We start from the raw sequence: 461,373 nt of genomic DNA on the forward strand, positions 1-461,373 counted from the left end.
CCCAAAAGCCAGCGGGCAGCTCCCACTCTCTACGCCATCCTCCGCGAACTCCAGTACCTGATCGCGACCTGGCGCGGGATCTGCCCCCAATGCCACCAACTCGTACCAACCTAACAAAGCACTACTAGGGTGGGTCTCATGCGAATCGGGGTGATCGCCTCGGTCGCGCATCGCACGCCGCCGCGGGCATACGGGCCGTGGGAACAAGTGGCCTCCACATTGGCCGAAGGGCTGGTCGCCCGCGGGCACGAGGTGACCCTCTTCGCCACCGCCGATTCCATCACCGCAGCGCGGCTGCACGCCGAGAGTCCCACGGGTTACGAAGAGGACCGATCGCTCGACGCCAAGGTCTACGAGTGCCTGCACATCTCGGCGGCCTTCGAGCGCGCGGCGCAGTTCGACGTCCTGTCCAACCAGTTCGACTTCCTGCCACTGACCTACAGCCGCCTGGTGGACGTCCCGATGGTCACCACCGTCCACGGCTTCTCCTCACCCGCCATCGTCCCGGTGTACCGGGCGTATGCCGATGTGGCGCACTACGTCTCCATCAGTGATGCGGACCGGCACCCGGATCTTCCCTACCGGGCCACGATCCATCACGGGATCGACCTGGCCCAGTTCACCTTCCGCCCCGACCCGGGCGAGTACCTGCTCTTCATGGGGCGGATGCACCCTGACAAGGGCGCGCACCTGGCCATCGAGGTGGCCCGGCGCGTCGGTCTGCCCCTCGTCATGGCCGGGATCATTCAGGACGAGGCCTATTTCACCGAGCTGGTCCGGCCGCACATCGACCAGGCGAACGTCACCTACCTCGGCCCGGTGGGGCCCGCAGAACGCGACCGGCTGCTGGGCGGGGCGCTGGCCCTGCTGCACCTGATCGGCTTCGCCGAGCCGTTCGGCCTGTCGGTGGTGGAGGCTCTGGCCACCGGGACGCCGGTGATCGCTCATCCGCTGGGCTCGATGCCCGAGCTGATCCGGCCCGGCCGGACCGGTTATCTGGTTGAGACTTTGGAGAGCGCGGTCGCGGCGGTGGCCTCGGTGGCGGCCCTCGATCGTCGTACCTGCCGGGACGACGTCGAGGAGCGCTTCACCGACGCGCGGATGGTTCGCGCCTACGAAGACGTGTTCGCTGCCGTGACCGCAGACATCGCGTCAAGCAGCTCCTCCACGTAGGCCCAGGCCACCCCGATGCGGGCGTCCCCGATGCCGTAGGGCAGCCAGAGCCGCCCCTCGTGCACCACACCGCCGCACGAGTACACGACGTTGGGCACGTAGCCTTCTCGCTCGTCGGGGGCGGCCCGAAGGAACGGCTCGTCCAGCCGGGCCAGCACCCGGCGCGGGTCGTCCAGATCCAGCAGCAGGGCCCCGATCGCGTACACCCGCATCGGCCCCACACCGTGGGTCAGCACCAGCCAGCCCCGGTCGGTCTCGATCGGCGAACCGCAGTTGCCCACCTGCAGGACCTCCCAGGGCAACTGCGGCACCTGCAGGGGAACCGGTTCGTCCCAGAGGAAACCGTCGGCCGAGCGCGCGAGACTGGTGCTCTCGCCGTCCGAGCGGCACAGGGCCAGGTACTCGCCGCCGACGCGCCGCGGGAACAGGGCCATGCCCTTGTTCCGGGCCGCCGGGCCGGCCAGGCGGTGGGCGTGGAAGGTGCGCAGATCGGGGCTGGTGAGCAGCCGGGGCGCGATGCGGTGCCCGTCGTAGGCGGTGTACGTGGCCCGGTACTCGAGGCTGCCGTCGTCCTCGGTGAACTGCACGAAGCGGGCGTCCTCGAGCCCGTTGCTCTCCTCTTCGGTGGCCGGGAAGAGCACCCGCTGACTGAGCTCGACATCCTCGGGAAAGCTCACCTGGTAGGCGGAAGTCACGAGGTGACGCACCTGTTCCAGGGTGGCCTGGCCACCGGTGTGCCCCAGCAGGTTCTGGTGCACCCCCGCAACCGCGGCCTCCAGGCCGGCCTCGGTGAAGTGTTCCGGCAGGGCCGCCAGCAGGCTGTGGGCCAGCCCGTCGACCGCGCCACGGTCGGCCAGTACGGCCCGTAGATGATCGCGGCGCCAGCGGGCGGAGGAGTTGACCCCGACGACGGCGGGCAGCCGGCGCGGCTCGAAGACCCACTTCTCGCCCGGCCCGGCCACCGCGCTACAGAAACCGATCGAGGACAGGTGGCCCTCACCGATCGAGCGCAGGCTGATCGCCAGGCGCACCTGGCCGGCTTCCAGCCCGCTCTGGTCGGGGTGCGCGACTGCGCTGGGATTGCAGATCGCCGCCCCCTCCAGGGCGTACTCGTTGGTGAAGGTGGCCCCCATCAGCAGAGTCCGGTCCGGTGTCATCGGGACTTGCCGCGGCACGGGTGGATGGACCATCGAGGCGTGCGCGCGCAGCAGGTCCGGATAGCCCCGGTGGCGGCTGGAGAAGTCCTTCAGGAGCTGGGCCGCGAGCCGTTGTACTTCCGGCTCGGGCAGGTCCAGGACGCGTTCGGCCACTGCGGCGCGGCGCGATCGCCCAGGCGTCAGTTCCTCCCCCGGCACGAACAACCGCGCGATCACCCGCTCGGGCTGGGGCAGCACCGAGGCACCGGTGTCATGGGCCAAGCTCACGAGAACACCCCCAGGCGCTGGGCCTGCTGGGCGGTGGAGAGAGCGGCCAGGGTGGACTCCGCTCCCTGATTGAGGTTTCGGCCCGCCCTGAGCAGGCCGTCGAATCCGGCGCCGGTCTCGGCGTCGAACATCGGCGTCCGGGAGTCGTTGTCGCCCAGGAACCAGGCCCAGGCCGTCCGGACACCCCGTCGCCAGCGTTCGTCACCGCTCAGGTCGTAGGCCCGGGCACAGGCATCGGCCAGGCTCGAGACCTCGATCGGCTGCTGGTCGAACCCCGGCTCCGCAGCGGCCCGGTCCCGGCCACCGACAGGGGTCACCGAGAAGTGCCGGTCGCGGGTCTCGATGCGGACCAGGAAGTCCAGCAGTCGGAATCCGTGATCCAGGGCGGCCCGGTCCTGCAACACCGTCCCGGCCACGATCATCGCTTCGGGAACGGCCGCGTTGGCGTATCTCAGCCGCCGCTCCGGCCAGGGCCAGAACGGGTCCACCATGGCCGCGGAGGGCACCCCGACCGTGCGCACGACATCCCTCAGCAGTTCCCGGGCGTCCTCGTTACCTGGATCCGCTGCGGCCACCTCGGTCGCGCCCAGGGCGGCGAAGACCCCAGGACGCAGATGATGGGGGCTGACTCGGGCCCGGGAGGCCACGGTGAAGCCGTCCATCGCCTGCCGGCGCAGTTCCAGGGTGGGCCCGCGGGTGGCGGCCACGCCCAGACCCCACACGGCCCGGCCCCACCAGTCACCGGCGACGGGTGCGTCGGCCCAGCTGCCGTCTGCGCGCATCCGGTTGTGGAAGCTCCCGTCGGGCTGCAGCGCGGCCAGGGTGAAGTCCAGGTACGTCTGGGCCAGTTCCTGGAGGCTGCGGTCGGGATCGGGCTCACGGCACACCACGACCAGGGCCCTGGACACGTCGTCCAGGCAGTAGCCGTGCTCAGGACGCGGCTGCTGATGATCGGCGTGCTCGAACAGCCCTGGGCCGGTGCTCAGCCGCCGCAGGTGCTCGAACCTCGGCCCGGGCGCGGTACGTGTACTCGTGGGGATCACACGTTCACCCGGTCCTTGATCAGGCGCTCGGCCAGGTTCAGGTAGCGCTGGGCCACCGCCGGCCAGAGCGTCCGGGGCGCCGCGACGACCGCGGCCCGGCTCATTCCCTCGGCGATGTCCCGGTGGGTCAGCAGGGTGCGCAGGGCCACGGCCAGGGCGGCCGGGTCACGATGGGGCACCAGCAGGCCGGCACCGGTGCTCAGAAGTTCCTGGGCGTGCGGGAAACGGGTGGCCACCACCGGCTTGGATGCGGCCACCGCCTCGCTGAGCACGCCCGAGGTCACCTGCTCGGTGGAGTCGTAGGGCAGCAGGACGATGTCTGCCTGGGCCACCAGATCGTTGAGCTCGTCGCTGGTCAGGTAGCGGCTGTCGAAGATCACCGACTCGTCCAGACCCAGCTCGTGGGCTCGGGCCTGAAGCCCGTGGCGGTAGCTCTCGCCCGCATGGGCCAGAACCTTCGGGTGAGTCTGGCCGGCCACGACGTAACGCGGTGCCGGGCTCAGGTCCTGCAGCAGGGCCATCGCCTCCACGCCCCACTCGATCCCCTTGCCCGGCCCGATCAGGCCCCAGGTGAGGATCGTCGGGCGGTTCGCGGCGCCCGGGCTGACCGGGGCCGACGGCAGGGACGTGATCGGGGCACCGTGCGGGATCACGCTCACCTTGGCCATGTCCACGGCGTAGCCACCGGCCAGGCGGTCGCGTGCGGTCATGGTCATCGTGACCACCGCACCGGCCAGGCCCGCAACCATCTCCAGCACCGCGCGCTGACCAGGGGTGGGCTCGCTCAGCACGGTGTGCAGGACGACGATCGAGGGCACCGTCAGGGCGGCCAGCAGCGGCAGGATCTCATCGCCGTCGGCGCCGCCGTAGATGCCGTACTCGTGCTGGATGATCGCCACGTCCCCCTGGTTCAGCAGGGCGGCCGCACGCAGACCGCCGCCGGCCTCCCCCGCGACGAGGCTGCCCACCACCTCCTCGGAGGCCGCCGGCGCCGGGCGGTCGACGGCCTGGATCACACGGCCCGGGCCGCCACCGGCCGTCTCCAGTTCGCGGTACAGCGCTGCGGTGAAGGTGGCCAGGCCACAGCGGGTGGGCGGGTACGAACTCACGTAGCCGAATCGGGTCGTCATGGCTCGGGGGCCTTTCGGTCGAGCGGCACCCCCAGCAGGCTCGAGACCTGCGGGCGGTCGCTCCGACACCCCACCTGCGCAAGGAATCGGCTCTTTCGAGCATCGGCGGAATACCGGTCGGTTCAGCGACCTGGAAGCCGAGAGACACCATGACTGTACCTGCATGGCAAAGCCCGCCGGTTCTCGCCGCCGTACCAGGCCTCGATCCGACGGCGCCGACGCTCGCCCCGGAGACCAGCGACGATCTCGGGGGGGCGCGGTCCGGTCAGAAGCGGTTCAGTTCCAGAGCACCTGTGGCCCTCCCGGCGCTGGAGACCTTCTTGCCGAACATCTGGCAGATCCCGGTGATCTGGGCTTCCGCAAGGGCCGCACTGAATTTGAGACGGCGTGGGTCTCGTTGGTCGGTGGCGTACGGACGGGTGTTGGTCTCGCCGGCGAACGTGCGCCGGCCGTCAGCACTGGCGTACGTGGCGCTGATGCTGCCGAAGGTGGCACCGTCATGGCCCCAGATCGTGCCGCAGGACGTCTTCGTCCGGACAATCCCCAGGCCGTAACCGCTGGGGGCACCGAAGTAGTGCGTGGCATCGACCGTGGTGCGCATCTGCCGCATTTGCAATGCAGGCAGCACCTTTCCGGCCAGCAGGCCGGAATAGAAGGTGCTGAGGTCCTGGGCGGTGGAGACCACGGCTCCGGCCGCCCCGGCCCAGCTGAGCGGCCACCCGGTGGTATCGGTGTACTGCACGGGTTTGGCGCCTACATCGGCCAGGTAGGTGTGCGCGTAACCGCGGCCGGTGCGGTTGGGGAAGGGGTCGGCCAGGTAGGTGTCGTGCAGGCGCAATGGCCGGGCGATGCGCAGTTCCAGCAGGGTGGCCAGCGACTTCCCGGTGACCTCTTCCAGCATCTTCCCGATGATCACGTAGTTGGTGTTGGAGTAGGCCCAGCCGGCGCCGGGGGCGAAGACCGGCGGATGCGAGAAGGCCGCATGGAGAAGGCGTTCCGGGCTCACCGGCGTTTCCGGTGCGGCCAGCAGTTGCCCGGTCAGCGGCCCGTCGTCGGTGTAGTTGAACAGCCCGGAGGTCTGCTGCAGCAACATGCGCACGGTGATGTTCGCGCCGTTGGGTATCCGGTCCGGCAAGTACCGCTCGATCGGGGCATCCAAGGCCACCTTGCGCTCAGACACGAGTTGGAGGGTCAGGACGGCCATGAAGGTCTTGGTCTGGCTGCCGGCCTCGTACTGGTCCTGGTTGCGGAGCTTGCGCTTGGTCGCACGGTCGGCCAGCCCTGCGGTGGCGGTGCGAACGGTGCGCCCGTCGTTCACCCGGGCCAGGTGGCCGACGGGCCCGGTTCTGACCACGGCCTGGGCGGTTCGCTGCAGATCGCTCAGCTCGGCCGCATCAGCCGGGCCGGCCAGAGCACCGATGAAGAGAGTCACCGCCAGCGCATGGAGCAGCATCGGGTCGGGTCTCCCTCGTGGCCGGGCGTAGGCGTCCGGTGCATCTTGCCGAACGCCGTACGCCGACCTGGAGCTCCCACGCCGAACAGGGGCGGCTCAGACCACCGTGACGGGGTGCTTGACCACAGCATCGAAGAGGTAGCCGAAGGAATTGAACTCCGCCACCTCCGGCTGGGTGTTGCCGTGTTCGTCGACCGCCCGTGCCCGCACCTCGTAGGAACCCGCCGAAGGCCGCCACGGGATGCTCCAGCGCGACCAGCCGTCCCGAGCGGAGGGGCCGTGCGGGATTGCGCGGCGCCAGCTGGCTCCGTCGGTGCTGACCTCGACGTGCCGGATCCGGCCACCGCCCGACCACGAGCGTCCGGTCAGCACCTGAGGGCCGGCGGGGACACTGGCGGGGAAGGGCAGCTCGAAGGCGCTCCTCACGACCTGCCGGGTCAGCGGGCCGCTGCCCTCGGGCGGGTAGTCCGGCCCGAAGCGCCGGTAGTAGTTGGTGGACCAGGGAGAGCTCAGGGGCTCGTTGGACACCTCGATGCCCACTTGATCGACGCAATGCCGATCCACGACGGCACCACGACCCGCACCGGGAATCCGTGGTCGGGTGGCACACGAGGGCATGCAACGACTCTGTTCCCGAATAAGGCCTTCATATTCTGTACGAAGTTGGTCTAAATAGTGCTGACTCGCGGCCCGCTCAGGCTGGCCAACCCGCACGGACCGGCCCGACGTCGCAAGGGATCGTGTTGTCAGGTCGGATCAGCAAGCCAGTGACTAGGGCGAGGCCGTGACACCCAACCGCAACTGGCCGTAGGCGCCTCTGTTGAAGACCGTCAGTGAGAGAAGGGTCCCGACCGGCGGGAAGTCATCCAGCCCCCCAGGCGTGCTCATCCCCAGGGCCGGGACGTTGACGTGCCCGAAATCGCCGACGTCGAGCAAATAGACGCCGACTCCGAACTGGTGGGCGCAGACGACGCCTCGTGTCACGGAATGCTCCGGCACCGAGGACAGGGGCGGGCGGGGCGGCTGATTGTGCATGCATCGCGCATCGGGCACCTGGATCTCCTCACTCGTGCAGCAGTCGCCTCGAGCGTGCTTCGTTCAACCGGAGAAGGCCGATCCCAGGAGCCGGGCACGAAGGGCTTCAGACTCAGCGACCACGGCCAGGTGCTCGCGAGCCGGCCGACGCAGCCCTCCCACGACCTCCGCCCAGACCTGGTCCGGCAGGGACAGGACCTGCTCGCTATCCAGACAAGCGATCAGTGCACTGAATTCGCGCTCCGCGTCGAGAAACGCACACAGGCCCAGCGCGGCTCCCACCTGCCGCTCGGTTCTCAGGAGGGGCAGACGCCGGAGAATCGCAGTCCGTTGTGCCCCGGTGGTGCGACGGCTCCCCAGGTCGTTGTGCAGGGAACGCAGCGTCTCCTCGACGAGTCCCGCTGCCGGTTGAAGATCGTTGATGTCTTTCGCCAGTCCGGTCAGCGCCCTGGACGTGTTCTCCGCACGCACCAGGAACAGCAGGACGTCCACCCGGCCCTGCTCGACCGCGGCCGCACGTATCCGGGCGAGCACGTTCTCGGCCAGATCTTTCAGGGCTGTCCCGGCGCCGGAACGCCGCGTCAGACGTTGGACGACGTCGGTCTCGGGCCAGGGCAGCACGCCCACTGCAGCCAACGCCACCCGCGTCAGATCCGTCACCTGAGGGTCCTCCAGCGCCCGATCACGCAGAAGATCGCGTTGCTGAGGTGTGACTCCGACGGCGGCCCGTTCCAGGACCTGCGGCCACCGGCCTCCCCTGAAGAAGGCGTCCGGATCGACCGGGACCGGCGAGTCCGACCACGCGAACTGCTCGGCCCCACCCTCCGGGTCGTAGACGATGTGCGGATCCTGACGCAGCCCCGGTTCCGCCCTCTTGACGGCCTTGTTGGCATCGCTCTTGGACACGTTGAGCTCGATCAGGCGCGCGACGATCGTCTGGGTGGTCATGACGACTGCCTCCTCCCGGAGAAGCTGTCGCACGACGTCGTCGGCGGACTTCGTCAACTGCCGGCCGACCGCCGCCCCGTCGGCGAAGACCTGGGCCGCAAGGCTGCCATCGGGCGCCCACCTCACCCCGGACGGACGCCGCGGCACCTCGACCGGCTGCTCCCCCGTCCACGTGACCACGTATCCAGCGCCTTGTGGCTGAGCCCGTCCGATCTCTTCGATCCCGTTGCGCCGACGAACCCATACCTCAGAAGCTGCCACACCCACACAGTAGCCCTCGGCCTGGTCCGTATCTGACACCGTGGGCACCTGGTCGGCAAAGGACAAAGCGCAGCAAACTTTTGGCCGGAGAACTGCGCGTGCGCACTCAGGAACGGGCGACGTCTGAGCTGTTCTCAACATCCTCGGCCGCGGTCCTGGCCCAGGACGCCAGCAGGTCCAGCCGATCGGCAGACGCCGAGCCGGGCTCGGCGGTGTAGACCAGCATGACCAGGCCGGGCTCGTCGGTCAGGGCCAGTTCCTGGAACGCCAGTGTGACCTCACCGACGACCGGGTGATTGAACCGCTTCGTCCCCGCACCGTGGGTACGCACGTCATGAGCCCCCCATAAACGTCGGAAAAGCTCGCTTCGCGTGGACAATTCGCCCACCAGGTCCTGGATCGACCGGTCATGGGGGTCGCGCCCGGCCTCTGCGCGGATGATCGCGACGCACATGTCGGCGAACAGTTCCCAGTCGGGGTAGAAGTCACGTGAGGCCGGGTCGAGGAATTGAAAGCGGGCCAGGTTCACCGGCCGGCCACCATCACCGATCGCCGGCGCGTAGAACGCCCGCCCGAGCGCGTTCATCGCCACGACGTCCTGGTGGGCGTTGCGCACGATGGCCGGGCCTCCGGTGATCGCCTCGAGCATCCACTGCATGGCCGGCCGCGAATCGACGGGTTTGTTCGGGCGGCGGCGGGGCCGTCGGGCGGCGGGGATGCCGTCGGCGGCCCGGGCCAGGTCGAGCAGGTGCGCGTGCTCCGTCCTGTCGAGCTTCAGGGCCTGGGACAGGGCATCCAGCACAGATGCGGACGCACCAGCGATGTCGCCGCGCTCGATCCGCGAGTAGTACTCGACGCTGATCCCGGCCAGGACGGCGACCTCGGCGCGGCGCAGCCCGGCCACGCGCCGGTTCACCCCGGTGGGAAGACCTGCATCCTTCGGGGTGAGCTTGGCGCGGCGCGACATCAGGAAGTCACGCACCTCCGACCGGTTGTCCATACGCTCGAGGCTAGGCCCACCAGCAGCCGCGTGGGGTTCCCTGCCAGTACGTCCTTCGACAGTGACTCCCACCGGACTGCCGAGAAGTGTTGTCTGTAACCGCGGACGCCGTTGTCGGCACTCCCCTGTCCAAACCGTGCAAATCCGCTCCTTTGCCCACCCAGCAAGCCTCTTTGGAGAACCATGCTGAACGTCAACGCCATCGCCGCGCCCTCCGCGACCGGCGACCTGGTCCGCACCACGATCCAGCGCCGCGACGTCGGCCCGAAGGACGTGCTGATCCAGATCCGCTACGCCGGGATCTGTCACTCCGACATCCACACCGTCCGGGGCGAATGGGGTCCGATCGCCTACCCGCAGGTCGTCGGGCACGAAATCGTCGGCGTCGTCACCGAAGTCGGCACCGACGTCTCCAAGCACGCTGTCGGGGACCGGGTCGGCGTCGGCTGCATGGTCAACTCCTGCCGCGAGTGCGAGAACTGCAAGGCCGGCATGGAGAACTACTGCCTCAAGGGCAACACCCAGACCTACACCTCCCTCGACCGCGACGGCACCATCACCCAGGGCGGGTACAGCACCCACGTCGTGGTGGACGAGGACTTCGTCCTCAAGGTCCCCGAGGCCATCCCCTACGAGGCGGCCGCTCCCCTGCTGTGCGCCGGGATCACCACCTACTCGCCGCTGGCCCACTGGAACGCCGGCCCCGGCAAGAAGGTCGCCGTCGTGGGCATGGGTGGCCTCGGCCACCTGGCCGTGAAGATCGCCGTGGCCAAGGGCGCTGAGGTGACGGTGCTTTCGCGTGGATTGTCCAAGAAGGAGGACGGCCTGCGCCACGGAGCCAAGGACTACCGCTCCACCAGCGAGGAGGCCACCTTCACCGACCTGGCCAACACGTTCGACCTGATCATCAACACGGTCAGCGCCCCGGTCGACCTGAACGCCTACCTGCGCCTGCTGCGCCTGGACGGCACCCTGGTCAGCGTCGGCGCCCCGCCCGAGCCGCTCCCGGTGGGCGTGTTCACGCTGTTCGGCAATCGCCGCTCGTTCGCCGGCTCCAGCATCGGCAGCATCGCCGAGACCCAGGAGATGCTCGACTTCTGCGCAGCGAACGGGATCGCCCCGGAGATCGAGGTCGTCGACGCCTCCCAGGTCAACGACGCCTACAAGCGCGTCCTTTCCTCGGACGTGCGCTACCGGTTCGTCATCGACATCGACACCCTGCGCTGATCCGGCCCCGACGGGCCTCGACGACTTCCTCGACGTGCTGCACCGACCACTCGGTAAGGGCCTTGAGCGGACCCCGGCGGGTCTGGCCGAGCGGCGTCAGCTCGTACTCCACCCGGATCGGGGCCTTCGGGTACACCGTGCGCACCAGCAGCCCGTCGCGCTCGAGGGTGCGCAGCGTCTGGGTGGACATCTTCTCGCTGATCCCCTCGAGCTCCTGCCGCAACTGCCGCCGAGCAGTACACGAACTCCGGCGACCTGCGGCGCCTGATCGGAGGGCCCACCGCGACCCCGGCCGAGACGATCGCCGTCGCACTCCGCTGATCAGGGTCAGGACTCACCGGTCCGCAACCTGGACTCATCCGCAACCTGGACTCAGCCGCAACCTGGACTCAGCCGGTCGTCCTGCCCTCGAGCATCAGGCGCGTCTCGGTCACCCGGAACCCGGCCCGGTCGAACGCAGCGGCCATCGGAACATTAATGACGTCGGTGGTGGCGGTAACGCGCTCGGCTCCGGCGTCCGCGTGGAGGCGGATGACCGGTTCCCCGTCCGGTGCAGTGGCGACGCGCCACCAGGCCCGCTCGCCGGGGCAGTTGAGGTAGAAGTTGTAGTCGTCGCGGGCCTGGGCTGCCGGGTCCATCACCACCAGCGCCCTGCGGGTGGTGACATCGAGTGTGCCAACCGCAGCCTGTTCGAAGAGAGCGAGGAACTCCTGCTCGTCGCCAGCACGAAAGCGCAGACGCTGCGAGGAAGTTGGGTGCTGGTCGCCGGGGATCCACTCATACTGAAGCCGTTCCGTCTGCTCGCTCAGACCGGCGAGGGCCGCAGCTGCGACGCGCCAGGACACCGCGTCGACGGAGGCCGGGTCGCGGCGCCAGTGCGTGGGCAGGGTGAGCTGGTACTCAGGGGGATGTCTCACAGCGGTAAAGCCGGCGTGAGCCTGCTGCAGGAGGTGCCCAGCGACGGCGGCACGGTCGTCGACACGCTCCAGCAGGTGCAGGCAGTCCAGCGCCAACGGGGTGACGCTGTCGGACCGGCCCCACCACAGGGCGCGGCCGACCACGACGCCCTCGTCGTCCAGGACCAGCCAACTCCACGGCAGGCGCATCTGCCCGGCCGCCAGTTCCTCACGGAGCCGGTCCGGGCCGATGCCGCCGATCACCGGGTCGACCGGAAAGGCGAGCAGAGTCTCGAGATCGCGCGCGGTGGCGGGGCGAAAGTGCAAGAGACCCTGCTTAGCCGTCGGTGGCCAGAAGCAGCAAGCGAGTATCGATCACGCTGAGCGGGGACCTGACGGAACGCTCCGCACGAGAAAGGCGCCCTTGGCCCGGGAAGGGTCCACCACTCGTCCGTTCTGGACGATCTCGACCTGCCCGGCGGCCACCAGCCGCCGGGCAGCAGCCCGGGCCGCCTCCCGGTACTGCTGCTCGTCCCCGAGCCCGAGCGAGCGCAGCGCCTCGCTCGGGTCCACGCCCGCTCCTCGGGCCCGGTGACGTACGAGTTCCAGGATGCTCCCCTCGAGTCTCCGCCCCACGTCGCCGACCCTGGTGCGACGGCATGCCTGCGAGCAGTAGCGGATCTCGTCCCAGTTCGCGGCCCACTTCTTGCGCCACGCGATGGTGCGCCCGCACGACGCGCAGACCTTGGTGGGGGAAGAACCCATGGCAGACCTTTCGCTCAGGCCGCGCCCTGCTCCAGCGTGGGGTAGTCGGTGTATCCGTGGGCGCCACCAACATAGAAGGTGCTCGGGTCGGGGGCGTTCTCGGTGGCGCCCTCGTGCCAGCGGGCCACCAGGTCCGGGTTGGCGATCACGGCGCGGCCGACTGCGACGGCGTCGGCGTGGCCGTTGCGGACCAGGTCGATGGCCTCGGAGCGGGTGGTGTTGACCGAGAAGCCCGAGTTCAGGATGACCGGCGCCTGGACGGTCTTGCGGAACTGCTGCACCAGCGTCCCGGACGGCTCGACGTGCAGGATGTCCACGAACGCCAGGCCCAGCGGCGCCAGCCCTTCGGCCAGCGCGGTGTAGGTAGCAGCCAGATCCTCCTGGTCGTCCTCCACCACGCCCTGGATGTTGTGCTCGGGCGAGATGCGCAGGCCCGTGCGCTCGGCCCCGATGGCCTCGGCGACCGCAGTCAGGATCTCGATCGCCAGGCGGGCCCGGTTGGCCGGGGAGCCCCCGTACTCGTCCGTGCGCTGGTTGGAGGCCTTGCCCAGGAACTGGTGCACGAGGTAGCCGTTGGCCGCGTGGATCTCCACGCCGTCCAGGCCCGCCTCGACAGCATTGCGCGCAGCCGTCACGAAACCCTCGATTATGGACGGGATCTCGCCTCCAGTCAGCGCTTCGGGCACCGGCAGGGCGGCCTTGCCGCCGTCTGCCGTCCGGATCTCGCCGGGAGCAGCCAGGGCGCTGGGGGCAACCGTGCGCCCGGTGCCGGTGATCGAGGGGTGCGAGATGCGGCCTCCGTGCATGATCTGCGCGACGATCCGGCCGCCGGCCTCGTGCACCGCGTCGGCGACCCGGCGCCAGCCGGCGATCTGCTCGGGGGTCTGCAGGCCGGGCTGCCCCATCCAGGTGCGCCCCTCGATGATCGGCCAGGTTCCCTCGGTGACGATCAGGCCGAGGGACGCGCGCTGACGGTAGTACTCGACGTGCAGGTCGGTGGGCACCCCGTCGGGCTCGGTGCGGGTACGCGTCAGGGGCGCCATGACCAGGCGGTTCGACAACTGCAGGGCGCCCAGGGTGAGAGGGGTGAACAGCTTCTCGGGGCGGGGCTGGGGCGTCACGTGGGTTCCTCGATCTTGCTTCCGGGCACGCCGGTGGTGGCATGCGGTCAACGACTGGGACGCTAGCCCGAGTTGGTACTGAGTACCAGTCGGGGACGCAGTAGACTCCATCACGTGACTGATGTGCCGCAAAGGCCCCAGATCCGACCCGGTCCCGGCTCACTGCGCGAGCGGACCCGGCAGGCGATGCGCGCCGAAGTGAGCGGCATCGCGACCCGGCTGTTCGCCGAGCAGGGCTGCACCAACACCACGGTGGAGCAGATCGCCGCCGAAGCGGGGCTGTCCCGCACCACGTTCTTCCGCTACTTCGGCACCAAGGAAGACGTGGTCCTGATCTGGATCGAGGAGCTGGGCCCCGAGCTGGCCGAGGCCCTCGCCGCGCGACCCGGCACCGAATCCCCCTGGCAGGCCCTGCGCCGCACGTTCGACATCCTCCTGGAGCTCAACGGCGCCACGCTGGAGCAGGCCATGGAGTTCGAGCGGATGCTCGAGGCGAATCCCACGATGCGCGCGCGACGGCGGGAGAAGCAGCACCGCTGGGAAGAACTCCTGCGCCCCCTGATCGCCGCTCGGCTGCCCCAGGACGGGCCGGCCGAGCAGGACCCCCGCCCCCGCGCCCTGGCGGCCTCGGCGGTCGAGTGCTGGAACGCAGCCCTGGACACCTGGCGCGTCTGCGGCGGGGCGGTGCCCCGGGAAGTGCTGCTCGACCGGGCCATGGACGCGGTCGGCCAGTAACCCCTCAGCCGACGGGCAGGCCGACCTGGTCGTCTTCGAGCCTGCGGCGCAGGACGGAGACGGCAGCGGCCACCACGGCCAACTGCTCGGCGTCGAGGTCCAGCAGCTGAGCGAGCCGCTCCTCGACCGTGCCGCGGGCCGTCTCCAGGACGTCGCGCCCGGCCTCGGTCAGCTCCAGCAGCGAGGAACGCCGGTCGGCGGGGTTGGGCACCCTCTGCACCCAGCCCAGGTTCTGCAGCCGGTCGATGCCCTTGCTGGTGGCCCCGATCCCGATGGCGAAGCTGACGGCGAGGTCCCCGACCCGCGAGCCGGGATGCTCGTTCAGGTGGCTGAGGAACTCGAACTGGCCCATCGAGATGCCGTGCCGGGCGCGGACCTCCTCGGCCAGGGCGTTGTAGAGCCGGGTCTCCAGGCGCACCAGATCGTCGAAGAAGCCCCAACTAGATGCCATGGCATGTACATTACTCGAGGCAAGTAGATGCCTGGGCATATAGTTCCTGGGCATGTTTCTCGAGGGAGTTCACGATGAGCGAGCAGCAACGCCGGGCCGCGGACAGCGAACTGCGACGGCCGGCACCCTCTGCACCCGCTGAGCCGGCCTCGATCCAGGAACAGCGGGCCGGATTCGCGGCCCTGATGGCGAACCTCGGGCAGGTACCGAAGGGCTGGCGGCGCGGAACCGGCACGCTCGGCGGCCGACCGGTGGTGACGGTCGAGACGGAGGGCGAGGCGCGGCCCGGCACGATCCTGTACTTCCACGGTGGGTCGTGGAGCCTGGGCTCACCCGAGACCGCGATCGCCCTGACCGCGAATCTGGTTGTGCGCAGCGGGGTCCGGGCAATCTCGGTGGACTACCGACTGGCCCCCGAACACCCGTTCCCGGCCGCCGTCGAGGACGGGGTCGCCGCCTATCGGGAACTGCTGAGCCAGGGCACCGATCCGGCATCGGTGGTGTTCGCCGGAGACTCGGCCGGCGGCGGCCTCTCGGTCACCACCTGCCTGGCCGCCCGAGCAGCGGGCCTACCTGTACCGGCCGGGATCGTCGCCTTCTCACCCGGCCTGGACGCCACCCGCACCGGCGCCAGCATGGACAGCAAGGCCGGGATCGACCCCATCTTCACCCGCGAGGGCCTGGCCCCGGCCCTGGATCTGTACCAGGGCGACGCGGACGCGGCGCACGAACTGCTCAGCCCCGCCGTTCACGCCGACCTGACCGGACTTCCGCCCCTGCTGCTGCAGGTCGGCACCAACGAGGTGCTGCTGGACGACTCGACCCGGCTGGCCGAACGGGCCCGGCAGTTCGAGGTGGACGTGATCCTCGACGTGGTGGCCGGGGTGCCGCACGTGTTCCAGATCTTCGCGGGCCGGCTGGACGAGGCCGACGACGCCCTGGACCGTGCGGCCCTCTTCGTCACCCAGCGTCTGCGCCGGAGGTGACCTCGGCGCTCGCGTCGGGATGGAACCGCCACCGCCCTTCGGAGACCACGTCCGTGGTGCCGTCGACGACCCGGACGGCCGACTCGTCGTCGATGAAGTAGATGGGGAAGTCCGCCTGCCCGGCGATGCGATCGGCCCAGGCGTCGTCGCGTTCCGGGAAGTCGGGCGAGTACAGGTGCGGCTTGAGGTACCAGTCGAAGAGCCCGAAGGGTGACTCCACGGTGGTCGCACCGAGAAGGTGCAGATCGGCGCTGTCGCCGATGACGCGGGCCGAGTGCTCGGTGAGGTTACGGCTGAAGATCATCGACCCGGCGCTGAGCCCCACGTAGACGCGGCTCTCCAGGGCCTCCAGGAAGCCGTCGGCCAGATCGTTGCCGGTGATGCTGCGGGCCAGGTGGTAGTGGTTGCCACCGCTGCCGTAGACGACGTCGGCGTGCCGCAGTCGCTCGAGCACCACCTGCGGAGGCAGGCCGTTCAGGTCCAGGACGTCGAACTCGCGCCAGCCCAGGCCGTGCAGGCGGTTCATGTCCTCCAGGAGCCAGCCGTGGTCTCCCGGCTGGGCGACCGAGGCCGTGGGGATGTACACCACGTTGGCGGCCGCGAACGGCCTGCCCAGCATGTCCCGCAGCGCACCGAGCATTGAGCCGTTGCGCAGACCGCCCGACGTCAGCAGAAGATTCACCGCCCGAGCCAACCACAGCCGCCGAGAGGCCACAAAGCACTGCCCGGCAAGACCGCAGGACGAGGAGGAGAGCTTCCGCGCCTTCATGCAGAAGGAGTGGGACTCGCTGACCCGCACGGCCTATCTGCTGACCGGTGACCGGGACCACTCCGAAGATCTGGTCCAGACCGCGCTGGAGAAGACCCACCGCAGGTGACGCTCGGTCTCGGCGATGGACTCGCCCAAGGCCTACGTGCACCGCACGATGATCAACACGGTCACCTCGTGGCGGCGCAAGCGCAGCTTCGGCGAGGTGCCCCAGGAGCCCACCGACACCACCTACCAGCCGGGTGGATTCGAGCAGGTCGAACAGCACCACCAGTTGTTCGCCGGGCTGCAGGCGCTTCCGCCGCAGATGCGGGCGGTGCTGGTGCTGCGCTACTTCGAGGACCTCCCGGATCCCGAGATCGCCCGGATCCTGGGGTGTTCCGTGGGCAGCGTGAAGAGCCAGGGGTTTCTGGCCTTCGCCTACCGGGCGACAGATCAGGGCGAGATCGCGGACTACCAGGTGCTGATGCCGGCCGAGGGTGCCGCCGCCCGGCCCATCGCCTACCGCCTGTACGCCAAGAACGGCCGGGGCAAGACGAACAACGTCAACGTCGTTGCGCCACCCCAGCACCGAACGCCTCGAACTCACCGTGCAGGGCGAACAGCCGCAGTTGCTGGAACTGGACAGTTCCAGGAGTGCGCAGACCACCGTCGATCCCGGCGACCAGGCCACGGTGACGGCCTACGACAGTGCCGGCGACGAGATCGGTTCCACTCCCCTGCTCCCGTTCCGGGAGGCGGGCCCGCTCGGCGAGGCCAAGGGAACGCGTCTGGTGCCGTAAGCCCGGGGGGAACCGGAGGGGACGAGGGGGTGGGGGTGGCGTGCATGCGCCGCCCCCACCCACACGAGTTCTCGACGCATGTGTGCTCAGCCCGTACGCGCCCTCGCTGGACCGCACTGACCACGGTGCCCACCGGCGTCCATTGTTCGAGAGGATTGCCGATGCGCAGCGAGGCGACAGGAGACAATCGCCTGACACTTGAGCACACCAGGGAGCACCGAATGGCACGAACGACCGGGTCGGCGGCCCGTGGACGACAGAACAGCACCGGCTCACCGGAGTCCGAGGCGCCTCCGTCGACGCGTCCCGGCCCTGGAGCACGCGGCCAGCGGATGAGCGAGATGATCGACAGCGAGTACCGCGTGCTCGGCGCTCAGTTGCGCGCCGGCCGGCTGCCGGAGGCCGTGAGGACGTCGCGGCGACTCACCGAACTGGTGGAGTCGCTGCGCAACATCCAGCCCCCGGCCGGAGATCGGGGCAAGGCGGCACCCGCGGCACCCAAGGTTGCGCGGCCCCGCAAGGAGGGCCCGCGCAAGTAGGACGGCCTTCGGCCCTGGGTGCGCGTCGGCAAGCACACCCAGGGCCTGCACCTACGGCACCAGCCGCGTTCCCCGGGTCTCACCGATCATGGTTTCCCGGCCCTCGAACGGCAGCACCGGCGAGCGGCTCAACTCCGACCCGTCCGCGCGATGCGCCACCACCGAGGCCTCCTGGTCGGGCTCCACCGTCGCCTCCCCCTTCCCGGTCTCGTCCAGGACGACGTCGACCGGCGCCTGCCCAGTGATCTCCAACGACACGGACGCCGCCTTCTCCGGAGCGATCACGGTCACCCGGTCGGTCTCGATGTCCCCGTGCTCCTCGCCCCGCATACGCCAGGCGATCGGCCGGTCCTCGACACCGGCTGCCGGCATGAGCATCTCCAGATCCGCGCTGAAGGACTCGGTGGTTCCGTGGAAGGCGAAGGCCACCACGCCGTGGCCGGGTTCCTGAACGGTGAACAGCGCCGCCGGGGAACCGTTCACGACGCCGGTCCAGCGCAGGTCGATCAGCAGTCCCTCGAGCGGGACCCCGGCCCGCCACAGGGCCGAATCGACGAAGGTGTGCAGCAGTTCGTAGTCGAAGTCGTTGTCGCCCCGAACCTTCTTCACCAACGACTCCAGGATCTCGCCGGTAGGGTCGGGGCCGTTGAACGAGCCGCCGAAGCCGACCTCGTCGACGTTCCCCTCGTACTCGACGACCCCCAGGGGCTCCAGAGAATAGGTCGGCTCCAGGACTGCTTCGGCAACTCCCGTGTTCCCGATCCCGCCCATCGGCTCGTCCATCTTCAGCCGCCCCTCAGCGGTGAACTCGAAGCCCGGCCGAATCGCCGCCCGGCTGCCTGCCGGCCCCACCACGACGAAGACGTTCGTCCCGTCCGGGGCCATGCCCAGGTTCGCGGTCACTCTCTCGCCGGCATCACCGTAGGACGACCAGTCCATCGCCTCCGGCGCCGCCCCCGCCGGGCCCTGGTACCAGACCAGCTGCGGCTGAGCCAGGACCCCCATCTGCAGGGGCACGTAGGCCAGCACCATCCGGAAGGCGCCGACATCGCTGGCGTAGAGGAACCTGATCTTGTCCCGACGCACCTTCCAGTATCCGGATCCCTCTTCGTCCGGGAGGTCGGGGATCGCTGCCCGCATCCCGTCGAGCCAGGCCGTGTCGCCGGCCAGCGAGCCCCGCAGCGGACTGTTGATCAGTTCGTCGTTCATCGACGCGACAGCCAGACCCGGCGCCCAGCCAGGCATTGGTACCAGCCCGGACTGCAGCCCGATCGCCCCGGCCAGGACGAGGCTCGCTGCGGCGATGCGCGTGCGCTTCACGCGGCGGTGGCGCACCTCGCGGCGGGCGAAGGAGGGCCACGGGTCGTCCGCGACGGGAACTCGCTGGACGTCCTCGGCGAGCCCCTCGCGGAGCATGGATTCGATGTTCATCATCAGCTCCTCTGGAAGGCCGCAGCAAGCCCCGGATCGGTGATCTCGAATTGCTCCCGAAGCCGCTGAATGCCCCGGGAAGCCTGACTTTTGACAGTCCCGGTCGAGCAGCCCAGGGTCTGGGCGATCTCGAGGTCGGGAAGGTCCTCGAAGTAGCGCAGCACCAGCACCGCCCGCATCTTGGGCGGAAGCCTGCGCAGGGCCTTGACCAGCTGGTGCCGCTGGTCGATCTGGTCGAAGTCGTCGCCCGGGGACGCGGTGTCCTGCGGCTCGTGCGGGATCTCGCCGTAACTGCGCCGCCGGCGCCAGGAGATGGCTGTGTTGACCATGACCCGCCGCGTGTAGGCGCCGGGATTCTCGAGCGTGCCCCACTGCCGGTGGATCTTCTCCAGCGCCGTCTGCGCCAGATCCTCGGCGTGATTCCGGTCGCCGGTCAGCAGATAGGCCGTGTGGACCAGATGTCTCCATTCCTGCCGCACGAAGGCCCGGAAGGCCTCCTCACCCTGAGCGCGCATGCTTCCCCCCAACTGCTACGCGATTCCTCATCATGCCCAAACTGACGCGATGAGGACACGAACGGTTGAGAGCAGTTGGACCGGCTGCGCGAATTACACTGGCTCCCGTCACACACTGCACCGAGCCTGCGAGGGAGCAGGCCAGCGCCACCTCCCTCGCGGGCTCCATCCCTGAGGAGCAGAAATGGCGCCACAGCAAGGAAGCACACCGAAGCCGTTCCGCCTGAGGAAGGCTCTGGGAGTGGCCGTAGCCGCCCTGGTGGCGGCGCTGTCGATCGGCCTGCTGATGACCGGGCCGGCCCAGGCCGCCCCTCCCCCACCGATCGCCGACCCCAGCGTCATCCGGGTCGGCGGCACGTACTACTCGGTCGAGTCGGCCGGCGGGCACCTCTACACCCGCTCGGCTTCCAGCCCAGCCGCCCTGGCCGGCAGCGAGCGGGTGCGGATCTGGGCCAACAACGGCCTGCAGGAGGTCTGGGCCCCCGAACTGGTCCGGATCGGCGGCCGTTACTACGTGTACTTCGCGGCCGGCGCCGGCGCGGCCCACCGCATGTACGTGATCAGCTCGAACTCGCCCACCAGCGGCTACGGTCAACCCACGAGAATGAGCCTGCCCGATGACAAGTGGGCGATCGACGGCACCGCGTTCACGTTCGAGAACCAGCTGTGGTTCGTCTGGTCCGGATGGGCGGGCGACACCAACGTCGAGCAGAACCTCTACATCGCCAGGATGTCCAGCCCCACCACCACGACCGGCGCCCGCTCGGTCGTCTCGCAGCCGCGGGAGAGCTGGGAGCGCGTGGTCGGCAACCCCTACATCAACGAGGGGCCCGAGGCGATCAAGGACCCGAACGGCCAGCTGCACATCGTGTACTCGGCCAACGGTTCCTGGAGCGACCAGTACTGCCTGGCCGACCTACGGCTGAAGAAGGGCGGGAACCCGGCGTACGTCTGGGACTGGTACAAGTCCAACGGCTGCCTGTTCGGCTCCAACCCGGCCACCCTGACGAGGGGCTGGGACCCGACCCTGCACGTGAACGGTCCCGGCCACCACACCTTCGTGCTGCTGGACGGGGACATCAACACCAGCCCACCGGCCGGCCCCCGGTTCCCGTTGATGTTCCACGCCGTACCCAAGGGCACCGGGTACACCTGGGACAACCGGCGCTGGTTCACCGGCAGTTTCACCTGGTGGGGCGATGTCACGTACACCCGCTCCAACGTTCCGGGTGAAACCTCCGACCGTGGTTGGAGTCTGAAGTTCTTCGAATAGAAGACGTCGTGGGGTTCTGTTGGGCTGTTCGGCTCAGCAGAGCCCCACGAGGGACGACTGTCTCGTGAAAGTGAGATGGGTGACGCCACTTGGCGCCGAGACCGCCTCCACGCTGTAGTCGCCCTCCATGCCTTCCAAGCCGTCCCACAGACGGACGCCCCGGCCCAGCACGATCGGCACCTGCACCAGATGAATGTGGTCCACCAGCCCGGCGGCGATGAAGTCCCGGGCCATCGTGGCACCGCCGCCGATGCGTACGTCCCGCCCGCCGGCCGCCTCACGCGCCAGGTCCAGGGCTTTGACGGGCGAGACGTCGAGGAAGTGAAAGGTTGTCCCACCAGCCATTTCGATCGAAGTGCGGGGCCGGTGGGTGAGCACGAACGTAGGCGTGTGGAACGGCGGGTTCTCACCCCACCAGCCCTTCCACTCCGGATCGTCCTGCCAGCCCGGAGGGCCGAACTTGTTCGAGCCCATGATCTCGGCCCCGATGCCGGGCTCGTGCTGCTGCGCAAAAGCATCGTCCAGCCCGGCGGTTCCGCCTGAAAGCCCCATGATCGGGGCTCCGAAACGAGTAGCGATCATCCACTCGTGCAACCGGTGCCCGGCGTGGCCCATCGGCGCCTCGGCGCTCTGGCCCTCACCACAGGCGAAACCGTCCAGCGAGATGGACAAGTTGTGAATCCGTGTCCGCGTCACTTACTGAGCCTCACAATCGTCCTCAAGAAATTCGGTTGGCCTTCTTCAGCAATAGATCTCGTTCGCGTTCGTTCTTGCACAGCCCGGCCGCAAGCTCGAACTCGCGGCCCGCCTCCACCGTGCGTCCGAGGCGGAACAGCAACTCGCCCCGGACACTCGGCAGCAGGTGAGAGCCGGCCAACCGCCCATCCACCGCGAGATCGTCCACAATGGCCAGCGCATTCTGCGGGCCATCAGCCATGGAAACCGCCACCGCGCGGTTCAGTTCGACAACCGGGGAGGGCGCGATCCGGCCCAGCGCCTCATAAAGCACCACGATGCTCCCCCAGTCGGTGCCTTCCACCGATGGAGCGGCCGCATGGCAGGAAGCGATCGCTGCCTGCAGACCGTACGCCCCCAGACCTCGACCGATCGAAGCGGCCTGCGAAAGAGCGCCTTTCCCGCGTGCGACCGCCGCGCGGTCCCACCGGCGCCGGTCCTGGTCCTCCAGCAGGATCACGGCGCCGTCGGGGCCGACCCGGGCCGGGAACCGGGCCGCGGTCAGCTCCATCAGCGCCAGCAGGCCGAACACCTCTGGCTCGTCGGGCAGCAACTGGGCCAGTACCCGCACCAGCCGCCGGGCCTCGTCGGCCAGGTCGGTGCGCAGCAGGTCCCGGCCCGAGGTGGCCGTCGATCCTTCGGTGAAGATCAGGTAGAGCACATTGAGGACGTTTGCGAGCCTGGCCTTTCGTTCGTCTGCCGGTGGTACCTCGAAGGGCACGCGCGCGGCCGCGAGCGTCTTCTTGGCCCGGGTGATCCGGGCCTGGACGGTGGGCACCGGCACCAGGAAGGCACGGGCGATCTCCTCGCTGGTCAGGCCGCCCACCACACGCAGGGTCAGGCTCACCCGGGCTTCTGCGGACAGCACCGGGTGACAGGCGATGAAGAGCAGGGCGAGGACGTCGTCGTCGATCGCATCCGGATCCCACAGGACGTCCGTGCTTTGTTCTTCCAGCCCCTGGGCCAGAACGGCGTACCGCTCATCCAGCCCCGAGCGCCGCCGGAACGCATCGACAGCCCGGCGGCGGCCGACCGTGTACAGCCACCCCGCCGGGTTCGGCGGTACCCCGTCTTTCGGCCACCCCTGCAGCGCCTCGGCCAGTGCTTCCTGGGCGACGTCCTCGGCCAGCGCGAAGTCGTTGGTGTAGCGAGCCAGCGCGCCCACTATGCGCGCCGACTCGATCCGCCACACCGCCTCGACCGTGCGCCGGGCGTCCTGCTCCCCGTGGGCGCTCAGAGCTGGCCGTTCTGCTGACGCCAGGCCTTCTCCCGGTAGACGTACTCGTTCTCGGCCGGGAACTCGTCGATGCTGGGGATCCGGCGGACCTCCGTCTTGGCTCCCGGACCGGCCGGCATGCGCCGGGCCCACTCCACCGCTTCCTCCAGCGTGGGTACGTCGATCAGGTAGAAGCCACCGAACAGCTCCTTGGTTTCTCCGTAGGGCCCGTCGGTGACCAGGGGCGGGGTGCTGGAGTAGTCCACGACCACGCTCACCTCAGGGTCGAGCCCCTCGGCGGCGAGCAGGACCCCGGCCTTCATCAACTCGTCGTTGTAGCGGCCCATCGTCTCCAGGATCTCGTCGAAGGAGACGTTCTCCATCGCCTTGTGCGCCTCGTCCGAGGCCCGCATGATCAGCATGTACTTCGCCATGTCGCTGTCTCCCTGTTCGTGAGGTCCGACCGGTCCGCCGGGGCGCTGCTCGGCCCCGCTCACCAGTGATTCGAACGGGAGCGCGACGGATCGACATCGTCGCAAGAATTCCTTGGCGGCGGGACGGAACGGCGATGCAGGGGCCGGACCGCCCGCACCGGGGTTGCCAGGTCCGGCCTAACGCCAGCCCAGTTCGGGGGCCAGTTCCCGGACCACGGTTCCCAGCAGGTGGGCGTTGTAGTCGACGCCGAGCTGGTTGGGGATGGTCAGGAGCAGGGTGTCGGCCGCCGCGATCGCCTCGTCGTCGGCCAGCTCCTTGATCAGCTGCTCCGGCTCCCCCGCGTAGGTCTTGCCGAAGCGTGCCTTGCCGCCGTCGATCATGCCCACCTGGTCCTCGCCGCCGCGGGCCGAGCCGAAGTAGGCACGGTCCAGGTCGTTGACGATCGGGAAGATGCTGCGGCTGACCGAGACGCGCGGCTCGCGCTCGTGGCCGGCCGCCTTCCAGGCGTCGCGGAAGCGCTGGATCTGCTCGGCCTGCAGCTGGTGGAACGGTACGCCGGTGTCCTCGGTGAGCAGCGTCGAGCTCATCAGGTTCATGCCCTGCTGGGCCGTCCACTCGGCCGTGGCCCGGCTGCCCGCACCCCACCAGATCCGCTCGGACAGGCCGGGCGAGTGCGGCTCGATCCGGAGCAGTCCGGGCGGGTTGGGGAACATCGGCCGGGGGTTGGGCTTGGCGAAGCCCTTGCCCTTGATCACCTCACGGAAGCGCTGGGTGTGCTCGCGGGCCAGCTTGGAGCCGTCCGGGTCGCCCTCGGGCTCGTACCCGAAGTAGCGGTAGCCGTCGATGACCTGCTCGGGTGATCCCCGGCTGATGCCCAGCTGCAGGCGCCCACCGGAGATCAGGTCGGCCGCGCCCGCGTCCTCGGCCATGTACAGCGGGTTCTCGTAGCGCATGTCGATGACGCCGGTCCCCAGCTCGATCCGGCTCGTCCTGGCCCCGGCCGCGGCCAGCAGCGGGAACGGCGAACCGAGCTGGCTGGCGAAGTGGTGCACGCGGAAGTAGGCGCCGTCCGCCCCGGCCTCTTCGGCCGCGACGGCGAGCTCGATCGACTGAAGAAGGGTGTCGGCAGCAGTGCGGGCCTGCGAGTACCGGGTGTCCGACCAGTGGCCGAAGGACAGGAATCCGATCTTCTTCATGACCCCAGTAACACCTGCGCGCGCCAAAACTTCCCACCCCGGACCGGCACCTCGTCGACCGAGGTGCCGGTCGCTAGGCTCCCGGGCATGACCACCTCTGCGGCCGAGATCATCACTGCCCTGCGCAGTGAGCACGACGCCCTCGCGAGCGTCGTCGCCACACTTTCACCCGAGCAGCTCACCACTCCCTCCGGGGCCTCCGAGTGGACCGTCGCCGACGTCCTGTCCCATCTGGGCAGTGGCGCGGAGATCACGCTGGCCAGTCTGCGCGCGGGGCTGGGTGAGGCCGAGGCGCCCGGCGCGGACTTCAACCAGGGCGTCTGGGACCGCTGGAACGCGCTGAGCCCGCAGGACCAGGCCGCCGGCTGGGCGCATTCCGACGAGGCCCTGGTCGCCGCCCTCGAGGCCGTTCCGCAGGAGCGGCACGAGGAGATCAAGGTGGACATGGGCTTCCTGCCCGAACCCCTGCCGCTCGCGACGTTCGCGGCCATGCGGCTGAGCGAGGTGGTTCCGCACACCTGGGACGTGCGCGCCGGCCTCGACGCGGGCGCGACGCTGCCCGACGGTTCCGCCGAGCTCCTGGCCCAGCACCTCAGCACCGACCTGGCCTTCCTGCTCGGGTTCATCGGAAAGCCCACGGCAACTGCGGAACCCGCTGTCATCGAGGTCGCGAAGACCTCGTACCACATCGTCCTCGACGAGAAGGCCCAGTTCACCACCGAGGCCCCGGCCGCGACGGCGAAGTTCACCGGGTCGCTCGAGGCGGCGCTGCGTCTGCTCTACGGTCGGCTGACCCCGGCCCACACCCCGAACGGCACCTCGGTCGACGGGAACATCACCCTGAACGAACTGCGGGCCGTCTTCCCCGGCTTCTGACGGAAAGGTCTGCCCCGCACCGGGGCAGACCTTTCACACATCAGTTGGTGATGGTGTTGCTGCCCGTTCCGCCGGAGATGGTGTCGGTCCCCGGCCCTCCGGAGATGGTGTCGTTCCCGGAGTTCCCGAAGATCGTGTCGTCACCGCTGTTGCCGTAGATCTCGTCGTGCTCACGGCCGCCGTACAGGAAGTCGTTGCCCTGGTCGCCGTAGATGAGGTCGTCGCCGTCGTTGCCGTAGATCACGTCGTCGTCGGCCCCGCCGTGCAGGCTGTCGCCACCGACGCCACCCTGGATCTCGTCCTCGCCGTCGCCGCCGCTGGCCATGGCCCGCCCGGCGACCAGGGTGATGAGGTCGTTGCCCTCGTCGCCGTGACCTTCCCCGCCACCTCCGATGTTGAGGGTGTCGGTGCCTTCGTTCCCGGAAACGACGGCATCGCGGAGGGGAGAACCGGTGTACGTGTCGTTGCCGGCGTCCAGAGAGATCGCGTTGAAGTAAGTCGTGGTGCGGTTGGTGAATTCCACCGTGTCGTTGCCCGCCCCGAAGGAGATCTGACCGCTCGGCCAGTCCGAAGTGGTGCCGCCCACCACGTTCTCGATCTCGCAGACGACCTTTGTGAGGTCGGCGCTGTCGGGGTGCGCGCAGTTGGTCCCCGCCTTGATGTCCACCACGTCGTCGACCTCGTAGGTGTACACGCTGCGGTCTTCCGACAGCGACAGCACCACCTCGGCCTGGTTGCGCAGGTCGCCGCCCTCGTAGGTGAACAGGTTCAGCCGTCCGTCCCGTCCGGAGAGCTCTGCCGTGGCCGTGTCCCCGGCCGCGTGGGCGGGCGTGGCGAACAGACCGGCAGCGGCCAGGGAAGTGCTCCCGGCCAGGATGAACAGGCGGTTGCGGCGCAGGGTCATGCAGATACCTCCGACTTGGTACTCGTCATGTGTCGGTAACACCGTGCCAGGAAAGTACCCGGAAAACTGCCAAAAGCCCCGAAAGTGACACGTACGACATCGGCGTCGCTCTTGGGAAGCACCGACGTCATCGAATTGGGGGCCACTCACCGAGCGCGGGGGATGCGTTGCCGGACAGAAATTTTGGACGCCTGTACTGGGCACACACGGTCAGCTCACTGGGTACGGCGCTGGGTTCCGGGGCGCTCCCGCTGATCGCCGTCACGGTGCTCGGCGTGGCTGCCTGGCAGGTTTCCGCGCTGGCGGCCCTGTCCGGGATCGCCGGCGCAGTCCTCGCGTTGCCGTTGGGCCACGTGATCGAGTACCGCCGCAAGCGACCGGTCATGGTGGCCGCGGACCTGTTCCGCTTCCTGGTCATCGCGACTGTGCCGGTCGCGATCTGGGCCCAGTGGCTGACGTTCGCCCAGCTGTGCCTGGTCGCGGTGCTCACCAGCGCGGCCACGATCGCGTTCGGCGCCGCTGGTGGCGCGCATCTGAAGGCTCTCGTCGCTCCCGGGCAGCTGCACATCGCCAACAGCAGGTTCGAGTCGGCTTCCTGGACCACTACGACCGTCGGTTCCTCGGCCGGTGGCTTCCTGATCAGTACCCTCGGCTCCGGGACGACTCTGGCGCTGGACGCCCTGTCCTACCTGGTCTCGGCCTGCTGCATCCTTCGCATACGTCGACCGGAACCAGTTCCGCCGCCCAGCCCTTCGCGCATGAGCGGCCGGGATCTGGTCGCTGGGTGGGCGTATGTGCGGAGCCGGCCCGATCTTCGCGCCCTGCTGGCCAATGCGCTGCTGTTCGGGGCCGGGATCATGGCGGCCGCCCCTCTGACCGCCGTGCTCATGCTGCAGGACCTGGGGCTTTCGGCCTGGCAGTACGGTCTGGCGCTCGGTCTCCCCTGCCTGGGCGGCATTCTCGGTTCGGCGCTGACTCCCCGCCTGGTCGCACGCTTCGGATTCGGAAGTCTCTTGCTGGGCGCCGGAGCCCTGCGGACGGTGTGGCTGCTGCCCTTGCCCTTCGTCCCACCGGGGACAGCCGGCCTGGTTCTGCTGATCGGCGCCGACTTCGGCCTGCTGGTGTGCGCAGGCGTGTTCAACCCCCTGTTCGCGACATACCGTGCCCAGGCAGTTGACGACCAGTATCTGGCCCGGGTGATCACGGCCTGGGCCATCAGCTCCCGCATCGCCCAGCCCACGGCCATCGCCGCCGGTGGGGTGCTGGCCGCGCTCGTCGGCCTGCGTCCCACGCTGCTGGTGGCCGCCGTGGTCACCCTGCTCAGCGCGGTCGTCCTGCCCTGGCGATCGGCGAGCACGTGAACGGCGTGAGCCAGTAACCGTTCGGAGGCCCCGGAACCGACGATCGTGACCGGGTCCGCCGACCCGGCCACGATCGTCCTCAGATCAGTCCCGGTCGCCACACCCGAGCGCCGTGGTGGACTCCGAGACCCCTTCCCGGGCCGCGACGCTGTTGGCCGCCTGGGTCACCTGGAGGGCGATGTCCGGTGCCTGGTCGTCGATCTCCTGCAGCAGTGCCCACTCCCGGTTGCCGTCGAGTGCCCGGTCGACGCCGGCCATGGTCTTCTCGTCGTCCTGGGCCCGGGCCTGCTCGTAGCGGTCCAGCCAGGCGCAGCTCACCGTGACCAGGACGTTGCTGCCGAACTGGTGGCGGTCCTGGGTGAGGCCGGACGTGAGCGATGCGAGGTCGAACCCGGGGGGAAGGGTGATGTCGGCGAGCATTTCCCGGGCCGTGGCCGCGGAACGGTCGGCGTTCACGAAGCGGTCGCCCAGGGCGGCCTCCCACTGGTCGGGGGGCAGCACCTGAAGTTGGCTCAGCACCGAGAGGAAGTCCTTGCGTTCCCGGATGCCGTGAACCTTCACGGTGACGAGCATGTCGCCGGCCGGGATGAACGCCTCCTGGTTGAGCGCGTCCTCCAGCACGGTCGCCTCCTGCCCGAACACGGTCAGCGGCTGTGCCGGACGCATCTCGCTCGTGCGTGCGGCCAGCACCTGGTCCCGGACCCTGATCGGCACCCACGAGATAGTGGTCGTCCGATCGCCCTGGACGAAAGTCTGGCTGCCGTCGGTCACCGCACCCTGGTAGAGCGAGGTCGGTTGCCACTGGGGGTCTTTCAGGAAGAGATGAGGATTGCCGTCGACCTCGAGCCTCTCCTGCGGCAGAGGGGCGGCCGGGGCGGCCGGGTCCTGCTTCTGGAAGAGCAGGATCGGCACGGCGGCCGCCACGGCCACGACGGCGGCCGCGGCCACCAGCCACCGGGTGCGGTGAGTCGGGTTACGGCGCAGCGGTATCGGCGTGACGTCGGTCTCGAGGGTTTCCTCGGCGGGGCTGGACATGATCTCCTCAAGGAGTCGTTGCCCGGCGTCGTGGAACCGCGAGGGCGACGACACGGGCCGGGCCCGGCGCATCAGGTCCTCGACCTGGCGATCGTTCATGCCTTGGGGTCCCTTCTGGACGCGAGCGTTCGGTGGACACCCGTTACGTGTCCGGGGCCGGCCCGATCGTTCTTCTCCGCAGCGACATTCACCGCAGACAGGTCGGTCCGGCCGCGCATCCGGGCCCGGGCCCGGAACAGTCGCGAGCGCACCACCCGGGCCGGAAGATCCAGCAGCGCACCGATCTCGCGCGGGGTGAGCTGGTCCCACACGGTCAGCTCCAGCACCTCGCGATCGGTGTCGTCGAGCGCGGCCAGCGCGCTGTCCACCGCCATCACCTCGACCAGGTCCGCGGCCGGGTCGCCGGGCTCGTCGCGCAGCTCCAGCCGCAGCCGGGCGCCGAGCTGCACCCGGCGCTGCTCGCCCCGGGTGTGGTTGGCCAGGACCAGCCGAGCCACCCCGAAGAGCCAGAGCCGGGCCTGCGGGCCCGGCGGCAGCTCCTCACGCCGGCGCCAGGCCACCAGGAACGTCTCGGCGACCAGGTCGGCGGCGTCGTCCGGCCCCCCGACCCGGCGCTGCGCGTAGTTCAGGATCGCCGGGAAGTTGGCCGTGTACAGGCGCCGGAACGCGTCGTCGGCTGCAGGGTCCCTCACGCCGTACTCATGTCCGGCCCGGGCCCGAACGTTCGCGACGGGCCGGCCGGGAGCGCCGAACACAGCCGAGTTGTCCGCGAAGTACCAGATCCCGGTGGTGTCCCCCGGGTCGTGACCGGCGGTCCTGAGCAGTTCATGGCTCAACCCTGCCCTGATCGAGCCGATGCACTCATCAGCGAGGGACGGGCGGGGAGATGAGATCGCGGCGGACGCTGTTCCGGAGGGTGAGCACCGGCGTCCTTCTGTCATGCCTGCTGCTCACCGGCGCAGCCGCGTGCGAGAAGGACGACACGGTCACGTCCGGGGCCACGGCCGACTCCCGGACGTACTCGCTGTGGGATCCGTACACCCAGTTCACCAGCAGCTCCGAGTGGCCCCGCCTGGTGCAGCGGTGCGGGAAAGAGTCCGGGGTGAAGATCCGCCGCACCGGGTTCGAGACCACCCAGCTCACCGACAAGGCGCTCCTGGCGGCCCAGCAGGGCCACCCGCCGGACGTGCTGGTGGTGGACAACCCGGACGTCTCCAGCCTGGCCGAGGCCGGTGCCCTGGTCGACGCCGACGAGTTCGGGATGTCCACCACCGGCATGTCGGCCAACCTGCTCAGGGCCGGCCGGTACCAGGGCAAGATGTACGGGATCCCGGTCGGGGCCAACACCCTGGCCCTCTACTACAACAAGGCGATCCTGGAGGAGGCCGGCGTCGATCCGGCGTCGGTGCGCGACTGGGAGAGCCTGAACACGGCCCTGAAGAAGGTCGCCCGGACCGGGCGGATGGGGATCACCTTCTCCGCGACCAGCACCGAGGAGGGGACCTTCCAGTTCCTGCCCTGGTTCTGGGGAGCGGGCGCCGAACTGGGTCGGCTGGACTCCCCCGCGGCGGTGCGGGCGCTGTCGCTGTGGTCCTCCTGGCTGACCAAGGGCTACGCCCCGGTCGCGGTGATCAACAACTCGCAGTCCACCGCCTGGGAGGACTTCCTGACCGGGGACTACGCCTTCGTCGAGAACGGCACCTGGCAGATGGAGAACGCGCGCGCCTCCGGCCTGAGCTGGGGCGTGATCGTGCTGCCGGGCGAGCGGGGCGGCATCGCCCCCTCGCCGATCGGCGGTGAGTTCATCACCGCCCCCCGCCAGGGGGACCCCGGCCGCTACGAGGTCAGCCGCTCGATCATCTCCTGCCTGACTCAGGGGAAGAACGCCCTGGCCGCCGACACCGCGCTCACCTACATCGCGGCCCACCCCGAGGTGCAGGACCAGCAGGTGGCCGCGCGTCCCTGGCTCGAGCCCTGGGTGAAGGCGGTGCGCTCGGCGCAGGGCCGCACCCAGGAGGACCTGGTCGGTTCCCGGTACCGGGAGGTCTCGGCGGCCCTCTGGACGGCGATGCAGGCCGTGCTGACCGAGGGCCGGGGTCCGGTGACGGCGCTGGCCGCGGCCCAGGCGCGGCTCCAGTGACGAGCACCGGTCCCGAGAACGGGACCTCCGGCCCGCCGCTGTGGCTGTACCTGGCGGCGCTGCTGTGCGTCTCGGCCCTGTGCGTGGCGCCCTTCGCCGCCATCACCGTGGCCTCGGCCACCGATCGGGCCGCCACCGCCCGGCGGATGCAGGAGGCGGTGCGCTCGGTGGTGGCCCTGGAGGCGACCAACGACGCCCTGAACTCCGAGTTGATGCCCTCGGTGCTGCTCGGCCTGTTCCGGACCGGAGTGCTCAGACCTGACTCCAGCCCGCGCTCGGGGGCGACCTTCGCCTCGCTGAGCCGGATCGCGACGAGCATGAAGCGGCAGGTCCGGGACGCCACGAACGACACCCTGGAACCGCTGCGGGCCAGCCAGCCCGACCTGGTCGAGCACACCGCCGCCACCCTGAGGGGGCTGCGGGCCCGGGTCGACGCCAGTTCGATGACCGCGACCGACCTGCAGGAGGTCTACCGCGCCTACGGTGCCCTGGCCGAGCGGCTCAACGACGCGCAGAGCCGGGCCGCCGCCACCGCCGTGGAACGCGGCGTCGACCTGGCCAGTATCCGCACGGTGCAGAACATCACCGACATCGCGGCGGCCAACCTGGCCGCCAGCCGGGAACTTCCGGCCTACCTGATGAGCGCGGTCGACCCCGAACACCTGATCGACCTGCCCAAGCTCGGGCCGACCTGGTCGCAGATGTCCCGGGCGCTGGGCACCCTGACCGAGCCGGAACTGGCCCGGGCCTGGCGCACGCTGACCGAGACCGGCACCCTGGAGACGCTCGACGTCGCGCTCACCCGGCTGCCGAGCACCGCCAGCACCAACCGGGGTGACATCAACCGGCTGCTGGCGCTGGAGGCCACCCGGGCCGGGGCCCTGTCCAGCCTGCTGTACGAGGCGCTCCTGGTCGCCGACCGCTCGGCGGTGGCCTACCAGGACCGCACGAACGAACAGATGTACCGCGCCCTGGTGGTGGTCGCCCTGCTGGTCCTGACCGCCCTGGCCGCCGTGATGTGGGTGAGCCGGGCCATCGCCCGGCCCCTGGGGCGGCTGTCCGCGCAGGCCCGCGACATCAGCCGCGGGCACCTGGTCGAAGTGGGCGTGGGCGGCCCCCGGGAGGTGCAGGCGGCCTCCCAGGCCCTGCAGTCGATGGTGCACAACCTGCGCCGGATCGAGGGCCAGTCGGCTGCGGTCGCCTCCGGGGACCTGGTCAACCCGCTGCTGCAGGAACCCCTGCCCGGCCCCCTCGGCGAGGTGGTGCACTCGTCGGTGGCGCGCATCGTCACCGCGGTGCGCGAGCGGGAGGAGCTGCAGGCCGAACTCACCCACGCGGCCACCCACGACGCCCTGACCGGCCTGGCCAACCGGCCCCGGCTGCTCGAGGCCACCCGGGCCGCGCTGGCCCGGCGCCCGGTGGGCGGCACCGCGAACGGCACCGGACCAGCCCTGCTGTTCGTCGACCTGGACGGGTTCAAGGCGGTGAACGACACCCACGGCCACGCCGCCGGCGACCAGCTGCTGACCGCGGTGGCCCAGCGCCTGGACAGCTGCGCCCGGGCCGAGGACCTGACCGCCCGGCTCGGTGGGGACGAGTTCGTCGTGCTGATCGAGAAGGTCACCGACGCCGCGGACGCGGTGGCGATCGCGGAGCGGCTGATCGAGGAGGTGAGCCGGCCGGTCACCCTGGTGCAGAACGAGCGGCAGATCCAGGTCCGGGTCGGCGCCAGCGTGGGGGTCGCGCTGGCGGTGGACCCGCTGATCTCGGCCGAGACCCTGTTCTCCGAGGCCGACGCCGCCGTCTACGAGGCGAAGGCCCGGGGACGCGGCTGCTGTCAGCTCTTCGACGAGGTGCTGCAGGTACGCCTGCGCCGGCGCCAGGAGCTGCAGGCGGCGCTGAACCAGGCCGTCACCTCGGGGCAGTTCGAGCTGGACTACGTGCCGGTGGTGGACCTGGCCTCGATGGCGCTGCGGGGGTGGGACGCCCGGGTGTGGTGGGCCCGGCCCGGTCACGACAAGCTGTCGGCGGCCCAGTTCCGGCCGGTGGCCGAGGAGACCCGCAGGCAGGGCGACATCGACCGCTGGGCCCTGTCCGAGGCGGTGCGCCAGATGCAGGTGTGGGACCAGGCCGGTGAGAGTCCCAGCCACATCATCGCGGTCTCCGTCTCGCTGGCCCGGCTGCTGGAACCGGGCCTGGCGCAGAGCATCATCGAGACCCTCGAAGCCGGCGGCCTCTCCCCCCGGCGCCTGGTGCTGCACGTTCCCGAAGCGGTGCTGACCAGTACCTCGGCCCTGCACGACACCCTCGGTGCGCTGCGCCGCACCGGCGTGCTGATCGTGGTCGACGAGTTCGGCCGCGACCAGGTGCCGGTCGGTCTGCTGGACGGGGCGCCGATCGACGGGCTGCGGCTGTACGAGGACCTGGTCCGCTCACCCCACCGGGCTGCCCTGCTGCAGGCCGTGCTGGACGTCGCCCGTGCGGCCGGTCTGGCGGTCTCCGCGCAGAACGTGAACGACGAGCACACCCTGCGGCGCCTTCAGGAGGCCGGCTGCGACCTGGTCCAGGGAGCCCTGATGGGCCCCCTGAGGACCCCGTCGGCGACGAGCCCGTCGCAGTCCCTGGTCCGGTAGCCTCACAACTTCACCGCCGCGTTGCCGCCGTCGGCGAAGAGCGCCGATCCGGCCACGAAGCTCGACATCGGGCCGGCCAGGAACAGGGCGGCCTGGGCGATCTCCTCCGGCCGGGCGAGACGCTTCACGGCGTGCAGGCCGGCCGCCCAGTCCTGCTGGTCCTGGTCTCCGGCCAGGTCGGTGACGGTTCCTCCGGGCAGCAGCGCGTTCGCCCGGACGCCCAGCGCCGCGTAGTCCGCGGTGATGCCCTTGACCAGACCCATGAGTCCTGCCTTGGCGGCGCCGTAGGCCGCCATACCGGGCAGGCCGACGCTGGTCCCGACGAAGCTGGACGTGAAAACCACCGATCCGCCACCACGTTCGAGCATGGCGGGGATCTGGCTGCGGGCCCCCAGGAAGGCCGACGTCAGATTGGTCTGCACAATCGCGTGCCACTGCTCGACGGGGAGCTCGGCCAGCGGCGCGAGGGTGCCCGTGATGCCGGCATTGTTGACGGCGACGTCGAGGCCGCCGAAGTCGTTCTGGGCGGTCTTCACTGCCGCATCGTGGGTTTCCGGGTGACCGACGTCCCCGGCGACGAACGATGCGCGGCCGCCGTCGCGCCGGATCTCGTCGGCGAGCTCGGCGAGCCGGTCCTCGCGGCGGGCCACCAGCACGACGGCGGCGCCGTGGGCGGCGAACAGCTTCGCGGTCGCTCTGCCGATACCGGCCGATGCACCGGCTACGACGGCGACCTTGTGCGCGAGGGTGTGCACGATCTGACTCCTGGTGGTCGTGGGCTGTTGTGCTGCCCACCGTAGGAAGAGCGGTCCGCCACCGGCACTCCGCTTGCGGCCAGGGAATCCGGACCTGCCACTGCATCCACCGTCGCCTACCCCGAGGTAGAGGCCGAGAGTGGGCCGGTGGAGACGGAGCCGGAACCCCGCCTGTTCGACCAGGCCAGCCAAAACGTTGTGGGGCCAGTGCTTCCCGAGCTGAGAGACGCCTGGTGGGAGACCGGGACCCGGCGCCGGGCGGAGACCGCCGTGAGCGGGATCCTGGCCGAGTTGCCGCACCTGGCCAAGTACGCGGTGGTGACCAGCTGGAGGGCCGACCGGCCCCGGACGCTCGTGGTCGCCCTGGCCACCCTCGCCGCCGGGACGCTGTCCACCTTCGGGCTGCTGTCCACCCAGCGCGTGCTGGTGGAACTGTTCGGAGCCGGACCGACTTCCGGCCGGGTGCTGGCCGCCCTGCCGGCCATCGCCGTCCTTGCCGGTGTGGCCCTGTTGCGGGGAACCCTGGCCATCAGCATCGGCTACGCCGAGAGCGGACTGGCTCCCCGCGTGAAACATGCTGCCGAGCGGCGTTTCTTCGAGACCACCACCGGGGTGCGCCTGGAGGCGTTCGACGCCGACACCTTCGCCGACGACATGGAGCGGGCCAAGCTGGTCGGTAACTCCATGTCCGAACTGGTGGACGCGACCGCCAGCGCCCTGGCCGGACTGGTCAATCTCGTGGCCGTCGCGGTTGCCCTGCTCATCATCAATCCGGTGCTGCTGCTGGCGCTGCTGGTCGCCTCCGTCCCCCGGGGCTACGCCGCACTGAGGTCCGGTCACCTCCGGTATGCCAGCTACGTGGCCGGTTCGGTTCGCCGGCGGCGCATGTACACGCTGGAGCGACAGATGGCCGACCGTCAGTCCGCCCCCGAACTGCGCTCGTACGGCCTGCGCGACTTCCTGCTGAACCAGCACGACATGGTCATGCGCGCCCAGGCCGCCGTGGAACTTCGCCTGGCCCGGCGGGTGGCCACCACCACCGCCCTCGGCTCCGCCGTCAGCGGCGTGGGCCTGGCCCTGGTCTGGGTCCTTCTGGGGTGGCTGCTGGCCGGCGGCCGACTTCCCCTGTCGGCCGCCGTGACCTGCGTCGTGGCCGTACAGGCGGCGCAGCTGGCCTTGTCGAACCTGACTTTTCAGCTCGACCACATGTACACCAGTGGTCAGTACGTGCGGGAGTACCTGACATTTCTGGAGCGCGCCGGCGAGCACCTGCTTCCCCCTTCCGAGAAGGCCGTTCCGGGCCCGCTGGGAACGCTTGAGCTGAAAAGCGTGCATCTGCAGTACCCCGGCCGCTCCGCTCCGGCGGTGAGGGAGGTTTCCTTCACCATCACGGCCGGGCAGACGATCGCCCTGGTCGGGGAGAACGGCTCGGGCAAGTCCACACTGGCCGCCATGATCGCCGGGCTGCGCGAGCCCTCGAACGGTGAGCTGCTGTGGAACGGGCAGAGTTACCGTGCCTGGGACCGCGACGCCCTGGCCGCCCGGGTCTGCGTCGTGCTGCAGGAACACCACAAGTGGCCCTATTCGGCCGCGGCCAACATCGCGATGGGTGCGATCACCACGGTGCCCGAGCAGGCGCAGATCGAGCGAGCAGCGCAGCGGGCTCTGGCCCACGAGATGATTCTCGACCTGCCGCACGGTTATCTGACCCTGCTCGACCGCACCTTCAAGGACGGGCAGGACCTCTCGGGCGGTCAGTGGCAGCGCATCACCGCCGCGCGCGGCTTCTACCGTGATGCCGACCTGCTCATCATGGACGAGCCCTCCTCCGCCCTCGACCCCCGCGCCGAAGACGCCCTCTTCCAGGACCTTCGGGCCCGGCAGGGCGAACGCACCACGATCCTGATCACCCACCGCCTGGCCAACGTCGTGCACGCGGACGTCATCCACGTCATGCACGAAGGGGCCGTGGTGGAGACCGGCACCCACGCTGAACTCCTGCGCCGGAAGGGGCGTTACGCCGAACTGTTCACCCTTCAGGCGGCTGGTTACACAGGCCCGGGCCGGGTGTAGGCCAGGGCCCGAAAATACACCCGATCAGGTCGGGATCGGCCGCGAGGGTCCGGCGGCCTCAAGTACGGGCCGGACGTTCTCGATACACCGGTGAGCAGCCGGAGGCCGACTCGACCTTCGCAGGCCGCGCACGTTCCGACGCGGGTCGCGGCCTCGCAGACGTCAGGCAGCCCGCGAGAGGCGAACAGAAACCGTGAGCACACTTTCTCAGGACGAACCCGACACCGATCTGCCTCTGCCCGCCGAGGCCGAGAAGCAACGCGAGAAGCACTTCTGGGAGCGGGCGGTCGTGGTGGCCCTGCTGGGGCTGGGCGTCCTGGTCGCGCTCGGCTCGGCCCTGCTCAGCATCTCGCACGCGCCCACGCCGCACGAGGTGCCGCTGGCCTACGTCGGTCCCGCGGAGACCGCGGCCGCGCTCTCCCAGCAGGCCGGTGAGGCCCTGGACATCCGCACGTACGACAGTCGCGACGCCGCGGTCACCGGTATCGGGCGCATGGAGGTGTACGGGGCGCTCGTCGTCGGCCCGGACGGGGTCGAACTGCTCAAGTCCACCGCCTCGGCGCCACAGGTCGCCAGTACCCTGACCACCCTGGTGTCCCAGCAGTCGACGGCCGGCACCCCGACGATCACCGAGATCACGCCCCTGCCCGCGGGCGACTCGGGCGGCGGGAGCCTGGCGGTCATGATCCAGGTCACCGTCCTGGTGGGCACGATCGGCTCGGTGGGCCTGGGCCGGCTGGTGCCGCGCTACCGGGCCAACTGGACCCGCGGCGAACTGCCGGTGCTCTTCCTGGCGCTCTACGCGCTGTGCGTCGGCGCCTCGATGGCCGGGCTGTCGCACGCCTTCGGGGCCGGGGACCACGTGCACTACTGGAAGCTGGCCCTGAGCCTGGCCCTGGTCAACCTGGCCGTGACCGCGTCGGTCAGCGGGCTGGTCTGCCTGATCGGCAGCGCCGGTGCAGCCGTGGGCGGCATCCTGTACTTCCTTCTGGGACTACCGATCAGCGGCGCGGCGACCGCCCTGCCGCTGTTGCCGGCCTTCTGGCGTGATTTCGGGCAGGCCCTGCCGCCCGGTGCGGCCGCCACCTTGCTACGCCGGGTCCTCTACTTCCCGGATGCGCCCATCGGTGGGCCGTTGCTCGTGCTCGGCCTCTACGCGGGCATCGGCGTGCTGGTGGTCGGCGTGGTCAACCTCCTCGCGGGAGCCCATCACCGCAACAGCCTGGCCGATCTGCCCTGAGCAGGCGGCCCTGACCGGTCAGCAGTCACCGGCGCACAGTCCGAGCAGTGCCTCGGCCGTTTCTCCCGCGCGCACCGGGAAGGAGATCGCAGATCCGCCCGTGATGACGGTGATCACCTCGATGTGACGGTACTTTTCGTGAGGCTGGACATGCACGTCGGTGATCCGGTGACGAGGCAGGAACGTGCAGGCCACGGAGTGCGCATCGGCCTTGCCCCGACCTGTGCGGTCCCGGCGGTGCAGCAGGGCGATCTCCCGCTCGTCGGCGAGAACGATCGATGCGTGCAGCACCGAGGGCCGCAGGCGATGAACGATCCTTCTCGCCCAGCCACCGACGGGCACGGTCCGCTGCTGCTGGGCGGCGGTGACCAGCCGCATCTGCGGTGCACTGCGCAGCACCTTCTGGCAGGCCCCCACCAGGTTCAGGTCCCGGCCGCCGAGATCGACCGGCGCGAGAGAACCGGCCCTGCCGGGCGGATGGGCCGCAGCCGGCAGGTACATCCGGCGCAGGAGCCGCACCAGTCTCTGCATCGGGAGCGGGTCGGTGGCGTTGTAGCCGATGGTCGTCGAGCCGCCGTAGGTGTGGATCTCGAGCTGCCCGTCGAGCAGGTTGACGCTGTCGGACAGGGCGGTGATCTGCTGGGACGGGATACGGACCCGGGTGTAGGTGTCGCCGCCGAGAGCTTCCTGGCGCTGTAGCACCGTGAGACCGTCGTGCTCCACCGCAAGCAGGAAGTCGTACAGGTTCATGTCCGGAGTGGCGTTGCGGCGCTCGATGTCCCGCGGGACTTTCAGCACCAGGCGGTACTCGGCCGGATCGATCCCGGCCTGCCCGTACAGCCGCGGCAGCTCCTCACAGGTCCGGACCACGTCCGTCCAGGGACCGAAGGCGTCGTACTCGCCGGAGCGTCGCATCCGGCCATTGTCACCCGGCGCCCAGCCGTCCGGCCAGGTGATGCCATACCGCTGCCCACACCTGGTCAGGGCTTGGTGAGCGATCGGAACTCCGTGGGCGTCATACCGGTGCGCTGACGGAAGAAGGCGCTGAAGGCAGTCGGATACGCGAAACCCACGCGTTCGCCGACGGTGGCCGGCGGCAGGGCGCTGTGAACCAGCAGACGCTTGGCCTCCAGCAGCACCCGGTCGTCGATGTACCGCTTGGCTCCGCAGCCGAGGGCCGCCCGGGTGGCGCGGGTGAGCGTGCGGGAGCTGTAGCCGAGCCGGGCCGCGTAGTCCTCCACGCGGTGGGTCCGGGCGAAGTCCTCCTCGACGGCCTGGCGGAACCGGTGGAACGGCTCGCCGCTGCCCGGACTCGTCCGTTGCCGCGGGTCGATCAGGTGCACGAGCCGGATGAGGATCACCGAGAGCAGGTCCCGCAACGTCTCGACGTACGCCTCCAGCCCCAGGCCGGACAGATCGGCGTGCTCCTCCAGCAGGGCGTCCAGGACCCGCAGCAGAGCGGTCTGGCGTACGGCGTCCGGGGTGATCAGGCGGTTCAGGGTGTGCTCGGCGTCCCGGATCAGGTCGTTGGTCGCGGACCGGGGGAAGCCGGCCGGGAAGACCAGCACCGTCGCGTCGCCGGCCCCGGGCCCGTCCGGAAAGTGCAGCACCTGCCCGGGCCACACCCACAGCCAGTCCCCAGCTTCCAGCTCGTACGAGGTGAAGTCGACGGAGCACGCCAGTCGCCCGCTGCGCAGCGCGACGATCAGGTGGAAGGCCGGGCGCACCGGCACGGTCAGCGGCAGTTCGTGCTCGGTGGCCCGGGCTGCGAGCCCGGGCAGATCGAGCACGTCCAGGCCCGGCGGCCGGCCCGCCATCGGGTGGTAGGACGCCGTCGGGACGCCGGTCTCCCGGCGCCCGGCCGCGAGCTGTCCGTTTTTCTTCATGGTGTGCCCGAGTGTACGACGACCGTCCGGCCCGCCCGTCCTACTTTGGGGTGAGCGACCGCGCCGAGCGCTGTTCTCGAACCAGGAAGGCCGACGATGACCATCGAGTTCGCCACCCGCTACCGCGAGCGTTCCCAGATTCCGCCGGAGCCGGGCAGGCCGTACTTCATCGAGAAGGACATGGGCGACCGGGCGCACCTTTTCACCGACATGTTCACGATCTACGCCGGTGGCGAGCAGACCGAGAACACGTTCAACTTCTTCACCTGTGAGGGCCCGAAGGGCGACACCATTCCCGCGCACTCGCACCCGGACACGTACGAGGTCTTCTACATCACCGACGGTGCTGTGCGTCTCTTCGTCGAGGACCGGGAGGGTGAGCAGTACGAGAAGCTGCTCACGGCGGGAGACTTCGGCTTCGTTCCGAAGAACTGCCCGCACGCCTACCGCATCGAGCGCCACCACAGCCGGATCGTGGGCGTGGCCGCCGGGCCGGGCGGCACGTTCGAGCGGTTCTTCGAGAACCTGGGTGCCCCCACCGACGAACAGGGCCTGCCCCGAACGCCTTACATCCCCGACCGGCAGAAGTTCGTCACCGTGCCCCAGGAGCACGACGTGATCTTCCTGCCGGACCACCAGTGGCGCACCGGAAGCTGAGAGCTGGCGTCGCGCAACCCAACACGCACTGACTCACGAAGGACGCCACCGTGGCCAACAGCGTCTCCAAGCCTTTTCCCCGGCATCTCCTGGCCCCGCCCGACCCGGCCGAACTGCCCCTTCCACCTCCGGCTCGACCTGCGGAGGGAGTACGGCTGCTGCGCGGGGCCGTCTACGGGGTACTGGACGCCAGTCGTCCTCTGGTTGTTGACCTTTGGTTGCCTGAAGACGTCGGTGGGCCAGTTCCGCTGGTCGTCTTCGTCCACGGGGGTGGCTGGCGTACGGGCACGCGGGATGCCGTTGGCCCGCGCTTCCAGAACTGGCGGCCGGGCCCTTTCGCCCGGCTGGCTCAGGCCGGGTTCGCCGTGGCCTCCCCCGACTACCGCCTCAGCGGCGAGGCCACCCACCCCGCCCAGGCGGAAGACCTGGCCGCCTGCCTGGACTGGCTGCACACCCGCGCCGCCGACCTGAACATCGACACGACCAGAACGGTGCTGTGGGGTGAGTCGGCCGGCGGGCACCTCGCCGCCCTCACCGCGCTGACCCAGCACCGCCGGCGCGGAAGTGCCACCGTGACCGGCTGCGTCACCTGGTACGCGCCGACCGATCTGGCCGGGCTCGCCGAAGACCATCCCGGGGGCGCCTTCGACCCCCGCAACCCGAGCACTCGGGAGTCGTTGCTGCTCGGCGGCGCCGTGGCCGACCGGCCCAAGCAGGCGCGGGACGCCAGCCCGGTCACCCACGTCGGCCCGGACGCGCCGCCGTTCCTCATCCTGCACGGCACCGACGACGTCCTGGTGCCCGCCCAGCAGTCCGTGCGTCTGGCCGAGGCGTTGCGGGCCGCCGGACATGACCCCGAACTGCGCCTTCTGCCCGGCGGAAACCATCTGTGGGTCGGTCTTTCCGACGAGGACGTGGAGAACTGCTACGCCCTCACCGCGGACTTCGCCCGCCGGTGCACGAGCGCCTGAACCCGCGCGAGTACCGCCTCAGAGCACGTAGGAGGCGATCATCTGGCTGATCTGGCGGATGTCGGAACCGCCCCGGAACTCGAACCGCACCTTGCCCACGGCGCTGAACCACAGCTCGAGCTCGGCGTCCAGATCGAAGGTCCCGGCGGTCTCGATCGAGAAGACCTGCACCTTGGAGTAGGGCAGGCTGGTGAAGTCCTTCTTCTTGCCGGTCATGCCCTGCACGTCGACTGCGATGATCCGCTTGTTGGTGAAGACCACCAGGTCACGCACGGACTTGAAGGCGTACACCAGCTCCTCGCCGTGGATCAGCAGCGGTTCGACGGGCCGCGCGTCCCGGGTCGAGGCCGCAGTGAGCTTGAACGTGGAGTCGGTCGCGAAATCGATCACCCAGGCAGTCTAGGCAATCCGGCCAAAGAGGGCAGCTTGCCGAACCGGTCAGGATTCGAGAAGCCTCCACCCACCGCGCGGCCGTAGCGTTCCGGCCAGACACCACGACGACGAGTCAGCGCGAGAGGACGTCCAGCATGCCGGCGAAGAAGACCACCACGCAGACGAGCGGACCGGCAGACGGGTTCAGTCCCGAGGAACGCGCGGCCATGAAGGCCCGGGCCGCCGAACTGCGGGCCGAGGGCAAGAAGGGCACCAAGAAGGCCGACGGGCTCCAGCAGGTGCTCGACGCCATCGCGGCCATGACACCGGCCGACCGTGAGCTGGCCGAGCGGGTCCACGTGGTGGTCACCGGGACCGCCCCCGACCTGCAGCCCAAGACCTGGTACGGCATGCCGGCCTACGCCGACGCGGCGGGCAAGGTGGTGGTGTTCTTCCAGGAGGCCGGCAAGTTCAAGGCCCGGTATTCCACGCTCGGCTTCCAGGACGCGGCGAACCTCGACGAGGCCGGGATGTGGCCGACCGCCTTCGCCCTGGTGGAGTGGAACCCGGACGTGGAGGCCAGGGTGCGCGCCCTCGTCAAGGCGGCCGTCTCCTGACCGTGCGCCTTCAGATCTGTTCGAACAGTTGACGTTTGCGGGTCTCGAACTCGGTGTCACCGATCTCGCCGGCCTGGTGCCGGGCCCGCAGTTCAGCCAGTTCGGTCAGCGGGTCGGCCGAGGGCACAGCCTCGGCCGGGGGCCGCATCGTGTTCTCGGCGAAGGTGACGGCCTGGTTGCCCAGGACCTGATCCACCTCCATCTCGCTGGAACGGGTCAGGAGCGCCAGGGTGCTGAGCCCGCGGTGTTCCTGACCCGAGGCGCCCAGGACGTCGGCGCGGTCGATGATCAGCGCGCTCTGCGGCGCGGCCCCCTCGGCCACGAACAGGATCCGCCGGGTGGTCAGGGCCAGCACCCCGGCCACCTTGCCGTGGCGTCCCTCCATGACCTGCTGGACGACCTCCTCCGGCGTCAGCAGCGTGGCCAGGGCGGCCACCTCGGCCTCGCACGGGCGCCCGAAGGCGGCCCGGTCGGCCGCCTCGACCAGGTCGTCGCGCACGTGGGCGGCGCGAAGCCGTTCACCCGCGGTCGGCCGGCGCAGCCAGGAGAAGAGTCCGCCATCCATGCCCGCATTGTCGCAGGCCGGAGTGCCCGGGCAGGGCGCCGGGCCGGGCCCGGCGCCCTACCGGGGATCAGCGAGCCGGTTTCACCTTGACGTAGTCGCTGCCCGAGGTGGAGGCGGCGGTGGCCTCGGTGGCGGGGTGGTGGGCCCGCCAGTCCCCCGAACGCTTGGCGACCACGCTGGTGTCCACCTTCCCGCCGGTGGCCGTGACCGTCTCCACGGTGCGGTACTTCTTCTCCCCGACGGCCCGGAACTGGATCTGCACGGTGGCGTCGACACCTTCCCAGGTGCCGGTGTTCCAGTCCGCGGTCTCCAGGTCGGCCGTCAGGTTGATCTTCTTGCCCTTGCGGACCGGTTCGGGAGAGGCGTCGAGGCTGTCACCGAAGCGGGTCTGCCGCAGCAGGGTGATGGTCTCGGACAGCTCGAAATGGCCACCCCCGTCGTCGTCCTTGGCGTTGTGGTCGGCGTCGACGAAGGCACCGGCGTAGATCGGGTTCGGGCCGGTGAGGTCGTTGCCGGGCACGAAGTCGTAGCCCCGGTACGTGCCCCCGATCGGGTTGATCACGCCGGAACCCCCGTGGGTGCAGTCGAAATTGGTCGGGCCCTGCAGCATGTCGTAGTTGCAGGCCGCGAACCAGAACGCGTGTGCGCTGGTGCCGATACCGGCACCCCGGACGGCGAACTTGACGTCCTGGTCGTCGCAGGTGGTCCGGACCCCGAACTGCACCCGCTCGGCGCTGGTGCCGATGACCACCCGGTCGGGCAGGATGTCGGTGATGCTGCAGGACTCGACGTTCTTGGCCGCCTGAGCCGGCCCGGCGAGCAGGAGTGAGGTGGAGGCCAGGGCCGTGGTGGCCAGCCCGACCATGACGGTGCGCTTGATCATCGGGGATCTCCCGTCGACTACGTTGGTGACAGCGAACACTGAAAGACCAGCTCGAGAGCCGGTTCCTACGCTTGCGGACCTGCTGCTGAACAGGGCCCGGCCCAAGCCACGAAGAGGCATGACACGTCCCCCCTGGACGATGGCGTCTCCCCCGAGACCTCACCCAAGGTAAGCCGTGTCGGCCACCTTTTGGGCGGTTTTGCGCAAGAGTGCAGCAACCTTCTCACAGCCTCACGTAGGCCGATCCACCCCTGCACGGTGCACGCCTGCCCCGTCATTCGTTCCGTTCACCAGGCTCACCCCGGGCCACCCCTGGACATCCCGTCAGCGACGTGAAAGGAAGCCAGGCATGGATGACAACCAGTGGCTGAAGACGGTCCGGGACCTGGCCGAGGGCTTCGCCCAGAACGCGGCCCGGCACGACGCCGAGGCCACCCTGCCGGTGGAGAACCTCCAGGCCCTGAACGCCTGCGGCCTGGACACCGCGCTGTTGCCGGCCCCCTACGGCCAGGGCGTCTCCTACCGGACCGTCGGGCAGATCCTCACCGTCCTGGCCGAGGCCTGCCCGTCCACCGCCACGGTCTGGCTCATGCACGTCGGGGCCGCCCAGGCGCTGGTCGGGATGTCCGCCCCCGGGCAGGCCGCCCACTACGCCGCCGAACTGGCTGCCGGAAAACGTTTCGCCAACGCCCTGTCCGAGCCCAGCAGCGGCAACATGTTCCTGATGCCGCAGCAGAGCGCCTCCCCCACCGAGGGCGGCTGGACGCTCAAGGGCGCCAAGCGGTTCGTCTCCGGCTGCGAGATCGCCGACTACTTCCTGGTCAACGCCCTGATCGACGGTGTCCCGGGCTTCTTCGGGCTCAGCAAGGACGAGACGATCTCGTTCGTGCCGATCTGGGACACGATGGGGATGCGGGGCACCCGTAGCCAGCTGATCTCGTTCGAGGACACCCTGCTGCCGGCCGAACGGCGCTGCGGCATGCCCGATCCCACGGTGGCCAGCTTCATCGCGGTGGGCCTGCCGTTCCTTTCCGTCGGCATCGCGCAGGCGGCTCTGCAGGCTCTCGCCGAGCACGCGCGCTCCCGCTTCCTGCCGGGCGCCGGCACCACCCTTTCGAACATGCAGTGGCTCAAGTTCGACACCGCGGCCCTGTACGTGAAACTGCGCGGCGCAACGCTGCTGGCGGGTGAGGCCATGAGCCTGGCCGATGCCGGTGATCCCCGGGCGACCCTGGTCGGCATGGAGGCCAAGCTGGCCGCCAACGAGATCGCCAAGGAGATGGCCGCCCTGGGGGTGAAGGCCGGTGGAGGGTCGGGCTACCTGAACACCTCGCCGATCCAGCGGCACTTCCGCGACGCTCAGGCGGGCGCGCTCATGGCGTACTCGGTGGAGGTCTGCTCCGACGAGATCGGCGGGCAGGTCCTCAACCCCAGCAGCTGAGAGCTGCGGCGACACACCGTCCCGAGAACCCGGTGGGCCCCTGCCCCACCGGGTTCTCGCTTTTTTCTTGAGGACGCCGGTGGGCACCTCACCAGGTCGGGGCACCTGCGCTCGACACCAGTAGACCAGTCGTCTAGTGTTCTTTCCGGCGGCCTGCCAGGCCGTCCGGAAGCAGCCGACCCCCGGAACCAGCGAGGCGCATCACCATGAAGGTCCTGATCGTCCTGACCTCTCACGACCAGCTCGGCGACACCGGCCGCAAGACCGGTTTCTGGCTGGAGGAGCTGGCCGCGCCGTACTACCGGCTGAAGGCGGCCGGCGCCGAACTGACGCTCGCCTCCCCCAAGGGCGGCCGGCCCCCGCTCGACCCCAAGAGCAACGAGCCCAGCTCACAGACCGACCAGACCCGTCAGTTCGAGGCGGACCCCGAGGCCATGGCCGCTCTCGCCTCCACCGCGGTGCTGTCCACCGTCGACGCGACCGACTTCGACGCCGTCTTCTACCCCGGCGGCCACGGACCCCTGTGGGACCTGGCCGAGGACCGGGACTCGATCGACCTGATCCAGACGTTCGTCCGCTCCGGCAAGCCGGCCGCGCTGGTCTGCCACGCCCCCGGCGTTCTGCGGCACGTGGTGAACGAGGACGGCACGCCCCTGGTGGCCGGCCGGAAGGTCACCGGCTTCACCAACACCGAGGAGGAGGGTGTCGGCCTCACCGACGTCGTTCCCTTCCTGGTCGAGGACATGCTCGTCGAACAGGGCGGCGTCTACTCCAAGGGTGAGGACTGGGCGTCCTACGTGCTGCAGGACGGCCTGCTGATCACCGGGCAGAACCCCGGCTCCTCCGCCGCGGCCGCCGACCTCCTGGTCGAGGCGCTGCGCGGGCAGTGAGCCGGAGACGACCGGTCTAATGAGGGGATATCCTGCCCTCATGCCCCCCAGAAGCGCCGGCCCGGACACCCGCGTGGCCCTGCTCGACTCGGCCGAGAAGATCTTCTCCCGCAAGGGCTACGCGGGTGTCGGGATCAACGAGGTGCTCTCCAGCATCGGCGTGCCGAAAGGCTCCTTCTACCACTACTTCGCCTCGAAGGACGCGTTCGGCGAAGCCGTGATCACCTTCTACTTCGAGCACTACCTGCTCGAGATGGACCAGATCATGGGTGACAGCGGCCGCACCTGGGCCGATCGCCTGATGGCCTACTGGCAGAACTGGCGCGAGACCCAGAGCCTGGACGAGTGCCAGGGCCGCTGTCTGGCCGTGAAGCTGGGGGCCGAGGTGGCCGACATGTCCGAGCCCATGCGCCTGGCCCTGAAGACCGGGACCACCGGGGTGATCGACCGGCTGGCCCGGGCTCTCGAGGGCGGGGCCGAGGACGGGTCGCTGACCCTGGACGGCGAGGCCCACGCGATGGCCCAGTCCCTCTACGAACTGTGGCTCGGGGCCAGCGTCATGGCCAAGGTCAACCGCAGCCTGCAGCCGATGGACAACGCCGCCACGGTGACCCGCCGGCTCCTGGGGATCTGAACGTCCCGGTCAGATCGACGGGTCGAGGACGCCCTTGGTCAGGACCGGGGCACCGGCCAGGTGGGGCCCCAGGGCCGTGGGGGCGCCGGGCCCGGCGCGGAACTCCCGGTAGGCCTCGTCGGCCTCCATCGACTCCCAGTGCTCGACGACCACCAGGTGCGCAGGGTCGGCCTGGTCGACCATCACCTCCACGCTCCGGCAGCCGGCGAAAGTCCTGGTCTCCTGCAGGACCTCGTGCAGCACGGGCAGGCCCTCGGAGAGGGTCTCGGGCCTGAGCCGGAACTCGAGCACCGCGATCACGCTCATGACTGGTCGCCTTCCCTCGTGCGTTCGCCACCTGTGCCACAGACGTTAACCCCTGCCGGGCGGGGCTGCGCGACCGGGCCTGATCGGGCCCGACGGGCACCGCCCCGCCGGGCAGGGTTGAATCCAGCCATGAAACCCGTGACCCCGCATCCGATCGGCCCCGGACAGGAGTCGGTCTGGGACTACCCTCGCCCACCGGCCCTGGTCCGCAGCACGAAGCGAGTGCTCGTCCGGGTCGGCGGCACGCTGATCGCCGACACCGACCGGGCCTGGCGGGTGCTGGAGACCTCGCACCCGCCGACCTGGTACGTGCCTGCCGACAGCATCACTCCCGGGGTGCTGCGACGTTCGGAGAAAGCATCCACGCTGTGCGAGTGGAAGGGCGCAGCCACCTACTGGGACGTGGTCACACCGGCCGGGGTGTTGCCGGCCGCGATGTGGTCGTACGAGACCCCGACCGCTCGCTTCGCCGACCTCGCCGGTGCGCTGACCGGATATCCGGCCCAGCTGGAGTGCACGGTCGACGGTGAGCGGGTGCGCCCGCAGGAGGGCGGCTTCTACGGCGGCTGGATCACCGACGACGTGGTCGGCCCGTTCAAGGGTGGTCCGGGTACCTGGGGCTGGTGACCCGGCGGAAAATGGCTTTTTCGGCGGCGAGGACGTGTACACCCGGCACCTGGCCCAGGTGTTCCGCGACCACTTCGGTGACCACGTGCGTCCGTACGCGGCCCTGAACAAGACCGGCGCCAACGTCCTCGCCCTTCAGGCCGCCACCGACCGCTGGGGCGCGGTGATCTGTGCCGAATCCGCCCACGTGCACGGGGACGAGGGCGGGGCACCGGAGAAGGTGGCCGGGATCAAGCTGCTGCCGGTGCCCACCGGCGACGGCAAGCTGCGGGTGGACGACCTGCTCCGGCAGGCCTGGGGCTTCGACGACCCGCACCGGGCCCGGCCCCAGGTGGTCACCCTGGCCCAGGCCACCGAGACGGGCGCCGTGTACACGCCCGAGGAGATCGCAGCGATCACCGAGTTCGCCCACGGGCAGGGGATGCGGGTGCACCTGGACGGCGCCCGGCTGGCCAATGCCGCTGCCCACCTGGGCGTTCCGCTGCGGGCGCTGACCAGTGACGTCGGGGGGGACGTGGTCAGCTTCGGCGGCACCAAGAACGGTGGCTGCGCAACGCCACCCACGCCAACGCCATGGCGACACTCCTCGCCGAAGGGCTGAAAGACCTGCCGGACGTGCGGATCAGCTATCCGGTGCAGGCCAATGCCGTGTTCGTGGAACTGCCCGCCGCCGCGGTGCGGCGCCTTCACGAGCAGTTCCACTTCTACGACTGGGACATCGGGCGGGGTCAGGTGCGCTGGATGACGTCTTTCGACACCACCGCCGAGGACGTGATCCGGCTGATCGAGGCGACGCGGACGGCCGTGGCCTGATCGCCGGTCACCGAGGGACGCGCCCGTGGCCTCGAGCGGGGACGGGAGCCGAGAACGGTACTATGAGCCATGGTCTCAGGGAGGCGGTCGACTGCAACAGCCGCAAGCGACAGCCCCGCCGAGACGCTGCGGGAGCGCCGGCGCCGTCAAACCACCCACGAGATCGGGACAGTCGCCCTGCGGCTGTTCGGCGAGCAGGGCTTCGCCCGGACCACGGTGGACGACATCGCCTGCACCGCAGGCATTTCCCGGGCCACCTTCTTCCGCTACTTCAGGTCGAAGGAGGAGGCCGCCCTGCACGACCTGGTCGATCTGGTCGGTGAGATGGACCGGCGCGGCCGGACGTCGTCACCGGTCGAGCCGACCCTGCCGGCCCTGGTCGAGCTCACCGCCGACCTGCTCGGCCGGGTGACGCCACCGCAGCGGGCGCGGTACGTGAGCCTGCGCAGGCTCATTCAGCGCGAGCAGGCGTTGCGGCAGGCCGCCGACGCGCACACTCACGCCCTGGCCGGGCGCATCCGTTCGCGACTGGTCGCAACGGCCGGCGCGGTCGACGGTTTCGAGGCACGAGTGGTGGCCGAGACCGCGGTCGCTCTGCTGCAGGCCACCCTGGACGAGTGGGTGGAGACGCCGGATGCGGATCTGGCGGTGATGTACCGGCAAGCCGTGGAGAAGCTGCGCCGGTGCACCACGCACACGTCAGAAAAACCTACGAGCTAAGCATTTTTGGATGATCGGGCCCCCGGCCGACGTGGTACGCCGACCGGGGGCCGACCTCGGCTCACATGTACGGTCGCGCGTTCCCGTTGGCGGCGCGCCGGATCTGCGGGGAAAGGTGCTCGCCGACCCGGTCGACCAGCACCGTCATCTCGTAGCCGACCAGACCGATGTCGGCGGTCGGCGCGGCCAGGACCCCCAGCCACGACCCGTCCGAGACGGCCATCAGCAGCAGGAAACCGCCCTGCATCTCGACCACCGTCTGGATCACCGAGCCGGCCGCGAAGAGCGAGGAAGCGCCGTTGGTGAGGCTGCCCAGACCGGACGCGACCGCGGACAACTGGTCGGCGCGGTCGCGGGGCAGCCCGGCGGAGGCGGCCAGCAGAAGACCGTCGGCCGAGACCACGGCCGCGTGCGCCACGCCCGGAACCTGCTGTGCGAAACCGTCGACCAGCCAGGTGACGTCGGTGCCGGTGCCCGTGCTCACAGGTCGCCTCCTTGCCTCGAGGAGGAGCCGCTACCGGCCCCGCCGTCGTTGTCGGTGATGAAAAGACTTGTCCCGGCCGGATGGAAGGCCGATGCCGAGTGCGACCTGCGCAGCGTCTTGCGGGCGCTGGTCAGGGCCCGCTGGTAGCTGCCCAGCCGGGCCCGCACGATCACCGCGTCGGTACCGCGGTCCTGCTCGTCGGGCAGCCGGGGCCACTGCACCTTCGCACGCCGCCCCCTGCCCCTCAGGCCTGAGGTCGCCGGCCCACGGTGCTCCTCGGGCGCTGCCGGACCGAGCTTGTACAGATAACCGCGCAGGTCGATCATGCGCCGGTCACGGCTTCCGGCGACCGCGACGGTGCGGGCGGCCCGTGCTCGTCGACGAAGGTGCGGCGTCTGTCATGGCCCATCCTGTTCAGCCTGAGTCACAACATGCGACTAAGTCTCAGGAGAGTACTACGGGCCCATCACCGGCGTCACACGTTCGGGTAAAGATCGCTCAGGGCTGATCCTCGCCCGGCGCCGCCAGACAGTGCAAGGTCATGCAAGTGGCGCAAGGTAGTGCCAGGTCTACCCCGGCAGTCGTACTGGTGCGCTGTCGAGGGCGCTGCCAAGCCCCCTAGCTTGGGCGCATGACCGACGCAGCACTCCGGTGGACGACCGGGTGGCAGTTCCCGGCCCCGGCCCGGCCGTGGCGAGGATCTGCCTACGCCGCCACGACAGCGGTGACCTCCAGCGTGCTCTGGCTGCTCCTGGCGGTCCCGCTGACCCCGGTGATCTCGGCCGTCGTGGTGCTCAGCACCCGGCCGACGGGGGCCTACCTGATCGTGTCGGCCGGACTGCTCCTGATCGGACTCGGCCTGCTGGCCTCGCTCGGGCCCCGGCTCGCGCTCACCGTCGCTCGCGCCGAACAGTGGCGGCTGCGCCTGCTCGACGGAGCCCCGCTCCCGCACCGGGGGCACAGCACCCACCTCTGGCGAGCGGTCGCCCATCTGGTGCTGGTGGGTTTCCTGGCTCCCATCTGGCTGGGGGCGCTGGCCGTCCTCGCCCTGATCGTCGTGACGACGCCGCTGTCGGTCGAGCACTGGATCTCCGACGTCGGCTCGCTGACCGGTGTGCTGGTGCGCACCACCGGCGGCCTGCTCCTGATCCCGGTCCTGCTCTACCTGACCCCGTTGTTCGGCTCCGGGCACGCCGCACTGACGCGCAAGCTGCTGGAGCCCGAGCCGTCCGAGGACCTGGTCGAGGTGGCCCGGTCACGGGCCCGTCTCGCGCACGCGTTCGACGCCGAGCGCCAGCGCATCGAACGCGATCTGCACGACATCGCCCAGCAGCGCCTGGTCGCCCTGACCATGCAGATCGGCCTGGCCCGCCTCGACCTGCCCGAGTCCTCACCGGCCGCGGCGGCCATGAGCGCCGCCCACGAGCAGGCCAGGACGCTGATGACCGAGCTCCGGGACCTGATCCGCGGCATCAGTCCCCGAACTCTGCGCGAACTCGGGCTCCTGGCCGCGGTGGAGGAACTCGCCGCCGCCAGTTCCCTGGACGTGCACGTCCACGTCACACCCGGCCGTTACTGCGCCGAGGTGGAGACGGCGGCCTTCGCGGCGATCTCCGAGGCCCTGGCCAACGCCACGAAACACACCGACAGCACGCAGATCTCGATCACCGCCCGGCCAGAGGCCGGCCAGTTGCTGATCGAGGTCCGCGACAGCGGCCAGGGCGGCGCCGATCCCACCCGCGGATCCGGGATCACCGGGCTGGCCGACCGGGCCGCCGCGGCCGGAGGGCGACTGCTCATGTCGAGCCCGGCCGGCGGCCCCACCGTTGTACGGGTGGAGCTGCCGTGCGCGTCGTGATCGCCGAGGACTCGGTCCTCCTGAGGGAGGGACTGACCGCCATGCTCGGCCGCTTCCGGATCGAGGTCGTCGCCGCGGTCGGGGACGCCCCGGCCCTGCTGAGCGCCGTCCCCGTCCACCGGCCCGACCTGGTGATCACCGACGTCCGCATGCCACCGGACTTCACCGACGAGGGTCTGCGGGCCGCCGTCGCCCTGCGCACGGCCCAGCCCGACCTGCCCGTCGTCGCCCTCAGCCAGTACGTCCAGCACAGCTACGCCGGGGACCTGCTCGCCTCCGGCTCCGGCCGCTCCATCGGCTACCTGCTCAAGGACCGCATCGGCGACGTGGCCGAGTTCGCCGACCAGCTACGCCGGGTGACCGACGGCGGCACCGTCGTCGACCCCGAGGTGGTCCGCCAGCTGATGCAACGCCGCCGCGATCCCCTGGCCCACCTCACGCCCCGCGAACGCGAGGTCCTCTCCCTGATGGCGCAGGGGCACTCGAACGCGGCCACCGCCCGGCTCCTTTCCCTGACCGAGGCCGGTGTGGCCAAGCACGTCGGCAACGTCCTGACCAAGCTCGACCTGCCGGTCAGCGACGACACCAACCGGCGCGTCCTGGCCGTACTCGCGTACCTGCGCAGCCGAACCGACTAGGAGCTCCTCCCCGTGATCACCATCGCCGCCCGGCGTTCCGACGCCGGGCTCCTCGCCATGGCCGGATTCCTGGCCATCGCATACTTTCTTGCCCCCGCGCTCCTGGGCCCAAGCCGTGTCGAAGACTTCCCAGACGCGTTCATCCTCTACTGGACCAGCGGCGGACCCGACTTCCCACCCGAGCTCCAGCCCATCGTCGACCATCAGTTCCGCTACCACCTGCTGCGCCTGACGATCACCCTTCTCCTGCTCGGGGTGCTCCTGGCGCTGGCCGCCCGGCTCCCCCGCCGCCGCCTGCCGCTCGGGGCACTCGCCCTCGTGGCAGCAGTGCTGCTGATCGCCAACGTCCAGGGCGCCGCGTCCCCCTTCGGCACCCTGCTGCCCAACCTTGCCTCCGACCCCCGAATGCCCGCAGTACTGGACGAGATCCGGGAACAGCTCACGAACGGCCCGGCATCTCCGGCCCTCGATGTGATGCTCGGCGAGTACACCCGCTGGCACGTCCTCAAAGCCCTTCTGATCGGGCTACTTTCGATCGTGCTCATCGGCCTTTCCGTGACCGCGTGGCCCCGGCGCCGCTGGGCGAGCCTGCTCACGGCCGCCGTGGCCGTTGCTGCGCTCGTGGTCGTCGCAGCCAACGTGAGCACCGTGGCCAGCCCCGACGCACCATTTCTGATGCTGATCGACGGCGGCTGAGCCGTGGGAGAACCGGGGCGGGAGCCTGTACACCCAATTGACCTGAAGGTACCTTTTGCGCGACGGGCTCGCAGGGGTGTCCGGGGGGAGTGAAGGGTCATCCGATGCGAGCTTCTGAGCGCTACCCGGTCCGGCCAGGCAGAGCGGCTGACCTGCCCGAGCTCGCCCGGCTCCAGGCAGAGGTGCAACTGCAGCCCCTGACCGGCGGAGAGCCGCACCCCGGCATCAGCGCCTGGGTCGAGGACCTCATGGCCGGGCACCCCTCGGTCGCCCCGGACGACTTCCTGGTGGCCGAGGATCCGGCAACGGGCCGCCCGGTGGCCAGTCTGGTCATGCTCCGCCAAGAATGGAGCCTGACCGGAGTCCGGCTGCCCGTGGTCCAGGTCGAACTGGTCGGCGTTGCACCGGATCACCGCGGGAACCAGCTGACCGAAAAGCTTTTCCACGTTCTGCATCAGCGCTGCGTGGCGGAAAACATCCCGGTCCAGATGATCGAGGGCGTGCCCTACTTCTACCGGCGACTCGGGTACGACTACGCACTGGCTCATGGCGGAGCTCCGATGCTGCCCGCGCCCAGCGAACCCGCCCACAGCCAACTGCCGGTCCGCCCGGCCGTCCCGACCGATGCGGCAGCCCTGGCCGCCATCGACCGGGAAACGGCAGCCGGCCAGACCCTGACCTGCCCCAGGGACGAGGAGACGTGGCGCTATGAGATCAGCGGGCGGCAGCAGAAGGACATTGCTCGCCGCTGTATCGCCGTCCTGGTTCAGGGCGACGACGTTCGCGGCTATCTCGCCCACAGCGCCCGTCTCTCACCCACCGGAGAGCTCACCACCGTCGCGGCCGCCTGCCGGCAACCGATCGACTGGCCGCAGGCAGCCCCCGCCCTGCATGAGTACCTGGTCCACGTCGGCCGCTCGTACGCGCAGGCCGCTGGGCGCTCGTTCACCGGGGTGCGCCCACTCCTGCATCCCAACCATCCGCTGATCCGGTTCGGTCCCCCGGGAGTGCCCAGGCGGGCCAACGGCTGGTACGTGCGCGCCGCGGATCAGGTCGACCTGCTCAGCCGGCTGCAACCAGTGCTGCGCTCGCGCCTGCAGGCCGCCGGTCTGCGTTGGCCGGAGCCGACTCTCGTCATCGACACCTACCATCGCGCAGCCCAGCTGGAGTTCGACGGCGGCGAGCTGACGGCCATCAGCGAAAGGCCCGGCGTGATCAGCCCCAGCACCGACCCGGGTACCCACGCCGCCCTTCCGCCGGCTGCCCTGCTGCACCTCGTCCTGGGCCATCGCACACTGGCCGAGATCCTCCACGCCTGGCCCGACTGCACGGTGAGGGACCGCATCAGCGAGCGCTTCCTGGCCGCCCTCTTTCCCCGGGTGCCCGTCCACGTCTGGCCCCTCGGCTGACGCCACGCACAGCTGGGGCGTGCTTTCCGCCGTAGCGAGGTCAACAATGCCCGCCTACCCTCGAGACATGCCAGGACGTGCCGAGCGGGACACCTTCGCCGACACCCTGCGCAATTTGCCGCGGGCCGCCGACACCTCCGACGGCGAAGAGATCGTCCCGTGCGATCCGGACGGCCGCCCCCTGCCGGAGCCCCGGAGAATGCCGATCAATCAGGCCCGCCCCTGGATCAAGCGGGAGCACGTGCCCCTCGGCGTCTGGCCCTGTGGCTTGCCGATCACGTGGGTGCCGGCGGCCGACCGGGCGGCCCTCGCCACCCGGCTGCGCCGAGCTGAGGGCAAGGACTGCAACGTCGCCGGCGACGCCCTGCTGTTCTCCCTGCCGCAGGACGGGCACGCGGTGGTCATCGACGAGAGCTGGCGGGCCTGACCGATTGACCGACCGATTCGGTGACGGTCGGCGCACTCGAAACTGGATGTCGGGCGTCGAGCCGGTGCTCGGCGCTGTCCGGTCCGATCTGACGGGCCGGGGTCAGTGATCGTTGGTAATCCGGAAGGACCCCCATGACCGCGTCGGTGATCGAGAAACCCGACTTCACCGCGCTGCGTGCGATGTACGTCAACTGCACCCTCAAGCGCTCCCCCGAACCCAGCCACACCCAGGGGGTGATCGACCGCAGCGCCGCCATCATGGAGGCCAACGGGGTGGTCGTGGAGCAGGTCCGCGCGGTCGACCACGAGATCGCCACCGGCGTACGCCCGGACATGACCGACCACGGGGCGGCCATCGACGAGTGGCCGGCGCTGCTGGAGCGGGTTCTGGCGGCCGACATCCTGGTGATCGGTGGGCCGGTCTGGCTGGGTGACAACAGCTCGGTGACCCGGCGGGTGATCGAGCGGCTCTACGGGTACTCCGGTGTTCTGAACGAACAAGGCCAGTACGCCTATTACGGACGGGTCGGTGGTTGCCTTCTCACCGGCAACGAGGACGGGCTGAAGCACTGCGCGATGAGCATCCTGTTCAGTCTGCAGCACATCGGGTTCAGCGTGCCGCCGCAGTCCGACGCGGGGTGGCTGGGTGAGGTCGGGCCCGGGCCCTCCTACCTGGACGAGGGTTCCGGCGGTCCGGACAACGACTTCACCAACCGCAACGTCTCTTTCATGACGTACAACCTGATGCACCTGGCCTCGTTGCTGCGGCGGGCCGGTGGGTTCCCGGCCTACGGGAACCAGCGCACCGCCTGGGACGCCGGTACGCACCCGGACCACGCCAATCCTGAGTACCGTTGACCAGAACGAGACCCGCAGACGTCCTCAAATACTCTGCCGCAAGCCCTCTGAGGAGACAGAACCGATGACCGGCCCGACGTCGACGAGCTGGCCGAGCCTCCGGGTCTCGGACTGGACCGACACCCGTGACACCCTGCACATGTGGACGCAGATCGTGGGCAAGATCCGGATGGCCCACACTCCCCTGCTGAATCACTGGTGGCAGGTGACCCTGTACGTCAGTCCACGCGGGCTGACCACGTCCAGCATCCCTCACCGCACGGGCGCTTTCGAGATCGAGTTCGACTTCGTCGACCACCAGCTTCGGGTGCGCAGCAGCAACGGCGGTGTGCAGACCCTGGCCCTACGGCCGATGGCCGTCGCCGAGTTCTACGCCCAGGTTCTCGGCCTGCTGGCCGGACTCGGCATCGAGGCGCCGATCCGGCCGCACCCCAACGAGGTGGACCCGGCGATCCCGTTCGCCGAGGACCACGTGCACAACTCCTACGACGGCGAGGCCGCCACCCTGTTCTGGCGCCAGCTCCTGCAGGCCAACCGGGTGATGGGCGAGTTCCGGTCGCACTTCGTGGGCAAGGTCAGCCCCGTGCACTTCTTCTGGGGCGGAATGGATCTGGCCTGCACCCGCTTCTCCGGGCGCTCGGCCCCGCCGCACCCGGGCGGGGTGCCCAACTGCGGCGACTGGGTGATGGTCGAGGGCTACTCACGCGAGCTGTCCAGCTGCGGATTCTGGCCCGGTGGCGGCGAGGAGGGCGCCTTCTACTCCTACGCCTACCCGGCCCCAGAGGGCTTTGCCGAGCAGCCGGCCGGGCCCGAGGGAGCTTTCTACAGCAACGACTTCCAGCAGTTCCTGTTCCCCTACGAGGCCGCCCGGGCCGCCCCGGACCCCGATCGCGCGGTCGCCGAGTTCCTGCGGACCACCTACGAGGCCGCGGCCGACCTCGCGAAGTGGGACCGGGCCGCGCTGGAGGACAACCCGTTCCGCTGGAAGTGAGCTGGTTCAGTCGCCGGCCGGGCCCAGCCGCAGGCCGTCCTCGAAGTTGATCCGGGCCAGCTCGCCCCGGGAGGTGATCCCCAGCTTGGGGTAGACGCTGGCCAGGTGGTGGCCGACCGTGCGGGGGCTGATCGGCAACTGGGCAGCGATCTCGCGGTTGGTCAGGCCGTCGGCGGCCAGGCGGGCCACCCGCAGTTCCTGAGCCGTCAGGCCGGCCGCCGAATCGGGGGCCCGCCGGGCGGCCGGGCCATCGGCCAGGTCCAGTTCACGCAGGGCCCGGACCCGCAGCGGCTGGGCGCCCAACCGCTCGAATATCTCCGCAGCGCCGCCCAGTTCGAGCCGGGCGTCGGCGCGGCGCCGCGCACGCCGCAGCCATTCGCCGTACAGCAGACGGGTGCGGCCGTACTCGAACGGGCTGCCTCCCAGGCCTTCTTCCAGGGCGGCCCGGAACAGTTCCTCGGCCTGCGGGCCGCCGTCCATGATGGCGCGCGAACGGTGATGGCCGGCCCGGGCCCAGGTGGCGCCCGAGCGCTGCGCCCACTCGGCCAGCAGGACGAGGTTGGCCTCGGCAATATGAGTGCTGCCGGTCTGTACGGCTGCCTCGATCGTGTCCACCGAGGCGGTCACCGCCGTGCTGGGATGCGCGGCCTCGTGGCCGGGCTTGGCCAGGCACTCCAGATCGACCAGCGCATCCTGAGCCCGTCCCGCGAACAGCGCCGCTCGCCCGCGGTGCCAGTAGGCCGCCGCGCTGAGGGCTCGTACCCCACGTTCCAGAGACACCCTCAGGATGTGATCGATGTGCTCGGCGGCGGCGCGTTCCTGGCCTCTGGGCGCGGCCAAGGCGGCCAGGGTGCCGTGGAACTGGGTGGCCACGTGATCGGCTCCGACCTCCTGGGCCAGCGGCAGCCCTTCGGACGCGGCGGCCTGCGCGGCGTCCCATCGGCCCGCCGCCGTGTCCAGGATCGCGGTCTGGGACAGCACCATCGCCAATCCGGCCAGCTCGTGCCGGCGCCGCAACTGCTCGGCCTGCACCCGCAGCACGTCCAGCAGGTCGCCCTCGACGCCCCAGGCCTGCACCAGCGGCACCGGGGGCAGCAGTTCCCAGGCCGCCCCGCTGAGCCGGGTCACGGTCTCGCCGGAGAAGTCCAGCCGGACCGGGCTCTCCCGACCGTCGGGGTCGTAGCAGGCCCACCAGTTGCGCAGCACCGGCAGCAGCGCCGCCAGGGCGGGCTCGTCGTCCAGGGGCAGGCCCCGCACCTGCTCCAGCGCCTCCTGCTGCAGGTCGGGACGTCCGGCCGACCAGGCCGCCCGCACCGCCACCGTGCCCAACTGCACGGCGCGGGTCGTCTCGGCCACCTCGCTCATGTCACCGACCAGGTAGCGGTGGGCCCGCTCCGGCCGACCGCTCGCGAACTCGAGAATGCCGCGTAGGCCGCCACTCGTCCGCACCACCGCGATCTCACCGCTGAGACCCTCGGCCTCTTCCAGCAACTCCCGGGCCAGCTCGGCGTCACCGCCCTGCCAGGCCGCGCGGGCGGCCGCAGCCAGCCGGCGGCCGGCCGCGTCCGGCTGGGGCGAGAGCTGCGCGGCCCGGCGCAGCGTGCGCGCCGCGATCGGCCCTGCGCTGAGGCGCAGGCACTGCTCGGCCGTCTGCTCCAGCAGCTTGGCCACGTCCTCGTCCGGCCCGTCCGCCGCGGTGGCCAGGTGCCAGGCCCGTTCCGCCTCGGCCTCCACCGGCAGAGCGGCGGCCAGCGCCCGGTGGGCGGCCTGCCTCTGCAGGAACGGCGTCGCCTCGTACACGGCCGCCCGGACCAGGGGGTGACGGAACTCCAGCCGGGTACCCGAGGCCCGGACCAGGCCTGAGCGCAGGACTTCGTCCCAGGCGGCCGGCCCCACGTGCCACTCGGCCCCGGCCCGGTGCACGAGGTCGCGATCCCCCCGGTCCTCGGCCGCGGCCAGCAGCAGCAGGGCCCGGGCCGGCGGTGTCATGGCCGCGGCCCGGCCGGTGAACGCCCGCTTCAGCCGCGGGCCGAGCGGCGGGTCGGCCGGCCTGCCCAGCGGGGTCAGGGCCTCGGATTCCGGCTTGATGGTGGGCAGTTCGTGCAGCGCCAGCGGATTGCCTCCCGCCGCCGCAACCGTGCGTTCCACAAGTTCCCGGTCGGCCCCGGGGATGACGTCGGCCACCAGTTCGCGGGCGTCGTCCTCGGCCAGACCCGCCACGTGCATCGCCGGCAGCCCTTCCCAGGGGCCGCCCGCCGGGTCCTGGTGTCCCGTGACCAGGAGCGCAACCGGTTCACCGGCCACCCTCCGGGCCACGAAGCCCAGGCAGTGCGCGCTGGCCTCATCGATCCACTGGGCGTCGTCGATCACCACGAGCACGGGCCGTACCTGGGCCAGCCGGCTGATCAGCGAAAGCACGGCGGCCCCGACCCGGAAGAGCTCGGTCTCGTCCCGGCCCAGCCCCAGCGCACCGCGCAACGCCGCCGCCTGCGCCGCGGGCAGGAGGTCCAGCTGGTCGGTCACCGGCCACAGCAGCTGGTGCACAGCCGCGAAGGCCAGCCCCGCCTCCATCTGGGTGCCCCGGCAGCGCAACACCACGGCCCCGGAGGCGGCTTCGGCCGCGTACTCCAGCAGGGCGGTCTTGCCGATGCCGGGTTCGCCCCACAGAACGAGCGCGGAGCCCGCACCATCGGCCGCCCGGTTCAGCAGTTCGTCCAGGGCCGCCGTCTCGGCCTGCCGTCCGAACAGCTTCATGGTGCCCCTCCCAGGTCGTGCTGCACCGCGATGGTGCGGCTCGGCCGTTCGAGGCTATAACGACCCGCACCGGGCCGGAGGTGACCGATTGACCAGCCGATCCGGGCGGAGGGCCGGCGGGCACTTCACCTGGGCTCAGGACACCGAGCTGCTGCGCAGGTAGGGCCAGCTCTTAGGGCCGACCTTGCCGTCTTCGGTCAGGTCGGCGTCGGGGTAGGCCGCGTTCTGGGAATTGGTGCCGGAGACACCGTCGATCGTGCCGGATCGTGCGAGCGGTACTTCAGCAGGCACTGGGCCTCGATACCGGCGGCAGACGACCGGGTCCAGGACGGCTGGAAGAGCGTTGCAGGCGTGGGCCGGGCTCGCCGGACCAACCAGAAGAGCACCACCGATCAGTGCGAAAGCTATTGCAGCGAAGCCAAATTACTTACGTAGACGCCTACCGGCTCCTTCGGTTCCGCAGCGTTTCGGGCCGCCGTGAGGGCGACCGGGCTCACCCTGGAACGGGACAGATCGGTGACAAAAACTCGTTTTTCGATCCAAAGCCAAAGCCCCCCGTTCGTCCGTGAATTGGACCTTTGCGGCTCGGGGGACCTCGCCTGCAGAAGGCCGGATCTGCGCGGTCACGCGCCCCCTTATCCATCCCGTAACAGTCCCGGCGAGCGAGCCCGCCCACCCCTCACCGATTTCCGAAAATTGTTCGAAGCCGAAAACTTTCAGGTCCGGACAGGTTGTCCGTTCGGCGCACTCGCGCGCCCCGCAGATTGACACTCGGGGTCCCGGTCACCGATGTTGAGAGCGATCTCCTCTGCCCTCTGCCATCCCTGACCGGAGGACACCACCATGGAAACGCCCCACAGTCCTGCCCACCCCCACCCTGCTGCCCAGCGGTGCCCGACCAGGCCACCGACCGGTAGATGAGGCAGTCCGCCTGACGTCCTTCCGGATGTCGTCACCCCTGTACCCAGGGCCTTTTCCCAGTTCCTGACGCCCTGTCATTCGTCACGCCCATTTTGAGGAGTCAAGGATGTCTCCCGTCCCACGTGCGCACCTCCGCCGCAGTCGCCGGTACCCGGCGCTCCTGATCGGCTCTGTCCTGGCCTTGATGGCCGGTTTCCTGACGTTCACGGTGCAGCCGGCCCGCGCCGCCGACACCCTGCTCTCGCAGGGCCGCCCGGCCACCGCCTCCTCCAGCGAGAACGCCGGGGCCCTGGGGGCCGGCCTGGCGGTCGACGGCGACACCGGCACCCGCTGGTCCAGTGCCTGGTCGGACCCGCAGTGGCTGCAGGTCGACCTGGGCAGCACCCAGACGATCAGCCAGATCCGGCTGAACTGGGAGGCCGCCTACGCCTCGGCGTTCACCATCCAGACCTCGGCCAACGGCACGAGCTGGACGAACATCACGCCCACCACCGCGGGCAAGGCCGGCCTGCAGACGATCGACGTGAGCGGCAGCGGCCGCTACGTGCGCCTGCACGGAACCGCCCGGGCCACCGGATACGGCTACTCGCTCTTCGAGTTCCAGGTCTACGGCGGCACCACGCCGACCGACCCGACGCTGCCGACCTCCGACACGCCCGACTTCGGCCCCAACGTCAAGGTCTTCGACCCGTCGACCCCGACGGCCACGATCCAGTCCGCCTTCGACTCGGCCTTCAACGCCCAGCTGGTCAGCCCCACCGCACAGTTCGGGCCGCAGCGGCACGCCTTCCTGTTCAAACCCGGTACTTACGGACGGGTCTGGGCCAACCTGGGTTTCTACACGGCGGTTGCCGGCCTGGGCCAGAACCCGGACGACGTCACCATCAACGGCGCGGTCAACGTGGACTCCGGCTGGAACTACGGTGACACGGCCAACGCCACCCAGAACTTCTGGCGCAGTGTCGAGAACATCTCCATCGCCCCCGAGGGCGGCACCAACCGCTGGGCCGTCTCGCAGGCCGCCCCGATGCGCCGCGTGCACATCAAGGGCAACCTGACCCTCGCCCCGTCGAACCAGGACAACGGGCAGGGCTACTCCAGCGGCGGTTACCTGGCCGACAGCAAGGTCGACGGCAAGGTCTCCTCCGGCTCGCAGCAGCAGTGGTACACCCGCGACAGCTCGATCGGCAGCTGGGAGGGCGGCGTCTGGAACATGGTCTACTCCGGCGTGCAGGGAGCACCGCCGAACGCCTTCCCCAACCCGCCGCACACCACCCTGGCCACCACCCCCGTCACCCGTGAGAAGCCCTACCTGTACGTGGACAGCGCCGGCAAGTACCGGGTCTTCGTGCCCTCGCTCAAGCGCAACTCCGCCGGCGCCACCTGGCCCAACACCGCCGGAAGCTCCATCCCCATGCGGGAGTTCTACGTGGCCAAGCCCAGTGACAGTGCCGCCCGGATCAACTCGGCCCTGGCCCAGGGCCTGAACCTGTTCTTCACCCCCGGCACCTACACCCTCAACGAGACCATCAAGGTCACCCGGGCCAACACCGTCGTGACGGGCATCGGCTTCCCCACCCTGATCCCCTCCGGCGGGGTCACCGCGCTCAGCGTCGCCGACGTCGACGGGGTCAAGGTCAGCGGCCTGACCTTCGACGCCGGCACCACCAACAGCCCGAACCTGATGACGGTCGGCAGCGCCGGTGCGCACACCGACCACGCCGCCAACCCGGTCAGCATCCAGGACGTCTTCTTCCGCATCGGCAGCAGCGTCCAGGGCAAGGCCACCACCACCCTGACCGTGCACAGCGACGACACGATCATCGACCACATCTGGGCCTGGCGGGCCGACCACGGCGGCGCCCCCACCGGCTGGAACGTCAACACCGGCGACACCGGCCTGATCGTCAACGGTGACGACGTGCTGGCCACCGGCCTGTTCGTCGAGCACTACCAGAAGTACGAGGTGATCTGGAACGGCAACCGCGGCAGGACCATCTTCTTCCAGAACGAGAAGCCCTACGACGTACCGAACCAGGCCGCCTGGATGAACGGCTCCCAGAACGGCTACGCCGCCTACAAGGTCGCCGACAACGTCACCGAACACGAGGTGTGGGGCGGCGGCTCGTACGCCTACTTCAACGTCAACCCGGCGGTGAAACTGGACCACAGCTTCGAGGTCCCCAACCGCGCCGGGGTGAAGCTGCGCAGCATCCTCACCGTCTCGCTGGGAGACGTGGGAACGATCAGCAACGTGGTCAACAACACCGGCGGAGCAGTGCCCAACCCGGCCGGGAACACGGTGCCGCGCAACGTGGTGTCCTACCCGTGAGGTAGCCACTCGTCGAGGGTCAGCCCCGCAAGGGCTGCGGAACCCGGCCCGACCAGGCCGGGTTTCGCGGTCCGGGACCTGGCGTCCCCGGAACCAGAGAGGTCCACGACGACAACAGCGCCACCGACCGGATCGACATCGAGTCCCTTCCGGCACCGAAGCGGGAAGCCGTCCAGAACTTCACCCTCGCGGTCGCCGCCGACCGGTGAACGCCTGACATGATCCCGGCCCGCCCCGCAGGGGCGGGCCGGGATCTCACCCAAGGCGATGGGGCCCGAAGTCCACCAGGACTCGTACTGGGGACGCCCGTCCTCTGGTCGGGTTCGACGGCACCTGGGTGGCTGGTGGCCACCGCACCGGTGGGAACGTGCCGTGATCATCGCCGCACCGGGCGCTGGACCCACCGTTCGCCGCTGCGAGGTGGGATATTCGCGTATGGCGATCCCGAGGCAGTCGCAGACCACCACCGTCCGCCACCCGTCGCTGGAGGACGTCGACCCGTTCATCGGGACGGCGGCCACCGACCTGCCCACCCCCGGTGGTCTGGCCGCGACCTGGTGGTTCCCCAAACCCCAGGTCGGCAACACGCACCCGGGCGCCACCTCACCGCTGGGCATGGTGTCGGCCTGCGCCTACTCCGGGGCCTACCCGACCGGTTACGGACGCTACGGCAAGAACACCCAGGGCGTGCCCGAGACCATCTTCGGCCGGCTGCAGGCCAGTGGCTTCACGCACTTCCAGCAGAGCGGCACCGGGATGATCCGTAAGTACTACAACTACGTCCGGGTCACCCCGATGATCCAGCCGCTGGACGACCTGGGCAGCTCGTGGGAGCTGAGCGACGAGGTCGCCCACCCCGGCTACTACGCGGCCACCCTCGACACCGGCATCCGCTGCGAGATCACGGTCGGCGAGAAGGTGGCCGTGCACCGTTACACCTTCCCCGAGAGCCGCAGCGCCCGGGCGGTGGTGGACCTGTCCTGCGGTGGGCTGGAGATCGAGCGCAGCCGGACGGTCCCGCTGCGCGCCCAGGTCGAGATCACCGGCCCGGGCCGGGCCCAGGGCACGGTGGTGGTGGAGGGGGTGCCGCTGTCGTTCTACCTCGAGGTGGACAGCCCGGGCTGGCGGCAGATGCTCTGGCACGACCGGCGTCTGATCGACGGCGGCACCCGGCTGGACTTCGACAGCATCCGGCAGAGCACGCTGCGCGCCTTCGGTCTGGTGTTCCTGGGCAAGGCCCGGGCCGGGCAGGAGGTGGAGCTGCGGATCGGCTTCTCGCTGCGCGGCCCGGAGCAGGCCCGGGCCAACCTGGAACGCGAGTGCGACCCCCGCCGCTCGTCCTTCGACCAGGTACGCGAGGGCACCGCCGCCCGCTGGGCCGCCTACCTGGGCAAGGTGCAGGTCGAGGGGGGCACGCCGGCGCGGCGCACCGTGTTCAGCACCGCGCTCTACCACTCGCTGATCAAACCCTGCATCGCCGACGACGAGAGCCCGTTCTGGCCCTACGGCGGGCCGTTCGCCTTCGACGTGTGCACCATGTGGGACATCTACAAGACCCAGCTGCCGCTGCTGGAGGCGATCGCCCCGCAGCGGGCGGTGGACCTGATGGAGTCGCTGATCCGGGTGTGCGAGGAGGAGGGCAACTTCCCCATCGGCTACCGGATGGCCCGCGGCGCCGACCGTTTCTCCCGTCAGGGCTCGGCGCTGGCGCACACCGCGCTGGCCGACATCCACGCCCTCGGGATCGGCGACCTGGACTGGGCCTGGGCCCTGGTGCACATGGACGACGACCTCCGCCGGCAGTACGGCGAGGAGTTCTTCGACCGGGGCGTGGTGCACCCGATCACCCACACCCTGGACCTGGCCTTCGCCCACCACTGCACCGCCCGGATCGCCCGGGCGCTGGCCGACGACCACCTCGGCCGTAGTCTGGCCGAGCCGAGTAACAACTGGGTTAACGCTTTTGAACCGGGCACCGGGCTGCTGCAGGACTCCACGTTCTACGAGGGCGGCAAGTGGAACTACTCGTTCCGCCTGATGCACGACATGGCCGCCCGGATCGGCCTGGCCGGTGGCGACGCCGCCTTCGTCGGCCTGCTCGACGCCTTCTTCGGCCGCGGCGCCGCCCCGGTGCGCCAGCCCGGCCTGTCCCCCTCCGTCGACGAGATGATCGCCGGCTACGCGCTGAACCGGTTCGAGGGCCTGAACAACGAACCCGACATGGAGGCCCCCTGGGCCTACTACTGGGCGGGCCGCCCCGACCGCACCGCGGACGTCGTCCACTCGGCTCTGACCTGGCAGTTCGGCACCGGGCCGGGTGGGCTGCCGGGCAACGACGACTCCGGCGGGCTGAGCTCCTGGTACGTGTGGGCCTCGCTCGGGCTGTTCCCGGTCGCCGGGCAGGACCTGTTCCTGATCCACCCGCCCGCGTTCGCCCAGGGTGCGGTGCAGTTCAGCCAGGGCGAGCTGAGCATCGAGTGCAGCGGGCACGTGGAGCACCCGATCAGCAGCGACGGTATCGACGGCGAGCCCCCGGTGCAGTACGTTCAGTCCGCCACCCTCGACGGGAAAACCCTGGACAGTCCCCACGTCCCGGCTCACGTCCTGCACCGGGGCGGGCGTCTGCACCTCCGGCTCGGTCCGGAACCCTCTGCCTGGGGCGGGACGATCCGCCCTCCTTCGCTGTCCGACCGGTCCTGAAACGAATTGGGTACCCGATGAGTCTTCCCCGCCGCCGCCTGGTCATCATCGTCCGGGCCGACCCGGTGATCTGTGGTCACTCCGGTGAGGCGCGCAACCTCGCCGAGGTCGCCCTGACCCGCGGTTTCGACGACGTGCGCCTGCTCACCTGGCCGATGCCGGCGCTGGAGGCGGCCGGCCTGCCGCTGAAACCCCTGGACGGGCTGCTGCCCTACAGCCCCGGCATCACGGTCGAGCGCCCGGAGCCGGTCGGCGACTACCGGGTGCCCGACGGCCGCTACCTGGCCGGGCTGACCGGGCGGCTGGTCGAGCTGCTGAGCGAGCCGGTGCCCACCGTCTGCCTGTCGATGTACCTGGTGCCGCACATGAACGTGGTGATCGACGCGGTCACCGCCGCCCGCGCCGCCGGGCTGCGGCCGCAGGTGCGCACCATGGCCAAGGCGGTCGGCTCGGACGTGACCAACGTCATCCGCAACACCCTGCGGGACAACCACTTCGGCGCCGCCATCGCCCTGTTCACCACCTTCCTGGCCAACGACGAGCTGATCGCGGTCTCGGAGTACACCCGCGACGAGATCGTGGCCTGCGCCGAGGAGGTGGACCGGGTCGTCGGCACCTCCTTCGCCGGGCCGTGCCGCAGCCGGGTGGTGATCGGCTATCCCCCGATCGACACCTCGGCCTACCTCGACCCGGCCCCCGAGGCGGTCGAGGCCGCCCTGGCCCGCCGCGGCCTGGAGCGCGACGGCTACGTCCTGTTCCTGTCCCGGGTGGCCCGCGCCAAGGGCGTCTACGACCTGGTCACCGCCTTCGGCCAGGCCCGCTGCCGGGAGCAGGTGAAGCTGGTGATCGCCGGCACCGGGCCCGCTCTGGAGCACATCCAGGCAATGGCCCTGGAGGACGAGCGGATCGTCTTCCTGACCGACGTGGACGACGAGGAGAAGCCGCTGCTGATGAACGGCTGCGCGGCCTACACCCTGCCCACCAAGCCCGAGCCCGACTTCGTCGAGACCTTCGGCATCGCTCTGGTGGAGAAGATGCTCTCCGGCGGCGGGCCGGTGATCACCACCCTGACCGGAGGCACCGGCGAGGCGGTCGGCGACACCGCGATCGTGGTCGAGGCCGGCTCGGTCACCGCCCTGGCCGAGGCGATGGACCACGCCGTGCTCGAACTGAGCACCGACGAGCGGCGCCGGATGGCCCAGCGGGCCCGCGAGTACGCCCTGGCCTTCGACCGGGAGCCGGTGTTCGACGCCCACTTCGGCCCGCAGGACAGCCCGGTGGCCCAGATGCAGAACGCCCAGTGAACCGGGCCCGGGTGGCGCTTGCCGAAGCGCCACCCGGGCCGGATCGCTACCGCAGGGCGCTGGTCAGCCCGGCCACGTCCGAGTACGTGCCGGAGGGGGCCTTCTTGCCGAACATCGCACACACAGCGGTGGTCTGGGCCTCCCCGTAGGCCTGGGCGTAGGTGACCAGGGCCGGGTCGTTCTCGTCGGCGACCGCGATCAGCGCGGTGTTGACGTCACCGGAGACCGAGCGTTTGCCGTCGGCGCTGACCAGGGTGGTGGTGCCGTGCCCGAGGGTGCCGCCGTCGTGGCCCCAGGCCGTGCCGCAGGCCGTGTCCGTCGCGAAGAGCCCCAGCCCGTAACGGAAGGCGCCCTCCTCGTCGACGTCGACGGTCTTCTTCATCTCGGCCAGCTGGGCGGCCGGCAGCACCTTCCCGGACAGCAGGGCGCTGTAGAAGGTGCTCAGGTCGCGCGAGGTCGAGACCACCGCACCGGCGGCGCCGGCCCAGCTGAGCGTGTACCCGGAGGTGTCGGTGTAGCTGAACTTGCTGTCGGCGATCTCGGCCGCGTAGCCGTGGGCGAAGCCCGGGCCGGTGTCCTTGACGAACGGGTCGGCCAGGTAGGTGTCGCGCAGCTTCAGCGGCTTGGCGATGCGTTCCTGGACGAGGTGTTTCACCGGGTGCCCGGTGACCTTGCGCAGCAGCTCGCCGAGCACGATGTAGTTGGTGTTGGAGTAGTACCAGCCCTGGCCCGGCTGGAAGTAGGGCTTGTGGGTGAAGGCGCCCTTCAGGATCTCCTGCGGGGTGACCACGCGGGTCGGATCGGTCAGGGCGCCGGAGATGAAGTCCTCGTCCTCGGTGTAGTTGAACAGGCCGCTGGTGTGCTGCAGCAGCATCCGCACGGTGATGTTCTTCCCGTCGGGCACCACCCCGGGCAGGTACTGCTCCACCGGCGCGTCGAGTTTCACCTTGCCCTGGGCCACCAGCTGCAGGGTCAGGACGGAGACGAAGGTCTTGGTCTGGCTGCCCGCCTCGTACTGGTCCTTGTTCCGGATGCGCCGCTGGGTGTTCAGGTCGGCCAGGCCCGCGGTGGCGGTGCGCACCTGCTGCCCGTCGTTCACCCGGACCAGGTAGCCGACCGCCCCGGCCTCGACCATCGCGTCGGCGGTGCGCTGCAGATCGTTCTTGGGCCGGTCAGCGCCTGCGGCCTGTGCGGTCGTGCCGGCCAGAGCTGTGGTGGCCAGCACCGCCGCGACGCCGAACGCCGTGGCTGCGCTGCGGCTGAGATGCCGAGTACTCGTCATGGTCCCCCCTCGTTGTTACGCCTTTGTGACCCCTCGTCTGTTTCAGACGAACCGCAACGCCGATCAGTGCCCGGAGCACCTACAACCGGTGCAGGCGCAACTGCAGCATCAGGGCGAACCGCTGTTCGGCGTCAGCCAGGTCGATCTCACCGACCTCACCGGCCCGCCGCAGCCGGTACCGAAAGGTGTTCGCATGCACGTACATCGCCCCGGCGGCCGCGTTGACGTCACCGAAGGCGTCCAGCCAGGCCCGCAACGTCCCGACCAGGTCGCTGCCGTGCGCCCGGTCGTAGTCGATCAGCCGGGCCAGCGCACCGCCGGGCTCCTCGCCGCGCGCGGCCACCTGATCCCGCAGCTCCAGCAGCAGGGCCTCGGCCCGGACGTCGTCCAGGTGGGCCACCCGGCGTCCGCGCGGGCTCTCCCGCAACACCCGCAGAATGCGGTCGGTGCCCGAACGGGCCCGGACCAGGCCGGTCACGTCGTGAGCCACCGGACCGATCGCGACCACCGGCCGCAGGCGCTCCCCCACCCGGTCCAGGAAGTCCCGCGCGATCCGGCCGCCGGGCTCGAGCGCCGATCCTGGCGGCGAAGGCACCAACCCGTAGACCACACCACTGATCAGGGCCGCGGCCGAACCCGGGTGCAGCGCGCCCAGGTGCATCGCGAACGCATCGGCCAGGCGTTGCTGCTCCTGGGCCGAGACACTGGCACTCACAGCCGGGTTCGTCATCGCCACGCCGAACACCATCAGTGAGCCCCCGGACAACCCGAGCCGGTCCAGCGCCTCCCCCGCCCCGGCACCTCCGGCCAGGGCGGTGCTCAGCAGGTCGGCCCGCACCCGGCGCTGCACATCGGCCCCGGCCCGCACCCGCAGCAGGTGCAGGGCGACCAGTTTCGCGGCCTCGCCGAAGGCCTCGGCCCGGGCCTCGCTGAGCCGGTGCGGCGTGGCCGCCCAGATCGAGCCCAGCACCTCGTCGCCGGCCCGCACCGCGATCGCCACCCGGGGCACCGGCACGGAGTCGCCGAACTGCACCGTGTCCACGTAGACCGGCCGGTCCGAGCGGTAGAGCTCGCGGAAGACGCCGCGCTCGCTCAGCACGGCCACCACGTCGTCGGGGACATGGCGTCCGAGGATGGTCTCCACCCGGGAGGCGTCGGCCTCGTTCTGCCGGCCGGAGAAGGCCAGGACGCGGGAGCGGCGGTCCTCGATCGTGATCGGGGCGTCCATCAGGGCCGCGACGGCGTTGGCGACCGCGAACAGGTCACCGGCGGGCAGGCCTCCGAGCGAGTCCGGTTCCACCGGGCCGACGTCGCCCTCGGCCAGCAGTGACCGCAGCAGCGCGGCCAGGTGCGCCCAGGGCACGCCCCGGCTGAGCCCCAGCAGGCACACCCCGGCCTGGTCGGCGGCGGCCCGGACCGACGCCGGGGCCGGGACCGGCGCCCGCACCACCAGGGCGAGCGCCTGGTCCCGGCCCAGCCGTTCCAGCAGGCCGATCACCTCCTGCGCGGTCTGCAACCCCACCCCCAGCACCACCGCGTGCGGAGGCAGCGGCGGCTCGTCGACCGGGTCGTGGATCACGACGGCGCTGATCTCTTCCGGCCGCTGCGCCTGCCCGTGCACCACGTCGAGCAAGGTCACGCCCAGGTCTTCCAGCACCCGGCCCAGACTTGGGCGGTACCGGTCCGGGGTGGCGGGCATCAGGCCAGGCTAGCGACCCATTCGGTGCTGGTGGTGACCTCGGCCAGCCGGTCGGGCAGGGGCAGCAGCCCCAGTCCCGGCCCCTGCGGCACCGGCAGATGGCCGTCCTGCAGCACGAACGGCTCGGTGATGTCGGCGGCGTAGTAGCGGCCGGAGGACGAGGTGTCTCCGGGCAGGGTGAATCCGGGCAGGGCGGCCAGGGCCACGTTGGCGGCGCGGCCGATCCCGGTCTCCAGCATTCCGCCGCACCAGACCGGCACACCGGCCGCCACGCACACGTCGTGGATGCGGCGGGCCTCCAGGTATCCCCCGACCCGGCCGGGCTTGATGTTGACGATCTGGCAGGCGCCCAGCCGGATCGCGGCGGCCGCCGAGTGCGCCGAGACGATCGACTCGTCCAGGCAGACCGGTGTGCGGATGCGCTGCTGCAGGTCGGCGTGCCCGAGCACGTCCTCCTCCGGCAGCGGCTGCTCGATCAGCAGCAGATCGAAGGGGTCCAGCTCCGCCAGCCGGCGCCAGTCCGCCAGCCGGTACGCGGCGTTCGCGTCCACCTGCAGCAGCACGTCGTCACCGAACCGCTCACGCACCGCCCGCACCGGCGCCGTGTCCCACCCCGGCTCGATCTTCAGCTTGATCCGGACGTAGCCCTCGTCCAGATATCCCTGCACCGCATCCAGCAGCGCCGGCACCGAATCCATGATCCCGACCGAGACGCCGCACGGCACCCGATCCCGCACCGCCCCCAGCTCCCGTGCGAAAGACCGCCCCTCAGCTCGCAGCTCGGCATCCAGAACGGCCGCCTCCAGCGCCGCGATCGCCATCCGGTGGCCGTAGAAGCGCGAAAGCACCTCGGCCACCTGATGTGCCCCGGCCAGCTCGACCCCCGCCAGCGCCGGGATCAGGAAGCGGCGCAGAACATCAGCCGCTCCTTCGACGTACTCCGAGGAGTACACCGGCTCCGACAGGGCCACGCACTCGCTCCAGCCCTCGCCCACGTCCGTGACCGCCCGCAGCAGCAGGATGTCCCGGCTGGTCTGGGTCCCGAACGAGGTCCGGAACGGCGACACCAGTGGCATCTCGACCCGGCGCAGTTCGACTCCGGTCAGCTTCACGCATTGTTCCCTTCCAGCCGGGCGCTCTCCCGCGCCACCACGTACCCGCCGTCCTTGTCGAACCCTGTCACCCGCGCGCCCTGAGAAAGCAGCTCCTGCAGTGTCTCCCGCACTCGTACCCGCCATTCGCGGGCCAGGGCGGGGTTGTTCAACCGCAAATTAGTGACGTTTGTGGGCACCGCAACCAGACTCAGCTCACCATTCGTGCGTCCCGGTTCGGGTCGCCCGGCACCGTCCCGCCCGAGCGCCACCACCGCCCCCGCGGTGCTCACCGCCACCGGGGCACCGGCAGCCGCCTGCACCGCCCGGGGCCCGCGCAGACGCCAGTGCACCAGGAGCCGGTCGGAGTCCTCGTCGCCGTTGATCTGGTCTTTCATCGGGCCGTAGAAGTCGGGCAGGTACTCGACCGCCGCAGCCCCCAGCTTGGCCAGGTTGAAGTAGGCGTTCCGGCCGATCAGCGGGTCGAACGTCCAGGAGATCGCCCCCACGCCACGCTCCAGCACCCAGGCCCGCTGATCCTGCTTCAGAGCGAAACCCACGTTGCGTCCCACGGATCCGGAACTCACCCCGGCGACGTGACTGTGCAGGGCGTCTTCGGCCGGGGCATGGAAGAAGCCGACGCACGCGCCGACCAGTTCGCCGTCGCGGTAGGCCCCGCTGACGTAGCTACCCGCCTTGCTCAGCGCCCGGAGCAACTCCACCGAGACCGGGGGCCGACTGTCGCCCCAGATGGAGTTGAACAAGGTGACGACGCCGGCCATCTCCGGCAGGCTGCGCACCTCACGCACACTCACTCCGGCGGCCCGTGCGGCGGTCTCGGCCGCCTGCCGGGCCAGGACCAGATCCGGGTCGACCCCGGTCCCCACTGTCATCGCGTTGCGGCTCCTCGGTAAGGCGTTCCTCGTCCCTCACCACGCTGCCACGGGCGGCGCTCGAGCCATTCGTCTGTTCGAACCAAAAGACCGGCCTTCGCCTGTACTGACGAACAACCACTTGAGCGATCGCTCAAATCCCACTACGGTCCTTGTTGAGCGATCGCTCAAACTCGAGGAGGTCAGGATGGGCGCCGACCGGCAACCAGCAACGGTCAGGGCGCCGGACGAACAGCACGCGTGCTACCGGCCGAGCGGGCAGCTGAGCGAAGTGCGCTGGATGCACCTGAGCGTCGCCGCTCTGGGAGCCGGGCTGCTGGGCGGCGTGCTGACCGCCCTGCTGACCGTCGCGGCGTCGAGTTCGACGGAGTGGTTCCCGGCCAGCTGGGTCACCGGGGTGCTGGTTCCGCTGGGGGTGCTGGCCTGGGTCGCTCGTCGGCTCAACCGGGCGGGAAAGACCCCGACGCAGAAGACCCCCGCCTACCTCCCCGCGGGTGCGATGGCGGTGGCTTTCGGCGCGGCAGCCCTCACTGCTCTGCTGGAGAGCCAGAGGGAAGTGGACTGGGCCGACCTCGACCTGGCGTCGATGGTGCCGACGGGCACTTTCGCCGGTGTTACGGGTGGAACGGTCGGCCTGGTGACATCGGTTCTTGCCGCGGCAATCTCAGTGAGTCTGCTGATGGAACAGCGCGGGCGGATCAGCCTGGCCGGTGCTCACATGCTGGTGGCCTGGGTGGCCGGCCTGCTCACGTTCGCAGCCGCAGGCTGGATCGCCTTCGTCTTCGGGCAGCCCCTGGTCGTGTTCCCGGCCGTGGCCATGGCGGTCACCACAGCCCTGCGGGCCGCCCGGCACAGCCTGAGCTGACGGGGATCTGGTACCACAGTGAAGGTGACCCCCACCCAGTCCCCCGAACCGGCGAAGGCGAGCCCGTCGTCCTCAATCAGTGAAAGCCGGCCCCGCACCCCCGGCAAGAAGAGCCCCCGCAAGACCGAGACCGTCGACCGGCTGATCGAGGCGGCGTTCACCACCCTGCGCACGCACGGGATCGCCGGCACCTCGGCGCGCACGGTCGCGGCCACCGCGCAGACGAACCAGGGCCTGATCTTCTACCACTTCGGCAGCATGGAAGGCCTTCTGGCCGAGGCCTGCCGTCGTTCCACCGAGCGCCGGGTCATGCTCTACCGCGATCGTTTCGCCGAGGTCTCCTCGCTCCGGCAGCTTCTGTCGGTGGGCCGGGAGATCCACGCCTCCGAGCAGGCCAAGGGGAATGTGGCGGTGCTGGCCCAGTTGCTCGCCGCTGGGCAGACGGATCCGGTGCTGGGCGAGGTCACGGCGCAGGCGCTGAACCAGTGGGTCGCACAGATCGAGACGGTGCTGGAAAGGTTGCTGAGCGAGTCACCTTTGGGCGAAATGGTCGACGCAGCGGGCCTGAGTCGCGCGGTAGCCGCGTCTTTCGTCGGGCTGGAGTTGTTCGAAGGGGTCGCTCCGGCCGAAGGTGCCCTGGCGATCGACGCCCTGGACCAGCTGGGGGCGCTGGTCGAGGTGGTGGAAGGACTGGGTCCGGTGGGGCGTCAGGCCATGCGGATGCAGGTGAAGCGCTCGCAACGGCGTTCGTCCTGAACCCCGCCGCCCGTGCTCATCCCGGCCCGGGCCGGTCCAGCAGCACCACGGCCGGGCCCGGGGCCTCGTTGACCACCTCGGTCAGCCGGGCCTCGTCGGCCGAGCCGGGCGCCGCGGTCAGCATCAGGGCGGCCAGGTCGTCACCGGGGATGGCGAGCAGGTTCCCGACCAGCGTGACCGGGTCGCCCTCGGGGTGGATGAACGCGGCGCTGCTCTCGTAGGCCAGGACCGGCCGCGGTTCCCGCCACAGGGTGTCGAACAGCCGGCTGCGGGTGCGGATGTCGTCGACCAGCTCGGCCAGCAGGGCGTCGTTGGGGTAGCGCAGGAAGGCGCTCTTCAGCTGCGCCGCCAGGATCGACTCGTGGTCGGTCGCGTCCGTGTCGGACTGCTTGAAGCCGTCGACCGGAAGGCAGAACGAGCGCCAGGCCACGTTCCAGTCCCAGCGGCCCCCGGGCAGGTCCCAGTGATCCAGGGCCAGGAAGGCGCTGTTGACGGCGATCAGGTTCATCGCCGCGTCGGACACGAACATCGGTGTGTCCGAGAACCGCTCCAGCAGCCGCGTCGCCCCCGGGCCCAGCTCGGACGGCACCTGCCCGTCCGCGGCGGCGTACCCGGCCAGGGCGCACAACCGCTCGTAGTCCGCCCGCCCGGCCCGCAGCGCCCGGGCGATCGCGTTGACCACACCGGCCGAGGGGTGACTGCGCCCCTGCTCGAGGCGGCGCACATAGTCCGCCGACATCCCGGCCAGTTCCCCGAGCTCCTCGCGCCGCAACCCGCGCACCCGCCGGTTGCCGCCTTGCAGCCCGACGGTCTCGGGAGCCGTGCTCTCCCGCAGGTGACGCACTGCCGCGCCGAACTCGTAGCGTTCCACGCCGCCCAGTCTGCCCCCGCATCCGCTCCGATGGTGAGCCCCGCAGGCGTTCCGCCGGATAAGTCACAGAACCGCGGTACGAGCAACCCGCCGCCAGGGTGGGCCGGTCCGGCCCAGGATGAACGCCCCGGAACCTGCGACGTTGGGTGGAGCCACCCCGGCAGCACCTTCCACGAGAGCAGGTTCAGTGATGAAAGCCGTACGTTTTCACCAGTTCGGCGGTCCCGAGGTCCTGAGGTACGAGGACGTCGAGCAGCCCGTTCCCGGGCCGGGCGAGGTACGGATCAAGGTGGCCGCCACCTCGTTCAACGGTGTCGACGCCAACATCCGGGCCGGCTACATGCAGGGCCCGATCCCGGTGCAACTGCCGCACACTCCCGGCATCGACGTCTCCGGCACCGTCGAGGCGCTGGGCCCGGACGTCAGCGCCTTCGCCCTCGGTGACCAGGTCGTCGCGTTCCTGCCCATGACAGCCGCCGGGGCCGCCGCCGAATACGTGATCGCCCCGGCCGACGTCCTGACCGGGGTGCCGAAGAACGTCCCCCTCACCGACCTGGCGGCCCTGCCCACGGTCGGCCTGACCGCCTGGCAGGCACTGTTCGACCACGGCAGACTGACTGCCGGGCAACGGGTTCTGATCAACGGCGCCGACGGGGCGGTCGGCGGGTACGCGGTGCAGCTGGCCAAGGAGTTCCGTGCGCAGGTGATCGCGACGGCCAGTCCGCTCACGGCAGTTCGGGTCAAGGCCGCCGGCGCCGACGAGATCGTCGACTACACCCTCACCGACGTGGTGACGGCCGTGACCGAGCCCGTGGACCTCGTCCTCAATCTGGCCCCGGTCACCCCCGAACAGCTGGCCGCCCTGGTACCGCTGATCCGCGACGGCGGCACGCTGGTCAGCACCACCGTCTGGATGCCCGCCCCCTCCGACCACGAACGCGGCGTGCGCGGCATCGACCTGTTCGTGCGCAGCGACACCGACCAGCTCGCCGACCTGGTCGCCCGGGTCAGCACCGGCGAACTCGTCGTCGATGTCGCCCAGCGCATCGCCCTGGCCGAGCTTCCCGCCCTGCACGCGCAGGCCGCTACCGCGCCGCTGCCGGGCAAGGTCGTCGTCCTCGCCCCTTCCGCCTGATCCTTCATCCGCGCGAAGCAGCCGGACTGTCTGCGTGGGCCGGCGTGACCCGTCTGAGCAGGACCGAGATCCCGCCCACCCCAACGCAGACGGCGGTCAGCCCGATCAGGTAGCCGACACCGAGTCCCGCGCCGAGGGCGAACCCGGCCAGGGAGGGCGCCAGGACCGGGCCGATCTGGTTGGAGAGGGTGAAGACCGCGTTGTAGCGCCCGCGCAGCCGTTCCGGTGCCAGATCGTTGATCAGGGCCGGAAGGGTGGGTGAGAGGGTGGCCTCGCCGAGAGCGAAGACGCCCAGCGAGGCCACCATCAGCGCATCCCGGGCCGGTCCGCCCAGGTCCAGCAGCGCCGGGGATGCCAGCACCAGCCAGGAGGCGGCGAAGAACAGGGCCGCCACCGCCGCCACCTGCAGCCGGGAACGGCCCCGGGCGAAGCGGATGGCCGGTAGCTGGGCCAGCAGCAGCACGGCGATGTTGAGGGCGAAGGCCAGGCCGACGACCCGGCCGGAGCCTTCGCCCGGGCCGGTCACCCAGGCGCTGAAGCCGGAGTTGGTCTGGGAGATCGCGAACACCATGAGCAGGCTGTTCACCAGGAGAGCCCCGAGCAGCGCCCGGTCCCGCAGCACCGGCCCGTAGCCGACCCGGCCCTTCGCCTCGGCGACGGGGGTTGCGGGCTCGTTCCCCAAGCGACCGGCCAGGAAGAGCATGGTCAGGGCGAACAGCAGGTAAGACGCGGCGTCGGCCAGCAGGATGGCCACATAAGGCCCGGCCTCCTGCCCGACGGTGACGAACCCGGTGATCAGCGCGCCGAGACCGAACGCCACATTGGCGCTGGTGTAGCGCAGGGCCAGCACCGAGCCACGCTCACCGGCCGGAGCGAGCTGAACCAGGAACGTGACGAAACCGCTCCACATCAGCCCGCTGCCGACCCCGTGCACGGCCGAGGCCGCGTAAGCCATCGGCAGCGCCGTGGCCAGGGCGAACAGGCCGATACCGAGACCGCCGACCACGAGCCCGGCCACGAACACCGCCAGCGGTCCGAACCGGTCGATCAATGGGCCGGTGAGCGGTGTCGTGGCCAGGCCGACCACCCCGATGGCGGCCAGCACCAGCCCGGCCTGCGGCAGGCCGATCCCCCGCACGGTGTGCAGGTAGACGATGAGGAACGGCATCGTCAGGCCGCTGCCCAGGCAGGACAGCATGTTGATGCCCAGCAGCAGCCAGGTGCGGCGGCCGATCGCGGGCAGCCAGGTAGAACGCGTGCTTTCAGCCGTCGGGTTCATCCGCTCCCCACCGAATCGCCTACGGGTTGGCCGCGATCACCCGATCCAGCCACTCGACCAGCAGACTGCGTTCGGCCGCGCTCAGCACCTCCAGCTGCGGCGCCGCTGCCCGCAGCGTGACGGCGACCCAGGCGTCGTCCTTCAATTCGGTTGTCTCAGTGAGGATCTGCGCGAGCACCGACTCGAGCATCGCGTCGGCGAGGCCGGGGTCGCGATCGGCGGGAGGCGTGGTGAGCAGGGCGGTGACGGTACCCACCCCCGCGGCGTGGATCAGCTCGGCGGCCCGCTCCTCGCTCACCCTCAGCCGGCCGGTCTCGGCCAGGCGGCGCACCCGCGCCCGCAGCACCTCCCGGCCCGCCTTCAGCGCCGGAGACTGCGCGGCCCGGGCCGGATCGCTCATCAGGTGGAACAGTGCCGGATTGGACAGCCCGAACCCGATCTGCCCGGCCCAGCCGTCGCGCAGGTCTTCCAGCGGGTCGACGTCACCGCTCGAGGCCGCGGCGACCACGGCCGCCTTGGCGCTGACGTGCGTGGCCATCGTGCGCTCGGCCACCGCCTCGAGCAGGCCGTCCTTGTCGCCGAAGAGCCGGTAGATCGCCGGGGCCTGCACCCCTGCGGCCTCGGCGACCGCGCGGGTGGTCACCGCGGCCGGGCCCCGTTCCTGGAGCAACCGGGCGGCCGTCTCGACGATCCGGGTACGGGTGTCGGTGCGGCGACTGCTCGTCTCGGTCACGTTCCAACGATAACGCAGTCTTGTTATCGCAGTGATTCCATGGTTAACATCAAAACGCTTCCACCGTTACCAAGGAGAGTTTCTGATGATCGTCGTGACCGGAGCGACGGGTGCCCTCAACGGCGTCACCGTCGAGCACCTGCTCCACCGCATCCCCGCCGGCCAGATCGCCGTGGTCGCCCGCGACGTGGCCAAGGCGCAGCGCTTCGCCGACCTCGGCATCCAGGTGCGCCACGGCGACTACGCCGATGCGGCCGGCCTGCCCGCCGCGTTCGAGGGGGCCGACCAGCTGCTGCTGGTCTCCGCGAGCGACCCGGCCGCCGACGCGGTCGCCCTGCACCGCACCGCCATCGAGGCCGCGGTCAAGGTCGGCGTCGGCCGCGTTCTGTACACCAGCCACCAGGGCGCAGCGCCGGACACCCCGTTCGGGCCCGGCCGCGACCACCACGCCACCGAACAACTGCTCGCCGAGTCCGGCCTGCCCTGGACCTCTCTGCGCAACGGCTTCTACGCCCACAGCCTTCACTGGCTCGCCGGCCCGTGGCGTGAGACCGGGCGCATCACCGTCCCTGCAGACGGCCCGGTCTCCTGGACGGCACGCGAGGACGCGGGCGAGGCCGCAGCCGTGATCATGACCGCCGACCAGGCGTTCGAGGGCCCGGTGACGCTCACCGCCGAGTCCGCCCCCACCTTCGCCGAGGTCGCGGTCATCGCCTCCGAACTCACCGGCCGGGACGTCCAGGTCGAGGTCGTCGACCCCGACCAGTGGGTCGCGGCCCAGGTCGCCGCCGGGCAGCCGGAGTTCGTCGCCCGCTTCCTCCGGGGCATGTTCCAGGCCGCCGACCAGGGCTTCTTCGCCGGCACCGACCCGCTCCTGGGCACCCTGCTGGGCCGCGCCCCACGCACGGTCCGCTCGATCCTCGACGCCGGCTGATCAGACCGGCGGTGGCCTGATCAGGCCGGCGGCGGTGGCCCGGGTTGGCAGTGCGGGCACCACCACGTGCGACGGCGCTCCGGATCGCCACTGACCTCGGCAACCACCTGGATCCGGGTGCGGCAGCGCAGACACGGCTGCCCCGCCCGCCCGGCCACCCAGTGCTGCTGGCCGGGGCGGGTGTTGCCGGTGGTCACCTGAGCGGCGCCCGGGGTGTTCACCGAGAAGCGCAACAAACGCACGGCCAGCGTCACCAGCGCGGGAATGTCCACCTCACGCACGGGTGTCCAGGGTGAATGACCCCGCAGGAAACACAACTCGTTCACCCACAGATTGCCCAGGCCCGCCATCCGCGTCTGGTCCAGCAAGGTCGCCGCCAATGGACGCTCGTGGTCGCCGACGAGGCGACGCACCGCCTCGTCGGCGTCCCAGTCGGCCCGCAACGGATCCGGGCCCAGGTGACCCACGACGTCCTTCTCCCGATCCGTCGGGATCAATTCCACCACCGGCAGTTTCAGCCCCACGGCACTGAGGCCGTTCTGGAAGTCCAGCAGGACCCGGATGTCCGGCGCGAGCCTGCGCGGCAGCTGCTTCCCCGGGTTCAGGACCGTCCACGACCCGTCCATCCGCAGGTGCGTGTGCAGCGTGATGCCCGGCTGATCCGGCACCGTGAACCGGGTCAGCAGGTGCTTGCCGTGGGTGTCGGTCTTCACCAGCGTGGCCCCGGACAGGTCCGCCGTCGCGTGCTGCGGCACCCGCAGGTCCGAGCGCCGCACCACCTGGCCGCGCAGGCGGGCGTTCAGACGGCGGGCGAGCAGATACACGGTGTCGCCTTCGGGCACCGGCCCATCCTGCCCCCGACCACCGGGTTCGGCCTGCTCAGGCAGCCGGTCCAGGGAGCCCGCCGATACGCTCGGCCACCCGCTGACGCAGCAGCAGGTATTCCGGCCCGCGTCGGGGCAACGGTCCGGCGGGCCGGGTGACCACTCGCGCGGCGGAGACGACCTGCCCCTCCCGGAACTGTTCGCGCGTCAGATCGATCTCCGCACCGGAGGCCAACCGGTTCCACCAGGATGCTTCCGCGCGCGTTTCCCGACCCTACCCATCGACCAGGAGCCGTTGCCGCAGAAGCCGAACCGTCTCGTCCTTCAGTTCGACCTTGTCTTTCAGATAGCCGGCCACGGAACCGTAGGTGGCCTCGAGGTCGGCGAACACCAGTTCCATGATGATCGCCGGAGCACGGCCGTAGGAGGGCCAGGACAGGGTGCGCCCCGGATTGGCCGTTCGCCAGTCGGCGGCCAGCCGGTCCGTGGCCAGCTCGGTCAGGGCGAAGTCGGCCAGCACGTCCGGCCGGGGCACGTCCAGAAGGGTGAGCACCAGGGCGGCGACGAGACCGGTCCGGTCCTTGCCCGAGGTGCAGTGGAAGACCAGGGGCCCGGGATCCTCGGCCAGGTGCTCGATCACCTGGCGGATCTCCTGTGCACCGTCTTCGGCCACCTCCGCGAACCGGTCGGCGAGGTAACGCCAGGGGTCCAGGTCCGGATCGATGGTGGCCTGATCGTAGGGCCGGTGCTCGATGCTCAGATTGACGTAGGTGAAGCGCTCCGCCTCGGGAACGCGTCCCTTGGTCTCGATCTCCCACGGATAGCGCAGGTCGATCACCGTCCGGATACCCAGCTGCAGGAACGTTTCCCAGTCCGGCCCCTGGAGTTTGCCCAGCGAGTCGGCCCGGTAGACGGTTCCGGTGACGACCTGACGGTTGTCGACGGTGCGGTACCCGCCCAGATCCCGGAAGTTGTGCAGGCGCTCGAGGGTGACATGACGGTCCATGCAGCTGATCATCAGACGACGCGTACGGCCTCGGCAAGGTTCGGGCAGGCCGTAGGGTCGGGCTGTGTCCCGAGACCGGTTCCTGCGCATCCACAGCCCCGAGTTCCGGGCCATGTCCGAGCGGGTGCTGCGGGTCACCGCACTCACCTCGCGCCTGAACGTCCTGCCCTTCGACGACGAGGCCGGCCGCGCCGAGCTGCTCGAGCAGATCCTGGGCCGGCCCCTGCCCGCCCGGGTCACGATCTACCCGCCCTTCTTCACCGACCACGGGCTCAACCTCGACCTGGCCGAGCGGGTGTTCATCAACCAGAACTGCACGTTCCTCGACTACGCCGGCATCCGCCTGGCCGAACGCGTCATGGTCGGGCCCAAGGTCACCTTCATCACGGGCGGGCACCCGGTCGACCCCACGGAACGCCGGGAATGGCTCACCGGCGCCCCGATCGACGTGGCGGAGAACGTCTGGATCGGGGCGGGGGCCACCATCCTGCCCGGCGTCAGCATCGGCGCCGACGCCGTGATCGCCGCCGGAGCGGTCGTGGCCGAGGACGTGCCCCCAGCCACCCTGGTCGCCGGGCCCAAGGCCACGCAACGCAGGCAGTGGTGAGGGCACCGGCCTCGCTGCCTCTTACGGGTTGATGATGCCGTCCCGGTGCATCCCGGTCGCCTTCAGGTAGTCGGGTTCCTTCTCGTAGGGCCCACCGGAAGAGGGCTGCGGCCGGGTCTCCCCCAGCACCGAACCGTCCGCCCCCAAGGCCTTGGCCACGGCCTGGTCGTCAGCCTTCCCGAGAGGCACGTCCACCTGCGCCAGCCGGTCATCCACCTCGACCGTGACACCGGAAACCGTGACCTGATCGGTGTTCTCGGGCACGACGAGAAGGTAGCGCCGCACGTCCTCGTGGTCGACGTACATTCCGGCCATGACCCGCCCGGTGGCCACATCGGCAGCGGACACGTCGCCGCCCTGCCACACCCGGTAGGCCTTCGACGTCACCTCCTGCTCGGCCAGGGCCACCACGTGGGCGCCCTCCGGCGTGCGCAGCAGCAGAGCGGCCATCTGGCCGTCGCGGCCGACCGGGGCAGTGGCGGCGTAGACCGGAACCTCGTCGACGGTCGGCGCGAGGCCGGCCTTGGTCAGGCTCCCGCTGAGCTGGTCCAGGTCCTCGACCTTGGTGCCAGGCGCGCTCACGTCGGCCAGGTTCTTGTACCCGGGCTGAAGAGTGAAGGGAGAGCGGGTGTCGATGATGTGGCCGTCTTTCCTGATCGACACCTCGGACAAGAAGTACTCGCCCTCGCTGATCGGCCCGGCCCAGATGCCCGGGGCGATCTGCGGCAGCGCCCGGTCGGTCGTCGTGCTCGAAGGCCCCGGCCCGGTGCCGGTGAACTTACGGCCGGTGGTGATCCGGACCTCGTCCGCCAGCGGAGCACTGACCACGGCCACAGCGTTGTTCAGCCCTTCCTTCAGGTAGGCCTTCCCCGGGCCTCCGTCGATGGCCGACTGCAGCACCGGAACGCTCTCCGGGGTGATCAGCCCGGGTTCAGGCTCCAGATCGGTCACGGTGGAGAACATTTCGTCGCCACCGGCTCCGGGCGGGCCGAGGTAGAACTCGCGGGACCATTCCTTCTGCCCGTCGACCTCACGGCTGATCAGGACAATTCCGTACCGCCCGTTCTCTCCGGCGTCGCCGGCCGCCACCACCCGCACGTTCTCGACGTCGATCGGCGGCAGGTCTGTGGTGTTCTGCGAGGCCCGGACCCTCTCCCTGAACTCCGCCAGCCACGCCTCGTCGCCCGCCAGCGAACCGACCGTCTCGGCCGGGTACCCGGCCTCCTCGGGGGTTTCGAAACCCTTGGTCGCCACCGGCGAGGGCGTAGCCTCCGGCGCGGGCGTCGAAGCCGCCGGCACACTCTGGCCGGTAGCGGACGGCCCGCCTCCGGTCAGCGCCTCTACTCCCACCACCGTCACAGCCACCGCCGCAGCCAGTGCCACCCCACCGAACTGGGTGGTGCGCACCCGGCGCTTACGCTGGATGGCCGTCCGAACTCCTGGAAAGGGCCGGCTCTCCCGGGTCTGGATCGTGGCCAGCCGCTGCAGGCCGTCGGCCAGCTCGACGGGCAGGCTGTCCTCGTGCTTCATCGCTTCACCCCTTCTACCGACGTATCGAGCATGGCGGCGCGCAATTTGGCGACACCGCGGCTGGAAGCGCTCTTCACCGTGCCGGGTGAGCAGCCCAGCAGGTGGGCGGTCTCGCCCTCCGAGCGGTCTTCCAGGTAACGCAGCACCACCGCCGCCCGCATCAGCGGCGGGAGCGAGCGCAGGGCGTTCATCAGCCGGTGGTCGAAGTCGCCCAGCTGCTCGGACCGGAACTCGACCACCGGCACCGGAGCGGCGTCCAGCGGTACCTCGCGGATGCGCCGCCGTACCCGCCACGAGAGCGCCGCGTTGATCACGGCTTTTCGCACGTAGGGCTCCGGGTTGTCCTGCTCGATCCGGCCCCAGCGGCGGTGGACCCGGGCCAGGGCCTCCTGCACGCAGTCCTCGGCGATGCCGCGGTCCACGGTGATCAGGTAGGCGCTCTGTACCAGCGCCGGCCATCGCGCGGTGACGAACCGCACGAAGGCGGCCTCGTCGTCATCCATGAACGGGTTTCCTTCCCCATCTGCCTGTGTGGCCTGTCAGGAAGTAAGACCCAGGAGCGAACGGACGTGGTTGCTCGAGTCACGAACAGATCGTTTGAGGACGCCGGTGCTCACCGCTCCTGGGCCGGTGTCACCGGCGCACGAGGAGACTCCACAGAACCAGGACCGCTCCCGGTCAGCACCACGAGGCCGAGCATCACCAGCGCCGACGCGACGGCCAGGGCCATCCCGCTGTAGTAGCTGTACCGGGCCTGGCCGCGACGGATCGCCTTCTCCAGGGCAGGAAAGGGCCGGCTCCCGGCAGTGGCACCGGCGGCGAGCCGGCGCAGCCCGGGAACCATCCGTCCCGACGGGTCCAGCTCGTCGTGCCCCACGGGGGTTCCTCCCAGCAACCGCGCCTCAGCACTTCCACCAGTGATACGTCCTCGGGGCCTTGAGGGGTTGCCTCTACTTCAGCCCTTTGGCGATGGCCTTGGTCAGCGAGGCCTTGGCCGTGTCCCCGGAGAAGTCCCAGTAGAAGGCCCCGCCCAGCTTCTGGTTCTTGGCGTATTTCATCTTCCCGGCAATGGTTTTCGGGGTGTCGTAGCTCCACCAGTTGCGGCCGCACTTGGCGTAGGCGGTGCCGCCCACCACGCCGGTGGGCGGGCAGGTCTTCGCCAGCACGTTGTAGCTCTCGATGCCGGCCTCGAAGGTGCCCTTGGCCGGGCCGGTGGCCGCGCCGCCGGGTTTCTTCTGGGTGACTCCGGTCCAGCCCCGGCCGTAGAAGGGCACGCCCAGCAACAGCTTTCTCGAGGGCACGCCCTGGGCCCTCAGGTTGGCGATCACGGTCTTGGAGTCGTAGCCGCCGACGGTGGCACTGGGGTAGTCGCCCAGCGGTGAGTGCGGCGCCGTCGGGCCCTTGGGCTCCCAGGTGCCGTGGTAGTCGTACGTCATCGGCATGATCCAGTTCAGGTACTTCGCGCCGAGGGCGTAGTTCGCCTTCGACAGCGTGCCGCCGGGCTGCCCGTCGCCGGTGATCGCCGAGGTCACCAGGTCGGTGCCGAAGGCCTTGCGCACCGCCTTCAGCAGGACCGGGTAGGCGTTGTAGCCGCTCGCGTCGCAGGTGACGTTGCAGGCGTTGGGGTACTCCCAGTCGATGTCGATGCCGTCGAAGACGTCGGCCCAGCGCTGGTCCTCGACCAGGGCCCGGCACGAGCGGGCGAAGGCGGTGGGGTCGAGCGCGGCCTGGGTGAAGCCGGCCGAGCCGGAGCCGCCGCCGAACGACCAGAGCACCTTCAGCTTCGGGTGCTTCTTCTTCAGCTGGCGCAGCTGGTTGAAGTTGCCCGCGACCTTCTGCAAGGCCTGGTCGGCGCGGCCGCTGACCGACTGGGCGGCAGTGAATCTCTTCTGGTAGTCGGCGTATTCGTCGCTGAGCCCGCACCGGCCGTTCTCCACCGAGCCGAACGCGTAGACGATGTGCGTGAGCTTGGCCGCCGCACCACTGGTGTGCAGCTGTTTCACCTGCCCGACGGCGCCGCGGTAGGTGGCCCAGTTCGTGTAGTAGCCCACGACCTTCGGCTTCTTCGTGGCCGCCACCGTCAGGTCGGCCGAGGGGGTCACCGCACTCGCACCGAACGGGTTGAGCAAGGCGATCACCGCCGCCAGCACGACCGCCGCGGCCACTCCCCCGACGACGAACCCAGAACGCTTCACCGAAGATCCCCTCCCACCGGACAACCCCGAACGACGCTAGCAGCCGCGAGCGCGGAATCTTCGCCTGTGGGCAGGGTTTAGGGATGATTTGAGGGGTTCTGCAGCCTGGCCGGGGCTGACCTAGGGGCGCAGCAGTTCCAGGTAGGCCAGCAGGTGGCTCTCCATGTCGATGTCGGGGTTGTACAGCCACTGCGTCTGCAGGCCGACCACCGAGGCGGTGAGCAACCGCGCCAGGACCGGGACGTCCAGCCCCTCGCGCAGGCGCCCGGCGGCCTGCTCGCGCTGCAGGGCCTGGGCGACCTCGGCGACGAACGCCTCCAGGTGGTCACCGATGAACGCGTGGGCGGGGTGGTCCGGTGCCACCGCCTCGGCCGTGAGGGTGGTGTCGAGCTGGATGATCGCCCGGTTCGCGGCATTGCGGCGCATCATCAGCGCCACGATCTCGGCCACCGTGGCCCGCTCGGTCAGCCGCTCGCGCTCGGCCCGGTCCTGCTCGGCCCGCCGTTCCAGCACCTCGGCGAACAGCGCCTCCTTCGAGGCGAAGTGGTGGCCCAGCGTCTGGTGGTTGGTGCCGGCCCGCTCGGCGATGGTGCGCAGCGACGTCCGCTCGTAGCCCTGCTCGGCGAAGATCTCGGTGGCCGCGTCGATGATCTCGCCGCGGCGCCGCTCACCGTTCGCGTACCGGGCCCGCGACCGGGCGGGGGTCTTCACGTGTTCGTCCATGCGTCCTTCACCTCGTCGAACCGGACAAGTTTCTCACGGGAAATTCCCACCTCCCGAATGTTTGCCACGGTGGTAAATCAGACCTACAGTTCTGCAACTACCAGCTGGAACACCCGACTCACCGTCTTCCCAGCAACCGCAGCAAAGGTGCTCGCCATGACAACGACGTCCCCCCTCGGACCGTCGGACGCCCTCCGGGCGCCCGCAGCCGGCCCGAAGCTTCACCTCGCTCCACCCCGCGGATTCGTGCTCTTTCTGTTCCTGGCCGTGATCGGCAGCGGCTGCGCGCAGATGTCCTCCGCCCTGCTGACCCTCTCGCTCAAGGCCACCCGCATCGACGAGGCCGGCGCGGCCGGTGTCATCTCCCTGGCCACCGGCGTCGCCGGGGTGTTCACCGTGGTCGCCCTGCCCCTGGTGGGGCGCCTCAGCGACCTGTCCCGCTCCCGCTACGGGCGCCGTCGCCCCTGGCTGCTCGTGGGCGCCGCCTCCTACGTGGTGGGCTCCCTGGTCATGCTGGCCGCCGCCAATGCGTGGATGCTGACCGCCGGCAATCTCTTCCTCACCCTGGGCGCCGTCTGCACCCAGGTGGTCGCCACCGCCCTGATCGCCGACCAGCTGCCGCCCGACCGGCGCGGCCCGGCCGCCGCCCTGGTCAGCCTGGGCACCCCGCTCGGCGCCCTGATCGGCACCGGCATCGGCCAGGTCTTCAACACCTCGCTCACCGCCCAGATGCTGATCCCCGCCGTCTTCGCCCTGTTCGCCATCGGCACCCTGGCCGTCGTCCTGCGTGACCCGCAGTTCCTGCAGGAACGCCCCCAGCTGAACCTGCGCGAGTTCCTCGGCACCTTCTGGGTCGACCCGGTCCGGCACCCCGGGTTCGCCCTGGTCTTCACCAGCCGCATGCTGGTCTTCTCCGGCGTCGCCGCGATCAACGCCTACCAGGTCATCTACCTGCTCTCCGAGCTGCACGTCGACCCGGCCCGGATCAGCGGCGCCGTCCTGCTCACCGTGGTGATCAACGCCGGCCTGACCATCCTGGTGGCCCCCGCCCTCGGCCGCGTCTCCGACCGCCTCGGCGTGCGCAAGCCCTTCATCCTGGTCGCCGCCGTCGTCCTGGGCATCGGCCTCTACCTCGCCAGCCTGGCCGACAGCCTGCCCACCTACCTGATGGCCTGCGCCGTGGTCGCTCTCGGGCAGGGCGTCTACTTCAGCGTCGAGCTCGCCCTGGCCACCCAGCTGCTGCCCGACCCGGACAACCCGGCCAAGGACCTGGCGATCATCAAACTGGCCGACAACCTGCCGGTCTCGATCGTCGCCGCGGTGGCCCCGGCCCTGCTCACCGTCGGTGCCGCCGACGGCGCCCAGAACTACGCGGCCGTCTTCATCACCGGCGGCATCTCCGCGGTCCTGGGTGGCCTGGTCATCCTGTTCATCCGCGCGGCCCGCTGAAACCGGCCTCCCCAAGCAAGGAATCCCACCATGACCGCAGTCTTCATCTCTCCCCTCGACGACTTCGGCGGCGCCCCCCTGCTGCGCCGGACGTTCACCCTCGACGAGGCGCGCACCGTCACCGCGGCGATCCTGCGGGTCAGCGCGCTCGGGGTGGTCGAGCCGTACCTGAACGGCTCCCGGGCCGGTGACCACCTGCTCACCCCCGGATGGTCGAGCTACGAGTGGCGGCTGCGGTACGACGAGCTCGACGTGACGTCCCTGGTCCGGCCCGGCCGCAACGCCCTCGGCCTGGCCCTCGGAAACGGCTGGTACCGGGGACGTCTGGGCTGGAAGGGCACCTCGGCCGTGTACGGCTCGCAGCTGGCCGGCTACGCGGCCCTGGAGATCGAGTACGAGAACGGCGAACGGACGTCGGTGGTCACCACCGACGACGGCACCTGGCGGGCCGCCCCCAGCGGCACCACCGCCAACGACCTCTACGACGGCCAGTCCATCGACGCCCGCGCCGTCCCGGCCGGCTGGTCCTCGCCGGCTTTCGACGACTCGTCCTGGCACTCGTCCTTCACCGAGATCCCGCTCCGTGAAGGTCAGGCACTCGAGCCGTACATCGCCCCACCCGTACGGGCCCAGCTCGAACGTAAGGCCGAGAAGATCTGGACCAGCCCGTCCGGCGCGACCCTGGTCGACTTCGGGCAGAACCTCGTCGGCTGGATCCGGCTCACCGCACGGGGCCGGGCCGGCCAGGTGATCACTCTGCGCCACTCCGAGGTCCTGGAGAACGACGAACTCGGTGTGCGCCCCCTGCGCACCGCAAAAGCCACCGACCGGTTCACCCTTTCCGGCGGTGACGACGTCTTCGAGCCCACCCTGACCTTCCACGGCTTCCGCTATGCCGAGGTGTCCGGCTTCACCGGCACCCACGGCGACCTCGCGCAGGCCCTCACCGCCGTCGTCATCAGTTCCGACCTGCCCCGCACGGGCCACTTCGCCTGCTCCGAACCCGATCTCAACCGGCTGCACGAGAACGTGGTCTGGGGCATGCGCGGCAACTTCGTCGACGTGCCCACCGACTGCCCGCAGCGCGACGAGCGCCTGGGCTGGACCGGCGACCTGTCCGCATTCGCCCCCACCGCAACCTTTCTCGCCGACAGCGAGACCTTCCTGCGCGACTGGCTCCGAGACCTCGCCCTCGAACAGGCACACGGGGACTACGGCGTTCCCACCGTCGCCCCCGACCCGCTCAAGTACATCCCGATGCCCGATCTGCCCAAGCTCGACGTCACGGCGATCTGGAGCGATGCCGCGGTCTGGGTGCCCTGGGCGGTCTACGAGGCCTACGGCGACGCGACCGTGCTGCGCGAGGCCTGGCCCTCCATGCTGCAGCACACCGAAAAGGTCGAGGGACGCCTGTCCGAGGCCGATGTGTGGGACACCGACATGCAGTTCGGCGACTGGCTCGACCCCGACGCGCCACCCGAACAGCCGTGGGCGGCCAAGGCCGAATCCGGTGTGGTGGCCACCGCCTGCTTCTTCCGCACCGCATCGCTGATGGCGCAGGCCGCCGAGGTTCTCGAACTTGAGGGCGAGGCGGCCCGCTTCCGGGCGCTGGCGGACCGGGTGCGTGCGGGCTTCCAGACCGAGTACGTCAGTGGCGAGCGCATTCACAGCGACGCCACCACCGTCTACACCCTGGCCATCGTCTTCGGGCTTTTGGACGCCGACCAGCACGTCTGGGCGGGCCGGCGGCTTGCGGAGCTGGTTGCCGAGAGCGGACATCACATCTCCACCGGGTTCGCCGGCACGCCGTTCATCCTGCACGCCCTCAGCGAGACCGGGCACATCGACACGGCCGCGAAACTGCTGCTGCAGAGGGAGTGCCCGTCGTGGCTGTACCCGGTGACCATGGGTGCCACGACGATCTGGGAACGCTGGGACTCGATGCTGCCCGACGGCTCGATCAACCCCGGCGAGATGACCAGCTTCAACCACTACGCCCTGGGCGCCGTGGCCGACTGGCTGCACCGCTCGGTCGCCGGAATCGCCCCGCTGGAACCCGGGTACGCGAAGGTCTTGGTGCAGCCGGAGCTCACCATGCCGCTGGAATGGGCCGAGGGGTCGCTGGAATCGCGACACGGCCTGATCCGGGTCCGCTGGGACCGCACCAGCGACTCGGTGAAACTGCGCCTCAGCGTCCCGGTTCCCGCGGTCGTCCGGCTCCCCGATGAGACCGAGACCGAACTGGCGCCGGGCGAGCACGAACTCACCTGGCTCGCCCCGCAACGAGTGTCTGACTGACGAGGAGTACCACCATGAGCACCGCTTTCCCGCCCGGCTTCCTCTGGGGCGTGGCCACCGCCGGCCACCAGAACGAGGGCGACAACCGCCACAGCGACATCTGGTTCCTGGAACAGGTCGAGCCCACCGTGTTCCGCGAGCCCTCCGGCCAGGCCTGCCGCTCGTACGACCTCTGGCCCACCGACCTCGACCTGGCCCAGGACATGGGCCTGAACGCGTTCCGCTTCTCGGTGGAGTGGGCCCGGATCGAGCCGCAGCCGGGGGTGATCAGCCAGGAGGCCCTGGCCCACTACGAGGCGGTCGTCGACGGCTGCCTGGAGCGCGGCCTGGCCCCGGTGGTGACGTTCTCACACTTCGCCGCCCCGCACTGGTTCTCGGCCAACGGCTCCTGGACCGCCCCCGACGCCGCCCAGCGCTTCGCCGACTTCTGCGCCCTGGTCACCCGGCGCTTCGGCGACCGCATCGCGGTCGCCGTGACCCTGAACGAGCCGAACCTGGTGCCGCTGCTGCAGTGGGAGGGCCTGCCCCAGCCGGTGAAGGACCTTCAGGCTGCCACCCTGCGCGCCGCCTCCGAGAAGGCGGGCGTGACCCGGTACCTCGCCGGGAACGTGATGACCGACGACGACTTCCCGGACATGCGCGACGGCCTGACCCGGGCCCACCTCGCCGCCCGCGACGCGGTCAAGGCCGTGCGCCCCGACCTGCCGGTGGGCCTGTCCATCGCAATCATCGACGACGTGGCCCGGCCCGGCGGTGAAGAGATCGTCGCCCGCAAACGCGCCGACGTCTACGACCACTGGCTCGAACTGGCGCGCGGCGACGACTTCATCGGTGTGCAGAACTACGAGCGCGTCGAGTACGACGCCGACGGCCGCGTCGCCCTGCCCGAGGGCACCACCCTGAACGAGATGGGCAGCGCCATCCGCCCCGAGTCCCTCGGCGGGGCCGTACGTTACGCCCACCAGGTGGCCGGCGTGCCGGTGCTGGTGACCGAACACGGCATGGGCACCCAGAACGACTCCGAACGCGCCGCCTTCATCGAGCCCGCCCTGGCCGGCCTGCAGAAGGCCGTCGCCGACGGTGTCCCGGTCCTCGGCTACTGCCACTGGACCCTGCTCGACAACTTCGAGTGGATCTTCGGCTACGGCATGAAGTTCGGCCTGCACGAGGTCGACCGCGAGACCTTCGAGCGCACCCCCAAGCCCAGCGCCAAGGCCTACGCCGCAGTGGTCGCGGCAGCGCGGTAAGCGTAGACCGGTAGACGACGGCCGGGACATTCTTGGCCCGGGACTTCCGGGGCCCGAGGACGTGGTGAACGCCTGGCGGCCGTGACCGGCGCAGGGGCCGTCCCGGCCGGTGACCTCACCGGCCGGGACGGCGGACGGTTACTGGGAGACGACTTCCTCGGGCAGTTCCGGCATCTCGGCCGGGGTACGGATCGAGTCGCGTCCGCGGCGGGCCGCGAGCTTGGCCGTGCTGTGCTCCAGCGACCTGGTCAGCTTGCCGAGGGCGCCGCGGAAGGCGTCGCCCACGTTGCCGGCCGAGTCGGTCACGACCAGCGACTTCACGCCGGCCAGGCGGGCGTCGAGGCTGCACTTGATGTCGTCGTTGCCGGGCTTGTCGCCGTTCTCGTCGCTCAGGTGGACATCGACCCGGACGAGCTGGTCGGCGTAGCGGGTGAGCGCCGACTCGAGCTCATCCTCGATCCAGTCCGTCTCGGTCTTGACGTGCTTGTCGGTCTGGACCTGAATCTGCACGAGCTAACCTCCATCGCGTTCTGATGTTGCCCGGCAGGCTTGCACATCCGCCCGGCCCTCGCCTCTTCACATTCGCGGCCGCGGTGCCATGCTGATGTCGTGGACGATCTCGGTGTCACCGTGAGCGCAGGCTCCTACCGCAGCACCGACCCGGAGGCGGTGCACTTCCCGCACCGCTGGAGCGACGAGGGGGTGGCGGTGCAGGCAGCGTTCACCGGCGCCCACCTGCTTCATCTGTCGGCTGCGGGCTGTGTCCTGAACGACGTGTACCGCGAGGCGCAGCGGCTGGGCGTCGCGGTCGCCGGGGTGCGGGTCTCGGCGACCGGCGACTTCGACACCGATACCTGGGTCTCACGGGGCATCACGTACAGCGTCGAAGTCGACAGTCCCGCCGGCGCGGACGATGTGGCCGGTGTTCTGGAGGCAGTTGATCAGGTGGCGGAGATCCCCCGCGCCATCCGGGCCGGGGCCACGGTGCGGCGAGTGCCCGCCGCCGGTCAGGAGTAGCTCGAAGTCAGTGGCTGCTGGCGGCGAGCTTGATGCCGAAGCCCGCGATGACGGTTCCGGTGACGCGGTCCATCACCCGCCGGGCCGCGGGGCGCTGCAGCACGTTGCGCAGGCGGCGGGCGACGAGCACCAGAATCGTCGACCAGACCACGCCCAGTGCGATGTGCACGCAGGCCAGCAGCACACCGAAGGTCAGGGGTGAGGCCCCGGCGGGGATGAACTGCGGCAGCAACGCCACGTAGAACGCGCCCATCTTGGGGTTGAGCAGGTTGGTCACCGTGCCCTGACGCCAGCCCGACCGGAAACCGCCGCCCTCCCCCGTCGCCGGCCCCGACTCGTCCATCGTTGGTTCCCCGGCGGCCGGACGTCGGGTGCTCCAGAGCATGCTCAGGCCCATCCAGAGCAGGTAGGCCGCGCCCGCCCAGCGCAGTACCTCGTAAGCCAGCGCCGAGGCCGTCAGCACCGCGGTGATGCCCAGGGAGGTCAGAATGCCCCAGGTCAGCGTGCCGGTCTGGATGCCTGCGACCACGCCCCAGGCGCGTCGCGAGTGCCCGATGGCCGCGGTCCGCACGATCAGGGCGGTGTCCAGGCCGGGGGTCAGGGTGAGCAGGCCCACCACGAGCGCGAAAGACCACAAAGCGTTCAGCGTCGTCACGGACCCTGACCGTAGCGCAGCGACCCGCCCGGACGTTCGGCGTACCCCGGCCGGAGCGTTCGTTCAGAAGTGCCGCGTTCCCCCTCGCACGCGCAGACCCCCGTGCCAGCATCCGCTCGTCCTGGCTGACAAAAGTCAGCATCTACTTGGGGGAAGAAGAAGGATGACGCTTTCACGGCCGGCCATGACCCGCCTGAAGACCACCACGCGCACCGTTTTCGCGGCGGCGGCCACCATCGCCCTGGTCACCGCTCCGGCCACGGCGTTCGCCGCCGACCCGGCCAAGCCCCGCCCGCCCAAGATCAAGGTGCTCGACACCTCGGTCAAGGCACCGTTCCAGATCACCTACGGCCGCAAGACGCTCCTGGTCTCCGACGGCGCCGCGTCGACCGTGTCGAAGCTGTCCAGCAAGAAGCTGTACGAGCTGTTCAAGACGCCGGAGGGCCTCAGCGCGCTGGCGATGAACTCCCGCGGCGACGTCGCCTACGGCATCCAGCAGGGCGATGCCGAGAACGGCGGCCCGACCACCCGCGCCGAACTGGTGATCAAGGGCAAGAAGCAGACGCACACCGCGGACCTGCTGGCCTACGACAAGACCAGCAACCCCGACCAGGCCGTCTCGTACGGCATCGACAACCCCACGCCGTGCCAGGAGGCAGCGTTCGCAGCCTGGGGCGGCGCCAAGTACAACGGCGGCGTCGACTCCCACCCCTACGCCGTGGCCGCGCTGGACAAGACCTCGTGGGTGGTGGCCGACGCCGGCGGCAACGACCTGCTCAAGGTGGACGAGAAGGGCAAGGTCAGCACCCTGGCCGTGCTGCCGCGCCAGGCGAGCACGATCACCCAGGAAGGGGCCGACGCGCTGGGCCTGCCCGCCTGCGTGGTCGGCGCGGTCTACCACTTCGAGTCGGTGCCCACCGACGTCGAGGTGACCAAGACCGGCCTGCTGGTCAGCCTCCTGCCCGGCGGCCCGGAAGACCCGAGCCTGGGCGCCCGCGGCTCAGTCGTCCACGTGGACTGGCAGGGCAAGGTCACCACGGTCGCGGGTGGTTTCCTGGGCGCCACCAACCTCGCGGTCGACCCCAAGGGCAGCATCTACGTGGCCGAGATGTTCGCCGGACGCATCTCCAAGGTGGAGAACGGCAAGGTCTCCAAGTACGTCGACCTGCCCAACGCCCTGTCGCTGCAGTTCGCCCACGGCAACCTCTACGCCGGGACGCTCGCCTCGCCGAGCGGGCCGGGGAGCATCGTCTCGATCAGGTAGCGCGGCCCGTGGTGGGGCGGTCGCAACGACGCCCCACCACGCCGACCGGCTCCTCACCGCAACGGCAGCACGTAGTCGAAGGCTCGCGACTCCACGTGGAAGCCGAGGCTGGTGTACAGGTTCTCCGGCCGGGACGGGTTGCCGAGAGCCACTGCGAGCCCGGCCACCTCGAAACCGGCTCGGGCGCAGGCACTCAGGAAGTGGCTCAGGAGGGCACCCGCAACGCCACGCTGACGGTACTCGCGGCGGGTCCCGACCCGGGCGATCCAGACCTCACGGCGCTCGCCGGGCCACTCCTCGGCGTGCAGGTACCCGACCGGCCTATCGCCGTGGCTGATCGTGAAGGACAGGTCCGGCCGCAGCTGCGGCTTGGCCAGCATCTGCTCCTGCCAGTCGGCGGCCGACCAGTGGTGAGCGCCCGGCACGTCGGCGAACACCTCGTTGTGCAGGGCCAGCATCACCTGCGGCTGATGGGCAGGATCCAGCGGCGCGATCGAGAACCCTTCCGGCGGCGGCATCGAGGGCAGGCCGCGCAGGGTGTGCTCCATCGTGATGGCTCCGCCGTCGGCCGCGAAGCCCCGGGCCAGGACCGCGTCTGTCCACATCCGGTCCGCCGGATCGGCCGAGACCCGGATCCGGGTGGCGCCACCGGCTGTGCGCCGGGCCTGCTCGAGCATCGCCGTCATCAGCAGCGAACCGGTCGCCCGCCCGGGGTGATCCGGATGGACGCCGCCCGCACCGAGCAGTTCCGATCGCCGGCCGGGCCGGAGCCGGAAGTAGCCCACCAACGTGCCGCTCTCGCTGAACGTCCCCATCAGCTGGGTTCCGCTGCAGTCCACCGAGCCGTGGAACGCGTCGAGACTGGCCTGGGGAGAGAACGGGGCGCTGTGTGCGTGGGCGTCATGGATGGCTTGGGCCAGCTGCTGCCAGGCCGCACAGTCGGCCTGGGTCAGACTTCTGAGCATGCTGTGCTTCAGAGCTGACGAGACGCGGCGGCGCTGAGCGAAAGCACCTGCTGCACAGCCGCCTCCACGTCGTCGGCACTGGCCGCCTCGTGCAGGGCGACGACCGGGACGCTCAGCTCCCGGATCACCCGCCAGCTCACCTCCGGGTGCAGGCTGCCGCACAGGATGATCGATCCTGCCCCGGCCTCCCGCATCGACGCCGCCCGCTCCCCGAGCAGCCCGGCGGCCCCGTCCCAGTCGACGGTGACCTGGAGGTACTCGAGCTCGTGATCGTCCACCCAGTCGAGCAGGAGGCGGGTTCCCCGCGCATCGTCCCGCTGCCGCAGCACCTCCTTGGCCAGACGGTAGTAGCGCGCCGTCTCGGACCAGTTGGTCCCGCCGAGCAATCCGATCGTTCTCACTGCGGATCGTCCTTCTCTCGTCCTGGCCGCCGCGTCCTTCACCGCGGCTGCGGTGGAACCAGTAACGGGCCGGACGGGACGAGCGAGAAAGACCTTGACCGAACTCTGACGGCGCGCATCCCCTTCCTGACAAGAATCTGACGCCGACCCGAACCGAACTGGGGACGCGGGTGGGCACCGATCGCGCATCGGTGCCCACCCGCGTCCTCAGGTCGGCTTCCCGGGCCTTCCCGGCCCGGCCTCGTGATCCGGGATCAGGTGGTGCCGCTCATCGCGGCCACCTGGGCGTTGAGCTGCTGTTCGAGGCGGACCTGGTCGGTGATGTCGTAGGCGTACTTGATCACCCGCACCGGGTGGCCGGACAGGTCGAGGATTGGGTTGTAGCTGGACTGGATCCACACGTCCCGGCCCCCCTTGCCGACCCGGTGGAAGCGGCCGGAGCGGAACTCGCCGCTGCGCAGCCGGGCCCAGAACTCCAGGTACTCGTCGGAGGTGGCGTAGTCGCCGGTGCAGAACATCCGGTGGTGCTGGCCGACGATCTCGGTCAGCGAGTAGCCCATGGTGCGCAGGAAGTTCTCGTTCGCGGTGAGGATCCGCCCGTCGAGGCTGAACTCGACCACCGCCTGCGAGCGGTCGATCGCCGCGACCCGGCTCTCGAAGTCGGCGTTGCGCAGCTTCTCGGCGGTGACGTCGTGGGCGAACTTGACCACCTTGACCGGCCTGCCGTCGGCGTCGAGGATCGGGTTGTAGGTGGCCCGGATCCACACCTCGCGGCCGTCCTTGGCGATCCGGCGGTACTCGGCGGAGTGGAAGTCGCCGCGGGCCAGCTTGTCCCAGAACGCCGCGTACTCGGGGGTGCCGGTCTCGTTGGGGGCCACGAACAGCCGGTGGTGCTGGCCCCGGACCTCCTCCAGGGTGTAGCCCATCAGCTCGAGGAAGGCGTCGTTGGCGTCCAGAACGACACCCTCGAGGTCGAACTCGATCACCGCCTGGGAGCGCCGGATCGCGGTGATCTTGCCCTCGAAGTCGGCGTTGCGGGCCTTGGCCAGGGTGATGTCGCTGGCGAACTTGACCACCTTCCAGGGCTTGCCGTTCAGCCCGAAGATCGGGTTGTAGGTGGCCTGGAGCCAGACGTCGCGGTTGTCCTTGCCGTAGCGGTGGAACTCGCCGGAGACGAACTCGCCCTCGGCGAGACTGCGCCAGAAGTCGGCGTACTCGTGCGACTGCGCGGTCTCGGGCGCGACGAACATCCGGTGGTGCCGGCCGACGACGTCGTCGCGGGTGTAGCCGACGGCGTTCAGGAAGTTGTCGTTGACGTCGAGAATGTGCCCGTCCAGGTCGAACTCGATCACCGCCTGCGAGCGGTTGATCGCTGCTACCTTGCCCTCGAACTCGGCGTTGGCCAGCTTGGCGGCGGTCACGTCGACCGCGAACTTGACCACCTTCCAGGGCTTTCCGTCGATGCCCAGGATCGGGTTGTAGACGGCCTGCAGCCAGACCTCACGGCCGTCCTTGCCCAGCCGGTGGAACTCGCCGGAGACGAACTCGCCGGCCCCCAGGTGCCGCCAGAACTCCTGGTAGGCAGCGGACTTGGCATCCTCCGGGGTGACGAACATGCGGTGGTGCTGGCCCACGACCTCGGAGCGGGAGTAGCCGACCAGGGCCAGGAAGTTGTCGTTGGCGTCGAGGATGTGACCTTCCAGGTCGAACTCGATCACCGCCTGGGAACGGTTGATCGCCTGGATCTTGCCCTGCGCGTCGGCGGTGGCCCGCTTGCCGGGGGTGACGTCGAGCGCGTACTCGACCACCTTCACCACCTGGTCGGTGGCGTTGCGCACGGGCAGGAAGGTGGAGCGGATCCAGAGATCCTGGTGCACGTCCTGCCAGACCAGCCGGAACTCCCCGGTCGGGTTGCTGCCGGTGCGCAGCTGCTCCCACAGGCCGGTGTACTCGGCCGACGCGGCGACGTCGGACGACACGAACGCCCGGTGCTCCTGGCCGACGATGCCGTCCGCAGCGTGGCCCACCAGGTCGGCGAACTGCCGGTTGGCCCGCAGCAGCTTGCCGTCGGGGCTGTACTCGGCCGTGGCCGAGCCGCGTTCGTAGGCCTCGACCAGGCTGGTGAGCTCGGCCAGCCGCTCGAGCTGGTCCTGGGTGAGGGCCGTCTGATCCGACAAAAGGATTCCTCCCGCTCGCAGCACAGCTGCCCGACGTAGCAGGAGCGTCGTCGGCGGCGGGCGCCGGGGGCCTGAGCACCCCGGACGGCCCTCACCCGATCAGCTCAGCGCGGCGGCCGGGCCCGGCGTGGGCCCGGCCGGGGCGACCTCTCAGCCGGCCCTGCGCAGCGAGACGGTCGGGAAGTCGACCGGCACGTCCAGGGCGATGTTCACGTAGTTGGTGAACAGGTTCAGCGCGACCTGGGCGATGGTCTCGACGATCTGCTCGTCGTCCCAGCCGTGCTCCCGCAGCTTCCCGACGTCGGCGGCCGAGACCTGGCCGCGCTCGTTCACCAGCTTCAGGGCGAAGTCGAGCAGGGCCGCGACCTTCGGGTCCTCGGACCGGCCGTCCTGCGCGGCGCTGAGCGCGTCCTTGCTCAGGCCGGCCTTGCGCCCGAGCGCGGTGTGGGCGGCCAGGCAGTACTCGCAGGCGTTGCGGTTGGCCACCGCCACGGCGATCTGCTCACCGAGGGCGGGCCCGAGCGTGCCCCCGCCGAAGGCGCCGAACGCGCCCCACAGGCTCTGCAGGGCGGCCGGGGAGTTGGCCACCGCCTTGAACATCGCCGGCACGGTTCCGAACGCGGCGTTGATCTGGTCCAGCTGCTCCTTGACCGGGCCGGTGGCGGACTCGCGGTCGACGAGCGGGACGTTGGCCATGACAGGCTCCTTGTTCTTGTTCCTCGTCCCACCTGATCGGTGGGCCGTGAGACAAGACTGCAGCCAGCGGCCGGACGATACGTGCCAGAAAGTCTTCACTTCTTAGCCGATCGTCCTAGACTGGCCCGGTGAGCGACTTCGACCGCATCTCGCCGCTGCTGCAGATGTTCCGGGTCAGCACCAGCCTGTTCCACACCGGGCCCCTGTGCGGCGTGACCACCTTCGCCGCCCAGCCCGGCCGCGGGTTCCTGCACGTGCTGCGCCAGGGCGAGATGGCGGTGACCCACCAGGAGCCCGGAGGTGGGCTGCAGCGCCTGGAGATCGACCGCCCCACCCTGCTGTTCTACCCACGCCCACTGGAGCACGCCTTCCACAACGCCCCCACCGAAGACTCGGACTTCGCCTGCGCCGCCCTCGACTTCGACGGCGGGCCGACCCACCCGATCGTGCGCGCCCTGCCCCCGGTGATCGTGCTCCCGCTCGCCGACGTCGCCGGGCTCGACCCGGCCCTGCAGCTGCTCTTCGACGAGGTCGACCAGGTGCGCTGCGGCCGCCGCCTGGTCGCCGACCGCCTCTTCGAGGTGGTCCTCATCCAGCTCCTGCGCTGGATCCTCGACCACGTGAACGAACTCGGCCTGCCCTCCGGCCTGTTCACCGGGCTGGCCGACCCCCGCCTGGCCCCGTTGCTCCTGGCCCTGCACGAATCCCCTTCGCAGAACTGGGATCTGGAGACCATGGCCCGGGAGGCCAAGATGTCCCGCAGCGCGTTCGCCGCGCACTTCAAGAAGCAGATCGGCCTGGCCCCCGGCGAGTACCTCACCCAGTGGCGCCTCACACTGGCCCAGCAGCAGTTGCGCGCCGGCGCCCCGGTGGCCTCCGTGGCCGCACACCTCGGTTACGCCAACGCCTCGTCCTTCTCCCGGGTCTTCACCCAGCACCTGGGCAGCTCCCCTCGTGCCTGGGTGGGTTCCGGTGGCGCTACGCATGAACAAACTGCTCTCTGACGACACTTTGTTCATGCGCAGAGCCGGGACGTGATCGGGGGATCATGAACGGATGGCGGAGGAACTGGACGAGAGCCTGGTGCGGTCGGCGCAGGCCGGCGACATGGCCGCGTTCGCGGTGCTGGTCGAGCGGCACCGGGCCGCTCTGCGGGCCACCGCGATCGCCCTGCTCGGATACACCGACGACGCCGAGGACGCGGTGCAGGACGCTCTGCTCACCGCCCTGCAACGGTTACCCGAGCTACGCGAGCCCAGCGCCGTCGTCCCCTGGTTGAAAGCTGTGGTGCGCAACAACTGCCGCCAGCAACTGCGTGCACGCAAGGCGGTGCCGGTGGCCGACCCCGGACTGCTGCTGCCGCCGGTGACTTCGCCTGGCGAAGAGAGGCTTGAGCAGGCCGCCACCGCAGACTGGATCCGCCGCGGCCTGGACGGGCTGTCGGCGCCGATCCGCGAGGTCATGATGCTGCGCTACTTCAGCGGGGTCACGCAGTACCGGCAGATCGCGGCGTTGTGCGGCATCTCCCCCGACACGGTGGCGAGCCGGCTCCGGGACGGGCGGAGGGCCCTGGCCCAGCAGCTCCGGCAGACCGCGGAGGCCTCGTTCGACGAGGCCGGGGCCCGGGCCGAGGCCTGGCACCGGGAGTCGGCCCAGATCGTCGGGTCGATGCTCGACGGCAGCTTCGGCACGGTCGTCGAGGACTGGTACCACCCGCACGCCCTGGTCGATGTCATGGGCCTCATTCACGGCGACCGTTCGCTGCTGCTGGACATGCTGGACTGGACGTTCAGTGCAGACGTCGGGGTGCGGCTGCATCACACGATGTCCAGCAAGGACGTGCTGCTGTGGGAGGCGGACTTCGTCAATCCGCCGTCGGACCCGGAGCACTGCCCGCCCACCATGGTTGCGCTGTTCAGCCTGGAACAGGGCCGGGTGGCGCGGATGGGTATCTCCTACGGCACGCACCATCCGGGCTGAGACCCGGATCACAGCAGATTCGGCGCAGTTTCCGGCGACCTGCGGCATCCAGTCCCGTCCGCCCGAGAAGACGAGCGCATTGGAGACTGAACCATGTCCGAGCAGCAGCCGCCGCTGATCGAGGCCCTGGGGGCCCGCGGCGTGATCCGCGAGTGGGCGAAGGGCGCGCAGACGCTGGCCATCCTGGAAGCCGTGCACCGGCTGGGCTGGCTGGACACGCTGCGTGAACCCACCCCGCTCCCCGACCTGACCACACCGTCCTGGGCGCCCGAGCGCACCCAAGGCGTGACAGACGTCCTCAAGCAGGTCGGTGTGGTGACCGAGACCGCGGGCGCCTACCAACTGACGCCCGCGTTCGCCGCCTTGGTCAACGGGGCCTCGGGGGTAGATCTGGAGAGTGTGCTGGCCTCGGTGCGCCTCGACCTGGCCGCCCTGGAGAAGCTGGACGGCACGGTCCCTGACCTGACCGGCACCGAGGCGTTGATCGTGGCCAAAGATTCGGGGGTTGTGGCCGATCCGGTGACGCAGATGCTCTACCGGTCTGTGTACGCGGCAATTCCCGAGGTCGAGGCCGAATTGGCCGGTGGCGGGCCGATGCTCGATCTGGGCTGCGGTATCGGCGGAGCGCTGCTGACCACGGCGCAGCTGTATCCGCACCTGAAGCTCCTCGGCGTGGACATCGTGCCCGAGGTTGTGGCCGAGGCCGAGCGCCGCCGCGACGAACTGGGCCTGACCGAGCAGGTGCAGTTGCGGTGCGCTGATGCCCAGACGCTCGACGAGCGGGCCGTTTTCAAGGTGGCCTACTGGGCGCAGGCGTTCTTCCCCGACAACAGCCGGCCCGGCACGCTGAGCGCGCTGCGCCGGGCGCTGACCGCCGACGGGCTGCTGGTGTTGCAGGAGCAGCCCGCCGGCCCGACCGATGTGGTGCAGCAGGGGCTGCGCGGGATCGCGGCGGGGCGTACGGCCGAAGAACTGGCGGCGGAGGCCCGGGCGGCCGGGTTCGTGCTGGTGCGTCAGGTGACCACCAACCTCGGCAATCTCGCGGTGATGCGCAACCAGCAGCAGTAGTTCGGGCGGGCCGCGACGGTATCTGGTCGTCGCGGCCCTTTCGCTCCCCTTTCGACTGGCCTTCCGCAGGCTTTCGGGGGCGCATGCTGAGGTTTACGTCATGCCGGATTCTCGCCCTCAGGCCCGGGCCTGCGCCCGATGACCTTCCTCTCCCCGTGGTTCCTCCTGCTCCTGGTCCCCCTGGCCGGGTTCTTGGTCGCCGCGCTCTTCGTCAGCCGCCGGCGCCAGCACTTCGCCGCCCGCTTCGCCTCCCCGGACATGCTGCAACGACTCGTTCCCGAACGACCGGGCTGGCGCCGCTCGCTGACCGGCGGCCTGGGCCTGGTGTCGCTGGTACTGCTCGTGACCGCGGCGGCCCGGCCGGAGGCGGACGTGCGGGTGCAGCGCGAGCAGGCCACCGTCATGATCGCGATCGACGTGTCCGGCTCCATGCGCGCCACCGACGTGGAGCCCAACCGGCTCGAGGCGGCCAAGGCGGCGGGCATCCAGTTCGTGGACCAGCTTCCGGACGAGTACCGCATCGGCCTGGTCTCTTTCGAGGGCTTCGCCACGGTGCTGGCTTCTCCGACGACCGATCACGCGGCCGTCCGCCGCGCCCTCACCGGCCTCTCGCTCGGGACCTCCACCGCCATCGGCGAAGGACTCTTCACCTCACTCGAGCAGGTGCGCGACCTGCAGACCCGGCTCACGCCCACCGATCCTGCCCAGACGGAGGAGATCCCGGCGCGGATCGTCCTGCTCTCCGACGGAACCAGTATCAATGGACGTCCTCCCGAGGCTGCCGCCGCAGCGGCGGCGAAGGCCGGGGTCCCGGTGTCGACGATCGCCTACGGCACCCCCGAAGGCGTGATCGACGAGGGCACCGAGCGCGAGCGGCGCGTACCGGCCGACGCCGAAACCCTGGCCCGGGTGGCGGATCTGACCGGCGGAACGGCCTACCAGGCCGAGAGCGTGGAACAGCTGCGGCAGGTGTACGACGACATCGGTTCGTCGATCGCCTGGACCACCGAAGCCCGCGAACTGGCCCCCTATTTCGCTGCCGGCGCGTTCCTGTTCGCCCTGGTGGCCGCCGCCTTCTCGCTGCGGTGGTTCGCCCGGCTGATCTGACCGGCTACAGCTCGGCGGCGGTTCCGGTCACCCGGACTCGTCCGTCGTCGGGGATCTCGACGCTGATCAGTGAGGGGCGGCCGGCTTCGGCGCCCTGCCGGACCTCGATCGTGGCCGGGGTGGGCAGGTGGCCGCCGGCGCGCAGGTAGTAGCCCAGGCTGGCGGCGGCCGAGCCGGTGGCCGGGTCCTCGCGGATGCCGCCGCGCGGGAAGGGGTTGCGTGAGTGGAACTTGTCCTCGGCGAGGCGGTGGACCACCGGCACGGTGCCGTCCCAGCCGTTCTGGTTCTGCAGATTGAGGACGGCCTGGTCGTCGTGGTCGAGTCGGTCCAGTACGCCGGTGCGCACGAAGAGCAGGGGGTGCGGGTTGCCGCCCTGTACGAAGGCCGGCGGGAGTTCGGGGTCCAGGTCAGCGGGGGTCAGTCGCAGCGCAGCCAGTAGCGGGGTGAGCTGGTCGTCGTTCAGGGGGTGAACGGCGCTGTCGACCGCGGTGAGGGTGGCGGTCTCGGGAGTGACGGCGACGGGTACGTCTCCGCGCAGGGCGGTGGTCAAGGTGACCGTCGGGGCGGATCCGCGGCGGGCCAGGGCCACGCCGGAGGCGATGGTGGCGTGGCCGCAGAAGGCGATCTCGGCGCGGGGCGTGAAGTAACGCACGTGCGCCGCGTCGGCACTGATCCGGGACAGGAACGCGGTCTCGCTGAACCCCAGATCGGCCGCGATCTGCGCCATCTGCGTCTCGGTGAGGTCGTCCGCACCGGTCACCACCCCGGCCGGGTTGCCCGAGAGCGGATCCGTCCCGGGGGTGGTGAAGGCGCGGAACCTGAGGATCTCCATGGTCGGCGACCGTAGCCCGGCGCAAGATCGTTCTCGCGGGCCAATCGGGCAGTACTGGCCTGGAGGTGAGCTGCTGTAATGAGCGGCGTGACGATCAGACTGCGCGCGCTGGAACCGGACGACCTCGACTTCGTGCACACGCTCAACAACGACTCGAAGATCATGACGTACTGGTTCGAGGAGCCCTACGAGTCGCTGCAGGAACTGCGGGAGATCTACGCCCAGCACATCCACGACAACCGCGAGCGGCGCTTCGTCATCGAGGCCCCCGAGGGCGTGCGGGCCGGGATCGTCGAACTGGTGGAGATCGACTACATCCACCGCACCGCCGAGTTCCAGATCATCGTGGCGCCGGGCTTCCAGGGCCGGGGCTACGCCCGCGAGGCCACCACGCGGGCCCTCGACTACGCCTTCGCCGTGCTCAACCTGCACAAGGTCTACCTGATCGTCAGTGTGGAGAACCCCAAGGCGATCCACATCTACCAGCAGGCCGGCTTCGTCACCGAGGGCGAGCTGCGCGAGGAGTACTTCGCCGACGGCCGCTACCGCAACGCCCTGCGGATGGGGATCCTGCAGCACGAGCACCTGGGCAGGACCGACCGCGAGAGCTGACGCCCGCAGCTCGCCAGGAGCCGGTGCGAGCGCCGCTCAGCCAACGACCTCACGGGGACAGATCCAGCACCCGGACGGGGCGACCGGCCCACTCTTCCGGCCGGGTGGTGGCAACCACCGCCCCTTCCGGTAACTCCGGGGAAGGCCGGGCAGCGTGAAGCGTGTGCGAGGCCGCCCACTCCTGCGAGTCCGCCACCGGCAGTGCAGCAGCCAGATCCAGAGGAAGGACCTCGAGGTTCGGCAAGGCCGCGATGTGCGCTCCGGTACCGGGACGCGTTCGCTCAGCCTCGACCAGGGCACAGGCAGCCACGTAGATCCGGGCGATCGGAGCCTCCTCGTCCGGATCTGCATCGTCCTGGCCCCGGGCGGGCATCGGATGCGCCTGAGCGATGAGCGCAGAAGCGAGTGCGTTGCCTCGGCCCGCGGCCACGAGCGCGGAGTCGTCGAAGATGATGTGTAGCATCTGCACCCAGTGCCCTGATGCCGGGCTCACCGCTGCACGGACGGCAGCGCACGCAGCCGGCGGTTGAGCTCCGCGCGGGCGTCGGCAGCGCTCTGCGCAGACGGGTCGTAGCCGTTCCACTCCTGGAGAACCGCCCGAGCCCGCTCGGCGCGCTCGGCCAGCTCCGCAGGGGTTGCGACTTCTGCGGCCAGGCGGGACAAGTAGGCCCTCAACGAGAGGCCCTGAGCCGCAGCGACTGCGGCCAGACGGTCTCTCGCCTCTTCAGGTAGCCGGATATTCGCATCGGCCATGCCGGACCTCCCTGGATCGTCCGCGCCAGGGTACGGGTACGCATGCGCACCCACAAGAGCTTGTCTTGACCGAACCATCTGGGAAGCAGATACCGATCTTGGAACGGAATTTCCGCTCCATTAGCGAAAATGCCTTTCATAGGTTCACCCGAATGCTCAGCGCGCAAAACTTGCACGACGTGCAATACTTGCAGGTATGGAAGCGAAGCAGGGTGATCTGCGGCAGCGGCGCCGGAAGGCGACGGAGCGGGAGATCCACGAGGCCACCCTCCGGCTGGTCGGCGAGCACGGGTTCGAGCACGTCACCGTCGACATGATCAGCAGCGCGGCCGGCATCTCGCGGCGCACCTTCTTCAACTACTTCCCATCGAAGGAGGCGGCCGTCATCGCCGGGCCGACGGTCCTGCCCGACGACGCGCTGGCCGAGTTCCTGGCCCAGCCCGGGCAGGAGCCGGTGCAGGTGCTGCGCGACCTGACCCGGCTGCTGCTGCGCGAGTTGTCGGAGAACCAGCCCCAGCGCGAGGAGCTGAGCCAGGTCATGGAACTGGCTCAGCAGCATCCGGCGCTGATGGCGGCCATGCTGACCAACTTCGAGCGGTTCGAGCGGAGCGTGGGCGAGGTCGCCGCCCAGCGCCTGGGCCTGGACCCGCTCGACGTGACGCCGGTACTGATCACCTCGCTCGCCTTCTCGGCGATCCGGACCGGTCTGCAGAGCTGGTCGCGCAGCCCGCACTCCTCACCGGACCTGCTGCCCCAGGTCGAGCAGACCGTGGCCCTGTTCCACAGCTTCCTCGCCCCCTGAGGCGAGATCCCCGCGCGAAGGCGCGCACCCCCGTCCTCAATCTTCTTTTCCGGAGAGTTCCACCATGGCCGAATCACTGCCGGCCGCGCGAGCACCGCAGAACAGCGGGCCTTCCGAGGTTCCCGCCAACTTCTGGGTGATCTTCAGCGGTCTCATGCTCACCATGCTGCTGTCCGCGCTGGACCAGACCATCGTCAGCACCGCCCTGCCCACCATCGTGGGTGAACTGCACGGCGTGCAGCACATGGCCTGGGTGACCACCGCGTACATCCTGGCCGCCACCATCGCGATGCCGGTCTACGGCCGCATCGGCGACCTGATCGGCCGTAAGACGCTGTTCCTGTCGGGCATCGGGATCTTCCTGGTCGGTTCCACCATCGCTGCACTGGCGCAGGACATGACCTGGCTGATCATCGGCCGGGGTATCCAGGGTCTGGGCGGCGGTGGCCTGATGATCACCTCGCAGGCGATCATCGCCGACCTGGTGCCGGCCCGTCAGCGGGCCAAGTACATGGCGCCCATCGGCGCCGTCTTCGGTCTCTCCTCCGTGGCCGGCCCGCTGCTGGGCGGCTGGTTCACCGACAGCATCGGCTGGCGCTGGGCGTTCTGGATCAACCTGCCCCTGGGCATCCTGGCCCTGGTGGTCTGCGCCGTGGTGCTCAAGCTGCCCAAGCGCCAGGTCCAGGCCCGCCTGGACGTGGTCGGCTTCGTGCTGATGGCCGCGGCCGTGACCAGCACCGTGCTGGTGGCCGACTGGGGCGGCACGGAGTACGACTGGACCGACCCGATCGTGCTGGGCACCGGCGCCGGCGGCATCCTGGCCTGGGTCCTGTTCTTCGTCTGGGAGTCGCGCGTCGAGGAACCGCTGATCCCGCTGCACCTGTTCCGCAGCCGCATCTTCAACCTGGCCACGCTGATCGGCATGATCGTGATCGGCGTCGGGATGTTCGCGATCATCGGCTACCTGCCCACCTACCTGCAGATGGTCTACGGCGTCAGCGCCACCGAGTCCGGGCTGCTGCTGATCCCGATGGTGGTCGGCATCATGTCGGCGGCGATCCCCTCGGGCAACGCGATCAGCCGCACCGGCCGCTACCGCTGGTACCCGATCGCCGGCGTCGCCCTGGTCATGGTCGCCGCCCTGGCCATGAGCACCCTCACGGTGGACACCGTGCTCGCCCTGATCTGCGTGTACGTCTTCATCCTGGGCGCCGGCCTGGGCCTGATGATGCAGACCCTGGTGCTGGCCGTGCAGAACGACTTCCCCGCCTCGGACGTCGGCACCGCCACCTCGGCGAACAACTTCTTCCGGGAGATCGGCGCCACCCTGGGCATCGCGGCGGTGGGAGCGGTGTTCACCAGCCGCCTGACCGACCAGCTCGCCCAGCGTCTGGACGCGTCCTCGGCCCAGGCCGTGGGCAACGCCGACTCGCTGACCCCGGCCCTGGTGCACGCCCTGCCCCAGGCCGCCCAGGACGCGGTGATCGCCTCCTACCAGCACGCCCTGACGCCGGTGTTCCTGTACCTGATCCCGATCTTCGCGGTCGGCCTGGTCCTGGCCTTCCTGCTGCCGGAGAAGGAACTGTCCGACGGGCACGTGGCCGAGCCGGACGCCGATCCCGTGGTCGAGGACGCCCGGGTGTGAGCGACGGGGACCGGGGACGACGCGCTCGCGTCGTCCCCGGTTCCTGCTTTGCCCCTGGTCGGTAGGGTCGTGGCCGTGGACCTTGAACTGGGTGGGCGCGTCGTTCTGGTGGTGGGCGGTACCGGGCTGATCGGGCGGGCGGTGGTGGGCCGGCTGCGGCAGGAGGGCGCCACGGCGCTGGTCGCCTCGCGGCATGCCGAGGAGGGGCTGGTGATCGATGCGCAGGATCAGCAGTCGGTGCAGGCCGGGTTCGCGGCGGTGCTGGAGCAGCACGGCCGGCTGGACGGGCTGGTGGTGACGGCGGCGCCGAGCGCGCAGACGCTCGATCCGGCGCGTAACTCCGATCCGGAGCAGGTGCTGGAGGCGGTCGATGCGAAGGCGTTGTCGTTCCTGCGGCTGGTGAATGCGGCGCTGCCGGTCATGACCGCCGCCGGTTACGGCCGGATCGTCGGGATCAGTGGGCAGAACGCCTTCCTGACCGGCAATGTGACCGGGGCGGTGCGCAATGCGGCGCTGATCGTGGCGGCGAAGAACCTGGCCGACGGGGCCGCCGGGTCGGGAGTCACGGTGAACGTGGTCAATCCGGGGCCGGTGACCGAGGATCCGGCGGCCGAGGTGCAGCCGGGGCGTCCGGGCGAGTCCAGTCCTGAGCAGATCGCGGACCTGGTCACGTTCCTGATTTCTCCGCGCGCGGGCGCGATCTCGGGTGAGTCGATCGCCACCGGGCATCGGGTGCGGGGCACGACCTCACTGTGATCCGCCGGTCATCTGCTCCACGCTGCGCAGGGCGGTGGCGAAGATGGTCAGCACCGGGTTCACCCCGCCGTTCGTGACGTGCACCGAACCGTCCATGATGCGCAGGTTCTCGTGCCCCCACACCCGGCCGTACTCGTCCACCACCGAGTTCGACGGGTCCGAGCCCATGCGCAGGGTTCCGGCCTGGTGCTGACCCCCGGAAGGACCTTTCCGCGCTCCGCCGAACTCGGCAACGTTCACCGCTCCGGCCGCTCGCAGCCAGGCGCCGCTCGTCCGGCTCGTGGAGTCCCGCGCGCGTAGGTCTTCGGGGTGGATGCTGCCGCTGAAGCGCGCCACCGGCACACCGAAGGGGTCGCGCACGTTCTCGTCCACCCGCACCCGTGATTCGGCCGAGGTCATCTCCTGCACCGGGCCCATGAGGCGCAGGCTGCGGCGTACGTAGCGGCGCATGCCCTCCTTACTCGCCGGGCCGGTGCGAGGGATGAAGCCGGCGCTGACCAGGTACCAGTAGGTGTTGGCCGGTGTGGCCACGAACTCGTCGGCGATGATGCCGCCACCGACGATGTCGCCGTTGTGATGGCGGTAGTCGGTGGTGGCGATCGACGGGCCCGGACCGATCAGGTCTTCGACCACATCCTGAAAAAGCCCGAGGGCACCGCCGTAGACGTGCCCCTGCAGGTGGCGCCCGACGAGGTCGTTGTTGTTGCCGATGCCGTCGGGTTCGCGATCGCTGCGGCTGTTGAGCAGCAGTCGTGCCGACTCCACCGCCCCGGCCGACACCACGATCTCGGCGGCGTGGATGTCGCGTCGCCACACCACCCCGTCCACCTCGCCGACGAGAGTGGCCCCGACAACGCGCCCATGGACGTCCGTAAGCAGTTGAGAAGCTCTTGTGCCCAGGACGATCTGCGCCCGGCCGGTGGCGAAAGCCCGCGTGAGCATGGTGTTCTGCGAACCGTTCTTGGCATCGTCGGGGCAGGAGAACCCGATACACAGGTTGCACCGTGAGCAGGCACGACGGCCCAGGTAGGGCCGTGAATTGATCAGTAGGGGCACAGGCACGGTGCCGAAGCCCAGAGACTCGGCGGCCTGGGCCAGGCGCTCCCGCCGAGATCCGCTGGACAGCGCTGGCATTGGAAGCTCGCGAGCGCGGGGACCGGCCCAGCGACCGTCGTGCGGGCCTCCACTGACTCCGATCTCCCACTCGGCGCGTTCGTAGTAGGGCTCGAGGTCCTCGTAGGAGATCGGCCAGTCTCTGAGCGCACTGCCCTCCGGCACCCCGTAGGTGGAGGCCATGCGGAAGTCGAGCGGGCTGAAACGCCAGGCCTGGGCGCCGTAGACGCGGGTGCCACCACCGGCGGTGAAGGCGTTGTTGTTCCAGGACCCGTCCAACGGCGTTACTATTTGGCCGTTTTCGAGAACCCGTACATGTTCAGCATCCGTTGGACCACTCAGCGGTGCGAGACCCCAGTCCGAACGAGGGTTCCGCAGATGATCGCGATGCAGTTCGTCGATCGAGGGCCACTGGCCCGCCTCCACCACCAGCACCCGCCGACCGGCCTCGGCCAGACCGCAGGCGGCCGCCCCGCCACCGGCACCCGAGCCGATCACGATCGCGTCGTAACGACTTTCGAGATCCCGCGGATGGACGATCGTGCGCGCGGCTTCGGCGGCGGGTACCGGATCGGGCCAGCCGCCCAGCGGTTCGGCCTGCCAGCCCACCATGCGCCACGAGGCCGCCCCGGCGTTACCGCCGTTCGCCGGATCGGCGTAGTAGCCGCCCGCGACCATCTCGGCGAACCAGTCCCAGTGTTCGCTCGCAGTCGCCTCCCGGGCCACTGCCTGCAGGCGCTCGATCCAGTCGGGGCGCTCGGCCAGCAGTGAGGCCAGGAACCCGGCGCCCCCGGCCTGGGAGGCCGAGGGGTACTCGTCGGGCGGGATCACCTGGTCCATCAGTGTGCCCAGGCGTTCCCAGGTGGCCTCGTCGAGCGGATTGGCCGGGGACACGGGCGGCTCCTTCGTGGCAGGACCTGGGGTGCCCCCAGCCTAGGCTCGAGACCGGCCCTAGGCTTCAGGCCGGCGCGGCCAGGGGATCGGGAGCCTGGCGGGTACGGCCGGTCTCGGTGGCGACGGCCAGTCCCTCCCGGACCCAGTACTCGAATCCGCCGATGAGTTCCTTGACCGCGGTGTAGCCCCGGGTGGCGAGATCCAGACCGGCCTTGGTGCTGCCGTTGCAGCCGGGCCCCCAGCAGTACACGACGATCGCGGTACCGAGGTCGGGTGCCACCTCGCCGATGCGTTCGAGCAACTGCGGGCCGGGGATGTGCACTGCCCCCGGGATGCGTCCGGCCCGCCATCCCTCCTCGGAGCGCACGTCGATGACCAGGGGCGCGGCACCGGCGGCCCGGGCTGCGGCGAGGTCGGCCGGGTCGGTCTGGAAGGCGAGTTTCGCGGCGAAGAAGGCGGCGGCTGTGAGCGGGGTTTCCATGCCTCCAGACAACCTGAGGACGCCGGTGGGCACCATGGGCATCCCACGGCACCTACGGCTTGTGGCCGTGGATTCGCTGGTAGCTTGCGCAGCATGTCGACGAATCCACGGCCGTCACTGGATGCGACCGATCATCGCATTCTGGAGGAGCTGCAGGAGGACGGCCGGATCTCGGTCGCCGACCTGGGCCGGGCCATCAGCCTGTCGGCCAGCGCGACCACCGAGCGCCTGCGCCGGCTGACCGACAGCGGCGTGATCGTGGGCTACAGCGCCGTTCTTGATCCGGAGGCCCTGGGCTACAGCGTGACCGCGTTCGTCCGGCTGGCCTACCCCAGTGGCAACTACAAGCCGCTGCACGACCTGCTCGACGTGACCCCCGAGGTGATCGAGGCGCACCACGTCACCGGCGACGACTGCTTCGTGCTCAAGGTGCTGGCCCGTTCCATGCGTGACCTCGAGCGGATCACCGGCAGGCTGGCCACGCTGGGCGGGATCACCACCAACGTCGTCTACTCCAGCCCGCTGCCCCGGCGGAACCTCGCCCCCGCCTGACCCTTACCACTCGAGTGCCCTCGCCGGGCAGTCGGTCCGGCAGCCCTTTCCTCTCAGAAGCCGGGCACCTTGCCGCCAGAGCGCACGAACACCGGCATGGTGTCGAGCGTGCTCGTGATCTCGGCCGTGGTACCGCCTCGGTACTTCTTGCCGGTGAAGCCATCGGTCCAGGTGCTGCCGGGTGGGAACCAGACCGACGTGGTGGCGCTGGTCCCCGGGGAGGTCACCGGGGCGACCAGGAGGTCAGGCCCGTACAGGTACTGCGTTCCCGCGGTGGCATACGCCTCCTGCTCCTTGGGGTAGGCCAGGTACAGCGGGCGTGTGATCGGGGTGCCGGTGCGGGTGGCCTCCTGAGCCGCCCTGTAGGTGTAGGGCAGCAGGGTGCGGCGCAGCTTCAGGAACTTCTTGGCCGATGCCTCCGCAGCCGGCCCGTACTGCCAGGGCAGCCGGTCGCTGTGGTTGGAGTGCAGCCGGTCGATCGGCTGGAACGTGCCCAGCTGCACCCAGCGGGCGTACAGGTCGTCCGGCAGCTTGGTGCTCCCCGGCTCCGAACCCGGCTCCTGCAGTCCGCCGGTGTGACCACCGATGTCATGGCTGACCGCCGCCAGCCCGGTCGCTACTCCCTCCCCCGGCGTGTAACCCACCTGCGCCTGCAACGACGCCCAGCTCGAGGTGGTGTCCCCGGTGAAGTGCAGCGTGGTCCGCTTGTCCGCCCATGGACCGGTGGGCAGCGGCGCCGGGTTCCCGTACCCGCCGGCCTGCAGCGAACCGTACGCCCGGCTGAACGCGAACCCGTTGCGATCGGCGTACTGCTGGTTGATCCAGGCGTCCGGGGTGACCCCGGGCAGCGTGGACTGGGAGGCATCGCAGCACCAGTCCAGCCACCAGAAGTCCACGCCGTAGCTCTCCATCTCGTCGTGCAGCTCGAGGTAGGAGGCCAGCTGGTCGGAATCACCCCAGTCGAAGGTGTAGCAGTCGGGCCCGCCGTTGCATCCGGTGCGGGCCAGCTTGCCCTTGGCCCTGTCCTGCGCGGCCGCGAACTGGGGGTCGTTGCCCATGATGCTCGGATGGATGTTCAGGGTCGTGTGCAGCCCCTCCTTACGGGCCCAGTCGAAGAAGCCCTTGGGGTCGGGGAACTTGGTCTTGTCGATCGACCAGCCGTTCCACAGGTCGGGGGTCTTGTAGTCGGTGTCGACCACGAGCACGTCCAGCGGCACCCCCTCGGCCTTGAAGCGGGGCACGATGACGTCCTGGAAGTCGGCGGCCGTACGGTCGTAGTACTCCGCGTACCAGACGCCGTAGGCCCACTTCGGCAGCAGAAGGGTGGGCCCGGTGAGCCTGCCCAGGTCGGCGAGCGCGGCGTCGTAGTCCTGCCCGTAACCGAAGACGTAGCCGTCCTGGTAGCCGCCCGGGACCGCGGGTCGCTGGGTGACCTTCTTCGACTTAGGCTGCCACAGGGCCGAAGCCGTGTCGTCGAGCAGTGACCAGCCGTCGTGGAACAGCAGGCCCGGCACGGTCCGGGCCACTCCGTCGACGCCGTCCAGGCCCCGCCGGTAGCCCCCCAGCGGTGCGTGCGGCGCCAGCAGCGGGGAGTCGGCCTGGGTGAACGCGACGGTGTCGAGGTTGATGTGGCAGCTCGCCTCGGTCGGGCAGCCGATCTTCACCTGGTTCGTTCCGGCCGCGAGCTGGACCGGCGCGGCGACCGTACGCCAGTAGTCCCAGCCGCTGGTCGGTTTCAAGTCGATGAGGGACGCTGGTGAACCCTCGGTCTGGGCACTCACCGAACGCGTCTGGACGGGTTGAGAACCCGCCTTGCCGTTGGCGTACCGCAGTTGGATCCGGTAGGAACCGGTTCTGGGCACATCGGTCACGGTCAGCGTGTCCGAGGCCGTCACACCTTCCAGCCCGGCGACGAAACTGCCCTGGGAGGCGCCGTTGTGATCATCCGCCTTCTTCGCGCCGCCGGCGAGCTCGCCGCCGTCGGCCTCACAGACGTCCCCAAATGCGCAGGGCTCCGGTTCTGGCGGTCCCGGTGCCGGGTACGCGGCCCCGGGCTCCTGGACGGCGACGCTGTCGACGTTCAGGTTTCCCGATTCGGCCGGGCCGCGAACGATCTTCACCTCGTGACGGCCCGCGCTCAGTTCCAGGGGCACGGTGACCACCGACCAGGCGTTCCAGGCGGCAGTAGGCGGCAACGTGAACTGACGGCCCGCGTCGCCGTCCACCACCGCACGCAGGGTGCGCTCGGTGATCTGGCCGTCGCCACCCTGTGCGTTCGCGTAGCGCACGGCCAGCTGGAACGTCCCCGCCGAGGGCGCCTCGACCGAGAAGCGCAGGAAGTTGCCGGACCCCTCGTAGCCGGCCACGAAACCGTTCCCGGTGTAGCCGGAATGGTTGACGGCCGAGGCAAGTCCGTTCAGCGAGAGTGCCTCCGCCTCACAGAGCCGTCCGAACACACAGTTCACCGCCCCCTGACCGGCCCACGGCGAGGCCTCCACCTGCTGCCGGCCGGCTTTCAGGCTGATCTGCAGGTTCTCCCCGGTGAACTGGCCCGAGCCGACCTTGTAGCGCAGGAGCAGCTCTCCGGTGTCGATGTTCAGCCAGCCCTTGGACGTGCGGGTGGTGAAGCGCGGGGTCCGGAAGGTGTCGCGGCCGACCACGTTGAAGGTCCCGGCATCGACGAACGCCTGGTTGCCCGCGTACTCGGTGCGGATCAGGGTCGGCGAGAGCACCTGGAAGCGTGCCTGACCGGAGATCACCGCCTGGGCTCCGGCGACGGCGTGGGCGTTCGGTACGAACGCGACTGCGGGGAGCAGCACCGCCAACGCGATGCCGAGCAGCATCCACATCGGGCGCCTTCGTGAACCGGGCATCCTTGCCCCACCTCTCGGCGCTCGCCGTCGAGCGCGGAATAGCTACACGCGTTGGTGCCAGCATTCTTATCGCGACAGGGCAACGATGTCCATAGTCGGGCAAATCGGTGAATAATGGGGCGGGGCCTGGCTGTGGTGGCAGGGCCAACTGCCAGACGTAGGCTCGGAGGCATGAGCGTCACGTTCCGACTGGACAACCGCTTCGCCCGGGAACTGCCCGAGATGGCGATTCCCTTCACCGGCGATGCTGCCCCCGCGCCTCGGGTGCTGGTGCTCAACGAACCCCTTGCTACGGAGCTGGGTCTCGACCCGGCCTGGCTGCGCAGCGACGAAGGGGTGCAACTGCTGCTGGGCAGGAGCGTTCCCGAGGGCGCCACCCCGGTGGCTCAGGCCTACTCCGGGCACCAGTTCGGCGGGTTCTCGCCCCGGCTGGGCGACGGGCGGGCGCTGCTGCTGGGCGAACTGACCGCCGCTGACGGCAGCCTTCGCGACCTGCACCTGAAGGGCTCCGGGCGTACGCCTTTCTCCCGCGGGGGCGACGGGCTGGCGGCGGTCGGCCCGATGCTGCGCGAATACGTGATCAGCCAGGCCATGCACGCCCTCGGCATCCCCACCACCCGTTCGCTGGCGGTGGTGGCCACCGGGCGTCAGGTACAGCGCGAGACCCTTCTGCCCGGTGCGGTGCTGGCCCGGGTGGCGAGCAGCCACCTACGGGTCGGCAGTTTCCAGTACGCGCGAGCCACCGGAGATGTGGAGCTGCTCCGCCGCCTGGCCGACCACGCCATCAACCGGCACCACACCAGCGCCGCCCAGGCCGAGCGTCCTTACTTGGCTCTGTTCGAGGCGGTGGCCGCTGCGCAGGCCACCCTGCTGGCCCGCTGGATGCTGGTCGGGTTCGTGCACGGCGTGATGAACACCGACAACATGACGATCTCGGGCGAGACCATCGACTACGGCCCCTGCGCCTTCGTCGACGCGTACGACCCGGCCACGGTGTACAGCTCGATCGACCACGGCGGCCGTTACGCCTTCGGCAACCAACCGGGTATCGCGGAGTGGAACCTGGCCCGCCTGGCCGAGACCCTGCTGCCCCTGATCGACGACGACCAGGACAAGGCGGTCGAGCTGGCGGTGGAAAGCCTGAAGGGCTTCGCCGGGCAGTACCAGAACGCCTGGATCGTCGGTATGCAGGCCAAGCTGGGGCTGTCCGAAGGCCTGGACGACGTGCTGGTTGCCGAGCTGATCGCCGAGCTGCTGGGCCTGCTCCAGACCCACCGGGTCGACTACACCGCGTTCTTCCGCTCCCTGTCCGGTGCAGCCCGTGGTGACGCCGAGCCGGTCCAGCGGCTGTTCCCGGAGCCGGCGCTGTCGGACGAGTGGCTGTCCCGGTGGAGGGCTCTGAACCCGCAGGCCTCGCTGATGGACACGGTGAACCCGGTCTACATCCCGCGGAATCACCTGGTCGAGGAGGCTCTGAGCGCGGCCACCAGCGGGGACCTGGCCCCGTTCGCACAGCTGCTCGAGGCAGTTGCAGCTCCTTACGACGAGCGGGCCGGGCTGGAACGGTACGCGGAGGCCGCGCCGGCCGACTTCGGGGCGTACACCACGTTCTGCGGTACCTGAGCATCGGCCGGCTGCTCAGCTCAGGTCGCCGACCAGGCGACAACGGCGGCCACGTCAGGAAAACTCGGTCAGAAGGCCTCGTCGTACAGGGAGCGCAGCTCAGTCGACGCCACGCCGCTGTACCCGCACCCCCGCACCTGGCCGTCCACGGCGGCCACCAAATACGTCTCCCCTTCCGTAAAACTCGTGCCTCCGAGCAGAGACTCGCTGGCCCCGCTGGTCTGCTCGACCTCCAGCACATCGAACTGGGGACCGGCCCAGACGTGCGAAACCGCCAAGGCGACCACCCCGTCACTGATGGTGCGGACAGTTGCCTCCACCGCGACGTCCACTGTGCGTAGTTCGGCCGCCTCCGGGGCGGGGCATTTGCTATCTGCCCCGGAACCGTCGAGCACGACCCGCTCGGTCACGGGTGACTCGGCCTGCACACCGGGCTCGGATTCACCGCTCAGATTGACCACCACACCCGCCACGACGGCCGCCGCGAGACCGGCTGCAGCGGCGGACCACCCGACCCGACGACCCCGCGAAGGTGGCCTGAACCGCGAAGGAGACGGAACCTCGTCCATGATCCGGTCGGCCAACGCCGAGACACTCTCGGCCGGTAGAGGTGGCAGTGACCGCGCGGGATCGGCTCCGCGCAGTTGCTCGCGCAGTTCGTCGTCGGACGTCATCGCTGCCTCCTCTCCTTCGCCGGGGTGTCGTGGCCGCCCGTATCGCCGGACGACTCCAACTGGGCCCGCAGCCGTTCTCGCGCCCGGTGCAGCCGGATCGTGGCCGCGTTGACCGAGATGCCCAGCACCTGGGCGATCTCCGGGGCCGTCAGGTCCTCCCAGGCCCACAGCCGCAGCAGTTCCGCGTCCTGCGGCCGCAGCAGTTCCAGAGCAGCACTCAGATCAGGGGACGTGTGGTCACCGGTCGGGCGCGGAGGGTCAAGGACGGCGATGCGGGCCACCAGGCGATCCTGGCGACGCCGGCTCCGCTCGGCGTTGGCCAGGCAGTTCCGGGCCACCCCGTAGGCCCAGGGCAGGGGCTGCTCGGGCACCTCGTCCAGACGCCGCCAGCACACCAACAGCGTCTCGGAGAGCGCGTCCTCGGCGGTCGCCGGGTCAGTGCGCCGCGCCAGGAACCGCCGTAACGGCTCCATCAGCGCGGCTATCAGGCCCTCGAACTGTGCCCGCCGCTCGTCGCGACCCACTGAATCCACGCCTCCGTATGTCCAACCGGACGGGGATCCTTTCACCTGTGCATACGGAGGCCGAACCTAGCTTCCCGCGGACGGGAACGCCGCGTCGTAGCTCTCCTGCAGCGATGGGTCATCAGCCACGCCGCTCAGGCAGTCGGCCACGTCCCCGTCAGAAACCGTGAGCAGGTAGGTACGTCCCACCTCGAAGTCACCGCCGCCGCTCAGAGCCTCGGAGAAGTCGCCCCGCTGCCGCAACCGCACCTCGCTCCCGGGCTCGCCCTTGAAGGTGCGGGTGACCTGCAGGCCGGCCAGACCGTCGGCCAGGCCGGTGACCTCCCCGGCGAAGACCAGATCGGCTTCTTGCAGATGGCTGGGCTCAACCGGGCGGACGCACTTGGCCGCCACTCCTCCCACCTCGAACGTCGGGATCTCCGAGGCCGGGGAAGCGGCGACCGTGGCCACAGTTGTGGTGGCCTCGGCCGGACCGGGGCGGGTGAGCAGGTAGCCACCCACGGCGACGGCCATGACGGTGGCCAGGGCGATCGCAATGAACCAGGGCTGAGGAGTGGGGCGGCGGGTCATGACTTCCTCCTGAGGTTTCGCTCTCTACGTCCCCCTCATGTCCGCCGTCGCACCCCTTCTTTCACTCACCGGCCGTCATTCTGCGGGCGCTGGGCTCTCGTTCCCGTCCTTGTCCAGGACGTGCTCCTGCCAGTACGAGTACCACTGGTCGTCGACCTTCTCGGGAACCTTGCCCTCGGGGTATCTGACATATCCCTCGCTCGGCTCCTGCCCGTTCGGTTCGCAGGCCGACCCGGTGCTACCGATCGCCGCGACCGGGTACTCGTCGTCCGTGCAGACACTTTCCCCAGACCCACAGGCGGTGAGGGAGAACAGCGCAACCAGCGCTCCGCCGACTGCCACCCTCGTTCCGGACCGCTTGCTCATGATGTTCTCCTCTGGTTCGTCGTTGGCCAGGACAACACTGCCGCCCGGAGCGCCCTCGCCGCGTCCGTCCACCGGCCCATCGACCCGATGGCTCCCTCAGCCTTAAGTCGGAAGCGCTCTCCGGACCGGCCACTCCTGACCGTTCGGTGGATATTCCTCGTTTTGTCTACGTGTATCCGTTCACCTGCCTCACGATCATCAGGCGCAGTGATCCCTGACCGTGCTGCCAGACGCCCCGACCGGCATCGACAGAAGTGGGACCTGCGTGATGGATTCGCCATGGGTGTTTCCCCCTGGAAGCTTCCTGGCCCGGCTGCAGCCGGAGACCCGCGAGCACCTGCTGCAGCTGGGGCGTCGAAGGCAGTTCGCAGCCGACGGAGTGCTGATGCGCGAGGGCGAGGACGCCCATGAGGTGGTGCTCGTGCTGGACGGCTACGTGAAGATCACCGCCACCACCGACGGCGGCCGGGGGCGCTCCGCCTTCCTGGCCATCCGTGGCACCGGAGACGTGATCGGCGAGCTCGGGGCGATCGAGGGCGACGTGCGTACAGCCACCGCGATCACCGCCGGCGCGGTGATCGCGGTGGTGATCCGGGCGCGCACGTTCGTCGAGTTCCTGACCAGGTACCCCGACGCCCAAGCGGCCGTCAGCGCGGTGACCGCCGGGCGACTGCGGGCGGCCGTGCGCCAGCGACTGGGCCACGTCGACGGTTCGGTCCGCGGGAGGCTGGCCCGGGTCCTGCTGGAGCTGGTGAGCCACTGGGGAATGCGCAGCGGCGACCGCGTCGGCATCGCGGTGGCGCTGAACCAGTCCGAACTGGCAGCCCTGGTCGCAGCCGACGAGCGTTCGGTGAACAAGGTGCTCGCCCAGTTGCGGGACGCGCAGATCATCGGGACCGGCTACCGGCAGATCTTCGTGCTCGACGAGGCGGAACTGCGGCGGATCGCCTCGGATCTGTGAAACCCGCAGAAAGTCGGTGTCGGGCCGGGCCGGCGGGCCCAGGCTGACGGCGTCCCCTCTCTGGCCCTCGGAAAGGACCGGCGCGCCATGAACGATGCCGCAGTGGGAGTCCGCCGCCTGTGTGTCCTGGTGCGCGGGGCCCCGGGAGACCAGGAGGATCTCGTCGGCCTCCTGGGCCGGGCCGCGCTCCAGATCCGGATGGAACGGCTCTACTGGCAACCGGATCCGGCAGGACCGGTGCTCGGGGCGTTCCCACCCGGGGTCGACGAGCCCGACGTTCTGGCCGCTCTGGTCCAGGCCGTACGGCGGCTGGTCGACGAGGACGACCGATGGCGACTGACGATGGTGGTGAACGAGGGCCTGACCTATCTGGACGCCGCCGGGATCTCCGGCCCCACCGTGGATTTCATGCAGAACCTGCTCACTCCGGTGACAGACGCAGCTCCTCTCACGATCGTCACCCCTCGCCACCTGTACGACGAACTGGCTCGCGCAACCGGCGTCATCGCGGCGCCGGCGCGGACCACGTCCCTGTACGTCTCCGGCCAGCCGGTTGCGGTCCGGATCGAGACCCCCTGAGCGCCCCATTGCGGCATTCGCACGAACGCCGCAAAAGGTCGGTGTTCGCCCCGCGGCGGGCGGGTAGACCTTTCATCGTCACAGCACCAGCTGACCGAATCCGAGGAGGAGCGGTGCGACTGGCTTTTCTGGGCAAGTGCGGGGCGGGGAAGACCTCCCTGATCAACGGCCTGACCGGGCTCTCGCTGCCGACCGGGAACTTCCGGGCGACGACACTCGACGTCCAGCAGGTCCGGGCGAAACTGATTCGTCCCTCGTGGGACCCACCGCTGGAGGTGGAGATCCTCGACACCCCGGGCTTCGGTGAGAGCCTGCAGACCGAATCCACCTACCGGCAGCAGTACCGCGACCTGCTGCCCACCGCCGACCACGTGGTCTGGGTGGTCGCGGCGCACCCTCGGGTGTTCCGGCCGGACCAGCTCGCCCTCGCCGACCTGGACCACGAGATGCGGGCCGGCACGAGCATCACCCTGGCCATGACCCACGCCGACGAGATCGGCCCGAACGACTGGGACGCCGGGACCGACCGGCCCTCCCCCGGACAGGAGCAGGCCCTCGCCGACCAGGCGGCGAACCTGCTGCAGAAGTTCTCGCCCTACACCTCCCGACTCTCGGCCCAGGACGTCATCGCCTGTTCCAGCGCCCGGCAGTGGGGGCTCGACCGGGTCGGCCAGAGGATACGCCGGGCGCTCGACCAGCTGGCCGGAACATCCGCAGAACACGGAGGAATCGACTGATGGAGAAGCGATCGTCCCTTCTGAAGGGCTTTTTCGAGCTCACTCGATCAGGAAAGGTGAACAGCGAACTGCACGGCATACTGGGCGCCGAGGCCGCCCAGAAACTCGGTGACGTCATCAGTCGCGAACGTGCGACCAACCCGCCCCGGATCGCCGTGATCGGCAAGGCCGGAGTGGGCAAGACCACGACGATCAACAATCTGTTCTCGGCCCGGCTGAAGGTGAGTCACGCTCTGAGGGGCACCTCCGAGGCCGGCCACAAGGAGTTCGAACTGCGCGGCGGGGGCATCCTGCACGTCGTCGACATGCCCGGGCTCGGCGAGGGCCTCGCCGAGGACGCGGTCTTCGAGGAGATCTACCGGGAGGAACTGCCGAAGGTCGACGTCGTGCTCTACGTGATGCAGGCCAGCGAGCGGATCCTCGGCGAGGACCAGCGGATCTTCTCCGAGCTGGTGGTCCCCGCCCTGCAGGCCGGGCGCGGCGGAGGGAAGGTCAAGCAGCTCGTGGTCGGCCTGAACAAGGTCGACCTGATGAAGCCGGTGCAGTGGGACGAGCGGCTCAACTATCCGGAACCGGTCATGGAGAAGAGTATTCAGGGCCGCTGCCAGGACATCGCCCGGCACCTGCGGGACCAGGTCCCCGAACTGGGGGCCGACTCGGTCAACTACTACTCGGCGGAGAAGCGCTACCGGCTCGACGACCTGATGCTGACCCTGGTCGAGGCGGCCGGCAAGGTGGCCTGGAAGCTCCCGAAGGAGACCGCCGACCCCTTCGAACTGGCCGATCCCGACGTGCAGGAGTTCGTCGCCCGGTGGCGGGCCGAACACGGGGAGAACTGAGCGGTGTTCCCTCTCCCGAACTTCGACAGGCATCAGGAGGTGCTCGGATGGCACTGAGTGCGAGTGAGGAAGCCCGGGTGATCAGCATGCTCGGGGAACTCAAGAAGAAGAAGCGCAGAAGGATTCTGGACGACGTCGAGGCCCTGCTGGACTGGCTGACCGACAACGCCCCGGCGATCCTGCGGATGATCGCCGACATCCACAAGCTGTGGAAGATCGTCCGCGACGCCTTCACCTGAGACCCGTCCCGCCCGGGACAGACTGGAGCGAACATGTCCGGTGGCCGGCTGGTCGAGGGAGCCAGCAGCCTGTGCGCCTGCGTCGACATCGTCAGCTGGAGCCGCCGGGGCAGCGCCGCCGATCGCGAGGCACTGGCCCGCGACCTGGCCGAGGCGCTGCACCGGGCTGCTGTCACCGCTGTCCCGGCGGCAGGCCCACTGCCCGCCGAGTACAGCGGTGACGGCGCCCTTCTGGTGTTCCCGCCGGACATCGTCGAGGGCAGGACGATCGGCATCCTCGTTCTGTCGCTGATCCTGTCCCTGCGCCGGCGCAACCAGGGCTCACCTCCGGGAGGGCGCCTGCGGGTCCGGGTCGGCCTGACCCGAGGCACGATCCGTACCGGTGCCCTGGGGTGGTCCAGCGACGCGGTGATCAGTGCGAGCCGACTGGTCGACAGTGACGAACTACGACAGTCACTGGACCGCTACCCCGCCGCGGACCTGGCGCTCATCGTGTCCGGCCAGCTCTACCAGGACGTCGTGCGCCAAGGCGTCACCGCGCTGGACCGAAACTGGTTCTGGCCGGCCTACGTCCGTCGCAAGAGCTTCGAGGCCCAGGCCTTCATCTACGTGTCTGACCGGTCGGTCACGGCCCAGCCGGCCGGTCCCCCGGCTCTCCCCGGTGCTCCGGAAACGTTCCGGGTGGGCACGCCGCTGCCGGTCTTCGTCCCGGGCTGGGCGGCGAACCTCAGCGGCCCCGCACCCGACGAGGCCGTCACGGGGGCCGAGGTGCAGGCCACGATCGATGCCTGGCGGGCCGGGCGCCGGGCGCCCCTGACCCCGGAGCAGGTCCGGGTCGGCTTCCAGGAGATCCAGGCCATGATCACCGAGGCGGCCCGGCTGACCGCCGACGGCCGGCCCGGTGCCGCGCTCGCGCACCTGAACCTGGCCATGGCGACCGTACCCGGCACCTTCGCGATCGGGGTCGCCGTGGCCCGCGTCCTGCTCGCGACAGGCGGTTTCGGGGCGGCCTGCCGTGAGATGGTCGACGAACTGCTCGGCCACGGCAGCCAGCCGGTCCAGAGCGTGGTGGAACCGCTGATGCTGCGGGCCGAGGCCTGGTACCAGGACGGTGAGTTCGCCCGGGCCGCCGGCGATCTGCAGCAGGCCCTGGCCGCCACCCCACCGGGCGGCGACGCGTGGGCCGTGGCTCTGCTGCGGCTGGGCGACTGCCAGGAGATCCTGGCCGGCGCCGGGCCTGCCGAGGCTCTCTGGCGCGAGGTGGCGCGGGTGCGCCCGCTGAATCCCGACGCCGGGCTGAGACTGGGCCACCTCGAGGTCGCGCGCGGGCAGTCGATGAGCGCCCGGGACCATCTGGACCGGGCCCTGACGGTGGTGCGACGCGATCCTTCCTCGGCAATGGCGCTGAACTCCGCGGCCCTGGAACATGCCCTGCTGATGGGCCTGTACACGGCTCACCGCGACCTCGGGGCCCTCGACGAGGCCCGCTCCTGTCTGCAGCAGGCCTACCAGGTGAACCCGGAGAACGCCTTCACGCTGACCGAGATGGCGATCGACGCCCACGTGCGGGGCGAGGCCCGCGGTCCGCTCTATGCCGGCTGGGCGGTCCTGCGGGCTGTGCGGGACGCGAACGGGAACCTGGCGCTGGACCGACTGCGGGAGAACGGTCTGCTGCCGGAGAAGCGCTACCGGCTGGCGCTGTCCGACTGGGAGCGGACCCGGACGTGAGGCGTTCCCGACAAAGTTCTCCGTGCGGCTGATCCGACCGGGCCCGGCCCGGTGACGTCCTCAGCGTCCCGGGAGGCCGCCCAGCGCCTGGGAGCGGCGTTCCAGCAGTTCGGCGTAGGTGCCGTCACGTTCGGCCCAGCGCAGGTACTGGGCCTTTTCGACGACGATCTCCTGTGGCTGCGGCTCCTGGGTGAGCAGGCCCACGACCTCGTCCAGGTAGCCCTCCAGCGGCAGGGCGGCCGGGTTGACCTTCTCCTGCCCGGCCGTGGCCACCGCCGGAGGGACGAGTTCGGTCACCTGGACGCCGGTTCCGGCCAGTTGGGCGCGCAGGGCCACGGTGTAGGCGTGCACGCCGGCCTTGGACGCGCCGTAGCCGGGCATCAGCGGGAAGGGCATGAAGGCGATGCCGGAGCTGACGGTCATGATGTCGCCGCGGCCCCGGGCCAGCAGGTGCGGGGTGAAGGCGTCGACGACGCGGATGGTGCCCAGCAGATTGACCGCGATGCTGGTCTCGCTCTGGGCGAAGTGGGCGGGGTCACGCAGGTCCTCGCTCATCAGGACGCCCGCCATGGTCACCACCAGGTCGAGGTCGGGGTGCGCGGCCAGGACCTCGTCGCGGGCCCGCAGCACCGACTGCGGGTCGGTCACGTCGATCTGCACCGTGGGCAGGCCCTCGACCTTGCCGGTGTCGCGGCCGCCGACCACCACGGTGCTGCCGGCCTGCACGAGTCGCTGGGCCAGGCCCAGGCCGATGCCCGAGGTTCCGCCGACGATGAGGGCGGTACGTCCGCTGATGTTCATGTCTGTTCCTGCCTGCTCGGATGTGCTGACCAGCCCAAGCTTTCGCCGCGCGGGACCATCGCGGAAGGACCCCGCCGATCCGGGGAGTGACAGGGCCCCTCAGCCTGGGCCGGCCCTGGTTAGGGTCGAGGTGTGGACACCGACGAGGAGAACCGGCTGGGCGAGTACCTGCGGGCCCGGCGGGCCCTGGTCACCCCCGAGCAGCTCGGCCTGCCGGGCGGTTCCGGGCGACGGGTGCCCGGGCTACGCCGCGAGGAGGTGGCCCTGCTGGCCGGGATCAGCGCTGACTACTACCTGCGTCTGGAAAGAGGCCGGGACAAGAACCCGTCGCTGCAGGTGCTGCAGGCCCTGGCCCGGGTGCTGCAACTGGACGAGGTGGAGGCCGAGTACCTGCTGGGGCTGGGCACACCCCGGCCTCGCCCGAGAAGGGCGGCGCGCGCCGAGAAGGTACCCGCCCGGGCCCACCATCTGCTCGCCGCGCTGCAGGTTCCCGCCTTCGTCGAGGGCCGCTACTTCGACGTGCTGGCCGCCAACCGGCTCGCCCTCGCCTTCTCACCGCGCCTGGCGCCCGGGCACAACCGGCTGCGCTCACTCCTGCTCGACCCGCAGGAGCGGGAGTTCCACGACGACTGGGAGGGCGCCGTGGAGGGTTTCGTCGCCGCCTTCCGCGGCTCGCTCGGTGACCGGACCGACGATCCGCGGGTGATCGAGCTGGTCGGCGAACTCTCCTTGGCCAGCAACCGTTTCCGGACGCTGTGGGCCCGCCACGACGTGAGCCGGCTCATGGGCGGCACGGTCGCCGTGCAGCACCCCGGCCTGGGCCGTCTGCAGCTGCACCGCGACAAGCTGCCGCTCGACGGCCTGACCCTGGTGGTCTACTACGCCGACCAGGGCAGTGAGTCCGCCGGGAAACTCGGCCTGCTCGGACCTCTCGCCGCCGAGCTCGACTAGCTTTCCATCACCACGGTCTCACCCCGCACCGCGACCAGCCGGCCCGCGCTCGCGGCGGCGAGCGACGCGTCGAGCGCGACCAGGTGGGCGGGCGGCACGAGCAGGGTGAGCGTGGCGCTCGAGGCGTAGGACACGTCCTCGATCTGGGCCTCGTGGTGGTCGGCCCACTCGCGCAGGACCGACTGGAGGCGACCGGCGTCCGTGTGCGGGACCTCGACCGCGATCCGCACCGCCGGGGTGCGCCGCACGGTCCGCGCCGCGTCGAGCGCCTCGGAAACGGCCAACGAATACGCCCGGACCAGGCCGCCGGCGCCCAGTTTCACCCCGCCGAAGTAGCGCGCCACCACGGCCACCAGATCGGTGAGCTCACGGCGGCGCAGCACCTCGAGCATGGGCACGCCCGCAGTGCCGGACGGTTCGCCGCCGTCGGAGGACCGCTGCTGGTCGGCGTGCGTACCGATGACCAGGGCGACGCAGTGGTGCCGGGCGTCCCAGTACTGCCTGCGCACCGCCGCGATCACGGCCTCGGCCTCTTCCGTGGTCCGCGCCGGGGCCACCTGGGCGATGAAGCGGGACTTCTTGATCACCAGCTCGTGTTCCAGCGGTGCGGCGATGGTGGACGGGTAGCGCGCCGGGGCCGGGTCGGGAACGTCCACGCCGTTACTGTACGAGGCTTTCGCCCGGGCTCAGGAACCGTGCCTCGTACGCCGCCCGGCGGATGAGCTCGATCTGGTCCTCGCTCAGCCCGACCTGGTGCCGGGCGGCCTCGTACTCACCCGAGAGGGTGATCGCCGATGCCCGCGGGTCGTCCGTGGCCAGCGCCACGGGAACCCCGGCGGCGAGCAGGGCGTGCACAGGGTGCTCGCGGTAGCCCGGCACGACCGACGTGTGCAGGTTGCTGGTCAGCGCCACCTCCAGCGTGATCCCGCGGGCAGCAAGGTGTTCCAGCAGCTGCGGATCCTCCACCGACCGCACCCCGTGCCCGATCCGCTCGGCCCCCAGGTACGTCACAGCGTCCCAGACACTCTGCGGCCCGGCCGCTTCGCCGGCGTGGACGGTGACGTGCAGGCCGGCGTCGCGGGCCCGGGCGAAGGCCGGGGCGAACTCCGCGGCCGGCACTCCGGCCTCGTTGCCGGCCAGGTCGACCGCGCAGAACACGTCGCGGCGCGAGAGCAGGGTCTCGACCTGCGCCACCCCCTGCTCGGGGCCGAGATCCCGCAGCAGGATCCCGATCAACCCGACCGGAAGCCCGCTTTCGCGCGAGGCCGCCGACACCCCGTCCACAATTGCATCGATCACCCCTTCGGGCGCCAGGCCGCTCTCCTGCCGGACGAACCACGGACTGAAGCGCAGTTCCAGGTAGCTGAGGCCGTCGGCCGCCGCATCCGAAACCACCTCGTGCGCGGCGCGTTCCCAGTCTTCCAGGCGGGAGAAGGCCGAGGGGGCGGCATCCACCTTGGTCAGGAACGGCACCAGACCGCCGAGCGGGCCCGAGGCCACCAGCAGGTCCTCCGGGTCGGCGGCACCGGCCAGCGGGTGGCCGTCGCGGGCGGCCAGTTCGAGAATGGTCGGGACCCGCAGCGCGCCCTCGAGATGACGGTGCAGATCGATCAGGGTGGGTGCAGACAGCACGAAGAGAACCTTCCGGCAGGGAGCGAACAGCGACAACTGAGGACGGGTCGGCTCGCCTACTGGTAGAAGTCCTGGCGGAACGAGTGGTCACCGAAGACGACAGCGGGGCGCACCACGCGCAGGGCCGTCGGGGGGATCACGCCGGAATCGTAGCCCACGCCGACCGCGGCCCCGGTTCCCGCGAACCGGCCCCCACCCGACCGGAGGCATCGGCCGGAACCCGGGCATCCCGTCCGTAAAGGCTCTTTGCCCTTGTCCGGCGGCTGAGAACGCGCTGAGCAGTTAAGCAGGTCTTATGAGATGGCCGGGTAGTTTGACGCGCCGGAGCACCGTACGGAGCCCGGAGCCCGATCGAACCGCCTGCCGACGTGCTGGTCGATCGTCCGGCGGAGCCACCCGGCCCGCCGACCGCGATGCGAAGGAGTACGCCCATGTCAGGTCCCGCCACCGGTGACCGACGGCTGTGACCGAGGAGTCGGGCCGGGAGTCGGGCAAGAGCCGGATCGTCTGGACCTTCGGCGACCAGGCCCTGGCCAGCCTGTCCAACTTCGCGCTGTCGATCGTGATGGCCCGCTCGCTCAGCGACGACGACTACGGCTCGTTCGGGCTGATGCTGGTCACCTTCACCTTCCTGATCGGCCTGGGCCGGGCCGGCATCGGCGACCCGTACGTCGTCCGCTTCACCGACGCCGACCCGCAGGTGCGCCGGCAGGCCTCCCGGCAGGCGGCCGGCTCGGCGATCACGTTCGGTGTCCTCACCGGGCTGGTCTGTGTCGCCGCAGCCGCGGTGATGCACGGGATCGGCAGTGACCGGCAGGCGGTGCTGGCGATCCTCGGCCTGGGCATCGCCATGCCCGGCCTGATGCTGCAGGAGACCTGGCGCAGCCTGTTCTTCGCCTCCGGCCGGCCCCGCACCGCCACCGCCAACGACGCCGTGCGCACCGTGATCCAGTTCGCCCTGCTCGGCCTCCTGATCAGCCAGGACCAGCGCTCGCTCTTCCTGATCACCCTCGCCTGGGGTGTGGGCGCGCTGGTCGGCGCCGTGATGGGCGTCGGGCAGACCCGGGTCCTGCCGAACCCGGGCGAGACGATGGCCTGGTTCCGCGAGACCCGCGACCTGAACCTGAAGATGGCCGCCGACTTCTCCTTCAACCAGGGTGCGACCACGCTGGTCTCCTACGTGGTGGCGGTGATCGTGGGCAACCGCGCGATCGGCGCCATCCGGGCCGCCCAGACCCTGTTCAGCCCGCTGAACCTGCTGTTCTCGGGGGTCTCCTCGGCGGCCCTGCCCACGCTCACCCGGATCGCCATGTCGGGCCGTTCGCTGGTCCGCCCGGCGCTGCTGATGAGCTTCCTGATCGGCGGGATGACCGGGGCCTGGCTGCTGATCCTGCTGTTCGTCCCGTCCTCGATCGGGGTGGAGATCCTCGGGGAGAGCTGGGACGGCGCCCGCTCGGTGATGCTGCCGATGGGCATCATCACGGTCACCGTCGGCTTCGTGCTGGGCGCCAGCCTGGGCCTGAAGGCCCTGCGGCGGGCCGACCAGATGCTGCGGGTGACCTTCGTGCAGGCCCCGCTGATGCTCGGGCTCGGCTCGGTCGGCGGCTGGCTGGGCAGCGCCGAGGGCGCGGCCTGGGGCATGGCCGCCGCACAGGTCACCGGGTTCGTGGCCTGCTGGGTGATCTTCCTGCAGGCCGACGCCATGCCGCGGGACTGGGTGGCCCAGGAGGCCGGGCCGGACCCGGACCCGGACCCGGACGAGCAGGGGCACGAGGAGCAGGAGCGCTGGGCCCGGGAGGAACCGGAGCAGCAGCTCTTCGCCGGTCAGGTGACCGAGGAGACGTGGGAGCAGCACCGCCGGCCCTGACCCGTCGATGAGGGAGGATCAGCCCGTGGTGGACATGACCCGTGAAGCGTTCGAGCGGCTGGTGTCGCTGGCCCTCGACGAGATCCCGGCGGCGCTGACCCGTCAGATGCGTAACGTGGTGGTGCTGGTGGAGGACGAGGCCCCGGCCGACGAGCCGGACCTGCTGGGCCTGTACGAGGGCACGCCGCTGACCGAGCGGGGTGACTGGTGGGCGGCCGGCAGTCTGCCCGACCGGATCCTGATCTTCCGCAATCCCACGCTGCGGATCTGCCAGACCGAGCAGGACGTGGCCGAGGAGGTCCGGATCACCGTGCGCCACGAGGTGGCCCACCACTTCGGGATCGACGACGCGCGGCTGCACGAGCTCGGGTGGAGCTGAACCGGCGGTTGTGAAGGGGGCAGACCCCCTTCACAACCGGTGGAGATCCGGATTCTCCGGGCCGAAGCCGTGAAACAGGCTGGTCCGCATGATTCCTGCACTCAGCACCGATGAAGAGCTGCGGCGCCAGGGCGTGCGTGCCTTCCTGCTCATCACCTTCGCCGCCACCTGGGGGATCGGCTTCGTCGAGAGAGTCGTGTTCGGCTGGTCGCTGCAGAACCCCCTGGTCCAGCTGGGCCCGGCGATCGTGCCGGCCGTCGCCGCGGTGATCGTGCGGAAATGGGTCACCAAGGAAGGCTTCGCCGACGCCGGTCTGCCGCTGCGCCTGCGCCGGGCCTGGAAGCAGTACCTGCTGGCACTGGTCGGGCCCCTGCTGCTCAGCGGCGGGATCGTCGGCACCGCAGTGCTGTTCGGCTGGTACGAGTGGGACGACTCCAAGCTCCAGGAGGGTCTGGGCGGAATGCCGCTCCCGGTCACCGTCGGGGCCCTGATGCTGCTCAGCGTGGTCTGCATGCCACTGTTCTGGGGCGAGGAGTTCGGCTGGACCGGCTACCTGCGGCCCCGTCTGCTGCCCGGCAACCAGCTGATGTCGCTGCTGGCCACCTCGTTCGTCTGGGCGGCCTGGCACTACCCGCTGGCCTGGACCGACTACGCCGAGTTCGACAACGTGCTGGTCGGCCTGCTCTGCTGGACCGCGATCTTCTTCCCGTTGCAGGCCGTCTTCACCGCTCTCTACGACCGCAGCGGCAGCATCTGGGTACCGAGCCTGGCCCACGCCGGGAACAACTTCGTGCTCTGGTCGTTCCCCGGGCTGCTGATGACCGAGACCGGGCAGCTCAGCTCCTCGCAGGTCAACCTGATCGGCTGCATCCCGCTCACCCTGGTCGCGGTCTGGGCCTGGCGGTCCCGGCCCCGGCCCGTTCAGCCCGTCCAGCCGGTTCAGCCGGCGAGGTAGGCGGCCAGGTTGTCCAGCGACGACGCGAGCCCGGCGGCGTGATCGGCCGCCGAGATGCCGTCGGGCACGTCGTCGGCCCGGATCCGGACCAGCGCCCCGCCCTCCGGTGCGGGCGAGACCTGCCAGGTCATCAGCATGGTGCCGGCGAACTCCGGGTCTTCGGAGTCGAAGTCGACGGCCTGCACCAGCCGCTCCCCCGCCACCAGCTCGACGATGCGCACCAGCACCACGTCCGAGTCGGCGGTGGTCTTGCCCGCGGCGCCCTCGAAGGTCAGCCGCAGCCGGTAGGAGCCGCCGGGCCGCAGGTCGAAGTGCTCGAACCGGCCGGTGGCCCCCTCGGGCGGCAGCCACTGAAGCAGCGCGTCCTTGGAGACGAACGCCTCGAAGACCTGTTCCGGGGTGGCGGCCACGGTACGGGCGGCCTCATCGGTACGGGGCATGCGGTCACCCTAGACCGGTTGACCTCAACCGGGGTTGAGCATCCAGGCTGGGGCGCATGACCGGATACGCACAGCAGCTGGCCGAGCAGGTGGGTGACGCGGCCGTCGTCGGACTCGGCACCTCCACCCGGTCCGGCGCCGAGACGTTCGCCTTCGTCGAAGAAGTCACCGGATTGCTGCTGCAGCGCGGCTTCCGGGCGATCGCGATCCGGGACAACCAGCGCGTCGGCGCTCTGTACGACCAGTTCGTCACCGGGGGCATCGACTCCCTGGAACACGTGCTGCCCCAGGCGTGGGGGCCTTGGCAGACCGTCGAGTTCCGGGACGCCCTCATCCGGCTCAGGACGCTCAACCAGGCCCAGGACGATCCCGTGCGCGTGGTCGGGGTGGGCGGCTCACGCGTACTGGTCGCGGACTACGACCGGGTGCTCGAGCTGTCGGGCAACCCCGAGCGGGTCCGCGCACTGTTCGACGTGATCCGGGTGGCCCACGCCAACGGCGAGCATGTGCAGCGCGCCATGGGGGTGCACCCCGGTACGCCGTTCGTCGAACTGGCCCGCGAGGCAGAGGAACTCGTGCAGGGCGCGGGACCGGAGGCCGAGGAACTGGCCGCCGCGATCGTCGACCATCATGCCCGGGCCGTCGGAGCCGGCTACGACGCGGTGAAGGACGACACCGAGACCGCGGACCGGTTGCTGACCTGGCACCAGGAGAGCGGGCGGCGGACCGTCTTCTGGGAGGGCAGCGCCCACGTCGCGGCCGGCTACCCGCTCGGCGCCCGGTTGAGAAGCCGGATCGAGGACGATTACCGCGCCGTTCATGTGACGTTCGGTTCGGGGGTGGTGGCCGGAGCGAGAGTGCCCGCGCCACAACCCGGTTCACTCGAGCACGACCTGCTGACCTCGGGCACCGAGTACCTGGTCACCGAGGCTTCCGGCACACCCACCCGGATGCGCCTGATCTCCGGCCTCTACGACCCGGCACGCGACGCGGAGCACTACTACGAACTGGCCTCGCTGAAGCTAAACTTCGACGCCGTCCGGTTCTTCCCGGTGGTCAGCCCCACGACTGCGCTTCGGCCTGCCGGGTGACCAGGTCGCCGTCGGTGATCGGGCGCAGTACCCGGGCCGGGGTGCCGACCGCCACCACCATCGGCGGAACGTCCCGGCTGACCACGCTTCCGGCCCCGATCACCGAGCCGTAGCCGATCCGCACCCCGGGCAGGACCACGGCGTTGCTGCCGATCCAGACCTTGTCCTCGATCACGATCGGCTCGGAGAAGCGGGCGAAGTCGACCCGGCGCTGCGGGTGCACCGGGTGCCCGGTGGTGGTCAGGGTGACGCTGGGGGCGATCATCACGCCGTGGCCGATACGGATCTCCACGTCGTCGACGAACGTGAGGTTGACGTTGCCGAAGAAGTCGTCGCCGAGGTGGACGTTGCTGCCGAAGCCGGCGTGGAACGGCGGCAGCAGCACGGTGCGCTCACCGACCGAGCCGAAGATCTCCTGCAGTAGTTCCCGGCGGCGGCCGGCCTCGCCCGGCGGGGTGTGGTTGTACTCGAAGACCGCTTCGGGACGGCGGCGGTGGTTCTGGAAGGACGCCTCGCCCTCGGAGTAGATCAGCCCGCGGCGGATGCGCTCCAGAACTTCCTGTTCCCGGTCCTCGGCCACGGGTACCAACCTACTCAGCCGGGACAGTCACTAGGGTGGGCAGGATGAAGGTCTTGTCCATCCAGTCGGCGGTCGCCCACGGGCACGTCGGTAACTCCGCGGCCGTCTTCCCACTGCAGCGCATCGGGGTCGAGGTCGTCCCCGTGCACACGGTGAACTTCTCCAACCACACCGGGTACGGGGCGTGGCGCGGTCCGCTCATCCCGCCCTCGGACGTGGCCGAGGTCCTGCTGGGGGTCGAGGAGCGCGGGGTGTTCCCGCAGATCGACGCCGTACTCTCGGGCTACCAGGGCGGGGCCGGCATCGCCGACGTGATCATCGACGCGGTGCGCCGGGTCAAGGCCGCGAACCCCGCGGCGGTGTACGCCTGCGACCCGGTGATGGGCAACGCCCGCTCGGGGTGCTTCGTCGCCCCCGAGATCCCCGACCTGCTGCGCGACCGGGTGGTCCCGGTGGCCGACATCATCACCCCGAACCAGTTCGAGCTGGGGTTCCTGACCGGCACCGAGCCCTCGACCCTGGAGTCGACGCTGGCCTCGGCCGACCTGGCCCGGGCGATGGGCCCCTCGACCGTGCTGGTGACCAGCGTGGAGCGGCCCGACCGCCCCGAGGGGACCATCGAGATGCTGGTGGTCGACGACAGCGGCGCGTGGATCGTGCGTACCCCGCACCTGCCGTTCAAGGCCAACGGCTCCGGTGACGTCACCGCGGCCCTGTTCACCGCTCACCTGGGGCAGACCGGCAAGGCGTCGGTGGCCCTGGAGCGCACCGCCTCCAGCGTGTTCGACCTGATCGACCTGACCTACAAGTCCGGGCAGCGCGAGCTGCAGCTGGTGCAGGCACAGGAGTTCTACGCCTCGCCGCGCCTGCAGTTCGGGGCCGAGCAGGTCCGCTAGTGCACCCTGGGTGAGCACGGTTAGTCCGACCGGGTGATGCCGGGCTGGTCCACACCATCCCGGCGCCACCCGGTTCGATCTGCGAGGGTGCCCAACCTCAAGCGAACCATCGCTCTCGCCGCCGCCCTCAGCCTGATCGTCCTGACTTCGCTGGGAGCACTGAGCGCCTCGGCGCATCAGCAGCATTCCCCGAACGAGGTCATCCCCATGGCCGGCAAGAAGGCGACCCAGATCGTCCGGATCTCGCCCTTCACCTCCTCCGGCGCCCTCAAGAAGGCCTGGAAGGCCGACGTGGAGCCCCGTGACGAGGACGCCGACCCCGACGACGGCATCGACTGCAGCGAGTCCATGAGCCCCAGCTTCGCCCTGAACGACGGCACCTACGAGTGCCCGCCCACCGTTCTCGGTGCCTACGCCTGCTGGTCCTCGCCCAAGTACGCCGGACAGCTGCTGTGCCTGAACGCGCCCGGGTCCAAGACCCTGCGCAGCATGGCGGTCCGGAACCTCCCCGCCACCACCCGCGCCCCCAGAACACCGCGTCCGCTGGCCCTGGAACTGGCCGACGGCAGCCGCTGGAACCTCAAGACCGGCGGCACCTATCCGGCCCACAAGGACGGCCTGCAGGGTATCTACCTGTGTGCCAACAAGGTCTGCTCGAAGAAGCGCACGGGCAAGGACCTGGCCGTGCTCTCCTCCGGCGGGCACGGTGTGAACCGCTCCAAGCCGGTCTGGACCGTGCGTGTGGGTGAGGTGGGCAGCTACGACGAGAGCTTCCCGGCCCCGAAGCGGCAGAAGGTGAAGAAGGCCTACTTCATCCACAACGGGGTCGGGTAGCTCCAGACCCGGATCAGACGCTGGTGGCGACCAGCTTCTGCAGCTCCAGACCGGGGTTGTCGCGCTCGATGCCACGCACCCGCCACTCGTCGGTGAACAGCGCGAACATCGTGCCGTCGGCGTCTTCCAGCACCTCGACGTCGCGCTTGGCCCGCAGCAGCGGGGCGTCGGCCGCGGCCACGATCCGGGCCACCGTGTAGGGCAGTTCGTTGAAGGTGACCGGCGAGCGGAACTCGTTGCTCATCCGGTACTGCACCACGTCGAACTGCAGGCTGCCGACCGCGCTGAGCACCGGCTCCCCGTGGCCGCGCGAGTCCGAGGTCAGCACCCGCACCACCCCCTCGGCGTCGAGCTCGCGCAGGCCCTGCCGGAACTGCTTGCCCGAGCCCAGATCCTTCGGGCGCACGGTGCGGAAGTGCTCGGGGGCGAAGACCGGCAGCGGCGGGTAGGCGATGCGGCCGCTCTCGGAGAGGGTGTCGCCCACGTTGATGTGCCGGGCGTTGACTAGGCCGATCACGTCGCCGGGGTAGGCCACGTCCACGGTGGAGCGGTCGGCGCCGAAGACGGTCTGCACGTGCTTGAGCACCATCGGCCGGCCGCTGCGGTTGTCCCGCACCGTCATGCCGCGGTGGAACACGCCCGAGTGGATCCGGGCGAAGGCCAGGCGGTCGCGGTGGGCCGGGTTCATGCCGGTCTGGGTCTTGAACACCTGGGCGCTGAAGCGGCCCTGCACGGTCTGGGTGCCGCCGGCCACGTCGAGCTGGTCGTGAGGGAAGGGCGCCACGTCGACCAGCGAGTCGAGCACCTGGCCGACGCCGGTGTTGGCCACCGCGGCGGTGAAGTAGACCGGCGTGGTGTGGAAGGCGAGGAACGACTCCTCGTCGTGGTCGGCGCCGGTCTCGGTGAGCAGGTCGTGCTCCTCCAGGGCCTGCTGCCAGGCCGAGCCCTCCCGGGCGGCCGCCTCGTCGGCGCTCATCCGCTCCTCCAGGGCCAGCGTGGCCCCGCCCGGGGCCCGGGTGTACTTCACGTAGGCGCCGGTGCCCCGCTCGAGCAGCCCGCGGAAGTCCCCGGCGATGCCGACCGGCCAGGTCATCGGGGTGGCCTTCAGGCCGGTCACCGACTCGATCTCGTCGAGCAGCTCCAGGGCCTCGCGACCCGGGCGGTCCCACTTGTTCACCACCGTGATCACCGGCAGGCCGCGCTGCTTGCACACCCCGAACAGCTTGCGGGTCTGCACCTCCATGCCGCGGGCCGCGTCGACCAGCATGATCACCGCGTCGACGGCGGTGAGGGCGCGGTAGGTGTCCTCGGAGAAGTCGGCGTGCCCGGGGGTGTCGACCACGTTGATCACCTGCCCGCGGTGGTCCAGCTGCACCACCGCCGAGCTGATCGAGATGCCGCGCTGCTTCTCCATGTCCTGCCAGTCGGTGACCACCCCGGCCCGGCCGCCGCGACCGTGCACGGCCCCGGCCTCGCGCAGGGCCTTGGCGTGCAGGGCCAGCGCCTCGGTCAGCGTGGACTTACCGGCGTCGGGGTGACTGATGACGGCGATGGTGCGGCGCCGGGCCGCCTCGGCCAGGATCTGGGCGGGACTTACGTCGCTGGTCTGTCCGGGGGTCTGGGTATCGGCGCTCACCCGGCCATTCTCCCGGCTTTGCGGGGGTGCTGACGACACCGGGCCGCCCGCACCCGTCCCGGGCCACCGCGACCCGAACCCCGTTTTACCGAAATCCGCTCTTAGCAGGAGGTTTCCAGGTGGCGGTCGGACCGGCCGCTGCTAGGTTCGGTCCGTGGCTTTTGAGTGGTTACACGACTCCCTGCGCCAGCTGAGCGGAATCGAACCGCAGGAGGTGCACCAGGCCTTGGCCGCCGAACGCCGCTGGCCCCGGCTGGCCGCCGACCGCGAGCTGGGTCTGCGGGTGCTGACCATCTGGGCCCGCACGGCCGACGACCGGCCGCTGGTGATCGCCACGCGTAAGCGCTCGGCCTGGGCCTGGCAGTGCCTGGGGGCCCGCGAGATGAGCGCGCCGGAGCTGGCCGAGTTCGAGGCCTGGGAGGCGGCCCGGTGACGTTCTCGGTGCCCGAGGGCCTGATGTCCCGGCTGGTCTTCACCGACGAGCCGGTCCCGGACGACGAGGTGGTGCCCCGGATCCCGGCCGACCTGCCCCTGATCTTCACCCCCGAAGAGCCGGACGACCCGGAAGAGCCGGACGAGCCGGACGAGCCGGACGAGCCGGACCACGGCAGGCCCTAGCCTGACCGGGTGAAACCGTTCGAGTTCCGCCCCGCCCAGGGCCCCTGGTCCACCGGCGAGACCTGGCTCTTCTTCTGCGCCGTACCGGATCTGGCCCGCGACACCGCCCTGGCCGAGCTGTTCCAGGGCTGCCGGGAAGCGATGGCCGGGTTCCCGATCGCCCCGGTTCCCGACGAGACCCTGCGGGTGACGCTGGCCCAGGTCGGCGACGCCCCCGCGGCGCAGATCGACCAGGAGCAGCGGGCCGCCCTGCTGGAGGCCGTGCGCTCGCGGCTGAGCACCGTCGAGCCGTTCAGCATCACCGCCGGCAGCCCCCTGGCCTACGCCACCGGGGCCCTGTGCGACCTGGAGGACGAGCCGCTGCAGCACCTGATCGGCCTGATCCGCTCGGCCGTGCGGGAGCTGCGCGGGGCCGAGGCGGACACGTTCCACCCTGGCGTCACCCATCTCACCCTCGGCTACGCCCACGCCGAGGCCTCCACCGACGACCTGGCCCGGCGGCTGCGCCGGGTGCGGCCCAGCCACGCCCGGATGCAGATCGACGCGGTGCACCTGCTCGAGGTCGGCACCGACCCGCAGGCCCGGGCCTTCCGCCTGAAGCCGGTCGGTGTGGTCCCGCTCAGCGGCGCCTGAGGCGCAGGAAGCGCTCAGCCACGATCAGGTTCGGCACCCAGCACAGGAACGGCACCAGCAGGTAGGCGCGGTCGAAGGCGACCTGGTCGGCCACCCCGGCCGCGCTCTGCGCCGTGATCAGCACCAGCAGCCAGAGCCGGAGCATGACCGCGGCGTAGGTGAGCGCGAACGTGCGGATCGCCCAGCGCCGGTGCGCGGCGAAGTCGCGGCGAAGCACGCTGCGCAGGGCCAGCCCCGCGCAGCCGAGCCAGGACAGGCCCAGCAGCCCGAACCCGGCCACGCCGATCGGGCCGGCGTCGTTGCTGGGGGCGATCACCAGCGCCGAGGTGCCGCCCAGGAGGATCGCCAGCAGCACGATGCGGCCGGTGACCCGGTGCAGGCGCGGCACCCGGGCCCGGACCCGGGCCGAGAGCTGGATCGGCGAGAGCACCAGGGCCAGCGCCGAGCCGAAGATGTGCACGTACAGCGCCACCTGGAACCAGGCGGGCTGGGTGACGTAGTTGGCGGCCAGCGCGTCGGGGTCGCGGCCGAGCCCCTCCAGCGACGTGGTCATGTACGGCAATGGTGCGAAGACCGCGATGGCGGCCGAGGTCAGCACGATCCACCAGTGGGCGCCGCGGGCGGAGCGTGAAGGGCGGCGGGGGGCGGTGATCAGGTCCGCGGTCATGAGCACGATGCTGGATCTCGAGCCCGCCCCTCCACGAGCCCCCGGCGGGGGAAGTGGATCTCCCTCGCAAGAGGGGTGTGCAGAACGCCACGAATCGGCAGGATGAGTCGGTGTTCATCGTTCTGACCGTCGGGCTCACCCTGCTGTGCGTGATCACCACGGCCGTGGTGCCGGAGCAGACGCCCTACCGTCCGGCCGATGTGGTGGCTCTGCTGCTGGCTGCCGCCGGTCCGCTGGCCCTGCTGCTGGCCCGGTACCCCACCCGCAGAACCTGGGGCGCCCCCTTGGCGCTGGCCGGCGCCGGCTCGGTGATCACGGTGAACGCGGTCCTCGGCTACACCATCGGGCTGCTCCAGTGGCCCCCCTGGATCGCGGTCTTCCTGTGCTTTTCCACCAATGGACGATGGTTGCGCCTCGCGTCCTCGGCGCTCGCGGGGTTGTCGATCGCGGGTTTCCTGCTCCTGGACCGCGGCGGAGTGGATATGTCCACTGTGTCCGGCATAGCCATGTGCTGCCTGATCGCGGCGATCGGGGGTGAGGCGGCCCGGGCCCGCCGCGCCCACGCGGTGAGCCTGCACGAGCAGGAACTGGGGCGCCGCCGCGAAGAGGCCCTGGTCGCCGAGGGAGTGCTGCTGACCGAGCGCAACCGCCTGGCCCGGGAACTGCACGACGCCCTCGGGCACTCGGTGAACGTGATGGTGCTGCAGGCCGGGGTCGGGCGGCGGGTGTTCGGCGAGAATCCGGAGTTCGCCCAGGAAGCCCTGTCCAGCGTGGAGACGGTGGGCCGCCGGGCCCTGGTCGAGCTGGACCGGATGCTGCGCGTCCTGCAGCCCTCCGGCCCGGGCGAGAACGTCGAGGAACCGGCGGCTCCCGGTCTGCCCGACCTGACCGCCCTGGTCGGGCAGGTGCGGGCCACCGGTCAGGAGGTGCACCTGACCACCGGCCCGGAACCGGAGTTGCCGTTGTCCGCCGGATCGGCCCAGGCGCTGTACCGGATCGTGCAGGAGGCCCTGACCAATGCGGTCCGCCACGGTTCGGGCGCCCCGATCCAGGTGTCGGTGCGTCACGTCGGCCCCGACGTGACGGCCGAGGTGCACAACCGCCGGTCCGACGAGGGAGCCGGCCGAGCCGACCGGGCCGACCGCACGCCGGGCGCCGAGACCGGCTGGAGGGCCGGCCGGGGGCTGACCAACATGCGCGAGCGGGCCCGGATGGAGGGTGGCCGGTTCGAGGCCGGGCCGGTGCCGGGTGGATTCCGGGTCCAGGTGCATCTGCCGGTGGCCGGTCTCGGCGCATGATCCGGGTGCTGCTGGTGGACGACGACCGGCTGGTGCGGACCGGCCTGAGCATGCTGCTGCGCAGTGATCCGGGCACCGAGGTGGTGGGTGAGGCGGCCGACGGCCGCGAGGCGATCGCCCTGGCCCGCGAACTGCAGCCGGACGTCGTCCTCATCGATGTCCGGATGCCGGTGCTCAGCGGGGTGGAGGCGACCCGCGAGATCGTGTCGTGGGGGCCCGGCCGCCCCCGGGTGCTGGTGCTCACCACGTTCGACCTGGACGAGGTGGTGGACGAGGCGATCGACGCCGGGGCCGATGGCTTCCTGCTCAAACGCGCCACCCCGGAGCAACTCCTGGAAGGCGTAAGGACGATCGCGGCGGGTGACGCCCTCGTCTCCCCCGAGGTCACGCGTCGGCTGCTGAAGGCCTACGCCGCCCGCCGCGCACCTCTGACCGCACCTCCTGCGGAGGCGACCCGGCTGACCGGCCGGGAGGCCGACGTCCTGCGGGCCCTGGCCGATGGACTCTCCAACGCCGAGATCGCCGAACAGATCTGGGTCACTCCGGAGACCGTGAAGACGCACATCAAGAGCATCCTGGCCAAACTCGAGGTCCGGGACCGCACCCAGGCCGTGGTCTGGGCCTACCGCACGGGTTTCGCCGGGCGGGCCTGACTGCGCAGAGTCACCGCCGGGCGGCTCGATCATCCGTCCGCGGTCCCCGGCCCGCCCGAGGTGACCGCACCCGTCCTCTGACAATCCCTGCGAACCGCCCACTCCGGGCCTCAGCCCCGGGCCGATGCGTCCCGAACGGCGTACCGGCTTGCATCCCCCGTGTGGCGGCCGGGCCGATCCGGGCGTCACCGGTTCACCGGCGGTCCTGGAGAGACGACGCCTTCCCCAGTGCGGCGAGACCGTTTCCGGCTGGGGGACTTTGCAATGTGGCACGTGTCGAGATGGAGTGCGGCCTTCGTGGCGGCGGCGGTGGCGGCGCTGTCCGTCCTGGTCGCCGTGGCCGGACCGGCCACCGGAGCGATGAACAAGGCGTTCTCCAGCCGGTTCGACGCCACTGACCGCGGCGACATCCTGCTGCGCGGCAACAGCCTGGTCTCCTGCCCGGTGGCCGAGACCAACTGCCCGGCCGCGAAGGACCGGTCGGCCACCGGCGGGGCGCTGAACAACAACTCCTACACGATGCAGTTCCTCGACGTGGACGGCACCGGCAACGCCACGAACTCCAGCTCATCGGCGGAGGTCACGTTGCCCGCGGGCGCCTCGGTGCGGTTCGCCGGGCTGTACTGGTCGGCCTACGCGGACGGCAACGGCCGGACCGCCGCCCCGGCCGGGACCGCCAAGAACCGGCTGCTGCTGAAGGTGCCCAACGAGTCCAGCTACCGCGAGATCACCGCGGCTGCGAGCGACGTGGTAGACGGCAATCCCAGCGACGGCACCTCGTACGTCTCCTTCGCCGACGTCACCAGCATCGTCGCCGCCGGCGGGTCGGGCACCTACACCGGCGCCGACATCCATGCTGCGACCGGCCAGAACTCCTACGCCGCCTGGACTCTGGTGGTGGTGGTCCGCGACCCGGCCAAGCCGCTGCGCAAGCTCAAGGTCTTCGACGGTTTCGGCACCGTGCAGAACACCCCGAGCACCGACCGGTCGGTGTCGATCCCGCTCACCGGCCTGACCACGGCCGACAACGGCACCGCCTTCACCCGTCTGGGCGCGGTCGTGTTCGAGGGTGACGCGGGCCTGACCGGCGAGGGCTTCCAGATCACTCCGCAGGGCGGGTCGGCGATCGCCCTGTCCGACGGGGCGAACCCGGCGAACAACGTGTTCAACTCGACCAACACCGATGCCGGCACCCCGGTGGCCGGCCGGGTGCCCAACGAGGCCAACCTGTTCGGGTTCGACGCCGACGTCTTCGAGGACACCTCGATCCCCCTGGGCAACAACGTCACTCAGGCCACCCTGGACCTGACCACCGGCGGCGAGACCTTCTTCCCGGCCGTGGCCACCTTCGTCTCCAACGTCTACCTGCCGGTGCTCGACGTCGTCCGGGATGCAACCGTGGTCGACGTGGCCCCGGCCGACGGGCGGACCCGGCCCGGCGACCAGATCACCTACACGGTCGACGTCACCAACACCGGTACGGCGGCCTCCGCCAACACCCGGCTCGCCGACCTGATCCCGCCCGGCACCGCCTATGTGCCCAATTCCCTGCGGGTGGACGGCAATCCGGTGCCCACCACCGGTGAGGTCACCGGCGACAACGTCACCGTGCGACTGGGCACCGGGGCCACCGCGAGCGCCGGTGGGGCGCTGGCGATCGGCGCCACCACCCGGATCACCTACACCGTGCAGATCACCGCCCCGTTCACGGCCGGCGGCACGGTGGGCGGCACCAGCCAGGCCACCTACGAGGACGCCCAGAGCACCCCCCGCACCGCCACCTCGGCGGCCGACCCGATCACCGTCACCCAGGCCCAGGCCAACCTGACCGTCACCCAGACCTTCAGCCCCTCGGTGGTGCAGAAGTCGGGTAGCCGCGAGGTCACCATGACCACCACGGTGAACAACATCGGCCCCGAGACCGAAACCGCCGCAGTGCTGGTCGAGACCTTCCCGGCCGGCACAACCGCGATCACCGCCACCGGCGCCACCTGCACCACCAGCAACGGCGGGCTCACCCTGACCTGCCCGATCGCGGCCTCCCTGGCCGCCGGTGGCTCGGCCACGGTGACGTTCAAGGCGACCCTGCCCGCGAACGCCCCCGATCCGACCGCCATCGGCGCAGCCGTCTCCGGAGCGGCCACCGACGCCACTCAGGGCAACAACTCGGTGACCACCAACGTCCCGGTGAACACCCTGCCGACCGCGGTCGACGACATGGCGCCACTGAACACCCCGGCCACCACCGTCGACGTCGACGTCCTGGCCAACGACACCGACCCGGACCCGACCGACCTCCCGGCCGCCCGGACCATCACCTCCACCACCACTCCGGCGCACGGAACCACCTCTGTGGTGGGCGGAAAGGTGCGTTACACCCTCACCGACCCCTCGTTCGTGGGCACCGACACGTTCCAGTACACGATGTGCGACGGACGCGGCGGCTGCGACACCGGCAGCGTGGACGTCGCGGTGAACGACCACCGGCGGGCCGATCTCAAGGTCACCCAGACCGCCAGCCCGACCACGGTGCAGCGGGACGGCACCCGTCTGGTCACCTGGTCCGCGGTGGTCAGCAACACCGGCCCGCAGAACGAACCCGCCGCCCAGCTCGTGCAGGTGCTCCCGGCCGGCGTGACCGCGGTGACGGTGGTGGGCGCCACCTGCAACGCGCCCACCGGCACTACGTACACCTGCCCGCTCGGCACACTGAACAGCGGCATCTCCCGCACCGTGCAGTTCACCGCCACCCTGCCGGCCACCGCCCCGGACCCCTCGACCGGCACCGCGACGCTCTCCGGGCAGGTACCGGACCCGGACCTGTCGAACAACACCGCCACCACCCCGGTGGCCGTGAACCGGGCCCCCCAGGTGGCCGCCGACACCCCGAAGCTGGCGGCCGACGTCCTCAGTTCGGATCTTGACGTGACCGCCAACGACCAGGACCCGGACGGCGACCCGCTGACCATCACCACGGTGTCCACCCCGGCGCACGGCACCGCCACCATCGTCGGCGGCAAGATCCGCTACACCCTGACCGACCACTCCTTCGTCGGGCCGGAGACCCTCACCTACCGGGTCTGCGACGGCCGGGGCGGGTGCAGCGACGCCACGGTCACCCTGGACGTGGCCGACCACGAGATCTCCGACCTGGTCGTGACCCAGACCGCCGACCCGAAGGTGCTCCAGCGCAACGGGACCCGCAAGGCCACCTGGACCGTGAACGTCCGCAACGACGGACCGGAGGCGAACGCCAAACCGGTGGTCGTGCAGACGCTCCCGGCCGGGGTGACCGAGGTGACCTCGTCGCTGGCCGCCTGCACAGTGGCCGACACGGTGAAGGTGACCTGCCCGATGGCGGCCCTCAAGAACGGCGAGTCCGCCCAGATTACCTTCACCGCAACACTTCCCGCCGACGCCAAGGACCCCTCCACCGCGAGCGCGGTGGTGTCCAGCAGCTCGGCCGACCCGGTGCTGACCAACAACGCGGCCTCGGCCTCCGTCGTGGTGAACACCCCTCCGACCGCCGACGACGAGTCGGTGCCCCTGCCCGCGAGCACACTGAAGGCCACGATCGACGTGCTGGAGGGCGACCAGGACGCCGACAGCGACCCGCTGACCCTCGACACCGTGGGCAAGCCCGCCCACGGCACCGCGGCCATCGTCGACGGCAAGATCGTGTACACGCTCACCGACCCCGCTTTCGCCGGTGACGACACCTTCACCTACCGGGTCTGCGACGACCGCTCCGGCTGCACCACCGCCGAGGTCACCGTGGCCGTGGCGGCCCACCAGCGCGGCCCGGTCGCCGCCGCCGACTCGGCCGGGGTGGTCACCGGCAACCCGGTGACGGTCGACGTGACCGCCAACGACCGCGACCCGGACGGAGATCCGCTGACCCTGGCCCGGATCGTCACCAGACCCACCGACGGAACCGCGAGAATTGTGGACGGGAAACTCGTCTACACCCCGGCCGCCGGCTTCATCGGCAAGGACACCGTGCGCTACGAGGTCTGCGACCCGACCGGTCTGTGCGACCAGGCCGTGGCCACGATCCGGGTCACCGCCGCGCCCCCCACCCTCAAGCCGGATGCGGGCACCGTCCGGCCCGGCGGTACCACCGTGGTGGACGTGCTGGACAACGACCTGGACCCGAACGGCTACCCGATCGGCAGCCTCAGCATCACCCAGCAGCCGGCCGTGGGCACCGCCACCGTGGGCCCGGACGGCACCATCCGCTACAAGGCACCCGCCTCCGTGGCCCCCGGGACTGTGGTGGCCATCCGCTACCGGGCCTGCAACCGCACCGGCGCCTGCTCCGAGGGGGTTGTGCGGCTCAAGGTGGGCGGGGCCCCGGTCTCCGACGGGGACGACGGGGACGACGGCTCGGTGGATCCGGACGACAGCCCCGACGGTGGTTCGGCCGGCAGTCCGGCCGGCGGCGACGATGACGACGGGGAGCTCGCTTTCACCGGCAGCCGGGTGCTCGTGCCGTTGACCGTGACGGCGCTGGTGCTGATCGGCGGCGGCGTGATCGTGCTCCTGCGCACCCGCGGCGGCGCCCCGGTCGCGGTGCGGGTGCACAGCACACCCGTGGTGCGACGGGCTCAGCCCCGGGGACGGCACAAGGCATGAGCGCCACACTCGTCGAGCCGGTGGCGCCCGACAGCCGGGCGCTGACCGTGCTGCCGCCGCCACCGGGCCCGAACATCGCCGCCGCACTGGCCAAACTGGCCATCCTGGCCGGGGTCCTGCTGCTGGTCGGTGTGGCCGGATTCCTGTCCTGGACCCGGCACAGCGGCAGCGAGCGGGCCGCCGACACCGTCCAGGCCCTGCAGGAGCAGTGGCGCGAGAGCCCCCAGGCCCCGGTCGTGGGCGAGCAGCCCGGCTCCGGCCCGGCGCCCTCGGCCGCCGCGACCGTCCCCGGCAAGGCCTTCGCCATCATGACCGTGCCGCGCTTCGGCTCGGACTGGAAGATGCCGGTGTTCGAGGGAACCGGGGCCCCGGCCCTGCGGGCCGGGGTCGGGCACTACGCCGGCACCGCCCGGCCCGGTGAGATCGGCAACTTCGCGGTCGCCGGGCACCGCACCACCTGGGCCCGCCCCTTCCAGGACGTGGACCGCCTGCGGGCCGGCGACAAGGTGGTCGTGCAGACCCGGGAGGCCCGTTTCACCTACCGGGTCACCGACCACGAACTGGTCCGGCCCGACCAGACCGCCGTGCTCGACGCGGTACCCGGTCAGGCCCGGCTGACCATGACCACCTGTCATCCCGAGTACTCCGACTCGCAGCGCTGGATCGTGCACGCCGAACTGGTGGAGCCTGCGCCGATCGGGGGATGAGACCGCCGATCGCTCAGGCCGTCGCCGGGCGGCTCGACGGGTTCCGAGCTATTTGCCGAATGCACGGCTGGACGGACAAGGGGACGTGGTGGAGGCCTGGACGGGTCGATGGCGGGCGGAATCGGGCTTCTCGGCGCCCCTGCCACCCTGGGACGGGCCGGCCACGCTGGTGGTGGTCTTCGGTTCCGGAGCCGTGATGGACGCCGCCGCCGAGCCCCCTGGGGCGGACGGACCGCACGGGCCGCTGGCCGAGGTGGTCGCCGCCTACCCGCGGTCGGTGCTGATCGGCTGCTCGACGGCCGGCGAGATCCTCGGTGAGACGATCGAGGACGGCACCCTGACGATCGCCGTCACCCGGTTCCGCAGCACCCGGCTGACCCTGCTCGAACGCGACATGGGCGGGACCGGTGACTCGTACCTGACCGGGCGCGACCTGGCCGAGGAGATGCTGGCCGCCGACGGCGATCTCAAGGGTGTCCTGGTGCTCTCGGACGGCCTGCTGGCCAACGGGGCCGAACTGGCCCGGGGCCTGAGCGAGGCCTGCCGGGGCCGGGCCCTGGTCATCGGTGGGCTGGCCGGCGACGGGATCCGGTTCGAGCAGACCCGGGTGCTGTCCGGCGGGCGGCCGCGCAGCGGCGTGGTCACGCTGCTGGGCCTGAGCGGACCCGACGTGCGGATCGGGCACGGGGCCGGCGGCGGCTGGAGCATCCTGGGCCCCGAGCGCCGGGTCACCCGCTCGGAGGGCAACGTCCTGCACGAGCTCGACGGCCGGCCCGCCCTCGGCCTCTACCGCAACTACCTGGGCGACCGGATGGGCCCCAACCCCGAGTCGACCCTGCTGTTCCCGCTGTCGGTGCGCACCACCGACGACCCTCGCAGTGCCGTGGTGCGCACCGTGCAGGCCTTCGGCGAGGACGAGCGCAGCATGGTGTTCACCGGGGACATCCCGCAGAACTCGATGGCCCGGTTGATGCGCGCGAACATGGACGAGCTGATCGACGGGGCCGGCGACGCGGTCGAGACCGCCGAACTGGTCGACGGGCTGCCGGTTCTCGCCCTGGTGATCAGCTGCATCGGCCGCCGGGCGGTGCTGGGCCAGCGCACCGAGGACGAACTGGAGACGGTGCTCGCCCGGCTGCCCGGGCACGCGCAGGTCACCGGCTTCTACTCCTACGGGGAGATCTCCCCCACCGGCCCGGGCACCTCCGCCCTGCAGAACCAGACCCTCACCGTCACCACCATCCAGGAACTCACGTCGTGAGCGAGGAGCCCGGCCTGCACCGCCTGCTCACCCGTCAGCTGCGGCGCCTGGAGCTGGACCGCGACCAGTCGCCGCCCCAGCCGGCCTGGGCCCGTCTGCTGTCGGTCGTCTCGGCCACCTACGAGCAGGCCGACAACGACCGGTACCTGCTGGAACGCTCGCTCGAGGTGTCCTCGGCGGAGATGCTGGGGCTGCACAACAGCCTCAGCCGCAAGGCGATGTCGGACGAGCTGACCGGCCTGCCCAACCGGCGGGCCCTGCTGGAGCGCCTGCAGTACCTGGTCGGTTCCCAGGACCCGGACGGGCCCGCGGTGGCCGTGCTGTTCATCGACCTGGACGGGTTCAAGCTGGTGAACGACAGCCTGGGCCACGACGCCGGGGACGAACTGCTGGTGCTGACCGCCGACCGGCTGCAGGCGGTGTGCCGCGACGGCGACGTGGTCGCCCGCCTGGGCGGTGACGAGTTCATCGTGGCCGGCCGCTTCGACGGCGTCGGCCAGGCCCAGGCCTTGGCCGAGCGGATCGCCGCCGAGCTCCAGAGACCGCTGCTGGTGCGCAATCACGAGGTCACCGTCGGCGCCAGCATCGGTGTGGCGCTGGCCGACGACGACGGTTCCGGCCCGGCCACCGAGGCCGTGCTGCAGCGGGCCGACCTGGCCATGTACGCGGCCAAGCAGGGCGGCCGCTCGCGGATGAGCGTGTTCGACCCCAAGATGCAGCTGGAGGCCGACCGCAGCCTGCAGCTGCTCGCCCAGCTGCGCACCGCCGTGGCGGAGGGCGACCTGGACCTGCGCTACCGGCCCGTGGTGGACCTGGGTCAGGCCGACCCGCAGCGGCTGCTGGGTGCCCAGGCGGTGCTGAGCTGGCGGCCGCCGGAGTCGACCGCGCCGATCACCGGCGGGGAGATCCGGCCGATCGCCGAGAAGTACCGGCTGATGGCCGATCTGGACACCTGGATGCTGCGCGAGGCCTGCCGGCAGGGCGCCCGCGGCCCCGAGGGCGCGGTCTGGGTGAACGTGTCGCTGCAGACCTTCACCTCGCTGGACGTCGTCGGGGTGGTGCGGGACTGCCTGCAGCACAACGGTCTTGCTCCCGGCCGGCTGTGGATCCAGCTCGCCGAGGAGGTCTTCATGAGCACCAGCACCCCGGTCACCGCGAACCTGGCCGGGCTGCGCGAGCTCGGGGTCGGCCTGGGCATGGACGGTCTGGGTTCCGGCCTGTGCGCCCTGACCCGGCTGCGCGGCGTGCCGCAGATGGTACTCAAGCTCGATCCGGCGCTCGTGGCCGACCTGGACCGCCACGAGGCCGGGGCCGCGATCGCCGGTGCAGCGATCTCGATGGGGCACGCGCTGGGGCACCTGGTCGTGGCCGACGGAGTGGAACGCCGTTCCCAGGCGGACCTTCTGCGGGCAGTGGGCTGCGACGCCGGGCAGGGTGCGTGGTTCGGCCCGGCGACGGCGGCCGAGGCCCTGGCGACTGCCCGGAGCCAGGTCGTGTCCTAGTCGGAGGTGTCCCGCCGCAGCCGCTTGACGTTGCCCCGCCGCTTCTTCTGGGCGATGCGCCGTTCCTGCGAGCCCCGGGTGGCCCGGGTCGCCCGCCGGGCCCGGGGCGGCGGGGCGATCGCGGCCGCGACGATCTCGGCCAGGCGACGCTCTGCGGTCTCCCGGTTCTGCAGCTGCGAGCGCTGCTCCGAGGCAGTCACCTGCAGCACCCCGTCGACCAGGCGAGGGCCCAGGCGCTCGAGCAGCCGCTCGCGCTGCGGCCCGGTGAGGGCCTCGCTGGCCGCCGCGTGCCAGCTCAGCTGCACCCGGCTGTCGGCCGTGTTCACGCCCTGACCACCCGGCCCCGAGGAACGGGAGAAACGCCACCGCAGCTCCGCCTCGGGGATGCTGACGGCGGCGTTCACCCGCACCGGACCGGCCATCGGACGGATCAGAGCGCAGACGACGAGGGGGCGGAGCGCCGCAGCTCGTCGAGCAGCAGCGCGACCAGCGCCTCGAGCTGGACGTTGACCGCCCCCTCGTCGTCGGCGTCGGAGCCGTCGAGGGCCCGGGCGGCCAGCCCGGCCTTGCTGTCGATCAGGGCGGCGATGCGGGCGTCGATGGTCTGCGCCGCGATCACCCGCCAGGCGGTGACCGGCTCGGTCTGCCCGATCCGGTGGCTGCGGTCGATCGCCTGGGTCTGCTCGGCGTCGGTCCAGGACAGCTCGGCCAGCACGATGTTGGAGGCCACCTGCAGGTTCAGCCCGACCCCGGCGGCGGTGAGCGAGCAGATCGCCACCGCCACGTCCGGGTCCTTCACGAAGGCGTCGATGTTCCGCTGCCGCACCGTGGGGGTCTGGTCTCCGCGGATCGAGGCGGTCTGCACGCCCTGGCGGGCCAGGGCCTCCTCGGCCGCGTCCATCACGTCGACGTGCTTGGCGAAGAACACCACCTTGCCCGCGCTGCGGGCCAGCTGGGCGGCGTAGTCGGCGGCCAGGCCGGCCTTGGCCTGCCCGATCCGCCGCATCATGCTGAACACGTTCTCGCCGGTCCGGGTGGTGGCGTCCTTCAGCTCGGCCCGGGCGACCCGGCGCACCAGGTCGTGGTCGATGCCGTCGCTGCCCTCCTCGAAGGTGACCATCTCGCGGGCGGCCAGCGCGGACCGGTAGCCGGACACCATCCGCAGGGCCAGGTCGCGCTCGGCCGCGCGGACCGAGCGGCCGGCCGCGCCCTCCAGCTCGACCGGCAGGTCGGCGATGCGGCGGGCCGGGATGTCGGCGGCCACGTCGACCTTGCGGCGGCGCACGATGCCGCGCTCGATCACGCACTGCCGGGCCGCCGGGTAGAAGCCCGGGTCGGACGGGTCGAACCCGGTCTCCTCGAGCGCGTCCATCAGCTCACCGAGCGGCTTCTTGTCGTCGATCCAGCCCAGGAACTGCCAGATCGCCCGGAAGTCGTCGATGTCGTTGATCAGCGGGGTACCGGTGAGGGCCATCAGCAGCGGCCGGGTGCGGCCCGCGCGCAGCCGCTCGGACAGGTGCAGCACGTGCTGCGAGCGCTGGGAGGTCTTGTTCTTGATGAAGTGGGCCTCGTCGACCACCATCGCGCCGAAGCCGAAGTCGGCCAGCCAGCCCACGTGCCGGTCGAGGATCTCGTAGTTGACGATCACGATGTCGGCGAAGCCGTTGACCGACTTGCCGTCGCCGTGCACCACGGTGGCGAGGCGGTTCGGCGTCCAGCGGGCGGCCTCGCGGGCCCAGTTGGTCTTGACCACGTTGGGCACCACGACCAGCAGCGGGAACGCCCCGGCGGCCTCGGCGGCCAGCAGGGCCTGCGCGGTCTTGCCCAGGCCGGGCTCGTCGGCCAGCAGGAACGTGCGGTGCCCGGCCGCGGCGGCGGCGACCAGCCGGCGCTGGTGCGGCATCAGCTCGGCGCCCATCGGCAGCCCGGTGCCCATCGGCAGCGACATGCAGGCCGGGGCTCCCCCGCCGGCCCGCTCGAACGAGCTGAACAGCGGGCCGAGCAGCTCCCAGCCGGCCAGGCGGTGGGCCGGGGCGGCGGTGGGCTGGGCGGCGGAGAAGTCGGGGGCCAGGAACGGGTTGGCCAGCTTGCGGGTGACCACCGAGCGGGGCACGACACCGGCCGGCGGTCCGGCCGGGGCGGCCGGGGTGGAGGGGGCCGCGGTGGGGGCGGCCCGTTCGGCCTTGACCTCGAGACCGGCGGCCTTGAGCAGGTCGCGCCGGATCGCCCGGGCCCCCTCGGAGAGCGCCACGTCCTCGGCCAGCAGGGGCAGGAACCCGGAGTCCTGCACGGCGGTGGTGGCCAGGACGGTGGCCAGGCCGTCGAGGCGTTTGAGCCGCTCGGCCGAGCGGGCGCCGTCGGCCGCGGCCCGGACCCGGGCCCGTTCCTCGCGCAGCAGCGCCGCGACGGCCTGGAACTTGCTGCGCACGGCCGGGGTGACCTGGCCGCGCTGGACGGCCTGCTCGATCTCCCGGGCGGCCACGGCCAGCACGGCGAGCACGTCGCCGCGCTGGCGGGGCCGCGCCGGGGCGGACCGGCCCTGGTTGCGCGGGGCCGGCTGACGCCGCCCGGTTCCCCGGCGACCAGTTCCGCGCTGGCCTGGTGGGACCACTGACTCCTCCTACAACACCCTGCTCGATCACGGGCCGGTTCGCGGCCGGACGGCCGCACCTGACCCGCCACCTGACTCGCCACCTGACTCGCCGCACGAACGGCGATGCCCGATGACCACTGACTTCCACCGGGTCCCGGTACCGACCGGGACGACCGTGCGGAACACACGCCGGGCCCCGGTGGGCACGACGTGATCGGCGCCGACCGGGCTCGCCCCTCACGAGCCCTTCGAACCTCGGCGGCGACACCGGAGTGACGCCGCAGTGAAACTGGCAGTGACCCCGCGGTGACAGCGCGGTGACTCTGCGACAACGCCGCGACCACATCTGCGGTGACGGCCGGCGCCCGGGCCGACCGCGACCGGCTCCGGTCTCGCGGCAGGCGCCCCGACCATAGTAGTCGCGGAGTAGAGCATGTCATTCCCACCCGTCTCCGGGCGAGTCAGAAACCCCAGTGATCGGCTGGCGGCAGCGAAGATCCTCGCCCTCGAACGGCCGGCCTCAGACCTGGCCCACGCCCACCTCGGGCTCGGCCCCGGCCACGTCCACCCGAGAGCGCAGCTGCGGCAACCAGTTCCGCAGCCTGCCCCGCATCGCCCGGAAACCGGGCACCCGGGGAGGCTGGAGATTCCAGGCCGGCGCGTCCTCAGGGCCCTGCTCCGGTACCACGACCAGTTCTGGGGTCAGGTCCAGAACCAGGTCCGGCGGCGATGCCGAGGCCTCCACCGCCGGGAGCTCGGGCCAGGCCAGCCGGGAGCGCCAGACCGTGCTGTGCACACACTCCTCGGCGGTGGCCCGGACCAGGAACAGGTAGGCCGGCTCGGGCACCTGCCCCGGGCCCAGCCCGTCGACGAAGGAGGTGAACGACTTGGCCAGCGCCATGAACGCGGCCACCTGGGCCGCCCCGTCCAGCACCGGCACCCGGCCCTGGACCAGCTCCACGGCTCGCGGCAGGTGCTCGGCGGCGCCTTCGAGGATCCGGTTGACCAGGGCCTGCTCCAGACCGGGAACGGACTCGCGGCGCATCACGTCGCCCAGCGCACCGGCGATCCGCAGCAGGGCCTCGCTGTGCTGCTCCTTGACCGAGGGCAGGGGCAGCTCGCCCTGCACCATCTGGTCGTGCTGAGCACGCCGCTGCGGATCGTGCAGAGTCTCGTAGGCCTGGCTGACCCGGGTCATGGCCGCGACCGCGCGGGCCTTGGCCGCCGCCCCGGAACGCCGGTCCGGGTGCAACGCCCGGGCCAGGCGACGGTACTGGCGGCGGATCGCGCCGCGGTCGGCCGAGGGGGTCACCCCCAGCACGTCGTAGTAGTTCTCCATGTCACCGACGACTCCAGTCGAATGCCGCCGGTCCCCGCCGATCAGAGAAGCAGGAGAGCGGCCTGCCGAACACTCACGGTTGTACTGTCGCCGCCGATCCGGGTTTCGTCATAGCGCGAACGGGTGTTCCGGTGACCCTCGGGCTACCACGCGCCCCCGAGGTGTCCGCCCTCATGGAGGAGATTTACCCATTCGCAACACCCACGCCTCGCCGTGGCAAGCGCCACGCAGTTTCTTTTCCGGAAACAACGTTCAGGCGCAGGAGAACGCGGAGAATCCCATGGACACTGGAACAACAGCTCTCATGCTGTGCTGCATCATCGGGCTCACCCTGATGATCCCCGGCCTGGCCCTCTTCTACGGCGGCATGGTCAGCGTCAAGAGCTCGGTGAACATGATGATGATGACCTACGGGGCGGTCGCCGTCGTCGGCATCCTCTGGTTCGTCTTCGGTTTCTCGCTGGTCTTCGGCGACTCGATCGGCGGCCTGCTGGGCAACCCGGGCGACTTCTTCGGCAGCGGTGGCCTCTACAGCGGCGACGGCTCCACCCAGCAGACCTCGGTCAACGGTCTGTCCATCCTGCTCTTCTCGCTCTTCCAGGCCCTTTTCGCCTGCATCACGGTGGCCCTGATCTCCGGGGCGGCGGCCGACCGGATGAAGTTCGGCGCCTGGATGGTCTTCGCCGCGGTCTGGGCCGTGGTGGTCTACTTCCCGGTGGCGCACTGGGTGTTCTCGTTCGACGGCACGGTCTCCGAGAGCGGCGGCTGGATCGCCAACAGCCTCAAGGCGCTGGACTTCGCCGGCGGTACCGCGGTGCACATCAACGCCGGTGCGGCCGCCCTCGCCCTGGCCATCGTGCTGGGCAAGTCGCGCAGCTTCGGCCAGGGCCCCAAGCCGCACAGCGTCCCCCTGACCCTGCTGGGCGCCGGCCTGCTCTGGGCCGGCTGGTACGCCTTCAACGGTGGTTCCTGGCTGTCCGCCTCCGACGGCGCCGGCTTCGCCATGGTCACCTCGTTCCTGGCCACCTGCGCGGCGGTGCTGGCCTGGCTGGCGGTGGAGAAGCTGCGCAGCGGTCACGTCAGCGGCATCGGCGCGGCCTCCGGGGCGATCGCCGGCCTGGTCGCGATCACCCCGGCCTGCGGTGACGTCACCCCGATGGGCGCGATCCTGGTCGGCCTGGTCGCCGGGGCGGTGTGCCCGCTGGCGGTCGGCCTGAAAGAGCGCTTCGGCTACGACGACACGCTCGACGTGGTGGGTGTGCACCTGGTCGGCGGCCTGATCGGCACCCTGATGATCGGCCTGGTCGGCTCGGCCGACTCGGTGCAGGGCGTGGACGGCCTGCTCTACGGGGGCGGGGTGGACCAGCTCTGGCGCCAGTTCGTCGCGGCCGCCGCGGTTCTGCTGTACTCGTTCGCCGTCTCGCTGGCCATCGCCCTGGTGCTGAAGGCGACCATGGGCCTGCGGATCCCGCCGGAGGCCGAGGAGCAGGGCATCGACGCCACCCTGCACCGCGACCCGGCCTACGAACTGGTCTGAACCGCACCGGGATCCGGCGCCTCCCCCCTCGGGCGGGAGGCGCCGGATCAGGCTGCGCCGGGCGCGCTCAGCAACGTGGTGACCGACCGCGCGGCCAGCATCGCCACCTCGACCGGGTTGCGGGAGTCCAGTTCGTCGGAGAGCACCTCGACGGCGAGCGGGAGGTCGACCCCGATCTGACCGAGAACGCCCAGGAACCCGGGCAGGTCGACCACCCCGGCCCCGGGCAGGAGACGGTGGTGGCGCCCTTCCTGCCGCAGGTCGGCGTGCGGGGTGGCGTCCGCGTCGCACAGCTGCACGGCCAGCACCTCGGAGGCCGAGAGCGTACGCAGCTCCTCCAGAGTGCCGCCGGAGCGGTGCCAGTGCCAGGCGTCCAGCATCAGCCCGGCGTTTCCGGATCCGGCCTGTGCCAGCAGTTCTCGCGCCTTCTCGAGGCTGGGCAGGGCGCTGTACGGCATGAACTCCAGCGCGATCCGCACGCCGTGGTCGGCCGCGCGGGTGCACAACCGCCGGAACTGCCGCTGCTGCACCTCGAACGGGACGTCGGCGAACAGGCCCACGTTGATCTGCGGTACGTGCAGCAGGTCGGCCAGGTAGAAGAGCAGGTCCTCCTCCAGCCGCACGCCCCGCACGTCGGCGTCCCGCCACCAGTCGGTCAGGAACTCCAGCTCGACCACCCGTAGGTCGTGCCGCTCGACGTAGTCGGCCAGCTGTTCCTCGGAGAACTCCGAGCGCCGGGCGTCCAGGTAGTCCACCGCGCCCAGGCCGATCCCGCTGAACCCGGCCGCGGCCGCCGCCACGACCCGGTCCGAGAACGACGCGTAGCGCAGAGTCATCGCCGACAGGTGCAGATCCACGGCGGCGGGGCGGACCGGGACACGACGACGGGTGGGCCACGGGCCGGGGGTGTCGATCATTCCCCCACCCTACGAACCCGTCCGGGTCAGCGAGTCAGGCCCGGGGCAGGCCCCACAACCGGGCGTACTGCGCCCCGGCCTTCGGATTGGCCTCGAAGTCGCTGCGCAGGTAGGGCTCGCGATCGTGGAAGTAGGTGTCCAGCAACACTTCTCCGCCCCGCTCGACGTGCGAGCGGAGGAACTTGTGCATCTCGGTGATGTAGCGCGGGTTGTCCCCGCCGCGGTGGCCTTCCCACTGTGTGCCGTTGGCCACACCCCACTCCGGCAGGGCCAGCGGGACCCGGCGCTCCAGGGCGAAGTCGGACCACCAGCGCAGCCCGTGCCGGCCGTTCCAGTGCGCGGCCACCCAGGCGTCGGTGGTGTACGGCTCGTAGCAGTCGTAGGCGTCCACGCCGACCCAGGCCATGTGCTCCGCCATCCAGACCCGCTCGGCCCAGTCCGGCCGCATCCCGGTCTGCGAGCCCCCGATGTTCGCGTTCAGCCCGACCACGGCCCGCTCGCCCATCTCGGCCCGGAACACGCCCGCGTACTCGGCGAAGCGCTCACGCCACTGCGGCAGCGTCTGCTCGGACAGGAACCACGGCCAGTCGTCGAGATTGAACTCCCAGCCGAGCCGGATCACGCAGACCCGGCCGTCGGCGTTCAGCGCCTTGGCCATCTGCTGCAGCGGCCCGGCCAGCTCGTCGGCCAGCGAACCGCCGTCGTACGTCATCGGCACCCCGACGCTGATCGTGTCGCCGAGGTCGGACGGCGGCAGCCACCACATGTCGGCCAGCCCGGCCGGCCCGCCGTCGCGGGTCGGGAAGGCGGCGAAGTGCCCGACCGGGCGCCCCCGCTGCTCGCCGAACGCGCGGGCCTCCTCGACCGAGTGGCCGGTGGTGTGCACCCCGGAGGACCAGGTGATCAGATCCGGCGCCACGGGTTCCTCCTCGGGTACGGGTGCCGGGCGCACCGGCCGGGCCCCGCCCAGTCTGCTGACCAGCGTCTTCCACCAGCGCACGAGCAGCCGCCAGATCATCGTCCCCAACCCCTCGGGCTCGCCTCGGACCGCCGGCACCGCCCGACGATCGTGACAGAAGGGATCATCGGCATCAACCACCCACGACCGGGGGCTACCCATGGTGACCACGGACGTCTTCAGGCAAGGACTCCTTGATCGACTGACAGGACGATCTTGAGGTTCAGAGACAGCAGGTTTCGCCGAAGTCCGTCGTTGTCACCGAGGATCGCCCCGGTATCACGCTGCGTCAGGGCAGTACGACGAAAGTCGTACTCCTTCTCATCCTTTAGTTGACACCGCGCTATCCCTATCCGGCCTAGGGTCCTGCGCATGCTCGAAACCCCACCCCCTCACGACTGCAAGGGGCTCGAGATCCTGGCTCTGGGTGAGATCACCATTGCCGTTCTCGTGACCGGTGCGCTCTTCGCCGGGGCACCTCTGCTGCTGGTCGTGCTCACCTTCTTCGCCGCCCACGCACTCTGGATCGGCGCCGTACAGCTCCGGCGCGCCGCACTGCGGCCGGCCCAGAAGCAGACCCCGACGATCTCGTGAACCACACGGCCTGATCAACGAATAACCCGTTGCCCGGTTCCCCACCGTCGGCAACAGTGACGGGCACAACTCACCGCTCCCCGTCGAGGAAGTCCCGTGCCCGTCTCCATCCCAGACCAGGCCACCGTCACCGTCTTTGCCTCACCCCGCAGCTGGATCGAGACCCCGGCCCTCGACCAGTGCCACCAGGTCGCCGGGCTGCCCGGCATGCTCCACGTCGCCGGCATGCCCGACCTGCACCCCGGCAAGGGCGCGCCGATCGGCGCCGCCATGTCGTCCACCGTGCTCTACCCCCACCTGGTGGGCGGCGACATCGGCTGCGGCATCGCGGTCTTTCCGGTCCACGTGCGCAAGCTCGCCCCCGAACGGCTGGCCCGGCGCTTCCCCGATCTCGACCAGAGCGTCGAACCGCCGCCCGAGGCACTCGAAGAGATCCGGACCATGGACGCTCTTGGTCACCTCGATCGGCTGGAAGGCTTCGGAACGGTCGGCCGGGGGAACCATTTCGTCGAGCTCGCCCGGGTGGACCGGATCCAGGCCCCCGACCACGCCGCCCGGCTCGGCCTCGAGCCGCGCGACCTGGTGCTCATCGTGCACAGCGGGTCCCGCGGCCTCGGCGAGCGGATCCTGCGCTCGCACACCGACGAACACGGCGCCGGCCCGGCCGCTTCCCCCGAGCAGTACCTGGCCGCCCACGACGCAGCCGTGCGCTGGGCCGTACTGAACCGGCGGACCATCGCCACCCGCGTGGCCGACGCGATCGGCGCCCGCCTCGACGAACCCGTCGTCGACGTCTGCCACAACCTGGTCGAACTGCGTGACGGCAGCTACCTGCACCGCAAGGGCGCCGCCCCCGGCGACGGCGGCGACGTGCTGGTCGCCGGTACCCGGGGCACGCCTTCCGCCCTGGTCGCCACCCACTCCCCGGCCGAGGCCAACTTCTCGGTGGCGCACGGCGCCGGCCGCAAGATGTCCCGCTCCGACGCCCTGCGCCGCAACCAGGCCAAGCACACCGTGGCCGAGTTGCGCCGCACCGCAGTGGGTTCGATCGTGGTCTGCGGCGACCGCCAGCTCCTGTTCGAGGAGGCCCCGGCCGCCTACAAGCGCATCGAGCAGGTGATCGACGACCTCACCACCCACCACCTGGCCACCCCGGTCGCCACCACCGTCCCGGTGATCACCTACAAGACCCAGGACCCCGCGCAGCGCCCCCGCCGCTGAACCCTCAGCCGGCCGCTCAACCGTCGTAGTGCCGACACCGGCCGGTGAAGACGGTTCCGATCACGGGTTCCAGCACCTCGTCGTAGGCCGGTGTCCCGCGGCCGGAGAGCAGCCCCACCTGGTCGGCCAGCCCGTAGGTGGTGGCCAGGATCCGGGTGACCGCCACATCGGCGGCCGCCTGTTCCGGGACCTCGCCGCACAGCTTCCCGTTCTCCACGGCCGTGCGCAGCCGGGCCGACAGCCGCTCGTCGTTCTCCAGGGCCAGCTGGTGCAGCACCGGCTCCCGCCAGGCCTCGGCCCGCAGCTGCTGGCCCACGCTGTGCTCCTGGCGGCGGGCCTCGTCGACCGGGAGCAGTTCGTGCAGCGCGGTGAGCACCATCGCGCGGATCGGCAGCCGGCTCACCTCACCCGCCGCGACGATCGCCGCCACCCGCTCGTCGCGCTCGGTCAGGAGCGCCTCGAAGGAGAAACGCACCAGCTCGGAGCGGTCGGCGAAGTAGTGCTGGATGGTCCCGACCGACACCCCGGCAGCGGCTGCGGTGCGGGCGTAGGTGGTGGCCCCGAAGCCGTGCTCGGCCACCTGGGCCCGGTGCGCGCGGGCGATCTGCCGGCGCCGTTCCTCATGATCCACAATCCTCGGCACTGGATAATCATACATCCATATGGTTATGGTTTTCATATGGTCATATGGTCAAGAGCTCTTCTGAGCGCCCTGCTCCTCCTGTCCCCGGCAGCCGGCCCACCCCCCACGTCCACCGCCCCAGCCGCGCTGGACACCTACGTCCAAAAGCAGTTGGAAGCCACCGGCGTGCCCGGAGCCGCCTATGCCGTGATCGGGGCCGAGGGACCGCAGCACACAGCCGTTTTCGGCGACGACGGCGACGGCGAGCCGATCACCGCACAGACCCCCTTCCTCTGGGGCTCGGTGTCGAAGCCCGTCACCGCCACACTCGTCGTGCTGCTGGCCCGGGACGGCCTGCTCGACCTCGAAGATCCTGTTGTACAACACGTCCCGAGCTTCCCTGACCCGAGCACCACGATCCGGCAGCTGCTCGACCACACCAGCGGCCTGCCCCGCGGACTGGAACTGACCGACCACTACGGCCCCGGCCGTTCGGCCACCCAGATCGTCGGAGCCCTCGATCAGCAGAGCTTCGGCGAGCGAAAACACTCGTATTCCAGCTTGAACTACGTCGTGCTGGCCGCCGTGGCCGAGTCGGTCACCGGGCAGAGCTTCGGGCGGGCCCTGCAGCAACGACTCCTGGCGCCGGCCGGAATGCACTCGGTACCGGCCGATCCCGAGCAGGCCGAACGCGCGCTGCCACCTGGGCACCGCTACGTTCTCGGTTCGGTCCGGCCCTTCGACAGCCGGGTGGACGCGGCCACCCAGGCGGCCGGCTACCTGACCGGATCCCTCGGTGACCTGGCCGCTTTCGCGAGCACCCAGCTACCCGGCGGCCCCGTCCTGACCGACTCCGAACGAGACCTGCTGCACGCCGAGCAGGTCGACGACTACGCCCTGGGCTGGCGCACCACCACGGTCCCGGGCACCGACGAACCAATGGTCTGGCACGGCGGCGCCGCCCCCGGATTCCAGGCCGGAGTCCTGCTGCTCCCCCAGCGCAATCAGGCAGTGGTGCTGCTGCAGAACGCCTACAGCCCCTTCCGCGACGCCCAGCTCATGGACACCTCGATGGGCATCGCATCACTGCTGGCCGGGGCCGAGCCGCAGGTTCACGGCCCCGACCCGCTCTACCGGGTGCTCCTGGCCGTGCTCTCAGTACTGGCCCTGGTGCTCGGAGCCGTCATCGTCCGACTCCTGTTGCGTCGTAACCATCCTCGTTCGAGGTCGATGATCTGGTCCGGCGCTGCCGTCACCACCCTGGCCGTCGGTCTCCTGGCCCTGCCCGGTCAGCTGGGCGTGACCCGCAGCCAGGTCTTCCTCTGGGCCCCCGACGTCAGCGTCCTGCTGCACCTCTGCCTCGGGCTGCTGGCCGTGGTGGCGGTCCTGAGCATCACACTACGGTGGCGGACATGGCGAACGACCGTGAGGCGACCTACCTGAGCACCGGCCCCGACGATGGCCCGGAGGCGCTGCTGGTGCATGGGATCGGCGTCTCCGGCCGCTACTTCGCCCCGCTCACCGGGAACCTGGCCCGCACCCACCGCGTCGTGGTCCCCGACCTGCCCGGCTTCGGCGCCGGCGGCCGCCCCCGCCCGGCCCTGAGCATCACCGAGCAGGCCGAGGCCCTGGAAACGGTCCTGCACCGGACCGGCCTGCAGAACCCGGTGCTGGTCGGGCATTCCATGGGCTGCCAGGTGGTCACCGAGCTCGCGGTGCGCAATCCGGGCCTGGCTGCCGCGGTGGTCCTGATCGGCCCGGTCACCGATCCCGACGCCCCCACCGCCCTCAGGCAGGCCTGGCGCCTGGGCCGCGACACCCTGGGCGAGCCGATGCATCTGAACGCCCTGGTGCTGCGCGACTACCTGCGCGGCGGGCCCCGGTCCTTCTTCGGAACCCTGCCCCACATGCTCGGCTACCCCCTGCCCGAGCGCCTGGCCAAGGTGCTCGTGCCGGTCGTCCTGATCCGGGGCGAGCACGACCCGATCGCCCCCGCCAGATTCCTGCACCGCCTGGCCGAGCAGGTACCCGACGCCGAGGTGCTCGAGATCCCCCACGCCCGTCACCTGGCCATGGCCGCGCATCCGGAGCCGGTGGCCGCCGTCTGCCGCCGCCTCACCTGAGTCGGCACCCGGCGGAATGCCGACGGGGGCTGCCGAGTTCCCCCGTCGTGCGCTTCACCGGGACGCGACCTGAGCAGATCATTCAAAAGGGTGACAAATGGGCCTGATCCACTGGGTGTTCGACGCCCAGCTGTCCATCGGCAACCAGACCATTCTCTGGCGTGAGGTCATCGGCAACCTCTTCGGTCTGCTCAGCGCGCTCGGCGGGATGCGCCGCCGGGTCTGGGCCTGGCCGGTCGGCATCGTCGGCAACGTGCTGCTGCTGACCGTCTTCCTCGGCGTCGCCTTCGGCACCCCGAACCCGGTGAACCTGCTCGGCCAGGCCGGGCGGCAGATCATGTTCATCGCGGTCTCGGCCTACGGCTGGTGGCGCTGGACCCACCGCCCCAGCGCACAGAGCGAGGTGGTCGAGCCGAGCTGGGCCTCCGGGCGCACCCGGCTCCTGCTGGTCGCCGCGATGATCGGCGGCACGCTGGCACTGACCCCGGTGTTCCGGGCGCTCGGCTCGTACGAGCCGGTCTGGAGCGACGCCTGGATCTTCGTCGGCTCGATCCTGGCCACCTACGGCATGGCCAAGGGCTGGACCGAGTTCTGGCTGATCTGGGTGGCCGTCGACATCGTCGGGGTGCCGCTGCTGTTCTCGGCCGGCTACTACGCCTCCGGCCTGATGTACGCCTTCTACGGGGTGTTCACCCTGGCCGGCTTCTTCGTCTGGAAGCGGCGCAACGCGGTCCTGCGGCCCACCCTGGAGACCGTGGGCGCCTGACGGTTCTTGACCAGGACATACCCCTGACGCAGCACCCGGATAACACCCGGCCGGGCAGCATCGCGTGGTTCGCTGCCCGTTTCTTCAGGCGCGAAGGGAGTGTCAGGGTCACAACAGGAACCGGGAATGGCGACGCAGACGATCGGGAACGGTCCGGCCACGCTGGACGAGGAGCACGAGGACGAGCAGGACCGCGGCAGGCGCATCCCCTGGCTCAGGAACCGGCTCCGGGCCCGGCTCCGGCCGGGGCCCACGGCCCGGGCCGTGAGCCTGTGGGCCGCGGTGGCCTGGATCGTGCTCACCCTGGCCCTGCTGCCGGTCACCCGCCCCGCCGTCACCTCGTTCGGGCAGGTCTACCTGCTGTTCGTTCTCGGGTTCCTGGTCATGGTCACCCGCACCCTGCGCTGGGCCCACCTGTCCGGCCTGTTCGCGGCTTGCCTGGTCTGGGCCTTCGCGGCCGCCGGGCTCGGCGCAGCCCTGCTGCCCCACGCCGGCACGGTGGCCACCGAACTCACCGGTGCGGCGCTCGGCCAGTCGGTGCTCACGCTGGCGCCGGTGCTCGTCATCGCCCTGAGCCGCCCCGAACGTCTGCGCGCCTTCGCCGTCAGTGACTGGCTCCTCGTCGGTCTCGCCGGCGGCCTGGCCTTCCTGGCCGCCCAACGCACCGTGCTGGGACTCTGGTTCTCCCCCGCAGTCGCCCACCCCGTCCAGGTGTGGACGCCCTTGGTCACCACCGCGGTCGGCCTCGCCATTGCGGGGTGGCGGCGCGCGGCGCGCCTCGACGGCGCGAGCGCCGTCCTGCTGCGCGCAGTTTCGCTGGTGTCACCGGTTCTGTTGTGGTGGCCCACGGTTCTGGCACCAACAAAGGACGTCGGTGCCGCCTCACCGGCGCTGGTGCCGGAATGGCTCCGGCTGGGTTCGGGGACGCTGGAGTCGTTGCCCCTGGTGCCGATCCTGGTGGTCGCCAGCGGGCTGGCCGCACTGGCCGCACTGCTGACCGACGCCCGGCACCTGCTCGCCGTCGACGAGCAGCGCAACGACCTGACCATCCTGCCCACGCCCTGGTCGGCCGCCCGATGGACGAAGAACTGGGCCGCGCGCGTGTCCACGGAGCCGGTCCGGGTGCGCCCGCCGGCCACCCAGCCCGCCGCCGAAGGCGGACACCCCGGCACCAATGACACCGCTGACACCGCTGACACCGTCGGCACCGCTGGCACCGTCGGCCGGATGACTCCAGACGCATTGACCTCGCCGACTCCCTCAACCGCCTGGCCCACCGTCACTCCCCCCAGTGCCTGGCCCGCCGCCTCGTCCCCGAAAGACCCGGCGCCCCCTACCTCGCAGCCGACTGATGCCTCAAAACTCACCCCTCCCGGCCAGCCGACGTCGCCCGCCGGTCTGCCCGAACCACCGGAAGCGAAAGACAGCGAGGAAGACGACGACCGCGACCGGGCGCGGCATCGCGCCGCAGGGGGCTCCGGTTCGCGCGGCTCAGGTGTGAAGGCCGTGGCCCGCGAAAGCCTGGCCGTGAGCAAGTGGCTGCTGGCCCGGCTCTGGCGCGCCCTGACGGTCGACGTGTGCGCCCTGGCGGCCTACGCGGCACGCGACAAGATGGTCATCCTGGCGGCGCACGCCGGAGTGAGCGGGGAATCGCGCCTGACCCGGCTGGTGCGCGGGCGGGCGGCGATGGAGATGGCCCGGCACGCGCGGCTGGAGGCCCACGCCCGGCGAAGCGGCCCGGCCCGCCGGTCCCAGCTCATCGTCTGGCGGGTCAGCTCCGGGCTCCTGCTCGTCCTGCTGGCCGCTGCGCTCTGGCTGGCCTACTCAGCGGTGCCCGCCGATGTCCGGGCCACCACGTCGCTGTGGCTCACCGGTCTCCTGGCCGAGCTGGGCGGTTGGTGGGCCGGGATGACGGTGCTCGAGCAGGTGCTCCTGGTCGGCACAGGCGTGGCGCTGATGCTGCTGTCGACCGGCTACCTGGGCCAGGGGTACGCGGTCTCCGGAGCCGCATCCTTCCTCTCCTGGCACGGCTACGGGGCCGGAACTTTCGTGCGTGATCCCCGCGCGGCCCTGGGCACCTACCTGCGCTCGGCCCCTCCCGCAGCCTTGCTGGCCGACGCGGCCGAGCTGAGCCTGACCTTCACCCCGGTGACCTTCGCCGGTGCCGTCGAGGGCCGGGCCCTGCGGCGCACCTGCGAGAACTACCTGCACACCTTCCAGCTGGGCGGAGCCGGGGTGCCCACCAAGGCCGAGGTGTTCGCCGAGTTCACCGCGCGCGCCATCCCGCCCGCCGGTTTCCACGACGTGGTGCTCCAGACCGACCTGAGCAGCAGTGGCAACGGATTCAACCCCCGCACGGTGGCCAAGCTGATCCTGAACGACACCGACTACGCCGGCGGCCCGATCCGGCTGGTTCCGGGGGCCGTGGGCGGGACGGCGGCCCACGCCGCCCAGGCCCTGGCCGACAAGCTCGGGGTGCCGGTGATGGCCCCCGACGACACGGTCCACGCCTTCGACTCCGGCCGCCTCGTCGTGGGCCCCTCCCCGCTGGTGCCGACCGGGCAGTGGGCCGTCTACCAGCCCCAGGGGCAGCAATGATCATCAGTGAGGCCGGGTTCTTCCGGGAACTGCCCCACGGCCGCCCCGACGGGCCGAGCCTGCACGAGGCCCTGGCCACGGGCCGGCGCGAGCCGGTGGGCGCGAAGAAGGAGATGCTGCTCGACTACCTGTGGGGCAACACCGTGCTGGCGGCCACCGCGGCGATGTTCGACGACGTACTCGACCCGTCGGTCACCGCCGTGGCGCCGATGGCCGTGGTCACCGACGGCGCCTGGGTCTGGCCCCGCGACCTGGCCCACTACGTGGACAAGTACGACGCCGCCGTGCCGCTGCCGTTCATCCTGCACATCGAGCTGCGCGGCTGGGAGCAGCCGGCCCTGAGCCCGAACGAACTGCTGCAGATCGAGCAGGCCCTGCTGGAGCCGTGAACACAGAACCGCTGCCCCCACAACACCTCGGGTGCAGCGTTCGTGCGTGGGACTGAACCGGCCCTGCCCCCGGCCTGACCCGAGTCTTGGCCACCGGCCGGTACTTCACCACCATGGCTGGAGTCGTCCCCACCCCGATGTGAGGTGCTCCGTGGAAATCCTGATCATCCTGCTCGTGCTCTGGGCCGTGTCCCAGTACTTCAAGTAGGCCGAAACCCACCCCGCCAACGATCTTTACGGGCCGCGGCAGGTTCAGCGCAGCACCTCGCCGCCGGCGTCCGGTCACGGAACCGTGAAGATCGTGTCCAGAGCATCGTCCAGAACTGCTTCCCACGAGGCGTTCTCGGGGGCCGAGGCCGACAGCAGCCAGCCGCCCACCACGAAGCCGGTGAGGGCGGCGTCGGCGGGCAGCATCTCGGCGGCCGGATCGCGCTCCTCGGCCAGCGCGGTCATGAAGGTCTCGACCGTGGGCTGGTCCATCCCGGCCCAGGCCTCCATCCGCACCGCACTGCGGGCCAGGGTCGCGATCCGGTCCCGCTGGGGCGGCCCCTCGTGCAGGTCGCAGAGAACCTGGTTGCCCACCGCGAAGCAGAGGTCGACCGCCTCGCCGTAGGCCTCGTCGCCCTGGTCGACCAGGGCCTGGATGGCACCGGTGGAGCGTTCCGGGCTACGGGCCACCACCGCGGCCAGGGTCTGACGGACCAGGGGTTCCACCTGGCTGTCGATCCTCATCGGTGCGCTCCTCCGCCTGCCTCGACATCCTCCTGGACATACCTGACCTGCACGTTATCGACCCACGGGGGCGACGGCATGTCAGACATCTCACGGAGGTAACGCCCGAAACCCGCGAAATCCGGCTAGAAGGTCACTCCACCCAGGTGTTCCCGGGCAGTTCCGGGAGGCTGGTGATGTCCAGGTCGGAGCGGATCCCCGACTCCGGGGCCAGCCCGAAGTGCTCGATCGAGCGCCGCACCCACTCCGCCGCGTCGATGTTCAGCGGCCCGGAGACCCACAGGGCGTAGGGCAGGTTGACGAAGCGCTCCTCCTTCACCGCGGTCAGGTCGCGGGAGGCCGGGTTGGCCTTCAGCACGGCCACCTTCTCCTCGTACGACTGGCCCGGGTAGTCGACGAAGAAGATCACGTCCGGGTCGGAGGCGGACAGACGCTCCCAGCCGACCTCGGTCCAGGTGTCCTCCACGTCGGCGGTGGCGTTGGTGACCCCGGCGGTGTCGAAGATGGCCTGCGGCGCCCCGAACGAGCCGGAGGTGAAGATGGCGTCGGTGCCGGAGTCGAAGAGGAAGGCGGTCGGCTTCTCCTCGCCCTTCGGAGCGGATTCCAGCGCGCTCCGGCGCTTCTCGATGTCGGCCACCACCGCCTCGGCGCTCTCGCCGTGCCCGGTCAGTTCGCCCAGGTTACGCAGGTCGGTGGTCAGCGCCGTCCACGCCTCCATCGTTCCCCGGGCCCCGTCGTCCTGCCGGCAGGTCTCGCTGAGCAGGTAGGTCTTGATGTCGCGTTCGTGGAGCATCTCCGGCATGAGGTTGCGCGACTCGCTGAAACCGTAGCCGTAGCCGGCGAACATCATCTCGGGGTCGACCGCGAGCACGTTCTCCAGCGTGGGGAACTCGTCGCCGACCACCTTGAGCTGGTCCACCCGGGCGTCCGGGTAGGCCAGCTCGAGCACGTCCTGGTCGCGGGCCATGCCGGTGACGGCGACCAGCTCGTCGCGGGCGCCCACCGCCAGGGCGATCGAGATGATGCCACCGTCGTAGGCGTAGAGCTCGGTGACCGGCGCGTCCACGCTCACCTTCTCCCCGCAGTTCTCCACGGTGATGGCGCCCGCGCCGGAGGCTGCCTCCGGCGAGTCGGAAGAACTGCAGGCGGTCAGGACGGTGCAGCCCAGGGCGAGCACTGCGAGTCTCGTGGCGGGGCGGTTCATCTGGTCCGGGTTTCCTCTCGGGGGTGGATGAGCAGGTGGGGCTGGTCGAGCTGGGGATGGGGCACCTGCACCGAGCCGACGCCGAAATGGGCGTCGACGTGGGCGGCGCTGAGAACGTCGGCGGGTGGACCGATCGCGACGATGCGGGCGGGTCTGGCGCTGATGCCTTCCGGCCGGCCGACCACCGCCAGGGTGTCGAAGAAGCGCAGCGCCAGGTCGAGGTCGTGAACGGTGGCGACCAGGGTCTGCGACTGGGTGGCGAACACCTCGAGAAGCCGGAGCTGCCAGGCGACGTCGAGCTGGTTCGTGGGCTCGTCGAGCAGCAGCACGGGGCACTGCTGGGCCAGACCGCGGGCCAGCACCGCCCGCCGCCGTTCGCCTCCGGAGAGCTGGTCGCACGGCGAACTGATCCGGTCGGCCAGGCCCACCGCGTCCAGAGCCGCCTCGACCACGGCTCTTTCGTCCTGGCCGCCGCGTGACCAGGGGCGGGTCCGGGGCACTCGCCCGAGGGCCACCAGTTCACCCACGAGCAGTTCCGCGGCCACGACTTCTTCCTGCGGCACGAAGGCCAGCCGGCGCGCCCGCTCCCGGGACGCAAGGTGACGGGCGTCCTCGAGGTGCCCTGAGGCGTCTGCAATCTGAACTTCTCCGGCGCTGGGGCGCAGCACTCCGGCCAGAACGCGCAGCAGGGTGGATTTTCCCGCGCCGTTCACCCCTACGATGCCCAGGCGTTGCCCGGCCGGAACGTCCAGGTCGATGTCGCTCAGGATCTCGCGGCCACCGAGCTGGGCCGACACGCCCTTCACGCGCAGGGCCACGGTCATCGTTCGCCGCCGAACCGGTACTGGCCCCGGCCCATCAGGAGCAGGAACAACGGGGCCCCGATCACCCCGGTGACCACGCCCAGCGGAATCTCCTGCGGGCGAACCGCCAGTCGGGCGAGAACGTCTACCCAGAGCAGGAATACACCACCACCGAGGGCTGCGACGGGCAGCAGGACCCGATGCTGAGCGCCGACCACCAGCCGGGCCGCATGCGGCACGATCAGCCCGACGAAGCCGATCCCCCCACTCACCGCCACCAGCACCCCGACCAGCACCGCCAGGCCGACGAACAGGGTGGTCCGCAGGGCGACGACGTTCACTCCCAGGGCTGCGGCCGTGTCCGAGCCGACGGCCAGGGCGTCCAGCCAGCGGTGCAGGGCGAGCATGCCCAGCGCCAGCACGGCCACGAGAAGTGCCGGGATCCAGAGCTTTTCCCAGGTGGCGCCGCCCACGCTGCCGAGCATCCAGAACATCACCGAGTCCGCGGCCCGGGGGTCGTCGCTGAGGAAGACCAGGAACGAGGCAATCGACGAGAGTCCGGACGAGAGAACGACTCCGGACAGCACCAGCCGCAACGGGGTCAGCCCGCCCTGGGTCATCGCCACCAGGTAGACCAGCAGGGCCGAGCCGATCGCCCCGAGCAGGGCGCCGCCCGAGACCGCGTAGATGCCGAACCCGGCCAGGGAACCGGTGGTGATCGCCGCGGTCGCCCCGACCGACGCGCCCGAGCTGATGCCCAGCAGGAACGGGTCGGCCAGGGGATTGCGCACCAGTGTCTGCATTCCGGCGCCGGCCACCGCAAGTCCGGCACCGACGACCACCGCCATCAGGGCACGCGGTAGCCGCAGCTCCCAGACGATGACGTCCCAGCGGCCCGGTCCGCTGCCGTCGAGACGGTCGGTGACGGCGGAGACCACTTCACCCAGCGGGATGTGCTCAGAGCCGAACGCCAGCGAGATAACGACGCTGACCAGGCACGCCACGGTCAGCGCGGCGGCCAGGGGCCAGAACTTCAGGCGGCGCCGGGCAGGGGTGGGCGACGGGTCCACGCATGACCTCTCCAGTCCCGGGCCCTGGTCGCGAGAGCCCGTCGACGAACACGTGAACCGACAGGTCTTCGGACTCGGGGTCAACCGGTGGCACGGCCTTCCCAGGGAGAGGCTCCCCAGTGGCGAGTCGTGCCGCCGTCGCCCTTACCGCTGCGCGCCAGTCCCGGAATTGCACCGGAGTTCCCTGGCATCCACCCGGATGCGATCGGTTCGTGCCGGAGGCTAGCACGCGGGACTACTGCTGCATCACCCAGGTGGGCACCGGCTCGTCGATCTCGGCGACGACCTTCCAGCCGGACCGCTCGTACAGGGCCACGTTACGGCGGGTGGCCGTCTCCAGGTAGGCGGGCAGCCCGGCCTCGGCCGCGCGCTGCAGCCCGGCCTGCATGACCGCCCGCCCCAGACCCTGGCCGGTGTGGTCGGGGTGGGTGCCGAGAACCCCGAGATACCAGTACGAGGACTCGGGGAAGGCGGCGTGCACGACCTCGTCGTAGGCGCGCAGCCGGGACGCGGCGGGCTCCGGCAGTTCCAGAGGGCTGCTGGCCGGGGGCGTGCCCGGCGGTTCCCAGATCGCCACCGAGACACCGCCCTCGACGGTCCAGATCGCCCCCATGCCGACCCTCTTGTCGAACACGTGACCGAAGAAGGCGGCGGCGCCGTGCTCGTACTCCTCCTGGTCGGGGAAGATGTGGCGCAGCACCGGATCGGACGAGAACGCGGCGACCAGGGTGCGGACGATCGGGGTCCGGTCGGCGGGAGTGGCTACAGAGATCACGGGGTCAGCTTCTCATCCCGACACTCCCGCCCCGGGCATACGGTTCAGGTGCGTTGCCGGGCCATCCACTGCCAGACGTGGGTGCCCTTGATGCTGGGATCGTTGCGGCCCACGTAGATCCACGACCAGTGGCCGGGGAACCTGTAGCCGTTCCAGACCACCTCGTCGTAGAGCGTCACCCGCGAGCGCGGGATCAGTTCGCTCGCGTGCACGGTGTTGGCCTGCGGGTCGACGGTGGCGTCGTCGAGCGAGGTGACGAGCCAGGTGGGGGTACGGATGGCCCGGAGCTCGGCGTCCGGGATGAGCGGCGGGTTACCGGCCACCACGCCGCAGATCGGCACCGAGGAGGCGAACAGGTCCGGGTAGGTGGTGGTCATCTTCAGACTCATGTAGCCGCCGTTGCTGCACCCGACCACGTGCACCCGGTCGCGATCGATCGGGTGCCGCGCCGACACGTCCTCAATCACCTTCCTGATCATCGGGGCGAACCGCGGGCCGTCCTCCATCCAGTACGAGGTGCTCTGCGGGGCAACCACATACGCGCCGCCGAAGATCTTCTGCCCCTCCCGGGTGGCGAAGCCGAGCGCACCCCGGTTCGCGCGCAGCGTGGTCTCGTTGTCGTAGTAGCCGTCCGGCAGCGAGGCGCCCTCGCCGCCGCCGTGCAGCCAGACCACCAGAGGACGCTTGCCCCGCCCGGAAGGCGTGTAGAGCCGGTACTTCAGGCCGTTGCTGATCTCGTGGTGACCGAACGCGTCCACCTCGGGGTTGACCAGCCTGCCCTGCTCGAAACGCTCGATCAGCAGGGGCTTGCCGAACCGCCGGGGCACGGGTTGGTTCTGGGTGATCGTGTATTCCAGGTTCAGTCGCACGTTCCGGCTGCGGGTCACCACGTAGCCGAGCGTCGCCGCACCGGGTTTCCCCTCGCCGTGCTCCAGTTCGAGCACGATGTTGCCGCGGTGATCCAGCCGCGCCCGGGTGACCACCCGGTCCAGGTCGTACCCACTGGCGCCCGGGATCGGGCTGGTGGCCTTCGCGTGCACGGTGAACGTGCTGGTGGTGAGGCCTTCGGCGGTGATCGGGCCGAGCCGGTCGGTGTCCAGGGTGACGGCGGTGACCTGCTCACCCCCGTCGAGGGTCTCGGCCTCGAGCCGGAACCGGGTGGGCCTCTCGTCGGCTCCGGCGCCGGCGGCGTTCGTGATGCTCAGGGCACCGGGCAGAACCAGGCCGGCGGCTAGGACGCTGCGGCGACCGATGGGCTGGGGCATGCGAACTCCTGTCCTCGTCTTCCTTGACTGGCGGACAGGACCAGGCTCGCATGCTCAGATTCCGGAGAAAACCCTCGGTTCGAAGAGTAGATGGATGCCGCCCTTGTGCTCGATCCGTTCCACGCCGATGCCGTAGACCCGCTCGATCAGGCCGGCGTCGATCACCTCGGCGGCGGGCCCGGCCCCGGCCACCCGGCCGTTCTCGAGCAGCACCAGGTCGTCGCAGTAGCGGGCGGCGAGGTTCAGGTCGTGCAGCACCACCACCACGCTGGTGTCCAGATCCCTGACCAGGCTGAGGATCTCGTGCTGGTAGCGGATGTCCAGGTGGTTGGTCGGCTCGTCGAGCAGCAGGTGGCTGGCCTGCTGGGTGAGCGCACGGGCGATCAGCACCCGCTGCTTCTCGCCGCCGGAGAGCCCGGCGAAGCTGCGCGGGGCCAGGTGCAGGGCGCCCACCCGTTGCAGGGCGGTCCAGGCGATCTCCTCGTCCTGGGTGCTGGTGCGGGCGAACGTGCCCAGGTGCGGGCCGCGGCCCAGCAGCACCATCTCGGCCACCGTCATGGTGGTCTCGGTGCCGTTCTCCTGCACCACCACGGCCAGGTGCTGGGCCACCTCGCGGGCGCCCAGCTCCCCCAGCGGCCGGCCGTCCACGCTGACCGTTCCCGAGGCCGGCCGCAGCGAGCCGTACAGCAGCCGCAGCAGCGTGGTCTTGCCGCTGCCGTTGGGCCCGATCAGGCCCAGCACCCGCCCGGTGCGGGCGGTGACGGTGACGTCGTCGACCACCGGGCTCTTGCCGTAGGCGAACCGCAGCCCCTCGGCCTGGATCACGGCTGGGAGCCGAATCGCTCCATGATCGCCTCGAGACCGTCGATCGCCAGGGGGCTCGGCGGCTCGGTGAAGTTGAACAGCTGGGGCATCACGTCGCCGTTGGCCACCGCGGTGAGCTTCTCGGCCCCCGGAAGGTCGGTGATCGACTTGGTGACCGCCTCGGGGTCGCCGTCGGAGTACAGCAGGATCAGCACGTCGGGGTTCAGCCCGATCAGCTTCTCCAGGGTCACCTCGAACACCCGCTCGTCCACGTCACCGAAGACGTTGGTGAAACCGGCGGCCTCGAGCTGCGGCTGGGCCATGCTGCGGGTGCCGTAGGCGTAGGTGACGCCGCCGCCGACGGTCGGGTAGAGCACTGCGGCGGTGCGGGGTTCGGTGCCGGCCGCGCTCTTCTCGACCGAGGCCAGGCGTTCCTTCAACGCGGCGACGGCCTGGTCGGCCTCGCTCTGACGGTCGAAGACCTTGCCGTAGGTCTCCATCTGGGAGTAGATGTCGTCGAAACCGGGGTCGGTCAGGCCTTCTCCGCACAGGCCCGGCTCCTCCATCAGCGGGATCGAGACCGCGTCGAGGGTCTCGCGGTTCAGGTTGTCGGTCTCGCCCAGCACCAGGTCCGGCTCCTGGCTGATCACGATCTCCTTGGAGATCTGCAGGTGACCGCTGGTGTCGGTCTTGTCGGTGAGCAGCGGGATCTTGGCCAGGGCGGCGTTGGTGGCGTCGTCGTAGTAGGCCTCCGGGTACTGCCCGGCCCGGGCGGTCACGTCACCGAGCACGCCGAGGGCCTGCAGGTAGGGCACCGAGGCGCTCTTCAGCAGCACCACCCGCTCCGGCTCGGTGCTGAAGGTGACGTCGGCGCCGCAGTTCTCGACCGTGACGGGGTAGTTGCTGCTGCCCCCGGCGGCGACGTCGCTGGTGTCCGCCTCGGACGAACCCCCGCAGGCGCTCAGGAGGAGCAGCGCCCCGGCTGCCGTGGCGGCGATGGCGGGGCGGGTGATGACTGGCATGAACGTGCTCCTCGACTGAGTGTTCAAAGGTTCTAGGCGCTGGTGGCGTGCAGGCGGCGGATCAGGACCAGCAGGAAGGGCGCCCCGACCAGGGAGGTGATGATCCCGATCGGCAGTTCCTGGGGTTGCAGCAGGGTGCGGGACAGGGCGTCGGCCCAGACCAGGAAGATGGCGCCGAGCAGGGCGGCGACCGGTACGGCGCGCGCGTGCGGGGCCCCCACCAGGCGCCGGGCGACGTGCGGGATCACCAGGCCGACGAAGCCGATGCTGCCGGAGGCGGCCACCAGCACGCCGATGCACAGCGACACCAGCACCAGCAGGCGGGTGCGGAACCGGTCGGGCGAGATGCCCAGGGTGTGCGCGGTCTCGTCGCCGATGGCCAGCGCGTCCAGACGGCGGCCCCACAGGGTGAGCAGGCCCACGGTGAGCAGCACCACGGCCACCACGATGCCCAGCGAGACCCCCCAGCGGGCCAGGCCCAGCGAGCCGAGCAGCCAGAACATCACCGAGCGGGAGCCCTCGGCCGAGTCCGAGGCGAAGATCAGGAAGCTGGTCAGGGCGTAGAGGGCGTAGCCGACGGCCACCCCGGCCAGCAGCAGGCGCACCGAGGTCACCCGCCCGCCGCTGCGGGCGATCAGGAACACCAGGAATGAGGCGGCCAACGCCCCCAGGAAGGCGGTGAAGGGCAGCGCGTTCTCGCCGAAGCCGACGCCGACCCCGAACAGGATCGCCGCGGCCGCCCCGCTGGAGGCGCCCGAGTTGATGCCCAGCAGGTAGGGGTCGGCCAGCATGTTGCGCACCATCGCCTGCAGGGCCATGCCGCAGACGGCCAGGCCGGCCCCGACGCACACGCCCAGCAGCACCCGGGGCAGGCGGACCTGCCAGACGATCGCGTCCTGCGGCAGGCTCCAGGTCGGGGTGCCGGGCAGGCCGAAGAGGTGGTGGCCGATGATCCGGGCCACCGAGGCCGGGCCGATCGCCACGGCGCCGACGCCGACCCCGAGCAGGACGCTGACCACCAGCAGCCCGGACAGGCCGATCAGCCAGGCCGAGCCGCGGCGGCGCTGCCCGGACAGGCCGAGGTCGGAGACCTGGGGCTGCAGGGACCGCCTCTCGCCGACGAGTTCCCCCGCCATGTCACCCACCTTCGGTTCACGGCCCGCAGTGCACCGGCCGTTGTTGCGAAGCCTATGCAATAGAGCTCGGAGGCATGACGCCGGACTGCGAGATCTTTGCAACAGTCGGTGGCAAGTGCGGATCTGGAGCCTACGCTGACCTGGTCCACCCGTCCGGAGGCCGTGAGGAACGTCCGTGCTCAGCGCCTACCGCGGCCTGCCCGCAGCCAGCCGGCTGCTGATGATCAACATGTTCGGCATCAACCTCGGCTTCTTCCTGGTGCTGCCCTTCCTGGCCGGGTACATGAACGGCCTGGGCTACGCCGCGGGCACCATCGGCCTGGTCCTGGCCCTGCGCATGCTCGCCCAGCAGGGCCTGACCCTGTTCACCGGGGCCGCCGCCGACCGCCTGGGCGCCCGCCCGATGATCATCCTCGGCTGTGCCCTGCGGGTGCTCGCCTTCGGCCTGTTCACCCTGGTCGGCTCGCTGCCCGGGCTGATCGCGGCGGCCATGCTCACCGGTCTGGCCGGGGCGGTGTTCGGCCCGGCGGTGCGCGCCTACCTGATGCAGGACGCGGGCGAGCGCCGCGCCGAGGCCTTCGCCCTGCTCAACACCGTGGGCCACGCCGGTGCCCTGATCGGCCCACTGCTCGGCGCCCTGCTGATCGCCGTGGACTTCCGCCTGGTCGCCGGGGTGGCCTGCGCCGTGTTCGCCGTGCTGACCCTCGGCCAGGTGCTGGTCCTGCCCGCCCGGCCGGTACCCCGGCTGGAGACCAGCTTGCTCCAGGGCTGGCACGAGGTCCTGACCAACCGCCGGTTCCTGCTCTTCGCGCTCGGCGGCTCGGCCTACTTCGCCCTCTTCGGGCAGCTCTACCTGGCCCTGCCGGTGGAGGCCCAGCGGGTCTCCGGGGTGGAGGCCGCGGTCAGCGCCGTGTTCATCGCCTCGACCCTGATCGGCATCTTTGGCTCGGTGCCCCTGACCTCGTGGTTCAAGGCCCGCTACAGCGAGGGCGCCTCGATGGCCGCCGGTCTGGCCCTGATGGGCGCCGGGTTCGGGCCGCTGGCGCTGGCCGGCCCGGCCCTGGCCGACGCCCCGGCCGGGCGGTGGAGCACCGGCGGTCTGCTCGCCGTGCTGCCGGTGCTGCTCGGCACGGCCCTGTTCACCGTGGGCACGGCCGTGGCCAACCCGTTCTCGATGACCCTGCTGCCCCAGGTCGGCAGCGAGCGCCTCGGGGGCACCTACTACGGCTTCTACTACCTGGTGCAGGCCCTGGCCGCGACCGTGGTGAACGTGGCCGTGGGCCAGTTGCTCGACCGCTTCGGGCAGGGCCCCGGCCGGGCCCTGCCCTTCCTGTTCCTGCTGCTGGTGGGGCTGGCCGGAGCGGGACTGATCAGCTGGATGTCCGGCACCGGCCGCCTGGCTCCCCGAAGCCCTAGCGGCCGTCGCTCGACCAGTGGTTCCGGTCGACCGCAGCCGGGCTGAAGTGGTGCACGCCGTAGCTCGCCCCCACCGCCATCAGCCGGGCGTTGGTGCCGTCCTGCGGGCCGGAGGTGATCCGCACCGACTTGCCCTCGGCGTTCTTGATCTTCACGCTCGGGCCGGACCAGGACACGGCCATGTCGATCGCGTCGCCGGTGTTGTGCCGGCTGCGCAGGGCCGGCGGGGTGGCCAGGGCGGAGTCCACGCCGAGCGCGCCGAGCAGCTGGCGGGCCGCCGCGACCGAGGCCTGGGTGTCCGTCTTGCCGGTCTTCGTGCGGTGCTGCCAGCACACCTTGGGCGCCGGCTCCGAACCCACCGGCACGTAGGCGGGCACCTCGGCCGGGGAGATCTGGCCCTTGGCGATGCGGTAGCTGAAGTGCATCAGGTACGAGCGCTGGGGTGAGCGCAGCGAGGAGGTGGGACGCACGGTGATCCCGGCGTTCGTCATCGCGGCGACGAACTTCTCCACCCGGGGGCGGAAGCTGTCGTTCAGCAGTTCGACCGCGCTCTGGCCGCCCGGGAAGCGGGTGTTCCAGGCCGGGCCGCTGAGCTGCTGCGGGGTGCACATCAGGGTCAGCGCGGTGGCCGCCGACTCGATGCTGCAGCCGCGCTTGTCCTTGTCCTGCAGCACACTCGCCTTGGCGGTGATCCGGTAGGCCTGCCGCGCCGCCACCCCACCGGGGTAGTTGCGGCCGACCTTCCACACCTTGGCGTCCTTGGAGCCGCCGAGCTCGGCGGTCTGGGCCGCCCGGCCGTCACCCCAGTCGATCACCACGCGGAAGCGGCAACCGGCGGTGCTGACCGCGCTGGACCAGACTCACCTTCGGGTCGCTGCTGACGCAGCTGTCCCCGCCGCTGAGGCAGGCGTGGTCGGGCCTGTCCGAAGAGGTGGAGAGACCGCCGGCCCCGAAGGAGACCGGAGCCTTGGACGCCTTGGGTGCCTTGGACGCCTGGGGCGCCGCCGAGGCGGCCGAGGCCGAGCCCACGAGAAGACCGAACGTCGCGATCGTGCTGATCAGGGCGTACCGAACCGTGCGCGTGGACATTCGCCTCATTCCGTTGAGCTGCCGTGGGTGCCACTTGCGTGCCACGGTCTCTCTCGGCCAGGCCTGTCCCCTGTTTACGCCTCTCCGGAGCGTCCCTCCCCCGGCCTAACGGCTCAGCACTCCACCACGTTGAGCGCCAGCCCGCCCCGGGCGGTCTCCTTGTACTTCACCGACATGTCGGCCCCGGTCTCGCGCATCGTCTTGATCGCCTTGTCCAGCGAGACGTGGTGGATGCCGTCGCCGCCCAGCGCCATCCGGGCCGCGGTGATCGCCTTCACCGAGGCCACCGCGTTGCGCTCGATGCACGGGATCTGCACCAGCCCGCCGACCGGGTCGCAGGTCAGCCCCAGGTTGTGCTCGATCCCGATCTCGGCCGCGTTCTCCACCTGTTCCGGTGTGCCGCCGAGGATCTCGGCCAGCCCGGCGGCGGCCATCGCGCAGGCCGAGCCCACCTCACCCTGACAGCCCACCTCCGCCCCCGAGATCGACGCGTTCTCCTTGAACAGCAGACCCACCGCGGTGGCCGCGAGCAGGAACCGCACCACCGAGTCGTCGTCGAAGCCGGGCAGGAACTTCGCGCCGTAGTGCAGCACCGCCGGCACGATGCCGGCCGCTCCGTTCGTGGGCGCCGTGACCACCCGCCCGCCGGCCGCGTTCTCCTCGTTCACCGCCAGGGCGTACAGGGTGACCCATTCCATGGCGTGCAGGGCATCGGGTTCGCTCAGGTCGTTCTCCAACTGCTCACGCAGCCGGGCCGCCCGGCGGCGCACCTTCAGCCCTCCCGGCAGCACCCCGCCGGTGTGGGTGCCTTTCTCCACGCACTCGCGCATCACCTGCCAGATCTCCAGCAGCCCCTGCCGCACCTCCGCCTCGGAACGCCAGGCCAGCTCGTTGGCCAGCATGATGTCGCTGATCCGCAGGCCGGTGCTGCGGGTGAGCGCCAGCAGTTCGTCGCCGGTACTGAACGGATAGGCCACCGGCGTGGCGTCGGCCCGCAGCACCGGCCGCCCGGCCTCGTCCTCGTCCAGCACGAAACCGCCGCCCACGGAGTAGTACTCGCGCTCCTCGAGAACCTGACCCAACTCGTCCATGGCCCTGAAAATCATGCCGTTCGTGTGGAAGTCGAGCTTGCGGCGCCGGTGCAGCACCACGTCCTCAGCCACCGAGAAACCGATCTCGTGCTCCCCGGCCAGCACCAGTCGTCCATTGTCCTGGACCTTCTGCACGATCGGGTCGGCCGCCACCGGATCGACCAGATGCGGTTGCTCCCCGGCCAGCCCCAGCACGACCGCCTTGACCGAGCCGTGGCCGTGCCCGGTCGCGCCGAGGGAGCCGAACAGCTCGCAGCGCACCGCACTCGTGCGCCCGAGCAGCCCGGCCGCACGCAAACGGGTGACGAACAGGTAGGCCGCGCGCATCGGCCCCACCGTGTGCGAGCTGGACGGCCCGATGCCGACTTTGAAGAGATCGAACACGGAAATGGTCACGGGCGAGGATAGGACGCCGCACGGAGCCCCACCAAACAATCGGCGCCCGCCGGTCGATCCGGCCCGAAATTATTCGCCCGCCCGCCCCTCCGGTAGCAAGATCTGGTGCCGTACGAGCCCGACGCCACCCAAGCCCTAGGGTGACCGGGTGCCCACCATCGACCTCCCCCACGGCCCCACCCACTACGAGGTGAACGGCTCCGGCGCACCCCTCGTCCTCCTGCACGGCGGTTTCTGCTCGGCAGAGGCGATGCGCGAGATCGGCGAGGCCCTCGCCCCCAGCTACGAGGTGCACGCCCCCGAGCGCCCCGGCCACGGCCGCACGGCCGACGTCGAGGGCCCCTTCGCCTACAGCGCCATGGTCGAGCACACCCTGGCCTACCTCGACGCTCTGAACCTGCCCAAGGCCCACCTGGTCGGTTTCAGCGACGGCGCGATCACCGGCCTGCTGCTGGCCCGCGACCACGCCGACCGGGTCGCTTCACTGGTGGCGATCGCGGCGAATCTCGACCCGTCGGGCTTCGTGTCCGACGAGGAGGCGGCCGGGACCATGAGTGCCGAGCAACATCAACAGCTTACGGACGAGTATGCGCGCCTTTCGCCCGACGGCGGCGGTCACGAGGACGTGGTGGTGGGCAAACTCGTCGAGCTGTGGAAGCAGGAGCCCCAGATCGCCCCCGAGTCCCTGGCCGGGGTCACCGCCCCCACCCTGGTGATGGCGGCCGACCGCGACATGATCTCGTTGGAACACACCGCCCTGATCGCCCGCAGCATCCCCCGGGCCCAGCTGTGCATCGTGCCCGGCGCCGGCCACCTGCTGATCCGCGAGCGCCCCCAGCTCATCGCGACCATCGTGCGGGAGTTCCTGGCCCAGTAGGTCCGGGTCCCGCAGATCCGTCGCTTTGCCCCGGGTCGCCCGGAGGCCGGCCTGGACGCACCCAACGCCCAGGCCGGCCTCCGGTGAAGCGGATCAGTCGGCGGTGGCGAGAGCGGCGGGTTCGGTGGCGAAGCGGTCGGCGGTGCGCAGTTCCGGCTCCTCGTCGGCGTGGGCGCGGGTGGCCAGGGAGACGCCCACGAACACGGCGAGACTGACGATCGCGGTGAGCATGGTTGCCCAGCCGTCGAAGTCGGCCGTCACCAGGCTGTTGTCCACGTAGATGAGATCGTTCGGCACGCCGTAGAGGGTCGGCGTGAGGGCGAGCAGGGTCAGGCGCAGCACCAGGCCCACGCCGGCCGCGGCCAGGGCGGCGGTGGAGGTGGAGCGCTTCCAGAACAGCCCGAGCAGGAACGGGGCGATCAGGCAGGCCAGCATCAGGTCGAACGCCAGGGTCAGCAGGATGCCGGTCTGGCTCACCCGCAGCGCCAGCAGGATGCCGACCAGGACGATCGGGATCATCACCACGCGGGTCCAGCGCAGCAGCGGGTCGTGGTGGCCGGGGGCGACCTCGCGGCGCACGCCGGCGATGTTGCGCACGGCCACCGCCGAGGTGGCCAGGATGGCGCCGGAGGCGGTGGAGAAGGAGGCCGCGACGATGCCGGAAAGGGCCAGGATGGCGAGCAGCACCGGCGCGTGGTTGTCGAGCAACTGGTACACGATCGGTCCGGAGGCGGAGGTCAGGCCCAGCTCGACCACCGAGGTCAGAGCGATCAGCGACCACAGCACACCCACGGTGGCGGTCGCCCCGGCGCCGATGAAGCAGGCCTTCTGCGCCGCCTCGGGGGTCTTAGCGGCGAAGATGCGCTGCATGAAGTCGATCGCCACCAGGTCGCCGATGCCCAGCGAGATCAGGGTGGCCCAGTTGATCGCGGCTCCCTGGCCCGGGTCGGTGAGCTGGCCCAGGTCGAACGGGCCCATGCCCTCGGGCGAGGAGATGCCGTAGTTGACGGCCACCCAGACGAACAGCGAAACGGTGCCGACGCCGGTGATCACTGCCTGGATGATCGAGGTGTAGGCGTCGGAGTACATCCCGCCGCCGATCGTGTAGGCCAGGATCAGGCCGACCGCCAGCACCACGCCGGCCTCGTAGGGCAGGCCGGTGAAGGTCTCCAGAAGGAAGCCCATCGCCACCAGGTTCCCGGCCAGCAGGATGGTGAAGGCGAAGATCATCAGGATCGACGCGACCACCTCGACCGGGCGGTTGTAGCGGCGGGCGAAGAAGTCGCCCAGGGTGAACAGGCCCATCCGGTTCATCGGCTTGGCCAGGAAGAGCCCGGCCAGCAGCAGGCAGATGGCCAGGCCCAGGGCCAGGGAGGCACCGGCCCAGAAGCCGGCGGCCGCACTCAGGTCGGTGTTGCCGACGGTGGCGTTGCTGTCGACGGCGGCCGTGGTGAGGCAGACGGCGACCAGGGGGACACCGAGCTGGCGCCCGGCCACGAGGTAGTTGGCGCTGTCGCCGTCGACCTTGCGGGCGACGGCCAGACCGACGACGAGCACGGCCAGCACCGAGATCGCGACACCGATGGTGATCATGAAGGCTCCTGACCGGAGGACACGAGGAGATTTCTGTCGATCGACAGATATGGAGCCCGATTCAGCCCCCCTCGTGTTACGTCCGTGCTACCCGGCGGCACACAATCGTGTTAACCGGCTCCCGAAGCCGTGTTTCATCGGGAGTTAACACACCGGAGACGCCCGTGACACGCGTCCCCCGTTGACTTTCGATCAAGCGACAGAAAGTCAGGACGGGCCGATGACACAGCAGACACCCGAAGCAGCGGGCACCGCGACCACCGCGGGAGCCCGCGCCCACGCCCGGGCTCAGGAAGGCATGGCGGTCCACACCGTCCCGACGCCCCCCGAGGGCGTGCCGAGCGACGCAATGGTCTGGGCCGAGCGGGTTTCCGGCGGTGGCTACGCCCATCGCAGCCTGGCCCGCGGCACCAGCGTGCGGCTGACCGACCTCGAGGGCGACGCCTGCGCCCACGTGCTGCTGTTCAACGCCGACCTCACGGCCGAGCGCCTCAACGTGGCGGACACGGTGAAGGTGCAGTGGCAGGTCTACACCTCGGCCGGGCAGCTGCTGCTGTCCGACCAGGGGCGGGTGCTGGCCTCGGTGACGCAGGACACCTCCGGCCGTCACGACACGATCTACGGCACCTCCACCCAGGACCGTAACGAAAGGCGCTACGGCGACGGCGCTCCCGAGGGCCCGTCGCCCGCCGGCCGGGAGTTGTTCGTGCTCGGCGCCACCAAGCACGGTCTGGGCCGGCGCGACATCCCGCCCTCGGTCTCGTTCTTCCAGGGCGTACGCATCGACGACGCCGGAGCCCCGGTGTTCGAGGGTTCGGCCGGACCCGGCCGGTCGCTGACCATCCGCACCGAGATGCCCGTGATCATGCTTGTCGCCAACGCGCCGCACCCGCTCGACCCAAGGCCCGAATACACCTGCACTCCGTTGGAAATCACGGCCTGGCGGGACAGCGCGACCGAAAAGTCCGACGAGCTGTGGTCGGCGACCCCGGAAGGCCGGCGCGCCTTCGAGAACACCCACGACTACCTGAAGGGCCGGGGCCAGGCATGAGCAGCAGCACCGAGATCCACCGGGAGACCGTCCCGCCCCGCGCTCCGTGGTCCCGGGTCCTCGAGGCCGGTCAGACCCTGACCATCGTGGACCTGGACGGCAACCAGGCGGTCGACTTCCTGGCCTACGACGCGCACGAGACCAGCCGGGCCTACAGCGCCCAGGCCACCCTTCAGGAACAGGGGAGCATCTTCCTGACCACCGGAAGTGTGCTGCGCGACAACGAGTCCGACCCGCTGCTGACCGTGCTGAGCGACGACGTCGGCCGGCACGACACGCTCGGCGGGGCCTGCTCCAAGGAGTCGAACACCCTGCGCTACGGCCACCACACCTGGAACCAGCACGCCTGCGCGGAGAACTTCCTGCGTGAACTGTCCCGCTACGGCCTGGGCAAGCGTGACCACGTGCCCAACGTGAACTGGTTCATGAACGTCCCGGTCGACCCGGACGGTGCCCTGGGCATCGTCGACGGCATCTCGGCGCCGGGCCTCTCGCTCACCCTGCTGGCCGAGAAGGACACGCTGGTGCTGGTGTCCAACTGCCCGCAGATCAACAACCCCTGCAACGGCTTCGACCCGAGCCGGGCCGAGATGGTGGTGCACGCCGGTGTCTGAGATCTCCAAGCTCCTGGTCGCCAACCGCGGTGAGATCGCCTGCCGGATCATCCGCAGCGCCAAGGAACTCGGCCTGCGCACGGTCGCGGTGTTCTCCGAGGCCGACCGCGGCGCCGCCCACGTGCACCTGGCCGACGAGGCCGTGCTGCTCGGCCCCACTCCCCCGGCCGAGAGCTACCTGAACGTCGAGGCCATCCTCCGGGCCGCCCGGACCACCGGCGCCGACGCGATCCACCCCGGCTACGGGTTCCTCTCCGAGGACGCCACCTTCGCCGAGCGCGCCGAGGCCGCCGGGCTGGTGTTCGTCGGCCCCACTCCGGAACAGCTGCGGGTGTTCGGCGCCAAGCACACCGCCCGCGCAGCCGCCCAGGCCGCCGGTGTCCCGATCTTCCCCGGCACCGGTCTGCTGGCCGACGCCGACGCGGCGGTGCTGGCCGTCGAGCCGATCGGCTACCCGGTGATGCTCAAGGCCACCGGCGGAGGCGGCGGTATCGGCATGGTCGTCTGCCGCGATGCCGACGAACTGCGGGCCGGCTTCGAGCGGGTCACCCGGATGGCCACGCAGAACTTCGGCTCGGCCGGAGTGTTCGCCGAGCGCTACGTCGAGCGGGCCCGGCACGTCGAGGTCCAGGTCTTCGGCAACGGCGCCGGCTCGGTGGTCTCGCTCGGCGACCGCGACTGCACCCTGCAGCGCCGCAACCAGAAGGTGCTCGAGGAGGCCCCCGCCCCGGCCCTGCCCGACCAGGTGCGTGAGCAGCTGCACGAGGCCGCCCGCCGGCTCGCCGCCTCGCTCGACTACCGCTCCGCGGGCACGGTCGAGTTCGTCTACGACGCCGAGCGCCAGGAGGCCTCGTTCCTCGAGGTCAACGCCCGCCTGCAGGTCGAGCACCCGGTCACCGAGCAGATCACCGGTGTGGACCTGGTGGCCTGGATGCTGCGGCTGGCCGGGGGCGAGAAGGAACTCCTCGACGATCTGGTCGACACGGAGACCGGCCTGGGTGCCGTGCCCACGCACGGGCACGCGGTGGAGGCCCGGATCTACGCCGAGGACCCGGCCAACGACTTCCGCCCTAGCGCGGGTCCGCTGACCGGCGTGCAGCTGCCCACCGACGTGCGGGTGGACGGCTGGGTGAGCACCGGCACCGAGATCACCCCGGCCTACGACCCGCTGCTGGCCAAGGTGATCGTCACCGCCGACGACCGTGACGGTGCCCTCGACCGGCTGGCCACTGCGCTGAGGTCCACCCGGATCGACGGCATCGAGGTCAACCTGGGCCTGCTGCGGGCCGTGCCCGCCCTGGCCGAGGTGCGCGAGGTCAGCCACACCACCCGAACGCTCGATCGGGTGGGCGATCCGGAGCCCCGGATCACCGTCGAGCGGGCCGGGCTGATGACCACGGTGCAGGATGCCGACGGACGTCTGGGGCACTGGCAGGTGGGTGTCCCGCCGAGCGGCGCGATGGACGACCGGTCGCTGCGGCTGGCCAACCTTGCTCTGGGCAACGAGGCGAACACGGCCGGGCTGGAGTGCACGGCCACCGGTCCGGCGCTGAAGTTCAGCCACGAGACGCTGATCTGCGTCAGCGGTGCGCCGACGGTCCTGACCGTCGACGGCGCCGAAGTTCCGATGTGGGAGCCGGTTACGGTGCCTGCCGGGGCAGTCCTCGAAATTGGGGACGCGGTGGCCGGCCTGCGTACGTATGTCGCCTTCGCCGGTGGTCTCGATGTTCCGGGCTATCTTGGCAGCGCCTCCACCTTCACCCTGGGCAAGTTCGGCGGGCATGGTGGGCGCGCGTTGCGTCTGGGCGACGTCCTGCGCACAAGCCCGCCACAGACCGACCCGACCGGACCGGTCGAGGCCCACCAGCGTCCTCAGTTCGAAAACCACTGGGAAATGGCGGTGACCGAGGGACCGCACGGCGCCCCGGAGTTCTTCACCCGCGAAGACATCGACACCCTCTACGCCACCCGGTACGGCGTGCACTTCAACTCGGCCCGTACCGGCGTGCGTCTGGTCGGGCCCAAGCCGGCCTGGGCCCGCCAGGACGGCGGCGAGGCCGGGCTGCACCCCTCCAACATCCACGACAACGCCTATTCGGTGGGCTCTCTCGACTTCACCGGCGACACCCCTATCCTGCTCGGGCCGGACGGACCCAGCCTGGGCGGGTTCGTCTGCCCGGTCACCGTTGTCAGCTCCGATCGCTGGAAGCTCGGCCAACTGCGCCCGGGCGACACGGTCTCGTTCGTCCCGGTCCGGGCCGAGGCGACCACCCGCTCGATGAATCTGACCCGGCCGGTCGCCTCTGGTGACGGCGACGACGGCGTCCTGGCCCGCCGCGACGGCGACCCGCACGTCACCTACCGGCGTTCCGGCGACGACAACGTGCTGGTCGAATACGGCGACCTGGTACTGGATCTGAACCTGCGCGCCCGGGTCCACGCCCTGCACACCGCCCTGGCCGAGCTCGCCAACCCGGGCGTCATCGACCTCACCCCGGGCATCCGTTCGCTGCAGATCCACGTCGACCCCGACGTCCTGAGCATTCCGAAACTGCTGGCCCTGCTGGCCGAACTCGAGGAAACCCTGCCCGCGGCCACCGATCTGGTGGTGCCCAGCCGCCGCGTGCGCCTGCCGCTCAGCTGGGACGACCCGGCCACCCGGCTGGCGATCGAGCGGTACATGGCCGGCGTGCGCGACGACGCCCCCTGGTGCCCCTGGAACATCGAGTTCATCCGCCGGATCAACGGTCTCGACACCACCGACGACGTGTACCGCACCGTCTTCGACGCCGACTACCTGGTGCTCGGGCTGGGTGACGTGTACCTGGGCGCCCCGGTGGCCACCCCGCTCGACCCGCGTCACCGCCTGGTCACCACCAAGTACAACCCGGCCCGCACCTGGACGGCCGAGAACTCGGTCGGCATCGGCGGCGCCTACCTGTGCATCTACGGCATGGAGGGCCCGGGCGGCTACCAGTTCGTCGGCCGCACCACCCAGGTCTGGCGCACCCACCCGAAGTCCGGCGAGAACCCCTGGATGCTGGACTTCTTCGACCGGATCAGCTGGTACCCGGTCTCCCCGGAGGAGCTTCTCGACCTGCGCGCCGACCTGGCCGCGGGCCGGGGCGGCCTGGACATCACCGAGGACACCTTCTCGCTGGCCGAGCACCAGCGCTTCCTCGACGAGAACGCCGTCGAGATCGAGGCTTTCCGCACCCGGCAGCAGGCCGCCTTCGCCCAGGAGCGGGCCGACTGGGAGGCCGCAGGCGAGTTCGACCGGGCCGAGCAGGCGGCCGCGTCGGTCGTGCCCGAACTCCTCGACGTGGTGGTGCCCGAAGGCGGTACCCGGGTCGACGCGCCGTTCGTGGCCAACGTCTGGAAGGTCGAGGTCGAGGTGGGCGATCTGGTCGAGAAGGGCCAGACCCTGATGGCCCTGGAGGCGATGAAGATGGAGACGTCGGTGCTCGCCCCCTGCGCGGGCCGGGTATCCCTGGTCACGGCGAGCCCGGGCGCCCAGGTCGCCCCCGGGGACGCCCTGGTAGTTCTGGAACCGGCGGGAGAAACGGCGTGAACGAGCGGATCAGCGCGGCCTTCCGGGCCATCGCCGAAGTCGGGCGGCCCGAGGTCTGGATCGGGTTGCACGAACCTGAAGACGTCGGTGGCGGCGATCCGGGTCCGCTCAGTGGGCTGGTGCTCGCAGTCAAGAACAATGTCGGGGTGGCCGGGTTCGCCACCACGGCCGGCTGCCCGTCGTACTCGGAAACCCCGGCCGCGCAAGACTCTCAGGCGGTCGGCCGGCTGCGGGCCGACGGGGCGGCGGTGATCGGGGTGACCAACCTCGACCAGTTCGCCACCGGACTGGTCGGGCAGCGCAGCCCGCACGGCGGGGTGCGCGACGCCCGCCGGCCCAGTCACATCTCCGGCGGCTCCAGCTCCGGCTCCGCCGTCGCGGTCGCCCTCGGCCTGGCCGACCTGGCCATCGGCACCGACACCGCCGGTTCCGGCCGGATCCCGGCCGCCCTCCAGGGCATCGTCGGAATCAAGCCCACCCTCGGTGTGGTCTCGACCGACGGCGTGGTGCCGGCCTGCCGTTCCTGGGACGCCGTGACCATCTTCGCCCGCGACCTCGGCACCGCCTCCCTGGCCATGGCCTCCATGGCCGGCGGCCCGAACACCCGCACCTGGCCCGCCGACATCCCCCTCGCCGCCCCGCCGAACGCCAGAGTGGCCGTCCCGGATCAGCTTCCCGGCCTGGCCCCCGGCTACGCGGAGGCGTTCGAGGCGGCCGTCGAGCGCCTGCGGGCCGGCGGGTGCACCGTCGAAACGATCCCCTTCGAGACCTTCCTCACCGCCGCCACCCTGCTCTACGACGGCGCACTGGTTGCCGAACGTCACGCTGCAGTCGGCGAATTCGTCGAGTCCGGGGCTCCCGACCTGGACCCCACCGTCGCGGCCATCATCAGCAAGGCAGGGCGGCACACCGCGAGTGCGATGGTCCGCGACCTGGCTCGGCTGGAGGAACTACGTCAGACCTCGATGAGCACCCTGGCCGGGTTCCACGCACTGCTCGTACCCACGGCGCCCGGACACCCGTCCATTGCCGAAGTCGCCGCCGACCCGGTCGGCGTGAACTCGTGGATGGGCACCTATACGAACTTCTGCAACCTGTTCGACCTGTGCGCCGTGGCCGTACCCTCGGGCACGGCGGGCGAGGACCAGTTCGGGGTGACCGTCCTGGCCCGCCCCTTCCACGACGCGGTCGCCCTCGACCTGGCCGAACGGGTGCAGCTGCTCACCGACTCCGTAGCCGCGGCGGGCGCCGCACCCGCCCGGGAAACAGTCGTTCCCTGGCCGCCGGTGAACACCGAGCAGCTCCTGGTGGTCGGTGCCCACCTCAAGGGCCAGCCGCTGGCCCGCGAACTGGAGGCTCTGGGCGCCCGCTGGGCCGGCCCGGCCCGCACCGCCCCGGCCTACACGCTCAGCGCGCTCGACACCGTGCCACCCAAGCCCGGTCTGGAGCGGGTGGGCCCGGGTGGCTCCTCGATCGTGGGCGAACTGTGGGAGCTCTCCACCGGTGCCCTCGGCGCGTTCCTGGCCGGGCTCCCGGCACCGATGAACCTGGGCCGGGTGGAGCTGGACAACGGGTCGTGGGTGGCCGGGTTCGGCTGCACGGTGGAGGCGGCGCGGGCCGGCAAGGACATCACCGAGCACGGCGGGTGGCTGGCCTACCTGGGGTTCACTCGTTCTTCGGGTGCACCGACGAGGGCATGAACCGCAGCAGCGACATCTTGCGGGCCATGAACCAGCGGTGTTCCACCGGCTCGGAGTACAGGTCGGCCAGGGCCGCGTCGCCCAGGCTGTGCGGTCCGACGATGCGGTAGGCCGAGGGGTTGAAGCTGCCGAACCAGACCTGGACGAACAGTTTGGGGTTGGTGATCAGCGAGCGCATCGGCAGCAGGCAGCCGAGCTCGCGGGCCAGGGCGTCGAGGTAGAGGACCTGGGAGGGGTGGGACTCGGTGTGCCGCGGGCTGAGCGCGGTCCAGTACTCCTCCCAGTCCTTCTCCTCGGCGATCACCTTGGCCAGATCCTTCGGCGGCTGCAGGTTGCCGCTGAGCACCCGGGCGAAGTAGCGGGCCTGCATCTCGGCGCAGATCGGGATGCCGCCCGAGAACGGGCGCACGAAGCCGATGAAGGCGACCTTGCCGTCGTGGTCGGGGTGCAGGAAGTGCTTGTACAGGTTGCGGACGTTGCCGTCCTCGACGTCGAGGTCGCCGACCCGCAGGTCGCGGTGGTAGCCGGTGCACAGCACGACCGCGTCGTACTCGGCCGAGGCGCCGTCGCGGAAGTGCACGGTGGAGCCTTCGGACCGGGCCAGGCCGGCGTCGTTCACCACCACCTTGCCGCTGGCGATGCTGGGCAGGAAGCTGACGTTCTTGCAGAAGATCCGGCGCGGGCTCCAGCTGCCGTCGGGGTGGGACTTCTCGTTCCACTCGGTCATCAGGATCCAGTTGGTGTCGTCCTCGACCGTGCCCAGGTCCATCTTCTCCGGCTCGATCGACTCGCCCATCGGGTTCAGCGGCTGCAGCTTGCGCCGCCCCGGCCGGAAGCGGTTGCGCACGTTGTCAACGTCCTCGCCGAGCGCCGAGACCAGGCCCAGGACGACCGAGACCAGCCCGAAGAAGGCTTTGGCGAAGCGGTTACGGCCCCAGAAGGTCTGGTAGACCAGAGGACGCCGGGTGGCCCGGTCGTACATCTCGTAGTGGTGTGAGCGGGTGGTCAGGTTGTCGGTGGTGCGGTGGTCGTCCACGATGCGGGGCAGCAGGTAGCTGTACGAGCGGATCGCCAGCGTGGTCGCCGCGGCGCTGTCACCCACCTCACGCACGATGTCGGCGCCGGACTCGGCCAGGCCGACCACCAGCACCCGCTTGCCCCGGAATCGTTCCGCGTTGCGGTATTCCGCGGAGTGCACGATCTCGCCGGTGAAACCGGCCAGCTCGGGGATGTCGCGGTTGGGGGTCTTGAACGGGCCCGAGCAGATCGCGACGGCGTCGAACCTCTCGGTGCTCTCGACCCCCTCCCGGCGGGTGGTGACCAGGTAACCGCCTGCCTCGCGCCGGATGTCGCGGACCTCGGACCCGAACCGGATCAGTTCGTGCAGGCCGAAGTACTGGGCGTAGTCGACCAGGTAGTCGAGGTACTGCTGGCGCGTGAAGAACTTGCGGCCACCCTTGAACGGGAGGTCCGAATAGGCCATCAGCCGCATGGAGATGGTCAGCCGCAGATGGTCGAAGGCCTTGGTCTTCGTGCCGTCGTCGCCCTCCCGCAGCCAGATCCCGCCCAGGTCGGCGTTCTGGTCGAAACAGACCACCTCGTGCCCCTCGTCGCGCAGTTGCTTGACCGTGGTCAGACCGCACGGGCCCGCCCCTACGACGCACACCCTCATTGACCGTCCCTCTCGTCGTTCACCGGTAAGGGAGGTAAGGCTTACCTTACTTGGACGAATCCACACAAGAGGTTCGAACGGGCAACTTTCGGGCTTGCTGGCAGCTTGTGCCATCCGCAAAGATAGGTGAGCCTAACCTCACCTGCGGGCTCCTGGTCAATGATCCGCTCTTGGGTAAGCTGAGCCTGTCCTAACCTGCCGAATGTCCTTGTGAATGTCCTGTCAATGTCTGGGGAGAGCCATGTCTGACGCCGTGACGCGCGCTGCGTCGCGCCCAGTCGCCGCACTCCCCGACCAGACGGTCTCTCGGGCAGCCCTGCAGCGCCGGCGCGCGGCCGGGTTCGTGGTTCTGCTCGCCGCCCTGGTGCTGGTCTGCCTGCTGAGCCTGGCCGTCGGCTCCAATCCCCTCTCGTTCCCGCAGGTCTGGGCCGGGCTACGGGCGCACGACAACTCCGAGCCGGCGCTGATCGTCTGGACGCTGCGGATGCCGCGCACCCTGCTGGGCATCCTGACCGGCGCCGCCTTCGGCGTGGCCGGAGCCCTGATCCAGGCCCTCACCCGCAACCCGCTGGCCGATCCCGGCATCCTCGGCGTCAACGCCGGCGCGGGGTTCGCGGTCACCCTGGGCGTAGGCCTGTTGGGGCTCAACGACATCTCCGGCTACGTCTGGTTCGCCTTCGCCGGCGCGGCCGCGGCCACCGTGCTGGTCTACCTGATCGGCTCGGCCGGGCGCGGTTCGGTGGCGCCCGAGACCCTGGTGCTGGCCGGGGTGGCCCTGAACGCAGTGCTGGGCGGCGTGACCAACTTCCTCACCCTGATCGACGAACAGACCTTCGAAGCGCTGCGCAACTGGGGGCTCGGCTCGATCGCGGCCACCAACAGCGAAGACGCCGTGCAGGTGGCGCCGTTCATCGGGGCCGGCCTGCTGATCGCGATCGCCCTGTCCGGTTCGCTGAACTCCATCGCCCTGGGCGACGACCTGGCCGCCTCCCTCGGCACCCGGGTCCAGCGCACCCGCGTGCTCGGGGTCGTCGCGGTCACCCTGCTGGCCGGCGGGGCCACCGCCCTGACCGGCGGCATCGCCTTCGTCGGGCTGATGGTGCCGCACGTGGTGCGCTGGTTCACCGGGCCCGACCAGCGCTGGATCATCCTGTACTCCGCACTGGCCGCACCGGTCCTGGTGCTGGCGGCCGACGTGCTCGGGCGGGTGCTCGACCGTCCCGGTGAGGTGCAGGTCGGGATCGTCACCGCAGTGATCGGCGCGCCGGTGCTGATCGCCCTGGTGCGCCGGCGGAATGCGAGTGGGCTGTGAGCGTCGACTTCGGCTACGCCGGAACAACTCTGCGCGGCCGGTGGTTCTCGGTGCGCTTCGGGCTGCGCCTGATCACCGTCTCGCTGGTGCTGTTCACGGCCGCCGTCCTGATCTCGGTGCTGGCCATCACCATCGGCGACTTCCCCCTCACCGTCGAACAGGTGCTCACCGCCCTGACCGGCGGCGGCGAGTCGTTCCCGCGCACCGTGGTGCTGGAGTGGCGCCTGCCCATCGCGATCTCGGCCGTGCTGTTCGGTGCGCTGCTCGGTTTCAGCGGGGCGGTCTTCCAGTCCCTGACCCGCAATCCGCTCGGCTCGCCCGACGTGATCGGGTTCGACGCCGGCGCCTACACCGCGGTCGTGATCACCATGCTGGTGCTCGGCTCGCGCAGCTACTGGTCGATGGCCGCCGCCTCCACCGTGGGCGGGCTGGTCACCGCGGCGGTGGTCTACTTCCTGGCCTACCGGCGCGGCATCCAGGGCTTCCGGCTGATCATCGTCGGCATCGGCGTCTCGGCCATGCTGGGCTCGGTCAACGCCTACCTGATCTCACGGGCCAGCATCGACGACGCGATGGCGGTCGGGTTCTGGAGCGCCGGCTCGATCGCCCGGGTCACCTGGGACAGCCTGCTGCCCTCGCTGGTCCTGACCGTGCCGATCGTCGGTGCGGCACTGGTTCTGGCCCCGGCGCTGCAGCGCCTGGAACTGGGCGACGACGCCGCGGTCACGCTCGGCACCCGGCCCACCCCGGCCCGGCTCGGCCTGATGATCACCGCGGTCGCCGCCGTGGCCGCGGTGACCGCCGCGGCCGGGCCGATCGGCTTCATCGCCCTCACCGCGCCGCAGCTGGCCCGGCGGCTGACCCGCTCGGCCGGGGTGAGCCTGCTGGCCGCCTCCGGCATGGGGGCCGCCCTGCTGGCCTGCGCGCACCTGGCCTCCCTGCTGATCGCCCAGGTGTACCGGCCGATCCCGGTCGGGTTGCTCACCGTCTGCCTGGGCGGGCTGTACCTGATCTGGCTGCTGATCCGAGAGACCCGCCGACAGTACGGAACCGTGCGATGACCACCACCGACTCACCCACCCAGGCCACCGCCCGCACTCGTCTGCAGGTAGACCAGGCAACCATCGGCTACGACCGGCGGGTCATCTCCCAGCAGCTCTCGGTCGTGGTCCCCGACCAGTCGTTCACCGCCATCATCGGGCCCAACGGCTGCGGAAAGTCCACCCTGCTGCGCACTCTGGCCCGGGTTCTCACACCCAGCCAGGGGCAGGTGCTGCTCGACGGGCGCACGATCAGTGCGTACAAGTCCAAGGAGGTGGCGCGCCGGCTGGGGCTGCTGCCGCAGACCTCCCTGGCCCCGGAGGGCATCCGGGTGGCCGACCTGGTCGCCCGCGGCCGGGCCCCCTACCAGAGCCTGATCCAGCAGTGGCGGGCCAGCGACGAGGAGGCGGTCGCCGGGGCCCTGGCCGCCACGCACCTCAGCGACCTGTCCGGCCGGCTGGTCGACGAGCTGTCCGGCGGCCAGCGTCAGCGGGTCTGGGTGGCCATGCTGCTGGCTCAGGACACCCCGATCCTGCTGCTCGACGAGCCGACCACCTTCCTCGACATCGCCCACCAGTACGAGCTGATGGAGCTGTTCCGGACCCTGCACGACGAGGGCAAGACGATCGTCACCGTGCTGCACGACCTGAACCAGGCCGCCCGCTACGCCGACCACCTGATCGTGATGCGCGACGGGCGGGTGGTCACCACCGGGGTGCCGGCCGACGTGATCACCCCCGACCTGGTCGAGGAGGTCTTCGGCCTGCGTGCCCTGGTCGTCCCCGACCCGGTCACCGGCACCCCCTCGGTCGTCCCGCTGGACCCGCGCCGCGCCGCGGTCCGGCCGGTCGAGCCCGACCAGCCCGAAAATCCCACCCCAGAGACGAAGGACGTGCGATGACCGCCCGTGAGTTCGGAGCCTTCACCGGACAGAACCTGACCGGCAAGCTGCAGTTCAGCTGGATGGAGAGGATCGACAGCCGCGACGTGCAGGTGGTCCGGTTCGAGGACGTCACCCCCCGCTACCGCCGCGTGGTGGTGGGCGGCGAGTCCCTGGCCGACTTCCCCTGGGCCCACTTCTCCGCGCCCGATCACGTCAAGGTCTTCTTCCCCCACCCGGAATCGGGCGAGCTGGTCTCGTCCCGGCAGGGCGAGGACGAGTGGTACGTCACCGGCGGCAGCACCGACCCGATCCACCGCGACTACACCGTGCGCGCCTTCGACGCCGAGAAGCAGGAGCTGACGCTCGACTTCGTCGTGCACGACCACGGGGTCGCCGGGCGCTGGGTGGCCGACGTCAAGGTCGGTGACCCGCTGGTGCTGAACGGGCCGAGCGCCAACTGGCTGCTGCCCGAGAACTACCCGCACTTCCTGGCCCTGGGCGACGAGCCCGCGCTGCCGGCGATCGCCCGGATCATCGAGGAGGCCCCGGCCGGCTCCCGGGTCACCGCCCTGATCGAGGTGCAGGACGCCTCCGACGAGCAGCCGCTGTCCGGGAAGGCCGACCTCGACCTGCGCTGGATCCACCGCAGCACCGCCCCGGTGGGCGAGGGCGACCTCAGCCCGCTCGAGACCGCGCTGCGGGCGCTCGACCTGCCCGAGGACCGGAGCACGGTGTTCGTGTTCGCGGCCGGGGAGACCAACCGGATCAAGCCGATCCGCCGCTACCTGCGCCGTGACCTGGGCCTGCCCAAGGAGCAGCTGATCGTCGACGGGTACTGGAAGCAGGGCGTGGTCAACTTCGACCACCACGACAACGAACTCGACGAAGACTGAGCGTGCCGGCCGAAACCCGCTTCGGACTCTTCGAGGCCCCCGAGAGACCCGACGCCGAGCCGAGTCTGCAGGTCGATCCGACCTGGTCGCCGACCCGGCTGCAGATCGCGATCATCGCGTCGGTGTGGAAGTACGCACTGACCGGCTTCGGGCTGCTGACCGTGTTCAACGTGGCCAACGTGCTGCTGCCGGTCGCGGTGGGTCGGCTGATCGACGCGGTGGTCGCCCCCCTGGCCGGGGGCGCCCGCTTCGATCAGGTCTCCGGTGCGCTGACCACCTGGGCCGCGGCCATCGTGGGCACGTACGTCCTGATCAACGTGGGTTACCGGCTCGGCGGCCGGGCCGGGTGGTACGGGGTTCAGCGGGCCCAGTTCGAACTTTCCCAGCTGACCCTGTCCCGCCTGCTCGACGAACGTGACCTGGGTGCCTCGTCCCAGCCGCCCGGGCGTCTGCTGTCCCTGGCCACCTCCGACGCCCGGCGCGCCTGTCAGTCCGTCTACGTCTCGGTCTATCCCCCGGCCGAGGTGGTCGGGCTGGTCACGGCCGCCGCCGTCCTGGTCACCATCCACCCCCTGCTCGGCCTCGGCGTGATCGTCGCCATGCCCGTGGCCCTGGTCGCCATGCACTTCGTGGCCGCCCCGCTGCGGCGGCGCAGCGAGGCCGAACAGGCCGAACTCGCCGACGCGGCCGCCGCCGCGGCCGATCTCGTGGCCGGCTACCGGGTGATCCGGGGCCTGCACGCCCAGGACACCGCCACCCAGCGATACCGCAAGGTCAGCCGCGGGGCGCTGCGCGCCACGATCGCCGCCCGCTACGCGGAGGCCGGTTTCCACGGTGCGTCGGTCATCGTCGGGTACCTGTTCGCCGCAGGGGTGACCACCGCCGCCGGGCTGCTCGCTCTCGACGGGCAGCTGACGGTCGGGCAGTTCGTCAGCGTCTCCTCCGTCGCCGTCACCCTGATCGATCCGCTGCACTCGCTGATCGGCACCCTGGGAAGTCTTCTGGCCATGTCCCAGGCCTCGGCCAAGCGACTGCTGGACCTGCTGTCCACCACCCTGCCGCCCGCCGCCCGCCCGGCCGCGAAGGCCGAGTCCGGGCCGGGAGTGCGCGCTCTCGTCGTGGACCAGGTGCCGCTGGGCGAGAACGTGAAGCTGACCGAGTGCGTCAAACCGGGCGAGTTCGTGGTCCTGGACCTGCCTCCCTCGGCCCGCACCGCGCTCAGCGACGCCCTGGCCCTGCGATCGGCACCCGGCTCCGGCAGCATCACCTTCGCCGGCTCCCCCCTGGCCGACCTCGACCCCGCCGTGCGCGCCGAGATGCTCGTGGCCCCCCACACTCCGGCCCTTCTGCCTGGTTCGGTGCTGGACAACGTGCGCGCCACCGGCGACGACCCGGTCGGGCAAGACGTGGCGCTGGCCGCCCTCGGCGTGGCCGCGCTGAAGGAGGAGGAGCTTCCCGAGGGGTACCACACGGCAGCCGGTTACGGCGGCTGGCAGTTGTCCGGCGGCCAGCGCCAGCGCATCGCCCTGGCCCGCGCGGTCGCCGCCGAACCGGAACTGCTGGTTCTGGACGATCCCACGTCCTCGGTCGACGCGGTCACCGAGCAGGCCGTCGCCGCGGCCCTGCGCGCGCACCGCGACGGGCGGGCGACCGTCGTGCTGACCTCGGCACCCGCCTTCCGTACGGTGGCCGACCGGGTCATCACCCTCGAGCAGGAGCAGACCGTCGATGCCTGAACCACTTCCGGTCGCCCCCGGCCGGGTCGTCGCCGCGCATCTGTGGGGCGTGCTGGCCGGCCGGCGCCTGCGGCTGGCCGGCATCCTGGCGCTGATCGTCGCCGAGGCGGCCACCGGCCTGGTGTTCCCGCTGGTGGTGGGCCGACTCGTCGACACCGTCGGCGACTGGGCCGGCCGGGGCGTCCCGGCGGCGTTCTGGTGGCAGGTCTCGCTCCTGGCCGCCTCCGCCGTCGCCACCGCGGCCCTGTCGCTGGTGGCGGCGATGGCCCTGGCCCGGGTCGCCGAGACGGTGATCGCCGAACTGCGCGAGCAGTACGTGAGCGCTGCCCTGGCTCTGCCCCGCGCAACGGTGGAGGAGGCCGGGGTCGGCGACGTGGTCACCCGGGCCTCCGACGACGTCGGCCAGGTCTCCGAGTCCCTGCCCGACGTCGTGCCCCAGGTGTGCCTGTCGGTGTTCACCCTGGCCCTGGCCGGGGCCGGACTCACCGCGCTGAACGCCTGGTACCTGGCCGGTTTCGTGCTGACCATCCCGTTCTACGTGGTCGCGGTGCGCTGGTACCTGCGCCTGGCCCCCGGCGTCTACCTGGCCGAGCGCACCGCCCAGTCGGACCGTGGGGAAGAGGTCCTCGGCACCCTCACCCAGGTTCCGACCGTCACCGCGCACCGGCTGCAGCGCCGGCAGCTGGCCCGGATCGAGAACGGCAGCTGGCAGGTGGTGCGCTGGGCGATGCGCACCCGGATCGTGCAGAACCGGCTGTTCGGCCGGCTCAACGTGACCGAGGCGATCGGCCTGCTGGCGGTGCTGGGCATCGGCATCTGGCTGGCCGCCCGCGGCGAGAGCACCACCGGTCAGGTCACCGCGGCCACGCTGCTGTTCCTGCGCGCCGCCGCCCCGATCGAGAGCCTGCTGTTCGTCATCGACGAGCTCCAGTCCGGCGTCGCGGCCCTGGGCCGCATCATCGGCGTGATCCGCACCCACACCCCCGCCGCCGAGGAGCGCCACACCGCCGACGGTCCGGGCCCGGTCGTGGCCCTGCAGGACGTGAGCTTCGCCTACCGGCCCGGGCGCCCGGTGCTCGAGGGCGTCCGGGCCGACATCGAGGCCGGAAAAGTGCTGGCCGTGGTCGGTTCCACCGGTTCCGGCAAGTCCACCCTGGCCTCCCTGGTCGCCGGGGTGCACCAGCCGGGCGCCGGCTCGATCACCCACCGGCTGCCGAACGAGCAGGTCGTCACCGTCACCCAGGAGACCCACGTCTTCTCCGGCACCCTGCGCGACAACCTCACCCTGGCCGTCCCCGGGGCCGACGACGAGCAGGTCCTGGCCGCCCTCGAGAAGGTCGGCGCCGGGCCCGTCCTGGCCATGCTGCCGGAGGGGCTGGACACCGAGGTGGGCGACGGCGGGCACGACCTGAGCGCCGCGCACGCCCAGCACCTGGCCCTGGCCCGGCTCGTCCTGGCCGATCCGGCCCTGGTGATCCTGGACGAGGCCACCGCCGAGGCGGACAGCGCCGAGGGCGACCGGCTGGACCGGGCCGCGAGCGCGGTCGTCGAGGGCCGGGCCGCGCTGGTCATCGCCCACCGGCTGTCGCAGGCGCGCCAGGCCGACCGGATCCTGGTGCTCGAGGCCGGGCAGCTGGTGGAGTCCGGGGCGCACGACGAGCTGGTGGCGGCCGGCGGCCGCTACGCGAAGCTGTGGAGCGCGTGGGAAAACGGAAGGGCGGCGGCACCTTCGGCGCCGCCGCCCTGACCCGCACCCGGTTACGCCTGGGCGCGCTGCAGACGTTTACTGACCTTGCCGATCGCGGTCTGCGGGAACTCGGTGACGATCTCCAGCGCGTCCGGCAGCTTGTAGGCAGCCAGGCCGCGCTCGCGCAGGTAGCCGCGGATCACGCCCAGGTTCACCTTGCCGGCGTCCTGACGCAGGATCACGTAGGCCTTCACCCGCTCGCCGAGCAACCGGTCCTCGACCCCGACCACCGAGGCGTCGTACACGGCCGGGTGGCCCAGGATGAAGTTCTCCACCTCTTCCGGGGCGACCTTCTCACCGCCCCGGTTGATCTGGTCCTTCGAGCGGCCGACGACGCTCAGGTAGCCGAGCTCGTCCTGCTGGACGATGTCACCGGTGCGGTAGAAGCCGTCCTCGGTGAAGCTGCGGGCGTTCTGCTCGGGCGCCCGGAAGTAGCCCCGGATCGTCGTCGGGCCGCGGGTCAGCAGGTGGCCCGGCGTTCCCCGGGGCACCTCGTTGCCCTCGTCGTCCAGCACCAGCAGCTCGTCGCCGGGTGAGATCGGCCGGCCCTGACAGGTCAGGCTCCGCTCCTCGTCGACGTCGAGCGGGTTGTAGTTGACCAGGCCCTCGGCCATCCCGAAGCCCTGCTGCAGCACGACGTCCAGCTCGGGCCGCACCCGGCGGGCCGCCTCGGCGCTCAGCCGGGCCCCGCCCACGTGCAGGCTCTCCAGGCTGGAGAGGTCGTAGCGTTCCTTCAGCGAGGAGTTCAGCCAGGCCAGCACGATCGGCGGGACCACCGAGGACTGGGTGATCCGGTGCTCCTCGATCAGCGGGAACACGCTGTCCGGGCTGCCGTTGGGGGCCAGGACCACGGTGCCGCCGACCGCCAGCACGCCCAGGAAGCCGGGCGAGCGGGCCGACATGCTGTGGCAGACCGGCACCGCGATCAGCTGCACCGTGCTCTCGCTGATGCCGCACAGCGGGATGCTCTGGCGCACCGAGTGCAGGTACGTCTCGTGCGTGTGCGGGATCAGCTTGGGCTGGCCGGTGGTGCCCCCGGACAGCTGCAGCAGCGCGACGTCCGAGGCGACCGCCCGGCGTTCGTGCGGCAGCGGCTCGGAGGCCAGCAGCCGCTCCAGCGCCTCTCCCCCACCCTGGGGGTCCAGCACGATGGTGTGCCGCAGGACCGGCCAGGCCTCCTTGAGCTCGGCGGCCAGGGCAGCCAGGTCGGCGCCGTCGTGCCGGGAGACCGTGACGTAGGCACTGGCCTCGGCCACCCGGACGAAGTGCTCGATCTCGGTGCGCCGGTGGGCGGCCGGGGCGAACACCGGCACCGCCCCGATCTCCCAGCATGCGTAGACGAACTCGACGAACTCGGGGATGTTCGGCAGGTGCACCACCACCCGGTCGCCCCGGCGCACGCCCAGGTCGCTCAGCCCGGCCGCGATCCGCAGGATGCGCCCGGTGAGTTCACCGTAGGTGCGCCGGGTCTCCCCGGCCACGATCGCGGTCTTGTCGGGCAGCCGGGCGGCCGACTCGAACAGCGGCTCGGCCATGGTCTGGTCGGTCCAGTACCCGGCGTTGCGGTAGTGCGCGGCCAGGTCTTCCGGGTAGGGCACGAAACCCTCGAGCACCAGCGGGTCCCGAGGGCCCAGCGGGGCCAGGCTCATCGCGGTTACCGCGTGGCGAGCTGGTCGACCGCACCCGGGACCGGCTGCGCGGGGTCGCTGCCCAGCTCGACGATCCGGTTGGCCGCGTCCACGTGCACCACCCGGGGCCGGTGGGTGAGCAGCTCGGCGTCGTCCACCTGGACGTACGAGATGATGATGACCAGGTCGTCCGGCTTCACCAGGTGCGCGGCGGCGCCGTTGATGCAGATCTGGCCGGAGCCGGAGGCCCCGGTGATCACGTACGTCTCGATCCGGGCGCCGTTGGTGATGTCGACGATCTGCACCTTCTCGCCCTCGACCAGGCCGGCCGCCTCGAGCAGGTCGGAGTCGATCGTGACCGAGCCGACGTAGTGCAGGTCGGCCTGGGTGACGGTGGCGCGGTGGATCTTCCCACCGAGGACCGTGCGCAGCATGTGAACTCTCTCTTCCGCTGGATGTTTCGGCTGAACTCGGGTACCGCCGGACGAGCTACGCGCCGGCCTTCTCGTGCTCGGCCACGAAGTCGCGCAGCGACTTGGGCCGCAGGTCCTTCCAGGTCGCGTCGATCCAGTCGATGACCTCCTGACGGCCGGCCCCCGCGGGAGCGCCGTAGGCGATGCTCCAGCCGCCCGGCACCGGCCGGAAGGTCGGCCAGAGCGAGTACTGCTCCTCGTGGTTGACCAGCGCGAAGAAGGTTCCGCTGTCGTCGTCGAAGGGGTTCGTGGCCATCTGCGCCTCCATGTTTCGGTCGATGGGTCTCGTCGATCGGATGCCTAGAACTTAGGACAGCCTAACCTCATTTGAGAAGGCTTCGTGCAGTGCCGTCTCGATCACTTCCTGCGCCCGGGCGGAGAATCCGAGCAGCGACACCAGGCCGGCCTCGGCCCAACCGTGCACGCGGACCACGGCGCGGTACTGGTGCTCGAGACCCTCGCGCAACTGGGGGCCGTCGCCGTGGAGCCGGGTGACCAGCACCGGCGGCAGCGGCATCTTGCGCAGGGCCCGACGTCCGGCGCGGTTGTGGAAGCGCAGCAGCGGGTACTGCTCCGGCCGCAACGCATCGTCCGTCGTCGCGACGCCCGCCGGGCTGGTGGCGGTGAAGGGGCCCACCAGAGCCGGTACCGCGCCCGTCAGGCGCACTTCCGTGTCGTACGTGAGCTCCGGTGCGTATTTCCGCCCGTACTCGGCCAGGGCGGCATACACCCGCTCCAGCACCTGATCGACCGGGCGCGGGGCTGCGAGTTCGATCTGCGCGAACCCGGCGGCGTCCCAGGTGTCCGGGAACTCACTGCCGGCCGGCTTGAGTCGCTGGACCCATGCGGCCGTGGCGCCCGCATCCTCCTGCTCCCCGGCCGCGTCGATCTCGTGAAGCGCGGTCGCCAGCGAGATCTCCGGACTCCCGCTGCCAAGAGCCTGTCCCAGCTGCGTGATCAGGGTGTGGACGCCGAGGCGGTCCGCCGCCGCGGCATGGACGGCCAGGACCAGGGTGGTCGCGTCCTGGCCGGGTACGGCGACCAGCGCCACGGGTAGCCCTTGTTCGACGTGGATCTGCTGCAGGGCCAGCGAGCGGGCCTCGGCCTCGGACTCGCCCGCCACGAACTGAGCGGCAGGATCGGCGAAACCAACGGGCATGATCTCGGACAGCCACAGCCGCTTGTTCATGGTCGAGACCCGCAGCCGCAGGGCATCGACGGCCGCCACCAACTCGACGAAGGCCGACCGGATCTGCGCGGACGGTACCGCCGGAACCGTCAGGCACTCGGTGTAGACCCACGCGTCCGGCGCCTCCCCCGACTCGCGCAGTCTTTCCAGCACGGTCGAGGGCGGAAGCGTCACCGGTTCCTGCACCACCGCAGCGGCCTGCTCCTGCAGCACCTCGTCGTGCAGCCGGGCCAGGTGCTCGATCGTGCGCAGTTCGAACATGTTCCGCACCGAGACGGACAGGTCCCGCCGGATGGCCTGAGCCACTACCCGGGCCGCGAGGATGCTGTCACCGCCCAGCCGGAAGAAGTCGTCCTCGACCGAGACCGCGGTGCCCTCCGGCAACCGCAGGACGTCGGAGAAGATGCCGGCCAGAGCGAGTTCGGTCTCGGACGCCGGGGCCCGGCCCGCACCGCCGGCCGCGGCCAGGTCCGGCACCGGCAGGGCCCGACGGTCGAGCTTGCCGTTCACCGTGACCGGGAACGCGTCCAGGGGCAGGAACACGGCCGGGACCATGTAGTCCGGCAACATCCCGGTGGCGTGCGTCCGCACCGCCTCGAGGTCGGAGACAGCGCCGGTGAGGTACGCCGCCAGGTACTTCCCGCCCGCCGGATGATCGAAAGCCAGCACAGCGGCCGCGCTCACGTCCGGGTGCGACTCCAGCACGTTGCGGATCTCGTCCAGCTCGATCCGGAAACCGCGCACCTTCACCTGGTCGTCGGCCCGGCCCAGGTACTCGAGCTGGCCGTCGTCGCTCCAGCGCACCAGGTCGCCCGTGCGGTACAGGCGCCCGCCGTCGGCGCTGAACGGGTCGGCCACGAACCGCTGGGCGCTCAGACCGGCCCGGCCGACATAGCCGTCCGCAATCTGCGCCCCGCCCAGGTAGAGCTCTCCGACCACACCAGGACCGACCGGCCGCAGCCACGAGTCCAGCACCATGACGGACGTGTTCCACACCGGGCGGCCGATCGGCACCGTCTCGGCATCCGGTTTCAGGCCGGTCAACGCGAAACCGACCGTCTCCACCGCAGCTTCGGTGGGTCCGTAGGTGTTCCAGACGTTGACGCCCGAACCGTCCAGGCTGCGGGCCAGGCCGGTGGGCAGGACATCGGCTCCCAGTGAGAGATGCCGCAGCCGTGAGGCCGCCGGGTCGAACCCGGCTGCGGTGATCGCCTGGAACACCACCGGGACGAACTCCGCGAAGCCGATCGGCTCCGAACCCAGGATGCCGGCCAGGTACTCGACGTCCTTGTCACCGCCGGCGCGGATCAGCCTCACGCTCGCGCCGACCGTCAACGGCCAGAAGAACTCCGGCACCGACACGTCGAAACCGGCAGAGCTCTTCTGCAGCAAACAGTCCCCCGCCTGCAGCGGGAACACGCCCTGGCGCCAGGCGATCAGGTTCACGATCGCCCGATGGCTGACCGCCACCCCCTTGGGCCGGCCCGTCGTGCCGGACGTGAAGATCACGTAGGCGGTGTCCAGCTCCGACACCACACGTGACAACACCGGGACCTCAGCGGTCCCCGAAACGACCTGGACGACGTCCTCAATCAAAAGGACCGGGGTGGCATCCTCGACAATGGCCGCAACCCGCTCGGCCGGGTACTCCGGGTCGATGGGCACATAGGCGGCACCCGCTCGCAGCACCGCCGCGAGCGTCACCACCAGATCGACCGAGCGGGGCAACCTGACCGCCACCCGGTCGCCCACCTGGACGCCGCGATCCATCAGCACCCGGGCCACCGCGTTCACCCGGGCGTCGAACTCCGCGTAGGTCAGCTCGTTGCCCTGGTCGTCGACCACCGCAGTGCCGGCCGGAGTCGCCTCAACCTGCCTGCGCACCAACGCATCCAGCGTCAGGGCGGGCACAGCCACCTCAGGCCCGGACTGCCACCCGAGCACATCGGCCCGGTCGCGCTCGGGCAGGAGCACCAGGTCCGAGACGCGCTGCCCCGGATCCGCCGCGATCCCCTGCAGCACAGCCGTGAACACGTCGACGAACCGGTCCAGCGTGGCCCGGCCGAACACGTCCGGGCGGTACTCCAGAGCGAGGTCGAGTCCGGCCGCCTCCGGGCCGGGGTTGACCGCGAGAGTGAGCGGGTAGTGCGTGGAGTCGCGCCCCGACAGCTCGCCGATGCGCAGCCCGGCCCGCTCCTGCGCCTGCTCCAGCTGCTCCTCGTCGTAGGGGTAGTTCTCGTACACCACCAGGGTGTCGAACAGCTGGTCGTGGCCGGTGAGCCGGTGCAGCTCGGTCAGCGGCGTGTGGTGCTGCTCCAGCAGCCGCGTCTGGCGGTCCTGGACCTGACGCAGCAGCTCACCCAGCGTCGGATTGCCGGCCAGGCCGACCGGCACCGGGATGGTGTTGATGAACAGGCCCACGGTGTCTTCCACACCGGGCACGTCGGCCGGCCGGCCGGACACGGTGACGCCGAAGACCACGGTGTCCTGGCCGGTGAACGCGTTCAGGAAGACCGCCCAGGCGGCCTGGACGAGAGAGCTCACGGTGGCCCCGGCGTCCTTTGCGGTCGCACTCAATGCCGCCGTGGTGGCCGGGTCGAGGGCGAAGGACACCTCCTCGGGGAAGACCGAGACGTCCTGAGGTGCGTCCGGGGCCAAGAACGTGGGTTCTTCCACGTCCGCCAGCTCCTGGGCCCAGACTCGAGCCGACGCCTGCCGGTCTCGCGAGCCCAGCCAGGCCAGGAACCGCGCGTAGGCGGGATCGGGCTCCACCCGGGCCCCGGGGTCCTGGTAGGAGTCGACCAGGACCTCCACCAGCCGCGGGATCGACCACCCGTCCACCAGGGCGTGGTGGATCGTCCAGATCAGCGCCTGCCGCCCGGGAGCCGTGGTGACCAGGCTGACCCGCATCAACGGCGCTGCCGCCAGGTCGACCGGCCGGGCCCGGTCACGGTCGGCGACACTCTCGACGCCTTCGCCGGGTGCGCTCACGACGTCGAGTTCGAGGTGCACGGCGGCCGGGACGACGGCCACGAACTCACCCGAGCCGGCTGCGACCATGGCGGCCCTCAGGTTCGGGAACCGCACCAGCACCCGGTCCAGAGCCTGCTGCAGGCGGGCCGGGTCGACCTCACCATCGATCTGCAGCACGGTCTGGGTGACGTACACGTCGACCGCATCACCGCCGAGCAGGGACTCGAACACCAGGCCCTGCTGCAGCGGGGTCAGCGGCTGAACGTCGGTCAGCTCCCCGTAACGGGCCTCCCACTCATCGATATCCCCCTGGCTGAGGCCGGTCAGCGTGAGGTCAGAGGGCGAGCGTCGCACCCGGGTACTGCTGAGCGCGTGGTCACGCAGCCCGGCCAGCGCCTGAGACCAGAGCTCGGCCAGTTCCTGCACGTCCGCCTCGTCCACGATGCCGGTCGCGAACTCGAAGGACCCGTCCAGAACCAGGCCGTCGGCACCGGGGACCGCCGCGACGTTGATGTCGATGACGGCGGGCAGTGGCAGTTCCGGCGCGGTGTAGCCGCCGAATCCGACGTCTTCCCAGTCCTTCTCCTCGGCAGATCCGCTCCCGAACTGGCCGAGGTAGTTGAAGGCGATCTGCGGAACATTGCCGTGTACCTCGGGCAGCAGACCGTAGCCGATGCCTCGGTCGGGCACCTGGCGCAGCTGCTCCTTGACCCGTAGCACCGCATCTGCAACCCGTGTCGGATCAACGTCTTCCAGATCCAGGGCGACCGGGTACCAAGACGTGAACCAGCCCACGGAGCGCGAAAGATCGCTGCCCGGGACCAGTGCCTGCTCGCGCCCGTGGCCTTCCAGTCCGATCAGGGCCCGGCGGTGCTCGACGCCTCGTCGGGCTCGCCACGCCGCGACCGCGATCGCCAGGGCCCCGAGCAGCACATCGTTGACCTCGGCCGACAGCACATGCGGAACCTGGGTCAGAACGGCCTGTGTCACATCGTCCGGCACCGAGACCCGCACGGTCCCAGCCGTGGCCACGGTGTCCTGCGGGCTGATCGGCCGGGACCCGATCAGCGGTTCCTCCCCCGAGACGACGGCCGTCCAGAACTCGGCCTGTCCGGCGACGTCCCGGGCGAGCGTTCTCAACGCATGCGACCAGGTGGCCAGGCCCGTTCCGGCTGGCCACATGGGCTCGTTCGTGCGGCCCGTCTCGAGTTCCCAAGCGTGGCGCAAGTCTTCACCGAGCACCCGTCCGGAGACCCCGTCCGCGACCAGGTGGTGCACCACCAGCAGCAGCCGATCGCCGAACCAAGCCACCCGCCAGAGCACGCCGGCCTGAACGTCCAGTTGCTCGGCCAGTTCCCGGGTCACCGAGTCGATTGAGGACGTCTGCCCGCGGGTAAGGCGCTCAGCAACACCTTCGGGGTTGCTGGGTTGCGTCTCGAACCGCCACTGCCCGTCCACCTTGACCAGTCGCCCGCCCAGTGCCGGATGGTTGGCCACCACCCGCTGGAGCACCCGGACGAGCACGTCCTCGCTCAGCCCGACCGGCGTCACCCAGGTGAACGACTGCGAGAACGACCCGAAGCCGGGCTGGTCCACCCAGCGCTCCGCGATCGGCAACAGCTGCGCCCCGGACACCTCCGCGAGCGCCGCCTGAGGCTCGGCGTCGGTATTCCGCTGCTCGACCAGCCGGGCCAGCGCTCCGATGGTTCGGGCGGTGAACACCTCCGCCGGCGTCAGCGAAAGCCCCTGTCGCCTGGCCGCGGACACCACCTGAATGGACAGGATGCTGTCCCCGCCCAGCCGGAAGAAGTCGTCGTCCACCGACAGCGTGGTGCCTTCGGGCAGTCGCAGGACGTCGGCGAAGACCTGGGCCAGAACGCTTTCGGTAGCAGTGGACGCCACTCGGCCGGTCCCGCCGGAGGTGCCCAACTGGGGTGCGGGCAGGGCACGACGGTCGAGCTTTCCGTTGACCGTGGTCGGCAGCGTGTCCAGCACCGTGAACGCGGTCGGGACCATGTAGTCCGGCAACCGTTGAGCCGAATACTCCCTGACCTCGTCGACCGAGCCGCTCGTGGTCAGGTACGCGGCCAGGAACTTCCCGCCCGCGGGGTGCTCGAGCGCCACGACGGCTGCGGCCTTCACCTGGGGGTGGGATTCGAGGACGTTGCGGATCTCGTCGAGCTCGATGCGGAAGCCGCGGATCTTGACCTGATCGTCCGCCCGGCCGAGGTATTCGAGCTCTCCTCGCCCGTTCCAGCGCACAAGGTCACCTGTGCGATACAGCCGAGTTCCGTCCTCAGCCGCCACAAAACGAGACGCGGTCAGAGCAGGCTGGCCCAGATAGCCGTGGGCAAGCTGGACACCACCGAGATAGAGCTCCCCCACCACACCAGGCCCGACCGGGCGCAGCCACGAATCCAGAACCACCGTGGTGGTGTTCAGCACCGGACGGCCAATCGGCACCACGGCCGTGTCACATGAACCAACCGGCTGCGCCGTGACGTCAACAGCGGCTTCGGTGGGCCCGTACAGGTTGTGCAGACTGGCGTTACTGAACAAGGCATCCGCCTGAAGTGCCGCCGCAGCCGGCAGGGCTTCACCCGAGAAGAACACCTGCCGCAGCGAGGTCAGCCTGGAAGGATCAGGGTCGGAGGCCAGGAACGCGGCCAGCATGGAGGGCACGAAGTGCGCCACGCTCACCCGCTGAGCCTCGATCACCTCCGCCAGGTAGACCGGGTCCTTGTGCCCACCATCACGCGCCACCACCACGGTGGCGCCGGTGATCAGGGGCAGGAAGAACTCCCACACCGAAACATCGAACCCGTCCGGGGTCTTTTGCAGGATCCGGTCAGAGGCGGTGATCTGGTAGTTGTCCCGCATCCACAGCAGCCGGTTCACGATGGCTTCGTGGCTGACCGCGACGCCCTTGGGCCGGCCCGTGGTGCCCGAGGTGAAGATGACGTAGGCGGTGTCAGAGCCAATTAAAGGACGATTGACAACACCGGTTTCGGTGTCGGGAAGCTCTGCGTCCACCCGCAGCACGGGCACTTCAGCGTCGTACGCCCGGTCCGTGACCAGCAGGCTCGGTGTGGCATCGACCAGGATCGCCGCCACTCGCTCGGCTGGGTACTCCGGGTCGATCGGCACATAGGCAGCCCCTGCCCGCAGAACCGCCGCCAAAGTGACCACCAGATCGCCCGAGCGCGGCAACAACACCGCAACCCGGTCCCCAGTCCGAACACCACCGGCAATCATGACCACGGCCAAAGCATTCACCCGACCGTCGAACTCGGCGTACGAGAGCTCGACACCCAGGTCGTCCACCAGAGCCGTGCCAGCCGGCGTAGCCGCCACCTGAGCCCGCAGCAGGTCGTCCAGAGTCACCCCGGGAACGTCCGCGGTCCTACCCGCCTGCCAGCCCACGACATGCGCCTGATCCTCGGCGGGCAGCAGGTCCAGGTCGGCGAGCCGCTGGTCCGGGGTCTCGGCGATGGCGGTGAGGACGGTGGTGAGGACCTGGGTGAAACGGTGGGCGGTGCTGTGGTCGAGGACGTCGGTGGCGTAGCTGACCAGGCCCTGGAGCTGAACGGTGTCGTCCTCCAGGTACAGGTCGAGGTCGGTCTTGACCGCTGCCAGGGTCTCCTCGGCCGGCACCACGGTGACGCCGGGCAGGTCGAGGCCCTGGCCCGGTTCCTCGACGTAGTGGGTGAGCATGATCTGGAACAGGGGGTTGCGGTTGGCCGCCCGCTCCGCCGCGGCGGCCTTGGCGATCTCCTCGAACGGCGCGCCCTGATGAGCCAGCCCGTCCAGAACCGTCTGCCGGGTGAGGCGCAGCAGGTCGCTCATCGTGTGCGCCGGATCCAGGTGGTGGCGGAAGGGCAGGGTGTTGACGAAGTACCCGACCATCTCCTCCAGCCCGTCCTGGGTACGTCCGCCGACCGGAGAGCCGATCACCACGTCGTCCCCGGCCCCCAGGACCGAGGCGGTGACGGCGGTGGCCGCCTGGGCGATTACGAACATGGAGACGCCCTGGTCGGCCGCCACCCGACGCAGGCCGGCGACCGTGTCGGCGTTCACGGTGAAGGCCAGGTCCACGCCGTGGTGGCTCGGGGTCGTCGGGCGGGCCCGGTCCAGGGTGATCGTGGACTCCGCCGGGGCATCGGCCAGGACCTCCCGCCAGTAGCCCAGATCGCCGGCCAGCAACGACTGCGGGTCGTCCGGGTTGCCGAGGACGGTCCGCTGCCAGAGCGCGTAGTCGGCGTACTGCACGGACAACGGCTCCCAGCCCGGCGCCTGCCCAGCCACGCGCGAGCGGTAGGCGCTGGCCAGGTCACCGAGCAGAGACGGGAACGACCACTCGTCCACCGCGTGGTGATGCGCCGCCAGCACGAAAACCCACTCAGCGATGTCCACCCGCAGCAATGAAGCCCGCACCGGCAGGTCCACGGCGAGGTCGAACCGGCGCTGCACGACCTCGGCCACCCGCGTGGGCACGGCCTCGGCCGGAACGTCCGCTTCGATCACGAAGGGCAGGTCTGCGACGGCCCGCTCGGCGGGGACGACGATCTGGTGCAGTTCGCCCTCGTCCTCGACGATGAGCGTCCTCAGCGATTCGTGACGCACCACCACGTCCGCGACCGCATTTCGCAGAGCGTCCTGGTCCAGCTCGCCGGTCAGCCGGAGCACGGTCGGCACCACGTAACGGCCGCCGGGCCCGCCCAGCTGCTCGATCAGCCACAGCGACTGCTGCCCGTAGGAGACCGGGATCCGTTCGGGCCGGGTCAGCTCGCCCACTCGCGGCCCGTCCGGCCTCTGGACGGCCTGACGCTCATCCACGATGGCCGCCAGAGCGGCGACGGTGGGGGCCTCGAACACTTCGCGCAGGGTCAGCGCGCTACCGAGCAGGGAGTTGGCCCGGGCCACGACCCGGGTGGCCAGGAGCGAGTGACCACCTAGGCGGAAGAAGTCGTCCTCCACCGAGAACTCGGCCTCGGCCGGCAACTGCAGGACGTCAGTGAAGACTTCCGCGAGCGCACTCTCGGTCGGTGTGGCGGCGGCGCGGCCCGGACCTGAGGTCAGCTCCGGCAGCGGCAGGGCCCGGCGGTCGAGTTTGCCGTTCACGGTGACCGGGAAGGCGTCCAGGGCGATGAAGGCCGTGGGCACCATGTACTCCGGCAGGATGCTCACGGCGTGGGCACGCAGGGCATCGACGTCGGGGGCAGCACTGGTGGGGCCGGTGACGTAAGCAGCCAGATACTTGCCACCCGCCGGGTGGTCGAACGCCAACACCGCAGCCGCGCTCACGTCCGGGTGCGACTCCAGCACGTTGCGGATCTCGTCCAGCTCGATCCGGAAACCGCGCACCTTCACCTGGTCGTCGGCCCGGCCCAGGTACTCCAGCTGGCCGTCCTCGCTCCAGCGCACCACGTCACCCGTGCGATAGAGGCGGGAGCCGTTCTCCCCAGCGACGAAACGAGCCGCGGTCAGGGCAGGTTGACCCACATACCCGTCCGCGACCTGCACGCCACCGAGGTAGAGCTCCCCCACCACACCCGGTCCCACCGGACGCAGCCAGGAATCCAGCACCACCACATTCGTGTTCCACACCGGACGACCGATCGGAACCGTGTCCGCATCCGGACCCAGACCCTCCAGCGCGAAACCGACGGTCTCCACAGCTGCTTCGGTGGGACCGTACGTGTTCCACACGTTGATGCCCGAACCGTCCAGGTCCTTCGCCAGACCGGTCGGCAGAACATCGGCACCCAACGAAAGATGCCGCAACCGCGACACCTTCGGATCAAAGCCGGTCGCAGTAATGGCCTGGAACACCACCGGCACGAACTCAGCGAACCCGATCGGCTCCGAGGCCAGGATACCGGCCAGATACTCGACGTCCTTGTCCCCTCCGGAACGGATCAGCCTCACACTCGCGCCGACCGTCAACGGCCAGAAGAACTCCGGCACCGACACATCGAAACCGGCAGAGCTCTTCTGCAGCAACCGGTCGCCGGGTTCGAGCGGGAACACCCCTTGACGCCAAGCGATCAGATTAACGATCGCGCGGTGGCTGACCGCCACACCCTTTGGCCGCCCCGTCGTACCCGACGTGAAAATGACGTACGCCGTGTCGTGTTCCGAGACCGGGCGCGACAGCACCGGCGCTTCAGCCGTCCCCACGGCGTCGATCACTTCGTCGACGAACAGGGCCGGGGCAGCGTCCGCCAGGATCGCGGCCACCCGCTCGGCCGGGTACTCGGGGTCGATGGGCACGTAGGCGGCGCCGGCCCGCAGCACGGCCGCCAGCGTGATCACCAGGTCGACCGAGCGCGGCAACTTGACCGCTACCCGGTCCCCCACCCGAACACCCTGGTCCACGAGTACCTGGGCGACCGCGTTCACCCGGGAATCGAAGTCCGTGTACGACAGCTGGTGGCCGGCGTCGTCAATCAAAGCAGGGACGAACGGGGTCGCCTCGGTCTGTCGGCGCACCAGCGCATCCAGCGTCAGGGAGGAGACGTTCCCGGCCTGGCCGACCTGCCATCTGCTCACCCTGGTCCGGTCGAGCTCAGGAACGAGGGACAGACCCGACACCACCTGCTGCGGGTCGGTCGCGATGGCTTCGAGGACGGCGGTGAACACCTGGATGAAGCGGTCCACCTTGGCCCGGTCGAGGATCTCGGTGGCGTAGGTGAGGAACCCGGCCAGGCCGTCGGGAGTGTCGGCCAGGCTGAGGTCGAGGTCGGTCTTGGCCGCGGCCAAGGTGTCGGGCAGCGGCGTCGCGGAGACGCCGGGCAGCGAGAGCGTCTGCCCAGGCTCGTCGACGTAGTGGGTGAGCATGATCTGGAACAGCGGGTTACGGTTCGCCGCCCGCTCGACCCCGGCCACCCGGGCGATCTCCTCGAACGGCGCGCCCTGGTGGGCGAACCCGTCCAGCACGGTCTGCCGGGTGGCCTGTAGCAGCTCCGCCAACGTGTCCGCGGGGTTCAGGCGGTGGCGGAAGGGCAACGTGTTGACGAAGTATCCGACCAGGTCCTCGAGGCCGTCCTCAGTGCGTCCACCGAGCGGCGAGCCGATCACCACGTCGTCTCCGGCCCCCAGCACCGAAGCCGCGAGCGCGGTCGCGGCCTGGGCGACCATGAACATGGACACACCGTGGTGGTCAGCCACCCGTCGCAGACCGGCAACCGTGTCCGCGGGCACGGTGAAGTTCAGATCCACGCCGTGATGGGTCGGGTCACCCGGACGGGCTCGGTCCAGGGTGATCGTCGATTCCTGGGGTGCGTCGGCCAGAACCTCTCGCCAGTAGGCGAGGTCCTGTCCCAGCATGCTGTGGGCGTCGTCGCCGGACCCGAGAACTTCGCGCTGCCAGAGCGCGTAGTCGGCGTACTGCACCGGCAGCGGGGCCCAGTGCGGCCGCTCGCCGTCCACCCGAGCCCGGTAGGCGGTGGCGAGATCCCCCAGCAGCGACGGGAACGACCACTCGTCCACGGCATGGTGATGCGCGGCCAGCACGAAGATCCACTCGGCTGGAGCCACCCGCAGCAGGCCTGCGCGGATGGGCAGGTCCCGGCCGAGGTCGAACCCACGCTGCACGAGGTCGTCCACGGTTGCGGGCTTGTGCTCCGCAGCCGTAGAGACCTCTAGTGCGGCCAGGGCCTGGTCGACGGGCAGCACAACCTGGTGCAGTCCCTGGTGGTCCTCGACGAGGAGCGTGCGCAGCGCCTCGTGCCGGGCCACCACATCGCCGACCGCGTCCACCAGAGCGTCCTGGTTCAGGTCACCGGTCAGGCGCAGCACAGTCGGCACGATGTACCGCCCACCCGGCCCGCCCATCTGCTCGATCAGCCAGAGCGACTGCTGGCCGTACGACAGCGGAAGCACCTCAGGACGAGCCAGGTCTCCCACCCGGGGAAGCTGGACCTCCTGAGGACGCCCGGCGACCGAGGCGGCCAGCCCGGCAACGGTCGGGACCTCGAACACCTCACGCAGGGTCAAGGCCGAGCCGAGCTGAGCGTTGGTGCGGGCCATCAGGCGGGTGGCCAGCAGCGAGTGCCCGCCCAACCGGAAGAAGTCGTCGTCGGCAGAGACCGGGCCGTCGAGGTTCAGAACCTCGGTGAAGATCTCGGCCACGGCAACCTCGGCCGGCGTGGCTGGGGCGCGACCTGCTTCGGACGCCGAGGCCAGGTCCGGAACCGGCAGGGCGCGACGGTCCAGCTTGCCGTTCACCGTGAGGGGGAACGCGTCGAGCACGATGAACGTGGTCGGCACCATGTACTCGGGCAGCCGTTCGCCCGCGTACTCCCGCAACTGCGGCACCGGCGCACTGGCCGTGAGGTAGGCGGCCAGGTACTTGCCGCCCGCCGGATGGTCGAACGCCAGCACCGCGGCCGCGGTCACGTCCGGGTGCGACTCCAGCACGTTGCGGATCTCGTCCAGCTCGATCCGGAAGCCCCGGACCTTGACCTGGTCGTCGGCCCGGCCCAGGTACTCCAGCTGCCCGTCCTCGCTCCACCGCACCAGGTCCCCCGTGCGATAGAGGCGAGCACCATCGTCCGCAAACGGGTTGGCCACGAAGCGCTGAGCCGTCAGGGCCGCCTGCCCCAGATAACCGTCCGCGACCTGGACACCACCGAGGTAGAGCTCCCCCACCACACCCGGTCCCACCGGACGCAGCCAGGAATCCAGCACCACCACGTCCGTGTTCCACAACGGACGACCGATCGGGACCGTGTCCGCATCCGGTCCCAGGTTTTTCAGTTCGAAGCCCACCGTTTCCACGGCGGCTTCGGTCGGGCCGTAGGTGTTCCAGACGTTGATGCCCGAGCCTTCGAGGTCCTTCGCCAGACCCGTCGGCAGAACATCGGCACCCAGCGAAAGATGCCTTAGTTGCGACACCTTCGGATCAAAGCCGGTCGCAGTGATGGCCTGGAAGACCACCGGAACGAACTCAGCAAACCCGATGGGCTCCGAGGCCAGGATGCCGGCCAGATACTCGACGTCCTTGTCCCCTCCGGAACGGATCAGCCGGGTAGCGGCGCCCACGGTCAGCGGCCAGAAGAATTCCGGCACCGACACATCGAAACCGGCAGAGCTCTTCTGCAGCAACCGGTCACCCGCCTCAAGCGGGAACACCCCCTGACGCCAAGCAATCAGGTTAACGATCGCCCGATGACTGACCGCCACACCCTTCGGCCGCCCCGTCGTCCCCGACGTAAAAATGACGTACGCCGTGTCGTTTTCCGAGACCGGGCGCGACAAGAGCGGCTTATCAGCCGGTGCCAGCTCACCGTCCAGCCGCAGCACACTCGTTGCCCCGGTGACCACAGACTCAGGCGTCGTGATCAACAGACTGGGTGAAGCGTCCTCAATGATCGCCGTGATGCGTTCAGCCGGATAGTCCGGATCGATCGGGACGTATGCCGCCCCCGCCCGCAACACAGCGGCCAAAGACACCACCAGGTCAGACGACCGAGGCAACAGCACCGCGACCCGGTCGCCCACCTGCACACCACGCTCGACCAGAACGCCGGCCAGAGAATTCACCCGAGCGTCGAACTGCACGTACGTCAGCTCCGCGCCCTCAGCATCCACCAACGCCGTCGCGTCCGGCGTCTGCTCGGCCTGCGCCCGTACCAGAGCATCCAGTGTCATGGCCGGGAGCGGGACCTCTGATCCCGCCTGCCATTGCGCCACGGCTGCCTGGTCGGGCTCCGGAAGCGCCTGCAGCGCAGAGACCTGCTGCTGCGGGTCCGTCGCGATCCCGTCCAGGACGGCTGTGAGCACAGCGACGAACCGGTCCACCATCGTCCGGTCGAGGATCTCGGTGGCGTAGGTCAGGAAGCCCTCGATGCCTTCCTCGGTGTCCACCAGGCTCAGGTCGAGGTCGGTCTTGGCTGCGGCCAGTTCGCCGTCCACCGGGGTGACGTCGACCCCGGGCAGGGCCAGCCCCTGCCCGGGCTTGCCGGTGTAGTGGGTGAGCATGATCTGGAACAGCGGGTTGCGGTTGGCTGCCCGCTCGACCCCGGCCACCCGGGCGATCTCCTCGAACGGCGCGCTCTGATGGGCAAACCCTTCCAGCACCGTTTGTTTGGTGGACTCCAGCAGCTCGGCCCAGGTCTGCGCCGGATCCAGCAGGTGGCGGAAGGGCAGGGTGTTGACGAAGTACCCGACCACGTCTTCCAGCCCGTCCTGCGTGCGTCCACCGATCGGCGAACCGATGACGACGTCGTCGCCCGCTCCCAGGACGGAGGCGGCCACCGCGGTCGCGGCCTGGGCGATCACGAACATGGTCACGCCCTGCTCGGCCGCCACCCGGCGCAGCCCGCGGGCGGTTTCGGGGTCGACGTCGAACGTCAGGTCCAGGCCGTGATGGCTCGGTTCGGCCGGACGGGCCCGGCCCAGGGAAATGGTGGACTCGGCCGGAGCGTTGGCCAGGACGTCACGCCAGTAGCCCAGGTCAACGCCGAGCGCACTATTGGCGTCCTCAGGGTCACCCAGGGCCGCACGCTGCCAGACCGCGTAGTCGGCGTACTGCACGGGAAGAGGTGCCCAATGCGGGCGTTCGCCCTCCACCCGGGCGGTGTAAGCGGTGGCCAGATCACCGAGCAGCGCCGGGAACGACCACTCGTCCACGGCGTGGTGATGCACCGCCAGCACGAAGACCCACTCAGCCGGGGCCACCCGGAACAGGCCGGCCCGGACCGGCAGGTGTGCGGCCAGGTCGAACCGGCGCTGCAGCAGCTCCGCCACCGCCTGATCGCCGTAAGCCCCCGTGACCACGTTCAGAACGGCTTGCTCCGGGGCGAGCACAACCTGACTCAACCGGCCCTCTTGCTCGACCAGAAGCGTCCTCAAAGCTTCGTGCCGCCCGACCACGTCCTGGACGGCGTCGATGAGCGCCTTCTCGTCCAGGGCGCCGGACAGGCGCAGCACGGTCGGCACCACATAACGACCGCCGGGACCGCCGAGTTGCTCGATCAGCCAAAGGGACTGCTGGCCGTACGAAACCGGTAGCACTTCCGGGCGAGGCAGGTCTCCAAGCTTGGGCGTCGCCGGCTGTGCAGCAGCATCGCCGAGAGCCGCGAGCGCGGCAATGGTGGGCGCCTCGAACACGTCCCGCAGGGTCAGCGCCGCGCCCAGCACGGCGTTCGCCCGAGCCACCACGCGGGTGGCCAGCAGGGAATGACCGCCGAGGCGGAAGAAGTCGTCGTCGACCGACGGAGCCTCGGGCAACTGCAGGACGTCGGTGAAGATCTCGGCCAGCGCCGTCTCGCTCGCCGTGGCCGGGGCTCGCCCTTCGCCCGCACCGGCGGCCAGTTCGGGCAGTGGCAGCGCGCGGCGGTCCAGCTTGCCGTTCACGGTGACCGGGAACGCGTCCAGCACCATGAAGGCGCTCGGAACCATGTACTCGGGCAGCCTGGTGGCCGCGAACTCCCTCAGCTGCTCCACGGGAGAGCTGGTGGTGACGTAGGCGGCCAGGTACTTGCCGCCCGCGGGGTGGTCGAACGCCAGCACCGCGGCCGCGGTCACGTCCGGGTGCGACTCCAGCACGTTGCGGATCTCGTCCAGCTCGATCCGGAAACCGCGCACCTTCACCTGGTCGTCGGCCCGGCCCAGGTACTCGAGCTGACCGTCGTGACTCCAGCGCACCACGTCGCCGGTGCGGTAGAGGCGGGTGCCGTTCTCGCCAGCGATGAAACGAGCCGCGGTCAGGGCAGGCTGGCCGACGTAGCCGTCGGCGATCTGAACCCCGCCGAGGTACAGCTCACCGATCACGCCGGGCCCGACCGGGCGCAGCCAGGAGTCCAGGACGAGCACGTCGGTGTTCCACACCGGGCGACCGATCGGGACCGTGTCGGCGTCGGGACCCAGGTCCTTCAGCGCGAAAGCTACGGTTTCGACCGCGGCTTCGGTAGGTCCGTAGGTGTTCCAGACGTTGATGTCCGAGCCTTCGAGGTCCTTCGCCAGACCCGTCGGCAGAACATCGGCACCCAGCGAAAGATGCCTTAGTTGCGACACCTTAGGGTCGAAGCCGGTGGCGGTGATGGCCTGGAACACCACCGGCACGAACTCCACGAATCCGATCGGCTCCGAGGCCAGGATGCCGGCCAGGTACTCGACGTCCTTGTCCCCACCCGGACGGATCAGACGGGTAGCGACACCCACGGTCAGCGGCCAGAAGAACTCCGGCACCGACACGTCAAACCCGGCAGAGCTCTTCTGCAACAAACGATCGCCGGGTTCGAGCGGGAACACCCCCTGACGCCAAGCGATCAAGTTCACGATCGCCCGATGACTGACCGCCACACCCTTCGGACGGCCCGTCGTCCCCGAGGTGAAGATGACGTACGCCGTGTCGCTTTCCGAGACCGGGCGCGACAAGACCGGCGCATCAGCCGACTCCAGCTCACCATCCAGCCGCAACACACTCGTCGCACCCGTGACCACAGACTCAGGCGTCGTGATCAACAGACTGGGTGAGGCGTCCTCAATGATTGCCATGATGCGTCCACCCGGATAGTCCGGATCGATCGGGACGTATGCCGCCCCCGCCCGCAACACAGCAGCCAAAGACACCACCAGATCGGACGACCGAGGCAACAGCACCGCGACCCGGTCGCCCACACTGACGCCCCGCCGGACGAGCACGGCGGCCAGAGAATTCACGCGAGCGTCGAACTGCGCGTACGTCAGCTCCGCGCCGTCAGCATCCACCAACGCCGTCGCGTCCGGCGTCTGCTCGGTCTGGCGCTGCACCAGTGCATCCAGCGTCGCCGCCGGGACCGGGATCACCGGCCCAGCCTGCCATTGCGCCACCGCCTTCCGGTCTTGCGCCGAGAGCAGCAGCGATTCAGAGATCTGCTGCTGCGCGTCGGTGGCGATGGCCTGCAGAACGGCGGTGAAGACCTCGACGAACCGGTCAACCATCACCCGGTCGAGGACCTCGGTGGAGTACGTCAGGAACCCGTCGAGGCCCTGCGTGGCGTCGGCCAGGTTCAGATCGATGTCGCACTTCGCGGCCGAGACGTTCCCATCCACAGGGATCGCCGTGATCCCGGGAAGCGACAGACCTCTGGCCTGCTCCCCCACGTAGTGAGTGAGCATGATCTGGAACAGCGGGTTACGGTTGGCCGCCCGCTCGACCCCGGCCGCCTTCGTGATCTCCTCGAACGGCGCGCTCTGGTGGGCGAACCCGTCCAGCACCGCCTGCCGGGTGACCTGCAGCAGATCAGCGAAGGTGTGGGCGGGGTCGAGGTGATGCCGGAAGGGCAGGGTGTTGACGAAGTACCCGACCAGATCTTCCAGACCGTCCTGCGTACGCCCACCGATCGGCGAGCCGATCACCACGTCGTCACCGGCCCCCAGTACCGACGCCGCCACCGCCGTCGCGGCCTGGGCGATCATGAACATCGAGACGCCCTGCTCGGCCGCCACCTTGCGCAGCCCTCGGGCGACCTCCGCGTCCACGCCGAACGCCAGCGCAGCGCCGTGATGCGTCGGGTTGCTGGGACGCGGCCGGTCCAGCGTAATCGTTGACTCCGGTGGTGCCTCCGCCAAAACGCGGCGCCAGTAGTCCAGATCGCGGGCCAGAAGGGAATCCGGGTCCCCCGCAACGCCCAGTACGTCACGCTGCCAGATCGCGTAGTCCGCGTACTGCACCGGCAGCGGCGTCCACTCCGGAGCCTGCCCGGCAATCCGGGCCCGGTAGGCCGTGGACAGATCACCCAGCAACGACGGGAAGGACCACTCGTCCACCGCATGGTGATGTACGGCCAACACGAAAAGCCGTTCACCCGATGGCATACGGAACAGACCGGCACGCACCGGCGTTTCGGTGGCCAGGTCGAACCGGCACTGCAGCAGGTCCGTCACGGCCTGATCGCTGTGTTCGGCGACCTCGGGCTCCAGCACTGCCTGACCAGGCGCCAGGACCACCTGGCGCAGCTCCCCGCCTTCCTCCACCAGAAGCGTCCGTAGGGCTTCGTGGCGGTCGATCACGTCCTGCAGGGCGTGAAAAAGCGCCGTATCATTGAGCTCACCGCTCAGACGCAGCAGCATCGGCACCACATACCGGCCCCCCGGCCCGCCGAGCTGCTCGATCAGCCACAGCGACTGCTGACCGTACGACGCAGGCACCCGATCCGGCCGGGCCCGGCCTCCCAGCCTCACCGTGCCGGTGGGCGTGTGCTGACCGACAACTCGGGCCAGCGCGGCCACCGTCGGCGCCTCGAAGAGCTCCCGCAGGGTCAGCGTGGTGCCCAGTGCAGCGTTGACGCGCGCCACGACCCGAGTGGCCAGGAGGGAGTGGCCGCCAAGGTGGAAGAAGTCGTCGTCGATCGAGATGTTGCTGTCGAGTTTGAGGACGTCGGTGAAGATCTGGGCGAGGGCGGTTTCAGTTGCTGTGGTCGGGGTCCGACTGTTCCCGGTGCTGGCGGTGAGATCGGGAGCGGGGAGGGCGCGGCGGTCGAGTTTGCCGTTGGGGGTGATGGGCAGGGTGTCGAGGGTGACGAACGCGGTGGGGACCATGTAGTCGGGTAGGCGTTCGGCGGTGTATTGGCGGATGTTGTCGGTGGTGAGGTTTACGGTGGTTGTCAGGTAGGCGGTGAGGTAGTGGCCGCCGGCGGGGTGTTCGTGGGCGAGGACTGCTGCTGCGTGGATCTGGGGGTGGGTTTGGAGGGTGGTGCGGATGTCGTCGAGTTCGATGCGGAAGCCGCGGATTTTGATTTGGTCGTCGGTGCGGCCGTGGTATTCGAGTTGGCCGTGGTGGTTGTAGCGGGCTAGGTCGCCGGTGCGGTAGAGGCGGGTGCCGTTGTTGGTGGCGATGAAGCGGGTGGCGGTGAGGGCGGGCTGGTGGTGGTAGCCGTTGGCGGTTTGGGTTCCGCCGAGGTAGAGCTCGCCGATGATGCCGGGGGGTACGGGGCGTAGCCAGGTGTCGAGGATGGTGGCGGTGGTGTTGGCGACGGGGCGGCCGATCACGCTGGCAGCGGGGTTCGCGGTGTGGCTGGCAGCGGTGCCAGCTGCGAGGTTGTCGCCCGGGCCGTCGGTGGCGAGGTTGGCGGTGGGGTTGTTGCCCGGGCTGTTGGTGGCGAGGTCGGCAACGGGGTTGCGGCCTTGGCTGTTGGCGAGTGCGTCCGTGTGTGTGCCGACGTGCGTGCCGACGTGCGTGCCGACGTGCGTGCCGGTGGGGCTGCCTGCCGAATTGCCGGCCGAATTGCTGGCGGGTCCGTGGGTGCTGGTGGTGGCGTCGCCGGTGATTTCGGTGCTGCCGTAGTAGTTGTGGATGTGCGCCTGGGGGGCCAGGTGGCGCATGGTGGCGGCGAGGTGGGGGGTGAGGGTTTCGCCGGAAGAGGTCCAGTGCTTCAGGCTGCCCAGATTGCCTGCACCGTCAAGGTCCTGGCCGTTGGTTCCGTCCTCGAGGGTCTGCTTCTCGAGGGTCTGCTCGTTGAGGGTCTGCTCGTTGAGGGTTTGGGCGAGGCTGGGCACGGTGAGCAGGTGGGTGACCTGGTGCTCGCGGATGGTGCGGGCGAGGGCATGGGCATCGCGGGCTTGGGGGTCGGGGACCACGACGACGGTCGCACCTGCGGCCAGGGGTGCGAGGAGTTCGGTGGTGGCGTCGACGAAGCCGGTGCCGCTCTTGGCGATGGTGGTGGCGGTGTGGTCGAGGTGCTGGTGCTGGATGTGCCAGTGCAGGCGGTTGATCAGGGCTTGGTGGTTGACGGCGACGCCCTTGGGGCGGCCGGTGGTTCCGGAGGTGTAGATCAGGTAGGCGATGTCCTGGCCCGTTACCGGGCGTGCGAGTACCGGGAGGCCGGAGTCGGCGCTGGTATCCGGGCCAGTCCCCGATACCGCCCCGGTCGAGCCAGCACCGGCGTCCGAACCAGCACCAAGCCCCAAGCCAGCACCGGCCTCCGAACCAGCCACATCACCGGCGTCCAGCAACAGAACCGGCTGGCTGGGCAGGGATGCCGCGGTCTCGGCCAGTTCGGTGTTGGTGATGAGCAGGGCCGGCTGGGCGTCCTGGAGGGTGGTGGTGATGCGCTGCTGGGGGTACGCGGGGTCGAGCGGGACGTACGCTGCGCCTGCTCGCAGCACGGCGGCCAGGCTGACCGCCAGGTCCGGGGTACGCGGCAGGAGGACGGCTACTCGATCCCCCACGTTCACGCCGCGCTCGACCAGAAGGCCGGCCAGAGCGTTGGCCCGGGCGTCGAACTCCGCGTACGTCAGGCGTTCGCCAGCTTCGCTCCCGGCCTCGCTCCCGGCCTGGATCAGAGCGGTCTGGGCGGGGTGGGCGACGGCCTGGGCGTGGAGCCATGCATTGAGGGTGGTGTGGGGCAGTTCGGCGTGGGGGCCGGTGGACCAGGTGCGGAGGTGGTCCAGGTCGGCGTCCGACAGCAGCCGGAGGTCGGCCAGGGGCAGCTCCAGGCCGGTCGCGATGGCGTCGAAGGCTGCGGTCAGGGTCTGGGCGAAGCGGCGGGCGGTGTCGTCGTCCAGGACGTCCGTGGCGTAGGTCAGGAAGCCCTGGAGCTGGACAGAGTCGTCCTCCAGATAGAGGTCGATGTCTGTCTTGGCCGCGGCGATGCTTCCTTCCTCCGTCACCACCGTGACGCCGGGAAGGGTCAGTCCCTTCGCCTGCTCCACGTAGTGAGTGAGCATGATCTGGAACAGCGGGTTACGGTTCGCTGCCCGCTCGACCCCGGCGGCCTTGGCGATCTCCTCGAACGGCGCCGCCTGGTGGGCGAACCCGTCGAGCACGGTCTGCCGGGTGGTCTGCAGCAGGTCCGCCAGCGTGTCCGCGGGGTTGAGGCGGTGGCGGAAGGGCAGCGTGTTGACGAAGTACCCGACCAGGTCTTCCAGGCCGTCCTCGGTCCGCCCACCGATGGGCGAGCCGATCACCACGTCGTCACCAGCCCCCAGCACCGAGGCCGCGAGCGCCGTGGCCGCCTGGGCGATCATGAACATCGACACGCCCTGAGCGGCAGCGACCCGCCGCAGGCCGTCGACCGTGACGGCGTCCACGGTGAAACTGAGGTCGACGCCGTGATGCGTCGGGTGGTTCGGGCGGGCCCGGTCCAGGGTGATCGTCGATTCCTGCGGGGCGTCAGCCAGAACCTCTCGCCAGTAGGCAAGGTCCTGCCCCAGCAACGAATCGGCGTCATCACCGGAACCCAGCACCTCACGCTGCCACAGCGCGTAATCCGCGTACTGCACCGGCAGCGGAACCCAGTGCGGCCTCTCACCCTCCACCCGAGCCCGGTAGGCCGTGGTGAGATCCCCCAGCAACGACGGGAACGACCACTCGTCCACCGCGTGGTGATGCGCCGCCAGCACGTAAACCCACTCGGCTGAGTCCACCCGCAGCAGGCCGGCCCGGATCGGAAGATCCTTCGCCAGATCGAAGGTGCGCCGAAGGATCCCGGCGACCCAGGCGTCCATTGTTCTGGTTCTGTGGTCTTCGTTCTCGATGTTCAGGTCGGCATTGAGCGGGTTCAGGGCACGGGCCGCCTGTTCCGGCGACAGGACGACCTGACGCAGGCTGCCCTCGTCCTCGACCAGAAGCGTGCGCAGGGCCTCGTGCCGCGCAACCACGTCCTGCACAGCGTCGAGCAGGGCGGCCTGGTCGAGATCCCCCGACAGACGCAGGACCAGCGGGACGACGTACCGGCCCCCGGGCCCGCCCAGCTGTTCGATCAGCCAAAGCGACTGCTGCCCATAGGACGCCGGCAGCACTTCCGGGCGCGGCAGTTCCCCCAGCCGCAATGTCGCTTCGCCCGAAACACTTCGGCGCTTCTCGACGACCCGGGCCAGGGCGGCCACGGTGGAGGCCTCGAACACCTCTCGCAGCGTCAGATCGACGCCCAGCCGGGCATTTACCCGAGCAACCACGCGGGTGGCGAGCAGCGAGTGCCCACCGAGGGCGAAGAAGTCGTCGTCGACCGAAAGCGACAACTCCTGGTCACTCGAGCCTTCGTGCAGGTGAAGGACATCCGTGAAGATCTCCGCCAGGGCCGTCTCGACCGGGGTCTCCGGCGCCCGCCCGGCCCCCGTCGCTGTTCCCAGGTCGGGGGTCGGGAGAGCGCGGCGGTCAAGCTTTCCGTTGACCGTGGTCGGCAGCGAGTCCAGCACCGTGAACACCGTCGGGACCATGTAGTCCGGCAACCGCCGAGCCGAATACTCCCTTACCTCGTCGACCGACCCACTCGTGGTCAGGTACGCAGCCAGGAACTTCCCGCCCGCCGGATGATCGAAAGCCACCACCGCAGCGGCCTTCACCTGCGGATGCGACTCCAGAACATTACGGATCTCGTCCAACTCGATGCGGAAGCCGCGAATCTTGACCTGATCGTCCGCCCGGCCCAGGTATTCGAGCTCACCTTCGGCATTCCACCGCACAAGGTCACCCGTGCGGTACAGCCGCGTTCCGCCCTCAGCCGCCACAAAACGAGACGCGGTCAGAGCAGGCTGACCCAGATAGCCGTGGGCAAGCTGGACACCACCGAGATAGAGCTCCCCCACCACACCAGGCCCGACGGGACGCAGCCACGAATCCAACACCACCGTCGTGGTATTCAGCACCGGACGACCGATCGGGACCACGGCCGTGTCACCCGAACCAACCGGCTGGGCGGTGACGTCGACAGCGGCTTCGGTCGGCCCGTACAGGTTATGCAGACTGGCGTTAGCGAACAGGCGGTCAGCCTCCAGCGCGGCCACAGCCGGCAAGGCCTCACCCGAGAAGAACACCCGCCGCAACGAAGTCAGCCTGGAAGGATCAGGATTCGAGGCCAGGAACGCAGTCAGCATCGACGGCACAAAGTGCGCCACACTCACCCGCTGAGCCTCGATCACCTCCGCCAGGTACACCGGGTCCTTGTGCCCACCATCCCGCGCCACCACTACCGTGGCGCCGGTGATCAAGGGCAGGAAGAACTCCCACACCGAGACGTCGAACCCGTCGGGAGTTTTCTGCAGGATCCGGTCAGCCGCCGTGATCTGGTAGTCGTCCCGCATCCACACCAACCGGTTCACGATCGCTTCGTGGCTGACCGCGACACCCTTGGGCCGGCCCGTGGTGCCCGAGGTGAAGATGACGTAGGCGGTGTCAGAACCAATCAAAGGACGATTGACAGCACCGGTTTCGGTGTCGGGAAGCTCTGCGTCCAGCCGCAGGACCGGCACTTCAGCGTCGTACGTCCGGTCGGTGACCAGCAGGCTCGGTGTGGCATCGGCCAGGATCGCCGCCACACGCTCAGTCGGGTACTCCGGATCGATCGGCACATAGGCAGCCCCCGCCCGCAACACCGCCGCCAGAGCGACCACCAGATCGCCCGACCGCGGCAACAACACCGCAACCCGGTCCCCAGTCCGAACACCACCGGCGACCATGACCGCGGCCAAAGCATTCACCCGGCCGTCGAACTCAGCATACGAGAGCTCGACACCCAGATCGTCCACCAGAGCCGTGCCCGCCGGCGTCGCCGCCACCTGAGCCCGCACCAGATCGTCCAGCGTGACATCGGGAAGGTCGGCCGTCGGACCACCCTGCCAGCCGGCCACAGCCGCCCGGTCGCGCTCGGACAGCACGTCCAGGTGAGCCACCGGCTGTGCCGAGTCCTGACTGACCAACTGGGTCAGGAACTCAGTGAAGTCAGCGAGGTAGCTGCGAACCGACTCACGCGAGAAGGCCGGGTCGCTCGAGGCGAGGTCCAGGCGGAAGCCGTGCACCGCATCCCGGTAGACCATCAGGTCCAACCGCCCCACCGGACCGTTGGCGATCGTCTCCTGCCGGCCCATCACCGCACCGAACTGGTACTGGTAGTCGAACGCCTTGAAGTTCAGCTGCGGCAGCGCATAGAAGTCCTCCACACCACCGGGCCACAGCCGCGCCAACTCCTCCTCCGCCGCCACCCAATGACGTACGACCTCGCGAGAGGCCTCGCGCACACTGGTCACGAATTTGGCCACAGATTGCGACAGTTCGGGCTGCAGCACCGTCGGCGCCGACCCGACCAACATGGCCGGGGTGGTCAGGGCCAACCTGCCCTGCCGGTTCATCTGGGGCAGGCGCACCGCGAACGCTTCTCGTCCGTCGCGCGCCGAGGTGAACAGCCCCCATCCGGCCAGCACCACGTCCGACCAGGACACCTTGGCCGACCGGGCCAACACGTCGATCCGCCCTGCGACCTCGTCTTCCAGCACTACCCCGGCGCGGGCCTGCGTCAGCCGGAATCGCGCAGCCGAGCCCTCGGCACTCTCCGACTGCGCCCCACCGGCATCCACGGCCTGCTCGAACCGGTTGCGCCAGAACTCCGACCGCGCGGGATCGCCAGCCGGCTGGTCCGCGAGTCCGGCGTACTCGCCGAACCACCGCTCGGGAACCGGGCGCTGCTCGACCAGGGCTGAGTACACCTCAGCCACCCGCCGGGTGAACAACCCCAGCCCGTAGGCGTCGAAGAACAGGTGATGAACCACGAACTCCCAGGCCCAGCCGCCCTCTGTTCGCGGATGGAGCACAGACCCGGCAGTGAACCGCGCTTCCTGGCCACCCAGCGAACGGCAACGATCCACCGCAGCGGCGCGTACAGCGTCATCAATCAGCGGGGTTCCCGACACCTGGACCCACGGCGCCTCGCCCACCGCCTGGAGCACCGGTTGGCCGTCGGCATCGTGGCGCACCCGCATCCGAAGGACGTCGGCCTCCGCGCCGGCCGTGGTCAGCGCCTGCTCGAGCAGTTCGAGGTCGATCTCACCGTCGAACCACACGATCTGCGAGATCAGGAAGGCGTCGGCCTGCGGAGCCATCTCCTCCGCCGCCCACACTCCTAACTGAGCAGGAACAAGATGCACAGAACCAGTGGCCACCATCACTCCAGGTAAGTAAGCTTCGCCTAACCTAACTAGGAAGATCGGGTGTCGACAAGCCCACCCCGGGTCGAGGGCGCCACCTGCCCCGAACCGGCCCTGCCCGCGATCGAAGGAGACGCGTTTGACCTGCAGCGATACGCCGATGCGACGGTCGCGGCCCGCCCGGCGCTAGCGGAACCAGCCAGCCGACAGCAAATTTGGCCGCAAGTTCAGGTTCCGTACGGTTCCGGCTCTTGACAGGGAGTCCACCGGGAGCCTCTTCCGGCGGTCATGCCCGCAAGGGCGCAACCACGATCGAGACCTCGGGACGGGCGGTCTGACCTCCGGTCTTGTCCATTCCGGATCTTCCTAGTTAGGTTAGGCGAAGCTAACTTACCTGGAGTGATGGTGGCGACTGGTTCTGTGCATCTTGTTCCTGCTCAGTTGGGTGTTTGGGCGGCTGAGGAGGTCTCCCCGCAGGCCGACGCTTTCCTGATCTCGCAGGTGGTGTGGCTCGGCGGCGAGATCGACCTCGAGCTGTTGGAGCGGGCCCTGGCGACTGCGGGCGCGGACGCGGACGTCTTGCGGCTGCGGTTGTCCGACAGCGGGGGCGAGCCGGTGCTCACCCCTGTCGAAGACTTGCCCTGGGTGACGGTGTCGCAGATCCCACTGACTGAAGACGGGGTGCGCGCCGCCGCGGTTCAACGTTGCCGTGAGTTGGGTGGCCGGGAAGCGCGGTTCACTGCCGGGTCCGTCCTTCATCCGCGCACTGCCGGTGGCTGGGCCTGGGAGTTCGTGGTTCATCACCTGTTCTTCGACGCCTACGGGCTGGGCCTGTTCACGCGGCGGGTGGCCGAGGTGTACTCCGCGCTGGTCGAGCAGCGCCCGGTCCCTGAGCGCTGGTTCGGGCAGTACGCCGAACTCATCGAGTCCATGCCCGCGCAACCGGTCGGGGCGGCCTCCGAGTTCTGGCGGGACCGGCTCGCGCTGGGTGAAGACGCAGGCGTAGTCCGGTTCCAGGCAGCGGAAGACGGCGCCGGGCGGTTCTTCCTCACCGATGCCCGGGCCGGCATGGTGCTCGCCGACGATCTGACCGCCGAGGTGGACCATCTCGCCCGGTCGGCCCGAGTGTCCTGGTCGGACGTTGTGCTGGCCGCCTGGGGCCTGTTCACCTCCGCGCAGGATGGGCGCGACCTCCTGGCCGTCCGTCTGCCCCAAATGAACCGGCAGGGCAGGCTGGCCCTGACCACCCCGGCCATGCTGGTCGGCTCCGCTCCCGCGGTCTTCCGGCCTGATCTCGCGCAGACCGTGCCTCAGTTCGTGAACAGCGTGCGTGCTGAAGCCCGCGAGGTCGCCCGTCGTGGAGTGGCGGCGGAGGAGGAGCTGGCGCGGCTGTGGCCTGGAGGGGTGGAGGACTTCTATGCGCTGCCGCAGCTGAACTTCAAGGCGTTCGACTACCAGTACCAGTTCGGTGCGGTGATGGGCCGTCAGGAGACGATTGCCAACGGTCCGGTGGGCCGGTTGGACCTGATGGTCTACCGGGATGCGGTGCACGGCTTCCGGCTGGACCTCGCCTCCAGCGACCCGGCGCAGAGCATCGAGTCGATCGGGGACGTGCTCGCCGACTTCACCGGCTTCCTGACCCGCCTGATCACCGCCGACCCCGAACTGCCGGTGTCCCGGCTCAGCGTGCTGTCCGACACCGCGCAGGCCCGGATCGCCCAGTGGCAGGAAGGGCCCCCGGTTCCGATTCCGGCTCACACTCTGGATGACCTGCTGAGGGCACAGGCCCAGTCGACGCCCTCCGGCACGGCCCTGATCGACGAGCACGGTCACGAACTGTCGTATGCCGAATTCGACGCTCGCGTGCAGGGACTGGCGCGTGCCCTGAACGGGCGCGGTGTCCGGACCGGCGACCGGGTCGCGGTGTTGCTGCCGCGCTCGGCTGATCTGGTGGTCACTCTGGCGGCGGTGCTGCGGGCAGGGGCTGCCTATGTGCCGATCGACCCGGAGTACCCAGCCGAGCGGGTCGCGGCAATCCTGGCCGATGCCACACCGAGCCTGCTGGTCACCGACCGGGCTTACGACGCTGAAGTGCCGGTCCTGCGGCTGGACGCAGAGCTTCCCGACACCAAAACCGTTGCTGTCAATCGTCCTTCAATTGGCTCTGACACCGCCTATGTCATCTTCACCTCGGGCACCACGGGCCGGCCCAAGGGTGTCGCGGTCAGCCACGAAGCCATGGTGAACCGACTGCTGTGGATGCGCGACGACTACCAGATCACCGCCTCTGACCGAATCCTGCAGAAAACCCCCGACGGTTTCGACGTCTCGGTGTGGGAGTTCTTCCTGCCCCTGATCACCGGCGCCACCGTCGTCGTAGCGCGTGACGGTGGACACAAGGACCCGGTCTACCTGGCCGAGATCATCGAGACCCAGCAGGTGAGCGTGGCGCACTTCGTGCCCTCCATGCTGACCGCGTTCCTCGCCTCCAATCCCGATCCCTCGAAGCTGACCTCGCTGCGCCAAGTCTTCTTCTCCGGCGAAGCCCTGCCGACCGCGGCCGCACTCGAAGCCGATCGACTGTTTGCCAACGCCAGCCTGCACAACCTGTACGGGCCGACCGAAGCCGCTGTCGACGTCACCGCCCAGCCGGTTGGTTCGGGTGACACCGCCGTGGTCCCCATCGGCGTTCCGGTACGCAACACCACCACCGTCGTCCTGGACTCCTGGCTGCGCCCCGTCGGACCCGGCGTGGTGGGAGAGCTCTACCTCGGCGGCATCCAGATCGCCCACGGCTACCTCGGCCAAACCGCGCTCACGGCCTCCCGGTTCATCGCCGGAGAGAACGGCACCCGCCTCTACCGCACCGGCGACCTCGTGCACTGGAACGGGCGAGGCGAGCTCGAATACCTCGGCCGGGCGGACGATCAGGTCAAGATCCGCGGCTTCCGTATCGAGCTCGACGAGATCCGCAACGTCCTCGAATCCCACCCCCAGGTGAATTCCGCAGCCGTAGTGGCGTTCGACCACCCCGCCGGCGGCAAGTTCCTCGCTGCCTACGTCACCACCAGGGCAGCGGTAGACGAACTTCGCGCCCACACGGCCGCCACGCTGCCCGACTACATGGTCCCGGCCGTCTTCACCGTGCTGGACGTCCTCCCCACCACGGTCAACGGCAAGCTCGACCGCCGCGCCCTGCCCACCCCACAACTCGGCGCCACCGGCGAGACGGGACGAGCACCGTCCACCCCTCATGAGCTCGCCTTGGCGCAGATTTTCACCGAGGCCCTCGGTCTTCAGCCAGATGCAGCGCTCTCCGCAGACGACGACTTCTTCCTCCTCGGAGGACACTCGTTGCTGGCCACCCGGGTGGTCGCCCGCACCAACGCGGACCTCGGCGCGGCCATCACCCTGCGCGACGTGTTCGAGGCTCCCACCGTGGCCGGTCTGGCCCAGCTCCTGCAGAACGACGCGATCGCTGTCCTGCCCCGGATCGGCGAGGTGCCGCGTCCGGACGTCCTGCCGGTTTCCTATGGGCAGCAGTCGCTTTGGCTCATCGAACAGTTGGGCGGACCCGGCGGCCGGTACGTCGTGCCGCTGGTTCTGCGCCTGCGCGGTGAACTGGACCAGGACGCCCTGCTGGCCGCTCTCCAGGACGTGGTGGCCCGCCACGAAGCGCTGCGGACGCTCATCGTCGAGCACGAGGGCGAACTGCAGCAGAAGATCCTGGCCCCGGATCAGGCGGCCTCCCTCTTGTCAGTGGTCACGGATGACGCCGGCGAATCGGTGGACGCCTGGGCCGCCGGGGTGATCCAGCGCGGTTTCAACCTCTCCGCCGATCTCCCGATCCGCGCCGGTCTGCTGCGGGTGAACGCCGACGAGTGGGCTCTCACCCTTGCGGTACACCACCAAGCAATGGACGAGTGGTCGTTCCCCTCTCTCTTGGGAGACTTGTCCACCGCCTACCGAGCCCGCACGAACGGCGCTCGGCCGGACTGGGCGCCGCTGCCCGTCCAGTACGCCGACTACGCCGTGTGGCAGCGTCACGTGCTGGAGCGGCCGGACTCCCCGCTCCAGGACGATCTGCACTACTGGCGCGAGGTGCTGGCCGAAGCGCCGCAGGAATCCACCATCACCCTCGACCGCCCCCGTCCTACCGCCCCCACGCACCACGGCCTCGACCTGACCTTCAGCCTCCGCCCGGACACCGTCGAGGGCCTGCGCAAGGTCGCCGCCGAGCAGGGCGTGACCATGTTCATGCTCGCCCACGCGGCCACCGCGCTGGCCGCCTCGGCGCTGGGCGCGGGCGACGACGTGGTGATCGGCTCACCCGTCGGCGGCCGCACCCAGGACGGCCTTCAGGACCTGGTCGGCTACTTCGTCAACACCCTGCCGCTGCGTCACCGCCTCGACCCCGCCCACACCCTGCCGGACCTGCTGCAGGCCACCCGCCAGACGGTGCTGGACGGCTTTGCCCACCAGGGCGCACCTTTCGAAGAGATCGCCAAGGCCGCCGGGGTGGAGCGCGCAGCCAACCGCAACCCCCTGTTCCAGATCATGCTCACGCACTACGTGGGCACCCCGGGCCAAGGCCTCGACCTGCCCAAGGTCAGCGTGACCCCCGGCGACCAGACCCTGAACGCCGTCAAGACCGACCTCGATCTGTACCTCGAGGACGACTCCCGCGAGCTCCGAGGCTTCCTCACCTACGCCACGGACCTCCTGGACGAGCCCGGCGCGCTTCGCTTCGTCGAGACCCTCACCGCCGCCTTCGACGCGCTCGCCACCCGCACCAGCCCTCTCGCTGCCAACCCGACCATCAGCGACCTGAACCTGCTGAGCAACACCGACCAGGAACGCCTGACCGCTTGGTCAAAGGGTCCGGACGCCGACCTGCCCCACACCGACCTCAGCACCTGGCTACACACCCGGGCCACCGCCCACTCCGCCGGCACCGCGCTGATCGACTCCACCACCGGCGAACACCTGAGCTACGGCGACCTCGAGGCCCGCGCCAACGCCCGGGCCCAGCTTCTGCTCAGTCAGGGCGTCCAAGTGGGCGACCGCGTCGCCATCCTGCTCCCTCGCTCCATCGAGCAGATCATCACCGTTGTCGCCGCCCTGCGCGTGGGCGCCGCCTACGTCCCGCTCGACCCCGCTTACCCCCAGCAGCGCATTACCACCACCCTCCAGGACGCCCAGCCGGCCCTGCTCATCACCAACTCCGAGTTGGCTGAGACTGCGGCATCCTTGGCTGGCCAGGCGCTCTTGTTGCTGGATGCCGGTGATGTGGCTGGTTCGGACGCCGGTGCTGGCTCGACTGGGGCTGTATCGGGGACTGGCCCGGATACCAGTGCCGACTCCGGCCTGCCGGTACTCGCACGCCCGGTAACGGGCCAGGACATCGCCTACCTGATCTACACCTCCGGCACCACCGGCCGCCCCAAGGGCGTCGCCGTCAACCACGAAGCCCTGATCAACCGCCTGCACTGGCACATCCAGCACCAGCACCTCGACCACACCGCCACCACGATCGCCAAGAGCGGCACCGGCTTCGTCGACGCCACCACCGAACTCCTCGCACCCCTGGCCGCAGGCGCCACCGTCGTCGTGGTCCCCGACCCCCAAGCCCGCGACGCCCATGCCCTCGCCCGTACCATCCGCGAGCACCAGGTCACCCACCTGCTCACCGTGCCCAGCCTCGCCCAGACTCTCGAGGACGCCGAAGACCTGGGCAGCCTGAAGCACTGGACCTCCTCCGGCGAAACCCTCACCCCCCACCTCGCCGCGACCATGCAACACCTGGCCCCCCAGGCACACATCCACAACTACTACGGCAGCACCGAAATCACCGGCGACGCCACCACCAGCACCAACACCGCTGCCAGCTCCGATGCCAGCGTGATCGGCCGGCCCGTCGCCAACACCACCGCCGCCATCTTCGACACCTGGCTACGCCCCGTCCCACCCGGCGTCATCGGCGAGCTCTACCTCGGCGGAACCCAAACCTCCAACGGCTACCACGCACAGCCCGCCCTCACCGCCACCCGCTTCATCGCCACCAACGACGGCGCCCGCCTCTACCGCACCGGCGACCTCGCCCGCTACAACCACCACGGCGAACTCGAATACCACGGCCGTAGCGACGATCAGGTCAAGATCCGCGGCTTCCGCATCGAACTCGACGAAATCCGCAACACCCTCCAAACTCACCCCCAGGTGAGCGCAGTAGCTGTCCTGGCCCACGAGCACCCCGCCGGCGGCCACTACCTCGCCGCATACCTCGTGGCCACGGCGAACAAGGAAGAGCTTCGCCAGCACACCGCCGAGCGCCTGCCCGACTACATGGTCCCCACCGCGTTCGTCACCCTCGACGCCCTCCCCATCAGCCCCAACGGCAAGCTCGACCGACGCGCCCTCCCCGCCCCTGATCTCACAAGCGGCACCGGGAACAGCCAAAACCCACCCACTGCAACCGAAACCACCCTCACCCAGATCTTCACCGACGTCCTCAAACTCGACGGCAACATCTCGATCGACGACGACTTCTTCCACCTCGGCGGCCACTCCCTCCTGGCCAGCAGGCTCGCAGCGCGGGCGAGCACCGTGCTCGGTGTCGAACTGACTCTGCGCGACGTGTTCGAGGCCCCGACGGTGAAGGCGCTGGCTGCCAGGGCGCAGAATCTTGGCACCTCGAACCTGGCCGTCCCGTCCGTCAGCGAAGTAGTGCGTCCCGAGCAGCTTTCGGCCTCGTACGGACAGCAGGCGCTCTGGCTGAGCGAGCAGATCGACTCCTCCGGCTTCTATCGGACCGGCGAGATCCTTGAGTTCCAGCAGCCGGCTGACGTCCCGGCCCTCTGGCGGGCGGTGCGGCGGCTGCAGGAGAGGCACGAGTCGCTGCGCACCACCTTCTCGATGGACGAGACGGGAACGCTGCGACAGATCCTGCACACAGAGATCCCCGAGTCGGCGGCCCTGCGCATCGTCAACGCGTCCGACAGTTCACCGGCGACCCTGGTGGCGCAGTTGTTCGCCGAACCGCTGGACCTGTCCACCGAGTTCGGCCTGCGTTTCACCCTGGTCCGGACCAAGGACCACGAGTTGCTGGTCGCGCACGGCCATCACATGGTCACGGACGAGCAGTCCGGCCGGCCCCTGATTCGCGACCTCGATGTGCTGTACCGGCAGGAACTCGGCCTGCCCACCTCCACGTTGCCCGAACTCCCCGTCCAGTACGGAGATTTTGCTACCTGGCACCGCCTCGTTCTGGGCGAGCGTGAAGACCCGCAATCGCGCTTCGCAGCGGATCTGGCCTACTGGCGGGATGTTCTCGGTGGTCTTCCCGCCGAAACCCCCCTCCCCTTGGACCAACCGCGTGATTCCGCCTCGGCGCGCACCCTTACCTCAGCGCGGGCCGACCTGTCCGCCCAGGAGTCGGACGAGCTGGGCGCCCTGTTGGCCGACCTCGCCGTAACTCCCCTCCAGGCCCTGATCTCGGCCTTCGCGCTGGCTCTGTGGAACGACGGGGCCGGTCACGTCGTCCCGGTCGGGACCCCGGTGAACCTGCGTGACGACCCGGCTCTGACCGAGCTGATCGGCTACTTCGTCAACACCGTGGTGATCCGGGCCGAGGTGGACGAGAGCCGTTCCTGGACCGAGCTTCTGCGTTCCTCCCGAGACCGGACGATCGCCGCCCTGGAACACAAGCTGGTGCCCTTCGAGAGCGTGGTGGAGCACCTTTCCCCGCCGCGTCGCCCGGGGGTGACACCGCTCTTCCAGACCATGGCCGTGTTCTTCGACGCTCCCCCGCAGTCCACCGACGAAGGACGTTTGCTCCAGCCCTTCCAGCCGGAGGGCGAGCCGGACGAGGACACCGCCGAGGCGCTGTTCGACCTGGTGATCGGGATCGACCGGGCCGCCGACGGCCACTTCGAACTGGTGCTCGAAGGCGTCCGTGAACTGTTCGCCGAGGCCTCGATCACCCGGATCGTCGAGACCACCCGGGCCTTCCTGCAGTGGGGTACCCGCCACCCGCAACTGCCGATCGAACATCTCGTGCAGTTGGTCCGCTCCGGTCGCACACCGCACACCCCGGCTCTTCCCGAAATCGCCGCGACGGTGCCCCTGCCTGGTTTCGTCCCGGACGAGGGCCACCTCTGGCAGGCCGCGGCCGACCAGTTGTCGCTGGATCGGCAGGTCGAACTGCAGGTGGACGACGCCGGTCGCGGCCGGCTGGCCACTGGCGTCCAGAACGATCCCGAGTTCCTCGACACCCTGGCCGAACTCGCCCAGGGCCTGGTGGCCGGCTACCGAAACGGCACCGTTCTCCAGGTCGCCACACCGACCCGGGAACCGCTGAAGGACCTGCCCGGTCTGCTGAACGATCCCTATTGGAACGACTGGGTCGACGAGGTCGCCGACGCCGAACCACTGACGCTGGCACCGGGCGAAGCTTCGCAGGCAACAGCGAGCGCTGCCGTACTGGAGGCCGTTTCATCTGCCAGGACCCGAGCGCTCGCCGTTGCCGCCGTAAGTCGGGCGCTTTCGGTGGACGACGAGGGCGACCTGGTGATCGAGTTCGAGGAGCCCGGTGACCGGCGCTTCATCGCGGTCGTCGACGAGCAGTCCCTGGCCCAGGTCCGTGCCGCCACTTCGTCCGAGGACGCGGTGGCCGCTCTGGAACCGTTGCTGGACTGGGACCCGGCGCGGGCCGACCAGTACGCAGCTCTGCTCGCGGATCCGGCTCTGGCCCGCTTCTTCGACGACGTGCCAGCCGCCACCGTCCGTGTTGGCGTCTTCGAGACCAACGCCGTTTTCCTGCAGCCGGAATCGACCGAGCCCTCCGTACGTATCCTGATTGCCCACAACGGCGAGCGGGAGCGACAGGTCACCGTTCACGTCAGCGGCACGGGCGATCTGGACCCGAAGGAGATCGCTGACCGCCTGGCCGAAAGTGGCCTCGCGCTGCCGGTGAGAACGGCGACCGTACGGCCGAGCCTGCAGCGCGTCAGCCGTCTTCCCCTGTCGGGTAACGAGATTGCTCGCATCCGGGAACGCTACGGCGCCGACGCCGAGATCCTGCCCCTCTCGCCGTTGCAGAGCGGGCTGCTCTACCACATCCTCCGCGCCCGTGAGACCGGCGACCACAACGCCTACATCTCCCAGATCTGCTACGACCTGAAGGGTTCCGTCGACGAGGACCGGATGGGCGAGGCGATCCGCGCCGCGCTGCACCGGCACCCGAACGTCCGCGCTGCCTTCGTCTCCGGCGCCGAGGGCGAGGTGCAGGTCATCCCGGCGTTGCGGCAGCTGCCCCTACGGGTGGTGCGACGTGCTGACTACGACGACTTCGCCGCCTGCCTGGACTCCGAGCGCGAGCAGCCGTTCGAGCACGAGGAACCGCCGCTGCTGCGCTTCGCCCTGATCGAACGGGGAGCTCAGGCCTGGAGCCTGGCCATGACGGCCGAGCACATCCTGATGGACGGCTGGTCGCTGTACGCCTTCCTGGGTGAGGTGCTCGACCTCTACACCGATCCGGCCTACGCCGAGCGGGTCGCCCCGGCCTCGTTCCGTAGCTATCTCGACTGGGTCGCCGACCGTGACCCACAGGCCGCCGACCAGGCCTGGAGCACCTATCTGGCCGACCTGGCGAGCCCGTCGATCCTGTGGCCGGCCGGCGGGGACCTGACCGCCACCCAGGCGGACACCGGCGACCTGTTCCGTGACCTCGACCCGTCCTCGGCGGCAGTCGTCTTCGAGGCTGCCCGCTCGGCCGGGACCACGGTGGGAACGGTGCTGCAGGTGGCCTGGGCGATCACCCTGGGCCGGCTGACCGGCAGCGGCGACGTGGTCTTCGGCAACAACGTCTCGGGCCGGCCGCCGGAGTTGCCCGACGCTGAGCGGATCATCGGTCTGCTGTTCAACACGCTGCCCTTCCGGGTACGGCTGAACCCCTTCGAAACCGTGGACGCGTTGCTCCGGCGGGTGCAGCAGGAACAGTCGGCGGTGGTCGAGTATTCGTACACGGCTCTGACCGACATCCAGAAGGCCGCGGGCCTGGGCACCCTGTTCGACACCCTGTTCGTGGTGCAGAACCTGGGCTTCGACGGTGAGGACGAGGGGGCGGACTCGGAGTTCGGCGTCACCGGGGACTCCTCGAACGATGCCACCCACTACCCCGTTACTTTCGCGGTCAACCCCTGGGAGGGGGACTCCTCCAGCGGGGTGGGCGTGCGCCTGTCCTACCGGCGCGACGCCTTCGACGACGAGGCGGCCGGGCGCCTGGTGGAGCGATTCGTCCAGGTGCTGACCTTCGTGGCCGGAAACCTCGACGTACCCGTGGCCCAGGTGCCGGCCCTGCTGCCGGACGAGCCGGAACGGGCGCTGGGGCACACCGAGGACGCGTACCGGCCGGTCGAGGAGGTGACCGTGGGGGAACTGCTCAACCGCCAGGTCGCGCGCTCGGCCGCAGAGATTGCGCTGGTCGCCGGGGAGCGCCGCTACACCTTCAGCGAGTTCGCCGTCGAGGTGAACCGGTACGCGCGACTGCTGCTCGAAGAAGGAGTCCGCCCCGAACACCGGGTGGCTCTCCTGCTGCCACGCGACGAGCGCATGATCATCGCGATGTTCGCAGTCTTCGCGGTGGGCGCCGCCTACGTGCCGATCGACGCCGAACACCCCGACGAGCGCATCCAGTACATGCTGGACGACACCCGTCCCACAGTCACTTTCGTCACCGACCGGGACGCCTCGCGGCTGGGGGCGGCCGGGTGCGTGCTCAATCTCGACGACCCCCGGGTCACCGGCCGTCTGGCCGGCCTGGACGCCGGGGCGATCACCGCGGCCGAGCGTGGGGGCGAGGTGTCGCTCGACCACCTGGCCTACGTCATCTTCACCTCCGGCTCGACCGGCCGGCCCAAGGGTGTGGCGGTGGGCTACCGCGGTCTGACGAACATGTACGTCAACCACGTGGAGAAGATCTTCGACCGGGTTACCCAGCATCAGGGCGGGCGGCGGATGCGGATCGCCCACACCACCTCGTTCTCCTTCGACGCCTCCTGGGAGCAGCTGTTCTGGCTCCTGAACGGCGACGAGGTGCACGTCATCGACGAGGAACTGCGCCGCGAGCCGCGCCGCCTGCTGGAGCACTACGACCGTGAGCGGATCGACGGTTTCGACGTGACCCCCTCCTACGGGCAGTTGCTCGTGGACGAGGGCCTGCTGGAACGGGACCGGCCCTCAGGACGATCGGTGTCGGCCGAGGCGGCCGGGGTGGTGTTCGTGTCGCTCGGCGGCGAGGCCGTGCCGGAGCGGCTGTGGCAGCAACTGCGCGAGGCCCCCGGGGTGGAGTCGTACAACCTGTACGGCCCGACCGAGTACACGATCAACGCCCTGGGCGCCGACCTGGCCGACAGCCCGACCTCCAGCGTGGGCCGGCCGATCTTCAACACCCGGGCGTACATCCTCGACGAGAACCTGCAGCTGGCTCTGCCGGGAGTGCCGGGTGAGCTGTACCTGGCGGGAGCTGGTACGGCCCGGGGCTACTGGGACCGTCCGGGTCTGAGCGCTGAACGCTTCGTGGCCTGCCCGTGGGAGCCCGGTGAGCGGATGTACCGCACCGGCGACCTGGCCCGCTGGACCCCCGAGGGCAACATCGACTACCTGGGCCGCACCGATGACCAGGTGAAGATCCGGGGCTACCGGATCGAGCCGGGCGAGGTGGCCGACGTGCTCAGCGCCGACCCCGCGGTGGCCCGGGCCGCCGTGGTGGTGCGCCGGGACGAGTCCGGCTCGCCGCAGCTGTTCGGCTACCTGGTGCCGGCCGGTGAGTCGCTCGACATCGACCGGGTGCGGGCCCGGGCCCGGGAGTCGCTGCCCGACTACATGGTTCCGGCCGGCCTGGCCGCGGTGCCCGACATTCCCCTGACCGTCAACGGCAAGGTCGACGCGCGGGCCCTGCCGGTGATCGAGATCAGCGGCACCGACTTCGTCGAGCCCGAGACCCCGCAGGAGAAGGTGGTCGCCGAGGCCGTGGCCGACCTGGTCGGGGCCGGGCGGGTGTCTGCCACCGCGAACTTCTTCGAGGTGGGCGGCAACTCGCTGCTGGCGATGCGGCTGATCGCCCGGCTGCACCGCGACACCGGCCGGGACCTGATGGTCAAGGACGTCTTCGCCCGCCAGACCGTGAAGGAGCTGGCCGGTCTGCTCTCGGCCGACACCGAGGCCGGAACCAGCGTGTCCTCGGCCATTCTCGTGCCGCTGCGGGAGCCCACCCAGAACCGGGTCCTGTTCTGCATCCACGAGTACAACGGCTTCGCCAGCATCTACTCGCGCCTGCTGCCCGGAGTGCCGGCCGAATGGGGCGTCTACGGTCTGCAGGACCCGGTGCACGGTGGCAGCGACGTGGTCATCGACGACTTCGAGCACCTGACCGCGCTCTACGTCGATGCCGTCCAGTCGGTGCAGCCCAGCGGGCCCTACGACATCCTCGGCTGGTCGTACGGCGGGCACATCGCCTTCGGCGTGGTTCAGGAGCTCATCCGGCGGGGCGAGGAGGTCGCCACCCTGACCGTGGTCGACGCCATCCCCACCGCGGACGGGCCCCTGCGCGACGACGAGAACATCCTGCCCGCCGACGCCTCCCCCGAACGGATCGTCAACGACCCGACCCTGCACGCCCGCTTCCTGGAGCTGTTCCTGGCCCGCGAGGCGCGGCTGCTGCAGCTGGAGGACGACGAACTGGACGACCTCGGGGCCCAGCAGAAGCGGGCCTGGGCGGTCTCCGGCATGCGCTCGGAGATGATGACGACGCGGCCCACCACCGGTGTCTTCGAGGGGCCGGCGCTGCTGGTGGCGGCCACCGAAGGCCGGCCGGAGCTGGCCTACGGCAAGCAGCTCGAGGCGATGTGGCGGCCCTTCCTGCCCCAGGTCCGGCGGGTCGAGGTGGATGCCACGCACCGCGCCCTGCTGGACGAGGGGTCACTCGGAGGCTGGCTCCCCGCCGCCCGGAACTTCCTGCTGGAAAACCGAACCCGGAACCAAGGAGAACGACAGTGAGTGTCACCAACGACCAGGCCCTGGCCGACATCGCGGAACTGCTGAACATCGCCCCCGCCGAACTGGACGCCGAACTGGACCTGCGCGACCAGGGCGTGGACTCGATCCGGATCATGGAGCTGGTCGAGCGGTGGCGCCAGGCCGGCGTGGAGAAGGTCGACTTCATCGCCCTGGCCGAAGACCAGCGGGTCTCCCGCTGGCTCGAGGTGCTCGGCGACCTGCAGAAACCGTAACCAGAAAGTTTGCTTAGCCTTACCTAACTTCCATAGGGTGGGGCCGTTCATGCCACGCATCGCCAGGGGACCGTTCCCTGACGTACCAGGAGGACCTCGATGATCAAGACCCTCACCCGCAGACGGGTGGCCACCCCGGTCGCCGTGCTGGTGTCCCTGCTCGCCCTCGTCGCCTGCGGATCCGACGACGACGGCGGGCCGGAGTCGGGTGAGGCCGCCGCGGCCACGGCCGGGGCTCCGGCCACCGACCTGATGCCGGCCGGGGAGGGCACCACCCAGTACCCGCTGACCCTCGAGTCCCCCTGGGGCGAGACGGTTCTGGAGAAGCGACCGGAACGGGTCGCGATCGTCACCGGCGCCAACGACCTGGACAACACCCTGGCCCTGGGAGTCACCCCGGTCTTCGCCGACAAGTACATGGCCGAGTACGAGTGGGCGGTCGACGCCGGCGCGAACGACGTCGAGAACCTCGGTGAGATCACCGACGTCATCCCGTTCGAGGACGTCGCCGCCAGCGAGCCGGACCTGCTGATCGCGATCCAGACCGACGAGGCGTTCGTGGCCGACAGCTACGACAAGCTCTCGCAGATCGCCCCGGTGCTGGTCGCCGAGAAGACCAGCTGGGACGTCACCTGGCAGGAGTCGGTCAAGCTGATCGGCCAGACCCTCGACCTGTCCGCCGCGGCCGACAAGGTGGTCACCGAGGTCGAGGGCAAGGTCGCCGAGCAGAAGGCCGCCCACCCCGAGTTCGCGGGCAAGTCCATCTCGTTCGTCGAGTGGCACGCCGGCATGGAGTCGCTGACCTTCCGCTCGTTCGAGGGCTCGGCCACCGCCGACGTCTTCGGCGACCTGGGCTTCGTCCCCTCGGCCGCGGCCTCCAAGTTCTCCCGCGACAGCATCATGGTCAGCAAGGAGAACTACGGTGAGCTGGACGCCGACGTGCTGATGCTCGCGGCCTCCAAGGAACTCAGCGAGGACATCCAGACCGAACCCGTGTTCAAGGCGATCCCGGCCGTCGCCGAGGGGCACTTCACCCTTCTCGACACCGAGAAGGAGCCTTCCGCCGGCTGGGCGATGAGCTGGCCGTCGGCCCTGAGCCTGCCCTGGATCACCGAGCTGGTCACCCCGCAGCTGGCGGAAGTCGCCAAGTAACGCAGTAACCCAACCACCCCCGACGGGGGACGTCCGTACACGCGTGGTCACGGACGTCCCCCGTTTTGTCTTTTTACAGTCGCGCCAAGGAGTCTTCATGAGCGCCCCCCTGCCTCCCCTCGGCCCTCACGTGCTGATGCTCTTCCTCCTGCAGATCAGCCTGCTGCTGACGGTCGCCATCGTGCTGGGCCGCCTGGCCGTGCGTTTCGGCCTGCCCGCGCTGGTCGGCGAGCTGATGACCGGCGTGCTGCTCGGCCCGTCCCTGCTCGGGGCCACCGTGCCCGGCCTGTGGGACGAGGTGCTGCCGGCCGGGGCCGACCAGTTGCATCTGGTGGACGCCGTCGGGCAGATCGGTCTGCTGCTGCTGGTCGGCGTCACCGGGGTTCAGGTGGACGTGGCGATGCTGCGTCGCCGGGGTGTCACCGGCCTGAAGGTGAGCCTGGCCGGGCTGCTGCTGCCACTGGCCCTCGGTATCGGCGCCGGGTTCGCCGTGCCCGCGTCCTTCCTGACCGACGGCACCGAGCGCAGCACCTTCGCCCTGTTCCTGGGCGTCGCCATGTGCGTCACCGCGATCCCGGTGATCGCCAAGACCCTGGCCGACCTGGGCCTGCTGCACCGCAACATCGGGCAGCTGACGCTGGCCGCGGGCACCGTCGACGACGCCGTGGGCTGGTTCCTGCTCTCGGTGGTCTCGGCCGCCGCGACCACCGGCGTGCGCCTCGGGACCGTCACCTGGTCGGTCGTCTACCTGCTCGGTTTCCTGTTCGTGGCGTTGCTTCTCGGACGGCCGCTGGTGGCCTGGGCGCTGCGGCTGGCCGGGCGGTCCCAGGACGCCGGGCCCCGGATCACCGTGAGTGTGGTGGTCATCCTGATCGGGGCCACCGCCACCCAGTCGATGGGGATGGAGGCGATGTTCGGCGCCTTCGTCGCCGGCATCCTGATCAGCCTGGCCCGCAACAACGAACCTGAGGACGAGCGTCCCGGACGATCGCTGTGGCGTGACCTCACGCCGTTGCGCACGGTCACCCTGTCGGTGCTCGCACCGATCTTCCTGGCCACCGCCGGGCTGCGGGTCGACCTCACCGCCCTGACCGACCCGGCCGTGGCCCTCACCGCCGTTCTCCTGCTGGGCCTGGCCATCATCGGCAAGTTCGCAGGCGCCTATCTCGGCGCGCGCAGCAGTCGGATGTCGCACTGGGAAGGCATCGCCCTGGGGGCGGGGATGAACAGCCGGGGCGTGGTCGAGGTGGTGATCGCCACCACCGGCCTGCGTCTGGGCGTCCTGTCCAGCGCGACCTACACCGTCATCGTTCTGATCGCCGTGGTCACCTCGGTGATCAGTCCACCGATCCTGCGTCTGGCGATGTCCCGGGTGGATGTCACCTCCGAAGAACGTGAGCGCCAGGAGGCCATGGCGACGGGACCGGCCTGACCTCGCGGGGCTGTTCGGTCGGCCTCGACGTTCGCGGGGCGGGGGTATCTCTCCTTCCCGACCTGCACGGGCTGACCACGCCGCGATCCCAGCAGTCTCACCAGTCTGGCCTCGCTGGACGCGGCGCCCTCTTCGCAACTGTGACTCCATCTAGAAGGTTGGCTCTCCGTATTCGGGGTACACGCCGGTCGGCTCACCCCAGGGGGCGTGCTTGGGCCGAGCCAGAGGCGGGCGCAGCGCGGCGGCGACCTTGGCTGCTTGCTTGGCTGCTTGCTTGAGTGCGGCTCGGCGTTGGCGGTCTTGCTGGTCGGCCTGCCATTGCAAGGCTCGGGCCCAGCGGCGGGTGCGGCGGGTGGTGCGTTCACCGGAGGGCATGAGGTCGATGCGCGTCAGGCTCTCGGGTTGTGCGGGGTAGTCCGGGGTGCGGGTGGGCAGGGTCCAGCCCGGCATGCCGGGCAGTAGGGGTGGTGGGCTGGGGTGATCGGTGCCGTCGGGCGTGGTCCAGATGATGGTGCCGGGCGGGTAGGGCTCGTCGGGGCGGGCTGGCCGGGCGTGCCAGTGGGCGAAGGTCTTGAGGCGATGGTGGCCCCGGCACGCTGGGTGCATGTTGCAGGCGCAGGAGAGCCCACCCTGCTGAAAAGGCCTGAGATGGTCCAGATCACAGCGACTGGCGGGCGTGGTGCAGCCAGGGAAGGTGCACACCAGATAGCGGGCAGCGACCTGATTGGTGAGGGTGCGGCCAGGCCGGTAGCGACTGGTCTGGGGCTGGTCGTGGTCCAGGCCGATCGGGCACGGCGACGTCCCCGTGGGGCTGGTAGGTCTACCGGGACTGCCGCCGCTTGTCGGGTGGGCTCGACGCGCGGTGCTGCTCACGTCGTCGGCGCTGTCGGCGCTGTCGGCGCTGTCGGCGCTGTCGGCGCTGTCGGCGCTGTCGGCGCTGTCGGCGCTGGAAGTATCTGCTTGGGCTTGGCTGGCTGAGCTGTACTTCTTACCACCAGGTGCGCCTGCCGGCGGGTCGTCTTTACCGTTGTCTTGCTGGTGATTACAGGCTCCGGGCAGCACCATGAGGGTGACCTGACCCGGCGCCACAGCCAGACGACGGGCCTGCTCGGCACTGATCACCCCATGCCCCTGCAGCAGGCCGGGGACCTGATCCAGGCCCAGCAACGTGGCATCGGTAATCGTGACGACCAGGTGTACGCCGCGGCCCTTGACCCGGGGCAGGTCGGGGACTCGCCACCAGGCCGGCATCAAGCCCTCCGGCACCGGCGAGAATCCCAAAGCCTTGATGGCACGATGGCGCTCGGCAGCAATCGCCTGCACGTCCTCTTCCAGACGGCGCCGGAAAGCCTCCGGAACCGCTTCAGACGGCCGGCTCTCGGCATCGGAGCAGGTAGCTTTTCCGGTTCGACGATCCTGTTCGCGCTCGTCGGCCGGGTCTGAAGCGGCTTCCTGGCCGGACTCCTGTTCCCGCCCCTGGCTCTGCTCCTGGTCGTGGGTTTGCCCCTTATCACTCTCCGGACCGGGCTCGTGGTTGGCGTCGTGACTGGGCTCGTGACTGGGCTGACGGGCGAACGGGCTGCCGGTCTCATCGGTGGGTTCCTCGTCGCAAGCTTCGTTACGCGGATCTGGCACCAGTGGAATGTGAACCCCCTCTGACAAGGCCTGGATCAGCATCGCCAGCACATCCGCACGCCGCTGATCATGAGTACGGCCGTCCGGCTCCCCGTCCTGTTCCGCCCGGTCCCGAGCCGCATCGGCTGCGGCGTCCAGGAAACCGTCGAGCAACTGCCCGGTCTCGGCCGAGACCATCGCGGTGACCAGAGCCATGCCATCGGGCTGGGCCTGCACCTGCACACCTCGGCCCCGCAGGGCCTGGGCATGACGGGCAGCACCACCGTCCGGATCCAGCTGCAACAGCAACTGCCTGATCAGGCGCTCCAGTTCCCCGTACGTCAGATCCGGCGCCTGAGCCGCCACCATGACCTCCAGCAGCAGCCACGCCTCATTCCCGGGCCTCAACTGCGGGTATCTCTCTTGCCCCCCGTGCAGCAGACGGGTCACCAGACGGGCCCGGTCTACGTCGATACGGCCCTGTTCCAGTTGGGCGAAGATCCGGGGCAGGTCATGCACCAGGCCGACGGCTACCTCTACATCTGCGGCTGCCGTGCGTGGATGACGGTTCAGCTCCGGCGCCAACCGGGAGGACACCAGCTTGCGCGAAGAGATCACGCACGCTGAACTCTTGATCGGGCTTCCACTTCCAGACCCCGGGCACCCTCCTGCTTCACCGTGCCGCTCAGCCCGGCAACAATCTTCAGCCCCGCAACAATCCTCAGCCCGGCAGCGATGCTCAGCATCATCATGCCCCTCAGCCTCAGGCAAGTGCTGTCCTTCCCCGTCCTCCAAGCCTTCCCCGCTCGATTCACCTTCCTCGCACTTCTGATTCGCGCTGCCAGACCGCATATTTCGCCTGCGCCTGCCTTCTGGCTCCTGCCCGCCCTGAGCACCACGCCGACGGGCCACCGGCATTGCCTCGGCTGCCGCGACCAGCGAACGCATTTGGGACGCTTGCAGACGCCGAATCAGCAGTTCGCTCGCCATCAGACCGGCTACCCACGCATCGCAACCGGCCACGGAACGAGGAGCAGCGACCGACGGAGGCGTTCCAGCAGTACCAGCAGCCGCGACTGAGTCGGGCGATTCCTCGGGTCTGCCGAGCGCGTCCAACTCCTCCATCAGCCACTCGAAAACACCGATGGCCGGCCCCGGAACACGCTCCTCAAAACAACCTTCCGCCAGCGCCCCCACCCCGGACACCCCCCGTCAGGACCAGTTCTGCGCGGCCCCCACCGCGACAAAACGAGACTAAACGGCACCACCGACAAGATGGGATCGAAGCAGCTCAGAGCGGGCGGGCGAGGCTTTCACATCAGCCAGGCGACGCTGGCCCGATCGGTGGCCGGATGGCGTCATGTCCTCGCCGTGGCAACGGCCTCACGGAGCCGTCAGATTCAAAAAGCCTTACAGCCCGAACGGCGCGAACACGAAACCACTCACAGCAGAATCCATGTCCGTCAGCCGCAGGTGACCTCCTCCCAGAGCTCGCGGATCGACCGCTCCTGGGGCGAGACACCGGCCGCCTCAGCCATGAGTAGCAGCGCGGTGGAGGTGAGGTGCTCGGTCATGGCCACGGCGGCCTGCTCCGGATCGTGGGCCTGGACGGCGACGACGATGGGCCGGTGCTCGGCGCAGATCGCGGTATGGGTGCGGTGGGTCGGTTCGCCGAGCAGGCTGGTGGTGTCGCGAAGCCCGGCGACGATCTGCGCCGACCGCCGGTTGCCCCCGCCCAGCAGGATCAGCTCGTGCAACCGCCGGTCCTGCGCCCAGAACTCCTCGTCGCCGTCGGCCCGCTCCATGGCGCTCATGCACTCCAGCAGCGCATCGGGTGAATCAGGGGCAGCGGCGCAGCGGCGGGCGGCGGGCACCTCGAGGGCCAGGCGGACAGCGAAGATCTCGGCCAGATCGCGCGGCTGGGGCAGGAGCACCCGGAAGCCGCGATTGCGGCTGATCTCGACCAGACCGGCCTCGGCGAGGCGCAGCATGGCCTCGCGCACCGGGCTGCGGGAGAAGCCCAGAGCCTCCGACAACTGGTACACCGAGTAGACCTCACCGGGAACGTAGCGACGGGCCCGGATGCCACGCCGTACCTCTGCGACAACTTGGTCGGCCAGTGATGCCATGCGTAACATGTTACTCATGGCCAGCATCGCCCCCGCCCCGATCACCACCGACGTCGCTTCGGCCCTGCGCAAAGCGGGTCTGGAAGTACGCGACGACGCGGGCACCAAGGCGATGTACGCCACCGACGCCTCGCTGTACCGCATCCCCCCGCTGGCCGTGGTGCGCCCCCGGCACACCGACGAGGTGGCCACCACCCTCGAGATCGCCCGCTCGCTGGGCGTGCCGCTGACCTCACGCGGCGGGGGCACCTCGATCGCCGGCAACGCGATCGGCCGCGGCATCGTGATCGACTTCAGCCGCCACCTGAACCGGGTTCTCGAGGTCGATCCGGCCACCCGCACCGCGCGGGTCGAGCCCGGCACCGTGCACGCCGTGCTGCAGAAGGCCGTGCTCCCGCACGGCATCCGGTTCGGCCCCGATCCGTCCAGCCACCCGCGCTGCACGATCGGCGGCATGATCGGCAACAACGCGTGCGGCAACCGGGCCCTGGGTTACGGCCGCACCTCCGACAACGTGCTGGCGATGACCCACCTGCTGGCCTCGGGCCAGACGCTGCGCACCGGCTACTCCCCCGACGGCACTCCGTTCGCCGAGGGTCCCGAGACCCTGCTGCAGGAACTGCATGCGGCGGCGGGCCGCCACCTCAAGGCCGCCCGCACCGAGTTCGACCAGTTCGGCCGCCAACTGTCCGGCTATGCCGTGCAGCACCTCCTGCCCGAGCGCTTCGACCTCGGCCAGGCCCTGGTCGGCTCCGAGGGCACGCTCGGCATCCTCACCGAGGCCACGGTGCGGCTGGTGAAGGACCCGGCGCACCGGGTGGTGGTGGCGATCGGTTTCACCGACATCGTCGCCGCCGGCGAGGCCGCACCCACCGTGGTCACGTTCCGGCCGACCGCCTGCGAGGGCATGGACGAGCGTCTGGTCGAGGTGCTGCGGGCCCGCCGCGGCGACAGTGCCATCCCGCCGATGCCCAAGGGCGGCGCCTGGCTGCTGGTCGAGATCGCCGGTGACGACCAGGCCGAGGTGCTGGAGCGGGCGCACGCCCTGGCCGGTGCCGGGCTCGGGCTGCAGTCACTGGTGGTGCAGGACGCGGTCACCCAGGCCCGGCTCTGGCGCATCCGCGAAGACGGCGCGGGCCTGGCCGGCCGTGCCCCCTCGGGCAAGCCGGCCTGGCCCGGCCTGGAAGACGCTGCCGTGCCCCCCGCCAAACTCGGCGCCTACCTGGCCCGTTTCGACGAACTGGTGGCCGGGTACGGCATGACCAGCGCGCCCTACGGGCACTTCGGCGACGGCTGCATGCACGTGCGCCTCGACTACCCGCTCGACCACCCCGACGGCCTGGTCGTGCTGCGCGAGTTCCTCACCGCCGCAGCCGGTCTGGTGGCCGAGTTCGGCGGCTCGATCTCCGGCGAGCACGGCGACGGCCGGGCCCGCGGCGAGCTGCTGTCGCTGATGTACTCCTCCGACGCGATCTCGTTGTTCGGTGCGGTGAAGCAGGCCTTCGACCCGCAGAACGTGCTCAACCCGGGCGTTCTCGTCGATCCTGATCCGTTCGACGCCGACGTGCGCGCGGCCGGCGTCAGCTACCGCAAGGACCTGGCGTTCAGCTACGCCCACGACGACGGCGACCTTTCCCAGGCTCTGCACCGGTGCACGGGCGTGGGCAAGTGCCGCGCCGACAACTCCGCCGCCGGCGGCGTGATGTGTCCGTCCTACCTAGCCACCCGCGAAGAGAAGGACTCCACCCGCGGCCGGGCCCGGGTGCTGCAGGACGTGGTGCGCGGCGACCTGTCCTGGAACCACCCCTCGGTCGCCGACTCGCTCGACCTGTGCCTGTCGTGCAAGGGCTGCGCCTCCGACTGCCCCACCGGCATCGACATGGCCACCTACAAGTCAGAGGCGTTGCACCAGAAGTACAAAGGACGTTTGCGGCCTCGATCGCACTACACGCTGGGTTGGTTGCCCCGATGGGCCCGTCTGGCCGGTCGTGTCCCCCGGCTGGCCAATCTGGGCATGACCCTGCCCGGCCTGAACAAGCTGGCCCTGTTCGGCGCCGGAGTCGACTCCCGGCGTTCGGTGCCGGAATTCGCCCGCACTCCGTTCCGCCGCTGGTGGTCCCGACAGGACACCAAGACCGGTGGCACCCCGGTCATGCTCTTCGTGGACTCGTTCTCGGACGCCTTCTCCCCCGCCGTGGCCGAGGCCACCGTGCAGGTCCTGCGGGAGGCAGGCTACGAACCCCGGCTGCCTTCGGCCGGAACCTGCTGCGGGCTCACCTGGATCACCACCGGCCAGCTCGACGCCGCTCGTAAGATCCTCGGCTCCACCGTCACCGAACTGGCGGCGGCCGCCCGGGCAGGCATCCCGATCGTGGGCATCGAGCCCTCGTGCACCGCCGTGCTGCGCACCGACGCCGTGGAACTGCTGGACACCGAAGACGCCCACCTGGTGGCCGATTCCACCAAGACCCTGGCCGAACTGCTCACCGCCACCGAGGGTTGGAACCCGCCCGATCTGACCGGCACCACCATCATCGCCCAGCCGCACTGCCACCACCACGCCGTGCTGGGCTGGAACACCGACAAGGCCCTGCTGGCCCGCACCAACGCCGACATCCAGACGCTGGCCGGCTGCTGCGGCCTGGCCGGCAACTTCGGCGTGGAGATCGGGCACTACGAGGTCTCGCTGGCGGTGGCCGACCAGCACCTGATGCCCGCGCTGAAGGCCAAGCCCGACGCGGTGGTACTGGCCGACGGCTTCTCCTGCCGCACGCAGGTCTCCGACCTGGCCGACCGCCCCTCGGTGCACCTGGCCCAACTACTCACCCGCCGCAAGGACTGAATCTGAGCCGGCCGGCAGGACCACTGACAGCGGCCTGACGACCACTCACGCGTACAACGTTCCCTTGCGGTCCGTGCCCTTCCTAGCGTCGAGACAAACGACCTCAGGAGGGGCACATGCGCAAGGGTGTGAGAATCGCTGTCTGGATCGGGGCAGCAGTGGTGGCGGTTCTGGTCGCCGGGGCAGGGGCACTGGCCTACACGTACCGGCCGATCTCTCAGGCCGAGGCGGACGCCGCCATCCAGGAGCGCCTGCGGAAATCGGTCGCTGAGAACGAGTCGGTGTCCGCAGCGCTCTTCACGACGTATTCCGGCAAGGACGAGCGGCTCCGTCAGTACGTGGCGGGGACCCTGGCCGCCGATTCTTCCGAACCGGCCCGGGTGGACAGCCAGTTCCACTCGGCCAGCGTGGGCAAGACGATGCTGGCCACGGTCTTCGGTCAGCTCGTCGACGAGGACGGGGGCAGTTCGGCGACCCGGTCTCGAAGTTCGTCCAGGCGTCCGTGCTCGAGGGCCTTTTCGTGGTCGACGGGGTGGACCACTCCGGCGAGGTCACGATCGGTCAGCTGCTCAGCCACACCTCCGGTGCGGCGGACTACTTCGAGGGTCCCGTCCTCACCGGGCCGTCCATGATCGACATCATCACCCAGGACCCGGACCGGCTGTTCAGCCCGCAGGACCTGCTGGCGTTCTCACGCGAGCATCAGGCCCCGGTCGCCGCGCCGGGTGAGAAGTTCGCCTACTCGGACACCGGGTACGTGCTGGCCGGGCTGGCGCTGGAGGCGATCGAGCAGACCCCCTACGAGCAGATCCTGCAGGAGCGGATCTTCTCGCCCCTGGGCATGCGTGACAGCTTCGTCCTCACCGAGTACGGCACCGAGAACGGGACGCTCGCGGTGACCGCACGCGGGGTGGATCTGAGCGATCGCAACGCCCTGTCGGTCGACTGGGCCGGCGGTGGTGTCGTGACCACCACGGCAGATCTGGTGACCTTCCTGCGCGCACTCACCTCAGAGGGACTCTGCTCGGGCGAGACGCTGGCCCGCCTGACCTCTTTCGAGCACCAGTACGACACCGGGATCCACTACGGGATGGGCGTGATGCAGTTCCGCTTCAGCGAGCTGTCCCCGCTGCTCTTCTCGATGAGCGACGCGCACGGGGCGGTGGGCGCGACCGGCACCTACGCCCTGTACGACCCCGACTCCGACACCATCTACGTCGCGAACTACGGCTCTCTAGAATTCGGCCAGAAGGCCATCGAGGAGCTCATGCAGTTGCGCCTGATTGTCGAGCGCGTGTCGAAGTGAGCAGGCAACCGGGGCACGGAGGGGCGGACGGATGGTGAACCTGGTGTGTTCGGACGACGTCCGGCAACGCCTGGAACGCGAACTCGCCGCCCTCGGCCTCTCCCTGGGCCCGGAAGACCGCTGGGTCCTGGTCGAGCGCGGACACCCAATCCCCGAAGGCGTGCCGGCCATCGTCTTCGATCCGCTCGACTACATGGACGTGGTGCGTGTACTCGCCGCCGGGGTGCGGGCGGGCGGCACTTTCGCCCGCACCCTGATCGGGCAGCGCAACGATGCCTTCGTCGTCCTCACCGCCCGGGAGGTGCTCGTGGTGGAGGCCTCGGCCGACGGAATCTTCGCCGTCACCGCCGCCGGGCGGCTGCGGGTCCGCGCCACCCTGCAACAGGTCGAGTCGGACTGGGCCGCCCTCGGTTTCGTCCGCGCCAACCGTTCCCAACTCATCAACCTGGCCCACGTCAAAGAGATCGTGCCCTGGTTCAACTCACGCTACGTGCTGCGGATCGCCGGTGGTAGCGAGGTGGAGGTCTCCAAGGTGTACGCCCGGCATCTCCGCAGCACGCTCGGGCTCTAGGAAGGAGAGGCTCGTGGATTTTCGCGCGATCGGCAGGTCCGGGGCTCTCGGCCTGGTCATCGGGGCGGTGCTCGTCCTGATCGGGGAGGCTGACGCGACCCTTCCCGAACGCCTGCTGACCCTCCTGCTGGCCGGGACGGCCGGGCTGGCCATCGGCGCCGTGACCGAGTGGCTGACCTCTCTGCTGCCGGTCCGGATCGCTCGCACCGGAACCTATTTCCTGATCAGCGCGGGCATCGCGGTCACCATCTCGGCGCTCGTCACCGTAGCCCTGGTCCTGCTCAGCCCGGAGCCGATGGGAGACGGCGGATGGCCGGTCCCCCTGGTCGTCGTCGCCATCGTGAGCGCCGGCAACGTGGCCGACTTCGTCCTGCACCGACGAGCACAGCGCCGGCTGCGGGCCTTCCAGTCCGGCCTCGAGGATCCGCCGCCACCCGGCTGAGCTGCCACTCCGGCCCATCCAGCCGGTCCGGCCCATCCGGCCCGTCCAGCCGGTCCAGCCGGTCCAGCCGGTCCAGCCGGTCCAGCCGGTCCAGCCGGTTCACTGCGGCTCAGCGCCGGCCCACCCACAGCAGGTACTCGCGCACGTGCAGCTCGATGAACTCCTCGTCGAGCGGGCGGTGGCTGACCAGGTAGCGGTAGTAGATCGGCGAGCCCAGCATCTCGGCGGCGTGGGCCAGCGGCAGGTCGTGCCGGGCCTCGCCGCGGGCCACGGCGGTGGCCAGGGCCTGCTCCACGATCGCCCGGCGGCGGATCAGCCACTCGGTGGCCACCTCGCTGACCTCGGGGGCGTTGCGGTCGGCGTTGACCAGGTAGCGGAAGGCCGGGCCGACCGGGGTGTCACGCAGCACCAGCACCAGGTTGCGGGCCAGGTGCTCGACGTCGGCGCGCAGCGAGACGTGCTGCGGGGCCGGAGCCAGCTGGTCCATCTGCACCGCGATGGTGGCCAGGATCAGCGCCTCCTTGCTGGGCCAGCGCCGGTATACGGTGGCCGAGCTGACTCCGCAGCGGGCCACCACCGCACGGATGGTGAACTGCTCGACGCCCTCTTCCGAGAGCACCTCGATGGCCGCCCGCAGGATCGCCTCGGTGGTCTCCGGGCTGATCGGGCGCCCGCCCGCCCCACCGCCCGACCGCCCGAGCGTCGGCGCGCTGGGCAGATCAGGCAGCGGGGCCTCGTCGAGGATCGGCTGTTCAGGACTGGGCAACGGAATCCTCGTTCTGCTCGACATTCGGCGTTGCTGAGTGGTGCACGGTTGCCGAGCGGTGCCCGGCGAAGTCTCCGGCGGCCTGCCGCAGGGCGGCCAGGGTCGCCTCGACCGCCTGCGAGGAGGCCGCCCGCGGCGACCTGATCGCACTGATCGTACGGGTTGCCACCGGTTCGATCGGGACCCCGACCACCTCGTCGCCGGTGATGATCGGCAGCACCACCTCCGGTACCAGGGCCACCCCGATCCGGGCCGCGACGCTGCGGGCGATCACCAGATGATCGTCGGTCTGGACTGTGATGTCGGGCACGAAACCGGTGCTTTCACACAGCCGCAACAGATGCGAGCGGCACTGTGGGCATCCCGCGATCCAGTACTCCCCGGCGAGGTCGGACAACTGCACCGAGCTCGCGCCGGCCAGCCGGTGCCCGGCCGGAACGGCCGCGTGCAGCCGTTCCTCCATCAGCACCACCCGTTCGCCGGGCGCCGACGCGGGCCCGGCCGGGTCGTCCGGGTAGTCGAACACCACGGCCAGGTCGCATTCCTCGTCGGCCAGCCGGGTCAGCGCTGCCGGCGGCTCCAGGTCGACCACCGAGAAGGTCAGCCCCGGCTGGCTCTCGCGCAGACTGCGCAGCGCCGCCGGCAGGATCGTGGCCGCTGCGCTGGGGAAGCAGGCGATCCGCACCGACCCGCGGGCCAGGCCGACCACCGTGGTGACCTCCACCTCCGCGCGCCGGATCGACTCCAGCACAGGACGGATGTGGCCGGCTGCGGCGCGGCCGGCCTCGGTCAGGCGCACGCCCGAGGAGGTGCGCACCAGCAGCGGGGCACCGACCCGTCGCTCCAGGGCGGCGAAGGCCTGGGAGACGGCGGGCTGGCTCATCCCCAGGGCCCGGGCGGCACCGGAGAGGGAACCGGTGCTGAGGACTTCCTCCAGCACCCGGAAGTCACGGACGTCGAACATGCCGTTCAGCGTGTCAGCCATAAGCGTTGCTTAGAAGCTCCTTCGCTCCGTTACACAGAACTGTTACACAAAGAAACAGAACCGCTGTTTTCGTTTCTTAGGCTCTTGCCCTGACGATCTAGCATGTCAGAAGCTTTCGGGGTACATAGTTGAACCTAGAACAAGCCGGAGATACGAAAGGGACGTTGTGCTAACTGTCGGAACCACCGCGCCGGACCCGGTCCGCCACGCATCGTCCCTGGTTATGGGCCGTCCGGGATCGGGAGGCCGACGGTGAGCGGTTCGTCGCTGCGTGTCGGCGTCGACGTGGGCGGCACTTTCACCGACGTGGTGCTGCGCGACGACGCGACCGGCCAGTGGTGGGTGCACAAGCTCCCCACCAGCACCCACGACCCGGCCGAGGCGATCCTGCGCGGTGTGCTCTCGGTCACCGCCGCCGCCGGCCGGGAGGCGAGCGGGCTGGGCACCCTGCTGCACGGCACCACCGTGGCCACCAACATGCTGATCGAGCGCGACGGCTCGCGGGTCGGGGTGGTGACCACCGAAGGCTTCGGCGACGTTCTCCACATCGCCCGCAAGAAGCGTCCTCTGAACTTCTCCAGCTACCTCGACGTGCCCTGGCAGTCCGACCCGATCGCCCGCCGCGGTCTGCGCGAGGAGGTCCGCGAGCGCATCGACACCCGCACCGGCTCCGTGCTCGAAGCGCTGGACGAAGACGGTGTGCGCGCCGCCGGGCGGCGCCTGCGCGAGCAGGGCGTGCAGGCCGTGGCGGTCTGCTTCCTGGCCTCGTTCGCCAACCCTGAGCACGAGCGGCGGGCCCGGGAACTGCTGGAGGACGAACTGCCCGGCGCGTTCGTGACCACCAGCACCGAGTGCACCCCGCTCTACCGGGAGTACGAACGCTTCAACACCGCCGTGGTGAACGCCTACGTCGGACCCCGCACCGGCACCTACCTGGACAAGCTGACGGAAGCCGTTGCTGCGGAAGGTATTCGCGCGGGGGTGCGGCTGATGTCTTCCGGGGGCGGCACGATCTCGGCCGAGGTGGCCGCCCGGCAGCCCGTGCAGCTGCTGATGAGCGGGCCGGCCGCCGGAGTGATCGCCGGACGCCGCACCGGGCAGGACATAGGCCGGCCGAACGTGATCACCCTTGACGTGGGCGGCACTTCGACGGACATCGGTGTGGTCCCCGGCGGCGATCTGCGCTACAAGCACCTGCTCGACACCCGGATCTGCGGTGAGGCCCTGATGGTCTCGATGCTCGATGTGGAGACGATCGGGGCCGGCGGAGGCAGCATCGCCTCGGTGAAGCAGGCGGGTGGCTCGTCGGTGCTCTCGGTCGGTCCCCGCAGTGCGGGGGCCTACCCCGGTCCGGCCTGCTATGGACGCGGCGGCGCCGAGCCCACGGCTTCCGATGCGATGGCCGTGCTCGGCTGGCTGCGCCCGGAAACCTTTGCCGGGGGCGCAATGCAGCTGGACGTGGAGGCGGCTCGCCGGGCCGTGGCCACGCTGGGCTTCGACCAGGTGGAGACCGCAGCCGCGGGCATCGTCACCGTGCTGGTCAACGCCATGGCTTCGGCCACCCGGATCCTGTCCGAACGCAAGGGCCTGGACCCGCGCGACTACGCCCTGGTGGCCCAGGGTGGTGCCGGACCGGCCTTCGGCTGCGCGGTGGCCGAGGCGCTGGGCGCCGACTGCGTGCTGGTACCCGCGCACCCGGGCCTGGCCTCGGCCTTCGGTCTGCTCGGCAGCGACCTGCGCTACGAGGTGCAGGCGACGGTGTGGCAGCGCAGCGGGGACGCCGATCTGCCCGTGCTCGCGAGTGCCCTGGCGGAACTGGAGGCTCGGGCGAGCGCGTCGCTGGCGGCCGACCACGTGCCGGACGAACTGCGGGCGATCGAGCGCTCGGCCGATGTTCGGTACGCCGGACAGGGTTACGAGCTGCGGGTGCCGGCCCCGGACGGCGAGGTGGACGCGGCCTGGCTCGACGGGCTGGCCAAGGCCTTCCACCTGCGCCATCAGCAGACCTACGGGCGCAGCTTCCCCGAACAGGAAGTACAGGTGGTGAACGTGTGCGTGGTCGGCGTGGGCAAGGTGGCCGCAGGCCCGCAGCCGGTCTCAGCCGAAGCACACCGACCCGCCCGCCCACCCGGGGTAACACGACACGCCGGAGCCGAGGTTGAGCCGAGTGCAGCGCCAGACCAACCGGGTGCAGTGCCAGACCGACCCGCAGTGCCAGACCGACCCGCAGTGCCAGACCGACCCGCAGTGCCAGACCGACCGAATGCAGTGCCAGACCAACAGAGGACGCCCGCCCCGGCCACCACGACCGACGCCACTTGGTGGGTGGGCGGCTCCGCGGTCACCCTGCCCACCGCCGTCCACCATCGCGACGCCCTGCGCCCCGGCGACCTGATCACCGGCCCGGCCCTGGTCGAGCAGATGGATTCCACCGTCGTCGTCCCGCCCGGCTTCGCCGGTCCGGTGCACCCCGATGGCACACTCGAACTGCGGCTCTCCCCCGGCCGGACCGTCCAGAAGGGGGAGCGCGCGTGAACAAGAACCCGGTTCCGGCCGTTCCGACCGTTCCGACGCTGCCCGGCACCGACCTGTACTGCACCTCCCCGGGTGGCTACACCGAGCGCTACTGGAACCCGGTCGACCTGGACCCGATCACCCTGTCGGTGATCGGCGGGGCGCTCGACGCCACGGCCAAGGAGATGGCCCAGGTGCTGTACCGGATGTCGTACTCCACCCTGATCCGCGAGTCCGAGGACCTCGGCGCCGGGCTGTTCGACGTCGTCGGCCGCGAGTTCTGCGAGTCCGACTCCACGCCCATGCACATCGGCTCGCTGCCCGGCTACATCCGCGGCATCAACCGCAAGCTCGAGGGCACCTACCGGCCGGGCGACGTGATCCTGCACAACGATCCGTACCACGGTGCTGCGCACTCCCCCGACTACGGCGTGCTCATCCCGATCTTCCACGAGGGCCGGCACGTCGCCTTCGCGGCGGCGACCGGGCACCTCAGCGACGTCGGCGGCGCCTCCCCCGGCCTCAGCGTCGACGCGATCGACGTCTTCGCCGAGGGCAAGATCCTCGACGCGGTGCGGCTGGAGCGGGCCGGCGTGCGCAACGAGGACCTGTGGGAGCACGTGCTCGGTAACGTGCGCGCGCCCAGCCAGAACGCGGGGGACATCGAGGCGATGATCTCCTGCTGCCGGCTGGGGGTGCGGCGCTGGGAGGAGCTCGTCGGGCGCTACGGCTTCGACACGGTGATGAGCGCGGCCGAGGCCTGGATGGACCACTCCGAGTCCAAGCTGCGGGCCGCGATCAGCCGGGTGCCGGACGGGGTGTACCGGGCGCCCGAGGGCTTCCTCGACGACGACGGCAAGAACCGCGGCGTGCCGGTCCGGATCGCCACCACCGTCGAGGTGGCCGGCGACGAGATCATCGTCGACCTGACCGGCAGCAACGCCGCGGTCGACACCGCGATCAACGCCCCGCTGGAGGGCAGCGTGCTGCCGACGGTGAACTTCGCAGTGCGCACCCTGCTGCTGGACGAGGCGATCACCGGTGAGCCGGTGCCGCAGAACGACGGCATCTTCCGCGCGGTCAAGGTGCGGGTGCCGGTCGGCACGATCTACAACCCCTCGTTCCCGCACGCCTGCTCCAGCCGGTTCCCGGTGATCAACCGGATCCCCGACCAGGTCAACCTGGCCCTCGCCGAGGTGCTGCCGGACAACGTCACCGGCGGCAACTCCGCCTCGCTGCAGGCTCTCTCGTACAGCGGCTACGACCCGGCCACCGGCGAGTACTGGATCTACGTCGAGGTGGCCGAGGGCTCCTACGGCGGGCGCAGCGGCAAGGACGGGCTGGACTCGGTCGACAACCTGATGTCGAACACCCGCAACACCCCGATCGAGGAGGTCGAGCTGCGCCTGCCGATGCGCAGCCACGGCTACGGCCTGCGGTCCGAGCCCGCCGCCCGCGGGCAGTGGCGCGGTGGCCTTGGCACCCGCCGGGTCTGGCAGTTCCTGGCCCCGGTGATCGTCAGCGCCTCCGGGGACTTCCGTACCGACCCGCCACGTGGCATCTTCGGCGGTGAAGACGGCCGCCGCGGCCGCATCCTCCTCGACGCCGGCACTGCTGCCGAGCGCGAGCTGAACTCCAAGTTCGCCGGGCTCAGCCTGGCCGCCAACACCGTTCTCACCATCGAGGTGCCCAACGGCGCCGGCTACGGCGACCCGGCGCTGCGCTCGGAAACCGCCTGTCACAACGACGTCTTCGACGGTTTCGCAGCCCGCGAACCGGCGCCCACGGACGTCCTCAGAACGCCCTGACCAGCTCCCCTCTCACCATCCCCCGAAGGAAGAACATGAAGAGCTCCAGACTGCTGGCCGGCCTGAGCGCCGTCATCGCCGTGGGTGCACTCGCCGGCTGCGCGACCACCGACTCGGGCTCCGGCTCCGGGTCGGACTCCGGCTCGGGCGGGACCACCAGCCAGACGCTGACCACGATCATCGGCAACGACATCGACTCGCTCGACCCGCAGGCGCAGGGCACCACCAGCGTGATGCAGATCGTCGACATGATGGTCGAGGAGCTCACCGCGATCGACGCCACCGGCACCGCCCAGCCGGAACTGGCCGAGAGCTGGGAGACCTCGGAAGACGGGAAGACCTGGACATTCAAGCTGAAGAGCGGGGTGAAGTTCTCCGACGGCGCCGCTTTCGACGCCGAGGCAGCCAAGTTCAGCCTGGACCGCCTGCTCTCGCCGGACACCTACAAGGCCGCACCGAACGAGCTGGCCGTGATCGACAGCGTCGAGGCCACCGACGCCAGCACCCTGACGATCACCACCAAGACGCCGTTCCCGGCCCTGGCCCAGGCGCTGAGTCTGCCCATCGCCGGGGTGATCTCGCCGGACTCGGTCACCGCCGAGGGCAACACCGCCGAGCAGATCAAGGTTCCGGTCGGCACCGGCCCGTACGTGTACGACAGCTACACCGCGGGCGACCACATCACGATGACCCGTAACGATGCCTACTGGGGCGAAGAGCCCGCGTACCAGACGCAGACCTACCGGTTCGTGACCGACGCCTCGGCCCGGATGGCCGCCCTGCAGTCCGGCGACGCCCAGGTGATCGCCAGCCCGCCCGCGAGTTCGCTGTCGCAGCTGGAGAACTCGGCCGAACAGGACCTCCTGCTGTTCGACTCCTCCTACTCGGTGCAGATCGGCTTCAACACCCAGAACAGCAAGAACCCGAAGCTGAACGACCCGAAGGTGCGCCAGGCGCTCTCGCTGGCGATCGACCGCGACACCGTCATCGAGAAGGTCCTGTTCGGCACCGGCACCCAGCTCACCGGTCCGCTGCCGAAGTCGGTGGCCGGCAACGCCGACGCCGAGATGCCCGGCTACGACCCCGACCAGGCCCGGCAGCTGCTGGCCGAGGCCGGGGCGAGCGACCTGAAGCTCACCATGGTCTCCTCCGACGGCCGCTTCCTCAACGACTACAAGGTGGCCCAGGCCGTGGCCGGCTACCTGCGCGACGTCGGCGTCGAGGTCACCCTGGAGAACCCGACCGACTTCACCACCTACCTGGCCGGGGTGATGGTCGACCCGAAGGAGGCGACCAGCGACCTGCGGCTGATCGGCTGGGGTTCCATCTACCTGGACGCCAGTCAGGCGCTGCTGCAGTTCCGTAGCGACCAGGTCCCGCCGAACGGCTTCAACGGCACCTACTTCAGCGACGAGAAGTACGACGAGCTGGTGCTGAAGGGCAACGGCACGATCGACGCGGCCGAGCGCGAGGCGGCCTACGCCGAGGCCCAGGAGTACCTGGTCTCCCAGGCCCCGACGATGTGGCTGTACCAGGTGAAGAACGCGGTGGCCACGTCGTCCGGCGTGACCGGTGTCGAGGGCCTGGCCAACAACATGTTCGTGACCACCTGGGCCACCCCGGCGTCCTGAGACCGGTTCGGAGAGGAAGACCATGACCACCGACAACCAGAAACAGCTTGAGGACGTCCGTGAGCTGTACCGCTCCAAGGGCGTCGGGCACCGGCTCGGGTTCGGGACGAAGGCCGCGGTGGTCGTGGTCGACTTCCAGAAGCAGTACACCCGCACCTGGAGAGCGAAATCGCTCGTCCCGGTGCAGAACACGGCGACCCTGCTGGCCGCGGCGCGGTCGGCGGGGGCGCCCGTGGCCTACACCTACATCGGTTTCGAGAAGGACGACCGCAACGCCGGGGTGTTCGGCGAGAAGGCCTCCACCCTGCTGGAGAACGTGATCGGCACCGAACCGGCGGAGATCGACGAGCTGATCACCCCGCAGCCCGGCGACGCGGTGATCGCCAAGAAGGTGCCCTCCTCGTTCTTCGGCAACACTCTCGCCGAGGACCTGAAGGCCCAGGGCGTGGACACGGTGGTCGTGGTCGGCACCTCCACCAGCGGCTGTGTGCGGGCCACGGTGGTGGACAGCCTGAGCCACAACTTCCGCACGATGCTGGTGCGTGACTGCGTGATGGACAGCAACCAGCTGGCCCACGACATCACCCTCACCGACGTGGACATCAAGTACGGCGACGTGATCGGTCTGGACGAGGCCGTGGCCTACTTCGAAGGGAAAGCCCAGTGAGTACACCGGATCTGGTGATCCGGGGTGGCCGGGTGGTCACCTCCGGCTCGGACGCGCCGGCCGATGTCGCAATCAAGGACGGGGTGGTCATCTCGGTCGGGACCGGCATCCCCCGGGGACACGAGGAAGTGGACGCCAAGGGCAAACTCGTCCTGCCCGGCGGGATGGACCTGCACGTCCACCTCTCCCCGGTGAACCTGCCCGACCGCCAGCTGGCCTGGGCCGACGACTACACCAGCGGCACCCAGGCCGCCGCGGCCGGGGGCGTGACCACGATCGGTGACATCACCTTCCCGATCCCCGGAGAATCGCTGCCCGAGGCGTTCGACCGGGCGGTGTCCAGCGCCGGCGACCAGGCCGTGGTTGATTTCGCGCTGCACACCGTGCTTCTCGATCCGTCTGCCGACCGGCTTCCCGAGATCGCCCAGCTGCGCGAGCGCGGTGCCCGCAGCCTGAAGATCTTCATGCACCTGTTCGGGTTCGAGACCCGGGCCGCGGAGTACCTGCGGGTGCTGGCCCAGGCCGGGCGGGACGACATGCTGAGCCTGGTGCACTGCGAGGACTCCTGCGTGATCGGGCACGAGCTGGAGAAGCTGGTGGAGGCGGGCGAGACCGGGATCGAGAACTTCCCGAGAATGCGTCCGGTGTCATCGGAGTCCGCGGCGGTGGAGCGGGCCATCGCGTTCGCCGAATCGGCCGACGCCCCGATCTACATCGTGCACCTGTCCAGCGCCCGGGCCCTGGACGCGGCAACGGCGGCCCGGCGCCGGGGTCTGCCGGTCTACGTCGAGACCCGGCCGATCTACCTGCTGTTCGACGAGTCCCGCTACCAGTCGGACACACCCGGCCTGTACGTGGGCAACCCGCCGCTGCGCAGCCGCTCCGACGTGGACGCGCTCTGGGCCGGACTGGCTGCCGGTGACATCGCCACCTGCTGCACCGACCACGCCCCGTGGAAGCGCGAGCAGAAGCTGGCCCCCGAGGTCGACGTGACCATGACCCGCCCGGGCATGGCCGACCTGGAGACCCTGATGCCGGCGCTGTTCAGCGAGGGCGTGCTGAAGGGCCGGATCTCGCTGCAGCGCTTCGTCGAGGCCACCTCCACCAACGCCGCCCGGCTGTTCGGCCTGTACCCGCGCAAGGGCACCATCGCCCCGGGCGCGGACGCCGACATCACCGTCTTCGACCCGGAGCTGACCAAGCCGGTGCGCGGCGCCGAGCTCTACAGCCGGGCCAGGATGAGCCTGCTGGAGGGGGTGGAGCTCACCGGCTGGCCGGTGCGCACGATCAGCCGCGGTGAGACCGTGATGCTGGACGGAGAGGTGCTGGGCAGGCCCGGGCGAGGACGCCTGGCCCAGCCCGCCGACCTGCCCCGCCTGGCCACCCCCAGGGCACCGATTCTGTAGTAGGAGAATACCTTTGAGTGACGTTCTGATCATCGGCGGCGGTATCGTCGGGATGACCACCGCGCTGGCCCTGGCCGGGTCCGGCACCAGCGTGACCATCGTGGACAAGGGCCGTCTGGGCGAGGGGTCCAGTTCGCTGAACGCCGGCGGCATCCGCTCGCAGTTCTTCAAGGGCCCCAACATCGAGGCGGCCAACCGCACCAAGGCCTGGCTGCGCACCTTCGAGGCCGAGGAGGGCGTGGACCTGGAGTACGACCAGAACGGCTACCTGTTCCTGGTCACCTCCCAGGCTCAGCACGACCGGCTGGCCGAGGGCGTGGCCATCCAGAACGCCCACGGCGCCGACACCCGGATGATCAGCCGGGCCGAGACCGAGGCGCTGCTGCCGCACGTGAACCTGGACGGCGTGATCGGCGGCTGCTTCGGCCCGACCGACGGCCACCTGAACCCGCGCGTGCTGATGCCTGCCCTGGCCGCGAAGGTCCGGCGTTCGAGCATCACGGTGCTGGAAGACCGCCGGGTGCTGAAGCTGGTGCTCGACGGCGACAAGGTGACCGGGGTGGAGACCGACCGGGGTGTGCTGAGCGCCGGGGTCGTGGTCACCTGCGCGGGCGCCTGGTCGGTCGGCATCGGGCGCACCTACGGTCAGGAACTGCCGATCCTGCCGCGCCGCTCGCAGGTCTTCGTGATGGAGCAGACCCCGGAGATCCCCGAGAACGCGCCGCACACCTTCGACTTCGACGCCGGCATCTACGTGCGCCGGGCCGGGCAGGGCATCTGGTCGGGTGCCGCGTTCAAGCCGGTGCTGGACGAGGTGCCGGACGTGGTCGAGGCGGACTGGACCGAGGGCGAGGAACTGGCCCGCCGCCTGGCCGTGCGGGTACCGGCCCTCAAGGGCCGCCGGTTCGAGCGCAACTGGGCCGGGCCGATCGAGGTCACCCCGGACGACAACCCGCTGATCGGTTTCTCCACGTTCGAGAACTACTTCCTGGCCACCGGCTTCAGTGGCCACGGCATGTGCATCGGCCCGGGTCTGGCCCAGGACATCGCCGATGCCGTCCACGGCCGGGACCCGCAGACCGACCTGTCGATCTTCCGCCCCGAGCGCTTCACCGACGGCGGCGAGATCGCCAAGGAGGGCATGTGGCTGGCCGAGCGTCCGGCCAGCTTCTCGATCTGGGCCGCCCGCGAGTGGGACGACGAGGCCGTCCGCTGATGAGCGCCGTCGACGGGGAGTTCCCGCACAGCTCGCACTGGGGTGCGTTCACCGCCGTGGTCGAGAACGGCAAGCTGGTCCAGGCGCGGCCGCACGCCGGTGACACCGACCCGTCCGACCTGCTCACATCGATCCCGGACATCGTGGAATCGCCGCTGCGGGTGAACGCGCCGTCGGTGCGCCGGTCCTGGCTGGAGCACGGTCCGGGTGCGCGCACCGATCTGCGCGGGACCGAGGAGTTCGTCGAGGTCTCCTGGGAGCAGGCCCTCGACCTGGTCGCCGGGGAACTGGAGCGGGTGCGCACGCAGCACGGCAACGACGCGATCTTCGGCGGCTCGTACGGCTGGTCCAGCGCCGGCCGCTTCCACCACGCCAAGACCCAGGTGAACCGCTTCCTGAACCGGATCGGCGGCTTCACCGACCAGAAGCACAACTACTCCTTCGCCACCGGCCTGGCCGTGCTGCCGCACATCGTCGGCGATCCGGCGATGGTCAGCGGCGAGGTCACCACCTGGGCCCGGCTGCAGGGCGCGACCACGCTGTGGGTGGCCTTCGGCGGCCTGCCCCTGCGCACCGCCCAGGCCGAGGCCGGCGGCATCACCCGGCACGTGGGGCGCGACAACCTGGGCGAGATGGCCCGGACCGGGACGCACTTCGTGAACGTCAGCCCGCTGCGCGACGACATCCACGCCGAGATCGACCCGGAATGGGTGGCGCTGCGGGCCAACACCGACACCGCGCTGATGCTCGGCCTGGCCCACACGCTGGAGCGGGACGGGCTGGTGGACAAGAACTTCCTGAACCGCTGCACGCACGGCTACGAGACCTTCCGGCAGTACCTGCTCGGCGAGAGCGACGGCCGGCCGAAGACCGCCGCCTGGGCCGCCCACATCTGCGGCCTCGACGAGGAGTTCATCGTCGGCCTGGCCCACCGGATGGCGAACAACCGCACGTTCATCACCACCACCTGGTCGCTGCAGCGCGCCGAGTACGGCGAGCAGCCGTACTGGATGACGGTGACGCTGGCCGCCATGCTCGGCCAGATCGGCCTGGCCGGGGGCGGATTCTCGTTCGGCTACGGCAACTCCGCCGGGATGGGCTCGTCCAAGCTGCCGTTCGGCACGCCGGTGCTGCCGGCCGGCCCCCGGCAGGGCGACTCGTGGATCCCGGTCGCCCGGCACACCGAGATGCTCGAGAACCCCGGCGGCGAGTACGAGTTCGACGGCGAGAAGCGCACCTACCCGCACATCCGGCTGATCTACTGGGCCGGGGGCAACCCGTTCCACCACCACCAGGACCTGAACCGGCTGGCTGCCGCCTGGCGCCGGCCCGAGACCATCGTGGTGCACGAACCCTGGTGGACCCCGACCGCGCGCCGGGCCGACATCGTCCTTCCGGCCACCACCACGCTGGAACGCAACGACATCGGCGCCAGCTCGCGCGACCGGGTGCTGGTGGCGATGAAGCGCGCGGTCGAGCCGGTCGGGCAGGCCCGCGACGACTTCGCCATCTTCAGCGCGCTGGCCGAACGGCTCGGCGTCGCAGCGGAGTACACCGAGGGCCGCACCGAGATGGAGTGGCTGCGCTTCCTCTACGACGCCAGCCGGGACAAGGCCGCGGTCTTCGGTGTCCAGATGCCCGGCTTCGAGCAGTTCTGGGAAAAGGGCGAGGTCGCGATCGAGCACGACGGCGAACGCACGCTGATGGCCGAGTTCCGTCAGGATCCGGCGGCCAACCCCCTGCGCACACCGACCGGGAAGATCGAGATCACCAGCGACGTGGTGGCCGGTTTCGGCTACGACGACTGCCCGGGTCATCCGGTGTGGCTGGAGCCCCGGGAGTGGGCCGGCTCGCCGCTCGCCCAGCAGTACCCGCTGCACCTGATCAGCAATCAGCCCAGGCACCGTCTGCACGGGCAGCTCGACATGGGACGGGTCTCCCGCGCGGCGAAGGTGGCCGGCCGGGAACCGGTCCGGCTCAACCCCGAGGACGCCGCTGCCCGGGGCATCTGCGACGGCGACCTGGTCGAGGTGTTCAACGGCCGGGGCCGGGTGCTGGCCGGGGCGGTGCTCTCGGACGCGTTGCGCGCGGGCGTGATCCAGCTCTCCACCGGCGCCTGGCACGACCCGGTCGACCCGGCCGCTGCATCTCTCGACCGTCACGGCAACGCGAACGTCCTGACCCGGGACGTCGGCACCTCGCGCCTGGGGCAGGGACCGAGTGCGCACTCCACGCTGGTCGAGGTGCGCAAGGCGACCGAAGACCCGGGGCCGGTCGCCGTACATCACCCGCCCATGATCGTCCCCAATTTCGGCTCTGCGGAGACTCCGGCATGATCCGCTACACCCTGACCCGGATCGGGTCGGTCGTCCCCACCGTGCTGGGCGCCGCCACGGTGGCGTTCCTGCTGCTGCGGCTGATCCCGGGCGATCCGGCCCGGATCTCGGCCGGGCCCACCGCGACCCCCGAGCAGGTCGAGCACCTGCGCAGTCAGCTGGGCCTGGACCAGCCGTGGTGGTCGCAGTACCTGGAGTTCCTGCGCAACCTGTTCACCGGGAGCCTGGGAACCTCCACCCGCAGCGGCAACTCGGTGATGGCGGAGATCTCCACCCGGCTGCCGTTCACCATCCAGCTGGCGTTCTGGGCGATGCTGATCGCGATCGTGGTCGGCTGCGCCCTGGGCATCGTCGGGGCGCTCTACCGCGGCCGGTTCGTCGACTTCGTGTTCTCGGCGGTCTCGGTGGTCGGGGTCTCGGCCCCGGTGTTCTGGATCGGCCTGATGATGATCGTGCTGTTCTCGGTGAAGCTGGGCTGGTTCCCGGCCTCCGGTGCGGCCACCCCGGCCAGCGTGGTGCTGCCGGCCTGCGCGCTGTCGCTGTTCGCGATCGGTTTCATCTCCCGCCAGACCCGCTCGGCGATGATCGACGCGCTCTCGATGGACGCGATCCGCACCGCCCGGGCCAAGGGCATGAGCGGGTTCAACGTGGTCGGCAAGCAGGCCCTGCGCAATGCCCTGGTCCCGGTGATCACCGTGGTCGGCCTGCAGTTCGGGCAGATGCTCGGCGGCTCGATCCTGACCGAGTCGGTGTTCGGCTGGCCCGGGATCGGGCAGCTGCTGGTCAACTCGATCACCAACCGCGACTACCCGGTGGTGCAGGGCGTGGTCTTCGTGGTGGCCGTGATGCTGATCCTGGTGAACCTGGCCACCGACCTGCTCTACTCCGCGATCGACCCGAGGGTGCGTCATGGCCACTGAGACTCCCGCCGCCGTCCCGGTCACGACGGCCCTTCCGCGGCGCCGTTCGTTCCTGGGCGCCCTGTGGCGGCACCGCAGCTCGAGGGTCGGCCTGATCCTGGTCGGGTTCACCCTGGCGGTGGCCCTGATCGGGCCGTTCCTGGTGCTCGGCAGCGCCTCGTCCGACCCGAACCACCAGGACCTCTCGCAGAGCCTGCTGGGCAGTTCTTCCGGCCACTGGCTGGGCACCGACGACCTGGGCCGCGACGAGCTGGTCCGGATCGTGAACGGCGCCCGCTACACCCTGGTCATGGCGGTGGCCGCGGTGGCCATCGCCGCGGCGGCCGGGCTGGTCGTGGGGGCGGTCTCCGGCTACGCGGGCGGCTGGACCGACCTGGTCATCCAGCGCCTGGTCGACATCATCCTGTCGTTCCCCGGCTTCCTGATGGCGCTCTCGCTGGTGGCGATCCTCGGCACCGGGATGACCAACCTGATCATCGCGGTGGCGGTCTCGGCCTTTCCCCGGTTCGTCCGGGTCACCCGCAGCGGGGTGCTCACCGTGATGCGGCTGCCCTACGTGGAGGCCGCCCGCTCGCAGGGGCTTCCGCCGCTGCGGATCCTGCGCCGCCACGTGGTGCCCAACGCCCTGGGCGCGCTGATCGTGCAGACCCCGCTGGAGATCGGCTCGGCCGTGCTCACCGGCGCGGGTCTGGGCTTCCTCGGCCTGGGGGTGGCCGAGCCGACGCCGGAGTGGGGCGCGATGCTCGGCGACGGCCGCGACCTGCTGTTCACCGACCCCACGCTGGTGACCTACCCGGGTATCGCGATCTTCGTCGCCATCCTCGGTTTCAACCTCCTGGGCGACGGCATCCGCGATGTCCTCGACCCCCGGCACTCCACGAGCAGGTGAGCCCGTTGACCTCTTTGCTGAGCGTGCGCGACCTGCGCACCGCCTTCAACGGCCAGACCGTCGTCGACGGGGTGGACCTCGACCTGCAGCCCGGCCGGACCCTCGGCCTGGTCGGCGAGTCCGGCTCCGGCAAGAGCGTCACCGCGCTGTCGGTGATGGGCCTGCTCGACCGGGGCGGCCAGGTGCTGCCCGGATCGTCGATCCGGCTGGAGGGCCGCGAGCTGGCCGGCCTGGGCGAGCGCGGGCTGCGCGAGGTGCGCGGCCGGCGGATGGCGATGATCTTCCAGGAACCGATGTCGTCGCTGAACCCGGTGTACACCGTGGGCGACCAGGTGGCCGAGACCGTGCGCCGGCACCGGGGCCTCAGCCGGCGGGCGGCCCGGGAGCGTGCCGTGGAACTGCTGCGGCTGGTCGGCATCTCGGCCCCGGAGCGGCGGGTCACCGAGTACCCGCACCAGCTCTCGGGCGGGATGCGGCAGCGGGTGATGATCGCGATCGCCATCTCGGCCGACCCGGCCGTGCTGATCGCCGACGAGCCGACCACCGCGCTGGACGTGACCATCCAGGGACAGATCCTGACCCTGCTGAAAGAGCTGCAGGAACGGCTGAACATGGCGATCCTGATGATCACGCACGACCTGGGCGTGGTCTCGCAGATCGCCGACGACGTGGCGGTGATGTACGCGGGCCAGGTGATCGAGCGCACCGGGACGCAGCGCCTGGTGGGCAACCCGGCGCACCCGTACTCGCGTGGTCTGCTGGCCTCGGTGCCCCGCCTGGGCATGGACCGCAACGTGCCGTTGCCCTCGATCCCCGGTTCGGTGCCCAGCCCGGCCGACTGGCCGGCCGGGTGCCGCTTCGCCGACCGCTGCGAGTTCGTCACCCCCGGGTGCCGCGAGAAGCCTCCGCTGCTGCTGGAGCGCTGGCCCGGGCACGAGGTGGCGTGCGATCACCCGCTGGTCGACGGCGTACCCGTCCCGAACTCCTCCCGAGAGGTGGTGAGCTGATGACGATCACCGACCGCACCCCCAAGCCCCTGCTCAGCACCCGGGGCGCCAGCGTCGAGTTCACCGTGCGGGGCCGGCGCGGCAAGACGGTCGTGCCTGCCGTGCAGGACATCGACCTGGACATCGTCCCCGGCGAGACTCTCGGCCTGGTCGGTGAGTCCGGCTGCGGCAAGTCCACTCTCGGCCGGGCGCTGGTGCGTCTGGTCGACGTCACCCGTGGCAGCGTGGAGTTCGAGGGCCAAGACATCAGCGGCCTGAAGGGCAAGGAGCTGCGCGGCCTGCGCCGGCACCTGCAACTGGTGTTCCAGGACCCGATGAGCTCACTCAACCCGCGACTGAAGGTGCGGGACCTGATCGGCGAGGCCCCCCTCGTCCATGGTCTGGCCACCAAGGACAGCCTCGACGACCTGGTGACCACCGCTCTGGAGCGGGTCGGCCTGCCGCGATCGGCCGCCGACCGCTATCCGCACCAGTTCTCCGGCGGGCAGCGCCAGCGCATCGGCATCGCCCGCGCGCTGGCCCTGGAGCCGAGGTTCGTGGTGGCCGACGAACCGGTCTCCGCCCTCGACGTGTCGGTGCAGTCGCAGGTGGTCAACCTGCTCGTCGAACTGCAGCGCGACCTCGGCCTGACCTACCTCTTCGTGGCCCACGACCTGGCCGTGGTCGACTATGTGTCCGACCGGGTGGCGGTGATGTACCTGGGGCGGATCGTCGAGATCGGCACCGACGAGGACATCCGCGAGCGCCCCCGCCACCCCTACACCCGGGCCCTTCTGGCCGCGGCCCCGCAGATCGGCCGCCGGGAGGTCGCTCCCCCGCTGTCCGGTGACGTGCCCTCGGTGGTGAACCCGCCCTCCGGCTGCCCGTTCCGCACCCGTTGCCCGCTGGCCGAACCGCAGTGCGCCGAGACCCGGCCCGAACTGCGCCTGGTGGACCGCCACCAGGTCGCCTGCCATCTCGCCTGAACCCCCGCTAGGAAAGAGGAAAGTCGTGACCCAGACCGACACCCCCGAGAACGACCTGCAGATCACCGAGCGGATCCAGCCGATCTCGGTCAGCACGAAGTACGACCAGCGTTTCCACTCCGTCACGCAGATCCGTGACCTGGAGCCGCTGCACCACGACGAGCCGGTCGACCTGGGCGGGGGCAACACCGGCCCGACCGCGCTGGAGGCCACCCTGGCCGCGTTCAACGCCTGCAGCGCGATGATCATGTTCGTGCTCCGGCGTGAGCAGAAGTTCGACCTGGGCGGGGTGGAGTTCAGGACCGGTGGTTTCATCGACGTGCGCCGCGCCGAGATGCGCCGCACCAAGAAGAAGTACAGTGAGATCGAGCCGGTGGCGCGGCACTACCAGCGGGTCGAGCAGGAGGTCGTGATCACCACCTCCGAACCGCAGGAGCGCATCGACCACTTCAAGGCCGAGGTCGAGCGGCTGTGCCCGATGTACGCGCTGCTGTCCGACGCGGGTGTGCCGCTGACCATCACCTGGACCGTGGTGCGCCCGGATGCCTGAGGCTTCGGGAGTGCTGACTGCCGGCGCCGTCGTGGTCGGGGGCGGGATCAACGGCGCCGCCCTGGCCTACTATCTGGCCAGTTCCGGCGTGGAAAACGTGGTGCTGCTGGAGGCCACCGAGCTGGGCTCCGGGGCCACCGCCGGATCGATGGGCAACGTGCGCCAGCAGTACGGCACCGCCCTCGAGATCGAGTGCTCCCGGCGGGGTCTGGCGTTCTGGAAGTCGCTGGGCTCCTCCTTCGGCCTGACGGTGCCGTTCCACGAGGACGGCTACCTCATGCTGACCTCGAACGAGGCGTCGGCCGAGACCCTGCGCAAGCACGCGGCGGTGCAGATCGAGCAGGGCATGCCCGACGTGCACCTGCTCACCCCCGACCAGATCCCCGACGTGGCGCCCTATCTGGACACCACCGGGCTGGTGCTGGGCTCGTACACGCCGCTCGACGGGCACGTCATGCCCACCGACGGGGTGACTGCGCTGGTGGCCGCCGCCCGGTCGCTGGGTGTCGTGGTGAAGCGGCACTGGCCGGTCGAGGCCGTGGTGCGCGAAGGCAGCTCCTGGCGGGTGCAGGGCCCGCAGGGTGAGGTCGTGGCGCCGAAGGTGGCGCTGGTGGCCGGGATCGGCACCAAGAAGCTCGTCGAGCCGTTCGGCGTCCAGCTGGACATGTACGAGGGCCGGCACCTGGGCCTGATCACCGAGAACTACCTGCCGGGGCGGAAACTGCCCACCACGGTGGACATCGACACCGGCATGGTGATCGAGCGCGAGGGCGACCAGCTGATGGTCGCGATGCTCTCGCGCAACCCGGCGCCGCGCGACTACGACCACCTGGCCGAGCTGTTCTACGAGGCCGCGAGCGTGCGCGCCCCGCAGCTGACCGACCTGTCGATGGTCAGCCGGTACACCGCCTGGCCGGTGCTCGGCGGGGACGGCCACCCGTACGTCGGCCTGGTCGAAGAGGGCCTGTGGGCACTCACTTTCACCGGTCACGGGGCCATGCACGGGCCGCCGGTGGCGCAGGCCCTGGCCCGCGAGATGATCGGCGACCCCGACGGCACGCTGGACCTGTCCGAGTGGGACATCCGCCGCGAACCGGCCGAGCAGTCGGTGCTCTGGCGGCGTCAGGGCAAGGAATAGAGGACGTCGGTGGCCCCCTGGTCCCGCCGGTCGGCAGAACCAGGGGGCACGTTCGGGGCTCTACCCGGCCACCCGGGATTCCAGCACGGTCAGGTCGCGCTCGGCGTAACGCCGGTGCTCCCACTCCTCGTTCAGCACCGTCTGCAGGCACTCCGCCACCGGGTAGCGGTCGGCGGGCGGATAGCCCGGCCCCTCGACCGGTTCGGTGTGGGCGGCCAGGCTCTGCTCGGTCAGCCCGTCGATCACCCGGCGCACGGTGGCGCCGCGCTCGGCCCGCAGGGCCAGCACCTCGTCCAGGCCCGGCCGGGCCCCCTTGTCCCAGGGCACGCCCGGTTCCGGGTCCATCTCGTCGAACGGCAGGGCCAGGGGGTGCCAGGGGCGGGGCTCGCCCAGGACGGCCCGGCTGATCCAGATGTCGGTGGCGTAGACCAGGTGGCGCAGCGTCTCGATGAACGACCACTCCTCGTCGACCCGTTCGTGCAGCAGCTCCGGCGGCAGGGCCCGGGCCCGCTGAACGGTGGCCTGCCACCGGGCCTGCAGGATGTCCCAGGCCTCGCTGTAGCCGGCCACGTCGGTGGGCCGCATCTTGGCCCGGTCCGGTTCCCGGCGGTCCAGTTCGGCCTCGATCAGCGGGCCCACGTCGACCCCGTTGATCCGCAGCCCCTCGATCTGGCCGTCGATCTCCACCTCGCCGACCCAGACGCCCCGCATCCGGACCTTCCAGAAACTGCTCCGGCGCACCTGCACCTTCTGGAACCGGGAGTCGGTCAGGTCCACGTCCGAGAAGTCGGTCACGACGGTCAGTGTTCCAGGCTGGAGGCGATCCGATCGGCGTCTTCGAACAAGCGGGCGATGTACGTCGGGCACGCGGAGGCCGCTCACCCGGAAATAGGCCATGATCATCACATGGCCGACGGACCGGACAGCACGCCCAAGCCCCGACGACGGATCGTCCGGCGGACGGTGCGCAGCCTCGGCGCCCTGCTGGCCATGCTGCTTCTCGTGGTCAGCGCCGCCGTGGCCGCTTTCGCCGTGCACGGCTCCGGCACCGTCGACCGCTCGATCCGCAGCACCGGGCAGGACGCCTACTGGCTGGGGCACGCCTGGGTGGACGGCCGCAAGACCCAGACCGACGTGGACGCCCTGGCCGCCCAGCTCGAGGGCACCGGCATCCGTGACCTGTACGTGCACGCCGGCCCCTACGCCGACGACGGCACCCTCGATCCGGCCCTGCGCCCCCGCGCCTCCTGGCTGCTCGAGGCTCTGCACACCGCCCTGCCCCAGGTGCGGGTGCAGGCCTGGCTGGGCAACGTGCTCGCCGAGAACCGGATGAGCCTGGCCTCGGCCGCGACCCGGGCCCGGGTGCTCGAAGGGGCCGAGGCGATCCTGGCCGAGGGCTGGGACGGCGTGCACTACGACTTCGAGCCGGCCCGCAACGGCGACCAGGACTTCCTCGACCTGCTGGCCGCCACCCACTCCCGCACCCAGGCCGCCGGCGCCCTGCTGTCGGTGGCCACGCCCAAGCTCCAGCCGGTCACCGGGCTGCACCACCTGCAGTCGAGCCAGTGGACGAAGGCCTACATGCGGCGGGTGGCCGGGTCGGCCGACCAGATCGCGATCATGGCGTACGACACGTTCCTGCCCAGCGAGCGGGCCTTCCAGGGATACATCCGCCGCCAGACCACCCTGGCCCTGGACGCCGTGCCGGCCGACGTCGACCTGCTGATCGGCGCTCCGGCCTACCAGGACCAGAAGATCAACCGTTTCGACGCGGCCGAGACCGTGCCCGCCGCCATCGCGGGTGTGCAGCAGGCCCTGGCCGGGCGGGCCCGGGACCGGCCGGTCGGGCTGGCGCTCTACGTCGACTTCGACGCCACCGAAGAGGACTGGGCCAGCTACCGCGACGACTGGGGCCGGACCGCCCCGTAGCTCGCCCGAAAACTCAGGTGAAGACTGTAGAGATCAGCATGAGCACCGGCATGCAGCCGAGGGTGGTCAGCAGGGCCACGTCCCGGGCGATGTTCTCTCCCCGGCCGAACCAGATCGCATAGGTCTGCACGTTCTGGGCCGTGGGCAGGGCGGCCATCGCGATCACGGAGAACAGTTCCGGCCCTTCGAGGTTCAGCAGCAGGCCACCGACGGCCCAGGCCACCAGCGGCATGAACAGCACCTTGACCGCGGTGGCGGTGAGCACCGGCGGCAGGTCGGCCCCGGCCAGCGGCCGCCGGCCCCACAGGGTGATGCCGAAGGCCATCAGCATCAGTGGGACCGCGGCGCCGCCGAGGAGCTCCAGCGGCCCGCTGACCACCGCCGGCACACTCACGCCGGTCACCGACACGATCACTCCGGCCACCGTGCCGAGCACCAGCGGGTTGCGCACCGGCACGGTGAGGATGCCCCACACGTCCAGCCTGCCCCGCACTCCCAGCTCCAGCGCGGCGGTGACGGCCGGCGCCAGCACCACCAGCTGCAGCATGATCAGCGGCGCGGCGGCCGAGGTGTCGCCGACCACGTAGGTCGCCACCGGCAGCCCGATGTTGGCCGCGTTCGCGTAGGAGGATGCGGTGACGCCGATCGTGGTCTCGGCCAGCGGCCGGCGGAAGAACAGGAGCGACAGCACCACGAAGACGCTCGCACTGACCAGGGCCGACAGCAGGGCGACCAGCGCCGCCGTGGAGGCCAGCACCGAGGGATCGCCGTGGGCCATGGTCAGGAACAACAACGACGGGCTGGCCACCGCATAGGCGGTCTTGCTCAGGTAGCGGGCGCCCTCCCGTGGGATCACCCCGGTGGCGGCCAGCACGACCCCGGCCAGCACGACGGTCAGGATGATGGAGAAACCGGTGACGACACCCGTCACTGCGTGGAGGCCCTTCTGCTTACATCAGGTCGGTTCAGGTCAGGAACAGGACCACCGCGACGACGGTGGCGAACCCGACGATGGTCCAGCGCAGCACCTCGGAGGGCAGGCGCCGGGCCAGCCGGGCCCCAACGAAGCCGCCGATCACCGTGGCCGGGGCCAGGACCGCCACCGCCGGCCAGTCCACCGGCCCGAAAATGCTGTACACCAGCACCGTCGTGGTGCCCACCACGGCCGAGAACACGTTGCGCAGAGCGGTGATCCGGCGCAGCGGCTCGTCCAGCACCAGCGACAGCCCGGCGATCGCCAGGATGCCCATCGCCGCGTTGAAGTAGCCGCCGTACAACCCGCACAGGAAGAAGACCAGGTGCACGAGCAGCTGGGTGCGGCGCGGCGAACTGTCCTTGGGCGGCCCGGCCAGTGCCTTCAGACGCTTCTGGAAGGCCATCAGCGCGGCCGCGAGCAGCAGCAGGAACGGCACGACGATCTCGAACGCACCGCGCGGAGCGAGCAGCAGAATGGCGCTGCCGCACAGCGCCCCGGCCACGATCGTCGGGATCACGCCCAGGATGCGGCGGCCCTGGCCGGCCAGGTCGGGACGGGTGGCCACGGCGCTGGAGGCGTAGCCGGGCGCGACCGAGAGGGCGTTGCTGACGTTGGCCGCCACACTCGGCAGGCCGATCGCGACCAGCAGCGGGAAGGTGATCAGCGAGCCGCCGCCGGCGATCGCGTTCACCCCGCCCGCCAGCAGACCGCCGCCGAACAGCGCGAAGGCCTCCCACACCTGCATCCGAGGCCAAGCCCTTCTTCACGCCGTCTTCGGCTCACCGGTCCCCGGTATGGTCCCGGCGCCGCCGGGGTGCGGGCAAGGATCCGTGGCGAGCCCCACTCGCCCTCCTCACCGGCCCCGCCGGTCCTCCTAGCCGTCCGCGTCTGCCCCATCAGGCCAAATCATCCCGGATCCGACTTAGGGGTGACGTTCGGCCGGAGTCCGGAGCATTAACCTTCAGGCCATGCAGAAGCTCGGTCCGGCCCTCCTGCTGGCGGCGTTCTCGCTCGGTGGGCTCGCCGAGGTGGTGGTCGAGGGCACCGGTGCGGGCTTCCTGGTCCCCTCGTTCGCCGTCTGCGCGGTGGCCGGGTTGCTGATCTGGCGGCAGCCGCACGAGCGGGAGGTGTTGCTCGGCGGGGCCGCCTCGATCTGCCTGGCCTCGGCCCTGCTCACCCTGGCCGCCGTCGCCCACCTGGTGCCGGCCCGGTTCTCCCCCACCGAGGTGCTCGGCCTGCTCACGCTGGTGCTGCTGGTCTCGCGGCGGCGCTGCACCGGCACGCAGGAGAGCGTGGTGCTGCTGGCCCTGGTGCTGACCGCGGTGGCCGCCCCCTGGCGTGAACCCTCGGCCACCAGCGCCCTGGCGATGTCGGTCGTGGCCCTCGCGGCCTCGGTGTCGGTGGTGGCCGGCTGGAGTCTGCGCGAGGGCGGCCTCGCCGTCGACCGCAGGGTGGCCGGGGTGCTCGCCGAGCAGCGCCAGGGCCTGGCCCGCGACCTGCACGACGACCTGGCCCACCACGTCACCGGGATCATCGTGGCCGCCCAGGCCGCGGCCGTGGTCACCGGGCCGGAGTCGGCCGCCGCCCGGGCCGCCCTGCAGCGGATCGAGCAGGCCGCCGTGGACGCCCTGGAGTCGATGCGCAGCACCGTCGCCCTGCTCCGGGTGGACGACCAGGAGGCGGTGGCCCGGCTCAGCGGGCCCGAGTGGCCGTGGGACCTGATCTCGCTGGTGAAACGCTTCGGCCAGACCACCGGCATCCGCACCACCCTGACCATCCGGGCCGACCAGGTGCCCACGGAGCACTGCCAGACCGTGCACCGGGTCACCCAGGAGGCGCTGACCAACGTGAGCCGGCACGCCCGCCTGGTCTCCCGCGCCGACGTCGTGATCGACCGGGACGAGCGCGGGCTGCTGGTGCTGGTGACCGACGACGGCGCCGGGAGCCGGGAACCGTTCTCCAGCGGCGGATTCGGCCTGCTCGGCATCCGCGAGCGGGCCCGGGCCCTGGGCGGCGAGGTCCGGGCCGGGCGCCGCGAGAACGGCGGCTGGCAGGTCGAGGTGGTCCTGCCGATGACCGAAAACCCGGTCCGCGAGATAGAGTTCAGCCGGTGACGATCACCGTGCTCGTGGCCGACGACCAGGACATGGTGCGCACCGGTTTCGCGATGATCCTCGGCGCCCAGCCGGACATCGAGGTGGTGGCCGAGTGCGCCGACGGCGTCGCCACGGTCGAGGCGGCCCGGCGGCTGCGTCCCGACGTGGTCATGCTCGACATCCGGATGCCCGGCCTCGACGGCCTGGAGGTCACCCGGCTCCTGGCCGGGCCGGGGGCGGTCCAGCCGCTGCGGGTACTGGTGGTCACCACCTTCGGCGAGGACGCCCTGGTGGACACGGCTCTCGACAACGGCGCCCTGGGCTTCCTGCTGAAGGACGCGGGCCCGGCCCTGCTGGTCGAGGCGGTGCGGGCGGCCGCCGCCGGTGACGCGCTGATCAGTCCCTCGCTCACCCGGAACCTGCTGCACCGGCGCCAGGCCGCTCCGGCCAAGCCCACCCGGCCGGGCAGCGCGGCCCTGCTCAGCGAACGGGAACTGCAGATCGTGCGTCTGGTCGCCCGGGGCCGCACCAACGGCGAGATCAGCGAGGAACTGTTCCTGGCGCTCGGCACGGTCAAGTCGCACCTGGCCAAGGTGCAGACCAAGCTGGGCCTGACCAACCGTGTCCAGGTGGCGGCCTGGGCCTGGGAGAACGGCCAGATGCAGCGCTGATCCGAGGTGATCAGCGCTGCTACTCGCCGCCGAACACGTCCTCGTCGCCCGGCTCGCCGAGCGAGGCGCAGTACTGCGCCGGCCCCGGTGTCTCCACGTCGCCGGCCACCGGCGTCCATTGTTCTTCTACCACCGCCCCTTCGGCGAAAGTCAACCGCAGCAGAGCACCTCGGCGGTCCAGCGGCCCGAGACCGAAGGCGACGAAAGTGTCGTTCACCTGGGCCTGCCCCTGCACCGACTCGGCATGCGTGCCGACCACCACATCGGCCCCGGCCTCACTCAGCCGGGCAGCAAAGTCCCGCTGCGCCAGCGAGACACACGACGTGCGGCGGTTTCCCCAGTGCGGCATCACGATCACCACATCGCTGTCCACCCGGGCCTGCCGCACGGCCGTCAGAGCCATGGTCTGGTTACGGGCAGAAGCAATCCCCGGACGATCGGGGCGGGCGTCGTCGGCATCAGTCGCCTCCTCCACCTGGTTGAGACCGATCACCGCGATCCGCTGCCCGTTGATCTCAGTCCGCCAGGGTTGGTACGCCTGCGCCGAGTCGCGCCCGGCCCCGAAAGTCACCCCCGTGCCGAAACCTTCGGTTCCGTAGTCCATCACCTCGTCATTGGCCAGGCTGACCGCATCGATCCCTTTGCGCTGCAGCAGCTTCAGCGCTTCCGGGGTGGGAGCGGAGCTGAGCGTGGCCAACGTCAGGTCGGCGTGCCCGAGCGACTGGGCCACGGGCTCCAGCACAGCCCCGTCCGGCTTCCCGGCGAACCGGATGTCGCCGGCGAAGCTCAGGGTCAGGCTGCCCGCTGTCGCCGCTCTGACGCTACCGTTCGGCGGTGCCGCACAGCCCGCCATCAGCAGGAGCGGAACTGCCAGCAGAAGAGCCCTTCTCACACCGTGACCCGTTCCGGACCGGACGACCAGTTCTGCCAGACCGAGGCGTCGATATTGCCGCCGGAGACCACGCACAGCGCCTTCAGCGACCGGTCCCCCCGATGCAGCGCAGCCGCCAGAGCCGCAGCGCCCGCCCCCTCGGCCCGGATCCGCGCCTGGTTCCAGAGCCGGTGCATCGAGGCGCGCAGATCGGCGTCCGACACGGTGACCACCTCGAGGCCGTACTGCTGCGCGGCGTCGAAGGCGATCTGCCCGATCCGCCGCACCAGCAGCCCTTCCGGCATGCCGGCGGCGCTGTCCAGAGTGATCCGGCGTCCGGCCCGCAACGAAAGGGCCAGTGCCGGAGCCTGCTCGTACTCGACTCCGATCACCCGCACCCGGCCACCCCATTCCCGCAGCGCCGCAGTGACCAGACCACCGCCGCCCACCGGAACGAAAACCACGTCGGGCACACCGTTCTGCTCGGCGCACTCCCGGAACAGACTGCGGTGGCCCTCGATCACCTGGTCGTCGTCGAAGCTGTGCACGAACAACGCGCCGGTCTGCTCAGCAGCACGCCGGGCAGCCAGCTCACAATCGTCGAAACCGCCCTCGACCAGAACCGGGTGCGCCCCGGCCCCGGCGATCCGGGCCAACTTGGCCTGCGGAATGGTCTGCGGCACGTAAACGGTCAGATGCAAGCCACGCTCGGCCGAGGCCAGGGCCAAGCCGGAGGCATGGTTCCCGGTGGAGGCCGCCACGATGCGGGTGCCCGGGGCCAGGCCGGCCGTACGGTGGAAAGTGCCGCGATACTTGAACGCGCCCGACTTCTGCTGGGTCTCGTCCTTGACCGCCAGCTCACCCCACTCCTCGTCCGGCAACACCGTGACGGGCGTGCGAACCGGCCCACTCATACGGGCACCGCCTGAGTCAGAGCTGCAGCGGCCACATCCAGGCCCGCCGAACGACTTCCCTTGACCAGCACCACGTCCGAAGGCCGTAGCACCGGCTCCAGGGCTTCCGCCACATCGTGCGGCTGGTCCAGCACCAAAGCTTCGCGAAGGCCGGCCTGGCAAGCAGCGGCCACGGCACGGGCCGGATGCGTCCCGACCGCGACCATCACGTCCACGCCCAGCGAGGCCGCCAGTCGCCCGACCTCCTCGTGCGCGCTGACGGCCAGATCCGCGAGGTCGGCCATCTCTCCGAGCACCGCGATCACCCGCCCACCCTCCAGCCGGGCGGCCACCAGCGCTCGCAGGCCGGCCTCCACCGAGACCGGATTGGCGTTGTAGCTGTCGTCGATCACCCGCACGCCGTCCGGGCGCTCGGTGATCTGCATGCGGCCCGGCGAAAGGCTCGCCCGGGCCAGCCCTTCCGCGATCTCGGCAGCGGTGAGTCCCAGATGGGTGGCCACCGCGGCCGCCGCCAGAGCATTCACCACCATGTGCTCACCGGTGACCGGCAGCTGCACCGAGGCCTGTCCCTGCGGAGTCTCCAGAACGAAAGCCGCCCGTCCCTGTGAGTCCAGGCGGACGTCCATTGCTCTGATGTCTGCCGGATGGCGCACGCCGTAGGCGAGAACCCGGCTTCGCGCCTGCCTGCGCATAGCGGAAACCCGCCGGTCGTCGGCATTCAGTACAGCCAGGCCATCCGCCGGCAGGGCGCGCACCAGCGCCGCCTTCTCGGTGGCGATCGCGTCCTGCGAGTTGCCGAACTGCTCGAAGTGCGACATCCCGACGATGGTGACCACCCCGACGGAGGGAGAGGCGATGTCGCACAGCTCGGCGATCTGCCCGGCCCCGGCCGTACCCATCTCCAGGACAGCGACTTCGGTGTCGGGCTCGATCCGGGCCAGGGTCAGCGGAAGGCCGATCTCGTTGTTGAACGACTTCTCGTTCGCCACCGTGCGCCGGTGCGGTGAGAGCACCGCCGCCAGCATGTCTTTGGTACTGGTCTTGCCCGAGGAACCGGTGACCCCGACGATCGTGGCGCTCGAACGCAGCCGCGCCGCCCGGCCCACCTGCCCCAGTGCGGTCTGCACGTCGGGCACCTCGATCCGCGGTACCCGCTGCTCGGCCCAGCGCTGCGCGTCCGGGTGCCGTTCGGGCACGAGGGCGACGGAGGCGCCGAGCTCGTGCGCCGCCCCGACGAACCGGGTGCCGTCGGTCTGCTCCCCCGGCAACGCGGCGAAGATCGATCCCGGACGGGCCTGTCGGGAGTCGACCACCAGACTGTCCGCCCGGGCGTGCGGGTCGGCGTCGAGCAGAGGGCCGCCGGTGGCAGCGGCGACATCAGCGAGGCTGAGCGGTATCAACGGTTCTCTTCCGTGAGCTGGTACAGGTTTTCGAGCAGAGCCGGGAACGGCAGACCGGCCGTGCCCATCAGTTGGGCGAAGGCGCTCTGCGCGGTCATCCCGGGCACCGTGTTCACCTCGTTGACCAGCAGCGAGCCGTCACGCAGGTCGAGGAACAGGTCCACCCGGGCGAAGATGTCGCAGCCGAGCGCCCGGTAGGCCTGCCCGGCCAGCCGGCGGGCCTGCTCGATCACCTCGGGCCCGACCCCGGCCGGCGTCTCGAAGCGCAGCCGGCCCTTCAGGTACTTCTCCTCGTACCCGAGCACCATGCCTTCCTGGATGCACTCCAGCGGCTGCGAAACCGTCAGCTCGGGGCCGTGTCCCACCACCCCGACGAGGAACTCGCGGTGCGGGACGAACTCCTCGATCAGCGCGGTGTCGTCCCAGCGCAGGGCCTCGTCGATGGCCGCGGGCAGGCCGTCGGCGGCCGGGACCTCGGTGACCCCGAAGCTGGAGCCACTGCGCGCGGGCTTGACGAACCACGGCCCGGCGCCGAGGCCTTGGGCCGGCACCCGGGGGTCGGCCTTGCTCACCGCGAGACCGGCAGCGACCGGCAACCCCGCCGAGCGCAGCACCGCCTTGGTGAGCTGCTTGTCGAAGCAGACCGCCGAAGCCGCCACTCCGCAGCCGATCACCGCCAGCCCGTAGGCAGCCAGCAGGCCCTGCAGGGTGCCGTCCTCGCCCCACTGACCGTGGCAGAGCGGCAGCACCACGTCGTACCCGTCGAACACCCCGCGCGGCGGCGGGGCCGTGAACACCTCGGTCTCGGCCGGTCCGGAGACAGCGGCGGAACCGGCCCGCAACGGAAGCCGCTGCGGGTCGGCCCGGGCGATCAGTTCCCCGTGCGCACCGGGGCCGACGAACCAGCTACCGTCCTTGCTGATCCCGACGGCCAGCACGTCCCAGCCGAGCCCCTCCAGCTCGGCCAGCACCGACCCGGCACTGCCGAGACTGACTTCGTGCTCCGGTCCCGGCCCCCCGAAAAGAATCGCGATCTTGCCTACGAGCTTGGGCATGCAGCAACCCTGCTGCACCCCGGCAGGGCCGACATCGGCCACCCGACCGGTTCGATCGAGCCCGGATCAGCCAAAAGACCGATGACAGAGCGTGGACGGGCTATGACACCGGGTCAGAGGTCACGGTGAGCGTCGAAGCCAGCTCGACGAGTTTCGGCCGGCACCGCGCCGCCTCGACCAGGTCGAGATATCCGGTGGAGAGGTAGAACGCCAGGTCTCCCTGCGAGTCGGACACCCGCCAGACGAAAACCTCGTGCTCCTGGACCAGTTCGTACTCCGGGTTCACCGGCGCCCGGTAGCGCTGCACCAGGTGCACCGCGGGCCCGGCGGGAGTCTGGATCGTCTCCTGCACGGCCGGCTGCTCGAGCATCTCCTCCGGCAGCCGGAACTCCTCCAGCAGGCCGGCCGTCGGCAGCGACTCCGGGACCGCCTCCACCCGGACGACGACGCTGCAGATCACCGGCTCGGCCGCGACCGGCTGCAGGAAGAGCAGCATGACCGGCGGAATCTCTTCCTTGCGGGCCGCCTCGAGCGCCGGAACCATCACGTCGACCAGCAACCCGACCCGCTCGGCGCTCAGCTCCGCCCGTTCCCGGGCGGCCCGGCGCAGGATCGTGGTCTGCGCCCAGCGACGGGGATCGGCCTCCAGGTCGGCCTGGACCCACTCGTCCGTGTGATCGAGTACGACAGTCGTCATCTCAGCCCTCCCGGAAGCGCAGCGACCCGGCGATCGCCTCGAACAGCACCGACATGGGCTCGGCGATCTGCTCCATCGGCGTACGGAACGTCAGCAGCAGGATCTGTGAGCCGTCCGGGAACGGCACGTACACGTCCAGGCCGGTGAAGGTGACCTTGAACGGTTCGGCCCCCTCCTCCTGCGAGCGGAACCGTTTGGGTTCGCTGCGCCGCACGGCCGGGACCACGTCCTCACCCACGGTGACGGTGGTGGGTTCACTGCCCGGTGCGTTGGCCAGGACCCGGGCCAGGATCTCGGCGTCGACGCCCGGCGGCACCGGCTGCGGGACCACCGTGACCACGCAGGTGGCGGCCACCGGCAGTCCCCGGCGGATCTCCGTGAGGACGTAGAACTCCCGCCCGCCGCCGTTGAAGGCCTCGTCGGCCAGGGACAGCAGTTCCCGTTCGAGGGCCCGCCGCAGGGCCGGGCCCTGGTCCCGGGAGATGCTGCCGAAGGCCCGGCCCACCAGGGCCGAGACCTGTTCGCGGCGGTCGGTCCTCAGGCGGATGCGGGACCAGGTGCTGGGCATCAGCAGCGACCAGCCCGTGGCCGCCGGTTGTGTCTCGCTGGTGCTCATGGCGTGTCGGGTGCTCACTTCTCTGCGTACCGGCCGAAGGTGAGCGCTTCCTTGAACTTGTCCTCCACGCCCATCGCCCCCAGAGCCCTCTCGAAGTTGTCCGCGTAGGTCGTGACCCGGTCCGCGTTGGCGATCTTCTTCAGGTTCGCCTCGATCCCGGCCAGCGTGTTCTTGGCCATCTGGGAGTCGGGGGCGAGCTGGCCCAGGGCCTTGAGCTTGTCCGGGTCGAGCAGGACCTCGGAATCCATCCCGAGGATCTTGCCGGCCCTGGAGTCGGCGAACCTGCTCAGGCCCGGGCGCATCTTCTCGAGGAAGGCCGGAGCCTTCTCCTTGACGATGGCGTTGAAGGCGTCGTCGGCCTGCTGCCCGGCCTTGGCCAGCATCTTCTCGTTCAGCAGGGCTCGGGTCCGGTCGCTGACGGTGCCCCCGGCCGCCTTGATCCCGGCGACGGCCTCGTCGACGTTCTTGGCCCCGGCCTTGGCGAAGCCGTCGAGGGCGCCCTGCTTGCCGAGCACCTTGAGGAACTTCTGGCCCACCCGGGCCCCGCTGGTCGCCATCCGGCCGTAGCCGAAGGTGGCCAGCCCGACCACGTCCATGCCGACGTCCCACCAGGAACCGTCACCCGAGAGCGCGAGCATCAGGTTGAACACCAGGCTGACCCCGGTGGCCACGGCGGCGAGGGTGAGGAACGCCGGGGCGAGCACGTTCACCACCGGGATCACCGCCAGCACGGCACCGATCGCGCCCAGGACCATGCCGATGTTGCCGGCCCACTCGGAGATGGTGCTGAACAGCTCGGCGTTCTCGTGCACCCAGTTGGTGAAGGAGTCCCACTGCTTGCCGGACCAGTCCTTGACCTTGTCCCACCAGCTGTCTTTCAGGCCGTCGTTGTCGATCGCCCGGCGCACCGTGTCGGCGGCCCGTCGCCCGGCCGCGTCACGCTGCTCGACCGCCCGGTGCATCCGCTGCATCGGACCCTGCAGGGCGTCGGAGACCTCGGTACCCGACGGCGAGGGGGACGGCGTCGGCCCGGGGGCCGACGGGGCGGCCGAGGCGGCGGCCGCCGCCTTGGCCTTGGCCTCCGCCTCGGCCTGCTTCGCCTCGCGCAGCGCCTGGTCGGCCTCCTGCTGGGCGTGGGCCAGTTCGGTGGCGTAGGTGCTGAGCGCGTCGCCCACCGACTGGTAGCGGCCGCGCGCCTTGCTCAGCTGCCCGGCCACCTCGCTCGCGGTGGAGGAGAACGCGCGGGCGCCGTCACTGTCCCAGCCGTCGTCGTTCGCGAGCCGGTTCAGGGTGGCCGCCTGGGCCCCGAGCTCGGCCGCGAAGTCGCGGTAGCGCCGGGCCACCGCCTGGATCTCGGCCTGGTCGCCGGGAACCGGGTCGGAGGCGGCCAGCGGCGACCAGTCGGCCGGCCGGCTCACTTGCCGCCCTCGGGAATCGAGAGCGCCTCGGCCATGGAGTTGTCCAGCTGGCGGTAGGCGGTGGCCGCCCCGGCCACGAACTTCTGCGCGCCGGTCACCGCCTGGATCAGGTCTTCCCGCCGGATCCGCCAGTTGTCCGAGAAGTCGCCCAGCGCACCGGCCAGGTCGGAGTTCGCCACCACCTGGGCGTCGTGGTCGGCCGCCGACCGCGAGGCGGTCAGCTCGTTGGCCACCTGCCCGAGCCTCGTCGCCGTCGTCTCCAGCAGACCGACGTCGACCTTCACGTACTGCGCCACCGCACCCCCAGGTACTCCACACCGACAGACACCCCCGGCCCCGTGCACCGGAGCCGCTCAGCGGGCCACCCTACCGATTCCACCCGGGCCGACCAGAATTGGTCAACAGCAAGTAGTTACAGCCTTACCCACAGCGGCGAAGAGACGTCAGGTCTTGCGCGCCAGCCCGCTCAGCCCGGCTGCGAGGAGGGTGGTGCCGGCGTAGCCGAGGACGGTGGACAGGTACAGCCAGTCCCGCAGGGCCCGGTCGGCGAACGTGGTGGAGCGGGGTTGCCACTGGTCACGCTGGTGCAGGTTGAGGATGGGCACCACGCTCTCCAGCGAGTACGCCGGGGCGGACAGGCAGGGGTACTGCGGGCCGCAGTGCGACGAGGTGACCGCCGGTTGCGGGGCGGTCTCCCCGGTCTGGATGAACGCGTCGTTGCGGGCCCCCAGCCAGACCGCGGCCAGGGTGACCAGGTAGACCGCGACCAGGGCCCAGGCCGCGCGGGCGGGGCGGTAGCCGTGGCCCAGGCTGCGGCCGATGAACCAGTTCCAGGCCCGGGCGGCCAGGTTCAGGTCGCCACGCCGGCGCAGGTCGTCCTGCTGGGCCATGGCCACGGTGGTGGCCTCGTCGAGCTGGCCGTTGCGCCGGTAGACGTGCACCAGCTGCTGGTACGGCTCGGGCATGAAGCCGGGCTGGCGGCGGATCCAGGCCAGCCTCTCGGCCGGTGAGCTGGGTGCCCGGGAGCTGAGCCGGTCGTAGGTGAAACCGTCGATCAGCAGGCCGTCCCAGTCCGGCCAGCTGCTCTCGTCGTCGTCGATCTGCCCGACCTGGGCCCGCCGCAGGTCCATCCGGTGCGGCCGGCGGGGCGCCCGGGCCCAGCTGAAGTTGCCGGCCAGGGTCATGCCCCGGCCCGAGAACGTGCCCTCCAGGGTGCTGGCCCAGAAGCTGAAGTCCCCCTGGATCCGGCAGCGCACCAGACCCAGGGTGCCCGCCACGGTGGTGCCCCCGGTCATCCACACGTTGCCGCCGACCTCGGCGTCGGCCAGGTCGAGGGCGGAGCGCTCCGGGCTGCGGAACGAGCCGCCCACGCAGATCACCGAACCGCCGATCCGCGCACCGGCCAGGCACACGTCGCCCTCGGCGCCGAAGTGGTCGCCGGTGGCCTCGTCGTCGAACCGCACGTCGCCGCCGACCGCCAGGTTCATCGCCCGCAGGGCCTGACCCCCGGGGTTGACCAGGGTCGCGCCGTCGCAGTCGAGCATCCCGCTCACCCGGGCGTTGTCCAGGCCGATCCGGCCCGCCGAGCGGAACCCGCCGCGCAGCACCACGTCGCCCTCGACCAGGATGCCGGAGCCCTGGATCGAGTCCCCCGAGTGACCGTCGAACCGGCCGTTGGTGCAGTCGAGGTTGCCGCCGATCCGCGCCCCGGTCAGCCGCACCCGGCCGGTGGCACCGAACTGGCCACGCATCAGCAGGGCACCCCCGACGGTGATCCGCTCGGCGGTGAGCGCGTCGCCGGCCGGATCGGCGAACGAACCCCCGTCGCAGCTGAAGTTGCCCTCCACCTTGGTGCGGTTGAACGCGACCCGGCCCTGCGCCTGGAAGCCGTTGGTCAGATGGATGTTTCCGCGCACCTCGGCGTCGGAGACGATCAGCGCACTGCTGCCCGGGTTGGTGAAGTGCCCGCCCGAGCACTGGAGGCTGCCACCGATGCGCGCGCCGGCCAGGTTGACCGCCCCCTCGGCCCGGAACCGGTGCTCCAGGTTCAGTGAGCCGGTGGTGCGCAGGCGGTGGGCGTCGATCGCGTACCGGGTGCGCTGGTGGCGCTGCGAAGCCTCGACCGTGCTGCCCGACAGCACCAGCTCGCCGTCCACCGAGGCGTCCTTCAGCAGCACCGACCCGGTGAACACGCTCCGGCTCAGCCGCACGGTGCTGGCGCTGACCAGGTGCTCGGCGCTGAGGCCGGGGATCCGGCAGCGCACCAGGCTGAGCCCGGCCACGGTGGCGTGATCCAGGTGGACCGGTGCATCGAGGGTGCAGTCGACCAGGTCGAGGGGCACGAGCAGGCGCTGCCACTCCCAGTCGATCTCCCCGACGATACGGGCCCCCCGTACCCGCACCCCGCGCGGATGGACGCCCTCGGTGGCGGTCAGGATGCCGAGCAGCACCGAGGCCGGGACCTCCCGGTCGGCCGGCCACGACACCTCGGGTTTCCGGCCGTCGAACCGGCCGTCACCGGCCAGATCGAGTCTCTCCCCCCGCCGCGCGGCCGCGAGCACCCGTTCCGGCATCGAACCAGCTCCCCTGTCGCTCCCGGTACAGCGCGAAGATCCTCATCATAGGAACGAGGTGCGGACCTGGACGCCCGTCCGCCGAAATACCCGATCGGGCAGCCGAACGCCTCTGGCCGAGGACCGTTCTGCGTGGCAGGCTGCTAGGTGGCACCTGGGAAGTGAGACGGTGCCGGCTGCACCACCGGAAGATGTTCGATCGCCATCACGACTTGACGTGACGATTGAAGAGAGGAGTCAAGGCGATGGCTGCCAGTCAAACCGTGCGAACGAGCACCACGATGCTGCTCGCCCCGGTCTACGACCTCGTACCCGTGGCCCGTGCCGGCTCCCTGATCTTCGGGTCCGGCCGGCGCAGGTGCCGAACCACCGACGTCCAGCTTTCCGGAGAAGCCTTCAACCCGCGCTGACAAGGGTCGCGCGACCGACGGCGCCGCTTCCGGAAAGCCTCCGGTGACGGCGCTTTTTCGCGGGCCACCTTTCGCGAGTCGTCGCGAGGTGTCGCGAGGTCATGGGGTGGCGCTCGGGGTGGATCCTTCCGTACGGGCCCCGGCGCACCCCCTTCGGCGAACCAGGTCAGATCTTCACAGACCACTACCTAGCGGCACCGTGAAGGTGGTGTGTTCCAGTACCCGCGGATCGTGGGTGGAGGTGATCACCAGTGCGCCCTGCGCGACCGCGGCGAGCACCGCGTCGATCACCCGCCGGGCGTTCTCGTCGTCCTGATGGGCGGTCGGCTCGTCCAGTACCACCAGGGCCGAGCCGAGCGACAGCGCCCGGGCCACGGCAACCCGCTGCTGCTCACCGATCGAGCCCTGACCGACCGGCCGAGACGCCAGGGACTCGATCCCCAGTCGCCGGAGAACGGCTTCGGCCTGGGCACTTTCGAACGGGACCCCGGCTGTGAGGGCGGGCAGGACCAGGTTCTCCACGGCGGTGAGCTGTTCCAGCAGGGCCAGACGCTGGGGCACGACGGCGATGCGCCGCCAGTCGGTGATGTCGGCCGTGGCCACGCCGTCCAGGGTCACCGTGCCCTGCTCGGGCCGCTCGAACCCGGCCACCAGGTGGCACAGGGTGGACTTGCCGGAGCCGGAGTGACCGGTCAGGGCGACCAGCGTGCCCGGTTCCGCCTTCAGATCAACATCTTTGAGGACGCCGTGGGTCACCGCGGCGACAGTCAGCTGCCCGGTCATGAGTTCTCCTGTGGAGCGGACAGGACGACCTGGCCGTCGATCACCTGCACCCGGGTGCGTCGGCCGGGGAACAGCTTCAGGGCCTCCGGCGGCAGCTGCAGACGTCCGGCCGAGTCGATCACCGCGTCCGCCTCCCGCACCTGGTGCACCTCCGCCCCGGAGCGTTCGGCCGAGAGCACGCCGTGCCGTAGGTGCAGCACCCGCGGCAGTTGCCGCAGGGCGCGCGGGTCGTGGCTGGACAGCACGCAGGTGGTGCCCTGTCCCGCGACCTTGGCGAACGCGGCCAGGACCCGCTCGGCGTTCTCGTCGTCGAGCTCGGCGGTGGGTTCGTCGGCCACCACCAGGGCCGGGGCCCGGGTGAGGGCGGCGGCCACGGCCAGGCGCTGCTGCTCGCCGCCGGACAGCCGGCCGGGACGGGCGTCGGCCCGGTGCGAGAGGCCCAGCAGGTCGAGGGTGGCCGCGGGTTCCAGCCCGGACGAGCGGCCGCGGATGCGGGAGATCTGCTGCAGGTTCTCGGTCGCGGTCAGGTGCGGGAAGAGGCCGTGGGCCGGGCGTTGCGGTACCCAGGCGATGCTGTTGCGGCGCAGCGCCTTCAGGGCCGGTTCGCGGGCCTGGGTGACATCGGTGCCGAACAGGGTGACGGTGCCCGCGCTGGCTCGGTCGCGCAGGGCGAGGATGGACAGCAGGGTGCTCTTGCCGCCGCCGGAGGGGCCGGCGATGGCGGTGATCCCGCCGGGTGGGAAGTCCACGTCCACCCCGCGCAGGGCGTGCACCTCGCCGGAGGCGGCGCGGTAGATCCGCACCACGTTGTGCAGGCCGGCCGTGCTGGGTTCACTGGTCATCGCGCAGCACCTCCGCGGGTTCGAGGGTGGCCGAGCGGCGGGCCGCCACCACCACGGCCAGCAGGGTGACCAGGGCGGCGGCGAGCGCGCTGGTCAGCAGGGGAATCAGCGGAACCTGCACTCCCATGGCCGGGGACAGTTCAGGACCGGGTTCGACCAGGCGGGGCAGCAGAACCAGCACCAGGGCGAGCGGCGCGACCAGTACCGCCAGGGCGGCCAGGCAGGTCAGGGCCAGTTCGCTGGCCCGCAGCCGGACCAGTCGCGCGGGCCGGACCCCGAACCGGCGCAGCACCAGATCGACCGGCGCCGCCCGGGCCACCCGCCGGTCCACGGCCACCAGCAGCGACAGCCCGGCCAGGGCCAGAGCGGCCAGCCCGAGGACGATCTGGTAGGTGGCGGCCCACCCGCTGGAGGTCAGGACCGGGGTGGCGCGGGCCTGGTCCATCGACGTGACCGACCGGGCGGTCACGCCCAGCTCCTCCAGGTACTGCCCGAGCGAGTCGGCCGACCGGGTCGACCAGAGCCAGGTGGCGTAGCTGCCCTGGCCTTCGCTGATGCCCTTGACCGAGGGGTCGAGGTTGCGGTTGCGGGCGTCCAGCGAGGCGAAGAGCTGGGCTGCGTCGAAGACGACAGTGGGACGATCGGTGCCGGGGAAGGTGGTCAGCCCGGCCCGGGCGGTGAGCTGGATCTGGTCGGCCCCGACCTGAATCGTGCCGCCGGCACCGGAGTCCCAGTCGGGCAGGCCGACCAGGAGCGCCGGCAACGGATCGCCGACCTTGGCCTCACCGAAAAGACCGAGCGCGGAACGGGCCTCGGCCAGCTCGGGGCCCTGCCCCCAGGCCGCCACCGAGGGCAGCGTTCGGGCATTGACCACCAGCACGTCGACATCCACGTAGTCGGGCTGCAACTGGGCCCGGGCCCGCCAGACCAGCGAAAGCCCTTCCCCCAGGTCCGGGTCCGCCCCTTCCCCGGCGCCCAGGTCGTAGGAGTGCTGGATCTGCGCCGTGCTCTCGGCCCCGGCCAGCACCGAGGCCTTGTCCAGGGCCGAGGCGTGCACGCTGGTCGCCGACACCAGCCCGTAGGCCAGGACCCCGACCCCCAGCGCCAGGACGACCACCAGGTCGGCCACCGGAACACCGGTGTCGCGTAGCCCGCGCAGGACCAACGCGTTGGCGCTGGTGCGGCTGCGGCGCCCGGAGAACATCCCGAACAGCCAGGTGCCCACCCGCACCACCAGCAGGCTGCCGCAGGCCAGGACCAGGATGGGCAGCACCGCCGAGAGCGGGTCGGTGTACGAGGCCCCGCCGTCCCGGGCCACCGTGGCGATCACCGCGCACACGGTGGCCCCGGTCAGCAGCCCGAGCCAGGGTCCCTTGGACCGCCCAGAACCCCGAGGACCAGAATTGGAGGACGATTCGTGCCCGGCGAGCGCGCGATTGATAGAGCGGGCCTGCAGCAACCCCACCACGGCGTTGCCCAGCAGGGTGACCAGGGCGACCAGCCCGGCGGCGAGGGCGGTGGTGGTCACCGCTCCGGGCCCGAGGTCGCGCTGCGGACCGAAGGTCTCGAAGGCCAGCCAGGCCCCGGCTCCGCCGGCGGCCGCGCCCACCACGGCGGGCAACAGCAGTTCCAGCACCCCGGCCGCGACCACCAGGGGCAACGGCGTTCCCAGACCGGCCAGCAGTTCGTTCTCGCGGCGGCGACGCTGGGCCAGCGCCCGCAGGGCGGTGACCACGGCGGCCAGGCCGAGGGCGGCACCGGCGAAGGCGATGCCGCGGCCCTGCTGGGACGCCGTCAGCGCATCCTTCTCCGCCTGGGCCTGCAGGTCCGGCAGCCCGGTCTCCACCCTCGCGATCGCTCCCGCGCTGGTCAGCAGCCGGGTCAGTTCGCTGCCCGGGTCGGCACCGGCCACCTTCAGCTCCTGGGCCGCGGCGGCCGCCTGCTCCAGCCGCTCGGGCACCCGACCGGCCTCGGTCAGCGCAGCCGAACGGGTCCAGGTCGGGGTCTCCCGGGCGGCCTGCAGGGCCGCGTTCACGGTGTCCCGGTCGCCGATCATCAGCAGCGCCGGCGTGGGGCAGCCGAGCGGGTCGCTGGGCAGGCGCGCGGCGATCGACGAGAAGTACGAACCGGCCGGCAGACGCCCGTCCGGCCCGGTGCGGTAGGTGCCGGCCAGCCGCACCTTCGAGCGGCTGGTGACCGGTGTCCCGGCCGGCAGGTCGGCCTTGTCCACGTAGGCGCCGACCTGGTCACAGCCCTGGATGTCCGTGCCCTGGAAGGTCTTGCCGGACCAGAACTCGTCGCCCGGCCGTAGGCCGAGGTCCGACGCCACGCCCTCGGGCAGCCAGATGCCCTTCGCACCGCGCTCGCCCTGCACCACGTCCAGCGCCTCGACCGCGCCGGTGCGGTGATACAGCACCGCCTCGCGGCGCTTGCCGTCCACCGCCAGGAAGGGCGTGGGAGTGCCGAACTCGTACTGCCAGCCCGAGGCCCACACCGCGGTGACCGGACCGCCCAGCCAGGGCACCCCGTCCACCATCTGCGTGACCTTGGCCTCGGCTTCGGCCGGGAAGCCTCCCGCCACCACCACCCCGAGGGCCGGTTCCCGGACGAGCTGGGTGTTGGCCGGCACGGTCGCGAGCTTGCGCTCCAGCGAGCCCGACGCCGTGGCCCGGCCGAACAGCGGCCCGGCGGCCACCAGAGCAGCCAGCAACGCCACACTGACGGCGATCATCGCCGCCGTCGAGCCGCTGCGCAGCATGCGGCCCGGCGCACGCAGCAGTAACGGCCACGCGCTGAGCATCCCGCCTCCGACCTTCACCTGATTCCGTCCCCCGAACCGGGTCAGCGTAGTGGGGCGGCGTTCAACTGCGACCAGCACCTGCTTGGCACGTCCTGCCACACCTGCGAAAGTCCCGCCCGCACAGGGCGTAGCCACTGCTCGCGGCCGGAGATGAACTGATGGAACAGACCAGACAGAGCACCACGGACGGGTACTCGCGGCAGATCTGCTCAGCCGAGTGGATCTACGTCGGCATGGGCGTTCCCAACGTCGTCCAGCACGTCTTCGAGGGCGAGGGCGAACTGGCCGTCGCCGACCTCGAGCGGGCGGTCGCCACGGCGGCGGACTTCTCCCCCGGTGTACGACTGCGGCGCAAGCGCCGACGCTGGATCGACTCCGGCATCACGCCGCCCGTTCGGGTTCTGCCGCTCGAGCCGGGTGCCGACCTCCTGGCCGACCCGGCCCTGCAGACCCCGCTGAACTACCGCCGTAAGGGCCCGACCTGCGAGGTCCTGCTCGTGCCGGCCGTCGGGGACGCACCCACGCGCCTGGTGTTCCGCGGTTTCCACGGCATCACCGACGCCCGCGGCCTGCTGCTGTGGGCCGGTGACGTGTTCCGGGTGCTGCGCGGTGAGCAGCCGCTGGGCGCCACCTCCACCTGGAACGTGGACGAACTGATCGACCAGCTTCCGACGAACGGGCTGCCGCAGCTGCCCACCCCCAAGGACAAGCCGGAGTGGCCCAGCCTGATGGCGCCGCTGGCCGGCCGGCGCCCCGGCCTGATCTGGCGCCGGCGCAGCATCGACGGCCTGCACGCGGCGGCCACGGCCAAGGTGATCGCCGCCATCGCGGCCGCCCACGGCCACGCCGAGGGGCGCTTCCTGATCCCGGTCGACCTGCGCCGCCACCTGCCCGCCCTGCGCTCCACCGCCTGGCTGTCACAGGCGCTGGTGGTGCCCACCGCTCCCGGCGCCGGCTGGCAGGACGTTCACCAGGAACTGCTGCAGGGGCTGGCCGAGTTGCGCGACATCCGGGTGCGCACCAACCCGAAGCTGACCCGCGTACCCGTGTCGATCGTCCGTCTGCTCAGTGACGGGGTGGCTGCCGACGCTGCCCGTAAGCAGCGCTACTTCGGCACCGCGTTCGTCACCAATCTGGGGTTGGTCGACCTGGCCGAGTTCAGCAGCGAGGCCTTCCGGGCGACCAACCTCTACTCGCTGGGCGGCTCCGGCCCCTCCTCCCCGCCGACCGTCGATCTGGTCGAGACCGCGGGCCGTACCGAGGTGGTCATCACCTGGCGGGACGTGCCCGGCGCGGCCGAGGCGATGGACGCTCTGCTCGACGTGATCGAGGAGGCGCTCTCCCCTCGTCACCTGCGTGACCACCCCGCCAACCGGACGACGGTCCAGGAAAGTGGCTCACCGGCGTCCAAAAGCTCGTTGCTCCAGCTGTTCCGCGACCAGGTGGAGCAGACCCCCAACGCCATCGCCCTCAGCGGACCCGACGGTGAGGTCAGCTACCGCGAGCTCAGCGAGCGCGCTGACGCGATCGCGGCCACCTTGCGCGGGCGGGGTGTGGCTCCCGGCGAGGTCGTGGGGGTTCTGGCCGAGCGCACGCCGGCGGCCATCGCCGGGATCTGGGGCATCCTGCGGGCCGGCGCCGCCTACCTGCCGCTGGACATCCAGCATCCGGACGGGCGGGTCGCCGATCTGCTGACCGACGCCGAGGCCCGCTTCTGCCTGGTGCAGGCCCCGCACGACGCCCGCCCCTGCTTCCCCGAGCACTGCACCCCGGTCGATCTGGACGCCGAGCACCAGGCCGACGGCAAGCCGGATCCCGAGCCCGCCCCCGGTGACCTGGCCTACGTCATCTACACCTCGGGCTCGACCGGCCGGCCCAAGGGTGTGCAGATCGAGCACGGGCCGCTGCTGAACTACTTGTTCTGGGGCAACCAGGAATTCGGCATCGACGCCACCACCCGGCTGCCGCTGCTGACCTCGCTGTCGTTCGACGTCTCCGGCACCTCGATCTTCGGCCCGCTGATCACCGGCGGCACCGTGGTGCTGGTCCGCGACCAGCCCACCCACCTGACCCTGCAACGGCTCCTGATGGAGTCGGGGGCCACGATGCTGAACCTGACGCCTTCGCACCTGGAGCTGATCGGCCGGCTCGACGTCCGGCCCGGCGGTTTCCGCAGCATCGTGGTGGTCGGCGAGCAACTGCGGGTGGAGGTGGCGGCCCGGGCGCAGGAGATGTTCGGCCCGCAGTGCCGCATCATCAACGAGTACGGCCCGACCGAGGCCACCATCGGCATCACCGCCTACACGTTCGACCCGGTGGCCGACGCCGAGCGCAACGTGGTCCCGATCGGGGTGCCCGCGCACAACTCTCAGGTGCACCTGCTCGACGCGCACCGCCGATTCGTGCCGGACGGCGAAGTGGGTGAGCTTTACCTGGCCGGCGCCCAGCTGGCCCGGGGCTACCTCGGCCGGCCGGACCTGGACGAGGAGCGTTTTCCCACGCTGGTCGACGGAACCCGGGTGTACCGCACGGGAGACGTCGGGGTGCGGCGGCCGGACGGGATCCTGGAGTTCCACGGGCGGATCGACGACCAGGTCAAGATCCGCGGGCACCGGGTGGAGCCGGCCGAGGTGGCGGCCACGCTCGAGGAGCACCCCGGTGTCGACCGGGCCGTGGTGGTCGCCCGGGCCCGTAGTGCCGGCTCGGCCAAGGCCCTCTACGGCTACGTGCTGGTGAACTCGCCGGTGACCGTGGCCGAGCTGGAGGCGCTGGCGGCCGAGCAGCTGCCCTCGTACATGGTTCCGGCCGCAGTGTTCGTGGTGGACGAGATCCCCTACAGCATCAGCGGAAAGGTCGACGTCAAGGCCCTGCCTGATCCTTTCGAGGGTGGGCCCGCGCCGGAGGCCGGCACTGGTGCCGTGGACGCGACCGAGGCCCAGATCGTCGCGATCTGGAGTCAGGTGCTGGGCATTTCGCCCAGCGGGATCGACACCCACACGGACTTCCATGTCCTGGGCGGGGATTCGCTCTCGCTGCTGACCATGCTGGCGGCGGTCTGCCGCGACGTGCTGGGCTCACCCGAGCTGGAAGCGCCGTTCATGGCCCAGCTGGTGAACATCATCGTCCGCCCGACCGTGGCCAACGTGGCCCGGATCGCGCGCCAGACCATGGGCCTGCCGGAGGACCTGGCCATGAAGGCCGACTACCCAGGGTAGTCATCGTCCCTTCGATACACGACGAACACCCGGCAATGTCCAGATTTGTCACCGGGCTCGTCTTGACACTCCCACACCAACCCCTGAACTGTTCCGTTTAGCACTACCGATTGCGTAATGCGCAACGGAACAGTTCAGCGGTGTGCTCGATGAAGCTATCGGTGAGGGAGTCGCCGTCATGTCCGAAGCAGCAGAAGCAGGAAAACCCCGCGATACCACCGAAACGGAACCACCTTACGAACCACCTTCGCTCCACGAGCAGTCCAGGAACCAGCACCTGCCCACCGACCGGGTGGTCTTCGGGGTCTCGGCCGCGCTCGTGGTCGCCTTCATCGCCTGGGGCGTACTGGGCACCGACTCGTTGAGCGAGACCGCCTCCACCGTGCTCGAGGCGGTGATCGAGGGCGGCGGCTGGGCCTTCGTCCTGGCCGCCAGCGCCTTCGTGGTGTTCGCCCTCTGGCTGGCATTCAGCCGCTACGGCAAGATCCCGCTGGGCCGCGACGACGAGCAGCCCGAGTTCAAGGCGGTCTCCTGGATCGCCATGATGTTCAGCGCCGGCATGGGCATCGGCCTGATGTTCTACGGTGTGGGTGAACCACTTTCGCACTTCACCACGCCGCCTCCGGGAACCGCCGAGGCCGGTACGCCGGCGGCCCTCGAGGTCGCCATGTCCACCACGCTCTTCCACTGGACGCTGCACCCCTGGGCGATCTACGCGGTGGTCGGCCTGGCGATCGCCTACGGCACCTTCCGCAAGGGCCGGCCGCAGCTGATCAGCTCGGCCTTCATCCCGCTGTTCGGGCGGGCCCGGGCCGAGGGCGCGTTCGGCCGCGCGGTCGACATCCTGGCCATCTTCGCAACGCTTTTCGGCTCCGCGGCCTCGCTCGGCCTGGGCGCCCTGCAGATCGGGGCGGGCCTGACCGAGGGCGGCTTCATGGACTCGGTGAGCGAAACGCTGCTGGTGGTCATCATCGTGGTGCTGACCATCGCGTTCATCGCCTCCGCGGTGTCCGGCGTCTCCAAGGGCATCCAGGCCCTGTCGAACATCAACATGGTGCTGGCCGGGGTACTGGCGGTGGTGGTGTTCGTCGGCGGGCCGACGATCCTGATCCTCGACCTGCTGCCGACCATGATCGGCGACTACTTCGCCAACCTCTCGGAGATGGCCGCGCGCACCGCGGCCACCGGGGGCGACGCCACGGCCACCTGGCTGTCCGGCTGGACGATCTTCTACTGGGCGTGGTGGATCTCCTGGACCCCCTTCGTCGGCATGTTCATCGCCCGGATCAGCCGGGGCCGCACCATCCGCCAGTTCGTCGCCGGCGTCATGCTGATCCCCAGCTCGGTCAGCCTGCTGTGGTTCGCGATCTTCGGCGGTGCGGCCATCCAGGCCCAGCGCAACGGCCAGGACCTGGCCGACCGGGCGATCGAGGGCCAGCTCTTCGGGCTGCTGGACACCCTGCCGCTGGGCGCCGTGCTCGGCGTCATCGCGATGGTGCTGGTGGCGATCTTCTTCGTCTCCGGCGCCGACGCCGCCTCGATCGTGATGGGCACCCTGAGCCAGCGCGGCACCATCCACCCCACCCGCGGCGTGGTGGTCTTCTGGGGTGCGGTGATGGGGGCGATCGCGGCGATCATGCTGCTGGTCGGTGACGGCGGCGGTGACGCCCTGTCCGGCATCCAGAACATCACGATCATCATGGCGCTGCCGTTCATGCTGGTGATGGTGCTGATGTGCGTGGCCCTGGTGAAGGACCTGCGCAAGGACCCGCTGATCCGCCGGGACGTGCGGGCGGTCGAGGCGATCGAGGCCGCGATCGACTTCGGGCGGGAGAACTACGGCGACGACTTCTTCATGCCGGTCAAGCCGGTTCCCGCATCGGACGACGAGAGCAGGAAGACGAACAGCTGACCCGTCGAGAGGCTCCCGGCCGAGATCGGGAGCCTCTCAGCGCAGCACCACCGGATCCCCCACCGCAACGCGCCCCGGGGTGACCACCGATCCGTACACACCCAGACACATGTCCCGGTGACGGGCAACGGCTTTGAGGACCACCGGCGTCCTCAAACCGGTTCTGGGGTCGATATTGACGATGACACACCGCTTGTCACGCCGGTCGACCCGCATCACCAGCTCACCGATGCCGAGCTCGCGGCCCACCCAGCCGTCCTCCGGAAAGGGCTCGGTTCCGGCCGGCTCGATCAGTAGGTTGGGCCGGAAACGCAGCGGATCGGCGGGTTCTGAGCCCGCCAGGGCGCTGATGTCGGCCACCGTGCGGGTGGAGACCAGCGACAGGGGCATGCTGTCGAACGTTCCCCGGTCCAGCTTCATCACCTGCGCCCCGAGCTCCTCGGCCAGTTCCGGCGCGGTGACCTCGAACTCGGCACCGGCGGGCGTGCATACGAGCACCTTGGAACGGTCGGGATCCTCGGGTGACTCCAGCCGGGGGCGGTACTGGCTCAGCTGGTTGTTCTGACGCAACGTGAGCCAGGGGAAGCCGGCTCCCGGATGCCCCGGTCGCAGGAATCCCCACCGCCGGTCACCCGAGAGCCCGTGCCAGGAGACGTCAGCTGCCTCCAGCGCCTCCGCGGCCATCGATTTGACCGGGTACCGGTACAGCACCGCGACCCGGCCCAGAACGGTCGTCACCCACCGAACCCTACCGGCTGAGCGGGAGGGTGAACGAAGGCGAGCCGGTGAGGCGCTGCTTCAGGTCGACCGTGTAGGCGGTGCTGTACTCGGCCAGGAACGGGGCCGGCTCACCGCTGGTCCGGCGGTCGTCGGCGGGATCGTCGAGAGCCACCCGCAGGTGAGCGTCGGTGATCTTGACCGTCTTTCCGGTCGGGCTGGCCAGCCAGTCGCTCGCGGTCGGGATGCCCGGCTGGACGGTGCCGATCTCCACCGCCAGGGAGTGGCCCTTCTTCAGTACCCAGTCGGTGGAGCGCAGTTCGAAGGCGGTCCGGCCGTTGCTGAATCGCGAGACCTGCATGTCGAACATGACCGCCTTGCCTCCGGGAGCCACGTCGTACAGCTTCACCTGGACCTCGCTGTCGGTGTCGGCGCTGACGTCCATTTCGGGGGTACCGGTGATCCGGGTGGCCTTCTGCACCGGTTCCGAATGCGTCACATACGTGGACTCCCGGCCATCGTCCACGAATTCGCCTGTCTTGAGGCTCACTTCGGCCTCGGCGTCGGCGAGCGGCCAGGCGTCCTGACCGCGCCAGCGGCCGTTGCTGTCCTGGACCGCGAAGGTGGGGTAGGTAGTGTTCGGCTTCTTGCCCTTCAGATGCTCGTCGTAGAAGGCGAACACCTCCTTGAACCAGCCGCCCCGGCCCACCTGCAGGCGGCCGTCCGGACGCCGGTCGTTGGGCCGGTCGTGGGCCCACGGGCCGAGCCAGCCGCGCTCGGTGCCCTCGTGGTTGGCCAGGAACTCGCGCAGCCCCTCGGCCTCGGTGTTCCACTCGGTGAAGCCCTGGGTGAAGAACAGCGGGGTCTTCGTCCCGGCGGCCTGGGCCGGCAGGTCACGCGCCTCCCAGTAGGCCGAGTCCCGGTCGGCCGTGCGGTAGCCGTTCATGATCTCGGCCAGGCACAGCGGGTTCTTCGTCTCCCAGGCGGCGTTCTTGCGGTAGCGCTTGGAGTCGTCCGGCATCTGGGGCGAGGTGGCGATGGTGATGTACTGCTGGGCGACCTGGGCGATGGTGGCCCGGGGCACGCCGTCGGAGCGGAAGTTGCGGTAGGGCTCCCAGATCGGCTCCATCGCGACCGTGGCCTTCAGCGCCGGGTGGTCGGTGTTGTTGCCGACCAGTGCGGTGATCGCGTCGTAGGACTTGCCGTACATCGCCACCGCCCCGCTCGACCAGGGCTGCTTGGCGGCCCAGTCGATGGCGGCCTTCACATCGGCCTGCTCACCGGGACCGGCCAGGTCGTGGCAGCCGGTGGAGCCGCCGAAGCCCCGGGAGTCGACCATGACCAGGGCGTAGCCGCGCTCGAGGGCACCACCCTGCTCGATCAGGTCGTTGAACCGCGCCGAGGGGCCGGTCTTCTTGAACCCCTCGGGGCCCATCTGACCGGCGTGGCCGAAGTAGGGCCCCACCGAGAGGATGACCGGGAGCTTCTGCCCCTTCTTGCGTTTCTCCGGCAGCAGCACGTCGGCGTGCAGTTCGACCCCGCCGCTGGAGGGGAAGTAGTGCTGGCTCCAGACCGCTCCCTCGGGCACTCGCCCCTGGTCGGCGGCCTGCGCCGGCCCGGCGCACACGCCGAGCACGACCAGGGGTGACAGGGCGAGGGCGGCCTTGTGGATGCTTTTCACGGGCTCCTCCGGAACGCTCATTGCGGTGCTTCGGACTGACCCGGATCAGGCAACACCGTGCCGTCGGGGCACACTCCACCCGAGATCGACGTGATCCGGCTCACTCACGCGTGGGCGATTGTCCGGGATTTTCTTTCACGGTAAAAATAAGTAGCCGAACCGCCACCACCGCAAGCCATCGCCACCATCGCAACGGAGCACATCGTGTCGCACCCCGCCCCTGTCCATTTCCGCGCCGCGGGCGTCAGCCTGGTCATCAGCCTCGAAGGACCGGTCCCGGCCGTCCTGCACTGGGGCGCCGACCTGGGTGAACTCGACGAGAACGGCCTGCGCGCGCTGGCCCTGAGCACTCCTACCGAGACCCCCCACAACGCACCCGACCTCCCCCGGCGCCTCACCCTGCTCCCCACCGAGCGGGACCTGTGGGTAGGCACGCCAGGGCTGTCCGGCCACCTGGGCGGGCGGCGCACGTCGCCGCGTCCGGTAATTGAGGACGGGTCGACTCGCCTCAGTCACGACGCGGACCTGGGTAGCACGCTGGAAGTGCAACTGAGCGACGAGGTCACCGGGCTCGAGTTCGGCCTGCTGGTCCGGCTGACCCCGCAGGGGCTGGTGCAGGTGCGCCACCGGGTGCTGCGCCCCGCCGACGACCAGGACCCCGAGCTGCCCTACGAGCTCTCCGCCGTCACTGCTCTCATGCCGCTGCCCCCGCGTGCCAGCGAGATCCTCGACTTCACCGGGCGCTGGGCCCGTGAGCGCCAGCCGCAGCGCCTGCCCGTGGTCGACGGTTCGCACCACCGGCACATGCGCCGCGGCAAGCCCGGTCCGGACTCCCCCTACCTCACCCTGGCCGGCACCCCGTCGTTCGGGAACCGCACCGGCGAGGTCTGGGGCTTCCACCTGGCCTGGAGCGGCGAAAGCCACTGGCGGGTAGAGCGTCTGCCCGAGGGCGCCGGCGGTTCCACGTCGGTGATCGGTGGTGGCGAGGCGCTGCGACCCGGCGAGGTCCGGCTGGCCCCTGGCCAGGAGTACGTCTCCCCCGACGCGTTCTTCGCCTGGTCCGGCCGTGGCCTGGACGGCATCTCCGACCGCTTCCACCAGTACCTGCGGGCCCGCTCCAGCCACCCGGTCCGGCCCCGCCCGGTGATCGTGAACACCTGGGAGGCGGTGTACTTCGACCACAGCCTCGACCGGCTCAAGGCGCTCGTGGACAAGGCCGCCGAGGTCGGCGCCGAGCGTTTCGTGCTGGACGACGGCTGGTTCCTGGGCCGCCGCAACGACACCACCAGCCTGGGCGACTGGCAGGTCGACCCCAAGGTGTGGCCCGAGGGCCTGGCCCCGCTGGCCGACCACGTGCGCGAGCGCGGCCTGGAGTTCGGTCTCTGGTTCGAGCCGGAGATGATCAGCCTGGACTCCGAGGCCGCCCGCCGGCATCCGGACTGGATCCTCGCCCCCTCCCAGGGCCAGGGCGCCCCGATGCGCCAGCAGTACGTGCTGGACCTGACCAACCCCGAGGCGTTCGCCTACCTGGTCGACGCGATCAGCAACGCGGTCACCGCCTTCGGCGTGGCCTACATCAAGTGGGATCACAACCGGGAGCTGCACGAGGCGGTCTCCCGCGGCCACGGTGACGCCGTCGCCGTCTCGGCCCAGACCCGCGCCACCTACGCCCTGATGGACACGCTGCGCGAGCGTCACCCCGGCCTGGAGATCGAGTCCTGCGCCTCCGGCGGCGCCCGCGTCGACCTGGGCATCCTGGCCCGCACCGACCGGGTCTGGGCCTCCGACTGCATCGACCCGGTGGAGCGCGTCATGATCGACCGCTGGACCATGCAGCTGCTGCCGCCCGAACTGGTCGGCGTGCACGTCGGCTCCTCCCCCGCGCACACCACCAGCCGCGACACCGGCGCCACGCTGCGCTTCGCCGGGGCCCTGATCGGCCACGCCGGCGTGGAGTGGGACCTGACCAGCCGCAGCGCCGAGGAACTGGCGGCCCTGCAGCGCTTCATCGCCTTCCACAAGAGCGTGCGCCCGATGATCGCCCGCGGTCAGGTGGTCAACGCCGACGTGGCCGACCCGGCCACCACCCTGCGCGGCATGGTGGACACCGACGCCGCCCGGGCCGTCTACATCTGGGCCCGCACCACCACCTCGGCCTCGGTGTTCTCCGGCCAGGTGCAGTTCCCCGGCCTGGACCCGGCGCGCACCTACGCCGTGCGGGTGGTCGGTGACTTCGGTCTGCCCTCGTTCGCCGGGCGTTTCCACTCCGCCTGGGTGCAGCAGGCCGTCGACGGCGAACTGCTCCTGCCCGGCTCGGTCCTGACCACGGTGGGCCTGCCGATGCCCACCCTCTCCGCCCAGCAGGCCCTGGTGCTGGAGCTCAACGCCCGCTGACCGGTTACGGCCGGACGTCCCGCTGGAAATGCCAGTTGATCACCAGCGGGACGTCCCAGGCCGCCTTCCACGCCTCCGGAGCCAGGCCGCTCAGAGACCAGGGCCAGCCCGACCACGGCCCCGGGTCTTCTCCTTCGGGCTCGACCGGCCGGGAAGCCTTCGGCTCCTCACAGGCACGTACCTGCAGACCGTGGGCCAATGCGGCCCGCAGGAAGTCGCCGGGGCGGTGGCGATACGTCGGAACCAAGCCCGGACGTCCGTCGCTTCCGGTTGCATTCACGACCGATCCACGGAACACGCATTCGTGGTGCACATCGGAGATCACGAGATGCCCACCCGGGCGCAGCACCCGGCTGAACTCCCCCATCGCCGGCTCCAGCGCCGGCAGGTGCGAGAGGGCCAGAGCACACACCACGAGATCCACCGAGGCATCGGCCACCGGGAGCCGGTGCAGGTCACCGCGCACGAACTGGGCGGCCGGCAGTCGGCCCTGGGCCACCCGCAGCATCTCGGCATTGCCGTCAACCCCCAGCACGCGATGCCCCCGCCGAGCCAGATCCCTTGCGAAGCGGCCGGTACCGCACGCTGCATCCAGGGCTGTCCCGACGGGCAGACTTTCCACGACGCCGTGCACGAAGGGCTCGTCCAGATCGAACAGGCTGTTCGGGGTGTCGTAATGCGCCGCCCACCGCTGGTATCCGTCGTTGACCAGCCCGCGTCTCGCCTGAACACCGGGATGGGCTCTCAGCTGCGGGTCGTCGAGCAATCGCCGCACCTCGTCGAGGCGGCCGCGGGTGAACTCCTCGTCGAAGTCACCGGCCCAGCCCCGCAACAGGGCCAAGCCCTCCAGCCCGAGCAGGTAGGCAAGAGGGTGCTGGTAGATCGGCTCGCGCATCGGTGCTCCGTTCCTCGGGCCCGGCCGGTGATTTTCGGGTCCTACTGACCCGTGCGGCCGTCGAGGGCCTCACGCAGCAGATCGGCGTGCCCGACGTGCCGGGCGTACTCCTCGACCAGGTGGACCACGATGTCGCGAGCCTCGACCTCCTGCCCGTCGACCCGGATCAGCGCGTCGAGATCCAGGCCGGCGTAGACAGCCCGGGCATGGGCGACCTCCCCGCGCCAGGTGGCCCAGGCCTCGGCCACGACCTCGTCGGCGGCGATCGCCTGATTGAAGTCGAGATCCGGATCGTCCTCGGTGCGGTACAGCCGGGGCAGTTCGGGCTGTCCCTCGAAGACCCGGCGCGTCCAGGAGTGCTCGACCCGCGCGAGATGACGTATCAGCCCCAGTAGCGACATGGTCGACGGCGTCACCGAACGCGTCGCCAGTTGCGCAGCAGTCAGCCCCTCGCACTTGAGTTCGAAGGTCATCCGGTAACGGTCGAGGTATTCCGCCAGCACGGCCTTTTCGCCCCGCCCGGGGGGAATGGCCTCGCGAGGGTCGTCGCCGGGCCTCATCCACATGCCGTCGAAGCTCATCCGGTCAATCAATCAACTGAGCCGCACCCTCGACAAGTCAATTGTTGAGACGTCCGGGCGTCCCGTCGAGTGCACCCAGGCCCGGAAGAAGGTGTGCAGATCCTGGCCGGAGACCTGCTCGGCCAGGTGCTCGAAGTCGGCGGTGGTGACGTTCCCGCCGGCGTGGGTGCGGGCCCAGGCCCGGGTCAGTTCCCAGAAGGCGTCGTCGCCGATGGTGCGCCGCAGCGCGTGCAGGGTCAGGGCGCCCCGGTCGTAGACCGCGCGGTCGAACAGCTGGGCGCGAGTGGGGGCTGCCAGGTCGACTTTCCAGATCGGGTCGCTCTTGGGACGGGAGGCCACGTCGTCGGCCAGGGCGTCGACGGTTGCGCCGTACCGGGCACCGTACTCGCGGTCTGACCACAGCCATTCGGAATAGACGGCGAAGCCTTCGTTGAGCCAGATGTCTTGCCAGGTCGCGATGCTCACGGAGTCGCCGAACCACTGGTGGGCCAGTTCATGGACGATGGTGCTGTCGTCGAGGGTGGTTGCGTACACCGGGCGGGTCTGGGTCTCCAGGGCATAGCCCAGGTCGGCGTCGTTCACGATCGCACCGGCCGCCGAGAACGGGTAAGGGCCCCAGGTGTCGGCGAGGAACTTCAGGATCTCGGGCTGCAGGCCCAGCGCTTCCTGCGCGTCGCGGGTGGCCTGCCGGTCCAGGTCGCGGCTGACCGCGTTGAGCACCGGGATGCCCTGTGGACCCGTGGCAGCCTGCAGGTCGTAGTCGCCGATGTTCACCGTGGCCAGGTACGTGAGCATCGGGTCTTCGGCATGCCAGGACCAGGTGGTGCGCTTGCCCTCCTCCCGATGCCCACCCAGGATTCCGTTGGCCACGGCCGTCATTCCGCGGGGCACGGTGACGGTGAAGTCGTACGTGGCCTTGTCGGTGAGCACATCGTGCGCCGGGAACCAGGTGGGCGCCCCGTCGGGCTGGGCGAGCACCTGCGCCCCGGTGGAGGTAGCGATCCATCCGAAAGGTGTGCCGTTGGCGTCTACAGGGGTTCCCATCGCGCCCTCGTATTCGACCTCGACCTCCAGCTTCTGCCCCGGGTTCGGACCAGCGACCGGCTCGATGACCAGTTCGCCCTTGGTCTGACGGAACTGGGCATCCGCGCCATCGATGCGAACCGCCTTGGCTCGGGGCCCCCGCAGGTCCAGAACGATGTCGTCCAGCACGATGTCGTCCGGGCCGCCGCCGGCCAGGATGTCGAGCGTGGCCCTCCCGACGAGACGCCGCCTGGCCACGTCGTAGTCGAGATCCAGGTCGTAGTGCTGCACATCGAACTCGGTTGCGGCCACTGCTGAGGGCGGGTTGTCCCGTCCAGCCGAGTGCGACTGTGACTGCGGGTGTGACTGCGAGTGTGGCTGTGACTGCGAGTGGGCCTGTGAGTGTGACTGCGACAGGCAGGCGGTCAGACCGCTGGCGATCAGGGCGGCCACGGCGACGAGGCCCAGGCAGCGGGCTGAGGTGGCGGGTCGAGCGGGTCGAGCGGGGCGAGGCATGGAAAACTTTCTTGTCGGACGATGCATCAACCCTCGCCCGTGGAGGCATTACGTATCGTCCACCCACGGAGTGACCTGCTCTCCGCCCTCGGTATGACCCCCGCAGCCAGTACCAGCACGAATCCGGGCAATCACCGCCGGTCCTCGTCGGTCCTCGTCGGTCCTCGTCGGTCGTCGTCGGTCGCCGTCACTCGGAACGGTCCAGGTGGATCCCCAGATCGGTACGGCCGGGCAGGATGTCTGCGCGCAGGGCGCGGGTGCCGTCGTACTCACCGTCACGCAGACGCCGGAAAGGAAGTGCTGGCTCGGTGTCCAGGGTGCGCAGCCTTTCCCGTAGTCGCTTGACCTCCAGTTCACCCTCGGCCGGCGCCAGGGCGTCGGCGTCGTGAACCACGTGCAGGCCCAGCGTTTCGATACCGACGTACCAGAGCACGCCGTGAGTGATGGGGAACAGCAGAGATTCCAGATCGCCGCTGATGCCGCGCGGGCCTACCGAACGGGCGTCCTCGCCCGCGGTGACCACGACGAGAGCCTTGCGCCCGCTCAGACCGCCGTCGCCGTAGCGTCGGGGCATGCCACGTTCGGGATCGGCGTCCCCGTAGGCGAACTCGCTGGTGAGAACCCGGTCGAACCAGCCCTTCAGGATGGCCGGCGGGCCGTACCACCACAGCGGGAACTGGATGACGAGCAACTCGGCGGCGGCCAGCTTGGCCTGTTCGGCGCTGACGTCGGCGGGCGAGTGCCCCAGTGCGTAGGTCTGACCGATCTGTTCGGCGATGTTGCCGGGTTCTTCGGCGCGTGCTCCGAGGTCGCGGCGACCCAGAACGGGATCGAAACCCTGGGCGTACAGGTCGGAGGTCGCCACCTGGCGGTAGGCCGACAACTCCTGCACCCCTTCCTGGAAGAGCCGGTCGTTCAGGGAGGGGCGGCGGGGGTGCGCGTACACCCACAGCGCAGAACCAGGCGTCGGTCGGTGGGAAATGGTCATGACGTTGATTCAACGCCGCCTGAGTGGACGATTCCATGGGTCATCCGCCAGAAGACCCGGGCGATCGTCTAATCTGGGCCAGTGGATACGTTCAGCGACCTGATGCGTGGCGTGCGGGCCCACGGTTCCCTGTTCGGCAGCACGACGTTGAACCCGCCCTGGTCGCTGCACTTCGTTGACGGGGCGCCGCTGAGTCTGTGCGCCGTGCTGCAGGGTGGCGGCTGGATCGTGCCGGAGCAGGGTCCGGCTCAGCGCGTGGGGGCCTACGAGACGGTGCTGGTGCGGGGGCCGGGAACCTTCAGCTTCGTCGACGAGGTGGGCACGGCGGCTGTCCCGATCGAGTGCGGGGTCGAGTGCGCGACCCCTGAACAGGGCGGCACCCTGCACCGACTGGGCTGGCACGACCCCGGCGACGGCAGCCACGGTGTCTCGGGTCCGGGGCCGACGACTCTCATCGTCGGGGCCTATCCGGTGCACAGTGAGATCAACAACCGACTGCTGGAGTCGTTGCCCGTCATGCTCAGCGTGCATGCCGGCGGTGGGGTCGACCCCGTGCTGGATCACCTGGCCGCTGAGGTGGCCGTCGATGCTCCGGGTCAGCAGGTCGTGCTGGACCGTCTGCTGGACTGGATGCTGGTCTGCACGCTCCGGGCCTACTTCGACCGGCCCGGCGGCCGGCCACCGGCCTGGTGGGCGGCCCAGCGCGATCCCGTGGCCGGTAAGGCTCTGCAGATGCTGCACGCCGAACCGGCCGCGCCGTGGACGGTCGCCACGCTGGCCGAGCGGGCCGGGGTGTCCCGCGCGACGCTGGCCAAACGTTTCAGCGACCTGGTCGGTGAGCCTCCGCTCAGCTACCTGACGGCGTGGCGGATGACTCTGGCCGCGGACCTGCTGCGGGAAGAGCCGGCCGCCACCGTCGCCGACATTGCCCGCAGGGTCGGCTATTCCGACCCGTTCGCCTTCAGCGCCGCCTTCAAACGGGTGCGGGGCGTCAATCCCCGTGAGTACCGGCGCAGCAGCCAGGTCCCGGTGCCTTGATCTGCCGGTTGCCCGGGCTCCGGGTAGCGTCTGCCTCATGGAATACCGACGACTCGGACGGTCGGGACTGCGGGTCTCGACGCTGACCATGGGAACGATGACGTTCGGCGGGAAGGGAGGTTTCGCGGCTGTTGGCAAGACCGACGTGCAGCTCGCCCGGCGCCAGATCGACCTGGCCCTCGACGCCGGGGTCAACCTGATCGACACCGCCGACGTGTACTCCGACGGGCTCAGCGAGGAGATCACCGGCGAGGTGCTGCAGGGCCGGCGCGAGAACGTGCTGCTGGCCACCAAGGCGCGGATGGTGGTGGGTGAGGGCCCGAACGACGGTGGCGCCTCCCGCTACCACCTGGTGCGCTCGGTCGAACGCAGCCTGAAGCGGCTGCGCACCGACCACATCGACCTGTTCCAGATCCACGAGTGGGACGGCCAGACCCCGCTCGAGGAGACCCTCGAGGCCCTGGACTCGCTGATCCGGGCGGGCAAGATCCGCTACGTCGGCGCCTCCAACTACAGCGGCTGGCAGCTGATGAAGTCGCTGGCGGTGGCCGACGCGCGGGGCTACCAGCGGTACGTGTCCCAGCAGATCCACTACACCCTGCAGGCCCGCGAGGCCGAGCAGGAACTGGTGCCGCTCACCCTGGACCAGGAGCTCGGCATCCTGGTCTGGAGTCCGCTGGCCGGCGGCCTGCTGTCGGGCAAGTACCGGCGCGACGTCACCGCCCCGGAAGGCTCCCGGCACCTGAGCGACTGGAACGAGCCCCCGGTGCACGACGAGGGCAAGCTGTACGACATCGTCGACGCGCTGGTCGAGATCGGCTCGGCCCACGGGGTCTCGGCCGCCCAGGTCGCCCTGGCCTGGCTGCTGGGCCGGCCCGGAGTCACCTCACTGGTGATCGGGGCCCGCACCGAGGAGCAGCTGACCGACAACCTGGCCGCCGCCGACCTGAGCCTGACCGACGACGAGCGCGCCCGCCTGGACCAGGTCAGCGCCGTGCCGCTGCCGTACCCGCACTGGCACCAGGCAGCCACGGCGAGCGAGCGCCTGTCCCCCGCCGACCTGAGCCTGCTCAAGCCCTTCCTGTAGTGGGCACAGCCCGACGTCGCCGCCGTATGGGGTGGCGGCGCCGGGCTCAGCTCGGATCGTGCTCGGCCAGCAGCACTCCGAGCATGCGGACGAACTCCTGCCGCTGCGGGGCCGGGAGCGGGGCGAGCAGCTCCTCCTGCATCCGGTCCAGCACCACGTCCATGCGTTCCAGCTGTGCCGCACCGGCTTCCGTCAGCAGCACCCGATTACGTCGGCCGTGCTCCGGATCCGGTTGCCGCTCCACGAACCCCTGCTCGGCCAGCTGCGTGACCGCCGCCACCACGTCACTGCGGTCCATCCGGCCCCAGCGACCCAGCTGCGCCTGACTGGCCGGCCCGAACTCCTGCAGCGAGGCCAGGATCCGGTAGTGGTACCCGCGCGCGCCGGTCTCGGCGAAGCCGCGGAAGGCCATCCGGCCGACGTGCACCGCCAATTGCGAGATGAGCCAGCTCGGCTTGCCGGAGAGGCGGGCGGGGATCTCTTCCATGCACTTCACCCTAATGGTGTTGGCAAGACCAACACTCGTGCGTAATGTTGGTTGCACCAACACTCACCCGAGGGGGCCCGGATGTCCGAGACACTCACCGACCGGATCGAGATCGCCGACCTGTTCGCGAAACTGTCCCGTCTGCTGGACGAGCAGCGTTTCGACGACCTGCACACCGTGTACCACCACGACATCGAGGCACTCTCGCCACGGGCGAACTGCGCGGGCTCGAAGAGCTGACCAGCTCGATGAACGAGCACAAGGTCGACGGGGAGCTGCACCAGCACGTCCACGGGGACGTCCTGGTCCACCTGGACGGCGACCGGGCCGAGACGACCGCGAACCAGCTGGTCTTCTTCTACCGCGCCGGTGACCCACCGCACCGGGAGGCCGGACTGCGTTCGGCGGCCACCGCCGTCCGTACACCACAGGGCTGGCGGTTCAGCCGGATGCACATCCAGCTGCTCTGGCTGCGCAAACACTGATCGAGCACCGACCGCCCGAACGCGGGGCGGGCGATCCCTGCCAAGATGGACGATCGTGAGAGCGCGATACTTCGGCGGCACCGGCGCCTGGGACGACCCCCTGCGCCGGCTGAGCCGGTTCGACGGTGCCGTCTTCCACCCCGTCGAGCCCGGCAGCATCACCTCGCCCACCGTGCACGTGTTCATCCACGGCTGGCAACCCGGCCTGCGCCTGCTGGAACGCATGCACGCGATCGGCGACGTGGTGCCCTCGCTCCCGGCCTGGGACCCCCGGCTGGTCGACCCGCTCGGGCGCTCGCTGCACTCGTACCACGCTCATCTGCTGGAGGCCCTGACCGCGCTCGGTGACGACCACTGCGTCCTCTACTACTCCTGGATCGACGAGTCGGCCACGGATCTGGACGTCATGCTCGCCTACCGCTCCCGGCAGGCCACGCAGATCAACGGGCGGCGGCTGGCGATGGCCCTGCAGCAGTCGCTGGGCAGTGAGAACGTCCGCCTGCACCTGATCGGGCACAGTCACGGCAGTGCGGTGGCGGTCCACGCCTCGGCGGCGCTGGCGCGCCGGCCGGATCAGGTCACGCTTTTGGACGCGCCCGAGAACGGGGTCAGCCGGCTGAGCGGCGCGGCGAACCTGATCGACGTGGTGCTGCCGCGGATCAAACCCGGTCGTGACGACGAGCATCCGTTCGTCGACTCCTACGCCTCGGTCTTCGGCCGTCCGTACCGCCGCAAGCCGGGCCTGTCCGACGTGGTCGACGTGTCGCTCTACGGTGGGCTGGCCTTCAAACCGACGGTGGTCGAGGCGATTTCCGGCGCCCACCTGTACGCGGTGGACTGGTACGCGCTGTCGGTGCGCGAGGCCCACCGCGGCGTGGGCTTCGGCTGGTCTCCCCTGCAGGGGGCCGACGTGAAAGGCCTTTCCTCCTCGTACCATTCGCGCCGGCGCAAGCGTCCCCTTGTGCTACGCCGCCGCACCGACCTACCCCGGATGTTCGGCGCCCGCCGCAAGGTGCCGATGGTCACCCGCCCCAGCCGGATCACCGGCGCAGAGATGCACCTGAGCACCCGCCACACCGCCGCCGCCCAAGTGCTGCGGATCCTGCCCGGAGACGGCCTGATCGAGTTCGACGTGGAGATGACCGGCGGCGACGGCTCCGAGCAGGTGCACCTCGACCTCGACGCGGTGCCGGTCTACGTGGCCCAGGCGCGCTTCCCGGTACCCCGCTCGGGCCGCTACGTGGTGCTCGCCGACGGTGCCGCCGGCGACCACCTGTTCACCGCCCGCCTGGTCACCGACCCCAACGCCAAGTACGACGAGGACACCGACGACGCCCAGCCCCCTCGCGTCTCGGTCACCAACGTCAGCATCGTCTCCTGGCCTGACGCCGCCCTCGGCTTCACCTTCGAGCGCATCGCCATGACCACTTTCGTCACCGGCACGGTGGCCGGCGCCCTGGGCACCCTGTTCACCCAGGCCGGCCTACGCCTGGCCCGGCGCGGGGTGCGCATTCTGGTGGCGGTGGCCCGCTCTCAGCGCTGAGCTCCGGCGAATCGGACGGGCTTGGGTTGCCGAGCGCGCAGGTGAGCGGCCGGACCTCGGGATTCCCGCGCGGCGCACAGGTGGCCGCATTACACTTCGAGCGCGTGAACGTCCTCGGTCCTGAGCTGCTGCCACCGCCGTCGCGCGGCCCGGCTCAGACGGCTGCCGAGAGGTTCCCAGGCCCTGATCCGGTGCGGCCGGTCCTGCGCGATGGCTGATCCGCCCGGCCGGTCCGACCGGCCTGAGCAGATCTCCCGCCGCGAGCGGCGCCGACGTGAGGCGGCCGCGACACCCCAGACCCCGGCGTACGTCTGGCGAGGCCCGACCAGCAGGCCCGACGACGCACAGCCCGCCCGGCCCAGCGGCTCCGAGACTTACGGCCACCACGAAGGGCACGCGCCCGCTGCTGACCTTCCGTTCGACCTCGGCCCCGACGATCGCAGGTACGGCGACCCCCACCAGGGGTACCAGGACCACGGCCCTTCCGGCCGTAGCCTTCCCGACCGCGGCCTCTCTGACCGCAACTCTCCCAACGGCAGCCGTCCCACCCCCGGCTCTCCCGACCGCAGACTTTCCGACCACAGGCCCCCAGACCACACCTCCTCGAACTACCGCCCCGGCTCCTTCGGCCCATGGCACTCCGACCGCAACTCTTCAGACCGCGGCCCCTCCGCCCCCGGCTCTTCTGATCCCGGCCTCCATAGCCCGGTCTACGACGACCGTCCCTACCGGCCAGACCGTGCTGCCCGCACGACGAGGTCCACGTCTGTGCCAGCCGCCGGACCCTCACCTGGTGCGGCCAACGCCCCGCTGACCCGCCGCGCCCGGCGTGAGGCGGAAACGGCTCAGATGCGGCTGACCGAGGCCGCACGCCAAGCTCGGTACCCGGCCGAGGGGCAAGCTCAGTACCAGGCCGAGCAGCAGGCTCAGTCCCCGCTCCAGCAGCAGGCCCAGTACCGGGCCAAGCGACAGGCCCCGTATCCAGCCGATCAGGTGGCCCCAGATCCGGCTGACCCGTGGGCCCCAGATCCGGCCGGCCAGCAGGGCCCACATGCAGCCACGCAGCGGGCCCCGTATCCAGCCGACCCGTGGGCCCCAGATCCGGCTGAGCAACAAGCCCCGTATCCAGCCGATCAGCAGGCTCGGTATCCGCTCCAGCAGCAGGCCCCGTACCCGACCGACCAGTGGGCCGCAGATCCGGCTGAGCAGCACGCCCCACATGCAGCCAAGCAGCGGCCCCCGTATCCGGTCGAGCATCACGCCCCGTATCGGGCTGAGCAGCACGCCCCGTATCCGGCCGAACAGCGGCCCACGGCACGCACCGCCCGCCCGACGAACCCCCATGAGCGCGTACGCCCCGGGCGTGCAGCACCCTCGCGTGAACGCGCACGCCCCAGCCCTGCGCCATCACCCAGCGAGCACGCACGCACCGGCCAACGGGCTGACCCCCGCGAACACATCTCCCCCGCCGGGCCGGCCGGCCCACAAACCCAGCCACAGTCCTTCCGGCAGCCGAAGGTCGCGAAGGCGAGCAAACGTCCTTTGGTTGTTGTTGCCCTGATCGCCGTGCTGACCCTGGTCGGTGGGCTTACCTACGCGGTCGGCTTCCGCGGCGACGACCCGCCCAGCGTCACCACCAGCCCCAGCCTGGTCGACGAGAATCCGGCCGAGGATGGGCCGGGGCTGGCTCCTGGCCCGGACGAGAAGAAGCCTCAGCCCGTGCCGACCTCGGGCGCGGCGGAGAAGGTCAAGATCGGGGTGTTCCGTGGAACCCATCCTGATCAGGTAGGCGAGTTCGAGGACTGGCTGGGGCGCGACTTCCCCTATGCGGTCGACTACTCCAACCGCGACTACTGGGACGACGTGGCCGACCCCGGCTACATGCTCCGGGCCTGGCAGGACACCGGGTACCGGATGGTCTACGGCGTGGTCATGCTGCCGGCCCGTGACCGTACGGTCACGCTGGCCGCGGGCGCGGCGGGTGACTACGACCACCACTTCCGCCGGCTGGCCCGCAACCTGGTCGCGCACGGGCAGGGCGATGCCATCATCCGGCTCGCCTGGGAGTTCAACGTCAGCAAGATGCGCTGGGAACTGACCCCGGAGGACCAGACCGACTTCGTCACCTACTGGCGCCGGATCGTCACCACCATGCGTTCGGTGCCCGGCGCCGAGAAGCTGCGCTTCGACTGGAACGTGAACAACGGCGGGGAGACCTACGACTCGACCATCTTCTGGCCGGGCGACAAGTACGTGGACTACGTCGGGGTGGACGTCTACGACATCTCCTGGGCCGAAGACACCTACCCGTATCCGGCCGACTGCACCGGGTCCTGCCGTCGCGACCATCAGGTGGCTGCCTGGGCCAACATCGAGAATGCCACCTATGGGCTGAATTTCTGGTCCAGCTTCGCCCGGGAGAGAGGTAAGCCACTGTCCATGCCGGAATGGGGTCTGTGGGACCGCTCCGACGTCGACGGGCGGGGCGGCGCCGACAACCCTTACTTCGTCCAGCGGATGTACGAGTTCATCGACGATCCCCGCAACAACGTGGCCTATCAGGCGTACTTCGACGTGAACCCCGAGGACCGGGGCCGGCATCAGCTGTCCGGGATGCCTCGCAGCGAGAGCCGATTCCGGGAGCTGTTCGGCCGATAGGCTGCCGGGGTGCGGGTTCTGGTGGTGGACGACGAGGCGCGGTTCGCCGAGGGCATCAGCCGGGGGCTGGTGGCCGAGGGTTTTTCGGTGGACGTGGCCGACAACGGGATCGACGGGCTGTGGCGGGCCCGGGAGGTCCGTTACGACGCGATCCTCCTGGACGTGATGATGCCGGGGCTGAACGGGTACGCGGTCTGTCAGGCCCTGCGGGAAGAGGAGAACTGGACGCCGATCCTGATGCTCACGGCCAAGGACGGCGCCTGGGACCAGGTCGAGGGGCTGGACACCGGCGCCGACGACTACGTGGTGAAACCGGTGGAGTTCCCGGTGCTGCTGGCCCGGTTACGGGCGCTGGTGCGGCGGGGGCGGCCGGAGCGGCCCACCATCCTGACCATCGGCAGCCTGGTGGTCGACCCGGCCACCCGCGAGGTACGGCGCGGGGGTACGCCGATCCAGCTGACCAGCCGGGAGTTCGCCGTGCTGGCGTTCCTGGCCCGTAGCGCCGAGTCGGTGCGCTCGAAGTCCGACATCCTGAACGGCGTCTGGGACGACGACTTCGAGGGCGATCCGAACATCGTGGAGGTGTACATCGCGCATCTGCGGTCCAAGATCGACCGGCCGTTCGGGGTGGAGACCATCGTGACCGTGCGGGGGGCCGGTTACCGGTTGACCGCCGATGCCTGAGCAGCGGGCGGAACGCATCGGCTGGTGGTCGTTACGGGTCCGGATCACCTCGGCCACCACCGCGATCGTGCTGGTGGTGCTGGCGGCCGGGGCGGTCGGCCTGGTCGGGCTGCTGCGCTCCAGCGTGGTGCGGGCCGAGGCGACCACCGCCGAGCAACAGGCCGCCCAGATCGCGGCCGAGACGCAGGCGGTGGGCCGGCTGCCCCCGTTCGAGGCCGACGAGGTGATCATCCAGCTGCAGCGCGAGGGCCGGGTGGTGGCGGTCGCCGACGACGACTTCGCCGGTACCCCGGCGCTGCCGGTGCACCACGATTCCCGGATCGCCGAGCTGCAGGGGCGGCGCTGGGCGGTGGCGTCCAGTCCGGTGCAGCTCGAGCCGGGGGTCACCGGGCACGTCGTGGTCGGGCGTTCGCTCAAGGGGGCGGGCGAGGCTACCCGGTCGGCGAGCTGGCTTCTGGGCCTGGCGGTTCCGGCGGTCAGCCTGTTCGTGGCCGCGCTCACCTGGACGGTGGTGGGGCGTTCGTTGCGCCCGGTAGAACAGATTCGTTCCGACGTGGAGAACATCGGCAATGACGGGGCCGGCCGGATCATCGCGCCGCGCGGGCAGGACGAGGTGGCCCGGCTGGCCGTGACCATGAACCGGATGCTGGAGCGTCTGGAGAAGTCCCGCCGGGCCCAGCAGCGTTTCGTCTCGGACGCGTCGCACGAGTTACGTTCGCCGGTGGCCGCGATCCGTCAGCATGCGCAGGTGGCTCTGCTGCATCCGGAGACGGTGACGTTGCCGGGGCTGGCCGAGGTGGTCGACGCCGAGGCCGCGCGGCTGGAGGAACTGGTCAGCGGTCTGCTGTTGCTGGCCCGGGTGGACGAGCGCAGTTCCGGGGCGCTCCAGGAGATCGATCTGGACGATCTGGTGCTGGCCGAGGGAAAACGGCTGCGGGCCCTGGGGACGAAGGTGGATCTGACCCGGGTGGGACCGGCCCGGGTGCTGGCCGATCCGGCGCTGATGAGCCGGGCGGTGCGCAACGCGGCCGAGAACGCCCGGCGGCACGCCCGTTCCGCGGTGGCGTTCGAGCTGACCGACCATGGGACGACGGCGGTCCTGCGGGTGGACGACGACGGTCCGGGGGTGCCCGAGGAGGATCGGGAACGGGTGTTCCACCGGTTCGAGCGCCGCGACGACGCGCGGGACCGGGACAGCGGTGGTGCCGGTCTGGGTTTGGCCATCATCGCCGAGGCGGCGCGTCAGGCGGGTGGGTCGGCCCGGCTGGAGACGGCCCGGCTGGGCGGGGCGCGTCTGGAGATGCGGCTGCCTTCGGCCGCCGATCAGACCGGGCCGACCTGACCCGTGTTTCGGCCGGTCAGGGATACGGGTCCTTGGCGGAGTCGCCTCCGGACAGGGTCTCCCAGGAGCCGTTGGAGCACTCCGGGCAGGGCGGAAGGTGCTTGGTGGAGCCGACCTTCAGCTCGTAGCCGCACTCGGTGCACTTGTAGGTGCCGGACGTGACATCGCTTCCTGCGGGTACTGGATCAGCCATGTGGCCCATCGTGGCGCGAGGCCGGGAACCTCGCCACCACACTTGTCCCACTGGGTACCGACTAGGGTGCGGAGTCCTTCTTGTCCTTGGCCAGGGCGTAGGCCTCGGGCGGCGACATCGAGACACCGTTGTAGGTGACCGTGTTCGCCTCGCTCACCGGCACGCACTGAGACTTTTTGGCGCTGCGGGCGTTGGAGTCGGCCAGGGCCTCTTCGCGATCCTTCTTCGTGGACTTCGGGTAGGTGTCGCCACTGGTCCAGTCCTCCCCCAGTACGAGCGTGACGTCGTCGGCGCTCTTGTCGAGAGTCAGCAGCGACGAGGGCATCTTCAGGTCGGCGGCCAGCTGCTGGGCCTGCTCCAGCTGGGGCTTGCGGTAGTGGATGGCCGTGCGCTTCTCCAGATCGCCCGAGGAGGGGTCGGTTTCGGCGGCGTAGCCCTGCTCGCTCAGCACGTCGGTCAGTTCCCCGGCCCGGCCCTCCTGCCCGCCCCGGTTCTGCACCTGCACCGCGAAGTCGCGGCTCACGTCGGCCGCGGCCGTTGCCGTGGCGGTGGTGGTGGCCGCGCTGACCGTGTTCTTGTCCTTCGAGAGCGAGCGGTCCTCGACGATGGTGGAGAACAGCTTCTCGGCGGCCTCGGCCGGCACCACCCGGTTCGGGTCGGTGGGCGCGGCCGTGGTCTGCATGGTGGCGAAGGTGATCCGGTCGGTGTCCACCTTGTTCAGCTCGCCGGCCAGGTCGATCAGCTTGGGGATGCTGTTCAGGCCGCTGTCCACGGTGAGCGCCTTGGTGGCGGCGTCGGCCACACCGAAGAGCTTGGTCGGGTTCAGCAGCGTGCCATTGTCTTTCAGCGCCCGGATCGCCGCGGAAAGGAAAGCGTGCTGGCCGTAGGTTCGGCCCAGGTCGCTGCCGTCGCCGAAACCGTGCCGGGTACGCACGAACTGAAGCGCCGCCTCCCCCTTGAGGGTGTGCTTGCCCTTCGACAGCTTCAGGTGCGAATAGGTGTCGTAGACGTTGTTGTCCACGCACACCTCCACCCCGCCGGTGGCGTCCGACATCGCGATCACCCCGGCGAAGTCGACCAGCACGAAGTGGTCGATGGTGATCCCGGTGAGCTGGTGCACCGCCGCCACCGAGCAGCCCGGGCCGTACGCCAGGCTGCCGTTGATCTGGGCGTAGCGTTCGCCCACGCTGTTGCCCGACTCCGGGTCCTTGCACCCGGGCATCTGGGTCAGCGTGTCGCGCGGCACGCTCATCGCCGTGATGTTGGTGCGGTCGGCCGAAAGGTGCACCAGGATCTGCACGTCGGCGTTCGACGCGGTGTCGTCACAGGCCCCGCCCAGCTTGCAGTTGGCCTCCGACGAGCGCGAGTCGGTGCCGATCACCAGCACGTTGATCGGGAACCGGCCCTGGTCGTCGGCCTTCTGCACGCCCGCGTCGCCGGTGGTGCCGGTGAACAGGGCGGCCGACTCGATGTTGCCGTTCAGCCGCTGGTACACGTACGTGCCGCCGCCCAGGGTGCCGGCCGCCAGAACACCCACGGTTCCCAGGGCGATCTTGCCCCAGGGAGTGAGCCGGACCCGACCTCGGGCGTGCCGTACCGGAGCGTCCCGATGGGGGGTCACGATGCGGTTCTCGGACGGCTCAGGGTTTTCGGGCAGCACAGAGTTTTCGGGCAGCACGGAGCGAGGAGCACGCAGGCATGCTGGGCGAAGCTACCTGAACCGGACCTGAAGGGTGTCCGGGTGGTCACCCGGCCTGGGCCCGGTGCAGCGCCGCGTAGCGCCCGCCCCGGGCCAGCAGCTCGTCGTGCCCGCCGATCTCGGTGATCCGGCCGCCCTCCAGCACCACGATCCGGTCGGCCTGGCGGATGGTGGAGAGCCGGTGCGCCACCACCAGCGTGGTGCAGCCGCCCATCAGCTCGGACAGCGCCTGCTTGACCTGCACCTCCGACTCCGGATCGAGAGCACTGGTGGCCTCGTCCAGCAGCAGGATCCGGGGCCGGCGGATCAGTGCGCGGGCGATCGCGATGCGCTGTCGCTGGCCGCCGGAGAGCCGGGCGCCGCGCTCGCCCACCACGGTGTCCCAGCCGTCGGGCTGACTGGCGATGATGTCCAGGGCCTGGGCCTGCTGCAGGGCCTGGCGGATCCGCTCGTCACTCGCGTCGTCGAGTCCGTAGGCGACGTTGTCGCGGATGCTGCCCTCGAACAGCATCGGTTCCTGCGGCACCACCGAGACGAAGCGGCGCACCGTGCGCAGGTCCAGTTCCTGCATGTCCTGGCCGTCGAGAAGGATGCGGCCCTGGGTGGGCCGGACGAAGCCGAGCACCAGGTTGAGGACCGTGGACTTGCCGGCGCCCGAGGGGCCGACGAAAGCCACCGTCTCGCCCGGCCGGATCTCCAGGTCGACGTCGTGCAGGCTGTCCACCTGGGCGTCGGGGTGCCGGTGCCGGACCCGCTGCAGGCTCAGGGCGCCGGTCACCGCCCCGACCGGCCGCTTGCCCTCGTTGTGCTCCAGGTCGGGCTCGGCCAGCACCTCGGCCACCGAGCGCACCGACTCCACCCCGCGGGCCGCCACCGGCAGCAGGCCGAGGAGCTGGATCAGGCCCTGGGTGAGCAGGGTGAAGTAGGTGGACAGCAGCACCACGTCGCCCGGGCCGATCGGCAGGGCCCCGGTGAGGGAGAACACCGCGGCCAGGGCCAGGCACAGCACGCCCAGGAACTGCATGCTCACCCACGACATCGAGGCCGTGTGCCCGTTCAGCATGTCCAGCTTCAGCGCCTCGCGCCGCACCTTCTCCACGCCACCGGCCACCCGGTCCACCGCGGTCTGCTCCAGGCCGTGGGCCCGGGTGACCGGGATCAGCGAGGCCATCTCGCCCACCCGGGCGGCCAGGCCCTCCATCTCCAGCCGGAAGCGCTCGTTGCGGGTGCGCGAGCGTTTGGCCACGGTGTAGCGGATCAGCAGGGCGAGCGGCACGGTGAGCAGGTAGACCGGCAGGAACTGGGGCACCAGCACCGCGGTCATGGCCATCGCGCCGATCACCACCATCGTGGCCGACAGCAGCGGGTGGGTGACCTGCTGCAGCATCAGCTCGATGTTCTCGACGTCGCGCACCAGTTTGTTCTGCACCACCGCGGAGGTGGAGCGGGCGTGGAAGCCGATCGAGAGGGTCTGCAGCCGGCCGGCCAGCACGTTGCGCAGCTCGGCGCCGGTGTCGCGGACGACCATCATGAAGTTGCGGGTGTAGACGAGGTGGTTGGGGTAGTTCTGGGCCAGCAGCAGCACGGCCAGGCCGAGCCAGCCCAGCACGGTGCTGGTCCGGCCGCCCTCGGCCACCGTGTCGATGATCGCCGCGGTGATCACCGGGAGCATCCACATCGGGATCTCCTTGAGCACGAAGGCCCCGATCGCCAAGGCCATCCGCCCGGGGCGGCGGGCGAGCAGGCGGATCAGCGAACGGACGGGGTGGCCGGCGTCGATGATCTGCGCCGGGTCGGTGAGGTGGTCGGGGTTTCCGGAAAGCGCTTGCCCAGACATTGCCTCAGTCTAGGCGGGATCGGACCCGGGACCGACAGTTACGGCCGGCCTGATCTTTTGACTCGTGTCTACCCGAGCAGCAGCCGCGCGACCGCCACCAGACCGACCACGACGATGAACGCGCGCAACCCGGCAGGGGGCAGACGACGGGCCAGATGCCCACCCACCACACCACCCGCCGCACTGCCGGACGCGATCAGCCCGGCCACCAGCCAGTCCACCTCGCCGGCCGCCGTGATCACGAAGACCAGGGCCGCGATCGTCCCGGTACAGGTCGCCAGCACGTTCTTGACGCCGTTCGCATACTGCAGGTCGCTGGTCAGCAGCCAACCCAGCAGGCCCATCAGCAGAACCCCCTGAGCCGCACCGAAGTAGCCGCCGTAGATCGCGGTGAGGAACACGGCGATGACCAGAGCCCTCAACTGCGCACGACTCTTCGCGGCGGCGGCGCGGCGGCTCAGCCGGGGCTGCAGCACGATCAGCACCAGAGCAGCGACGATCAGTACGGGTACCACCGCCTCGAACGCCTTCGCCGGCAGGACGAGCAGCAGCACGGCCCCTACGATCCCGCCGGCCACCGAGGCCGGGAGCAGGCGAGCCAGGATCGCGCGGCGACCGGCCAGCTCCCGGCGGTAGACCCAGGTGCCGGCGAGACTGGCCGGCACCAGGCCGATGCTGTTCGAGATGTTGGCCGTGACCGGAGGAAACCCCAGGGCCAGCAACACCGGAAAGGTGATCAGGGTGCCGGAGCCCACGGCTGCGTTGATCGCCCCGGCCACCAGTCCGGCCAGCAGAACCAGGCCACATTGCCACCACTCCATGTTGGCGACCCTAGACCGAGGTCCGTCCGCTGATTCACCCTGCTTTCTCAGTGGGTGAGAATCTGCTCCCACGACGGCTCGAACGGCTTGGCCAGCAAGGGCATCCCGGCCTCGGCCGGCGTGCGGTCGCGCTTGCGGTGGTTGCACCGCCCGCACGCGGCCACCGTGTTCAGCCAGCTGTCCGCGCCGCCCCGGGATCGCGGCAGCACGTGGTCGACGGTGCTGGCCCGGGCGCCGCAGTAGGCGCAGGTGTGGCCGTCGCGGGTCAGCAGGGCCCGGCGGGACCAGGGCGGCCGGGCCCGGTGACGCCAGCGCATGGCCACGTACCTGAGCAGCCGCACCACCTTCGGGCGGGGCCAGGGGCCCATCGGCCGCCCGGCCGCCACTTCCTCCACCACCGCCACCTGCCGGACCAGCATGCGCACCGCATGCGGCAGGGAGACGTAATGCAGACGCTCGTAGGAAGCGTTCAGCACCAGAACTGTGGTCACCAAGACACCTCCTCACAAGGGTCTTCTCGTACTGGGAATCGAAAAAGGCGCCACCCCCGGAATGTCGGGAGCGGCGCCTGAGGGCTGATGTCAGCGGGTCAGGGCAGGCCGTTCCCGGGCCGGGCCTCGGCGCGGCTCCAGAGCGTGATCGAGGCACACCCGGACGGGCCAACCGGCAGGGGGTTACCCAGGAAGAGCATGTCCACCTCGATCACCTCCTTCCGGCCGTCGGCCGATCGGGTCACTCAGCACCGGCACGGACCGGGCTGCGCGAACAGGCTGGCAAGTCGGTGCAGGTCGGGGCCAGGCATTTACCGGTCTCGGGCCGAGGCGACCTGAGGGTGAGCCTGGTCTCGCCCGGGTGACCTAGCCGCTACGGAGTGTGGTCGCTCATCATTCGGGTGTGACTGTGTTCGCCACCCCCGAGCCCACCTGGTCCGCCATGACCGCCGCTCTCGACGAGGAGCCCGGCGACGAGGGCTGGGCCTTCAAGCTGGCCGTGCAGTGCCGCGACCACCTGCGCCGCGCCCTGCAGCAGGCCGACGGCGGCGCCCTGGTGCCCGGCCCGGCACCCACCGAGTGGGCGCGGGACCCGGGCCGGCGGGCGCCCCGCCGCGCCGAGCACGCCGTCAAGACGCGGCGCACGGGAAAGGACGTCCCGGGTGGCCCGAGCGGTCCGGGTGGCTACTTCACCCGCTGGCACATCCTGCTCGGGGTGCTCATCGCCCACGAGTACGAGCAGGCCCGGCAGGAGGCCCCGGCCTGGACCCGGCGGCTGCGGATGCACAAGGACTGGGTGCACCCCTTCCCGCAGATGTCCGACAGCCAGGTCCGCAGCGCCACCCCGGATTGGCTGGCCGCCCGCGGGATCTACATCCACAAGCAGGTCATCGCGCCCTGACCCGATGCCGGGCGCGGAAGCCGATTAAGTAATCGCTTAAGTCACCGTTGACAGCCCCGGCGGGACCGGCCCCAATGAGGGGGCCGGTCGACGAAGGGGTCACACGCATGCAGGTTCCCGGGCAGTTCGAGTACGAGCGCGCCACCAGCGTGGAGCACGCCATCGGCCTGCTCGACCGGCTGGGCGAGGGGGCGCGCCTGGTGGCCGGCGGGCACAGCCTGCTGCCGATGATGAAGCTGCGCCTGGCGAACTTCGACTACCTGATCGACATCAACGACCTGCACGCCGAGCTCGGCCACATCACCGTCGAGCCCGGGCAGATCCGGATCGGCGCCCTCACCCGGCATCGCGAGCTGCTCGAATCCAGCGCCCTGGCCGAGACTTTCCCGATCTTCGCGGACGCCGAGCGGGTGATCGCCGACCCGATCGTGCGCAACCGGGGCACCCTGGGCGGCTCCCTGTGCCAGGCCGACCCCTCCGAGGACCTCTCGGCGGTCTGCACCACGCTCGACGCCAGCTGCGTGATCCGCGGCCAGGACGGCGAGCGGGTGGTGTCGATGGAGGACTTCCACCGCGGCCCCTACGAGACCGCCGTCGGCGACTCGGAGATGCTGGTCGAGGTGCGCCTGCCGGTGCGGCCGGGTGGTTCCAGCGCCTACGAGAAGGTGGAGCGCCGGGCCGGTGACTGGGCCGTGGTGTCGGCCGGCGCGGCGGTCTGGCTCGAGAACGGGGTGATCGCGGACGCCCGGGTGGGCCTGGCCGCGGTCGGCCCCAACACCGCCGGTCTGCCGGAGATCTCGGCCGCACTGCGCGGGCGGCAGCCTTCGGAGGCGCTGTTCGAGGAGGCCGGTGAGATCGCGGCCCGCAGCTGCAGCCCAGCCACCGACACCCGCGGTTCCGAGAGCTACAAACGTCATCTGGCGAAGGAACTCACCCGGCGCACCCTGCGCCGCGCAGTCTCCCGTATCTCCGGCGACACCGAAGGGCGCTGATCCGATGAAGGTTTCGTTGACCGTCAACGGTGAGGAAGTCACCCGGGAGGTCGAGGGCCGGCTGCTGCTGGTGCACTTCCTGCGCGACCACCTCGGGCTGACCGGCACCCACTGGGGCTGCGACACCAGCAACTGCGGTACCTGCGTGGTCTGGCTGGACGAGGAGCCGGTGAAGTCGTGCACCGTGCTGGCCGCCATGGCCGGTGGCCACGAGGTGCGCACGGTGGAGGGCCTGGAGCGCGACGGTGAGCTCGACCCGGTACAGAAGGGCTTCATGGCCTGCCACGGCCTGCAGTGCGGCTTCTGCACCCCAGGGATGATGATGACCGCCCGGGCCCTGCTCGACCGCGACCCGGATCCCTCGGAAAGCACCATCCGGGAGGCCATCTCGGGGCAGATCTGCCGCTGCACCGGGTACGCCACCATCGTGCGCTCGGTGCAGTGGGCGGCCGCGCACGAGGCTGCCGAGCAGGCCACGGGGCAGGAGGCGTCGGCGTGACCACCCTCGAAGAAAGCACCGACAACGACCAGAAGCCGGTCGGGCACGGCCGGATGCTGCGCAAGGAGGACCCGCGGTTCGTGCGCGGGCGCGGGCGCTACTGCGACGACGTGCAACTGCCGGGCATGCTGCACCTGGCCATCCTGCGCTCGCCGGTGGCGCACGCGCGGATCGTCAGCATCGACACCACCGCCGCCGAGGCCATGCCCCGGGTCAAGGCCGTGGTCACCGGGGCCGCGCTGGCCGAGAAGGGCCTGGCCTGGATGCCGACCCTCTCCAGCGACGTGCAGGCGGTGCTGGCCACCGACAAGGTGCGCTTCCAGGGGCAGGAGGTGGCGTTCGTGGTGGCCGAGGACCACTACGCCGCCCGCGACGCCCTGGAACTGATCGACGTCGAGTACGACATCCTCGACCCGGTGGTGGACGTGCGCACCGCCCTGGCGCCCGACGCCCCGGTGATCCGCACCGACCTCGAGGGCAAGACGAACAACCACTGCTTCGACTGGGAGACCGGCGACCGACAGGCGACTGAGGACGCCTTCGAGCGCGCCGACGTGGTGGTCACCGAGGACATGGTCTACCCCCGGGTGCACCCGGCGCCGATGGAGACCTGCGGCGCGGTGGCCGACTACGACCGGATCGACGGCAAGCTCACGCTCTGGTCGACCACCCAGGCCCCGCACGCCCACCGCACGCTCTACGCCATCGTCGCGGGCCTGCCCGAGCACAAGATCCGGGTAATCTCCCCCGACATCGGCGGCGGCTTCGGCAACAAGGTGCCGATCTACCCCGGCTACGTCTGCGCGATCGTCGCCTCGATCGTCACCGGCAAGCCGGTGAAGTGGATGGAGGACCGCTCGGAGAACCTGATCAGCACCGGCTTCGCCCGCGACTACGTGATGCGCGGCGAGATCGCGGCCACCCGCGAGGGGAAGATCCTGGCGATCCGCACCCACGTGCTGGCCGACCACGGCGCCTTCAACGGCACCGCCGCCCCGGTGAAGTACCCGGCCGGCTTCTTCGGGGTGTTCACCGGCAGCTACGACATCGAGGCGGCCTACTGCTCGATGACCGCCGTGTACACCAACAAGGCACCGGGCGGGGTGGCCTACGCCTGCTCGTTCCGGATCACCGAGGCGGTGTACCTGGTCGAGCGGATGGTCGACTGCCTGGCCTACGACCTGAAGATCGACCCGGTGGAGCTACGGCTGCGGAACCTGTTGCGGCCCGAGCAGTTCCCCTACACGAGCAAGACCGGCTGGGTGTACGACTCGGGCAACTACGAGCCCACCCTGCGCGAGGCCCTGCGGATCGCCGGCTACGAGGAGCTGCGCCGCGAGCAGGCGGCCAAGCGCGAGCGCGGTGAGCTGATGGGCATCGGCGTGGCCTTCTTCACCGAGGCAGTGGGGGCCGGCCCGCGCAAGGACATGGACATCCTGGGCCTGGGCATGGCCGACGGGTGCGAACTGCGGGTGCACCCGACCGGCAAGGCGGTGGTGCGGCTCTCGGTGCAGTCCCAGGGCCAGGGCCACGAGACCACGTTCGCCCAGATCGTGGCCGAGGAGATCGGCATCCCGCCGGACGACATCGACGTGGTGCACGGCGACACCGACAACACCCCGTTCGGGCTGGGCACCTACGGCAGCCGCTCCACCCCGGTCTCCGGGGCGGCGGCCGCCCTGGTGGCCCGCAAGGTGCGGGACAAGGCCCGGATCATCGCCTCCGGCATGCTCGAGGTCTCGGTGGCCGACCTGGACTGGGTGAAGGGCTCGTTCCAGGTCAAGGGCGACCCGGGCAAGTCGGTCACGATCCAGGAGATCGCGATGCGCGCCCACGGGGCCGGTGACCTGCCCGACGGGCTGGAGGGTGGCCTGGAGGCGCAGATCTGCTACAACCCGTCCAATCTCACCTACCCGCACGGCGCCTACATCTGCGTGGTCGACATCGACCCGGGTACCGCCGTGGTCAAGGTGCGCCGGTTCGTGGCGGTGGACGACTGCGGCACCCGGATCAACCCGATGATCATCGAGGGGCAGGTGCACGGCGGCCTGACCGACGGCGTGGGCATGGCCCTGATGGAGATGATCAGCTTCGACGAGGACGGCAACTGCCTGGGCGGTTCGCTGATGGACTACCTGATCCCGACCGCGCTCGAGACCCCGGACTGGGAGACCGGTTTCACCGTGACCCCGTCGCCGCACCACCCGATCGGCGCCAAGGGGGTGGGTGAGTCGGCCACCGTCGGCTCGCCCCCGGCCATCGTCAACGCCGTGGTGGACGCGCTGAAGCCGTTCGGGGTGCGGCACGCCGACATGCCGCTGACGCCGTCCCGGGTGTGGGAGACCATGCAGGGCAACCACACCCCACCGATCTGATGTCGGTCACCGAGAGGGTCGAGGAGCTGACCCGGCAGCGCGTGCCGTTCGTGCGCGCCACCGTGGTGCGGGCCCAGGTGCCCTCCTCGGCCCGGGCCGGCGACGAGGCGATCGTGCTGCTGGACGGCTCGATCGAGGGTTTCGTGGGCGGCCAGTGCGCGGAGAGCTCGGTCCGGACGGCCGCTTTGGGGACGCTCGCGGCCGGGGAGACGTTGTTGCTGCGGGTCCTGCCCGAGGAGGTCGGGTTCCCGGAAACCCCTGGCGCGCAGGTGGTGGTGAACCCGTGTCTGTCCGGTGGGGCTCTGGAGATCTTCCTGCGGCCGGTGCTGCCGCCCCCGCTGGTCGAGGTGGTCGGCACCACGCCGGTGGCCGAGGCGGTGGTCCGGATCGGCGAGCTGCTCGGCTACAGCATGAGCGGGTCCGGCGCGGCCCGGCCCGACGCGGTGGTGATCGCCTCGCACGGCCGCGACGACGAGGCCGCAGTGATCCGCTCGGCCCTGGACACCGGGGTGGCTCATGTGGCGCTGGTCGCCAGCCGCCGGCGCGGTGAGGCGGTGCTGGACGAACTGGGGCTCGACCCGGAACAGCGCAAGCGGGTGAGCACACCGGCGGGCCTGTGGATCGGGGCCCGGACGGCGCCGGAGGTGGCCCTGTCGATCATGGCCGAGGTGGTGGCGGCCGTGCGCCTCACTCCGCAGGCGGCCGAGAACCCGACCACGGCGGTGGATCCGATCTGCGGCATGGAGGTGACGCCCGGACCGTCGGCCCTGTACCTGGATCTCGACGGGGTCCGGACCTGGTTCTGCGGCGAGGGTTGCCGGGTGCGTTTCCAGGCTGAGCACGCGGCCCGGGCCCAGACCGGATGAGCTCACCGTTCCGCGACGCCGAGCACGTCCGGCAGGCCCTCGACCAGCACGACCACCTGATCGACGAGGGCCTGGCCACCGCGCTGTACCTGGCGCTGGCCCTGGAACGGCCGATCCTGCTGGAAGGTGAGCCGGGGGTGGGCAAGACGGCCACCGCACAGGCTCTGGCCCGGGCCCTGGACACGGTGCTGATCCGGCTGCAGTGCTACGAGGGCCTGACCTCCGGTGAGGCCCTTTACGAGTGGAACTACCAGCGTCAGCTGCTGGCGGTCCGGCTGGCCGAGGCCTCGGGCCAGAAGATCGGCGAGGCCGACCTGTTCTCGGCCCAGTTCCTGCTGGAAAGGCCGGTGCTGCAGGCGGTGCGGCACTCCGGTCCCACTCCCCCGGTGCTGCTGATCGACGAGATCGACCGGGCCGACGACGAGTTCGAGGCCATGCTGTTCGAGTTCCTCGGCGAGGGCGCGGTCACCGTGCCGGAACTGGGCACGTTCACCGCCGCCCGCCGACCGGTGGTCGTGCTCACCTCCAATCGCAGCCGGGAACTGCACGACGCCCTGCGCCGGCGCTGCCTGTACCACTGGATCGCCTTCCCCACCCCGGAGCGCGCCGCTGAGATCCTGCGCCGCCGCGTGCCTTCCGCCACGCAGCCGCTGATCGGTTCGGTCAGCCGGTTCGTGGCCGGGGTGCGAGGGCTGGACCTGGACAAGGCCCCGGGCCTGGCCGAGTCGATCGACTGGCTCGCCGCCCTGAGCGCGCTGGGCGCGGCCGACCTGGTGCGCGAGGACGTGATCCGGACCCTGGGCGCGCTGGCCAAGACCCCGGACGACACCGCCGTCGTGATCGGCGCCCTGGACCCGCTGCTGGAGGTAACCCCGTGAGGATCGACAACGAGTTCACCGTCGCGACCACCGTGGACGAGGCCTGGCGGGTGCTCACCGACCTGGCCGGCATCGCCCCCTGCATGCCCGGGGCCCGGCTCACCGGGGTGGAGGGTGACGTCTACTCCGGCCGGGTCAAGGTCAAGGTGGGCCCGGTGATCAGCGAGTACGCCGGCACCGCACGGTTCGTGGAGAAGGACGACACGGCCTACCGGGCGGTGATCGACGCCAAGGGCCGCGACTCCCGGGGTGCGGGCAACGCCGCCGCCACCATCCACGCCGGTCTGCGCCCCGACCCCGAGGACGGCGGCCGCACCATCGTCACGGTCGGCACCGATCTGAGCATCAGCGGCAAGATCGCCCAGTTCGGCAGCGGCATGATCAAGGACGTCTCCACCCGGCTGCTCGGGCAGTTCGCCGAGAACCTGGAGGCCAAGCTGCGGGCGGAGGAGGAGACCCGGGCCGTCGTCCCCGAACCGAACCCGGCCGAGACACCGGCCGAGACCAGCTCGCCGCAACCGGTCGTCGCCGCGACCGAGGACGAGACGCTCGACCTGCTCAGCCTGGCCGGCACCTCGATCCGCCGCCGCGCCGTGGCCGCCGGGGCCGCAGCTGCGGCGGTCATCGCCATCATCGTCTACTTCGCGGTGAAGTGAATGCTGCGCGGCGTCGACACCGCCGCCTTCGTGGTCTCGCTGGCCACCCGGTTGCGTTCCGCGGGCGCCTCGGTCGGGATGACCGCAATTGAGGACGCGGGTCGCGCCCTGGTTCTCGCACCGCCCCTTTCGCGTTCACACCTGTACTGGACGACCCGGACCACCCTGATCCGCCGGCACGACGACCTGGCCGTGTTCGACCGGGTGTTCGCGGCCGTCTTCGACGACGCCGTCCTGCCCGTGACTCCCCCGGCCCGGCGCTCCGCCTCGGGCACCAACCAGGCCGTGCCGAGCTCGCCGGAGACCTCAGGTTCCGAGACCGACTCCGGGTTGCCCTGGGCCACCCTGCCTCCGGTGGTGGCCGAGGCCGAGGACTCCGAAAGCCCGCTCCAGATACCGCATCGGCTGCCCAGCCACCTCGCCGAGCGCGCCACCCAGCCGTTCGAACAACTCAGCGAGAACGACCTGCGCCAGCTCGGCGCCTGGCTGGAGAACACGATCGCCCAGTGGCCGACCCGCCGTTCCCGCCGCGTGTCCCCACGACCGGACGGACGGCAGATCACGCTGCGCCACACCATGATCCGGGCCCGCCGCACAGCCTGGGAACCGGTGGAACTGGTGCGCGTGAAGCCGCGGACCAAGCCCCGGCGGGTGGTGATGCTGTGCGATGTCAGCGGTTCCATGCAGGCCCCCTCGGTGGCCTATCTGCACCTGATGCGGGCCCTCGTTCTGCGAACCGACGCCGAAGCGTTCGCCTTCGCCACCTCACTCACCCGGCTCACGAACGTCCTCAAACAGGGGTCTGTCACCGACGCCTGGTCGCGGGCCGAGACCACCGTGACCGACCGCTTCGGCGGCACCCGGATCACAGCGAATCTGCAGGCTCTGCTCGGTTCTCATCACGGCGGGCTGCTGCGCGGGGCCGTGGTGCTCCTGGCCAGCGACGGCTGGGACAGCGATCCTGCGCAGCAGATGAGCGCCGTGATGGCCCGGCTGCGACGGCGTGCGCATCGGGTGATCTGGATCAATCCCCGCGCTGAGGCAACGGGTTTCGAGCCCAAGGTGGCCACCATGGCCGCTGCCCTGCCGCACTGCCATGCTCTGCTGCCGGCCGGTTCGTTCGCCTCGCTGGCCCGGGTGCTTACCGAGATCCCGCAGATCAGCTCCAGAGGGTCACATGGATCGAGGGCCGGAAGCGCCCGGCCGTGACCCCGGTCCCGCGCAGCATCGCCTGGGCCGCGCGCGGGGTGCTCACGAACCGGGTCAGCTCGGCCGCCTCCGGCACCGAACCCGCGCCGGTCAGCGACATCGCCGCCCAGGTGCCGTTGCCGGGGGTGACCGGCGGGCCGAGGCGCACCAGATCTCCCCGGGCGATGTCCTGGCCGACCGCGAAGGCCGGCGCCAGCGTCACGCCCTTGCCCCGCTTCACCTCTTCCAACGCGGCGGCGTGACTCTGGAAGATCTGCTGCTGCTGTTCCGGCACCCGTAAGCGCCGCAGCAGCCCCGGGACCACGCCGATGGCGCCGATCGCCGAAGGGCCGAGCAGCCAGGTCTGCTCGCGCAACCGGCCCGGGCCGGGCCGCAGTTCGCCGAGCGGGTGCTGCGCACCGACCACCACGGCGACCTGGAAGTTCAGGAACGGCTGACGGCAGATCGCCTCGTCCAGCGCCGGCGGCTGCGGGCCGATGGCCACGTCGGCGGCGCGGGTCAGCAGCATCTCGCCGAACTCGTGGGGGCTGCACACGCCGAGCTCGACGTCCAGGTCCTTGGCCCGCCCGGCGAAGAGTTCCAGCAGGCCCGGCGCCGCGTACTCGGCGAACAGGCTGGAGGCCGCCACCCGCAGGAACCGCCGCCCCCGGCCGGCCCGGCTGACCTCGAGCACGGTGCGGTCCTGCAGGCCGAGCAGTTCGGCCGAGCGACTGGCGAGACGGAGTCCGCCGGGAGTGAAGGCCAGACCGGCCGCGGTCGGGGTGAACAGCCGGTCACCCAGCTCCCGGCGCAGCTGGCCGACGTGCGCGGACACGGCGGCCTCACTCACCCCGAGATCGGCGGCCGCCTTCTTCACCGAGCCCAGCCGGACGATGGCGGTGAAGGCGCGCAGTTGCGTTGGCGTCACGACTGGGCATCTCCCCGGCGAGTCCCCCGTTTGGCTCAGTCACGGTATCCCTCAAGTGCCTGCGGCCAAAGCGACACCGACCGCTCGGCGCGCTTGGTCCAGCGCCGCATCGTCACCACCGGCATTCAGCACCACCAGAGTGCCCTCGTACACCAGATGCACGTGCCCGCCCACCGCCGGATCGCCGGTCAGGTCGTCGAAGAGGGCGCGCATCCACGCCTTCTCCGCCCGGATCACCGGCACCGCGGGATGCTCGTCGGCACCCAGCTCGGCGTAGGCGTTCACGAAGGCGCACCCCCGACGTTCGGTGCCCAGCCACGTCTCCAGTGCCTCGAACACCGCCAGCACCTGCTGCTCGCGCGGCGCCGAGCGGTCGAGGAAGGTCTGCAGGTGCTCGCGCCAGCGCTGGGCGCGTCGCCGCAGGTACAGCGCGACCAGGGCGTCTTTCGAGCCGAACCGGTTGTACAGCGTCTTCTTGGTGGTGCCCGCGGTCTCGGCGATCAGATCGACACCGACCGCCCGCACCCCACGCTCGTAGAACAGCTGCGCCGCGGCCTCCAGCAGACGGGTTCCGGCACTGGTCAGAGGCGGTAGCGGCTGCAGCACGGCCCGCAGGGGCTCGGGAGTGCGCTCGTCGAGCTCGGTGATCATCGGTCTCCTCGCGGTCCGGGTGCACTGCGAGTATACCGACCGGTGTGGTTACCTGAGGGGATGCCGAACCGACAACGGACGATCGCGAGCCCCCAGGTTCGCGGGCTCGCCTTGGTCGTGGTGTGGAGTTCGGGATTCGTCGGGGCCGAGCTCGGCGCCCGCCACGCCGGCCCGGACACCCTCCTGGCCTGGCGCTTCCTGGCCACGGCGGTGCTTCTGCTGCCCTGGCTCCGGCCCGCCCTGGCGCATCTGGACCGGCGCGGCCGGATCCACCAGGGCGTGCTGGCCCTGCTCTCCCAGTGCCTCTATCTGGGCGGCACCTACTGGGCCGCGGCCGCCGGGGTTCCCGCGGGCACCTCGGCCCTGATCGCCTCGCTCCAGCCCGCGCTGGTGATCTTCCTGAGCTCGCGCCGCCTCAGGCCCCGCCACCTGGCCGGACTCGCCCTGGGCACCGGCGGAGTGATGCTGACGGCGGTCGGGGACCTGCGCGCCGGAGTCACCATCGCCGCACTCGTCCTGCCGCTCGCCGCCATGCTGTCGCTCACCGCCGGAACGATGCTGCAGGAGCGCCGCCCCTCCCCGCCACTGATGCAGACGCTGGCCGTGCAGGCCCTGATCTCCGCGGCCTTCTTCACCGTGTACACCGCCGCCGCAGGCAACCTGGCCCCGCCCATGACCGCCGGCTTCTGGGCCGCCGTGGCCTGGGGCACCGCGGCGGGGATCGGCAGCTACGGCCTGTACTACCTGATCACCTCGCGCGACGGCGCGAGCCGGGCCAGCACCCTGCTCTACCTGACCCCGGCCACCACCGCGCTGTGGGCGGCGCCGATGTTCGGTCAGCCGATCCGTGGGCTCACCGTGCTCGGGCTGCTGATCAGCGCCTCGGCGGTGTTCCTGCTGCGGGATGCCGCAGTTCGTCCCGGTAATCCCGGCGCGTCGTCCCCGGCCGGGCCCGGGGCAGCGGCCAAGATCCCGCTATGACTGCCATCGCCGGCCTGCTGGCCGCTCTGTCCTCGGGCGAGGTCGAGATCATCGACGTCACCGCGCCGCTGTCGCCGCAGACGCCGATCCTGCAGTTGCCGCCGCCGTTCGCGAACACCATCCCGCTGTCGCTGGAGAAGGTCAGCGACTTCGACGACGACGGGCCGTTCTGGGGCTGGAACAACATCCACACCGGTGAGCACACCGGCACCCACCTGGACGCCCCGGTGCACTGGGCCAGCGGCCGCGACGGCAAGTCGGTCGACCAGATCGCCCCGGCCCGGCTGATCGGCCCGGTGGTGGTCGTCGACTTCACCGCCGAGGCCGAGGCCGACGCGGACTTCCTGCTCGAACCCGCCCACCTCGACGCGTACGTGGCCGAGCACGGGCCGCTGCCCGAGGGCGCCTGGCTGCTGCTGCGCACCGGCTGGAGCAGCCGCGGCGGCGACCCGGCGGCCTTCGCCAACGCCGACGAGAGCGGCGCGCACTGGCCCGGGGTCTCGGTGGCCGGGGCCGAATGGCTGGCCCGCTCGAGCATCTCCGGCTTCGGGGTGGAGACGGTGGGCATCGACGCCGGCCAGGCGGGCGGCATGGAGCCCGCCTTCCCGGTGCACTACCACCTGCTCGGCGCCGACAAGTACGGCCTGACCCAGTTGCAGAACCTCGACCGCCTGCCCCGCACCGGCGCCCTGCTGGTGGTGGCACCCCTGCCGATCGTCGGTGGTACCGGTTCTCCGGCACGCGCTTTCGCCATCGTTCCGAAGTGATGGACTCAGTAGCTGAGCTGATCGCCGAGGTCCTCGCGGACCTCGGCGTCGGTCACGCCTTCGGGGTGGTCGGCAGCGGGAACTTCCAGATCACCAATGCTTTGAGGACGCGTGGGGTCGGGTTCGTGGCGGCCCGTCACGAGGGCGGGGCGGCGTCGATGGCGGACGGGTACGCGCGCCTTTCGGGGCGGCCGGCGGTTCTGTCGGTGCATCAGGGATGTGGGCTGACCAACGCGATCACCGGGATCGGCGAGGCGGCCAAGAGCCGTACGCCGCTGATCGTGCTGGCCGCCGACACCGCGGGATCGGCGGTGCGCTCGAACTTCCGCATCGATCAGGACGCCCTGGCCGTCAGCGTGGGAGCGGTCGCCGAGCGGGTGCATTCGGCGGCCAGCGCGGTCGCCGACGTCACCCGGGCCTACCGCACCGCCGTCGAGGGCCGCCGCACCGTGGTGCTCAGCCTGCCCCTCGACGTGCAGGCCCAGCCCGCTCCCCCGTACCAACGCCTCAGCGACCCAGCTCAGCCTGAGCCCTTTCCGTGGGTTCCGCCGTTCCCGGTACGCCCGGCCCAGGAAGCCGTCGCCGCGCTGGCCGCCCTGCTGGCCTCGGCCCAGCGTCCGGTCTTCGTCGCAGGCCGCGGCGCCCGCTCGGCCGGGCTCGAAATATCCTCCCTGGCCGCCCGTTCCGGCGCCCTGCTTGCCACCTCGGCCGTGGCCAACGGTCTGTTCCGCCACGACGAGTTCGACCTCGGCATCTCCGGCGGCTTCTCCACCCCGCTCACCGCCGACCTGATCGAGGGCGCCGACCTGATCGTGGGCTGGGGTTGCGCGCTGAACATGTGGACGATGCGTCACGGCTCCCTGATCGGCGAGGACGCCGTCGTGGTCCAGGTCGACGACGACCACTCCGCCCTGGGGGCGCACCGCCCGATCAGCCTGGGCGTGCTCGGCGACTGCGCCGCCACCGCGCGCGACGTGAGCGAGGCGCTCCCCAGCACCAAACCGGGCTATCGGACGTCCACAATCTCGCAAAAGCTGGCCCAGAGCCGGTGGTGGAACGACACCCCCACCCCCGACCTCTCCAGCGACACCCGGATCGACCCCCGGGTGCTCAGCGCCGCCCTGGACGACCTGCTGCCCACCGAGCGGATGGTCTCCATCGACTCGGGCAACTTCATGGGCTACCCCGCCGCCTACCTGAGAGTGCCCGACGAGAACGGCTTCTGCTTCACCCAGGCCTTCCAGTCGGTGGGCCTGGGGCTGGCCAGCGGCCTCGGTGCGGCCCTGGCCCAGCCGTCCCGCCTGGCCGTGGTCGCCACCGGGGACGGCGGCTTCCTGATGGGCATCTCCGAGCTGGAGACCGCCGTCCGCCTCGGGATTCCCCTCGTGGTGGTGATTTACGACGACGCCGCCTACGGCGCCGAGGTGCACCACTTCGGCCCGGACGCAGACCTCGGCGCCGTGACCTTCCCCGACACCGACCTGGCCGCGATGGCAACCGGATTCGGGGCCAAGGGGGTGACCGTGCGCAGCGTGGACGATCTCGCCGACGTGAAGGACTGGCTGGCCACCCCGCAGGGGGTGCTGGTGATCGACGCGAAGATCGCCGACGACGGCGGCGCCTGGTGGCTGGCCGAGGCCTTCCGCGGACACTGAGCCTTTCGACTGGAGTAATCGTCTTGACCGAGAACCCGACCATGCACCCGCTGATCGGTGAATGGCGCACCCGGGGCGAGATCTTCGCCGAGGACGGCCGCACCGTGGAGTCCGAGCTCGAGGGCAGCGACGTCTACGAGTGGCTCGGCCCCACTGTGGTGCACCACGTCGACGTGATGGTCGGCGGCACCCACACCCGCGCCCTGGAGGTCTTCGAGCCCTTCGACCCCGAACGCGGCGTCTTCCCCACCCGGGCCTACGACGACCAAGGTGGCGCCGAGGACGCCACCGCCACCGTGCGCGACGGGGTGTGGACGTTCGTGGCCGGTGACGCCGAAGCCACCCTGACCGTGGCCGGCGACGGCGCCTCGATGCAGGCCGAGTGGACCGCGCCGGGCCCGGACGACGAGCGCCGGCTCTGGATGCGACTGCACTTCACCCGGCGCGCCTGAAGCCGCCTGAAGCAGAGGCAGGCAGGCCCGGTCAGCGTGAGTACCGGGCCCGCATCATCTGCACCGCCTCCAGCACGACCTGGTCCATGGCCTGTTCTTCGGGGGCCCAGTGGCCGAGGAGGAGGCGCGGCCAGAACACGTAGTTGGAGATCATGCCCAGGAACTGGGTGGCGGCCAGCTCCGCGTCGTCCAGCAGCACCGTGCCGGCCTCCCGCTCGGCCTCCAGATAGGCGCGGACCGAGGTGAAGTAGGGCATCTTGCCCAGGCTGAACTGGGTCTCGCCGAGTTCGGGGAAGCGCGGCAGTTCCGCGATGACGATGCGGAACAGGTCGGCCATGCCCGGACGGGTCAGCAGCGCCACGTAGCGCCGCCCGATGAGGGTGAGGCCGGCGTCCAGGTCACCGGCCGGCGGCGGTGCGGGCTCGTCCCCGTCCGTGTCCCACGACGCGGCGACGATGGCCTCGAAAAGCGCCGCCTTGGTGGGGAACTGCTTGAACAACGTCGCCTTGGACACCCCGGCCGCCTCGGCGATCCGGGCCAGCGAGGTGCGGTCGTAGCCCGCCTGGAGGAAGAGCTGGGTGGCCGCCTGCAGGATGGCCTCGCGTTTCTGCCCGGCGACCCGCTGGTGGTAGGCGGAGGGTTCGGTGGTCACCGGCCCAGCCTAGCGAGGTGAGTCACTTGACTCACCTCTACCCGGCCCGTACCTTCTTCCCCGAGGCGAGTCACTCGACTCACCATCGTCAGGAGGACACCATGGGACGCTTCGACAACCACATCGTGCTGGTCACCGGTGGGACCGGCGGCCAGGGCAGCAACCACGTCCGGGCCTTCCACGCCGAGGGCGCCACCGTCGCGATCGGCGACATCGCCGGCGAACGGGGCGAGGCGCTGGCCGCCGAGCTGGGCGAGCGGGCCTTCGCGGTCCGGCTGGACGTGACCGACGAGCAGTCGTGGCAGGCCGCGATCGCCGAGACCGAACGGCGGGCCGGCCCGCTGAGCATCCTGGTGAACAACGCCGGCGTGCAGAACCCGGCCGCCCCGATCGAGGCCACCGACCGCGCCATCTGGGAGCGGATCCTGCAGATCAACCTGACCGGCACGTTCCTGGGCATCAAGGCGGCCGCGCCGTCGCTGCGCCGGGGCGGGGGCGGCGTGGTCGTGAACATCGCCTCCACCTCCGGGGTCGGCGGCACCGCCTTCTACGCGCCCTACGTGGCCAGCAAGTGGGCGGTGCGGGGGCTGACCAAGACGGCAGCTCTGGAGCTGGGGCGCGACAACATCCGGGTGAACGCCATCCACCCGGGCGTCATCGCCACCCCGTTCATCACCGAGCCGGCCGCGGGCGCCGACGCCCCGATCGCCGACTTCTACTCGCCCGAGCCCTACGCCGTGCCGCGTCTGGGCACCCCGCAGGACATCACCGGCCTGCTGCTCTTCCTGGCCTCGGACGAGGCGTCGTTCGTCACCGGCTCGGAGTTCGTGGCCGACGGCGGGCTGCTGCTCGGCCCGGCCCTCAAGCACGAAGCGGCCTGAGACATGGGCCCGGCCGTCCGGGCGGCGCTGGAGATCACCCCCGCCGCAGGCACTTACGAGCGAATCGTGGACATCACCACCGTCGGGCGCCGCACCGGGCGGCCGCGACGGATCGAGATCTTCTTCTACCGCTGCTCCGGCCGGGTCTACCTGTGCAGCGGGTCGTCGGGCCGGCCGGTCAGCTGGTACGCCAACCTGCTGGCCGATCCGCACTTCACCTTCCACCTGAAACACGGTGTGCGGGCCGACCTTCCGGCTACGGCGAGCCCGGTGACCGACCCCGTCGAACGACGGGCGGTCCTGGCCGAGATCGTCGCCGACCTCAACCAGCCGCACAACCCGGGCACGATCAGCCGGCCCACCCGGCTGGAGGACTGGCTGGACAGCCGGCTGATGCTGGTCACCTTCGGCTGAGTTCGTGGTCGAGGGCGCCCTCGGCCCAGGTGCGCAGGGCGGCCAGCGGCACGGCGGCCGAGTGGCCCAGGTCGGTCAGTGTGTACTCGACCCGGGGCGGTACCTCGGCGAACACCTCACGGTCGATCAGGGCGGCCTCTTCGAGCCGGCGCAGGGTGGCGGTGAGCACCTTCGAGCTCACCCCGTTCAGCCGGGAGCGCAGTTCGCCGAAGCGCATCGGGCCCGGCTCGAGCGCGCCGATCACCAGGGCCGACCACTTGTTGGCGATCAGGTCGAGCAGATCGCGGCAGGGGCAGTCGGGATTGAACACGTCATGCGGGCCGTGCAGGCCGGTGGAGCAGGCCGTGACCATCTGACCTCCATTGCTTCCCAAAGGTTACTTGTCTCCCTTGAGGGTAACCGCAGGTCCGGGGTTAGCGTCGCCGACGTCGGAACGAGACGGGAGCGAAGATCATGGGCATCAGGTCCTGGCAGGCAGTGGGCGGTACTGACAAGAGCTTCACCGAGGTCGAGCGGGAGGTTCCCGAGCTGCGGCCGCGGGACGTGCTGGTCCGGGTGAAGGCGGTGTCGGTCAACCCGGTGGACACGAAGGTGCACGCGGGTCTGGCCCCGGGCCGTACCCGGCAGCTGGGGTGGGACGCCGCCGGGGTGGTGGAGGCGGTGGGATCCCAGGCGCAGTCGTTCCGGGTCGGCGACGAGGTCTTCTACGCCGGGGACATCTCGCGCGACGGCACCAACGCCGAACTGCACGCGGTGGACGAGCGCATCGTCGGCCGGCGGCCCAGCACCCTGTCGTGGGAAGAGTCGGCGGCGCTGCCGCTGACCGCGATCACCGCCTGGGAGACGATGTTCGACCAGCTGAAGATGACACCCGAGGACAAGGGGCACTTCCTGGTGCTGGGGGCCGCGGGCGGGGTCGGCAGCATCCTGACCCAGCTGGTGAAGACGCTGACGCCGGGCGTGGAGGTGATCGCGGCCGCGGGACGGGGCGAGTCCCGTGACTGGGCCCGGCAGATGGGGGCCGACCACGTGATCGGCCGGGACAACCTGGTCGAGGACGTGCGGGCGTTCGTCCCCGAGGGCGTCGGCCGGGTGTTCTCCCCGTACACCCGGGGCAACATCCCGACCTACGCCGAGCTGGTGCGCACGTTCGGTCAGGTGGTGGCCATCGACGAGCCCGAGGGCCAGGACAGCCTGCCGCTGAAGGCGAAGGCGGCGTCGCTGCACTGGGAGCTGATGTTCGCGCGGGTGCTGAACCAGGCCTCCGACCTGGCCGAGCAGGGGCGTCTGCTCACGCAGGTGGCCGAGCTGGCCGACGCGGGGCGGATCCGTTCCACCCTCACCCAGAGCTTCGACGGCCCGGCGGAAGCGGCACTGCAGCGGGCCCACGCGGTGGTGGCCTCGGGCGGGGCGATCGGGAAGGTCGCCGTGCGGCTGCCCGAGTGATGCGCGGGACCCGAGGGATCTGAGGGGCCTGAGCCAGGCGCCCGGCGGCGTGGCTGGCGGCGAACCCAGCGGTAGGTGGGAGGGTTCCGGAAGCACCTGCCCAGCAATGACCTTCGCCGTCCGCACCGGGAGGACCATGTCTGTCACCCAGGATCTCTCCCGGCGCCGCGCCCTGGTGGGGATGGCCGGAGCAGCCGGGGCGGCCGGACTGGCTGGGATGGCGATCACCAACGCCACCCCAGCCACCGCCCGGCCGGCGCCGACGCGCCGGTGGCCCACCCCCGTCCGTTCGTGGGTGTTCACCGAATCCACCTACTACCAGGGCTTTCGCGCTGCCCAACTGCACCGGCTGGCCGGACGGGGTGGCCGTTTCTACACGATGAACGCCGGTGAAGCGGCCTATTCGCTGCGGTACAAGGACTATCGGGACGAGTCGGGCACCAGGCCGCTCTGGGTGATTCCGGTGACCGATCCGGAGCAGGCGCCGGACGGATCTGCCCAGCTGCTGCGGCTGTGGCATCCCCGGCGGCAGACCCAGATGCGCACCCACAGCGCCGAGGCGGCCGAGTACGCGGTGCAGCAGTTGGGTTACCGGCTGGAGGCGGAGTACCCGGCGCCGTACGTGTTCACCGCGAAGGTCGATCCCGAGGCCGTGCCCTACCAGTTCGAGCGCCTGTGGCGACCGGCGTGAGCGGGCGGGTCCCCCGCCGTGGTCTGCTGGGTCTGCCCGGCCTGCAGACGCGTGCCCGCGGCCGGGCCGACCACTTCTACACCACCAACCTCGCCGAGAAGCGGGCCGCGATGGCGCGCGGCTACCGGGACGAGACCGGGACCACCGCGCCGATGTACGTGTTCGACCGCGGGTTGCTGCACGCCGGCATCCGGGCCGTGCCACTGCACCGGCTGTACAGCGCCGAGCGCCAGGATCACCTGTACACCACCGACGAGGCCGAGGTGCGCCGCTCGATCCGGGGCCTGGGCTACACCGACGAACTGCGGCTGGACTCGCTGTGGGTGTTCCCGGGCGGTGACACCCCCGACAGCACCCGGCTGTTCCGGTTGTGGCACCCCCACCTGACCGACCACTTCTACACGACGAGCGAGGCAGAGGCTGATCACGCGGTGCAGCGGCTGGGCTACCGGCGGCGGCCCTTCCATCCCTTGCCGGAACCCGATGTACTGAAGATGCCGGCGCTGGCCGAGGGCATCACCGCGGTGCGGCTGCATCGCCTCTACCGTCCGTGACTTTGTAGGTTTCTTACAAAGGGTGGCTCAGGGTCCACCCTGTGGCGTACATGGCGCGCGGCCCTCGACCCGGCGAGAGTAGGACGCTGGATCTAGTGGTGTCTGGGAGGCTCAGCCGGTGTTCAAACGTGTCGCAGTCGTCAACCGCGGAGAGGCCGCGATGCGGCTCATCCATGCCGTCCGCGATCTGGCCGCCGAGAGCGGGGCGCGGATCGAGACGGTCGCGCTGTACACCGACGCCGACCGCAACGCCACGTTCGTGCGTGAGGCCGACATCGCGTACAACCTCGGCCCGGCCTCGGCCCGCCCCTACCTCGACCTGGCGGTCCTGGAGAAGGCCCTGACCGCCACCGGCGCCGACGCGGCCTGGGTCGGCTGGGGCTTCGTGGCCGAGGACCCGGCGTTCGCCGAGCTGTGCGAGAAGATCGGCGTGACCTTCGTCGGCCCGAGCGCCGAGGCGATGCGCCGGCTCGGCGACAAGATCGGCGCGAAGCTGATCGCCGAGGAGGTCGGCGTGCCGGTGGCCCCCTGGAGCGGGGGTGCGCTGGAGTCGCTGGAGCACGCGCTGGCCACCGGCGAGCAGCTGGGCTACCCGCTGATGCTGAAGGCGACCGCCGGTGGTGGCGGGCGCGGCATCCGCAAGGTGACCAACGGCGAGGAGCTGACCGAGGCCTACCAGCGCACCAGCGACGAGGCGCTGCGGGCCTTCGGCTCCGGCGTGCTGTTCCTGGAGAGCCTGGTCACCGGCGCCCGGCACGTCGAGGTGCAGGTCATCGCCGACGGGCAGGGCACCGCCTGGGCCTTGGGCGTGCGCGACTGCTCGGTGCAGCGGCGCAACCAGAAGGTGATCGAGGAGTCGGCCTCGGCCGTCCTCTCCGCCGCCCAGACGGCCGAGCTCAAGGCCAGCGCCGAGCGCCTGGCGGTCAAGGTCGGCTACCGCGGCGCCTGCACGGTCGAGTTCCTCTACCAGCCCGCCGAGAAGCTGTTCGCCTTCCTCGAGGTGAACACCCGGCTGCAGGTCGAGCACCCGATCACCGAGATCACCACCGGCACCGACCTGGTCCGCCTGCAGCTGCACGTGGCCGAGGGCGGCCGGCTGGAGGGTGAGCCGCCGGCCGAGATCGGTCACGCCGTGGAGGCCCGGCTCAACGCCGAGGACCCGGACCGCGACTTCGCCCCCTCCCCCGGCCGGATCGCCCGGCTGCTGCTGCCGGCCGGCCCGGGTATCCGGGTCGACACCGGGGTCAGCGAGGGTGACACCATCCCGGCCGACTTCGACTCGATGATCGCCAAGATCATCGCCCACGGCCGCGACCGCGAGCAGGCCCTGGCCCGGCTGCGCCGGGCGATGTCCGAGACGGTCGTGATCATCGAGGGCGGCGCCACCAACAAGAGTTTCGTGCTCGACCTGCTCGACCAGCCCGAGGTGATCGACGCCAGCGCCGACACCGGCTGGATCGACCGGGTCCGGGCCGAGGGCCGGCTGGTCGCCCAGCGGCACTCCTCGGTGGCCCTCGCCGCCGCCGCGATCGAGGCCTACCAGGACGAGGAGGAGGTCAGCCGGCAGCGTCTGCTCGAGACCGCGCACGGCGGCCGCCCGCAGGTGCAGCACGACTCCGGGCGCCCGCTGGACCTGAAGCTGCGCGGGGTCGGCTACCGGGTGAGCGTGGCCCGGGCCGGGGCCGACCGGTTCCGGGTGGGCATCAGCTCGGCCGGCACCGACGTGCACCCGGCCGAGGTCACGGTCGAGCGCTTCGACCGGCACAGCAGCCGGATGGTGGTCAACGGCCGGCGGTTCCGGCTGGTCACCGCCACCCACGGGCCGATCCACCTGGTCGAGGTCGACGGCGTCACCCACCGGATCAGCCTGGACGAGGGCGGCGTGGTCCGCTCCCCCGCCCCGGCCCTGGTGGTGGCCACCCCGGTCGCGGTCGGCGACGAGGTCGACTCCGGCGCCCCGATCCTGGTGCTCGAGAGCATGAAGATGGAGACGGTGCTGCGGGCGCCGTTCCGGGCCCGGGTGCGCGAGTGCCCGGTGTCGGTGGGCAGCCAGGTCGAGACGGGTGCGCCGCTGATGCGGCTGGAGCCGCTGTCCGACGGCGACGCCGAGGCGGCCGAGGCGCAGAGCGCGGTGGCCGAGATCGACCTGCCGTCCGAGCCCGACGGCGTCTCCGCCGCCGACCGGGCCGAGCGCGCCCTGCAGGACCTGCGCAGCCTGCTGCTGGGCTACGACGTCACCCCGGCCGAGGGCAGCGCCGCGCTGAAGCAGTACCTGGCCGCCCGCGGTGAGCTCACCGACCGGCCCCTGCCCGGTGAGGTCGGCCTGCTCACGGTGTTCGCCGACCTGTCCGAGCTGAGCCGCAACCGGCCGCAGACCGGGCTCGAGGTGGAACCGGGCAGCCAGGTCCACAGCCCGCGCGAGTACCTGCACACCTACCTGCAGAGCCTGGACGTGGAGCGGGCCGGGGTGAGCCCGGTGTTCCAGGCCCGGCTGACCCAGGTGCTGGGCTACTACGGGGTCTCCGACCTCGAGCGCACCCCCGAGCTCGAGGCCGCCGTCTTCCGGATCTTCCTGGCGCAGCAGCGCCTCTCGTCGGCCGGCGCGGTGATCACCGGGCTGCTGCGCGAGTGGCTGGCCGGCACGGCCCCGCACAACGGGCTGGGCGAGCGGGCCGGCACGGCCCTGCGCCACCTGGTCGAGGCCACCCAGGTACGCTTCCCGGCCATCTCCGACCTGGCCCGGGGCGTGGTGTTCCGCTGGTTCACCCAGCCCCTGTTCCGCCGCAACCGCGCCACCGTCTACGCGGCCGTCAGCGAGGACCTGCGTTACCTCGACCGGCTGCCCGACGCCCCCGACCGGCCCGAGCGCATCCAGGCCATGGTCGCCGGCCCGGAGCCGCTGGTGCGCCTGATCGGCCAGCGGATCGGCCGCGAGAGCGTCGACCACAGCGCCCTGCTCGAGGTGCTGACCCGGCGCTACTACGGCAACCGCGGCCTGGTCGGCGCGGTGCGCCCGCAGGAGGCGGGCGGCATCCGCTTCGTCACCGCCGAGCACACCGGCCCCGAGCGTCGTTCCCAGGTGGTCACCACCGTGGCCGACCTCGTCACCCTGCCCGACGCGCTGGCCGGGGTGAGTGCGCTGGCCGCCGACGTCAGCGAGCGCGGCCTGGTCGCCGACCTGTACGTGGCCTGGGACGACCTGCCCGAGACGGACGCCGTCGCCGAGCGTCTGAGCGGGCTGATCGCGGCCCGGGCGATGCCCGCCGCGGTGCGCCGGATCACCGTGACCATCGCCGGCACGGCCGGTGCGGTGATGCACCACCACTTCACCTTCCGGCCGGACGAGACCGGCACCCTGGTGGAAGACCGGCTGATCCGCGGCCTGCACCCGCAGATCGCTCAGCGCCTGCAGCTGCAGCGGCTGCGCGAGTTCCACCTCACCCGGCTGCCCTCGGCCGACGAGGAGATCTACCTGTACAAGGCGGTCGCCCGCAGCAACCCGGCCGACGAGCGGCTCTTCGTGATGGGCCAGGTCCGCGACCTGACTCCGCAGCGGGAGGCCGACGGCCGGCTGATCGCCCTGCCGAACGTGGAGACCGCGATCATCAACGCGGTCGACGCCATCCGGGCCGCGCAGGCCCAGTCGCCGGCCAACCGGCGCCTGGCCACCAACCGGATCATGATGTACGTCTGGCCGGTCACCGACCTGACCGACCCCGAGCTGGGCATGCTGGTCAAGCGGGTGCTGCCGGCCGTGGTCGGGGCGGGCCTGGAAGAGGTCCGCTTCATCGCCCGGCGCCGCAACGAGGCCGGTGAGCTGGCCGACATCGAGGTGCGCATCCTGCCCGCCCCGGGCGGCCGGGGCGCCGAACTGGAGGTCGGGGAGCCCTCGACCGAGCCGGTGCAGCCGCTGGACGACTACCGCCAGAAGGTGCTGCGCGCCGCCGCCCGCGGCAACGTCTACCCCTACGAGCTCACCGGCATGCTCGGTGACTTCACCGAGCACGACCTGGAAGAGGGCAGGCTCGTCCCGGTCGAGCGGGCGCCCGGCAACAACAGCGCCGGGATCGTCGCCGGCGTGGTCACCACGGTCACCGCCCGGCACCCGCAGGGCGTGACCCGGGTGGTGCTGCTCGGCGACCCGACCAAGGCGCTGGGCTCGCTGTCCGAGCCGGAGTGCGCCCGGGTGATCGCGGCGATCGACCTGGCCGAGTCGATGCGGGTGCCGCTGGAGTGGTACTCGCTCTCGGCCGGGGCCAAGATCTCGATGTCCTCGGGCAGCGAGAACCTGGACTGGGTGGCCGCCGCGCTCAAGCGGATCGTGCAGTTCACCCAGGCCGGCGGTGAGATCAACATCGTGGTGGCCGGGATCAACGTGGGCGCCCAGCCGTACTGGAACGCCGAGGCGACCATGCTGATGCACACCAAGGGCATCCTGGTGATGACGCCCGACTCGGCCATGGTGCTCACCGGCAAGCAGGCGCTGGACTTCTCCGGCGGTGTCTCGGCCGAGGACAACTTCGGCATCGGCGGCTACGACCGGGTGATGGGCCCCAACGGCCAGGCCCAGTACTGGGCGCCCGACCTGGCCGGCGCCCGGGACATCCTGATGGCGCACTACGACCACGCCTACATCGCCCCCGGCGAGACGTCGCCGCGGCCGGTGCCGACCACCGACCCGGCCGATCGCGACATCCGCTCCTACCCGCACCCGCTGGGCGAGGAGTTCACCACGGTCGGCGAGATCTTCTCGGCGGAGCACAACCCCGACCGCAAGAAGCCGTTCGACATCCGCACGGTGATGCGGGCCCTGTCCGACCAGGACCACCCGGTGCTGGAGCGCTGGGCGGGCATGGCCGACGCCGACACCTCGGTGGTGCAGGACGTGCACATCGGCGGGCGCCCGGTCTGCCTGGTCGGGATCGAGTCGCGCACCGTGGCCCGGCGCGGGTTCCCGCCCACCGACGGCCCCGACACCTACACTGCGGGAACGCTTTTCCCGCAGTCGTCGAAGAAGACGGCGCGGGCGATCAACGCCGCCTCGGGCAACCGCCCGCTGGTGGTGCTGGCCAACCTCTCCGGCTTCGACGGCTCCCCCGAGTCGATGCGCCGGCTGCAGCTGGAGTACGGCGCCGAGATCGGCCGGGCGATCGTCAACTTCGAGGGCCCGATCATCTTCACCGTGATCTCCCGTTACCACGGTGGCGCTTTCGTGGTCTTCTCCAAGCGGCTGAACCCGAACATGACGGTGCTGGCGCTGGAGGGCTCGTTCGCCTCGGTGCTCGGTGGTGCCCCGGCCGCCGCGGTGGTCTTCACCGGTGAGGTCAACAAGCGCACCACGAACGACCCGCGGGTCAGCGAACTGCAGGCGCAGTTGCTGGCGGCGGGAGCGGGCGACCGGGCGGCGGTGAACGCCCGCCTGGCCGAGGTGCAGGCCTCCGTGCGGGCCGAGAAGCTCGGTGAGGTGGCCGCCGAGTTCGACCGGGTGCACAGCATCCGGCGCGCGGTGGAGGTCGGCTCGGTCGACGCGATCATCAGTGCCGAACAGATGCGCCCGCGGATCATCGAGGCCATCGAGAACGGCCTGCGCACCCAGTAGATCCGGATCGGAACCGAGGACGCCGTGGGAGACCAGGTCTCGCACGGCGTCCTTTGGTTCTAGGTTGGCTTCTGTGAACGACGAGGAGATCCGGGAGATCGAGGAGCGGTGCGCCTCGGCCACCCCCGGCCCGTGGTTCGTGAACGAGCCCGGCCGGTGAGTTCGAGGACGGCGCTGACCCGGTACCTGATCGCGGCCACCCTGGCCCGCAGCGCCGACGCGGGCGCCCCGGTCGGGTTCGTGCTGCTGGCCGGGACGGTTCCCGGGCTGCACCGGCCCGAACTGGTGGGCGCACTGCTGGTCACCTGTCTGATGCTGCCGCACCTGCTGGGGCCGCTGGCCGGTCGTCGGCTGGACCGCTCACGTGACGGAAGACGGCTGATCGCGGCGGTCTGCGTCGGGTACGCGGTGCTGATCGGGGCAGCCACGCTCACCCTGGGGCATGCGCCGCTGGCGCTGGTGCTCGGACTGGCCGCCCTCGCCGGTGCCGGCGGGCCGTTGCTCACCGGCGGCCTGAGCAGTCGGCTGGCCGCACTCTCCCCACCCGACGAGCACGCTCAGCGCCGCGCCCAGGGTCTGGATTCACTCAGTTACGGCATTGGGGGAACTGGCGGCACCGCATTGGTGGCCTCGCTGGCCGCGCTGACCGGCCCTAGGGTGGCATTGCTGGCCTTGGCCTTCACCACGCTGGTCGCGGCGGCCCTGATCCGTGGTCTTCCACCGGGCGAGAAGGCGGTTCCGGCTGATCTGGTGCTGCCGTTGCGTAGTGCCCTGGGCCTGTTCACGGCGCCCGGGCCGCTGCGTCGGGTGATGGGCACCATGCTGGTCGTCGCCTTCCCCAACGGAGCGGTCGCGGTCATCGCGGTGGCCCTGGCCGACGACCTCGACGTCTCGGCCGGCACCGCGGGCCTGCTGACAGCCGTGTTCGGCCTGGGGTATCTGATCGGCTCGCTAATCCTGATCGCCTGGCCCCTGCCGGGCGAACCCGAGCGCAGTGTGGCGGTCACGGTGGCAGTGGTGAGCATCTTCTTCGCCTGCTGCGCCGTGGCTCCGAACTACGTCGTGGCGTCGGTCGCCTTCTTCCTGCTGGGGGCCTCGAACGCGCCTTACTTCACGGCCACCCTGGCTGCCCGGTCCCGCTACTCCCCACCCGGAGCGCGTGCCCAGGTGTTCGTGACCATGGCCGCACTCAAGGTCGGCTCCTCGGCGGCGGGCTCGGCGGCGGCGGGCGTGGCCATCGGCCTCGGGCCCCGCCCCCTCCTGGCCGCCGGAGCAGCGATGATCCTGGCCGCCGCGATCGGGATGACCCTGGAGCGTCGCTATCACCGACCGGTCGTGACCCCCGACAGCGGAGCGTGTTTCGACATGACGAAGAAGTAGTTGGGTCTGACAACCAGATAGGAGTGAGGCGTATGGTGCGGACGTTTCCCTGATTCGGAGAAAGAGCGGATATGTCTGTTCTCGCCTCGTCCCGTCGTTCCCTTCTCGTCTCCGGTGGTGCAGCCGCGCTGGGCCTGCTCGGCGCCGGCTCCGCGGCCGCCGCCACGAGCACCCCCACCGCCAACCCCGTCCCGGCCACCCCCGAGGCAGCGCTCCGGCGGCTGCTCAAGGGCAACCGCCGGTTCGTCACCGGGCACGCCCGGCACCCCGACCAGTCGCTGGCCCACCTGCACGAACTGGCCGCCGGGCAGCATCCTTTCGTCACCACCATCGGCTGCGCCGACTCCCGGGTCTCCCCCGAGATCCTGTTCGACGAAGGCCTGGGTGACGTCTTCGACAACCGGGTGGCCGGCAACATCGTCGACGACCTGCTGCTGGGCAGCACCGAGTTCGCGGTCGAGGAGTTCGGCACCCCGCTGATCCTGGTGCTCGGGCACGAGCGCTGCGGCGCGATCACCGCCACGGTCGACGCCCTGGAGTCGGGCGGCACCCCGGCCGGGCACATCGGCACCATCGTGGATGCGCTGCGCCCGGTGATCGAGCCGCTGCTGGGCTCCTCGGACGACAAGGCCAAGGTGGTCGAGGCCGGCGTGGTGGCCAACGTGCGGGCGCAGGTCCGGCAGCTCACCGAGCGCAGCCCGCTGATCGCCGAGCACGTGGCCAAGGGTGAGGTCAGGGTGCTCGGCGCCCGCTACGACCTGGACAACGGCCGGGTCACGCTCCTCGACTGACCTGCGGCACCGAAGGCACCGCACTGCGCGGATCGAAACCGCCTGCCACCAGGGCGAAGACGAGGCCCGCGGCCTCTTCCAGCTGCCGAGCCCGGCTCAGCGGCCCAAGGTTCGCGGGCACCCCGCCCGCGTCGCGGACCAAGGTGCCCACCACGTCCATTGTTTGATCTTTGTCGCCACACATCGCCACGGTGACGTGCCCCTCGCCGGGGTGCCACTGGGACGCGGGGAAGAAGGTGAACGCCTTCACCACGTGCGCCCCCGGCGCCAGGCGCGCGATCTCCTGCGCCGCGGAGTGCCCGTCGCCCACCAGCATCGTGCCGTCGCTGTACCTGACCGGGTTGACCGGATCGATCAGCACCTGGCCGGCCAGGCTGGCGCCCACCGTGGCGAGCACATCAGCCACCGCATCCCAGGGGACGGCCAGAAGCACTGCGTCCCGGCCCTTTGCGGCCTGCAGTAGATCACCACCACTGACCCGCGCACCCAACGAAGCGGCCAGGGCCGCAGCCTTTTCAGGTGAGCGGCCACCGAGCATCACATCGTGCCCGCTCTGCGCCCACACGTCGGCCAGAGCGCGCGCCAGAGTGCCCGTTCCCAGAATCCCGATTCTCATGTCCTCGACGCTAGAGAGCCGATACGTACCGATCGGTGCGTAGGCGAATGCCACGATGAGAGCATGCGCGAAGAGCACTGTGACCAGTTCGTCGCCGACTGCCGTCTGCGGGCCGCGACCGAGCTCTTCGCGCACACCTGGGACGTGGTGGTGATGGCAGCGCTGCGGGACGGGCCGTTGCGCCGCCGGGAGCTGCGCGCCCGCATCGGCGCGATCAGCGACAAGGTGCTCACCGAGACGTTACAGCGCCTCACCGGCCATGGACTGGTGGCCCGGGAGCCGGGGGCGGGCCTGCGGATCGACTACCGGCTCACCGCACTGGGGGCGAGTCTGCTGGAGGGGCCGCTGCGGGCGCTGGGCGTGTGGATGGCCGAGCACGGCGACGAACTGCTGCCCGCCCAGGAACTGGTGCGCGAGGAGAAGCCGTAGCCTGCCCCGTGGCAGGCGCGGAAAGCTGAGGCTCAGTCGTCACTGCAGCCACTGGTAACTCTCCGCTACCCGCCCTGCCCGTCTCTGAGGGCATTTCACCAGGACAAACGGAGGAGGGGGTCACTCCAACGGGCGGGTCCGGAGAACCGGCGATACGTTCCGTCGCGAAGGTAAGGTCCAGCGTGGGCCCGGCCAGAACGTGAGAGGCGTACCGGTGAGAGTTGCTCTGCTGGCCCACCTGCACCACCCGATCGCCTCGCCGTTCGTCGGCGGGCTGGAGATGCACACCTCGATGGTGGCCGACGAGCTGGTCGAACGCGGGCACGACGTGACGCTCTTCGCCCGCGAGAGCAGCTCGACCCGGGCCCGGCTGCAGCCCATCCTCGGTGAGGACGCGGCCCGCTCGCCGATGTGGGAGGGGCACACCCGCGACCTGGTGGTGGACGAGGCGATCGCCCGGGCGGTCACCGCCGTCCAGGCCGGCGACTTCGACGTGGTGCTGAACAACAGCCTCAACCCGCTGCCCTACACCGAGCTGACCGAGCAGCCCATGCTGACCGTGCTGCACACACCCCCGCTCGCGCGGATCAATGCCGTGATCGAGTCGCCCGCCTGGCGGCCGGGTCCCCGGCACGCGTTCGTCGCCGTGTCCCGCTTCACCGCCCGCGCCTGGCGTTCCCGGCTGCCCGAGGTCGACACCGTGCCCAACGGCATCTACCTCGACCACTGGCACACCGGCGCCCCGCGCAACCCGGACCTGGCGGTCTGGTCGGCCCGGATCACCCCCGAGAAGGGGCTGCACGAGGCCATCGACGCCGCCCGCCTGGCCGGGATGCGGATGGAGTTCAGCGGCGCCATCGGCGACCAGGCCTACTGGGAGAACGAGATCCGGCCCCGGCTGGGCCCGGACGTGCTCTACCGCGGCCACCTCGACCACCGTGACCTGGCCGGTCTGATCGGCCGGGCCTCGGTCTTCCTGGCCACCCCGCTCTGGGACGAGCCGTTCGGCCTGGCCATGGTCGAGGCGATGGCCTGTGGCACGCCGGTCGCGGCCTTCCCCAACGGCGCCTGCCGCGAGGTGGTTCTCCCGGGCGGCGGAGTGGTCGCCGCCAGCGCCTCACCGATCGCCCTGGCCTGGGCGATCGAGCGTGCCCGGCTGCTCGACAACGTCCAGGTGCACACGCACGCCCAGCGCTACGACACCAAGGTCATGATGAACCGCTACGAGAACCTGCTGGTGCATCTGGCCGGTCTGCCCGCATCACTTCCCGAAGTGCTTACAGCCTGAGGCGGTCTTGTGCGCCCGATCCTCTACTACGTCCATCACCAGGGCTCCGGCCACTGGCGTCGCGCCCTGGCGATGGCCGAGCAGCTGCCCCGGCCGGTCATTTTCGCGTCCTCGGCACAACCCCCGCGGGATCTGCCGCCGTCGTGCGAGCACGTGCCGCTGCCGTTGGACTTCGGGCCGGTGAACGAGGGCCCCGATGCTCACGGCGCACTGCACTGGGCGCCGACTCATCAGCCCGGGCTGCTGGCCCGCCATCGGCTGCTTCTGAGCGCCGCCGCCCACCATCAGCCGGTGCTGGCCGTGGTGGACGTCTCGGTCGAGATAGCGGTGCTGCTGCGCACCAGTGGCATTCCCGTTGTTGCAGTCCGGCTTCCGGGTCAGCGCACCGATCCGGCCCACAACCTCGGCTTCGCCCTGGCCGACCAGGTGGTCATGCCGGTTCCCGAGTCGTGGGGCCTGCACACCAACCTTCCCCGCACCCACGCCGTCGGTCTGGTCACGGCTGCGCGCAGGGTTCTCAAGAGCAACAACAATGGACGCCCGCGAGCAGTTGTGGTGGTCGGCACGGGTGGGTCTCGGCTGGACGCCCGTCGGTGCGCCGAGATCGCCGTCGATCTGCCCGATCACGAGGTGACGGTGCTGGGCCTCGACGCCCCGGCCGAAGCCGGGCCCGCGAACCTGTCCTTCCAGGGCCGCGTGGCCGACGCCGGGCCGGCCATTGCCGAGGCCTCGGTGGTCATCGGCAATACCGGCCTGGGCACGGTCGGCGAGGTCACCACCGCCGGCAAGCCGTTCGTGACCCTGCCTGAGCAGCGAGCTTTCGACGAGCAGGAGGCAACCGCCAAGGCCCTGGACGGGGTCGGGGCGGCCGTCGCCCTCTGGCAACTGCCCGAGCCCGGCGGCTGGGCCGATGCGGTGCGCAGGGCCATGCTGCTGCCGGAACAGGACGAGCCCGAGGTGGGCGCAGCTCGTTTCGCCCAACTGGTCGAGGCGCAGGCCGTCGAGGTGGAAACCGTATGAGCCTGGCCGTTGTCACCATCGTCGCGGGACGCCGCGCCCACCTGGCCCGTCAGCTGGAAGGCCTTCAGCGTCAGTCCCGGGCGGTCGAGCACTTGGTCATCGTGCGCATGGACGATGCCGAGATCACCGTGCCGCCGCGGGTGGCCGAACAGGTCGTCATCGTCGATATGCCTTCCCAGGGTGGCGAACTACCACTTGCGGCCGCCCGGAACCTGGGAGCACGGGCCACTGACGCCGAGCACATCGTCTTCCTGGACGTGGACTGCATTCCTGGCGAGCAGCTCGTCGAGACGTATGCCGATGCCCTCAAGCAGGTCGACGGTCTGGTCAGTGGCCCGCTGCGCTACCTGGAACCGGCTGCGGTGCAGGACGGCTGGAATGAGCGCGACCTGATCGCCCGTTCCCGCCAGCACGCGTCCCGGCCCGCACCCGAGCCGGGACGGCTGGTGCGCGACGATCGTCACGAACTGGCCTGGACCACGTCCTTAGGTATCAATCGCCGGGACTTCGACCGGATCAGCGGATTCGACGAGCGCTTCGTCGGATACGGCGGCGAAGACACCGATTTCGGCGTGCGGGCCGGGCAGGCCGGCCTGGGCGTGTGGTGGAGCGGCGACGCGGTCGCCTACCACCAGCACCACGAGACCGAGACCCCACCGACCCGGCACCTGGCCGCAATCGTCCGTAATGCCGCCCTGTTCGCCGAGATTCACGGCTGGTACCCGATGCAGGGCTGGCTGGAGGAGTTCCGGCGCCGAGGTCTGGTCGAGTTCGACCCCGGCGCCGGGATCCTTGCCCTGAGTTCGCGGCAGGCTCAGACCGGGTCGACGAAGAAGGCCGTGGCCGCCGCCACCAGGTAGGCCGGGTCCTGAGCCCCGCACAGCTCGCGGGCCGAGTGCATCGAGAGCACCGGGATGCCGATGTCGACCGTGCGAATCCCCAGGCGGGTGGCGGTGATCGGGCCCACCGTGGAACCACAGGGCACGTTGTTGTGGGAGACGAACACCTGGCTCGGCACCCCGGCCTCGGCGCAGGCGCGGTGCCAGGCGGCCGCCCCGGGTGCGTCGGTGGCGTAGCGCTGGTTGGCGTTGGTCTTCAGCACCGGGCCGGCGTTCATGTGGGCCAGGTGGTCGGTGTCGTGGCGGTCGAGGTAGTTGGGGTGTGCGGCGTGGGCCACGTCGGCCGAAAGGCAGCGCGAGGCGGCGAACGAGCGGTAGCGCTCTTCCGCGCCACCGGCCAGCCGGGTCAGCACCATCTCCAGCAGCGGCCCGGCGGCGCCGGTGGCCGAACTGCTGCCCACCTCCTCGTGGTCGAAACCGACGAACACCGGCACGGTTTCCGGCTGCGACTCGGCCGCGGCGAGCAGCGCGGTCAGGCCGGCGTGAACCGAGGAGAGGTTGTCCAGGCGGGGTGAGGCCAGCAGTTCCCCGTCGGCGCCGAGCCGGGCCGGCGGCGTGAGCTCGTGGACGACCAGGTCGTGCGCCACGATCTCGTCCGCCTCGAGCCCGGCCCGGTCGGCCACGTACTGCAGCAGGTCGCCGTCCGCGGTGGGGCCCAGACCCCAGATCGGCACCAGATGACGCTGCGGGTCGAGCTTCAGGCCCTGGTTCACCTGCCGGTCCAGGTGGATGGCCAACTGCGGCACCCGCAGCAGCGGCCGGTCGATCCGCACCGGCACGACCGTGCCGTCGAGCCGGGCCAGCCGCCCGGCCAGGCCCAGGTCCCGGTCGAGCCAGGAGTTCCACAGCGCCCCGCCGTAGACCTCGACCCCGGCCTGCCGCCAGCCCGCCGTGCCGGTGTCGGGGTTGGGCTTGATCTTCAGCGTGGGCGAGTCGGTGTGCGCCGCGAAGATCCGGAAAGCCTTCGCCGGGCTCGCGTTCGGCGGCGTGTACCAGGCCAGGACCGTGCCGTCGCGCACCAGGTAGCGCCCGCCCGGGGTGTGGTCCCACTCACCGCTCTCGGGCTGTTCGGTGAAACCGGCCTCGCTCAGGCGCCGCACCGCCTCCGCCACCGCGTGGTACGGGGTGGGCGCGGCGGACACGAACGCGGCGAGGTCTTCGACGGTGGTCTCAGGGCTGGAACTGGGCACGGCAAGAACGTCCTTCGGCTCGGCCTACGAGGCCGTACGACCCTACTCCCGGGCATCGCCCCATGCCGGATCGGCATCGGGTGATGCTCAAGCAATGTTGGACGGGCATCGCGGGAGCGGCTTAGCGTCGAAGGAGCCCCCGATCGAAGGAGATCCTGCGATGACGCTCGAGAGCAGCACCGTCGTCCCCGACCTGAGCGGCCTGCACCTGGGCGCCGACGTGGCCACCTCCGACCGGATCACCGGCGTCCGGGTCAGCCTGTGCCACCTGCCGCTGGGCAACCCGATCAGCGACGCCAAGGTCTTCACCGGCCGGCAGAAGCCGCTCACCGAGATCGCGTTCGTCTTCGCCGAGATCACCTGCGAGTCCGGGCTGAGCGGCCTGGGCTGGGCCTACTCCAAGCGCGCGGGCGGCCCCGGGATGTACGCGCACGCCCGCGAGATCGCCCCGAACCTGATCGGTGAGGACCCCAGCGACATCTCCCGGCTGTGGACCAAGCTGGTCTGGGCCGGCGCCTCGGTCGGCCGCAGCGGCCTGTCCACCCAGGCGATCGCCGCGTTCGACGTGGCCCTGTGGGACCTGAAGGGCAAGCGGGCGGGGCTGCCGCTGGCCAAGCTGATCGGGGCCCACCGTGACACCGTGGCCGCCTACAACACCTCCGGCGGCTTCCTGTCCATGCCGATCGAGGCCGTGGTGGAGAACGCGCAGCGCTCGGTGGCCGCGGGCATCGGCGGGATCAAGCTGAAGGTCGGGCAGCCGGACAAGAAGGCCGACCTGGCCCGGGTGGCCGCCGTGCGCGCGGCCGTGGGCGACGACTTCACCCTGATGGTCGACGCCAACCAGCAGTGGAACCGCCAGGACGGACTGCGGATGGGCCGGGCGCTGGAGCAGTTCGGGCTGGAGTGGATCGAGGAGCCGCTGGACGCCTACGACGCCGAGGGCCACGCCCAGCTGGCCGCCGCCCTGGACACCCCGATCGCCACCGGCGAGATGCTGACCAGCGTGGCCGAGCACGCCGAGCTGCTGCGTCTGCGCTCGGTCGACTACCTGCAGCCGGACGCGCCCCGGGTCGGCGGGATCACGCCCTTCTTGAAGCTGCTGGCTCTGGCCGAGCACGCCGGGGTGAGCCTGGCGCCGCACTTCGCCATGGAGATCCACGTGCACCTGTCGGCGGCCTACCCGCACACCTCGTGGGTGGAGCACTTCGAGTGGCTGGAACCGCTCTGGAACGAGCGCCTGGAGCTGCGCGCCGGCCGGATGGTGGTGCCGCCGCGGCCCGGCCTGGGCCTTTCCCTCAGCGAGCAGGCCCACGCCTGGACCACCGGGACCAGCACCTTCGGCCGCGCCTGACTCAGGCCGACTCAGGCAGGATCCGGCTCGGCCATCCGGTCGCGGATCTCGCGCAGCCGGGCCACCCGGCTGCGCGGGTCCTCGGACAGCACCGGAATGCTGCCGGTGTGCGCCTTCACCACGTCGCTCGGCTCCCAGGTGACGGCCGAGGACCCGGTCTCACTGCTGCGGAAGCGGCGGGCCAGGTGCCGGCCCCGAGGACGCGAGTTGATCTCCATCCGGTCACGATAAGGGCTCGAAACGGGTCGAAGGCAACTTCTAGGACGTCCTTGATCGTGATTTAGACCGGACGTATATGACGGTAGCTGTCAGGTATCCCCGGCATCGTCTGCGTCATGGAAAAAGCATGGCTGGGAGTTGTGTCGGCCGATCACGCCGCCCGGGCCGCCGGGCAGAACTGGATCCAGCTCAACCACGGCAAGCGCAACAATCTGACCCGGCTGCGCCGCGGTGACGGGTTCGTCTTCTACTCCCCCACCCAGCGCCTGGGCGAGAAGAAGCCGCTGCGCGCCGTGACCCAGCTCGGGATCGTCGCCGACGACGTGCCCTTCCAGGCCGAGGAGCTGGTGCAGATGCGGGCCGCAGAGCCGGTGCGGCCGTGGCGGCGCTGCGTGGAGTTCGTCCCGGCCCGGCCCGTGCCGATCGGTGACCTGGCCGGGCAGCTCGACCTGACCCGGGAGCCGGGCTGGGGGCACTCGCTGCGCTTCGGCCTGGTCGCCCTCTCCCGGAACGACTTCGAGGTGCTGCGCCGGGTGATGACCGTCTGAGGCGCCACGGACCGGTCAGCGCCGCAGGTGGTCGCGCAGCCGACGGGCCACCGTGGCCATCAGCGCCTCGGCTCCGGGCTGGACGGTGGCTGCCACCCGAGACTCGGTGAGCACGCACACCGCGAAGGCCTGGCCGTCGGCGTGCTCCACCACACCGACCTCGTGGCGCAGGTTGAGCAGCGTGCCGGTCTTGGACGACCAGCGCGAGGCGTCGGAGGCGAAGTCCGGGGCCAGCCGCTGGCGCAGCACGTTGTCGGCGAGCAGCTCGCGCATCCGCCCGGCCACCCACGGGTCGATCGTGGAGGGCCGCCAGAGCGCCTGGAGCAGGTCGGCGAAGGCCCGGGCGCTGCCCGAGTTCGCCCGGCTGACATCGAGTTGGGGCACCGGGTGGCCGCGCCCGGCGGTGCCCGCACCGATCGCCAGCGAGTGCGCCAGATGGCCCTCGCCGGCCGGGAAGCGTTCGGCCGGGGTGTCGGCCAGGTCGCCCAGACGATGGCGCACGGTGAGCCCGGTGTGGCCGTGCTCGCGCAGGCAGGCGGCGACCGCGGTGGGCGGGGTGAGGTCGAGAAGCACGTCGGCGGCGGTCGTGTCGCTCAGGCAGACGCTCAGGTAGAGCAGGTCCTCCAGGGCGATCGAGGCCGGGTGACGGAACTTGGTCAGGCCGGTCGGGCCGGGCACCCTCAGCGCGCCCGGTTGCACCTCGATCCGGGCGGCGGCGTCGAGCTCGCCGGTGCGCACCCGCTCCAGGGTGGCCAGCGCGAGCGGCACCTTGACCAGTGAAGCGGCGGCGAACTCGAGGTCGGGCTCGATCCCGATCTCCTCGCCGCTGTCCAGGTCGCGCACCAGGAACGACCCGTGCAGGCCGCCCTCCCCGAGTGCCTGCCGCAGCTGTTCGAGCAGTCTCATCGCTGCGCCCCCAGGCACTGGGCGACCAACGGTTCCAGACGGGTGTGCACCCGCTCGCGGTCGGCCTGGGCCATGGCCGCCACGTCGTAGCCCCGGGCCAGCCGGATCTCCCCCACCGGCCGCCAGGCCAGCCCGAGCTCGATCGCCTGAGCCGGCGAGCACAGCAGCAGGTCGGACGAGCCCAGCACCTCGGCGACCGCGGTGGTGAGGGTCGGCGCCACCGCGACCTGGGCGGGCCGCAGGCCGACCGCGTCCCGCAGCCGGGTGAGCCGGTCGCGGACGTGCGGCACGTCGTCCTCGGGTTGCACCCGCACCACCCGCGCCCGCTCGCCGGCCTGAGAACGGCCGGGGCGCAACGACTCCAGATGAATCACCGGGCCCTCGGGCTCGCCGGTGCCGGCCAGGCCGAGCGGGACCGCCCAGATGCCCTGGTCCGGGGGGACGGCGACCAGGGCCGCCCGCACGGCCAGCGACCGGGCCATCTCGGCCCGTTCCTCGGGCCCACCGGTGACCAGGTCGAGGTAGACCTCCTCGGGCCGGGCCCCGGCCTCCAGCCGGGCCAGGGCGGCAGTACCGCAGGTGCCGGGCACGGCCAGACGGAAGGGCCGGCGCCGGGCCCGTTCGGCGTCGTGCCGCAGGTCGTCGGCCAGCCGCACCAGTCGCCGGGCGGAGGGCAGCAGGTCGGAACCGAACCGGGTCAGCGCCACCCGCCGCGAGGTGCGCTCGAACAGAGCCTCGCCCAGATGTCTCTCCAGCGCGGCCACCCGGCGGCTGACCACCGACTGCGGGAGGTTCACGGCCGCGGCGGCCTGGGTGAAGCCACCGTGCTCGCTCACGCTCACGAAGGCCTGACAGCCGGAGACCACGTCCACGAACTCAGCCTATGCCGGATCAGCATCGATTCGGCCATCCGGGCATTGGACCGCATCGATCCGGCGCCGCCAGGCTGGCTGCACCAGCTCGAACCACATCGGAAGGTGGTCCATGAAGCTCTCTGTCCCAGGTCGTCTCGGCGCGACCGTCGCCTGCGCCGCCCTGCTCCTCGGCTGCGCCGCCCAGAACGCCTCCGCCACCTTGAACGCTTCGGCCGCGCTGGGCCCTTCGGTCACGCAGACACCTTCCAGCCCAGCAGCTGAGCTGCGGGCCCTGGAGGAGAGGTACGACGCCACCCTGGGTGTCTACGCCCTGGACACCGGCACCGGTCGGACCGTGCGGTTCCGGGCCGACCGCCGTTTCGCCTACGCCTCCACGTTCAAGGCCCTCCAGGCCGGCGTCCTGTTCCAGAGGCGCACCGACCGGCAGCTGGAAAGGCTGGTCCGCTACGACGAGTCCGACCTGCTCGAGTACGCCCCGATCACCCGCCAGAACCTGGCCACCGGCATGACCCTGCGTGAACTGGCCGACGCCTCGGTGCGCTACAGCGACAACACGGCCGCCAACCTGCTGTTCGAAGAGCTCGGCGGCCCCGCGGAGGTGGACGCCGCCCTGGAGCGGATCGGCGATCGCACCACGCAGATGAACCGGATCGAACCCGACCTCAACGAGGCCACCCCGGGCGACCGCCGCGACACCAGCACCCCCCGGGCCCTGGCCACCGACCTGCGCGAGTTCGTCCTCGGCGATGTCCTGGACGACCAGGACAAGGCCGCCCTGACCGACCTGCTGAAGCGGAACACCACCGGCGACAAGGTGATCCGGGCCGGCGTTCCCGAGGGCTGGGTGGTCGGCGACAAGACCGGCTCGGGCGGCTACGGCACCCGCAACGACATCGCCGTGATCTGGCCGCCCAGGTCCGCCCCGATCGTCCTTGCGGTGCTCTCCACCCGCGGCGAGCCGGACGCGAGCACCGACGACCAGCTCATCGCCGACGCCACCGAGGTGATCGTCGACCAGCTCCGCTGATCGAGGTGCGGGCACCGCGGACGCCGATAGCGTGCCTCGGTGCCCGCTTCCGAACCCCGCCGCATCACCGAGTCCGGTCTCGGCGCCTGGCTGATCAAGGGCAACGCCGACAACAGCCCCCTGGCCGAGCGGTTCGCCGCCGACCCACACGTCGGCCGGTGGTGCGTGCAGCGCAACTACCGCTCCGACCTGATGCGGACCGGTCAGGCGGTGGTGTTCTGGGCCAGCGGCAGCCGCTCACGAACGGTGCCCTACGGCGTCTGGGGCGTGGGGCAGGTCATCGGTGAGGCCGGCACCGACGAGGGCGGCAGCTGGTCGGTGCCGCTGAGCCTGGACATCCTGCCCGAGGCCGAGCGGCTGACCCGCGAGCAGTTCCGCGCCCACCCGGTGCTGGCCGGGGCCGAGGTGCTGCGCCAGCCCCAGGCCGGGAATCCCTCGTTCCTGACCGTGGAGGAGTTCCGCGCCCTACGTGAGCTGCTCGCCTAGTACTGCGTCGAACTCCTTCAGGTACACGGCCTTGCGGTCTTCGGGAAGCAGCGAGTTCTCGAAGCCGGCCCGGGCGGCCCGCAGCAGCTTCTCGGTCCCCAGCAGGTCGCGGGCGATCCGGTACTCGGCCGAGATGTCGGTGTTGAACATCGGCGGGTCGTCGCTGTTGACGGTCACGTTCACCCCGGCCTCGGCCATCCGCGGCAGCGGGTGGGCGGCCAGGCTGGGCGCCGCCTTGGTGCACAGGTTCGAGGTGACGCTCACGTCGACCGGCACCTGCTCCCGCACCAGGTACTCGACCAGCGCCGGATCCTCCAGCAGGCTGGTGCCGTGGCCGATCCGCTCGGCATGCAGGTACTCCAGCGCGTCCCAGACGGTGCGCGGTCCGGTGGTCTCACCGGCGTGCGGGATGCTGTGGTAGCCCTCGGCGATCGCGGCCTCGAAGAACGGGGCGAACTGCGGTCGGGGCGTGCCGATCTCCGGGCCGCCCAGGCCCAGTGCCACGAAGCCGGGCGGGCGGTTGTCGAGCAGTTCCTGCAGGGTCTGCTCGGCGCCGGCGATGCCGCGCTCACCGGGGATGTCGGCCATGAACACCATCTCCACGCCGAACTCGGCCCGGGCCCGCTGCCGGCCCTCCTCCAGGCCACCGAAGATCTCCGAGGCCGGGATGCCCCGGTCGGTGTGCAGCGGCGAGGTGAAGAAGATCTCGGCGTAGCGCACGTTGTGCCGGGCCAGCTCGGCCCCCTTGCCGTAGGCCAGCGCGGCGAAGTCGGCGCCCTCCTGCAGCACCTTCACGATGATCAGGTAGACCTCGATGAAGTGGGCGAAGTCGCGGAACTCGAACAACCGGCGCACGTCGTCCAGCGTGCGCGGCACGTCGTCCACGCCGTGGCGCACGCCCAGTTCGAGCAGCGTCTCCGGGGGCATCGAGCCCTCCAGGTGCACGTGCAGCTCGGCCTTGGGCAGGCGGGCCAGGGCCTGGTCGGTCAGCGGGTGCAGGGGCGTCACGAGTGGCAGCATAGGGATTTCCGGCGTATGGCACACTCTGGGTCCGTGACGGACTGGTCCAGGCTCACCCATGCCTACGGCCCGGCGGACGACATCCCCGCCCTGCTGAAGCAACTCGGCGAGCAGCCGAGAGCTGAGCTGTGGAACGACCTTTGGTCGGCCCTTTGCCACCAGGGCGGAGTCTACGACGCCAGCTTCGCCGCCCTGCCCTGGCTCGCCGGGCAGGCCGCCGGCACCGACCGCGAGCAGGTGGTCAACGCCGTGGTGCTGGCCGCGGCGATCCTGGCCGCCGCCGACGACTGCGGCTACACGGCCGAGGACACGGCCCCCTACGCGCCGGAGCAGGACGCTCTGCGCGCGGCCGCCGAGCAGCAGTTGCACGCCCGGCGCTGCCCGCCGCTGGAGTACATCTACCTGATGGCGGCGATGCTCACGTTCGAGGGCCAGACGCACTGGAACGAGGACCTGCCGGCCGGGCTGTCCGACGGCGAGTACGAGCTGACCTGCCCGGCCTGCTCGGCCGCACTGCTGATGGTGCTGGACGAGCGCGGTTTCTACGTGGCCGAGGCCGACGACGAGGGTTGGTCGCGGCCGCTGCGGCCGATCGACGCGGCCCGGCTCGAGGGCCTGGGCCGGCGGCTGTACGACCTGGCCGACGGTGATGGTCAGCACGAGATCGCCACCCTGCTGACCTTCGTCTTCGGTGAGGCCGACTGCCCGCGCTGCGAGGCCGGTTTCGTGGTCACCGAGCGGATCGGCGTCCCGATCGACGAGGATTAGGGCGATGGAGAGCATCACCAAGAACCGTCAGTCCCCGGCCGTGCTGCGGGCGATGGCCGAACGTGCCTTCGGGCCGGCCCAGCTGCCCTCGGGCGGGGCCGGCTGGTTCACCGAGCTGGGCCACGGCTGGTTCAACGTGGTGTACCGCATCGATCTGCTCGACGGGCGCCGCACCATCCTGAAGATCGCTCCCCCGGCGCACGTCGAGGTGATGAGCTACGAGCGCGGCGCCATGGCCACCGAACTGGCCGCGCTGCGCCTGATCCGCGAGCACACCTCGGTGCCGGTGCCGGAGATCCTGTTCGGCGACCGGAGCCACGAACTGTGCGACGCGGACTATTTCTTCATGTCCCACGTCGAGGGTGAGCCGCTGGGCCTGCTGTACGAGCGGGGCGAGGTCTCCCCCGACGACCAGATCCGGTTCGGTGAGGCCCTGGGCGCGGTCAACCGCGAGCTCAACCGGATCCCCGGCCCCTGGTTCGGGGCGCTCGAGGGGCCGGGCGAGCCCACCTGGCGTGGTTGCTTCACCGGCAAGCTCGAGGAGGTGCTCGGCGACGGGGAGCGTCGGGGAGTCGACCTCACGGTCGGGTACGACGTGGTCCGGGCGGCCATCGCCGATCGCGCAGCGGCCCTCGAGGAGGTCACCGAGCCGCGCTTCGTGGAGTGGGAACTCTTCCCCAACAACGCCATGGTTCACGAGGGCCGGATCGTCGGCGTCATCGACCACGAGCGCGCGTTCTACGGCGACCCGCTGATCGAGGCCGGGTTCGTCGCCCTCGACCTGCCCGCCTTCGGTGACCCGGGCCCGTTCCTGCGCGGCTACGGTCGCGGCGAGCTCACCACCGGCGAACATCGGCGACGCTGGCTGTACACCCTGTACCTGGCCCTGGTCATGGTGATCGAGACCGAGTTCCGCGCCCTCGGCGCCGAGCAGTACGAGAAGTGCGGTGAACGACTACGCGAGCTTTTGGACGCCGGCGACTGACCACGGACGGACTTGCGGGCGCCCCACTGATTTGCGGGGCTCACCAACCCTTCCTTGACGTTCTGTAGTCGGCAACCACGCATCGTCATCAAAGCTCCGGCAAACGCACGGCGCCGGTTGACCGTTCCCGGCCGCGGGCCGCAGTGTCGAAGAGGTGTACACCCTGTCTTCGCCCACTGTGCTCGCCACCGACGCGGCCGTCCACCCGGCTGCCGTCCAGGTCCTGCACGGGCTCAGCGCCGCCTTCCGGATCAGCCAGGACGGCGCCTTCGCGCTGGCCCAGGCCTGGCACGACCGGGACCGCACGGCGCACTCGGTGGCCTGGACGCTGGTGGCGCTGCTGGACATGAACGCGCCTACCCTGCCGCAGACCCTGCGGGCCGCCGGCAGCACGCTGGAGGCGGGGGCCGCGGTGAACGCCGACGAACTGGCGCAGAGCCGGTTCGGCACCAGTTCCCAGGTCGGGGCGCTGGTGGCGAAAGAGGCTGCGGTGTGGCCCGATGCGGCGATCGCGCCGGTCCCGGGAGCCGGCACGGTGCCCGCCTCCGCGGCCGTCGCGGCAGCGGCCGTGGCCGCGTCGTGGGCCAGCCCGGACCTGGGCGCCGAACAGGTCGAGGCCCTGCGAGCCCCCTACCAGCAGGCCGGCCAGAGCGGGAACCTGCTGGAAGACAGCGAATTCGGCTACGGCCCGCGCACCGCGGCCGTGCAGGACCTGATCGAGCTAGTCCAGGCCGGCACGATCACCCCGGCCCAGCTGTCCGGCATCTCCTGGCCGTCCGGGGTCTGGGCCAAGGCCATGCACGAGGGCGCCTGGGCCTGCCTGCGCGAGGGCCTGCTGCGCGCCCAGATGCGCTCGATCCTCGATGTGACGCTGGGTTTCGTACTGACCAACCCGGGGCTGAGCACGGTCGAGACGCGTGCCTGCATGCCTGCGCTGCACGCCCTGACCGTGGCCCGGCTGGCCGGGCCGGCGATGGACGAGAAGTCTCTGGGCGAACTGGCTCTGGCCGAGTTCGCGCTCTGAGCGCCTTCTGATCCTCTGCTGGCGGAAGGCGATCACGGGCACCGCCACCGCCGGTCGTGGCCCGCGCCGACTGCACCAGAGCCACCGGGCCAGGAGCACCCCGCCCACCGGAATGCCCAGCCCCACACTGAGCAACCGGTAGAGCAGGATGCCCGAGGCGACGTCGACTCCGGCCGCCGCCGGCGCCAGCATCAGCACCCCGGCCAGCCCCAGTTCGACCACGCCGAAGCCGGCCGGAGTGATCCCGACCAGGGTCAGCAGTCGCTCCACGCAGAACGCCGCCAACACCAGCGCGAGCGGCACCTGCGCACCGACCGTGCCGAGGCAGGCGGCGAGCAGCAGGAACAGCAGCCCGGTGTACCCGCTCAGCCCCAGGGCCAGCCGCGTCCAGGCACCGACGATCGTGACCAGGGCCAGGGACGAGATCTGCTCGGCCCCGGTCAGCAGCCGCTGGGCCGCCCGCCATCCGCAGGGCCAGGGCGAGCGCATAGCCTGCTCCGAGGCCAGCCCGGCCAGGCGGCGCACCGGCCGGCCGCCGGCCAGGAACCCCACCACTGCGACTCCGGCCACGGCCAGCCCGATGACGCTGGAGAGGATCAGGGACCCGGAGAACGGCGCCGGGAGATGGCCGCCCAGCACGAGCGGCACCAGGGCGAGCGGCAGGAAGAGCTTGACCATGACATCGCAGAGATTGACCACCACCGCGTAGGTGGCGATCGCGGGTGCGGAGAAACCCCAGCCCCGGCTCATCCGGTAGTTGAGAGCGATTCCGGCGGCACCGCCGAGCGGCAGGACGTTGGCCACGGCACTGCCGGTCAGGCTCAGCATGAGCGCGCGACGGCAGTCCAGCCCGGGCATCGCGGCCGACAACGAGACCGAGTGCGCGGCCTTGCCCGCCGCCCACAGCAGGACCAGACCGGCCAGGGGCAGGGCCGGGACGGCCGCCAGGGTGCGCGCGACCTCGATCCAGCCGGTGCCCATCACCGCGGGGAACATCCAGGCCAGGGCCAGCGCCCCGAACCCGATCCCGGCCGCGTGCAGCAGCCCTCGGCAGGCACTCGGCGGGGCCGGACTGCGGTTCAGCACCTCCCGAGGATGGCGGCCGCCCGCTGAAGGCAGCCGGACAGATCCGGAACGGCGGACCACCGGCAGACGAACACTTCGGCCCGCGCCGGCGGTGACCGGTCGGTAGATCGGCATCAAGCAACGACCGGAACCACCCGATGGGGCAGAGGGATCTGCGACCGACGAGTGCGCCGAAGAGGCCGGCGGCGCACGGGCCGCGGGCCCGGGGAAGGGATGGTCATGGCGGGGATACTGCTGGTGGAGGACGATCCGGACACCCGCCGGATGTTGGAGGCATGGCTGCAGTGGATGGGGCACGACGTCTTCGGGGCCACCTCGGCGACCGAGGCGGTGCACCTGGTCGAGGGCAGCACGCAGGCCCCGGCGCCCGCGCTGCACGTGGCCGTGCTGGACATCGTGATGCCGGACCACAGCGGTGTCGAGCTACTGCAGTACCTGCGCCGGCGCCCGGTCACCCGGCAGATCCCGGCGATCTTCCTGAGTGCCAGTGAGCTCGACACCGACCGGGCCGCCGCCCGGGCCCTCGGGGCCCACTTCGTGCCCAAGCCGGTCACCCGGTCGGTGCTGCAGGCCGCGGTCGAGTCGGCGCTGATCACCTACACCTGAGGCCGGTCCGCAGTCGCCGGGTCACCTCACTCCCGGGGGCCCGCGGCGGCGCGCATCTCCTTCACTCCGGCGGCGAACGTCACTTCCGGGCGGTAGCCGAGCTCGGTGCGGGCCCGGGTGATGTCGTAGCTCCGGTCGCGTCCCATGATCGCGACCAGCCAGTTGTACAGCGGTGGTGGGGTGGGCCGGCGCAGCATCCGGGCGGTGCGGTCCAACACTCTCCCGAGGAGCGTGGCGACGGCGAACGGAAGGCTGGGCGCCTTGCTGACGTCCGCCCCCAGCGCACCCATGACAGGGGTGAAGAAGTCGCGCATCGCCATCGGGGTGCCGTCGGTGATGTAGTAGACGCCGCGGTCGCGGCCCTGCGTGAGAGCGGCCGCGGTGGCTGCGGCCAGGTTGGCGACGTGGACGAAGTCCATGGTGTGACGGCCGTTGTCGATGAAGGCGAACCGGCCCGAGGCGACCGTCTCGTCGAGCGTGGTCATGCCGGTGCCCCAGATGAACGGGGGACGCAGGATGATGAGTTCCATTCCGGGGGTGGCGGTTTCGGTCAGGGCCTGTTCGGTGGCGAGTTTGACCCGGCCGTAGGCGATCACGGAGTCGCCGGTGGGCGTGTCCTCCGCGACGACGGCCGGGCCCCGGTTCCGGTCGGTGGAGACGGCGGCGGCGCTGATCAGGACGAACCTACGGACGCCGGCGGCGGCTGCCGCCCGGAACAGCGCCAGAGTGGGCCGGTGGTTGTCCCGTTCGAATCCGGCGTCCTCGCCCCAGAAAGCCATCCGCGCGGCCGCATGGACCACCACGTCACTCTCCTGCAGCGAGTTGAGCCAGGCCGGTTGCGAACCGGAACCGTTCAAGTCGGCCAAGTCTGCCAGGTCTGCCAGGTCTGCCGGGTCGGCCAGGTCGGCCAGGTCGCCGCGCACCGGCCGGGCTCCGGCCCGTTCGACCTTCTGGGCGGCCTGGTCACTGCGGGCCAGGGCCCAGACGGTGTGGCCGTCGCCCACTAGCCGGGTGATGAGGTGCTGGCCGACGAAACCACTGCCGCCGGTGAGGAAGACGTTCATACCGGGTGTCTCGTTCATGGGTTCCAGGCTGCTCGGCCCTGTGGATCGGTGGGAGCCCCGGAACTTCCTGGTACAGCTGGTACTACTCCGGGCCCCACAGCGATGAGCGGTAATGAGCGAAAATGGCCGCATGAACGAGCTCGGAGTCGCGTTACGGGCCTGGCGAGATCGCCTGGAGCCGCGGGCCGTGGGGCTGGCGCACGGTTCGTCACGGCGGGTCACGGGCCTGCGGCGGGCCGAGCTGGCCCAGTTGGCCGGAATATCTCCCGAGTACGTGGTGCGCCTGGAACAGGGCCGGGCCGGCACGCCGTCGGCCCAGGTCTGCTCGGCCCTGGCCCGCGCCCTGCAGCTGTCCGACGAGGAGCAGGGCCATCTGTTCCGTCTGGCCGGGCACGCCGAGAACCCGGCCCTCGTCCCGCAGCTGATCCCCCAGAGCGTGCACCGTATCGTCCAGCAGCTGACTGCCAGCCCGGTGCTGGTCTGCGACGCCGCCTGGCGGATGCTGGACCACAACGCGCTCTTCGCGGCCACCTTCGGCGATCCCACGACCCGCCCGGACGACGAACGTAATGCCTTGATCCACCAGTTCGAGGGCGCGGCCACCCGGGTGCGGCAGACCCCGGCCGAGCGCAGCGCCTTCGAGGAGTCACTGGTGGCGGATCTGCGGGCCACCAGCAGTCGCTATCCCCGCGATCCGGACGTGGCGGCGTTGATCGCCCGACTGGAACGCAGTGCCCGGTTCCGCGAGCTCTGGGCGCTGAAGCTGGTGGGCGAGCACCAGACCGCGCAGAAGATCGTGGTTCACCCGGACGTGGGTGACATCGCGCTCGACTCCAACGTGCTCGTCATTCAGGGCACGAATCTGCGACTGGTGGTGGACACCCCGCGTCCGGGCACCGACGCCCGCAGCAAGCTCGATCTGCTGGCCACCATCGGCATCCAGCAGATGTCGGCCTCTTCCCCGGGCTGATCCCGTCGGCCGGGCTCAGAAGCTGCCCAGCACCAGGGCCAGGTGCGCCACGGTGATCAGCAGCAACACCGCCGGCCAGCCGCCCTTCCAGCGACCGGAGGGCAGTTGCGGGCCGGCCACGATCCACACCGACACGACGGCGGTGAGCACCAACAGGGTGGCCGGCAGGGCCAGGACGGCGAAAGCCGCAGCGGAGTAGCCGTCAGCCCCACCCGCCGAGTAGTGGATGATCACGCGGTCGGGCAGGAGCGGGTAGGCCAGCGCGGAGACCAGGAGCAGGGGCACGAGCACGGTGAGGGTCAGGCGCCAGATCGAGCGCAGCAGGCTCCACCGGGTCAGGTCCACGGTCGAGCCCGCCGGGTCAGGGGTATGCCGGTACGAGTCGGCCGGATCATCGCAAGGTCTTTCCGGCGCGGAGTTTATCGATCGTCTCGGTCACCCGACGTTCGCGGGTCTCGGCCTTCTTGGCGCTCTCGATCCAAGTGGTGAACAGCTTCTGGTTGGTCGTCGAGAGCGAGGTAAAGAAGGCCGCCGCCTCCGGCTCGCCCTGCAGAGCGCTCTGCAGCTCGGCGGGCAGAGCCACCTCGCGCGGGCCGGTGTCGACGACGATCTCGACGTCCACCGCGTCGCCGGCCGCCACGCCGGATGCTGAGCGGTGCTGGGCGTTGAGCGGAATCTTGGTCACGCCCTTCATGACGCCCAGGGTGGTGGGAAAGCTGTACCCGTTGATCGTCACGAGCACCGCCGGACGCCGGCCGGCGCCGAGCTCTTCGACGACGTGGTCGGGCACGTTGATCCCGGTCGCGGTCTTTCCGTCCAGCTGCACGATGGCGGTGAACTGCATGGTGCGAGTCTGCCGCAGCAGGACGGCCCCGGTCCGGTTACGCGCCGCATCCGGGGATCAGAGGGCGAAGAGCAACGCGGCGTCGATGAGCATGACCACGGCCGTGGTGTAGTGGATGCCGAAGGCAGCGGCCCGGGTTCCGCCGTGGCGCAGCACGATCAGCATGTCGCCGAGCGGGATGAGGGCCAGGACCAGCATGAACCAGGCGACGCTGAGGTTGTCGGTGAAGGCGATCAGGGCGAGGCCGAGCAGGCCCGGGGCGGCGTCGCGTACGCCCTTGATGCTCAGATACGCCGGATCCCCCGACTCCGCGGCCGGTACGCCGTAGCCGGCGGCGGCCACCCGGGGGCTGATCAGGAAACGCGTACCGATGAAGATGATGCCGACGTTGAGCAGGACGGCGATCCCGTAGGCGATGACAGCAAGCATGATGTTCTCCCGTTCCCATGGTTAGCATTGCTAGCGCTAGCGACGCTAACTCTGCACCGAGCTAGCCGTCAAGAGCGTCGCTAGCATCAGTAGCAGTGCTAACCTCAGGGCATGGGCACCGAAGACCGCAGGCTCCGCGAACGCTCCACCCGGCACCGGCTGATCCTGGACACTGCCCGGGCCCTGGCCGAGCGTGAGGGCTGGGAAGCGGTGACCACGCGGCGACTGGCGGCCGAGATCGAGTACAGCCAGCCGGTCATCTACAAGCACTTCGCCTCGCTCGACGACCTGACCGAGGCCGTTGCCCTCGAGGGTTTCGGCGAACTGGCCGAGGCCCTCGGGCAGGCCCGGCGTGCGGCCGGGCCCGGCGATGCGGTGCACGCGGTGGCTCGCGCCTACACCGCGTTCGCCGCCGCCGGCCCGGCTCTGTACGACGCCATGTTCACCCGGGCCACTCGGCTACGTTTCGGTGGTGACGACATCCCGGAGCAACTGGCGGCCGGATACATCGAACTACACCAGGCGGTCGCCACAATCGCCGGCGATCAGGACGTGGAGACCCTCACCGAGGTGTTCTGGGCAGCCCTGCACGGGCTCACCGCCCTGACCCGCAATCAGCGACTACGCCCAGGCCACGAGGACGAGCGCATCGATCTGCTCGTCTCCCGGCTGCGAGGGTGAACCGCGGCCGGCTCAGACGACCGTGACGGGGTGACGCACCACTGCGTCGAACAGGTAGCCCAGACGGTTGAACTCGGTCTGCTCGGGCTGAGTGTGGCCGTGTTCGTCCACAGCCCGGGCCCGGAGCTGGTAGGTGCCCGGTTCCGGCCGCCACGGAACGCTCCAGCGCAGCCAGCCGTCGCGACCGGCTGCACCGTGCGGGGTGGCCCGGCGCCAGGTCGTCCCGTCGGTACTGACCTCGACCCGCCGGATCCGGCCGCCACCCGACCACGAACGCCCGGTGAGCTGTTGCGGACCCGCGCCGACCGTGGCCGGGAAGGGCAGCTCGAAGGCGCTTTTCACCACCTGTTCGGTGAGCGGGGCACTACCCTCGGCCGGGTGGCTCGGGCCGAAGAGCCGGTAGTAGTTCGTGTCCCACGGTGAGCTCAAGGGTTCGCTGGAGACCTCGATGCTGCCGACCCACTTGATCGAGGCGATACCGATCCACGACGGAACCACCACCCGCACCGGGAATCCGTGGTCGGGCGGCAGCGGTTCGCCGTTCATCTCGTAGGCCAGAAGCACGTCGTCGAGAGCCTTGGCGATCGGAAACGGCCGCCGGACGTGACCGCGGTTCACTGAGCCATCGACCCATTCGGCGTCCAGCCCGACCGGCATCACGTCGACCGCCTCACGCTTCACGCCCGCCAGGCCCAGCACCCGGGACAGTGGAACCCCGCGCCAGCGGGCCACTCCCACCGCGCCGAGCTTCCAGGCCGTTCCCGACACCGTCTGCCCCTGCTGAGAGGTGAAGAAGCTGCGGCCGTTGCCGGTGCACTCGATGAAGGCGGACACCTCACGGGCCGGGAGCGCACGCAGATCGGCATAGCTGAGACGCAGTGGCCGGCGGACGCCGCTGCCGTGCACGTCGAGCCGCCAGGTGCGGTGGTCGATCAGTGGGGTGGAGGTGTGGTTGCGGACGAAGAACCGGTCGATGGGCGTGTGGTAGCCGGTGCCGCGCAACGATTCCCACCGTGTCTCGGCGTTCGTGCCGAAGACGTTGAAGAGTCCGGGCGGCAACGGTTTCACGATCGGCCCGGCGGCCCGGGCCGACTCAGCCGCGAACAGGGCCGGACCGGCCAGGCCGGCGGCGAGCGAACCACGCAGCAGTGTCCTGCGACTGACGATCGTCATGCGTCTCCCCTGCCCGCCCCCGCACGGAGGCCTGCGCCGAGTCGTTTTCCGCAGGATTCTATACAAATCAGGTCGAATTGGTAGCCTATCCGCCCGCCGGTCTCCCGCCCCGAGCCGGCACCGGTCAGGAGTCGAGAAGCGCCGGCGACCGGCCGGCTCCTACCGTGGTGACCACAGACGTCCTCAGAATCGAAAGCACTGGGGTGGTACCGCAGGGCCGAGCGGGACCTCGCTGCCTTGCCGGAGAACTGAACGGCGCTTCGGCGGGCCGGTGGGCGCCCTGGTTCAGCTCGCCGCCTTGACGTAGCCCTGGGCCACGTGCGGCGGCCAGCAGCCCGGGCTGAGGACCCCCATCGAGTAGGCCCGGGAGACCAGCGCGGCCCGGTTGGGCGCCTTGAACTTCCGCAGCATCCGGCCCACGTGGTATTCCACGCCCTGCCGGCTCAGGAAGAAACGGGTGGCCATCTGGATCGTGGAGGAGCCGGTGGCCATCGCCTCGAGAATGCGGCACTCCAGCGGGCTGAGCAGCGCCCGCGGCGCCCCGGCCACCGAAACACTGCCGGGCACGGCCTCTTCCGGCTGCACCTGGATCACGAATCCGCGCAACGACTGGTCCTCGCCCCGCACCGCAACGCAACTCACCTCCGCGTAGAAGCCGTCGTCCTTACCCCGCAGGCCCAGCGCCCGGGTGACGAACTGGGTGCGCCGTTCCTCCAGAAGGGTGGCGAAACTGCGGGGCAGCACACTCTCGGCGCTGGGGTGGAAGAGGTCGTAAATGTGCGTGCCACAGGTCTCGCCCAGGGCCCGGCGGAAGGTCAGGTGAAACTCCGGGTTCGCCGCAACGATCACCTGGTCGGCATCAAGGCTGGCTGTGGCCGGCAGCGGGCCCACACCGGGCCGGGCGCTCTCCCGCCGTACGCTGGAGGCCACCGACTGGGTCATCACGACGGGGGCGATCCGGGTCGGGCCGCTCGGGTACTGGCTCATGGTGGGGCTCCTCCATCACGAATGCGCCGGGAAGGGTTCCGCCGGAGCGCCGCCCGGTCGGCAACGTGGCCGGGCAGGCGTCCTGCGGATACGGGAAGGGCTCTGCAGCCGTTGTTTTCGACCACCTCGCCGTCACCTGCATCTACTCCGAGACTCACACACCGGATTTTCGACGTCAACGATGTCAGAGGCGCCCCGGGAAAGACTGTGGCTGCCCGCTCCGTACCTCCGTACCCGCCCCCGCCGGTTCGGTCCGAACCTCCGTACCGCCGCTCAGTTCCCCAACACCGCTAGCAGTTCGGTCCGTCCCCGTACTCCGAACTTCCGGTACGTACCGGTCAGGGTCTTCTCCACGGCCCGGCGGCTGATCCCCAGCGAGTCGGCGATCTGCTGGTTCGTCCACCCCTGCCGGACCCGGCCCAGCACCGACTCCTCCGAAGGGGTCAGTTCCACCCCCCGCACGCCCACCGACCGCAGAGCAGCCGGTCTCGCCGACTGGGCCGCGACCGCCCCGGTGACTGCGGCCGTGGGCGGTCCGACCGGCTGGGACCGCCCGGGCACAGGAGGCGCATCGGTGAGACCGCACTCGGCGCTCAGCCGGGCCGCCTCGACGAAAGTGTCCTCGGCTCCGGCCATCCGGGCACCTTCCAACTGGCGGGCCAGGGCCGTGGTCGCCCGGGCCCGGGCCATCAGGTCCGGTGACGAGCCCAGCACCCCCACCGCCTCGCGCCACAGGTCCAGAGCCTCGTCCGGGCCTGCCAGGGCGGCCTTCAGCCCCAGGGCCCGGCCGATCGCCGTGGGCGTGCCCCAGTCGAGCGCGGCAGCGTGTTCCTCCTCGGCCAGATCGGCCGCCTGCGCCGGTCGGCCCGAGGCGGCGAGCGCTTCGACGACGGCCGGCCGCCAGGGCATCCACTGGGGGTTGTGCCAGCCCAGCCGCGCGGCCTGCGCACCGGCGGAGCGGAAGGCGTCGGTCGCCTCGGCCACCGCGCCGCGGCTCAGGGCCTGCACACCCCGCACCGTCCGGGCCGCCACTGCCGCGCGAGGGTCGTCGGTGGCCTGGGCCAACTGCAGAACCCGCTCGCAGGCCTGCGGTTCGTGGGTGGCCAGAGCGACGCTGCTCAGCACGGTGGCGACCGAGCCGCAGACCTCGGGCCAGTCCGGTGCGTCGAATCCCGGCAGGTCCATGGCCGTGTGCGCGGCGGCGCGGGCCTCCCGCAGGCGTCCCTGGGCCATCCGGACCACCGCCTGCCCGGCGGTCGCCACAGCCAGCGCCGGAGCCGAGTCGCCCTTGCCCGCCTCGTGCAGGAAGGTCAGGGCCCAGTGCTCGGCCCGGTCCACCGCGTCGGCAGTGACCATCACCTGGATCAGCGAAGGCAGAACGGTGAAGGCGGCCGACCACCGGGCGGGCTCGCGCAGCAGGATCTTGGCCCCCAGACCGGCCACCGTCCCGGCTCGCAGACCGGCGCCGACGGTGCCCGCCCGCAGCAGTACAGCGAGCAACTCACGGCCACCTTCGCCGCAAAGGTGCTGATCGACGTCCATTGTCTGAAGTCGTTCCACCGAGGCGGCAAGGGCTTGCGGAGTGTCCGGTTCCAGCGCCCGTCGGTGCGCCTCGATCCGGGCAGCGAAGTCAGGGTCCTCGGCCGGGGCCTCACCGGCCTCCCGTAAGGCCTCGGCCACTGCCGGGGTGGCGGCCGCCGGGCCGGGTGGGACGCACAGCGCCGCTGCGCCTCGTTCCTGCGCGGTGGGCAGTACCAGCAGGGCCTGCGTGACGTGCCGGACGGAAGCGGCCAGGTCGGCTCCTCGTTCGGCGACCGCCACGTCCATCAGGAGCCGGCCGCGCTCGGCCGAACCGGGTGGGGCCTCGAACAACAGCGGCCGTAGGTAGCCAGCCGCCAGGCGACCGGCCCCGCGCTCCAACGCCTCCCGGGCGGCCTGCCGCAACACTCCAGCCTCCCAGGCGGCGTGCCCGGAGGTGATGGTCAGCAACTGCTGAGCGACGTCGCCCGGACGGAATCCGGCAGCGTGCAGCAGGCTGGCGGCCCGCCGGTGCAGTTCCTCCCTCTCGTCCACCGACACCACCGACAAGAGCGCGTCGGGCACGCTCGGGTGCACGAAAACCGTTGTACCGCCTGCCGAGAACAGACCGAGCCGGTCCAGGGACCGCACCGCGGTGGCGTGGTCCCACGGATCGGCAGCGGTGAGTACCCCGACCCGGCCGAAGGCGTCCCGGCCGACCGCGTCGTCACTGGGCACCGATCCGAGGACCGCCATGGCCCGGGCCATCGCCTGCACCAGAGGTGGCTGGAGGCTCAGACAGTAGGTACGACGATCGCGCAGCAACAGGTGCCCACGTTCCTCGACCTCCTGCAGGCCCGGACCGGAGACCGGCAGACCCTCCTCGCGCAGGCCGCGCAGCACGATGTCCAGCGCCGCCGGGTTGGCCGCGGTGACCCGGTGCAGGATGTGGCTGAGCCCGGCGTCCGCGTCGACGCCGAAGGTGTCGCGCACCAGTTCCCCGACCGCGGCCAGAGACAGCGGCGCCGGCTGCAGGGTGGCCCCGGCCAGCGCCCGGACCTGCTCGAGGAGGGCTCCCTCGGGCACCGACACCCCCTCCGCGATCCCGGCGAAGACGCTCACCGGCAGGTGGCCGAGCCGGGCGGCGAGATGGCCGAGCCAGCGCAGGCTCGAGGTGTCGGCCCAGTGCAGGTCGTCCACCACCAGGGTCAGGGGCTGTTCCTGGCTGACCCCGGCCACCAGGGCGGTGAGGGCCGGGAGGAGGGCGGGCCAGGCCGGCGGTTCCTCGTCCTCCGGTACGAGCTGGGCAACCAGTTCGAGCGCGTTGCCCAGGCCGGGGCGCAGGCGTGGGGGGATCGCCGACAGCAGGTGCGGCAGCAACTGCCGGACCACACCGAAGTCGTAGTCCTGCTCCAGTACCGAGCCGCTCGCCCGGAGCACGAGGTCACCGGCGGTCTGCTCGCAGATGGCCTCCAGCAGCGCCGAGCGCCCGGCGCCAGGACCGCCGGCCACGATCACCAGGCCCCCCGAGCCGGTCCGGGCCGCCCGCCGCACCTCCTGCGCCGCCGCCAGTTCTGCTGTCCGCTCCAGCAATTGGGCCGTCAAGTGCCGTTCCTCCCCACTTCAACGCTGGACAACGTTGTCCAGCGGTGCACGTACTGCCCCCGGACCGCCGCCTCAGCGGCGCCGTCGGCCCTCCGTCCGCCGTCCCACTACGCCACGGCACCGTGCTCCAGGCGTCGCAGGTCGTAACAAAAGGTGAACAAGGGCTGATCCTGCCATTCCCCCCACACCGCCGCGCCCGCCACGCAGCAGCGATCGGTGACCGGACCGTTCCGGGCACGATTCACCGGCTTTCGGCGCCGACCCGGGCCGATCCGGGCCGCCGAGCACCGGTCAGAGACTCTCGCGCTGGTACGTCCGGGTGGCCCAGAGCAGACTCAGGGCGGTCATCACGGCCAGCAGTGCGCCCGCCCCCAGCAGGGCGGGCACCGGCACCTCGCCGCGGAACGCGGCCCGCCCCACGTCGACCAGGTGGGCCAGCGGATTCGCCCGCGAGACGGCCCACAGCCAGGTCGGCGCCAGCGCGGCGGTGATCGGCACCAGGATGCCGGAGAGCAGCCCCAGCGGCAGCAGCACCACGTTGAGCAGCGAGGAGAAGGCCGGTTCGTTGCGCAGTCTCAGGGCCAGGGCGTTGGAGCAGGCCGAGAGGCTGACCGACACGAAGGCCGCGATCAGCAGCACCACGACGATCCCGAACAGGGGCGCGCGCAGGCCGAAGGCCACCACCGCGAGCCCGATCAGCACGACCGACTGGGCCAGGGTGAGCCCGACGGTGACCAGGACCCGGCCCAGGATCAGGGCGGCCCGGCTGACCGGGGTGACCTGCAGCCGCTCCAGTACTCCGGCCTTGTCGTCGGCCAGCACCGTGTAGCCGGCGAAGATGCTGTTGAGCAGGGCGAGCTGGACGACCAGCCCGGGGGTGAGCACCTTCCAGGCGCCGCCGGGCGGGAAACCGGGGGTGGACAAGGCGATCCGGACCAGCAGGGGCCCGAACAGCAACAGGTACATCACCGGCTGGACCAGGCCCATGAAGAGCCAGGTGCGATTGCGCAGGGCCACGGCCAGTTCGCTGCGGCAGATCACGAGGGTCTCAGTGAGCACCGGGCACCGCCTCCCGCAGGTGGTCCGCCGGGGTCCCCGGTTCTCGCAGGCCGGTGCCGGTCAGGGCGAAGAAGACATCGTCCAGGCTGGGCCTGCGCACCTGCACCGAGCCGGCCCGGACCCCGGCCGTGTCCAGGGCCCGCAGGAGCTCGGGCACGGCCCGGTCCCCCTCCGGCACCCGGAACCTGAGCTCGTGGGTGCGCGGATCCTCCGCCCGGGGCAGCACCTGCAGCCCGGCCGTCCCGGGGTGGCGCTGCACGACCTGGGACGCCGGGCCGGCCTGGTCCCCCGGCACCGTGAGGGTCACCGTGTCACCGGAGACGGTGGTCTTCAGCCGGGCCGGGGTCTCCTCGGCGACGATCCGGCCCCGGTCGATCACGATCACCCGGTCGGCCAGCTGGTCCGCCTCGTCGAGGTAGTGGGTGGTGAGGAAGACGGCCAGGCCGTGGTCGCGGCGCAGGGCGCGGATGTGGTTCCACAGGTTGTTGCGGCTCTGCGGGTCCAGGCCGGAGGTCGGCTCGTCCAGGAACACCAGGCCCGGTGAGTGCACCAGGCCCAGGGCGGTGTCGAGCCGGCGGCGCTGGCCCCCCGAGAGGGTCGAGCACAGCCGGTGCTCGAGACCGGTCAGCTCGAACTGCTGCAGGACCGCGGCGGCCCGCTCGGCCGCGGCCCGGCGCGACAGCCCGTACAGACGGCCCTGCAGCAGGATCTCCTCGTTCACCCGGCGGTCGTCGACCGTGCCCCCGCCCTGGGCCACGTATCCGATGTTGCGGCGTACCCCCATCGGATCGCTGGACAGGTCGTGCCCACCCACCACCGCATGACCGCCGGTCGGCTTCAGCAGGGTGGCGAGCATCCGCAGCGTGGTGGTCTTGCCGGCGCCGTTGGGGCCGAGGAACGCGACGATCTCGCCCGCGGCCACGTCCAGGTCGACCCCACGCACCGCCTCGACCGTGCGGCCCCCGGAGTCGAACCGTCGCGCCAGACCTCTGGCGATGATCATCGTCGATGTCCTTTCGCTCAGGCGGCCCGACGGGACCGGTAGAAGTCACGCACGGCGCCGATCACCGCGTCCTGGTCGGCCCGGGTCAGGCCCACGTGGGTGGGCAGGTAGAGCCCGCGCCGTCCGAAGTCCGCGGCCCGCAGGCGTTCCCATCCATCGTCGTAGTACATCGGCTGACGGCTCATCGGCTGGAAGAACAGGCGGGTCTCGATCCCCTGGGCGGCCAGGTGCTCCCGCAGCTCCTCGCGCTGCTCGGCCAGGACGTCGTACATCCACAGCACGTCCCGCGGCGGCATCAGGGTCAGGCCGGGGACGTCGGCCAGGCCCTCGTCGTAGTAGGCCTCGATCTGCTTGCGGGCGGCCAGGAACTGGTCGGCCTGCTCCAGCTGGGCCAGCGCCACCCCGGCCTGCAGATTGGTCATCCGGAAGTTGTAGGCCAGCTTCTTGTGCACGAAGTCGTGCTCAGGGCTGAACGCCATCCCCCGCAGGTGCGCCATCTGCCAGGCCAGGTGCGGGTCGTCGGTGACGCAGACACCGCCCTCCCCGGCCGTGATGATCTTGTTGGCGAACAGCGAGTAGCAGGCGATGTCCCCGACCGGCGCCACTCCGTGCGCCTCGGCCGAGTCCTCCACCACGCGCAGGTTGTACTCCCGGGCCAGCCGCATCACCGCGTCCATGTCGCAGCGCCGCCCGTACACGTGCACCGGCATGATCACCCGGGTCCGCCCGGTGATCCGCTGCTCCAGCCGGGAGACGTCCAGGTTCAGGTCGTCGCCGCAGTCGACGAACACCGGCCTCGCCCCGGTGTAGGTGACCGCCCAGGCCGAGGCCACCATGGTGAACTCCGGCACGATCACCTCGTCGCCCGGTCCCACCCCCAGGGCCCGCAGCGCCAGGGTCAGCGCCGTGGTCCCCGACGAGCAGGCCACGCCGTGGGAGCGACCGGTCCAGGCCGCGAACCGCTCCTCGAACTCGGCCACGAACGGCCCCTGTGAGGAGACCCAGCCCGAAGTGACCGCCTCCGAGAGAAGTTCCAGCTCCCGCCCGCCGAACTGCGGCCGGGAGACCGGGTATCGATAGCTCATCATGACCTCGCCAGCCGAGTCGGACGGTCGGACGGTTGCCCCGGTCCGACCCTAGGCCGGGCCGGACGGGGGATCCCCTAGTCCCCCCTGGTCCGGAGGCGTCAGCTCAGCTCGTTGTCGAGCAGCTCGAACATCTCGTCGTCGCTGACGTCGGCGAGCTCCTCCGCACCGGAGTCGGCCCCCAGCCCCCGGCGTCCGGCCCAGGCGCGGCGCAGCCCTTCCAGCCGCCCGGCGATCCGCTCGTACTGCCCCGGATCCGTCTCGGCGGTGGCGAAGGACTTCTCCAGCGCGTCGATCCCGGCCAGCAGCCGGTCGGTGCCGGACGACTCGTCCAGCTCCGTCCCGGCCAGCACCGCGGCCGCCAGCGCGCGCGGCGTCGGGTGGTCGAACACCGAGGTGGCCGGCAGCACCACACCGGTCGCTGCGGCCAGCCGGTCGCGCAGCTCGATCGCGGCCAGCGACTCCATCCCCAGTTCCTGGAAGGCCAGCTCGGGGCCGATCGCCGCAGCACCGGGGAACCCGCAGACGGCTGCCACCTGCTCGCGCACCAAGGTCAGGACCGGCTCGATGCGGCGGGAGGGCGGGACCCGGGTCAACCGGTCGGCGAACTCCTGCGGCGCAGTGCTTTCGGCCAATGCCGAGCGAGTCGGGAGGCCCGGGCGGCGCACCAGATGACCTGCACTTCCGGCTCGCACCGCCTTCAGGTCCAGGTGAGCCGGGACCAGAACGGCCTCGTCCAGGGACGCTGCCGCGTCCATCAGCCGCAGTCCCTCCTCGGCCGAGATCGGAATGCTGCCCAGCCGGCTGAGCCGGGCCAGCTCCCGGGCACCGAGGCCGGCAGCCATTCCGGTGCCCGTCCACGGCCCCCAGGCCAGTGACTGACCCGGCAGGCCGGCCGCCCGACGGCGCCGGGCCAGGGCGTCCAGCACCGCGTTGGCGGCCGCATAGTTGCCCTGCCCGGGATTACCGAGAACGCCCGCCAGGGAGGAGAAGACCACGAAGTGGCTCAGCTGCGTGGTGGCCGTGAGCTCGTCCAGCAGCAGAGCCGGAGCAACCTTGGCGGCGAACACCGCGGCCACGTCGTCGTCGGTGAGCGAGCCGACCAGCCCGTCCCGCAGAACACCGGCCGCGTGGATCACCGAGCCGGGCCGGTGCTGGGCCAAGAGGTCGGCCACCACCGGTCGCTGCGACAGGTCCGCGGCCACGACCTGCACCTGGGCGCCCAGGCCGGCGAGTTCGTCGGCCAGCGCCCGCGCCCCCTCGGCCTGATCCCCGCGCCGCCCGGCCAGGACCAGACTGCGCACCCCGTGCTCGGTGACCAGATGCCGCGCCACCTGCGACCCCAGTCCTCCGGTGCCGCCCGAGACCAGCACCGGCTCGGCCCACGGCCGCGGCGCCCCGTCCGGCGTCCCGGCCGGCACCAGGCGAGGCGCCGTGATCCGGCCGTCGATCGATACTTTCAGCCACGGTTCGTCGTCGACCAGCGAGCGCACGTCGAGGCCGGCCGGATCGTCGGCCTGGACCACCGCGAAACGTTCGCCCTGCTCCTGCCGGGCCGCCTGCACCAGGCCGCACAGGCCGGCCGCGGCCACGTCGTCGGCCGGAACCACGAACACCAGGCGGACGTCCGAGCGTTCCGACCGCAACCACCAGCGCATCCAGGCGAGGGCCCGCCCGGTCAGCTCGGCCGGATCGGTACCGGCCGGGACCCGCAGCACCGTTGTGGCGCCCTCCGGTTCGGTCGCGTCCAGATCTGCGTCCCAGTCCACGACGACCGGGGCAGAATGGTTCTCAGCAGCCGGGACCACCACCCAGTCGTAGCGGAAAAGATGTTCACGCGGTACCCGTTCGGGCGAGACCGGCCGGAGCGTGATCGATTCCACCGCCAGAACGGTTCGGCCCTGCGCGTCCCAGGCATGCAGGGCCACCGTGTCCGGCCCCAGGGGTGTTACCCGCAGCCGCATCTCGCGCAGCGGCGAATCGGCCATCCACGCCCCTCTCCAGGCAAAAGGCAACCTGGGGACGATGGGCGCGTCGTTGTCGGCGGCGGCCACTGCGTGCAGGGCTGAGTCGAGAAGAGTGGGTGCGACCGCCTCCCCGGTGCTCTCCACCGCAATGTCGGCGTACACCTCACCGTCCTGCCGCCACGTGTTCCGCAGTCCGCGGAAGGCCGGTCCGTAGTTCAGCCCGGCCGCCTCCAGAAGGTCGTAAACCCGTTCCGCGGGTTCTGCTTCGCACTCGGCCGGAACCGGCATGGGCAGGTCGGGCCGGGCCACGTCGCCCAGTCGGCCATGGGCGTGCTCGGTCCAGGCCGGTTCCTCGTCCGGGCGGGTGTGCACGCTCAGCGGACGGGTTCCGTCCGGACCGGTTTCGCCCACCACGACCTGCAGGTGGGTGTCCTCGGCGGTGACCGTCACCGGCTCGGTGACCAGCAGTTCGCCCAGCTGCGCGAGCCCGAGTTCACGACCGGCCCGCAGCGCCAGGTCGACCAGGACGGCGGCGGGCAGGACCGCCGCGCCACCGACGCGGTGCTCGGCCAGCCACCGCTGACGCGTCGTCGAGATCCGGCCGGAGAGAACCAGCGTCCCCGTGCCGGCCGCCTGTACGCACGACTCGACCAGGCCCTCGGCCGAACGCTCCGGGGCCACAGGCCAGTAGGTACTGTGCTGGAACGCGTAACTGGGCAGGGTGATCGGGGATCCCGGCGGCACCAGCTGGGACCAGTCGACCGCCGACCCGCGGGTGTGCAACGTGGCGACCGCCTCGATCAGGGCGATGTCCTCGGGCCGGTCACCGCGCAGGGCGGCGACCACCGGCGTCCCCGGGCCCAGCACCGAAGCGGCGTGCACGGCCACGGCCGGGCCGGGGCCCACCTCCAGGACCGCACTCAGCCCGGTGTCCGCCATCGCCGTCATCGCGTCGGCGAAGCGCACGGTCTCGCGGGCCTGCCGCACCCAGTAGGCGGCCGAGCACCCGCCCGCGGCCATCTCCCATCCATCCAGGGTGGAGACCCAGCTGAGCTGCGGCGGTAGGTGGGTGAGCCCGCTCGCCACCTGCTCGAACTCGGGCAGCATCGGGTCCATCAGGCCGGAGTGGAAGGCGTGCGAGACGTCCAGCCACCGGATGCCCCGGCCGTCCGGCGATCCGAGGTCGGGGAACCGCTCGGTGAGCCGGGCGACGACCTGCTCGACGGCCTGCGTCGGCCCGGAGACGACCGTTGCCGCCGGCCCGTTCACCGCCGCCACCGAGACCCCGGCCACCAGGTGCTCGACCACGTCGGACTCGGGCCGCCGGAGGGAGACCATGGCCCCACCCGCGGGCAGGGCCTGCATCAGATCGGCCCGGGCCCCGACCAGCCGCACGGCGTCCTCCAGCGACAGCACACCGGCCGTCCAGGCCGCCGCGATCTCACCGACCGAGTGCCCGGCCACCACGTCCGGCCGCACTCCCCAGGAAGCCAGCAACTCCACCAGCGCGACCTGGGTCGCGAAGACCACCCGCTGCTGGGTGCCGGTCCGGGTCAGCGCCACCGGGTCGTCCAGAACAGTCCGGCCGACTCCCAGAAGATCAAGGACATGGGCGAACCGCTTGGCGAAGAAGGGGAATCGCTCAGCCAGGCCGGCACCGGCTCCGGGACGCTGGCTCCCCTGCCCTGAGAAGATCATGGCCAGGCCACCGGAAGCGGCCCGTCCCCGGACGATTCCCGGCGCTCCCTCGGCGACGACCGCCAGACCCTGCTTCAGCTCCTGCGGATCCGCGGCCATCACGACGGCCCGGTGCTCGAACGACGTGCGACTGCGCACCAGGGCCGAGGCAACGTCGTCGACGGCCGGCGGCGGGTTCGTCGCCATGGCCTCGAGCAACCGGCGGGCCTGCCCACGCAGGGCGGTCTCGTCACGGGCCGAAAGAACGAAGGGCAAGGTACGGACGTCGGTGCTCGCCTTCCCGGCGACCGCGGGTGCGGGTGCCTCCTCCAGGATCAGATGCGCGTTGGTACCGCTGATCCCGAACGAGGAAACCCCGGCCCGGCGCGGGCCGTCGTCCTTCTCCCACGGCACTGCCTCGCTCAGCGGAGTCACCTTGCCCGCGCTCCAGTTCACCTGGGACGAGGGCGCATCCAGGTGCAGGGTGCGGGGCAGAACCCGGTGCCGCATCGCCTGGACCATCTTGATCACCCCGGCGACCCCGGCCGCGGCCTGGGTGTGGCCGAGGTTGGACTTGACCGACCCCAGGTGCAGCGGCCGCTCCCGCTCCCGGCCGAACACCGAGATGAGCGCCTCCGCCTCGATCGGGTCGCCCAGGCGGGTGCCGGTGCCGTGCCCCTCGACCGCGTCCACCTCGTCGGGCCTGAGCCCGGCCGAGGCGAGCGCCTGGCGGATCACCCGTTGCTGGGACGGACCGTTGGGAGCGGTGAGGCCGCTCGATGCGCCGTCCTGGTTCACTGCCGACCCGCGCACCAGGGCCAGTACCGGACGCCCGTTGCGGCGGGCGTCCGAAAGCCTCTCCAGGACGACCACACCCACCCCCTCGGACCAGCCCACCCCGGCGGCCTGGTCGGAGAAGGCCCGGCAGCGGCCGTCCGGAGCCAGGCCGCGCTGGCGGGAGAACTCCACGAACGCCTCGGGCGTGGCCATCACGGTGGCCCCGCCCGCCAGGGCCAAGGAGCACTCCCCCGAGCGCAGCGCCTGGGCGGCCAGGTGCATGGCAACCAGCGAGGAGGAACAGGCCGTGTCCACGGTGATCGCCGGGCCCTCCAGCCCGAGCGTGTACGAGATACGTCCAGAGGCAATGCTTCCCGCACTGCCGTTGCCCCGCAGGCCTTCGAACTCCTCTCCCGGCAGCAGCCGGTCGTAGTCGTGGTACATCACGCCGGCGAAGACTCCGGTCCGGCTCCCGCGTAGCTCGGCCGGATCGATTCCGGCGTGCTCGAGCGCTTCCCAGCTGGTCTCCAGCAGAAGCCGTTGCTGGGGGTCGATCGTCAGGGCGTCACGGGGCGGGATGCCGAAGAAACCGGCGTCGAAGTCGCCCGGCGAGGCCAGGAATCCACCTTCCCGGACGTAGCTGGTGCCGGCGCGGCGGGGGTCCGGGTCGTAGAGCGCGGCCAGGTCCCAGCCGCGGTTGTCGGGGAAGGCGGAGACGGCGTCGGTCTCGTCGGCCAAGAGCCGCCAGAGGTCGTCCGCCGACGTCACGCCGCCCGGGTAGCGGCAGCCCAGGCCTACGATCGCGATCGGATCGTCGACCTCGGCCGTCTCTGCGGGGATCTCCGGCTCGTCGGTGGTCCCGGCCAGCCGGCCGGCCACGAAGGTCGCCAGCCGCTGTGGGGTGGGCTGGTCGAACACGACGGTGGCGGGCAGTTCCAGACCGGTGACCGAGGCCAGGCGGTTGCGTAGTTCCACCGACATCAGTGAGTCGAACCCGAGGTCGAGGAACCCGGTGTCCGGGTCCACCGCGGCGGGATCGGGATGACGCAGGATGCGCGCACTCTCGGTCCGTACCAGGTTGAGGACGTGCACCCGATCCCAGTCGCACTCCTTTTCCCGCGGCTGCTTGTCTGCGGGTCGGTTCTTGGACGGCGCGATTCGGTGGAGTACAGCTGGGATGCGGGGGCGGCGCCGGAGTGCACTGGGACTCAGGTAGGCCGGGACGACGGTGGCCGAGTCGATCGTGAGAGCGTCGTCCAGCAGGGCGACCCCCTGCTCGGCCGGAATGGGCAGAATGCCCTGTCCGGCAAGGTGTTCCAGTTCTGCTTCGGTCAGCCCGGCGGCCAGGCCGGTGTCCTTCCACGGCCCCCAGGCCAGCGACTGACCAGGCAGGCCGTCCGCCCGGCGGCGGGCCATGAGGGCGTCCAGCGCGGCATTGGCGGCCGCGTAGTTGCCCTGGCCCAGGTTGCCCAGGACTCCGGCCAGCGAGGAGAAGACCAGGAACTGCGTGATCGGAAGGTCTCGGGTCAGCTCGTCCAGCAGCAGGGCCGGGACGACCTTGGCCCGGTAAACCGTCTCCAGATCGGCGGTCTCCATCCGGCTCAGCAGAGTGTCCTGCACGACCCCGGCCGTGTGAATGACTGCTCCGGGGCGGTACGTGTTCAGCAGACCGCTGACCGCCTCGCGGTCGGACAGGTCGACGGCCACCAGTTCGGCCTCGGCCCCCATCGCTCGCAGATCCAGTGCAAGCTTGGCTGCTTCGCGGGCCTCTGGGCCGCGCCGGCTGGCCAGGATCAGACGCCGCACACCGTATCGATCAGCCAGATGACGGGCGGTCAGGCTGCCCAGTGCGCCGGTCCCCCCGGTGATCAGAACGGTTTCCGGCCACTCGACCCCGGTGGAGCGTTCAGGTGCGACGCGGGTGAGCCGGGGCGCTTCGAAGCGCTCGCCATTCCACCGAAGCTGCGGCTCCGGCAGGGGCAGCGCCCGCGCGACGAGGTTCTGCACGTCGGCGGGCGGCTCGTCGGTCTCCAGGATCACGAAGCGATCGGGATGCTCGGTCTGCGCGGAGCGCAGCAGTCCCCGCACTCCGGCGGCTGCGACGCCCCGGGATTCGGTGACGACCACCAGCCGTCCTTCGGACTGCGGTGCCCCCAGCCACCACTGCACCCAACGCCGGGCCCGGTCGGCCTCGGCAAGACACTGGGCCGCGAGGTCTTGGCCGCGCAGTCGGGCCACGCTGCTTTCGGGAGCTGCCTCCCGCTCACTTTCGGTAGGCATGACCAGGCAGCAGTCGGCAGCGCTCGGGTACGCCACTTCGGCTGGGTCGCTGAGCCAGTCGCGCAGCTCCAGCGATGCTGCGACTGCCGGTCCGGCAGGCACCGCTTCCCACTGGGTGCGGAACAATCGTCCTTGAGTAGTGGCTTTTCCGCTGGGCAGCTCGCGGAGGGTGACGGCATCGGCGGTCAGCACCGGCGCGCCGTGCGGGTCGGTCGCGACCAGGGTGACGGTGTCGCTGCCGTTCGGGCTCAGGCGTACCCGGAGGCGGGTGGCCCCGCTCGCGTGCAGGCGCACGCCCGACCAGGCGAAGGGCAGACGGGTGCGGCCGGGACCCGCTGCGTCTCTAAGGGGCTGGCCGATCAGGTCGGCAGCATGCAGAGCCGCGTCCAGCAGAGCCGGGTGGATGTCGACGCCAGGGTCGGAGGCTTCCTCGGGCCCGGCGACCTCGGCGTACACATCCGTACCGTGCTGCCAGGCCCCCAGCAGGCCCTGGAAGATCTCCCCGTGCTCCAGTCCACCCGACTCGAACCCCTGGTAGACCTCACCGACGTCCATTGCCAATGCCTCGTCCGGGGGCGTCGTGGTGGCGTCGTGGGTGGCTTTGTGAGCGCTGTCCCCGGCCGTGCCGACTCGTCCGCCGGCGTGTTCGACCCACGGCAGATCGCGGTCGGCCCGCACGTGCACCCGCAGAGTGCGCTCGCCGGCGCTCTCCGCCGAGACGGTGATCTGGAGTTCCTGCTCCTGATCGGTGACCACGACCGGCGCCGTGACCACGAACTCCTTCAGCACTGCGCATCCGACCTCCTGCCCGGCCCGCAGAGCGAGAGCAACCAGCGCCGCCGCAGGCAGGACAGCTTCCCCGCCGACCTGGTGCTGCCCCAGCCAGGGTTGCCGGCTCAGGGAGAGACGGCTGGTTAGCACCGCCCCGGAGTCGGCCAGGGCGAGAACCGACTCGACCAGCGAAACCGGCGCCGGCTCCGACGAGGGCCAGTACCGCTGACGCTGGAAGGCATACGTCGGTAGGGCGATCGGCTGGGCGAGCGGCACTATGGCCGCCCAGTCGACCGCAACCCCTCGGACGAACAGCTTGCCCGCCGCTTCAAGCACGGCCACGTCCTCGGCCAGATCCTTACGCAGGGTCGGTACCGCGCTTACCCCGTCTCCCAGCGTGGCGTTGACCAGAGGGGTGAGGACGGCAGCCGGTCCGACCTCCAGAACGTTGGTGACCCCGAGGCTGTGCAGTTGGCTCACTGCGTCGGCGAAGCGCACCGTTGCTCGCACCTGGCGCGCCCAATAGTCGGGGGTGCACAGCTCCGGCCCTATCGGCTCGCCGGTGACGGTGGATACGAACGGAACGCGGGGAGGGTGGAAGCTCAGGGTCGCCGCCACCTGCTTCAGTGGTTCCACCACCGGATCCATCAGCTGGGAATGGAAGGCGTGCGAGACGGTCAGCCGCTTGCCTCCGCCCAGGCTTTCGACCACTTGGAGCGCGGCCTCTTCATACCCGGAAAGAACCACCGCTTCGGGCCCGTTGACCGCCGCGACCGATACCTGCTGCTCCCGACCCGTCAGCGCCTGGCGCACCTCCTCCTCGGTGGCCCGCACCGACACCATCGCCCCCTCTTGGGGCAGCGCCTGCATGAGGTCGGCGCGGGCGATCACCAAGCGGGCCGCGTCTTCCAGTGACAACACCCCGGCCGTCCAGGCCGCTGCCAGCTCCCCCACCGAATGCCCGACCACCACGTCGGGGTGGATTCCCCACGACTTCAGTAGCTCGACCAAGGCCACCTGCACCGCGAAGACCACCCGCTGCTGGGTGCCGGTCTCGGCGAGCAGGTCGGTGTTCTCCAGCACCCCCGGCTCGGCGCCCACTTGGGCGAGGACCTGGTCGAAGTGTTCGGCGAAGAGGGGGAAGCACTGGGCCAGCGTCCGGCCCACCTCCCGGTGCAGGCTCCCCTGGCCGGTGAACACCAGGGCCAGGCCACCTTCCCGCGCTCGCCCCTGCACCGGCGCCGCCCCGGCCGTCACCGCGGTCAGACCGGCCAGCAGTTCTTCCTGGTCGCCGGCCATGACCACGGCCCGGTGCCGCAGCACCGAACGGGTCCGGGCCAGGGCTGAGGCCAGCTCGGGCAGCCGGTTCTGGACGTGGGGAAGGCGGACGTGGGCAGCCAGCCGCTCCGCCTGGGCCCGGAGCGCCGGCTCGGAGTGGCCAGTGATCACCAGCGGCACCGCCGGCCCGGCGTCCGCCGACACAGAACCCGGCCCAGCGTCAACCTTGGCCGCTCGTCCAGGAGGGGCCGAACGCCGCACCGTCGCCGCATCGACCGGGGAGCTCGGGGCCTCTTCCAGCACCAGATGCGCGTTCGTCCCACTGATCCCGAACGACGAGACCGCAGCCCGCCGGACCCCGTCCTGGGCGCTCGGCCAGGGCACCGGCTCGGTCAGAAGGCGCACCGCACCGGACGCCCAGTCCACGTGGCTCGACGGCTCGTCCGCGTACAGAGTGCGCGGAATCGTCCCGTGGCGCAGGGCCAGCACCATCTTCAGCACGCCCGCCACCCCGGCCGCGGCCTGGGTGTGACCGAGGTTCGACTTGACCGAGCCCAGCCAGACGGGGCGCTCTCGGTCCTGCCCGTAGGTGGCCAGAAGCGCCTGAGCCTCGACCGGATCGCCCAACGGGGTGCCGGTTCCGTGTCCCTCCACCACGTCGACCTGGGAGGCCCTCAGCCCTGCCGATTCCAGCGCCGCCCGGATGACCCGCTGCTGGGACGGCCCGTTGGGTGCGGTGAGGCCGTTGGAGGCGCCGTCCTGGTTCACCGCCGATCCCCGCACCAAGGCGAGCACTTGATGATTGTTGCGTCGAGCGTCCGAAAGCTTTTCCAGCACCACCACACCCACGCCCTCGGACCAACCGACGCCGGCGGCCGCGTCACTGAACGAACGGCACCGCCCGTCGGGCGAAAGCCCGTTCTGCGCGCTGAAGTCGATGAAGGCGGTGGGCGTGGACATCACCGTGGCCCCGCCGGCCAGGGCGAGGTCGCACTCCCCGCTCGCCAGAGCGCGCGCCGCCCAGTGCAGGGCCACCAGGGAGGACGAACAGGCCGTGTCCACCGTGACGGCCGGCCCTTCCAGCCCGAGGGTGTAGGCGATGCGGCCGGACGCCACGCTTCCGGCCGTGCCCACGCTGGCCAGGTCGGCCACGTCGTCGGGAAGGCGGCCGGCATTGACGTAGTCGTGGTACATCACTCCGGCGTAGACACCGGTGCGGCTGCCGCGCAACGACTGTGGGGCGATTCCGGCGTTCTCCAACGCCTCCCAGGAGGTTTCCAGCAACAGACGGTGCTGGGGGTCGGTGGCCAGCGCCTCACGGGGGGACAGACCGAAGAAGGCGGCGTCGAAGTCGGCGGCATCATGCAGGAATCCGCCCTCACGCACGGAACTCGTGCGGGGACGGGTGCGGTCCGGATCGTAGAGGGTGTCCAGGTCCCAGCCTCGGTCGGTGGGGAAGCCGGAGACTGCGTCGCCGTCTTCGGTGAGCAGGTTCCACAGCTGCTCGGGTGAAGTCACGCCACCCGGGAATCGGCAGCCCAGGCCGACAATGGCGATCGGGTCGTCGCTGAGACCGGGCTGATCGGCCGGGGCGGGCGGCTCGCCGGGATCAGTGGGACCGCCGGCCGGATCGGCGAGGTGGTCGACCAGGTCAGCCGCGGTGGGGTGATCGAAGACGAGGGTGGCGGGCAACGGACGACCGACGGCCTCGGCGAGCCGGTCACGGAAGGCGACGGCGATGAGCGAGTCGAAACCCAGGGCCAGGAAAGTGCGGTCGCTCTCGACCTCGGAAGGGGGGCACTCCAGGGCCTCTGCGGTGAGGGTGCGCACCAGAGCGGACAGTTCGGCCCGGGTCACAGTCGCGGCCGCCGGCCCGGGTCCGGGATCCGCAGCCACCTTCGGCGACGGGCTCGCGGCCGGTCGCGCGGGCTCGGCAGCACCTTCATCAGCTCCACCGGGCTCGGTCTGCACCAGATCCCGGACGGCGTTCTTGTCGAACTTGCCGGCCGCATTGCGCGGGATGCTCTCGACCACCACCATCCGCACCGGAAGCTTGTATGCGGCAAGCTTTTCCGCGCCGTGATCGCGCAGTTCCCCGAGCGTCAGCGAAGCACCTGGCTCCAGGGTGAGCACCGCAACCGCAGCCTCACCCCAGGCCTCGTGGGGCGCGCCCACCACGGCCACGTCGGCCACCTCGGGGCAGGTGGTCAGGGCCGCCTCCACCTCGGCCGGGTAGACGTTCTCACCGCCGACGATCAGCATGTCCTTGAGCCGGTCGACGATGAACAGGCAGCCGTCCTCGTCCAGGTGCCCGATGTCTCCGCTGAGGAACCAGCCCTCGGCGTCGAAGGCCGCCGCGTCGGCGTCCGGGTTGTTCCAGTAGCCGGGCGTGACGTTGGCCCCGCGCACGCAGACCTGGCCGCGCGCGCCGGGTTCGGTGACCCTGGCGCCGGTGGCCGGGTCGGTCACCCGGATCTCGGTGAACGGCATGGCGAAGCCCGCCGAGCCGATCTTCTCCAGGGTCAGGGCGGCCGGCAGGTAGGTGGCGAAGGGCGCGGTCTCGGTCAGTCCCCAGGCCTGTTGCAGAAGGGTGCCGCGCGCCGCCCAGTCGGCGATCACTTTCGGCGGCACCGGGGCGCCGGCCACGATCGGGGTGCGCAGGGCCGACAGGTCAGCGTCGGCGAAGCCGGGCACCCGGGCGATCGCGGCGAACATGGCCGGCACCGCGAACAGGGCGTTGACCCGGTGGTGGACCAGGTCCTGGAGGGTGCGGGCGGGATCGAAGACCCGGCGGATCACCGTGGTGCCACCGCGGTTCAGACTGCGCAACGTGAAGGAGTTGAGGGCGCCGATGTGGAAGAGCGGGGCCACGGCCAGGTTCACGTCGTCACGACGGCAGTCGGTGACCGAGTCGACGTTCACCCCGTTCCACCAGATGTTGCCCTGAGTCAGCTGCACACCCTTCGGGCGGCCGGTGGTACCGGAGGTGAACATCAGCACGGCAAGGTCGTTCTCGCGTCGTGCGACCGGTGGGCCCGGATCGAGGTCGGCACGCTCGGAGACAGCCTGCCAGCCGTCGGGCAGCGACGTCTGCAGGGGAACGGCCGGGTCGTCGTCCACCACCAGGACCGTGCCAAGAGGGACGCCGGTCTCGGCCAGGACGGCTGCGTGCCCGGGCTCGAGAACGGCCGCGACTGCGCCGGAGTCCCGTAGCACCCGCTCGACCTCACCTGCGGCCAGGCGGAAGTTGACGGGTACGAAGGCCGCCCCCAGCCAGGCCGCCGCCAGGTAGGTCTGCACGAAGGCCAGGCTGTTCAGTCCCAGGTAGGCCACCCGGTCCCCACGGCCCACCCCGCCGTCGGCCAGGGCACCGGCCAGTCGGCGCACCGAGCGGGCGAGTTCGGCGTAGCCGACCGGGCGGTCCTCGTAGACCACGGCGATCCGCCCCGGCTCCTGGCCGGCGATCTTGACTGCTGCTGCAGCGGGACTGAGGTCGACCGACGTACCCGACATGCTGTGCTCCTCCACCCGGAGGGGCAGCGAACCCGCACCGGTGCGACGTCCGAAATCGATGGGGGTTGAGGAAAGGGATCAGCTGCCGGTGACCGCGGCCCGTAGGGCGCCGGTCCGCAGCATCTCGGCGACCGCCTGGATCTCCAGGTCCATCGGCCGGTCCTGCTCGACCGTCGGGATGCCGGCGCGGACGGCGGCGTGGGCGCGGGCGGTGTGCCGGCCCAGCCGCTCGGGCCCGACGATGTCGGCGGCCTGGCACAGGGCCAGCAGGTGGATGGCGGTGACCTCGGTGACCAGCTGCCCGACGGTGCGGGCGTGCCGGGCGGCGATCGTGCCCATGCTGACCTTGTCCTGGTTGTGCGCCTCGGTGGAGCGGGAGAACGAACCCGCCGGGGTGGCCAGGTGCAGGGCCTCGGCGGTGAGGGCGGAGGCGGCGATCTGGGCGCCCTTGAAACCGTGGTGCACACCGGCGGCCGGGTGGTCGGGGGCCACCCGGGCGATCAGGTTGGGGGTCAGGTCGCGGTTGAACTTCTCGTCCACCAGCAGGGCCAGCTGGCGGTCGAGCAGGTCGGCGACGCTGGCGGTGGCGGTGCTCAGCGCCTGCGCGGCGTGGGCCACGTGGCCGCCGTAGAAGTTGCCGCTGTTGTGCACCCGGCCGGCCTCGGCGTCGAACAGCGGATTGTCGTTGGAGGAGTTGATCTCCCGTTCCATCCACTGCTCGACCCAGCCCATGGTGTCGCGCAGCACCCCGATCACGTGCGGGGCGCAGCGGATCGAGTACGGTTCCTGGATGCGCTGTTCCAGCTCCAGGTAGGTCTGGTCGCCGCTCAGCCCGGCGGCCATCAGGTCGTCGTCGCCGACCGCCAGGGCCGAGCCCTCCAGCAGGTCGGAGATCCCGACCGCGCTGGTGATCTGCCCCGGGTGCGGCTTGTGCAGGTGGGGGAACGCGCTGAACTGGTCGCGGCTGCCGCCCCGGACCTCGGTGGCGAAGGCGGTGCACAGCTCCGCGGCCCAGGCGATCTCGGTGGCCTCGGTCAGCGCCAGGGTGGCGAAGGCGGCCATGAACGAGGTGCCGTTGACCAGCGCCAGGCCCTCCTTGGCCTGCAGTTCCAGCGACTGCAGCCCGTTCGCCCGCAGCGCCTCGGCGGCCGTGGTGGTGAAGTCGTTCCAGCGCACCTGCCCCTCGCCGGTCAGGGCCGCGGCCAGGTAGCTGAGCGGTGCCAGGTCGCCGCTGGCGCCGACCGATCCGCGCTCGGGGATCTGCGGCAGGACGTCGTGCTCGAGCAGGTCCAGGATCAGCCGCACCAGTTCCTCGCGGATCGCCGAGTTGCCGCGGGCGGCGCAGTTGGCCCGGATCAGCATGGTCGCCCGGATCACCTCCGGCGCCGCCACCGGCCCCACCCCGACCCGCAGGAAGCGCAGCAGGTTGCGCTGCAGTTCGGCGGTCTTGGCGGCGCCCACCTGACGGCCGCTGCTGTCACCGAAGCCGGTGGTCACTCCGTAGATCGGGATCCCGGAGTCGATCATCTGCTCCTTCACCCGCACCGACGCCTTCATCCGCACCGCGGCGTCACTGCTGAGCGCCAGCGCGAAGGAGCCCGGCCGGGACGCGACCCGGGCCACGTCGGCCGGGCTGAGGGTGTAGCCGTCGAGCACGATCCGCTCGGCGACGGCGTCGGCCGGGGCCGTCGCGTCGACCTGCAGGGTCGAGGTTTCGGGTGCGTCCATGGCCTGATCTCCTCACGTCCGCCGGTGCCGTCCACTGGCACTCCCCCACTATCCGTGGGCAGCGCCTGTGTACTTCCCTAGTCCTCAGCCGGTCACGGTGGCGACCAGCAGCGCGTAGCCGACCTCGTCGGTCTCGCACATCAGCCCGATGAAATCGACCACGGCGGACTGGTTCCCGGGATCGGTGAGATCCAGTTCGCCGGTGGCCGGCAGCGAGGCCGCCTCACCGGCCGCGACCGCGGCCAGGAACCGTTCGCGCACGGCCCCGAACGTCCGGGGCAGCACCTCCGAGCTGATGTCGCGCCGCTCGGCCAACTGCAGCCCGGCCGCCTCGAAGAGCCCGGGATACGCCTCGAACGAGCACGGCGGCGTCATCATCCACATCGGCGCCAGAAGGTCGAGCACCGGCGGTCCACCGGCCGGTGCCGGCGCCCGCCGGTACACGTCCGTGGCCACGACGGTGCCGCCGGGGCGCACCACCCGGGCCAGTTCGCGCAGCACGGTGGGCCGGTCCATGTGGTGGATGGACTCAAGGGCGTAGGCCGCATCGAACGAGTTGTCCTCGAACGGCATGTCCATCGCGTCGGCCACCCGGAACTGCAGCCGGTCGCCCAGGCCCGCGCAACCCGCTCGCACGGTGGCGGTCTCGGCCTGGCGGGCGCTGACCGTGATGCCCAGGACCGAGGCGTCGCCGGAGCCCCCGATCCGCACCGCGGGAACCCCGGTACCGCAGCCCACATCGAGCAGGCGCGCCCCGGGCGGGATCGCCAGCCGGTTGTGCACCAGGTCGGTCAGCTGGTCCGAGGCCTCCTCCAGGGTGGCCGGGTCGGCGTCGTCGTGCCAGTAGCCGAAGTGCAGGATCTCCAGGCCGAGCCGGTCGTAGACGGACTCGATCTCGCCCGGGTCCAGGCGCTCCTGACCGGCCGTGGTCGCACTCTCGGGCATCGCTGGTCCCCTCGTCACAGTCTCGGAACATTCTCGGAACTCATTGCCCGGCGCCGGGGACGGCCGCCGTCAGCAGCAGGTAGCCCACCTCTTGGGTGCCGGTCATGTGCCGGGCGAAGTCCAGCACCGCCCGCTGGTTGGCCTCCACGGTCAGGTCCAGCCGCCCGGCGCTGGGGATCGAGGCCGCCTGACCGCTGTCCAGGGCGTGCTGGATCTGCCCGAGCACCTCGGTGAAGCTGCGCCGGATCACCTGGGCGGTCACGTCGTTCAGCTCCAGCAGCTCCAGGCCGGCCTGTTCCAGCAGCCCCGGGTACTCGTCCAGGGCGATCGGCGGGCTCATCCGCCACATCGGGACCAGCGCGTCCATCACCGGTGGCCCCTGGGGCGGGGCGGGAGCCCGGCGGAAGAGGTCGGTCAGCACGATCCGGCCGCCGGGGCGGACCACCCGGGCCATCTCGCGCAGGGCGGCGAGCCGGTCCATGTGCTGCACCGACTCCAGCGCGAAGGCGTGGTCGAACGAGTCCGCCGGGAAGGGCAGAGCGGTCGCATCGGCCCGCTGGAACCGCAGACGCCCGGCCAGACCGGCTTTCTCGGCCCGGCGGGAGGCCCGGCCGATCTGCTCCTCGCTCACGGTGATCCCGGTCAGCTGCGCCCCGGTGGTCTCGCCCACCCGCAGAGCCGGTGTCCCGTTGCCGCAGCCGACGTCCAGCACCGACGACCCGTCGGCCGGCCGGAGCCGCTGCAGGACCAGCTCGGTGAGCCGGGCCGAGGCCTCGGTGAACGAGCTGGGGTCCGACTCGTCGTCCCAGTAGCCGAAATGGAGGACGTCGTGCTCGAGTTCGTCGTACAGCTCACCGACCTCTTCGGTCCGGTCGGGTACGGCGGGCGGGGCCTGGGCGGTTTCCTGGATCATGGACTTCCTTCGGTCGGGAGGTCAGGACTGGACGGGCTCAGGCGTAGGCGGCGACCATCCACTCGGTCAGGCCCTGCGGATCGCGCTCGTCGAGCACGGTGGACGGCGACAGCTCGAGGCCGGTGGCCCGGGAGAGCAGGTAGCGCAGCTCCATCACCGCGAGCGAGTCGAAACCCATCTCCAGGAAGCCCTGTTCGGTGTCGACCGCGTCTGCGTCGGAGTGCCCGAGGATGGCTGCGACCCGCTCGGTCACGAGCGCCTGCAGTTCTTCCCGGCGGACCGCCTCGGGCAGGACGCGTAGCTGGTCGTAGCGGCTCTGGGCCGAGGGGGCGGACGCGGCACGGGGACGCTGACCACGGCGCAGGTTGCGCAGCAGCGGGATGTCCCGGGCCCGGCGCAGGGTGTTCAGGTTGAGGCGGGTGGCCACCAGTTCCGGCCGGCCCAGGCCGATCGCCGCGTCGAACAGGGCCAGGCCGTCGGGCTGGGCCATCGGCGGCAGACCGGTACGGATCATCCGCTGGATCTGCACCTTGGCCAGGTTGCTGGTCATGCCGGCGCCCTGCGACCAGGGGCCCCAGGCGATCGCGGTCGCGGGCAGACCGGCCTGGTGCCGGTAGCGGGCCAGGCTGTCGAGGAACACGTTGGCGGCGGCGTAGCTGCCCTGCCCGGCCCCGCCCAGGGTGCCTGCCACCGAGGAGAACAGGATGAACTCCTCCAGCGGCAGGTGCTGGGTGAGCTCGTGCAGCAGCCAGCCGCCGTCGACCTTCGGGTGCAGGACGGAGGAGAGACTGTCCGGGCTCACTCTGGCCACGATGCCGTCGTCCAGGTACCCGGCCGTGTGGATCACGGCGGTCAGCGGGTGCTCGGGCGGGATCTCGGCCAGGAGCGCGGAGAGGGCCGTGCGGTCACCGGCGTCGCAGGCCGCGATGTGGGCGGTGGCGCCCAGGGCGGCCAGGTCTTCGCGCAGGTCCCGGGCGCCGGGCGCGTCCAGGCCGGCGCGGCTGGTGAGAACCAGGTGCCTGACCCCGCGCTCGGTGATCAGGTGGCGAGCCAGGCGGGCGCCCAGGCCGCCGGTGCCGCCGGTGATCAGGACCGTGCCGTCGGGGTTCCAGGACCGGGGCCGGCCCAGCGGTGCCTGCCGGCTGATCCGGGGCTCGTGCAGAGCCCCCGCCCGGACTGCGACCTGGAGCTGCCCGGTGGCCAGTGCGGCCTGCACGACGGCGTCGGAGCCTTCGGAACCGTCGTCGAGGTCGAGCAGGACGAACCGGTTCGGGTTCTCCGCCTGGGCCGAGCGGATCAGCCCCCAGGCCGTGGCGGCGGCCAGGTCGAGCACCGGGTCGTCGTCCGTGACCGCCATCGCGCCGCGGGTGAGGAAGACCATCCGGGCGGTCTTGAAGCGTTCGTCCTCGATCCACTCGTGGATCAGGCCCAGCGCCCGCCGGGCGAGCTGGTGCACCGACTCGATCATCGGCAGGCTCTGGTCGCGATGCAGGTCGACCACCACGGCGTCCGGGCCGGACTCCATCGCCGACAGCGGCGAGCGGTACGGCACCACCTCGAGCCTGGTGTCCTGGGGAAGGTGCTCGCTGCCGGGAATCCGGTTCCAGCTCAGCCGGAACAGTGACGTGGCCGGTGCGTCGCTTCCGTGGGGTCCGGCCGGGAGGGCCGAGGGCTCGCACACCCGGAGCGAGTGCACCGACAGCACGGGCTCGCCGGCCGCGTCGAGACCCACCAGAGACACCGTGTCCGGCCCGGTCCGGGTCAGCCGCACGCGCAGGACCGACGCCCCCTCCGCGTGCAGGCTCACTCCCTGCCAGGCCAGCGGTGCGGCCGCCACACCGGTCAGGGGCAGCACACCCAGGGCCGCGTCCAGCAGGGCCGGATGCAGACCGTAGGCCTCGGCCTCCTCCTCAGGCCGGGCCACTTCGACGAACACCTCGTCGTCGCGGCGCCAGAGACCGCGCACCATTTCCGGGCGTCGGCCGGCCACGTCAACGGCGAGGGCGCCGCTGGGAGGCCAGACCGGTGAGCCGGAAGCCGCCGAACCCTCGCCCCCGGCCACCAGCACGCCCTGGGCATGCTCGGTCCACTCCTCCTCCGGCGCGGCGTCGGCGGCCCGGCTGAAGATCCGCACCCTGCGCCGGGCCTGCTCGTCAGCGTCGCCCAGGGCGACCTGCACCGTGCGGGCGATCTCGGAGGAAACCCGGAGCGGTGCGGTTAGTTCCAGGGTTTCCACCCGGTCGCAGCCGACCTCGTCGCCAGCCCGGATCGCCAGCTCCAGAAGGGTACTGGCGGGCAAGCCGGCCTCGTCGTCGGTCCGGTACGCCTCGAGCCAGGACTGACTCTGCAGGGACAGGCGGCCGGTGACCAGCATCCCTCCCCCGGCCGCAGGAACCAGCCCGGCGCCGAGCACGGGATGCTCAAGGGTGTCGGTGATCCCGGCGGCGCCCAGGTCGGTGGCGCTGCCGTTAGGGGCGGGGGCCGGCCAGTAGCGCTCGTGCTGGAAGGCGTAGGTGGGCAGAGAGACGACCCGCCCGGCCGGGAGGATCTGCGCCCAGTCGACCGCCAGTCCGCGCACGTGCAGCTCGGCCGCGGCGCGGGTGGCACTGTCGGTCTCGTCGTGGTCGGCACGCAGCAGCGGGTGCACGGTGGCGCTGGATCCGTTGTCGGTCAGCACTTCTGCCGCCATCGCGGCCAGAGCGCCGTCGGGGCCCAGGGTCAGGTGCGCGGCGCCGACGGCGATCCGGTCGGCCACTCTCAGAGCAGCATCGAAACGGACGGGTGCGGTCACCTGGGTGACCCAGTGGCCCGGATCGGTCAGGTCGGCGGAATCGTCCCCGGTGACCGTGGAGACGATCGGGATCGACGCCTCCTGGAAGTCCAGATCCGCCACCAAGGTGGTGAACTCGTCCATCATTGGTTGCATGAGCGGTGAGTGGAAGGCGTGCGAGACGTTGAGCCGGCGGGTTCGGTCGAAGCGGCCGGCGACGGCCAGCACCGCGTCCTCGGCACCGGAGAGCACGACCGACGTAGGCCCGTTGACGGCTGCGACGGACACCTGGCCCTCGAAACCGGTCAGATCGATCGCGTTCTCGGGCGCCTGGACGGCCACCATCGCCCCGCCCTCCGGCAGAGCCTGCATCAGCCGGGCGCGGGCAGCCACCAGCCGGGCCGCGTCGGGCAGGCTGAGCACACCGGCCACGTGGGCGGCCGCGATCTCCCCGACCGAGTGCCCGACCAGCACCGCCGGGCGCAGGCCCCAGGAGCGGGCCAGGCGGTAGGAGGCGACGTGCAGGGCGAACAGAGCCGGCTGGGCCAGCCCGGTGCCCGCGAGTTGCCCGGGCTGCCCGGACCGCACGTCCTGGGTCAGCGACCGGCCCAGCAGCGGGTCGAGCGCCGCTGCGACCTCGTCCCAGGCTTCGGCGAACTGCGGGAAGCGTTGATACAGAGCTTGTCCCATGCCGCTTCGCTGCCCGCCCTGCCCGGAGAAGAGCATCACCGAGCGGGTGCGGGCGCTGCGGCGGCCCTGCACCACGGCGGCGTCCAGGCGTTCCTCGGCCAGCGCGTGCAGGGCCGAGGCGGCGTCGGCCGGGCTGGAGGCCAGAACCACGGCGCGGTGATCGAAGGTCGATCGGGTATGAGCCAGGGAGTGGGCCACATCGGTCAGGTCGATCCCGTCCTGGGCGGGGTCCCCCAGGAAGTCGGCCAGGCGGGCAGCCTGCCCCCGGAGCCCGGAAGCCGAGCGGGCCGACACCAGCAGCGCTGTCGGCTGCGGGCCGGAAGTGCTCTCGGGCCGGGGCGAGTCGGTGGGCGGGGCCTGTTCCAGGATCACGTGCGCATTGGTCCCACTGATCCCGAAGGCCGAGACCCCGGCCCGGCGTGGGCGTTCCGGCTGCGGCCAGTCGACGGCCTCGGTGAGGAGACGGACCGCACCGGACGACCAGTCCACGTGCTGCGAGGGCCGGTCGACGTGCAGGGTGCGCGGCAGCCGCGCGTTCTGCAGCGCCAGGATCATCTTCAGCACCCCGGCCAGGCCGGCGACCGCCTGGGTGTGGCCGAGGTTCGACTTCACCGAGCCCAGCCAGAGCGGGTTCTCGCGGTCCTGGCCGTAGGTGGCCAGCAGGGCCTGGGCCTCGATCGGGTCGCCCAGCGTGGTGCCGGTGCCGTGCCCCTCGACCGCGTCGACGTCGCCCGGGGAGAGCCCGGCGGCGGCCAGGGCCTGGCGGATCACCCGCTCCTGGGCCGGGCCGTTGGGCACGGTCAGGCCGTTGGAGGCACCGTCCTGGTTGACGGCCGAGCCGCGCAGCACGGCCAGGACGTCGTGCCCCAGCCGCCGGGCGTCCGAAAGCCGTTCCAGCAGAAGCACGGCCACGCCCTCGGACCAGCCGGTGCCGTCCGCACCGTCGGCGTAGGACTTGCACCGGCCGTCCACCGCCAGGCCTTCACTGAAGCCGGCGAACGCGCCCGGAGTGGTCATCACGGTCACCCCGCCGACCAGAGCGCTGGTGCACTCCCCGGCCCGCAGCGCCTGCGCGGCCCAGTGCATCGCCACCAGCCCCGACGAACAGGCCGTGTCCAGGGTGACGGCCGGGCCCTCCAGACCGAAGGTGTAGGAGATCCGTCCGGACAGGACGCTGGCCGGCAGACCGGTCATGGCGTGCTGCTGCACCTGCGGGCCGGCCCCGGCGACCACGTGGGTGAAGTCCTGCCCGTTGGTCCCGACGAACACGCCGGTGCGAGTGCCCCGCAGGGAGAGCGGATCGATCCCGGCCCGCTCCACCGCCTCCCAGGTCACCTCCAGCAGGTGCCGCTGCTGCGGGTCCATGGCCAGCGCGTCGTTCGGTGAGACCCCGAAGAAACCGGCGTCGAAATCTCCGGCTGCGTCGAGGAATCCACCGGCGAGGTGGTCCATGTGGGTCAGCGGCCAGCCGCGGTCCGGCGGGCAGGGCGACATCGCGTCGCGGCCCTCGGACAGCAGCTGCCACAGCTGTTCGGGCGAACCGACCCCGCCCGGGAAGCGGCAGGCCATCGAGACCACCGCGATCGGCTCGTGCCGGCCGGACTCGGCCTCCTCCAGGCGCCGGCGGGTCTCGTGCAGGTCCGCCGTGACCCACTTCAGGTAGTCGACGATCTTCTGGTCGTCCGTCATCGCGACACTCGCTTTCGCAGGGATACGGGTTCGGCGTTCACGTTCGGCGTTCGGCGTTCGGCGTTCACTGCCCGGGCCGACGGCCCAGCTCGTTGTCGATGAACGCGAGCACGTCGTCGGCGCTCGCCTGGTCGAGCCGCTCACGGGCGCTGCCGCCCGGCCCCGTGCCCTCGGCCGAGCTCGCCGCCGGGGTCAGCTCACCGAGCAGCCGACGCAGGCGGACGGCCAGGCCGGTGCGGGTCACCAGGTCCGGCGGGGCCTGTCGCAGGCTCTGTTCGAGGGCGTCCAGCTCGGCCAGCACCGGGCGGGCCGCCGGGGCGGTGTCCGGGGCCATCTCGGCCAGCAGGTGGGTGGCCAGCCGGCCCACCGTGGGGTGGTCGAAGATCAGCGACGAAGGCAGCCTCAGCCCGGTGCGGGCGCTGAGGGCGTTGCGCAGCTCGACCGCGGTCAGCGAGTCGAATCCGATGTCGGAGAAGCGGTGCTCGGCCTCGACCAGATCGGCGCCGCTGTGCCCAAGCACCCAGGCCACCTGCCCGGCCACCAGGTCGGTGACCAGCTCCAGCTGTTCTTCAGGAGTGTGCCGGGCCAGGTCGGCGGCCAGGCTCTCGGCCGCCGGGGCGGAGGCCGCCGACCGCCGGGTGCCCGCGGTCAGACCGCGCAACAGTGGGATGTCGCCCACCGAGCCAAGCAACGCCAGGTCGAGCCGGGTGAGGGCGAGCACCGGCTCCGGCACCCGTAGCGCGGCGTCGAACAGGCGCAGCCCTTGCTCACCCGACATCGGCGGGACCCCTCCACGCGAGATCCGGCGACTGTCGACGTCCCCCAATGAGCTGGTCATCCCGGCCGAGCGCTCCCATGGCCCCCAGGCCAGCGACCGGGCCGGAAGCCCGGCCTGGTCGCGGTGCCGGGCCAGGGCATCCAAAAAGGCGTTGCCGGCGGCGTAGTTCCCCTGCCCGGCGCTGCCGATCGTGCCGGCCGTGGAGGAGAACAGGACGAACTCGGCCAGGTCGTGCTCGCGGGTCAGTTCGTGCAGGTTCCAGGCCGCGTCCACCTTGGCCCGGAAGACCGTGTCCAGGCGTTCGGGGTCGAGGGAGCCGATCACACCGTCGGCCAGCACCCCGGCGGTGTGGATCACCCCGGTCAGCCGGTGCTCGGCCGGGACCGCGGCGAGCAGGCCGGCCACGGCCTCCCGGTCGGCCATGTCGCAGGCCTCGATCTGCACGTGAGCGCCGTGAGCCCGCAGTTCGTCACCGAGTTCCTCGGCGCCCGGGGCCTGCGGCCCGCGCCGGCTGGTCAGGACCAGGTGGCGCACGCCGTGCTCGGCGACCAGGTGGCGGGCCACCAACGCGCCCAGTCCGCCGGTGCCTCCGGTGATCAGCACCGTGCCGTTCGGGCTCCAGGAGTTCGGGGCCGAGGCCGGAGGTACCCGGGTCAACCGGGGGGCGTAGAGGTTCTGGCCCCGCAGTGCGAGCTGAGGTTCGCCGCTGCCGAGCACCTGAGCCCAGGGAATGTCCGAGCCGTCGGCGTCGAGCAGGAGGAGCCGGCCCGGGTTCTCGGTCTGGGCGCTGCGGCCCAGACCCCAGACGGCTGCGGCGGCCAGATCGGCGACGTTTTCGTCCTGGGTGACGACGGCGCCCTGGGTGATCAGGACCAGCCTGGTCCGGGACAGCCGGTCGTCGCCGAGCCACGCCTGCAGGACGGCCAGGGCCGAGGCGGTGCTCGTGCGGACCGCGGCCGGCGCGTCGGCAAGGTCGGCCGGGGCGATCCGGAAGGCGATCACCTCGGGCACGGTCTCGGCCGGGATCTGGCTTACGTCGGTCACCTCCAGGACAGGGTCCGAGACGCCGTCGACCAGGTCAGCCAGGTCGGTCAGGTGTTCCCAGCTCACCCGGAACTGGGAGTCGCGGATCTCCCGTTCGTCCGGGTCGTTCCCGAGCACCAGGTCCTCCCGGCCGACCGGCCGCAACCGCACCTCACCGGCCGAGACCACCACGGCGCCGGCCGGGTCCGTCGCCACCAGCGAGGCCGTCTGATCGGGCCTGCGGCGCAGCAGCATGCGCAGCGCAGTGGCACCGGTCGCGTGCAGTTGCACGTCCTTCCAGACCGAGGGCAGGCCTGTGCCCACCAAGGTCCCGGCGGTCTCCAGCAGCGCCGGATGCAGGCCGAATCCGGTGACCCGACCCGGCTCGGCCAGCGCCAGCTCCACAGCCAGGTCCTCGCCCACGCGCCACAGGCCGTTCACGGTCACCGTGGACGGGACGGCCGGGCGGTCCAGGGCCGAGGCTCCGGGCGGGGGCCAGGCCGACGGCACAACCGGTTCACCCTCGCTCCCGGCGCCGACCATTCCAGTGGCGTGCAGCGTCCACCCTTGAGCGTCGCCACTGCCGTCCTCGACCCGGGTGTGCACCCGGAGCCGGCGGATCTCCAGCTCGTCCGGTGATTCCGGATCGTCCAGCCGGATCTGCACGGCGAGCTGCCCGCGGTCGGGCAGCACCGGCGGGCTGAGCACGTCCAGCTCCCGCACCACCGGGCAGCCCACCTCGTCCCCGGCCCGACCGAGCATCTCGATCAGTGCCCCGCTCGGCAGCACCGCCACGCCGTCGACCGTGTGCTCCTGCAGCCAGGGGTGGGAGCGGGGCGAGATCGTGGTGCTGAAGAGCCACCCGGCCGGGTCGGCCAGACGGACACCGGCCGAAAGCAGCGGGTGCCGCACGGCGACCGCGCCGGGCAGGCCCGGAGAACCGGCACCGGACTGAGCGCCGCTGGGCCAGAACCGTTCTCGTTGGAAGGCGTAGGTGGGCAGGTCGATCCGCCGCCCGCCGAGGGGCTGCAGCACGGCGGCCCAGTCGACCGGGACGCCCCGCACGTGCAGCCCGGCCAGGGCCTGCAGCGCGGTGTGTTCCTCGGACCGGTCCCGACGCAGCAGCGGCACCACGGCTGCGTCGACGACATCCTTCACCAGGGCCGCGGTGGTGCCGTCCGGCCCCAGTTCCAGGTAACCGCCGATCCGCCGCTGTTGCAGCACCGACACCGCATCCGCGAAACGCACCGGGCGGCGGGCGTGCTCGACCCAGTAGCCGGGATCGGTCAGGTCTGCCTCGGCCGAACCGGTCACCGTGGAGACGATCGGTATCTGCGGCGCGGCGAAGGTCAACCGCCGCACCACTGCCGCGAACTCCTCGAGCATCGGCTCCATCAGTGGTGAGTGGAACGCGTGCGACACCGCGAGCCGGCGGCTCTTGGCGAAGCGGGCCGCCACCTCTTCGACGGCGTCCCGCTCACCCGAGAGCACCACCGAGCGCGGGCCGTTGACCGCGGCGAGCGCCACCCGGTCCTCGAGCCCTTCCAGCGAGACCTCGTCCTCGCCGACCGGGACGGCCACCATGATCCCGCCACCGGGGAGGGCATCCATCAGCTCCGCGCGCACGGCCACCAGCTGGGCCGCATCCGCCAGCGAGAGCACCCCGGCGACGTGGGCGGCGGCGATCTCCCCCACCGAGTGCCCGACCAGCACCTCCGGCGCCAGGCCCCACGACTCGATCAGCCGGTACTGGGCCACCTGCAGGGCGAACAGGGCGGGCTGGGCCTGCCCGGTGCGGCTCAGGTCGCCGTCCAGTTCGACCGGGTGGCTCAGGTGCTGCTCCAGCGCCTGTACGGCCTCGTCCCAGGCCTGGGCGAAGGCCGGGAAGCGGGTGTGGAGCGCCCGTCCCATGCCCGCACGCTGGCCGCCCTGGCCGGAGAAGAGCACGGCAAGGGCCTCGGGGCCGCTGCTCTGCCCGGTCACCACGGCCGGGTCGGGCCGGCCCGTCGACAGCGCGGCCAGCCCCTCGTTCAGGTCTTCGACGTTCTCGGCCAGGACGACGGCCCGGTGCTCCAGATCGGCCCGGGTGGTGGCGGCCGAGTAGGCCACGTCGGCCGGCCGGGCCGAGCGCACCTGGGCCAGCCGCGTGGCCTGGGCCCGCAGGGCGGCGAGGCTGCGGCCGGAGACCAGCACCGGAAGTACGCCGCTGGGCTCGTCACCCGCCGGGGCCTCGGCCTCGATGGATGAGGCGTCCGGGGCCTGCTCCAGGATCAGGTGGACGTTGGTGCCGCTGATGCCGAAGGCGGACACACCGGCCCGGCGTGGGGCTCCGGTGGCCGGCCACTCCATCGGCCGGCTCAGCACCCGGACCTGGCCGGAGGCCCAGTCCACGTGCGGCGAGGGCTGGTCGGCGTGCAGCGTGGCGGGCAGCTCGCCGTGCCGGATGGCCTGCACCATCTTGATCACCCCGGCCACACCCGCGGCGGCCTGGGTGTGGCCGATGTTCGACTTGACCGAACCGAGCCAGAGCGGCCGGGTGCGGTCCTGACCGTAGGTGCCCAGCAGGGCGTCGGCCTCGATCGGGTCGCCCAGGCGGGTGCCGGTGCCGTGGCCCTCGACCGCGTCCACCTCGGCCGCCCGCAGCCCGGCGTTGGCCAGGGCCTGCCGGATCACCCGCTGCTGGGCCGGGCCGTTGGGCGCGGTCAGGCCGTTGGAGGCTCCGTCCTGGTTGACGGCCGAGCCGCGGACCACGGCCAGCACTGTGTGCCCGCGGCGGCGTGCGTCGGACAGTCTTTCCAGCACGACCAGCCCGGCACCCTCACCCCAGCCGGCTCCGTCGGCCGCGTCGGAGTAGGCCTTGCAACGGCCGTCACCGGCCAGCCCGCCCAGCGCCCCGAACTCCAGGAAGCCGGCCGGTGTGGCCATCACCGTCACGCCACCGGCCAGGGCCAGCGAGCACTCGCCGGCGCGCAGGGCCTGGGCGGCCAGGTGCATCGAGACCAGGGACGAGGAACAGGCCGTGTCCACCGTCACCGCCGGCCCCTGCAGGCCCAGCCCGTACGACAGCCGCCCCGACAGCACGCTGGTGGTCTGCCCGGTGATCATGTGCCCGGACGACTCGACGTCCACCTCGTAGCCGATGGCGGTGCCGCCGACGAAGACGCCGGTGTCGCTGCCGCGCAGGCGGGACGGGTCTATCCCTGCGTGTTCGGCTGCCTCCCAGGCAGTTTCGAGCAGAAGCCGTTGCTGCGGGTCCATCGCCAGCGCCTCACGCGGCGAGATCCGGAAGAAGGCGGCATCGAAGTCGGTGACGCTGGGCACGAAACCGCCTCGCAGCGGGTTCGGCGACACCGGCCAGCCGCGGTCGTCCGGCGCCGGCCCGATCGCGTCGACCCCCTCCTGGACCAGGCGCCAGAGGTTGTCCGGGCTGTCCGCACCGCCGGGGAACCGGCAGGCCATCCCGACGATGACGATCGGGTCGGTGGACGGCGGGGCGGCCACGACCGTCTCCGACTGCGCCTGACCGAGGATCTGGCCGAGCAGGAAGTCGGCCAGCACGCGGGGAGTGGGGTAGTCGAAGACCAGGCCCGCGGGCAGCCGCAGGCCCAGGGCCGCCCCGGCCCGGTTGCGGAAGTCCAGGCCGGTCAGCGAGTCGAAGCCGATGTCCCGGAACTGGGTGTGCAGGTCGAGCTGCTCGCCCGGGGAGAGCCCGAGCGCCCGGGCCGCCTGGCTGCGGACCAGGTCCTGCACCAGGGTCAGGGCCTCGGCCGGTGAGGCCGAGCGGATCCGTCGGACCAGGGCCGAACCGGCGTCACCAGTGGCGGCGACCGCGGTGCGACGGCCGGAGCGCACCAGAGCCCGCAGCAGCGGGGGCACCTCGCCTCGGGCCCGGACCGCCCTCAGGTCCCAGCGGGCCACCGCGACCACGGCGTCGCCGGTGCGGCAGGCGCCGTCGAACAGGGCCAGTCCTTCTTCGGTGGACATCGGCGGCAGCCCGGCCGCCCGGGAGCGCTGGACGTCGTTCTCGCTCATCGCCCCGGTCATCCCGGTCGCCTGTTCCCACAGACCCCAGGCCAGGGACAGGCCAGGCCGGCCGGCCGCCCGGCGCTGCCGGGCCCAGCCGTCCAGGAACGAGTTGGCCGCGGCGTAGTTGCCCTGGCCGGGGGAACCGAGGGCCCCGGCCAGGCCGGAGAAGACGACGAACGCGGTGCGGTCGGGGGCCAGTTCCTCGAGGTTGACCAGCGCGTCCACCTTGGGCCGCAGGACCGTGCGCAGGCGTTGCGGGGTGAGGCTCTGGATCAACCCGTCGTCGAGGACGCCCGCCGCGTGCACCACGGCGTTCACCGGATGGGCCGACAACACCGCCGCGGCCTGCTCGCGCTCGGCCAGGTCGGCGGCCTGCACCGAGACGGTCGCGCCGAGTTCGGTGAGTTCCTGCTGCAGCTCAGGCGCACCGGGGGCCTGCGGGCCGCGCCGGCTGACCAGGAGCAGCCGGCGGACGCCGTGGCGGCGGACCAGGTGCCGGGCCAGGGCAGCTCCCAGACCTCCGGTGCCGCCGGTGATCAGGACACTGGACTCTTCGCCGAACTCGGCCGCCGGTTCCTCTCCGGCGTGGGCCGGGCCCAGTCGGGGCACCAGGACCACGCCGCTGCGGACCGCCATCTGCGGTTCGGCACAGGCGATCAGCGCCGCCACCGGCAGCCCTTCGATCACGTCGCTGTCGACGAGCAGGAACCGGTCGGGATTCTCGGACTGGGCACTGCGGACCAGGCCCCAGACCGCGGCCGCAGCCAGGTCGGTCACCGGCTCGGCGGTGATGGCCGAGACCGCCTCTTGGCTGCACAGAATGAGCCGTGAGTCACTGAAGCGCGCCTCGGTCAGCCAGGTCTGCAGGAGTTCCAGCACCCGAGCCGTCAGAGCATGGACGTCCTCGGTCACCGAACGGGCAACGTCCGGGTCGGTGGGTGGCCGGCTGATCTGCACGACCACCAGCGGTGGGACCGGTTCCTCGGGCAGTTCGTCGCCCAGGCGCAGGAACGCCAGGTCCGGAAGCTGCGGGTCGGCCACCCCCGCCACCGAGGCCAGGGGCAGAGCGGGGGTCCAGGTCTCCCGCAGCCAGGACTCCGGCCTCAGCCACCCAGTGCAAGAAGTGGACGTGGAGTTCTCGGGGACCCGCAGTTCGATGCTGTCGACGGTGATCACCGGCGCGCCGGTCCCGTCGGCGGTGGCCAGCGAGAACCGGCCGGGCCCGTCGGCCCTCAGCCGGATCCGCATCCGGGTGGCGCCGGTGGCGTGCAGCCGGATCCCGCCCCACTCGGCCACCGTCGCCTCGGCCGGACCGGCATCGGTCCCGGAGTCCAGGAGCACGCTCGCCTGAAGCGCGGCCTCGAGCAGGGCCGGGTGCATCCCGAACGTGCCCGGCTCGCCGGCCGGGTCGGGCAGGGCCAGTTCGGCGAAGACCTCGCTGCCGCGCTGCCAGACCGCCTGCAGCCCTCGATAGGACGGACCGATACCCAGCCCGTCGGCCTCCCACTGCTCGTACACCTCGTCCACGCCGACCGGAACCGCGCCCGCAGGTGGCCATTCCGACCCGTCGAAGGCCGGCTCAGCTGCGCTGTGGCTGCCCAGGAGGCCGGTGGCGTAGGCCACCCACGGCGCCTGGTCGAGAACACCGTCCCCGGCCGGACGGGCGTAGACGCTGACCGGCCGATGTCCGGCGTCGTCGGCGTCGCCCACCCGCACCTGCAGAGTCAGCGTCTCCTCGGGCCCCAGAAGCAGCGGCCGTGGGGTCTCCAGCCGCTCGATGCGCTCGCCGTCGACCTGGTCACCGGCCAGCCCGGCCAGCTCGACCAGCACCGCGGCGGGAACCAGGATCCGGCGCGGCGTCTCGTCCCCCATCCCTTCCGGTACGGCCAGCTGCAGGTCGGCCAGCCAGGGCTGGGCCTGCACCGAGATCTGCCCGGTCAGCAGCACGTCGTCGCCACCGGCGAGGCCGACGGCAGCTCCCAGCAGCGGGTGACCGATCCCGCTCTGCCCGAGACCACTGGCATCACCGGCCGCCTGGGCGCCGGTCCAGTACCGCTGGTGCTGGAAGGCATAGGTGGGCAGCGCAACCCGCCGTCCGGGAGACAGGGCGGCCCAGTCCACCGCCACCCCACGGACGAAGACCTCGGCCAGACTGGTCAGCACCCTGGCCCAGCTGTCCTCGTCGCGGCGCAGGGTGCCGGTCACCACTGCGGCCGCGTCCTGCTCGTCGATCGTTTCCTGCACTCCGACGGTCAGCACCGGGTGCGAGCTGACCTCGATGAAGGCCCGGAACCGCTCCCCCAGCAGGCGCTCCACCGCTGTGTGGAACCCCACCGGGTTCCGCAGATTGGCGAACCAGTACCCCGCGTCGAGTTCGGTGCCTTCCAGCCATTCACCGGTCAGCGTCGACAGCATGGGCACCGAGGCCGGCCGTGGTTCCAGCCCGGCCAGCACCTGCGCCAGCTCGGCCTCGACGTCGTCCACGTGGGCCGAGTGCGAGGCATAGTCCACCGCGATCATCCGCGCCCGCACCCCCTGCTCGGTGCAGGAGTCCACCAGCGCCTGCACGGCTTCAGGGTCGCCGGCCACCACCACCGAACGCGGCCCGTTCACCGCCGCGACCGAAACACCGCCAGGGACAACGACCTCAGCCACCGGCAGCGCCACCGAAGCCATTGCCCCCCGGCCCGCCAGCGTCGCGGCAATGGCCTGAGAGCGCAACGCCACCACCCGAGCACCGTCCGGCAGGCTCAGGGCTCCGGCTACGACCGCGGCCGCGATCTCACCCTGCGAATGCCCGATCACAGCCTCCGGCTCCACGCCGGCCGACTGCCATACCGACGCCAAGGACACCATGACTGCGAACGACACCGGCTGGACCACATCAACCCGTTCCAGATCGGCACCGCTGCGCACCACATCGAGCAGTGCCCAGTCCACGAACGGCGCCAGGGCCGCCGCACACTCAGCCATCCGGGCCGCGAAGATCGGCGACTCATCCAGCAGACGCGCACCCATCCCGACCCACTGCGCACCCTGACCCGGGAACACAAAGGCCGTGCGGCCGTCCACATCAGCCACCCCGGAAACGAAGTGGGCCGACTGGATGCCACCATCCGACTGGGTACCTCGACCCGAAAGCCCGCCCAGAGCGTCCACAAGCTCTACCGAACCGGCACCGATCGCGACTGCGCGATGGTCGAACACTGACCGCGAGGCCGCCAGCGAGAAGGCGACATCGACCGGCTCAAGCCCGCCGACCACGTCCGTGAGCCGTTCGACCTGACCGACCAACGCCGCAGCACTCTTGGCCGTGACCGGCCAAGCCGTCGCCGGCGGAGCAACGGGCCGGAGCGCTGACGGCTCCGGCTGCTCAGGCGCTTCTTCCAGCACCACATGGGCATTGGTTCCGCTGACCCCGAACGACGAGACCCCCGCCCGACGAGGATGATCCGAGGGGTTCCAGTCCACCGGGTCGCGCAGGAGCTCGATCGCTCCGGCAGCCCAGTCCACGTGCGTGGAGGGCGCGTCCACGTGCAGGGTGCGGGGCAGCCGACGGTGCCGCAGGGCCTGCACCATCTTGATGATCCCGGCCATCCCGGAGGCGGCCTGGGCGTGCCCGACGTTCGACTTGACCGAGCCCAGCCACAACGGCCGTTCCCGGTCCTGACCGTAAGTGGCCAGCAGCGCCTGGGCCTCGATCGGATCACCCAGAGTCGTTCCGGTGCCGTGCCCTTCGACCACGTCCACCTCGTGCGCAGCCACTCCCGCATTGGCCAGGGCCTGACGGATCACCCGTTCCTGGGCCGGGCCGTTGGGGGCGCTCAGGCCGTTGGAGGCGCCGTCCTGGTTCAGAGCCGACCCCCGCACCACCGCGAGGATCTCGTGTCCGTTGCGGCGGGCGTCCGAAAGCCTCTCCAACAGAACCACACCCACGCCTTCGGACCAGCCGATCCCGTCGGCCGCGTCGGAGTAGGCCTTGCACCGCCCATCGGCCGCCAGACCACCCAGCGACTCGAACTCCGAATAGCCGATCGGGGTGGCCATCACCGTCACCCCGGCGGCCAGGGCCAGCGAGCACTCGCCGTTGCGCAGCGCCTGCGCGGCCACGTGCAGGGCGACCAGCGAGGAGGAGCAGGCGGTGTCGACGGTGAAGGCGGGCCCCTGCAGGCCCAGCGTGTACGACAGCCGGCCGGCCAGGACGCTGGTGGTCATGCCGGTGAGCAGGTGACCGGAGGCGTCGGCCTGCATCTGGTAGCCGGTGCCGGTGCCGCCGACGAAAACTCCGGTGGGGCTGCCGTGCAGGGTGGTGGCGTCGATCCCGGCCCGCTCGATCGTCTCCCAGGCGGTCTCCAGCAGCAGTCGCTGCTGCGGGTCCATGGCCAGGGCCTCACGCGGCGAGATCCGGAAGAAGCCGGCGTCGAAGTCGCCCACCCCGTCGAGGAATCCGCCGAGCATGGGGCGGTCGGCGCGGATCTTCCAGCCCCGGTCGTGGGGCGCGGTGGTGATCGCGTCGCCCTCGTCGCAGACCAGTTGCCACAGCTGCTCGGGGCTGTCCGCGCCGCCGGGGTAACGGCAGGCCATCCCGATCACGACCACCGGGTCACCGGTGACCGCGGCCCCGGTGACCACCGTTTCCTCCTGCCGGCCGAGCAGTTCACCGAGCAGGAAGTCAGCCAGGACGGTGGGGGTCGGGTGGTCGAAGACCAGACTGGCGGGCAGCCGGAGGCCGGTGGCGGTGGACATCCGGTTGCGGAAGTCCAGGGCGGTGAGGGAGTCGAAGCCCAGACCGCGGAACTCGCTGCGGGTGTCGATCAGCTCGGCCGAGGGATGGCCGAGCGCGCGCGCCGCCTCGGCCCGCACCAGTTCGAGTACCACGTGCTGCTGCTGCGAGGGCGGTGCCCCGATGAGCTTGCGCAGCAGGCCCGAATCGGCACCGGTGGCCGGTCCGCCGGCCGCTGACCGGCGGCCACCGCGCACCAGACCTCGCATCAGGGGCGGGATCTCACCGAGCGCGCGGAAGGCGGGCAGGTCCCAGCGGGCCACCGCCACCACCGGATCGGTGAGGGTGAGCACCTGGTCGAACAGGGCCAGGCCCTGCCGGTCGGTCATCGGCGGCAGACCGGATGCCTGGATCCGCCGGACATCGATGTCGCCGAGGCCGCCGGTCATCCCGGTGTTCTGTTCCCACACGCCCCAGACCAGGCTGCGGCCGGGGCGGCCGGTGGCCCGGCGGTGCTGGGCCCAGGCATCGAGGAAGGAGTTGGCTGCGGCGTAGTTGCCCTGTCCGGGCGCTCCCAGGGCACCGGCCAGGCCGGAGAAGACGATGAACTCGGAGACCTCGGTCGCCAGTTCGTGCAGGTGCCACAGGGCGTCCACCTTGGGACGCATGACCCTCGCCATCCGCTCGGGGGTCTGCGAGCCGATCACGCCGTCGTCGAGAATCCCGGCCGCGTGCACGATCCCGGTGACCGTGCGGCCGGCCAGCAACTGCTCGACCTGTGCACGATCGGCCACGTCGGCGGCCACGGCCTCGGCCTCGGCCCCCAGTGCGGTGAGTTCTTCGATCAGCTCGGTGGCTTGCGGGGCCTCCGGGCCGCGACGGCTGACCAGCACCAGGTGGCGCACACCGTGCTGGGTGACCAGATGCCGGGCCAGCAGCGCGCCCAGGCCGCCGGTGCCGCCGGTGATCAGGACCCGGGACTCCGGTCCGAAAGCCGGCTGCAGGGTGGACGGCTCGACCCGGGTCAGACGCGGTACCCGCACCTTGCCGTTGCGTACTGCCATCTGCGGTTCGGCGCAGGCCAGCACGGCCGACAACGGCACCGCCCGCTTCTCGTCGGGCTCGAGGTCCGGGCCGAGATCCGGTTCGGGATTCGGGTCGGGATTCGGGTCGGGATTCGGGTCGAGGTCGACGAGCAGGAAGCGGTCGGGGTTCTCGGACTGGGCGCTGCGCACCAGCCCCCACACCGCAGCCCCGGCCAGGTCGCTCACATCCGCTCCGGGGTCGGCGGCGACCGCACCCCGGGTCACCAGCACCAGTCGGGAGCCGGCCAAGCGGTCCTGAGCGAGCCAGGCCTGCAGCAGTTCAAGCACCTGGGCGGTCTGCTGGTGCACTGCCGCCACCACGTCCGACCGTGCGGCCGCTCCCACCCGGGCCACGACCAGCGCCGGCACCGGCTGCTCCTCGGCCAGACCGGCCAGCTCGGCGGCGTCGCTGACCTCGACCGGTGGGGCGGAGGGGGAGACGGCCGCGCTGTCGGCCGCGTCTTGCCAGACCACCGAGTAGACAGGATCGGCAGCGGTCTCCACAGCCGGAAGTCGGACCGGGCGCAGCACCACCGCGTCCACCGAGAGCACCGCGGCACCCCCGGTGTCCACGGCCGACACCGACAGCCGGTCCTCACCGGTGCGCTTCAGCCGGGCCCGCACGGTGGTGGCGCCCCCGGCGTGCAGGCTCACCCCGTGCCAGTCGCAGACCAGACCGGAGGCCACCTGCAGGCCGCCGACCCGGGCCAGCGTGTCCAGCAGCACCGGATGCATGCCGTAGGAGCTGGCTGAGGAGACGCCCGTGGGCAGCGAGATCTCAGCAAACAGTTCCTCGCCCCGACGCCAGAGCGCGCTCACACCGACGTAGGCCTGGCCAAGTTCCAAGCCGTCCTCGGCCCAGCGATCGGTCCAGTCGTCCGACTCCAGCGGCTGGGCACCCGGCGGTGGCCAGGCCCCCTCAGGCGCCGCGGGTGGTTCCCCGGCGTCGGACAGCCGGCCCTCGGCGTGCAGCGTCCAGTCGTCCATGTCGTGGCCGGGCCCCCAGACCCGGGAGTGCACGCTCACCGTGCGGGTGTTCTCCGAACCTTCCGGCTCGCCGACCCACACCTGCACCGTGATCCCCTCTTCGGGCGGGACCACCACCGGGCTGAGCAGGGTCAGGTTCTCGATCCGGGAGCAGCCGACCTGGTCACCGGCCCGCCCGGCCATCTCGACCAGGGCGGCGGTGGGCAGCACGACCTGCCCGCCGAGGGTGTGCCCGGCCAGCCAGGGCTGTGAGCGCAGCGAGATCCGGCCGGTCAGCACCTGGCCGCCCCCGCCGGCCAGGCTCAGCGAGGCACCCAGCAGCGGATGCCCGGCACCGGTCAGCCCGGCCGCCGTCACGTCGCCGGCGGCAACTCCTTCGCCGTCGGGCCAGAAGCGCTCCCGCTGGAAGGGGTAGGTGGGCAGGTCGACCGGCCGGCCCTGGGCGAACAGCCCGGCCCAGTCCACCCGCACGCCGCGCACGAAGACCTCGGCCAGTGAGGTGAGCACCCGGTCCCAGCCGCCGTCCTCACGACGCAGACTGCCGGCCACCACCGCGTTGAGCCGACGGTCGTCCACCGCCTCCTGGACTCCCACGGTCAGCACCGGATGGGCGCTGACCTCGACGAAAGCCCGGTATCGCTCGTTCAGCAGTCGTTCCACGCCCTGGTGGAAGTTCACCGTGTGGCGCAGGTTGCGGAACCAGTAGTCCGCGTCCAGGTCTGCCTCGCCCACCCATTCACCGGTCAGCGTGGAGAGCATCGGTACCGAGGGCGCCGTCGGACCGAGCCCGGCCAGGGCGTCCAGCACCTGATCGCGCACCAGCTCGACCTGAGCGGAGTGCGAGGCGTAGTCGACCGGGATCATCCGGGCCCGGACCCCGGCCGCGACCTGCTGCTCGACCACTGCCTGCAGGGCGATCGCGTCGCCGGCCAGCACAGTCGAACGCGGCCCGTTCTGCGCGGCCACCCCGACCCCGTCCGGCAGCTGGATCTGCTCCGCCGGCAATGGGATCGAGGCCATCGCGCCGTGCCCGGACAGCTGCTGCGCGATGGCCTGGCTGCGCAGGGCCACCACCTTGGCCGCATCCGGAAGGCTGAGGGCACCCGCCACGCAGGCGGCCGCGATCTCGCCCTGCGAGTGCCCGATCACCGCGTCCGGGCGTACTCCGGCCGACTCCCAGACCGCGGCCAGAGAGACCATGACGGCGAACGAGACCGGCTGGACCACGTCCACCCGGTCCAGGTCACGCATCTGCCGCACGACGTCCAGCACGGAGAAGTCGACGTACGGTTCCAGCGCGGCCGCGCACTCCTGCAGGCGCCGGGCGAAGACCGGCGACTCCTCCAGCAGCCGTGCCCCCATGCCGGTCCACTGCGCGCCCTGGCCGGGGAAGACGAATACGGTGCGGCCCTCGACGTCGGCCACTGCGCGGATCAGCCCGGCGCCGCTGAGGTCGCCGGTGAGGTCGTCACGTTTCAGCCCGACCGCCACCGCCCGGTGCGCGAAGAGCGTTCGGGTCGACGCCAGGGAAGCGGCCACGTCCAGAGCGTCCAGGCCCTGGTCGGTGACGTGCCCGGCCAGGCGGGTGATCTGTTCCTGCAGGGCAGGTTCGGTGCGGGCCGACAGAGGCCAGGCCAGCGCGGCCGGGGACTCGGGGGCGGTCGCCCGGGCCGGGACGTCGGCCGCCTCCTCCAGCAGGACGTGGGCGTTGGTGCCGCTGACCCCGAAGGACGACACGCCGGCCCGGCGCGGTTGCTCCTGCCGGGGCCAGTCGACCGGTTCGGACAGCAGCCGGACCGGTCCGGCCGGCCAGTTGACCCGGGACGAGGGCTCGGCGGCGTGCAGGGTGCGGGGCAGCCTTCCGTGCTGCAGGGCCAGGACCATCTTGATCACCCCGGCCACGCCGGAGGCGGCCGAGGAGTGGCCGATGTTCGACTTGACCGACCCCAGCCAGAGCGGGCGGGCCCGGTCCCGGCCGAAGGTGTCGATCAGGGCCTGAGCCTCGATCGGGTCGCCCAGGGCGGTGCCGGTGCCGTGTCCCTCCACCGCGTCCACCTGCTCGGTGGTGAGGCCCGCGTTGGCCAGGGCCTGCCGGATCACCCGCTGCTGGGCCGGGCCGTTGGGGGCGGAAAGGCCGTTGGAGGCTCCGTCCTGGTTGACCGCCGAACCACGGATCACGGCGAGCACCCGGTGCCCGTTGCGCTCGGCGTCGGAAAGTCTTTCCAGCAGCAGCACCCCGGCGCCCTCGGACCAGCCCACCCCGTCGGCCGCCTCGGAGAAGGCCTTGCACCGGCCGTCCGAGGCCAGCACGCCCTGCCCCTCGAAACCGATGTAGCCGCCGGGGGTGGACATCACCGTGACCCCACCGGCCACCGCCAGCGTGCACTCGCCCAGCCGCAGCGCCTGCGCGGCCAGGTGCAGGGCGACCAGCGAAGAGGAGCAGGCGGTGTCCACCGTGACGGCCGGGCCCTCCAGGCCGAGCAGATAGGACAGACGCCCGGAGACCACGCTGCCGGCCAGTCCGGTCACCGCGTGCCCCTGCGAGTCGCCCGGCGCCCGGCTGAGCACCTGGCCGTAGTCCTGCCCGCTGGCGCCGATGAACACACCGGTGCGGGTGCCGTGCAGCCCGGCCGGATCCAGCCCGGCCCGCTCCACCGCCTCCCAGGCCGTCTCCAGCAGGACCCGCTGCTGCGGATCCATGGCCAGCGCCTCCCGCGGTGAGATACCGAAGAAGGCCGCGTCGAAATCTGCTGCGCCTTCGAGGAATCCGCCGCGCCGCGGGTCGCCGGGCGGCAGCTCCCAGCCGCGGTCGGCGGGCAATGGCGAGATCGCGTCACCGTCCTCGGCCAGCAGCCGCCACAGGTCCTCCGGCGAGGCCACCCCGCCCGGGTACCGGCAGCCCATCCCGATCACCGCCAGCGGTTCCCGGGCCGCGGCCTCGAGCGTGTGCAGCTGCTCGCGGGTGTCGTGCAGGTCGGCGACAGCCCGCCGCAGGTAGTCGCGCAGCTTCTCTTCGTTCATCGACACGGCGAGGCTCCTTAGCGGTCAGGAATGACCGAGGTCGTCATCGAGAAGGCTGAACAGCTCGTCGTCGGAGGCGGTCACCAGCCGCTCCCGGACCGCGGAGGCCGGTCGGTGCCCGGTCACCTCGGCCAGCAGCGAGCGCAGGCGTTCCTCCACCCGGTCGCGGCCGGCCTGGTCGCCGTTCAGGGTGCGGACCTCGGCGGCCATCCGGTCGACGGCGGCCAGCAGCCCCTCCACCCCGTGCTCCGGGTCACCGGCGGCGTCGGGTGCCAGCTCGCGGGCCAGGAAGGCGGCCAGGGCCTGTGGGGTCGGGTGGTCGAAGACCAGGCCCGCGGGCAGGTCCAGCCCGGTCGCCGCACTGAGCCCGGTGCGCAGCTCGACCGCGGTCAGCGAGTCGAAGCCCAGGTCGCTGAACGCCTTGGCGGCCGCCACCGGCTCGTCCTGCGGCAGCCGCAGCACGGCCGCCACCTGTTCGCGCACCAGTTGCAGCAGCAGCTCCGGGCGCTCGGCCGCGGGCCGGGCCAGCAGCCGTTCCCGCAGGGCCGACGCGGCCGACTCCTGGCTGCGCCGTTCCTGCGCCAGGCCGTCCTGCACCGCCCGTACCGGGGGAAGGTCGGTGAACAGCGGGCTCGGCCGGCCGGCGGTGAAGGCGGGCACGAACCGGTCCCAGGCGATGTCGGCCACTGTCACCGTCACCTCGCGGCGGGCGATCGCCGACCACAGGGCCCGCAGCGCCGGCTCGGCGGCCATCGTGACCACACCGCGCCGGGCCAGGTACTGCTCGGTCTCGCCGTCCGCGGCCATACCGTCACCGGCCCAGGCACCCCAGGCCACCGAGGTCGCGGTCAGCCCCCGGGCCCGGCGCTGTTCGGCCAGGGCGTCCAGAGCGGCGTTGGCCGCCCCGTAGGCCGCCTGCCCGCCGCTGCCCCAGACCCCGGAGATGGACGAGAACATCACGAACGCGTCCAGGTCGCGCTCGCCCAGCAGGTGATCGAGGTTGAGTGCCCCGAGGACCTTGGCCGCGGCCACCTCCTGCGCCTCGGCCGGATCCAGGTCGGCGAGGGCGGTGGAGCGGTTCACGCCGGCGGTGTGCACGACGGCCGAGGGCGGGAACTGCTCCAGCACCGCGCTCAGCGCATCCCGGTCGGTGACGTCACAGGCGACGACGTCCACCCGGGTCCCCGCCGCTGTCAGTTCGGCCTGCAGTTCTTCGGCGCCGGGGGCCTCCAGGCCACGGCGGCTGGTGAGCACCAGGTGCGACGCTCCCTGCCGGGCCAGCTTGCGGGCCACCAGCGATCCGAGCCCGCCGGTGCCGCCGGTGATCAGAACCGTTCCGGTCGGTGCCCATTCGGCCACCGGCCCCGAGGCCGGGGCCTGGACCAGCCGGCGCCCGAAGACCCCGGCCCCCCGCACGGCCAGCTGGTCCTCGTCGCCCCAGCCGGCCAGGACCTGCCGGAAGCGGGCGGCGACGGTGTCGTCCAGGGTGCCGGGCAGGTCGACCAGAGCACCCCAGCGCTGGGGCTGTTCGAGCGCGGCGACCCGGCCGACCGCCCACACCCCGGCCGGCGCCGGGCCGGGCGCCGGCTCCATCCGCCCGATCGAGGCGGCGCCGCGGGTGACGCCGAACATCCGGGCGGTCACCCCGGCATCGGCCAGGGCCTGGATCACACTCATCGTCATCGACACCTCCGCGGCGACACCCGACGGCATCGACTGCGGCGAATGTGACACGGCGGCTCCTAAGGACTCCCCTGGAACCAGGGCCAGGCCGTCGGTCAGCCACAGCACCCCGCCCCAGGGCCGCTCGCCCAAGGCGCGGATGCGCGCGGCCACCTCGTGCCGGTCGGCGCCGGGCACGGCCAGGAGCTCGGACGGGGTGTCCAGTGCCTGGCGCACGCCCTGCACCCACTCGCTGCCGGCGCTGCCTTCCGGAGCCAGGACCAGCCACTGCCCGGTCGGAGCGGCCCCTCCGGCCGGAGCCCGGTCCAGTGCCTTCCAGGTGACCCGGTAACGCCACGAGTTGGCCAGCGAACCCTCCTCACGGCTGCGCCGCCAGCCGGTCAGGGCCGGGAGTACGGCCCCGAGCGCCTCGTCGTCCACGCCCAGGGTGGAGGCCAGGGAGCCCAGGTCGTCGGACTCGATCGCGTTCCAGAAGTCCGCGTCCGCTGCCGCCCCGGCCGGCTTGCGACCACCAACGGACGTCTGCGGCCAGTAGCGCTCTCGCTGGAACGAGTAGGTGGGCAGGGAAATCCGGCGAGCCCCACCCCGCAGGGCAGTCTCGTCGACCGGGACACCGTGCACGAGCAGAGCGGCCAGGGCCCGGCCGGTCTCGGCCCCGTCGTCCTGCCGGGCGCGCAGCATCGGGATGGTGACCGGCGCCGGCTTGACCACCTCGGAGATCATCGCGCTGGTCACCGCATCCGGGCCGAGCTCGACGAAAATCGCAGCCCCGCAGTCACGTACCGCGTCGGCGAAGCGCACCGGCGAGCTGACGTGCCGCACCCAGTACTCGGCGGTGGCCACATCGGCCCCCGACTGCACCGTGGAAACGATCGGGATCGCCGGTGCCCGGAACTCCAGATCCTCCACCACGGCGGCGAACTCGCTCAGCATCGGCGCCATCAGCGGCGAGTGGAACGCGTGCGACACCTTCAGTCGGCGGGTCTTGGCGAAGTGACCGGCCAGCTCCAGCACCACGTCCTCGACACCCGAGAGCACCACTGAAGTCGGGCCGTTCACGGCCGCGATCGTCACCTGACTCTCGAGACCGGCCAGCAGCGGCAGCACTTCGGCTTCCGAGGCCTGAACCGCCACCATCGCGCCCGAGTCCGGCAGAGCGTCCATCAATCTCGCCCGGGCCGCCACCAGCCGGCAGGCGTCCGGCAGCGAGAGCACCCCGGCCACGTGGGCGGCCGCGATCTCCCCGACCGAGTGCCCGACCAGGACGTCGGCCCGCACGCCCCACGACTCCAGCAGCCGGAACTGAGCCACCTGCAGGGCGAACAGGGCCGGCTGGCTGCCCGAGGTGCGCTGCAGCGCGGCCTCGTCGTCCAGCAACTGCAGCAGAGGGACGCCGGTGAGCGGGTCGAGCTCGCGGGCAACGGTTTCCAGGGCCTCGGCGAACACCGGGTACTGCTCCCCCAGCCCGACGCCCATACCCGCCCGCTGGCTGCCCTGACCGGAGAAGCTGAGGGCCAGGCGCTGCCCACCGCGGTCGGTCCCGGTCAGCACGGCCGGGCTCGCCGCGCCCTCGGAGATCGCGGCCAGGCCGGCCAGCACCTCGTCGGTGCTCCCGGCGGTGACCGCCGCGCGGTGCTCGAAGGCCGAGCGGGTGCTCAGCTGCGACCAGGCCAGGTCGGCGACGGTCAGGTCCGGGTGCCGACGCAGGTGCTGGGCCAGACGAGCGGCCTGGGCCTGGAGGGCGGCCTCCGACCGCCCGGACACCAGCACCGGAAGGGGCGAATCCGTCTGCGTCGCGGCTGCCTCGACCGTCTGCGGGCCTTCCTCCAGCAGGACGTGGGCGTTGGTGCCGCTGATCCCGAACGAGGAGACGCCGGCTCGCCGCGGACGGCCCTCGCGTTCCCACGGCACCGCCTCGGTGACCAGCCGCACCGGACCGGCCGTCCAGTCGACGTGGCCGGAGGGCCGGTCCACGTGGAGGGTGCGCGGCAGCACCCCGTGGCGCATGGCCAGGATCATCTTGAACACCCCGGCCATGCCCGCCGCGGCCTGGGTGTGGCCGAAGTTGGACTTGATCGAGCCCAGCCACAGCGGCCGCGGCCGCTGCCGCCCATAGGTGTCCAGCAGGGCCTGCACCTCGATCGGGTCGCCGAGGCGGGTCCCGGTGCCGTGCCCCTCGACCGCGTCCACGTCCTGGGCCTCCCAGCCGGCGTTGGCCAGGGCCTGGCGGATCACCCGCTGCTGCGAGGGTCCGTTGGGGGCGGTCAGCCCGTTGGAGGCTCCGTCCTGGTTCACCGCCGATCCACGTAGCACGGCCAGAATCTCCCGGCCCTCCCGCACCGCGTCCGAAAGCCGCTGCAGCACGAGCACGCCCGCCCCCTCGGACCAGCCGGTGCCGTCGGCGCCGTCGGCGAAGGCCTTGCAGCGCCCGTCCGGGGCCAGACCGCCCTGGGCGTCGAACCCGGCGAAGGAGGCCGGGGTGGACATGATGGTGATGCCACCGGCCAGGGCCAGCGAGCACTCGCCGGAGGTCAGGGCCTGGGCCGCCAGGTGCATGGCGACCAGCGAGGAGGAACAGGCGGTGTCGACGGTGACCGCCGGGCCCTCCAGACCCATCAGGTACGACAGCCGCCCGGACAGCACGCTGGCCGACAGGCCGGTGATGGCGTGCCCGCGCACGGCGTCGTCGTCGGAGTCCATCAGCAGCGCCGAGTAGTCCTGGCCGTTGGTGCCCATGAACACGCCGGTGTCGCTGCCGCGTAGGCGCTGCGGGTCGGCCCCGGAGCGCTCCACGGCCTCCCAGGCGGTCTCCAGGAGCACGCGCTGCTGCGGGTCCATGGCCACGGCCTCGCGCGGGGAGATCCGGAAGAAGCCGGCGTCGAACTCGGTGGCCCCGGTGAGGAAGCCGCCCTGCGGAGAGCGGTCGGCCGGGATCGACCAGCCGCGGTCGGTCGGGAAGGGCGTGACCGCGTCCACACCGTTCTCCAGCAGCTGCCACAGGTCCTCGGGGCTGCTGACCCCGCCGGGGAAGCGGCAGGACATACCCACCACGACGATCGGGTCGTCGGCCACCGCACCGGTCCTGACGGCTGTCCTGGCGCTGACCACCTCGCCGACGTGCCCGAGCAGTTCGCCCAGCAGGTGCCGGGCCAGTGCCTCCGGCGTCGGGTGGTCGAACACCAGCCCGGCCGGCAGGCGCAGGCCGGTGGCCGCGCCGATCCGGTTGCGCAGTTCCAGCGCGGTCAGCGAGTCCAGGCCCAGGGCCCGGAACTCACTGCGCAGGTCGATCGACGACGGCGAGGAGTGCCCGAGAACCGCGGCGGCCTGCTCGCGCACCAGATCACCCATCGCCCGCAGCCGGGCTGCCTGGTCCAGGCCCGCGAGGCGGTCGGCCAGACCGGCCTCCCCCATCGGGCCCGTCGCCGCCGTGCGGCGGGCGCGACGCACCAGGTCACCCAGCAGCGGTGGGATCTCACCGGCGCGGCGTAGGGCGGCCAGGTCCAGCCGGGCCGGCATCAGGGCCGCGCGCTCGGCCGTGGTGGTGGCGTCGAACAGGGCCAGGCCCAGTTCGGTCGGGATCGGGCTGACCCCGGAACGGCTCATCCGGCGCACGTCGGCCTCGGACAACTCGCCCGTCATTCCTGTGCCCTGCGCCCAGAAGCCCCAGGCCAGGGACACCGCAGCCCGGCCGTCGGCTCGGCGCTGGGCGGCCAGCGCGTCGAGGAAGGCGTTGGCCGCGGCGTAGTTGGCCTGCCCGCCGCCGCCCAGCGTGGCCGCAGCGGAGGAGAAGAGCACGAACGCGTCGAGATCGAGGTGCTGGGTCAGGTCGTGCAGGTGCCAGGCCGCGTCGGCCTTGGGCCGCAGCACGGTCTCGAGCCGTTCGGCGTCCAGGGCGTTCAGGACTCCGTCGTCGAGCACGCCGGCCGCGTGCACCACGCCGGTCAGCGGATGCTCGGCCGGGATCTGCTGCAGGAGCGTCTCCAGCTGGGCCCGGTCCGAGACGTCGCAGGCAGCCAAGACGACTTCGGCCCCGGCGGCCGTCAGCTCGTCACGCAACGAGGTTGCGCCGGGGGCGTTCTCACCGCGGCGCCCGGCCAACACCAGGTGCCGGACGCCGTGGGTCGTGACCAGGTGCCGGGCCACCTGCGCGCCCAGGCCACCGGTACCGCCGGTCACCAGGACCGTGCCGGTGGAGTTCCAGGCCGGCGGTCGGCCGACCGTGGCCCGGGTCAGACGCGGCACCAGCACCTGCCCGTCGCGGACGGCCACCTGCGGTTCGGCCACGCTCAGGAGCTGCGCCACCGTCACGCCCGCCGCACTCAGCCGCTGCGCCACGCCCAGCCCGTCAGCAGCCCGGGGGGACTCCAGGTCGGATTCCAGGTCGGATTCCAGGCCGGATTCCAGGTCGAGCAGGACGAACCGGTCCGGGTTCTCGGCCTGCGCGCTGCGCACCAGACCCCAGACCGCGGCGGCCGCAAGGTCGGGCACCGGCTCGCCGTCCAGGGCGCTCACCGCTCCCCTGGTGAGCAGGACCAGGCGGGAGCCGCCCGTCCTCTCATCAGCCAGCCAGGTCTGCAGCGCATGCAGAACCTCCGCGGTCAGACGGTGCACCGACGGCACCACATCGGTGTCCGCCTGGACGACGGGCAGCACCACCAGCGGCGGGACTGACTGCAGGGTGGCCAGTTCCGACAGATGAGCGATCTCGACCAGTTCAGGCTGGGCCGCCGGGTCCGCCGGAACTTCCACGTTCCGCCAGGCCACCTGGAACAGCGCGTCGCCGGTGAGGGCGGCCGGGCCGGAGGGCAGGGCCGCCGGGTCGAGTGCCTGCATGGTCACCGCCTCGACCGAGAGCACCGGCTCATCACCCTGGTCGACGGCCATCACCGACAGCCGATCGGCGCCGACCGGGGCCAGCCGAACCCGCAACGACATTGCCCCGGTCGCGTAGAGGCGTAGCCCGGACCAGGCCACCGGGCGGTCGGTGGAGCCACCCGAGACACCGGCGGCATGCAGCACCGCGTCAAGAAGCACTGGGTGCAGGCCGAACGTTCCGGACCCGACGCTCTCGGGCAGGTGCAGTTCGGCGAACACCTCGTCGGCCCTGCGCCAGGCCGCCCGCAGCGGGCTCGGGTCGGCATTGCCGGAAAGGACGACAGCGGTGCGGTCCTCGTACAGGTCGTCGAGGTCCACCGGAGTCGCACCGGTCGGGGGCCACTCCCGCGCCGAGAAGGTCACCGCAGACCCGGCCGCCACGGCAAGCACACCGCTGGCGTAGCGGGTCCAGACGGCCTCACCGACACTGGGCCGGGCGTAGATCTCGACCGGGCGGCGCCCAGCGGCGTCCGGTGCCTCCACCCGGACCTGCACCGAGAGCGTTTCCCGGGCGCCCAGCACCATCGCTGCGCCGGTGTCGAGGTGCTCGATCCGGTCGCAGCCCACCTGATCGCCGGCCAGGCCGGCCATTTCGACCAGGACCGAGGCCGGCACCAGGATGTCGCCGGCCCCGGTGCTGGTCGTTGTGGCGAAGGTGTTCAGCCAGGGCTGGTTCGCCGCCGCGAGCCGGCCGGTGAGCAGGGTGCTGTCGGCCCCGGCCACCGCGACGGCCGCACCCAGCAGCGGGTGCCCGATCGCCGCCTGCCCCAGACCGCCCACGTCACCGGAGCGGCCACCGCTGGGCCAGTACCGCTGGTGCTGGAAGGCATAAGTGGGCAGGGCGACCCGGCGGCCCGGGAACAACGCAGCCCAGTCCACCGCCACGCCCCGCACCCAGACCTCGGCCAGACTGGTCAGAACTCGCTGCCAGTCCCCCTCGTCCCGCCGCAATGTGCCCGCGGCGACGGCCACCACGTCCGCCTCGTCGACCGTCTCCTGCACGCCCACGGTCAGCACTGGGTGAGAACTGACTTCCACGAACGCCCGGAACCGCTCCCCCAGCAGACGCTCCACCGCGTCCTGGAACCTCACCGGGTTACGCAGGTTCGCAAACCAGTACCCCGCGTCAAGCTCTGTGCCTACCAGCCATTCACCGGTCAGCGTCGAGAGCATCGGCACCGACACCGGCCGCGGTTCCAACCCGGCCAGCACCTCGGCCAACTCGGCCTCGACGTCGTCCACGTGCGGTGAGTGCGAGGCGTAGTCCACTGCGATCATCCGCGCTCGCACGCCTTGCTCGGTGTACGAATCGACCAGCGCCTGAACGGCTGCAGGGTCGCCCGCCAGCACCACGGACCGCGGACCGTTCACCGCCGCAACCGAAACGCCCTCCGACACGGTGATCTCAGCCGCCGGCAAGGCCACCGACGCCATGGCGCCACGACCGGCCAGCGACCCGGCAATGGCCTTCGACCGCAACGCCACCACCCGAGCACCGTCCTGCAGCGAAAGCGCCCCGGCCACGACAGCGGCCGCGATCTCACCCTGCGAATGCCCCACCACCGCATCCGGCTTCACACCGGCCGATTCCCACACCGCGGCCAACGAGACCATGACCGCGAACGAGACTGCCTGGACCACGTCCACCCGGTCCAGGACACCGCCGCTGCGCACCACATCGAGCAGCGACCAGTCCACGAACGGCTCCAACGCCGCCGCACACTCGGCCATCCGCTCAGCGAACACCGGCGACTCATCCAGCAGACGAGCCCCCATACCGACCCACTGCGCCCCCTGGCCCGGGAACACCAACGCCGTGCGGCCGTCCACATCAGCCACCCCGGAAACGGTTCCCGCACCGGAAGGCCGGCCACCAGAATCCTGAACCGACCCCGCCAACTGGACACCTCGCGCGAAAAGCCCGCCCAAGGCGTCCGCAAGCTCGGCCGAATCCGCACCCACCGCAACCGTACGGTGCTGGAACACCGCCCGCGAGGCCGCCAACGAGAAGGCGACATCGACCGGCTCAAGCCCGCTGACAGCGTCCGTGAGCCGTTCGACCTGACCGGCCAGGGCAGCGGCATTCTTGCCCGAAAGTACCCAAGCCGTGGCCGGGGGCGTCCAGTCGGATGTCTGCGGGGCCGGCGACGGGGGAGCCTGCTCCAGCACCACGTGCGCGTTGGTCCCGCTGATGCCGAACGACGAGACGCCCGCCCGGCGGGGCCGTGAACCGGCCGTCCACTCGACCGGTTCGCGCAGCAGTTCCACCGCGCCGGCCGACCAGTCGACGTGACTGGAGGGCTCGTCGACGTGCAGGGTGGCGGGCAGCACGCCGTGGCGCATGGCCTGCACCATCTTGATCACCCCGGCCACACCCGCCGCGGCCTGGGCGTGCCCGATGTTCGACTTGATCGACCCCAGCCACAAAGGCCGTTCGCGGTCCTGTCCATAGGTGGCCAACAGTGCCTGGGCCTCGATCGGGTCCCCGAGAGTCGTCCCGGTGCCGTGTCCTTCGACCGCATCGACGTCGGTCGGCTGCAGACCGGCCGATTCCAGGGCCGCCCGGATCACCCGCTGCTGCGAAGGCCCGTTCGGAGCGGTCAGCCCGTTCGACGCGCCGTCCTGGTTCACCGCCGAACCCCGGACGACTGCCAGTACCTCGTGACCGTTGCGGCGAGCGTCCGAAAGCCTTTCCAGCACCAGCATGCCCACGCCCTCGGACCAGCCCGCACCGTCGGCCGCATCCGCGTAGGACTTGCACCGACCGTCGGCCGAAAGCCCGCGCTGCCGCGAGAATCCGGTGAAGACACTGGGCATCGACATCACCGTGACGCCACCGGCCAGGGCGAGCGAGCACTCCCCGGCGCGCAGGGCCTGCGCCCCCAGGTGCAGCGCCACCAGTGAAGAGGAGCAGGCGGTGTCCACGGTGACCGCCGGGCCTTCCAGGCCGAAGGTGTAGGAGATCCGGCCGGAGGCGACGGCGGGTGAACTGCCGGTTCCCTGCTGCCCTTCCAGCTCGGGCTGACCAGCCAGCAGGTAGGCGTAGTCGCTGTACATCACGCCGGTGAACACGCCGGTGCGGCTGCCCTGCAGCGTGGTCGGGTCCATCCCGGCGCCCTCCATCGCCTCCCAGGAGGTCTCCAGCAGCAGACGCTGCTGGGCGTCGGTGGCGGTGGCCTCGCGCGGCGACATCCCGAAGAAGGCCGGGTCGAAGTCGGCCGCCTCGGCCAGGAATCCGCCGTGCCGGGTGTAGGAGGTGCCCGGGTGGTCCGGGTCCGGGTGGTACAGCGCGTCGACGTTCCAGCCGCGGTCGTCCGGGAACGGGGTGATCGCGTCGGTGCCGTCGGCGACCAGGCGCCACAGGTCGTCCGGGGAGGCCACGCCGCCGGGGTAGCGGCAGGCCATGCCGACGATCACGATCGGGTCGTCGGTGGCCCGCACGACCGGGGCCGCGACCGTGGTGGCGCGCGCGGTGGAGGGCGCGGTGCCGGCCAGTTCATCCAGCAGGTGCCCGGCCAGCACCTGCGGGGTGGGGTAGTCGAAGATCATGGTCGCGGGCAGGCGCAGCCCGGTCTCGGCACCCAGCCGATTGCGCAGTTCCACGGCGGTGAGCGATTCGAAGCCCAGTTCCTGGAAGGTGCTGGTGGCCCGGACCTGCCCGGTGTCGGGGTGTCCGAGCACGGCCGCGGCCTGGGTCCGCACCAGTTCGAGCAGACGGGGCAGGCGCTCGGCCGGGGGCAGGGCCAGGAGGGTGTCGCTCAGGCCGGAGGCCGTGGCGCCGGAGGCGGTGCGGCGGGCCGGCCTGTGGCCGGGCACCAGGCCCCGCAGGATGGGCATCTGCGCGGCCCAGCCCAGGGCGCTCAGGTCGATGTGCAGCGGCGCCACCACCGGGGCCGAGGCGCTGAAGGAGGCGTCGAACAGCGCCAGTCCGGCACCGGTTTCGAGCGCCGGCAGACCCGTCCGGGCCAAGCGGTCGAAGTCCGCGGTGCTGGTCAGGGCCGTGCGCTGGGCCCAAGCGGCCCACGTCAAGGAGCGACCGGGCAGCCCGGCGGCGTTGCGGTGCTCGGCGAGCGCGTCGAGGAAGGCGTTGGCGGCCGCGTAGTTGCCCTGCCCCGGCGCCCCGGCCTGTCCGGCGAAGGACGAGTAGAGCACGAACGCCTTCAGATCCAGCTCGCGGGTCAGCTCGTGCAGGTGCCAGGCGGCGTCGGCCTTCGGGGCCAGGGTGGTGGCCAGGCGCTGCGGGTCGAGGGAGGTGAGCAGGCCGTCGTCCAGCGCGCCCGCGGTGTGGATGAGCGCGGTCAGCGGGTGGGCGGGATCGATGCCGGCCAAGAGATCCTGCACGGCTTCCCGGTCCGAGACGTCGCAGGCGGCCACCTGTACCTCGGCACCGCTTCGACGCAGATCCGCGAACAGGTCATCGGCCTCCGGTGCGTCCGGCCCGCGACGGCTGGCCAGGAGCAGGTGGCGAACGCCGTGCGCGGTCACCAGGTGCTGGGCCAGGAGGGCGCCCAGACCGCTGGTGCCGCCGGTGATCAGGACCGTGCCGTCGGGGTCCCAGTCCGCCGGGTGCAGGTCGTGACCGGCCTGGTCGGTGACCAGCCGGGACAGGCCCGGGATCAGGGCAGCTCCGGAGCGCACGGCAACCTGCGGTTCCTCGCTGGCCAGGACGGCCGTCACGAGGCCCACCAGACCGAGGCCATCGGTTTCCAGGCCGCCCGCTTCCAGGTCGAGCAGCACGATCCGGCCCGGCTCCTCGCTCTGGGCCGAGCGCAGCAGCCCCCAGGCCGAGGCGGTAGCCAGGTCCGGCGCCGGGTCACTCGCCATCGACCGAACCGCACCGGTGCTGACCACAACCAGCTTCGCGTCCGCGTCCCGTGGCGCGGCAATCCACTCCTGAACCGCTCCGAGCACGGACGCGGTGGTCGCCTGAACTGCTTCGGTCACCGGAAGGTGGGCGTGGGCATCCAGGATCAGCACGGTGACGTCCGCGACGGCGTCCCGTCCGGGCAGGCCCGGGCCGGACTCCCTCAGGTGGTCGGCCAGCGCCCCCTCACCGATGACGGCCCAGGAACCGGCGGCCGGCGTCGGCTGGGGCAGGCGAAGCATCTTCCACTGCAGCCCGAACAGCGCCGGTCCGGTGACGTCGGCCGGCCTCGTCAACTCCTCGGCCGCCACCGGGCGCACGGCCAGCGAGCGGATCGTGGCCACCGGCACTCCGGCCGCGTCGGCCAGGGCCAGCGTGATCCGGTCCGGCCCCTCGGTGCGCAGCCTCACCCGCAGCAGGTCGGCGGAAGCCGCATGCAGGGTGACGCCCTGCCAGGAGAACGGCAGCCGGGCCGGACCGGCCTCCACTGAACCGGTGAGCGCAGCGGCGTGCAGAGCGGCGTCGAGCAGCGCCGGGTGCAGGCCGAACTCCGAGGCCTGGTCGCTGAGCCCGTCCGGCAGCCGCACGTCGGCGTAGACCTCGCCGTCACCTCGCCAGGCCGCGCGCAGGCCCTGGAAGGCCGGCCCGTACTCCAGGCCCAGCGCTTCGGAGTTCGCGTACAGCCCGGACACGTCGACCGGCTCAGCTCCCGCCGGAGGCCAGGTCGTGGCGTCGAACTGGTCTGTTTCCGTCGGAGCTTCGGCCAGGACACCGGTGGCGTGCCGCACCCAGTCGCCTGCCGTCTCCGGCCGGGAGTCGATGCTGATGCTGCGGTTACCCAGTGCGTCCGCCGCGCCGACGGTCACCTGCACGCGCAGCGCGGCGGTCTCCGGCAGCACCATCGGAGCCTGCAGGGTCAGCTCTTCCACCTGACGGCAGCCGACCTCGTCGCCGGCCCGGACGGCCAGTTCCAGCAAGGCCGCGCCGGGTACCACCCGAGCACCCAGAACGGTGTGATCGGCCAGCCAGGGCTGCCGCGCCAGGGAGAGCCGGCCTGTGAACAGAAGCCCCTGACCGTCGGCCAGTTCCACCACGGCGCCGAGCATCGGGTGGTCGGCTGCGACCAGCCCAGCGGCGGAAACGTCGCCCAGGGCGTCGGTGGCCGGCTCAGGCCAGTAGGTCTGGTGCTGGAAGGCATACGTGGGCAGCGGCACCCGTCGGCCCGGGAAGAGCGCGGCCCAGTCCACGGCGACCCCGCGCACCCAGACCTCGGCCAGGCTGGTCAGCACCCGCCGCCAGTCGCCCTCGTCCCGCCGCAACGTCCCGGCCGCGACGGCCACCACGTCTGCCTCGTCGATCGTCTCCTGCACGCCCACGGTCAGCACCGGGTGCGAGCTGACCTCCACGAACGCCCGGAACCGCTCCCCCAGCAACCGCTCCACCGCTGCGAAGAAACCAACCGGGTTCCGCAGATTCGCGAACCAGTACTGCGCGTCCAGCTCCGGGCCTTCGAGCCACTCACCCGTCAGGGTCGACAGCATCGGCACCGACACCGACCGCGGCTCCAACCCCGCCAGCGCCTCCGCCAGCTCGGCCTCCAGCGCGTCCACGTGCGCCGAGTGCGAGGCATAGTCCACTGCGATCATCCGGGCTCGCACACCCTGCTCTGCGTACGAGTCGACCAGCGCCTGAACAGCCTGAGGGTCGCCGGCCAGCACCACCGACCGCGGCCCGTTCACCGCTGCGACCGAAACACCGCCAGGAACAACAACCTCAGCCACCGGCAGCGCCACCGAAGCCATCGCACCGCGCCCGGCCAACGACCCAGCGATGGCCTGCGAGCGCAGCGCCACCACCCGAGCACCGTCCGGCAAGGTCAGCGCTCCGGCCACGACCGCAGCCGCGATCTCACCCTGCGAATGACCGATCACTGCATCGGGACGAACGCCCGCCGACTGCCACACCGCCGCCAGCGACACCATCACCGCGAACGAGACCGGCTGAACCACATCAACCTGGTCCAGATCAGCACCGCTGCGCACCACATCGAGCAGAGACCACTCCACGAACGGCTCCAACGCCGCCGCACACTCAGCCATCCGGGCCGCGAAGACCGGCGACTCATCCAGCAGACGAGCACCCATACCGATCCACTGCGCCCCCTGGCCCGGGAACACGAAGGCCGTGCGGCCGTCCACATCCGCCACGCCGGAAACGGTTCCGGAGCCGGACGGCCGGCCACCGAACTGGACACTGCGGCCGGAAAGCCCGCCCAGAGCGTCCACAAGCTCCACCGAACCCGCACCGACCGCAACCGCACGATGCTCGAAAACGGCTCGTGAAGCAGCCAGAGAGAACGCCACATCCACCGGCTCAACCTCACCGGCGACCTCCGCCAGCCGCTCGGCCTGTTCGGCCAGCGCGGAACCGCTCTTGGCCGAGACCGTCCAAGCGATGGCCGGCGATTCCGCCCGCTGGACAACCGGAACCGAGACCTCGGGCGCGGCTTCCAGCACCACGTGAGCGTTGGTTCCGCTGATCCCGAACGACGAGACCCCGGCCCGGTGCGGACGTTCCACCGCCGGCCAGTCGACGCTCTCCCGCAGCAGTTCCACCGCTCCGGCCGACCAGTCCACGTGCGCCGACGGCTCGTCCAGATGCAGCGTGCGGGGCAGCACGCCGTGCCGCATCGCCTGGACCATCTTGATCACCCCGGCCACACCGGCGGCCGCCTGGGTGTGCCCAATATTCGACTTGATCGAGCCCAGCCAGATCGGGCGCTCCCGGTCCTGCCCGTAAGTGGCCATCACCGCCTGGGCCTCGATCGGATCACCCAGAACCGTTCCGGTGCCGTGCCCTTCCACCGCGTCGACGTCGGCCGCGCTGACTCCGGCGTTGGCCAGGGCCTGGCGGATCACCCGTTGCTGGGAAGGTCCATTCGGGGCGGTGAGCCCGTTGGAGGCGCCGTCCTGGTTGACCGCCGAGCCCTTCACCACGGCCAGGATCTCGTGACCGTTGCGCCGGGCGTCCGAGAGCCGCTCCAGCACCAGCATGCCCACGCCCTCGGACCAGCCCGCACCGTCGGCAGCGGCGGAGTACGACTTGCACCGCCCGTCCGGCGCGTTCCCGCCCTGCCCGGTGAAGTCCACGAACGGGCCGGGGGTGGCCATCACCGTCACACCGCCGGCCAGAGCCAGGTTGCACTCACCCGAACGCAGGGCCTGGGCGGCCAGGTGCAGAGCCACCAACGACGAGGAGCAGGCGGTGTCCACCGTGACCGCCGGGCCCTCCAGACCGAAGGTGTACGAAACCCGGCCGGTCATCACACTTCCGGCCGTTCCGGTGCCCAGGAAGCCCAGCACGTCGTCCGGGAACGTCGCGTCCATGCCGTAGTCGTGGTACATCACGCCGGCGAACACCCCGGTGCGGCTGCCGCGAAGGCTCCCCGGGTCGATCCCGGCCGCCTCGAACGCCTCCCACGAGGTCTCCAGCAGCAGGCGCTGCTGCGGGTCCATGGCCAGCGCCTCACGCGGTGAGACGGCGAAGAACCCGGCGTCGAAATCTCCGGCCTGGTGGAGGAACCCACCGCTGCGGATGAGCCTCGGCGAGCCGGGCGCCGCGTCCGCCCCGCTGCCGGAGGGCTCCGGCCAGCCCCGGTTCACCGGGAAGCCGGAGATCGCGTCCACGTCCTGCGCCACCAGGTTCCACAGGCCCTCGGGCGAGGTCACGCCGCCCGGGTAGCGGCAGCTCATCCCGACGATGACGATCGGGTCGGTAGCCGTGGCACCGGCCGCCGCATCGGTCGAAGCGGTCAGATCACCGTGCTCGCCGAGGATCTCGGCCAGCAGATGGTCGGCCAGCACGGCCGGGGTCGGGTAGTCGAACACCAGGGTGGCCGGTAGCCGCAGGCCAGTGATCTCGCCCAGCCGGTTGCGCAGTTCGACGGCGGTGAGCGAGTCGAAGCCCAGCTCCCGGAACTCGCGCCGCAGGTCGACGGTTTCCGTGGTGGCGTGCCCGAGCACCAGGCAGACACCGGTGCGGACCAGGTCGATCAGCACCTCGCGGCGGGCCTCGGCCTCCAGCGGGGCCAGTTGCTGCAACAGACCGGACGCGGTCTGTTCGCCCCCGCTGACCAGGCGGCGGGCAGGCCGGACGAGTCCGCGCAGCAACGGCGGGATCTCGCCTGCGGCCCGCACTGCGGCCCGGTCCAGGCGGACCGGTATCAGCATCGAGCGGTCGTCGGTGGCCGTGGCTGCGTCGAACAGCGCCAGGCCCAGTTCAGCGGTCAGCGCGGGCATTCCGGCGCGGCTCATCCGGCGCAGGTCGCTCTCCTCGAGCGTGCCGGTCATGCCGGCGTCCTGGGCCCACCCACCCCAGGCCAGGGACAGCGCGACCTTTCCTTCGGCCCGGCGCTGAGCGGCGAGGGCGTCGAGGAAGGCGTTCGCGGCAGCGTAGTTGGCCTGACCCGGCGCCCCGATCACGCCGGCCAGCGACGAGAAGAGGACGAAGGCTTCCAGGTCGTGATCGCTGGTTAGGTCGTGCAGGTTCCAGGCGCCTTCGGCCTTGGGCCGCAGCACGGTGTCCAGACGCTCGGGGGTCAGCGCCCCCACCACGCCGTCGTCCAGCAGGCCGGCGGTGTGAATCACTGCGCACAGGGGGTTCTGCGCCGGGATCGCGTCGAGCAGCTCCTGCACCGAGGCCCGGTCGGAGACGTCGCCGGCGGCCACCGTGACCTGGGCACCGAGAGCGCTCAGCTCCTGGGCCAGGTCGGCCGCTCCCGGCGCCTCGATCCCGCGTCGGCTGGCCAGGACCAGGTGGCGTACGTTCCGGTTCGTCACCAGGTGCCGGGCCAGCAGGGCCCCCAGTCCGCCGGTACCGCCGGTGATCAGCACCGTCCCGTCCGGATTCCACTCCCGCGGTCCGGTCCCGGCAGCGGGCACCGCACTCAGGCGGGGCAGGTGTACGACGTCTTGGCGCACGGCGACCTGCGGTTCGGCGGCCGCCAGGGCGGCCTGCAGCGCCGGTCCGGTGATCTGCCCGTCGTGGTCCACCAGCACGAACCGGCCGGGGTTCTCGGCCTGGGCGCTGCGGACCAGTCCGGCCGCCGCGGCCACGGCGGGATCGGCCGATTCCTCGGTCAGGAACACCAGTCGCGAGTCGGCGAAGCGGTCGTCGGAGAGCCAGTTCTGCACGACCGCGAGTACCTGTGCGGTGATGGCCCGGGTACGGGCGATGGGGTCGGGCAGGTCGTCGGGCGCGGCGATGCGGTAGGTGACAACGGGCGGGGTCGAGTCGCCGAGATCGGTCCAGTCCACCGAATCATGGACGTCGGCCAGCCCGGGCTGTGCGGGCGCCGGTTCGGCGGGAGTCCAGTCCAGAGCGAACAGCGCGTCCCTCAGTGCCGCGTTCGGGGCGGTGGCGGCGCCTTGGGGAACCGGTCGCAGGACCAGTGAGCCGACCGACAGCACCGGCGTGCCGGAAAGGTCGGCGACGTCCAGGGATACGGCCTCGGACCCGGTGCGGGTCACCCGGACCCGCAGTTCGGTGGCGCCCTGGGCGTGCAGGGACACGTCGGACCAGGAGAAGGGCAGGCGTCCGCCGTCGGCCAGACCGGCGAAGGGCAGGACGTGGAACGCGGCGTCCAGCAGGGCCGGGTGCAGGCCGAAGTGCGCGGCGTCGGCGGTGGCCGACTCGGGCAGGCTGACCTCGGCGAACACCTCACCGTCCCGCTGCCAGGCCGCCTGCAGCCCCTGGAAGGTCCGGCCGTAGGCGAACCCGCCCTCGGCGAGCTGCTCGTACAGGTCGTCCACGGCCAGCGGTTCCGCGCCGGCCGGGGGCCAGAGCACAGCCTCGAAGGGCTGGCCGGGCCGAGCACCGCCGCGGCCGGTGGCGAGCAGACCGGTGGCGTGCTGACGCCAGGGCTCGTCCTCGGCCTCGGCCGGGCGGGTGTGGATCTGCAGGTCACGGCGGCCGGCGTGGTCCGGCCCAGAGACCGAGACCTGCACGGCCACGGCCTCTGCGTCGGTCAGGACCAGCGGCCCGGCCAGGGTGAGTTCCTCCACCCGGTCGCAGCCGACCTGGTCGCCGGCGCGGACCGCCAGTTCCAGGAAGCCGGTGCCGGGGAACAGGACGTTCCCGCCGACGGCATGGTCGGCCAGCCACGCGTGGGTGCGCAGCGAGAGGCGTCCGGTCAGCAGGACACTGTCGGAACCGGCCACCGGCACGGCAGCGCCGAGCATCGGGTGGCGGGCCGCCACCAGGCCCAGGCCCCGGGCGTCGGTCGTCCTGTGCCCGCGCGGCCAGAAGCGCTGGTGCTGGAACCGGTAGGTGGGCAGATCCAGGCGGCGGGTGCCGAGACCCTGCAGGTAGGCGGCCCAGTCCACGACCAGCCCGTCGGTGTGCAGCTGGGTCAGGGCCTCCAGCACGGTGTCCGGCTCGGCCCGGTCGGTGCGCAGCAGCGCACTGGCGGCGGCCTGCGGGCGGCTTTCCAGCACCATGGCGGTGGCCACGGCCTCCGGCCCGAGCTCCAGGAAGCTGCCTGCTTCGGCGGCCTGGACGGCGTCGGCGAAGCGGACCGGCGCGCTCACGTGACGCACCCAGTACGACGCCGAGGCCAGGTCGGCGCCCGGCTCGACGGTGGAGGCGATCGTGATGGCCGGCGGGCGGAACCGCAGCCCTTGCACCACGCCCGCGAACTCGCTGAGCATCGGGGCCATCAGCGGCGAGTGGAACGCGTGCGAGACGTTCAGCCGGCGGGTCTTGGCGAACTCGCCGGCCACGCGCAGCACGGCCTCTTCGGTGCCGGACAGGACCACGGAGGCCGGCCCGTTCACCGCCGCGATCGACACCTCGTCCTCAAGACCGGCCAGGTGCGGCAGCACCTCGTCCTCGGACGCCGCGACCGCCACCATCACCCCACCCGAAGGCAACGCTTGCATCAGCCGAGCCCGCGCACCCACCAGAGCACACGCGTCCTCAAGCGAGAGAACCCCGGCCACGTGCGCAGCCGCGATCTCCCCCACCGAGTGGCCGACCAGGACGTCCGGGCGCACGCCCCACGACTCCAGCAGCCGGAACTGCGCCACCTGCAACGCGAACAGGGCCGGCTGGGCGTCACCGGTACGGCTCAGGTCACCCGCGACCAGGTCGTCCAGCGGCAGGCCCAGGGCAGCCGCGACCTCGTCCCAGGCCCGGGCGAAGGCCGGGAACCGTTCGTGCAGGCCCCGTCCCATGCCACTGCGCTGAGCGCCCTGGCCGGAGAAGACGAAGGCCAGCCGGCCATCGGTCTCGCGACCGCTCAGCACGCCCGGGGCCGGACGGTCCTCGGCCAGTGCGGTGAGCCCGGTGACGGCCGACTGCAGGTCATCGGCCAGGACCGCGGCCCGGTACTCGAAGGCGGCGCGGGTGGTCAGCGTCGAGCCCGCCAGATCGGTCAGGGTGGCGCCGACGGGCAGACCGGTGGCCACGAACCGGGCCAGCTGCTCGGCCTGGGCCCGCAACGCCTGCGGCGAGCGACCCGAGACCGTCACCGGCAGAACCAGTTCAGGCTGCGGCGAGTCCGGTACCGCCTCCGGTGCGACCTCTTCGAGGATCACGTGCGCGTTGGTGCCGCTGATCCCGAACGAGGACACGCCGGCCCGGCGCAGGTGACCGTTGCTCGGCCATTCCCGGGTCTCGGTGAGCAGTTCGACGTCCCCGGCGCTCCAGTCCACGTGGCTGGAGGGCGCGTCCAGGTGCAGCGTACGGGGCAGCACCCCGTGGCGCATGGCCTGCACCATCTTGATCACCCCGGCCACCCCGGCGGCGGCCTGGCTGTGCCCGATGTTCGACTTGACCGAGCCCAGCCACAAAGGCCGTTCGCGGTCCTGCCCGTAGGTCGCCAGCAGCGCCTGGGCCTCGATCGGGTCACCCAGCGTGGTGCCGGTGCCGTGGCCCTCGATCGCATCCACCTGGCTCGGCAGCAGCCCGGCCGAGGCCAGAGCCTGCCGGATCACCCGCTGCTGGGACGGGCCGTTGGGCGCGGTCAGGCCGTTGGAGGCGCCGTCCTGGTTCACCGCTGAACCGCGCAGCCGCGCCAGCACCGGGTGGCCGAGCCGACGAGCGTCCGAAAGCCGTTCCAGCAGAACCAGACCGACACCCTCGGACCAGCTCGTGCCGTCGGCGGCGTCGGAGAAGGACTTGCACCGGCCATCTGCCGAGAGCCCGCCCTGAACACCGAATTCCACGATGCCCCGCGGGGTGGTGATCACCGTGACGCCACCGGCCAGCGCCAGCGAGCACTCACCCGAGCGCAGCGCCTGAGCGGCCAGGTGCATGGCCACCAGCGAGGAGGAGCAGGCGGTGTCGACGGTCACGGCCGGCCCTTCCAGGCCGAACGTGTAGGACAGCCGGCCGGAGGCGACGCTGCCGGACTGGCCGGTGGCGAAGAAGCCCTGGGCGTCCTCCGGCGGCTGGTAACCCGAGGCCGGAGCCCCGACGAAGACGCCGGTCTGGCTGCCGCGCAACTGGTCCGGGGTGATCCCGGCGGCCTCGAACGCCTCCCAGGCGGTCTCCAGCAGCAGACGCTGCTGCGGGTCCATGGCGATCGCCTCCCGCGGGGCGATCCCGAAGAACGCGGCGTCGAAATCGGCCGCACCGCTGAGGAATCCGCCTTGGTAGGACAGTTCGCCGTGAGCGTCCCAGCCCCGGTCGGTGGGCAGCGGGCCGATTGCGTCGCGTTCGGCCATAACCAGCTGCCACAGGTCTTCGGGCGAGGACACGCCTCCGGGGTAGCGGGCGCTCATCCCGACGATGACGATCGGGTCGTCGAGCGCGGTGGTGGCCACGGCCGGGGCAAGTGCCCCCGGCTGGGTGCCGATGATCTCGGCGAGCAGGAAGGTGGCCAGCTCCTGCGGGGTCGGGTAGTCGAAGACCAGGGTGGCGGGCAGCCGGGTGCCGGCCGCGCCGGCCAGCCGGTTGCGCAGTTCGACGGCGGTCAGCGAGTCGAAGCCCAGGTCACGGAACTCGCTGCGGGGGTCGATCGCGGTCGGTGAACCGTGGCCGAGCACGGCCGCGGCCTCCACCCGGACCAGCTGCAGCAGGTGCCGCACCCGATCGGCCTCGGGCATCCCGGCCAGCCGCCGCAGCAGCACCGCATCGGCCCGCCGGGCCTGCGATTTGGACGAGCGGCGCCGGGTGCGCACCAGCCCCTGCACCAGCGGCGGCAGGTCGTCGTGGGACTGCAGCACCCGCAGGTCCAGCCGGGCCGGGGCCACGACGGCGAGGCCGGTGCCGAGAGCGGCGTCGAACAGCTCCAGGCCCTGTTCGCCGGTCAGCAGGGGCAGACCGGTGGCGGTGAGCCGGTCCAGGTGGGCGTCCGAGAGCTGCGCGGACATGCCGCTCTCCTTCGACCAGGCGCCCCAGATCAGCGCGGTCGCGGGCAGCCCCTGGGTGTGCCGGTACTGGGCCAGGGCGTCCAGACCGGCGTTGGCCGCGGCGTACCCGGCCAGTCCGGCCCCGCCGAGCAGGCCCGCCATCGAGGAATAGAGGACGAACGCGGCCAGGTCCTGTTCGCGGGTCAGCTCGTGCAGGTGCCAGGCGGCGTCGATCTTGGGCCCGAGCACCGTGGTGAGCCGCTGCGGGGTGAGTCCGTCGATCACCCCGTCGTCACGCACCCCGGCGGCATGGATCACGGCGGTCAGCGGGTGCTCGGCCGGTACGGCCCCGAGCAGCGCGGCGACCGCGTCCCGGTCGGCCAGGTCGCAGGCGCTCAGGGTGACCTGCGCGCCCTCGGCGGTGAGTTCGCCGAGCAGTTCCTCGGCGCCTTCGGCCTGGGCGCCGCTGCGGCTGGCCAGCAGCAGGTGCTGGACGCCATGACGGTGCACCAGGTGGCGGGCCAGCTGGGCGCCGAGACCGCCGGTGGCGCCGGTGATCAGCACGGTCCCGTCCGGGTCCCAGCCGGCCGTCGGCGCGGTCGTCGAAGCGGTCGTCGGATCGGTCGTCGGCGCGGTCCCGCTCGGCGTGATCCGGGCCAGGCGAGGGACCAGGACCTGTCCGTCGCGGAGCGCCACCTGCGGCTCGCCCGTGGCCAGCACGGCCGCCAGTTCCTTGGCCGGGTCGGTGGTTTCGGTGGTGTCGATCAGGACGAGGCGTTCCGGGTGCTCGGCCTGGGCACTGCGCAGCAGGCCCACGGCAGCGGCCGCGGCCGGATCGGCCACCGGTTCCTCGTCCCGGACAGCAACTGCGTTCCGGGTGATCACCACCAGGCGCGAGTCGGTGAAACGCTCCTGCCCGAGCCAGTTCTGGACCAGGGCCAGGGCCTGCTCGCAGATGTCGCGCACGGCGTCGGCGCTCTGGGCGGCCGAGCGCAGGGTGACCACCACCAGCTCCGGCGAGCCTTCGATGCCCTGCAGGTCCGCGTCGGCCCGGGCCACCGTGGCGGGTGTCCCGGCCGGGCCGGTGCCGGCGTCGGCCGGGACCCAGTCGATGCGGAAGAGAGAACCGGAGCCGGCCGAGGTGCGGCCGGTGAACAGGGTGAGGTCGAGCGGCCGGAAGCCGACCGACTCCGCGGTGATGACGGGCGCACCTGCGGCGTCCACGGCGATCAGCTGCACCGATCCCGGGCCGGCCGCGGTCAGGCGCACCCGCAGGGTGTGTGTGCCCACGCTGTGCAGGGCCAGGCCGGACCAGGACGCGAGCATCCGCTCCGGCTCGCCCAGCAGCAGGGTGGCCCCACGGAGGGCGGCCTCCAGCAGGGCCGGGTGCAGGCCGAACGAGGCGGCGTCCTCCACCTGCACCGGCGCCTCGACCTCGGCGAAGACCTCGTCGCCGCGCCGCCACACCTCGCGCAGGCCCTGGAAGGCGTTGCCGTGGTGGATGTGGGTGCTGCCCTCCAGAGCGACGCTCTCGGCACCCTCCGGCGGCCAGACACCGAGCTCGGCTGCGCTCAGCTCGTCAGCCTGCTCGGCCAGATCGGCGGCGCCTTCGGCGCGTTCGGCCAGGACGCCGGTGGCATGGCGGATCCAGGGTTCGTCCTCCCCGGCGACCGAGGACCGCGAGTGCACGGAGAGCTCGCGTCGTCCGTCCGCGTCCGGCTCGGCGATCCGGACCTGAACGGCGGTGGGCACCTCGGTGCCCAGCAGAAGCGGCTGGTCCAGGGTCAGTTCCTCGACCAACTGGCAGCCGACCTCCTCGGCCGCCCGCAGCGCGAGCTCGGCGAACCCACCACCGGAGAAGACTGAGGTCTCCCCGACGGCGTGCTCCAGCAGCCAGGGGTGGGTGTGAGCGGCCAGCCGCCCGGTGAGGACCACTGAGCCCGATCCGGCCAGCGGCAGCACGGCGCCCAGCAGCGGGTGCCCGGTGGAGACCAGGCCAAGACCGCTGGGGTCGCCGCCACGGTTGCCGGTCGGCCAGAAGCGCTGCCGCTCGAACGCATAGGTGGGCAGGTTCACCCGCCGCGCCCCGGTGCCCGCGTGCAGCGCGGGCCAGTCCACCGGCACACCGCGCACGAACGCCCGGGCGAAAGCCCGCAGCACCTGCGCCCAGCCACCCTGCTCCTCGCGCAGCGTGCCGGTCACCACGGCCGGCGCCTGAACCTGGTCGAGCGTCTCCTCGATCCCCAGCGACAGCGCGGGGTGCGCGCTGACCTCCAGGAAGTTGCTGAAACCCTGCTCGGCGAGCGTCCTCACGGCGTCCGCGAAGCGCACCGTGTCGCGCAGGTTGCGCACCCAGTAGGCGGCGTCCAGGTCGGCGCCGTCGCTCCACCGGCCGGTGGCGGTGGACAGCAGGGGCGTGTGCCCGGCGGTCGGCCGGGTACCGGCCAGCCGGTCCAGCAGGTCTTCGGCGATCGCGTCGACCGCCGGTGAGTGGGCAGCGAAGTCCACACCTTCCAGCCGCCAGCGCATCAGCCGGGCTGCGACCAGGCGCTGCTCCAGCACGTCCATCGCTTCCGGGTCACCGGCGACGGTCACCGCGCGCGGGCCGTTCACCGCCGCGACGGCGACCCGGTCGGCCAGCCCGTCCAGCTGAGCGTGCACGGTGGTCTCGTCGGACATCACGGTGAGCATGGCGCCGTGCCCGGACAGCCGGTCGGCGATCAGCCGGCTGCGCACCGCGACGATCCGGGCCGCGTCGGTCAGGCTCAGGACGCCCGCCACACAGGCGGCCGCGACCTCGCCCTGCGAGTGTCCGACGACGGCGTCGGGCTGCACCCCGGCCGACTGCCACACCGCCGCGAGCGAGACCATCACCGAGAACGAGACGGGCTGGAGGACGTCCACCCGCTCGATCGTCGGCGCCCCCTCGGCCCGGCGGACGATGTCCAGGAGCGACCAGCCGGACCATTCGACGTGGGGCTCCAGCGCGGCCGCGCACTCAGCCATCCGGGCCGCGAAGACCGGCGACTCCTCCAGCAGTTGGGCGCCCATCCCGGCCCACTGCGTGCCCTGCCCGGGGAAGACGAAAACGGTCTTGCCGGTCAGGTCGGCCATGCCGGTGACCAGGTCGGCGGTCTTGAGGCCGGAGTCGATCGCGTCCAGCCCGGCCCGCAGTTCGGCGGAGTTCTGGCCGATGGCGACGGCCCGGTGCTCGAACAGGCTGCGGCCGGTGGCGGTGGAGTAGGCGACGTCAGCCGGCGCCAGGTCGTGGCGCTGGACGAAAGCGCTGAGCCGGGCGGCCTGACGGTGCAGGGCCGGCTCGGTGCGGCCGGAGACGATCCAGGCCTGAGCCGGGGTGGGATCGACCGTCGGCTCGGAAATCTCTGTCCCGGGCGCCTGTTCGAGGATGACGTGTGCATTGGTGCCGCTGATTCCGAAGGCCGAGACACCGGCCCGCCGCGGGTGGCCGTTCTCCTCCCACGGCACGCTCTGGCTCAGCAGCTGGATGTCGCCGCCGGCCCAGTCGATGTGCTCGGACGGGGTATCGGCGTGCAGGGTCTGCGGCAGCTGGTTGTGCTGCAACGCCAGCACCATCTTGATCACACCGGCCACACCGGCAGCCAGCTGGGTGTGGCCCAGGTTGGATTTCACCGAGCCGAGCCACAACGGGCGTTCCCGTTCCTGGCCGTAGGTGGCCAGCAGCGCGTGGGCCTCGATCGGGTCACCCAGACGGGTACCCGTGCCGTGCGCCTCCACCGCATCCACATCAGCGGCCGAGAGTCCGGCTGCGGCCAGGGCCCGGCGGATCACCCGCTGCTGCGAGGGCCCGTTCGGGGCGGTCAGACCGTTCGAGGCACCGTCCTGGTTGACCGCGGAACCCTTGATCACCGCGAGCACGTCGTGCCCGTTACGGCGGGCGTCCGAAAGCCGTTCCAGCAGAACCAGACCGACACCCTCGGACCAGCCGGTGCCGTCCGCCTCGGCCCCGAAGGCCTTGCACCGGCCATCCGCGGCCAGCCCGCCCTGAGCGTGCAGTTCCCCGAAGACCGCGGGGCTGGCGATCACGGCCACACCACCGGCCAGAGCCAGGGAGCACTCCCCCGAGCGCAGCGACTGGGCCGCCAGGTGCAGGCTCACCAGAGAAGCCGAGCAGGCGGTGTCGACGGTGACGGCCGGGCCCTCCAGGCCGAACGTGTAGGAGACCCGGCCCGAGGCGACGCTGGCCAGGTGCCCGGTCAGGGCGTGCCCCTGGCTCTCCGGCGGGCCGGTGTAACCCGAGTCGGTGGCCCCGACGAATACTCCGGTCTCGCTGCCGCGCAGTTGCTCCGGGCGTAGTCCGGCCCGCTCGAAGGTCTCCCAGGCGGTCTCCAGCAGCAGACGCTGCTGGGGGTCCATGGCCAGGGCCTCGCGTGGGGAGATGCCGAAGAAGCCGGCGTCGAAGCGGGTTGCGTCGTAGAGGAATCCGCCCTCGACCTGGCGGCCGATCGGGGCCCAGCCCCGGTCGGTGGGCAGGCCGGAGACCGCGTCGCGGCCTTCGGCCAGGAGCTGCCAGAAGTCCTCCGGGGAGTTCACGCCGCCGGGGAACCGGCAGGCCATGGACACGATCACGATCGGGTCGCCGACGTCGGAGCTGCGGGTGACCACGGCGCCGGGCTCGGCGCTCGCCCCGAGCAGCTCGTCCAGCAGGTGCTGGGCCACGGCCGTGGGGGTCGGGTAGTCGAAGACCAGGGTGGAGGGCAGACGCAGCCCGGTGGCCGAGCCGAGGCGGTTGCGCAGCTCGATCGCGGTGAGCGAGTCGAAGCCCAGCTCACGGAACTCCCGGCGCAAGTCCAGGTCCTGCGGGGAGGCGTGCCCCAGCACAGCGGCGGCCTGGGCGCGCACCAGGTCGGTGAGGTAGGTCAGCCGGTCCTCGGCCGACAGCGCGTTCAGGCGCCCGAGCAGCGCCCCCTCGTCCACGGCGTTGGTCACGGCGGTCCGGCGCTGGGTACGCACCAGCCCACGCCACAACGGAGCGACCCGGCCCCGGGCCAGGGCCTTCAGGTCGGCGGGCACCGGAGCGACCAACGGCTCGTCCGAACCGATGGCGGCGTCGAACAGGGCCATACCCTGCTCGGTGCTGATCGCCGGCATCCCGGCCGCGGCCATCCGCCCGGCATCGGAACCAGTTACTGCGCCGGTCATTTCGCTGGTCTGTTCCCACAGGCCCCAGGCCAGGGACAGACCGGGCAGACCACTGGCGCGGCGCCGGGTCATCAGCGCATCGAGCCAGGTGTTGGCCGCGGCGTAGTTGGCCTGGCCGGGGGTGCCGATCAGGCCGGTGAACGAGGAGAACACCACGAACGCGGCCAGATCCGCGTCCTGGGTCAGCTCGTGCAGATTCCAGGCGGCGTCCACCTTGGGACGCAGCACGTCGGAAAGATGCTGCGGATCCAGGCCGGTGAGAATGCCGTCGTCCAGGACGCCCGCGGTGTGGATCACGGCCGTGAGCGGGTGCTGCGGATCCACGCCCTCGATCAGGGCGCGGGCCTGGTCCCGGTCCGCGACGTCGGCCGCCACCACGCTCACCCGGGCGCCGCCGGCCTCCAGGTCCCGCACCAGGTCGAGAGCGCCGGGGGCGTCCAGCCCCCGTCGGCTGGTCAGCAGCAGGTGCCGCACGCGGCGGGTGGCCACCAGGTGCCGGGCCAGCTCGCCGCCCAGGGTGCCGGTGCCGCCGGTGATCAGGACCGTTCCGTCCGGGTTCCAGCCGGCCGGGATGCTGAGCACGATCTTGCCGGTGTGCTTGGCCTGGCTCATCGTCCGGAACGCGTCCCGACCTCGCCGCACGTCCCACACGGTCGAGGGCAGGGGCTGCAGGGTGCCGGCGCGGAAGTGGACCATCATCTCGGCCATCGCGCTGCGCAGCCGCTCGGGTCCTTGGTCGAGGACGTCGTAGAAGTGGTAGTTGATCTCCGGGTAGTCACCGGCCTCGCGGATGTCGAGCTTGCCCATCTCCAGGAACCAGCCACCCGGGCGCACCAGCCGCACCGACGCGTCCACGAACTCGTTCGCCAACGAGTTGAGCACCACGTCGAAGCCACCGGTCGCAGCCCGGAACTTGTCCTCGAACGCCAGGTCGCGCGACGACGCCAGGTGGTCGTCGTCGATCCCGAGCGAGCGCAGCACGTCCCACTTGGGCTCGCTGGCGGTGGCGTAGACCTCGGCCCCGAGCATGCGGGCCAGCTGGATCGCCGCCATGCCTACGCCGCCGGCGGCGGCGTGGATGAGCACGGTCTGCCCGGCCCGCAGGTTTGCCAGGTCGACCAGACCGTAGTGAGCGGTGAGGAAGACCGCGGGGACGGTGGCCGCGTCCTCGAACGACCAGCCCTGCGGGAAGGTGGTGAGCTTGTCGGCCCGCACCACCGCGACCGGCCCGAAGGCGCCCTCCATCATGCCGGTGACCCGGTCGCCGATCGCGAACCCGGTCACGTCCGGGGCGGTCTCCAGCACCACGCCGGAGGCCTCGCCGCCCATCCAGCCGGTCTTGCCCTGGAACCAGCCCAGCGCACTCAGGCTGTCCAGCACGTCGCGGAAGTTCAGCCCGGCGGCCCGCACCCCGACCCGCACGTGACCGGCCGGCAGTTCCTCGGCGCCCTCGGGCCAGGCGATCAGGTCCAGCGCGTCCAGGCTGCCCTTACGACGGCTGCCCAGACGCCACGGCACTCCGACCGGCGGCAGCAGGCCGTCGCCCGTGCTGAGGGCGGCCAGGCGCGGCGCCCACACCGCCCCCTCGCGCACCGCCAACTGCGGTTCGTCCGCCATGGCCACGGAGGCCAGGTCGGTCGGTTCCGCCGCAGCCGGGTCCAGGTCGAGCAGGACGAAGCGGCCCGGGTTCTCGGACTGCGCGGAGCGCACCAGCCCCCAGACCGCCGCGGCCGCCAGGTCCGGCTGCTCACCGCTCACCGACACCGCGCCCTGGGTCACCACCAGCAGACGGGAGGCCGAGGTGCGCTCGTCGGCCAGCCAGTCCTGCAGGTGACGCAGCACCTGGGCGGTGGTCGAGTGGGTGGCTGCCACCGGGTCGGCCGCCGGGCTCACGGTCAGCCGTACCAGGGCGGGAACCGTGTCGAACTCCGTCAGCTCGACCGGCTCCGGGCCGTCCGCCGTAGCCAGGTCCCGAAGCTTCGTCCAGCTCAGGCGGAACAACGAGTCCCGCGATCCAGATGCGCTCTCGGCCGTCAGCTGACCGGCGCTCACCGAACGCAGGGTGAGGTTCTCGGCCGAGAGCACTGGCTCTCCGCCCGGATCCACTGCCGAGAGCGAGACCGAGTCAGCGCCGATGCGGGTGAGTCGCACCCGAAGGGCCCGGGCCCCCTGGGCGTGCAGGCAGACCTGTTCCCAGGAGAAGGGAAGACGTACGCCCTCGGCCTGGTTCAGCCCCACGTACGGGATGGCGTGCAGCGCCGCGTCCAGGAGGGCCGGGTGGATCCCGAACGTCGGTCCCTCCGCCTCGGTCTCCGGCAGAACAACGTCCGCGAAGACCTCACCATCGCGCAGCCAGGCCGCCTGCAGCCCCTGGAACAGCTCGCCGTAGTGCAGACCGCCCGCGGCCAACTGCTCGTAGGCGCCTTCGAGGTCGATCGGCTCGGCTCCGGCCGGCGGCCACGCCGTGGCGTCGAAGCCGGCCGTACGCTCGCCCACGGCCAGGCGGCCGGTGGCGTGCTGTGTCCAGGCCGACTCGTCCACCTCGTCCGCGGTCTGCGAGTAGATGCTGACGGTACGGTCACCGGCGTCCGCGGGCGGGCCCACCCAGACCTGCACCGCGACCTGGACGTGCTCGTCCAGGGTCAGCGGGGTCAGCAGGGTCAGCTCTTCCACCCGGTCGCAGCCCACCTGGTCCCCGGCCCGCACGGCCAGGTCGAGGAAGCCCGTGCCCGGGAACAGGACCGTCTCGCCCACCTTGTGACCGGCCAGCCAGGGATGGGTGCGCAGGGACAGCCGCCCGGACAGCAGCACGCCCTGCCCGCCGGCCAGACCCACCGCCGCGCCGAGCACCGGGTGGGCCGTGGCGACCAACCCGAGTCCAGCTGCGTCGCCGGACGCGGGCAGGGGGGCGCTGGGCCAGTAGGTCTGGTGCTGGAAGGCATAGGTAGGCAGGGTGACCCGCTGACCGGGGAACAGAGCCGCCCAGTCCACCGCCGGCCCGCGCACCCAGACCTCGGCCAGACTGGTCAGCACCCGGTCCCAGCCGTCCTGGTCACGCCGCAACGTGCCACCGGTGACCGCGACCACGTCCGCCTGGTCGATGGTCTCCTGCACGCCCACGGTCAGCACCGGGTGCGAGCTGACCTCCACGAAGGCCCGGAACCGCTCCCCCAGCAACCGCTCCACGGCCGCGAAGAACCCGACCTGGTTACGCAGATTCGCAAACCAGTACTGCGCGTCGAGCTCTGGGCCTTCCAGCCACTCACCCGTCAGGGTCGACAGCATCGGCATCGACACCGGCCGAGGCTCCAGCCCGGCCAGCACCTGCGCCAGCTCGGCCTCCAGGGCGTCGACATGCGCCGAGTGTGAGGCGTAGTCCACCGCAATCATCCGCGCCCGCACACCCTGCGCCGCGTAGTCATCGACCAGCGCCTGCACTGCATCCGGGTCACCAGCGACGACCACCGACCGTGGCCCGTTCACCGCCGCAACCGAAACGCCCTCCGGCACGGTGATCTCAGCCGCCGGCAGTGCCAGAGAGGCCATCGCGCCCTGGCCCGCCAGCGAGCCAGCAATGGCCTTTGACCGCAACGCCACCACCCGAGCACCGTCCTGCAGGGTCAGCGCCCCGGCCACGACCGCGGCCGCGATCTCACCCTGCGAATGCCCCACCACCGCATCCGGCCTCACACCAGCCGATTCCCACACCGCCGCCAACGACACCATCACGGCGAACGAAACCGGCTGAACCACATCCACCCGGTCCAGCGCCTCGCCACCGCGCACCACATCCAGCAACGACCAGTCCACGAACGGCTCCAACGCCGCAGCACACTCAGCCATCCGGGCCGCGAAGACCGGCGACTCATCCAGCAGACGAGCCCCCATACCGACCCACTGCGCCCCCTGCCCCGGGAACACAAAGGCCGTGCGGCCGTCCACATCAGCCACCCCGGAAACGAAACCGGCCGACGAAAGCCGGCCACCACGGCTCGGGCCCGACTGGATGCCACCCACCGACTGGACGCTTCCACCGAAAGGCCCACCCAGAGCGTCCACAAGCTCCACCGAACCCGCACCGACCGCAACCGCGCGATGCTCGAAAACGGCTCGAGAAGCAGCCAGAGAGAACGCCACATCCACCGGCTCCAGCTCACCGGCAACCTGGGCCAGCCGCTCCGCCTGCCCACCCAGAGCAGCCTCGCTCTTGGCCGACAGAGCCCACGCCACCGCACCCGGCACAGTCGGCCGACCTGCCCGAAGGGCCGGCTGCGGGCCTTCTTCGATCAGGACGTGCGCATTCGTCCCACTGATTCCGAACGAGGAGACACCGGCCCGCCGCGGACGTCCGTCGGTGTCCCACGAAACCTGCTCCTTCAGAGGCGAGACCGCCCCGGTCGACCAGTCCACGTGCGACGAAGGCTCGTCCAGGTGCAGGGTGCGGGGCAGCACCCCGTGGCGCATGGCCTGCACCATCTTGATCACCCCGGCCACTCCCGCGGCGGCCTGAGCGTGCCCGATGTTGGACTTGACCGACCCCAGCCACAACGGCCGTTCCCGGTCCTGCCCATAAGTCGCCAGCAGCGCCTGGGCCTCGATCGGGTCACCCAGAGTCGTTCCGGTGCCGTGCCCTTCGACCGCATCCACATCAGCCGGCTGCAGACCGGCCGAAGCCAGGGCCGCCCGGATCACCCGCTGCTGCGACGGCCCGTTCGGAGCGGTCAGCCCGTTCGACGCGCCGTCCTGGTTCACCGCCGAACCCCGGATCACCGCCAGCACCTCATGGCCGTTGCGGCGAGCGTCCGAAAGCCGCTCCAGCACCAGCACACCCACACCCTCGGACCAGCCGACGCCGTCGGCCGCGTCCGAGTACGACTTGCACCTACCGTCCGAGGCCAGCCCGCCCTGGGCGCTGAAGTCGATGAACGGCCCCGGTGTGGCCATCACCGTCACCCCGCCGGCCAGCGCCAGGGAGCACTCCCCCGAGCGCAGGGCCTGGGCGGCCAGGTGGATCGCCACCAGCGACGAGGAACAGGCCGTGTCCACGGTCACGGCCGGCCCTTCCAGGCCGAACGCGTACGAGATGCGACCGGTGAGAACACTTCCGGCCGTACCGGTACCGAGGAAGCCCATCGACTCCTCGGGGAAACGCATCCGGCCCGAGGCGTAGTCGTGGTACATCAGCCCGGCGAACACACCGGTCCGGCTGCCCCGCAACGTCGCCGGGTCGATGCCCGCCCGCTCGAAAGCTTCCCACGAGGTCTCCAGCAGCAGCCGCTGCTGGGGGTCCATCGCCACCGCCTCACGCGGCGAGATCCCGAAGAAACCGGCGTCGAAGTCCCCGGCCTGGTGCAGGAATCCACCCTCGCGCACGTAGCTGGTGCCACGGGCCTCCCGGTCCGGGTCGTACAGGCCGTCCAGGTCCCAGCCCCGGCCGGCCGGGAACGGCGAGATCCCGTCGCCGCCCTCGCTGACCAGACGCCAGAGGTCTTCCGGCGAAGCGACACCGCCGGGGTAGCGGCAGGCCATCGACACCACTGCGATGGGATCGTCCGCCTGTCCGGCCAGCTGCTCCACGGGCACACCCGGCCCGTCTTCCTGCAGCAGCTCGGACAGCAGGAACTCGGCCAGGGACAACGGGTTCGGGTAGTCGAACACCAGCGTGGAGGAGACCCGCAGCCCGGTCGCCCCGGAGAGCCGGTTGCGAAGTTCGACCGCGGTGAGCGAGTCCAGGCCCAGCTCGCGGAACTCCCGGCGGGCCTCCACCGTGTCGGCCGAGACGTGCCCGAGCACCATCGCGACCTCGGTGCGCACCAGGTCCAGCACGATCTCCAGGCGCTCGGCCGGCTCCAGCGGGCTCAGACGCTGCAGCAGCGTGCTGACCGCCTGACCGCCGCCCACAGCCGTCCTTCGGCCACCGCGTACGAGACCGCGCACCAGCGGCGGAAGGTCGGCCAGACCACGGAGCGCGGCGGGGTCCAGCTGGGCGGTCACCAGAACTGCCTCGTCGAGCGCCAGCGCGGTGTCGAACAGGGCCAGACCCTGCTCGGCGCTGATCATCGGCAGGCCGGTGCCCGAACCGGAGAGCGCGCCGGCCATACCGTCGGCCGCGTCCCACGGCCCCCACTGCAGGCTGGTGGCAGGCAGACCGGTGGCCCGACGCTGCTGGGCCAAGGCATCGAGGAAAGCGTTGGCGGCCGCGTAGTTTCCCTGCCCAGGCGCGCCGAGCAGGCCGGCCACCGACGAGTACAGCACGAACGCGGTGAGGTCACGGTCGGCGGTCAGCTCGTGCAGGTGCCAGGCGGCGTCCACCTTGGGCGCCAGCACCGTGTCCAGACGCTCGGACGACTGCGACCCGATCACCCCGTCGTCCAGCACCCCGGCCGCGTGTACCACGGCGGTGATCGGGTGCTGGTCCAAGAGCCCGGCGACAGAGTCGCGATCGCTCAGGTCGCAGGCCACCACCGCGACCTCGGCGCCCAGGCCGGACAGCTCTTCGCGCAGCGTCTGCGCTCCGGGCGCGTCCGGTCCCCGTCGACTGGCCAGCACCAGCCGGCGCACCCCACGTTCGGCAACCAGGTGCCGGGCCAGCAGAGCACCCAGTCCGCCTGTGCCACCGGTGATCAGCACGCAGGAGTCGCTGTCCCAGGCCGGGGCCGGAGGCCGGGCGGCCACCCGGACCAGACGCGGCACCAGCACCTCGCCCGCCTGCAGCGCGATCTGGGGTTCGCCGGTCTCGAGAACGGCGGCCGGGATCTCGCCGTGACCTTCGACCAGGACGAACCGGCCCGGGTTCTCCGACTGCGCCGACCGCACCAGGCCCTGCACCGCGGCCAGGGCCGGGTCGCTCACCGCGGCCGCGGTCTGGATCACCAGGCGGGAAGCGGCGTAGCGCTCGTCGGCGATCCACTCCTGGAGCACACTGAGGACGTGCGTGGTCAGCTCGCGTACTCGGGTGAGCGGTTCGTTCGCAACGGTTTCGGGCAACTGCCAGAGGACGACCGGGGGCACCGGATCGAGGGACGTCGGCGAGCCGTCGGGGTCGAGAAGAACGGCTTCCAGCGGGGTGGCGGAGATGTTGGGAAGGGTCTTCCACTCCAGCCGGAAGACGGAGTCCCGGCCACCCGCGTGGTCCGGACGGGCTGCGCCGAGCCGGTCGGCCGGCACCGAGCGGAACGCCAGCTCCCGCACGTCGAGCACCGGGGCGCCCTGGCCGTCGACGGCGGTGATCGAGATGCTCTCGGGGCCGGTGCGGGTCAGGCGTACCCGCAGGGTGGTGGCCCCGGCCGCGCGCAGGTCGAGCCCGGACCAGGAGTAGGGCAGGCGCACGCCCTCGTCCCCGGCGCCCAGGTCGAGGAAGGTGCTGGCGTGCAGCGCGGCGTCCAGCAGGGCCGGGTGCAGGCCGAACTGCCCGGCACTGCTCTCGTCAGGCAGCTGCACCTCGGCGAACACGTCCTCGCCACGGCGCCAGGCCGCGTGCAGGCCCTGGAACAGCGGGCCGTAGCCGAAGCCCTGCCCGGCCAGCTGCTCGTACAGGCCGTCCAGGTTCACCGCTTCCGCCCCGGCCGGGGGCCACTCGGCCGGCTCACCGGGGGCCGCGGCGCCGCCTCCGGGACTCAGGAGCCCGGTGGCGTGCCGGGTCCAGGGCTCGTCGTCGGGGGCCTCGGCCGGCCGGGTGTAGATGTCCACCCTGCGCCGGCCCAGCTCGTCGGCCTCGTCCAACCGGACCTGCAGTGCCAGGGCGGCGGCCGGGTCGAGCACCAGCGGCGTGGTCAGCGAGAGGTCTTCCAGGTGGTCACAGCCAACCTGGTCGCCGGCCCGCACCGCGAGTTCCACGAATGCGGTGCCGGGCAAGAGCACCACGCCGCCGACCGTGTGGTCGGCCAGCCACGGATGGCTGGTCAGCGACAGGCGTCCGGTGAGCAGCAGTTCGGAGGTGCCGGCGACGCCGACCTCAGCCCCGAGCAGCGGGTGCTCGGCGCTGCGCAGACCGGCGGCGGCAACGTTGCCGGGCCGCTGCGTGGGCACCGACCAGTAGCGCTCCTGCTGGAAGGCGTAGGTGGGCAGCGCGATCCGCCGGCCGCCGGGCAGCAGGGGCTGCCAGTCCACCGCGATACCGCGCACGTGCAGCCGGGCCAGCGCCTCGATCGCGGCCTCGGTCTCGTCCCGGTCGACGCGCAGCATGGGCACGGCCGACTCGGGCCGGATCTCCTCGATCATGGCCGCAGCCGTCCCGCCGGGCCCCATCTCCAGGAACGTGCCGGCCGGGCATTCGCTCACCGCCTCGGCGAAACGCACCGGGGCGGTGACGTGCCGCACCCAGTAGTCCGGGTCGTCCAGCCGGGCCCCGGCCTCCACCGTGGAGTGCACCGGGATCTGGGCGGGCCGGAAGTCCAGGCCGCGCACGGTCTCGGCGAACCGGGCCAGCATCGGGCGCATCAGCGGCGAGTGGAAGGCGTGGGAGACGTTCAGCCGCTTGCTCTTGGCGAAGTTCGCGGCGATCCGGAGCACCGTCTGCTCGTCGCCGGACAGCACGACCGACTGCGGCCCGTTCACCGCCGCGATCGAGACCTCGTCCTCGTGACCGGCCAGGTGCGCGAGGACGTCCGTCTCCGAGGCCTGGACCGCCACCATGGCGCCCCCGGGCGGGAGCTCCTGCATCAGGGCGGCCCGGGCCCGGACCAGGGTGCAGGCGTCGGCGAGGGAGAGCACACCGGCCGCGTGGGCGGCCGCGATCTCGCCGATCGAGTGCCCGATCAGCGTCTCGGCCTGCACACCCCACGACTGGGCCAGCCGGAACAGGGCCACCTGCAGGGCGAACAGGGCGGGCTGGGCCTCCCCGGTGCGCTCCAGCGCTCCGGACACCATCTCGTCCAGAGGCAGGTCCAGGGCCTGGGCCACCTCGTCCCAGGCGGCGGCGAACACGCCGAAGCGCTGGTACAGCTCTCGGCCCATGCCGGTGTGCTGGGTGCCCTGGCCGGAGAAGACCACGGCCAGACCACCGGTTTCGCAACGGCTGCCCTGCACCAGCCCGGGCGCGGAGCGGCCCTGCGCCAGGGCGGCGAGTCCGGCCGACAGGTCGGCGTCGTCCTGGCCGAGGAGCACGGCCCGGTGCTCGAACACCGAGCGGGCGTTGACGCTCGACCAGGACAGGTCGGTGCGCGAGGTCTCGGTGTTGATCAGGAAGTCGCTCAGACGGGCGGCCTGGGCCCCCAGGGCCGCAGCGGTGCGGCCAGAGACCAGCACCGGAACCGGGTATGGGAGGTCGGGCTGCGGTTCCGGGACCGGCTCCTTACGGTCGGGGGCCTCTTCCAGAACCAGGTGGGCGTTGGTGCCGCTGATCCCGAACGAGGAGACCCCGGCCCGGCGCGGATGGCCGTTCTGCTCCCAGGGCACCGGCTGGCTGAGCAGCTGGACGTCGCCGTCGGCCCAGTCGATGTGCTCGGACGGGGTATCGGCGTGCAGGGTCTGCGGCAGCTGGTTGTGCTGCAACGCCAGCACCATCTTGATCACACCGGCCACACCCGCGGCCAGCTGGGTGTGGCCCAGGTTGGACTTGACCGAGCCGAGCCACAGCGGGCGTTCCCGTTCCTGGCCGTAGGTGGCCAGCAGCGCGTGGGCCTCGATGGGATCGCCGAGCGTGGTGCCCGTACCGTGCGCCTCCACCGCGTCCACATCGGCCGGGGAGAGTCCGGCTGCGGCCAGGGCCCGGCGGATCACCCGCTGCTGCGAGGGCCCGTTCGGAGCGGTCAGACCGTTAGAGGCACCGTCCTGGTTGACCGCGGAACCCTTGATCACCGCGAGCACGTCGTGCCCGTTACGGCGGGCGTCCGAAAGCCGTTCCAGCAGAACCAGGCCAACGCCCTCGGACCAGCCGGTGCCGTCCGCCTCGGCCCCGAAGGCCTTGCACCGGCCATCCGCGGCCAGCCCGCCCTGGGCGTCGAACTCGCTGAACGCGGCCGGGGTGGCCATCACGCTGACGCCACCGGCCAGGGCCAGGGAGCACTCCCCCGAGCGCAGCGACTGGGCGGCCAGGTGGATGGTGACCAGCGACGATGAGCAGGCGGTGTCGACGGTGACGGCCGGGCCCTCGAGGCCGAACGTGTACGACAGCCGACCGGAGGCGATGCTGGTGAGCTGACCCGTCATCACGTGTCCGCGGGCCTCGGGCGAGGCCGCGTAACCGGAAGATGCCGCGCCCACGAACACGCCGGTCTCGCTGCCGCGCAGCTCGGCCGGCACGATACCGGCGCGCTCCAGCGTCTCCCAGGCGGTCTCCAGCAGCAGACGCTGCTGAGGGTCCATGGCCAGGGCCTCACGTGGAGAGATGCCGAAGAACGCAGCATCGAAGTTCGGCGCACCGTAGAGGAATCCACCGGCGGCGTCCTGGTCCAGTGCCGCCCAGCCGCGGTCGCGGGGCAGGCCGGAGACCGCGTCCCGCCCTTCGGCCAGCAGCTGCCAGAAGTCCTCGGGCGAGCTGACCTCGCCGGGGAAGCGGCAGGCCATCGAGACGATGACGATCGGGTCGTCGGCGTCGGAGCTGCGGGGCGCGACCGCGCCCGGGCCGCTCGGGCTGGTCGTGGTGCCGGCCAGTTCACCGAGCAGGTACTGGGCCGCGGCGCCGGGGGTCGGGTAGTCGAACACCAGCGTGGAGGGCAGACGCAGCCCGGTGGCCGAACCCAGCCGGTTACGCAGCTCGATCGCGGTGAGCGAGTCGAAGCCCAGCTCGCGGAACTCGCGGCGCAGGTCGATCTGCTCGGCCGAGGCGTGACCCAGCACCGCAGCGGCCTGGGTGCGCACCACGTCGGTGAGCAGCTTCAGCTGCTCGGCCGTGGCGAGACCGGACAGTTGCGCGGCGAGCCCGTTCAGGTCGGAAGTGACGGCCACGGCCGAGCGACGGCTGCCCCGCACCAAGCCGCGCCACAGCGGTGCCACCCGGCCCCGGCCCAGAGCCTTCAGGTCGGCGGGCACCGGGGCCACCAACGGCTCGTCCGAACCGATGGCCACGTCGAACAGGGCCATGCCCTGCTCGGTGCTGATCGCCGGCATCCCGGCCGCGGCCATCCGCTCCAGACCCGACCCGGTGACCACACTCGTCATTTCGCTGGTCTGTTCCCACAGCCCCCAGGCCAGGGACAGACCGGGCAGACCACTGGCGCGGCGCCGGGTCATCAGGGCATCGAGCCAGGTGTTGGCCGCGGCGTAATTGGCCTGGCCGGGGGTGCCGATCAGGCCGGTGAACGAGGAGAACACTACGAACGCGGCCAGTTCCGCGTCCTGGGTCAGCTCGTGCAGGTTCCAGGCAGCGTCCACCTTCGGCCGCAGCACCGCCGAAAGCTGTTGCGGGGTGAGGCCGGAGACCACACCGTCGTTCAGGACGCCCGCGGTGTGGATCACGGCCGTGAGCGGGTGCAGCGGGTCCACGCCTTCGATCAGGGCTTCAGCCTGGTCCCGGTCGGCCACGTCGGCCGCTACCACGCTGACCTGGGCGCCGCCGGCCTCGAGGTCGCGCACGAGGTCGGTTGCCCCGGGTGCGTCCAGACCGCGACGGCTGGTGAGCAGCAGGTGCCGCACGCCGCGGGTGGCCACCAGGTGCCGGGCCAGTTCGCCGCCCAGGGTCCCGGTGCCGCCCGTGATCAGGACGGTGCCGTCGGCGTCCCAGCCCGTCGGGATGCTGAGCACGATCTTGCCGGTGTGTTTGGCCTGGCTCATCGTCCGGAACGCGTCGCGGCCTCGCCGCACGTCCCACACCGTGGAGGGCAGCGGGTGCAGCGCGCGTCGGCCGAACAGGTCCATCAGCACGCCGAGCAGGTGGTGCAGGTGCTCCGGGCCCGGGTCGAGCACGTCGTAGAAGTGGTAGTTGATCTCCGGGTAGTCACCGGCCTCGCGGATGTCGAGCTTGCCCATCTCGAGGAACCAGCCGCCCGGACGCACCAGCCGCACCGACGCGTCCACGAACTCGTTCGCCAACGAGTTCAGCACCACATCGAAACCACCGGTCGCAGCCCGGAACTTGTCCTCGAACGCCAGATCCCGCGACGACGCCAGATGGTCGTCGTCGATACCCAGCGACCGCAGCACGTCCCACTTCGGCTCACTCGCGGTGGCGTAGACCTCGGCGCCCAGCATCCGGGCCAGCTGGATCGCGGCCATCCCCACACCACCCGCGGCGGCGTGGATCAGGACCTTCTGCCCGGCGCGCAGGTCGGCCAGGTCGATCAGGCCGTAGTAGGCGGTCAGGAACACCACCGGAATGGTGGCCGCGTCCTCGAAGGACCAGTCCTCCGGGAAGGTGCTCAGGGCCATCGCGGGCACGTCGGCGACCGGCCCGAAGGAGCCGTTGAACATGCCGGTGACCCGGTCACCGATCTCGAAGTCGGTCACGTCGGCGGCCTTGTCGAGCACCACCCCGGCCGCTTCGCCGCCCATCCACCCGGTCTTGCCCTGGAACCAGCCCAGGGCGCTCAGGCTGTCCAGCAGGTCGCGGAAGTTCAGGCCGGCCGCGCGCACGCCCACCCGCACGTGCCCGGCCGGGATCTCGCCGGCACCCTCGGGCCAGGCGATCAGGTCCAGCGCGTCCAGACTGCCCTTACGACGGCTGCCCAGACGCCAGGGCACCCCCACCGGCGGCACCAGACCGTCGCCGGAGCTGAGCGTGGCCAGCCGGGGCGCCCAGACCACGCCGTCGCGCACCGCCAGCTGCGGCTCGCTGTAGCCGGTCAGACCGGCCGGAACCCGGAGCGCAGCATCAGGTTCCAGGTCGAGCAGGAGCAGCCGGTCCGGGTTCTCGGACTGCGCCGAGCGCACCAGACCCCAGACCGCCGCACCCGCCGGATCCGGCTCTTCGCCCGCGACCGAGACCGCGCCGCGCGTCACCACCACCAGGCGCGCGGCCGAGGTGCGCTCGTCGGCCAGCCACTCCTGCACCCGGCCCAGCACCAGCGCGGTGAGTTCATGCGCTTCGGCCACCGGGTTCTCACCGGTGGAGCGCGCTTCGAGCCCCACCAGGTCCGTCACGGTCGGCAGAGCAGCCAGATCACCAGTCAGGAAGGGGATCTCGTCGGTGGCGCCGCCCGGGTCGGGCAGCGCTGTCCAGGCCATCCGGAACAGGGCATCGCGAGCGGCCGTGGCACCGTCGGCGGCGAGCTGACCGGGCGAAACCGCCCGCAGCGTGAGCGAACCGGCCGAGAAGACCGGCTCCCCGGCTCCGTCCACGGCGGCCACGGAGACCGTCTCCGGCCCGGTGCGCACCAGCCGCACCCGCAGCGCGCTCGCGCCCCGGGCATTCAGGCAGACCTCTCCCCAGGAGAACGGCAGACGGTTGCCCTCGGCCGCGTCCAGGCCCACGTAAGGGATGGCGTGCAGCGCGGCGTCGAGCAGGGCCGGGTGCAGGCCGAAGGCCTCAGGTTCGGCCTCGGGCAGCGCGACCTCGGCGAAGACCTCTTCTCCCCGCTGCCAGACCGCGCGCAGGCCCCGGAAGAGCCCGTCGTACTCCAGACCCCCGGCGGCCAGGCGCTCGTAGCCGCCCTCCACCTCGACCGCCTCGGCGCCGGTCGGTGGCCAGACCGCGGCGTCGAAATCGGCCGTGCGCTCCCCCACCGCCAGCAGACCGGTCGCATGCTGCACCCACGGCTCGTCGTGGCCGTCCTCGGCCGGACGGGAGTAGATGTCCAGGGTGCGGCGGCCGCCCTCGTCCGGGCCGCCCACCACCACCTGGAGCATGCGCGCGTCCTGCCCAGCCAGCACCAGGGGCGTGGTGAGCACCAGCTCTTCGACGCGGTCGCAGCCGACCTGGTCCCCGGCCCGTACCGCCAGCTCCAGGAAGCCGGTGCCCGGGAACAGCACCGTGCCGCCCACCACGTGCCCGGCCAGCCAAGGATGGCTCGACACCGACACCCGCCCGGACAGCAGCACGCCCTGGCCACCGGCCAGGCCGACCGCGGCCCCGAGCAGCGGGTGGGCCGTCGGGATCAGGCCCAGGCCCCCGGCGTCGCCGGTGGCGGCCGGAGCCGGCTGCGGCCAGTAGCGCTCGTGCTGGAAGGCATAGGTAGGCAGGGCGACCCGGCGCCCCGGCAGCAGCGCCGCCCAGTCGACCGCCACGCCGCGCACCCAGACCTCGGCCAGACTGCTCAGCACCCGGTCCCAGCCGCCCTGATCCCGCCGCAGGGTGCCCCCGGTGACCGCGACGACGTCCGCCTCGTCGATCGTCTCCTGCATCCCGACGGTGAGCACCGGGTGCGAGCTGACCTCGACGAAGACCCGGAAGCGCTCACTCAGCAGCCGCTGCACCCCGGCGTGGAAGGCGACCGGGTTACGCAGGTTGGCGAACCAGTAGCCGGCGTCGAGCTCGGGGCCCTCCAGCCACTCACCGGTCAGGGTGGACAGCATCGGCACGGTCAGGGTCTGCGGCGACAGACCGGCCAGCAGCTGCGCCAGCTCCGCCTCCAGCGCGTCCACGTGCGCCGAGTGCGAGGCGTAGTCCACCGCGATCATCCGGGCCCGGGCCCCGGCCGCGATCTGCTCCTGCACCAGGGCCCGCACCGCAGCCGGTTCTCCGGCGACGACCACCGATCGCGGCCCGTTCACCGCCGCGACCGAAACGCCCTCGGGGACGGCGATCTGCTCCAGAGGCAGGGCGATGGAGGCCATCGCACCCCGCCCGGCCAGGCGACCGGCGATGGCCTGACTGCGCCGGGCCACCACCCGGGCGCCCTCGGCCAGGGTAAGGGCCCCGGCAACCACCGCGGCCGCGATCTCCCCCTGCGAGTGCCCGATCACCGCATCGGGTTCCACCCCGGCCGCTTCCCACACCGCGGCCAGCGAGACCATTACCGCGAACGAGGCGGGCTGGACCACGTCCACCCGTTCCAGATCGCCGTCGCGCACCACATCCAGCAGCGACCAGTCGACGAACGGCTGCAGCGCGGCCGCGCACTCGGCCATCCGCGCAGCGAACACCGGCGACTCCTGCAGCAGCCGGGCGCCCATGCCCACCCACTGCGCCCCCTGGCCGGGGAACACGAACACGGTCCTGCCCTCGACATCGGCGACCCCGCTGATCCCGCCGAGGTTGCCGGCCAGTGCCTCTCGGTCGGTGCCCACGGCCACCGCGCGGTGCTCGAAGACAGCCCGGGACGAGGCCAGGGAGAAGGCCACGTCCAGGGCGTCCAGCTCGGCGACGGCCTCGGTCAGGCGCTCGTGCTGCTCCCGAAGAGCCTGCTCGCCGCGGCCGGACACCACCCAGGCCAGGGCGGCCGGAGCCGGCCCGTCCAGCGGTTCGGGCCATGGGTCGGGCAGCGGTTCGCCCTGCTCCAGAATGACGTGCGCGTTGGTGCCGCTGATCCCGAACGAGGACACCCCGGCCCGTCGCGGCCTTCCGGCCTCGGTCCACGGCGTGGTCTCGGTCAGCGGGGCGACCGCGCCCGCGCTCCAGTCGACGTGGGTGGAGGGCTCCTCCAGGTGCAGGGTGCGGGGCAGCACGCCGTGACGCATCGCCTGGATCATCTTGATCACGCCGGCCACGCCGGCCGCGGCCTGGGTGTGGCCGATGTTCGACTTGATCGAGCCCAGCCACAACGGCCGTTCCCGGTCCTGCCCATAAGTTGCCAGCAGGGCCTGGGCCTCGATCGGGTCACCCAGAGTCGTTCCGGTGCCGTGCCCCTCGACCGCGTCCACCTCGGCGGGCTGCAGACCGGCGGCCGCCAGGGCCTGCCGGATCACCCGCTGCTGGGAGGGACCGTTGGGGGCGGTCAGCCCGTTCGAGGCGCCGTCCTGGTTGACCGCCGAACCGCGGACCACCGCGAGGACCTCGTGACCGTTCCGGCGGGCGTCCGAAAGTCGTTCCAGCAGAATCAGACCAACGCCCTCGGACCAGCCGATGCCGTCGGCCGCGTCGGAGAACGGCTTGCAGCGGGCGTCCGCGGCGAGCCCGCCCTGGGCGCTGAAGTCGATGAAGGCGCCCGGCTGGGACATCACGGTGACGCCCCCGGCCAGGGCCAGCGAGCACTCGCCGGAGCGCAGGGCCTGCGCGGCCAGGTGGATCGCGACCAGGGAGGACGAGCAGGCGGTGTCGACCGTGACGGCCGGGCCCTCCAGGCCGAAGGTGTAGGAGACCCGGCCGGTGAGCACGCTGGCCGAGGTGCCGGTGCCGAGGAAGCTCATCGACTCGGCCGGGAACTGCACCCGGCCGGAGCCGTAGTCGTGGTACATCAGGCCGGAGAACACCCCGGTGCGGCTGCCCCGCAACGATTTCGGGTCGATCCCGGCCCGCTCGAACGTCTCCCAGGCGGTCTCCAGCAGCAACCGCTGCTGCGGGTCCATCGCCACCGCCTCGCGCGGCGAGATCCCGAAGAAGCCGGCGTCGAACTCGGCCGCCCCCCGCAGGAATCCGCCCTCACGTACGTAACTGGTGCCGCGGGACTGCCGGTCCGGGTCGTACAGCCGCTCCAGGTCCCAGCCGCGGTCGTCCGGGAACGCCGCGATCCCGTCGCCGCCCTCGCTGACCAGGCGCCACAGGTCCTCGGGCGAGGAGACCGCGCCCGGGTAGCGGCAGGCCATCGAGACCACCACGATCGGGTCGTCCTGAGCCTGCTGGTCGGGCCGGCCGGTCTGGACGGTCTCGGCCTGCTGGTCCTCGTCGAGCAGTTCGGCCAGCAGGAACTCGGCCAGCACCCAGGGCGTGGGGTAGTCGAAGACCAGCGTGGAGGGCAGGCGCAGACCGGTCGCGGAGGACAGGCGGTTTCGCAGCTCGACCGCCGTGAGCGAGTCCAGCCCCAGCTCGCGGAACTCGCGACGGGGCTCCACGGTGTCCGCCGAGACGTGGCCGAGCACCATGCCAACCTCGGTGCGCACCAGGTCGAGGACGGCCTCCAGACGCTCGCCGGCGCCCAGGCCGGAGAGCCTGCGCAACAGCGAGTCGGTGGCCCGGTACCCGCCCACGGCGGTGCGGCGGCTTCCCCGCACCAGAGCGCGCAGCATCGGCGAGACCACGCCCTGCGAGCGCAGCGCGGCCAGGTCGAGCCGGACCGGGGCGACGACCGGGTGGTCCAGGCCGAGGGCGGCGTCGAACAGGGCCAGACCAAACTCGGCGCTGATCGGGGGCGTGCCGGCCGTGTTCAGCCGGTCCACCTCGGCATTCGAGAGTCCGCTGGTCATACCGGTTTCCGGGCTCCAGGGGCCCCAGGCCAGGGAGAGGCCGGGCAGCCCGGCCGCCGCGCGGGTCTGGGCCAGACCGTCGAGCCAGGCGTTGGCGGCGGCGTAGTTGGCCTGCCCGGTGCCGCCGGTGGTGCCGGCGATCGACGAATAGAGGACGAATGCGGTCAGGTTCCGGTCCCGGGTCAGCTCGTGCAGGTGCCAGGCGGCATCGACCTTGGGACGCAGCGTGGTGTCCAGTCGCTGCGGGGTCAGGGCGGCCAGCACCCCGTCGTCCAGCACCCCGGCGGTGTGGACGACCGCGGTCACCGGGTGCTCCGCCAGCAGGGCGGCCACCGCCTCGCGGTCGGCCAGGTCACAGGCCACCAGGGTGACGTCGGCCCCGAGCGCGGCCAGTTCCGCGCGCAGGGTGTCGGCGCCGGGCGCCTGGGGGCCGCGGCGGCTGGTCAGGACCAGGTTGCGAACGCCGTGACGGGCCACCAGATGACGGGCGAGCAGGCTTCCCAGCCCACCGGTACCACCGGTGATCAGGACCTGGGAGTCACTGGGCCAGGCAGCTGCGGCGGTGTCCGGCTGCTCGGCACGGGCCAGACGGGGAACCAGGACCTCGTCCCCGCGCAGTGCGATCTGCGGCTCGCCCAGCGCGAGCAGTCCCGGAAGACGGTCACCCAGGTCAGCGTCGTCCTCGGCGTCCGTGTCGACGCCGATGCCGGTTTCGGTGTCGGTTTCGGTTTCGGCGTCGGCTTCGGTGTCGATCAGGACGATGCGTCCGGGATGTTCGGACTGGGCCGACCGCACCAGCCCCCACACCGCGCTCGCCGCCAGGCCGGCCGGTGCCTCTCCGGCGGACACGCCCAGCGCACCCTGGGTGATCAGCACCAGGGTGGAGTCGGCGTAACGCTCATCGCCCAGCCAGGTCTGAAGCAGCGCCAGAGCCTGGCCGGACAGCTCGTGCGCAGCCTCGGGCCCGGCCGGACCGGTCGCCAACCGCACGGTCACCACCGCCGGAACCCGTTCGAGGGCAGCCAGTTCGCCCAGAGCACCCGGCTCGCCCAGGCCGCCGCCCGGCTCGCCCGGGACGGACCGGTTTACTGAGGCGCCCAGGGCATCGGACAGACGCAGCACGTCGAGCTCACCCGAGCCGGTGACCGTGTTGGCGACTGTGGCGGGCACCCAGCTCAGCCGGAACAGCGAAGAGCGGGTGGCGCTGCGGGCGGCCAGCACCTCGCCGGTGGCCAGCGGCCGCAGCACCAGCGAGCCGGCCGAGAAGACCGGCGCCCCCTCGGTGTCGACTGCGGTGACCGAGACCGACTCCGGGCCGGTGCGGGTCAGTCGCACCCGCAGCACCGACGCTCCGGCGGCGTGCAGTCGCACCTGCGACCAGGCGAACGGCACGCGCCCGCCATCGACCTCGTCCAGCCCGGCCAGCGGGCAGGGATGCAGCGCAGCGTCGAGCAGGGCCGGGTGCACACCGTAGGAGCCGGCGTCGGTGACGCTCTCGGGCAGGGCGATCTCGGCGAAGACCTCGCCCTGGTGCTGCCAGACCGCCCGGGCGGCGCGGAAGATCGGCCCGTAGACGAATCCGCCCTCGCTCAGCCGCTCGTACACGCCCTCGGGGTCGATCGCGGCGGCCCCGGCCGGCGGCCAGACCGAGGTGTCGAACGAGGACACGCCGGCCCCACTGGTCAGGACGCCGGAGGCGTGCTGCGTCCAGGGTTCGTCGTCGGTGGCCAGCAACCGGCGGGCGTAGATGCCCACTGTGCGGCGGCCGCTGCCGTCGGCCTCTCCCACCGCGATCTGCACGGCCATCGTGTCGTCCTCGCCGAGCACCAGCGGCGCGGCCAGGGTGAGTTCCTCGACGGTGTCGCAGCCCACCTGGTCGCCGGCCCGGACCGCCAGTTCCAGGAAGCCGGTGCCGGGGAAGAGCACCAGGCCGGCGACCTCGTGGTCGGCCAGCCAGGGATGGGTCCGCAGCGACAACCGGCCGGTCAGCAGCACCCCGCCGGAGTCGGCCAAGGAGGTCGCGGCGCCGAGCAGCGGGTGCCCGGCGGCGGTCTGCCCGAGCCCGCCGACGTCTGCGACCCGCATCCCGGAGGGCCAGTACGACTCGCGCTGGAAGGCGTACGTGGGCAGGTTCAGCACCTGAGCCGCGCTGCCGGCGTAGAAGGCGGCCCAGTCCGGGCGGATGCCCGCCACGTGCAGCCGGGCCAGGGCCTGGATCGCCGAGGACGGCTCGTCCTGGTCCGCCCGCAGAACCGGCACAGTGACCGCCGACTCGCGCAGCCCGGCGACCATGGCACTGGTCACCCCGTCCGGGCCGATCTCCAGGAAGGTGCCCGCCTCGACCCGCTCGACCGCGCTCTGGAACCGGACCGGGGCGCCGACGTGGCGCACCCAGTAGCCGGGCGTGGCCGGATCGGCGGCTTCCTCGACCGTGGAGGCGATCTGGATCTGCGGCTCACCGAACTGCAGGCCGGCCACCACGGCAGCGAACTCGTCCAGCATCGGGGCCATCAGCGGTGAGTGGAAGGCGTGCGAGACCCTCAGCCGGCGGGTCTTGGTGAAGCCGGCGGCAATCTCCAGCACCACCTGCTCCTCACCGGAGAGCACGACCGCGGACGGCCCGTTCACCGCGGCGACGGAAACCCGGTCCTCGAGTCCGGCCAGCAGCGGCAGCACGTCCTGCTCGGAGGCCTGCACCGCGACCATGGCACCGCCGTCCGGCAGCGCGTCCATCAGCCGGGCCCGGGCCGCCACCAGGCGACAGGCGTCCTCCAGCGAGAAGATCCCGGCCACGTGGGCCGCGGCGATCTCGCCCACCGAGTGACCGATGAGCACGTCCGGGTGCAGACCCCAGGACTCGGCCAGCCGGAAAAGCGCCACCTGCAGGGCGAAAAGGGCGGGCTGGGCGTCACCGGTGCGGGTCGGGTCACCGGCCAGGGTCTCGGCCAGCGGACGGGCCAGCAGCGGATCCAGCTGCGCGGCCACCTCGTCCCAGGCCGCGGCGAAGACCGGGAATCGTTGATGGAGCTCACGCCCCATGCCCGGGCGCTGCGCCCCCTGGCCGGAGAAGACGAAGGCCAGGCCGTCGCCCGAGCCCTGACCGCGCACCACCCGGGGGTCGGCCTCCCCGGCCGCCAGGGCACGCAGAACGCCGACCAGATCGCCGGTCGCGGCGGTGAGCACGGCGGCACGGTGCTCGAAGGAGGTGCGCGTAGTGGCCGTCGAACGGGCGACGTCCAGCGCCCTGACTGTGTCGTTCTGGTCGATCCAGTCGGCGAGCTGGGCGGCCTGGGCCCGTAAGGCGGACTCGGAACGGCCCGAGACCAGGACCGCTGCGGGCTCATGGGTCGGCGACGGCCTGTTATCGGCTGGCGCGTCCAGGGTGGTGGCAGGGGCCTGTTCGAGGATCAGGTGGGCGTTGGTGCCGCTGATACCGAAGGAGGAGACCCCGGCCCGGCGCGGGTGCCCGTTCTCGGTCCATTCCCGGGCCTCGGCCAGCAGTTCGACCGAGCCGGCACTCCAGTCCACGTGGGTGGTGGGCGCGTCGACGTTGAGCGTGCGCGGCAGCGTGCCGGCCCGCATCGCCATCACCATCTTGATGATCCCGGCGACCCCGGCCGCGGCCTGGGTGTGGCCGATGTTCGACTTCAGCGAGCCCAGCCAGAGCGGGTTCTCGCGGTCCTGGCCATAGGTGGCCAGCAGGGCCTGGGCCTCGATCGGGTCACCCAGCGTGGTGCCGGTGCCGTGCCCCTCGACCGCGTCCACCTCGGCCGGGGACAGTCCGGCCGAGGCCAGGGCGGCCCGGATCACCCGCTGCTGGGAAGGGCCGTTCGGGGCGGTCAGGCCGTTGGAGGCGCCGTCCTGGTTCACCGCCGAACCACGGATCACGGCCAGCACCGGATGCCCGTTGCGCCGGGCGTCGGACAGCTTCTCCAGCATCAGGACACCGGCGCCCTCGGCCCAGCTGACGCCGTCGGCCGCCTCGGCGAACGACTTGCACCGCCCGTCCGGGGCCAGTCCGCCCTGGGCGCTGAACCCGAGGAAGGGCCCGGGCGTGGCCATCACGGTGACCCCGCCGGCCAGGGCCAGGGTGCACTCGCCCGAGCGCAGGGCCTGGGCGGCCAGGTGCACGGCCACCAGCGAGGAGGAACACGCGGTGTCCAGGGTGAGGGTGGGCCCTTCCAGGCCGAGGGTGTACGAGACCCGGCCGGACAGCACGCTGCCGGCGGTGCCGGTACTGATGAAACTCATCGACTCGGGCGGGAAGTCGAACCGGCTGGAGGCGTAGTCGTGGTACATCAGGCCGGCGAAGACACCGGTGCGGCTGCCGCGCAGCGAGTCCCCGTCGATCCCGGCCCGCTCGACCGCCTCCCACACGGTCTCCAGCAGGATCCGCTGCTGCGGGTCCATCGCCAGCGCCTCGCGCGGCGAGATGCCGAAGAAAGCGGCGTCGAAACGGTCCGCCTCGTAGAGGAATCCGCCGGCGCTGGTGGCGCTGGCCCGGCCCTGGGCGGCGTCCTCACCGGAACCGCGCAGGGCGTCCAGGTCCCAGCCGCGGCCGGTCGGGAAGTCGCCGATTCCCTCCCGGCCGGAATCGACGAGCTGCCAGAGATCTTCGGGAGAAGCCACGCCACCGGGGTAGCGGCAGGCCATCGAGACGATGGCGATCGGCTCGTGCCGGCCGGACTCCACCTCTTCCAGTCGCTGCCGAGTCTGCCGAAGATCCGAGGTGACCCACTTGAGGTACTCGACGAGCTTCTGGTCTTCGGACATGCAGGCCACTCCTCGATGCCGTAGCTGAGACGGCGGGCGCCCTCACGAGCGTCCGCCGTCCGCCTCCGGAACCGATTCAAGCCGAGCCCAGGTCCGCAAACGCCTAGTCTTCGACCGGCCGCCCCGGGCCGGGCCGAGACCTCACATCAGCCCGCCGAACCGCCCGGCCGACGGCCGAACTCCTGGTCGATCAGGGCGAACAGTTCATCGGCGCTGGCCGCCTGCAGCTCGTCGGCCGGCGCTGCCGCGCCGCCGTTGCGGTGCAGGTCCGGCGGGGCCGTCGCCGACACCGCGGCCAGCAGATGCCGCAGCCGGGTGGCCAGCCCACTGCGGGTCACGTCGTCCAGCCGCCCGGCGTTCAGCGACGTCTCGAAACGCGCCAGCTCGGCCAGCAGGGCCCGGCCGTCGTCCGGCTCGTCCGCGGCCGGCACCAGCTGCTCCAGCAGGTAGGCGGCCAGCGCCGACACGGTCGGGTAGTCGAAGATCAGGCTGGAGGGCAGGGTCAGACCGGTCCGCGTGCCCAGGCCGTTGCGCAGCTCCACCGAGCCCAGCGAGTCCAGCCCCAGGTCGGTGAACTGGCTGCCGGGCTCGATCCCGGCGATCGAGCCGTGCCCGAGCACCCGGGCCACCTGGTCGCGCACCATCCGGATCAGGTGGTCGCGGCGGCCCGGCGCAGGCAGCCCGAGCAGCAACTCGCGAAGGGTGCCGCGGCTGTCCACGACAGTGCGGGTGACCGTCGGCCGATCGGTCGGTGGGGGCCCGGCGACCGGCAGTCGGCTCAGCATCGGCAGCCCGGCCGCGACCGAGGTCAGGTCGAGGTTGACCGCGGCCACCGAAGTGCGGCCGACGGTCGCGGCGTCGAACAGCCGTAGCGCCTGGTCGGGGCTCAGCGGGACGAACCCGGCCCTGGACAGGCGGCGCACGTCGGCCGCGTCGAGGCTGCTGGTCATCCCGGCGGTCTGGGCCCACGGTCCCCAGGCGATCGAGACCCCTGGCAGGCCGGCCTCACGGCGGGCTGCAGCCAGCCCGTCCAAGAAGGCGTTCGCTGCCGAGTAGTTGCCCTGTCCCGGTGCGCCCATCGTGCCCGCCACCGAGGAGAACAGAACGAACGCGGTGAGCTCCTGGTCGGCGGTGAGCTGGTGCAGGTTCCAGGCACCGTCCACCTTGGGCCGCAGCACGTCGTGCATCCGCTGCGGGGTGAGCGAGGTGAGGACGCCGTCGTCGAGGACGCCGGCGGTATGCACCACGGCGGTGATCTCGTGATCCTGCAACAATGCGGTCACTTGGTCCCGCTCGGCCACGTCGCAGGCGGCCAGGCTCACCTGGGCCCCCAGCGTGGTCAGCTCTTCCTGCAACTGGGCCGCGCCCGGAGCCGACGCGCCGCGCCGGCTGGTGAGGACGAGCCGACGTACCCCGTGCTCGGTCACCAGGTGCCGGGCCACCAGAGCACCCAGCCCTCCTGTGCCCCCGGTGACCAGAACCGTCCCATCGCTGTTCCAGGGGCCGATGGCCTGAGTACTGCGGTCGTGCTGAACCAGGCGGGGAACCAGCAGGACGTGGTCACGCAGCACGGCGTGCGGCTCACCGGAGGCCAGCAGAGGCGGGACCGCGGACAGATCAGTCTCGTACTCGTCGATGTCGACCAGCAGGAACCGGTCCGGGTTCTCCACCTGGGCACTACGCACCAGCCCCCAGACGGCGGCCCCGGCCAGATCCAGCGGCACCACGTCCTCGGGATCGAGACCCTCCTGCGGCACGTCCACCGCGTTCTCGGTGACCAGCACCAGGCGGGACTCGGTGAGGCGCTCGTCGGCCAGCCATTCCTGCAGCAGCTCCAGCACCCGCACGGTCGTCGCGTGCACGTGCGCGGGCCCCTCGTCGTCACCGGCCCGCGGCACGGTGAAGACCACCAGGTCCGGGGCCGGGCGGTCGGTCAGGTCCAGATCGGCGAGCCCGCCGTCCAGCTGCACCACGTCCAGACCGGCCACCGCATCCACCGGCGAGCGGGGCGGCGGCTCGGCCACCCACTCCAGCCCGAACAAGGAGCCAGCCGGTTCCTCGGCCCGGGCGGCCGTGATCTGCTCGGTGGGAACCCGCCGCAGCAGAAGCTCCTCGGCCGAGAACACGGGGGCGCCGGTGAGGTCGACCGCGGTGACGGACACCGCTTCGTCGCCGGTCTTGCGCAGCCGCACTCGCAGGGCGGCGGCACCGGCGGCGTGCAGACTCGCCTGGGACCAGGTGAACGGCATCCGTCCGGCGCCGTCGGTCAGCCGTTCCAGGCCGGCGTACGGCACGGCGTGCAGGGCAGCGTCGAGCAGGGCGGGGTGCAGGCCGTAACGGTCGGCGTCGGCCACCTGTTCGGGCAGAGCCACTTCGACGAACACCTCGCCGTCCCGGGTCCAGGCGGCCCGCAGCCCCTGGAACACCGGGCCGTAGGCCAGCCCGCCGGTGGCAAGCCGCTCGTAGGCCCCGGTCAGGTCGACCGGCTCGGCGCCGGCGGGCGGCCATTGCACAGTGCCGAAGGAATCTTCGTGGGCGCCCGCGGCCAGCCGTCCGGTGGCGTGCCGGGTCCATCCGGCGGCGCCGGCCTGCTCGGCCGGCCGTGCGTACATGTCCACGGCACGACGTCCCTCGTCGTCGGGCTCACCGACCACCACCTGGACGGCCATCGCGGCGCTACCGGAGAACGCCAGCGGACGGGCCAGGGTGATCTCCTCGACGCGGTCACAGCCGACCTGGTCCCCGGCCCGGACCGCAAGTTCCAGGAAGCCGGTGCCCGGGAACACGACGGTGCCGCCGACCACGTGGTCGGCCAGCCAGGGGTGCGTGGAGACGGACAGCCGGGAGGTGAGCAGCACCGCGTCGGAGCCCGCCATCGGCACGCTGGCCCCCAGCAACGGGTGCCCGGCCTCGGCCAGACCGGCCGAGGCGACGTTCGCGGCCGCGTTCGTGGTGCCGGTGGGCCAGAACCGCTGGTGCTGGAAGGCGTAGGTGGGTAGGGGGATGCGACGGCCACCGGTGCCTGCGAGCACCGAAGTCCAGTTCACGGGCGAACCATGGACGTGCAGGGTCGCCGCGGCCTCGAAAGCGGTTGCGGTTTCCGGGTGGTCGGGTCGCAGCACGGGCACGGCCAGGGCCTCGGGGTGCAGGTCCGGCAGCATGGCGCTGGCCACCCGGTCCGGGCCCAGTTCCAGATACCGCTGCGCCGAGATGGTCTGGACGGCCTCAGCGAACCGGACAGTGGCCCGCACGTGGCGCACCCAGTAGTCGGCGCAGGCCAGGTCGGCGCCGGGCTCGACCGTGGACACCAGCGCAACCGAAGGCGCACCGAACTGCAACTGCCGCACCACGGAGGCGAACTCGTCCATCATCGGGGCCATCAGTGGTGAGTGGAAGGCGTGGGAGACCTTCAGCCGACGGGTCTTGGCGAACATCCCGGCCACGGCCAGAACTTCGCCCTCCACACCGGAAAGCACCACTGAGGTGGGCCCGTTCACCGCGGCGATCGAGACGCTGTCCTCGAGGCCGGCCAGGCGTGGCAGCACCTCGTCCTCCGAGGCCGCGACCGCCACCATCGCGCCGCCGTCCGGCAACGCGTCCATCAACCGGGCCCGCGCCGCCACCAACCGGCAGGCGTCCGACAGCGAAAGAATGCCCGCCACGTGCGCCGCCGCGATCTCCCCCACCGAGTGCCCGACCAGGACGTCCGGACGCACACCCCACGACTCGAACAGCCGGAAAAGCGCCACCTGCAGAGCGAACAGCGCGGGCTGGGCCCGGCCGGTGCGCTCCAGGTCCCCGGCGGCCACCTCGTCCAGGGGCTTGTCCAGCAAGGGCTCGAACTCGGTGGCCACCTCGTGCCAGGCCTGGGCGAAGACCGGGAACTGCTGCCGCAGCCCCTGCCCCATGCCGGTACGCTCGCGTCCCTGCCCCGGGAAGACCATGGCCAGTTCTCCGCTGCGAGCCCGGCCGGACAGAACTCCCGACTCCGGTCCTGCTGCCGCGAAAGACTGCAGCTTATCGATCAACTCCGCGCTTCCTGCGCCCAGCACCGCGGCCCGGAACTCGAGGTTCGAACGGGCCGTGGCCGACGACCAGGCCACGTCGGCGGGGTCCGGCTGCACTTGTTCCAGGTGCGCAGCCAGGCGTTCGGCCTGAGCCCGCAGAGCCTGCGGTGAGGCGGCGGACAGCACGATCGGAAGAACGCCCGGAACGGTGACCGCAGGCTGTATCTGCGCTGCCGCAGAGGGCTGTTCCAGGATCAGGTGGGCGTTCGTTCCCGACAGGCCGAACGACGAGACACCGGCCCGGCGCGGACGCTCCCCGGCCGGCCACTGCGCGGGCTCGGTCAGCAGGGAGATCCGCCCTGCGTTCCAGTCGACGTGTGAGGAAGGTTGCGTGATGTGCAGGGTCCGGGGCAAGGTTTCGTGCCGCATCGCCTGGATCATCTTGATGACGCCCGCCACGCCCGCGGCGGCCTGGGTGTGGCCGAGGTTCGACTTGACCGACCCCAACCACAAGGGACGCTCGCGGTCCCGTCCGTAGGTGGCCATCAGGGCCTGCGCCTCGATCGGGTCGCCCAGAGTGGTTCCCGTGCCGTGCGCCTCGACCGCGTCCACCTCGTCCGGCCGCAGACCGGCGGAGGCCAGCGCGGCCCGGATCACCCGCTGCTGCGACGGGCCGTTCGGCGCGGTGAGCCCGTTCGAGGCGCCGTCCTGGTTGACCGCTGATCCTCTGATCACGGCCAGGATCTCGTGCCCGTTGCGCTCCGCTTCGGAGAGCCGTTCCAGAACCAGCACTCCCACGCCCTCGGACCAGGACGTGCCGTCGGCCGAGTCGGAGAACGCCTTGCACCGGCCGTCCACGGCCAGACCGCTCTGCCCGCTGAAGCCGACGAAACCACCCGGCGTCGACATCACCGTCACCCCACCGGCGAGCGCCAGCCCACACTCCCCCGCCCGCAGGGCCTGCCCGGCCAGGTGCATGGCCACCAGCGACGACGAACAGGCGGTGTCGACCGTCACGGCCGGGCCCTCCAGCCCCAGCGTGTACGAGACCCGGCCCGAGGCCACGCTGGCCGCCACCCCGGTGCCGGTCATTCCTTCCCGGCCGACCTGCAGCCGTAGGGCCAGCTCGGAGTAGTCCTGCCCGTTCGAGCCCACGTAGACGCCGGTCCGGCTGCCGCGCAGGGCCGTCGGATCGAGCCCGGCCGACTCCAGGGCCTCCCAGGCCGTCTCCAGCAGCAGGCGCTGCTGCGGGTCCATACCCAGCGCCTCCCGGGGTGAGATGCCGAAGAACTCCGCGTCGAAGTCGGCCGCGCCGGACAGGAACGCCCCGCGCAGGGTGTCGCTGCTCGCCGCCACCTCGGCCAGGTCCCAGCCCCGGTCGCCCGGGAAGTCGGACACCGCGTCCTGTCCTTGCACCAGCAGCTGCCACAGCTCGTCCGGGTTGTTCACTCCCCCCGGGAAGCGGCAGGCCATGCCGACCACCACGATCGGGTCGTCCGGGGCCGAGGCGGCCGGAAGGCGCACGACGTTCTCTGAGCCGGGGACGCCGGCCAGCTCAGCAAGCAGATGCTCGGCGAGGGCGTGAGGCGTGGGATGGTCGAAGGCCAGCGTGGTGGGCAGGGCCAGGCCGGTGGCGGCGGCCAGTCCGGTGCGCAGCTCGATCGCCGAGAGCGAGTCCAGGCCCAGGTCACTGAGCGCACGATCGGCCGGGACGGCTTCGGCGGAGGCATGCCGGAGCACGGCCGCGGCCTGCGCCCGAACCAGGTCGAGCAGGCGGGTCTGTTGGGCCGCCGGAGCCAGCTCGCGCAGTTGCCGGCGTAGTGTGGCCGCCGCGTCGTCGGTCGCGGCCCGCTCTGCCTGCGTCCGCCGGTAGGCCGCCAGTTCCGACAGGACCGGGTTGATCCGGGTGCTGTGCGCCTCGACGACCTCCGGCCGTTGCAGGTCGGCCACCACGAGCGACCCCAGACTTCCGGCGCCGATCTGGCCCAGGGCCTTGACCGCCAGCTGGGGGTCGAGACCGCCGCGCACACCTGCCGCCATACCGGCACCCGACCAGGCTCCCCAGGCCACCGACACCACTGGCCACCCGGCGGACCGCCGACGCTCAGCCACCGCGTCCAGCACTGCGTTCGCCGCGGCGTAGTTGCCCTGGCCCGGATTCCCCAGGGCCCCGGCCACCGAGGAGAACAGCACCAGCGCCCGCACCTGCGGACGCCGGGTGAGCTCGTCCAGGACCAGCGCCGCATCGACCTTGGACGTGAACACCTCGGCGAACCGCTCCGGTGTGAGGCTGTCCAGCACTCCGTCGTCCAGCACACCGGCGGCGTGGACCACCGCCGTCACCCCGAAGTCGGTGAGCAGCTGGTCCACCAGGGCTCGATCGGCCGCGTCGCCCGCCACCAGGTCGATCGCCGAGCCCAGCTCCTCCCGCAGGGTCGTAGCCCCCGGGGCAGCCTCGCCCCGTCGGCTCAGCAGCACCACCCGTGCCGCTCCCGCATTCACCGCCCAGCGAGCGACCGTTGCCCCCAGCGCGCCGGTACCGCCGGTGATCAGGACCGTGTCGCCCGTGGGATCCCAGGCCGCGCCGGAGGGGACGGGCGCTGGGACCATGCGCCGGGCGAACAGGCCGGCCGAGCGGATCGCCAGCTCGCCTTCTTCCGGTTGCGACAGGGCGGCCTTCAGCCGTGTCAGCTCGACCGTTCCGACCTCGGCCGGGAGGTCGATCAGGCCACCCCAGCGCTCGGGGTGTTCCAGGGCCGCCACCCGGCCCAGACCCCGGATTCCGGCTGCCGCCAAGGAGTCGGGCACCTCGGACCGGGTGATCGAAACGCCCTGACGAGTGATCACCCAGGCGGGCGCCTGCACGCCGGCGTCACCCAGCCCCTGCAGCACCCCGGCCACCCAGGCCGCCCCGTCGCGCAAAGCCCTTCCCATGGCCCGAGCCTCGCCCGCGCCATGGACCACCGCATCGTCCTGGGCCACCCCATCGCTCAAGGCCACTCCATCGCCGGGGGCCGCCCCGTCACCCGCGACCGCCCCGTCACCCGCGACCGCCCTATCACCCACGGCTGCCCGGTCGGGCGCGGCAGGACCCCCATGCGCGGCCATACCGGTGCCGAGCCCTGCCAGCACCACCACCCCGGTCCACGGGCCCGGCCCGATACTTGCCAGCTGCTCGCGGCCGGCACCGATCACGACCTCATAGCCGGCGTCCAGCCCGGCCAACACAGACTGCGCCCATGAGTCCGGCTCGTCCGGCAACACCGCCAGCCACCGCCCGCCCGGCCGCTCAGACGCCGGCGCGCCCTCCGGCAGAGCCCGCCACACCGACCGATAACGCCACGAGTCCAGCACCGCCTCGTCCTGCTTGCCCCGCCGCCAGGCGCTCAGTGCCGGCACGACCTCACGCACCTGATCCCCGGCCAGTCCCAGCACATCGGCCACAGCATCGGCATCACCGGACTCCACCGCCTGCCACAGCGCTCCGTCGGCCTGACCCTGCCCCCCGACGGGCGCCGTCAGACGCCCCTCGGGCCAGTACCGCTCGGACTGGAACGCATACGTAGGCAGCGGAATCGAACGGCCACCGGTCTCCCGGAGCACCTGTGCCCAGTCGAGACGCACGCCCAGCACGTGCACCCGGGCAGCCGCCTCGAGGGCCTGCGACATCTCGTTGCCGTCACCGCGCAGCAGCGGGACCGCGGCCACCGATCCGATCATGGCCGAGGCCACACCGTCCGCGCCGAGCTCGAGGAACGCATCAGCGCGGGTCGATCCGACAGCTTCGGCGAAGCGCACCGGAGCAGCGACGTGACGAACCCAGTATTCCGGCGCGGACAGGTCCGCACCGGCCCCCACCGTCGAGGCAATCGCAATCTGCGGCGCCCGGAACTCCAGCCGCCTCACAACAGCAGCGAACTCGTCCAGCATCGGTGCCATCAGCGGCGAGTGGAACGCATGCGAGACTCTCAGCCGCCGAGTCTTCGCAAACCGCCCGGCCACTCGCAGAACCGCATCCTCAACCCCGGACAGCACTACCGAAGCCGGCCCATTCACCGCCGCAATCGACACCTCGCCCTCAAGACCGGCCAGCAGCGGCACCACCTCGTCCTCCGACGCCGCCACCGCCACCATCACCCCACCCGAAGGCAAGGCCTCCATCAGCCGAGCCCGCGCACCCACCAGCACACACGCGTCCTCAAGCGAAAAAACCCCAGCCACATGCGCAGCCGCAATCTCCCCCACCGAATGCCCGACCAGAACATCCGGACGCACACCCCACGACTCCAACAACCGGAACTGCGCCACCTGCAACGCAAACAACGCCGGCTGAACATCGCCGGTACGACTCAGACCACCCTTCACCAGTTCATTCAAGGGACGGTCCAGCAGTGGGTCGAGCTCGGTGGCCACCTCGTGCCAGGCACGGGCGAACACCTCCGACCGCTCACGCAGAACCCGCCCCATGCCGGTCCGCTGACCGCCTTGCCCCGAGAACACCAGCGCCAGGCGCCGATCCGTCGCTTGGCCGGTCACCAGGCCGGCAGAAGGGGAACCGTCCAGCAGAGCGTGGAGGCCCTCGGTCAGACCGGTCGTGTCATGGGCCAGCACTGCCGCCCGGTGTTCCAGAGCGGCCCGGGACGTTGCCGAAGCGTAGGCGATATCAGTCAGGGCATGGTCGCCGTCGGCGATGAAGGCGGCCAGCCGCTGGGCCTGAGCCCTCAGAGCCTGGGCCGTCGCCCCCGAAAGGAGCACCGGCAGCGTCTCGTCCGGACGGGTGGCCCGCGTCGGCACCTCCGGCTCGTCGGGCGCCTGCTCCAGGATGAGATGGGCGTTCGTGCCGGAGATCCCGAACGACGAGACTCCGGCCCGCCGCCGTTCTCCTTCGGCGACCGGCCAGGGCTGGGCCCGAGTCAGCAGAGTGACCGCGCCCGAGCCCCAGTCGACCTTTCGTGAGGGTTGGTCGACATGCAGCGTCTGCGGCAGCGTTTCGTGCTGCAGCGCCTGAATCACCTTGATCACACCGGCCACCCCCGCAGCCGCCTGGGTGTGCCCGAGGTTGGACTTGATCGACCCCAACCACAGTGGGCGCTCGCGGTCGCGTCCGTAGGTGGCCAGCAGCGCCTGCGCCTCGATCGGGTCACCCAGAGTGGTTCCGGTGCCGTGAGCTTCCACCGCGTCCACCTGGGCGGCCGACAGCCCGGCGGAGGCCAGCGCGGCCCGGATCACCCGCTGCTGCGAGGGGCCGTTGGGCGCGGTGAGCCCGTTCGAGGCGCCGTCCTGGTTCACCGCCGAGCCCTTGAGCACCGCCAGCACCCGATGCCTGCGGCGCCGCGCGTCCGAGAGTCGTTCCAGCACGACCACTCCCACGCCTTCGGACCACGACGTTCCGTCGGCCGAGTCGGAGAACGCCTTGCACCGCCCGTCCACCGCCAGGCCGTTCTGCCCGCTGAAGCCGACGAAACCACCGGGCGTGGACATCACCGTCACCCCGGCCGCCACCGCTAGGTCGCACTCGCCCGAGCGCAGGGCCTGCCCGGCCAGGTGCATGGCCACCAGCGACGAGGAGCACGCGGTGTCCACCGTCACCGCCGGCCCCTCCAGGCCGAGGGCGTACGAGATCCGGCCGGAGGCCACGCTGGCCGCGATGCCGGTGCCGGTCATGCCCTCGCGGTCGGCCTGGAGGGCGCGGGCCAGGTCGGAGTAGTCCTGGCCGTTCGTGCCCAGGTAGACACCGGTCCGGCTGCCGCGCAACGAATGCGGGTCGGTGCCCGCCGACTCCAGTGCTTCCCAGGTGGTCTCCAGCACCAGCCGCTGCTGCGGGTCCATGGCCAGGGCCTCACGGGGTGAGATCCCGAAGAAGGCCGCGTCGAAGTTGGCCGCGCCGGACAGGAATCCACCGCGGAGGGTGTCGCTGGACATTTGCAGGGCGGCCAGGTCCCAACCCCGGTCGTCCGGGAAGTCGGAGACCGCGTCCCGGCCCTGCACCAGCATCTGCCACAGCTCGTCGGGGTTGCTCACGCCCCCGGGGAAGCGGCAGGCCATGCCGACCACGACGATCGGATCGTCTGTCGGGGCGATGTTCCGGGGCTCGTCGGCCGCGCTCACTTCGCCGAGCAGATCGTTGGCGAGCCGCTCGGCCAGGGCTCGCGGGGTCGGGTGATCGAAGACGACGGTGGCGGGCAGCGTGGTTCCGGTGGCCGCCATCAGCTGATTGCGGAAGGTCACTGCGCTCAGTGAGTCGAAGCCCAGATCGCTGAAGGCGCGGTCGGCCGGCACCGCCTCCGGCCCGGAATGCCCGAGGACGGTGGCCGCGGTCGCCCGGACCAGGTCCACCAGGGACGCGGCGCGGGCGGCAGCCGACAGGGCACTCAACCCCTGTCGAGAGGTGGAACCCCCAACCGGTTGCGCCGTGGTGGAGCGATAGGCGGGCAGTTCGCTCAGGACCGGGTTAGGACGGGCC

At 71.0% G+C, this 461,373-nt stretch carries 317 protein-coding genes, 7 pseudogenes and 1 riboswitch (1 of these 325 only partly in view); of the genes and pseudogenes, 164 read left to right on the forward strand and 160 right to left on the reverse strand.

The window, feature by feature from the left end:
• Positions 1–138: 138 nt before the first annotated feature.
• Positions 139–1,173 (forward strand): glycosyltransferase family 4 protein, encoded by a 1,035-nt coding sequence (locus QSK18_RS09515; RefSeq protein ID WP_232812301.1) that lies wholly within the window; start codon positions 139–141, stop codon positions 1,171–1,173.
• Here QSK18_RS09515 and QSK18_RS09520 read toward each other — a convergent pair.
• From QSK18_RS09520 to QSK18_RS09555, 8 genes and pseudogenes are all read right to left on the reverse strand, one after another.
• Positions 1,113–2,597 (reverse strand): glycoside hydrolase family 130 protein, encoded by a 1,485-nt coding sequence (locus tag QSK18_RS09520; RefSeq protein WP_285617909.1) that lies wholly within the window; start codon positions 2,595–2,597, stop codon positions 1,113–1,115. The genes QSK18_RS09515 and QSK18_RS09520 overlap by 61 nt on opposite strands.
• Positions 2,594–3,640, reverse strand: coding sequence for a hypothetical protein (locus QSK18_RS09525; RefSeq protein ID WP_232812303.1), 1,047 nt, complete (start codon positions 3,638–3,640; stop codon positions 2,594–2,596). Before QSK18_RS09525 ends, QSK18_RS09520 begins: the two co-directional genes overlap by 4 nt.
• Positions 3,637–4,770 (reverse strand): glycosyltransferase, encoded by a 1,134-nt coding sequence (locus QSK18_RS09530; protein ID WP_232812304.1) that lies wholly within the window; start codon positions 4,768–4,770, stop codon positions 3,637–3,639. The genes QSK18_RS09525 and QSK18_RS09530 overlap by 4 nt, the downstream gene beginning before the upstream one ends.
• Before the next feature lie 265 nt (positions 4,771–5,035).
• Positions 5,036–6,223, reverse strand: coding sequence for a serine hydrolase domain-containing protein (locus QSK18_RS09535; protein ID WP_285617918.1), 1,188 nt, complete (start codon positions 6,221–6,223; stop codon positions 5,036–5,038).
• A 96-nt stretch (positions 6,224–6,319) separates the two neighbouring features.
• Positions 6,320–6,831: pseudogene (locus QSK18_RS09540) on the reverse strand (molybdopterin-dependent oxidoreductase); the annotation flags it as partial.
• Positions 6,832–6,994: 163 nt separating this feature from the next.
• Positions 6,995–7,276 (reverse strand): hypothetical protein, encoded by a 282-nt coding sequence (locus QSK18_RS09545; RefSeq protein ID WP_232812679.1) that lies wholly within the window; start codon positions 7,274–7,276, stop codon positions 6,995–6,997.
• A 45-nt stretch (positions 7,277–7,321) separates the two neighbouring features.
• On the reverse strand, positions 7,322–8,206 hold the full coding sequence (locus tag QSK18_RS09550) for a hypothetical protein (protein ID WP_232812680.1): 885 nt from the start codon (positions 8,204–8,206) through the stop codon (positions 7,322–7,324).
• Positions 8,207–8,573: 367 nt separating this feature from the next.
• On the reverse strand, positions 8,574–9,467 hold the full coding sequence (locus QSK18_RS09555) for a helix-turn-helix transcriptional regulator (protein ID WP_232812681.1): 894 nt from the start codon (positions 9,465–9,467) through the stop codon (positions 8,574–8,576).
• A gap of 183 nt (positions 9,468–9,650) precedes the next feature.
• Here QSK18_RS09555 and QSK18_RS09560 point away from each other — a divergent pair, with 183 nt between their 5' ends.
• Positions 9,651–10,694 carry an NAD(P)-dependent alcohol dehydrogenase gene (locus QSK18_RS09560; protein WP_232812682.1) on the forward strand — a complete coding sequence of 348 codons (1,044 nt, stop codon included), beginning with the start codon at positions 9,651–9,653 and terminating at the stop codon, positions 10,692–10,694.
• Here the strand turns inward: QSK18_RS09560 and QSK18_RS09565 are convergent.
• The 4 genes from QSK18_RS09565 to QSK18_RS09580 form a co-directional block, all read right to left on the reverse strand.
• The gene (locus QSK18_RS09565) at positions 10,669–11,007 is read right to left on the reverse strand and encodes a winged helix-turn-helix transcriptional regulator (RefSeq protein WP_285617949.1); all 339 of its coding nucleotides are present in this window, start codon (positions 11,005–11,007) and stop codon (positions 10,669–10,671) included. The two genes, QSK18_RS09560 and QSK18_RS09565, sit on opposite strands and share 26 nt — an antisense overlap.
• Positions 11,008–11,083: 76 nt before the next feature.
• Positions 11,084–11,917 carry a hypothetical protein gene (locus QSK18_RS09570; RefSeq protein ID WP_285617951.1) on the reverse strand — a complete coding sequence of 278 codons (834 nt, stop codon included), beginning with the start codon at positions 11,915–11,917 and terminating at the stop codon, positions 11,084–11,086.
• Positions 11,918–11,965: 48 nt separating this feature from the next.
• The gene (locus QSK18_RS09575; RefSeq protein WP_232812685.1) at positions 11,966–12,355 is read right to left on the reverse strand and encodes a DUF2256 and DUF3253 domain-containing protein; all 390 of its coding nucleotides are present in this window, start codon (positions 12,353–12,355) and stop codon (positions 11,966–11,968) included.
• 14 nt (positions 12,356–12,369) lie between these two features.
• A complete protein-coding gene (locus tag QSK18_RS09580) occupies positions 12,370–13,476 on the reverse strand; it encodes an alkene reductase (protein ID WP_285617954.1) in 1,107 nt (368 codons plus the stop codon).
• Between the two features lie 114 nt (positions 13,477–13,590).
• Here QSK18_RS09580 and QSK18_RS09585 point away from each other — a divergent pair, with 114 nt between their 5' ends.
• Positions 13,591–14,211, forward strand: coding sequence for a TetR/AcrR family transcriptional regulator (locus QSK18_RS09585; RefSeq protein WP_285617956.1), 621 nt, complete (start codon positions 13,591–13,593; stop codon positions 14,209–14,211).
• Between the two features lie 4 nt (positions 14,212–14,215).
• On the opposite strand, the gene QSK18_RS09590 is transcribed toward QSK18_RS09585, so the two are convergent.
• Entirely contained in the window at positions 14,216–14,662 is a 447-nt protein-coding gene (locus QSK18_RS09590) for a MarR family winged helix-turn-helix transcriptional regulator (protein WP_285617958.1), read from the reverse strand.
• A 74-nt stretch (positions 14,663–14,736) separates the two neighbouring features.
• On the opposite strand from QSK18_RS09590, the gene QSK18_RS09595 reads away from it, so the two are divergent.
• Entirely contained in the window at positions 14,737–15,648 is a 912-nt protein-coding gene (locus QSK18_RS09595) for an alpha/beta hydrolase (protein WP_285617960.1), read from the forward strand.
• Here QSK18_RS09595 and QSK18_RS09600 read toward each other — a convergent pair.
• Positions 15,623–16,330, reverse strand: coding sequence for a Type 1 glutamine amidotransferase-like domain-containing protein (locus tag QSK18_RS09600; RefSeq protein ID WP_285617962.1), 708 nt, complete (start codon positions 16,328–16,330; stop codon positions 15,623–15,625). The genes QSK18_RS09595 and QSK18_RS09600 overlap by 26 nt on opposite strands.
• A 244-nt stretch (positions 16,331–16,574) precedes the next feature.
• Here QSK18_RS09600 and QSK18_RS36255 point away from each other — a divergent pair.
• The 3 genes and pseudogenes from QSK18_RS36255 to QSK18_RS09610 all read left to right on the forward strand — a co-directional run.
• Positions 16,575–16,820: pseudogene (locus tag QSK18_RS36255) on the forward strand (sigma factor-like helix-turn-helix DNA-binding protein); the annotation flags it as partial.
• Positions 16,821–16,971: 151 nt separating this feature from the next.
• Positions 16,972–17,199: a hypothetical protein gene (locus QSK18_RS09605; protein ID WP_232812691.1), complete on the forward strand. Its 228-nt coding sequence runs from the start codon at positions 16,972–16,974 to the stop codon at positions 17,197–17,199.
• 332 nt (positions 17,200–17,531) lie between these two features.
• Entirely contained in the window at positions 17,532–17,738 is a 207-nt protein-coding gene (locus QSK18_RS09610; protein ID WP_232812692.1) for a hypothetical protein, read from the forward strand.
• 51 nt (positions 17,739–17,789) lie between these two features.
• Here QSK18_RS09610 and QSK18_RS09615 read toward each other — a convergent pair whose 3' ends face one another.
• Together QSK18_RS09615 and QSK18_RS09620 are read right to left on the reverse strand one after the other, a co-directional pair.
• Complete coding sequence (locus QSK18_RS09615) at positions 17,790–19,169, reverse strand: hypothetical protein (RefSeq protein ID WP_285617965.1); 1,380 nt, start codon at positions 19,167–19,169, stop codon at positions 17,790–17,792.
• Positions 19,170–19,171: 2 nt separating this feature from the next.
• A complete protein-coding gene (locus tag QSK18_RS09620) occupies positions 19,172–19,684 on the reverse strand; it encodes a SigE family RNA polymerase sigma factor (RefSeq protein ID WP_232812694.1) in 513 nt (170 codons plus the stop codon).
• A 184-nt stretch (positions 19,685–19,868) separates the two neighbouring features.
• On the opposite strand from QSK18_RS09620, the gene QSK18_RS09625 reads away from it, so the two are divergent.
• On the forward strand, positions 19,869–20,957 hold the full coding sequence (locus QSK18_RS09625) for a glycoside hydrolase family 43 protein (protein ID WP_232812695.1): 1,089 nt from the start codon (positions 19,869–19,871) through the stop codon (positions 20,955–20,957).
• 33 nt (positions 20,958–20,990) lie between these two features.
• Here QSK18_RS09625 and QSK18_RS09630 read toward each other — a convergent pair whose 3' ends face one another.
• The 4 genes from QSK18_RS09630 to QSK18_RS09645 form a co-directional block, all read right to left on the reverse strand.
• Positions 20,991–21,653, reverse strand: coding sequence for a dihydrofolate reductase family protein (locus QSK18_RS09630; RefSeq protein WP_352396509.1), 663 nt, complete (start codon positions 21,651–21,653; stop codon positions 20,991–20,993).
• A 22-nt stretch (positions 21,654–21,675) separates the two neighbouring features.
• Entirely contained in the window at positions 21,676–22,884 is a 1,209-nt protein-coding gene (locus QSK18_RS09635; protein WP_232812697.1) for an RNA polymerase sigma factor, read from the reverse strand.
• Between the two features lie 41 nt (positions 22,885–22,925).
• Positions 22,926–23,342, reverse strand: coding sequence for a YciI family protein (locus QSK18_RS09640; protein WP_232812698.1), 417 nt, complete (start codon positions 23,340–23,342; stop codon positions 22,926–22,928).
• 177 nt (positions 23,343–23,519) lie between these two features.
• Complete coding sequence (locus QSK18_RS09645; protein ID WP_232812699.1) at positions 23,520–24,539, reverse strand: LLM class flavin-dependent oxidoreductase; 1,020 nt, start codon at positions 24,537–24,539, stop codon at positions 23,520–23,522.
• Between the two features lie 87 nt (positions 24,540–24,626).
• Here QSK18_RS09645 and QSK18_RS09650 point away from each other — a divergent pair, with 87 nt between their 5' ends.
• Complete coding sequence (locus QSK18_RS09650; protein ID WP_285617974.1) at positions 24,627–25,415, forward strand: maleylpyruvate isomerase family mycothiol-dependent enzyme; 789 nt, start codon at positions 24,627–24,629, stop codon at positions 25,413–25,415.
• Positions 25,416–25,455: 40 nt separating this feature from the next.
• On the opposite strand, the gene QSK18_RS09655 is transcribed toward QSK18_RS09650, so the two are convergent.
• Complete coding sequence (locus tag QSK18_RS09655; protein WP_232812701.1) at positions 25,456–26,319, reverse strand: calcium-binding protein; 864 nt, start codon at positions 26,317–26,319, stop codon at positions 25,456–25,458.
• A gap of 167 nt (positions 26,320–26,486) precedes the next feature.
• Between QSK18_RS09655 and QSK18_RS09660 the strand changes: the two genes are divergently transcribed.
• Positions 26,487–27,680 carry an MFS transporter gene (locus QSK18_RS09660; RefSeq protein ID WP_285617977.1) on the forward strand — a complete coding sequence of 398 codons (1,194 nt, stop codon included), beginning with the start codon at positions 26,487–26,489 and terminating at the stop codon, positions 27,678–27,680.
• A gap of 84 nt (positions 27,681–27,764) precedes the next feature.
• Here the strand turns inward: QSK18_RS09660 and QSK18_RS09665 are convergent, their stop codons facing one another.
• Positions 27,765–28,814, reverse strand: a complete 1,050-nt coding sequence (locus QSK18_RS09665) for a hypothetical protein (RefSeq protein ID WP_285617979.1) — start codon at positions 28,812–28,814, stop codon at positions 27,765–27,767.
• Complete coding sequence (locus QSK18_RS09670; protein ID WP_232812704.1) at positions 28,811–29,407, reverse strand: RNA polymerase sigma factor; 597 nt, start codon at positions 29,405–29,407, stop codon at positions 28,811–28,813. The genes QSK18_RS09665 and QSK18_RS09670 overlap by 4 nt, the downstream gene beginning before the upstream one ends.
• Before the next feature lie 224 nt (positions 29,408–29,631).
• On the opposite strand from QSK18_RS09670, the gene QSK18_RS09675 reads away from it, so the two are divergent.
• Together QSK18_RS09675 and QSK18_RS09680 are read left to right on the forward strand one after the other, a co-directional pair.
• Entirely contained in the window at positions 29,632–30,855 is a 1,224-nt protein-coding gene (locus QSK18_RS09675; protein ID WP_285617983.1) for a sugar ABC transporter substrate-binding protein, read from the forward strand.
• The gene (locus QSK18_RS09680) at positions 30,852–33,488 is read left to right on the forward strand and encodes a putative bifunctional diguanylate cyclase/phosphodiesterase (protein WP_285617985.1); all 2,637 of its coding nucleotides are present in this window, start codon (positions 30,852–30,854) and stop codon (positions 33,486–33,488) included. Before QSK18_RS09675 ends, QSK18_RS09680 begins: the two co-directional genes overlap by 4 nt.
• A gap of 2 nt (positions 33,489–33,490) precedes the next feature.
• Here QSK18_RS09680 and QSK18_RS09685 read toward each other — a convergent pair whose 3' ends face one another.
• On the reverse strand, positions 33,491–34,243 hold the full coding sequence (locus QSK18_RS09685) for an SDR family oxidoreductase (RefSeq protein ID WP_285617987.1): 753 nt from the start codon (positions 34,241–34,243) through the stop codon (positions 33,491–33,493).
• Between the two features lie 147 nt (positions 34,244–34,390).
• On the opposite strand from QSK18_RS09685, the gene QSK18_RS09690 reads away from it, so the two are divergent.
• A complete protein-coding gene (locus QSK18_RS09690) occupies positions 34,391–36,316 on the forward strand; it encodes an ABC transporter ATP-binding protein (protein WP_285617989.1) in 1,926 nt (641 codons plus the stop codon).
• A 193-nt stretch (positions 36,317–36,509) separates the two neighbouring features.
• Positions 36,510–37,556, forward strand: a complete 1,047-nt coding sequence (locus QSK18_RS09695) for an ABC transporter permease (RefSeq protein ID WP_285617991.1) — start codon at positions 36,510–36,512, stop codon at positions 37,554–37,556.
• 18 nt (positions 37,557–37,574) lie between these two features.
• On the opposite strand, the gene QSK18_RS09700 is transcribed toward QSK18_RS09695, so the two are convergent.
• Both QSK18_RS09700 and QSK18_RS09705 read right to left on the reverse strand, forming a co-directional pair.
• Positions 37,575–38,471, reverse strand: coding sequence for a hypothetical protein (locus QSK18_RS09700; RefSeq protein ID WP_285617994.1), 897 nt, complete (start codon positions 38,469–38,471; stop codon positions 37,575–37,577).
• A 65-nt stretch (positions 38,472–38,536) separates the two neighbouring features.
• Positions 38,537–39,442 carry a helix-turn-helix transcriptional regulator gene (locus QSK18_RS09705; protein WP_285617997.1) on the reverse strand — a complete coding sequence of 302 codons (906 nt, stop codon included), beginning with the start codon at positions 39,440–39,442 and terminating at the stop codon, positions 38,537–38,539.
• 96 nt (positions 39,443–39,538) lie between these two features.
• Between QSK18_RS09705 and QSK18_RS09710 the strand changes: the two genes are divergently transcribed.
• Together QSK18_RS09710 and QSK18_RS09715 are read left to right on the forward strand one after the other, a co-directional pair.
• On the forward strand, positions 39,539–40,099 hold the full coding sequence (locus QSK18_RS09710) for a quercetin 2,3-dioxygenase (protein WP_285617998.1): 561 nt from the start codon (positions 39,539–39,541) through the stop codon (positions 40,097–40,099).
• Between the two features lie 50 nt (positions 40,100–40,149).
• A complete protein-coding gene (locus QSK18_RS09715; RefSeq protein WP_285618000.1) occupies positions 40,150–41,070 on the forward strand; it encodes an alpha/beta hydrolase in 921 nt (306 codons plus the stop codon).
• A gap of 18 nt (positions 41,071–41,088) precedes the next feature.
• Here QSK18_RS09715 and QSK18_RS09720 read toward each other — a convergent pair whose 3' ends face one another.
• On the reverse strand, positions 41,089–41,460 hold the full coding sequence (locus tag QSK18_RS09720; RefSeq protein ID WP_232812715.1) for a PH domain-containing protein: 372 nt from the start codon (positions 41,458–41,460) through the stop codon (positions 41,089–41,091).
• 137 nt (positions 41,461–41,597) lie between these two features.
• Between QSK18_RS09720 and QSK18_RS09725 the strand changes: the two genes are divergently transcribed.
• Positions 41,598–42,059 (forward strand): iron chaperone, encoded by a 462-nt coding sequence (locus QSK18_RS09725; protein ID WP_285618002.1) that lies wholly within the window; start codon positions 41,598–41,600, stop codon positions 42,057–42,059.
• A 10-nt stretch (positions 42,060–42,069) separates the two neighbouring features.
• On the opposite strand, the gene QSK18_RS09730 is transcribed toward QSK18_RS09725, so the two are convergent.
• Positions 42,070–42,624 carry an SHOCT domain-containing protein gene (locus tag QSK18_RS09730; protein WP_285618004.1) on the reverse strand — a complete coding sequence of 185 codons (555 nt, stop codon included), beginning with the start codon at positions 42,622–42,624 and terminating at the stop codon, positions 42,070–42,072.
• A gap of 67 nt (positions 42,625–42,691) precedes the next feature.
• Complete coding sequence (locus QSK18_RS09735) at positions 42,692–43,507, reverse strand: hypothetical protein (RefSeq protein ID WP_285618005.1); 816 nt, start codon at positions 43,505–43,507, stop codon at positions 42,692–42,694.
• A gap of 349 nt (positions 43,508–43,856) precedes the next feature.
• Here QSK18_RS09735 and QSK18_RS09740 point away from each other — a divergent pair, with 349 nt between their 5' ends.
• The 3 genes from QSK18_RS09740 (at position 43,857) to QSK18_RS09750 (ending at position 46,472) form a co-directional block, all read left to right on the forward strand.
• Positions 43,857–44,948, forward strand: coding sequence for an acyl-CoA dehydrogenase family protein (locus tag QSK18_RS09740; RefSeq protein ID WP_232812719.1), 1,092 nt, complete (start codon positions 43,857–43,859; stop codon positions 44,946–44,948).
• A gap of 206 nt (positions 44,949–45,154) precedes the next feature.
• Positions 45,155–45,838: a type 1 glutamine amidotransferase domain-containing protein gene (locus tag QSK18_RS09745; RefSeq protein WP_232812720.1), complete on the forward strand. Its 684-nt coding sequence runs from the start codon at positions 45,155–45,157 to the stop codon at positions 45,836–45,838.
• Between the two features lie 40 nt (positions 45,839–45,878).
• A complete protein-coding gene (locus QSK18_RS09750) occupies positions 45,879–46,472 on the forward strand; it encodes a TetR/AcrR family transcriptional regulator (protein WP_232812721.1) in 594 nt (197 codons plus the stop codon).
• 9 nt (positions 46,473–46,481) lie between these two features.
• Here QSK18_RS09750 and QSK18_RS09755 read toward each other — a convergent pair whose 3' ends face one another.
• Positions 46,482–46,778: a putative quinol monooxygenase gene (locus tag QSK18_RS09755; RefSeq protein ID WP_232812722.1), complete on the reverse strand. Its 297-nt coding sequence runs from the start codon at positions 46,776–46,778 to the stop codon at positions 46,482–46,484.
• 129 nt (positions 46,779–46,907) lie between these two features.
• Between QSK18_RS09755 and QSK18_RS09760 the strand changes: the two genes are divergently transcribed.
• From QSK18_RS09760 to QSK18_RS09775, 3 genes and pseudogenes are all read left to right on the forward strand, one after another.
• Positions 46,908–47,405, forward strand: a complete 498-nt coding sequence (locus QSK18_RS09760) for a DUF427 domain-containing protein (RefSeq protein ID WP_232812723.1) — start codon at positions 46,908–46,910, stop codon at positions 47,403–47,405.
• Positions 47,305–48,218: pseudogene (locus QSK18_RS09765) on the forward strand (threonine aldolase family protein). The gene QSK18_RS09760 and the pseudogene QSK18_RS09765 overlap by 101 nt, the downstream one beginning before the upstream one ends.
• A gap of 69 nt (positions 48,219–48,287) precedes the next feature.
• Positions 48,288–48,938, forward strand: a complete 651-nt coding sequence (locus QSK18_RS09775) for a TetR family transcriptional regulator (RefSeq protein ID WP_232812726.1) — start codon at positions 48,288–48,290, stop codon at positions 48,936–48,938.
• Positions 48,939–48,999: 61 nt separating this feature from the next.
• Here QSK18_RS09775 and QSK18_RS09780 read toward each other — a convergent pair whose 3' ends face one another.
• Together QSK18_RS09780 and QSK18_RS09785 are read right to left on the reverse strand one after the other, a co-directional pair.
• Positions 49,000–49,422 (reverse strand): roadblock/LC7 domain-containing protein, encoded by a 423-nt coding sequence (locus QSK18_RS09780; protein WP_285618015.1) that lies wholly within the window; start codon positions 49,420–49,422, stop codon positions 49,000–49,002.
• Complete coding sequence (locus QSK18_RS09785) at positions 49,419–49,643, reverse strand: hypothetical protein (protein ID WP_232812727.1); 225 nt, start codon at positions 49,641–49,643, stop codon at positions 49,419–49,421. Before QSK18_RS09785 ends, QSK18_RS09780 begins: the two co-directional genes overlap by 4 nt.
• 410 nt (positions 49,644–50,053) lie before the next feature.
• Here QSK18_RS09785 and QSK18_RS09790 point away from each other — a divergent pair, with 410 nt between their 5' ends.
• The 7 genes from QSK18_RS09790 (at position 50,054) to QSK18_RS09820 (ending at position 56,301) form a co-directional block, all read left to right on the forward strand.
• Positions 50,054–51,280, forward strand: a complete 1,227-nt coding sequence (locus QSK18_RS09790; protein ID WP_285618018.1) for a sensor histidine kinase — start codon at positions 50,054–50,056, stop codon at positions 51,278–51,280.
• A gap of 41 nt (positions 51,281–51,321) precedes the next feature.
• A complete protein-coding gene (locus tag QSK18_RS09795) occupies positions 51,322–51,918 on the forward strand; it encodes a LuxR C-terminal-related transcriptional regulator (protein ID WP_269810626.1) in 597 nt (198 codons plus the stop codon).
• A 12-nt stretch (positions 51,919–51,930) separates the two neighbouring features.
• Positions 51,931–52,614 (forward strand): hypothetical protein, encoded by a 684-nt coding sequence (locus QSK18_RS09800; RefSeq protein WP_285618021.1) that lies wholly within the window; start codon positions 51,931–51,933, stop codon positions 52,612–52,614.
• 104 nt (positions 52,615–52,718) lie between these two features.
• Complete coding sequence (locus QSK18_RS09805; RefSeq protein WP_285618023.1) at positions 52,719–54,023, forward strand: GNAT family N-acetyltransferase; 1,305 nt, start codon at positions 52,719–52,721, stop codon at positions 54,021–54,023.
• Between the two features lie 67 nt (positions 54,024–54,090).
• Positions 54,091–54,450 (forward strand): hypothetical protein, encoded by a 360-nt coding sequence (locus tag QSK18_RS09810; protein ID WP_232812731.1) that lies wholly within the window; start codon positions 54,091–54,093, stop codon positions 54,448–54,450.
• 134 nt (positions 54,451–54,584) lie between these two features.
• On the forward strand, positions 54,585–55,310 hold the full coding sequence (locus QSK18_RS09815) for a flavodoxin family protein (protein ID WP_285618025.1): 726 nt from the start codon (positions 54,585–54,587) through the stop codon (positions 55,308–55,310).
• 64 nt (positions 55,311–55,374) lie between these two features.
• Complete coding sequence (locus tag QSK18_RS09820) at positions 55,375–56,301, forward strand: DUF5996 family protein (RefSeq protein ID WP_285618027.1); 927 nt, start codon at positions 55,375–55,377, stop codon at positions 56,299–56,301.
• A 6-nt stretch (positions 56,302–56,307) separates the two neighbouring features.
• Here QSK18_RS09820 and QSK18_RS09825 read toward each other — a convergent pair whose 3' ends face one another.
• Both QSK18_RS09825 and QSK18_RS09830 read right to left on the reverse strand, forming a co-directional pair.
• The gene (locus tag QSK18_RS09825; protein ID WP_285618029.1) at positions 56,308–59,055 is read right to left on the reverse strand and encodes a helix-turn-helix transcriptional regulator; all 2,748 of its coding nucleotides are present in this window, start codon (positions 59,053–59,055) and stop codon (positions 56,308–56,310) included.
• A gap of 135 nt (positions 59,056–59,190) precedes the next feature.
• The gene (locus QSK18_RS09830; RefSeq protein WP_285618032.1) at positions 59,191–59,346 is read right to left on the reverse strand and encodes a peptidoglycan-binding domain-containing protein; all 156 of its coding nucleotides are present in this window, start codon (positions 59,344–59,346) and stop codon (positions 59,191–59,193) included.
• A 736-nt stretch (positions 59,347–60,082) separates the two neighbouring features.
• Between QSK18_RS09830 and QSK18_RS09835 the strand changes: the two genes are divergently transcribed.
• From QSK18_RS09835 to QSK18_RS09845, 3 genes are all read left to right on the forward strand, one after another.
• Positions 60,083–62,308 (forward strand): discoidin domain-containing protein, encoded by a 2,226-nt coding sequence (locus QSK18_RS09835; protein ID WP_285618034.1) that lies wholly within the window; start codon positions 60,083–60,085, stop codon positions 62,306–62,308.
• 435 nt (positions 62,309–62,743) lie between these two features.
• Positions 62,744–65,008 (forward strand): glycoside hydrolase domain-containing protein, encoded by a 2,265-nt coding sequence (locus QSK18_RS09840; protein ID WP_285618035.1) that lies wholly within the window; start codon positions 62,744–62,746, stop codon positions 65,006–65,008.
• 17 nt (positions 65,009–65,025) lie between these two features.
• Positions 65,026–66,312: a glycosyltransferase gene (locus tag QSK18_RS09845; protein ID WP_285618037.1), complete on the forward strand. Its 1,287-nt coding sequence runs from the start codon at positions 65,026–65,028 to the stop codon at positions 66,310–66,312.
• A gap of 46 nt (positions 66,313–66,358) precedes the next feature.
• Here the strand turns inward: QSK18_RS09845 and QSK18_RS09850 are convergent, their stop codons facing one another.
• The 4 genes from QSK18_RS09850 to QSK18_RS09865 form a co-directional block, all read right to left on the reverse strand.
• Positions 66,359–67,594 carry a serine hydrolase domain-containing protein gene (locus QSK18_RS09850; protein ID WP_285618039.1) on the reverse strand — a complete coding sequence of 412 codons (1,236 nt, stop codon included), beginning with the start codon at positions 67,592–67,594 and terminating at the stop codon, positions 66,359–66,361.
• A 79-nt stretch (positions 67,595–67,673) separates the two neighbouring features.
• Positions 67,674–69,293, reverse strand: a complete 1,620-nt coding sequence (locus tag QSK18_RS09855) for a PucR family transcriptional regulator (protein ID WP_285618040.1) — start codon at positions 69,291–69,293, stop codon at positions 67,674–67,676.
• Positions 69,293–70,405 (reverse strand): o-succinylbenzoate synthase, encoded by a 1,113-nt coding sequence (gene menC, locus QSK18_RS09860; RefSeq protein WP_232812741.1) that lies wholly within the window; start codon positions 70,403–70,405, stop codon positions 69,293–69,295. Before menC ends, QSK18_RS09855 begins: the two co-directional genes overlap by 1 nt.
• A complete protein-coding gene (locus tag QSK18_RS09865; protein ID WP_285618044.1) occupies positions 70,402–71,277 on the reverse strand; it encodes a hypothetical protein in 876 nt (291 codons plus the stop codon). Before QSK18_RS09865 ends, menC begins: the two co-directional genes overlap by 4 nt.
• A 187-nt stretch (positions 71,278–71,464) precedes the next feature.
• Between QSK18_RS09865 and QSK18_RS09870 the strand changes: the two genes are divergently transcribed.
• Both QSK18_RS09870 and QSK18_RS09875 read left to right on the forward strand, forming a co-directional pair.
• Complete coding sequence (locus tag QSK18_RS09870) at positions 71,465–72,142, forward strand: hypothetical protein (protein ID WP_232812743.1); 678 nt, start codon at positions 71,465–71,467, stop codon at positions 72,140–72,142.
• A 24-nt stretch (positions 72,143–72,166) separates the two neighbouring features.
• Complete coding sequence (locus tag QSK18_RS09875) at positions 72,167–72,898, forward strand: TetR/AcrR family transcriptional regulator (RefSeq protein WP_285618046.1); 732 nt, start codon at positions 72,167–72,169, stop codon at positions 72,896–72,898.
• A 16-nt stretch (positions 72,899–72,914) separates the two neighbouring features.
• Here QSK18_RS09875 and QSK18_RS09880 read toward each other — a convergent pair whose 3' ends face one another.
• Positions 72,915–73,769, reverse strand: a complete 855-nt coding sequence (locus tag QSK18_RS09880; protein ID WP_285618048.1) for a helix-turn-helix domain-containing protein — start codon at positions 73,767–73,769, stop codon at positions 72,915–72,917.
• 190 nt (positions 73,770–73,959) lie between these two features.
• On the opposite strand from QSK18_RS09880, the gene QSK18_RS09885 reads away from it, so the two are divergent.
• Positions 73,960–74,904 carry an NADP-dependent oxidoreductase gene (locus tag QSK18_RS09885; protein ID WP_285618050.1) on the forward strand — a complete coding sequence of 315 codons (945 nt, stop codon included), beginning with the start codon at positions 73,960–73,962 and terminating at the stop codon, positions 74,902–74,904.
• Positions 74,905–74,908: 4 nt separating this feature from the next.
• Here the strand turns inward: QSK18_RS09885 and QSK18_RS09890 are convergent, their stop codons facing one another.
• Both QSK18_RS09890 and QSK18_RS09895 read right to left on the reverse strand, forming a co-directional pair.
• Positions 74,909–76,183 (reverse strand): MFS transporter, encoded by a 1,275-nt coding sequence (locus QSK18_RS09890; protein WP_285618053.1) that lies wholly within the window; start codon positions 76,181–76,183, stop codon positions 74,909–74,911.
• Positions 76,184–76,202: 19 nt separating this feature from the next.
• Positions 76,203–76,916 (reverse strand): TetR/AcrR family transcriptional regulator, encoded by a 714-nt coding sequence (locus tag QSK18_RS09895; RefSeq protein ID WP_285618055.1) that lies wholly within the window; start codon positions 76,914–76,916, stop codon positions 76,203–76,205.
• 85 nt (positions 76,917–77,001) lie between these two features.
• Between QSK18_RS09895 and QSK18_RS09900 the strand changes: the two genes are divergently transcribed.
• A complete protein-coding gene (locus tag QSK18_RS09900) occupies positions 77,002–77,850 on the forward strand; it encodes an SDR family oxidoreductase (RefSeq protein ID WP_285618057.1) in 849 nt (282 codons plus the stop codon).
• A gap of 20 nt (positions 77,851–77,870) precedes the next feature.
• Here the strand turns inward: QSK18_RS09900 and QSK18_RS09905 are convergent, their stop codons facing one another.
• From QSK18_RS09905 to QSK18_RS09910, 3 genes and pseudogenes are all read right to left on the reverse strand, one after another.
• A complete protein-coding gene (locus tag QSK18_RS09905) occupies positions 77,871–78,692 on the reverse strand; it encodes a DNA-formamidopyrimidine glycosylase family protein (protein ID WP_285618059.1) in 822 nt (273 codons plus the stop codon).
• 37 nt (positions 78,693–78,729) lie between these two features.
• Positions 78,730–78,918: pseudogene (locus QSK18_RS35915) on the reverse strand (YunG family protein); the annotation flags it as partial.
• Between the two features lie 30 nt (positions 78,919–78,948).
• Positions 78,949–79,680, reverse strand: a complete 732-nt coding sequence (locus tag QSK18_RS09910) for a tyrosine-protein phosphatase (protein WP_285618060.1) — start codon at positions 79,678–79,680, stop codon at positions 78,949–78,951.
• A 112-nt stretch (positions 79,681–79,792) separates the two neighbouring features.
• On the opposite strand from QSK18_RS09910, the gene QSK18_RS09915 reads away from it, so the two are divergent.
• On the forward strand, positions 79,793–80,287 hold the full coding sequence (locus QSK18_RS09915; protein WP_269810632.1) for a DapH/DapD/GlmU-related protein: 495 nt from the start codon (positions 79,793–79,795) through the stop codon (positions 80,285–80,287).
• Between the two features lie 21 nt (positions 80,288–80,308).
• On the opposite strand, the gene QSK18_RS09920 is transcribed toward QSK18_RS09915, so the two are convergent.
• The 5 genes from QSK18_RS09920 to QSK18_RS09940 form a co-directional block, all read right to left on the reverse strand.
• On the reverse strand, positions 80,309–81,817 hold the full coding sequence (locus QSK18_RS09920; RefSeq protein ID WP_285618063.1) for a hypothetical protein: 1,509 nt from the start codon (positions 81,815–81,817) through the stop codon (positions 80,309–80,311).
• Positions 81,814–82,320, reverse strand: coding sequence for a SigE family RNA polymerase sigma factor (locus QSK18_RS09925; RefSeq protein ID WP_285618065.1), 507 nt, complete (start codon positions 82,318–82,320; stop codon positions 81,814–81,816). The genes QSK18_RS09920 and QSK18_RS09925 overlap by 4 nt, the downstream gene beginning before the upstream one ends.
• 110 nt (positions 82,321–82,430) lie before the next feature.
• Positions 82,431–82,694, reverse strand: coding sequence for a hypothetical protein (locus QSK18_RS09930; protein WP_285618067.1), 264 nt, complete (start codon positions 82,692–82,694; stop codon positions 82,431–82,433).
• Positions 82,695–82,767: 73 nt separating this feature from the next.
• The gene (locus QSK18_RS09935) at positions 82,768–84,012 is read right to left on the reverse strand and encodes a glycoside hydrolase family 18 protein (protein ID WP_285618068.1); all 1,245 of its coding nucleotides are present in this window, start codon (positions 84,010–84,012) and stop codon (positions 82,768–82,770) included.
• Between the two features lie 120 nt (positions 84,013–84,132).
• Positions 84,133–84,735 carry a TetR/AcrR family transcriptional regulator gene (locus QSK18_RS09940; protein ID WP_285618070.1) on the reverse strand — a complete coding sequence of 201 codons (603 nt, stop codon included), beginning with the start codon at positions 84,733–84,735 and terminating at the stop codon, positions 84,133–84,135.
• Positions 84,736–84,891: 156 nt separating this feature from the next.
• Here QSK18_RS09940 and QSK18_RS09945 point away from each other — a divergent pair, with 156 nt between their 5' ends.
• Genes QSK18_RS09945 through QSK18_RS09955 form a run of 3 tightly spaced genes read left to right on the forward strand, consistent with a single transcriptional unit; the run spans position 84,892 to position 89,729 of the window.
• Positions 84,892–86,184: an MFS transporter gene (locus QSK18_RS09945; protein ID WP_285618072.1), complete on the forward strand. Its 1,293-nt coding sequence runs from the start codon at positions 84,892–84,894 to the stop codon at positions 86,182–86,184.
• Positions 86,185–86,214: 30 nt separating this feature from the next.
• Entirely contained in the window at positions 86,215–88,482 is a 2,268-nt protein-coding gene (locus QSK18_RS09950) for a family 78 glycoside hydrolase catalytic domain (RefSeq protein WP_285618074.1), read from the forward strand.
• 14 nt (positions 88,483–88,496) lie between these two features.
• Positions 88,497–89,729 (forward strand): glycoside hydrolase family 1 protein, encoded by a 1,233-nt coding sequence (locus tag QSK18_RS09955; RefSeq protein ID WP_285618076.1) that lies wholly within the window; start codon positions 88,497–88,499, stop codon positions 89,727–89,729.
• A 138-nt stretch (positions 89,730–89,867) separates the two neighbouring features.
• Here the strand turns inward: QSK18_RS09955 and QSK18_RS09960 are convergent, their stop codons facing one another.
• Positions 89,868–90,239 (reverse strand): HPF/RaiA family ribosome-associated protein, encoded by a 372-nt coding sequence (locus tag QSK18_RS09960; protein ID WP_232812756.1) that lies wholly within the window; start codon positions 90,237–90,239, stop codon positions 89,868–89,870.
• A 99-nt stretch (positions 90,240–90,338) separates the two neighbouring features.
• Between QSK18_RS09960 and QSK18_RS09965 the strand changes: the two genes are divergently transcribed.
• Positions 90,339–90,746, forward strand: coding sequence for an OsmC family protein (locus tag QSK18_RS09965; protein ID WP_285618078.1), 408 nt, complete (start codon positions 90,339–90,341; stop codon positions 90,744–90,746).
• A gap of 7 nt (positions 90,747–90,753) precedes the next feature.
• Here QSK18_RS09965 and QSK18_RS09970 read toward each other — a convergent pair whose 3' ends face one another.
• Positions 90,754–91,401 carry a LysE family translocator gene (locus tag QSK18_RS09970; RefSeq protein WP_232812758.1) on the reverse strand — a complete coding sequence of 216 codons (648 nt, stop codon included), beginning with the start codon at positions 91,399–91,401 and terminating at the stop codon, positions 90,754–90,756.
• 163 nt (positions 91,402–91,564) lie between these two features.
• On the opposite strand from QSK18_RS09970, the gene QSK18_RS09975 reads away from it, so the two are divergent.
• Entirely contained in the window at positions 91,565–92,665 is a 1,101-nt protein-coding gene (locus QSK18_RS09975) for a ScyD/ScyE family protein (protein WP_285618081.1), read from the forward strand.
• A 53-nt stretch (positions 92,666–92,718) separates the two neighbouring features.
• On the opposite strand, the gene QSK18_RS09980 is transcribed toward QSK18_RS09975, so the two are convergent.
• The 4 genes from QSK18_RS09980 to QSK18_RS09995 all read right to left on the reverse strand — a co-directional run bounded on the left by QSK18_RS09980 (position 92,719) and on the right by QSK18_RS09995 (position 96,904).
• Positions 92,719–93,630 carry a GNAT family N-acetyltransferase gene (locus QSK18_RS09980; RefSeq protein ID WP_232812760.1) on the reverse strand — a complete coding sequence of 304 codons (912 nt, stop codon included), beginning with the start codon at positions 93,628–93,630 and terminating at the stop codon, positions 92,719–92,721.
• A gap of 8 nt (positions 93,631–93,638) precedes the next feature.
• The gene (locus QSK18_RS09985; RefSeq protein ID WP_232812761.1) at positions 93,639–94,031 is read right to left on the reverse strand and encodes an aspartate/glutamate racemase family protein; all 393 of its coding nucleotides are present in this window, start codon (positions 94,029–94,031) and stop codon (positions 93,639–93,641) included.
• A 254-nt stretch (positions 94,032–94,285) separates the two neighbouring features.
• Positions 94,286–96,208, reverse strand: coding sequence for a PAS domain-containing protein (locus tag QSK18_RS09990; protein WP_285618085.1), 1,923 nt, complete (start codon positions 96,206–96,208; stop codon positions 94,286–94,288).
• Between the two features lie 150 nt (positions 96,209–96,358).
• The gene (locus QSK18_RS09995) at positions 96,359–96,904 is read right to left on the reverse strand and encodes a carboxymuconolactone decarboxylase family protein (protein ID WP_285618089.1); all 546 of its coding nucleotides are present in this window, start codon (positions 96,902–96,904) and stop codon (positions 96,359–96,361) included.
• A gap of 128 nt (positions 96,905–97,032) precedes the next feature.
• Here QSK18_RS09995 and QSK18_RS10000 point away from each other — a divergent pair, with 128 nt between their 5' ends.
• From QSK18_RS10000 to QSK18_RS10015, 4 genes are all read left to right on the forward strand, one after another.
• A complete protein-coding gene (locus QSK18_RS10000; RefSeq protein ID WP_232812764.1) occupies positions 97,033–97,908 on the forward strand; it encodes an AraC family transcriptional regulator in 876 nt (291 codons plus the stop codon).
• 52 nt (positions 97,909–97,960) lie between these two features.
• Positions 97,961–98,884, forward strand: coding sequence for an RNA polymerase sigma factor (locus QSK18_RS10005; protein ID WP_285618090.1), 924 nt, complete (start codon positions 97,961–97,963; stop codon positions 98,882–98,884).
• Positions 98,885–98,977: 93 nt separating this feature from the next.
• The gene (locus QSK18_RS10010; RefSeq protein ID WP_285618092.1) at positions 98,978–99,952 is read left to right on the forward strand and encodes an SAM-dependent methyltransferase; all 975 of its coding nucleotides are present in this window, start codon (positions 98,978–98,980) and stop codon (positions 99,950–99,952) included.
• Positions 99,953–100,090: 138 nt separating this feature from the next.
• Positions 100,091–101,059, forward strand: a complete 969-nt coding sequence (locus QSK18_RS10015; RefSeq protein WP_232812767.1) for a VWA domain-containing protein — start codon at positions 100,091–100,093, stop codon at positions 101,057–101,059.
• Between the two features lie 4 nt (positions 101,060–101,063).
• On the opposite strand, the gene QSK18_RS10020 is transcribed toward QSK18_RS10015, so the two are convergent.
• Positions 101,064–101,891 (reverse strand): PhzF family phenazine biosynthesis protein, encoded by an 828-nt coding sequence (locus tag QSK18_RS10020; RefSeq protein ID WP_285618095.1) that lies wholly within the window; start codon positions 101,889–101,891, stop codon positions 101,064–101,066.
• A gap of 78 nt (positions 101,892–101,969) precedes the next feature.
• Between QSK18_RS10020 and speG the strand changes: the two genes are divergently transcribed.
• Positions 101,970–102,503 carry a spermidine N1-acetyltransferase gene (gene speG / locus QSK18_RS10025; RefSeq protein WP_232812769.1) on the forward strand — a complete coding sequence of 178 codons (534 nt, stop codon included), beginning with the start codon at positions 101,970–101,972 and terminating at the stop codon, positions 102,501–102,503.
• Between the two features lie 49 nt (positions 102,504–102,552).
• Here speG and QSK18_RS10030 read toward each other — a convergent pair whose 3' ends face one another.
• Complete coding sequence (locus QSK18_RS10030) at positions 102,553–102,966, reverse strand: PIN domain-containing protein (RefSeq protein WP_352396520.1); 414 nt, start codon at positions 102,964–102,966, stop codon at positions 102,553–102,555.
• A gap of 26 nt (positions 102,967–102,992) precedes the next feature.
• Complete coding sequence (locus tag QSK18_RS10035) at positions 102,993–103,256, reverse strand: hypothetical protein (protein WP_232812771.1); 264 nt, start codon at positions 103,254–103,256, stop codon at positions 102,993–102,995.
• A gap of 196 nt (positions 103,257–103,452) precedes the next feature.
• Here QSK18_RS10035 and QSK18_RS10040 point away from each other — a divergent pair, with 196 nt between their 5' ends.
• From QSK18_RS10040 to QSK18_RS10050, 3 genes are all read left to right on the forward strand, one after another.
• Positions 103,453–104,058, forward strand: coding sequence for a TetR family transcriptional regulator (locus tag QSK18_RS10040; protein WP_232812772.1), 606 nt, complete (start codon positions 103,453–103,455; stop codon positions 104,056–104,058).
• Between the two features lie 64 nt (positions 104,059–104,122).
• Complete coding sequence (locus QSK18_RS10045; RefSeq protein ID WP_232812773.1) at positions 104,123–105,703, forward strand: MDR family MFS transporter; 1,581 nt, start codon at positions 104,123–104,125, stop codon at positions 105,701–105,703.
• A 75-nt stretch (positions 105,704–105,778) separates the two neighbouring features.
• Positions 105,779–106,459 carry an SDR family oxidoreductase gene (locus QSK18_RS10050; protein ID WP_232812774.1) on the forward strand — a complete coding sequence of 227 codons (681 nt, stop codon included), beginning with the start codon at positions 105,779–105,781 and terminating at the stop codon, positions 106,457–106,459.
• On the opposite strand, the gene QSK18_RS10055 is transcribed toward QSK18_RS10050, so the two are convergent.
• Together QSK18_RS10055 and QSK18_RS10060 are read right to left on the reverse strand one after the other, a co-directional pair.
• Positions 106,451–108,466, reverse strand: coding sequence for a GMC oxidoreductase (locus QSK18_RS10055; RefSeq protein WP_285618103.1), 2,016 nt, complete (start codon positions 108,464–108,466; stop codon positions 106,451–106,453). The two genes, QSK18_RS10050 and QSK18_RS10055, sit on opposite strands and share 9 nt — an antisense overlap.
• A gap of 64 nt (positions 108,467–108,530) precedes the next feature.
• Positions 108,531–108,947 (reverse strand): rhodanese-like domain-containing protein, encoded by a 417-nt coding sequence (locus QSK18_RS10060; RefSeq protein ID WP_285618105.1) that lies wholly within the window; start codon positions 108,945–108,947, stop codon positions 108,531–108,533.
• Between the two features lie 93 nt (positions 108,948–109,040).
• Between QSK18_RS10060 and QSK18_RS10065 the strand changes: the two genes are divergently transcribed.
• Positions 109,041–109,499 (forward strand): Lrp/AsnC family transcriptional regulator, encoded by a 459-nt coding sequence (locus QSK18_RS10065; protein WP_232812777.1) that lies wholly within the window; start codon positions 109,041–109,043, stop codon positions 109,497–109,499.
• Between the two features lie 53 nt (positions 109,500–109,552).
• Here QSK18_RS10065 and QSK18_RS10070 read toward each other — a convergent pair whose 3' ends face one another.
• Positions 109,553–112,372 (reverse strand): TIM-barrel domain-containing protein, encoded by a 2,820-nt coding sequence (locus tag QSK18_RS10070; RefSeq protein WP_232812778.1) that lies wholly within the window; start codon positions 112,370–112,372, stop codon positions 109,553–109,555.
• Between the two features lie 171 nt (positions 112,373–112,543).
• Here QSK18_RS10070 and QSK18_RS10075 point away from each other — a divergent pair, with 171 nt between their 5' ends.
• Positions 112,544–113,995 (forward strand): protein adenylyltransferase SelO, encoded by a 1,452-nt coding sequence (locus QSK18_RS10075; protein WP_285618110.1) that lies wholly within the window; start codon positions 112,544–112,546, stop codon positions 113,993–113,995.
• Between the two features lie 68 nt (positions 113,996–114,063).
• On the opposite strand, the gene QSK18_RS10080 is transcribed toward QSK18_RS10075, so the two are convergent.
• The 4 genes from QSK18_RS10080 to QSK18_RS10095 all read right to left on the reverse strand — a co-directional run bounded on the left by QSK18_RS10080 (position 114,064) and on the right by QSK18_RS10095 (position 116,129).
• Entirely contained in the window at positions 114,064–114,669 is a 606-nt protein-coding gene (locus QSK18_RS10080) for a hypothetical protein (RefSeq protein WP_285618112.1), read from the reverse strand.
• The gene (locus tag QSK18_RS10085; RefSeq protein ID WP_232812781.1) at positions 114,666–115,202 is read right to left on the reverse strand and encodes an RNA polymerase sigma factor; all 537 of its coding nucleotides are present in this window, start codon (positions 115,200–115,202) and stop codon (positions 114,666–114,668) included. The genes QSK18_RS10080 and QSK18_RS10085 overlap by 4 nt, the downstream gene beginning before the upstream one ends.
• Before the next feature lie 57 nt (positions 115,203–115,259).
• Entirely contained in the window at positions 115,260–115,763 is a 504-nt protein-coding gene (locus QSK18_RS10090) for a hypothetical protein (RefSeq protein ID WP_232812782.1), read from the reverse strand.
• Positions 115,764–115,838: 75 nt separating this feature from the next.
• Positions 115,839–116,129: an SCO0607 family lipoprotein gene (locus QSK18_RS10095; RefSeq protein WP_232812783.1), complete on the reverse strand. Its 291-nt coding sequence runs from the start codon at positions 116,127–116,129 to the stop codon at positions 115,839–115,841.
• A 283-nt stretch (positions 116,130–116,412) separates the two neighbouring features.
• Here QSK18_RS10095 and QSK18_RS10100 point away from each other — a divergent pair, with 283 nt between their 5' ends.
• The 6 genes from QSK18_RS10100 to QSK18_RS10125 all read left to right on the forward strand — a co-directional run bounded on the left by QSK18_RS10100 (position 116,413) and on the right by QSK18_RS10125 (position 121,212).
• Positions 116,413–117,090: a Crp/Fnr family transcriptional regulator gene (locus tag QSK18_RS10100; protein WP_232812784.1), complete on the forward strand. Its 678-nt coding sequence runs from the start codon at positions 116,413–116,415 to the stop codon at positions 117,088–117,090.
• 87 nt (positions 117,091–117,177) lie between these two features.
• Positions 117,178–117,669 (forward strand): hypothetical protein, encoded by a 492-nt coding sequence (locus tag QSK18_RS10105; RefSeq protein WP_285618116.1) that lies wholly within the window; start codon positions 117,178–117,180, stop codon positions 117,667–117,669.
• 113 nt (positions 117,670–117,782) lie between these two features.
• Positions 117,783–118,406 carry a GTPase gene (locus QSK18_RS10110; protein WP_232812786.1) on the forward strand — a complete coding sequence of 208 codons (624 nt, stop codon included), beginning with the start codon at positions 117,783–117,785 and terminating at the stop codon, positions 118,404–118,406.
• Positions 118,407–118,462: 56 nt separating this feature from the next.
• The gene (locus QSK18_RS10115; RefSeq protein ID WP_285618119.1) at positions 118,463–119,245 is read left to right on the forward strand and encodes a GTPase family protein; all 783 of its coding nucleotides are present in this window, start codon (positions 118,463–118,465) and stop codon (positions 119,243–119,245) included.
• A gap of 47 nt (positions 119,246–119,292) precedes the next feature.
• Positions 119,293–119,484, forward strand: coding sequence for a hypothetical protein (locus QSK18_RS10120; protein WP_232812788.1), 192 nt, complete (start codon positions 119,293–119,295; stop codon positions 119,482–119,484).
• Positions 119,485–119,517: 33 nt separating this feature from the next.
• Positions 119,518–121,212: a tetratricopeptide repeat protein gene (locus QSK18_RS10125; RefSeq protein ID WP_232812789.1), complete on the forward strand. Its 1,695-nt coding sequence runs from the start codon at positions 119,518–119,520 to the stop codon at positions 121,210–121,212.
• A gap of 60 nt (positions 121,213–121,272) precedes the next feature.
• Here the strand turns inward: QSK18_RS10125 and QSK18_RS10130 are convergent, their stop codons facing one another.
• A complete protein-coding gene (locus QSK18_RS10130; protein ID WP_285618125.1) occupies positions 121,273–122,013 on the reverse strand; it encodes an SDR family oxidoreductase in 741 nt (246 codons plus the stop codon).
• Positions 122,014–122,145: 132 nt separating this feature from the next.
• Between QSK18_RS10130 and QSK18_RS10135 the strand changes: the two genes are divergently transcribed.
• Positions 122,146–122,964: a helix-turn-helix domain-containing protein gene (locus tag QSK18_RS10135; RefSeq protein ID WP_232812791.1), complete on the forward strand. Its 819-nt coding sequence runs from the start codon at positions 122,146–122,148 to the stop codon at positions 122,962–122,964.
• Here the strand turns inward: QSK18_RS10135 and QSK18_RS10140 are convergent.
• Both QSK18_RS10140 and add (QSK18_RS10145) read right to left on the reverse strand, forming a co-directional pair.
• Positions 122,961–123,620 carry an IMPACT family protein gene (locus tag QSK18_RS10140; RefSeq protein ID WP_285618128.1) on the reverse strand — a complete coding sequence of 220 codons (660 nt, stop codon included), beginning with the start codon at positions 123,618–123,620 and terminating at the stop codon, positions 122,961–122,963. The genes QSK18_RS10135 and QSK18_RS10140 overlap by 4 nt on opposite strands.
• A gap of 4 nt (positions 123,621–123,624) precedes the next feature.
• Positions 123,625–124,596 (reverse strand): adenosine deaminase, encoded by a 972-nt coding sequence (add, locus tag QSK18_RS10145; protein WP_232812793.1) that lies wholly within the window; start codon positions 124,594–124,596, stop codon positions 123,625–123,627.
• A 463-nt stretch (positions 124,597–125,059) separates the two neighbouring features.
• On the opposite strand from add (QSK18_RS10145), the gene QSK18_RS10150 reads away from it, so the two are divergent.
• The 3 genes from QSK18_RS10150 to QSK18_RS10160 all read left to right on the forward strand — a co-directional run bounded on the left by QSK18_RS10150 (position 125,060) and on the right by QSK18_RS10160 (position 127,797).
• Positions 125,060–126,463: an oligosaccharide flippase family protein gene (locus QSK18_RS10150; RefSeq protein WP_285618132.1), complete on the forward strand. Its 1,404-nt coding sequence runs from the start codon at positions 125,060–125,062 to the stop codon at positions 126,461–126,463.
• Positions 126,464–126,497: 34 nt separating this feature from the next.
• Positions 126,498–126,842 carry a metallopeptidase family protein gene (locus QSK18_RS10155; RefSeq protein WP_232812854.1) on the forward strand — a complete coding sequence of 115 codons (345 nt, stop codon included), beginning with the start codon at positions 126,498–126,500 and terminating at the stop codon, positions 126,840–126,842.
• An 88-nt stretch (positions 126,843–126,930) separates the two neighbouring features.
• Positions 126,931–127,797, forward strand: a complete 867-nt coding sequence (locus QSK18_RS10160) for a CPBP family intramembrane glutamic endopeptidase (RefSeq protein WP_232812795.1) — start codon at positions 126,931–126,933, stop codon at positions 127,795–127,797.
• On the opposite strand, the gene QSK18_RS10165 is transcribed toward QSK18_RS10160, so the two are convergent.
• On the reverse strand, positions 127,782–128,237 hold the full coding sequence (locus QSK18_RS10165) for an SRPBCC domain-containing protein (RefSeq protein WP_232812796.1): 456 nt from the start codon (positions 128,235–128,237) through the stop codon (positions 127,782–127,784). The genes QSK18_RS10160 and QSK18_RS10165 overlap by 16 nt on opposite strands.
• Positions 128,238–128,293: 56 nt before the next feature.
• Here QSK18_RS10165 and QSK18_RS10170 point away from each other — a divergent pair, with 56 nt between their 5' ends.
• Positions 128,294–129,328: an erythromycin esterase family protein gene (locus tag QSK18_RS10170; protein ID WP_232812797.1), complete on the forward strand. Its 1,035-nt coding sequence runs from the start codon at positions 128,294–128,296 to the stop codon at positions 129,326–129,328.
• On the opposite strand, the gene QSK18_RS10175 is transcribed toward QSK18_RS10170, so the two are convergent.
• Positions 129,294–129,908, reverse strand: a complete 615-nt coding sequence (locus tag QSK18_RS10175; RefSeq protein WP_232812798.1) for a sugar O-acetyltransferase — start codon at positions 129,906–129,908, stop codon at positions 129,294–129,296. The two genes, QSK18_RS10170 and QSK18_RS10175, sit on opposite strands and share 35 nt — an antisense overlap.
• Before the next feature lie 44 nt (positions 129,909–129,952).
• On the opposite strand from QSK18_RS10175, the gene pdxY reads away from it, so the two are divergent.
• Positions 129,953–130,804 carry a pyridoxal kinase PdxY gene (gene pdxY / locus QSK18_RS10180; protein ID WP_232812799.1) on the forward strand — a complete coding sequence of 284 codons (852 nt, stop codon included), beginning with the start codon at positions 129,953–129,955 and terminating at the stop codon, positions 130,802–130,804.
• Positions 130,805–130,891: 87 nt separating this feature from the next.
• Complete coding sequence (locus tag QSK18_RS10185) at positions 130,892–131,638, forward strand: hypothetical protein (RefSeq protein WP_285618136.1); 747 nt, start codon at positions 130,892–130,894, stop codon at positions 131,636–131,638.
• A 13-nt stretch (positions 131,639–131,651) separates the two neighbouring features.
• On the opposite strand, the gene QSK18_RS10190 is transcribed toward QSK18_RS10185, so the two are convergent.
• Positions 131,652–133,274, reverse strand: coding sequence for a peptide chain release factor 3 (locus tag QSK18_RS10190; RefSeq protein ID WP_232812801.1), 1,623 nt, complete (start codon positions 133,272–133,274; stop codon positions 131,652–131,654).
• A gap of 154 nt (positions 133,275–133,428) precedes the next feature.
• On the opposite strand from QSK18_RS10190, the gene QSK18_RS10195 reads away from it, so the two are divergent.
• From QSK18_RS10195 to QSK18_RS10205, 3 genes are read left to right on the forward strand one after another with little or no spacing between them, the layout of a single operon-like run.
• Positions 133,429–133,707 (forward strand): hypothetical protein, encoded by a 279-nt coding sequence (locus QSK18_RS10195; RefSeq protein WP_285618140.1) that lies wholly within the window; start codon positions 133,429–133,431, stop codon positions 133,705–133,707.
• Positions 133,704–133,892: a hypothetical protein gene (locus tag QSK18_RS10200; RefSeq protein WP_285618141.1), complete on the forward strand. Its 189-nt coding sequence runs from the start codon at positions 133,704–133,706 to the stop codon at positions 133,890–133,892. The genes QSK18_RS10195 and QSK18_RS10200 overlap by 4 nt, the downstream gene beginning before the upstream one ends.
• 9 nt (positions 133,893–133,901) lie before the next feature.
• Positions 133,902–134,525, forward strand: a complete 624-nt coding sequence (locus QSK18_RS10205; protein WP_285618143.1) for a 2'-5' RNA ligase family protein — start codon at positions 133,902–133,904, stop codon at positions 134,523–134,525.
• Here the strand turns inward: QSK18_RS10205 and QSK18_RS10210 are convergent.
• The gene (locus QSK18_RS10210) at positions 134,512–135,192 is read right to left on the reverse strand and encodes a DUF2306 domain-containing protein (protein ID WP_285618145.1); all 681 of its coding nucleotides are present in this window, start codon (positions 135,190–135,192) and stop codon (positions 134,512–134,514) included. The genes QSK18_RS10205 and QSK18_RS10210 overlap by 14 nt on opposite strands.
• A gap of 110 nt (positions 135,193–135,302) precedes the next feature.
• Between QSK18_RS10210 and QSK18_RS10215 the strand changes: the two genes are divergently transcribed.
• From QSK18_RS10215 to QSK18_RS10240, 6 genes are all read left to right on the forward strand, one after another.
• Positions 135,303–136,490, forward strand: coding sequence for a sensor histidine kinase (locus QSK18_RS10215; protein WP_285618148.1), 1,188 nt, complete (start codon positions 135,303–135,305; stop codon positions 136,488–136,490).
• A complete protein-coding gene (locus tag QSK18_RS10220) occupies positions 136,487–137,143 on the forward strand; it encodes a response regulator (RefSeq protein WP_232812806.1) in 657 nt (218 codons plus the stop codon). Before QSK18_RS10215 ends, QSK18_RS10220 begins: the two co-directional genes overlap by 4 nt.
• A 273-nt stretch (positions 137,144–137,416) precedes the next feature.
• Entirely contained in the window at positions 137,417–141,778 is a 4,362-nt protein-coding gene (locus QSK18_RS10225) for an Ig-like domain-containing protein (RefSeq protein WP_285618155.1), read from the forward strand.
• Positions 141,775–142,485 carry a class E sortase gene (locus tag QSK18_RS10230; RefSeq protein ID WP_285618157.1) on the forward strand — a complete coding sequence of 237 codons (711 nt, stop codon included), beginning with the start codon at positions 141,775–141,777 and terminating at the stop codon, positions 142,483–142,485. The genes QSK18_RS10225 and QSK18_RS10230 overlap by 4 nt, the downstream gene beginning before the upstream one ends.
• Positions 142,486–142,573: 88 nt before the next feature.
• A complete protein-coding gene (locus QSK18_RS10235) occupies positions 142,574–143,746 on the forward strand; it encodes an FIST signal transduction protein (RefSeq protein WP_285618158.1) in 1,173 nt (390 codons plus the stop codon).
• Positions 143,743–145,248: a putative bifunctional diguanylate cyclase/phosphodiesterase gene (locus QSK18_RS10240; protein ID WP_285618160.1), complete on the forward strand. Its 1,506-nt coding sequence runs from the start codon at positions 143,743–143,745 to the stop codon at positions 145,246–145,248. Before QSK18_RS10235 ends, QSK18_RS10240 begins: the two co-directional genes overlap by 4 nt.
• On the opposite strand, the gene arfB is transcribed toward QSK18_RS10240, so the two are convergent.
• From arfB to QSK18_RS10255, 3 genes are all read right to left on the reverse strand, one after another.
• Positions 145,245–145,670, reverse strand: coding sequence for an alternative ribosome rescue aminoacyl-tRNA hydrolase ArfB (arfB, locus tag QSK18_RS10245; protein ID WP_352396510.1), 426 nt, complete (start codon positions 145,668–145,670; stop codon positions 145,245–145,247). The two genes, QSK18_RS10240 and arfB, sit on opposite strands and share 4 nt — an antisense overlap.
• A gap of 8 nt (positions 145,671–145,678) precedes the next feature.
• A complete protein-coding gene (locus QSK18_RS10250; RefSeq protein ID WP_285618163.1) occupies positions 145,679–147,859 on the reverse strand; it encodes a DEAD/DEAH box helicase in 2,181 nt (726 codons plus the stop codon).
• Positions 147,860–148,361: 502 nt separating this feature from the next.
• Positions 148,362–149,180, reverse strand: a complete 819-nt coding sequence (locus QSK18_RS10255; RefSeq protein ID WP_285618166.1) for a J domain-containing protein — start codon at positions 149,178–149,180, stop codon at positions 148,362–148,364.
• A gap of 280 nt (positions 149,181–149,460) precedes the next feature.
• On the opposite strand from QSK18_RS10255, the gene QSK18_RS10260 reads away from it, so the two are divergent.
• Positions 149,461–150,717: an ammonium transporter gene (locus QSK18_RS10260; RefSeq protein WP_285618168.1), complete on the forward strand. Its 1,257-nt coding sequence runs from the start codon at positions 149,461–149,463 to the stop codon at positions 150,715–150,717.
• A gap of 47 nt (positions 150,718–150,764) precedes the next feature.
• Here QSK18_RS10260 and QSK18_RS10265 read toward each other — a convergent pair whose 3' ends face one another.
• Together QSK18_RS10265 and QSK18_RS10270 are read right to left on the reverse strand one after the other, a co-directional pair.
• Entirely contained in the window at positions 150,765–151,634 is an 870-nt protein-coding gene (locus QSK18_RS10265; protein WP_232812814.1) for a sugar phosphate isomerase/epimerase family protein, read from the reverse strand.
• A gap of 34 nt (positions 151,635–151,668) precedes the next feature.
• A complete protein-coding gene (locus QSK18_RS10270; RefSeq protein WP_285618170.1) occupies positions 151,669–152,691 on the reverse strand; it encodes a glycoside hydrolase family 26 protein in 1,023 nt (340 codons plus the stop codon).
• A gap of 273 nt (positions 152,692–152,964) precedes the next feature.
• Between QSK18_RS10270 and QSK18_RS10275 the strand changes: the two genes are divergently transcribed.
• Complete coding sequence (locus QSK18_RS10275; protein ID WP_285618172.1) at positions 152,965–153,186, forward strand: hypothetical protein; 222 nt, start codon at positions 152,965–152,967, stop codon at positions 153,184–153,186.
• A 96-nt stretch (positions 153,187–153,282) separates the two neighbouring features.
• Entirely contained in the window at positions 153,283–154,407 is a 1,125-nt protein-coding gene (locus tag QSK18_RS10280; RefSeq protein WP_232812817.1) for an RNA ligase RtcB family protein, read from the forward strand.
• Positions 154,408–154,423: 16 nt separating this feature from the next.
• Here the strand turns inward: QSK18_RS10280 and QSK18_RS10285 are convergent, their stop codons facing one another.
• Complete coding sequence (locus QSK18_RS10285) at positions 154,424–155,050, reverse strand: TetR/AcrR family transcriptional regulator (RefSeq protein ID WP_232812818.1); 627 nt, start codon at positions 155,048–155,050, stop codon at positions 154,424–154,426.
• A gap of 36 nt (positions 155,051–155,086) precedes the next feature.
• Here QSK18_RS10285 and QSK18_RS10290 point away from each other — a divergent pair, with 36 nt between their 5' ends.
• The 5 genes from QSK18_RS10290 (at position 155,087) to QSK18_RS10310 (ending at position 160,905) form a co-directional block, all read left to right on the forward strand.
• Positions 155,087–156,472, forward strand: a complete 1,386-nt coding sequence (locus QSK18_RS10290) for a serine hydrolase domain-containing protein (RefSeq protein ID WP_285618175.1) — start codon at positions 155,087–155,089, stop codon at positions 156,470–156,472.
• A complete protein-coding gene (locus QSK18_RS10295; RefSeq protein ID WP_285618176.1) occupies positions 156,442–157,152 on the forward strand; it encodes an alpha/beta fold hydrolase in 711 nt (236 codons plus the stop codon). Before QSK18_RS10290 ends, QSK18_RS10295 begins: the two co-directional genes overlap by 31 nt.
• A 97-nt stretch (positions 157,153–157,249) precedes the next feature.
• A complete protein-coding gene (gene pnuC, locus QSK18_RS10300) occupies positions 157,250–157,918 on the forward strand; it encodes a nicotinamide riboside transporter PnuC (protein WP_285618177.1) in 669 nt (222 codons plus the stop codon).
• A gap of 126 nt (positions 157,919–158,044) precedes the next feature.
• Entirely contained in the window at positions 158,045–160,516 is a 2,472-nt protein-coding gene (locus QSK18_RS10305; protein ID WP_285618179.1) for a DUF8616 domain-containing protein, read from the forward strand.
• Positions 160,513–160,905: a hypothetical protein gene (locus QSK18_RS10310; RefSeq protein WP_232812823.1), complete on the forward strand. Its 393-nt coding sequence runs from the start codon at positions 160,513–160,515 to the stop codon at positions 160,903–160,905. The genes QSK18_RS10305 and QSK18_RS10310 overlap by 4 nt, the downstream gene beginning before the upstream one ends.
• Before the next feature lie 282 nt (positions 160,906–161,187).
• Here the strand turns inward: QSK18_RS10310 and QSK18_RS10315 are convergent, their stop codons facing one another.
• From QSK18_RS10315 to QSK18_RS10355, 9 genes are all read right to left on the reverse strand, one after another.
• Entirely contained in the window at positions 161,188–161,637 is a 450-nt protein-coding gene (locus QSK18_RS10315; protein WP_232812824.1) for a hypothetical protein, read from the reverse strand.
• A 133-nt stretch (positions 161,638–161,770) separates the two neighbouring features.
• Positions 161,771–162,841 (reverse strand): ABC transporter substrate-binding protein, encoded by a 1,071-nt coding sequence (locus tag QSK18_RS10320; RefSeq protein ID WP_285618181.1) that lies wholly within the window; start codon positions 162,839–162,841, stop codon positions 161,771–161,773.
• Positions 162,838–163,665: an ABC transporter ATP-binding protein gene (locus tag QSK18_RS10325; RefSeq protein ID WP_352396511.1), complete on the reverse strand. Its 828-nt coding sequence runs from the start codon at positions 163,663–163,665 to the stop codon at positions 162,838–162,840. The genes QSK18_RS10320 and QSK18_RS10325 overlap by 4 nt, the downstream gene beginning before the upstream one ends.
• Positions 163,662–164,714 carry a FecCD family ABC transporter permease gene (locus QSK18_RS10330; protein WP_285618184.1) on the reverse strand — a complete coding sequence of 351 codons (1,053 nt, stop codon included), beginning with the start codon at positions 164,712–164,714 and terminating at the stop codon, positions 163,662–163,664. The genes QSK18_RS10325 and QSK18_RS10330 overlap by 4 nt, the downstream gene beginning before the upstream one ends.
• A gap of 42 nt (positions 164,715–164,756) precedes the next feature.
• A riboswitch (cobalamin riboswitch) is annotated at positions 164,757–164,939 on the reverse strand.
• 10 nt (positions 164,940–164,949) lie between these two features.
• Positions 164,950–165,489: a GNAT family N-acetyltransferase gene (locus tag QSK18_RS10335; RefSeq protein ID WP_285618186.1), complete on the reverse strand. Its 540-nt coding sequence runs from the start codon at positions 165,487–165,489 to the stop codon at positions 164,950–164,952.
• A gap of 44 nt (positions 165,490–165,533) precedes the next feature.
• Positions 165,534–166,754 carry a prolyl oligopeptidase family serine peptidase gene (locus tag QSK18_RS10340; RefSeq protein ID WP_285618189.1) on the reverse strand — a complete coding sequence of 407 codons (1,221 nt, stop codon included), beginning with the start codon at positions 166,752–166,754 and terminating at the stop codon, positions 165,534–165,536.
• A gap of 54 nt (positions 166,755–166,808) precedes the next feature.
• Positions 166,809–167,579 (reverse strand): ABC transporter ATP-binding protein, encoded by a 771-nt coding sequence (locus QSK18_RS10345; protein WP_285618191.1) that lies wholly within the window; start codon positions 167,577–167,579, stop codon positions 166,809–166,811.
• Positions 167,576–168,580, reverse strand: coding sequence for an ABC transporter substrate-binding protein (locus tag QSK18_RS10350; RefSeq protein ID WP_285618192.1), 1,005 nt, complete (start codon positions 168,578–168,580; stop codon positions 167,576–167,578). Before QSK18_RS10350 ends, QSK18_RS10345 begins: the two co-directional genes overlap by 4 nt.
• A gap of 32 nt (positions 168,581–168,612) precedes the next feature.
• Entirely contained in the window at positions 168,613–169,716 is a 1,104-nt protein-coding gene (locus tag QSK18_RS10355) for a FecCD family ABC transporter permease (RefSeq protein WP_232812832.1), read from the reverse strand.
• 175 nt (positions 169,717–169,891) lie between these two features.
• On the opposite strand from QSK18_RS10355, the gene QSK18_RS10360 reads away from it, so the two are divergent.
• A complete protein-coding gene (locus tag QSK18_RS10360; RefSeq protein ID WP_285618195.1) occupies positions 169,892–171,178 on the forward strand; it encodes an MFS transporter in 1,287 nt (428 codons plus the stop codon).
• Here QSK18_RS10360 and QSK18_RS10365 read toward each other — a convergent pair.
• The 3 genes from QSK18_RS10365 to QSK18_RS10375 form a co-directional block, all read right to left on the reverse strand.
• The gene (locus QSK18_RS10365; RefSeq protein ID WP_285618198.1) at positions 171,129–171,947 is read right to left on the reverse strand and encodes a hypothetical protein; all 819 of its coding nucleotides are present in this window, start codon (positions 171,945–171,947) and stop codon (positions 171,129–171,131) included. The two genes, QSK18_RS10360 and QSK18_RS10365, sit on opposite strands and share 50 nt — an antisense overlap.
• The gene (locus QSK18_RS10370; RefSeq protein WP_285618200.1) at positions 171,931–172,221 is read right to left on the reverse strand and encodes a hypothetical protein; all 291 of its coding nucleotides are present in this window, start codon (positions 172,219–172,221) and stop codon (positions 171,931–171,933) included. Before QSK18_RS10370 ends, QSK18_RS10365 begins: the two co-directional genes overlap by 17 nt.
• 113 nt (positions 172,222–172,334) lie before the next feature.
• Positions 172,335–173,708 carry an L-serine ammonia-lyase gene (locus QSK18_RS10375; protein ID WP_285618203.1) on the reverse strand — a complete coding sequence of 458 codons (1,374 nt, stop codon included), beginning with the start codon at positions 173,706–173,708 and terminating at the stop codon, positions 172,335–172,337.
• A gap of 148 nt (positions 173,709–173,856) precedes the next feature.
• On the opposite strand from QSK18_RS10375, the gene QSK18_RS10380 reads away from it, so the two are divergent.
• Entirely contained in the window at positions 173,857–174,585 is a 729-nt protein-coding gene (locus tag QSK18_RS10380) for an alpha/beta fold hydrolase (RefSeq protein WP_285618206.1), read from the forward strand.
• 93 nt (positions 174,586–174,678) lie between these two features.
• On the opposite strand, the gene QSK18_RS10385 is transcribed toward QSK18_RS10380, so the two are convergent.
• Entirely contained in the window at positions 174,679–176,178 is a 1,500-nt protein-coding gene (locus QSK18_RS10385) for a high affinity choline transporter 1 (RefSeq protein ID WP_232812837.1), read from the reverse strand.
• Positions 176,179–176,398: 220 nt separating this feature from the next.
• On the opposite strand from QSK18_RS10385, the gene QSK18_RS10390 reads away from it, so the two are divergent.
• From QSK18_RS10390 to atzF, 4 genes are read left to right on the forward strand one after another with little or no spacing between them, the layout of a single operon-like run.
• The gene (locus tag QSK18_RS10390) at positions 176,399–177,229 is read left to right on the forward strand and encodes an urea amidolyase associated protein UAAP1 (RefSeq protein ID WP_232812838.1); all 831 of its coding nucleotides are present in this window, start codon (positions 176,399–176,401) and stop codon (positions 177,227–177,229) included.
• Complete coding sequence (locus tag QSK18_RS10395) at positions 177,226–177,843, forward strand: urea amidolyase associated protein UAAP2 (RefSeq protein ID WP_285618209.1); 618 nt, start codon at positions 177,226–177,228, stop codon at positions 177,841–177,843. Before QSK18_RS10390 ends, QSK18_RS10395 begins: the two co-directional genes overlap by 4 nt.
• Entirely contained in the window at positions 177,836–181,414 is a 3,579-nt protein-coding gene (gene uca, locus QSK18_RS10400; RefSeq protein ID WP_285618212.1) for an urea carboxylase, read from the forward strand. Before QSK18_RS10395 ends, uca begins: the two co-directional genes overlap by 8 nt.
• Positions 181,411–183,114: an allophanate hydrolase gene (gene atzF, locus QSK18_RS10405; RefSeq protein ID WP_285618213.1), complete on the forward strand. Its 1,704-nt coding sequence runs from the start codon at positions 181,411–181,413 to the stop codon at positions 183,112–183,114. The genes uca and atzF overlap by 4 nt, the downstream gene beginning before the upstream one ends.
• Here the strand turns inward: atzF and QSK18_RS10410 are convergent.
• Positions 183,080–184,786, reverse strand: coding sequence for a flavin-containing monooxygenase (locus QSK18_RS10410; protein WP_285618215.1), 1,707 nt, complete (start codon positions 184,784–184,786; stop codon positions 183,080–183,082). The genes atzF and QSK18_RS10410 overlap by 35 nt on opposite strands.
• A 241-nt stretch (positions 184,787–185,027) precedes the next feature.
• Here QSK18_RS10410 and QSK18_RS10415 point away from each other — a divergent pair, with 241 nt between their 5' ends.
• From QSK18_RS10415 to QSK18_RS10440, 6 genes are read left to right on the forward strand one after another with little or no spacing between them, the layout of a single operon-like run.
• Positions 185,028–186,098, forward strand: a complete 1,071-nt coding sequence (locus QSK18_RS10415; protein ID WP_232812843.1) for a FecCD family ABC transporter permease — start codon at positions 185,028–185,030, stop codon at positions 186,096–186,098.
• The gene (locus QSK18_RS10420) at positions 186,095–187,159 is read left to right on the forward strand and encodes a FecCD family ABC transporter permease (RefSeq protein ID WP_232812844.1); all 1,065 of its coding nucleotides are present in this window, start codon (positions 186,095–186,097) and stop codon (positions 187,157–187,159) included. Before QSK18_RS10415 ends, QSK18_RS10420 begins: the two co-directional genes overlap by 4 nt.
• Positions 187,156–188,040 carry an ABC transporter ATP-binding protein gene (locus QSK18_RS10425; RefSeq protein ID WP_232812845.1) on the forward strand — a complete coding sequence of 295 codons (885 nt, stop codon included), beginning with the start codon at positions 187,156–187,158 and terminating at the stop codon, positions 188,038–188,040. Before QSK18_RS10420 ends, QSK18_RS10425 begins: the two co-directional genes overlap by 4 nt.
• A complete protein-coding gene (locus tag QSK18_RS10430) occupies positions 188,037–188,915 on the forward strand; it encodes a siderophore-interacting protein (RefSeq protein WP_232812846.1) in 879 nt (292 codons plus the stop codon). Before QSK18_RS10425 ends, QSK18_RS10430 begins: the two co-directional genes overlap by 4 nt.
• 2 nt (positions 188,916–188,917) lie before the next feature.
• A complete protein-coding gene (locus tag QSK18_RS10435; protein WP_285618220.1) occupies positions 188,918–190,651 on the forward strand; it encodes an ABC transporter transmembrane domain-containing protein in 1,734 nt (577 codons plus the stop codon).
• A complete protein-coding gene (locus QSK18_RS10440; protein ID WP_232812848.1) occupies positions 190,644–192,398 on the forward strand; it encodes an ABC transporter ATP-binding protein in 1,755 nt (584 codons plus the stop codon). Before QSK18_RS10435 ends, QSK18_RS10440 begins: the two co-directional genes overlap by 8 nt.
• An 11-nt stretch (positions 192,399–192,409) precedes the next feature.
• Here the strand turns inward: QSK18_RS10440 and QSK18_RS10445 are convergent, their stop codons facing one another.
• From QSK18_RS10445 to QSK18_RS10460, 4 genes are read right to left on the reverse strand one after another with little or no spacing between them, the layout of a single operon-like run.
• Complete coding sequence (locus tag QSK18_RS10445) at positions 192,410–194,047, reverse strand: (2,3-dihydroxybenzoyl)adenylate synthase (protein WP_285618224.1); 1,638 nt, start codon at positions 194,045–194,047, stop codon at positions 192,410–192,412.
• A gap of 5 nt (positions 194,048–194,052) precedes the next feature.
• A complete protein-coding gene (gene panD / locus QSK18_RS10450; RefSeq protein WP_232812850.1) occupies positions 194,053–194,460 on the reverse strand; it encodes an aspartate 1-decarboxylase in 408 nt (135 codons plus the stop codon).
• A 55-nt stretch (positions 194,461–194,515) separates the two neighbouring features.
• The gene (locus QSK18_RS10455; protein ID WP_232812851.1) at positions 194,516–194,755 is read right to left on the reverse strand and encodes an MbtH family protein; all 240 of its coding nucleotides are present in this window, start codon (positions 194,753–194,755) and stop codon (positions 194,516–194,518) included.
• Positions 194,756–194,806: 51 nt separating this feature from the next.
• Positions 194,807–219,526 (reverse strand): non-ribosomal peptide synthase/polyketide synthase, encoded by a 24,720-nt coding sequence (locus tag QSK18_RS10460; RefSeq protein WP_285618228.1) that lies wholly within the window; start codon positions 219,524–219,526, stop codon positions 194,807–194,809.
• Positions 219,527–219,910: 384 nt separating this feature from the next.
• Here QSK18_RS10460 and QSK18_RS10465 point away from each other — a divergent pair, with 384 nt between their 5' ends.
• From QSK18_RS10465 to QSK18_RS10480, 4 genes are all read left to right on the forward strand, one after another.
• Positions 219,911–232,564: a non-ribosomal peptide synthetase gene (locus tag QSK18_RS10465; protein WP_285618992.1), complete on the forward strand. Its 12,654-nt coding sequence runs from the start codon at positions 219,911–219,913 to the stop codon at positions 232,562–232,564.
• On the forward strand, positions 232,561–232,797 hold the full coding sequence (locus QSK18_RS10470; protein ID WP_232815372.1) for a phosphopantetheine-binding protein: 237 nt from the start codon (positions 232,561–232,563) through the stop codon (positions 232,795–232,797). The genes QSK18_RS10465 and QSK18_RS10470 overlap by 4 nt, the downstream gene beginning before the upstream one ends.
• A gap of 99 nt (positions 232,798–232,896) precedes the next feature.
• A complete protein-coding gene (locus QSK18_RS10475) occupies positions 232,897–233,949 on the forward strand; it encodes an ABC transporter substrate-binding protein (protein WP_285618236.1) in 1,053 nt (350 codons plus the stop codon).
• A 97-nt stretch (positions 233,950–234,046) separates the two neighbouring features.
• Positions 234,047–235,381 (forward strand): cation:proton antiporter, encoded by a 1,335-nt coding sequence (locus QSK18_RS10480; RefSeq protein ID WP_232815374.1) that lies wholly within the window; start codon positions 234,047–234,049, stop codon positions 235,379–235,381.
• 150 nt (positions 235,382–235,531) lie between these two features.
• On the opposite strand, the gene QSK18_RS10485 is transcribed toward QSK18_RS10480, so the two are convergent.
• From QSK18_RS10485 to QSK18_RS10495, 3 genes are all read right to left on the reverse strand, one after another.
• Complete coding sequence (locus QSK18_RS10485; protein ID WP_285618239.1) at positions 235,532–237,613, reverse strand: HNH endonuclease signature motif containing protein; 2,082 nt, start codon at positions 237,611–237,613, stop codon at positions 235,532–235,534.
• Positions 237,610–237,747: a hypothetical protein gene (locus tag QSK18_RS10490; protein WP_232815376.1), complete on the reverse strand. Its 138-nt coding sequence runs from the start codon at positions 237,745–237,747 to the stop codon at positions 237,610–237,612. Before QSK18_RS10490 ends, QSK18_RS10485 begins: the two co-directional genes overlap by 4 nt.
• Before the next feature lie 711 nt (positions 237,748–238,458).
• The gene (locus QSK18_RS10495; protein WP_232815377.1) at positions 238,459–239,124 is read right to left on the reverse strand and encodes a GntR family transcriptional regulator; all 666 of its coding nucleotides are present in this window, start codon (positions 239,122–239,124) and stop codon (positions 238,459–238,461) included.
• A gap of 16 nt (positions 239,125–239,140) precedes the next feature.
• Here QSK18_RS10495 and QSK18_RS10500 point away from each other — a divergent pair, with 16 nt between their 5' ends.
• The 4 genes and pseudogenes from QSK18_RS10500 (at position 239,141) to QSK18_RS10515 (ending at position 244,285) form a co-directional block, all read left to right on the forward strand.
• A complete protein-coding gene (locus QSK18_RS10500) occupies positions 239,141–241,966 on the forward strand; it encodes an FAD-binding and (Fe-S)-binding domain-containing protein (RefSeq protein ID WP_285618245.1) in 2,826 nt (941 codons plus the stop codon).
• 460 nt (positions 241,967–242,426) lie between these two features.
• Positions 242,427–243,272, forward strand: a pseudogene (locus tag QSK18_RS10505) (serine hydrolase domain-containing protein); the annotation flags it as partial.
• Between the two features lie 31 nt (positions 243,273–243,303).
• Positions 243,304–243,843 (forward strand): LytTR family DNA-binding domain-containing protein, encoded by a 540-nt coding sequence (locus QSK18_RS10510; RefSeq protein WP_285618247.1) that lies wholly within the window; start codon positions 243,304–243,306, stop codon positions 243,841–243,843.
• 13 nt (positions 243,844–243,856) lie between these two features.
• Positions 243,857–244,285, forward strand: a complete 429-nt coding sequence (locus tag QSK18_RS10515) for a hypothetical protein (RefSeq protein ID WP_285618249.1) — start codon at positions 243,857–243,859, stop codon at positions 244,283–244,285.
• A 109-nt stretch (positions 244,286–244,394) separates the two neighbouring features.
• On the opposite strand, the gene QSK18_RS10520 is transcribed toward QSK18_RS10515, so the two are convergent.
• Entirely contained in the window at positions 244,395–245,051 is a 657-nt protein-coding gene (locus QSK18_RS10520) for a TetR/AcrR family transcriptional regulator (RefSeq protein ID WP_232815382.1), read from the reverse strand.
• Complete coding sequence (locus tag QSK18_RS10525) at positions 245,038–246,036, reverse strand: LysR family transcriptional regulator (RefSeq protein ID WP_232815383.1); 999 nt, start codon at positions 246,034–246,036, stop codon at positions 245,038–245,040. The genes QSK18_RS10520 and QSK18_RS10525 overlap by 14 nt, the downstream gene beginning before the upstream one ends.
• 252 nt (positions 246,037–246,288) lie before the next feature.
• On the opposite strand from QSK18_RS10525, the gene QSK18_RS10530 reads away from it, so the two are divergent.
• The 13 genes from QSK18_RS10530 to QSK18_RS10590 are packed head-to-tail and all read left to right on the forward strand — an operon-like array spanning position 246,289 to position 263,083.
• Positions 246,289–248,571, forward strand: a complete 2,283-nt coding sequence (locus QSK18_RS10530; RefSeq protein WP_285618258.1) for a hydantoinase/oxoprolinase family protein — start codon at positions 246,289–246,291, stop codon at positions 248,569–248,571.
• Complete coding sequence (locus tag QSK18_RS10535) at positions 248,568–250,358, forward strand: hydantoinase B/oxoprolinase family protein (RefSeq protein ID WP_285618260.1); 1,791 nt, start codon at positions 248,568–248,570, stop codon at positions 250,356–250,358. The genes QSK18_RS10530 and QSK18_RS10535 overlap by 4 nt, the downstream gene beginning before the upstream one ends.
• Before the next feature lie 35 nt (positions 250,359–250,393).
• On the forward strand, positions 250,394–251,989 hold the full coding sequence (locus QSK18_RS10540; RefSeq protein ID WP_285618262.1) for an ABC transporter substrate-binding protein: 1,596 nt from the start codon (positions 250,394–250,396) through the stop codon (positions 251,987–251,989).
• Positions 251,990–252,011: 22 nt separating this feature from the next.
• Positions 252,012–252,656 carry an isochorismatase family protein gene (locus tag QSK18_RS10545; protein ID WP_285618264.1) on the forward strand — a complete coding sequence of 215 codons (645 nt, stop codon included), beginning with the start codon at positions 252,012–252,014 and terminating at the stop codon, positions 252,654–252,656.
• Entirely contained in the window at positions 252,653–254,062 is a 1,410-nt protein-coding gene (locus QSK18_RS10550; protein ID WP_232810611.1) for an amidohydrolase family protein, read from the forward strand. The genes QSK18_RS10545 and QSK18_RS10550 overlap by 4 nt, the downstream gene beginning before the upstream one ends.
• 13 nt (positions 254,063–254,075) lie before the next feature.
• On the forward strand, positions 254,076–255,278 hold the full coding sequence (locus tag QSK18_RS10555) for an NAD(P)/FAD-dependent oxidoreductase (RefSeq protein WP_285618268.1): 1,203 nt from the start codon (positions 254,076–254,078) through the stop codon (positions 255,276–255,278).
• Positions 255,278–257,614, forward strand: a complete 2,337-nt coding sequence (locus QSK18_RS10560; RefSeq protein WP_285618270.1) for a molybdopterin-dependent oxidoreductase — start codon at positions 255,278–255,280, stop codon at positions 257,612–257,614. The genes QSK18_RS10555 and QSK18_RS10560 overlap by 1 nt, the downstream gene beginning before the upstream one ends.
• Positions 257,611–258,534: an ABC transporter permease gene (locus QSK18_RS10565; RefSeq protein ID WP_232810608.1), complete on the forward strand. Its 924-nt coding sequence runs from the start codon at positions 257,611–257,613 to the stop codon at positions 258,532–258,534. Before QSK18_RS10560 ends, QSK18_RS10565 begins: the two co-directional genes overlap by 4 nt.
• The gene (locus QSK18_RS10570; RefSeq protein ID WP_285618272.1) at positions 258,524–259,423 is read left to right on the forward strand and encodes an ABC transporter permease; all 900 of its coding nucleotides are present in this window, start codon (positions 258,524–258,526) and stop codon (positions 259,421–259,423) included. Before QSK18_RS10565 ends, QSK18_RS10570 begins: the two co-directional genes overlap by 11 nt.
• Positions 259,420–260,430 carry an ABC transporter ATP-binding protein gene (locus QSK18_RS10575; protein ID WP_352396513.1) on the forward strand — a complete coding sequence of 337 codons (1,011 nt, stop codon included), beginning with the start codon at positions 259,420–259,422 and terminating at the stop codon, positions 260,428–260,430. Before QSK18_RS10570 ends, QSK18_RS10575 begins: the two co-directional genes overlap by 4 nt.
• On the forward strand, positions 260,430–261,395 hold the full coding sequence (locus QSK18_RS10580) for an ABC transporter ATP-binding protein (protein ID WP_285618275.1): 966 nt from the start codon (positions 260,430–260,432) through the stop codon (positions 261,393–261,395). The genes QSK18_RS10575 and QSK18_RS10580 overlap by 1 nt, the downstream gene beginning before the upstream one ends.
• Before the next feature lie 25 nt (positions 261,396–261,420).
• Positions 261,421–261,945: an OsmC family protein gene (locus QSK18_RS10585; RefSeq protein ID WP_232810604.1), complete on the forward strand. Its 525-nt coding sequence runs from the start codon at positions 261,421–261,423 to the stop codon at positions 261,943–261,945.
• Positions 261,938–263,083 (forward strand): NAD(P)/FAD-dependent oxidoreductase, encoded by a 1,146-nt coding sequence (locus QSK18_RS10590; RefSeq protein WP_285618280.1) that lies wholly within the window; start codon positions 261,938–261,940, stop codon positions 263,081–263,083. The genes QSK18_RS10585 and QSK18_RS10590 overlap by 8 nt, the downstream gene beginning before the upstream one ends.
• A gap of 60 nt (positions 263,084–263,143) precedes the next feature.
• On the opposite strand, the gene QSK18_RS10595 is transcribed toward QSK18_RS10590, so the two are convergent.
• On the reverse strand, positions 263,144–263,878 hold the full coding sequence (locus QSK18_RS10595; RefSeq protein ID WP_232810602.1) for a DinB family protein: 735 nt from the start codon (positions 263,876–263,878) through the stop codon (positions 263,144–263,146).
• A 111-nt stretch (positions 263,879–263,989) separates the two neighbouring features.
• Here QSK18_RS10595 and QSK18_RS10600 point away from each other — a divergent pair, with 111 nt between their 5' ends.
• Positions 263,990–265,012 carry a glycoside hydrolase family 18 protein gene (locus QSK18_RS10600; protein WP_285618288.1) on the forward strand — a complete coding sequence of 341 codons (1,023 nt, stop codon included), beginning with the start codon at positions 263,990–263,992 and terminating at the stop codon, positions 265,010–265,012.
• Positions 265,013–265,025: 13 nt separating this feature from the next.
• Here QSK18_RS10600 and QSK18_RS10605 read toward each other — a convergent pair whose 3' ends face one another.
• Complete coding sequence (locus QSK18_RS10605; RefSeq protein WP_285618290.1) at positions 265,026–265,943, reverse strand: AEC family transporter; 918 nt, start codon at positions 265,941–265,943, stop codon at positions 265,026–265,028.
• A gap of 34 nt (positions 265,944–265,977) precedes the next feature.
• Positions 265,978–266,733, reverse strand: coding sequence for a sulfite exporter TauE/SafE family protein (locus tag QSK18_RS10610; protein WP_285618292.1), 756 nt, complete (start codon positions 266,731–266,733; stop codon positions 265,978–265,980).
• A gap of 223 nt (positions 266,734–266,956) precedes the next feature.
• Here QSK18_RS10610 and QSK18_RS10615 point away from each other — a divergent pair, with 223 nt between their 5' ends.
• Positions 266,957–268,102, forward strand: coding sequence for a sensor histidine kinase (locus QSK18_RS10615; protein ID WP_285618293.1), 1,146 nt, complete (start codon positions 266,957–266,959; stop codon positions 268,100–268,102).
• Entirely contained in the window at positions 268,099–268,755 is a 657-nt protein-coding gene (locus QSK18_RS10620) for a response regulator (RefSeq protein WP_285618301.1), read from the forward strand. The genes QSK18_RS10615 and QSK18_RS10620 overlap by 4 nt, the downstream gene beginning before the upstream one ends.
• A gap of 19 nt (positions 268,756–268,774) precedes the next feature.
• On the opposite strand, the gene QSK18_RS10625 is transcribed toward QSK18_RS10620, so the two are convergent.
• The 9 genes from QSK18_RS10625 to QSK18_RS10665 form a co-directional block, all read right to left on the reverse strand.
• On the reverse strand, positions 268,775–269,647 hold the full coding sequence (locus tag QSK18_RS10625) for a CapA family protein (protein ID WP_285618303.1): 873 nt from the start codon (positions 269,645–269,647) through the stop codon (positions 268,775–268,777).
• Complete coding sequence (locus QSK18_RS10630; RefSeq protein ID WP_285618304.1) at positions 269,644–270,540, reverse strand: threonine ammonia-lyase; 897 nt, start codon at positions 270,538–270,540, stop codon at positions 269,644–269,646. Before QSK18_RS10630 ends, QSK18_RS10625 begins: the two co-directional genes overlap by 4 nt.
• Positions 270,537–271,940 (reverse strand): UDP-N-acetylmuramoyl-tripeptide--D-alanyl-D-alanine ligase, encoded by a 1,404-nt coding sequence (locus QSK18_RS10635; protein WP_285618305.1) that lies wholly within the window; start codon positions 271,938–271,940, stop codon positions 270,537–270,539. Before QSK18_RS10635 ends, QSK18_RS10630 begins: the two co-directional genes overlap by 4 nt.
• On the reverse strand, positions 271,937–272,995 hold the full coding sequence (locus tag QSK18_RS10640) for a D-alanine--D-alanine ligase family protein (RefSeq protein ID WP_232810593.1): 1,059 nt from the start codon (positions 272,993–272,995) through the stop codon (positions 271,937–271,939). The genes QSK18_RS10635 and QSK18_RS10640 overlap by 4 nt, the downstream gene beginning before the upstream one ends.
• 100 nt (positions 272,996–273,095) lie before the next feature.
• Complete coding sequence (locus QSK18_RS10645; protein WP_232810592.1) at positions 273,096–273,692, reverse strand: hypothetical protein; 597 nt, start codon at positions 273,690–273,692, stop codon at positions 273,096–273,098.
• A gap of 1 nt (position 273,693) precedes the next feature.
• Positions 273,694–274,308, reverse strand: a complete 615-nt coding sequence (locus QSK18_RS10650; protein ID WP_232810591.1) for a hypothetical protein — start codon at positions 274,306–274,308, stop codon at positions 273,694–273,696.
• A 14-nt stretch (positions 274,309–274,322) separates the two neighbouring features.
• Positions 274,323–275,726: a WXG100 family type VII secretion target gene (locus QSK18_RS10655; RefSeq protein WP_285618312.1), complete on the reverse strand. Its 1,404-nt coding sequence runs from the start codon at positions 275,724–275,726 to the stop codon at positions 274,323–274,325.
• The gene (locus QSK18_RS10660; RefSeq protein ID WP_232810589.1) at positions 275,723–276,022 is read right to left on the reverse strand and encodes a hypothetical protein; all 300 of its coding nucleotides are present in this window, start codon (positions 276,020–276,022) and stop codon (positions 275,723–275,725) included. Before QSK18_RS10660 ends, QSK18_RS10655 begins: the two co-directional genes overlap by 4 nt.
• Before the next feature lie 147 nt (positions 276,023–276,169).
• Entirely contained in the window at positions 276,170–278,299 is a 2,130-nt protein-coding gene (locus QSK18_RS10665) for a bactofilin family protein (protein ID WP_232810588.1), read from the reverse strand.
• A gap of 245 nt (positions 278,300–278,544) precedes the next feature.
• Between QSK18_RS10665 and QSK18_RS10670 the strand changes: the two genes are divergently transcribed.
• Positions 278,545–278,709, forward strand: a complete 165-nt coding sequence (locus QSK18_RS10670) for a hypothetical protein (RefSeq protein ID WP_232810587.1) — start codon at positions 278,545–278,547, stop codon at positions 278,707–278,709.
• A 174-nt stretch (positions 278,710–278,883) separates the two neighbouring features.
• Here QSK18_RS10670 and QSK18_RS10675 read toward each other — a convergent pair whose 3' ends face one another.
• The 3 genes from QSK18_RS10675 to QSK18_RS10685 are packed head-to-tail and all read right to left on the reverse strand — an operon-like array spanning position 278,884 to position 283,134.
• Positions 278,884–279,492 (reverse strand): ABC transporter ATP-binding protein, encoded by a 609-nt coding sequence (locus QSK18_RS10675; RefSeq protein ID WP_232810586.1) that lies wholly within the window; start codon positions 279,490–279,492, stop codon positions 278,884–278,886.
• The gene (locus QSK18_RS10680) at positions 279,489–280,334 is read right to left on the reverse strand and encodes an ABC transporter ATP-binding protein (protein ID WP_232810585.1); all 846 of its coding nucleotides are present in this window, start codon (positions 280,332–280,334) and stop codon (positions 279,489–279,491) included. Before QSK18_RS10680 ends, QSK18_RS10675 begins: the two co-directional genes overlap by 4 nt.
• Positions 280,324–283,134: a hypothetical protein gene (locus QSK18_RS10685; protein WP_285618317.1), complete on the reverse strand. Its 2,811-nt coding sequence runs from the start codon at positions 283,132–283,134 to the stop codon at positions 280,324–280,326. Before QSK18_RS10685 ends, QSK18_RS10680 begins: the two co-directional genes overlap by 11 nt.
• A gap of 158 nt (positions 283,135–283,292) precedes the next feature.
• Between QSK18_RS10685 and QSK18_RS10690 the strand changes: the two genes are divergently transcribed.
• Together QSK18_RS10690 and QSK18_RS10695 are read left to right on the forward strand one after the other, a co-directional pair.
• Positions 283,293–286,349 carry a non-ribosomal peptide synthetase gene (locus QSK18_RS10690; RefSeq protein WP_285618319.1) on the forward strand — a complete coding sequence of 1,019 codons (3,057 nt, stop codon included), beginning with the start codon at positions 283,293–283,295 and terminating at the stop codon, positions 286,347–286,349.
• A gap of 178 nt (positions 286,350–286,527) precedes the next feature.
• Positions 286,528–288,261: a BCCT family transporter gene (locus QSK18_RS10695; RefSeq protein ID WP_232810582.1), complete on the forward strand. Its 1,734-nt coding sequence runs from the start codon at positions 286,528–286,530 to the stop codon at positions 288,259–288,261.
• Between the two features lie 36 nt (positions 288,262–288,297).
• On the opposite strand, the gene QSK18_RS10700 is transcribed toward QSK18_RS10695, so the two are convergent.
• On the reverse strand, positions 288,298–288,999 hold the full coding sequence (locus QSK18_RS10700; protein ID WP_285618322.1) for an MOSC domain-containing protein: 702 nt from the start codon (positions 288,997–288,999) through the stop codon (positions 288,298–288,300).
• Positions 289,000–289,009: 10 nt separating this feature from the next.
• The gene (locus QSK18_RS10705; RefSeq protein ID WP_285618324.1) at positions 289,010–290,680 is read right to left on the reverse strand and encodes a CocE/NonD family hydrolase; all 1,671 of its coding nucleotides are present in this window, start codon (positions 290,678–290,680) and stop codon (positions 289,010–289,012) included.
• A gap of 183 nt (positions 290,681–290,863) precedes the next feature.
• Here QSK18_RS10705 and QSK18_RS10710 point away from each other — a divergent pair, with 183 nt between their 5' ends.
• Positions 290,864–293,053, forward strand: a complete 2,190-nt coding sequence (locus tag QSK18_RS10710) for an alpha-galactosidase (RefSeq protein WP_285618326.1) — start codon at positions 290,864–290,866, stop codon at positions 293,051–293,053.
• Positions 293,054–293,057: 4 nt separating this feature from the next.
• On the opposite strand, the gene QSK18_RS10715 is transcribed toward QSK18_RS10710, so the two are convergent.
• From QSK18_RS10715 to QSK18_RS10730, 4 genes are all read right to left on the reverse strand, one after another.
• On the reverse strand, positions 293,058–293,948 hold the full coding sequence (locus QSK18_RS10715; RefSeq protein ID WP_285618328.1) for a class I SAM-dependent methyltransferase: 891 nt from the start codon (positions 293,946–293,948) through the stop codon (positions 293,058–293,060).
• A gap of 41 nt (positions 293,949–293,989) precedes the next feature.
• A complete protein-coding gene (locus tag QSK18_RS10720) occupies positions 293,990–294,529 on the reverse strand; it encodes a DinB family protein (RefSeq protein ID WP_285618330.1) in 540 nt (179 codons plus the stop codon).
• Positions 294,530–294,541: 12 nt separating this feature from the next.
• Entirely contained in the window at positions 294,542–295,864 is a 1,323-nt protein-coding gene (locus tag QSK18_RS10725; protein WP_285618332.1) for a M1 family metallopeptidase, read from the reverse strand.
• Between the two features lie 391 nt (positions 295,865–296,255).
• Positions 296,256–297,056: an NAD(P)H-dependent oxidoreductase gene (locus tag QSK18_RS10730; protein WP_285618334.1), complete on the reverse strand. Its 801-nt coding sequence runs from the start codon at positions 297,054–297,056 to the stop codon at positions 296,256–296,258.
• A gap of 81 nt (positions 297,057–297,137) precedes the next feature.
• Here QSK18_RS10730 and QSK18_RS10735 point away from each other — a divergent pair, with 81 nt between their 5' ends.
• Positions 297,138–298,094 carry an AraC family transcriptional regulator gene (locus QSK18_RS10735; RefSeq protein WP_232810574.1) on the forward strand — a complete coding sequence of 319 codons (957 nt, stop codon included), beginning with the start codon at positions 297,138–297,140 and terminating at the stop codon, positions 298,092–298,094.
• Between the two features lie 37 nt (positions 298,095–298,131).
• The gene (locus QSK18_RS10740) at positions 298,132–299,181 is read left to right on the forward strand and encodes an aldo/keto reductase (RefSeq protein ID WP_232810573.1); all 1,050 of its coding nucleotides are present in this window, start codon (positions 298,132–298,134) and stop codon (positions 299,179–299,181) included.
• A gap of 46 nt (positions 299,182–299,227) precedes the next feature.
• Here the strand turns inward: QSK18_RS10740 and QSK18_RS10745 are convergent, their stop codons facing one another.
• On the reverse strand, positions 299,228–299,668 hold the full coding sequence (locus tag QSK18_RS10745; RefSeq protein WP_232810572.1) for a MarR family winged helix-turn-helix transcriptional regulator: 441 nt from the start codon (positions 299,666–299,668) through the stop codon (positions 299,228–299,230).
• A gap of 81 nt (positions 299,669–299,749) precedes the next feature.
• On the opposite strand from QSK18_RS10745, the gene QSK18_RS10750 reads away from it, so the two are divergent.
• Genes QSK18_RS10750 through QSK18_RS10760 form a run of 3 tightly spaced genes read left to right on the forward strand, consistent with a single transcriptional unit; the run spans position 299,750 to position 301,696 of the window.
• Entirely contained in the window at positions 299,750–299,908 is a 159-nt protein-coding gene (locus tag QSK18_RS10750) for a nuclear transport factor 2 family protein (protein ID WP_285618338.1), read from the forward strand.
• Positions 299,909–299,916: 8 nt separating this feature from the next.
• Complete coding sequence (locus tag QSK18_RS10755; RefSeq protein ID WP_285618340.1) at positions 299,917–300,153, forward strand: nuclear transport factor 2 family protein; 237 nt, start codon at positions 299,917–299,919, stop codon at positions 300,151–300,153.
• Positions 300,154–300,208: 55 nt separating this feature from the next.
• On the forward strand, positions 300,209–301,696 hold the full coding sequence (locus QSK18_RS10760) for a hypothetical protein (RefSeq protein ID WP_285618342.1): 1,488 nt from the start codon (positions 300,209–300,211) through the stop codon (positions 301,694–301,696).
• 786 nt (positions 301,697–302,482) lie between these two features.
• Here the strand turns inward: QSK18_RS10760 and QSK18_RS10765 are convergent.
• Positions 302,483–302,980, reverse strand: coding sequence for a hypothetical protein (locus tag QSK18_RS10765; RefSeq protein ID WP_285618343.1), 498 nt, complete (start codon positions 302,978–302,980; stop codon positions 302,483–302,485).
• A 258-nt stretch (positions 302,981–303,238) separates the two neighbouring features.
• Between QSK18_RS10765 and QSK18_RS10770 the strand changes: the two genes are divergently transcribed.
• From QSK18_RS10770 to QSK18_RS10780, 3 genes are read left to right on the forward strand one after another with little or no spacing between them, the layout of a single operon-like run.
• Positions 303,239–304,354, forward strand: a complete 1,116-nt coding sequence (locus tag QSK18_RS10770) for a glycoside hydrolase family 26 protein (protein WP_285618344.1) — start codon at positions 303,239–303,241, stop codon at positions 304,352–304,354.
• 9 nt (positions 304,355–304,363) lie between these two features.
• Positions 304,364–305,038 carry a response regulator transcription factor gene (locus QSK18_RS10775; RefSeq protein ID WP_232810567.1) on the forward strand — a complete coding sequence of 225 codons (675 nt, stop codon included), beginning with the start codon at positions 304,364–304,366 and terminating at the stop codon, positions 305,036–305,038.
• Positions 305,031–306,380, forward strand: coding sequence for a sensor histidine kinase (locus tag QSK18_RS10780; RefSeq protein ID WP_232810566.1), 1,350 nt, complete (start codon positions 305,031–305,033; stop codon positions 306,378–306,380). The genes QSK18_RS10775 and QSK18_RS10780 overlap by 8 nt, the downstream gene beginning before the upstream one ends.
• A 16-nt stretch (positions 306,381–306,396) precedes the next feature.
• Here QSK18_RS10780 and QSK18_RS10785 read toward each other — a convergent pair whose 3' ends face one another.
• The 6 genes from QSK18_RS10785 to QSK18_RS10810 all read right to left on the reverse strand — a co-directional run bounded on the left by QSK18_RS10785 (position 306,397) and on the right by QSK18_RS10810 (position 311,666).
• On the reverse strand, positions 306,397–306,573 hold the full coding sequence (locus QSK18_RS10785; RefSeq protein WP_232810565.1) for a zinc ribbon-containing protein: 177 nt from the start codon (positions 306,571–306,573) through the stop codon (positions 306,397–306,399).
• Between the two features lie 61 nt (positions 306,574–306,634).
• On the reverse strand, positions 306,635–308,194 hold the full coding sequence (locus QSK18_RS10790; RefSeq protein ID WP_232810564.1) for an LCP family protein: 1,560 nt from the start codon (positions 308,192–308,194) through the stop codon (positions 306,635–306,637).
• A gap of 124 nt (positions 308,195–308,318) precedes the next feature.
• Complete coding sequence (locus QSK18_RS10795) at positions 308,319–310,109, reverse strand: ABC transporter ATP-binding protein (protein WP_285618349.1); 1,791 nt, start codon at positions 310,107–310,109, stop codon at positions 308,319–308,321.
• A 68-nt stretch (positions 310,110–310,177) separates the two neighbouring features.
• Positions 310,178–310,930 carry a sulfite exporter TauE/SafE family protein gene (locus QSK18_RS10800; protein WP_285618351.1) on the reverse strand — a complete coding sequence of 251 codons (753 nt, stop codon included), beginning with the start codon at positions 310,928–310,930 and terminating at the stop codon, positions 310,178–310,180.
• Positions 310,931–310,977: 47 nt separating this feature from the next.
• Positions 310,978–311,421, reverse strand: a complete 444-nt coding sequence (locus QSK18_RS10805; RefSeq protein ID WP_285618353.1) for an HNH endonuclease — start codon at positions 311,419–311,421, stop codon at positions 310,978–310,980.
• A gap of 98 nt (positions 311,422–311,519) precedes the next feature.
• Positions 311,520–311,666 (reverse strand): hypothetical protein, encoded by a 147-nt coding sequence (locus QSK18_RS10810; protein ID WP_285618354.1) that lies wholly within the window; start codon positions 311,664–311,666, stop codon positions 311,520–311,522.
• 158 nt (positions 311,667–311,824) lie between these two features.
• Here QSK18_RS10810 and QSK18_RS10815 point away from each other — a divergent pair, with 158 nt between their 5' ends.
• The 8 genes from QSK18_RS10815 to QSK18_RS10850 all read left to right on the forward strand — a co-directional run bounded on the left by QSK18_RS10815 (position 311,825) and on the right by QSK18_RS10850 (position 319,797).
• Positions 311,825–312,322: a hypothetical protein gene (locus QSK18_RS10815; protein ID WP_285618357.1), complete on the forward strand. Its 498-nt coding sequence runs from the start codon at positions 311,825–311,827 to the stop codon at positions 312,320–312,322.
• A gap of 107 nt (positions 312,323–312,429) precedes the next feature.
• Positions 312,430–313,314, forward strand: coding sequence for an FAD binding domain-containing protein (locus tag QSK18_RS10820; protein WP_285618359.1), 885 nt, complete (start codon positions 312,430–312,432; stop codon positions 313,312–313,314).
• A 4-nt stretch (positions 313,315–313,318) separates the two neighbouring features.
• Complete coding sequence (locus tag QSK18_RS10825; protein ID WP_285618361.1) at positions 313,319–313,813, forward strand: (2Fe-2S)-binding protein; 495 nt, start codon at positions 313,319–313,321, stop codon at positions 313,811–313,813.
• 53 nt (positions 313,814–313,866) lie between these two features.
• The gene (locus tag QSK18_RS10830) at positions 313,867–316,188 is read left to right on the forward strand and encodes an aerobic carbon-monoxide dehydrogenase large subunit (RefSeq protein ID WP_269810049.1); all 2,322 of its coding nucleotides are present in this window, start codon (positions 313,867–313,869) and stop codon (positions 316,186–316,188) included.
• Positions 316,188–317,054 carry an XdhC family protein gene (locus QSK18_RS10835; protein ID WP_232810555.1) on the forward strand — a complete coding sequence of 289 codons (867 nt, stop codon included), beginning with the start codon at positions 316,188–316,190 and terminating at the stop codon, positions 317,052–317,054. The genes QSK18_RS10830 and QSK18_RS10835 overlap by 1 nt, the downstream gene beginning before the upstream one ends.
• Positions 317,051–317,932, forward strand: coding sequence for an AAA family ATPase (locus tag QSK18_RS10840; RefSeq protein ID WP_232810554.1), 882 nt, complete (start codon positions 317,051–317,053; stop codon positions 317,930–317,932). The genes QSK18_RS10835 and QSK18_RS10840 overlap by 4 nt, the downstream gene beginning before the upstream one ends.
• Complete coding sequence (locus QSK18_RS10845; protein ID WP_285618382.1) at positions 317,929–318,588, forward strand: SRPBCC family protein; 660 nt, start codon at positions 317,929–317,931, stop codon at positions 318,586–318,588. Before QSK18_RS10840 ends, QSK18_RS10845 begins: the two co-directional genes overlap by 4 nt.
• On the forward strand, positions 318,589–319,797 hold the full coding sequence (locus QSK18_RS10850; RefSeq protein WP_232810552.1) for a vWA domain-containing protein: 1,209 nt from the start codon (positions 318,589–318,591) through the stop codon (positions 319,795–319,797).
• On the opposite strand, the gene QSK18_RS10855 is transcribed toward QSK18_RS10850, so the two are convergent.
• Positions 319,748–320,704, reverse strand: coding sequence for a LysR family transcriptional regulator (locus QSK18_RS10855; protein ID WP_232810551.1), 957 nt, complete (start codon positions 320,702–320,704; stop codon positions 319,748–319,750). The two genes, QSK18_RS10850 and QSK18_RS10855, sit on opposite strands and share 50 nt — an antisense overlap.
• 51 nt (positions 320,705–320,755) lie before the next feature.
• Positions 320,756–321,355: a TetR/AcrR family transcriptional regulator gene (locus QSK18_RS10860; RefSeq protein ID WP_285618386.1), complete on the reverse strand. Its 600-nt coding sequence runs from the start codon at positions 321,353–321,355 to the stop codon at positions 320,756–320,758.
• 60 nt (positions 321,356–321,415) lie between these two features.
• Between QSK18_RS10860 and QSK18_RS10865 the strand changes: the two genes are divergently transcribed.
• Genes QSK18_RS10865 through QSK18_RS10880 form a run of 4 tightly spaced genes read left to right on the forward strand, consistent with a single transcriptional unit; the run spans position 321,416 to position 325,210 of the window.
• The gene (locus tag QSK18_RS10865; RefSeq protein WP_285618388.1) at positions 321,416–322,336 is read left to right on the forward strand and encodes a DMT family transporter; all 921 of its coding nucleotides are present in this window, start codon (positions 321,416–321,418) and stop codon (positions 322,334–322,336) included.
• Positions 322,333–323,103, forward strand: a complete 771-nt coding sequence (locus QSK18_RS10870) for a cyclase family protein (RefSeq protein ID WP_232810548.1) — start codon at positions 322,333–322,335, stop codon at positions 323,101–323,103. Before QSK18_RS10865 ends, QSK18_RS10870 begins: the two co-directional genes overlap by 4 nt.
• Positions 323,103–324,758 carry a thiamine pyrophosphate-binding protein gene (locus QSK18_RS10875; protein ID WP_285618393.1) on the forward strand — a complete coding sequence of 552 codons (1,656 nt, stop codon included), beginning with the start codon at positions 323,103–323,105 and terminating at the stop codon, positions 324,756–324,758. Before QSK18_RS10870 ends, QSK18_RS10875 begins: the two co-directional genes overlap by 1 nt.
• Positions 324,759–324,781: 23 nt before the next feature.
• Positions 324,782–325,210: a hypothetical protein gene (locus QSK18_RS10880; RefSeq protein WP_285618399.1), complete on the forward strand. Its 429-nt coding sequence runs from the start codon at positions 324,782–324,784 to the stop codon at positions 325,208–325,210.
• Positions 325,211–325,241: 31 nt separating this feature from the next.
• Here QSK18_RS10880 and QSK18_RS10885 read toward each other — a convergent pair whose 3' ends face one another.
• Positions 325,242–325,862: a TetR/AcrR family transcriptional regulator gene (locus QSK18_RS10885; protein ID WP_232810545.1), complete on the reverse strand. Its 621-nt coding sequence runs from the start codon at positions 325,860–325,862 to the stop codon at positions 325,242–325,244.
• Between the two features lie 101 nt (positions 325,863–325,963).
• On the opposite strand from QSK18_RS10885, the gene QSK18_RS10890 reads away from it, so the two are divergent.
• Positions 325,964–326,743, forward strand: coding sequence for an SDR family NAD(P)-dependent oxidoreductase (locus QSK18_RS10890; RefSeq protein WP_352396524.1), 780 nt, complete (start codon positions 325,964–325,966; stop codon positions 326,741–326,743).
• Between the two features lie 3 nt (positions 326,744–326,746).
• Complete coding sequence (locus tag QSK18_RS10895) at positions 326,747–327,157, forward strand: nitroreductase/quinone reductase family protein (RefSeq protein ID WP_285618416.1); 411 nt, start codon at positions 326,747–326,749, stop codon at positions 327,155–327,157.
• On the opposite strand, the gene QSK18_RS10900 is transcribed toward QSK18_RS10895, so the two are convergent.
• On the reverse strand, positions 327,144–327,509 hold the full coding sequence (locus QSK18_RS10900; RefSeq protein WP_232810542.1) for a winged helix-turn-helix transcriptional regulator: 366 nt from the start codon (positions 327,507–327,509) through the stop codon (positions 327,144–327,146). The two genes, QSK18_RS10895 and QSK18_RS10900, sit on opposite strands and share 14 nt — an antisense overlap.
• Before the next feature lie 101 nt (positions 327,510–327,610).
• Between QSK18_RS10900 and QSK18_RS10905 the strand changes: the two genes are divergently transcribed.
• The 6 genes from QSK18_RS10905 (at position 327,611) to QSK18_RS10930 (ending at position 337,618) form a co-directional block, all read left to right on the forward strand.
• Entirely contained in the window at positions 327,611–328,603 is a 993-nt protein-coding gene (locus tag QSK18_RS10905) for a zinc-binding alcohol dehydrogenase family protein (protein ID WP_232810541.1), read from the forward strand.
• Between the two features lie 136 nt (positions 328,604–328,739).
• A complete protein-coding gene (locus QSK18_RS10910) occupies positions 328,740–329,294 on the forward strand; it encodes a hypothetical protein (protein ID WP_232810540.1) in 555 nt (184 codons plus the stop codon).
• Positions 329,291–329,848: a hypothetical protein gene (locus tag QSK18_RS10915; RefSeq protein ID WP_232810539.1), complete on the forward strand. Its 558-nt coding sequence runs from the start codon at positions 329,291–329,293 to the stop codon at positions 329,846–329,848. Before QSK18_RS10910 ends, QSK18_RS10915 begins: the two co-directional genes overlap by 4 nt.
• A gap of 118 nt (positions 329,849–329,966) precedes the next feature.
• Positions 329,967–335,447: an ATP-binding protein gene (locus QSK18_RS10920; protein WP_285618428.1), complete on the forward strand. Its 5,481-nt coding sequence runs from the start codon at positions 329,967–329,969 to the stop codon at positions 335,445–335,447.
• Positions 335,448–335,603: 156 nt separating this feature from the next.
• Positions 335,604–336,827 carry an MFS transporter gene (locus QSK18_RS10925; protein ID WP_285618430.1) on the forward strand — a complete coding sequence of 408 codons (1,224 nt, stop codon included), beginning with the start codon at positions 335,604–335,606 and terminating at the stop codon, positions 336,825–336,827.
• A 71-nt stretch (positions 336,828–336,898) separates the two neighbouring features.
• Positions 336,899–337,618, forward strand: a complete 720-nt coding sequence (locus QSK18_RS10930) for a carbonic anhydrase (RefSeq protein ID WP_285618432.1) — start codon at positions 336,899–336,901, stop codon at positions 337,616–337,618.
• Here the strand turns inward: QSK18_RS10930 and QSK18_RS10935 are convergent.
• Positions 337,602–338,234, reverse strand: a complete 633-nt coding sequence (locus tag QSK18_RS10935; RefSeq protein ID WP_285618434.1) for an NADPH-dependent F420 reductase — start codon at positions 338,232–338,234, stop codon at positions 337,602–337,604. The genes QSK18_RS10930 and QSK18_RS10935 overlap by 17 nt on opposite strands.
• A gap of 63 nt (positions 338,235–338,297) precedes the next feature.
• Here QSK18_RS10935 and QSK18_RS10940 point away from each other — a divergent pair, with 63 nt between their 5' ends.
• The 4 genes from QSK18_RS10940 (at position 338,298) to QSK18_RS10955 (ending at position 341,831) form a co-directional block, all read left to right on the forward strand.
• Positions 338,298–338,663 carry a winged helix-turn-helix transcriptional regulator gene (locus QSK18_RS10940; protein WP_285618436.1) on the forward strand — a complete coding sequence of 122 codons (366 nt, stop codon included), beginning with the start codon at positions 338,298–338,300 and terminating at the stop codon, positions 338,661–338,663.
• Positions 338,664–338,877: 214 nt separating this feature from the next.
• Positions 338,878–339,951 (forward strand): glycosyltransferase, encoded by a 1,074-nt coding sequence (locus QSK18_RS10945; protein WP_285618438.1) that lies wholly within the window; start codon positions 338,878–338,880, stop codon positions 339,949–339,951.
• 9 nt (positions 339,952–339,960) lie between these two features.
• Entirely contained in the window at positions 339,961–340,971 is a 1,011-nt protein-coding gene (locus QSK18_RS10950; RefSeq protein WP_285618440.1) for a glycosyltransferase, read from the forward strand.
• Positions 340,968–341,831, forward strand: coding sequence for a glycosyltransferase family 2 protein (locus QSK18_RS10955; RefSeq protein WP_285618442.1), 864 nt, complete (start codon positions 340,968–340,970; stop codon positions 341,829–341,831). Before QSK18_RS10950 ends, QSK18_RS10955 begins: the two co-directional genes overlap by 4 nt.
• Here QSK18_RS10955 and QSK18_RS10960 read toward each other — a convergent pair.
• A complete protein-coding gene (locus QSK18_RS10960) occupies positions 341,786–343,060 on the reverse strand; it encodes a M18 family aminopeptidase (protein WP_285618443.1) in 1,275 nt (424 codons plus the stop codon). The genes QSK18_RS10955 and QSK18_RS10960 overlap by 46 nt on opposite strands.
• A 160-nt stretch (positions 343,061–343,220) precedes the next feature.
• On the opposite strand from QSK18_RS10960, the gene QSK18_RS10965 reads away from it, so the two are divergent.
• Positions 343,221–344,411, forward strand: a complete 1,191-nt coding sequence (locus QSK18_RS10965) for an L-talarate/galactarate dehydratase (protein WP_269810021.1) — start codon at positions 343,221–343,223, stop codon at positions 344,409–344,411.
• A gap of 11 nt (positions 344,412–344,422) precedes the next feature.
• Here the strand turns inward: QSK18_RS10965 and QSK18_RS10970 are convergent, their stop codons facing one another.
• Entirely contained in the window at positions 344,423–344,629 is a 207-nt protein-coding gene (locus QSK18_RS10970) for a hypothetical protein (RefSeq protein ID WP_232810529.1), read from the reverse strand.
• Between the two features lie 117 nt (positions 344,630–344,746).
• On the opposite strand from QSK18_RS10970, the gene QSK18_RS10975 reads away from it, so the two are divergent.
• Entirely contained in the window at positions 344,747–345,178 is a 432-nt protein-coding gene (locus QSK18_RS10975) for an EVE domain-containing protein (protein ID WP_285618446.1), read from the forward strand.
• Between the two features lie 15 nt (positions 345,179–345,193).
• Here the strand turns inward: QSK18_RS10975 and QSK18_RS10980 are convergent, their stop codons facing one another.
• A complete protein-coding gene (locus tag QSK18_RS10980; RefSeq protein WP_285618448.1) occupies positions 345,194–346,084 on the reverse strand; it encodes a serine hydrolase in 891 nt (296 codons plus the stop codon).
• The gene (locus QSK18_RS10985) at positions 346,081–346,956 is read right to left on the reverse strand and encodes a LysR family transcriptional regulator (RefSeq protein WP_232810526.1); all 876 of its coding nucleotides are present in this window, start codon (positions 346,954–346,956) and stop codon (positions 346,081–346,083) included. Before QSK18_RS10985 ends, QSK18_RS10980 begins: the two co-directional genes overlap by 4 nt.
• Before the next feature lie 112 nt (positions 346,957–347,068).
• Between QSK18_RS10985 and bla the strand changes: the two genes are divergently transcribed.
• Positions 347,069–347,986 (forward strand): class A beta-lactamase, encoded by a 918-nt coding sequence (gene bla / locus QSK18_RS10990; RefSeq protein ID WP_285618450.1) that lies wholly within the window; start codon positions 347,069–347,071, stop codon positions 347,984–347,986.
• Between the two features lie 39 nt (positions 347,987–348,025).
• Positions 348,026–348,472 (forward strand): EVE domain-containing protein, encoded by a 447-nt coding sequence (locus tag QSK18_RS10995; protein WP_232810524.1) that lies wholly within the window; start codon positions 348,026–348,028, stop codon positions 348,470–348,472.
• On the opposite strand, the gene add (QSK18_RS11000) is transcribed toward QSK18_RS10995, so the two are convergent.
• Entirely contained in the window at positions 348,452–349,480 is a 1,029-nt protein-coding gene (gene add / locus QSK18_RS11000; protein ID WP_285618453.1) for an adenosine deaminase, read from the reverse strand. The genes QSK18_RS10995 and add (QSK18_RS11000) overlap by 21 nt on opposite strands.
• 45 nt (positions 349,481–349,525) lie before the next feature.
• On the opposite strand from add (QSK18_RS11000), the gene QSK18_RS11005 reads away from it, so the two are divergent.
• A complete protein-coding gene (locus QSK18_RS11005; RefSeq protein ID WP_285618455.1) occupies positions 349,526–350,260 on the forward strand; it encodes a hypothetical protein in 735 nt (244 codons plus the stop codon).
• A 4-nt stretch (positions 350,261–350,264) separates the two neighbouring features.
• Complete coding sequence (locus QSK18_RS11010; protein WP_285618457.1) at positions 350,265–351,245, forward strand: phosphotransferase family protein; 981 nt, start codon at positions 350,265–350,267, stop codon at positions 351,243–351,245.
• Positions 351,246–351,966: 721 nt separating this feature from the next.
• Here QSK18_RS11010 and QSK18_RS11015 read toward each other — a convergent pair.
• The gene (locus tag QSK18_RS11015) at positions 351,967–353,355 is read right to left on the reverse strand and encodes a lysylphosphatidylglycerol synthase transmembrane domain-containing protein (RefSeq protein ID WP_285618459.1); all 1,389 of its coding nucleotides are present in this window, start codon (positions 353,353–353,355) and stop codon (positions 351,967–351,969) included.
• Between the two features lie 219 nt (positions 353,356–353,574).
• On the opposite strand from QSK18_RS11015, the gene QSK18_RS11020 reads away from it, so the two are divergent.
• On the forward strand, positions 353,575–353,961 hold the full coding sequence (locus QSK18_RS11020; RefSeq protein WP_285618461.1) for a response regulator: 387 nt from the start codon (positions 353,575–353,577) through the stop codon (positions 353,959–353,961).
• A 26-nt stretch (positions 353,962–353,987) separates the two neighbouring features.
• On the opposite strand, the gene QSK18_RS11025 is transcribed toward QSK18_RS11020, so the two are convergent.
• A complete protein-coding gene (locus QSK18_RS11025) occupies positions 353,988–355,043 on the reverse strand; it encodes an NAD-dependent epimerase/dehydratase family protein (protein ID WP_285618463.1) in 1,056 nt (351 codons plus the stop codon).
• A gap of 112 nt (positions 355,044–355,155) precedes the next feature.
• Here QSK18_RS11025 and QSK18_RS11030 point away from each other — a divergent pair, with 112 nt between their 5' ends.
• Positions 355,156–355,995 (forward strand): helix-turn-helix transcriptional regulator, encoded by an 840-nt coding sequence (locus QSK18_RS11030; protein WP_285618465.1) that lies wholly within the window; start codon positions 355,156–355,158, stop codon positions 355,993–355,995.
• 15 nt (positions 355,996–356,010) lie between these two features.
• Here QSK18_RS11030 and QSK18_RS11035 read toward each other — a convergent pair whose 3' ends face one another.
• Genes QSK18_RS11035 through QSK18_RS11045 form a run of 3 tightly spaced genes read right to left on the reverse strand, consistent with a single transcriptional unit; the run spans position 356,011 to position 357,268 of the window.
• Positions 356,011–356,340: a DUF1648 domain-containing protein gene (locus QSK18_RS11035; protein WP_232810515.1), complete on the reverse strand. Its 330-nt coding sequence runs from the start codon at positions 356,338–356,340 to the stop codon at positions 356,011–356,013.
• A 46-nt stretch (positions 356,341–356,386) separates the two neighbouring features.
• Complete coding sequence (locus QSK18_RS11040) at positions 356,387–356,839, reverse strand: YdeI/OmpD-associated family protein (RefSeq protein WP_285618468.1); 453 nt, start codon at positions 356,837–356,839, stop codon at positions 356,387–356,389.
• Between the two features lie 57 nt (positions 356,840–356,896).
• On the reverse strand, positions 356,897–357,268 hold the full coding sequence (locus QSK18_RS11045) for a DUF4267 domain-containing protein (RefSeq protein WP_285618470.1): 372 nt from the start codon (positions 357,266–357,268) through the stop codon (positions 356,897–356,899).
• A gap of 111 nt (positions 357,269–357,379) precedes the next feature.
• Here QSK18_RS11045 and QSK18_RS11050 point away from each other — a divergent pair, with 111 nt between their 5' ends.
• The gene (locus tag QSK18_RS11050) at positions 357,380–357,949 is read left to right on the forward strand and encodes a TetR/AcrR family transcriptional regulator (RefSeq protein WP_285618472.1); all 570 of its coding nucleotides are present in this window, start codon (positions 357,380–357,382) and stop codon (positions 357,947–357,949) included.
• Between the two features lie 12 nt (positions 357,950–357,961).
• On the opposite strand, the gene QSK18_RS11055 is transcribed toward QSK18_RS11050, so the two are convergent.
• From QSK18_RS11055 to QSK18_RS11120, 15 genes and pseudogenes are all read right to left on the reverse strand, one after another.
• Complete coding sequence (locus QSK18_RS11055) at positions 357,962–359,122, reverse strand: sulfite oxidase (RefSeq protein WP_285618474.1); 1,161 nt, start codon at positions 359,120–359,122, stop codon at positions 357,962–357,964.
• Positions 359,123–359,407: 285 nt separating this feature from the next.
• Complete coding sequence (locus QSK18_RS11060) at positions 359,408–360,109, reverse strand: helix-turn-helix transcriptional regulator (protein WP_285618477.1); 702 nt, start codon at positions 360,107–360,109, stop codon at positions 359,408–359,410.
• Between the two features lie 273 nt (positions 360,110–360,382).
• Positions 360,383–363,232 carry an AAA family ATPase gene (locus QSK18_RS11065; RefSeq protein ID WP_232810509.1) on the reverse strand — a complete coding sequence of 950 codons (2,850 nt, stop codon included), beginning with the start codon at positions 363,230–363,232 and terminating at the stop codon, positions 360,383–360,385.
• A gap of 291 nt (positions 363,233–363,523) precedes the next feature.
• Positions 363,524–364,291, reverse strand: coding sequence for an ABC transporter permease (locus QSK18_RS11070; protein WP_285618480.1), 768 nt, complete (start codon positions 364,289–364,291; stop codon positions 363,524–363,526).
• On the reverse strand, positions 364,281–365,294 hold the full coding sequence (locus QSK18_RS11075; protein WP_285618482.1) for an ATP-binding cassette domain-containing protein: 1,014 nt from the start codon (positions 365,292–365,294) through the stop codon (positions 364,281–364,283). Before QSK18_RS11075 ends, QSK18_RS11070 begins: the two co-directional genes overlap by 11 nt.
• Positions 365,295–365,311: 17 nt before the next feature.
• The gene (locus QSK18_RS11080; RefSeq protein ID WP_285618483.1) at positions 365,312–366,379 is read right to left on the reverse strand and encodes a DegT/DnrJ/EryC1/StrS family aminotransferase; all 1,068 of its coding nucleotides are present in this window, start codon (positions 366,377–366,379) and stop codon (positions 365,312–365,314) included.
• 101 nt (positions 366,380–366,480) lie between these two features.
• Positions 366,481–378,642 (reverse strand): type I polyketide synthase, encoded by a 12,162-nt coding sequence (locus QSK18_RS11085; RefSeq protein WP_285618485.1) that lies wholly within the window; start codon positions 378,640–378,642, stop codon positions 366,481–366,483.
• A 78-nt stretch (positions 378,643–378,720) separates the two neighbouring features.
• A complete protein-coding gene (locus tag QSK18_RS11090; protein ID WP_285618488.1) occupies positions 378,721–380,370 on the reverse strand; it encodes an HAL/PAL/TAL family ammonia-lyase in 1,650 nt (549 codons plus the stop codon).
• Positions 380,371–380,454: 84 nt separating this feature from the next.
• Entirely contained in the window at positions 380,455–381,315 is an 861-nt protein-coding gene (locus QSK18_RS11095) for an SAM-dependent methyltransferase (protein WP_285618490.1), read from the reverse strand.
• A 40-nt stretch (positions 381,316–381,355) separates the two neighbouring features.
• Positions 381,356–382,228 carry an SAM-dependent methyltransferase gene (locus QSK18_RS11100; protein WP_285618492.1) on the reverse strand — a complete coding sequence of 291 codons (873 nt, stop codon included), beginning with the start codon at positions 382,226–382,228 and terminating at the stop codon, positions 381,356–381,358.
• Between the two features lie 37 nt (positions 382,229–382,265).
• Positions 382,266–384,197, reverse strand: coding sequence for a type I polyketide synthase (locus tag QSK18_RS36260; protein ID WP_502894183.1), 1,932 nt, complete (start codon positions 384,195–384,197; stop codon positions 382,266–382,268).
• A gap of 159 nt (positions 384,198–384,356) precedes the next feature.
• Positions 384,357–387,401: pseudogene (locus QSK18_RS36265) on the reverse strand (type I polyketide synthase); the annotation flags it as partial.
• Positions 387,402–387,441: 40 nt separating this feature from the next.
• Positions 387,442–403,026, reverse strand: coding sequence for an SDR family NAD(P)-dependent oxidoreductase (locus QSK18_RS11110; RefSeq protein WP_502894176.1), 15,585 nt, complete (start codon positions 403,024–403,026; stop codon positions 387,442–387,444).
• Positions 403,027–403,044: 18 nt separating this feature from the next.
• A complete protein-coding gene (locus QSK18_RS11115) occupies positions 403,045–450,903 on the reverse strand; it encodes a type I polyketide synthase (RefSeq protein ID WP_285618497.1) in 47,859 nt (15,952 codons plus the stop codon).
• Between the two features lie 146 nt (positions 450,904–451,049).
• A pseudogene (locus QSK18_RS11120) lies at positions 451,050–461,373 on the reverse strand (type I polyketide synthase) (its annotated part continues 4,130 nt past the right edge of the window); the annotation flags it as partial.

The sequence above is a fragment of the Kineosporia sp. NBRC 101677 genome (genome assembly GCF_030269265.1).
GTDB lineage: Bacteria > Actinomycetota > Actinomycetes > Actinomycetales > Kineosporiaceae > Kineosporia > Kineosporia rhizophila.

What these genes read in the sequence shown, in the direction of transcription:
- QSK18_RS10850 (WP_232810552.1), top strand. Translation starts at nt 318,589, where the DNA reads ATGCTGCGCGGCGTCGACACCGCCGCCTTCGTGGTCTCGCTGGCCACC.
- QSK18_RS09950 (WP_285618074.1), top strand. Translation starts at nt 86,215, where the DNA reads ATGACCGCAGTCTTCATCTCTCCCCTCGACGACTTCGGCGGCGCCCCC.
- QSK18_RS10875 (WP_285618393.1), top strand. Translation starts at nt 323,103, where the DNA reads ATGGACTCAGTAGCTGAGCTGATCGCCGAGGTCCTCGCGGACCTCGGC.
- QSK18_RS10320 (WP_285618181.1), bottom strand. Translation starts at nt 162,841, where the DNA reads ATGAACCGCCCCGCCACGAGACTCGCAGTGCTCGCCCTGGGCTGCACC.
- QSK18_RS10940 (WP_285618436.1), top strand. Translation starts at nt 338,298, where the DNA reads ATGCGCGAAGAGCACTGTGACCAGTTCGTCGCCGACTGCCGTCTGCGG.
- QSK18_RS10750 (WP_285618338.1), top strand. Translation starts at nt 299,750, where the DNA reads ATGTCCGAGACACTCACCGACCGGATCGAGATCGCCGACCTGTTCGCG.
- QSK18_RS10675 (WP_232810586.1), bottom strand. Translation starts at nt 279,492, where the DNA reads ATGACCGGGCAGCTGACTGTCGCCGCGGTGACCCACGGCGTCCTCAAA.
- QSK18_RS11055 (WP_285618474.1), bottom strand. Translation starts at nt 359,122, where the DNA reads ATGACGATCGTCAGTCGCAGGACACTGCTGCGTGGTTCGCTCGCCGCC.
- QSK18_RS10900 (WP_232810542.1), bottom strand. Translation starts at nt 327,509, where the DNA reads ATGGTCACGGCCTGCTCCACCGGCCTGCACGGCCCGCATGACGTGTTC.
- QSK18_RS10035 (WP_232812771.1), bottom strand. Translation starts at nt 103,256, where the DNA reads ATGGCCGATGCGAATATCCGGCTACCTGAAGAGGCGAGAGACCGTCTG.
- QSK18_RS10080 (WP_285618112.1), bottom strand. Translation starts at nt 114,669, where the DNA reads ATGACGTCCGACGACGAACTGCGCGAGCAACTGCGCGGAGCCGATCCC.
- QSK18_RS09955 (WP_285618076.1), top strand. Translation starts at nt 88,497, where the DNA reads ATGAGCACCGCTTTCCCGCCCGGCTTCCTCTGGGGCGTGGCCACCGCC.
- QSK18_RS10310 (WP_232812823.1), top strand. Translation starts at nt 160,513, where the DNA reads ATGATCATCAGTGAGGCCGGGTTCTTCCGGGAACTGCCCCACGGCCGC.
- QSK18_RS10120 (WP_232812788.1), top strand. Translation starts at nt 119,293, where the DNA reads ATGGCACTGAGTGCGAGTGAGGAAGCCCGGGTGATCAGCATGCTCGGG.
- QSK18_RS10615 (WP_285618293.1), top strand. Translation starts at nt 266,957, where the DNA reads ATGCAGAAGCTCGGTCCGGCCCTCCTGCTGGCGGCGTTCTCGCTCGGT.
- QSK18_RS10500 (WP_285618245.1), top strand. Translation starts at nt 239,141, where the DNA reads ATGGCCAGCATCGCCCCCGCCCCGATCACCACCGACGTCGCTTCGGCC.
- QSK18_RS10580 (WP_285618275.1), top strand. Translation starts at nt 260,430, where the DNA reads ATGACGATCACCGACCGCACCCCCAAGCCCCTGCTCAGCACCCGGGGC.
- QSK18_RS09885 (WP_285618050.1), top strand. Translation starts at nt 73,960, where the DNA reads ATGAAAGCCGTACGTTTTCACCAGTTCGGCGGTCCCGAGGTCCTGAGG.
- QSK18_RS11115 (WP_285618497.1), bottom strand. Translation starts at nt 450,903, where the DNA reads ATGTCCGAAGACCAGAAGCTCGTCGAGTACCTCAAGTGGGTCACCTCG.
- QSK18_RS10130 (WP_285618125.1), bottom strand. Translation starts at nt 122,013, where the DNA reads ATGAACATCAGCGGACGTACCGCCCTCATCGTCGGCGGAACCTCGGGC.
- QSK18_RS09795 (WP_269810626.1), top strand. Translation starts at nt 51,322, where the DNA reads ATGCTCGGCCGCTTCCGGATCGAGGTCGTCGCCGCGGTCGGGGACGCC.
- QSK18_RS11020 (WP_285618461.1), top strand. Translation starts at nt 353,575, where the DNA reads ATGGCGGGGATACTGCTGGTGGAGGACGATCCGGACACCCGCCGGATG.
- panD (WP_232812850.1), bottom strand. Translation starts at nt 194,460, where the DNA reads ATGCTGCGCACGGTCCTCGGTGGGAAGATCCACCGCGCCACCGTCACC.
- QSK18_RS10415 (WP_232812843.1), top strand. Translation starts at nt 185,028, where the DNA reads ATGTCTGACGCCGTGACGCGCGCTGCGTCGCGCCCAGTCGCCGCACTC.
- QSK18_RS09840 (WP_285618035.1), top strand. Translation starts at nt 62,744, where the DNA reads ATGGCGATCCCGAGGCAGTCGCAGACCACCACCGTCCGCCACCCGTCG.
- QSK18_RS10370 (WP_285618200.1), bottom strand. Translation starts at nt 172,221, where the DNA reads ATGTCCACGCGCACGGTTCGGTACGCCCTGATCAGCACGATCGCGACG.
- QSK18_RS10255 (WP_285618166.1), bottom strand. Translation starts at nt 149,180, where the DNA reads ATGGAGAACTACTACGACGTGCTGGGGGTGACCCCCTCGGCCGACCGC.
- QSK18_RS10785 (WP_232810565.1), bottom strand. Translation starts at nt 306,573, where the DNA reads ATGGCTGATCCAGTACCCGCAGGAAGCGATGTCACGTCCGGCACCTAC.
- QSK18_RS09595 (WP_285617960.1), top strand. Translation starts at nt 14,737, where the DNA reads ATGAGCGAGCAGCAACGCCGGGCCGCGGACAGCGAACTGCGACGGCCG.
- QSK18_RS10665 (WP_232810588.1), bottom strand. Translation starts at nt 278,299, where the DNA reads ATGCCGGAACGGGTGCTCGCGGCCGCGCGGCGGGGGGAGAGACTCGAT.
- QSK18_RS10780 (WP_232810566.1), top strand. Translation starts at nt 305,031, where the DNA reads ATGCCTGAGCAGCGGGCGGAACGCATCGGCTGGTGGTCGTTACGGGTC.
- speG (WP_232812769.1), top strand. Translation starts at nt 101,970, where the DNA reads ATGAGCGGCGTGACGATCAGACTGCGCGCGCTGGAACCGGACGACCTC.
- QSK18_RS10160 (WP_232812795.1), top strand. Translation starts at nt 126,931, where the DNA reads ATGATTCCTGCACTCAGCACCGATGAAGAGCTGCGGCGCCAGGGCGTG.
- QSK18_RS09810 (WP_232812731.1), top strand. Translation starts at nt 54,091, where the DNA reads ATGCCAGGACGTGCCGAGCGGGACACCTTCGCCGACACCCTGCGCAAT.
- QSK18_RS10745 (WP_232810572.1), bottom strand. Translation starts at nt 299,668, where the DNA reads ATGGAAGAGATCCCCGCCCGCCTCTCCGGCAAGCCGAGCTGGCTCATC.
- QSK18_RS10265 (WP_232812814.1), bottom strand. Translation starts at nt 151,634, where the DNA reads ATGATCGACACCCCCGGCCCGTGGCCCACCCGTCGTCGTGTCCCGGTC.
- QSK18_RS10610 (WP_285618292.1), bottom strand. Translation starts at nt 266,733, where the DNA reads ATGCAGGTGTGGGAGGCCTTCGCGCTGTTCGGCGGCGGTCTGCTGGCG.
- QSK18_RS10125 (WP_232812789.1), top strand. Translation starts at nt 119,518, where the DNA reads ATGTCCGGTGGCCGGCTGGTCGAGGGAGCCAGCAGCCTGTGCGCCTGC.
- QSK18_RS09910 (WP_285618060.1), bottom strand. Translation starts at nt 79,680, where the DNA reads ATGGACCGTCATGTCACCCTCGAGCGCCTGCACAACTTCCGGGATCTG.
- QSK18_RS10015 (WP_232812767.1), top strand. Translation starts at nt 100,091, where the DNA reads ATGACCTTCCTCTCCCCGTGGTTCCTCCTGCTCCTGGTCCCCCTGGCC.
- QSK18_RS09890 (WP_285618053.1), bottom strand. Translation starts at nt 76,183, where the DNA reads ATGAACCCGACGGCTGAAAGCACGCGTTCTACCTGGCTGCCCGCGATC.
- QSK18_RS10965 (WP_269810021.1), top strand. Translation starts at nt 343,221, where the DNA reads ATGACGCTCGAGAGCAGCACCGTCGTCCCCGACCTGAGCGGCCTGCAC.
- QSK18_RS11075 (WP_285618482.1), bottom strand. Translation starts at nt 365,294, where the DNA reads ATGATCATCGCCAGAGGTCTGGCGCGACGGTTCGACTCCGGGGGCCGC.
- QSK18_RS09820 (WP_285618027.1), top strand. Translation starts at nt 55,375, where the DNA reads ATGACCGGCCCGACGTCGACGAGCTGGCCGAGCCTCCGGGTCTCGGAC.
- QSK18_RS10930 (WP_285618432.1), top strand. Translation starts at nt 336,899, where the DNA reads ATGTCTGTTCTCGCCTCGTCCCGTCGTTCCCTTCTCGTCTCCGGTGGT.
- QSK18_RS10840 (WP_232810554.1), top strand. Translation starts at nt 317,051, where the DNA reads ATGAGCTCACCGTTCCGCGACGCCGAGCACGTCCGGCAGGCCCTCGAC.
- QSK18_RS09555 (WP_232812681.1), bottom strand. Translation starts at nt 9,467, where the DNA reads ATGGACAACCGGTCGGAGGTGCGTGACTTCCTGATGTCGCGCCGCGCC.
- QSK18_RS10395 (WP_285618209.1), top strand. Translation starts at nt 177,226, where the DNA reads ATGAGCAGCAGCACCGAGATCCACCGGGAGACCGTCCCGCCCCGCGCT.
- QSK18_RS10355 (WP_232812832.1), bottom strand. Translation starts at nt 169,716, where the DNA reads ATGGCGGGGGAACTCGTCGGCGAGAGGCGGTCCCTGCAGCCCCAGGTC.
- pdxY (WP_232812799.1), top strand. Translation starts at nt 129,953, where the DNA reads ATGAAGGTCTTGTCCATCCAGTCGGCGGTCGCCCACGGGCACGTCGGT.
- QSK18_RS09750 (WP_232812721.1), top strand. Translation starts at nt 45,879, where the DNA reads ATGCCCCCCAGAAGCGCCGGCCCGGACACCCGCGTGGCCCTGCTCGAC.
- QSK18_RS10290 (WP_285618175.1), top strand. Translation starts at nt 155,087, where the DNA reads ATGGTCATATGGTCAAGAGCTCTTCTGAGCGCCCTGCTCCTCCTGTCC.
- QSK18_RS09900 (WP_285618057.1), top strand. Translation starts at nt 77,002, where the DNA reads ATGATCGTCGTGACCGGAGCGACGGGTGCCCTCAACGGCGTCACCGTC.
- QSK18_RS10465 (WP_285618992.1), top strand. Translation starts at nt 219,911, where the DNA reads ATGGTGGCGACTGGTTCTGTGCATCTTGTTCCTGCTCAGTTGGGTGTT.
- QSK18_RS09665 (WP_285617979.1), bottom strand. Translation starts at nt 28,814, where the DNA reads ATGAACGATCGCCAGGTCGAGGACCTGATGCGCCGGGCCCGGCCCGTG.
- QSK18_RS10755 (WP_285618340.1), top strand. Translation starts at nt 299,917, where the DNA reads ATGAACGAGCACAAGGTCGACGGGGAGCTGCACCAGCACGTCCACGGG.
- QSK18_RS10430 (WP_232812846.1), top strand. Translation starts at nt 188,037, where the DNA reads ATGACCGCCCGTGAGTTCGGAGCCTTCACCGGACAGAACCTGACCGGC.
- QSK18_RS10720 (WP_285618330.1), bottom strand. Translation starts at nt 294,529, where the DNA reads ATGAGCTTCGACGGCATGTGGATGAGGCCCGGCGACGACCCTCGCGAG.
- QSK18_RS10020 (WP_285618095.1), bottom strand. Translation starts at nt 101,891, where the DNA reads ATGGAGATCCTCAGGTTCCGCGCCTTCACCACCCCCGGGACGGATCCG.
- QSK18_RS09975 (WP_285618081.1), top strand. Translation starts at nt 91,565, where the DNA reads ATGACGCTTTCACGGCCGGCCATGACCCGCCTGAAGACCACCACGCGC.
- QSK18_RS09940 (WP_285618070.1), bottom strand. Translation starts at nt 84,735, where the DNA reads ATGGACGAACACGTGAAGACCCCCGCCCGGTCGCGGGCCCGGTACGCG.
- QSK18_RS10510 (WP_285618247.1), top strand. Translation starts at nt 243,304, where the DNA reads ATGGTGAACCTGGTGTGTTCGGACGACGTCCGGCAACGCCTGGAACGC.
- QSK18_RS10795 (WP_285618349.1), bottom strand. Translation starts at nt 310,109, where the DNA reads ATGTCTGGGCAAGCGCTTTCCGGAAACCCCGACCACCTCACCGACCCG.
- QSK18_RS10540 (WP_285618262.1), top strand. Translation starts at nt 250,394, where the DNA reads ATGAAGAGCTCCAGACTGCTGGCCGGCCTGAGCGCCGTCATCGCCGTG.
- QSK18_RS10685 (WP_285618317.1), bottom strand. Translation starts at nt 283,134, where the DNA reads ATGCTCAGCGCGTGGCCGTTACTGCTGCGTGCGCCGGGCCGCATGCTG.
- QSK18_RS09775 (WP_232812726.1), top strand. Translation starts at nt 48,288, where the DNA reads ATGGTCTCAGGGAGGCGGTCGACTGCAACAGCCGCAAGCGACAGCCCC.
- QSK18_RS10895 (WP_285618416.1), top strand. Translation starts at nt 326,747, where the DNA reads ATGGGCCCGGCCGTCCGGGCGGCGCTGGAGATCACCCCCGCCGCAGGC.
- QSK18_RS09640 (WP_232812698.1), bottom strand. Translation starts at nt 23,342, where the DNA reads ATGGCGAAGTACATGCTGATCATGCGGGCCTCGGACGAGGCGCACAAG.
- QSK18_RS10525 (WP_232815383.1), bottom strand. Translation starts at nt 246,036, where the DNA reads ATGGCTGACACGCTGAACGGCATGTTCGACGTCCGTGACTTCCGGGTG.
- QSK18_RS10975 (WP_285618446.1), top strand. Translation starts at nt 344,747, where the DNA reads ATGGAAAAAGCATGGCTGGGAGTTGTGTCGGCCGATCACGCCGCCCGG.
- QSK18_RS10170 (WP_232812797.1), top strand. Translation starts at nt 128,294, where the DNA reads ATGACCGGATACGCACAGCAGCTGGCCGAGCAGGTGGGTGACGCGGCC.
- QSK18_RS10740 (WP_232810573.1), top strand. Translation starts at nt 298,132, where the DNA reads ATGGAATACCGACGACTCGGACGGTCGGGACTGCGGGTCTCGACGCTG.
- QSK18_RS10390 (WP_232812838.1), top strand. Translation starts at nt 176,399, where the DNA reads ATGACACAGCAGACACCCGAAGCAGCGGGCACCGCGACCACCGCGGGA.
- QSK18_RS11010 (WP_285618457.1), top strand. Translation starts at nt 350,265, where the DNA reads ATGGAGAGCATCACCAAGAACCGTCAGTCCCCGGCCGTGCTGCGGGCG.
- QSK18_RS10910 (WP_232810540.1), top strand. Translation starts at nt 328,740, where the DNA reads ATGTCTGTCACCCAGGATCTCTCCCGGCGCCGCGCCCTGGTGGGGATG.
- QSK18_RS10565 (WP_232810608.1), top strand. Translation starts at nt 257,611, where the DNA reads ATGATCCGCTACACCCTGACCCGGATCGGGTCGGTCGTCCCCACCGTG.
- QSK18_RS10045 (WP_232812773.1), top strand. Translation starts at nt 104,123, where the DNA reads ATGGCCGAATCACTGCCGGCCGCGCGAGCACCGCAGAACAGCGGGCCT.
- QSK18_RS10970 (WP_232810529.1), bottom strand. Translation starts at nt 344,629, where the DNA reads ATGGAGATCAACTCGCGTCCTCGGGGCCGGCACCTGGCCCGCCGCTTC.
- QSK18_RS11045 (WP_285618470.1), bottom strand. Translation starts at nt 357,268, where the DNA reads ATGCTTGCTGTCATCGCCTACGGGATCGCCGTCCTGCTCAACGTCGGC.
- pnuC (WP_285618177.1), top strand. Translation starts at nt 157,250, where the DNA reads ATGGGCCTGATCCACTGGGTGTTCGACGCCCAGCTGTCCATCGGCAAC.
- QSK18_RS10570 (WP_285618272.1), top strand. Translation starts at nt 258,524, where the DNA reads ATGGCCACTGAGACTCCCGCCGCCGTCCCGGTCACGACGGCCCTTCCG.
- QSK18_RS10560 (WP_285618270.1), top strand. Translation starts at nt 255,278, where the DNA reads ATGAGCGCCGTCGACGGGGAGTTCCCGCACAGCTCGCACTGGGGTGCG.
- arfB (WP_352396510.1), bottom strand. Translation starts at nt 145,670, where the DNA reads ATGGCCGGTCCGGTGCGGGTGAACGCCGCCGTCAGCATCCCCGAGGCG.
- QSK18_RS10475 (WP_285618236.1), top strand. Translation starts at nt 232,897, where the DNA reads ATGATCAAGACCCTCACCCGCAGACGGGTGGCCACCCCGGTCGCCGTG.
- QSK18_RS10305 (WP_285618179.1), top strand. Translation starts at nt 158,045, where the DNA reads ATGGCGACGCAGACGATCGGGAACGGTCCGGCCACGCTGGACGAGGAG.
- QSK18_RS10075 (WP_285618110.1), top strand. Translation starts at nt 112,544, where the DNA reads ATGAGCGTCACGTTCCGACTGGACAACCGCTTCGCCCGGGAACTGCCC.
- QSK18_RS10705 (WP_285618324.1), bottom strand. Translation starts at nt 290,680, where the DNA reads ATGAGCGTTCCGGAGGAGCCCGTGAAAAGCATCCACAAGGCCGCCCTC.
- QSK18_RS09805 (WP_285618023.1), top strand. Translation starts at nt 52,719, where the DNA reads ATGCGAGCTTCTGAGCGCTACCCGGTCCGGCCAGGCAGAGCGGCTGAC.
- QSK18_RS11095 (WP_285618490.1), bottom strand. Translation starts at nt 381,315, where the DNA reads ATGCCCGAGAGTGCGACCACGGCCGGTCAGGAGCGCCTGGACCCGGGC.
- QSK18_RS10350 (WP_285618192.1), bottom strand. Translation starts at nt 168,580, where the DNA reads ATGCCAGTCATCACCCGCCCCGCCATCGCCGCCACGGCAGCCGGGGCG.
- QSK18_RS10295 (WP_285618176.1), top strand. Translation starts at nt 156,442, where the DNA reads ATGGCGAACGACCGTGAGGCGACCTACCTGAGCACCGGCCCCGACGAT.
- QSK18_RS09725 (WP_285618002.1), top strand. Translation starts at nt 41,598, where the DNA reads ATGCCGGCGAAGAAGACCACCACGCAGACGAGCGGACCGGCAGACGGG.
- QSK18_RS10715 (WP_285618328.1), bottom strand. Translation starts at nt 293,948, where the DNA reads ATGCGCGAGCCGATCTACCAGCACCCTCTTGCCTACCTGCTCGGGCTG.
- QSK18_RS10410 (WP_285618215.1), bottom strand. Translation starts at nt 184,786, where the DNA reads ATGAGGGTGTGCGTCGTAGGGGCGGGCCCGTGCGGTCTGACCACGGTC.
- QSK18_RS10640 (WP_232810593.1), bottom strand. Translation starts at nt 272,995, where the DNA reads ATGCCCAAGCTCGTAGGCAAGATCGCGATTCTTTTCGGGGGGCCGGGA.
- QSK18_RS09745 (WP_232812720.1), top strand. Translation starts at nt 45,155, where the DNA reads ATGAAGGTCCTGATCGTCCTGACCTCTCACGACCAGCTCGGCGACACC.
- QSK18_RS10210 (WP_285618145.1), bottom strand. Translation starts at nt 135,192, where the DNA reads ATGACCGCGGACCTGATCACCGCCCCCCGCCGCCCTTCACGCTCCGCC.
- QSK18_RS10090 (WP_232812782.1), bottom strand. Translation starts at nt 115,763, where the DNA reads ATGACCCGCCGCCCCACTCCTCAGCCCTGGTTCATTGCGATCGCCCTG.
- QSK18_RS09755 (WP_232812722.1), bottom strand. Translation starts at nt 46,778, where the DNA reads ATGAGCGTGATCGCGGTGCTCGAGTTCCGGCTCAGGCCCGAGACCCTC.
- QSK18_RS09590 (WP_285617958.1), bottom strand. Translation starts at nt 14,662, where the DNA reads ATGGCATCTAGTTGGGGCTTCTTCGACGATCTGGTGCGCCTGGAGACC.
- QSK18_RS11025 (WP_285618463.1), bottom strand. Translation starts at nt 355,043, where the DNA reads ATGAACGAGACACCCGGTATGAACGTCTTCCTCACCGGCGGCAGTGGT.
- QSK18_RS10040 (WP_232812772.1), top strand. Translation starts at nt 103,453, where the DNA reads ATGGAAGCGAAGCAGGGTGATCTGCGGCAGCGGCGCCGGAAGGCGACG.
- QSK18_RS09705 (WP_285617997.1), bottom strand. Translation starts at nt 39,442, where the DNA reads ATGAAGAAAAACGGACAGCTCGCGGCCGGGCGCCGGGAGACCGGCGTC.
- QSK18_RS09850 (WP_285618039.1), bottom strand. Translation starts at nt 67,594, where the DNA reads ATGACGAGTACTCGGCATCTCAGCCGCAGCGCAGCCACGGCGTTCGGC.
- QSK18_RS09920 (WP_285618063.1), bottom strand. Translation starts at nt 81,817, where the DNA reads ATGAAGCACGAGGACAGCCTGCCCGTCGAGCTGGCCGACGGCCTGCAG.
- QSK18_RS10630 (WP_285618304.1), bottom strand. Translation starts at nt 270,540, where the DNA reads ATGAGTGGGCCGGTTCGCACGCCCGTCACGGTGTTGCCGGACGAGGAG.
- QSK18_RS09815 (WP_285618025.1), top strand. Translation starts at nt 54,585, where the DNA reads ATGACCGCGTCGGTGATCGAGAAACCCGACTTCACCGCGCTGCGTGCG.
- QSK18_RS09825 (WP_285618029.1), bottom strand. Translation starts at nt 59,055, where the DNA reads ATGAAGCTGTTCGGACGGCAGGCCGAGACGGCGGCCCTGGACGAACTG.
- QSK18_RS09515 (WP_232812301.1), top strand. Translation starts at nt 139, where the DNA reads ATGCGAATCGGGGTGATCGCCTCGGTCGCGCATCGCACGCCGCCGCGG.
- QSK18_RS09655 (WP_232812701.1), bottom strand. Translation starts at nt 26,319, where the DNA reads ATGACCCTGCGCCGCAACCGCCTGTTCATCCTGGCCGGGAGCACTTCC.
- QSK18_RS10860 (WP_285618386.1), bottom strand. Translation starts at nt 321,355, where the DNA reads ATGATCACCGAGCTCGACGAGCGCACTCCCGAGCCCCTGCGGGCCGTG.
- QSK18_RS09645 (WP_232812699.1), bottom strand. Translation starts at nt 24,539, where the DNA reads ATGAAGAAGATCGGATTCCTGTCCTTCGGCCACTGGTCGGACACCCGG.
- QSK18_RS09530 (WP_232812304.1), bottom strand. Translation starts at nt 4,770, where the DNA reads ATGACGACCCGATTCGGCTACGTGAGTTCGTACCCGCCCACCCGCTGT.
- QSK18_RS10445 (WP_285618224.1), bottom strand. Translation starts at nt 194,047, where the DNA reads ATGAGCCTGGCCCCGCTGGGCCCTCGGGACCCGCTGGTGCTCGAGGGT.
- QSK18_RS10935 (WP_285618434.1), bottom strand. Translation starts at nt 338,234, where the DNA reads ATGAGAATCGGGATTCTGGGAACGGGCACTCTGGCGCGCGCTCTGGCC.
- QSK18_RS09855 (WP_285618040.1), bottom strand. Translation starts at nt 69,293, where the DNA reads ATGCCCGCCACCCCGGACCGGTACCGCCCAAGTCTGGGCCGGGTGCTG.
- QSK18_RS10325 (WP_352396511.1), bottom strand. Translation starts at nt 163,665, where the DNA reads ATGACCGTGGCCCTGCGCGTGAAGGGCGTGTCGGCCCAGCTCGGTGGC.
- QSK18_RS10690 (WP_285618319.1), top strand. Translation starts at nt 283,293, where the DNA reads ATGGAACAGACCAGACAGAGCACCACGGACGGGTACTCGCGGCAGATC.
- QSK18_RS10060 (WP_285618105.1), bottom strand. Translation starts at nt 108,947, where the DNA reads ATGGAAACCCCGCTCACAGCCGCCGCCTTCTTCGCCGCGAAACTCGCC.
- QSK18_RS10220 (WP_232812806.1), top strand. Translation starts at nt 136,487, where the DNA reads ATGATCCGGGTGCTGCTGGTGGACGACGACCGGCTGGTGCGGACCGGC.
- QSK18_RS10590 (WP_285618280.1), top strand. Translation starts at nt 261,938, where the DNA reads ATGCCTGAGGCTTCGGGAGTGCTGACTGCCGGCGCCGTCGTGGTCGGG.
- QSK18_RS10905 (WP_232810541.1), top strand. Translation starts at nt 327,611, where the DNA reads ATGGGCATCAGGTCCTGGCAGGCAGTGGGCGGTACTGACAAGAGCTTC.
- QSK18_RS10645 (WP_232810592.1), bottom strand. Translation starts at nt 273,692, where the DNA reads ATGACGACTGTCGTACTCGATCACACGGACGAGTGGGTCCAGGCCGAC.
- QSK18_RS10230 (WP_285618157.1), top strand. Translation starts at nt 141,775, where the DNA reads ATGAGCGCCACACTCGTCGAGCCGGTGGCGCCCGACAGCCGGGCGCTG.
- QSK18_RS09925 (WP_285618065.1), bottom strand. Translation starts at nt 82,320, where the DNA reads ATGGATGACGACGAGGCCGCCTTCGTGCGGTTCGTCACCGCGCGATGG.
- QSK18_RS10835 (WP_232810555.1), top strand. Translation starts at nt 316,188, where the DNA reads ATGTCGGTCACCGAGAGGGTCGAGGAGCTGACCCGGCAGCGCGTGCCG.
- QSK18_RS10730 (WP_285618334.1), bottom strand. Translation starts at nt 297,056, where the DNA reads ATGACCATTTCCCACCGACCGACGCCTGGTTCTGCGCTGTGGGTGTAC.
- QSK18_RS09995 (WP_285618089.1), bottom strand. Translation starts at nt 96,904, where the DNA reads ATGGCCAACGTCCCGCTCGTCGACCGCGAGTCCGCCACCGGCCCGGTC.
- QSK18_RS10490 (WP_232815376.1), bottom strand. Translation starts at nt 237,747, where the DNA reads ATGATGATGCTGAGCATCGCTGCCGGGCTGAGGATTGTTGCGGGGCTG.
- QSK18_RS09650 (WP_285617974.1), top strand. Translation starts at nt 24,627, where the DNA reads ATGACCACCTCTGCGGCCGAGATCATCACTGCCCTGCGCAGTGAGCAC.
- QSK18_RS10315 (WP_232812824.1), bottom strand. Translation starts at nt 161,637, where the DNA reads ATGAGGATCGACAGCCAGGTGGAACCCCTGGTCCGTCAGACCCTGGCC.
- QSK18_RS10670 (WP_232810587.1), top strand. Translation starts at nt 278,545, where the DNA reads ATGGCTGCCAGTCAAACCGTGCGAACGAGCACCACGATGCTGCTCGCC.
- QSK18_RS10340 (WP_285618189.1), bottom strand. Translation starts at nt 166,754, where the DNA reads ATGCCCCAGCCCATCGGTCGCCGCAGCGTCCTAGCCGCCGGCCTGGTT.
- QSK18_RS36260 (WP_502894183.1), bottom strand. Translation starts at nt 384,197, where the DNA reads ATGGTGCGCGGTCTCTGGCGCCGCGACGACGAGGTGTTCGTCGAAGTG.
- bla (WP_285618450.1), top strand. Translation starts at nt 347,069, where the DNA reads ATGAAGCTCTCTGTCCCAGGTCGTCTCGGCGCGACCGTCGCCTGCGCC.
- QSK18_RS11090 (WP_285618488.1), bottom strand. Translation starts at nt 380,370, where the DNA reads ATGGACGCACCCGAAACCTCGACCCTGCAGGTCGACGCGACGGCCCCG.
- QSK18_RS10070 (WP_232812778.1), bottom strand. Translation starts at nt 112,372, where the DNA reads ATGCCCGGTTCACGAAGGCGCCCGATGTGGATGCTGCTCGGCATCGCG.
- QSK18_RS11100 (WP_285618492.1), bottom strand. Translation starts at nt 382,228, where the DNA reads ATGATCCAGGAAACCGCCCAGGCCCCGCCCGCCGTACCCGACCGGACC.
- QSK18_RS09740 (WP_232812719.1), top strand. Translation starts at nt 43,857, where the DNA reads ATGGATGACAACCAGTGGCTGAAGACGGTCCGGGACCTGGCCGAGGGC.
- QSK18_RS09980 (WP_232812760.1), bottom strand. Translation starts at nt 93,630, where the DNA reads ATGCTCAGAAGTCTGACCCAGGCCGACTGTGCGGCCTGGCAGCAGCTG.
- QSK18_RS10065 (WP_232812777.1), top strand. Translation starts at nt 109,041, where the DNA reads ATGTCGACGAATCCACGGCCGTCACTGGATGCGACCGATCATCGCATT.
- QSK18_RS11060 (WP_285618477.1), bottom strand. Translation starts at nt 360,109, where the DNA reads ATGAGCCAGTACCCGAGCGGCCCGACCCGGATCGCCCCCGTCGTGATG.
- QSK18_RS09620 (WP_232812694.1), bottom strand. Translation starts at nt 19,684, where the DNA reads ATGCGCGCTCAGGGTGAGGAGGCCTTCCGGGCCTTCGTGCGGCAGGAA.
- QSK18_RS11030 (WP_285618465.1), top strand. Translation starts at nt 355,156, where the DNA reads ATGAACGAGCTCGGAGTCGCGTTACGGGCCTGGCGAGATCGCCTGGAG.
- QSK18_RS09700 (WP_285617994.1), bottom strand. Translation starts at nt 38,471, where the DNA reads ATGCGACGCTCCGGCGAGTACGACGCCTTCGGTCCCTGGACGGACGTG.
- QSK18_RS10425 (WP_232812845.1), top strand. Translation starts at nt 187,156, where the DNA reads ATGACCACCACCGACTCACCCACCCAGGCCACCGCCCGCACTCGTCTG.
- QSK18_RS10275 (WP_285618172.1), top strand. Translation starts at nt 152,965, where the DNA reads ATGCTCGAAACCCCACCCCCTCACGACTGCAAGGGGCTCGAGATCCTG.
- QSK18_RS09735 (WP_285618005.1), bottom strand. Translation starts at nt 43,507, where the DNA reads ATGATCAAGCGCACCGTCATGGTCGGGCTGGCCACCACGGCCCTGGCC.
- QSK18_RS10820 (WP_285618359.1), top strand. Translation starts at nt 312,430, where the DNA reads ATGCAGGTTCCCGGGCAGTTCGAGTACGAGCGCGCCACCAGCGTGGAG.
- QSK18_RS09610 (WP_232812692.1), top strand. Translation starts at nt 17,532, where the DNA reads ATGAGCGAGATGATCGACAGCGAGTACCGCGTGCTCGGCGCTCAGTTG.
- QSK18_RS11040 (WP_285618468.1), bottom strand. Translation starts at nt 356,839, where the DNA reads ATGCAGTTCACCGCCATCGTGCAGCTGGACGGAAAGACCGCGACCGGG.
- QSK18_RS10095 (WP_232812783.1), bottom strand. Translation starts at nt 116,129, where the DNA reads ATGAGCAAGCGGTCCGGAACGAGGGTGGCAGTCGGCGGAGCGCTGGTT.
- QSK18_RS10495 (WP_232815377.1), bottom strand. Translation starts at nt 239,124, where the DNA reads ATGGCATCACTGGCCGACCAAGTTGTCGCAGAGGTACGGCGTGGCATC.
- QSK18_RS09865 (WP_285618044.1), bottom strand. Translation starts at nt 71,277, where the DNA reads ATGACAGTGGGGACCGGGGTCGACCCGGATCTGGTCCTGGCCCGGCAG.
- QSK18_RS10680 (WP_232810585.1), bottom strand. Translation starts at nt 280,334, where the DNA reads ATGACCAGTGAACCCAGCACGGCCGGCCTGCACAACGTGGTGCGGATC.
- QSK18_RS10955 (WP_285618442.1), top strand. Translation starts at nt 340,968, where the DNA reads ATGAGCCTGGCCGTTGTCACCATCGTCGCGGGACGCCGCGCCCACCTG.
- QSK18_RS09915 (WP_269810632.1), top strand. Translation starts at nt 79,793, where the DNA reads ATGTCCGAGCGGGTGCTGCGGGTCACCGCACTCACCTCGCGCCTGAAC.
- QSK18_RS09870 (WP_232812743.1), top strand. Translation starts at nt 71,465, where the DNA reads ATGGGCGCCGACCGGCAACCAGCAACGGTCAGGGCGCCGGACGAACAG.
- QSK18_RS09845 (WP_285618037.1), top strand. Translation starts at nt 65,026, where the DNA reads ATGAGTCTTCCCCGCCGCCGCCTGGTCATCATCGTCCGGGCCGACCCG.
- QSK18_RS10545 (WP_285618264.1), top strand. Translation starts at nt 252,012, where the DNA reads ATGACCACCGACAACCAGAAACAGCTTGAGGACGTCCGTGAGCTGTAC.
- QSK18_RS10865 (WP_285618388.1), top strand. Translation starts at nt 321,416, where the DNA reads ATGCCGAACCGACAACGGACGATCGCGAGCCCCCAGGTTCGCGGGCTC.
- QSK18_RS09790 (WP_285618018.1), top strand. Translation starts at nt 50,054, where the DNA reads ATGACCGACGCAGCACTCCGGTGGACGACCGGGTGGCAGTTCCCGGCC.
- QSK18_RS10105 (WP_285618116.1), top strand. Translation starts at nt 117,178, where the DNA reads ATGAACGATGCCGCAGTGGGAGTCCGCCGCCTGTGTGTCCTGGTGCGC.
- QSK18_RS09760 (WP_232812723.1), top strand. Translation starts at nt 46,908, where the DNA reads ATGAAACCCGTGACCCCGCATCCGATCGGCCCCGGACAGGAGTCGGTC.
- QSK18_RS10010 (WP_285618092.1), top strand. Translation starts at nt 98,978, where the DNA reads ATGTCCGAGCAGCAGCCGCCGCTGATCGAGGCCCTGGGGGCCCGCGGC.
- QSK18_RS10260 (WP_285618168.1), top strand. Translation starts at nt 149,461, where the DNA reads ATGGACACTGGAACAACAGCTCTCATGCTGTGCTGCATCATCGGGCTC.
- QSK18_RS10005 (WP_285618090.1), top strand. Translation starts at nt 97,961, where the DNA reads ATGGCGGAGGAACTGGACGAGAGCCTGGTGCGGTCGGCGCAGGCCGGC.
- QSK18_RS10600 (WP_285618288.1), top strand. Translation starts at nt 263,990, where the DNA reads ATGGCCGACGGACCGGACAGCACGCCCAAGCCCCGACGACGGATCGTC.
- QSK18_RS10870 (WP_232810548.1), top strand. Translation starts at nt 322,333, where the DNA reads ATGACTGCCATCGCCGGCCTGCTGGCCGCTCTGTCCTCGGGCGAGGTC.
- QSK18_RS09535 (WP_285617918.1), bottom strand. Translation starts at nt 6,223, where the DNA reads ATGCTGCTCCATGCGCTGGCGGTGACTCTCTTCATCGGTGCTCTGGCC.
- QSK18_RS10455 (WP_232812851.1), bottom strand. Translation starts at nt 194,755, where the DNA reads ATGGCCACGAACCCCTTCGACGACGACAGCGGAACCTTCTTCGCGCTG.
- QSK18_RS11050 (WP_285618472.1), top strand. Translation starts at nt 357,380, where the DNA reads ATGGGCACCGAAGACCGCAGGCTCCGCGAACGCTCCACCCGGCACCGG.
- QSK18_RS11085 (WP_285618485.1), bottom strand. Translation starts at nt 378,642, where the DNA reads ATGTCGGGTACGTCGGTCGACCTCAGTCCCGCTGCAGCAGCAGTCAAG.
- QSK18_RS09730 (WP_285618004.1), bottom strand. Translation starts at nt 42,624, where the DNA reads ATGGATGGCGGACTCTTCTCCTGGCTGCGCCGGCCGACCGCGGGTGAA.
- QSK18_RS10030 (WP_352396520.1), bottom strand. Translation starts at nt 102,966, where the DNA reads ATGCTACACATCATCTTCGACGACTCCGCGCTCGTGGCCGCGGGCCGA.
- QSK18_RS10155 (WP_232812854.1), top strand. Translation starts at nt 126,498, where the DNA reads ATGACCCGTGAAGCGTTCGAGCGGCTGGTGTCGCTGGCCCTCGACGAG.
- QSK18_RS10830 (WP_269810049.1), top strand. Translation starts at nt 313,867, where the DNA reads ATGCTGCGCAAGGAGGACCCGCGGTTCGTGCGCGGGCGCGGGCGCTAC.
- QSK18_RS10480 (WP_232815374.1), top strand. Translation starts at nt 234,047, where the DNA reads ATGAGCGCCCCCCTGCCTCCCCTCGGCCCTCACGTGCTGATGCTCTTC.
- QSK18_RS09710 (WP_285617998.1), top strand. Translation starts at nt 39,539, where the DNA reads ATGACCATCGAGTTCGCCACCCGCTACCGCGAGCGTTCCCAGATTCCG.
- QSK18_RS10800 (WP_285618351.1), bottom strand. Translation starts at nt 310,930, where the DNA reads ATGGAGTGGTGGCAATGTGGCCTGGTTCTGCTGGCCGGACTGGTGGCC.
- QSK18_RS09615 (WP_285617965.1), bottom strand. Translation starts at nt 19,169, where the DNA reads ATGAACATCGAATCCATGCTCCGCGAGGGGCTCGCCGAGGACGTCCAG.
- QSK18_RS09550 (WP_232812680.1), bottom strand. Translation starts at nt 8,206, where the DNA reads ATGACCACCCAGACGATCGTCGCGCGCCTGATCGAGCTCAACGTGTCC.
- QSK18_RS10440 (WP_232812848.1), top strand. Translation starts at nt 190,644, where the DNA reads ATGCCTGAACCACTTCCGGTCGCCCCCGGCCGGGTCGTCGCCGCGCAT.
- QSK18_RS10825 (WP_285618361.1), top strand. Translation starts at nt 313,319, where the DNA reads ATGAAGGTTTCGTTGACCGTCAACGGTGAGGAAGTCACCCGGGAGGTC.
- QSK18_RS10385 (WP_232812837.1), bottom strand. Translation starts at nt 176,178, where the DNA reads ATGATCACCATCGGTGTCGCGATCTCGGTGCTGGCCGTGCTCGTCGTC.
- QSK18_RS09575 (WP_232812685.1), bottom strand. Translation starts at nt 12,355, where the DNA reads ATGGGTTCTTCCCCCACCAAGGTCTGCGCGTCGTGCGGGCGCACCATC.
- QSK18_RS09835 (WP_285618034.1), top strand. Translation starts at nt 60,083, where the DNA reads ATGTCTCCCGTCCCACGTGCGCACCTCCGCCGCAGTCGCCGGTACCCG.
- QSK18_RS10650 (WP_232810591.1), bottom strand. Translation starts at nt 274,308, where the DNA reads ATGAGCACCAGCGAGACACAACCGGCGGCCACGGGCTGGTCGCTGCTG.
- QSK18_RS09560 (WP_232812682.1), top strand. Translation starts at nt 9,651, where the DNA reads ATGCTGAACGTCAACGCCATCGCCGCGCCCTCCGCGACCGGCGACCTG.
- QSK18_RS10890 (WP_352396524.1), top strand. Translation starts at nt 325,964, where the DNA reads ATGGGACGCTTCGACAACCACATCGTGCTGGTCACCGGTGGGACCGGC.
- QSK18_RS10165 (WP_232812796.1), bottom strand. Translation starts at nt 128,237, where the DNA reads ATGCCCCGTACCGATGAGGCCGCCCGTACCGTGGCCGCCACCCCGGAA.
- QSK18_RS09945 (WP_285618072.1), top strand. Translation starts at nt 84,892, where the DNA reads ATGACAACGACGTCCCCCCTCGGACCGTCGGACGCCCTCCGGGCGCCC.
- QSK18_RS10980 (WP_285618448.1), bottom strand. Translation starts at nt 346,084, where the DNA reads ATGAGACTGCTCGAACAGCTGCGGCAGGCACTCGGGGAGGGCGGCCTG.
- QSK18_RS10460 (WP_285618228.1), bottom strand. Translation starts at nt 219,526, where the DNA reads ATGGTGGCCACTGGTTCTGTGCATCTTGTTCCTGCTCAGTTAGGAGTG.
- QSK18_RS11080 (WP_285618483.1), bottom strand. Translation starts at nt 366,379, where the DNA reads ATGAGCTATCGATACCCGGTCTCCCGGCCGCAGTTCGGCGGGCGGGAG.
- QSK18_RS10695 (WP_232810582.1), top strand. Translation starts at nt 286,528, where the DNA reads ATGTCCGAAGCAGCAGAAGCAGGAAAACCCCGCGATACCACCGAAACG.
- QSK18_RS09625 (WP_232812695.1), top strand. Translation starts at nt 19,869, where the DNA reads ATGGCGCCACAGCAAGGAAGCACACCGAAGCCGTTCCGCCTGAGGAAG.